The 352,780-nt window shown below is 59.9% G+C and carries 310 protein-coding genes, 3 tRNA genes, 1 other RNA gene and 4 pseudogenes (1 of these 318 only partly in view); 188 read left to right on the plus strand and 130 right to left on the minus strand.

Annotated features, from left to right (window positions below):
- The 4 genes from recD to ACSPX5_RS27355 all read left to right on the plus strand — a co-directional run.
- Positions 1–520, plus strand: partial view of an exodeoxyribonuclease V subunit alpha gene (recD, locus tag ACSPX5_RS27340; RefSeq protein ID WP_439820614.1) — the 3' portion only. It extends 1,589 nt beyond the left edge of the window; only the last 520 of its 2,109 coding nucleotides appear in the window; its start codon lies off the left edge, out of view; its stop codon occupies positions 518–520.
- Between the two features lie 118 nt (positions 521–638).
- The gene (locus ACSPX5_RS27345; protein ID WP_439820615.1) at positions 639–1,214 is read left to right on the plus strand and encodes a YfiR family protein; all 576 of its coding nucleotides are present in this window, start codon (positions 639–641) and stop codon (positions 1,212–1,214) included.
- Complete coding sequence (locus tag ACSPX5_RS27350; RefSeq protein ID WP_439820616.1) at positions 1,211–2,479, plus strand: diguanylate cyclase domain-containing protein; 1,269 nt, start codon at positions 1,211–1,213, stop codon at positions 2,477–2,479. Before ACSPX5_RS27345 ends, ACSPX5_RS27350 begins: the two co-directional genes overlap by 4 nt.
- Positions 2,479–2,979: an OmpA family protein gene (locus tag ACSPX5_RS27355; protein WP_439820617.1), complete on the plus strand. Its 501-nt coding sequence runs from the start codon at positions 2,479–2,481 to the stop codon at positions 2,977–2,979. The genes ACSPX5_RS27350 and ACSPX5_RS27355 overlap by 1 nt, the downstream gene beginning before the upstream one ends.
- On the opposite strand, the gene ACSPX5_RS27360 is transcribed toward ACSPX5_RS27355, so the two are convergent.
- A complete protein-coding gene (locus tag ACSPX5_RS27360) occupies positions 2,976–3,923 on the minus strand; it encodes a LysR family transcriptional regulator (RefSeq protein ID WP_439820618.1) in 948 nt (315 codons plus the stop codon). The genes ACSPX5_RS27355 and ACSPX5_RS27360 overlap by 4 nt on opposite strands.
- A gap of 148 nt (positions 3,924–4,071) precedes the next feature.
- Between ACSPX5_RS27360 and ACSPX5_RS27365 the strand changes: the two genes are divergently transcribed.
- Together ACSPX5_RS27365 and mmsB are read left to right on the plus strand one after the other, a co-directional pair.
- Positions 4,072–5,598, plus strand: a complete 1,527-nt coding sequence (locus ACSPX5_RS27365) for a CoA-acylating methylmalonate-semialdehyde dehydrogenase (RefSeq protein ID WP_439820619.1) — start codon at positions 4,072–4,074, stop codon at positions 5,596–5,598.
- A 9-nt stretch (positions 5,599–5,607) separates the two neighbouring features.
- On the plus strand, positions 5,608–6,495 hold the full coding sequence (mmsB, locus tag ACSPX5_RS27370) for a 3-hydroxyisobutyrate dehydrogenase (RefSeq protein ID WP_169428744.1): 888 nt from the start codon (positions 5,608–5,610) through the stop codon (positions 6,493–6,495).
- Between the two features lie 94 nt (positions 6,496–6,589).
- On the opposite strand, the gene ACSPX5_RS27375 is transcribed toward mmsB, so the two are convergent.
- Positions 6,590–6,934: a cupin domain-containing protein gene (locus tag ACSPX5_RS27375; RefSeq protein ID WP_007953863.1), complete on the minus strand. Its 345-nt coding sequence runs from the start codon at positions 6,932–6,934 to the stop codon at positions 6,590–6,592.
- A 623-nt stretch (positions 6,935–7,557) separates the two neighbouring features.
- On the opposite strand from ACSPX5_RS27375, the gene ACSPX5_RS27380 reads away from it, so the two are divergent.
- Genes ACSPX5_RS27380 through rfbA form a run of 5 tightly spaced genes read left to right on the plus strand, consistent with a single transcriptional unit; the run spans position 7,558 to position 14,025 of the window.
- Positions 7,558–8,475, plus strand: a complete 918-nt coding sequence (locus tag ACSPX5_RS27380; protein WP_439820620.1) for an acyltransferase — start codon at positions 7,558–7,560, stop codon at positions 8,473–8,475.
- Positions 8,472–9,722: a hypothetical protein gene (locus ACSPX5_RS27385; RefSeq protein ID WP_439820621.1), complete on the plus strand. Its 1,251-nt coding sequence runs from the start codon at positions 8,472–8,474 to the stop codon at positions 9,720–9,722. The genes ACSPX5_RS27380 and ACSPX5_RS27385 overlap by 4 nt, the downstream gene beginning before the upstream one ends.
- Before the next feature lie 22 nt (positions 9,723–9,744).
- Entirely contained in the window at positions 9,745–11,922 is a 2,178-nt protein-coding gene (locus ACSPX5_RS27390; protein ID WP_439820622.1) for a prenyltransferase/squalene oxidase repeat-containing protein, read from the plus strand.
- Positions 11,923–11,976: 54 nt separating this feature from the next.
- Positions 11,977–13,059 (plus strand): dTDP-glucose 4,6-dehydratase, encoded by a 1,083-nt coding sequence (rfbB, locus tag ACSPX5_RS27395; RefSeq protein WP_439820623.1) that lies wholly within the window; start codon positions 11,977–11,979, stop codon positions 13,057–13,059.
- 42 nt (positions 13,060–13,101) lie between these two features.
- A complete protein-coding gene (gene rfbA / locus ACSPX5_RS27400; RefSeq protein ID WP_169428749.1) occupies positions 13,102–14,025 on the plus strand; it encodes a glucose-1-phosphate thymidylyltransferase RfbA in 924 nt (307 codons plus the stop codon).
- Between the two features lie 98 nt (positions 14,026–14,123).
- On the opposite strand, the gene ACSPX5_RS27405 is transcribed toward rfbA, so the two are convergent.
- Positions 14,124–15,260, minus strand: a complete 1,137-nt coding sequence (locus tag ACSPX5_RS27405; protein ID WP_169428750.1) for an LLM class flavin-dependent oxidoreductase — start codon at positions 15,258–15,260, stop codon at positions 14,124–14,126.
- Positions 15,261–15,385: 125 nt separating this feature from the next.
- Here ACSPX5_RS27405 and ACSPX5_RS27410 point away from each other — a divergent pair, with 125 nt between their 5' ends.
- From ACSPX5_RS27410 to ACSPX5_RS27440, 7 genes are all read left to right on the plus strand, one after another.
- On the plus strand, positions 15,386–16,291 hold the full coding sequence (locus ACSPX5_RS27410) for an NAD(P)-dependent oxidoreductase (protein WP_279382186.1): 906 nt from the start codon (positions 15,386–15,388) through the stop codon (positions 16,289–16,291).
- A 230-nt stretch (positions 16,292–16,521) separates the two neighbouring features.
- Positions 16,522–17,679: an oxidoreductase gene (locus tag ACSPX5_RS27415; RefSeq protein WP_439820624.1), complete on the plus strand. Its 1,158-nt coding sequence runs from the start codon at positions 16,522–16,524 to the stop codon at positions 17,677–17,679.
- 134 nt (positions 17,680–17,813) lie between these two features.
- Positions 17,814–18,914: an efflux RND transporter periplasmic adaptor subunit gene (locus tag ACSPX5_RS27420; protein ID WP_169428753.1), complete on the plus strand. Its 1,101-nt coding sequence runs from the start codon at positions 17,814–17,816 to the stop codon at positions 18,912–18,914.
- A complete protein-coding gene (locus ACSPX5_RS27425) occupies positions 18,911–21,988 on the plus strand; it encodes a MexW/MexI family multidrug efflux RND transporter permease subunit (RefSeq protein WP_439820625.1) in 3,078 nt (1,025 codons plus the stop codon). Before ACSPX5_RS27420 ends, ACSPX5_RS27425 begins: the two co-directional genes overlap by 4 nt.
- Before the next feature lie 9 nt (positions 21,989–21,997).
- Positions 21,998–23,449: an efflux transporter outer membrane subunit gene (locus ACSPX5_RS27430; RefSeq protein ID WP_439820626.1), complete on the plus strand. Its 1,452-nt coding sequence runs from the start codon at positions 21,998–22,000 to the stop codon at positions 23,447–23,449.
- Between the two features lie 129 nt (positions 23,450–23,578).
- Positions 23,579–23,944: an ArsR/SmtB family transcription factor gene (locus tag ACSPX5_RS27435; RefSeq protein WP_169428756.1), complete on the plus strand. Its 366-nt coding sequence runs from the start codon at positions 23,579–23,581 to the stop codon at positions 23,942–23,944.
- A gap of 78 nt (positions 23,945–24,022) precedes the next feature.
- Positions 24,023–24,580: a chorismate--pyruvate lyase family protein gene (locus tag ACSPX5_RS27440; protein ID WP_439820627.1), complete on the plus strand. Its 558-nt coding sequence runs from the start codon at positions 24,023–24,025 to the stop codon at positions 24,578–24,580.
- A 51-nt stretch (positions 24,581–24,631) separates the two neighbouring features.
- Here the strand turns inward: ACSPX5_RS27440 and ACSPX5_RS27445 are convergent, their stop codons facing one another.
- The 3 genes from ACSPX5_RS27445 to ACSPX5_RS27455 form a co-directional block, all read right to left on the minus strand.
- The gene (locus tag ACSPX5_RS27445; protein ID WP_169428758.1) at positions 24,632–24,907 is read right to left on the minus strand and encodes a helix-turn-helix domain-containing protein; all 276 of its coding nucleotides are present in this window, start codon (positions 24,905–24,907) and stop codon (positions 24,632–24,634) included.
- A 59-nt stretch (positions 24,908–24,966) separates the two neighbouring features.
- Positions 24,967–25,476 carry a flavin reductase gene (locus ACSPX5_RS27450; RefSeq protein ID WP_007953834.1) on the minus strand — a complete coding sequence of 170 codons (510 nt, stop codon included), beginning with the start codon at positions 25,474–25,476 and terminating at the stop codon, positions 24,967–24,969.
- A 166-nt stretch (positions 25,477–25,642) separates the two neighbouring features.
- A complete protein-coding gene (locus tag ACSPX5_RS27455; protein ID WP_207867871.1) occupies positions 25,643–26,530 on the minus strand; it encodes a LysR family transcriptional regulator in 888 nt (295 codons plus the stop codon).
- A 230-nt stretch (positions 26,531–26,760) separates the two neighbouring features.
- Here ACSPX5_RS27455 and ACSPX5_RS27460 point away from each other — a divergent pair, with 230 nt between their 5' ends.
- Positions 26,761–27,525, plus strand: a complete 765-nt coding sequence (locus ACSPX5_RS27460) for a sulfite exporter TauE/SafE family protein (RefSeq protein WP_439820628.1) — start codon at positions 26,761–26,763, stop codon at positions 27,523–27,525.
- On the opposite strand, the gene ACSPX5_RS27465 is transcribed toward ACSPX5_RS27460, so the two are convergent.
- Positions 27,515–27,829 carry a putative quinol monooxygenase gene (locus ACSPX5_RS27465; RefSeq protein WP_169428761.1) on the minus strand — a complete coding sequence of 105 codons (315 nt, stop codon included), beginning with the start codon at positions 27,827–27,829 and terminating at the stop codon, positions 27,515–27,517. The genes ACSPX5_RS27460 and ACSPX5_RS27465 overlap by 11 nt on opposite strands.
- Positions 27,830–28,032: 203 nt before the next feature.
- Here ACSPX5_RS27465 and ACSPX5_RS27470 point away from each other — a divergent pair, with 203 nt between their 5' ends.
- From ACSPX5_RS27470 to ACSPX5_RS27510, 9 genes are all read left to right on the plus strand, one after another.
- On the plus strand, positions 28,033–28,623 hold the full coding sequence (locus tag ACSPX5_RS27470) for an NAD(P)H-dependent oxidoreductase (protein WP_439820629.1): 591 nt from the start codon (positions 28,033–28,035) through the stop codon (positions 28,621–28,623).
- A 60-nt stretch (positions 28,624–28,683) separates the two neighbouring features.
- A complete protein-coding gene (locus tag ACSPX5_RS27475; protein WP_439820630.1) occupies positions 28,684–29,595 on the plus strand; it encodes a LysR substrate-binding domain-containing protein in 912 nt (303 codons plus the stop codon).
- 103 nt (positions 29,596–29,698) lie between these two features.
- On the plus strand, positions 29,699–30,592 hold the full coding sequence (locus ACSPX5_RS27480) for an NAD-dependent epimerase/dehydratase family protein (RefSeq protein WP_439820631.1): 894 nt from the start codon (positions 29,699–29,701) through the stop codon (positions 30,590–30,592).
- A 416-nt stretch (positions 30,593–31,008) separates the two neighbouring features.
- Positions 31,009–32,730 (plus strand): carbamoyltransferase family protein, encoded by a 1,722-nt coding sequence (locus ACSPX5_RS27485; RefSeq protein ID WP_439820632.1) that lies wholly within the window; start codon positions 31,009–31,011, stop codon positions 32,728–32,730.
- Positions 32,731–32,794: 64 nt separating this feature from the next.
- A complete protein-coding gene (locus ACSPX5_RS27490; RefSeq protein ID WP_439820633.1) occupies positions 32,795–33,970 on the plus strand; it encodes an MFS transporter in 1,176 nt (391 codons plus the stop codon).
- Positions 33,936–34,643, plus strand: coding sequence for an HAD family hydrolase (locus tag ACSPX5_RS27495; RefSeq protein WP_439820634.1), 708 nt, complete (start codon positions 33,936–33,938; stop codon positions 34,641–34,643). Before ACSPX5_RS27490 ends, ACSPX5_RS27495 begins: the two co-directional genes overlap by 35 nt.
- Positions 34,640–35,278: a YdcF family protein gene (locus tag ACSPX5_RS27500; protein WP_439820635.1), complete on the plus strand. Its 639-nt coding sequence runs from the start codon at positions 34,640–34,642 to the stop codon at positions 35,276–35,278. Before ACSPX5_RS27495 ends, ACSPX5_RS27500 begins: the two co-directional genes overlap by 4 nt.
- Positions 35,279–35,303: 25 nt before the next feature.
- Complete coding sequence (locus tag ACSPX5_RS27505) at positions 35,304–36,761, plus strand: N-acyl-D-amino-acid deacylase family protein (RefSeq protein ID WP_439820636.1); 1,458 nt, start codon at positions 35,304–35,306, stop codon at positions 36,759–36,761.
- 117 nt (positions 36,762–36,878) lie between these two features.
- Positions 36,879–37,247, plus strand: a complete 369-nt coding sequence (locus ACSPX5_RS27510) for a glyoxalase superfamily protein (RefSeq protein ID WP_169428769.1) — start codon at positions 36,879–36,881, stop codon at positions 37,245–37,247.
- 463 nt (positions 37,248–37,710) lie between these two features.
- On the opposite strand, the gene gliR is transcribed toward ACSPX5_RS27510, so the two are convergent.
- Positions 37,711–38,742, minus strand: a complete 1,032-nt coding sequence (gene gliR / locus ACSPX5_RS27515; RefSeq protein WP_439820637.1) for an AraC family transcriptional regulator GliR — start codon at positions 38,740–38,742, stop codon at positions 37,711–37,713.
- A 211-nt stretch (positions 38,743–38,953) separates the two neighbouring features.
- Between gliR and ACSPX5_RS27520 the strand changes: the two genes are divergently transcribed.
- The 6 genes from ACSPX5_RS27520 (at position 38,954) to ACSPX5_RS27545 (ending at position 48,697) form a co-directional block, all read left to right on the plus strand.
- On the plus strand, positions 38,954–40,549 hold the full coding sequence (locus tag ACSPX5_RS27520; RefSeq protein ID WP_439820638.1) for an FAD-binding oxidoreductase: 1,596 nt from the start codon (positions 38,954–38,956) through the stop codon (positions 40,547–40,549).
- 5 nt (positions 40,550–40,554) lie between these two features.
- The gene (locus ACSPX5_RS27525; RefSeq protein ID WP_439820639.1) at positions 40,555–42,150 is read left to right on the plus strand and encodes a glycerol-3-phosphate dehydrogenase/oxidase; all 1,596 of its coding nucleotides are present in this window, start codon (positions 40,555–40,557) and stop codon (positions 42,148–42,150) included.
- Between the two features lie 20 nt (positions 42,151–42,170).
- A complete protein-coding gene (locus ACSPX5_RS27530) occupies positions 42,171–43,739 on the plus strand; it encodes an FGGY-family carbohydrate kinase (protein WP_439820640.1) in 1,569 nt (522 codons plus the stop codon).
- Between the two features lie 241 nt (positions 43,740–43,980).
- Positions 43,981–45,267 (plus strand): phospholipase, encoded by a 1,287-nt coding sequence (locus tag ACSPX5_RS27535; RefSeq protein ID WP_439820641.1) that lies wholly within the window; start codon positions 43,981–43,983, stop codon positions 45,265–45,267.
- A gap of 45 nt (positions 45,268–45,312) precedes the next feature.
- Positions 45,313–47,271 (plus strand): DUF1302 domain-containing protein, encoded by a 1,959-nt coding sequence (locus ACSPX5_RS27540; protein ID WP_169428775.1) that lies wholly within the window; start codon positions 45,313–45,315, stop codon positions 47,269–47,271.
- A 52-nt stretch (positions 47,272–47,323) separates the two neighbouring features.
- Positions 47,324–48,697, plus strand: a complete 1,374-nt coding sequence (locus tag ACSPX5_RS27545) for a DUF1329 domain-containing protein (RefSeq protein WP_439820642.1) — start codon at positions 47,324–47,326, stop codon at positions 48,695–48,697.
- 131 nt (positions 48,698–48,828) lie between these two features.
- On the opposite strand, the gene ACSPX5_RS27550 is transcribed toward ACSPX5_RS27545, so the two are convergent.
- Entirely contained in the window at positions 48,829–49,692 is an 864-nt protein-coding gene (locus ACSPX5_RS27550; protein WP_423815275.1) for a methyl-accepting chemotaxis protein, read from the minus strand.
- Positions 49,693–49,734: 42 nt separating this feature from the next.
- Positions 49,735–50,748: pseudogene (locus ACSPX5_RS27555) on the minus strand (methyl-accepting chemotaxis protein); the annotation flags it as partial.
- A 255-nt stretch (positions 50,749–51,003) separates the two neighbouring features.
- On the opposite strand from ACSPX5_RS27555, the gene ACSPX5_RS27560 reads away from it, so the two are divergent.
- Complete coding sequence (locus ACSPX5_RS27560; protein ID WP_207867899.1) at positions 51,004–51,675, plus strand: histidine phosphatase family protein; 672 nt, start codon at positions 51,004–51,006, stop codon at positions 51,673–51,675.
- A complete protein-coding gene (locus ACSPX5_RS27565; protein ID WP_323160069.1) occupies positions 51,672–52,493 on the plus strand; it encodes a phosphatase PAP2 family protein in 822 nt (273 codons plus the stop codon). The genes ACSPX5_RS27560 and ACSPX5_RS27565 overlap by 4 nt, the downstream gene beginning before the upstream one ends.
- A 64-nt stretch (positions 52,494–52,557) precedes the next feature.
- Here the strand turns inward: ACSPX5_RS27565 and ACSPX5_RS27570 are convergent, their stop codons facing one another.
- The 3 genes from ACSPX5_RS27570 to ACSPX5_RS27580 all read right to left on the minus strand — a co-directional run bounded on the left by ACSPX5_RS27570 (position 52,558) and on the right by ACSPX5_RS27580 (position 55,259).
- The gene (locus ACSPX5_RS27570; RefSeq protein ID WP_323160068.1) at positions 52,558–54,039 is read right to left on the minus strand and encodes an ArnT family glycosyltransferase; all 1,482 of its coding nucleotides are present in this window, start codon (positions 54,037–54,039) and stop codon (positions 52,558–52,560) included.
- A gap of 30 nt (positions 54,040–54,069) precedes the next feature.
- Complete coding sequence (gene rimJ / locus ACSPX5_RS27575) at positions 54,070–54,657, minus strand: ribosomal protein S5-alanine N-acetyltransferase (RefSeq protein WP_439820643.1); 588 nt, start codon at positions 54,655–54,657, stop codon at positions 54,070–54,072.
- Between the two features lie 236 nt (positions 54,658–54,893).
- Positions 54,894–55,259, minus strand: a complete 366-nt coding sequence (locus ACSPX5_RS27580; protein ID WP_207867905.1) for a DUF6124 family protein — start codon at positions 55,257–55,259, stop codon at positions 54,894–54,896.
- A gap of 793 nt (positions 55,260–56,052) precedes the next feature.
- On the opposite strand from ACSPX5_RS27580, the gene ACSPX5_RS27585 reads away from it, so the two are divergent.
- The 8 genes from ACSPX5_RS27585 to ACSPX5_RS27620 all read left to right on the plus strand — a co-directional run bounded on the left by ACSPX5_RS27585 (position 56,053) and on the right by ACSPX5_RS27620 (position 66,776).
- The gene (locus ACSPX5_RS27585; RefSeq protein ID WP_439820644.1) at positions 56,053–56,652 is read left to right on the plus strand and encodes an inovirus Gp2 family protein; all 600 of its coding nucleotides are present in this window, start codon (positions 56,053–56,055) and stop codon (positions 56,650–56,652) included.
- 100 nt (positions 56,653–56,752) lie between these two features.
- A complete protein-coding gene (locus ACSPX5_RS27590) occupies positions 56,753–57,151 on the plus strand; it encodes a hypothetical protein (RefSeq protein WP_231991761.1) in 399 nt (132 codons plus the stop codon).
- Positions 57,152–57,178: 27 nt separating this feature from the next.
- On the plus strand, positions 57,179–57,385 hold the full coding sequence (locus ACSPX5_RS27595) for a hypothetical protein (protein WP_439820645.1): 207 nt from the start codon (positions 57,179–57,181) through the stop codon (positions 57,383–57,385).
- A 427-nt stretch (positions 57,386–57,812) separates the two neighbouring features.
- Positions 57,813–60,611, plus strand: coding sequence for a type I restriction endonuclease subunit R (locus ACSPX5_RS27600; protein ID WP_439820646.1), 2,799 nt, complete (start codon positions 57,813–57,815; stop codon positions 60,609–60,611).
- A gap of 15 nt (positions 60,612–60,626) precedes the next feature.
- A complete protein-coding gene (locus tag ACSPX5_RS27605) occupies positions 60,627–62,336 on the plus strand; it encodes a type I restriction-modification system subunit M (RefSeq protein WP_439820647.1) in 1,710 nt (569 codons plus the stop codon).
- The gene (locus ACSPX5_RS27610; RefSeq protein WP_124325955.1) at positions 62,333–63,868 is read left to right on the plus strand and encodes a restriction endonuclease subunit S; all 1,536 of its coding nucleotides are present in this window, start codon (positions 62,333–62,335) and stop codon (positions 63,866–63,868) included. Before ACSPX5_RS27605 ends, ACSPX5_RS27610 begins: the two co-directional genes overlap by 4 nt.
- The gene (locus tag ACSPX5_RS27615) at positions 63,865–65,712 is read left to right on the plus strand and encodes a restriction system-associated AAA family ATPase (protein ID WP_439820648.1); all 1,848 of its coding nucleotides are present in this window, start codon (positions 63,865–63,867) and stop codon (positions 65,710–65,712) included. The genes ACSPX5_RS27610 and ACSPX5_RS27615 overlap by 4 nt, the downstream gene beginning before the upstream one ends.
- Positions 65,712–66,776 (plus strand): HNH endonuclease, encoded by a 1,065-nt coding sequence (locus ACSPX5_RS27620; protein ID WP_439820649.1) that lies wholly within the window; start codon positions 65,712–65,714, stop codon positions 66,774–66,776. The genes ACSPX5_RS27615 and ACSPX5_RS27620 overlap by 1 nt, the downstream gene beginning before the upstream one ends.
- A 308-nt stretch (positions 66,777–67,084) precedes the next feature.
- Here ACSPX5_RS27620 and ACSPX5_RS27625 read toward each other — a convergent pair whose 3' ends face one another.
- From ACSPX5_RS27625 to ACSPX5_RS27680, 12 genes are all read right to left on the minus strand, one after another.
- On the minus strand, positions 67,085–67,903 hold the full coding sequence (locus tag ACSPX5_RS27625) for a hypothetical protein (RefSeq protein ID WP_439820650.1): 819 nt from the start codon (positions 67,901–67,903) through the stop codon (positions 67,085–67,087).
- Between the two features lie 118 nt (positions 67,904–68,021).
- On the minus strand, positions 68,022–71,294 hold the full coding sequence (locus ACSPX5_RS27630; RefSeq protein WP_439820651.1) for a DEAD/DEAH box helicase: 3,273 nt from the start codon (positions 71,292–71,294) through the stop codon (positions 68,022–68,024).
- A gap of 423 nt (positions 71,295–71,717) precedes the next feature.
- Entirely contained in the window at positions 71,718–71,993 is a 276-nt protein-coding gene (locus ACSPX5_RS27635; RefSeq protein WP_439820652.1) for a hypothetical protein, read from the minus strand.
- A complete protein-coding gene (locus tag ACSPX5_RS27640; protein ID WP_439822055.1) occupies positions 71,990–72,970 on the minus strand; it encodes an integrase domain-containing protein in 981 nt (326 codons plus the stop codon). The genes ACSPX5_RS27635 and ACSPX5_RS27640 overlap by 4 nt, the downstream gene beginning before the upstream one ends.
- A gap of 950 nt (positions 72,971–73,920) precedes the next feature.
- A complete protein-coding gene (locus ACSPX5_RS27645; RefSeq protein WP_439820653.1) occupies positions 73,921–75,177 on the minus strand; it encodes an integrase domain-containing protein in 1,257 nt (418 codons plus the stop codon).
- Positions 75,178–75,364: 187 nt separating this feature from the next.
- Positions 75,365–75,754, minus strand: a transfer-messenger RNA (tmRNA) gene (gene ssrA, locus ACSPX5_RS27650).
- Positions 75,755–75,849: 95 nt separating this feature from the next.
- Positions 75,850–76,128, minus strand: coding sequence for a hypothetical protein (locus tag ACSPX5_RS27655; RefSeq protein ID WP_085711868.1), 279 nt, complete (start codon positions 76,126–76,128; stop codon positions 75,850–75,852).
- 130 nt (positions 76,129–76,258) lie between these two features.
- The gene (locus ACSPX5_RS27660; RefSeq protein ID WP_439820654.1) at positions 76,259–79,081 is read right to left on the minus strand and encodes an FAD-binding and (Fe-S)-binding domain-containing protein; all 2,823 of its coding nucleotides are present in this window, start codon (positions 79,079–79,081) and stop codon (positions 76,259–76,261) included.
- On the minus strand, positions 79,078–79,749 hold the full coding sequence (locus ACSPX5_RS27665) for a LutC/YkgG family protein (RefSeq protein ID WP_102687340.1): 672 nt from the start codon (positions 79,747–79,749) through the stop codon (positions 79,078–79,080). The genes ACSPX5_RS27660 and ACSPX5_RS27665 overlap by 4 nt, the downstream gene beginning before the upstream one ends.
- On the minus strand, positions 79,749–81,203 hold the full coding sequence (locus ACSPX5_RS27670; RefSeq protein WP_169428792.1) for a LutB/LldF family L-lactate oxidation iron-sulfur protein: 1,455 nt from the start codon (positions 81,201–81,203) through the stop codon (positions 79,749–79,751). The genes ACSPX5_RS27665 and ACSPX5_RS27670 overlap by 1 nt, the downstream gene beginning before the upstream one ends.
- Positions 81,200–82,024 (minus strand): (Fe-S)-binding protein, encoded by an 825-nt coding sequence (locus ACSPX5_RS27675; RefSeq protein ID WP_439820655.1) that lies wholly within the window; start codon positions 82,022–82,024, stop codon positions 81,200–81,202. The genes ACSPX5_RS27670 and ACSPX5_RS27675 overlap by 4 nt, the downstream gene beginning before the upstream one ends.
- Positions 82,025–82,175: 151 nt before the next feature.
- The gene (locus ACSPX5_RS27680; protein WP_439820656.1) at positions 82,176–83,870 is read right to left on the minus strand and encodes a lactate permease LctP family transporter; all 1,695 of its coding nucleotides are present in this window, start codon (positions 83,868–83,870) and stop codon (positions 82,176–82,178) included.
- Positions 83,871–84,131: 261 nt separating this feature from the next.
- Between ACSPX5_RS27680 and ACSPX5_RS27685 the strand changes: the two genes are divergently transcribed.
- Entirely contained in the window at positions 84,132–84,899 is a 768-nt protein-coding gene (locus ACSPX5_RS27685) for an FCD domain-containing protein (protein WP_439820657.1), read from the plus strand.
- 50 nt (positions 84,900–84,949) lie between these two features.
- Here ACSPX5_RS27685 and smpB read toward each other — a convergent pair whose 3' ends face one another.
- Positions 84,950–85,432 (minus strand): SsrA-binding protein SmpB, encoded by a 483-nt coding sequence (smpB, locus tag ACSPX5_RS27690; protein ID WP_007953781.1) that lies wholly within the window; start codon positions 85,430–85,432, stop codon positions 84,950–84,952.
- A 119-nt stretch (positions 85,433–85,551) separates the two neighbouring features.
- Between smpB and ACSPX5_RS27695 the strand changes: the two genes are divergently transcribed.
- Genes ACSPX5_RS27695 through ACSPX5_RS27705 form a run of 3 tightly spaced genes read left to right on the plus strand, consistent with a single transcriptional unit; the run spans position 85,552 to position 87,704 of the window.
- Positions 85,552–86,955 (plus strand): sodium-dependent transporter, encoded by a 1,404-nt coding sequence (locus ACSPX5_RS27695; RefSeq protein ID WP_039769144.1) that lies wholly within the window; start codon positions 85,552–85,554, stop codon positions 86,953–86,955.
- 7 nt (positions 86,956–86,962) lie between these two features.
- On the plus strand, positions 86,963–87,397 hold the full coding sequence (locus ACSPX5_RS27700) for a type II toxin-antitoxin system RatA family toxin (protein WP_003221509.1): 435 nt from the start codon (positions 86,963–86,965) through the stop codon (positions 87,395–87,397).
- Positions 87,390–87,704: an RnfH family protein gene (locus tag ACSPX5_RS27705; RefSeq protein ID WP_207865162.1), complete on the plus strand. Its 315-nt coding sequence runs from the start codon at positions 87,390–87,392 to the stop codon at positions 87,702–87,704. The genes ACSPX5_RS27700 and ACSPX5_RS27705 overlap by 8 nt, the downstream gene beginning before the upstream one ends.
- A gap of 61 nt (positions 87,705–87,765) precedes the next feature.
- Here ACSPX5_RS27705 and ACSPX5_RS27710 read toward each other — a convergent pair whose 3' ends face one another.
- Positions 87,766–88,293, minus strand: a complete 528-nt coding sequence (locus ACSPX5_RS27710; protein ID WP_169428796.1) for an outer membrane protein assembly factor BamE — start codon at positions 88,291–88,293, stop codon at positions 87,766–87,768.
- A gap of 97 nt (positions 88,294–88,390) precedes the next feature.
- Between ACSPX5_RS27710 and fur the strand changes: the two genes are divergently transcribed.
- Positions 88,391–88,795 (plus strand): ferric iron uptake transcriptional regulator, encoded by a 405-nt coding sequence (fur, locus tag ACSPX5_RS27715; RefSeq protein WP_039769149.1) that lies wholly within the window; start codon positions 88,391–88,393, stop codon positions 88,793–88,795.
- 75 nt (positions 88,796–88,870) lie between these two features.
- Here the strand turns inward: fur and recN are convergent, their stop codons facing one another.
- Positions 88,871–90,544: a DNA repair protein RecN gene (gene recN, locus ACSPX5_RS27720; RefSeq protein ID WP_207865164.1), complete on the minus strand. Its 1,674-nt coding sequence runs from the start codon at positions 90,542–90,544 to the stop codon at positions 88,871–88,873.
- A gap of 240 nt (positions 90,545–90,784) precedes the next feature.
- Here recN and grpE point away from each other — a divergent pair, with 240 nt between their 5' ends.
- From grpE to ACSPX5_RS27760, 8 genes are all read left to right on the plus strand, one after another.
- Positions 90,785–91,354 (plus strand): nucleotide exchange factor GrpE, encoded by a 570-nt coding sequence (gene grpE / locus ACSPX5_RS27725; protein ID WP_439820658.1) that lies wholly within the window; start codon positions 90,785–90,787, stop codon positions 91,352–91,354.
- Between the two features lie 102 nt (positions 91,355–91,456).
- Entirely contained in the window at positions 91,457–93,373 is a 1,917-nt protein-coding gene (dnaK, locus tag ACSPX5_RS27730; RefSeq protein ID WP_439820659.1) for a molecular chaperone DnaK, read from the plus strand.
- Between the two features lie 296 nt (positions 93,374–93,669).
- Complete coding sequence (dnaJ, locus tag ACSPX5_RS27735) at positions 93,670–94,794, plus strand: molecular chaperone DnaJ (protein ID WP_169428800.1); 1,125 nt, start codon at positions 93,670–93,672, stop codon at positions 94,792–94,794.
- A gap of 9 nt (positions 94,795–94,803) precedes the next feature.
- Positions 94,804–95,610 carry a 4-hydroxy-tetrahydrodipicolinate reductase gene (dapB, locus tag ACSPX5_RS27740; protein WP_169428801.1) on the plus strand — a complete coding sequence of 269 codons (807 nt, stop codon included), beginning with the start codon at positions 94,804–94,806 and terminating at the stop codon, positions 95,608–95,610.
- Positions 95,611–95,866: 256 nt separating this feature from the next.
- Positions 95,867–97,003 (plus strand): glutamine-hydrolyzing carbamoyl-phosphate synthase small subunit, encoded by a 1,137-nt coding sequence (carA, locus tag ACSPX5_RS27745; protein WP_064593337.1) that lies wholly within the window; start codon positions 95,867–95,869, stop codon positions 97,001–97,003.
- Positions 97,004–97,129: 126 nt separating this feature from the next.
- Positions 97,130–100,351, plus strand: coding sequence for a carbamoyl-phosphate synthase large subunit (gene carB, locus ACSPX5_RS27750; RefSeq protein WP_085711853.1), 3,222 nt, complete (start codon positions 97,130–97,132; stop codon positions 100,349–100,351).
- A complete protein-coding gene (gene greA / locus ACSPX5_RS27755; RefSeq protein WP_085729545.1) occupies positions 100,348–100,824 on the plus strand; it encodes a transcription elongation factor GreA in 477 nt (158 codons plus the stop codon). The genes carB and greA overlap by 4 nt, the downstream gene beginning before the upstream one ends.
- Positions 100,825–100,852: 28 nt before the next feature.
- Positions 100,853–101,257, plus strand: a complete 405-nt coding sequence (locus ACSPX5_RS27760) for an MFS transporter (protein ID WP_169428803.1) — start codon at positions 100,853–100,855, stop codon at positions 101,255–101,257.
- Between the two features lie 9 nt (positions 101,258–101,266).
- Here ACSPX5_RS27760 and ACSPX5_RS27765 read toward each other — a convergent pair whose 3' ends face one another.
- Positions 101,267–101,575 carry a YhbY family RNA-binding protein gene (locus ACSPX5_RS27765; RefSeq protein ID WP_085698388.1) on the minus strand — a complete coding sequence of 103 codons (309 nt, stop codon included), beginning with the start codon at positions 101,573–101,575 and terminating at the stop codon, positions 101,267–101,269.
- Between the two features lie 101 nt (positions 101,576–101,676).
- Here ACSPX5_RS27765 and rlmE point away from each other — a divergent pair, with 101 nt between their 5' ends.
- The 16 genes from rlmE (at position 101,677) to ACSPX5_RS27845 (ending at position 117,158) form a co-directional block, all read left to right on the plus strand.
- Positions 101,677–102,306 carry a 23S rRNA (uridine(2552)-2'-O)-methyltransferase RlmE gene (rlmE, locus tag ACSPX5_RS27770; protein ID WP_439820660.1) on the plus strand — a complete coding sequence of 210 codons (630 nt, stop codon included), beginning with the start codon at positions 101,677–101,679 and terminating at the stop codon, positions 102,304–102,306.
- A 202-nt stretch (positions 102,307–102,508) separates the two neighbouring features.
- Positions 102,509–104,413, plus strand: coding sequence for an ATP-dependent zinc metalloprotease FtsH (gene ftsH / locus ACSPX5_RS27775; protein ID WP_169428805.1), 1,905 nt, complete (start codon positions 102,509–102,511; stop codon positions 104,411–104,413).
- 8 nt (positions 104,414–104,421) lie between these two features.
- Positions 104,422–105,273, plus strand: coding sequence for a dihydropteroate synthase (folP, locus tag ACSPX5_RS27780; RefSeq protein ID WP_439820661.1), 852 nt, complete (start codon positions 104,422–104,424; stop codon positions 105,271–105,273).
- Between the two features lie 16 nt (positions 105,274–105,289).
- Positions 105,290–106,627 (plus strand): phosphoglucosamine mutase, encoded by a 1,338-nt coding sequence (gene glmM, locus ACSPX5_RS27785; RefSeq protein ID WP_169428807.1) that lies wholly within the window; start codon positions 105,290–105,292, stop codon positions 106,625–106,627.
- A 65-nt stretch (positions 106,628–106,692) separates the two neighbouring features.
- Positions 106,693–107,448, plus strand: coding sequence for a triose-phosphate isomerase (gene tpiA / locus ACSPX5_RS27790; RefSeq protein WP_439820662.1), 756 nt, complete (start codon positions 106,693–106,695; stop codon positions 107,446–107,448).
- 4 nt (positions 107,449–107,452) lie between these two features.
- A complete protein-coding gene (gene secG / locus ACSPX5_RS27795; protein ID WP_439822056.1) occupies positions 107,453–107,836 on the plus strand; it encodes a preprotein translocase subunit SecG in 384 nt (127 codons plus the stop codon).
- Positions 107,837–107,858: 22 nt separating this feature from the next.
- Positions 107,859–107,944, plus strand: a tRNA-Leu gene (locus ACSPX5_RS27800).
- 97 nt (positions 107,945–108,041) lie between these two features.
- Positions 108,042–108,118 (plus strand) — tRNA-Met (locus ACSPX5_RS27805).
- A 138-nt stretch (positions 108,119–108,256) separates the two neighbouring features.
- Entirely contained in the window at positions 108,257–108,715 is a 459-nt protein-coding gene (gene rimP, locus ACSPX5_RS27810; protein WP_039769696.1) for a ribosome maturation factor RimP, read from the plus strand.
- Positions 108,716–108,762: 47 nt separating this feature from the next.
- Entirely contained in the window at positions 108,763–110,244 is a 1,482-nt protein-coding gene (nusA, locus tag ACSPX5_RS27815) for a transcription termination factor NusA (RefSeq protein ID WP_169428808.1), read from the plus strand.
- 27 nt (positions 110,245–110,271) lie between these two features.
- On the plus strand, positions 110,272–112,788 hold the full coding sequence (gene infB / locus ACSPX5_RS27820) for a translation initiation factor IF-2 (protein ID WP_169428809.1): 2,517 nt from the start codon (positions 110,272–110,274) through the stop codon (positions 112,786–112,788).
- A 160-nt stretch (positions 112,789–112,948) separates the two neighbouring features.
- Positions 112,949–113,347 carry a 30S ribosome-binding factor RbfA gene (rbfA, locus tag ACSPX5_RS27825; protein ID WP_085698395.1) on the plus strand — a complete coding sequence of 133 codons (399 nt, stop codon included), beginning with the start codon at positions 112,949–112,951 and terminating at the stop codon, positions 113,345–113,347.
- Positions 113,348–113,351: 4 nt separating this feature from the next.
- Positions 113,352–114,269, plus strand: a complete 918-nt coding sequence (gene truB / locus ACSPX5_RS27830; RefSeq protein WP_007953739.1) for a tRNA pseudouridine(55) synthase TruB — start codon at positions 113,352–113,354, stop codon at positions 114,267–114,269.
- Positions 114,270–114,384: 115 nt separating this feature from the next.
- Positions 114,385–114,654 carry a 30S ribosomal protein S15 gene (rpsO, locus tag ACSPX5_RS27835; protein WP_085698397.1) on the plus strand — a complete coding sequence of 90 codons (270 nt, stop codon included), beginning with the start codon at positions 114,385–114,387 and terminating at the stop codon, positions 114,652–114,654.
- A 193-nt stretch (positions 114,655–114,847) separates the two neighbouring features.
- Positions 114,848–116,953 (plus strand): polyribonucleotide nucleotidyltransferase, encoded by a 2,106-nt coding sequence (gene pnp / locus ACSPX5_RS27840; protein ID WP_007953735.1) that lies wholly within the window; start codon positions 114,848–114,850, stop codon positions 116,951–116,953.
- Positions 116,954–117,082: 129 nt separating this feature from the next.
- Positions 117,083–117,158 (plus strand) — tRNA-Thr (locus tag ACSPX5_RS27845).
- Between the two features lie 7 nt (positions 117,159–117,165).
- Here ACSPX5_RS27845 and ACSPX5_RS27850 read toward each other — a convergent pair.
- Positions 117,166–117,687: a hypothetical protein gene (locus tag ACSPX5_RS27850; protein WP_439822057.1), complete on the minus strand. Its 522-nt coding sequence runs from the start codon at positions 117,685–117,687 to the stop codon at positions 117,166–117,168.
- Positions 117,688–117,963: 276 nt separating this feature from the next.
- On the opposite strand from ACSPX5_RS27850, the gene ACSPX5_RS27855 reads away from it, so the two are divergent.
- On the plus strand, positions 117,964–118,263 hold the full coding sequence (locus ACSPX5_RS27855) for a DUF6388 family protein (RefSeq protein WP_085685841.1): 300 nt from the start codon (positions 117,964–117,966) through the stop codon (positions 118,261–118,263).
- A 51-nt stretch (positions 118,264–118,314) separates the two neighbouring features.
- Here the strand turns inward: ACSPX5_RS27855 and nadC are convergent, their stop codons facing one another.
- Positions 118,315–119,163, minus strand: a complete 849-nt coding sequence (gene nadC, locus ACSPX5_RS27860) for a carboxylating nicotinate-nucleotide diphosphorylase (protein WP_323160058.1) — start codon at positions 119,161–119,163, stop codon at positions 118,315–118,317.
- 253 nt (positions 119,164–119,416) lie between these two features.
- On the opposite strand from nadC, the gene ACSPX5_RS27865 reads away from it, so the two are divergent.
- The 6 genes and pseudogenes from ACSPX5_RS27865 to ACSPX5_RS27890 all read left to right on the plus strand — a co-directional run bounded on the left by ACSPX5_RS27865 (position 119,417) and on the right by ACSPX5_RS27890 (position 125,818).
- Positions 119,417–121,603: a DUF1631 domain-containing protein gene (locus ACSPX5_RS27865; protein ID WP_323160057.1), complete on the plus strand. Its 2,187-nt coding sequence runs from the start codon at positions 119,417–119,419 to the stop codon at positions 121,601–121,603.
- Positions 121,604–121,667: 64 nt separating this feature from the next.
- On the plus strand, positions 121,668–122,228 hold the full coding sequence (gene ampD, locus ACSPX5_RS27870; RefSeq protein WP_169428813.1) for a 1,6-anhydro-N-acetylmuramyl-L-alanine amidase AmpD: 561 nt from the start codon (positions 121,668–121,670) through the stop codon (positions 122,226–122,228).
- Positions 122,225–123,061 carry a regulatory signaling modulator protein AmpE gene (gene ampE, locus ACSPX5_RS27875; protein WP_323160056.1) on the plus strand — a complete coding sequence of 279 codons (837 nt, stop codon included), beginning with the start codon at positions 122,225–122,227 and terminating at the stop codon, positions 123,059–123,061. The genes ampD and ampE overlap by 4 nt, the downstream gene beginning before the upstream one ends.
- Before the next feature lie 1,152 nt (positions 123,062–124,213).
- A pseudogene (locus ACSPX5_RS27880) lies at positions 124,214–124,417 on the plus strand (HAMP domain-containing protein); the annotation flags it as partial.
- 153 nt (positions 124,418–124,570) lie between these two features.
- A complete protein-coding gene (locus ACSPX5_RS27885) occupies positions 124,571–125,275 on the plus strand; it encodes a methyl-accepting chemotaxis protein (protein ID WP_432760323.1) in 705 nt (234 codons plus the stop codon).
- 153 nt (positions 125,276–125,428) lie between these two features.
- Positions 125,429–125,818 carry a hypothetical protein gene (locus tag ACSPX5_RS27890; protein ID WP_169428816.1) on the plus strand — a complete coding sequence of 130 codons (390 nt, stop codon included), beginning with the start codon at positions 125,429–125,431 and terminating at the stop codon, positions 125,816–125,818.
- On the opposite strand, the gene ACSPX5_RS27895 is transcribed toward ACSPX5_RS27890, so the two are convergent.
- Both ACSPX5_RS27895 and cra read right to left on the minus strand, forming a co-directional pair.
- Positions 125,819–126,595 carry a TatD family hydrolase gene (locus ACSPX5_RS27895; protein WP_439820663.1) on the minus strand — a complete coding sequence of 259 codons (777 nt, stop codon included), beginning with the start codon at positions 126,593–126,595 and terminating at the stop codon, positions 125,819–125,821.
- Positions 126,596–126,598: 3 nt separating this feature from the next.
- Positions 126,599–127,594 (minus strand): catabolite repressor/activator, encoded by a 996-nt coding sequence (cra, locus tag ACSPX5_RS27900; RefSeq protein WP_169428818.1) that lies wholly within the window; start codon positions 127,592–127,594, stop codon positions 126,599–126,601.
- 306 nt (positions 127,595–127,900) lie between these two features.
- On the opposite strand from cra, the gene ptsP reads away from it, so the two are divergent.
- From ptsP to ACSPX5_RS27920, 4 genes are read left to right on the plus strand one after another with little or no spacing between them, the layout of a single operon-like run.
- Positions 127,901–130,762 carry a phosphoenolpyruvate--protein phosphotransferase gene (gene ptsP, locus ACSPX5_RS27905; protein ID WP_439820664.1) on the plus strand — a complete coding sequence of 954 codons (2,862 nt, stop codon included), beginning with the start codon at positions 127,901–127,903 and terminating at the stop codon, positions 130,760–130,762.
- Complete coding sequence (gene pfkB / locus ACSPX5_RS27910; protein ID WP_207865180.1) at positions 130,762–131,703, plus strand: 1-phosphofructokinase; 942 nt, start codon at positions 130,762–130,764, stop codon at positions 131,701–131,703. Before ptsP ends, pfkB begins: the two co-directional genes overlap by 1 nt.
- An 11-nt stretch (positions 131,704–131,714) precedes the next feature.
- Positions 131,715–133,448 (plus strand): PTS fructose-like transporter subunit IIB, encoded by a 1,734-nt coding sequence (locus ACSPX5_RS27915; protein ID WP_439820665.1) that lies wholly within the window; start codon positions 131,715–131,717, stop codon positions 133,446–133,448.
- Between the two features lie 59 nt (positions 133,449–133,507).
- Complete coding sequence (locus ACSPX5_RS27920) at positions 133,508–135,049, plus strand: alkaline phosphatase D family protein (protein WP_439820666.1); 1,542 nt, start codon at positions 133,508–133,510, stop codon at positions 135,047–135,049.
- A gap of 54 nt (positions 135,050–135,103) precedes the next feature.
- On the opposite strand, the gene ACSPX5_RS27925 is transcribed toward ACSPX5_RS27920, so the two are convergent.
- Together ACSPX5_RS27925 and ACSPX5_RS27930 are read right to left on the minus strand one after the other, a co-directional pair.
- A complete protein-coding gene (locus tag ACSPX5_RS27925) occupies positions 135,104–137,632 on the minus strand; it encodes a PepSY domain-containing protein (RefSeq protein ID WP_439820667.1) in 2,529 nt (842 codons plus the stop codon).
- Between the two features lie 132 nt (positions 137,633–137,764).
- A complete protein-coding gene (locus ACSPX5_RS27930) occupies positions 137,765–140,086 on the minus strand; it encodes a TonB-dependent receptor (protein ID WP_439820668.1) in 2,322 nt (773 codons plus the stop codon).
- A gap of 207 nt (positions 140,087–140,293) precedes the next feature.
- Between ACSPX5_RS27930 and ACSPX5_RS27935 the strand changes: the two genes are divergently transcribed.
- The 4 genes from ACSPX5_RS27935 (at position 140,294) to ACSPX5_RS27950 (ending at position 145,111) form a co-directional block, all read left to right on the plus strand.
- Positions 140,294–140,974: a Fe2+-dependent dioxygenase gene (locus tag ACSPX5_RS27935; RefSeq protein ID WP_011332426.1), complete on the plus strand. Its 681-nt coding sequence runs from the start codon at positions 140,294–140,296 to the stop codon at positions 140,972–140,974.
- The gene (locus ACSPX5_RS27940; RefSeq protein WP_439820669.1) at positions 140,975–141,733 is read left to right on the plus strand and encodes a tetratricopeptide repeat protein; all 759 of its coding nucleotides are present in this window, start codon (positions 140,975–140,977) and stop codon (positions 141,731–141,733) included.
- Positions 141,734–141,967: 234 nt separating this feature from the next.
- Positions 141,968–144,187 carry an alpha-xenorhabdolysin family binary toxin subunit A gene (locus ACSPX5_RS27945; RefSeq protein ID WP_439820670.1) on the plus strand — a complete coding sequence of 740 codons (2,220 nt, stop codon included), beginning with the start codon at positions 141,968–141,970 and terminating at the stop codon, positions 144,185–144,187.
- 45 nt (positions 144,188–144,232) lie between these two features.
- Positions 144,233–145,111 (plus strand): hypothetical protein, encoded by an 879-nt coding sequence (locus ACSPX5_RS27950; protein WP_439820671.1) that lies wholly within the window; start codon positions 144,233–144,235, stop codon positions 145,109–145,111.
- A gap of 43 nt (positions 145,112–145,154) precedes the next feature.
- Here ACSPX5_RS27950 and ACSPX5_RS27955 read toward each other — a convergent pair whose 3' ends face one another.
- From ACSPX5_RS27955 to ACSPX5_RS27975, 5 genes are all read right to left on the minus strand, one after another.
- Positions 145,155–146,318 carry a type III PLP-dependent enzyme gene (locus tag ACSPX5_RS27955; protein ID WP_039769212.1) on the minus strand — a complete coding sequence of 388 codons (1,164 nt, stop codon included), beginning with the start codon at positions 146,316–146,318 and terminating at the stop codon, positions 145,155–145,157.
- Between the two features lie 593 nt (positions 146,319–146,911).
- On the minus strand, positions 146,912–148,066 hold the full coding sequence (locus ACSPX5_RS27960) for an osmoprotectant ABC transporter ATP-binding protein OsmV (RefSeq protein WP_169428827.1): 1,155 nt from the start codon (positions 148,064–148,066) through the stop codon (positions 146,912–146,914).
- A complete protein-coding gene (locus ACSPX5_RS27965; protein WP_085729571.1) occupies positions 148,063–148,716 on the minus strand; it encodes an ABC transporter permease in 654 nt (217 codons plus the stop codon). Before ACSPX5_RS27965 ends, ACSPX5_RS27960 begins: the two co-directional genes overlap by 4 nt.
- A gap of 13 nt (positions 148,717–148,729) precedes the next feature.
- Positions 148,730–149,623: a glycine betaine ABC transporter substrate-binding protein gene (locus ACSPX5_RS27970; protein WP_439820672.1), complete on the minus strand. Its 894-nt coding sequence runs from the start codon at positions 149,621–149,623 to the stop codon at positions 148,730–148,732.
- Positions 149,624–149,644: 21 nt separating this feature from the next.
- Positions 149,645–150,334, minus strand: a complete 690-nt coding sequence (locus ACSPX5_RS27975) for an ABC transporter permease (RefSeq protein ID WP_169432591.1) — start codon at positions 150,332–150,334, stop codon at positions 149,645–149,647.
- A 357-nt stretch (positions 150,335–150,691) separates the two neighbouring features.
- Here ACSPX5_RS27975 and ACSPX5_RS27980 point away from each other — a divergent pair, with 357 nt between their 5' ends.
- The 5 genes from ACSPX5_RS27980 (at position 150,692) to ACSPX5_RS28000 (ending at position 155,220) form a co-directional block, all read left to right on the plus strand.
- Positions 150,692–152,275, plus strand: a complete 1,584-nt coding sequence (locus ACSPX5_RS27980; RefSeq protein WP_102717839.1) for a peptide chain release factor 3 — start codon at positions 150,692–150,694, stop codon at positions 152,273–152,275.
- 127 nt (positions 152,276–152,402) lie between these two features.
- Complete coding sequence (locus ACSPX5_RS27985; RefSeq protein WP_169428829.1) at positions 152,403–153,611, plus strand: MFS transporter; 1,209 nt, start codon at positions 152,403–152,405, stop codon at positions 153,609–153,611.
- Positions 153,612–153,771: 160 nt separating this feature from the next.
- Positions 153,772–154,032, plus strand: a complete 261-nt coding sequence (locus tag ACSPX5_RS27990) for a hypothetical protein (RefSeq protein WP_085729575.1) — start codon at positions 153,772–153,774, stop codon at positions 154,030–154,032.
- A 329-nt stretch (positions 154,033–154,361) separates the two neighbouring features.
- Positions 154,362–154,784 carry a hypothetical protein gene (locus ACSPX5_RS27995; protein ID WP_439820673.1) on the plus strand — a complete coding sequence of 141 codons (423 nt, stop codon included), beginning with the start codon at positions 154,362–154,364 and terminating at the stop codon, positions 154,782–154,784.
- 220 nt (positions 154,785–155,004) lie between these two features.
- Positions 155,005–155,220, plus strand: coding sequence for a hypothetical protein (locus tag ACSPX5_RS28000; protein ID WP_323160042.1), 216 nt, complete (start codon positions 155,005–155,007; stop codon positions 155,218–155,220).
- A 108-nt stretch (positions 155,221–155,328) separates the two neighbouring features.
- Here the strand turns inward: ACSPX5_RS28000 and ACSPX5_RS28005 are convergent, their stop codons facing one another.
- The 9 genes from ACSPX5_RS28005 to ACSPX5_RS28045 all read right to left on the minus strand — a co-directional run bounded on the left by ACSPX5_RS28005 (position 155,329) and on the right by ACSPX5_RS28045 (position 167,954).
- The gene (locus tag ACSPX5_RS28005; protein WP_439820674.1) at positions 155,329–156,309 is read right to left on the minus strand and encodes a peptide ABC transporter ATP-binding protein; all 981 of its coding nucleotides are present in this window, start codon (positions 156,307–156,309) and stop codon (positions 155,329–155,331) included.
- The gene (locus ACSPX5_RS28010; RefSeq protein WP_169428833.1) at positions 156,309–157,277 is read right to left on the minus strand and encodes an ABC transporter ATP-binding protein; all 969 of its coding nucleotides are present in this window, start codon (positions 157,275–157,277) and stop codon (positions 156,309–156,311) included. The genes ACSPX5_RS28005 and ACSPX5_RS28010 overlap by 1 nt, the downstream gene beginning before the upstream one ends.
- 10 nt (positions 157,278–157,287) lie before the next feature.
- Positions 157,288–158,214 carry an ABC transporter permease subunit gene (locus ACSPX5_RS28015; RefSeq protein WP_115076533.1) on the minus strand — a complete coding sequence of 309 codons (927 nt, stop codon included), beginning with the start codon at positions 158,212–158,214 and terminating at the stop codon, positions 157,288–157,290.
- A gap of 11 nt (positions 158,215–158,225) precedes the next feature.
- Complete coding sequence (locus ACSPX5_RS28020; protein WP_007953665.1) at positions 158,226–159,236, minus strand: ABC transporter permease subunit; 1,011 nt, start codon at positions 159,234–159,236, stop codon at positions 158,226–158,228.
- 74 nt (positions 159,237–159,310) lie between these two features.
- Positions 159,311–160,906: an ABC transporter substrate-binding protein gene (locus ACSPX5_RS28025; protein ID WP_169428834.1), complete on the minus strand. Its 1,596-nt coding sequence runs from the start codon at positions 160,904–160,906 to the stop codon at positions 159,311–159,313.
- A 78-nt stretch (positions 160,907–160,984) separates the two neighbouring features.
- Positions 160,985–162,397: an OprD family porin gene (locus tag ACSPX5_RS28030; protein ID WP_439820675.1), complete on the minus strand. Its 1,413-nt coding sequence runs from the start codon at positions 162,395–162,397 to the stop codon at positions 160,985–160,987.
- A 177-nt stretch (positions 162,398–162,574) separates the two neighbouring features.
- Positions 162,575–164,173 (minus strand): ABC transporter substrate-binding protein, encoded by a 1,599-nt coding sequence (locus tag ACSPX5_RS28035; RefSeq protein WP_439820676.1) that lies wholly within the window; start codon positions 164,171–164,173, stop codon positions 162,575–162,577.
- 296 nt (positions 164,174–164,469) lie between these two features.
- Positions 164,470–166,092, minus strand: coding sequence for an ABC transporter substrate-binding protein (locus ACSPX5_RS28040; protein ID WP_439820677.1), 1,623 nt, complete (start codon positions 166,090–166,092; stop codon positions 164,470–164,472).
- A 260-nt stretch (positions 166,093–166,352) separates the two neighbouring features.
- A complete protein-coding gene (locus tag ACSPX5_RS28045; protein ID WP_439820678.1) occupies positions 166,353–167,954 on the minus strand; it encodes an ABC transporter substrate-binding protein in 1,602 nt (533 codons plus the stop codon).
- A 966-nt stretch (positions 167,955–168,920) separates the two neighbouring features.
- On the opposite strand from ACSPX5_RS28045, the gene ACSPX5_RS28050 reads away from it, so the two are divergent.
- Positions 168,921–169,280, plus strand: a complete 360-nt coding sequence (locus tag ACSPX5_RS28050) for a DUF6124 family protein (protein WP_439820679.1) — start codon at positions 168,921–168,923, stop codon at positions 169,278–169,280.
- A 186-nt stretch (positions 169,281–169,466) separates the two neighbouring features.
- Here ACSPX5_RS28050 and ACSPX5_RS28055 read toward each other — a convergent pair whose 3' ends face one another.
- Positions 169,467–170,183, minus strand: coding sequence for an SIMPL domain-containing protein (locus ACSPX5_RS28055; RefSeq protein ID WP_085729587.1), 717 nt, complete (start codon positions 170,181–170,183; stop codon positions 169,467–169,469).
- Between the two features lie 226 nt (positions 170,184–170,409).
- Here ACSPX5_RS28055 and ACSPX5_RS28060 point away from each other — a divergent pair, with 226 nt between their 5' ends.
- The 4 genes from ACSPX5_RS28060 (at position 170,410) to ACSPX5_RS28075 (ending at position 174,900) form a co-directional block, all read left to right on the plus strand.
- Positions 170,410–171,672: an ATP-binding protein gene (locus ACSPX5_RS28060; RefSeq protein ID WP_169428840.1), complete on the plus strand. Its 1,263-nt coding sequence runs from the start codon at positions 170,410–170,412 to the stop codon at positions 171,670–171,672.
- A complete protein-coding gene (locus ACSPX5_RS28065; protein ID WP_003221630.1) occupies positions 171,665–172,225 on the plus strand; it encodes a response regulator transcription factor in 561 nt (186 codons plus the stop codon). Before ACSPX5_RS28060 ends, ACSPX5_RS28065 begins: the two co-directional genes overlap by 8 nt.
- Positions 172,226–172,321: 96 nt before the next feature.
- Complete coding sequence (locus ACSPX5_RS28070) at positions 172,322–174,049, plus strand: ABC transporter ATP-binding protein/permease (protein WP_439820680.1); 1,728 nt, start codon at positions 172,322–172,324, stop codon at positions 174,047–174,049.
- A gap of 104 nt (positions 174,050–174,153) precedes the next feature.
- The gene (locus tag ACSPX5_RS28075; RefSeq protein WP_323160033.1) at positions 174,154–174,900 is read left to right on the plus strand and encodes a FadR/GntR family transcriptional regulator; all 747 of its coding nucleotides are present in this window, start codon (positions 174,154–174,156) and stop codon (positions 174,898–174,900) included.
- 7 nt (positions 174,901–174,907) lie between these two features.
- On the opposite strand, the gene ACSPX5_RS28080 is transcribed toward ACSPX5_RS28075, so the two are convergent.
- From ACSPX5_RS28080 to ACSPX5_RS28095, 4 genes are all read right to left on the minus strand, one after another.
- Positions 174,908–175,258, minus strand: coding sequence for a hypothetical protein (locus tag ACSPX5_RS28080; protein ID WP_323160032.1), 351 nt, complete (start codon positions 175,256–175,258; stop codon positions 174,908–174,910).
- A gap of 151 nt (positions 175,259–175,409) precedes the next feature.
- Entirely contained in the window at positions 175,410–175,784 is a 375-nt protein-coding gene (locus ACSPX5_RS28085) for a hypothetical protein (RefSeq protein ID WP_439820681.1), read from the minus strand.
- A 102-nt stretch (positions 175,785–175,886) separates the two neighbouring features.
- Positions 175,887–176,078, minus strand: a complete 192-nt coding sequence (locus ACSPX5_RS28090) for a hypothetical protein (RefSeq protein ID WP_439820682.1) — start codon at positions 176,076–176,078, stop codon at positions 175,887–175,889.
- 11 nt (positions 176,079–176,089) lie between these two features.
- Positions 176,090–177,388 carry a phospholipase gene (locus ACSPX5_RS28095; RefSeq protein ID WP_439820683.1) on the minus strand — a complete coding sequence of 433 codons (1,299 nt, stop codon included), beginning with the start codon at positions 177,386–177,388 and terminating at the stop codon, positions 176,090–176,092.
- A 236-nt stretch (positions 177,389–177,624) separates the two neighbouring features.
- Between ACSPX5_RS28095 and kdgD the strand changes: the two genes are divergently transcribed.
- The 5 genes from kdgD (at position 177,625) to ACSPX5_RS28120 (ending at position 184,160) form a co-directional block, all read left to right on the plus strand.
- Positions 177,625–178,536 (plus strand): 5-dehydro-4-deoxyglucarate dehydratase, encoded by a 912-nt coding sequence (kdgD, locus tag ACSPX5_RS28100; RefSeq protein WP_007953624.1) that lies wholly within the window; start codon positions 177,625–177,627, stop codon positions 178,534–178,536.
- A 61-nt stretch (positions 178,537–178,597) separates the two neighbouring features.
- The gene (locus ACSPX5_RS28105) at positions 178,598–180,037 is read left to right on the plus strand and encodes an aldehyde dehydrogenase family protein (protein ID WP_007953623.1); all 1,440 of its coding nucleotides are present in this window, start codon (positions 178,598–178,600) and stop codon (positions 180,035–180,037) included.
- Positions 180,038–180,190: 153 nt separating this feature from the next.
- Positions 180,191–181,555 (plus strand): MFS transporter, encoded by a 1,365-nt coding sequence (locus ACSPX5_RS28110; RefSeq protein ID WP_169428849.1) that lies wholly within the window; start codon positions 180,191–180,193, stop codon positions 181,553–181,555.
- 11 nt (positions 181,556–181,566) lie between these two features.
- Entirely contained in the window at positions 181,567–183,120 is a 1,554-nt protein-coding gene (gene garD, locus ACSPX5_RS28115; protein ID WP_207865218.1) for a galactarate dehydratase, read from the plus strand.
- Between the two features lie 98 nt (positions 183,121–183,218).
- Complete coding sequence (locus tag ACSPX5_RS28120) at positions 183,219–184,160, plus strand: AEC family transporter (protein WP_169428851.1); 942 nt, start codon at positions 183,219–183,221, stop codon at positions 184,158–184,160.
- A gap of 117 nt (positions 184,161–184,277) precedes the next feature.
- Here ACSPX5_RS28120 and ACSPX5_RS28125 read toward each other — a convergent pair whose 3' ends face one another.
- From ACSPX5_RS28125 to gatC, 6 genes are all read right to left on the minus strand, one after another.
- Complete coding sequence (locus tag ACSPX5_RS28125; RefSeq protein WP_169428852.1) at positions 184,278–184,658, minus strand: carboxymuconolactone decarboxylase family protein; 381 nt, start codon at positions 184,656–184,658, stop codon at positions 184,278–184,280.
- On the minus strand, positions 184,655–185,716 hold the full coding sequence (locus ACSPX5_RS28130) for a calcium/sodium antiporter (protein ID WP_207865223.1): 1,062 nt from the start codon (positions 185,714–185,716) through the stop codon (positions 184,655–184,657). The genes ACSPX5_RS28125 and ACSPX5_RS28130 overlap by 4 nt, the downstream gene beginning before the upstream one ends.
- A 46-nt stretch (positions 185,717–185,762) precedes the next feature.
- On the minus strand, positions 185,763–186,137 hold the full coding sequence (locus ACSPX5_RS28135; protein ID WP_169428854.1) for a septal ring lytic transglycosylase RlpA family protein: 375 nt from the start codon (positions 186,135–186,137) through the stop codon (positions 185,763–185,765).
- 173 nt (positions 186,138–186,310) lie between these two features.
- A complete protein-coding gene (gene gatB / locus ACSPX5_RS28140; protein WP_169428855.1) occupies positions 186,311–187,756 on the minus strand; it encodes an Asp-tRNA(Asn)/Glu-tRNA(Gln) amidotransferase subunit GatB in 1,446 nt (481 codons plus the stop codon).
- Positions 187,757–187,766: 10 nt separating this feature from the next.
- Positions 187,767–189,218, minus strand: a complete 1,452-nt coding sequence (gatA, locus tag ACSPX5_RS28145) for an Asp-tRNA(Asn)/Glu-tRNA(Gln) amidotransferase subunit GatA (RefSeq protein ID WP_169428856.1) — start codon at positions 189,216–189,218, stop codon at positions 187,767–187,769.
- A 16-nt stretch (positions 189,219–189,234) separates the two neighbouring features.
- Positions 189,235–189,522 carry an Asp-tRNA(Asn)/Glu-tRNA(Gln) amidotransferase subunit GatC gene (gatC, locus tag ACSPX5_RS28150; protein WP_169428857.1) on the minus strand — a complete coding sequence of 96 codons (288 nt, stop codon included), beginning with the start codon at positions 189,520–189,522 and terminating at the stop codon, positions 189,235–189,237.
- A gap of 211 nt (positions 189,523–189,733) precedes the next feature.
- Here gatC and mreB point away from each other — a divergent pair, with 211 nt between their 5' ends.
- The 8 genes from mreB (at position 189,734) to tldD (ending at position 200,962) form a co-directional block, all read left to right on the plus strand.
- Positions 189,734–190,771: a rod shape-determining protein MreB gene (mreB, locus tag ACSPX5_RS28155; RefSeq protein ID WP_002555108.1), complete on the plus strand. Its 1,038-nt coding sequence runs from the start codon at positions 189,734–189,736 to the stop codon at positions 190,769–190,771.
- A gap of 141 nt (positions 190,772–190,912) precedes the next feature.
- Positions 190,913–192,049: a rod shape-determining protein MreC gene (gene mreC / locus ACSPX5_RS28160; RefSeq protein WP_169432593.1), complete on the plus strand. Its 1,137-nt coding sequence runs from the start codon at positions 190,913–190,915 to the stop codon at positions 192,047–192,049.
- A complete protein-coding gene (mreD, locus tag ACSPX5_RS28165; protein WP_065260837.1) occupies positions 192,049–192,540 on the plus strand; it encodes a rod shape-determining protein MreD in 492 nt (163 codons plus the stop codon). Before mreC ends, mreD begins: the two co-directional genes overlap by 1 nt.
- A gap of 63 nt (positions 192,541–192,603) precedes the next feature.
- A complete protein-coding gene (locus tag ACSPX5_RS28170) occupies positions 192,604–193,200 on the plus strand; it encodes a Maf family protein (RefSeq protein WP_169428858.1) in 597 nt (198 codons plus the stop codon).
- Positions 193,201–193,258: 58 nt separating this feature from the next.
- Positions 193,259–194,716 carry a ribonuclease G gene (rng, locus tag ACSPX5_RS28175; protein WP_439820684.1) on the plus strand — a complete coding sequence of 486 codons (1,458 nt, stop codon included), beginning with the start codon at positions 193,259–193,261 and terminating at the stop codon, positions 194,714–194,716.
- Positions 194,717–194,791: 75 nt separating this feature from the next.
- A complete protein-coding gene (locus tag ACSPX5_RS28180) occupies positions 194,792–198,595 on the plus strand; it encodes a YhdP family protein (RefSeq protein WP_439820685.1) in 3,804 nt (1,267 codons plus the stop codon).
- Between the two features lie 58 nt (positions 198,596–198,653).
- Positions 198,654–199,514 (plus strand): carbon-nitrogen hydrolase family protein, encoded by an 861-nt coding sequence (locus ACSPX5_RS28185; protein ID WP_207865230.1) that lies wholly within the window; start codon positions 198,654–198,656, stop codon positions 199,512–199,514.
- A 5-nt stretch (positions 199,515–199,519) separates the two neighbouring features.
- Positions 199,520–200,962 carry a metalloprotease TldD gene (tldD, locus tag ACSPX5_RS28190; RefSeq protein ID WP_439820686.1) on the plus strand — a complete coding sequence of 481 codons (1,443 nt, stop codon included), beginning with the start codon at positions 199,520–199,522 and terminating at the stop codon, positions 200,960–200,962.
- Positions 200,963–201,013: 51 nt separating this feature from the next.
- Here tldD and yjgA read toward each other — a convergent pair whose 3' ends face one another.
- A complete protein-coding gene (yjgA, locus tag ACSPX5_RS28195; protein ID WP_007953598.1) occupies positions 201,014–201,538 on the minus strand; it encodes a ribosome biogenesis factor YjgA in 525 nt (174 codons plus the stop codon).
- 108 nt (positions 201,539–201,646) lie between these two features.
- Here yjgA and pmbA point away from each other — a divergent pair, with 108 nt between their 5' ends.
- The 6 genes from pmbA to ACSPX5_RS28225 all read left to right on the plus strand — a co-directional run bounded on the left by pmbA (position 201,647) and on the right by ACSPX5_RS28225 (position 206,923).
- Positions 201,647–202,993 (plus strand): metalloprotease PmbA, encoded by a 1,347-nt coding sequence (gene pmbA, locus ACSPX5_RS28200; protein WP_432760319.1) that lies wholly within the window; start codon positions 201,647–201,649, stop codon positions 202,991–202,993.
- A 161-nt stretch (positions 202,994–203,154) separates the two neighbouring features.
- A complete protein-coding gene (locus ACSPX5_RS28205) occupies positions 203,155–203,562 on the plus strand; it encodes a FagA protein (protein ID WP_439820687.1) in 408 nt (135 codons plus the stop codon).
- Positions 203,543–204,919 (plus strand): class II fumarate hydratase, encoded by a 1,377-nt coding sequence (locus tag ACSPX5_RS28210; protein ID WP_439820688.1) that lies wholly within the window; start codon positions 203,543–203,545, stop codon positions 204,917–204,919. The genes ACSPX5_RS28205 and ACSPX5_RS28210 overlap by 20 nt, the downstream gene beginning before the upstream one ends.
- Before the next feature lie 27 nt (positions 204,920–204,946).
- The gene (locus ACSPX5_RS28215; protein WP_169428865.1) at positions 204,947–205,387 is read left to right on the plus strand and encodes a hypothetical protein; all 441 of its coding nucleotides are present in this window, start codon (positions 204,947–204,949) and stop codon (positions 205,385–205,387) included.
- Between the two features lies 1 nt (position 205,388).
- Positions 205,389–206,000, plus strand: coding sequence for a superoxide dismutase (locus ACSPX5_RS28220; RefSeq protein WP_323160023.1), 612 nt, complete (start codon positions 205,389–205,391; stop codon positions 205,998–206,000).
- Between the two features lie 29 nt (positions 206,001–206,029).
- Positions 206,030–206,923 (plus strand): ZIP family metal transporter, encoded by an 894-nt coding sequence (locus ACSPX5_RS28225; protein ID WP_323160022.1) that lies wholly within the window; start codon positions 206,030–206,032, stop codon positions 206,921–206,923.
- Between the two features lie 37 nt (positions 206,924–206,960).
- Here ACSPX5_RS28225 and ACSPX5_RS28230 read toward each other — a convergent pair whose 3' ends face one another.
- From ACSPX5_RS28230 to ACSPX5_RS28275, 10 genes are all read right to left on the minus strand, one after another.
- Positions 206,961–207,236, minus strand: a complete 276-nt coding sequence (locus tag ACSPX5_RS28230; protein ID WP_169428867.1) for an HPr family phosphocarrier protein — start codon at positions 207,234–207,236, stop codon at positions 206,961–206,963.
- Between the two features lie 15 nt (positions 207,237–207,251).
- A complete protein-coding gene (gene rapZ, locus ACSPX5_RS28235; RefSeq protein ID WP_169428868.1) occupies positions 207,252–208,109 on the minus strand; it encodes an RNase adapter RapZ in 858 nt (285 codons plus the stop codon).
- 2 nt (positions 208,110–208,111) lie between these two features.
- Complete coding sequence (ptsN, locus tag ACSPX5_RS28240) at positions 208,112–208,576, minus strand: PTS IIA-like nitrogen regulatory protein PtsN (protein ID WP_169428869.1); 465 nt, start codon at positions 208,574–208,576, stop codon at positions 208,112–208,114.
- Between the two features lie 11 nt (positions 208,577–208,587).
- The gene (gene hpf, locus ACSPX5_RS28245) at positions 208,588–208,896 is read right to left on the minus strand and encodes a ribosome hibernation-promoting factor, HPF/YfiA family (RefSeq protein WP_007953578.1); all 309 of its coding nucleotides are present in this window, start codon (positions 208,894–208,896) and stop codon (positions 208,588–208,590) included.
- Between the two features lie 73 nt (positions 208,897–208,969).
- Entirely contained in the window at positions 208,970–210,463 is a 1,494-nt protein-coding gene (locus tag ACSPX5_RS28250; protein WP_169428870.1) for an RNA polymerase factor sigma-54, read from the minus strand.
- Between the two features lie 186 nt (positions 210,464–210,649).
- Positions 210,650–211,375 carry an LPS export ABC transporter ATP-binding protein gene (lptB, locus tag ACSPX5_RS28255; protein WP_007953572.1) on the minus strand — a complete coding sequence of 242 codons (726 nt, stop codon included), beginning with the start codon at positions 211,373–211,375 and terminating at the stop codon, positions 210,650–210,652.
- Positions 211,375–211,920, minus strand: a complete 546-nt coding sequence (gene lptA, locus ACSPX5_RS28260; RefSeq protein WP_169428871.1) for a lipopolysaccharide transport periplasmic protein LptA — start codon at positions 211,918–211,920, stop codon at positions 211,375–211,377. The genes lptB and lptA overlap by 1 nt, the downstream gene beginning before the upstream one ends.
- On the minus strand, positions 211,907–212,479 hold the full coding sequence (lptC, locus tag ACSPX5_RS28265) for an LPS export ABC transporter periplasmic protein LptC (protein WP_323160020.1): 573 nt from the start codon (positions 212,477–212,479) through the stop codon (positions 211,907–211,909). Before lptC ends, lptA begins: the two co-directional genes overlap by 14 nt.
- An 8-nt stretch (positions 212,480–212,487) precedes the next feature.
- Positions 212,488–213,012, minus strand: coding sequence for a KdsC family phosphatase (locus ACSPX5_RS28270; RefSeq protein WP_007953567.1), 525 nt, complete (start codon positions 213,010–213,012; stop codon positions 212,488–212,490).
- On the minus strand, positions 213,013–213,987 hold the full coding sequence (locus ACSPX5_RS28275; RefSeq protein ID WP_169428873.1) for a KpsF/GutQ family sugar-phosphate isomerase: 975 nt from the start codon (positions 213,985–213,987) through the stop codon (positions 213,013–213,015).
- Positions 213,988–214,263: 276 nt separating this feature from the next.
- On the opposite strand from ACSPX5_RS28275, the gene ACSPX5_RS28280 reads away from it, so the two are divergent.
- The 10 genes from ACSPX5_RS28280 to hisC all read left to right on the plus strand — a co-directional run bounded on the left by ACSPX5_RS28280 (position 214,264) and on the right by hisC (position 222,216).
- A complete protein-coding gene (locus tag ACSPX5_RS28280) occupies positions 214,264–215,076 on the plus strand; it encodes an ATP-binding cassette domain-containing protein (protein WP_169428874.1) in 813 nt (270 codons plus the stop codon).
- Complete coding sequence (gene mlaE, locus ACSPX5_RS28285; protein ID WP_065260854.1) at positions 215,076–215,873, plus strand: lipid asymmetry maintenance ABC transporter permease subunit MlaE; 798 nt, start codon at positions 215,076–215,078, stop codon at positions 215,871–215,873. The genes ACSPX5_RS28280 and mlaE overlap by 1 nt, the downstream gene beginning before the upstream one ends.
- The gene (gene mlaD, locus ACSPX5_RS28290) at positions 215,873–216,340 is read left to right on the plus strand and encodes an outer membrane lipid asymmetry maintenance protein MlaD (protein ID WP_169428876.1); all 468 of its coding nucleotides are present in this window, start codon (positions 215,873–215,875) and stop codon (positions 216,338–216,340) included. The genes mlaE and mlaD overlap by 1 nt, the downstream gene beginning before the upstream one ends.
- An 11-nt stretch (positions 216,341–216,351) precedes the next feature.
- Positions 216,352–217,002, plus strand: coding sequence for an MlaC/ttg2D family ABC transporter substrate-binding protein (locus ACSPX5_RS28295; protein ID WP_169428877.1), 651 nt, complete (start codon positions 216,352–216,354; stop codon positions 217,000–217,002).
- Positions 216,999–217,304: an STAS domain-containing protein gene (locus ACSPX5_RS28300; protein ID WP_169428878.1), complete on the plus strand. Its 306-nt coding sequence runs from the start codon at positions 216,999–217,001 to the stop codon at positions 217,302–217,304. Before ACSPX5_RS28295 ends, ACSPX5_RS28300 begins: the two co-directional genes overlap by 4 nt.
- 115 nt (positions 217,305–217,419) lie before the next feature.
- Positions 217,420–217,659 (plus strand): BolA family protein, encoded by a 240-nt coding sequence (locus ACSPX5_RS28305; protein ID WP_039769303.1) that lies wholly within the window; start codon positions 217,420–217,422, stop codon positions 217,657–217,659.
- A gap of 22 nt (positions 217,660–217,681) precedes the next feature.
- Positions 217,682–218,947, plus strand: a complete 1,266-nt coding sequence (gene murA / locus ACSPX5_RS28310; protein WP_169428880.1) for a UDP-N-acetylglucosamine 1-carboxyvinyltransferase — start codon at positions 217,682–217,684, stop codon at positions 218,945–218,947.
- Positions 218,948–219,074: 127 nt separating this feature from the next.
- Positions 219,075–219,710, plus strand: coding sequence for an ATP phosphoribosyltransferase (gene hisG, locus ACSPX5_RS28315; RefSeq protein ID WP_085746934.1), 636 nt, complete (start codon positions 219,075–219,077; stop codon positions 219,708–219,710).
- Between the two features lie 125 nt (positions 219,711–219,835).
- The gene (gene hisD, locus ACSPX5_RS28320; protein WP_169428881.1) at positions 219,836–221,161 is read left to right on the plus strand and encodes a histidinol dehydrogenase; all 1,326 of its coding nucleotides are present in this window, start codon (positions 219,836–219,838) and stop codon (positions 221,159–221,161) included.
- Between the two features lie 2 nt (positions 221,162–221,163).
- Positions 221,164–222,216 (plus strand): histidinol-phosphate transaminase, encoded by a 1,053-nt coding sequence (gene hisC / locus ACSPX5_RS28325; protein ID WP_439820689.1) that lies wholly within the window; start codon positions 221,164–221,166, stop codon positions 222,214–222,216.
- A 78-nt stretch (positions 222,217–222,294) separates the two neighbouring features.
- On the opposite strand, the gene ACSPX5_RS28330 is transcribed toward hisC, so the two are convergent.
- Positions 222,295–222,738 (minus strand): hypothetical protein, encoded by a 444-nt coding sequence (locus ACSPX5_RS28330; RefSeq protein WP_323160019.1) that lies wholly within the window; start codon positions 222,736–222,738, stop codon positions 222,295–222,297.
- Positions 222,739–222,981: 243 nt separating this feature from the next.
- Positions 222,982–224,139 (minus strand): Do family serine endopeptidase AlgW, encoded by a 1,158-nt coding sequence (gene algW / locus ACSPX5_RS28335; RefSeq protein ID WP_169428884.1) that lies wholly within the window; start codon positions 224,137–224,139, stop codon positions 222,982–222,984.
- Positions 224,140–224,242: 103 nt separating this feature from the next.
- Between algW and ACSPX5_RS28340 the strand changes: the two genes are divergently transcribed.
- From ACSPX5_RS28340 to cysN, 3 genes are all read left to right on the plus strand, one after another.
- Positions 224,243–225,001: a Nif3-like dinuclear metal center hexameric protein gene (locus tag ACSPX5_RS28340; RefSeq protein WP_169428885.1), complete on the plus strand. Its 759-nt coding sequence runs from the start codon at positions 224,243–224,245 to the stop codon at positions 224,999–225,001.
- A gap of 159 nt (positions 225,002–225,160) precedes the next feature.
- Positions 225,161–226,078, plus strand: a complete 918-nt coding sequence (gene cysD, locus ACSPX5_RS28345) for a sulfate adenylyltransferase subunit CysD (RefSeq protein ID WP_119426713.1) — start codon at positions 225,161–225,163, stop codon at positions 226,076–226,078.
- Between the two features lie 9 nt (positions 226,079–226,087).
- A complete protein-coding gene (gene cysN / locus ACSPX5_RS28350) occupies positions 226,088–227,986 on the plus strand; it encodes a sulfate adenylyltransferase subunit CysN (protein WP_207865244.1) in 1,899 nt (632 codons plus the stop codon).
- Between the two features lie 89 nt (positions 227,987–228,075).
- Here the strand turns inward: cysN and ACSPX5_RS28355 are convergent, their stop codons facing one another.
- The 3 genes from ACSPX5_RS28355 to ACSPX5_RS28365 all read right to left on the minus strand — a co-directional run bounded on the left by ACSPX5_RS28355 (position 228,076) and on the right by ACSPX5_RS28365 (position 231,473).
- Positions 228,076–228,981, minus strand: coding sequence for an acyltransferase (locus ACSPX5_RS28355; protein WP_439820690.1), 906 nt, complete (start codon positions 228,979–228,981; stop codon positions 228,076–228,078).
- 4 nt (positions 228,982–228,985) lie between these two features.
- Positions 228,986–231,085: a phosphate acetyltransferase gene (pta, locus tag ACSPX5_RS28360; RefSeq protein WP_439820691.1), complete on the minus strand. Its 2,100-nt coding sequence runs from the start codon at positions 231,083–231,085 to the stop codon at positions 228,986–228,988.
- Between the two features lie 61 nt (positions 231,086–231,146).
- On the minus strand, positions 231,147–231,473 hold the full coding sequence (locus ACSPX5_RS28365; RefSeq protein ID WP_169428889.1) for a DUF3565 domain-containing protein: 327 nt from the start codon (positions 231,471–231,473) through the stop codon (positions 231,147–231,149).
- Between ACSPX5_RS28365 and ACSPX5_RS28370 the strand changes: the two genes are divergently transcribed.
- From ACSPX5_RS28370 to ACSPX5_RS28380, 3 genes are all read left to right on the plus strand, one after another.
- Entirely contained in the window at positions 231,442–231,927 is a 486-nt protein-coding gene (locus ACSPX5_RS28370) for an FKBP-type peptidyl-prolyl cis-trans isomerase (protein ID WP_169428890.1), read from the plus strand. The genes ACSPX5_RS28365 and ACSPX5_RS28370 overlap by 32 nt on opposite strands.
- 122 nt (positions 231,928–232,049) lie before the next feature.
- Positions 232,050–232,532, plus strand: a complete 483-nt coding sequence (locus tag ACSPX5_RS28375; protein ID WP_007959082.1) for a glutathione peroxidase — start codon at positions 232,050–232,052, stop codon at positions 232,530–232,532.
- Between the two features lie 157 nt (positions 232,533–232,689).
- Entirely contained in the window at positions 232,690–233,793 is a 1,104-nt protein-coding gene (locus tag ACSPX5_RS28380) for an NADH:flavin oxidoreductase (protein ID WP_323160015.1), read from the plus strand.
- Here the strand turns inward: ACSPX5_RS28380 and ACSPX5_RS28385 are convergent.
- Together ACSPX5_RS28385 and cysZ are read right to left on the minus strand one after the other, a co-directional pair.
- Entirely contained in the window at positions 233,762–234,982 is a 1,221-nt protein-coding gene (locus tag ACSPX5_RS28385) for a glycosyltransferase family 4 protein (protein WP_169428892.1), read from the minus strand. The genes ACSPX5_RS28380 and ACSPX5_RS28385 overlap by 32 nt on opposite strands.
- A 42-nt stretch (positions 234,983–235,024) precedes the next feature.
- Complete coding sequence (cysZ, locus tag ACSPX5_RS28390) at positions 235,025–235,777, minus strand: sulfate transporter CysZ (protein ID WP_169428893.1); 753 nt, start codon at positions 235,775–235,777, stop codon at positions 235,025–235,027.
- A 312-nt stretch (positions 235,778–236,089) separates the two neighbouring features.
- Here cysZ and trxB point away from each other — a divergent pair, with 312 nt between their 5' ends.
- Positions 236,090–237,052, plus strand: coding sequence for a thioredoxin-disulfide reductase (gene trxB, locus ACSPX5_RS28395; RefSeq protein WP_039769336.1), 963 nt, complete (start codon positions 236,090–236,092; stop codon positions 237,050–237,052).
- Positions 237,053–237,115: 63 nt separating this feature from the next.
- Here trxB and ACSPX5_RS28400 read toward each other — a convergent pair whose 3' ends face one another.
- From ACSPX5_RS28400 to ACSPX5_RS28425, 6 genes are all read right to left on the minus strand, one after another.
- Entirely contained in the window at positions 237,116–237,454 is a 339-nt protein-coding gene (locus ACSPX5_RS28400; RefSeq protein ID WP_207865254.1) for a HopJ type III effector protein, read from the minus strand.
- The gene (locus ACSPX5_RS28405) at positions 237,447–237,743 is read right to left on the minus strand and encodes a DUF1244 domain-containing protein (RefSeq protein WP_323160014.1); all 297 of its coding nucleotides are present in this window, start codon (positions 237,741–237,743) and stop codon (positions 237,447–237,449) included. Before ACSPX5_RS28405 ends, ACSPX5_RS28400 begins: the two co-directional genes overlap by 8 nt.
- A 68-nt stretch (positions 237,744–237,811) precedes the next feature.
- The gene (folX, locus tag ACSPX5_RS28410) at positions 237,812–238,183 is read right to left on the minus strand and encodes a dihydroneopterin triphosphate 2'-epimerase (protein ID WP_007957207.1); all 372 of its coding nucleotides are present in this window, start codon (positions 238,181–238,183) and stop codon (positions 237,812–237,814) included.
- On the minus strand, positions 238,184–238,744 hold the full coding sequence (gene folE / locus ACSPX5_RS28415) for a GTP cyclohydrolase I FolE (RefSeq protein WP_207865258.1): 561 nt from the start codon (positions 238,742–238,744) through the stop codon (positions 238,184–238,186).
- Between the two features lie 22 nt (positions 238,745–238,766).
- Positions 238,767–239,477 carry a dihydromonapterin reductase gene (gene folM / locus ACSPX5_RS28420; RefSeq protein ID WP_439820692.1) on the minus strand — a complete coding sequence of 237 codons (711 nt, stop codon included), beginning with the start codon at positions 239,475–239,477 and terminating at the stop codon, positions 238,767–238,769.
- Positions 239,478–239,533: 56 nt separating this feature from the next.
- On the minus strand, positions 239,534–240,103 hold the full coding sequence (locus ACSPX5_RS28425; protein WP_439820693.1) for an antibiotic biosynthesis monooxygenase: 570 nt from the start codon (positions 240,101–240,103) through the stop codon (positions 239,534–239,536).
- A 213-nt stretch (positions 240,104–240,316) separates the two neighbouring features.
- On the opposite strand from ACSPX5_RS28425, the gene ACSPX5_RS28430 reads away from it, so the two are divergent.
- Positions 240,317–241,276 carry a MerR family transcriptional regulator gene (locus ACSPX5_RS28430; RefSeq protein ID WP_323160013.1) on the plus strand — a complete coding sequence of 320 codons (960 nt, stop codon included), beginning with the start codon at positions 240,317–240,319 and terminating at the stop codon, positions 241,274–241,276.
- A gap of 3 nt (positions 241,277–241,279) precedes the next feature.
- Here ACSPX5_RS28430 and ACSPX5_RS28435 read toward each other — a convergent pair whose 3' ends face one another.
- Entirely contained in the window at positions 241,280–241,885 is a 606-nt protein-coding gene (locus ACSPX5_RS28435; protein ID WP_207865265.1) for a hypothetical protein, read from the minus strand.
- Between the two features lie 54 nt (positions 241,886–241,939).
- On the minus strand, positions 241,940–242,416 hold the full coding sequence (locus ACSPX5_RS28440) for a PAS domain-containing protein (RefSeq protein ID WP_169428901.1): 477 nt from the start codon (positions 242,414–242,416) through the stop codon (positions 241,940–241,942).
- Positions 242,417–242,569: 153 nt separating this feature from the next.
- Between ACSPX5_RS28440 and ACSPX5_RS28445 the strand changes: the two genes are divergently transcribed.
- Positions 242,570–243,025, plus strand: coding sequence for a flavodoxin (locus ACSPX5_RS28445; RefSeq protein ID WP_439820694.1), 456 nt, complete (start codon positions 242,570–242,572; stop codon positions 243,023–243,025).
- Here the strand turns inward: ACSPX5_RS28445 and ACSPX5_RS28450 are convergent.
- Positions 243,015–243,902: a LysR family transcriptional regulator gene (locus ACSPX5_RS28450; RefSeq protein ID WP_439820695.1), complete on the minus strand. Its 888-nt coding sequence runs from the start codon at positions 243,900–243,902 to the stop codon at positions 243,015–243,017. The genes ACSPX5_RS28445 and ACSPX5_RS28450 overlap by 11 nt on opposite strands.
- A gap of 96 nt (positions 243,903–243,998) precedes the next feature.
- Here ACSPX5_RS28450 and ACSPX5_RS28455 point away from each other — a divergent pair, with 96 nt between their 5' ends.
- The 11 genes from ACSPX5_RS28455 (at position 243,999) to ACSPX5_RS28505 (ending at position 257,917) form a co-directional block, all read left to right on the plus strand.
- Positions 243,999–244,385 (plus strand): CidA/LrgA family protein, encoded by a 387-nt coding sequence (locus ACSPX5_RS28455; protein ID WP_169428904.1) that lies wholly within the window; start codon positions 243,999–244,001, stop codon positions 244,383–244,385.
- Complete coding sequence (locus ACSPX5_RS28460) at positions 244,375–245,061, plus strand: LrgB family protein (protein ID WP_207865271.1); 687 nt, start codon at positions 244,375–244,377, stop codon at positions 245,059–245,061. Before ACSPX5_RS28455 ends, ACSPX5_RS28460 begins: the two co-directional genes overlap by 11 nt.
- 131 nt (positions 245,062–245,192) lie before the next feature.
- Entirely contained in the window at positions 245,193–245,975 is a 783-nt protein-coding gene (locus ACSPX5_RS28465; RefSeq protein WP_439820696.1) for a class II aldolase/adducin family protein, read from the plus strand.
- Positions 245,975–246,877 (plus strand): alpha/beta fold hydrolase, encoded by a 903-nt coding sequence (locus ACSPX5_RS28470; protein ID WP_439820697.1) that lies wholly within the window; start codon positions 245,975–245,977, stop codon positions 246,875–246,877. The genes ACSPX5_RS28465 and ACSPX5_RS28470 overlap by 1 nt, the downstream gene beginning before the upstream one ends.
- Positions 246,878–247,029: 152 nt before the next feature.
- Positions 247,030–247,941: an SDR family oxidoreductase gene (locus ACSPX5_RS28475; protein WP_169428908.1), complete on the plus strand. Its 912-nt coding sequence runs from the start codon at positions 247,030–247,032 to the stop codon at positions 247,939–247,941.
- Between the two features lie 62 nt (positions 247,942–248,003).
- Positions 248,004–248,243, plus strand: coding sequence for a hypothetical protein (locus ACSPX5_RS28480; protein ID WP_439820698.1), 240 nt, complete (start codon positions 248,004–248,006; stop codon positions 248,241–248,243).
- Positions 248,244–248,474: 231 nt separating this feature from the next.
- Entirely contained in the window at positions 248,475–250,268 is a 1,794-nt protein-coding gene (locus ACSPX5_RS28485) for a DUF1302 domain-containing protein (RefSeq protein WP_169428910.1), read from the plus strand.
- A gap of 23 nt (positions 250,269–250,291) precedes the next feature.
- A complete protein-coding gene (locus ACSPX5_RS28490; protein ID WP_439820699.1) occupies positions 250,292–251,659 on the plus strand; it encodes a DUF1329 domain-containing protein in 1,368 nt (455 codons plus the stop codon).
- Between the two features lie 139 nt (positions 251,660–251,798).
- A complete protein-coding gene (locus ACSPX5_RS28495; protein WP_439820700.1) occupies positions 251,799–254,351 on the plus strand; it encodes a LuxR C-terminal-related transcriptional regulator in 2,553 nt (850 codons plus the stop codon).
- A 142-nt stretch (positions 254,352–254,493) separates the two neighbouring features.
- On the plus strand, positions 254,494–257,220 hold the full coding sequence (locus ACSPX5_RS28500; RefSeq protein ID WP_439820701.1) for a hypothetical protein: 2,727 nt from the start codon (positions 254,494–254,496) through the stop codon (positions 257,218–257,220).
- Positions 257,221–257,251: 31 nt separating this feature from the next.
- On the plus strand, positions 257,252–257,917 hold the full coding sequence (locus ACSPX5_RS28505; protein ID WP_439820702.1) for a hypothetical protein: 666 nt from the start codon (positions 257,252–257,254) through the stop codon (positions 257,915–257,917).
- Positions 257,918–257,940: 23 nt separating this feature from the next.
- Here the strand turns inward: ACSPX5_RS28505 and ACSPX5_RS28510 are convergent, their stop codons facing one another.
- Positions 257,941–258,726: an IclR family transcriptional regulator gene (locus tag ACSPX5_RS28510; RefSeq protein WP_169428914.1), complete on the minus strand. Its 786-nt coding sequence runs from the start codon at positions 258,724–258,726 to the stop codon at positions 257,941–257,943.
- Between the two features lie 163 nt (positions 258,727–258,889).
- Between ACSPX5_RS28510 and hmgA the strand changes: the two genes are divergently transcribed.
- The 4 genes from hmgA to ACSPX5_RS28530 all read left to right on the plus strand — a co-directional run bounded on the left by hmgA (position 258,890) and on the right by ACSPX5_RS28530 (position 263,624).
- Complete coding sequence (gene hmgA / locus ACSPX5_RS28515) at positions 258,890–260,185, plus strand: homogentisate 1,2-dioxygenase (protein ID WP_439820703.1); 1,296 nt, start codon at positions 258,890–258,892, stop codon at positions 260,183–260,185.
- A 3-nt stretch (positions 260,186–260,188) separates the two neighbouring features.
- Positions 260,189–261,493 carry a fumarylacetoacetase gene (fahA, locus tag ACSPX5_RS28520; protein ID WP_207865287.1) on the plus strand — a complete coding sequence of 435 codons (1,305 nt, stop codon included), beginning with the start codon at positions 260,189–260,191 and terminating at the stop codon, positions 261,491–261,493.
- Positions 261,494–261,505: 12 nt separating this feature from the next.
- The gene (maiA, locus tag ACSPX5_RS28525) at positions 261,506–262,144 is read left to right on the plus strand and encodes a maleylacetoacetate isomerase (RefSeq protein WP_439820704.1); all 639 of its coding nucleotides are present in this window, start codon (positions 261,506–261,508) and stop codon (positions 262,142–262,144) included.
- Positions 262,145–262,226: 82 nt separating this feature from the next.
- Positions 262,227–263,624 carry an MFS transporter gene (locus ACSPX5_RS28530; RefSeq protein WP_439820705.1) on the plus strand — a complete coding sequence of 466 codons (1,398 nt, stop codon included), beginning with the start codon at positions 262,227–262,229 and terminating at the stop codon, positions 263,622–263,624.
- On the opposite strand, the gene ACSPX5_RS28535 is transcribed toward ACSPX5_RS28530, so the two are convergent.
- The gene (locus ACSPX5_RS28535) at positions 263,548–264,351 is read right to left on the minus strand and encodes a SirB1 family protein (protein ID WP_207865293.1); all 804 of its coding nucleotides are present in this window, start codon (positions 264,349–264,351) and stop codon (positions 263,548–263,550) included. The two genes, ACSPX5_RS28530 and ACSPX5_RS28535, sit on opposite strands and share 77 nt — an antisense overlap.
- Positions 264,352–264,535: 184 nt before the next feature.
- Between ACSPX5_RS28535 and ACSPX5_RS28540 the strand changes: the two genes are divergently transcribed.
- Entirely contained in the window at positions 264,536–265,555 is a 1,020-nt protein-coding gene (locus ACSPX5_RS28540) for a Leu/Phe/Val dehydrogenase (RefSeq protein WP_169428922.1), read from the plus strand.
- A 167-nt stretch (positions 265,556–265,722) separates the two neighbouring features.
- Here ACSPX5_RS28540 and ACSPX5_RS28545 read toward each other — a convergent pair.
- Positions 265,723–265,980, minus strand: a pseudogene (locus tag ACSPX5_RS28545) (YebG family protein); the annotation flags it as partial.
- A gap of 293 nt (positions 265,981–266,273) precedes the next feature.
- On the opposite strand from ACSPX5_RS28545, the gene ACSPX5_RS28550 reads away from it, so the two are divergent.
- Positions 266,274–266,774 carry a phosphate-starvation-inducible protein PsiE gene (locus ACSPX5_RS28550; RefSeq protein WP_003221775.1) on the plus strand — a complete coding sequence of 167 codons (501 nt, stop codon included), beginning with the start codon at positions 266,274–266,276 and terminating at the stop codon, positions 266,772–266,774.
- On the opposite strand, the gene ACSPX5_RS28555 is transcribed toward ACSPX5_RS28550, so the two are convergent.
- The 3 genes from ACSPX5_RS28555 to ACSPX5_RS28565 form a co-directional block, all read right to left on the minus strand.
- On the minus strand, positions 266,771–267,088 hold the full coding sequence (locus ACSPX5_RS28555) for a DUF3509 domain-containing protein (protein ID WP_169428924.1): 318 nt from the start codon (positions 267,086–267,088) through the stop codon (positions 266,771–266,773). The genes ACSPX5_RS28550 and ACSPX5_RS28555 overlap by 4 nt on opposite strands.
- A 199-nt stretch (positions 267,089–267,287) precedes the next feature.
- A complete protein-coding gene (locus ACSPX5_RS28560; RefSeq protein ID WP_439820706.1) occupies positions 267,288–268,589 on the minus strand; it encodes an HAAAP family serine/threonine permease in 1,302 nt (433 codons plus the stop codon).
- 63 nt (positions 268,590–268,652) lie between these two features.
- Entirely contained in the window at positions 268,653–270,029 is a 1,377-nt protein-coding gene (locus ACSPX5_RS28565) for an L-serine ammonia-lyase (protein WP_439820707.1), read from the minus strand.
- Between the two features lie 135 nt (positions 270,030–270,164).
- Here ACSPX5_RS28565 and ACSPX5_RS28570 point away from each other — a divergent pair, with 135 nt between their 5' ends.
- Positions 270,165–271,112, plus strand: coding sequence for a LysR substrate-binding domain-containing protein (locus ACSPX5_RS28570; RefSeq protein ID WP_169428927.1), 948 nt, complete (start codon positions 270,165–270,167; stop codon positions 271,110–271,112).
- 200 nt (positions 271,113–271,312) lie between these two features.
- On the plus strand, positions 271,313–271,720 hold the full coding sequence (locus ACSPX5_RS28575) for an HPF/RaiA family ribosome-associated protein (RefSeq protein ID WP_011332524.1): 408 nt from the start codon (positions 271,313–271,315) through the stop codon (positions 271,718–271,720).
- A gap of 71 nt (positions 271,721–271,791) precedes the next feature.
- On the opposite strand, the gene fecA is transcribed toward ACSPX5_RS28575, so the two are convergent.
- The 3 genes from fecA to ACSPX5_RS28590 form a co-directional block, all read right to left on the minus strand.
- Positions 271,792–274,125, minus strand: coding sequence for a TonB-dependent Fe(3+) dicitrate receptor FecA (gene fecA, locus ACSPX5_RS28580; protein ID WP_439820708.1), 2,334 nt, complete (start codon positions 274,123–274,125; stop codon positions 271,792–271,794).
- 135 nt (positions 274,126–274,260) lie between these two features.
- Positions 274,261–275,190, minus strand: coding sequence for a DUF4880 domain-containing protein (locus ACSPX5_RS28585; RefSeq protein WP_439820709.1), 930 nt, complete (start codon positions 275,188–275,190; stop codon positions 274,261–274,263).
- Positions 275,187–275,675, minus strand: coding sequence for a sigma-70 family RNA polymerase sigma factor (locus tag ACSPX5_RS28590; protein WP_439820710.1), 489 nt, complete (start codon positions 275,673–275,675; stop codon positions 275,187–275,189). The genes ACSPX5_RS28585 and ACSPX5_RS28590 overlap by 4 nt, the downstream gene beginning before the upstream one ends.
- Positions 275,676–275,849: 174 nt before the next feature.
- Here ACSPX5_RS28590 and ACSPX5_RS28595 point away from each other — a divergent pair, with 174 nt between their 5' ends.
- The 4 genes from ACSPX5_RS28595 (at position 275,850) to ACSPX5_RS28610 (ending at position 280,411) form a co-directional block, all read left to right on the plus strand.
- Entirely contained in the window at positions 275,850–276,155 is a 306-nt protein-coding gene (locus tag ACSPX5_RS28595) for a DUF3649 domain-containing protein (protein ID WP_169428931.1), read from the plus strand.
- A gap of 66 nt (positions 276,156–276,221) precedes the next feature.
- On the plus strand, positions 276,222–276,788 hold the full coding sequence (locus ACSPX5_RS28600; protein WP_439820711.1) for an RNA polymerase sigma factor: 567 nt from the start codon (positions 276,222–276,224) through the stop codon (positions 276,786–276,788).
- Positions 276,785–277,774 carry a FecR family protein gene (locus ACSPX5_RS28605; RefSeq protein WP_169428932.1) on the plus strand — a complete coding sequence of 330 codons (990 nt, stop codon included), beginning with the start codon at positions 276,785–276,787 and terminating at the stop codon, positions 277,772–277,774. Before ACSPX5_RS28600 ends, ACSPX5_RS28605 begins: the two co-directional genes overlap by 4 nt.
- A 207-nt stretch (positions 277,775–277,981) precedes the next feature.
- A complete protein-coding gene (locus ACSPX5_RS28610) occupies positions 277,982–280,411 on the plus strand; it encodes a TonB-dependent siderophore receptor (protein WP_439820712.1) in 2,430 nt (809 codons plus the stop codon).
- Here the strand turns inward: ACSPX5_RS28610 and ACSPX5_RS28615 are convergent, their stop codons facing one another.
- On the minus strand, positions 280,412–281,287 hold the full coding sequence (locus tag ACSPX5_RS28615) for a helix-turn-helix domain-containing protein (protein ID WP_439820713.1): 876 nt from the start codon (positions 281,285–281,287) through the stop codon (positions 280,412–280,414). It abuts the gene before it with no gap.
- A 220-nt stretch (positions 281,288–281,507) separates the two neighbouring features.
- Here ACSPX5_RS28615 and ACSPX5_RS28620 point away from each other — a divergent pair, with 220 nt between their 5' ends.
- Together ACSPX5_RS28620 and ACSPX5_RS28625 are read left to right on the plus strand one after the other, a co-directional pair.
- Positions 281,508–281,987: a hypothetical protein gene (locus tag ACSPX5_RS28620; RefSeq protein ID WP_439820714.1), complete on the plus strand. Its 480-nt coding sequence runs from the start codon at positions 281,508–281,510 to the stop codon at positions 281,985–281,987.
- 231 nt (positions 281,988–282,218) lie between these two features.
- Complete coding sequence (locus ACSPX5_RS28625; protein ID WP_169428937.1) at positions 282,219–283,121, plus strand: DMT family transporter; 903 nt, start codon at positions 282,219–282,221, stop codon at positions 283,119–283,121.
- Between the two features lie 20 nt (positions 283,122–283,141).
- On the opposite strand, the gene ACSPX5_RS28630 is transcribed toward ACSPX5_RS28625, so the two are convergent.
- Positions 283,142–283,651: a DUF2165 family protein gene (locus tag ACSPX5_RS28630; protein ID WP_169428938.1), complete on the minus strand. Its 510-nt coding sequence runs from the start codon at positions 283,649–283,651 to the stop codon at positions 283,142–283,144.
- Between the two features lie 135 nt (positions 283,652–283,786).
- Entirely contained in the window at positions 283,787–284,761 is a 975-nt protein-coding gene (locus ACSPX5_RS28635) for a 2-hydroxyacid dehydrogenase (RefSeq protein ID WP_439820715.1), read from the minus strand.
- A 272-nt stretch (positions 284,762–285,033) separates the two neighbouring features.
- Here ACSPX5_RS28635 and ACSPX5_RS28640 point away from each other — a divergent pair, with 272 nt between their 5' ends.
- Together ACSPX5_RS28640 and ACSPX5_RS28645 are read left to right on the plus strand one after the other, a co-directional pair.
- Positions 285,034–285,327 (plus strand): transposase, encoded by a 294-nt coding sequence (locus ACSPX5_RS28640; RefSeq protein WP_169428789.1) that lies wholly within the window; start codon positions 285,034–285,036, stop codon positions 285,325–285,327.
- A complete protein-coding gene (locus tag ACSPX5_RS28645) occupies positions 285,324–286,187 on the plus strand; it encodes an IS3 family transposase (RefSeq protein WP_439820716.1) in 864 nt (287 codons plus the stop codon). The genes ACSPX5_RS28640 and ACSPX5_RS28645 overlap by 4 nt, the downstream gene beginning before the upstream one ends.
- Positions 286,188–286,620: 433 nt before the next feature.
- On the opposite strand, the pseudogene ACSPX5_RS28650 reads toward ACSPX5_RS28645, so the two are convergent.
- Positions 286,621–287,762: pseudogene (locus tag ACSPX5_RS28650) on the minus strand (IS481 family transposase).
- A gap of 153 nt (positions 287,763–287,915) precedes the next feature.
- Positions 287,916–288,884, minus strand: a complete 969-nt coding sequence (locus ACSPX5_RS28655; protein WP_085711718.1) for a LysR family transcriptional regulator — start codon at positions 288,882–288,884, stop codon at positions 287,916–287,918.
- A gap of 182 nt (positions 288,885–289,066) precedes the next feature.
- On the opposite strand from ACSPX5_RS28655, the gene ACSPX5_RS28660 reads away from it, so the two are divergent.
- The 4 genes from ACSPX5_RS28660 to ACSPX5_RS28675 all read left to right on the plus strand — a co-directional run bounded on the left by ACSPX5_RS28660 (position 289,067) and on the right by ACSPX5_RS28675 (position 293,969).
- The gene (locus ACSPX5_RS28660) at positions 289,067–290,566 is read left to right on the plus strand and encodes an efflux transporter outer membrane subunit (RefSeq protein WP_439820717.1); all 1,500 of its coding nucleotides are present in this window, start codon (positions 289,067–289,069) and stop codon (positions 290,564–290,566) included.
- A 139-nt stretch (positions 290,567–290,705) separates the two neighbouring features.
- A complete protein-coding gene (locus ACSPX5_RS28665) occupies positions 290,706–292,898 on the plus strand; it encodes an FUSC family protein (protein WP_439820718.1) in 2,193 nt (730 codons plus the stop codon).
- Positions 292,888–293,088: a DUF1656 domain-containing protein gene (locus tag ACSPX5_RS28670; protein WP_003221811.1), complete on the plus strand. Its 201-nt coding sequence runs from the start codon at positions 292,888–292,890 to the stop codon at positions 293,086–293,088. Before ACSPX5_RS28665 ends, ACSPX5_RS28670 begins: the two co-directional genes overlap by 11 nt.
- A 17-nt stretch (positions 293,089–293,105) precedes the next feature.
- Entirely contained in the window at positions 293,106–293,969 is an 864-nt protein-coding gene (locus ACSPX5_RS28675; protein WP_085746982.1) for an efflux RND transporter periplasmic adaptor subunit, read from the plus strand.
- Positions 293,970–294,012: 43 nt separating this feature from the next.
- On the opposite strand, the gene ACSPX5_RS28680 is transcribed toward ACSPX5_RS28675, so the two are convergent.
- Entirely contained in the window at positions 294,013–294,411 is a 399-nt protein-coding gene (locus tag ACSPX5_RS28680; protein ID WP_439820719.1) for a DUF4440 domain-containing protein, read from the minus strand.
- Complete coding sequence (locus ACSPX5_RS28685; protein ID WP_439820720.1) at positions 294,408–295,778, minus strand: MFS transporter; 1,371 nt, start codon at positions 295,776–295,778, stop codon at positions 294,408–294,410. Before ACSPX5_RS28685 ends, ACSPX5_RS28680 begins: the two co-directional genes overlap by 4 nt.
- A 109-nt stretch (positions 295,779–295,887) precedes the next feature.
- Between ACSPX5_RS28685 and ACSPX5_RS28690 the strand changes: the two genes are divergently transcribed.
- On the plus strand, positions 295,888–296,769 hold the full coding sequence (locus ACSPX5_RS28690) for a LysR family transcriptional regulator (RefSeq protein ID WP_207865317.1): 882 nt from the start codon (positions 295,888–295,890) through the stop codon (positions 296,767–296,769).
- A 100-nt stretch (positions 296,770–296,869) separates the two neighbouring features.
- Here the strand turns inward: ACSPX5_RS28690 and ACSPX5_RS28695 are convergent, their stop codons facing one another.
- Both ACSPX5_RS28695 and ACSPX5_RS28700 read right to left on the minus strand, forming a co-directional pair.
- Entirely contained in the window at positions 296,870–297,694 is an 825-nt protein-coding gene (locus ACSPX5_RS28695; protein ID WP_439820721.1) for an SDR family oxidoreductase, read from the minus strand.
- 35 nt (positions 297,695–297,729) lie between these two features.
- Positions 297,730–298,194, minus strand: coding sequence for a multidrug transporter (locus ACSPX5_RS28700; RefSeq protein ID WP_169428948.1), 465 nt, complete (start codon positions 298,192–298,194; stop codon positions 297,730–297,732).
- A gap of 183 nt (positions 298,195–298,377) precedes the next feature.
- Between ACSPX5_RS28700 and ACSPX5_RS28705 the strand changes: the two genes are divergently transcribed.
- Positions 298,378–301,197, plus strand: a complete 2,820-nt coding sequence (locus ACSPX5_RS28705) for an RHS repeat-associated core domain-containing protein (RefSeq protein ID WP_439820722.1) — start codon at positions 298,378–298,380, stop codon at positions 301,195–301,197.
- A gap of 76 nt (positions 301,198–301,273) precedes the next feature.
- On the opposite strand, the gene ACSPX5_RS28710 is transcribed toward ACSPX5_RS28705, so the two are convergent.
- From ACSPX5_RS28710 to yaaA, 13 genes are all read right to left on the minus strand, one after another.
- A complete protein-coding gene (locus ACSPX5_RS28710) occupies positions 301,274–302,725 on the minus strand; it encodes a mannose-1-phosphate guanylyltransferase/mannose-6-phosphate isomerase (RefSeq protein WP_169428949.1) in 1,452 nt (483 codons plus the stop codon).
- Between the two features lie 155 nt (positions 302,726–302,880).
- Positions 302,881–303,537 (minus strand): alginate O-acetyltransferase AlgF, encoded by a 657-nt coding sequence (locus tag ACSPX5_RS28715; protein ID WP_085608134.1) that lies wholly within the window; start codon positions 303,535–303,537, stop codon positions 302,881–302,883.
- Between the two features lie 14 nt (positions 303,538–303,551).
- Positions 303,552–304,727: an alginate O-acetyltransferase gene (locus tag ACSPX5_RS28720; protein ID WP_439820723.1), complete on the minus strand. Its 1,176-nt coding sequence runs from the start codon at positions 304,725–304,727 to the stop codon at positions 303,552–303,554.
- 10 nt (positions 304,728–304,737) lie between these two features.
- Entirely contained in the window at positions 304,738–306,303 is a 1,566-nt protein-coding gene (locus ACSPX5_RS28725) for an MBOAT family O-acyltransferase (protein WP_439820724.1), read from the minus strand.
- Positions 306,304–306,666: 363 nt separating this feature from the next.
- Entirely contained in the window at positions 306,667–307,791 is a 1,125-nt protein-coding gene (locus ACSPX5_RS28730) for a mannuronate-specific alginate lyase (protein ID WP_439820725.1), read from the minus strand.
- Positions 307,792–307,799: 8 nt separating this feature from the next.
- A complete protein-coding gene (locus tag ACSPX5_RS28735) occupies positions 307,800–309,251 on the minus strand; it encodes an alginate O-acetyltransferase (protein WP_439820726.1) in 1,452 nt (483 codons plus the stop codon).
- Between the two features lie 10 nt (positions 309,252–309,261).
- Positions 309,262–310,848, minus strand: coding sequence for a mannuronan 5-epimerase AlgG (algG, locus tag ACSPX5_RS28740; RefSeq protein WP_439820727.1), 1,587 nt, complete (start codon positions 310,846–310,848; stop codon positions 309,262–309,264).
- A 26-nt stretch (positions 310,849–310,874) separates the two neighbouring features.
- On the minus strand, positions 310,875–312,356 hold the full coding sequence (locus tag ACSPX5_RS28745) for an alginate export family protein (protein ID WP_169428955.1): 1,482 nt from the start codon (positions 312,354–312,356) through the stop codon (positions 310,875–310,877).
- Complete coding sequence (gene algK, locus ACSPX5_RS28750) at positions 312,353–313,858, minus strand: alginate biosynthesis TPR repeat lipoprotein AlgK (protein WP_169428956.1); 1,506 nt, start codon at positions 313,856–313,858, stop codon at positions 312,353–312,355. The genes ACSPX5_RS28745 and algK overlap by 4 nt, the downstream gene beginning before the upstream one ends.
- A 15-nt stretch (positions 313,859–313,873) precedes the next feature.
- Positions 313,874–315,043, minus strand: a complete 1,170-nt coding sequence (locus ACSPX5_RS28755; RefSeq protein ID WP_207865323.1) for an alginate biosynthesis protein Alg44 — start codon at positions 315,041–315,043, stop codon at positions 313,874–313,876.
- A 35-nt stretch (positions 315,044–315,078) separates the two neighbouring features.
- Positions 315,079–316,560, minus strand: a complete 1,482-nt coding sequence (gene alg8, locus ACSPX5_RS28760) for a mannuronan synthase (RefSeq protein ID WP_169428958.1) — start codon at positions 316,558–316,560, stop codon at positions 315,079–315,081.
- A gap of 83 nt (positions 316,561–316,643) precedes the next feature.
- Entirely contained in the window at positions 316,644–317,960 is a 1,317-nt protein-coding gene (locus tag ACSPX5_RS28765) for a nucleotide sugar dehydrogenase (RefSeq protein ID WP_169428959.1), read from the minus strand.
- 810 nt (positions 317,961–318,770) lie between these two features.
- Entirely contained in the window at positions 318,771–319,550 is a 780-nt protein-coding gene (gene yaaA / locus ACSPX5_RS28770) for a peroxide stress protein YaaA (protein WP_207865324.1), read from the minus strand.
- A gap of 186 nt (positions 319,551–319,736) precedes the next feature.
- On the opposite strand from yaaA, the gene ACSPX5_RS28775 reads away from it, so the two are divergent.
- The 6 genes from ACSPX5_RS28775 to ACSPX5_RS28800 all read left to right on the plus strand — a co-directional run bounded on the left by ACSPX5_RS28775 (position 319,737) and on the right by ACSPX5_RS28800 (position 324,884).
- Complete coding sequence (locus ACSPX5_RS28775) at positions 319,737–320,813, plus strand: polysaccharide deacetylase family protein (RefSeq protein ID WP_169432596.1); 1,077 nt, start codon at positions 319,737–319,739, stop codon at positions 320,811–320,813.
- A gap of 349 nt (positions 320,814–321,162) precedes the next feature.
- Positions 321,163–322,557: a PhoH family protein gene (locus ACSPX5_RS28780; protein WP_085729706.1), complete on the plus strand. Its 1,395-nt coding sequence runs from the start codon at positions 321,163–321,165 to the stop codon at positions 322,555–322,557.
- A 102-nt stretch (positions 322,558–322,659) separates the two neighbouring features.
- Positions 322,660–323,133: a cyclic pyranopterin monophosphate synthase MoaC gene (moaC, locus tag ACSPX5_RS28785; protein ID WP_007957321.1), complete on the plus strand. Its 474-nt coding sequence runs from the start codon at positions 322,660–322,662 to the stop codon at positions 323,131–323,133.
- Entirely contained in the window at positions 323,130–323,372 is a 243-nt protein-coding gene (gene moaD / locus ACSPX5_RS28790) for a molybdopterin converting factor subunit 1 (RefSeq protein ID WP_207865325.1), read from the plus strand. Before moaC ends, moaD begins: the two co-directional genes overlap by 4 nt.
- Before the next feature lie 3 nt (positions 323,373–323,375).
- Positions 323,376–323,828 (plus strand): molybdopterin synthase catalytic subunit MoaE, encoded by a 453-nt coding sequence (moaE, locus tag ACSPX5_RS28795; protein WP_169428961.1) that lies wholly within the window; start codon positions 323,376–323,378, stop codon positions 323,826–323,828.
- A 279-nt stretch (positions 323,829–324,107) separates the two neighbouring features.
- Complete coding sequence (locus ACSPX5_RS28800; protein ID WP_169428962.1) at positions 324,108–324,884, plus strand: ABC transporter substrate-binding protein; 777 nt, start codon at positions 324,108–324,110, stop codon at positions 324,882–324,884.
- A 37-nt stretch (positions 324,885–324,921) separates the two neighbouring features.
- On the opposite strand, the gene ACSPX5_RS28805 is transcribed toward ACSPX5_RS28800, so the two are convergent.
- From ACSPX5_RS28805 to ACSPX5_RS28825, 5 genes are all read right to left on the minus strand, one after another.
- On the minus strand, positions 324,922–325,563 hold the full coding sequence (locus ACSPX5_RS28805) for a helix-turn-helix transcriptional regulator (protein ID WP_169428963.1): 642 nt from the start codon (positions 325,561–325,563) through the stop codon (positions 324,922–324,924).
- 93 nt (positions 325,564–325,656) lie between these two features.
- The gene (locus ACSPX5_RS28810; RefSeq protein ID WP_169428964.1) at positions 325,657–326,784 is read right to left on the minus strand and encodes an NAD(P)/FAD-dependent oxidoreductase; all 1,128 of its coding nucleotides are present in this window, start codon (positions 326,782–326,784) and stop codon (positions 325,657–325,659) included.
- Between the two features lie 150 nt (positions 326,785–326,934).
- A complete protein-coding gene (locus ACSPX5_RS28815) occupies positions 326,935–327,879 on the minus strand; it encodes an ornithine cyclodeaminase family protein (RefSeq protein ID WP_323159978.1) in 945 nt (314 codons plus the stop codon).
- 124 nt (positions 327,880–328,003) lie between these two features.
- A complete protein-coding gene (gene rhlB / locus ACSPX5_RS28820; protein ID WP_323159977.1) occupies positions 328,004–329,482 on the minus strand; it encodes an ATP-dependent RNA helicase RhlB in 1,479 nt (492 codons plus the stop codon).
- 110 nt (positions 329,483–329,592) lie between these two features.
- Complete coding sequence (locus tag ACSPX5_RS28825) at positions 329,593–330,249, minus strand: alpha/beta hydrolase (RefSeq protein WP_169428967.1); 657 nt, start codon at positions 330,247–330,249, stop codon at positions 329,593–329,595.
- Positions 330,250–330,716: 467 nt separating this feature from the next.
- On the opposite strand from ACSPX5_RS28825, the gene ACSPX5_RS28830 reads away from it, so the two are divergent.
- From ACSPX5_RS28830 to ACSPX5_RS28870, 9 genes are all read left to right on the plus strand, one after another.
- Positions 330,717–331,748: an amino acid ABC transporter substrate-binding protein gene (locus ACSPX5_RS28830; protein WP_085729714.1), complete on the plus strand. Its 1,032-nt coding sequence runs from the start codon at positions 330,717–330,719 to the stop codon at positions 331,746–331,748.
- A 65-nt stretch (positions 331,749–331,813) separates the two neighbouring features.
- Positions 331,814–332,995 carry an amino acid ABC transporter permease gene (locus ACSPX5_RS28835; RefSeq protein WP_169428968.1) on the plus strand — a complete coding sequence of 394 codons (1,182 nt, stop codon included), beginning with the start codon at positions 331,814–331,816 and terminating at the stop codon, positions 332,993–332,995.
- Positions 332,996–333,005: 10 nt separating this feature from the next.
- Positions 333,006–334,103 (plus strand): amino acid ABC transporter permease, encoded by a 1,098-nt coding sequence (locus ACSPX5_RS28840; RefSeq protein WP_169428969.1) that lies wholly within the window; start codon positions 333,006–333,008, stop codon positions 334,101–334,103.
- Between the two features lie 11 nt (positions 334,104–334,114).
- Positions 334,115–334,879, plus strand: coding sequence for an amino acid ABC transporter ATP-binding protein (locus ACSPX5_RS28845; RefSeq protein WP_003221897.1), 765 nt, complete (start codon positions 334,115–334,117; stop codon positions 334,877–334,879).
- 137 nt (positions 334,880–335,016) lie between these two features.
- Positions 335,017–335,676 carry a FadR/GntR family transcriptional regulator gene (locus ACSPX5_RS28850; RefSeq protein WP_439820728.1) on the plus strand — a complete coding sequence of 220 codons (660 nt, stop codon included), beginning with the start codon at positions 335,017–335,019 and terminating at the stop codon, positions 335,674–335,676.
- Positions 335,666–336,970, plus strand: a complete 1,305-nt coding sequence (locus tag ACSPX5_RS28855) for a CynX/NimT family MFS transporter (RefSeq protein ID WP_439820729.1) — start codon at positions 335,666–335,668, stop codon at positions 336,968–336,970. The genes ACSPX5_RS28850 and ACSPX5_RS28855 overlap by 11 nt, the downstream gene beginning before the upstream one ends.
- A 100-nt stretch (positions 336,971–337,070) precedes the next feature.
- Complete coding sequence (locus tag ACSPX5_RS28860) at positions 337,071–337,544, plus strand: nuclear transport factor 2 family protein (RefSeq protein ID WP_439820730.1); 474 nt, start codon at positions 337,071–337,073, stop codon at positions 337,542–337,544.
- Positions 337,545–337,583: 39 nt separating this feature from the next.
- The gene (locus tag ACSPX5_RS28865; protein ID WP_439820731.1) at positions 337,584–337,886 is read left to right on the plus strand and encodes a GIY-YIG nuclease family protein; all 303 of its coding nucleotides are present in this window, start codon (positions 337,584–337,586) and stop codon (positions 337,884–337,886) included.
- 722 nt (positions 337,887–338,608) lie between these two features.
- Positions 338,609–339,544: a glutathione S-transferase family protein gene (locus ACSPX5_RS28870; protein WP_439820732.1), complete on the plus strand. Its 936-nt coding sequence runs from the start codon at positions 338,609–338,611 to the stop codon at positions 339,542–339,544.
- 31 nt (positions 339,545–339,575) lie between these two features.
- Here the strand turns inward: ACSPX5_RS28870 and ACSPX5_RS28875 are convergent, their stop codons facing one another.
- Both ACSPX5_RS28875 and yejK read right to left on the minus strand, forming a co-directional pair.
- Positions 339,576–339,926: a glutaredoxin family protein gene (locus ACSPX5_RS28875; RefSeq protein WP_439820733.1), complete on the minus strand. Its 351-nt coding sequence runs from the start codon at positions 339,924–339,926 to the stop codon at positions 339,576–339,578.
- The gene (yejK, locus tag ACSPX5_RS28880; RefSeq protein ID WP_039769496.1) at positions 339,926–340,930 is read right to left on the minus strand and encodes a nucleoid-associated protein YejK; all 1,005 of its coding nucleotides are present in this window, start codon (positions 340,928–340,930) and stop codon (positions 339,926–339,928) included. Before yejK ends, ACSPX5_RS28875 begins: the two co-directional genes overlap by 1 nt.
- A gap of 396 nt (positions 340,931–341,326) precedes the next feature.
- Between yejK and ACSPX5_RS28885 the strand changes: the two genes are divergently transcribed.
- Complete coding sequence (locus tag ACSPX5_RS28885) at positions 341,327–341,608, plus strand: HU family DNA-binding protein (RefSeq protein WP_003221909.1); 282 nt, start codon at positions 341,327–341,329, stop codon at positions 341,606–341,608.
- 125 nt (positions 341,609–341,733) lie between these two features.
- On the opposite strand, the gene rlmF is transcribed toward ACSPX5_RS28885, so the two are convergent.
- The 5 genes from rlmF to ACSPX5_RS28910 all read right to left on the minus strand — a co-directional run bounded on the left by rlmF (position 341,734) and on the right by ACSPX5_RS28910 (position 348,317).
- Complete coding sequence (gene rlmF / locus ACSPX5_RS28890) at positions 341,734–342,756, minus strand: 23S rRNA (adenine(1618)-N(6))-methyltransferase RlmF (protein WP_085747006.1); 1,023 nt, start codon at positions 342,754–342,756, stop codon at positions 341,734–341,736.
- A gap of 132 nt (positions 342,757–342,888) precedes the next feature.
- On the minus strand, positions 342,889–345,735 hold the full coding sequence (locus ACSPX5_RS28895; RefSeq protein WP_085697239.1) for a valine--tRNA ligase: 2,847 nt from the start codon (positions 345,733–345,735) through the stop codon (positions 342,889–342,891).
- Positions 345,736–345,933: 198 nt separating this feature from the next.
- A complete protein-coding gene (locus ACSPX5_RS28900; RefSeq protein WP_439820734.1) occupies positions 345,934–346,329 on the minus strand; it encodes a DNA polymerase III subunit chi in 396 nt (131 codons plus the stop codon).
- Positions 346,330–346,337: 8 nt separating this feature from the next.
- Positions 346,338–346,766 carry a DNA polymerase III subunit chi gene (locus ACSPX5_RS28905; RefSeq protein WP_439820735.1) on the minus strand — a complete coding sequence of 143 codons (429 nt, stop codon included), beginning with the start codon at positions 346,764–346,766 and terminating at the stop codon, positions 346,338–346,340.
- Positions 346,767–346,826: 60 nt separating this feature from the next.
- On the minus strand, positions 346,827–348,317 hold the full coding sequence (locus ACSPX5_RS28910; protein WP_007957362.1) for a leucyl aminopeptidase: 1,491 nt from the start codon (positions 348,315–348,317) through the stop codon (positions 346,827–346,829).
- Positions 348,318–348,626: 309 nt separating this feature from the next.
- On the opposite strand from ACSPX5_RS28910, the gene lptF reads away from it, so the two are divergent.
- The 3 genes from lptF to lepA all read left to right on the plus strand — a co-directional run bounded on the left by lptF (position 348,627) and on the right by lepA (position 352,771).
- A complete protein-coding gene (gene lptF / locus ACSPX5_RS28915) occupies positions 348,627–349,748 on the plus strand; it encodes an LPS export ABC transporter permease LptF (RefSeq protein WP_169428979.1) in 1,122 nt (373 codons plus the stop codon).
- Positions 349,741–350,802: an LPS export ABC transporter permease LptG gene (gene lptG, locus ACSPX5_RS28920; protein WP_169428980.1), complete on the plus strand. Its 1,062-nt coding sequence runs from the start codon at positions 349,741–349,743 to the stop codon at positions 350,800–350,802. The genes lptF and lptG overlap by 8 nt, the downstream gene beginning before the upstream one ends.
- Before the next feature lie 172 nt (positions 350,803–350,974).
- Complete coding sequence (gene lepA / locus ACSPX5_RS28925) at positions 350,975–352,771, plus strand: translation elongation factor 4 (protein WP_085608162.1); 1,797 nt, start codon at positions 350,975–350,977, stop codon at positions 352,769–352,771.
- Positions 352,772–352,780 lie beyond the last annotated feature (9 nt).

Here is a 352,780-nt window from a genome sequence, read left to right on the forward strand (position 1 = left end):
CGTCGAGGGGCTGAACCAGCGCATCACCGACGCGCTGATCAAGGCGCGGCTGATTGACCGTGACCAGCAATGGTATGAAGGTCGTCCGGTCCTGATGACCCGCAATGACTATGGCCTGGGGCTGATGAACGGTGACATCGGCATTGCTCTCAAACTGCCTGAACGAGAGGGGCCGAACGCCGGTGAACTGGTGCTGCGGGTGGCGTTCCCGCGTAACGATGGGCGCGGTGGGGTGCGGTTCGTGTTGCCGAGCCGGCTCAATGATGTGGAAACCGTGTACGCCATGACGGTGCACAAGTCGCAAGGCTCGGAGTTTGCCCATACCGCGTTAATCCTTCCCGACGCCCTGAATCCGGTATTGACCAAAGAGCTGATCTACACCGGCATTACCCGAGCCAAACACTGGTTCACCTTGATCGAACCGCGAGCCGGGGTATTCGAGGAAGCGGTGCAGCGCAAGGTCAAGCGCTTGAGCGGTCTGATGCTGGAACTGGAGGAGGGGGCGACGCTTCGAGGGTGAAGCTGCCAATGATTGCCGGCGTTATCTTACCGACCGGTCAGAGGGGCTGTATCGCTGGCGTTCCAACGCTGTGCTATCGTTGCGGCATCATTTCGTAACGATCCAAGAGAATCCCTGCATGAAGCTGGCTGTCTGGGCGACAGAGCGCGTAGTTGACAGCAAGCGAGCGTTGCTTGCCGTTCTGCTCTGTTTGCTCACAGGTGTAGCGGCTGCCCAGCCGGAAACGCCAGTGGGTATGGCTGAGCAAAGGGCCAGGTCGGTCACTCAAGTGGTGCTGGGCATTCTCAGTTATGCGCGCTGGCCGGTCGAACCTGCACAGTTGCGTCTGTGCATCGTCGGTCCCACCGAATACACGGATGATCTGGTGAAAGGCACGACACAGGCGACAGGACGGCCTGTCACCGTGCGTCGTCTGCTGGCAGACAACCCGTCGGTCGTCAGTGAATGCGACGCCGTCTACATCGGCAAACTTACCGCCGATGAACGCAGCCGATTGTTCGCGTCGCTGATTGGCCATCCTGTACTGAGCATCAGCGAGGGCGGCGATCAGTGCACGGTCGGCAGCCTGTTCTGCCTGCGGGTTGGCGACGAGCAGGTGTCTTTCGAAGTCAATCTCGATTCCGTCGCCCGTAGTGGTGTTCGTATTCATCCAAGCGTGCTGCAGTTGTCGCGCCGCAAGCCGGCGGCCCCATGAGACGTGACCCTTCCACTGGACGTCCGACCCTGGGCTCGGTCATCGGTCGCGGGCATTTGATTGTCGCGCTGGTGGCCGTGGCGATGGCCAGTGTGTCGTTGACCCTGCTCGGCGTCCTGGCGCTGCGGGTCTATGCCGATCACAACCTGCACCTCATCGCCCGCTCGATCAATTACACCGTGGAAGCCGCGGTGGTATTCAACGACAAGGCCGCCGCGACGGAAGCGCTGGCGCTGATCGCCTCGACCGAAGAGGTGGCAGACGCTCAGGTGCTGGACAATCAGGGTCAAGTGCTGGCGCACTGGCAGCGTCCGGAGAACGGCCTGTTTTCCGCGTTGGAAATGCAAGTGACGGGGGCAATCCTGGAAAAGCCGATCAGTCTGCCGATCCTGCATCAGGATCATGAGATCGGCCGGATTTTGCTGACCGGCCACGGTGGCAGCCTGATGCGCTTTTTGTTGAGCGGACTGGCGGGGATCGTACTCTGCACCGCGATCAGCGCCTGGGTCGCGCTCTTTCTGGCGCGTCGCCAGTTGCACGGAATTACTGGGCCATTGCACAGCCTCGCCGCAGTGGCCCACGCCGCCCGCAGCGAACGTGCGCTGGACCGGCGCGTACCACCGGCGAAAATCGCCGAACTCGACAACCTCGGCAACGACTTCAATGCTCTGCTCGATGAGCTGGAATCGTGGCAGACCCACCTGCAAAACGAGAACGAAACCCTTGCCCACCAAGCGACACACGACAGCCTCACGGGACTGCCCAACCGGGCGTTTTTCGAGGGCCGCCTGATTCGTGCATTGCGCAGCGCCAGCAAACTCAACGAGCGCGTAGCGGTGCTGTTTCTGGACAGTGATCGTTTCAAGGAAATCAATGACAATTTTGGCCACGCGGCCGGTGATGCGGTCTTGGTAGCGGTAGCGAACCGGGTGCGGGCGCAGTTGCGTGAAGAGGATTTGGTAGCGCGTCTGGGCGGTGATGAATTTGCCGTTCTGCTGACACCGTTGCACAAGACCGAAGATGCAGAGCGAATTGCCGACAAGATTCTCGCCAGCATGGACACCCCCATTGCGGTACCGGGCGACACCCTTGTGGTGACCTCGCTCAGTATCGGTATTGCGGTTTACCCCGATCATGGCGCCACGCCCGGCACCTTGCTCGATGCGGCCGACGCCGCGATGTATCAAGCCAAGCGCCTGTCTCGTGGCGCCCAATTCACCGCCGGGTCGGAGCACCCGGTCGATCCCGTTCAAACCAGGAGCTGATGCCCGTGTTCTCGATTGCCGTTCGACTGTTTTCCACTCTATTGCTGACGGCCATGCTGGCCCTGACCGGATGCCAGACCGCTCCGCAAAATGGCCTGACACCGGCGCAGATTGCCGTGCTCAAGCAGCAAGGCTTTGAGCTGACCGACGACGGCTGGGAGTTCGGCCTGTCGGGCAAAGTGTTGTTTGGCAGCGATGTCGAAAGCCTGAACAAGCAAAGTACCGAAATCGTCGAGCGTATCGGCAAAGCGTTGCTGGGTGTCGGCATCGAACGGGTACGAGTGGATGGCCACACTGACGCCTCGGGCAAGGAAACCTACAACCAGCAGCTGTCTTTGCGCCGGGCAAAAAGTGTCGGCAAAGTGCTGACGTCGGTCGGCATGAAGGAAGAGAACATCCAACTGCAAGGCCTTGGCAGCCGCGAACCGGTGGCCTCCAACGACACCGCTGCCGGCCGCACCGAAAACCGCCGGGTGTCGATCGTGGTCAGCGCCGACTAGTCGGCAAACTGCATCTCCCGCGTTTGCCCCATCAACAGCGGCTGGTTGCGCTCGGTCACCTCCCTGATGTAATCCCACAACAGGGTGATCCGCTTGAGCTTGCGCAAATCCTCGCGGCAGTACATCCAGAACTGCCGGGTAATGTCGATTTCCTCCGGCAATACCGGCAACAGACGCGGGTCCTGGGCCGCGAGGAAGCACGGCAGAATCGCCAGTGAGCGCCCCTGCTGCGCCGCCACGAATTGCGCGATCACGCTGGTGCTGCGCAAATTGGCGCTGGCGCCGGGCAGCACGTTCGCCAGATAGAGCAGCTCCGAGCTGAACGCCAGGTCATCCACGTAACTGATGAATTGATGCTTGCCCAGGTCGGCGGGGCGGCGGATCGTCGGGTGTTTGTCCAGATATTCCTGAGTTGCGTAGAGCTGCAAGCGGTAGTCGCAGAGTTTGCAGCACACATACGGCCCGTGCTCCGGGCGTTCGAGGGCGATGACGATGTCCGCCTCGCGTTTGGACAGGCTGATGAAGTGTGGCAGCGGCAGGATGTCCACCGAGATTGCCGGGTAGGCGTCGACGAAGTGGCTTAACTGCGGGGTGATGAAGAAGCTGCCGAAACCTTCGGTGCAGCCCATCCGCACATGCCCGGACAGCGCGACGCCAGAGCCGGACACCTGCTCGCAGGCCATGTGCAGTGTGCTTTCGATCGATTCGGCATAGCTCAGCAGACGCTGGCCTTCGGCAGTCAGCACGAAACCGCTGGTGCGGGACTTTTCGAACAGCAAGGTGCCGAGCGCCGCTTCCAGCGAACTGATCCGCCGCGACACGGTGGTGTAGTCCACCGCCAGGCGTTTGGCCGCTGTGCTGGCCTTGCGGGTACGGGCGACTTCGAGGAAAAACTTGAGGTCGTCCCAGTTCAGCGAACCTAGAGACGTGATGTTTTTTTGCATGATGGACGGGCTTATATGTGCGTTCTTATTAGAAGTTTGCACATCTATACTCCAAAAACAGCCCGACAACCAATTCGTGACACACGCCTCATCTCAAGGCGAACCTTCGCCTTGGCTCCCAAGATAAAAACAATTTCTGGAGACCAGCATGAACGCATCGCTTACGCCCAACGAAACCACGGTCCAGAAGGTCAAGCTGCTGATCGACGGCGAGTGGGTCGAGTCGCAGACCACCGAGTGGCACGACATCGTCAACCCGGCGACCCAACAGGTACTGGCCAAAGTCCCGTTCGCCACCGCCGCTGAAGTCGACGCTGCCGTCAGCGCCGCCCAGCGCGCCTTCCAGACCTGGAAGCTGACCCCGATCGGCGCGCGCATGCGCATCATGCTCAAGCTGCAGGCGTTGATCCGCGAGCATTCCAAGCGCATTGCCGTGGTGCTGAGCGCCGAGCAGGGCAAAACCATTGCCGATGCCGAGGGCGATATTTTCCGTGGTCTGGAAGTGGTCGAACACGCCTGCTCCATCGGCAGTCTGCAAATGGGCGAGTTCGCCGAGAACGTCGCCGGCGGTGTCGATACCTACACCTTGCGCCAGCCGATCGGCGTTTGCGCCGGCATCACGCCGTTCAACTTCCCGGCAATGATTCCGTTGTGGATGTTCCCGATGGCCATCGCCTGCGGCAACTCCTTCGTGCTCAAGCCGTCCGAACAGGATCCGCTGTCGACCATGCTGCTGGTGGAGCTGGCGATCGAAGCCGGCATTCCGGCCGGTGTGCTCAACGTCGTCCATGGTGGCAAGGACGTGGTCGATGGCCTGTGCACCCACAAGGACATCAAGGCGGTTTCGTTCGTCGGTTCGACCGCCGTCGGCACTCACGTTTATGACCTGGCCGGTAAACACGGCAAGCGCGTGCAATCGATGATGGGTGCAAAGAACCACGCCGTAGTGCTGCCGGATGCCAATCGCGAGCAAGCGCTCAATGCCTTGGTCGGCGCCGGTTTCGGTGCGGCCGGTCAGCGTTGCATGGCCACTTCGGTGGTGGTGCTGGTGGGTGCGGCCAAGCAGTGGTTGCCGGATCTGAAAGCGCTGGCGCAGAAACTCAAGGTCAACGCCGGCAGCGAGCCAGGCACTGATGTCGGCCCGGTCATTTCGAAAAAGGCCAAGGCGCGGATTCTCGATCTGATTGAAAGCGGTATCAAGGAAGGCGCGAAACTCGAATTGGACGGTCGCGACATCAGCGTGCCGGGTTACGAGAACGGCAACTTCGTCGGCCCGACCCTGTTCTCCGGGGTGACCACCGACATGCAGATCTACACCCAGGAAATCTTCGGCCCGGTGCTGGTGGTGCTGGAAGTCGACACCCTCGACCAGGCCATCGCGCTGGTCAACGCCAACCCGTTCGGCAACGGCACGGGCCTGTTTACCCAGAGCGGTGCGGCGGCGCGTAAGTTCCAGACTGAAATCGACGTCGGTCAGGTCGGCATCAACATTCCGATTCCGGTGCCGGTGCCGTTCTTCAGCTTCACCGGTTCGCGCGGTTCGAAACTCGGCGACCTCGGCCCGTACGGCAAGCAAGTGGTGCAGTTCTACACCCAGACCAAAACGGTCACGGCGCGCTGGTTCGATGACGACAGCGTCAACGACGGCGTGAACACCACCATCAACCTGCGCTGAGGAATGGCCATGAAAATCGCATTTATCGGTCTGGGCAACATGGGCGCACCGATGGCGCGCAACCTGATCAAGGCCGGGCATTCGCTGAATCTGGTGGACCTGAACAAAACCGTGCTGGCGGAACTTGAGCAACTGGGCGGCACCATCCGTGCCTCGGCTCGCGAAGCTGCTGCAGATGCCGAATTGGTGATCACCATGCTGCCTGCCGCCGTGCATGTGCGCAGCGTCTGGCTCGGTGAGGACGGCGTGCTGGCCGGGATCGGCAAAGGCGTGCCGGCCGTGGATTGCAGCACCATCGATCCGCAGACGGCGCGCGATGTGGCGGCGGCGGCCGCCAAGCAAGGCGTGGCCATGGCCGATGCCCCGGTATCCGGCGGCACCGGCGGCGCCACGGCCGGGACGCTGACCTTCATGGTCGGCGCCACCCCGGAACTGTTCGCCACCCTGCAACCGGTGCTGGCGCAGATGGGCCGCAACATCGTGCATTGCGGTGAGGTCGGCACCGGCCAGATCGCCAAAATCTGCAACAACCTGTTGCTCGCCATTTCCATGGTCGGCGTCAGCGAGGCGATGGCGCTGGGCGATGCGCTGGGCATCGACACCACGGTGCTTGCCGGGATCATCAACAGCTCGACCGGGCGTTGCTGGAGCTCGGAAATGTACAACCCGTGGCCGGGCATCGTCGAAACCGCGCCGGCCTCGCGTGGTTACACAGGTGGCTTTGGAGCGGAGCTGATGCTCAAGGATCTGGGGCTGGCTACCGAAGCGGCGCGTCAGGCCCATCAGCCGGTGGTGCTGGGCGCGGTGGCGCAGCAGTTGTATCAGGCGATGAGTCAGCGTGGGGAAGGTGGCAAGGATTTCTCGGCGATCATCAACAGCTATCGTAAACCGCAGTAATCGTCGTCAGGCCTGCGCTCGTCGCAGGTCTGCAATTCAGATGCAGTAGGTGTTGCCGGGAAATCACGTCGGGTGGTTTCCCGGCTTTTTTGTATCAGGCGAACACGAAATATTTGCGCACGGTCTCGACCACTTCCCAGGTGCCCTTCATGCCCGGTTCGACGACGAAGATGTCGCCGGCGCGCAGGTGGATCGGCTCCATGCCGTCCGGGGTGATCACGCAGTAGCCTTCCTGGAAATGGCAGTACTCCCACTTCACGTAATCCACTCGCCATTTGCCCGGCGTGCAGATCCAGGTGCCCATGATCTTGCTGCCGTCTTCGCTGGTGTAGGCGTTGAGGTTGACGGTGTGGGGATCGCCCTCGAGCTTCTCCCATTTGCAGGCGTCGAGTACTGGCAGCGGGTGTGTGTCGCGCAGAACGGTGATAGGTGCAGGCATGACGGCTCCAGGCCAAAGGCAGTTTGAGTCGCCACCGTAACGTGGGTGAACACCGTCGGAATGTCTGGGTTCGACCTCCATATGCCTGTTAGCGCTGAACGGGAAGAGCCCCGTAAAGCCGGGGATTTGCACCGATGCTGTGCATATATGACGGTTTTAATACAATTGCGCACCGTAAAAGTTCAATCAATTTTTAGACTAAAACGAGATAACCATTCGGACACCTATTGCAAAACAAAATCGTCTGTACTATAACATTCGTACTAAAGGACAATCCCACCCTGATGGAGCTACACAAGAGTCACGGACAGACTTGAATCGGCTTTTTTCACATGAAACTGACTTGGCCTTTGGCTCAAGCGTGAACCTCTACCTGTTGTTAATGAATAACGGCAATTGAGTGAACCAGTCAGTTAATAAGTTGCGCAGACGCAATGTTGTGCGTGCTTTGAATGGAAGCCATAAATAAACAGTTGATTATTATTTGTGCATCGGCGGAATTATATCTGCGGGATACGCACGCCTTTCGGATTCTTATGTGCCCGGCATCAATGGAATGAGGCTTTATTGTGGACGACATAAATGTAGTTGAAGTTTCGACGACGGTGAATAACGAGAGTAAGTTGGGCCGGCATGTCTGGATTCGTGCCGGCAGTCGCCTGCAGAACGTTCAGGTCGCCGATGATTGTTTCATCGGGTTCAAGTGTGATCTGCAATTCGCCTCCCTTGGCGCCTCCAGCATGCTGGCCACGGGCGCAAGCTGCCTGGGAACGGCGCAATCACCGGTACGCATTGCCGAGAACGTCTGGCTGGGCGCCAAGGCCACTGTAGCGGCTGGCGTTTCCATCGGCGCGGGAGCGGTGGTGGCCGCTGGGGCACTGGTGACTTCGGATGTACCCGCCGATGCCATTGTGGTCGGTCGCCCGGCGCGGGTCATTGCCCGGCGCACGGTGGTCGAGGACGGCCTGCCGAGCCCGGCGCCCGTGCTGGCCAAAGTCCGTGACCGTGCTTGCCGGGGCTTGCCGTCGATGCTCGATCGGTCCACGCAATCGGTGCCGCGACTCAAGGCAATGAACCCCGACACCGCGACCTGGGACATCAGCGACGAAACCTTGATTGATGCCGAGTTGAGCGGTGGTGCTTCGGTGGAAATCGCCCGTGACTGCATTCTGATCGGGCGCAGCTCCCGCCAGGGGGGTATGTCGCAACTGGGCGGCATTGCACTGGGGACAGGCGTGCGACTGGCTGCCGGTGTGGTCATCGAAGCCGCGGGCGGTGTGACCATCGGCGCCTTCAGCGAGGTGGCCGAAGGCGTCACGATTGTCGCTTCTACTCATGATCATTCGTTCCGCTCACTGCCTTGGGAGGAGGCACCTGTGCGCATTGGAAGTCGTTGCGTTATTGGCGAGGGCGCCATCTTGGTAGGTCCACTGAATATTGGTGACGGTGCAGTTATAAAACCGTATTCGGTGGTGATAAGGGATGTATTGGAAAACACTGTGGTTCATGGCGTTGTTCAACTAATGGAGATTCAAGAATGATTTTATTTGCCCCTAATCCGACCGGTTCCGGCCATAACATGCGCGTGCTGTCCATCGCTCAGGCGATCAAGAAGCAACGCCCGGATATGCCTCTGACGGTTGCACTGGCTTCTTTGCAGCCGACGTTTACTCCTTTATTCGAAAAGTCTGGAATCGAAGTCGTGGATATCGCCGGACGACTGGTCGACTATTCGAAAAAGAGCAACTTGTCGAAACAGCTTGATTGGGCTACTTACATCGGCAGTTATATTGCGACTACCTTCCTGTCCGGTGAGCGGATCCTGTCTTACCTGGCGTTGATCGCCGAACACAAGCCGAGTGTGCTGGTGTCGGACTACAACATGGCTGCCTGCCTGGCAGCGATCTTCACAGGCACACCGTTGGTGTTCGTGACCGAACGCTATGACTTCACGCTTTGCCAACTGCAGGATCACGACCTGGCTGAAGGCGGCTTCGAGGTGAATGCTCTGGAGATGTCCCGGGCACGGACGGCGCTGCACAGTCAGTTCAGCTGGATGATCAGTCAGGCACAGCTGGTGCTGACCGACAAACCGTTCATTGCCGCTCTTGACCAAGGCACACCGGTCGCCGAAGCGCTGGCCAGTGGCAAGGCACATTTTGTCGGTCCGATGATCCGGGACATCACGGTGCAGAGCGGATTGAACGTGCGTGAGCAACTCAACCTGGGTGACGCGCCATTCATTGTCGCCTCCATCAGCGGCACGACCATGTTTGCGGAGAACAAGGACGCATTGCTTGCCGCGTATCTGGACAGTTTCAAGATCCTGCGCGAACGCAATCCGGATCTGAAAATGGTGCTGCTGGGCCGCAAGGATATCGAGGAGCAGGACGGTGTGGTTTGTGTGCCGTACTACCCGGACTGGATGGGCCTGCTGCGCGAAGCCAGCCTGCTGATTTCGGCGCCGGGCTGGATCACCGTGACCGAAATTGCGGCAATGAATATTCCGACTCTGTTCCTGTTGTCGTCGAAGTCCGAATACCACGAACTGGAAGCTTTGCGACGTCTGGAATTGCTGGGTTTCCCGACGCATATCGGATACGACCGTGACCGAATCGTCGAGCTGATTCAGGGCGAACTGGAGAAAGATACCCGGTCATCCACTTACTACGCACCTCATCAGCAAGTGGCCGCACCGGACGGCGAGGGTGCCGCTCGTGCCGCGACGCGCATCATCGATTTGTGCCACGGCCGTGTTGTATCGCTGACCGAAAGCAAAGCTGCTTAACCTCAAGGAAGAGGGATTCACCATGCCGCTGCATCCGCAGTTTGTATTTGATAAAGGCCTCAAGGACATTGAGTACGGCGGTTTTTTTGCTGTGACCGATACCAGTGGCGAGGTTGCGATTTCCAGTGACAAGCAGTTGCAGGATCAGGTTGCCGCGACGCTCTACCAGGCCGAGCACGGCGACGATGTCGGCCTGCGTTTTGCCCATGACGGGCTGATGCGTTTGCATGATGCGTCGAATGGCGGTTTCCACGAACTGGCCGACCGCTACTGGACGCCACACGGCTCCGGGCGCTGCCGCACGCTGGCGCTGCAACTGGACGCGCTGGCGGCATTGATTGCCTATCAGCGTCGAGTGCCGCAGGACGCGGCGAACAATGCCGCGATCCACGGGCTGCTGGAAAAGGTCGAAGCGCTATACGCCCGTTCCACTGTCGCCGGCCTGTACAGCAGCGACTGGTCGACGCCGCTGGAGCTGGCGACCTCGATCGAGCTCGATATCAGCGCCACGGCGTTGCTGGCACGCATCGGTAACGAGCCGTTGGGTCTGGGGCTGGTCGGGCACTTGCAGATTCACGCAGAAAATCTGATCGGCCGTGTGGCTGGCAGCGACAGCGCATCCTGTGTCGATGTGGCGCTGACCCGTTGCGCCGTGCGCGCTCAGGTCAGCCTGGTGCTGGCGCGTCTGGCCGATGTGCGGGACGACAATGCGCTGTCGAACCTGGCTCGTTCATTCCTGCTGCAAACCCTGGCGCTGTTCCGCGATCCGGCCTATGGCGGGTACTGGGACAGGGTCGGGATCAACGGCAAAGTACGTTGCGACTGGCACACTTCGTACAAGCATCACGAGTCGCCATTCCCGATCAAGACGGCCTACGACGTGGCGTTGCTGTTGCAGGCGATTCAGGCCTTGCCGTCCGGTGCGAGCGACGCTGACCGCGCTTCGGTGACTGCCGCTTTGCTGGAGTTCCATGACGCCCGCAATGGTGGGTTGTTCATGGGCAAGGGCTACTTCTGGTCGACGCCGGATGACCCGACCGTGCCGTTCATTCGACAGTTCTGGGCGCCGCCGCGTCAGCCGGGGATTTTCAGCATCGGCAACCTGACGTACCTGCCGCTGCATCTGAAAAGCCTGAAAACCCAGCTCGCCGCGGCCCACGCCTTGCAGTCCATCGAACCGGCCGCTGCCGTTGCTCATCATGACGACGCGGCGTTGGTCAGCCGTGAGTTGCAAGTGATCGATGGCGGTGGCGACGTCCAGCGCATTCACCCGAATGGCGTGCCGACCATCAATGTCGATCTGCAGCGTTATCTCGCCTGGCTGGCCAAGGCCCGGGCGTCGAATCAGACGCCTTACGGACTGACCGCCGAAACCACGCCGCTGGGCTTCCGTGCCGACAAGACCTGGCAGGTGTTTTCCGGATTGCACGTGATTTCGGACTTGCATGCCCTGGGGTTGCAAATCGAAAACAAGGCCAGCCTGATCGACTGCATCAGGGCTTCGCAAAACACCGACGGTGGATTTGCCGAGCAGCCCGGGCACTTGAGCGATGTGTTCGCCACCTACTGCGCGGTGTTGTCGCTGCGGGTGCTGGGCGCGTTGCCGAACGATATCGGCGCTTGTGTGCGTTACCTGCAAGCGTGCCAGAACCCCGACGGCGGTTTCGGTGATGTGCCGGGTTTCGGCTCGGACATCTGGCACACCAACCTGGCGGTGCTGTCGCTGCATGCCCTTGAAGCCAAGGCGCCGGACGAGCAGGGCGTGATGGCGTTCGCCTTGCGCTGCCGCTCGGCCGACGGTGGTTTCGCCAACAAGCCCGGCTATCCGCCGGATGCCTTCTCGGTGTACCGCGTGGTGTCGACGCTGTTCATTCTCAACCGACGCATCGTCGATGCCGAGCAGACCGTCGCGTGGCTGCAAAAGCTGCAACTGGCCAACGGCTCGTTCCACTACCGGCCGGGCAAAGCGGTCAGCCTGGTGGGCACTTACATGGCCATCGCGGCGATGTATCTGCTCGACGCGCAGCCGACGTATCTGCAGGAGTCGAAAGACTGGATCGCTGCCCATCAGAAGCAGGACGGTGGTTTCGGCCCGCTCAATGCGACCTCGGCGACCACCGACGAAAGCTTCGTCTGCATCCAGACGCTGCTGATTCTCGAACAGGGGCTGTCGCAATACTGGGTCGCGTTGTTGAACTGACCCGCACACAGCATCGAAGGACGTTCAATCATCATTTTGCCAGGGGAGGCGCTGATGAAAATTTTAGTGACAGGGGGCGCGGGCTTCATTGGCTCGGCCGTGGTGCGGTTTCTGATCGAAGAGACCGAATGCGAAGTGATCAACGTCGACAAACTGACCTACGCCGGCAATCTCGAGTCGCTGGCCGAGGTGTCCGACTCGCCGCGTTACCGGTTCTGTCAGGTCGACATCTGCGACAAGCCGGCGCTGGACGAACTGTTCGCACGGCTGCAACCGGATGCGGTGATGCACCTGGCCGCCGAGTCCCACGTGGACCGTTCGATCGATGGCCCGCAAGCCTTCATCGAAACCAACATCGTCGGCACCTACACGATGCTCGAAGCGGCGCGTGGTTACTGGAACCGGCTGGACGCGGCGCGTCAGTCGACGTTCCGTTTCCACCACATTTCCACCGACGAAGTGTACGGCGATCTGGAACCCGAAGATCCGGCGTTCACCGAGCGCACGCCGTATGCGCCAAGTTCGCCGTATTCGGCGACCAAGGCCGGCTCCGATCATCTGGTTCGCGCCTGGCATCGCACCTTCGGCCTGCCGGTGGTGATGAGCAATTGCTCGAACAATTACGGGCCTTATCACTTCCCGGAAAAGCTGATTCCCCACGTCATTCTCAATGCGCTGCAAGGCAAGCCGTTGCCGGTGTACGGCGACGGCGCGCAGATCCGCGACTGGCTGTTCGTCGAGGATCACGCCCGCGCACTGTATGCGGTGGTCACGCGCGGTGAGGTCGGGCAGACCTACAACATCGGCGGCCACAACGAGAAGACCAACCTGGAAGTGGTGCACACCCTGTGCGATCTGCTCGAAGCACGCGGTGCAGAAAAACCGGCAGGTGTCGCGCACTTCCGCGACCTGATCACCTTCGTCAAGGATCGTCCGGGCCACGACAAACGCTACGCCGTCGATGCCGGGAAAATCCACGCGACGCTGGGCTGGACGCCAGAGGAAACCTTCGAAAGCGGCATGAAGAAAACCGTCGACTGGTACCTCGACAACCGCGCCTGGTGGTTGCGGGTGATGTCCGGCGCCTACGCGCTGGAGCGCCTCGGCGAGCAACGCGACGAAGCCCTCGTGGCCTGAACATTCAGTCATTCAAATCTCACTGCTTGAAAGGAAAAAAGCATGGCCAAGTACAAAGGAATTCTGCTGGCAGGCGGCGCCGGTTCGCGTCTGCACCCGATCACCCTGGGCGTCTCGAAACAGTCTCTGCCGGTGTATGACAAACCGATGATCTACTACCCGCTGTCGGTGCTGATGCTGGCGGAAATCCGCGAGATCCTGATCATCTCCACCCCCGAAGATCTGCCGGGTTTCCAGCGCATGCTCGGCGACGGCAGCCAGTTGGGCCTGAGCCTGAGCTACGCGGTGCAGCCAAGCCCGGACGGCCTCGCCCAGGCGTTCATCATCGGTCGCGAATTTGTCGGTGAAGACAATGTGTGTCTGGTGCTCGGCGACAACATTTTCTACGGCGCCGGTTTCGGTGAAACCCTGGTGCAGGCTGCGTCTCGCGACGAGGGGGCCACGGTGTTCGGTTACTACGTGGCCGATCCCGAGCGCTTTGGTGTGGTGGAGTTCGATGCCGCCGGCAAGGCTCTGAGCATCTGTGAAAAACCGAGTGATCCGAAGTCGAACTACGCCGTGACCGGCCTGTATTTCTACGACAACGAAGTGCTGCAGATTGCCGCCGACATCAAGCCGTCGCCGCGCGGCGAGCTGGAGATTACCGACGTCAACAACGTCTACCTGCAACGCGGCAAGTTGAATGTATCGGTGATGGGCCGTGGTATGGCCTGGCTGGACACCGGCACCCACGATGCCTTGATGGAAGCCGGCAACTTCGTGCAAGCCATCGAGAAACGCCAGGGCCTGAAAATCGCCTGCCTCGAAGAGATCGCCTACAACAAGGGCTGGATCGACGATGCGCAGTTGCTGGTGCACGCAGGCAGCATGAGCAAGACCGGTTATGGTCAGTATCTGGCGCGGCTGATCAACGATGATGTGGTGGTTGCGATGGATACGCAGCGCCCGCTGAAGGACGTTGCCTGATCAAGTGTGGGGGCGGGCTTGCTCGCGAAGGGGGCGTCACATTCAACAACATTGTTGACGGAAAGACCGCTTTCGCGAGCAAGCCCGCTCCCACAGGGTCAGTGGCCGGTCACGCTGTCGAGTTGGGCAGCTTTGACCGTGGCGCTCGGTTCGGCCGAGAGGGTTTGCAACCGGGCCAGGCGATTGGCGTGAGTCGGCGCTTCGGCCGCCAGCGGCGAGCGGCGTTTGCGGGTTTCTTCACGCAGCACCGGCAAGACTTCCTTGCCGAACATGTCGAGTTGTTCCAGTACGGTCTTGAGCGGAATACCGCCGTGGTCGAACAGGAACAACTGGCGCTGATAGTCGCCGAAGTGCTCGCGGAAGGTCAGGGTCTTGTCGATGATTTCCTGAGGGCTGCCGACCGCCAGCGGGGTCATCTCCATGAACTCTTCCAGGGACGGGCCGTGGCCATACACCGGGGCGTTATCGAAGTAAGGGCGGAACTCCCGGCGCGCATCCTGGGAGTTGCGGCGCATGAAGATGTGCCCGCCAAGGCCGACGATCGCCTGCTCCGGCGTACCATGGCCGTAATGGGCAAAACGCGTGCGGTAGAACTCCACCAGCGCCATGAAATGCTCCCGTGGCCAGAGGATGTGGCTGGCGAAAAAACCGTCGCCGTAATAGGCAGCCTGCTCGGCGATTTCCGGGGTACGGATCGAGCCGTGCCAGACGAAGGGCGGCAGGTCGTCCAGCGGTCGCGGGATCGAGGTGAAGTGGTTCAGCGGTGTACGAAAGCGTCCGCTCCAGTTGATGTCTTCCTCGCGCCAGAGCCGGTGCAGCAGGCGATAGTTTTCCATCGCCAGCGGCAGGGCGTCGGCGATGCTCTTGCCGAACCAGGGATAGACCGGCGCGGTGTTGCCACGGCCGAGCATCAGGTCCATGCGTCCGCCGCAGAGGTTTTGCAGCAGTGAATATTCTTCGGCCAGCCGCACCGGATCGTTGGTGCTGATCAGGGTGGTGGACGTCGAAAGAATGATGCGTTGAGTCTTCGCTGCGATGTAGGCCAGCAGGGTGGTGGGAGAGGAGGTGATGAACGGGGGATTGTGGTGCTCGCCGGTGGCGAACACGTCCAGTCCGATGTCTTCGGCCTTCTGCGCAATTTGCAGGGTGGCCTGGATGCGCTCGGATTCACTGGGGGTACGGGCGTTGGTAGGGTCTTGCGTGACGTCGCCAACGGTGTAGATCCCGAATTGCATAAAGCCTCCTTGCCTTGGGTAAAGGTGCGTTTGAAACCCTTGCCGTGAAGAATGAATCATCGCGGCACTTGAAATGTACGCCTGTACACGTACAATCGCAATTCTGCATCATTGTCCAAACGGCTTTGAAGACCTCATCGAGAGAGGAACGCGACATGCAACTGGGATTTATCGGTCTGGGCACGATGGGCGCACCGATGGTGCTGAACCTGCTGAAAGCCGGGCATCGGGTCCGTGTGTGGAATCGTTCGACAGCACCGCTGCAAGCACTGGCCAAGGCCGGCGCCGAAGCCGTCGAGACACCGGCGCTGGCGGCGCAGGCCGAGGTGCTGATCTCGATGCTCGGCGATGACACGGCGATCCGTTCGGTGTTCTTCGACGCCAAGGCGCTGGACGGTCTGCAAGCCGGCAGCGTTCACGTCAACATGTCCACGGTGTCCGTGGCGCTGGCCAGGGAACTGGCGGCCGTGCATGAAGCACGCGGCGTCGATTACGTGTCGGCACCGGTGCTGGGGCGGGTCGATGTGGCGGCTGCCGGCAATCTGAACATTCTCGCCTCCGGGCCTGCCGAAGCACTGGCTCGGGTACAACCGCTGTTCGATGTGTTGGGGCGCAAGACCTGGACGCTCGGCGACACGGCTGAAGTGGCCTGCGCCGCCAAGCTGTCGGCCAATCTGATGATCGCCTCGGCGATCGAGTCCATGGCTGAAGCCTCGACCCTGGCCGGCGGTTACGGCGTGAGTCGTGCGTCGTTCATCGACATGATCACTTCGACGCTGTTTCCGGTGCCGGTGTATCAGGGTTACGGCAAGCAGATGGCCGATGACATATTTGAGCCGGCCGGCTTCAAATTGTCGCTGGGTCTCAAGGATGTACGCCTGGCGCTGGAGGCCGGTGAAGCGGCGCAGGTGCCGCTGCCGTTTGCCAGTGTGTTGAAGGACAACCTGCTGGACGGCATGGCTCATGGTCAGGCCGATCAGGACTGGGCGTCACTGTCGAAAGTCAGTGACCGGCGCGCCGGCGTGAAGTAATCAAAAAGATTCAAGTAACGTAACTTGTTCGCAAGTTACGTGGGCCTCTTGCGCCTTGCATTATTGTCGGACAGTGATTGTTCTTTTATTGGGAAATGAAAGAAGTCTGATAATAGTGCTTGTCAAATGTACGACTGTAGCCGTACATTTTTATCGGGGTTTAACAACAACATAACTTTTGTCTGTTTTTTCGTCTGCTGATCGTAAATAAATAATAGCTAGGAGCCGTTATGAAAAATCTAATGCAATGGAACAGCCTTCCCTCCGAATCCAATGAATGGCTCGAGAAGGTGCGTGCACTGAATCCGCTGATTGTTCAGCACCGCGATTACAGCGAGCAGACAAATGCGACTCACAAGGATGTGATGTCCCGATTCTTCAAGGACGGTTTCGGCCGTACGTCGGTGTCCCGAGCGTTCGGCGGCTCCCAGGTCGATATCCAGACCACCTCCGCGCTGGTGCTGGAATTTGCTCGGTACGACGCTTCGCTGTCTTGGCAACTGGCGGTGCAAGTGGCGATGGGGCGTCTGTCGGACTACCTGCCGGAAGCCACTTCCGAAGCGATCTACAACCACTGCGACGGTTTCGTGATCGGCGCCATCCACTCCGGCGGCGAAGCGCTGCCGATGGGCGACGAGTACCTGCTGAGCGGCAAATGGGCGTTCGCCAGCGGCTCGGCCCACGCCGACTGGCTGGTCTGCACCGCCACCGTCAAAGGCACCGAAAACAACACTACACCGGAAGTGCGGATGTTCTTCGTGCCCGCCAGCCAGTGCACCATCCTGCCGACCTGGGACACTCTGGGCATGCGCGGTACCGGCAGCCACCACTTCCAGTGCTCCAACGTCATGGTCCACAAGTCGTATTCGCTGGACGTCGAAACCCTGAAGAAATCCCCCGAAGCACGCAGCTCCCGCGCCTACGCCACCGGTTACTACGAGTTCGGCACCCTGGCTGCGATGTCCACCGTGCTGGGCGTGGCCCGGGCGGCGGTCGATCATTTCCGCAACGATCGCGCCGTGAACACCGATCCGGGTCTGGAAGGGGTGATCTTCGAGAAGACCGGTCGCGCCATCTCCTCGGTGCACACCGCACAACTGCTGCTGGAAGATGCGATTCACCAGGTGATCAGCCGTGGTGAAACCATCGGCGAACCGGTCAGCGCCCGTGTCGGCCTGGCAGCCTCGGTGCTGACCGAGAACTCGGTCAATGCGGTCAACCAGCTCTACTCGATGGCCGGCTCAAAAGCTGTCTACAAGTCGCACTTCCTGGAACGTTGTTTCCGCGATATTCATACCGGTTCCAAGCACTTCACCCTGTCGCCTTTGAACTTGCACGGTATCGGCAAGTACTACCTGGATAAAACCAACGTACTGGCCGCGGCGTAATAGCGGATAAATAAAACGGGCGCGTTATCAGTGAGTGTTCACAGGGATCAATAACGCGCCCGTTTCAAGTTGCACCTTTATTTTCTTAAATCTCAAACTTTTGTGCTCGCAGTAAAGAGTCAAGGGAGTGCCACATGCTTGCTCGAAATATTGTTAAGTCGCTGGTGTTTATTATTCTGGTCGTGGTGTTGTCCGCCGCCCTGGGCTGGCGCTTCTGGTCGCCGCCACCGGCAGCGGCCGAACAACGGATTCCCAGCACCCGGGTCGGTCTGGCCGTGGTCAAGAAACAACCGTACACCTACTACCTCGAAGCCATCGGCAAACTCGAGGCGCAGCGTCAGGTGCTGGTCTCGGCCGAAGTCAGCGGCAAAGTGGTGGACATCGATTTCGAGTCCGGCGATGAAGTGAAGGCGGGGCAGGTGCTGCTCAAGCTCAACGACGCACCCGAGCAAGGTGAACTGGTGCGCCTGAAAGGCGAGTACGAATCGGCCAAGGCGCAGTTTGCCCGGGTTCAGGAACTGGCCAAGACCGGCGCCGAAAGCCGTCGCGCCTTCGACAGTGCCCGCGCTCAATACGACGCCGCCAAAGGCGACATGGAGCGCATGCAGGCGCAGATCGCTCAGCGGCACATTCGCGCGCCGTTCGCCGGCACCCTCGGCATTCGCCAGGCGCACCTTGGCCAATACCTGCAAGCCGGCAGCGCGGTGGCGACCCTGACGGATCCGGGCGTGCTGCGCGTCAACTTCACCCTCGCCGAGCGCGATGGCTCGCAAGTGCAACTGGGCCAGACCGTGCAGGCCAAGGTCGATGCCTGGGGGGATGTGACCTTCGCCGGCAAAATCGTCGCGGTCGATCCGCAGATCAACCAGTCCCACACCATCAATGTGCAAGCGGTCATCACCGACACGCAAAAACGCCTGCGTCCCGGCATGTATGCACGGGTCTCGGTGACCCTGCCGCAGACCGCCGAGCTGCTGATTCCGGAAACCGCGATCACTTACAACGCCTACGGCGAGAGCGTGTTCTCGGTCTACACCGACGAGGCCGGCGTGCAGAAGGTCAAGCGTGAAAGCATCAAGGTCGGCGAGCGCCGCAATGGCTGGGCGGTGGTCGACAAGGGCTTGAGCGAAGGTGTGCAAGTGGTGACGTCCGGCCAGCTCAAACTCCACGACGGCGTGGCGGTGGAAGGCGTGCCGGACACGATTGCTCTTAAACTCAGTGGGCTGGAAAAATGAATTTCACCGACCTCTTTCTTCGCCGCCCGGTGCTGGCCGTGGTGGTCAGCACGCTGATCCTGTTGTTCGGGGTGCGTGCGCTGATGAACTTGCCGATCCGCCAGTACCCGATGCTGGAGACGTCGACCATCACGGTCACGACCCAGTACCCCGGCGCCTCTTCGGAACTGATGCAAGGCTTCGTCACCCAACCGATCAGCCAGGCCGTGGCTTCGGTCGAGGGCATCGACTATCTGTCGTCGGCCTCGACCCAGGGCCGCAGCCAGGTGACGATCCGCATGGCACTCAACAGTGACTCCATCGCGGCGCTGACCGAGGTCATGGCCAAGGTCAACCAGATCAAATACCGCCTGCCGAAGGACGCTTACGACCCGGTGGTGGAGCGCACTTCCGGTGGCTTCACGAGCGTGGCCTACGTTGCGTTCGCCAGCTCCAACCTGACCATTCCGGAGATGTCGGATTACATCTCCCGCGTCGTCGAGCCGATGTTTGCCGGCATTGAAGGCGTGGCCAAGATCAACATCATGGGCGAGCAGAAACTGTCCATGCGCCTGTGGCTCGACCCGCAGCGTCTGGCCGGCTACGGCATGACCGGGCAGGACGTTTCGGCAGCCATCGAGGGCAACAACTTCCAGGCCGCACCTGGGCAGGTCAAGGGCCTGTACGTGGTCAGCAACCTGCGGGTCAACACTGACCTGAACAGCGTCGAAGACTTCCGTGACATGGTGCTGCGCAACGACAACGGCCACATCATCCGTGTGCGTGACGTCGGTACTGTGGAACTGAACGCAGCCTCTACCGACACCAGCGGCGCAATGAGCGACGTACCGGCGCTGTTCCTCGGTCTGGACGCGGCACCGACCGGCAACCCGCTGGTGATCGTGAAGCGCGTGCGCGAATTGCTGCCGCAGATCCAGGAAACCCTGCCACCGGGCGTGACCGTGCAGATCCCGTTCGAAGTGGCGCACTTCATTCAGTCGTCGATCGACGAGGTGAGCTACACCCTGCTCGAAGCGCTGGTGATCGTGGTGCTGGTGATTTACCTGTGCCTGGGCACGTTCCGCACCGTGCTGATTCCGCTGGTGACCATTCCGCTGTCGATGCTCGGCGCGGCGATGCTGATGCAGATGTTCGGCTTCAGCCTCAACCTGCTGACTCTGCTCGCCATGGTGCTCGCCATCGGGCTGGTGGTGGACGACGCCATTGTCGTGGTGGAAAACGTCCACCGCCACATCGAAGAGGGCAAGAGCCCGTTCGACGCGGCGCTGATCGGCGCCCGTGAAGTGGCCGGGCCGGTGGTGGCGATGACCTTCACCCTGGCAGCGGTGTACGCACCGATCGGTCTGATGGGCGGCCTCACCGGCACGCTGTTCAAGGAGTTCGCACTGACCCTGGCCGGTGCCGTGGTGATTTCCGGCATCGTCGCCCTGACCCTGTCGCCGATCATGAGTACTCGTCTGCTGGACGCGAAAACCAGCGAAGGCTTCATGGCGGTCAAGGCCGATCGTTTCTTCCAGTACCTGTCCCGTCGTTATGGCGCATTGCTCGGCGGTTCGCTGGCACGGCGCTGGATCAGCCTGAGCGTGGCGCTGGTGATTTTCTTCAGCCTGCCTTTCCTCTATCGCTCGGCGCAGACCGAACTGGCGCCGCTGGAAGACCAGAACATCCTGCTGACCGCCATCAAGGCGCCGCAGCACGCCAACCTGAATTACCTCGAAGCCTACGCCCACGAACTGTACAAGACCTTCAACGAAATCCCCGAGGGTTACAGCAACTGGGTGGCGAACGGTTCCGACGGTCTGTCCAACAGCGTCGGCGGGATCAACCTGGTGGACTGGGAAAAACGCGGCCGCGACGCCAACACCATCCAGCCTGACTTGCAGGCGCGGGTGAATCAGATCGAAGGCACGAGCATTTTCGTGTTCCAGATGCCGCCCCTGCCGGGCTCCACCGGTGGTCTGCCGGTGCAGATGGTGATCCGCAGCGATCAGGAATACCTGGCGCTGTACAACGTGATGGATCAGCTCAAGCAGGCTGCGCAGGCCAGTGGCCTGTTCGCGGTGGTCGACAGCGATCTGGACTTCAACAACCCGGTAGTGGAAATCCAGGTCGACCGGGCCAAGGCCAACGCCTTGGGCATCCGCATGCAGGACATCGGTGAGACGCTCAACAGCCTGATCGGCGAGAAGTACGTCAACCGGTTCTCGTTCCACGGTCGCTCTTATGACGTGATTCCGCAGTCGGTGTCGGCGGATCGCCTGACCCCGGAAACCCTGAAGCTGTATTACGTGAAGGACCAGAAGGGCAATCCAGTGCCGTTGTCGACGCTGGCCACCCTCAGCGTCAAGGTCGAGCCGAATCGCCTGACCCAGTTCAACCAGCAGAACTCCGCCACGTTCCAGGCCATTCCGGCGCCGGGCGTGACCTTGGGTGATGCGGTGGGCTTCCTGCAGAAGCAATCGGAAAACTTCCCGGCCGGCTTCAGTTTCGACTGGCAGTCCGACGCCCGCCAATACGTGCAGGAAGGCAACAGCCTGGCGTTCACCTTCGGCCTGGCCCTGGTGATCATCTATCTGGTGCTGAGCGTGCAGTACGAGAGCTTCCGCGACCCGTTCATCATTCTGATCAGCGTGCCGCTGTCGATCTGCGGGGCCCTGGTGCCGCTGGCGCTGGGCATGACGTCGATGAACATCTACACCCAGATCGGCCTGATCACGCTGATCGGTCTGATCAGTAAGCACGGGATCCTGATGGTCGCGTTCGCCAACGAGTTGCAACGCCAGCAAGGCATGGACCGCGTGCAAGCGATCCAGCACGCCGCGCAGGTGCGTCTGCGGCCGATCCTGATGACCACCGCTGCCATGGTGGTCGGCCTCGCGCCGCTGTTGTTCGCCAGCGGCGCCGGCGCCAACAGCCGCTTCGGCCTGGGCCTGGTGATTGTGGTGGGCATGCTGATCGGCACCTTGTTCACCCTGTTCATTCTGCCGTCGGTGTACACGCTGCTCAGTTCGATCAAGCAACCGAGCCACGCACCCGAAGCCGAGCCGGCCGGTGTGCCGCAACCCATCCTGTGAGGACGTGACATGTATTCGATTACACGTTTGATGCTGGCGCCGCTGGCGGCGTCCATCCTGTTGGCGGCCGGTTGTGTGAACTACGCCGGGATCGATCATCAGGGCAAATTGCTGGCGGTCGGCGATGCGCCGTCCGACAGCCTGAAAGACAAGTTGCCAGCGGCCCAGTGGCCGCGTGCAGACTGGTGGACGTCATTGGGCGATCCGCGTCTGGGTGCGTTGATCGAAGAGGCGTATGCCAGCAATCCGGACTTGCAGGAAGTCGCTGCCCGGGTCGCAAAGGCCAACGCATTTCTTGATCTGCGCGATGCCGAGCGCTACCCGGAAATGGATGCATCGGCAGGTGTCACCCGTGGCCGACTGTCGCGCTTCGAGGACTATAGCGGCGAGGGCCACAAATACTTCACCGCGCGTAATCTGGCTGTGAATTTCAGCTACAGCTTCGACCTCTGGGGCGGCCAGCGCGCCGCCTGGGAGTCGGCGCTCAACAGCGCACGAGCCGCGGAAGTAGACCTGCAATCGTCGCGGCTGATTCTGGCGGTCAACGTGGCCAAGGCCTACAACCAGCTGGCGTATGCCTGGCAGGTGTCGGAGCTCAATCAGCGCGATCTCGAACGCTTGAGCAAACTGGTGGACCTGACGGACTCACGGTACGGCTCGGGGCTCGACAACCTGTCGCAACTCAAGCAGGTGCAGAGCCTCAAGGCGCGTTCGGAATCGACCCTGATCGGCGCCAACGAAGACATCGAAATCGCCCGGCTGCAATTGTCGGCGCTGATCGGCAAGGGCGTCGATCGTGCACACACGCTCGAGCGGCCATCGAATCTGCAGGCCAGCGTGGTGGCATTGCCGGCGCAGTTGCCGGCCCAGTTGCTCGGCCGTCGTCCGGACATCGTCGCCGCACGTTGGCGCGTGGAGGCCGGGACTAAAAACGTCGAGGCGGTGAAGACCACGTTTTACCCGAACATCAATCTGGTGGCGGCGGCGGGCTCTCATGCACTGACGGGGGATGCGATGTTCGCCGGGGTCAGCAAGTTCTGGAACGTGGCGCCGACGGTGTCGCTGCCGATCTTCGATGCGGGGCGTCTGCGCTCCGATCTGAAGGCCGGCAACGCTGAACTCGACAGTTCGATTGCCCAGTACAACCGGGTGTTGAATTCGGCGCTGCACGAGGTGGCGATTTCGGTGACGCAGTTGCGTTCTTTCGAGCAGCAGATTCTCGTGCAGCGCGATGCCTGTGCGATTGCCCAGTCGTCTTACGATCTGTCGCAGTCGCGCTACAAGGCCGGGGAAGACACGTTCCTCGATGCGCTGAACATCGAGCAACAATTGATTCAGGACGAAATGCGCCTGGCCTTCCTCAACAGCAAGCACATCGACAGCTCGGTTTCGTTGATGGCAGCGCTGGGCGGAGGGTTCCAGGCGCCCTCGCTGGAGACGGCACAGAGCAGTGCTCTGTAGTGTTTTTCGGGACGCCGCCTTCGGGGCGGCTGTCGCGGGGAAAAGGCATCTTGTGTATAGTCTTACTGTTCTCGTATAGACGAATACAAGACGGATTTTTCCCGCCTATATCATCAAGGGTACCTACCTATGAACGTCCCGAATCACCCCAATCAGGATCAGATCCTTCTGGAAAATGTGCTGAACGCATTGGGAAGCCCGCTACGCCTGACCGTGTTGAAAGTGTTGTCCGATGGCCAGGAACATCCATGCGGCCGGATCCTCAAGGGCGCATCGAAGTCGACCATGACTCACCACTGGCGGGTCCTGCGCGACAGCGGTCTGATCTGGCAGCGTCCGTATGGTCGGGAAAACCTGTTGTCCCTGCGTCGCGAAGACATGGACGTGCGTTTCCCTGGCCTGCTCGATTCGCTGCTCTCGGCGGTCAAGACCGATGAACAGACCATCAGTGTGATCAGCAAACACGAAGTCACAGAAGAAAACGCAAGCGAGTGACCGTGGCGAACCGCCTGTGAAAGGTTGGCGCTCCATGGCATTCCATCAATTCACAATCACCAGGAAGGTGTGGGCGGTATGGATACAAGTCATTACTGGTCGTCGCGACCCCTGTCGGAACTGACCGGCTCCGAGCATCACTGGCTGTTTTTGCCCGGGGCACTGACCCCGCGTCTGAAAGCCATGGGCGACTATTCAATCGAAGTGGTCGAGCAGTCCCATGGCCCGCTCAATCCGGAAGAAGCGCAAGCGCTGAACGTGCCGCCGATGACCATTGGCTGGGTGCGCGAGGTGGTGATGAAACTGGATGGCGAGGCCTGCGTCACTGCGCGCAGCCTGACCAGCGTGCCGGCGCTGAGCGGCGACTGGGCGGATCTGAACGGCTACGGTCGTCGACCGCTGGCCGAGATTCTCTACACGTCGGAGAAGACCCTGCGCGAACCCTTCCAGTGCGCCTTGCTGCCCCCCGGCGCACCATTGGCGGCGCTGTCCCATCGCTACGCGCCGCAGGCCAAACGTCTGCTGGCACGGCGTTCGCGCTTCACCCGCAATGGCTCGGCGCTGCTGGTCAGTGAGTGCTTCCTGCCGGCGTTCTGGGCCCGGGTCGAGTACGCTCAGGCGCTCAAATCGGCCTGATGCAATGAAACCTGCTGGAGCAATCTCCCGCAGGTTTTTTTCGCCGTTTGTTCAGAGCCGGATCACCGCTTCGATCTGCCTGATCGCCGGTGTCAGGGCCTGCGCCAGTTCCTCGGCTTTCGAGGTCGGGCGCATGGTTCTGGATGAGCGCAGAAACAGAGGATCATCGAACCGCTTGCGCAGCCGTGCCAGCGATCCGCTGATGGCGGGTTGTTTGACGTGCAGGCGCTCGGCCGTGCGTGACACGCTGCGTTCGCGAAACAGCACCAGGAAAATGATGATCAGGTTCAGGTCGATATCCGCGAAGTTGTCTTCATTGAATAGCATGGTTACATCCCTGTCATGACCCGCCGGCCGGCTTCAGCCGAGGCCGGCGGGTGTCTGGATCACTGCTCGGGTGCCAGGCGCAGTTCGTCGTTCAGACGGTAGTAACTGCGGTTGAAATAGACCAGGCCTTCCGTGGCCTCGCTGTGCTGCTGCAGTTCGAGAATTTCACAGTAGAAGATGCTGTGGGTGCCGACCTCGTCGACCTTGCTGACCCGGCAATCGAGGCTGACCAGCGCCTCTTCGATCACCGGCGAACCGGTCTTGAGCGTCTGGCAATTCACGCTGGAAAAACGCTCCTGCATGCTCAACTGCCGATTGGCGAACGCCCCTGATGTCGACTGGTGATCGCCGGTCAGGACGTTCACGCACAGCACGCCATTGGTCTTGAAATGCTCGTGATTGGACGACGAGCGATTGACGCACACCAGCAGCGTGGGCGGTGAATCCGTCACGCTGCACACCGCCGACGCGGTAAAGCCGAAACGCCCCGCAGGGCCATCGGTCGTGACGATGGTGACAGCACTCCCCAGCATCGCCATTGCATTACGAAACTCCGTTGAATCAACCATCGCGTCACCTCATTCCATGTAGGTTTAATGGAGCCGATCCGTTCTTCCTTGTCCGTTGTCGTTGGGCGAAAACGGGTATCGGGCAACACGTTCGCTCTGGCGATATAGTACGTATGTATACGTACCTTGCAAGCTATTCCTTGAGCTTATTTTGCGGATGAAAAGATCAATCCCCGGGGAGGGCCAAGGCTTGCAACAAGGCTGTGGCGTAGCTTGGCAACGTGGTGAAATCCCGGGCACACAGCAACAGTTTGCGAACGGCCCAGCCTTCATTCATCGGCAGGGTCTTGAAGCCCCGCGATGCGGACCGCTGAACTGCCGCCAGCGGAACGATGCCAATGCCGGCACCCCGAGCGACCATGCGCATCACGCCATCGAAACCATCGGCGCGGATGCGGATCTGCATTCGCGAGCCGCTGTGCAGTGCCTGTTCCTCCAGATACACCGCCAGCGCGCTGTCGGCGTCGAGGCCGACGAAGTCGTGACGCAAGGCGTCGCTGAAACTGACTTCGGTCGCGTCAGACAGCGGATGGTCCAGAGGCAGAATCAGCACCAGTGGGTCGTCGCGAAAGGCTCGGGTCTGCAAGTCGGTGGTGTCGATCGCGTCGGACACAATGCCCAGATCCGCCGCCCCTTGGCGTAATGCATGCGTGATGCGGGCGCTGGGCAACTCCTGCAGATCGATGTCGAGGTTGGGATGCTCACGCAGGAAATCCGCCAGCACCTCCGGCAGGTATTCGCTGAGTGCCGTGGTGTTGCACAGCAAGCGCACCTGGCCTTTGACGCCGCGCGCGTACTCGGCCAGATCCTGTTGCAGACGTTCGGCCTGTTGCAGCAACACTCGTGCGTGTTGCGCCAGGGCTTTGCCGGCCGGCGTCGGCGTGACACCACGACGTCCACGCTCAAGAAACTCGGTGCCCAGCGACGCTTCCATCGCCCGGATCCGCGCACTGGCCGCCGCCAGTGAAAGATGACTGCGTGCGGCGCCGGCGGTGATGTTGCCGCTGTCGAGGATGTGCAGGTACAGGCGCAGGTCGGTGAGGTCAAAGTGCATGGGGCAGCCTCAATATCAGTGGTGTCAGCCCCGACGCCTTCGCAGGCAAACCCGCTCCCACAGGTCCGATGTCGAGTACAAGTTCTGCGTACAACACAGACACTGTGGGAGCGGGCTTGCCCGCGAAGAGGCCGGCGGCCGCGAAGAAACAGCAAGCCTCTTGTATAGATAGAGGCAGCCTCAGTGTATGACAGATTTTCAGTTGATCTGCGCAGGCGCACAGTATCGCCATGAACGCACTCGCAGATTTCTATCAAAACCTCGGTCTGGCTCTGTCATTGCTGGTGATTGCGACCTTTGTCGTCGCCGGCATGATCAAGGGCGTGATCGGTCTGGGCCTGCCCACTGTCGCCATGGGGTTGCTCGGTCTGGCTATGGCGCCGTCGCAGGCTGCCGCGTTGTTGATCATTCCGGCGACGCTCACCAACGTCTGGCAACTGGCGTTCGGCGGGCATTTGCAGGGGCTGGTCAAACGCTTGTGGCCGATGTTGCTGGCGATCTTCCTCGGCACGGCCATCGGCACCTTGTGGATCGGCCTGGCAGGCGGGCAATGGGTGGTGCGCGGGCTCGGCGCGGCGCTGTTGCTCTATGCGCTGAGCGGATTGTTCCTGCCGACGCTGAGTGTCAGTCGCCGCCATGAACCATGGCTGGGGCCGCTCTGTGGTGTGATCACCGGCGTCATCACGTCGGCCACCGGAGTGTTCGTGATTCCCGCCGTCCCGTACATGCAGGCACTGGGTTTGCGCCGCGATGAACTGGTGCAGGTGCTGGGCCTGTCCTTCACCGTGTCGACCCTGGCGCTGGCCGGTGAATTGCTCTGGCGCGGCTCGCTGGGCGGCCCGGAGTTGAGCGCTTCGTTGCTGGCGTTGATCCCGGCGTTGCTCGGCATGCTGCTCGGCCAGTGGCTGCGTCAGCGTATCAGCGCCGTGCTGTTCAGGCGGGTGTTCTTCATCGGTCTGGGCGCGCTCGGCGCCCATCTGCTGATCAGCGGCTAGCGGACGACGCGCTGAGCATTTCAATCGGACGGATGTCGAAATCCCGTTCCAGATACTCCATGCGCTGAGCGAGAAACTGCTGCATGTGCGGCAGGTTCGAGTGCACGTCCAGATGCGCCTGGGTTTCCCAGATCTCGTAGAAGATAAACAGCGTCGGGTCTTCCTTGTCGCGCAGCATGTGGTACTCGATGCAGCCGGGTTCGGCGCGGCTCGGTTCGACGTAGGCGCGGAAAAACGCTTCGAAAGCCTCGGCTTTTTCCGGGCGGGTCTTGGCGTGCAGGATGAAACCCTGGCGTTCGCTCATCGCAAAAAACTCCATTCAAATTCAGATGGCGGCCAATCCTACGGCAAGAATCGGCATTCGATTCGTGCGTTTTACTCAAATGAATTTTGCGCAACCGGTGCTTATTCCGCGCGAGGCGGATCGCTAATCTGCCGCCATTCAATTTTTCCCCTTCTCCATCCAGCGCTCTGCGCTGCGCATCGGAATCCGATCGAGGCTCCCCCATGAAGAAAGTGCTGTTGCTCAACGGCGGTAAAAAATTCGCCCACTCCGACGGTCGTTACAACACCACCCTGCACGAAGCGGCGCTGAGCGTGCTGGATCGCGGCGGTGTCGACGTCAAGACCACCTTCATCGACGAGGGTTACGACGTCGCCGAAGAAGTCGCCAAATTCCTCTGGGCCGACGTGATCATTTATCAGATGCCGGGCTGGTGGATGGGCGCGCCGTGGACCGTGAAAAAGTACGTTGACGAAGTGTTCACCGAAGGCCACGGCAGCCTCTATGCCAGCGACGGCCGCACTCGTTCCGACTCCTCGCAGAAATACGGCAGCGGCGGTCTGATCCACGGCAAGCAATACATGCTGTCGCTGACCTGGAACGCACCGCAGCAGGCGTTCGATGATCCGACCGATTTCTTTGAAGCCAAAGGCGTGGACGCCGTGTACTTCCCGTTCCACAAGGCCAACCAGTTCCTCGGCATGACCGGCCTGCCGACGTTCCTCTGTGTGGACGTGATGAAGCGCCCGAACATCGAGGCCGACGTGGCGCGTTACGAGCAGCATCTGACCGAGGTGTTTGGCCTCAAGGCCTGACGCTCGGCTACTATCGAAGGCCTGAGCCTGTGCAGCAGGCCTTTCGATTCGAGGACACCAGTGAAAGCCAGATCCGATGAGTTGCAGATTTTCGTCTGCGTGATCGAATGCGGTTCGATCTCCGCCGCCGCCGAGCAGGTCGGACAGACGCCGTCGGCGGTCAGTCGCACGCTGTCGCGGCTGGAAGCCAAGCTCGACACCACGCTGATCAACCGCACCACACGGCGCATGGACCTGACCGAGGAGGGCAAGTATTTCTTCGAACAGGCCAAGCTGATCCTCGACCAGATGGACCAGCTCGAAGAGCGCCTGTCCTCGCGCCAGCAGACGCCATCAGGACGGCTGCGCATCAACGCCGCGTCGCCGTTCATGCTCCACGCCATCGTGCCGTACATCGACGAATTCCGGCAGCTGTACCCGGGCATCCAGCTCGAACTCAACAGCAACGACCTGATCATTGACCTGCTGGAACAAAGCACCGACGTCGCCATCCGCATCGGCACCCTCGCCGATTCGACGTTGCATGCCCGCTCGCTCGGCTGCAGTCCGCTGCTGATCGTCGCCAGTCCCGCGTATCTGGAAAAACACGGCGTGCCGCTGGAAGTGGCTGACCTGAGCGCGCACACCTTGCTCGGCTTCACCCAGAACGAAGGCCTTAATCAGTGGCCGCTGCGTTACGTGCACGGCGACCGCTGGCCGATCACCCCGGCGATCAGCGCGTCCAGTGGCGAGACGGTTCGCCATTTGGCGCTCGAAGGCCAGGGCATTGCCTGTCTTTCGCACTTCATGACCATCGACGACATCCGCGCCGGGCGTCTCAAGGTGTTGCTGGCGGAGTTCAACAGCGGTTATCGCCAGCCGATCAACGCGGTGTACTACCGTAACTCGCAACTGGCACTGCGCATCCAGTGCTTCCTCGACTTCATCCAGAGCAAACTGGCGGCTTACGCCAGTGCCGATTTCAAGGGCTGATTCGTGATCCCTGCGCAAGAGTGAATTGGTTGAGGGCGGGTTTTTCCACCGGGCTTGGCGGTCGATACTCGTTGCATCACTTATTCACGCAGGGAGTTTCTCCATGAACGTATTCGTCACCGGCGCTGCCGGTTTTATCGGCGGCTCCATCGCCACCGGTCTGGTCCAGGCCGGCCACACCGTCACCGGTCTGGTGCGCAGCGCCGAACAGGCCGATGAGTTGAAAGCACTGGGCATCACCCCGGTGATCGGCACCCTCGACGACAAGGCGCTGCTGGCCGAACAGGCCCGTGCCGCCGACGCGGTGATCAACGCCGCCAGCAGCGATCATCGCGGCGCGGTCGAAGCCTTGCTCGATGCCTTGCGCGGCTCGAACAAAGTGTTCCTGCACACCAGCGGTTCGAGCATCGTCGGCGATGCTTCGGGCGGCAAATCCAGCGACATCATCTACTTCGAAGACAACCTGCCTGAGCCGACCGTCGACAAGGCCGCACGGGTGGCCATCGACAACCTGATCCTCGCGGCAGCGAAGGACGGCGTTAACTCGGCCGTCATCTGTAACACCCTGATCTACGGCCACAGCCTGGGCGTCCATCGCGACAGCGTGCAACTGCCGCGCCTGCTGAAACAGGCACGCAAAAGCGGCGTGGTGCGTCACGTCGGCACCGGCCGGAACATCTGGTCCAACGTGCACATCGAAGACGTGGTGGCGCTGTACCTGCTGGCCCTGACCAAAAACGTCCCGGGCACGTTCTACTTTGTCGAAAGCGGCGAAGCGTCATTCATCGACATGACCACCGCCATGGCCGAAGCCCTGAACCTGGGCCAGCCACAGGACTGGCCGCTGAAAGACGCCGAAGCCGAGTGGGGCTACGAAATGGCCAACTACGGTCTGGGTTCCAACAGCAGGGTTCGCGGCAAGCACGCCCGCGAATTGCTGGGTTGGGCGCCGAAGCGCACGTCGGTGGTCGAGTGGATTCGCCACGAAATGGTGTGAGCCCGCACCACACTTGAACCTGTTGGAGCCCACCGGCTCCCACAGGTTTTTTTATGCCCCGGAAAAGAAGGACAGGGCGCCGAGGCTCATCGAAGCGTTCAGACATTTCCTACTAGTCTGATTCCCGCACAGGCATGGCCAACGCAGTTGGCCGGTTTGTAGGATAGCGGGCACCCACTGGTTGTCTGGCCATGAGGCCAGGTCGGTGGGTAACGCCCGTGGAATTTTTTTGCAAAAGGAATTTGCGATGGCAATACGCACCTCTGCTGCCTGCTCGTAAAGGCATATCCCGGGCGAATCAGACGATTTCGCCTCCTCACGGTTCATGACACGGCGCCAAGCGCCCTGGCCGGAGCATTGCGCTCTTGGGTCGTGGGCACACTCATCCGCGAAATTGGCAAGAACAAGGAGTAGTTATGGTCATTTTGGGCATTACCAATAACGATTTGTCGGGCGCTTGCCTGGTACGCGATGGTCAGATTCTCTCGGCGGTCAGCGAAGAGCGTTTCACCCGTATCAAGGACCACAAGATCTGGCCCGCCAGGTCCATCGAGTTTGTGTTGAGCCAGGCTGGCGTGTCACTGGAAGATCTCGACTACGTGGCTTACGGATGGAATGCCGGTTTCAACGCCGATAAACATCTTGAGTTGTATTTCGACCGGATCGTCGAAGAGGTCCGGAACAACCCCGAGGGCCTGGCGCAGTTCCGCCAGCGTGTCACCGATGAAGTCCGAAACGATAAAGAGAAGCGCGCCGAATTCGACCGGTACATTGCCGCCAATGGCCTGGCCGGCAAGGCGTATTACATCGATCACCATGAATGCCATGCCCTCGGTGCTTATGTCTGCTCGCCGTTCGATGAGGCCTTGACCCTGACCTGTGACGGGCGCGGCGACTTCCAGTCCCTGACCGTGACCTGGTACAGCCCGACCGAAACCACGGTTTTGCAACGCGAAACCAGCATCGACAGCCTGGGTTACTTCTACGGCCGGATCACCCACTTGCTGGGCTACAAGCCGAACCGTCATGAAGGCAAAGTCACGGGTCTGGCCGCGTTCGGCGATCCGCAGAAGTTGCTGGGGGTGATGCAGCAGATGATCCGTTTCGAAGACGGGCGCATCAAGGCGAGTTGCGGCGACCTGTTCGTGCCGTCCTACAACAATTACAGCGAATCTCTGGAGACCCTGTTCTCCCGGGAAACCCCGGAGGACATCGCCGCCGCGGTACAGCGCCATAGCGAAGACTTGCTGGTGGCGATCGTCAAACATCATCTGGAACAACGCGGCAGCACCAACCTGTGCCTGGCCGGCGGCGTGTTTGGCAACGTCAAACTCAACCAGCGCCTGCGCGAGATTCCCGGCGTGAAAAACGTCTATGTGCTGCCATGCATGGGCGATGGCGGGCTGGCGCTGGCGGCTGCCGTCGGGGCGGCGTACCTGGAGAACGGCACCCGTTTCAGGAACCCGGCAATGACCCTGGGGCCGGACTCGCGCAGCGTTTCACAGAACATCAACCTGATCCATCGCAACTATCCCGAGCTCGGTTACCACACCCCGTCGAACATCATCGACGTGTTGACCGACGCACTGATGGAGAATCAGGTGCTGGGCATGTTCAAGGGCAAGATGGAGTTCGGGCCACGTTCACTGTGTAACCGCAGCATCGTCTATCACGCGCAGGATAGCGAAGTGAACGACTGGCTGAACAAGCGCATGCACCGTACCGAGTTCATGCCGTTCGGTCCGGTCACCGCCATCGAACACGCGGCGGCCTGCTATGTCGGGTGGGACGAGGACCAGGTGGCGGCAGATACCATGACCATGACCTACGATTGTCATCCGCAGTTCAGCGAGGCCAGTCCGGCAGTCGTGCACATCGATGGCACGGCGCGGCCGCAGATCATTCGCCCGCAGCGCGATGCATTCATGCATCGTCTGTTGAATGCCTGGCATGAGCGGACCGGTCAGGCGGCGTTGATCAACACCTCGTTCAACCGCCATGAAGAGCCGATTGTCTGTTCGCCGCAGGATGCACTGGATGCACTGAAAGACGGGATGGTCGATCTGGTGGTGATGAGTGAATCACTGATTGTCTGGCGCAAAGGCAAAAACAGCTTCACCCAGCAACGCTTCGAATAATGGAAGGATGGTTACAGGGCTCCGCTGGAGCCCTGCTCAGGAGCATCGAGCGTATGGTTGACCCATGTATCTGATCTTTTTCGGGTTCTTTGCCGCGGAAGGCATCATCTATCCGTTCTGGCCGACCTGGCTGAATTCGCTGGGCTTCAGCGCCAGCCAGATCGGCCTGCTGATCGCAGCGGTCTATTGGCCCCAGGTCGTGACCGGCGTGTTGATCACCTACGTAGCCGACTGGCGCGTGGATCAACTGCGGCTGGCGGCCATTCTCGGATTTTCGGCGGCGTTGTGTACGTTGCTGTTCTATTTCCTGCCGGTGCACCTGTGGGGATTCGTGTGCCTGAGCATTCTGTTTGGCGGGCTGTGGATGGTGGTGTTGCCGCTGTCCGAGTCCTATCTGCTCAAGCGTGACAAGCAAGCCCTGCAGAACTATGGCTGGGTCCGCGCGGTGGGCTCTTCGGCCTTTATCCTGACATCGACCCTCGGCGGTCTGTTGTTTGCGCAGTACAGCCAGTCGTGGGTGCCGGTGGTGATTGCCGTGTGCATGTTGCTCACCGCGCTGGCGTGTCTGTGGCTGAAGCGTCAGGTCACGCTGGCGCATCTGCAACAACCCGAGCGTGGGACGAAGCGGCCCGACTGGAAGGCGCTGTTCGCTCAAAAGGGCCTGTTGATTGCGATTGCCGCCGCCAGTTTCATTCAACTGAGTCACACCCTGTACTTTTCCACGGCGTCGATTGGCTGGGGCGTGAAAGGCTATTCTTCAACCGCCATCGGGGTGTTCTGGTCAGTGGCGGTTATCGCGGAAATCACCTATTTCGCGTTCTCCAACAAAATCCTGTCGTTCTGTTCACCGTTGTCTATCGTAATGTTTTCCAGTGTCTGTGCGGCGGCGCGCTGGGCGCTGTTTTCCGACAGCGATGCAGTCCCGGTGATCCTGTTGGGGCAATGTCTGCACGCCCTGAGTTTCGCGGCGTATCACTCGGCGATCATGCGCTGCATTCGCGATCACGCCCCGCCCGATATCCAGGTCTTTACCCAGGGTGTCTATTACTCGCTGGCGGTTGCCTTGCCCATGGGCCTGGCCACGCCATTTGCCGGGTATCTGTACGAGACGCAGCCACAATGGTCCTGGTATGTCATGGCGTTGTTTGCCCTGATGGGAACCGCGCTGGCATTCATTGCTCACCAGAAAATGCGAAGTGCAACCGATGACACAACGAACGTTTACAGCCGTCTGCTTTGATATGGACGGTGTGCTGATCCAGTCTCGCGAGGTCATCGAATTCGCCTGGACCACGGTGGCGCGCAACTACGGTGTTGCCGTCGATCAGGCGTTCATCGACGATCACGTTCACGGCCGCCCGGGCGGTTACACCCTGCAGGCCCTGTTCGGTCAGTTCGACGAACAGACGCGTGTGGCCATCAAGAAAGAAGTCGACGCCCTCGAAGAAGTTTCGATCTGCGCGCTGGTGCCGGGTGTCGCTGCGTTCATCGCCCGATTGAATGGGCGCGTGCCGCTGGCGCTGGTGACCAGCAGTTGGCGAGCGCGAGTCGACCACGTCCTGCAGCAGCACGGCCTGACGTCGGTTTTTGACTGCATCGTCTGCCGCGACGATGTGCGCAGCGGCAAACCGGCTCCCGATCCTTATCGCCTGGCCGCCGCGCGACTGGAGCGTCAGAGCGATGAATGCCTGGTCTTCGAAGACTCCGTCAGCGGTGTGCAATCAGCGGTCAGCAGCGGCGCGCTGTGCATCGGTATCGGCGACGATCCGACGCTGAGCGCTCACGGGGCACTGCGTACGTACGCGGATTTCACGGCGCTCCCGGTCTCGCCGGGCGGGGTGGATACGCACCTCTATGCCGACGGCGGGCTGTTTATCAGCGGGCAGGTTGCCCAGAGGTTCGCACGCTCATGACGCCGACCTTGCGACACGCGACCGTCCTGTGGAATTTCCTGGGAGCAGGACGCCAACACAGTGAGTGCGAGCTGATTGTGGTGTGCGGCTCCTACGACCTTCGGGTCTGTGATTACGCCTGTCAGTTGCTGAAAAAAGGGGTCGCCCCGCATCTGTTGTTTACCGGCAACACCGGCAACTGGACGAAGCATTTGTGGGAACGCACCGAAGCCGATATTTTTGCCCAACGGGCCATGGTGCAGGGTGTTTCGCCGGATCAGTTCACCCTCGAATCCCGCGCCACCAACTTCGCCGAGAACATCGCGTTTGCCCGAGCGTTGTTCCCGCAGGTGCGTCGGGCGACGTTCCTGACCAAGCCGAATTCGATCCGGCGCGTGGCGTTGACCTTGCCGGTTCAATGGCCAGGGCTTGAGGCCTGGGTGGATGCCCCGTCGTTCGGTTTTCCGGGGGAGGTCAGCAACCTGATCGGGGTCCTGGGACTGATCGACGAAATGGTCGGCGATATCCACCGAATCATGGTTTACCCTTCGCTGGGCTATCAGGTCGAGCAGGGGATTCCCGAGGAAGTCGAGGTGGCCTGGCGCTACCTGATCGAACAAGGATTCGATCACCATCTGATCAAAGGCAGACACTGACGCCGCGCTGCCGCCGGAGACTGACATGCTGTACGACACACTGATTCGCAACGCCCTGGTCATCGACGGCAGCAACACTCCCGGTTACGCCGCTGACGTGGCAATCCTCGATGGCCGCATCGCGCGCATCGGCGATCCGGGCGATGCCCGCGCCACCGAAGAGATCGACGCCGCGGGCCGTGTGCTGGCGCCGGGTTTCATCGACGTGCACACCCACGACGACACCGTGGTGATCCGCCAGCCGGAGATGCTGCCCAAGCTCAGCCAGGGTGTGACCACGGTAATTGTCGGCAACTGCGGGATCAGTGCAGCGCCGGTCAGTCTCAAGGGCGATCCACCGGATCCGATGAACCTGCTCGGCACTGCCGCCGCATTCGTCTATCCACGTTTCAGCGATTACCGCGCGGCGGTCGAAGCGGCCAACACCACTTTGAACGTCGCGGCGCTGGTCGGGCATACGGCGCTGCGCAGCAATCACCTCGATGATCTTTTTCGCACCGCCACCGACGCTGAAATCGCCGCGATGCGCGAGCAGTTGCGTGAAAGCCTGGAAGCGGGCGCCCTTGGTTTATCCACAGGGCTGGCGTATGCGAGTGCGTTTTCGGCGTCCACCGATGAAGTCATGCAACTGACCGAAGAATTGAATGCGTTTGGCGCGGTGTACACCACTCACCTGCGCAGTGAATTCGAACCGGTGCTGGAGGCCATGGACGAAGCGTTTCGCATTGGCCGCCACGCCCGTTCGCCGGTGATCGTTTCCCACCTCAAATGTGCCGGCGTGGGCAACTGGGGACGCAGTGCGCAGTTGCTCGCGTCGCTGGAAGAGGCGGCGAAAACCCACCCGGTCGGCTGTGATTGCTACCCCTACGCGGCCAGTTCTTCGACGCTGGATCTGAAGCAGGTCACCGACGCCCACCGCATCACCATCACCTGGTCGACGCCTCATCCGGAAGTCAGCGGTCGCGACCTGACCGCCATCGCTGCCGAATGGACGATGCCACTGCTCGACGCGGCCAGACGCCTGCAACCGGCCGGCGCGGTGTATTACGGCATGGACGAGAGTGACGTGCGCCGGATCCTCGCCCATCCGCTGTCGATGGTTGGTTCCGATGGCCTGCCGGAAGACCCGTTCCCCCATCCGCGCCTGTGGGGGGCTTTCCCACGGGTGCTCGGCCATTTCAGTCGCGATGTCGGGCTATTTCCGCTGCACACCGCCGTGCACAAGATGACCGGTCTGTCGGCGGCGCGCTTCGGCTTGAAGGAGCGGGGCGAGATTCGCGAAGGACACTGGGCGGACCTGGTGTTGTTCGACCCGGCAACCGTGCATGACGTGGCGGACTTCAGCGACCCGCAACGTGCCGCGCAAGGCATCGATGGCGTGTGGATCAACGGCGTTTTGAGTTATCGAGAGGGGCAGATCAACGGGCAAAGGGCAGGGCGGTTTCTGGCGCGTGAGGGTGATCTGCGTGACAACTTTCACTGAGTTTCGCGGATTGCGTCACAGTGGTGGCACATTGCGACTAAAGAAAGCCGTCACCAAGCCGAATTGCTGACATCTACCCCGGCTGCATGGCGGGGCCCATCAGTCAGGGAGCACCCCATGAGCTTCGGCAAAACCACCCCGATCCTGCGGATCTTCGATGAAGCCAAGGCCGTGGAATTCTACGTCGACTTCCTCGGCTTCAAGATCGATTGGCAGCACCGCTTCGAGCCTGGTTTCCCGTTGTACCTGCAAGTCTCGCGCGGTGAGTGTGTGCTGCATTTGTCCGAACACCACGGCGATGCGACACCGGGTTCGGCCCTGCGAATCGAGACCGATGAACTGGAGGCGTTCCAGCAGCAACTGCTGGCGAAGAACTACAAGTTTTCGCACCCGGGCATCCAGGCCATGCCGTGGGGCAGCCAGGACATGACCATCGCCGATCCGTTCGGCAATCGACTGGTGTTCACCAACGCGATCAGCCTCTGAGCCAAAAGCCCCCTCACCCTAACCCTCTCCCAGGGGAGAGGGGACTGACCGAGGTGTCTATCGTCATACACCGACCTGAAAGACCGTGACGATTATGGATTCACAGAAGCGTTTTCAGGTCGGCATAGATCGTGAGCATATTGCGGTCGGCTCCCTCTCTCAGTGGAGAGGGGACTGACCGAGGTGTTTATCGCCATACATCGACCTGAAAGATCGTGGCGATTATGGATTCACAGAATTTCTTTCAGGTCGGCGTAAATCGTGAGTAATTCGCGGTCGGCTCCCTCTCCAAAGGTCGAGGGGACTGACCGAGGTGTCTATCGTCATACATCGACCTGAAAGATCGTGACGATTATGGATTCACAGAAGCGTTTTCAGGTCGGCATAGATCGTGAGCATATTGCGGTCGGCTCCCTCTCCCTCTGGGAGAGGGCTGGGGTGAGGGGGGCTGTGAGTCGCACACTCATTCGGCACCACCACTAACCCTATGCATCTGCCGAAACTCACCGGGCGGTATCCCGCGCCGGCTCTTGAAGGTGCGGTGAAACGAGCGCGGTTCGGTGAAGCCCAGATACTGCGCAATATCCTGAATCGGCAAGGTGCTGTTGAGCAGGTAATGCTCGGCCAGCTCCTGGCGCAAGTCATCGAGGATCTGCTGATACGAGGTGCCGGCCTGATGCAACTGGCGTTGCAGCGTGCGCACCGAGACGGCGAGATGTTCGGCCACCTGTTCCTTGCGCGGCAGACCTTCCTTGAGCAACTGGCGCAGGATGCTTTTGACCCGCTGCTCCAGCGACGCATCCTCCAGCGTCGCCATCAGACTCTGGGCGTGTTCCTCCAGCGTGCGCAGCAAATGCGCATCGGCCTGGCGCAGCGGCAACTGCAGATATGGCAACGGCACGATCAGCGCGGAATACGGTTGATCGAACAGCACCGGGCATTCGAAAAACTGCTCGTACTGCGTCAGCGTCGTGTCTGCCGGGCGTGAGTGCTCCAGCCACACCGCGGCCGGCGACAGTTGGGTGTCGGCGATCCAGCGTGCGTATTGCAGCCAGGAGCCGAGCACGTTTTCCACCAGATGCCGGCGAATCCGCGGGCGTTCGAAGCGGCAGCTCCAGATCAGGTGCACGTGGCTGTCCTGCACCTCGGCGCGACTGACGCCCATGTCGCCCACCAGTTTTTCGAACGGCATGATGCGGCTCATGGCATCGCCCAGTGTCGCGCAGTTCATGGTGATGTAGCCCAGCACGCTCCAGGAGTTGGGCAGCACAAAATTGGCGGCGTTGAGACCGAACAACGGATCACCCGAGTGCTCGCAGAAATAATCGAGCAACCGCTCATGGGTTTCACCCGGCAAGCGCAGGCTGTTGTCGCTCAACTGCTGCGCCTGCAAGCCGGCCGCCGCCAACGCAGGCTCGATGGCCAGGCCCAGGTGTTCGGCATGGCGCAGGTACTTGAGCAGCGGCGGAACGGAGGTGAAGCCGAGCGATTGCATGACCGAATTCCCTTGATCGAGGCCACCACGGGCGGATGAACGCCCTGAAAGGTAATTTGAATCCACGACTAAAGTAAATGGCTGACGCTTGCGCGACGTTTGACTCAATTGGCTACTCGAACTGGCCGGATGCGACCGTGACACTTGCGGCCGGCTGACTAGTATGAGGGCCTGAAATTTCACTGATCAGACTGCACAGAAGGACACTCGCATGCGACGCTGGAACGGCTGGGGAGATGCAACCACGGTGGTCGAACTGCCGGCCCAGGGCGCAGGTTTTCTCCATGAGCGACTGGGGCAGGGGCGAGCGCTGCCCGATGCGACACTCGAAGCGGCGCTGGCCCGCGTGCCGGTCTCGCGGCTGGCAGAGCACGCCATGTACAGCATCGATGCCCATGATCGTCTGCTGCATGCCCGGGGCCAGAGCCTGCCGGACTGGCTGGCGTTGCGCGAAGGGGCGCTGGGTCACTATCCCGACGCCGTGGCGTTCCCGGAAACCGCCGAGCACATCCGCCAGTTGCTGGCGCTCGCCCAGGCCCAGGATCTGTGCCTGATTCCCTACGGCGGCGGCACGTCGGTGGCCGGGCACATCAACCCGCCGGACTCTGCGCGGCCCGTAGTAACTGTTTCCCTGGCGCGGATGAATCGCCTGCTTGACCTCGATGAACAAAGCCTGCTGGCGACTTTCGGTCCCGGCGCCAGTGGCCCGCAGGTGGAAAGCCAATTGCGCGCCCGTGGCTACACGCTGGGGCATTTTCCGCAGTCGTGGGAGCTGTCGACGCTGGGCGGTTGGGTGGCCAGTCGTTCCAGCGGCCAGCAGTCGTTGCGTTATGGGCGGATCGAGCAACTGTTCGCCGGCGGAACCCTGGAAACCTTCGCCGGGCCGCTGCAGATTCCAACCTTCCCGGCCTCGGCGGCCGGCCCGGATCTGCGCGAAGTGGTGCTGGGTTGCGAGGGGCGTTTCGGGATCATTTCCGAGGTCAAGGTGCGGGTCAGCGCGCTGCCGGCCGATGAGCGTTTTTACGGTGTGTTTCTGCCCAGCTGGAGCAAGGCGCTGCAAGCCATTCAGCAACTGGCCCAGGCGCGGGTGCCGCTGTCGATGCTGCGTCTGTCCAACGCGGTGGAAACAGAAACCCAACTGGCGCTGGCCGGCCATCCGCAACAGATCGCCTGGCTGGAGAAGTACCTGAACCTGCGCGGCGCCGGGCAGGGCAAGTGCCTGCTGACGTTCGGCGTGACCGGTAATCGCAAGCAGAATGCGTTGTCCCTGAGCCAGGCCCGTCAGCATCTGAAGGCGTTCGGCGGCGTGTTCACCGGCACCCTGCTCGGCAAGAAGTGGGCGCAGAACCGCTTTCGTTTTCCGTACCTGCGGGAGAATCTGTGGAACGCCGGTTATGTGGTCGACACCCTCGAAACTGCCACCGACTGGAGCAACGTCGACAACCTGCTCAACCTGATCGAAAACAGCCTGCGCGATGCCTTGGCGGCGGAGGGTGAGCGGGTGCATGTGTTCACCCATCTGTCCCACGTCTACGGCGAAGGATCGAGCATCTACACCACCTACGTGTTTCGTCCGGCGGCGGACTATCCTGCGACGCTCGCTCGCTGGAAAGCCCTCAAGCACGCCGCCAGCCAGACCATCGTCGACAACCACGGCACCATCAGCCACCAGCACGGTGTGGGCAAGGATCATGCACCGTACCTGCCGGGCGAAAAAGGCGCGCTGGCGATGGACACCTTGCAGGCGCTGAGCCGGCACTTCGACCCGGCCGGGCGCCTGAATCCCGGCACGCTGTTGCAGGAGTGACGGCGATGAGCGCGGACTGGAACGCCGAATGGCGCCGGCAAATCCTGCCGACACTGGCGGCTGAAACCTGGGACCTGATCGTGATCGGCGGCGGCATCAGTGGCGCCGGCATCCTGCGTGAAGCCGCACGCCGTGGCTGGCATTGCCTGCTGCTGGAACAGCGTGATTTCGCCTGGGGCACCTCCAGCCGATCCTCGAAAATGGTCCATGGCGGTTTGCGCTACATCGCCAAAGGTCAGTGGCGGCTGACCCGCGATTCGGTGCGTGAGCGCCAGCGTCTGCTTGACGAAGCGCCGGGTCTGGTGGAACCGATGAGCTTCATGATGCCGCACTATCGCGGCGGCTTTCCCGGGCCGCGTGTGCTGGGTGGTCTGTTGTCGATCTACGACGCATTGGCCGGGCGCCGTGATCATCGTTTCCATGATGCGCAGCAACTGCGTTATCTCGCTCCGGGTGTGAAAGAACATGACTTGCTGGGTGGCACCTGTTTTGTCGATGCGCTGACCGATGACGCTCGGTTGGTCATGCGCGTGTTGAGCGAAGCACGGGCCGACGGCGCAGTGGTGCTCAACGGCATGCGTGTCGAGCATCTGCTGCGGGAAAACGGTCGGGTGTGCGGGGTTCAGGTCGAGGACTGCGAAGCCGGTGTATCGCTGCAATTGCGATGTGGTGTACTGGCGGTGGCCACCGGGGCCTGGGCCGAACGCTTGCGCCCTCCGCAAGCGCCGCGTCAGTTGCGCCCGTTGCGCGGCAGTCATTTGTTGCTGCCGGGCTGGCGCTTGCCGGTGGCGCAGGCGTTCACGTTTTTGCATGAGCGTGATCGGCGTCCGGTGTTCGTTTTCCCGTGGGAAGGCGCCACAGTGGTCGGCACCACCGACCTCGATCACCGAGAGAATCTGGACCAGAGCGCGAGCATCAGCGCCGAAGAACTCGACTATCTGCTGGCCGCCTGCCGACAGCAGTTTCCCGGCGCTGAAGTGAGAGCGGCCGATGTGCTTTCAACCTGGTCCGGCGTGCGTCCGGTGGTGGGCAGTGCGGCGGGCGAGCATCAGGATACGCCGTCGAATGAAACCCGGGAACATGTGCTGTGGCAGGAGCCGGGTTGCGTCACGTTGGCCGGCGGCAAGCTCACGACGTTCCGCCCGCAAGCCATCGAAGTGCTCAAGGCCTGCGCCGACATGCTCGGCCGTTCTTTTGACGATGATGCCGCGCCGGTGTTTGCTGCGGTACCGCCACTGATGATTCCCGGACTCAGTCCCGGTCAATGGCGACGGCTGGCCGGGCGACATGGCCGGGACCTGCCGAGGCTGGCGCAACTGCTCACCGAACTGGGCCATGAAACGGTCGGTGCCACCGACACCTTGTGGGCAGAATTGGCCTTCGCCTGCGAAGCGGAAATGGTCCTCCACTTGGATGACCTGCTGCTGCGCCGAACCCGTCTCGGCCTGTTGTTGCCCCATGGCGGTGCGGAGTATTTCCCGGCCATTCGCCAACTCTGCCAGCCACGGCTTGGCTGGGACGACGAACGCTGGCAACAGGAACAGCAACGCTACCAGGCGTTATGGCAACGTCATCACGGCCTGCCGGATATCGCGCAGTGATGCCCCTCGAAGAGAGCTCCATGGACAACCACCCGAACAAGCGTTACCTGCTGGCCATCGACAATGGCACCCAGAGCGTGCGCGCGCTGCTCTTCGATTTGCAGGGCAATCTGCTCGGCAAGGGCAAGGTTGAATTGCAGGCCTATTACTCGACGCAACCGGGCTGGGCCGAACAGGATCCGGAATATTACTGGGCGAAACTGGGCGAGGCCTGTCAGCAGCTGTGGCAGCAGACCGGCATCGATCGCTCGCAGATTGCCGGCGTTTCCCTGACTACCCAGCGCGGCACGGTGATCAACGTCGACGCTCAGGGCAAGCCGCTGCGCCCGGCGATTCTCTGGCTCGACCAACGCCAGAGCGAAGTCGAAGGCGCGATCAAGGGCCCGTGGGGCTGGCTGTTCAAACTGGTCGGCGCACAGGCCACGGTGGATTACTTTCGCGCCCAGGCCGAGGCCAACTGGATCGCCCGTCATCAACCGGATGTGTGGGCGGCGACCGACAAGTTTCTGCTGCTCTCCGGGTTTCTCACGCATCGCCTGTGCGGGCGTTTCGTCGACTCGGTGGGCTGTTGCGTCGGCTACCTGCCGTTCGATTTCAAACGTCTGCGCTGGGCCGCACCGCGTGACTGGAAATGGCAGGCGCTGGCGGTGCGTCCCGAGCAACTACCAACCTTGTACAAACCCGGTGAAACCCTCGGCCATATCAGCGCCGAAGCCAGTCGTCACACCGGCATCCCCGAGGGGATTCCACTGATTGCGGCGGGGGCCGACAAAGCCTGTGAAGTGCTCGGTTCCGGCGTCGTCGACTCGGGCACGGTGTCCCTGTCCTACGGCACCACGGCGACGATCACCAGCACCCGCTCGCGCTATCTGGAAATCGTCCCGTTGATTCCGCCGTACCCGTCGGCGGTGCCGGATCAGTACAACTGCGAGGTGATGATCTATCGCGGCTACTGGATGGTCAGCTGGTTCAAGAACGAGTTCGGCCTGCGGGAAATGCAGCAGGCCAAAGCGCAGGGCATCGAGCCCGAGCAACTGTTCGATGCGCTGGTCGATGCGGTGCCGCCGGGTTCCATGGGGTTGATGTTGCAGCCCTATTGGTCGCCCGGTATTCGCGAACCGGGCGTGGAAGCCAAAGGCGCAATGATCGGGTTCGGTGACGTGCACACCCGCGCGCACATTTACCGGGCGATCCTCGAAGGCCTGGCTTATGCGTTGCGCCAGGGCATGGAGAAAATCGAGAAGCGCTCGAAGATCTCCGTCACCCGTTTGCGGGTTGCTGGCGGTGGTTCGCAAAGTGATGCGGCGATGCAACTGACGGCGAACATCTTCGGCCTGCCGGCGGAGCGTCCGCATGTCTATGAGGCGTCCGGTCTGGGTGCAGCGATTTGCTGCGCGGTGGGGCTGGGGTTGCACGCAGATTTTCCCACGGCGATTGCCGCGATGACCCGGGTTGGTGCTGTGTTTCAGCCGCAGCCCGAGGCGCAGCAGGTCTATGAGCGCCTGTACAAGGACGTTTATCTGCGCATGTATCGGCAGCTCAAACCGTTGTACCAGAGTATCCGCAAGATCACCGGTTACCCGGCCTAGAAAAACTACACATTCCCTTGTGGGAGCGGGCTTGCTCGCGAAAGCGGAGTATCAGTCACCAATTGTTTCAATGACCCACCGCCTTCGCGAGCAAGCCCGCTCCCACAGGAGACGGAGGCGCTTTTTTGCGCCATGCACGTGGCGCTATCGGAGAACTTTTCTGGTGAGATCGGACAGTGTCAGGGGCGGGGTCGGTTGTTAGGCTCGATCCCCACGGCACACATAACAAGAACCAGAAGCAATGAAGCTGATCTCCCTCCTGCTGCTTTGCGCAATGGCCCCGACGGCGTGGGGCTGGTCGAATCACACGGTGGGCAGCTACCTGGCGTTGCAGGATCTGCCGGCGTTGCGCGATGCGCCGCCCGTCGTAGTCGAACCGCTGGAGCAGTTTCTTGGCGAGCAATATCCGGCCATCGTCGCGTTGCTCGATGAACAGGAACGCTTCGCCCGCGAGCACTTCAAGCAGTACCCGCCGCGCCCCGACAACCTCAGGTTGCCCGCCGTGCCGAGCGACAATTTGCGCCACGACTTCCTCACCGCGTTGCGGATCAATCCGCTGATTCATCTGGCAATGGTCATCCAGCCGTTGCCGGGCAAAGACCTGCCCGAGCGCGAGCATCTGCAGGCCGATCAGGTCATGGTCGAGCAGACGCTTTCACCGTGGAATCGCCAGCGATTCATTCGCGTGGCCGATCATGAAACAGTCGCGCCCCTGGCCGTGCTGGCGAGCGCCGCCGATGAGCCGGACTACGGCCACGACATCAATCTGTTTAGCGACAACCCCGGCGAAGTCGCCGCGTTGTACGGCTTCGGCCCGCAGCCGTTTGGCGATGAGCGCTTCCAGTACAGCTCCCAGGCGCCGTTCCACATGGGCTTCTTCCATGAGAGCCCGGTGGTGTACGCGGCCGCCGGATTTCTCGAGCGCAGTTGGCCGGACTGGCGTGCGTATCAGTACATGGGGCTGGCGCGACTGGCGTTTGCCAGCGGCCATTCCTACTGGGGTTATCGCTTTCTCGGTTGGGGCCTGCACCACGTGCAGGACCTGACCCAGCCGTATCACGCCAAGCCGTTGCCGGGCGTCGAATTGCCGAGCCTTCTGCTGCTGGAAGGCAAGGCCCTGGCTGGTTTTGCGGAGGACAAACAGGCGTCCATCGAACGGGTCGCGACCCGCCACATGGAAGTCGAGAAATACCAGTCGACCTGGCTGCGCCGCGTGCTGCGCGCCGGTCAGCCGCATCCGATGCTCGACGCTTATGCCGATGCCACCGGGGACGCGCATTACCCGCCGTACTCGGTGGACTACCTGCGCGAAGTGGTGAGTGCCGAGTCGGTCGACGACTCCGCCGCCTTCGATGAAGCCATCGGCCAATGGCTGGAAACGGCGCCGGTCACCAGCGACTTCAGCGCGGGCAATCAGTTGCAGCGCGAGACTTTCGAGCATCCGGAACTCAATCAACAACTGCTCAAACTGCTCGGCCATTTCGGCGCCCACAGCCGGATTTATGTCAGCGCGGGGCTGGCGCCCTAAGCATCGCGGCAACACACAACAATAAGAACAGGGAAGGAGGAACAGATGATCAACACTCGATTGCGCCTGTCCGGCGTAGCGCTCCCCGGTGTCGGTTTGGCAGGGCTGCTGCAACTCTGCGCAGTCGATGCGGTGCAGGCTGCCGAGTTCAGCGTGCTGGACAATCAGGTCACCGGCTCGCTCGACACGACCTTGTCCTATGGCCGCCTGTGGCGGGTTCAGGGCCGGGACAAGAACAACGATGACGTCAACACCAACGACGGCAATCGCAACTTCGACACCGGGCTGGTTTCCGAGGTGTACAAGATCACTTCGGAGCTCGAAGCCAACTACCAGAACTACGGAATGTTCCTGCGCGGTACCGCGTTCTACGACACCCAGTTGATGGACAAGCGCAACGACTACTACCGCAACAACAGCCCATCGCAGCCGAGCCAGAGTTATCCCCAGGACGACCGTTTCACCGGCCAGACCCGCGACATTGCCGGCAGCCGGATCGAGATGCTCGACGCCTACGTCCATGGCAGCTGGGACGTCGCGCAAATGCCGGTCACGGCGCGGGTGGGGCGTCAGGTGTTCAACTGGGGCGAGGGGATTTTCTATCGCGGCGGGGTCAACACCACCAACCCGGTGGATGCGGCGAAATATCGTTTGCCGGGCGCCGAGGTCAAGGAAGTGCTGATGCCGGTGGAGGCGGTCAGCTTCAACATCGGCCTGAGCGACAACCTGACGATGGAGAGCTTCTACCAGACCAACTGGAAAGAAACCCGCATCGACCCGGTCGGCACCTTCTACTCGCAGACCGACCTGTTCGCCGACGGCGGCAACACCGCTTACAACAACTTCAGCGGCACCGCGCTTGATACGCCGGTGCCGGGGTTCGGCAATGTCATCGGCCTGTACGGCGCACTGGGCAACAACCCGTTGCTCGGCCCGGCGCTGAAATCCACCGGCCTCTATGCCAACGGCGTGACTCCTGCCTACGGCAACACCCTCAAGGTGGCGTCGATCGGCAAGGACTACAACGCGCGCAACGACGGCCAGTTCGGCTTTGCGTTTCGCTACATCGCCGAAGAACTCAACAGCACCGAATTCGGCCTGTACATGGTCAACTACCACGCCAAGGAACCGACCATCGCCGCCGACCTTGGTGGCTACAAGGGCATCGACATGAATGCCCTGACCAACATGCTCTCCAGCGTGGCCGGCAGTCAGGCCGGGGCCCTCGCCAACGGTCTGGCGACTGCCGATGTGATGGGCAACATCCAGGCCCATCGGCGTTATGCCGAAGACATCCGCATGTACGGTTTCAGTTTCAACACCACGCTGGGCAATGCTTCGGTGTTCGGTGAACTGGCCTATCGGCCGAACCTGCCCATCGGCATCGCGGCCACCAACGATTTGATCGGCGACCTGGCCAATGGCGCTGCGGCAGCGGTGTCCGGCAAGGCCATCAACGTCGGCGGGCAAATGGTCACCCTCGACAGCCAGATCAACAACGCCGAGCGGGTGGAAGCGTTCAACACCTCGTTGGGCAGCATCTACAACTTCGGCCCGACGCTGTCGTTCGACTCGATGTTCGGCATCTTCGAACTGGCCTCCGAGCACCTGCGCGGCAGCAGCCTGCAATACACCGCCTACGACGGCAGCACCCGTTACTACGCCGGCACAGGCAACACTTCGTACGTGTCCGGCGGCGATCGTGACGATCAGGTCAACCGCAATTCCTACAGCTACACGGTGATGTTCAACGGCACCTGGAACGACGTGTACGCCGGGATCAACGTCTCGCCTTACGTCGTCTACAAGGACGACTTCAAAGGCAACAGCTACCAGGCCGGCAACGCCATCGACGGGCGCAAGGCCTACACCCTGGGGGTCAAGGCCAACTACCAGAACAAGCTCGAAGCCGAACTGCAATACACCGAGTTCTGGGGCGGCGGGCAGAACAACGGCATTCGTGACCGCGACAACGTCGGGTTCAACCTCAAGTATTTCCTTTAATCACAGCGCGCAGCCCAATGTGGGAGCGGGCTTGCTATTTCGGAGAACGAACATGTTTCACACTTCACGATTGACCAAAACCACGCTGGCGCTCGTCCTCGGCCTGGCCACCGGCAGTGCACTGGCCGCCATCTCGCCCCAGCAAGCCGAACAACTGAAAACCTCGCTCACCCCCATGGGCGCCGAGCGCGCCGGCAACGCGGCCGGCACCATCCCGGCCTGGACCGGCGGCATCACCCAGGCGCCGGCCGGCTACAAACCCGGCCAGCATCACCCTGATCCGTACGCGGCGGACAAACCGCTGTTTACAATCACCAAGGCCAACCTCGACCAATACAAGGCGCATCTGAGCCCCGGCCAGATCGCGCTGTTCAACAGCTACCCCGACACCTTCCAGATGCCGGTCTATCCCTCGCGCCGATCCGGCTCCGCGCCGCAGTGGCTGTATGACAACACCCTGAAGAATGCGACCTCGGCCAAGTTACTGGAGGGCGGCAGCGGATTCGCCGATGCCTATGGCGGCGTGCCGTTTCCGGTGCCGAAGGACGGGGTCGAAGTGTTGTGGAATCACATCACTCGCTATCGCGGTATCTACGTTGTTCGTCGCGCCTCCGAAGCACCGGTACAACGCAACGGCAGTTTCGCGCTGGTGACCTCGCAGCAGGAAGGCTTCTTCAACTACTACCGCCCGGGCGGCCAGTTCGCCGACCTGAAAAACATCCTGTTCTACTACCTCGCCTTCGTGAAAAGCCCGGCGCGCCTTGCCGGTGGTGCCGCGCTGGTGCACGAGACCCTGGACCAGCTCAAGGACGCCCGCCAGGCCTGGATCTATGACGCCGGCCAACGCCGCGTCCGCCGCGCACCGAACCTCGCCTACGACACGCCGATCGCATCCTCCGATGGTCTGCGCACCGCAGACGACACCGACCTGTTCAACGGCTCGCCGGATCGCTTCGACTGGAAGCTCAAGGGCAAGCAGGAAATCTACATCCCCTACAACAACTACAAAGTCGGCAGCCCCGACGTGAAATACGCCCAACTGCTCACCCCCGGCCACCTCAACCCGCAATACACCCGCTACGAGCTGCACCGTGTCTGGGTGGTCGAAGGCACACTCAAGCCGGCGTCGCGGCATATCTATTCCAAACGCGTGCTGTTCCTCGACGAAGACAGCTGGGGCGCCGCCCTGGTGGATCAATACGACGGGCGAGGAGAGCTGTGGCGCGTGTCGATGGCCTACCTGAAAAACTTCTACGACCTGCCCACCACCTGGAGCGCTCTCGACGTCTTCCACGATTTGCAGGCGCGACGGTACTACGTGCAAAACCTGGATAACGAAGAGGCCTCCACCGTCGACTTCTCGCAACCGGTGCCGGAGGATTCGTACTTCATGCCATCGGCGTTGCGGCAGCGGGGGACGCGTTAAGTGGCCTGACGCAATCGCGGGCAAGCCCGCTCCCACAGGTAAAGAGTCGAACACAGTATCTGTGCACGCCTCAGAACCTTGTGGGAGCGGGCTTGCCCGCGATTGAAATTCGCTTCAGCGCTGACTGTAGGTCAGACGCGGAAGTGGCTCACCATCTGCTGCAACTGCCCACCCAACCGCGCCAGTTCAACACTCGACTTGGCCGTCTCATCACTCGCCGCAGCAGTCTGCTCCGACACGTCGCGGACGTTGATGATGCTGCGGCTGATTTCTTCGGCCACGGCGCTTTGCTGTTCGGCGGCGGCGGCGATCTGCTGGTTCATCGACTGGATGTTCGACACCGTGCGGGTGATGTTTTCCAGGGATTCGCCGGCCTTTCGGGTCAGGGCGACGCTGCTGTCGGTCAGGGCGCGGCTGTTATTCATCACGGCCGAAACCTGTTGTGTGCCGTTCTGCAGACCGGCCACCAGGCCTTCGATTTCCTCGGTGGATTTCTGGGTGCGCTGGGCCAGGCCACGGACTTCGTCGGCGACCACGGCAAAACCGCGACCGGCTTCACCGGCTCGGGCGGCTTCGATGGCGGCGTTGAGGGCCAGCAGGTTGGTCTGTTCGGCCACAGCCTTGATCACGTCCATGACGCTGCCGATCTTGTCGCTTTCCTGTTGCAGCACGCTCATGGCTTCGGTGGAACGCACCACTTCGCTGGCCAGACGCTCGATCTGGGCGATGGCTTCGTTCACCACTTTGTCGCCTTCACGGGCTTCGCCGTCAGCGGCGGCTGCGGCTTGCGAGGCTTCCTCGGCGTTGCGCGCAACTTCCTGCACGGTGGCGGTCATCTCGTGCATCGCGGTCGCAACCTGATCGGTCTCGACCTTCTGGCTGTTCACGCCGGCGCTGGTCTGTTCGGTCACGGCTGACAGTTCTTCGGCAGCGCTGGCGATCTGGGTCACGCCGTCGCGGATGCCGCTGATCAGGTCGCGCAGGGTCACGCCCATGCGCGCGATGCCTTGTTGCAGCACGCCGAGTTCGTCGCGGCGGGTGACGATCACGTTGTGGCTCAGGTCGCCGCTGGCGATGCGGTCGACCACGGCCATGGTTTCCTGCAGCGGACGGGTGATCTGGCGGGTGATGATGAACGCAGCGATGACTCCCACCAGCAAGGCCAGCAGGGTGCTGATCAGTTGCAGGGTGCGGGCCTGGGCGCTTTCGATGTCACGACGGTCCAGCTGGATCTGATACAGCTGCTCGCTCAGGGTCACGATGGTCGCGCCCTGGTCGGTCATTTCCTTGCGTGCCTGCACCGCCTCGCTGTTGGCGTTCTTGAACGCCTGCAAGGCGCTGCGGTAGTTGGTCAGGGCGGTTTCCAGCTGACGCATGGCGTCCTGCTGGGTGCCGGAGAAATGCACGTTCAGTTGTTTCAGACTGGCGATGGCCACATCCAGTTGGCCGACGGCTTTCTGCTCGGTGTCGGCATTGGCGGTGGCGGTGTAGCCGCGCACTTCGTAGCGCGCCAGGATGAACGCTTCCTTGGCGGCGGTGACAGCCTGGAACTGCTCGAAACGCTCATCGCTCAGTGGCATTTGCTGGACGCGGTTGCTGAGAGCCTCGATCAGGCTGTAAGCCGTCGCGGCGTTGGTGGCCATCGAGTCGCGCGCGGTGTTGCCAGTGCGGTAGGCGTTACGCATTTTGTTCAGCGACGTCTGGTACTCGGCGATGGTCGCCGCCTGCTGCTTGAGCAGTTTGACGTTTTCGGGACTCTTGAAAGTGCTGATCAGGTTCTGCTGCTGTGCAACGAAACCGTCGAGGGTGGTCTGCACGTTCTGCGCGGCGGCTTCGTCGCCGTTGGTCAGCATGTATTGCAGGCGCACCACGCGCAGTTTGGTCAGGCCAGCGTTGAGCTGAGTGATGTCGCTCATCCAGTTGCTGCGGTCAATCAGACCGCCCAGGCTAGTCCAGCCGGTGAGCGCCAGGATGCAGGTCAGGGCCAGGACGAGGCCGAATCCGAGCCCCAGTTTCAGGTTCACGCTGATGTTGCCGAACCAGCTATTCATCAAAAATCCTCCAGAAAAACGTTGTGCATCTTGATCGTCGGTCAGGCTGGAAGATTGTTGTTTTTTTGAGCCAGCAAGGGTGTTAACAGGACTGTATCGGCCGCAAATCCGAGAGCTGAAAGGATTTTGTCCGACGGATTTTGTAACAACGGATCCCAAGACTTTTTTCACATGACTTTCACTGGCTGCCCACAGGGGCCTCTGTACCTTCGCCGGATCAAATGACAGTGCTGCGAACTGGCAAGGCGGATTTTTGTGGAATTGAGACTGAGTCTGTTCGGCGTCAAACGCTCGATCGACCTGAGGGGCCTGGCCCGTTTTCGGAACGCCGGGGTTGTTCTGGCGACGTTGGCGCTGGTGGTGCCATTGACCCTGTGGCTGCTTGCCCCGGCGGCGTTGCCTGATCTGGCCCACGGCAATGTGGCCGGTGCCCGGGCGTTGACGGCCGGTTGGGCCAAGGGCGACATGATCGTGCTGGTGCGTCATGTCGAGCGCTGCGATCATTCCCCGGCGCCATGCCTGAGCGGCAATGACGGCATCACCGACCGTTCGCGCAGTGTCGCGGTCGCCGTCGGCGCACAATTCGAGCACCTGGGCCTGAACCATGCCGACATCTACAACAGCCCGATGACCCGCACCGTGCAGACCGCCGGTTACATGTTCAACCGGGCGACGGCCGGCGAAGACTGGCTGATCAGCTGCAAGGGTCGCATGCTGCAGGATGCGCTCGCACACAAGGTTGCGGGGCGTAACCTGATCCTGGTCACCCACAGCGAATGCATGGCGCAGCTGGAAAAAGACCTCAAGATGCCGGCCTCGACCCTCGGATACGGATCCTCGCTGTTCGTTTCGGCTGCCAACCCGGCGGCTCCCAAAATGCTCGGCTTCATCGAAGCCTCCGACTGGCGCACGGTGACCACCCGATGACTTCTCGTTTTTACGCTTACAACTTTGGCATCCCGCTGTTTTGTGCTGCTGTGGTTTTTCTGATGTTCGACATGACGAACATCGACATCGCCTTCAGTAATCTGCTGTTCGATCCGCTGACCCATACCTTCCCCCTCGACAAGATTCACTTCTTTGAAAAGCTGACCCACAAGTGGGCGCGGATCATCCCGAACTGGACCGCGGAAATCGCCCTGATCGGCGCGATGCTGTCGGTGGTCTGGCCGTTGGTCAATCCGCAGAAACGCCCGCGCCTTGGCGAGTTTCTGGAGCGCAGCAAAGTGGCTCCGGTCCTGCGTTTTGCGGCTGAGCATCGCCGGGATTTTCTGTTTGTGGTGGTGGCCTTCGCGGTGTGTACCGGCGTGATTCACTTCCTCAAGGCCCATACCAGCGTTTACTGCCCGATCGAGACGACGCTGTACGGCGGCAAAATGGCTCACGTCGAGTGGTACAACAATTTCCAGCTGTTCCATGAAGCCGGTGACGGTCGTTGCTGGCCGGGCGGACACGCCTCCGGCGGGTTCACCATGCTGGCGCTGTATTTTGTGGCGCGGCGTTATCAGTGGCGCTTCTCCAGCGCCTTGTTGTGGGGCTCGCTGCTGCTCGGTTTCGTCTACGGCACCACACGCGTCCTGCAGGGCTGGCACTACATGTCCCACACGTTCTGGGCCGGTATCTTCGTGTGGCTGGCGTGTTTGCTCACTGCGCTGGCGTTTTATGGGCGGGCTCGTCTGGAACTGCCGGTGTTGAGCAAGCGTGAGCGACAGGTGTTCAGTGCACAGCCTGAAGCTGCTCTCTGAAGCGTCGCGATTGAAACGAAAAACCCGCCATCACCGGCGGGTTTTTCATTTGTGCATCGCTGTATCAATAGCCTACGAAGTAGTACGCCTGGCGCCCGACCATCATGGTCTTGAGCACTTTCAGCGGGGCGGCGGGCTCGCTGTCCCCTGACATTACCGCGATGTTCGAAGGCGAGGCACTGAGGAAATCCTTCAATTGCGCATCGGTGTCCAGACCCTTGAGGACGCGCTGGGTGTAGAACACGCTGGCGCCGCCGACCCGTTCGTTGGCCTGGAACAGGGCGACCTGATGGCCGGTGGCTTGCAGGCTCTGGATGTGTTCGGTCAGTGGCAGGAACGACAATTCCTTGTCTGCGTTCGGCAGGGCCCATTGCGCGGCACCGAGGTAGCTGGCGATCACCACCGTCAGGATACCTGCCGCCAATCCCTGACGATGACGGGCGATCCGTCCGACAAGACGTTCGGAGGTTTCGTGGCCCTTCAAACGCTCGAACAATACCCCCGCATACTCCGCCGCAATCACCGCTGCGGCCGGCGTCATCGACATCAGGTACACCGTGCGTTTGCTCGAGGCCAGGGTCAGCATGATGAACTGCGCAACGATCCACAGGCTGAAGAACAGCAGGTAACGATTGGCCTTCAATTGTTTGCGGAAATGCCACAGCCCCAGATACACCAGAATGTTCCAGGGCAGGAACGCTTCGGGCAGTTTGGCGATGTAGTAGTAGAACGGCTCATAGTGCCCGGCTTCGACGAAGGAGCCGCTGAAGCGCCCGACGCTGTTGGTCAGCAAGACCTCTCTGACGGCCTGGGCGCCGCCGTGCTGATAGAGCACCGCGAGCCAGATCAACAGCGGAATCAGCCCGAGCGCTGTCAACAGACCGGGCCGCAACCACTCGGTCAGTTTGAAGCGCTTGTCCATCAGGTTGTCGGCCAGCAGGTAAGCGAAAATCACCACCCCCGGCATCGCCAGACCGAGCACGCCTTTGCTCAGGGTGGCGATCGCAATCCCGACGATAAACAGCAGTGAATTACCCGGCGTCGAGGCCCGTTGCGCCTGGAAGAACGCCAACAGTGCCGTGGTCACGCCGAGCGCGAGCAAGGCATCCTCGCCAACCCCGCGCACATTGCTCCAGTAACTGGCCATGGTTGCCAACAGAATCCCCGCCGTCCACGCGATCGCTTTCGGTCGTCCGAAGCGCCGCAGCATGCCGTACAGAATCATCACGCTGAGCAGTCCGGCCACCGCCGACGCCAGCCGCACCGCCCACGGAGACACGCCGAACACGCGCATGGCGCCGGCGTCCAGCCACAGACTCAGCGGCGGTTTTTCCAGAAACGGTTCACCGAACAAACGGGGCGTCACCCAGTCATCGTCCAGATGCATCTCCATGGCGATGCCGGCGACGCGGGCCTCGGTAGAGCCTTGCAGTTGATGGTTGCCCAGTGCGAAGAAAAACAGCAGGGCGGCAAGCAGGAACAGTGAAGTGGCGGCACGCGACGACATAGGTTTCAGATAACCGGAAGGGGCGAGAGGCGTGAGCATACTTCGTCAATGCTTAACAAATTGTGAAACTCATGCGAGCCGTCGCGACCAGCGCTGATCCGGCGCATCAAACCCCGGATTGACCAGCGCCGTCAGCACATGATCCTGCCAGCGCCCGGCAATGTTCAGGTACGCCTTGGCGTAGCCTTCTTTCTCGAACCCCAGGCGCTCAAGTAACCGTGCACTGCGTTCATTGCCGGGAATGTAGTTGGCCATGATCCGGTGCAGGTTCTGGGTTTCGAACATGTAGGCGATCGCGGATTTCAGCGCTTCCTGCATTAGGCCCTGACCCTGATGGGCTGCATCGATGTGATAACCCAGATAACAAGCCTGGAAGGCCCCGCGAATGATCCCGCTGAAGTTGCACGCGCCGATCATCTGATGGCTGTCGGGAGTCAGCAGCGCCATGTGCACCGCCAGTCCTGCTTCGAAAGCGCTGGCCTGGACTTCGAGGCGTCGACGGATCTGTTCGGTGGAGAAATAGTCGGTGGTGCGGATCGGTGACCACGGGGCGAGATGGCGTTGGTTGCGTTGGTAGAAATCACTTTCCAGAGACGCCTGCTCCGGGTCGAGCACCGCGAGCGTCAGGCGTTGGCAGGGCAGGGTCAACAGCGGCATCGGGGGCTCCGGGTCTCGGGATTGATCACCAGAATTGCGCGGTGGGCGGGAAAATACAAACGCGTGGCCAAATCCCGGGCAAAAAAAAGCCCGCAGGAGCGCGGGCGAACCGTAGTTTCTTGAATGAGCGAGTGGACTTTACAGCTTTGGCGGAAGCGGGGCAGTGAAGAAAAATTCATCTCGCTGCGCCTTGGCTCAAGACGCCAGGTCCCCTGATTTCGGCTCTTTCAAGAAGCTCAGTGGCAGAGAACCGGCTTCGGCTCGGTCGTCTGCTGCAGTGGGTCAAGCTTGCTCAGGGCGCTGCTGACCAGCATCTCCGCCAACCCCGCCAACTGATGCATCGCGACGATCCGCGCCCGTTGCACCTCATCCGGTCGGTGGACGAGATCATGCGCCATCATATTGAGCGCCGCGAGATTCTGGCTGGCGTGGGTCAACAGAGTGACCAGGTCGACGTCGGGACGCACGCTGAGGATCTGATCGACCGGAAGAAGCCGGGAGTTGCGCCTGCGGGCAACGGTAATGGGGCGTTCGGAAGCCGAGACCGTCCTGGACTCGGTAACCGGGGAATGTTCGGATGGATCAGGGGTGTCTTTTTTCATGACCGGACTCCATGTGAGGGGTGATCCTTGCGCTTCGGCGGGGTAGTGCCGTTCACCTGTTTGTTGCGAGGAGTGGAGGGTAACCGGGTGGGGAAGGGGGGGGCTAGTTCATGGAAGTCGACGCGGGTTGAGGGAAATTTCCTAGGACGCAAGCGGAGAAAGTTGAAGCTCGCTCTCCGGATATGAATCCCCAGATGCGACAAGGCCCGCACTTGGCGGGCCTTGTCGTTGAGAGTTGGTGGGCCGGGGTGATCTGAACTGGAATTTTAACATATTGATTTAAATCGAATATTTCGGTTAATAAATCTGCATGGAATACTGTTTGGAATACAGATTTTTGATGCTGTTGCTTCAAGACAGTGTCGGGGGAAGTGCGCCGCCTACTCAGCGTGAAGAAGGCTCGTGGGGTGCCTGCTAGTAATCAAGGTGTATCCCTGCTTCGAACTCACCTGTTATCAGGCGCTCTATGACTTGCGGTCGCTTCAGTTTGTGCTTTGCGGCCAATTCATCCAGCTGGGCGATCACCGCTATCGGGATCATTACGTTGAGCTGTTTCTTGTCAGGAGGGTTCCAGGACTACTCATCAGGTCATTGGAATATCAACGGTATCCAGGGAGATTGAGCATCAAGAGGTAACGGTTAAAAAATACTCAATTGGCACTGGTTATGAACCTTACCCAGGAGTAGTAACCATGCACCTTGATACCCCCTGCGCCAAACGCCCTCTGCTTCGTCATCGCGATAACACCAACCTTCACCGCACGACTTACCTACCATCGATGGCTTGCCCGTAATGCTTGCCGTAGGGGCCTTCATCCGCGAATACCTTTTCCGCCTGAAGCAGACCATTGACCTAGTGCTAGATCAGCACTGCAGGATGCTGGCATTCCGAGTGGATCTACGCCTACAGGTGAGTATTGACCTGCCTGACTACGCTTACACCAACGAAGTCATTAGCCGGTTTATTGACTCCTTCAAGGCCAAGATCGAGCACAACCGCGTCAAGGCCCGTCAGCGCAACCCGTACGCCCATGACAGCAAGGTGCGTTACGTCTGGGTCAGAGAAATCGGAGAGATGGGACGCCCGCATTACCATCTGCTGATCCTGCTCAATCAGGAGGCCTACTACACGGTGGGGTGGCTCAAGTCTAAAGCCAGCAATATCGATAACCGCATGAAAGAAGCCTGGGCAAGCGCTCTGGGGCTGTCTGTTGATGACGTGAGAGGGCTGGTGAATATCCCACCAAACGCTGAATACCGAATATACCGAAATGTCCGCCCTGGTGATGTGGATGAACTGCCTGCACTGTTCTTTAGGGCAAGCTACCTCTGCAAAGCCGCTACGAAGTCCTACGGTGATAATCATCATGGATTCGGATGCAGTCGGGGATAACTGCCTTCATGCTGCGCAATAGCACCATGCCCATGGGATCCTGGCCCGCTGATGGTTTAGGCTCCGGCCAGGAATCTAAGGCTGATATGAGCGCTGTGGGATGACAGAAAAGGGAGAGCGCTGCCGACAGCATTATCAGTCGGTATACGAACGGAATCAGCCGGCACTCAGCAAGGGTCTGGCCCTTGATGAGTCGTTGCATCATTTCCTTGATCAGCGCCCGGCAGGTAAGAACCTGTCAGCGATTGATCGTGCGCAAGGCCTGGCAGCGGCATCGTTTTGGCTTGATGTGGATGCGGTAGCTGGGGCCGAACTCGCCAGCCTGGCCCTCAGCCGGGTGCTGCATTTCGATCATGCAGTGAGTGTTGAGCGGCTGTTGCACGTCGCTAGCCATAATCCGGAAAACCTTCAGTGGGCGATTCGCTACTCGAAACTGTTTGAGCGTACAGAATCCCCGCTCTGGCTTGCGCTGCGTGCGGCGCTCGCTGGGGATGAGTAGCAAGTTTTCTTGGGTGTCTGTGATCGCTTGCTTGATCAGCTCAGGCCTTTTGATGAGCTGATAGCCATCGCCGAAAAACAGCTCAAGCACTTATCGCTGCTGGAGCTGTTTCCCTACCTCAGTGTTCTGGCCTATGAGGCCTTTGCGGAAGATGTGCCCGCTGATCGCTCCGGTCAGCAGTGGAAGGTCTACAACCGCATTATTTTGAACAAAATGACCCATAATTACCGGTAAGGCGCCCCGAAAGCGCCTAGAATCCAGTCACTTAGCTGCGGCTGGATTTTTTATGTCTGTGATTTTTTGGATGTCCGCTTGTTTTGAGGCTTTCTGGTTGCCAATTGAGATTGGCTTTTTCAGTCTTATGGGATTTGGGTCGATCTTAGAATAGGTATGATACTCGCGCCTGGATGAGGGCCAATGCTGATTCTGTGGCGGCATCGGCAGCATTCTGTTTGGTGCACAGACTTCGCCACCGGCAGCGGTGCGATGGCGAAGCTGCCGGGCAGACAGCTTGGTATCGATTTGGTGTTACAGCTGAGTCTGTGGGCCTCGCAGACCTGATTTCTCTAATCGGTATCGATTTCATCGCTGATGAGCCAGCTACACAGAGCAGCTGACACACTTCTAAAGTCGTACGCCGAGAACAGGGAAGACGTTACGCATGACTAAGTCTGAAGCGCAAACTCGCTCAGAGCTGATTGACCAGCAACTGGCCTTGTCCGGCTGGAACGTCAAAGATCCCACTCAGGTTCTCGGAGAATTCGGCATCTTGAACGCCCTACCCGAGGGCGTGGCCGAGCCGCGCACCGTCTACGAGGGGCGCCAGTTCAGTGATTACGTCCTGCTGGGTAAAGACGGTAAACCCCTGGCGGTGATTGAAGCCAAGAAAACCAGTCGCGATGCCGCCATCGGTCGCGAGCAGGCCAAGCAGTATTGCTACAATATCCAGAAGCAACTGGGCGGTGAGCTGCCGTTCTGCTTTTATACCAATGGCCACGAGCTCTACCTCTGGGATTTGCAGAACACTGCGCCTCGAAAGGTCATTGGCTTTCCCACACGCGACGATCTGGAACGTTTCGCCTATATCCGTCGTAATCGCAAGCCGCTGACGCAAGAGTTCATCAACACCTCTATTGCGGGACGTGATTACCAGATCCGCGCGATTCGCTCGGTGCTCGAAGGCATTGAAAAGAAAAAACGTGATTTCCTGCTGGTGATGGCCACCGGCACTGGAAAGACACGCACCTGCATTGCCATGGTCGATGCCCTGATGCGTGCTGGCCACGCCGAAAAGGTGCTGTTCCTGGTCGACCGCATCGCTCTACGCGAGCAGGCACTGGCAGCCTTCAAGGAGCACATGCCCAACGAGCCACGCTGGCCCAATGTGGGCGAAAAGCTAATTGCCAAAGACCGCCGCATTTACGTGGCCACCTATCCCACGATGCTCAACATCATTCGGGACGGGATACAGCACCTGTCACCGCACTTCTTCGATTTCATAGTCGTTGATGAGAGCCACCGCTCCATCTACAACACCTTCGGCGAAGTGCTCAATTACTTCAAAACCATCACTCTAGGTTTGACGGCCACGCCGACCGATATCATCGATCACAACACCTTCCAGCTTTTCCACTGCGAAGACGGCCTACCGACCTTTGCCTACACCTTCGAAGAGGCTGTGAACAACGTGCCGCCTTACCTCTGCAACTTTCAGGTCATGAAGATTCAGACCAAGTTCCAGATGGAGGGCATCAGCAAACGCACCATTTCGCTGGAAGACCAGAAAAAGCTGATCCTGCAAGGTAAAGAGGTTGAGGAAATCAACTTCGAAGGCTCACAGCTTGAAAAGCAGGTGATCAACAAGGGCACCAATGCTTTGATCGTCCGCGAGTTCATGGAAGAAGCCATTAAGGACGCCAACGGTGTGCTGCCCGGCAAGACCATCTTCTTTTGTGCCACCAAGGCCCACGCCCGGCGCATCGAGGAAATCTTCGACAAGCTCTACCCGCAATACAACGGTGAGCTGGCCAAGGTTCTGGTGTCTGAGGATCCTCGCGTCTATGGCAAAGGCGGGCTGCTCGATCAGTTCACCAATAACGACCTGCCGCGCATCGCCATCAGTGTGGACATGCTCGACACGGGTATTGACGTGCGCGAGGTTGTTAACCTCGTCTTCGCCAAGCCGGTGTATTCGTACACCAAGTTCTGGCAGATGGTTGGGCGCGGCACGCGCTTGCTGGAAACCAGCAAGGCCAAGCCTTGGTGCCTTGAAAAAGACATGTTCCTGATCCTCGACTGCTGGGATAACTTCGAATACTTCAAGCTTAACCCCAAGGGCAAGGAGCTCAAGCCGCAGGTGCCGCTGCCCGTGCGGTTGGTGGGGCTCCGGCTCGACAAGATCGAGACGGCTAACGACACCGACCACGCCGACATTGCCGTACGCGAAGTCGCTAAGCTGCGCCTGCAAATCACCGCGCTACCCAAAGCGTCGGTGGTGATCAAGGAAGCCGCCGCCGTGCTGGCGCGACTGGAAGATGAAAATTTCTGGATCAGCCTCAGCCACGATCGACTGGAATTCCTGCGTACCGAGATCAAGCCGCTCTTCCGGACCGTTTCTGAGGCCGACTTCAAAGCCATGCGCTTCGAGCGAGATTTGCTCGAATACTCACTGGCCGTGCTGAACGAAGACAAGGAACAAGCCGAAACGATCAGGGAAGGCGTCGTTGAACAGATCAGCGAGTTGCCTCTCTCCATCAGTTTCGTGAAGCAGGAGGAGGCTCTGATCCGTGCCGCGCAAACTAATCTCTACTGGGCCAAGGCCGACGAAGACGCTTTCGACGAAATGGTCGCCACGCTCGGCCCGCTGATGAAGTTCCGCGAGCAGAGTACTGGCCAGGAGCAAACCTACCTCGAACTGGCCGATGAACTGCACAGAAAAGAGTGGGTGGAGTTTGGTCCTCAGCACGAGGCGGTCAGCATCAGCCGCTACCGTGAAATGGTCGAAAATTTGATTGCCGAGCTGACTGAGCACAACCCGGTGCTGCAGAAGATTAAGAGCGGTGGAGCTGTGAGCGTCATTGAGGCCAATGAGCTGGCTGAGCTGTTGAGTGAGGAACACCCGCACATCACCGAAGACCTGCTGCGTCAGGTCTACAAGAACCGCAAGGCGCGCCTCATTCAGTTTATCCGCCACATTCTTGGTATTGAGGTGCTCAAGAGCTTCCCGGATGAAGTCAGCGCCGCCTTTGACCAGTTCATCCGAGCCCACACCACGCTCAGCACTCGGCAGATGGAGTTTCTCACCCTGTTGAAGAACTTCATCATCGAGCGCGAACAGGTGGAGAAGAGGGACCTGATCAATGCCCCCTTTACGGTCATTCACCCGCAGGGCATTAGGGGCGTGTTTAGCCCCGCCGAAATTAACGAAATCTTGCAGCTGACCGAACGGTTGGCAGCCTAAAAAGCAGAGCACCCCATGCTACAGAACAACCCCGAACTCAAAAGTAAGATCGATCAGCTCTGGAATAAATTTTGGAGTGGCGGTATCAGCAATCCGCTCACTGCCATCGAGCAGATCACCTACTTGCTGTTCATGAAACGACTGGATGAGCTGGATCTCAAGCGCCAGTCTGACGCCGAGTGGACAGATGAAGAGTACACATCAAAGTTTGATGGCGTCTGGGTTCCACCGGAGCATCGAACAAAGCTCAGTGGTCGTGAAAGCGCGATGGAGTTAGTCGAGATCCTGGGGCGTGATCGGCGTCAGTACGGTGTCGACAAGAGCACTCTGCGCTGGAGCGATTTTAAGCGCAAGCCGGCCGACGAGATGCTGTCGCACGTTCAGGGCAAGGTGTTTCCCTTTCTCAAGGACTTGAACGGGGCAGAGTCCAATTTCACTCACCATATGAAAAATGCCGTATTCATCATCCCTAAGCCTACCTTGCTGGTCGAAGCGGTGAAGACTATCGACGAGATCTTCGAGGTGATGGAGCGCGACTCGCGCGAGAACGGTCAAGCGTTTCAGGATATCCAGGGCGATGTCTACGAATTCCTGCTCTCGGAAATCGCTACCGCGGGCAAGAACGGCCAATTCCGCACCCCGCGCCACATTATCAAACTGATGGCCGAGCTGGTGCAGCCGCAACTGGGCCACAAAATCGCCGACCCGGCCTGTGGTTCCGGTGGTTTCCTTCTCGGGGCCTACCAGTACATCGTCACCCAGCTCGCCATCAAGGCGGGCACTAACAGCCTTACGCCCGATGAAGATGGCTTCGTGCGCACCTCGGTCGCCGCCGCTCTAACTGAAAAGGCACAAAACATTCTGCAGGAAACCCTCTACGGCTACGACATCGACGCCACCATGGTGCGCCTGGGGCTGATGAACCTCATGATGCACGGCATCGACGAGCCGCACATTGACTACAAGGACACCCTCAGCAAGAGCTACACCGAGGAGTCCGAATACGACATCGTGATGGCCAACCCGCCTTTCACCGGTAGCATCGACAAGAGCGACATCAATGAAAACTTGACCCTCGGCACTACCAAGACTGAGCTATTGTTCGTCGAGAACATATACCGCCTGCTCAAGACGGGGGGCACGGCCTGCGTCATCGTTCCACAGGGTGTACTGTTCGGCTCCGGCAGCGCGTTTAAAACCCTGCGCCAAAAGCTTGTGGACAGCTGTGATCTTAAGGCCGTGATCAGCCTGCCCAGCGGTGTATTCAAGCCCTATGCCGGCGTCAGCACCGCCATTCTGCTGTTCACCAAAGTCTGGGGGCCGAAAGACAAAGTTTCTCAGCCCGCCACCGAATACGTCTGGTTTTATGAGATGGCCGATGATGGCTATTCGCTTGACGACAAGCGTACCAAGCAAGATGGTTTTGGTGACTTGCAAGACATCATCTCTAGGTACCACTCCAGACGCGCCACTACAGACACTGACCGCAGAGCCAAATACTTCATGGTGCCGCGCAGTGAGATCGCGGACGAGAAGAACAACTATGACCTCTCGCTCTCACGCTACAAAGAAGACGTGTTTGAGGAAATGCATTACGACGCGCCGGGCGTGATTCTGGATCGTCTGATTCAGGTCGAGGTGGGCGATGTGGAGCAAGCGGAACTGGCTAAGCTGCAGAGTGGCATAGTACGCGAGCTACTGGAGCTAAAGGAGATGGTGGGATGAAAACTGTCCCGCTATCTCAGATAGTACAAATAAATCCTCGGTCACCAAAGGGGCTCGAGGACTCAAGAGAAATCTCGTTTGTCCCAATGGCTTCTGTCTCTGAAAACGGAGGAATAATCCGACAGGAAACCCGTAACTTCGGCGAAGTCAAAAAAGGTTTTACGTACTTCCAGCGAGGCGACGTTTTGCTGGCCAAAATCACCCCATGTTTTGAGAACGGAAAATCTGCACTTGCCGATAATTTAGAGCATCCAATTGGCTTCGGCTCGACGGAGTTTCACGTACTACGCGCTATTCCAGGGAAAGTTGACTCGCGCTTCCTTTATCACTTGGTGCGCAGCAATCAGCTCTTGTTCCTTGGTCAAAAAGCAATGAAGGGCGCTGCGGGCCACAAGCGCGTACCGGCTGAGTTCCTTGAGGATTTTGAAGTTCCGGAGTGGCCCCTCGACGACCAAATACGCATTGCCCATCTGCTTGGCAAAGTGGAAGGGTTGATCGCCCTGCGCAAACAAAATTTGCAACAACTCGATGACCTGCTCAAAAGCGTTTTCCTGGAGATGTTTGGTGACCCTGTACGGAATGAGAAGGGGTGGGCACCTACGACCATTGGGGAGATCATCAAGGTAGCTAGCGGTAAAGGTTTAGTAGCCAAGAACATGGATACTGAAGGGCCACATAAGGTTTACGGTGGCAATGGCGTAAATGGCACCCATACGGAATACATGTTTGATACCTCAACACTTGTTATAGGACGAGTGGGCTACTACTGCGGCTCCGTACACATTACGGAGCCAAAGTCATGGGTTACTGACAATGCGCTTTACGTGAAAGAGATTTTGAAGGCGACGGATCTCATCTTTCTCAAGTACTTGCTAGATGCTCATGATCTCAACAAGGTAGCAGGGCGCGCTGCTCAGCCTCTCGTATCGGGTTCTCGGATTTATCCTATCCACACGATTGACGTTCCTTTTAAAAATCAGAGAGAGTTCTCAGCCGTCGCTGAAAAAGTTGCAGCCCTCAAGTCTCGCTACCAGCAAACCCTCACCGACCTCGATGCCCTCTATGGCGCATTGAGCCAGCAGGCCCTCAAGGGCGAGCTGGATTTGTCGCAAGTGGCGTGGCCTGCCGCCCCCATCGAAGGAGAAAGCTTTGTGGCCGCTGCTTTGCCTACGCCCCTCGCCACGCCAGTGATCAATCTTCCGGAAACCGAGTTGTTGTTGCCGGTTCTGGATAACCGCGAGCAGTTGAAACCCTTGCTGCGCTTTTGGCTGGAGTCCTACCGCGCGCACTTGGGTAGCGCGGTATTCTCCGTCGAACACTTTATCGCCGCCGCGCAAACCCGGCTGGCAGAATTACACCCGGACAACGATTTTGAGCTGGGTGCCGATGCTTACGAGCATATCAAGTCCTGGTTATTCGAGGCATTGACCGCTGGTCATCTTAAACAATTGCGAAACATCACTGGACACGAAGAAGAAACCGGCAAACCCATCTTAGGGAACATGCTTGAGCTTAGGGTTGCTCAGGCATGAAATTACTGCGCCTCAAGATCACCGACCCGAAAGGCTTTCGCAGTCTGCCCTGTGGTTTTGAACATTACTTCCGTACGGATTGGAGCTTGCAAGACGAATTGGCGCAGCCCGCTGGCTTTGCGCCCTTCGTCTGCGCTGGGCCGAATGGCAGCGGCAAATCCAACCTGCTTGAAGCCTTGGCGGCGATCTTCTATCAGCTGGAAGTCTTGCGCGTGCGCCCCAGCTTTCTGCCCGAAGCACTGCAAGACGAGGCGCTGGACTTTTCTCCCGTCGCTTTTGAACTGGATTACCTGATCCGCGTGAGCGCCGAGTACTGTGGTCCCGATAGCCCGAAGTGGGCGAAAGTGAGCGTGTGGAAAAACGCCGGCGAATCGGTGCGATTTCTATGGGAGAACCAGGGCGATTTCATTACCGATGTGTACGAGGTATTCAAGGACGGGCATGCCGACATCCTACTGCCGCAGTACGTGCTGGGCTATTCGTCGGGCGAGAACGAAATTCTCAGCCTGCCGTTTTTCAAGATGCGTTTCGTGCAGTTCGACGAATACTACTGGAAAGCACTCATATGGCAGTTGAGCTACCCCGGCCACCCGGAAGCGCGGCTGGCCTATCTTGACAGCGGCTTCAGCCAGGCCATTCTGCTGTGCAACCTGCTGTTTCAGGATGAAGCCACCTTGCAGCCTTTCCGCGAGGATGTGGGTATCGAGGCCCTGCAGGAATTCCGCATCATTCTGCGCCGCAGCATTGAATTGCGACCCGAACAACTGGCTGCCTTCGCCAGTGAAGACGAAAGTCTGCGCCAGTCGCTTGAGGATATCGTAAAGGGCAACCCGGCCTTGCATGCGGAGACCGACGAGCTGGGCAATACACGCTATCGCCTGAATCTGCTGCACGCGTTGGAAGCCGATGAGAGGCTTCAGCAAGAGCTGAGATCGGAGCAAGAGACGTCGGCAACGAAGTATGAAAATTTTGATCCGGCGGTTACAAGACTTAAACGGTGCGCAACTCTAGTTTATGAGGACGAGGCAACCGACACGCTCACCCTAGATTTCTGGGTGAATGAGGCGACGAAGCAAGTTTTTCGCGAAAATTTCGAAAACTCTCCGCTGGCACTGTTCCAAGCATTTCAGGTGTTATTGACGCTCAACTTATATGTCGTGAGCGATGCACTGAAGTCGGATCTATACACCTCAACCAGTCATTACGTCAGCGAAACGGTACCGACGCTGGCTTCTGACCAGCGCATCATGCGTTTCAAGTTCGTGCGCTTCACCAAGCAAGGGGTGGCCGAGCCGGTGATGCTCAAGGAGTTGTCGGATGGTGAACACCAGTTGCTGCACAGCCTGGGCTTGTGCCTGTTGTTCCGTGACACCAACAGCCTGTTCCTGCTCGATGAGCCGGAAACGCACTTCAACCCGGACTGGCGCGCCAATTTCATCACCCGCCTGCGCCAGTGCCTGCCTGGCAAGGGTGAGTTTGCGCAGGAAATGCTGATCACTACCCACACGCCTTTCCTGATCTCCGACAGCAAGCCGGACAAGGTATTGGTGTTTGCCAAAGACAAAACCAGCAACACGGTCAGCATCCGTCACCCGGACTACAACACCCTGGGCGCTTCGATCAACAAGATCACCATGAACACCTTCGGCAAGCGCGAAACCATCGGCGGCCATGCCCAAGCATTGCTGGAGGCATTGCGCGCACGCTTCGAACAGGGGGCTGAAGACAAGGAATCGTTGATCTCGGAGATTAACCATCAACTCGGCGACTCGGTGGAAAAAATGCTGCTGATCAAGGCCATCCTCGACGGTAATCAACCTGGCAATGGGGAGGCTCAGGGCTGATGCTATTTCCGTACACCTACGTGCCGCACCAGATAGAAAAAATGCAGGTTTTCATCGACTTCATATTTCATGAGGTGTGGTGCAAGGCACCGACAGGTGGCGATTACAGTTTGGACCTATTTGTTGCAAACCCTGACCTCCACGAAGTGATGACGGCACTCCACTACGACGACGGAAAAGGAGCAATGTTCTTTGCTGGGCATGTGGAACGCATCTACGGTCTGTTTTCGGCACTGACCGCCGCGCAGATCAGCGACTTTCAGCAGTGGTACCGCGGCAATAACGATCTGGAGAAAGCGTGCGCCAATGATCCGGCAGTGCCGCTCGCGAGATACAAAGACGTTATTTCTGCATATCCAATCCTTGGCAAGAAACTGGCGGAATTTTTCCGTGGGCTTTACGATAATTCAACTCTTGGGCTGTCAGCGATCAAAGGGAAAATCGGCGATATTAAAGATCACAACAAAAAATTTTTCGAAATAAATAAAGTCGGTAAATGCCCGTTCTGTGGAATTAATGACTTAAAAGGTATTCATCACACTCGTAGGGAGGCGTACGACCATTACCTTCCAAAATATCGGTACCCATTTAATTCCATTAATTTCCAAAATTTGGCACCTGCCTGCCACGAATGTAATAGTGTTTATAAGTTGAGCAAGGATCCTGCGCACAACGATTTCGGACGGCGCAAAGCTTTCTACCCATATGTTGCTGGCCCAACTATCGAGATTCAGGTTACTCTACAACACTCAGGGGTCGCTAACTTGACTCCAGCAGACATCAATCTGAAATTTGGACCTGCAGTTAACTTTGAGGAAATTGAAACCTGGAAAGATGTTTATGGCATTGAAGAGCGCTACAAGGCTAAATTTTGCAGCGCAGATGCTAGTGATTGGATTGAACAGTTCAGGATTCTAAATCGGCGTCGAGCGTACAGTGCAAGCGAGTACATTGAGGACATTGCTCAGTCAGACCCATTTGCAAATGTCAATTTTCTCAAGCAGGCGTTTATGCAATGCTGCCAGGATATAGGCTTGCTGGCGGCTATAGAGAAATATTCTTGACGCGGGGTGATGGAGTTTCTTTTGGTGCTCTCGCTAAGTTGATGCGTTAGGCTCAGGTAAGCATTTAATCATCCTTGATGCTGAGCGGATTCAGTCGCCATCAGCGTTGCCGCTTTTAGTGAAACTGTTCATCCTCTTGCGCCGTTAGCCTTGAATCATCTGGGCTAGCACGGCAAGTTGCTGGCCTTTGGAAGCCAATAGGGAAGATAGGCATGTTCATGGACGGTAACCGATCTATGAACCCCACCTACCGCAAGGTGGACGCCAAGGTTATCGGGCAAGAGCTGGTATGACTTTCAGAAAATATTTTAGGCGTCTTCTTCGCGCCTCTTGCGGAAATACGTAGTGGCAGCCTCATTGATTGTCAGGGTAGGTCCAAGGTGAAGCTGGATCATGTTAATTCTGAGTATTTTAAACTCGAAGGAGGTGAGGTCTACTTCTAACTCTTCCGTGAAGCACTGTTCATAGGTTTTTGCGTCGTATCCTTTAAACTCTATCCCCAGGAGTTTGAGAGCTTTGAATACTCTGCATACGCCGGAGATAAAAATAGGCATGATATCTAGATATACTTTTTTTTCTGAATATCGTTCGGCCTGAGCTTCTGCCAAAACCTTTTTAAATTCAAGGCCTTCTGCTATAAGATTGAACCGCTTTTGGATGTCAGATGGTTTCCCGAGTCGCAGGAGTTCTGATGAATTCTTGCTAGGATCTAGGCGCGAATATATATCTTCAAGTTTGACGAAGTGGTGCATGCATGATCTTGCACCACCTCCGGATTTATGACCCGCCAGCAGAAATGCCGCGCCCTCTAACCGCTCAGCGCCTTCGTTGAGCCACAATTCAGGAAGCAAACTGGAAAATAACGAGTGATCGCGGTGATGCAGCGCATTGCGTAAAGCAATTAGTAATGATGTATCTGGTTGCGCAAAGTAATCGAAATCATCCTTGGAGACATCATATAATGTATGAAAGGCTTCCAGCGTGGCCTCCCACGCTCTATCCAAATTTTCTATTGCTTCCTCTTTGTCAATTGCAACCAATCCTTTGTAGCGAATATGTTCCTCTCCGTAGATGCGCATAGTATTGGCAAGTCGACTGACTGCCCTCTGTACGATTTCCTTTTCCATGAGCCATTCTTCCTAGGAGTTCATTTTGAGCCAATTATCTTAGCGGTGGCGGATCGTAGCGGCAGTCCTCGCAAGGGTAACCTCACACCGAAGGCACTGACCGTACCACTACCGCGGCCTACCCACTGCAAACGATGTCCATATCACACCCAATCGTTTCTTTGAGATATGCCACAGCGGCGGCCAGCACGAGGTTTTGATCAGCGGTACGATTACCAGCAGATAGACCCGGCTGAACAATCAGTATTTCGGCTTCTACGGGTTTGAAGCGTGCTGTCTTGATCAAGTCATTGAGCCTCAACCCATTTCCAGCAAGGTAGCGCGTTGGACGGTGCAGGGAGCGCAGCCGATCCTCACGTCTTTGTATGTGCTTACCGAGTTCAGAAAAGCGCCATTTCCATTTGGCCGACCTGACCGCTTGGGAGCAGACCTCCACGACATCCTTCACGCGTTCGCCAGGGGTGTCTCCTCCGGCATATTTGCAGTGGATCAGCGCAAGTCGTATACGATTATCTTCCTCCTTGAGACAGACAAGATCCGCGGCTTCACCGGCGCCGTCGTCGTCGAAAACGATGTCAAAATCACCCTGTATGAAGTGCTGGGCGGCTTTCCACTGAATAGAGTCAGCACGTGTAATGCCGTCTTTCCAGTAGGATTCTTTTGTGATGTCGACCCCTGCCCAGTCCCAAGCCTCGAAGCGCTCTTCTCCGATTTCAAGATGTCTGGGGTCTTTAGGCTCGATCAGCATGTTGCCGTCCAGCTCACTCAGGTCGACGAACCGTACCAACGGTGGGTATGAACTCAGATATTGGCTGAGCGCCCTTGACGCTTTCCCGATGGTAAGTTCGACTGCCTCACCGCTTGTCTGTGCGACGATGAATCCGTTCTCTCCGCCTACCGTTAAGGTGAAATCTGCGAACTGGCCGGTCTCGTCACAGTTCAGGGCAAACCTCATGCTGTTATCTCGCACATCAAGGTATTTCAGATCGACGAACGTGATAGGAAGGCCGTTTGGAAACGCCCGAGTGGTTAGCACGACCCTGTCTTCTGCAATACTCATGATTTCAGCCGGCCACTCGACAGCAAGCACATTCCTGTCGCTTGGAAACGCTGTCACTTCCTTAGGAATGAGGACGTTTGCAATGATGTCATCGACAACGATACTGTCATCGAGAAGTTTGGCGCCAGCCGCAGCGCACCAGTGAACGAACTCCGGTATGGAGCCTTGCTCTCGCGACCAGACCCTCCCTTTGTACGAGCAGCCAACAGAAACGCGCTCTCCATTTTCCCATCCGGTACCACTGACATTGTTCTTAACGGAGCCGCTACGCTCCGCCACACCGAGTGCTACCGCAACGTCGGCGCCTGTGTACATGGCGTAGCTCAGATTACGTCGACCGTGTTTCTTGACGCCCATGTTCTGAAACACCAAGCGGTTTACATGGCCGAGTATTCGAAACATCTGTTCGCCATGGATAAGGTCTGCTTGCCCGGTGACTTCTTCCGCTAGCTCCGGGAACAAAGAACTATGATCAGTTGAAGACAGGAATAGCAGTTCAAGCTCCGGATTGTGGTGGAGGACGAAGAGTGTCCACTCACGGTCGAGAACGCCTTTGGTATTAGTCCAGCGAACCCTGCCTTCGGCGCGGGTGACGAAGTAAAGCGTACGCATTTCTCGGTTGAGCCAGACCCCCTCAATGTGAAGTTGTTGGGAAAGCCCGTGGTGGAACCGCTCGGGAAAAAACTGTTGAGCCCTGTAAGCGGCAGTGCTGAAAACTGGGCGGAGTAATTGAGGTGACAGAGAAATTTTCGAGTCGCCTTCCTCATCCAGACGTTCGGACGCTTGCAGGAACTCAATCAACTCCCTGTGCTCCCGGACAGCATTAGAACTCAGCTCGCTCAGTACCTGATTCCAGTCGGCGTCTTCGCTGTATAGGCGCTCCAGTGAGTGGGCGACCTCTTGATCGCCAATGTTGGCCACCACCGTCGCCTCGCCGATGCTCCTTCCTGCCACGCGTGTGAACCGCCCGATGAACTGGAGCGTGATAGCCAAACTCCGATGACTGTCATGGAGCGCAGCCACTTTCAACTCGGGCAGATCAAACCCTTCGCCCAACATGTCGACGCAGATCACGACCCGGGACACCCCTGAGCGCAGATCGGCCAGCTTAGCTTCAGTATCGTTGATCTTTGAATGAATCAGGATTGGTTGAAACTCAGGCGCGAGGTGTCGGTAAAGACGTTCTACGTAGGTTGCACGGACGATACTGCTGCAACGGGCTAAGAGCAGGTGATTAAGCCCCGCGTTCAAGTCACGTCGTAGCTTAGTTAGGGCTGTCACGGCGATAGCTTGGTCGGCTTGGGTGCCACCGCTCGGCTGGTGAACAGGCTCGAAATGTATCGGCTTGAAATACCCGTCACGCTGCGCGGCGGCAAGTGAGTAGTTGAAAATCACTTTCCCGTCGACGAGTTCACCATCTCTGCGAAAAGGCGTCGCAGTAAACTGCAAAATGGGCAGCGAGTGAAACGCTGATCTTAGCCCGCTCCAGGTTTTGGCGGGAACATGATGGGCTTCATCCAGTATCAGTGATTTGCACCGTTGAGCCATCTCAGCAGCGAGCGGGCTACCAGCTTCGAATGCCAGTGAACTAATGGTGGAAACCACCACATTGCATTGGGTGAAGATGTCCAAATCTGCCAGCGTCTTGGGTTTGGATGTGATCAGCCCTACTACTGGATTTGCAACTTCGTTTGGCAGCACCCCCAGAGCGCGCAGCAGTCCCAGGCTCTGAAACTTGTTCGCAGTCTGCTGGCGTAGAAGATCCCAAGGAACGACCACAAGTGTGGTCGAATGGCCGTACGCCGTCAGCGTAGCCAGCATCGTTTCAGTCTTCCCGGTGCCGGTGGGCATCACAATCGTTGCAGGCAGTGTATTGAGGCTCCAGTGAGCCCCGATGGCAAAGAGAGCGCCTAACTGGGGCGGTCGCAATCCCTCCTGTCCTGTTGGGACTTGCCCATTGGCGTCACGTTGTTCCGCTCGATATGACAGTTGATTGTGCCAGCTCCGCGCCGCATCGCGGGCTACATCGGCCCACCCAGATTCGAGGACTCGGGCTTTGAGATCGATGAGGAGGCGATGAGTCCTCCAGACGACTTTGTCCTCCCGCAGGTGAATGATTCCATCCACTCCGTCGGGCAAATTGACATTGGGCCGGTTGGTGAGTAGGACGCGGCTACCACATTCAAGCAGCCACAAGCGTTCTCTGATGCGGGGCGACACGTTCACCAAGGTCTCATTGATGACTCGGGTCGTGATGGCTGGCTGTAGCTGATGCCGGATCTTTCCTACAGAGCAGCGTTGCTCGTAAACCACTGGTGGGAGCACAACCATCAGAATCCTCCTTGAATTACCCATTGCTAGGCGCTGCTTAGGGGGAGGATTATAAACTGGATGGCTTAATGATGGCGCGGGTGACGCGCATTCGTGCGAATGGCTCACCATCGTAGTGATCACCAATTATGTGTCCGGGAATTGGTTACCACTAAAACTCCGACCAGCGCTGGCCCCAGATTTTGAGGTGCTTTCTCTGCAAGCACGAGGCTGGGCCTTGGTTGAAATCCTGACGCTAGTACTGGTACGCGAAAGCTCCGATCAACGACTGAATAAAAACTGCAAAAGTTGACCTTACTGTCTCATTTCCACATAAGGAAGAGGTTAAGGCTCTCAACGCTCGCTGTGATCCTGTGCTGAAAGTCTGATGCGCCGCTGACGGTGTCGACGTCACCCATGTGGCGCGATAGCAACCGGTCTCACTCAGAGATCGAAAACCCATTTTTTTTGTAAACGACGAGCGAGCAACCGCACCGTCAGCAAATAGTAATACCGTGTCGCTTCACCGCGTAAATTTAAGCGATGCTCAAGAAACCAAACCACATGCTTTTTTTGCCAAGCCCAAGGTGATTCTCGCTGCCAGCGCTCAGCAATTTCGGCCTGGATGATTTTTGCCTGTCGCACGTGGCGTTGCCGGGTTGCGTGCGAACCGGTCAGAACGCCAGCCAAGAACAGCTCCATATCGAATGGCTTATTCATGTCCGTCCGCCAATGTAGGCAGCGACCACGTCGATCCGACCGTGCCCAAGCTCGTAACTGATTCGCCTCCGGGCCTCGCCATCAAGGTTCCTATCTACCTTGTAACATTTGCCACCATTGATTGGCGCGGGGCATTGGGTGATCTGCTCGTAGCGCTCACATGCGTACGCCGCTCGTAGCTCATGGAAGCCTTTGAGGTTGTGTGCATGCAGGATATCCCGCGCAGGGCGGATGATTTGTTGTAGGAGATTGAGGTAGCTTTCGTCTGGTGCAATCAGATTGCGGCTACCCGCAGGCGACACCTGCCGTGCAAACCCAAGGGCACCTCGAACATAGTCGTCCACCGCAATCCAACGCGGCGCCGAGGATCCGGCGCGGCCTCCTTTGGTGCCATCCTGAATGTTGATCCTACCAAAGTCGTTAGCCTCACGGCTCAACCGTGGCAGGTCCGCCAAGATAGCCTCACGCAAGCGCATGCCGGTGGCTCGTGCCAACAGGGCTATCGCGGCGGCCCGCAGTTGATGATGGCTGCAAAGCACATCGACAATCTGCTTAACCTGTTCGCGGTCTTGGCCCTGAGGCACCGAGTGTCGAACCCCGGTGCGCTGCATACACAATGCCTTGCTCGGACTGGGTAACTTCATGTACTGATCACCGCGAAGCGCCGCCATGGTCCTGTTAACGCTGGATAGCCGGTTTAGTGCGGTACTGACGGCGAGGTCACCGCGCCCAACTACGTCGCGCAAATGCGCCGCATAGTCGGCCAACACCTTCAGATCAATCTGCCGCGCATCATTGATACCGGGCCCCAGTTCGGAACGGCACCATTTGACGAATGCCTGCCACCGATCACAGTGCGCTTTGACTGTGCCGTAATGGCCGCCGCCGAACATATCTTTCAGCGCCTGCAGTCCTGCATAGCTCAATTGCCTGCCGTAGCCGAAATTGCGGCCATCGCGTCTCCCCACCAATGCCATGTCGGTCACCTCATCGTCCGCTCTCCGATCCTCGCCCCACGTCATCCCGCCAAGAATGTTGAGTGTTATCAGGGATCAAGGCCCCTGCGACCTGTGGGGAGTGTCCACTACGCAGGACTTGCGGCTCCTTACAACCGGGAGCAAGGGCATCTCATGATCTGGCCTCCTGAGCACCGATACCGGTGGACGGGTGGAGGCTGCACTGGCTGACGAGACCAGCGCCTGAAGATCTTGAGCTGGGTGAACTCAGCGATGCGATGACCGGGGCATACCTGACTGTCAGTCAGGTGCAGTCCATTCCGTGGTCTGCGGCACCATCATCTACAGCGCTGTTGCTGGTGACGTCGGCGTTTGTCACGCCAATTGTCACGAGAGGAGTTGCCGCAAAGCCAAGTGCGATGAGGTCTGCAGCAGTGTTTGAAGCGCCCGTCTCTTTCCAGGAGAAAGAGACGGGCGCAGGTTGGCGCAAGATTCGGCCAAGCGGATAGGTTGCTGCAGGGCAGCGAAGTAGGAAGTGTCGTCTGGCGCACGAGGGCCATGATCTGAAGTAGGCATCCATCACCGGGGAGGTGACCGGGCGAGCTGCCGGACGCGAATCGCCTTTTGGGGGGAACCACCGCGGGAGCGGCGTGGCCTTCAAGGTTCGGGCCACCTGGGTTGCTGTCATCGACAGCGCTTGCACGGCCAGTTCTACGCCTGTGGATAAACCCGGTCAAGGTTCGAAATTCAGCGCCACTTTGGACTTGAAGAGCGTTTATCCACCGGTGGAATTCCGTGGTAAATCCTGGACAACGTGGTCGCTTTTTTGCTCTTCAAAGTAAGGTCCATCCAAACAGGGCGGCTTTGCAGCCCTGTTTGGATGGACCCGCGCTTAGAAGCGGATAAGCGAGGCTGCTTGCCCCGAATCTTGAACGTTCAGTTGTTGCTGCCGTTCTTGCGCCTGTACAGCGCTAGCGGATCGGCACCACGTTCTTGTCTCTGACTTGGCCGTATGCTGAGGCGAGCAGGCTACCGGTGGCGGCTTTCTGGATGTGCTCACTCCACCAGGCCATCATCGGACGCCGGCGCTCGATGTAGTCGGCTCGGTTGTAGGCGCTGCGCACCTCATCCTTGTCGACGTGCGCCAGTGCGACCTCAATGAGTTCCGGGCCCCACCCATGTTCATTCAGAATGGTGCTGGCCATCGAGCGCATGCCGTGGCTGACCAATCGATCCTGGAACCCCATGCGTTTCAACGCCATGTTGGCGGTCTGGCTATTGGCGTGGGTGCGTGGATTTCTGTCTGCCGGGAAGACGTATTCGCGATGGCCGCTGTGAGTTTTCAGTGACTCCAGAAGTGCGACAGCGTGATCACTCAGCGGGATGCTATGTGGACGACGCTTCTTCATCCGCTCCGGTGGGATAGTCCAAACACGCCTTTCAAAGTCGATGTCTACCCAGCGAGTAGTTGCCGCCTCGGCGGGGCGAGTCATCGTGTGCAACTGCCATTCGATGAGGCAACGGGTGGTGCGTTTGATGCTGGCGTTTGCGATCTCCAGCATGAGCTCGGGGAGCTCTTCGGGCGGAAGCGCGGCCATGTTTTCTTTCTTGGGCTTCTTGAAGACTGCCCTGATACCGCTGAGTGGGTTGGCGAAGATCAGACCGGAGTTCACCCCGTAGGTCATGATCTCGTTAAGCCGCTGGCTAAGACGTTTGACCGTCTCCAGGCTGCCTTTCGCTTCGATTGGACGAAGCAATGCGATCACCATCGGCGCGGTGATTTTCGCGAGTGGTGTCGTCTTCAAATCGGGGAACACGTGCAGCGTGAGAGACCGCCAAATGTCCTCGGCGTAGGCAGGGGTGACCGAGTCTTTCTTGAGCTCGAACCAGGCGGTGGCCACGTTCTCGAAGGTGTGTTCTGTTTCTGCGCGCTTGGCTTCATTCAGCGTATTGCGCTGCACCTTCGGATCGATGCCCTGGGCGAGCAGCTCGCGCGCTTCGACTGCCTTCTTCCGTGCGTTCGCTAGTGACAGTTCGGGGTAGGTCCCGAAGCCGATGTTGATGCGCTTTTTGGTGAGCGGTTCGCGGTAGTTGAAATTCCACAGCAACGAGCCGTTGCTGCGTACGCGGAGCTGCAAACCGTCACCGTCGGTGAGGACGTAATCCTTGGACGCGGGTTTGACTCCCTTGAGCTGTCGATCGGAGAGGCGGAGGTTTTGGGCAGGCATGAGATTGTCCTCAGGCACTGATTCGGTATTCCAAAGATTAGCACCGGATGGGCTGGAATACCGTTTGGAATACCGGAATGGCTGGAACTCAAAAAAACTCAGAGGACCGCAAAAGCGCTGGAGGCCGCGTATTTACTGGATCTCAGGCACAAAAAAAGACGTCCTTGGACGTCTTTTTTTGATCATTTGGTGGAGCCGGGGGGATTTGAACCCCCGTCCGCCAGTACTCCGCTGTCGGTACTACATGCGTAGCCGTGTCTATTAAGTTAACCCTCAGCGACCCGACGGGCAGGGTGCTTTGGGCGAGTTGTGTAAGTTTTAGCCGCTTCGTCCACAACGTACTGCACGGCGATTCTGTTCTATATGACAATCATTTTGGGTTTACAGACATCCCCTGATGATTGCTGGACCCGAAGGTACCAGGAGTGCATGTCAGCTGCAATTAAGCAGCGAGAGCAGCACCGTATTGGTCGTCATTGGCAACTATAAGTAGTTGCAACAGTGGATTTACGACTTCTGTTACCAAGTCGGCATGCACCTAGAGTTTCGCAACCGGCGTCGAATCCTAAACGGCCCCGAACTCATTGCCCGGTACATCTGTTTGAGCAACAAGCATGTGCAGTGTACGCCAAACGGCCCGCAAGGCCAACCCGAAGGTTGGCCGGGCCTGGATCAATTGTTGGTGCCGGTGGATTTACGCAGTTCCAGAATGGTTTGCGAGGTTTCCGCAACACAGTCATCGATCTTGCCCTGGGCCTTGAGCGCCTGAGCCTTTTGCACGCTGGTTTCAGCACGCTGACTCAGCTCCGGCGACGATGACAGCTGCCCCTTGGCATTGTTGATGGTCTGGATATTGGCGTCGCACAGGTCGGCAGGCTTGTCTGCAGCAAAGGACGTGGAAGCCATCATCGAGGCAGTAACGAACAGACCTAACAGTACAGAACGTTTCATATGAGTCTCCTTGAACTGAGGGATCCCGACTTCGCTGGCCGTCAGGACGGGCAACCGAATGGAGGAAAAGCCCCGACTGTTCGGGGCCTGTTCTGTGGACTGCGGTCGTTCGCAGGGGTTCTATTTTTCTTCAGGTGGCGGTTTCACGGGGTTTGGCCCGGGTCACTCGATCCACCAGATAGACCAAGCCGTGGTAGTCGATGCCGCCATGTTGTGTCAGACCGATCTCACAGGTCCGGCTGGTGGAGATCCCTTCGCTGCAATGCTGCACCGCATCCTTGAGGGTTCGCAGCGAATGGCCGTTGAGTTCCGGTGTAGTGAATCCCTTGTCCCCGGCAAACCCACAGCAATGAATGCCTTCCGGGATCACCACGTTATTGCTGCACATGCGTGCAAGGTCGATCAGCGCCTGGCTTTCCCCCAGATGCTGAGTGCTGCACGTCACATGAACGGCAATCGGTGCTTCCTGCGGAGTGAACTCCAACCGGTCGATCAGATGCGTACGGATGAAACGCACAGGGTCATACAGATCAAGGCGAACATTTCCCACATCCTGCACCAGTCGCAAGGTGCAGGGACTGGTGTCGCAATAGATCGGATCGAGTCCGCCACGGCTGGCGTGCAGCAAGGCGCCGATCAGCTCCTGACGCTTGTGCTCGGCCTGTTCTGTATAGCCTTTGGACGCGAACGGCTGGCCGCAGCAGAGGTTGTCCAGATTGTCCGGGAAGACCACCTGATAACCGGCCTTTTCCAGCAGACCCCGGGTTTTGTCGTACAGCGACATTTGCTCCCTGTCGCCCGCCGCCGGTCCCATTACCCGCGACACGCAAGCCGCCAGATACACCACCCGCGGGCGTGCGTCCGAGACTGTCGGACTGAGGCGAATGACCTTTTCCGGCTGCGGCATTGCGTTGGTCCACTGCGGCACCTGACCCTTGGACAAGCGCGTCAGCGTCGCCGAAAGCTTCGCCAGACGCGGCGCTCCCAGAAGCATTCGTGCACCGTTGGCCACGTGCAGGGTGAATCGTGCGCCTTGCAGGGTGGTGGCGAAATTTCCTTCGATCCAGTTGGCAGCTTTCGTATGCGTGGCGTGACGGCTGCGAAGTTTTTTCACCAGCTCGCCGGTATTGATGCCTACAGGACAACGCTGCGCGCACAAACCGGTCGCGGCGCAGGTGTCGATGCCTTGGTACTCGTAGGCTTTTTCCAGTTCGGTGGTGTCGATCCCGGCGCGTTTTCGCGCCTGAATATCGCGCCAGATCACGATGCGCTGTCGTGGGCTCAGGGTCAGGCCTTTCGATGGGCAAACCGGCTCACAGAAACCGCATTCGATGCACTTATCCACAATCTCGTCGGCCGCCGGCAGCGGCTTCAGGTGCTTGAGGTGGATCTGCGGATCTTCGCTGAGCACCACGTCCGGATTGAGAATGCCTTGGGGATCGAGCAAGCGCTTGAGCTGCCACATCAATTGATAAGCGTCGCTGCCCCATTCCAGTTCGACAAACGGCGCCATGTTGCGCCCGGTGCCGTGTTCGGCCTTAAGCGAACCGCCGAACTCCACGGCCACCAGTTGCGCCACGTCGTCCATGAACGCCTGATAGCGTGCGATTTCTTCCGGGCTGTTGAAGCCTTGTGTGAAGACGAAGTGCAGATTGCCTTCCAGCGCGTGTCCGAAAAGGATCGCTTCGTCGTAGTGATGTTTGTCGAACAGCTCGATCAGGCGGTTCACACCGATCGCCAGTTGTTCCACTGGGAACGTGACGTCTTCGATGATCACCGTGGTGCCGGTCTTGCGCACGGCGCCGACGGCGGGGAAGGTGTCCTTGCGAATCGCCCAGAGGCGGGCGTTTTCGACCGGGTCTTCGGTGAAGTCGACCTGTTTTTCCACCAGGAAACCGTTGAGCGACGCCATGATCTGCGCCAGTTGTTCCTGCAGCAACGTGGAAGAGGCGGCGCGGGATTCGATCAGCAGTGCGCAGGCATTGTTCGACAGGTGCTGTACGAAATCCGGCATGCCGGGTTTGTCCTGCACAGAGCGCAGACTGCGGCGGTCGAGCAATTCCACGGCGGAAACGGGCTGACTTTTCAGCACAGTGACGGCGTTGCAGCAGGTCTCGACGTCCGGGAAAACGATCAGCGCCGAGGCCTTGTTCGGGTGGTCGATCACCGTGTCGTAGGTCACGGCGCTGATGAAGCCAAGCGTGCCTTCGGAGCCGACCAGCAAGTGGCTCAAGATATCCACAGGCTCATCGAAATCCACCAGGGCGTTGAGCGACAGGCCGGTGGTATTTTTCAGACGGTATTTGTGGCGGATTCGTGCGGCCAGTTCGGCATTGGCGCGGGTCTCGCGGCCCAATGTTGCCAGGCGCTCCAACAACTCACCGTGGCTTGCGCGAAACGCCGCGACGCTGGCAGCGTCTTCGGTATCCAGGCGCGTGCCGTCGGCCAGCACCAGACGAATCCCGGCCAGCGTGTGATAGGTGTTTTGCGCGGTGCCGCAGCACATGCCGCTGGCGTTGTTGGCGACGATGCCACCAATCTTGCAGGCGTTGATCGAGGCCGGATCCGGACCGATCTTGCGCCCGAATGGCGCGAGCCATGCGTTGGCCTGGGCGCCGATCACGCCCGGTTGCAGACGGATCTGCGCACCCTGGTCGCGGATCTCCCGGGCGTTCCAGTTATCCCCAAGCACGATCAGCACCGAGTCGCTGATCGCCTGGCCCGACAGGCTGGTGCCGGCGGCGCGAAAGGTCACCGGGACCTGATCGCGCTGAGCCAGTTTCAGCAGCGCCACCACTTCATCTTCGGATTCGACGCGGATCACCAGTTGCGGAATCAACCGGTAGAAACTGGCGTCGGTGCCGAAGGCCAAAGTCGACAGCGGATCGTCGAAGCGGCGCTCGGCCGGAATCAGTTGCTGCGCATCGCGCAGGAAAGTCGCCGGTAAGGTCATTGGTCCTCCAGAATCAATACCACCAGATCTTTCGGGCCATGGGCGCCGTAGGCCAGCACTTGTTCGATGTCGGCGGTTTTCGACGGGCCAGACACCAGCAATGCATTGGTCGGCATGCCCTGTGCCCACTCGAATTCCTGCTGTACCTGATAGAAGTTGTCGCGGATCTGGCTGGCCTTGAGCAGGGCGAAATGCACCGGTGGTACCAGGCTCATCAGCCGTGGTTCTTCGCGGGTTGGCCAGAGAATCAGGCTGCCGGTGGCGGCGATGGCGCCGAGGGTGCCGGTCAGGCTGGCCGGAGTGTCGTTGAACAGCTCGGCTTTCCACTCTTCCATCGGTCGGTCGTAGGATTTCAGCGCCGGTAGATCAGGATTGTTCGCCCAGTGCTGTGTGATGCGCTGCCCGTGGGGCGTCGTCGGTGCGATCAACAGGCTCGGGAGCTGGCGGTCGCGCAGCAATTGCGCCAGCAGCGCGGGCCACGCATCAGCGGACGTCAGATGGATTTCGGTATGCACCGCTTCCATCAGTTTGCGCAGTTGCGGGATGCGCTGTTCGGCGCTGTAGGTGTAAGGCTGGGTCACCAGATCGACATCGAAGTTGTCGGCAATCGGTGTGGTGCCGGTCAGACTTTTGCGCAACTTGCCCAGGATGTTTTGCTTGGCGCTCATCAACGGTCTCCTTGTTTGGCCAGGTGTTCGCGAGCCATGTCATGCAGTGAGCGGGCGGCGGGTTTCGGCGCGCTGTGGTTCTGCGTCCACGGACCGACGTTGTCTGGCGTCAGGGCGCGCAGGCGCGTGGCGAAAAACGCAAACAATCGATACAAAGTCGGCGAGCTGTTGAGCTTCGCCCAGGCGTTCCAGATAAAGCGTTCCTTGCGCGAATACTTGCTGCCCTGGCCGCGCATCACTTGGTGCGGTGAGTCCGGAGCCTTGACGTTCTCTTCGCGCAGACGGCGCAGCAGCGCCGGGATCGGAATCTTCACCGGGCACACTTCACCACAGGCGCCGCACAGCGACGAGGCGCTCGGGTGATCCGGGACTTTCGCCAGGCCGACCATGTGCGGGGTGATGATTTTGCCGATCGGGCCAGGGTAAACCTCGCCGTAGGTGTGGCCGCCGACGCGGGTGTAAACCGGGCAATGGTTCATGCAGGCGCCGCAGCGGATGCAGTTCAAGGTCTGGCGCAGTTCGCTGTCGGCGAAAGCCTGGCTGCGACCGTTGTCGAGCAGCACCAGATGCACTTCCTGCGGGCCGTCGAGTTCATGCTCCTTGCGCGGGCCGGAGATCATGTTGACGTAAGTGGTGATCGGAATGCCCAGCGCCGAGCGGGTCAGCAGCGACAGCAGCGGCACCACGTCGCGCAGGTTTTCCACGACTTTTTCGATGCCGGTGACGGCGATGTGCACCGGTGGCACGGTGGTGGTCATGCGGCCGTTGCCTTCGTTTTCCACCAGCAGCAGGGTGCCGGTTTCGGCCACGGCGAAGTTGACACCGGAGACGCCGATGTCCGCTTCGAAGAATTTCTGCCGCAGGACCCTGCGACCGATCTGAATGAGTTGGTCAACGTCCTTGGTGTATTCCACGCCAAGTTTGTCGTGGAACAAGGACGCGACCTGACCGGCATTCTTGTGGATTGCCGGCATGATTATGTGTGAAGGCTTCTCGTGGTCGAGCTGGACGATGTACTCCCCCATGTCGGACTCCAGACATTCAATGTCCCGAGCCTCGAGGAAATGGTTCATCTCCATCTCTTCGCTGACCATCGATTTGCCCTTGATCACTTGCCGCGCCTCGTGAGCGCGGATGATCGAAAGGACGATGCCATTGGCCTCGTCCACCGTTTCCGCCCAGTGCACTGTCACACCGTTGCGGGTCAGGTTCTGTTCCAGTTGCTCGAGCAGGTCGGGCAACTTGGAGAGCGCGCGGGCACGGATTGCATTGCCCAGTTCACGCAAGTGTTCTCTTTCGTGGGCATCGCTGAAAGCCGCTGCCCGCTTGGTCATCAGTGAATCCATCGCAGTGCGGAAGTTGTTCCGTAACTGCGAATCGCCCAGGGCGTTATGTGCCCGGGTGCGGAAATCTTCTTCTACGGCAACCGTAGGAATAATCGTGGAAGTGCTCATCGGGCACCTCCGGTTCGTTGCCAGAGGAAACTCGCCAGGTGTTGCCCGCGCAGCGCTTCCTGCTGTTTTTCCAGCGAGCCGTTGATGTTCATCAAGCAGCCGCAGTCGGCACTGAGTACCTGATGCGCGCCGGATTCCTTCAACGCCCGGGTCTTGTCAGCCACCATCGCGCCGGAAATGTCTGGCATACGGACGCTGAATGTCCCACCGAAGCCACAGCATTCGCTTTCGTGATCGTGGTTGACCCGTTCCACGTTGCTCAACTGCGCCAACAACTCGCGGCCGTGCAGGTGGGTGTTCATTTCCCGTCGCGCCGAACACGAAGTGTGCAGCGCCACTTTGACCGGCTCGCCGCTGTCCTTGAGCTGCACCTTGCAGACGAACAGCAGGAACTCGGCCAGTTCATAGGTGCGGGCTGCGAGGGCCTGAACCTGTTTCAGCGTTTGCGGCTCGTCCTTGAACAAGTCGGCGTAATGTTCACGGATCATCCCGGCGCAGGAGCCCGACGGCACCACCACCGGATAATCCCCGGCAAACAGCGCCAGTTGTGAGCGCGCCACTGTCCGCGCCTGCTCGGTGTAGCCCGAGGTGTAGGCCGGTTGTCCGCAGCAGCTCTGCCCTTGCGGGTAATCGACCCGAATGCCTTCGCGTTCCAGCAAGTGGATCGCGTCCATCCCGGCTTCGGGATAAAACAGGTCAACCACGCAGGTGCCGAACAGGTAGACCCGCGACGGTTTCTCGCTGGGGTATTGCCGGGGTTCGGGCAGGGGCGGTGCGACGCGAGTGGCGTTGGGCACAGCGTTGTAAAAAAGCTCGCTCATCAGGCGTGTCTCCGGGTGGGCCCGGTTATCCGTCTGTTGAGGCTGCCGAATATAGAGCGCGTTGCTTTCAGCAGCCTTACAGACCGGGTTGTGAATTGCTGACGCCGGAATCACGAACCGGCGTCGGTTATTTCCATGCTTCTTGCAGGTATCAGTGAACCAGCATGCCGGTGAACCAGTAGGCCTGGGCCAAGGTGATCAGGCCGACAATCGTGGCAAAGAATAGGCTGTGCTTGAGGGTGAAGCGGAACAGATCCGATTCCTTGCCCACCAGCCCGGTTGCTGCGCAGGCCACGGCGATCGACTGCGGCGAAATCATCTTGCCGGTTACGCCGCCGCTGGTATTGGCCGCCACCAGCAAGGTGTCGTTGACCCCGATCTGGTGCGCGGTGGTCGCTTGCAGCGAACTGAACAGCGCGTTGGACGAGGTATCGGAACCGGTGAGGAACACGCCCAGCCAGCCAAGGAACGGCGAGAAGAACGGGAACGCCGCGCCGGTCGCGGCCAGCACCAAAGCCATGGTCGAAGACATGCCGGAATAGTTGGTCACGAAGGCGAACGCCAGCACCATGCCGATCGACAGAATGGGCCAGCGCAGTTCGTAGAAGGTCTCTTTGAGAGTGGTCAGACCAATTTTGAAATTGATCTTAAGGATGATCATCGAGATCAGCGCGGAGAAGAAAATCGCCGTGCCGGTGGCGGAGATCGGGTCGAGTTTGAACACGGCCGGAATGGCGGTCGGCGTCGCGACGATCGGTGCAGTCTTGATCACCAACTGATCCAGGTGCGGGATCGCGAAGTTGAACACCCAGGCGTACATCGAGCCGCCAGCGGCGAACATGGCCTTGAACGGTTTGAGGGTCCAGATGGTGACCAGCACGGTGAGGATCAGGAACGGCGACCAGGCCTTGAAGATTTCCCCGAGGCTGTAGGGCGAAGCGATGGTGGTGCGTTTCTGGCCGAAACCGCCGGCGCTGGCGGTGATCGCCACGTTCGAGGTCGCACCAGCGATCTGTGCACCTGCGGTGCGTCTTGGTTGCCAGACTTTCAGGAACAGGGTCAGCGCGATCAGGCTGGCCAGGGCCGAGGTGATGTCCGGCAATTCCGGTCCGATGAAGTTCGACGTGAAGTATTGGGTCACGGCGAAGCTCAGGCCGGCAACCAGCGCGGCTGGCCAGGTTTCACGCACCCCGCGCAGGCCGTCCATCATGAACACCAGCCAGAACGGCACGAACAGCGACAGCAGCGGCAGTTGGCGGCCGGTCATGGCGCCGATCTTGAACGCGTCGATACCGGTGACCTGCCCGGCGACGATGATCGGAATCCCCAAGGCACCGAACGCGACCGGCGCGGTATTGGCAATCAGGCACAAGCCTGCGGCATACAGCGGGTTGAAGCCCAGTCCTACGAGCAGCGCGGCGGTAATCGCCACTGGCGCACCGAAACCGGCTGCACCTTCGAGGAAGGCACCGAAGCAGAAGCCGATCAGCAGCACCTGCAAACGCTGGTCATCGGTGATCGACAGCACCGAACTGCGGATGACTTCGAACTGACCGCTCTTGACCGTCAGTTTGTACAGGAACACCGCCGCGACAATGATCCAGGCAATCGGCCACAGACCATAGGCGAAACCATAACCAGCGGCGGCGAACGCCATGTCGACCGGCATCTGGAACGCAAAGATTGCCACAAGGATCGCCAGGGCCAGCGTGATGCTGCCGGCGACATGACCTTTGAGGCGGAACACCGCCAAGGCGAGAAAGAAAAAAACGATGGGGATGACGGCCGCGAGTGCGGACACGCCGAGACTGCCGAGCGGGCTGTAGAGCTGTTGCCAGGTTTGCATATGGGGTGGCCCCTAATTGTTGTTGGTCAGGCACTGTCAGCGTTCTTGGTTAATTGGTAATACCAATTTACAATCGCTGTTGGCTAGGGTAAAAGCCTTGATGTCGGTGTGTCAATTTGTCGCCCTGAAACTTTTGTCGAATGACCGGTGCAGAATCGATCTGATCCGGTCCGGGGCGTTTTATCTGGCAGGTGTCGGCAAGGCGCCGATAGGCCAGAATAGAGAGCCCGGCGAGTGGTCGGGATCGTGGAGAATTGAGTGATGGGGTTTGATCAGATACGTCAGCGCCGTTTGTCTGACGATATTGTCGAGCGGCTCGAGGGGATGATCCTCGAGGGCACGCTGAAGTCTGGCGAGCGCCTGCCGGCCGAGCGCACATTAGCGGAGCAGTTCGGCGTGTCCCGGCCTTCGTTGCGCGAGGCAATCCAGAAACTGGCGGCCAAGGGGTTGTTGGTCAGCAAGCAGGGCGGCGGCAATTACGTGGTGGAAAGCCTGGGCTCGACCTTCAGCGATCCCTTGTTGCAACTGCTGGAAAGTAATCCCGAGGCTCAGCGCGATCTGCTGGAGTTTCGCCACACGCTGGAGGCATCGTGCGCCTATTACGCGGCATTGCGCGCCACTGATGTGGATCGCGAGCGGCTGACCGCAGCGTTCGAAGATCTACAGGATTGCTACTCGCGCCATGACGAAGTGAGTCGGGCCGAGGAGGGCGCGGCGGACGCGAAATTTCACCTGGCTATCGCCGAGGCCAGTCACAACGCCGTGCTGCTGCACACCATTCGCGGGCTGTTCGATCTGCTCAAGCGCAACGTGGTGACCAACATCGGTGGCATGTACAAGCAGCGCACGGAAACCCGCGACATGCTGATCACGCAGCATCGGGAATTGTATCTGGCGATTATCGAGGGGCGTGCGGAGCAGGCGCGAGAGGTTTCCAGTCGACACATTCTGTATGTACAGGAAGTGCTGGAAGAAGTGCGACAGGAAGTACAGCGCGTGGCTCGGGCCGAGCGGCGCAAAGGGATGTAAGCATGACCGTTCCCGTGCCGGGCACGGGAACGGTCATTCAGGCAGAGGAATCAGTCTTCCTTGCCCTTGTTGCGCACCGCACGCTGCAACTCGCGACCGGCGTCGCGTTCGCGCTCGGTATCACGCTTGTCGTATTCCTTCTTGCCCTTGCCCAGAGCGATTTCGCACTTGACCATGTGCTTGCTCCAGTACCAGGACAGGCACACGCAGGCATAACCCTTCTGCTGCACGGCGGCGGCCAGCTTGTCCAGCTCGCGGCGGTTGAGCAGCAGCTTGCGGGTGCGGACCGGGTCGGCGATGACGTGGGTGCTGGCCGTCATCAACGGCGTGATGTGACTGCCGAGCAGCCAGGCTTCGCCATCCTTGAGCAGGACGTAACTGTCGACCAGTTGCAGCTTGCTTGCCCGCAGACTTTTTACTTCCCAGCCGGCCAGGACCAGACCAGCCTCGAACTTGTGCTCGATGAAGTAATCGTGTCGCGCCTTTTTGTTTTGCGCGATGGTCCCTGTTGGGTGTTTCTTCTGTTTAGCCATAGGGGCGGCATTATATGGAGATAAACGGCTGTCGGCTACGGTGATGCTGCGTGCTTGAGCAGGTTGAGTGAATCCCGGACAATGCGGCCTCTTTTTCTAACGCTTGGGCGTGATAAACGATGTCGACAGACAAGGTTTCTGTCCACGGCAGTTGGGCTAGCCGCTGGGTTTTCATATTCGCCGCGACCGGTTCGGCCGTGGGATTGGGCAGCATCTGGAAATTCCCCTACATGGTCGGGGTCTACGGTGGCGGCGCCTTCGTGCTGATGTTTCTGGCGTGTATCGCGCTGATCGGCATCCCGGTAATGCTCGCTGAAACCCTGATCGGCCGGCGTGCCCGTCAGAGTCCGGCGAATGCCCTGAAGGTGCTGGCGCGGGAAGCTGGGCACTCGGGCAAATGGTCGTGGGGCGCGTTCGCCGGGATGATCACGGCGTTACTGATCCTGTCTTTCTATAGCGTGGTCGGCGGCTGGTCGCTGGATTACATCATTGATATGGGGCGCGGGGATTTCCAGGGCGCGACGGCCGATCAGGTCGGGGCGTACTTCGGTAATGTCATCGCCGACCCATGGCGCATCACGCTGTGGCATACGGTTTTCATGCTGTTGTCGGCGGTGGTGATCGCCAAGGGCGTGGTCGCCGGGCTTGAACGCAGCCTGCGGATCATGATGCCGCTGCTGTTCGTGATGGTCCTCGTCCTGCTGGGTTACAGCATGACCACCGGGCATTTCATGGAAGGCGTGCATTTCATGTTCGACTTCCACCCGGAAAAAGTCCTCGACGGCTTGCTGCCGGCCATGGGGCACGCGTTCTTCTCCCTGAGCGTGGGCGTGGGCTCGATCATGATCTACGGCGCTTACATGACGAAGGAAGCCTCGCTGTCCGGCACCGTCGTGGGTGTGGCGCTGCTCGATACCTTTGTATCGCTGGTGGCCGGGCTGGCATTGTTTCCGATTGTGTTCGCCGGTGGTTTGAACCCGAGCGAAGGCCCGGGGCTGATGTTCGTCAGCCTGCCATTTGCTTTCGGTAACGTGCTTTTCGGCCAGTTGATGGGCGTGGTGTTCTTCGTTCTGGTGGCCATTGCTGCCTGGAGCTCGGCGATTTCCCTGCTGGAGCCGATGGTCGCCTATCTGGTCGAGCGAACTAAAATCAGTCGTGCCTGGGTGACGTTCTGGCTGGCGTTCACCTGCTGGTTCGTCGGTCTGGGTACCGTGTTTTCTTTCAATATCTGGAAGGAAGCCAAATTTTTCGTGAACGATGGCGGAGTGTTCCATCTCTACCAATGGGGTGCAGCCGGTGGCCTGGACTTCTTTGGGGTGATCGACTTCTTCACCTCGCGGATCATGTTGCCGCTCGGCGGGCTGTGCTTCGTGCTGTTTGCCGGTTGGGTGATGGGGCGTGAAGCGGTGCGTGACGAATTGTCGATTCGCAGCCCGGCGCTGTTCGCCCTGTCTCTGTTCTTGATGCGCTATGTGGCGCCCATCGGCATTCTTGTAGTGTTTGCCGCCCAGCTCTGGAAGTGACGCTTACATGACGACACATATTCAACGATCGGCGCTGCTGCCTTACCCGGCGCAATTTCTCTACGACCTGGTCAATGACGTGGCGCGTTACCCGGAGTTTTTGCCGTGGTGCTCGTCTGCTGAGGTTCTGGAAAGCTCGCCTGAACATATGCGCGCCAGTGTCGGCGTGGCCAAGGGTGGCCTCAGCCAGCACTTCGTGACGCGCAATACGCTGGTGCCGGGGCAGTCGATCGAGATGAACCTTGAGGAAGGTCCGTTCAATCAGTTGCACGGGGTCTGGGTGTTCAAGGCGCTGAACGAGAAGGCCTGCAAGATCAGCCTCGATCTGTCCTTCGATTATGCCGGCCCGCTGGTGCGCGCCACGCTCGGGCCGCTGTTCAATCAGGCGGCCAACACACTGGTGGATGCATTCTGCCAGCGCGCCAAGCAGATGCATGGTTGAGCCGGTGATCGAAATAGAAGTGGTGTACGCGGCGGTTGATCGTCAGGTGTTGCGTACGATCAGTGTGGTAGACGGTTCGACGGTCCGTGCTGCGCTGTTGGCCAGCGGCATCGATGCCGATTTTCCCGAGCTGGATCTGGCGAGTTGTCCGATCGGGATTTTCGGTAAGGTGATTGCTGATCCGGATGTGCGGGTTGTCCAGGCGGGGGATCGCCTCGAAATCTACCGCCCTCTACTGGCTGATCCGAAAGAGGTGCGTCGATTGCGGGCTGCCAAAGCCGCCGAGGCTAAAGCCAGAAATCAATGATTGCGCCGATCTGCAGGCAATAAAAAACCCGGAATTTCCGGGTTTTTTATTGCGTCGCAAATTATTGCGGCGAGGTGTCCAGCGGTTCTGGTGTAGGAACCGGAACGGTTTGCACACCATCGACGTCCTTCTGGATCTGATCCAGCAAGGAGCCTGGCTTGACCGGTTTTTCCGGTTTTGGCTTCTCGGCGTTTTCGGCAGGAGCGGTCACGCTGGTGTCACTGTCCTTGCCGAGAATGGCTTCGTCACGGCTCACGCCCGGCATGAAGTCACCGGACAGGCTGACAAGGCGGTCGTTAGAGTCGAAAATGACACTCATGCGTTCCTGCTGACGTTCACCGCCACCAGGTTGCAGGCTGTACAGATAATCCCAGCGATTGGCATGGAACGTGTCGACGAGCAGAGGGTTGCCCATGATAAACCGTACTTGCGGCCGGGTCATTCCCGGGCGTAACTGGTCTATCATGTCCTGCGTGACGACATTGCCCTGCTGGATGTCGATTTTGTAAACCCCGGGGAATGAACAACCGGCGAGTGCGAGCAGTCCCACAAAGGTGAAACTGGTTAGCAAGAGCTTGGTGTTTTGCATCGGTGGGCGACTTCCACTATCTTGGCTGGGACAACGTAAACGCCGATCATACCCGCATTAAGAGAAGCTGCGAAGCAGCATCGCGAGAAAGCTGACCATGGTTGAAAATAGCGAACTACGCAAAGCCGGCCTCAAAGTGACCCTGCCACGGGTCAAGATCCTGCAAATGCTCGACTCTACAGAGCAGCGTCACATGAGTGCCGAGGACGTCTACAAGGCGTTGATGGAAGCTGGCGAGGACGTCGGTCTGGCCACGGTTTACCGTGTTCTGACCCAGTTCGAAGCGGCTGGCCTCGTGGTCCGTCACAACTTCGACGGCGGCCACGCGGTATTCGAATTGGCCGACGGTGGCCACCACGACCATATGGTTAACGTGGAGTCGGGCGAAGTCATCGAATTCTTCGACGAAGAAATCGAAAAGCTTCAGAAGGCGATCGTCGAGAAGCACGGTTACGAGATGGTGGATCACAATCTGGTGCTGTACGTACGCAACAAAAAATAAGCATGTCGCGCGAATTTCTGATTCGCGAAACGAACGAAGGCGACCCAAGGGTCGCCTTCGTGCTTTCTGGTGTACTTAAGCCTTTGCGGTAACGACCATCTTTTTCGCGTGCGCCAAAGACTCTTTGGTCAGATCGATACCGCCAAGCATCCGCGCGACTTCTTCTATTCGGTCATTCTTGCTCAGTTTCGAAACGGCGGTGTGAGTCGCCTGCTCGCCTCGCACCTTGTGCACGAACAGATGCTGATGCCCCTGAGCCGCGACTTGCGGCAGGTGCGTGACTGTCAGTACCTGTCCGCGATCCCCGAGACGGCGCAACAACTGGCCGACGATTTCGGCCGTCGGACCGCCAATCCCCACGTCCACTTCATCGAACACCAACGTCGGTACTCGAGAGGTCTGGGCGGTAATCACCTGGATTGCCAGGCTGATCCGTGACAGCTCACCGCCGGACGCCACTTTGGCCAGGGCCTTCAAAGGCTGGCCCGGGTTGGCGCTGACCAGCAGCTCGACTTGTTCCAGGCCATTGGGTTGCAGTTCGCTGCTGTTGTTGTCGCGCAATTCGATGGTGAAGCGACCGCCGGGCATGCCCAGGCGCTGGATCTCCTGCTCCACCGCGCTGGCCAGGCTGCCGGCCGCCTGATGACGCAGCTCGCTCAGTTCCCGGGCCTTTTCCTGATAGTGGCGGGCATAGGATGCGAGTTCTTCGGCGAGGCGCTCGATGGATTCATCATTGGCGTCCAGGGCTTCGATTTCGTCGAGCAGCTTCTGCTGCATCTCCGCAACTTCCGTCGGCTGAATGCGGTGTTTGCGTGCCAGCGTGTAAATGGAATCCAGACGTTCTTCCAGATACTGCAGGCGCGCCGGATCGGCGTCGAAGTTGTCGAGAAAGCGATTGAGCTCGCCGACGGCCTCTTCGACCTGGATCTGCGCACTGGTCAGCAGGCTGCTCGCCTCACCCAGCGCGCCGACCGAGTTGTTCACGCTCGACAGTCGATTGAGGCTGGCCGTCAGGGCATTCAGCACGTTACCGGAATCACTTTCGCTGCATTGTTCGACCACTTGTCGGCAAATGCCGAGCAGGGTTTCGGCGTTGGTCAGGTTTTTGTGTTCCTGCTCCAGTTCTTCCAGCTCGTTTTCCCCGAGGCCGAGGTTTTCCAGTTCTTCGAGCTGGTAGCTGAGCAGTTGATGCCGTGCGCGCTGTTCGTCGCCGGAGTTGGAAAGGCGTTCCAGCTCCTGACGAGTCTGACGCCAGCGCTGGGCGGCCAGGTGAACCTGCCGCGCCAGATCGGTAGCCCCGGCGTATTCGTCGAGCAGACGCCGGTGGGTGTCGGTCTTGAGCAGGGATTGGTGTTCGTGCTGGCTGTGGATATCGATCAGCAGCTCGCCGAGGGCCTTGAGGTCGCCGAGCGGGCAGGGTGTGCCATTTATATAGCCGCGTGAGCGACCTTCGGAAGTGATGACCCGACGCAGGATGCACGGGCCGTCGATTTCCAGGTCGCGCTCGGCCAGCCAGGCGCTGGCTTCGGGAATGTCGGCCAGGTCGAAGGTCGCCAGGATATCGGCCTTGTCGGCACCCGGGCGAACCACGCCGCTGTCGGCGCGGTCGCCAAGGGTCAGGCCCAGCGCGTCGAGCATGATCGACTTGCCGGCACCGGTTTCCCCGGTAATCACGCTCATCCCGCGATCGAGTTCGAGATCGAGATGTTCAACGATGGCGTAGTTGTGTACGGACAGGTGCACCAGCATAAAGGCCGCTCCCAGGCTTTAGGTCTGGTTATTTATACAGTGTTTTGTTTCGGCCTGACAATGCCCTCGCTTAGCTCGATTGGCTTGATCCGATCAAATGCTTATCGCACTTGGGAATGACAATGCAGCACTTTTTTGTAGGGTTAATCATCGGCAGCCCTTGAAGCCTGATTTTGCGGCCCCATATACCGGGGCAGAAGCGCGAATCGAACTCGCGGACGATATTGAAAGGAGAATTCTATGGCTGACGAACAGACAGTAGATACGCAAAATCCAGAAGCCAATCAGGCGCCCGAGAATTTGGGTGATGACCTGGCGACCCGTGTACAAGTGCTCGAAGAGCAGTTGGCCGCCGCGCAGGATCAATCGCTGCGCGTAGCTGCCGATCTGCAGAACGTCCGCCGCCGTGCCGAGCAGGACGTCGAAAAGGCTCACAAGTTTGCACTGGAAAAATTCGCCGGCGACCTGCTGCCGATCGTCGACAGCCTGGAGCGCGGTCTCGAGCTGTCGAGCCCTGATGACGAAAGCATCCGTCCGATGCGCGAAGGCATCGAGCTGACCCTGAAAATGTTTCACGACACCCTCACGCGCTATCAGCTTGTAGCTGTCTGCCCGCAGGAAGGTGAACCGTTCAACGCCGTGGAGCATCAGGCAATGGCCATGCAGGAAAGTGCTGACCTGGAGCCGAACAGCGTTCTGAAGGTGTTCCAGAAGGGCTACCAGCTCAATGGCCGCCTGTTGCGTCCGGCGATGGTCGTGGTCAGCAAGGCGCCGGCGCCCGTTTCGCCTTCGATTGACGAGAAGGCTTGAAATTAGCCGCAAGGCCCCCATTTACAAGTCAAGCGTTTAAGAATTACCGCAGTCAGCCACCACTGCTGCGGCAAAAAAATCCAAAGTTTCGGGAGAGTGAACATGGGCAAAATTATCGGTATCGACCTGGGGACTACCAACTCCTGCGTCTCCGTGCTGGAAAACGGTAAAGCCAAGGTTATTGAAAACGCTGAAGGCGCGCGCACCACGCCGTCGATCATCGCTTACGCCAACGATGGCGAAATCCTGGTCGGTCAGTCGGCCAAGCGTCAGGCTGTGACCAACCCGCACAACACCCTTTTCGCAGTGAAGCGTCTGATCGGTCGCCGCTTCGAAGAAGACGTTGTACAGAAAGACATCAAGCTGGTGCCTTACAAGATCGTCAAGGCCAACAATGGTGACGCCTGGGTCGAGGCCTCCGGCAAGCAGATGGCTCCGCCGCAAATCAGCGCCGAAGTTCTGAAAAAGATGAAGAAGACCGCCGAAGACTACCTCGGTGAAGCTGTGACCGAAGCGGTAATCACCGTTCCGGCCTACTTCAACGACAGTCAGCGTCAGGCAACTAAAGATGCTGGCCGCATCGCCGGTCTGGACGTAAAACGTATCATCAACGAACCAACCGCAGCCGCTCTGGCTTACGGTATGGACAAGGCCAAGGGCGATCACACCGTGATCGTTTACGACCTGGGTGGTGGTACCTTCGACGTTTCCGTGATCGAAATCGCTGAAGTCGACGGCGAGCACCAGTTCGAAGTACTGGCCACCAACGGTGACACCTTCCTGGGCGGCGAAGACTTTGACATGCGCCTGATCGACTACCTCGTCGACGAGTTCAAGAAAGAGTCCGGCATGGACCTGAAGAACGATCCACTGGCCCTGCAGCGTCTGAAAGAAGCCGCTGAGAAAGCCAAGATCGAGCTGTCTTCCTCTCAGTCGACCGACGTCAACCTGCCGTACATTACTGCAGACGCGACCGGTCCGAAGCATCTGAATGTGAAGATCTCCCGTGCCAAGCTCGAATCGCTGGTCGAAGATCTGGTGACTCGTACCATCGAGCCATGCCGCATGGCTCTGAAAGACGCCGGCATCGACGCCAGCAAGATTGACGACGTGATCCTGGTCGGCGGTCAGACCCGCATGCCAATGGTGCAGAAGGCTGTTTCCGACTTCTTCGGTAAAGAAGCACGTAAAGACGTGAACCCGGACGAAGCTGTTGCCATGGGTGCTGCGATCCAGGGTGCCGTTCTGGCCGGCGACGTGAAAGACGTTCTGCTGCTCGACGTCAGCCCGCTGACCCTGGGTATCGAAACCATGGGTGGCGTGATGACCGCGCTGATCGAGAAAAACACCACGATTCCTACCAAGAAATCGCAAGTGTTCTCGACGGCCGACGACAACCAGGGCGCCGTGACCATTCATGTCCTGCAAGGCGAGCGCAAGCAAGCCGCACAGAACAAGTCTCTGGGCAAGTTCGACCTGGCCGACATTCCACCAGCTCCACGTGGTGTGCCGCAGATCGAAGTGACCTTCGACATCGACGCCAACGGCATCCTGCACGTAGGTGCGAAGGACAAGGCTACTGGCAAAGAGCAGAAGATCACCATCAAGGCCAACTCTGGTCTGTCGGATGAAGAAATCCAGAAGATGGTGCGCGACGCCGAGCTGAACGCCGAGGAAGACCGCAAGTTCGAAGAGCTGGCCGCTGCCCGTAACCAGGGTGATGCACTGGTTCACTCGACTCGCAAGATGATCGCTGACGCTGGCGACAAAGTGACTGCAGAAGAGAAGACTGCAATCGAAGCGGCCGTGGTTGCCCTGGAAGCCGCCGTCAAAGGCGACGACAAGGCTGCCATCGACGCCAAGGTTGAAGAACTGTCGAAAGTCTCTGCGCCAGTTGCCCAGAAGATGTACGCCGAACAGGCTCAGCCTGCTGAAGGCGCGGCACCGCACGACGAGAAAGCTGAAAAGGCTGACGATGTTGTCGATGCCGAGTTCGAAGAAGTCAAAGACCACAAGTAAGTTGTTGGTCGCCCGGTTGACTGCCTTGCGGCGGTGACTGGTAGGATGTCGCCGCGCGGGAGCTTGCTCCCGCGTTGGCGTATCTGGAATACGCGAATTTTTACAGCATGCGACAAGCTTCGTGTGTTAGCGGTATGGCCGGGAATGCTCCTGCTTTTCGCGCCGCAAATACCGCATGAACCAAAGACCAGGATCGTTGAATTGACGTGAGTTGGGTCCGGGCCTGCATTGGGGCTCAACGAGTTTGGCGAAGCTCAGGAGGGGTTTGCCGAACGTCCTTAAGAGTGCAAAGACTTATGGCAAAGCGTGACTATTACGAAGTGTTGGGTGTTGAGCGTGGCGCAAGCGACGCAGACCTGAAGAAGGCCTATCGCCGTCTGGCGATGAAGCATCACCCGGACCGTAATCCCGATGACAAAGCATCGGAAGAAATGTTCAAAGAGGCCAACGAGGCCTACGAAGTATTGTCCGATTCCAGCAAGCGCGCGGCCTACGATCAGTACGGCCATGCCGGCGTGGACCCAAGTATGGGTGGCGGCGGTGCCGGTTTCGGCGGTCAGAACTTCTCCGATATTTTCGGTGATGTCTTCAGTGACTTCTTTGGTGGCGGTCGCGGTGGTTCCCGTGGCGGCGCTCAGCGCGGTAGCGATTTGCGCTACACCCTGGAGCTGAACCTGGAGGAAGCGGTACGCGGTACGACCGTGAATATCCGCGTTCCGACACTGGTCAATTGCAAACCATGCGACGGTTCGGGTGCCAAGAAAGGTTCGTCCCCGTCGACGTGCCCGACTTGCGGCGGCATCGGCCAGGTGCGCATGCAGCAGGGCTTCTTCTCGGTACAGCAAACCTGCCCGCGCTGCCATGGCCAGGGCAAGATCATTTCCGATCCGTGCGACTCCTGCCACGGCGACGGTCGCGTCGAAGAGTACAAAACCCTTTCCGTCAAAGTGCCGGCCGGTGTTGATACCGGTGACCGCATTCGCCTGTCCGGCGAAGGCGAGGCGGGCACTCAGGGTGGTCCGACCGGCGACCTGTACGTGGTGATCAACGTTCGCGAGCACGACATCTTCCAGCGTGACGGCAAGCACCTGTTCTGCGAAGTGCCGATCAGCTTCGTCGACGCAGCCCTGGGTGGCGAGCTGGAAATTCCGACCCTTGACGGTCGCGTCAAACTGAAGATTCCGGAAGGGACTCAGACCGGCAAGCAGTTCCGCGTACGCGGCAAGGGCGTGGCGCCAGTGCGTGGCGGTGGTGCGGGCGATCTGATGTGCCGTGTGGCCGTCGAAACGCCGGTCAATCTGAACCGTCGTCAACGTGAGTTGCTCGAAGAGTTCCGCAGCTCCCTGGCCGACGACAACAGTCACTCGCCGAAAACCACCGGTTGGTTTGACGGTGTAAAACGCTTCTTCGGCGATCTGTAAGGAGTCGGCATGCGACGTATAGCTGTGATGGGCGCTGCCGGGCGCATGGGCAAGATTCTGGTCGAGGCGGTGCAGCAGCGCGCGCCGCTGACCGGTTTGACGGCCGCGATTGTTCGTCCTGGCAGTACGCTGATCGGTGTGGATGCCGGTGAGCTGGCTTCGCTGGGTCGAATCGGCGTGCCGCTGTCCGGGAATCTGGAGTCGGTGGCGCAAGAGTTCGATGTATTGATCGACTTCACCCTGCCGGAAGTGATGCTGAAAAACCTGGCCTTCTGCCGCAAGGCCGGCAAGGCGATGGTGATCGGCACGACCGGGCTGGATGCTGCGCAGAAGCAGTTGCTGGCCGAGGCGGGCAAGGATATTCCGATCGTGTTCGCCGCCAACTTCAGTGTTGGCGTCAACCTGTCGCTGAAGCTGCTCGACATGGCGGCGCGGGTGTTGGCGGAAGATGCGGACATCGAAATCATCGAAGCCCATCACCGGCACAAGATCGATGCACCGTCGGGTACGGCCCTGCGCATGGGTGAAGTGATTGCCAATGCGCTGGATCGTGATCTGCAGAAAGTCGCGGTCTATGGTCGTGAAGGACACACCGGTGTGCGTGAGCGTGAAACCATCGGTTTCGCCACTGTTCGCGGTGGTGATGTGGTGGGCGATCACACGGTGCTGTTTGCCTGCGAAGGCGAGCGACTGGAGATCACGCACAAGGCTTCGAGTCGCATGACGTTCGCCAAAGGTGCGGTGCGTGCGGCGTTGTGGCTGGACGGTCGCGAGCCTGGTTTGTACGACATGCAGGACGTGCTCGACCTGCATTGAGAGGTTCTGAAGCCGGCGCAAACGCTCTGTTTGTGCCGGTTTTGCTCCGCCCGGCGACACCCTGTCGCATTCTCCGGCCTTTCGGCCTCATTGGCGGTAGACCAAAAATCCCTTTTTCTGTAAGCTACAGCTTTAGTGTGTCCACTAAAAGCGCGCAGAATAATTCAGTGAAGAAGCGGGGTGACGTGTCCATACGTCACTCCGCTTTTTTACAACCTGCGATTGCCCTTTCATGCGTTATTTACGGGAGGTCTTCTTGACTAAGCCAGCCATACTCGCCCTTGCTGATGGCAGCATTTTTCGCGGCGAAGCCATTGGAGCCGACGGTCAGACCGTTGGTGAGGTGGTGTTCAACACCGCAATGACCGGCTATCAGGAAATCCTTACCGATCCTTCCTACGCCCAACAGATCGTTACTCTGACTTACCCGCACATCGGCAACACCGGCACCACGCCGGAAGACGCCGAGTCCGATCGCGTCTGGTCCGCTGGTCTGGTCATCCGCGACCTGCCGCTGGTAGCGAGCAACTGGCGTAACACGATGTCCCTGTCCGATTACCTGAAAGCCAACAACGTTGTGGCAATCGCCGGTATCGACACCCGCCGCCTGACCCGCATCCTGCGTGAAAAAGGCGCGCAGAACGGCTGCATCATGGCCGGCGACAACATCTCCGAAGAAGCGGCCATCGCCGCGGCGCAAGGCTTCCCGGGCCTGAAGGGCATGGACCTGGCGAAAGTTGTCAGCACCAAGACCCAATACGAATGGCGCTCCACTGTCTGGGATCTGAAAACCGACAGCCACGCGACCATCGAAGCCTCCGAGCTGCCATACCACGTGGTTGCCTACGATTACGGCGTCAAGGTCAACATCCTGCGCATGCTGGTCGAGCGCGGTTGCCGCGTTACTGTCGTTCCTGCACAAACTCCGGCTGCCGACGTACTGGCCCTGAAGCCGGACGGCGTGTTCCTGTCCAATGGCCCTGGTGATCCGGAGCCTTGCGACTACGCAATCAAGGCCATCAAGGAAGTGCTGGAAACCGAAATTCCGGTGTTTGGCATCTGCCTCGGCCACCAACTGCTGGCTCTGGCCTCCGGCGCCAAGACCCTGAAAATGGGCCACGGCCACCACGGTGCCAACCACCCGGTTCAGGATCTGGACACGGGTGTTGTGATGATCACCAGCCAGAACCACGGTTTTGCGGTTGACGAAGCGACCCTGCCAGCCAACGTCCGCGCGATTCACAAATCGCTGTTCGACGGCACCCTGCAAGGTATCGAGCGCACCGACAAGAGCGCGTTCAGCTTCCAGGGTCACCCTGAGGCGAGCCCGGGCCCGAACGATGTGGCCCCTCTGTTTGACCGCTTCATCAACGAGATGGCCAAGCGACGCTAAGCGCTCGCCTTGAGACTGTAGCGAGAAGCCCCTCGAGGGCGGCCCCGGAACCGGCGGCCCCCTCGGGACTTCAGAAATCGATCAAGACGGCTTGCCGACTGACCTGCGGATTTGAGTGACAAACCCATGCCAAAACGTACAGACATTAAAAGCATCCTGATTCTCGGCGCTGGCCCGATCGTTATCGGCCAGGCCTGCGAATTCGACTACTCCGGCGCCCAGGCCTGTAAAGCCCTGCGCGAAGAGGGTTACCGCGTCATCCTGGTGAACTCCAACCCGGCCACCATCATGACCGACCCGGACATGGCCGACGCCACCTACATCGAGCCGATCAAGTGGCAGACCGTTGCCAAGATCATCGAAAAAGAGCGTCCGGATGCGGTGCTGCCAACCATGGGCGGCCAGACCGCTCTGAACTGCGCCCTGGACCTGGAGCGCGAAGGCGTTCTGGAGAAATTCGGCGTAGAGATGATCGGCGCCAACGCCGACACCATCGACAAGGCTGAAGACCGTTCGCGTTTCGACAAGGCGATGAAAGCCATCGGCCTGGAATGCCCGCGTTCCGGTATCGCCCACAGCATGGAAGAAGCCAACGCGGTGCTCGAGCGCCTGGGCTTCCCGTGCATCATCCGTCCGTCCTTCACCATGGGCGGCACCGGTGGCGGTATCGCTTACAACCGTGAAGAGTTCGAAGAAATCTGCGCCCGTGGTCTGGACCTGTCGCCAACCAAAGAGCTGCTGATCGACGAATCCCTGATCGGCTGGAAAGAATATGAAATGGAAGTTGTCCGCGACAAAAAGGACAACTGCATCATTGTCTGCTCGATCGAAAACTTCGACCCGATGGGCGTGCACACCGGCGACTCGATCACTGTCGCTCCGGCCCAGACCCTGACCGACAAGGAATACCAGATCCTGCGTAACGCCTCGCTGGCGGTACTGCGCGAGATCGGCGTCGAGACTGGCGGTTCCAACGTCCAGTTCGGTATCTGCCCGGACACCGGCCGCATGGTTGTGATCGAAATGAACCCGCGTGTATCGCGTTCGTCGGCCCTGGCTTCGAAAGCCACCGGTTTCCCGATTGCCAAGGTCGCGGCCAAACTGGCGGTCGGCTACACCCTTGACGAGCTGTCGAACGACATCACCGGCGGCAAGACCCCAGCGTCCTTCGAGCCTTCCATCGACTACGTTGTGACCAAGCTGCCGCGCTTCGCTTTCGAGAAGTTCGCCAACGCTGACGCGCGCCTGACCACTCAGATGAAGTCGGTCGGTGAAGTCATGGCCATCGGCCGTACCTTCCAGGAATCTCTGCAGAAAGCCCTGCGTGGTCTGGAAGTGGGTGTTTGCGGTCTGGACGAGAAAGTCGACCTGAGCAATCCGGAAAGCATGAGCGTGCTCAAGCGCGAGCTGACCGTGCCGGGTGCCGAGCGTATCTGGTACGTGGCGGACGCTTTCCGCGCCGGCATGACCGTCGAAGAAATCTTCGGCATGAACATGATCGACCCGTGGTTCCTGGTGCAGATCGAAGATCTGATCAAGGATGAAGAAAAGGTCAAGACCCTCGGTCTGTCCGCTATCGACCGCGACCTGATGTTCAAGCTCAAGCGTAAAGGTTTCTCCGACCAGCGTCTGGCCAAGCTGCTGGGTGTCACCGAGAAGAACCTGCGCACTCACCGTCAAAAACTGGAAGTGTTCCCGGTCTACAAGCGCGTCGATACCTGCGCCGCCGAGTTCGCCACCGACACCGCTTACCTGTACTCGACGTACGAGGAAGAGTGCGAAGCGGCGCCGTCCGGTCGCGACAAGATCATGATTCTGGGTGGTGGTCCAAACCGTATCGGTCAGGGCATCGAGTTCGACTACTGCTGCGTACACGCCGCTCTTGCCCTGCGCGAAGACGGCTACGAAACCATCATGGTCAACTGCAACCCGGAAACCGTTTCCACTGACTACGACACTTCCGACCGTCTGTACTTCGAGCCGGTGACTCTGGAAGACGTGCTGGAGATCTGCCGCGTCGAGAAGCCGAAAGGCGTGATCGTCCAGTACGGCGGCCAGACGCCTCTGAAGCTGGCTCGCGCCCTGGAAGCAGCCGGCGTGCCGATCATCGGCACCAGCCCTGACGCCATCGACCGTGCCGAAGATCGTGAGCGCTTCCAGCAGATGGTTGAGCGCCTGAACCTGCGTCAGCCGCCAAACGCTACCGTGCGCAGCGAAGACGAAGCTGTTCGCGCTGCCGCGAAGATCGGTTACCCGCTGGTGGTGCGTCCGTCCTACGTACTGGGCGGCCGGGCGATGGAAATCGTCTACAAGGAAGAAGAGCTCAAGCGCTACCTGCGTGACGCGGTGCAAGTGTCGAACGACAGCCCGGTGCTGCTCGACCACTTCCTCAACTGCGCCATCGAGATGGACGTGGATGCGGTCTGCGACGGTAAAGATGTAGTGATCGGCGCGATCATGCAGCACATCGAACAAGCGGGCGTTCACTCCGGTGACTCCGCGTGCTCGTTGCCGCCGTACTCGCTGCCGGCGCACATCCAGGACGAGATGCGCGAGCAGGTCAAGAAAATGGCCCTGGAACTGGGCGTGGTCGGTTTGATGAACGTTCAGCTGGCGCTGCAAGGCGAAGACATCTACGTCATCGAAGTCAACCCGCGTGCTTCCCGTACCGTACCGTTCGTGTCGAAGTGCATCGGTGTTTCCCTGGCGATGATTGCTGCCCGCGTGATGGCCGGCAAGACTCTGAAGGAAATCGGCTTCACCAAGGAAATCATTCCGAACTTCTACAGCGTAAAAGAGGCGGTGTTCCCGTTCGCCAAATTCCCTGGTGTTGACCCGATCCTCGGCCCGGAGATGAAGTCCACCGGTGAAGTGATGGGCGTCGGCGACACCTTCGGCGAAGCCTTCGCCAAGGCCCAGATGGGTGCCAGCGAAGTGTTGCCGACCGGTGGTACTGCGTTCATCAGTGTGCGTGACGACGATAAGCCACTGGTTGCAGGTGTGGCCCGCGATCTGATCAACTTGGGCTTCGAAGTGGTCGCCACTGCCGGGACTGCCAAGCTCATCGAAGCGGCTGGCCTGAAAGTGCGTCGTGTGAACAAGGTGACCGAGGGTCGTCCGCATGTGGTCGACATGATCAAGAATGACGAAGTCACGCTGATCATCAACACCACCGAAGGTCGTCAGTCGATCGCCGACTCTTACTCCATTCGTCGTAACGCCTTGCAGCACAAGATCTACTGCACCACCACCATTGCTGCTGGCGAAGCCATCTGCGAAGCGCTGAAATTCGGTCCCGAGAAGACCGTGCGCCGCTTGCAGGATCTACACGCAGGATTGAAGGCATGAATAAATACCCAATGACCGTCCAGGGCGCGAAAGCCCTGGAAGAAGAACACGCTCATCTGACCAAGGTCGTTCGTCCGAAGCTCAGCCAGGACATCGGTACGGCCCGCGAGTTGGGTGACTTGAAGGAAAACGCCGAATACCATGCCGCCCGCGAACAGCAGGGCATGGTCGAGGCGCGGATCCGTGACATCGAAGGTCGCATGCAGAACGCGGTGATCATCGACGTGACGACCATTGCGCACACCGGCAAAGTGATTTTCGGCACTACCGTCGAGATCGCCAACGTCGAGACTGATGAAAGCGTGACTTACCAGATCGTTGGTGAAGACGAGGCGGACATCAAGCTCGGCAAGATTTCGGTCGGCTCGCCGATCGCCCGCGCCTTGATTGCCAAGGAAGAGGGCGACACGGTCGTCGTGAAAACGCCCGGCGGCGATATCGAGTATGAGATTGTCGAAGTCCGTCACATCTGAAACAGGGCGCCCGCTGCATGCGGGCGCCATGCTCTGGCAGCTGACCCAGATGTTGTGGGTCGGCGGTTTATGGCTGGTGCACCTCGGTCTGCGGCCGGTGTTGGGCCAGATAGGTCTCGCACCGCTGCTGATTGACGAGGTCGCCAGTGCATTTGAAGTGCCGGTGGTGGGTTTTGCTGCCGCGTGCGTGATTTTTCAGGCTTTGGTGCTGGTACGGACCGAAGGCCTGGGCAGTCTATGGCGGGATTTTCGCGGACAGGTGCTGCTGATGGCGTTGTATGCGAGTGCGATGTATGTCGCAGTGCGTGTCGGCTGGCCGGATGCGCAGCGCTGGCAAGTGTTCAGCTATCTTGTTCTGGGCTTTTCCGGGCTGGTTCTGGTGATGCAGCCGGTGCCGGGGTGGAGTGGCAGGGTGCGCGAAGCACACCCTTGACCCTTTTCATCACTTGAAGCGATGAACGTTCGACAGCTGCTTGTTGACGCTGAAGTTCTTGCGGTAGATCAGGGCCATTTTGCCGATGACCTGAACCAGATCGGCCTTGCCGACCTTGCACAGCTCCGCAATGGACGCCAGGCGCGCCTCACGATCGAGGATGTTGAGCTTGATCTTGATCAGCTCGTGGTCCGCCAGCGCGCGTTCGAGTTCGGCTAAAACACCCTCAGTCAAACCGTTGTCAGCCACAGTCAAAACTGGTTTGAGGTGGTGGCCAATGGATTTGTACTGTTTCTTCTGCTCTGGAGTGAGCGGCATAATCTGACCCTTTCGTCTGGATTCTGTAAAATGGCGGCCATTTTACCCGAGGGCTCGTGGATCCGCCCAATTAATCACGACCCTAATCAACGAGGTGCCCAATGGCGCGTTCCAAGACAAGCCTTGGTTGGCTGAAACGACATGTCAACGATCCTTATGTGAAGCAGGCGCAGAAGGATGGCTACCGCTCGCGTGCGAGTTACAAGCTTCTGGAAGTCCAGGAAAAATACAAATTGATCCGCCCAGGGATGAGCGTGGTCGACCTGGGCGCGGCGCCCGGTGGCTGGTCGCAGGTCACCAGTCGGCTGATCGGTGGCCAGGGGCGCCTGATCGCCTCGGACATCCTGGAAATGGACAGCATTCCGGACGTGACCTTCATTCAGGGGGATTTCACTCAGGACGAAGTACTCGCTCGAATCCTTGAGGCTGTGGGTAATTCGCAGGTGGACCTTGTGATTTCCGATATGGCCCCCAATATGAGTGGTACGCCTGCCGTAGATATGCCCAAAGCCATGTTTCTTTGCGAGCTGGCTCTTGATCTGGCAGAGCGGATACTCAAGCCGGGCGGCAATTTTCTGATCAAGATTTTTCAGGGAGAAGGGTTCGATACTTACCTGAAGGACGCTCGCAATAAGTTCGACAAGATCCAGATGATCAAGCCGGACTCTTCCCGCGACAGCTCCCGCGAGCAATACATGCTGGCTTGGGGCTACCGCGGCGGTGGCGAGTAAAACGAGGTTTTTTGGCGGGGTGATAGGTTTTTCGTATTTCGCCCCGCGTGCATTAGCGAATATTGTGTAGAAAGTGTTTCACAAAGGGTTACAGACGGCGCCTGCCAGAGCTGTAGGTAATGTAGTAAGTTAGGCCGGTGAATATCATGCGAAGCGCGCGCCAGTAGCGGAGCTTGCTTCAGAGGGTAGTTAATTGAACGATATGGCAAAGAATCTGATCCTGTGGTTGATCATCGCGGCAGTCCTGGTGACGGTGATGAACAACTTCTCCAGCCCTAACGAGCCGCAGACCCTCAACTATTCCGACTTCATCCAGCAGGTCAAGGATGGCAAGGTCGAGCGCGTGGCCGTCGATGGCTACGTGATTACCGGCAAGCGCAACGATGGCGACAGCTTCAAGACCATTCGTCCGGCAATTCAGGACAATGGCCTGATCGGCGACCTGGTCGACAACCACGTCGTGGTCGAAGGCAAGCAGCCTGAACAGCAAAGCATCTGGACCCAGCTTCTGGTGGCCAGCTTCCCGATCCTGGTCATCATCGCGGTGTTCATGTTCTTCATGCGCCAGATGCAAGGCGGTGCGGGCGGCAAGGGTGGGCCGATGAGCTTTGGCAAGAGCAAGGCGCGCCTGCTGTCCGAAGATCAGGTAAAGACCACGCTGGCTGACGTTGCCGGTTGCGACGAAGCCAAGGAAGAGGTTGGCGAGCTGGTCGAATTCCTTCGTGATCCGGGCAAGTTCCAGCGCCTGGGCGGCCGCATTCCTCGCGGCGTGTTGATGGTTGGTCCCCCGGGTACTGGTAAAACCTTGCTGGCCAAGGCGATTGCCGGCGAAGCCAAAGTGCCGTTCTTCACCATTTCCGGTTCCGATTTCGTCGAAATGTTCGTCGGTGTCGGTGCCAGCCGCGTTCGTGACATGTTCGAACAGGCCAAGAAACACGCACCCTGCATTATTTTCATCGACGAGATCGACGCCGTTGGTCGCCATCGTGGCGCTGGCATGGGTGGCGGTCACGACGAGCGCGAGCAGACCCTCAACCAGTTGCTGGTCGAGATGGACGGCTTCGAAATGAATGACGGCATCATCGTCATCGCCGCAACCAACCGTCCTGATGTGCTGGACCCGGCTCTGCTGCGTCCTGGTCGTTTCGACCGCCAGGTGGTGGTCGGTCTGCCGGACATCCGTGGTCGCGAACAGATCCTCAAGGTCCACATGCGTAAAGTGCCAATGGGTGATGACGTAGCTCCGGCCGTTATTGCGCGTGGTACTCCGGGCTTCTCCGGTGCTGACCTGGCTAACCTGGTCAACGAGGCTTCACTGTTCGCTGCTCGTGCCGGCAAGCGCATCGTCGAGATGAAAGAGTTCGAACTGGCGAAAGACAAGATCATGATGGGTGCCGAGCGCAAATCCATGGTCATGTCCGAGAAAGAAAAGCAGAACACCGCTTATCACGAAGCCGGCCACGCTATCGTCGGTCGCGTTGTGCCCGAGCATGATCCGGTCTACAAAGTGTCGATCATCCCGCGCGGACGTGCGCTGGGTGTGACCATGTTCCTGCCGGAAGAGGATCGCTACAGCCTGTCCAAGCGTGCGTTGATCAGTCAGATCTGCTCGCTGTACGGCGGCCGTATCGCCGAAGAAATGACATTGGGCTTCGACGGGGTGACTACAGGCGCCTCCAACGACATCATGCGTGCCAGTCAGATTGCGCGGAACATGGTGACCAAGTGGGGTCTGTCTGAAAAACTCGGTCCGTTGATGTATGCGGAAGAAGAAGGCGAGGTGTTCCTCGGTCGTGGCGGTGGCGGTCAGAATGCCAGCTTCTCGGGCGAAACGGCCAAACTGATCGACTCGGAAGTGCGCAGCATCATCGATCAGTGCTACGGCACCGCCAAGCAGATCCTCACGGACAACCGTGACAAGCTCGACGCCATGGCTGATGCCTTGATGAAGTACGAGACCATCGATGCCGAACAGATCGACGACATCATGGCGGGTCGTACGCCGCGCGAGCCGCGCGACTGGTCGGGTGGTACTGGTACGCCTCCTCCGGTCGTTCAGGATGAGCGTCCGGAAACACCGATTGGCGGTCCGGCTGCTGACGTTTAAGGTTTGAAATGACTTCTGTACAGTCCCTGACCCGGTTGCCTTGCGGCAACCGGGTTCTTGATTTGGCCCGGACGCATGTCATGGGCATTCTCAATGTCACTCCCGATTCCTTTTCCGATGGCGGTCGATACAGTCAGCTTGATGCAGCCTTGCGTCATGCCGAGGCGATGGTGTCTGCCGGTGCAACGCTGATTGACGTTGGCGGTGAGTCAACCCGTCCTGGTGCTCGTGCGGTTTCTCCTCTCGAGGAGCTTGAGCGAGTGGCGCCGATCCTCGAGCTGATCAATCGCGAACTCGATGTGATCATTTCGGTCGATACATCCACTCCGGCTGTCATGCGGGAGACCGCGCGTCTGGGGGCCGGCCTGATCAATGATGTGCGATCGTTGCAGCGTGATGGTGCGCTGGATGCAGCGGCGGCCACCGGGTTGCCGGTTTGCCTGATGCATATGCTGGGAGAGCCCGGCAACATGCAGGACAATCCGCACTATCAGGATGTCACTCGTGAAGTGGGTGAGTTTCTCGCCGAGCGTATGGAGCGATGCGCTTCGGTCGGCATACCCGCCGAACGGATCATCCTTGATCCTGGCTTCGGTTTCGCAAAAACCCTTCAGCACAATCTAAGCTTGTTCAGGCACATGGAAGCCCTCCATGCATTGGGTCGACCTCTGCTGGTGGGTGTTTCGCGAAAAAGCATGATCGGACAGGCCCTGAATCGCCCCGTGGGTGAGCGTCTGTATGGTGGTCTGGCACTGGCCGCACTGGCATCAGTCAAAGGCGCACGTATATTGCGCGTCCATGATGTGGCAGAAACGGTGGATGTCGTGCGCATGATCGCGGCCGTGGAATCAGCCGAATAAGAATGATGGAGTACTTATGAGCAAGAAATACTTTGGTACCGACGGTATTCGTGGTCGCGTCGGTGAGTACCCGATCACTCCGGACTTCATGCTCAAGCTCGGCTGGGCTGCCGGCATGGCCTTCCGAAAAATGGGCGCCTGCAAGGTGCTCGTCGGCAAAGACACGCGAATTTCCGGTTACATGTTCGAATCGGCGCTGGAAGCCGGTCTGACATCGGCCGGCGCCGATGTAATGTTGCTCGGCCCGATGCCTACACCTGCCATTGCTTACCTGGCGCGTACCTTCCAGGCTGAAGCCGGTATTGTGATCAGTGCTTCGCACAACCCTCACGATGACAATGGCATCAAGTTTTTCTCCGGCAGGGGCACCAAGTTGCCGGACGAGTTGGAGCTGATGATCGAGGAGCTGCTCGATACGCCAATGACTGTTGTCGAGTCGAGCAAGATCGGCAAGGTATCGCGAATCAACGATGCCTCCGGCCGTTATATCGAATTCTGCAAGAGCAGTGTACCGACCAACACCAGCTTTGCCGGTCTCAAGGTCGTGATCGACTGTGCGCACGGTGCGACCTACAAGGTCGCGCCAAGTGTGTTCCGCGAACTGGGTGCCGAGGTCGTCGTGTTGTCCGCGCAGCCCAACGGGCTGAACATCAACGACAACTGTGGTTCGACCCATATGGGGCCGTTGCAGGCGGCGGTGCTTGCCGAGCACGCTGATCTGGGGATTGCGTTCGATGGTGACGGTGACCGCGTGCTGATGGTCGACCATACCGGTGCGATAGTCGACGGTGACGAACTGATCTTCATCATCGCCCGCGATCTGCATGAGCGTGGCAAGCTGCAGGGCGGCGTGGTCGGCACGCTGATGAGCAACCTTGGCCTGGAGCTGGCTCTGGCGGATCTGGGTATTCCTTTCGTGCGTGCCAATGTCGGCGACCGTTATGTGATTGCCGAATTGCTGGAGCGCAACTGGCAGGTTGGTGGCGAGAACTCGGGGCATGTCGTCTGCTTTAATCACACCACTACGGGGGATGCGATCATCGCTGCATTGCAGGTGTTGATGGCACTCAAGACTCGCAATGAAGGTCTTGCTCAAACCCGACAGGCCCTGCGCAAGTGTCCGCAAGTGCTGATCAATGTCCGATTTGGCGGTGGCGACAGTCCGCTCGAGCACCCGGCTGTCAAGGAAGCCAGCAAGCGAGTAACCGAGGCGATGGCGGGTCGTGGGCGTGTGCTTCTGCGCAAGTCCGGGACAGAGCCTCTGGTGCGCGTCATGGTCGAGGGTGAGGATCAAACCCAGGTTCGCGGCTATGCCGAAGAACTGGCAAAACTGGTAACTGAAGTTTCTGCCTGATACGGCTTGCCAGTCGTGATTGTGTTGGGTAACATCTGCGCCCACTTTGACCGACGAGGTACAGCATGCGTCGCCCTATGGTAGCTGGTAACTGGAAGATGCACGGTACCCGCGCCAGCGTCGCTGAGCTGATCAACGGCCTTCGTCATCTGGCCTTGCCAAGCGGTGTTGATGTCGCGGTATTCCCGCCTTGCCTGCATATCAATCAAGTGATTGATGGCTTGAAAGGAAAGTCGATTTCGGTCGGCGCGCAGAACTCTGCGGTGGAATCGATGCAAGGTGCGCTGACAGGTGAAATTGCACCGAGTCAGTTGGTGGATGCAGGATGTTCCCTGGTGCTTGTAGGGCACTCCGAACGCCGTCAGATCATGGGCGAGCGAGATGGGATGCTGAATCGCAAGTTCGCAGCGGCGCAGGCATGTGGCTTGATTCCGGTGTTGTGTGTGGGGGAGACCCTGGAGCAGCGTGAAGCCGGAAAAACTCTTGAAGTTGTCGGGCGTCAGCTGAGCAGCATTATTGAGGAGCTGGGCGTTGGTGCCTTTGCCAATGCAGTGATCGCTTACGAGCCGGTCTGGGCCATTGGCACCGGGCTGACTGCAACGCCGCAACAGGCTCAGGATGTGCATAAGGCCATTCGTGAGCAGTTGGCGGCAGAGAATTCTGAAGTCGCACGAGGCGTGCGGCTTCTATACGGCGGCAGCGTGAAGGCGGCCAATGCGGTCGAACTGTTCGGCATGCCGGATATCGATGGGGGGCTCATTGGTGGAGCTTCCCTGAATGCAGATGAGTTCGGTGCGATTTGTCGCGCCGCGGGAAACTGAAAAAATGCTGGAAACAGTCGTAGTCGTTTTTCATCTGCTGGGTGCATTGGGCGTAGTTGCTCTGGTTTTGCTGCAGCAGGGTAAAGGTGCGGATGCTGGCGCGTCTTTCGGAGCAGGTGCTTCAAATACTGTGTTCGGAAGCCAAGGTTCCTCTACCTTTCTTAGTAAGTTTACTGCTATACTTGCCGCCGGTTTCTTCATAACCAGCTTGGGGTTAGGATACTTTGCTAAAGAGAAAGCTCATCAGCTGACTCAGGCAGGTTTGCCAAACCCGGCAGTGTTGGAAGTTCCAAAGCAACAACCGGCTTCTGATGATGTCCCGGTGCTTCAAGAGCAAAAGTCGGCTGCTCCAGCGACTGACGTACCTCCAGCTCAAGAGCAGAAGTAAGAAGGGTTTCAAACGTAGTTTTGCCGAGGTGGTGGAATTGGTAGACACGCAACCTTGAGGTGGTTGTGCCCATAGGGTGTAGGGGTTCGAGTCCCCTTCTCGGTACCAATTAGTCAGGAGAGCCCGCTGTTGCGGGCTTTCTTGCAGGTGGAAGGTTACATTGACCCTTTCAGGGATCGGTCGTATACTTCCGCCCCAGCTTTGTCGCGGGGTGGAGCAGTCTGGTAGCTCGTCGGGCTCATAACCCGAAGGTCGTCGGTTCAAATCCGGCCCCCGCAACCAGTTTAAGGAGCCCCTTTTAAGGGGCTTTTTGTTAGCTGGACACTTTCAACGCCGCTGTTCGACGGCGTTTCAAGGATGGGCGTTTCGCCCATTTTTTTATTTTGCAAAGCATGCACATACATGCACGAGGGGGTTCAGGTGTCGAGCAAGCTAGAAGAGTTGCAGGCCTTGTTGGCCCCGGTGGTCGTGGCCCTGGGCTATGAATGCTGGGGTATTGAGTTTTCGGCTCAAGGTCGCCACTCAATGTTGCGCGTTTATATCGATAAGGAAGGCGGCGTGCTGGTGGACGATTGCGCCATCGTCAGCCGTCAGATCAGCGGTGTGCTGGATGTTGAAGATCCGATATCCGTTGAATACACCCTTGAAGTTTCCTCGCCAGGCATGGAACGCCCACTGTTCACTCTTGAGCAGTTTGCCAAATATGTCGGTGAACAAGTGAAGATCAAGCTGCGCTCGCCTTTTGAAGGACGACGCAACTTTCAGGGCCTTCTGCGCGGTGTAGAAGAACAGGATGTCGTGGTGCAGGTAGATGACCATGAGTTCCTGTTGCCGATCGATATGATCGACAAGGCCAACATTATTCCCAGTTTTGACTGAGACGCGGATCCCGCGGATCCAATGGCTTGCGAAAGGCGAGGCGTACGATGAGCAAAGAAGTACTGCTGGTTGTTGAGTCGGTATCCAATGAAAAGGGCGTACCGGCAAGCGTAATTTTTGAAGCGCTGGAGCTGGCTCTGGCCACTGCTACCAAAAAGCGTTTTGAAGACGAAGTTGATCTGCGTGTGGAAATCAATCGCCACACCGGTTCTTACGAAACTTTCCGTCGCTGGACGGTCGTCGAAGAGAATGATCTCGATGATCCGGCCATTGAAACCTGGCCAAGCAAGGTTGCCGAAACGCATCCTGGCGCCAAGGTTGGTGACGTCGTTGAAGAAAAGATCGAATCCATCGAGTTCGGCCGCATCGCTGCGCAGACCGCCAAGCAGGTCATCGTGCAGAAAGTGCGCGAAGCCGAGCGCGCTCAAGTGGTTGACGCCTATCGCGAGCGCCTGGGAGAAATCATCTCCGGCACCGTGAAGAAAGTGACCCGCGACAACGTGATCGTCGACCTGGGTAATAACGCCGAGGCGTTGCTGGCCCGTGAAGACATCATTTCTCGCGAAACCTTCCGTGTTGGCGTGCGTCTGCGTGCGCTGCTCAAGGAAATCCGCACCGAGAACCGTGGCCCTCAGCTGATCCTGTCGCGTACCGCGCCGGAAATGCTGATCGAGCTGTTCCGTATCGAAGTGCCGGAAATCGCTGAAGGCCTCATCGAAGTCATGGCCGCTTCCCGTGATCCGGGTTCGCGGGCCAAGATTGCCGTCCGTTCCAAGGACAAACGCATCGACCCGCAGGGCGCGTGCATCGGTATGCGCGGTTCGCGCGTCCAGGCCGTGTCGGGCGAGTTGGGTGGCGAGCGTGTCGATATCGTCCTGTGGGACGACAACCCGGCGCAGTTCGTGATCAATGCCATGTCGCCGGCAGAAGTGGCGGCCATCATCGTTGACGAAGATGCCCACGCCATGGACATCGCCGTTGGCGCAGACAATCTGGCTCAGGCCATCGGTCGTGGTGGTCAGAACGTGCGTCTGGCGAGCCAGCTGACTGGCTGGACCCTGAACGTGATGACCGAATCGGACATCCAGGCTAAGCAACAAGCGGAAACCGGCGACATCCTGCGCAACTTCATCGACGAGCTGGAAGTCGACGAAGAGCTGGCTCAGGTGCTGGTAGACGAAGGCTTCACCAGCCTGGAAGAGATTGCCTACGTACCGTTGGAAGAAATGCTCAACATCGACGGCTTTGACGAGGAGATCGTCAACGAGCTTCGCGCTCGTGCCAAGGATCGCTTGTTGACCAAAGCCATCGCTACTGAGGAAAAGCTGGCAGACGCCCATCCGGCCGAAGACCTGCTCTCGCTTGAGGGTATGGACAAGGATTTGGCGATGGAACTGGCGGTGCGCGGCGTAATTACCCGCGAAGACCTGGCCGAGCAGTCTATTGACGACCTGCTCGACATCGACGGCATTGACGATGATCGTGCCGGCAAGTTGATCATGGCCGCCCGAGCCCACTGGTTCGAGTAATTAGGCGCGGCCTGAGGAGAGAAATGCATGACGCAAGTCACGGTGAAACAACTGGCCGATGAGGTCAAAACACCGGTAGAGCGCCTGTTGCAGCAGATGCGTGAGGCAGGTCTGCCGCACACCGCCGCCGAAGAACATGTGACTGACAGTGAGAAGCAATCCCTGCTGACTCACTTGAAGAGCAGCCACAAGGCGAAAGTGGAAGAACCACGCAAGATCACGCTGCAGCGTAAAACCACCAGCACCCTGCGTGTGGCTGGCAGCAAAAGCATCAGCGTTGAAGTCCGCAAGAAGAAAGTTTTCGTACAGCGTAGCCCGGAAGAAATCGAAGCCGAGCGCAAGCGTGAACTGGATGAGCGTCGCGCAGTAGAGAATGCTGCCCGTCAAAAGGCTGAAGAAGAAGCCCGTGTTCGCGCTGAAGAAGAAGCGCGTCGCCAGCCTGCTGCACCGACCGCTTCTGCCGAGCCTGTTGCTGCGCCTGCGCCAGCCGCTGAACCTGTGCGCGAAGCTGCGCCGGTTGTGGCTGCTGCGCCCGCTGCCGACACTCGCAAGCGTGACGAACAGCGCCGTCCGGACAAACCACGTGCCGACGATAACAACCGTCGTGGCGGTGGTGATGGCGAGCGCAAGAATGCTCCGCATCGCGCTTCGGTCAAGGAAAAGGCACCGGCTCCACGTGTGGCGCCACGCACCACCGACGAAGAAAGCGATGGCTTCCGTCGCGGCGGTCGCGGCAAGGCCAAGCTGAAGAAACGCAACGCCCACGGTTTCCAGAGCCCGACCGGCCCTGTCGTGCGTGAAGTGAAGATCGGCGAAACCATCACTGTTGGCGATCTCGCTCAGCAGATGTCGGTGAAGGCTGCTGAAATCATCAAGTTCATGTTCAAACTGGGTACTCCAGCGACCATCAACCAGGTGCTTGATCAGGAAACTGCTCAACTGGTAGCCGAAGAACTGGGCCACAAAGTGACCCTGGTCAGCGACACTGCCCTTGAAGATTCCCTGGCCGAGTCCCTGAAGTTTGAAGGTGAAGCGGTTCCTCGTGCGCCGGTCGTGACCGTAATGGGTCACGTTGACCACGGCAAGACCTCGCTGCTCGACTACATCCGTCGTGCCAAGGTTGCTGCTGGCGAAGCCGGCGGTATTACCCAGCACATTGGTGCTTACCACGTTGAAACCGAACGCGGCATGGTCACCTTCCTCGACACCCCGGGTCACGCCGCGTTTACCGCAATGCGTGCCCGTGGTGCCAAGGCGACCGACATCGTGATCCTGGTGGTTGCGGCGGACGACGGCGTGATGCCACAAACCATCGAAGCTGTTCAGCATGCTCAGGCGGCTGGCGTTCCTCTGGTGGTTGCGGTGAACAAGATCGACAAGCCGGGTGCTGATCTCGATCGCATCCGCAGCGAACTGTCGGCTCACGGCGTGACCTCCGAAGAGTGGGGTGGCGACACTCCATTCGTTCCGGTCTCGGCGAAGATGGGTACCGGCGTCGACGAACTGCTTGAAGCTGTTCTGCTGCAAGCCGAAGTTCTCGAACTGACTGCCACTCCATCGGCCCCTGGCCGTGGTGTCGTGGTTGAATCGCGTCTGGACAAGGGCCGTGGCCCGGTAGCGACTGTTCTGGTTCAGGACGGTACGCTGCGTCAAGGTGACATGGTGCTGGTCGGCTCGAACTACGGCCGTGTACGCGCCATGCTCGACGAGAACGGCAAGCCGATCAAGGAAGCGGGCCCGGCCATTCCGGTCGAGATCCTCGGCCTGGACGGTACGCCTGACGCTGGCGACGAGATGAGCGTGGTTGCCGACGAGAAGAAAGCCCGTGAAGTGGCTCTGTTCCGTCAAGGCAAGTTCCGCGAAGTCAAACTGGCTCGCGCTCACGCCGGCAAGCTGGAAAACATCTTCGAAAGCATGGGTCAGGAAGAGAAGAAGACGCTCAACATCGTCCTCAAATCCGACGTCCGTGGTTCGCTGGAAGCCTTGCAGGGTGCTCTGAACGGCCTGGGCAACGACGAAGTGCAAGTGCGCGTGGTCGGTGGCGGTGTCGGTGGTATCACCGAATCCGACGCCAACCTGGCACTGGCTTCCAACGCTGTACTGTTCGGCTTCAACGTGCGTGCCGATGCCGGCGCACGGAAGATCGTCGAGCAGGAAGGTCTGGACATGCGTTACTACAACGTAATCTACGACATCATCGAAGACGTCAAGAAAGCCCTGACCGGTATGCTTGGCAGCGATGTTCGCGAGAACATCCTCGGTGTGGCCGAAGTACGTGACGTGTTCCGTTCGCCTAAGTTCGGCGCTATCGCCGGCTGCATGGTGATCGAGGGTACCGTCCACCGTAACCGTCCGATCCGCGTACTGCGTGAAGACATCGTTATCTTCGAAGGCGAGCTGGAATCCCTGCGTCGCTTCAAGGATGACGCTTCCGAAGTGCGTGCCGGCATGGAATGCGGTATTGGCGTGAAGAGCTACAACGACGTCAAAGTCGGTGACAAGATCGAAGTCTTCGAGAAGGTTCAGGTTGCTCGCAGCCTCTGACTCGTGCACTTCAAGGGCCACGTCGGGCCGCCGCATGAAAATGCGCGGCACGGCGTCAGGACTCTAAACGCAACGCCCGGTCTGGCTTTTTGTCAGGCCGGGCGTTTGCCGCTTTCAGACCTTGCGGGTTTCACCGCGGGGCAGTAACAGGTAACAAATCATGGCAAAAGAATACAGCCGTACCCAACGAATCGGCGATCAGATGCAGCGTGAGCTGGCCCAGCTGATCCGTCGTGAAGTCAAAGATCCGCGTGTCGGCCTGGTCACCATTACCGCTGTTGATGTCAGCCGTGACGTTGGTCACGCGAAGATCTTCATCACCGTGATGGGGCAGGACAACGCCGAAGATATCGCGCAAAGCATCAAGGTGCTCAATGCTGCCGCCGGTTTCCTGCGCATGCAGCTGGCTCGTGAAATGAAGCTGCGCAGCGTGCCTCAATTGCACTTCCACTACGACGAAAGTGTCGCCCGTGGCGCGCACCTGTCGGCTCTGATCGAGCGAGCGGTGGCCGAAGACAGTCAGCACGAAACTGCTGCACCCGAAGACACCAAGGAGTAACTCGGTGGCTCAGGTCAAACGTATCCGTCGTAACGTCAGTGGCATCATCCTGCTCGACAAGCCGCTGGGGTTTACCTCCAACGCCGCGTTGCAGAAGGTTCGCTGGCTGCTCAACGCCGAGAAGGCCGGTCACACCGGCAGTCTCGACCCACTGGCTACCGGCGTGTTGCCGCTGTGCTTTGGCGAGGCGACCAAGTTCTCGCAGTATCTGCTTGATTCCGACAAGGGTTACGAAACCCTGGCGCAACTGGGCAAGACCACCACCACGGCAGACGCCGAAGGCGAGGTTTTGCAGGAGCGTCCGGTGACCGTTGGTCAGGCCGACATTGAAGCGGTCCTGCCGAAATTTCGCGGTCAAATCAGTCAGATACCGCCGATGTACTCCGCTCTCAAGCGTGATGGCCAGCCGCTGTACAAGCTGGCCCGTGCAGGCGAAGTAGTGGAGCGCGAACCGCGTTCTGTTACTATTGCGCGCTTGGAATTGCTGGCCTTCGAAGGCGATACTGCGCGTCTGGCGGTGGATTGCAGCAAGGGCACCTATATTCGTACCCTGGTGGAGGATATCGGTGAGCAACTCGGTTGTGGTGCATACGTCGCTGAATTGCGCCGTACCCAGGCCGGGCCTTTCACCCTGGCGCAGACCGTGACCCTCGAAGAGCTGGAAGCGGTACATGCCGAAGGCGGCAACGAAGCGGTCGACCGCTTCCTGATGCCATCGGACAGCGGCCTGCAGGATTGGCCACTGCTGCAGTTCTCGGAAGCGAGCGCGTTCTACTGGCTCAACGGCCAGCCGGTACGTGCCCCGGATGCTCCGAAGTTCGGCATGGTGCGGGTACAGGATCATAACGGTCGCTTCATCGGTATCGGTGAAGTGAGCGAAGACGGGCGGATCGCGCCGCGTCGACTGATTCGGTCAGAATGACCGAACGAGTGTGGCTGTTAACAGGCGCGGTCACTACTCATTTATAGATACAGGGATTTGTCCCTGGCCTGTTGAAACCGTTTCTGAAACGGTTTCCTGATAAAAGGATTGCCTCATGGCTCTCGACGTTCAAGAAAAAGCCCAAATCGTAGCTGACTACCAGCAAGCTGTTGGTGACACTGGTTCGCCAGAAGTGCAAGTTGCACTGCTGACCGCCAACATCAACAAACTGCAAGGTCACTTCAAGGCCAACGGTAAAGACCACCACTCCCGTCGTGGTCTGATCCGCATGGTTAACCAGCGTCGCAAGCTGCTGGACTACCTGAAAGGCAAGGACCTGAGCCGTTACAGCGCTCTGATCGCTCGCCTGGGTCTGCGTCGCTAATCAGCGATTGCGCTAGAGGTTGGTTGTCTGTCTTGCGTCAACGGGATTCCCGCTGGCGCATGGCAGGCTCCCAGCCTCAAGTTTTATCTGAACTACCGTTTTACCCGGACAATCAGCGGGCCGATTCCCGACGTTGCCCAAGAATTTCGCAAGAAACCAGTTCCCCCAAGAGCCACAAAGAAGGTAGGACACCGTGAACCCGGTAATCAAAAAATTCCAGTTCGGTCAGTCGACCGTTACCCTCGAGACTGGCCGTATCGCCCGTCAGGCCTCCGGCGCAGTATTGGTCACCGTTGACGACGACGTCAGCGTGTTGGTGACCGTAGTCGGTGCCAAGCAAGCCGATCCGGGCAAGGGCTTCTTCCCTCTGTCCGTTCATTACCAGGAAAAGACTTACGCTGCCGGCAAGATCCCTGGCGGTTTCTTCAAGCGTGAAGGCCGTCCTTCCGAGAAAGAAACCCTGACTTCCCGACTGATCGACCGTCCGATCCGTCCGCTGTTCCCTGAAGGCTTCATGAACGAAGTGCAGGTTGTCTGCACCGTGGTTTCCACCAGCAAGAAGACCGATCCGGACATCGCTGCGATGATCGGTACCTCGGCTGCCCTGGCGATCTCCGGCATTCCGTTCGACGGCCCGATCGGCGCCGCTCGCGTTGCTTTCCACGAAAGCACCGGTTACCTGCTGAACCCGACTTACGAGCAGCAAGCTGCCTCGAGCCTGGACATGGTCGTTGCCGGTACTTCGGACGCTGTACTGATGGTTGAATCGGAAGCCAAAGAGCTGACCGAAGACCAGATGCTGGGCGCGGTACTGTTTGCTCACGACGAGTTCCAGGTCGTGATCAACGCTGTAAAAGAACTGGCTGCCGAAGCTGCCAAGCCAACCTGGACCTGGGCGCCTGCTCCAGAAGCCACCGAGCTGCTGGCCGCTATCCGCTCCGAGTTCGGCGAAGCGATCTCCCAGGCTTACACCATCACCATCAAGGCCGACCGTTATGCGCGTCTGGGCGAGCTGCGTGACCAGGTCGTTGCCAAGCTGTCCGGTGAAGAAGGCCAACCTTCGGCTTCCGACGTCAAAGCCGCTTTCGGCGAAATCGAATACCGCACCGTTCGTGAAAACATCGTAAACGGCAAGCCACGTATCGACGGTCGCGACACCCGCACCGTACGTCCGCTGAACATCGAAGTCGGCGTTCTGCCGAAGACACACGGTTCGGCACTGTTCACCCGTGGCGAAACCCAGGCTCTGGTGGTCGCGACGCTGGGCACCGCCCGTGACGCACAACTGCTGGACACTCTGGAAGGCGAGAAGAAAGACCCGTTCATGCTGCACTACAACTTCCCTCCGTTCTCGGTGGGCGAGTGTGGTCGCATGGGTGGCGCCGGTCGTCGCGAAATCGGTCACGGCCGTCTGGCCCGTCGCTCGGTTTCGGCCATGCTGCCAGCCGCTGACGTATTCCCGTACACCATCCGTGTGGTATCGGAAATCACCGAATCCAACGGTTCGAGCTCGATGGCTTCCGTTTGTGGCGCTTCCCTGGCCCTGATGGACGCCGGTGTTCCGATGAAGGCACCGGTTGCCGGTATCGCCATGGGTCTGGTTAAAGAAGGCGAGAAATTCGCCGTTCTGACCGACATCCTGGGTGACGAAGACCACCTGGGCGACATGGACTTCAAAGTGGCCGGTACCGCCAAAGGTGTGACCGCGCTGCAGATGGACATCAAGATCAAGGGCATCACCGAAGAGATCATGGAAATCGCTCTGGGCCAAGCCCTGGAAGCGCGCCTGAACATCCTCGGCCAGATGAACCAGATCATCGGCCAGTCGCGTACCGAACTGTCGGCCAACGCTCCGACCATGATCGCGATGAAGATCGACACCGACAAGATCCGTGACGTTATCGGTAAAGGTGGCGCGACCATCCGTGCGATCTGCGAAGAGACCAAGGCTTCGATCGACATCGAAGACGACGGCTCGATCAAGATCTTCGGCGAAACCAAGGAAGCGGCTGAAGCAGCACGTCAGCGCGTTCTGGGTATCACCGCAGAAGCCGAGATCGGCAAGATCTACGTCGGCAAGGTTGAGCGCATCGTCGACTTCGGCGCGTTCGTCAACATCCTGCCAGGCAAGGATGGTCTGGTTCACATCTCGATGCTGAGCGACGCTCGCGTAGAAAAAGTGACCGACATCCTGAAAGAAGGCCAGGAAGTGGAAGTGCTGGTACTGGACGTGGACAACCGCGGCCGTATCAAACTGTCCATCAAAGACGTGGCAGCGGCCAAGGCTTCGGGCGTTTAATCACCCGATAGCTTTAGCGCAATAAAAATGCCCCGCCGTGAAAACGGCGGGGCATTTTTTTGTCCGTGAAATATCGAGTCATTCGGCGAAGTTGCCGACCTGCAAGACCAGTGCTAGGTTTAGCCCACCGCCCGTGTAGCTCAGCCGGTAGAGCAGCGCACTCGTAACGCGAAGGTCGCAGGTTCGATTCCTGTCTCGGGCACCACTTCCCCTTATTTCACCTTGCGGCTCAACTCCTCGACGGTCCGCTTGAGCTGATCCATCGCGCGATCCTGATCGTTGAGCTTCTGCTTCAGGCTGGAGATTTCGCTGTTGCTTGAGCTTGAGCTTGAGCTTGAGCTTGAGCTGGAGCCACTGTTGCGCTTGAGGTCTTCGACCTGACGGCCGAGCGTATCGAGCTGGCGCTCCTGTTCCTTGACCTTGCTCTTCAGATCATCAATCTCTCTGCCGCTGGAACTCGAGCTGGAACCGCTGCTGCGTTTGAGCTCTTCGATCTGACGCGACTGATCGTTGACGGTGTCGCGCATCTTTTTCAGTTCATCGACACCGATACCGCTCTTGATTACCACGTCTTTGCCGAAATCGTTGTGAATGGCGGAGATCTCGTCGCCATAGGAAGGGCTGCTGCCACTGAGTTCAACTGCCATTGCACTGGTCAGAGGGGCGAGGGTGCCCAAGAGGACAGTCAAAGCGGTGGCGGACACAACAAGAGAAATCTTCGAAAAGCTGCGCATCACTGGGTTTCCTTGTGAACAGCGAAGGTGAGTGCCGATGTGGCACATGGCTATGACTTGGAAAGGCGATTTATGTTCCCCCGGTCAACTTTTTGTGGGAGAGATGTAAAGACCCGTGTAATTCGCTCGCCAAACGTCCTATATTCGCTGTCTGCATGAGCATCGCCCAGCAGTTTTCAGATGATCCCGAATGGTTCCGAAGGCCGGACAATCCGCGTCAGAGAGATCCTTGATGATCCACATCCATCTTCCATTCTTACGATCAGCGAGAACGCCATGACCGAGTTAACTCAAGAGCAACGCCACGAACAAGCGCTGGAAAAGTACAAGCTTGATGCGCCTGAGCTGATGGACGAGATCAAGGATCTCAGTCCCGATGATCAGAAGGACCAGATTCAGTGGGCGTTCGAAGACGAAGCCGAAGCCCAGGGCCTGCAACCTTGGGAGTTGACCCTCAAGTACACCAGCACGCCTGAGGAGTTCGAGGCCAAACGCCTGGAACTGCACAAGGAAGCGGCCGAAGTGTTGGGCGTCGAGTGGGATGAATATTGCGAGATGAACAATCTGGTGGTCTGAAACAAAAACGCCAGCCTCGAAAGGGCTGGCGTTTTTTATTGTGCGCTCGAATCAGAGGCTCAGGCGCATCGACAGGTCGACGGCCTTCACGTCCTTGGTCATCGCACCGATCGAGATGTAATCCACCCCGGTCTGTGCAATCGGCAACAGCGTGCTTTCGTTGATGCCGCCGCTGGCTTCCAGTTTCGCCTTGCCGCCGTTCAGGAGCACGGCTTCGCGCATGTCGTCCAGGCTCAGTTCGTCGAGCATGATGATGTCGGCGCCGGCCGCCAGGGCCTCCTTCAACTCTTCCAGGCTTTCCACTTCGACTTCCACCGGTTTGCCCGGTGCGATCTTGTGCGCTGCCGCAATGGCCTGAGGAATTCCGCCGCTGGCGGCGATGTGGTTTTCCTTGATCAGGAACGCGTCATAGAGACCGATGCGATGGTTATGGCAACCGCCGCAAGTCACCGCGTATTTCTGTGCCAGACGCAGACCCGGCAGGGTCTTGCGGGTATCGAGCAGTTTCACCCCGGTTTCGCCCACGAAGTCAGCAAGGTATTGCGCGCGGGTGGCCACACCGGACAGCAATTGCAGGAAGTTCAGAGCGCTGCGTTCACCGGTCAGCAGCGAGCGGGCCGGGCCTTCCAGGTGAAACAACGGCTGATTGGGCGAAACCCGTTCGCCATCGCGCACCTGCCAGTGCACCGCGACTCGCGGATCAAGCTGACGGAACACCGTATCGACCCAGGCTGTCCCGCAGATCACGGCGGCGTCACGGGTGATGATGGTGGCTTTGGCCAGGCGTTCGGCCGGGATCAATTGCGCGGTGATGTCGCCGCTGCCGATGTCTTCGAGCAACGCACGGCGCACGTTGGCTTCGATTTCGGCGGTCAAATCGGCGAGACGTAGATTCGGCATAACGGGCTCCACAAACTAAGTGGCCCGATTATAGGGGCATGGCACGGGCCAACCCAAGGCGAGAACCGCGCGGCTGCCTGCATCTGGTCGATTCCATGGAGCGAAAGCCGTTGGGCGGCGGTCACTCAAGGGTGCGCCCGTCTAGGGGAAACCCTGACGCCTCTGGCGCCGGAGACAACTTTTGCAAGATAATCCGCCTTGCATTTGACGCCATGTCTTTGACGTCGGCAAATCACCGTTTCAGGAGGCTTGGATGCACAACGACGGGAACGTAGTGCCTTTGCACAAGGCTGCTACCGATCAGGCGAACCACTCGCCGCTCGCCCGCCTGCCTGTGATTCTGCTTCAGGTTCGCGACAAGGCTGCACAACGCCTGCGCAACGGCCTGCAGGAACTGTTCGATAACGCCGACGACACTCTGTTCGAAATGGCCGACCGGGCGCGCAACGACGTCGAGCAGAACATCTTTTTCGAAGCCATGCGCGACCTGCGCCTCAAGCGCAAGAACATCGAGCGCGGCTTTCTCGAGCAATACTTCGAGGCCTTTGTCGGTCTCATTCAATCCGATCCTGCCCAAAACGTCGTTTCGCATGCATTGCAGTACGAAGACGCCACGCCGCGTACCGACGACATGGAGCGCAACGTAGCCATCGAGACCATGGTGGGTCGGGTGCTCAACCGCGACGGTCTTGCACTCGATCAGTTGACCGCTCGGCTCAATGCATTGCTGGGTAAATCCCTCGATGATCGCCACAACCCGCTGGGGCCGGCGATGCTCTGCGAGTATTTCCTCCAGGCCGGGCGCAATCTGGGGGTGGAGATCAAGGTCAAGCTGATTCTGCTCAAACTGTTCGAGCGCTATGTACTGGCTGATACCGCTCAGTTGTTCGCTGAAGCCAATCAACTGCTGGTGGCCACCGGTGTGTTGCCCGAACTGAAACCGGCCCCTTCGCGCCGGGTCAGGGATCATGCTGTGGCCAGCGTGGACGGCGAGTTTGACGATCTCGATCAGGCGCCAGCGGACGCCGGTGTACAGGAGGTTTTTGCCGCACTTCAGGAGTTGTTGTCACACCTGCGCGGCAGTGTGGCGCCGACTCTGGAGCCCAGCGCGGCGACCCTGCCGATTTCCACCCGCGATCTGTTGCGCCTGCTGTCGCACTTGCAGCAATACGTGCCGGCGCTGGCGGGGCAGGAAGACTTCGACCTGCGCAACCAGCTTGAACAACTGCTGACCCGGGTCAGTGTGAAAAGCGGCAAATCCCGGGTCGTCGGAGAGGCCGACGAGGATGTGATCAACCTCGTCGCCATGGTCTTCGACTGCATTCTCGACGATCGCAATCTGCCGGACTCCCTCAAGGCGTTGATCGCCCGGCTGCAGATTCCCATGTTGAAAGTCGCAGTGATCGACAAGAGCTTTTTCAGCCGCAGCAGTCATCCGGCACGCCGCCTGCTCAATGAAATCGCCGAAGCGGCCATGGGCTGGGGCGAGTGCGACGGCGATGCACGGGGCAGCCTGTACTTGCGCATCGAGCAAGTGGTACAGCGGCTGCTGACGGATTTCGTTGATGACCCGGCGATCTTCTCCGAACTGCTGGCGGACTTCCTAACGTTCACCAGCGATGAACGTCGCCGCAGTGAACTGCTTGAGCAACGCCTGCGCGACGCTGAAGAGGGCCGGGCGAAAACCGAGCTGGCGCGTGTCTGCGTCGAACAAGCGATGACCCGGGCGCTGCTGGGCAAAGTCCTGCCACCGTCGGTGGTAGCCTTCGTGCAGACGGCCTGGAGCAAAGTGTTGCTGCTGACCTGTCTCAAGCACGGCGATCAGTCCGCCGAATGGCAGGCCGATGTGCAGACCATGGAACAATTGATCTGGAGTGTGCAGCGTCACGCCGAGGCTGACGCGGGCCTGCGCTTGCTGACGCTGGTGCCGGGGTTGCTCAAATCGTTGCGTGACGGGTTGAGCAGCTCGGCCTTCGACCCGTTTGCCACCAGCGAGTTTTTCAGTGAGCTGGAGGGGCTGCATGTGCGCTTGCTCGAAACGCCGGCAGTGGATCAGTGCGAATTGCCACCGATGATCGAGGTTTCCCGGGCCATCGTTTTGCAGACCGCTGACGAGGCCGCCCTCACCCTGACCCCGGAGCGCTTGCCGGCCGACGACGCGAGCCTGCGCCAGGTCGATCAGCTGCGCCTGGGCAGCTGGGTGGCGTTCGAGGAGGATGACGAGCACGTCTTGCGCTGCAAACTGGCGGCGATCGTTCAGGCCACCGGCAAGTACGTATTCGTCGATCGCACCGGGATGAAGGTCCAGGAGCGCAACCGGCTCGCCCTGGCCATGGAGTTCCGCCGGGGCACGGTGCGGGCTCTGGACGATACCTTGCTGTTCGACCGCGCGCTGGAGTCGGTGCTCGGCAATCTGCGACGGCTCAATAACGGCAAGTGATCGCGCGTCGGGGGTCGATCGCGGCATACTGGGCGCCAACACAGTCGGCGTTGAAGGAATCGGTATGCAGTTGGATCCCGCAAGCGGGTGGTGTCATGGGGTGCAGGTCTGCCCATCGCCCAACTTCAATGAACGCCCGGCGGGCGAAGTTTCGCTGTTGGTCATCCACAACATCAGCCTGCCGCCGGCGCAGTTCGCCACCGGTAAGGTGCAGGAATTTTTCCAGAATCGTCTGGATGTCACGGAGCATCCTTACTTTGCCGGGATTGCCGACCTGCGCGTCTCCGCGCATTTCCTGATCGAACGTGACGGCAAGGTCACCCAGTTTGTCTCCTGTCTCGAGCGGGCGTGGCATGCGGGTGTGTCGATTTTTGAAGGCCGCGAAACCTGTAACGATTTTTCCGTGGGCATCGAGCTCGAAGGCACTGATGATCTGCCATTTACCGATGCGCAGTATCAGGCCTTGATCACGCTGACCCGTCAGTTGCAAACAGCATTTCCGGCTATCACCGGCGCTCGTATCTGCGGGCACAGCGACATCGCACCCGGGCGCAAGACCGATCCTGGCCCGGCATTCGATTGGGCACGCTACCGCGCAGCCCTGGCACAAGAGGAAGGACAATGAGTTTTCTGGTGTTACTGCTGGCGGTCTGGGTCGAGAAGTTTTCGGCCCTGCGCCATCGGGTTCAACGCGATGGCGGATGGATCCGCGAACTGCACAAGCTTGAAAGTGGCAATCTGGCAAAACGGCCATGGCTGGTGCTGGTCATTCTGGTGTTGTTGCCGGTGGCCTTGCTGGGGCTGCTGCTGGTGGTGCTGGAGCCGGTTGCCTATGGCCTGTTGGCCCTGCCGGTGCATTTGCTGGTGGTGATTTACAGCCTGGGGCGGGGAGATCTGCTCGGCGGCCTCGGACCGTTCCGTGACGCCTGGCGCCGTGAGGATCTGCAAGCCGCTGCACATGTGGCCAAGCGCGATCTGGATATCTGCGCCGAGAGCGGCGAGCAACTGCTGGAGCAGGTACAGCAGCATCTGTTGTGGCAGGCGTACCAGAGTTTTTTCGCAGTGATTTTCTGGTACTTCCTGCTCGGTCCAGTCGCCGCCCTGAGCTATCGCCTGCTGGCCCTGGCAGAAGAGAACGCGCAAAACCCGGCGCTGGCCGAGCGGGCAGGGCAATTGCGGCACGCCTTCGACTGGGTGCCGGTGCGCCTGTTGGCAGCAAGTCTCGCGCTGGTCGGCAACTTTGTCGCGGTCAGCCGGATCATGCTGCATGAGCTGTTGAACTGGAACATCAGCGCCGCGCAACTGATCAACAAGGTCGGCCTGGCCGCCGGAGAGATTCCGCCTGCCGTCGTCGGCCCGGAAGGCATCAACACCCTCGATTGCCTGTGGGAGCTGCTGCTGCGTGCTGCGGTGTTGTGGTACGCCGGGTTTGCCCTGTGGACCGTCCTGATCCACTGATGCCTGCCTGAAGATCAATATGTCGCCCGAACGCAGCCCGCGTCCGGGCGATCTTTGCCGTTAACCTTAAGTTACAAAACCTCCCTTCGATTTGAGCTATACAGAGATAGCGCCCGATAGTGGCTATCTGCTGTCGCCCCGCGCCTGCCAATAAAAACAAGAAAAAACCAAGGGAGACTTCCAGTGAAGAGCTTGCTCTATCCCGCCGTCTCGCTGATGAACCGTCTGAGCTTCGGTATGAAGTTCAGCCTGATCAGCGTGCTGTTCCTGGTACCGATGCTGGTTACCAATTTCTATCTGGTGCGCGATTCCTATCGCGAATTCCAGGGCACTCGGGTGGAGTTGCAAAGCCTCGACCTGCTGGGCAGCAGCCTGACCCTGCGTCGGGATCTGGAAACCCTCAATAACCTGGTGCAGATCAACGTCACCCTCGGCCAGTCGGGCAAGGCCGGCAATGTCGAGTCGCAAATCACCGGTCTGGAGCAAAGCGTCCTGGCGCGCCTGCAGGGGCTCGCGGCCATGACCGACGACCCCGAGCAAATCAAGGTCTTCGATGCCAAGCGCGATGAAATGATTGCCGCGTTCAAGGCCCAGCAAGCTGAAAACTCCCTGCAAAGCAAAAGCGCGCTGATCGGCAAGCTGCTGGGCAGTGCACAGATCTTCAGCCAGATCATCGCCAGCCAGGCCGGCCTGAGCCGCGACACTCAGAGCGACATCCGCCAACTCAGCGAGCTGGTCACAGCCATCACACCAGCCATCACTCAGACCCTCGGCGAAGGCCGGGCCATGGGCTCCTTCTCGTTGGGGCAGGGGTTTCTCAACAGTTCCTCCAGCACTCGGTTCGATGAACTGCTGGCGCAGATCGAAAAGCTTCAGGGCGAATACGGGCTGAAACTGCAGGACGCGCTGGGTTCGAGCAAGGCTGCGCGTGACTCGCTGAGCCCCGCGGCCGATGCCAGCAAGGCGTCGCTGAAACAGGCCAGCGAAGTGTTTGAAGAACAAGTGGTGGTGGCCGAGACACTCGATGCCCCATGGCAGGCTTTCTACGATCAGATCACCGGGCTGATGGATCGCACCTATCAGCTCAACGAAGCCACCCTGAAATTTCTCGATACCCAGTTGCAGCAACGTCTGGCGCAGAACCGTACGCACATGGTGTTGCAAGCCGTGGCGCTGTCGGTGGTATTCGTGCTGATCTTCTACCTCTATGGCGGCTTCTACGCCTCGACCCGCAATACGCTAAAACGTCTTGGCGCGATGATGGACAGAGTCGCGGCCGGGGATATGACAGTCAACTTCGTGGCCCATAGCCGCGATGAACTGGGCGAACTGGGCGAGGTGTTCAATGGCACGGTGCGCAAGATCCATGACTTGATCGAGCGGGTCGGTCATACCGTCGGGGAGGTCGAGCGTCAGGCCGGGCAAGTGGAAAACGTTTCGGCGCAAAGCAATCAGGCGGTGGCCGGACAGCGCAGCCAGATCGAGCAGGTGGCCACGGCCATGAACCAGATGTCGGCGACCTCGCAGGAAGTGGCACGCAGTGCGGCGGCTGCAGTGAGCAGCGCCCACAGCGTCAACGACGAAACCATCAACGGACGTGGTCTGGTGGAGTCGCAGCAGGGCAGCATCGCGGCACTGGCCAGTGAGATCGATCAGTCGGTGCGGGTGATCAATCAGTTGGCCAGCGACAGTCAGTCGATCAGCCGGGTGCTGGAGGTGATCAAGAGCATCGCCGAGCAGACCAATCTGCTGGCCCTCAACGCGGCGATCGAAGCGGCGCGGGCCGGTGAGCAGGGCCGGGGTTTTGCGGTGGTGGCGGACGAAGTACGGACGCTGGCCAAACGTACTCAGCAATCGACCGAAGAAATCGAGCAGATGATCGCCAGGCTTCACGGCGGGGTCGGTGCAGCAGTGAAGGCCATGGGTGTCAGTCATTCGATGGCCAACGGTACGGTCGGACAGTCGGAAAAGGTCCAGCAGGCGCTGGAAAACATCCTCGGTGCGGTAGGAATGATCGTCGACCAGAACCAGCAGATCGCCGCAGCCGTAGAGCAGCAGACCGCTGTGGCCCATGACATCGACCAGAACATTGTCGAGATCAACCGCGCCGGTGAACGCACGGCCGAAGGGGCCTGTCAGACCGAAAACGCCAGTCGCGCCCTGTCGGCTCAGGTGGTTGAGTTGAAGCAGTTGATCAGCGCCTTCCGGGTTTAATCAGCCTGCCTCTCGCGAGGCAGGTTTGTCGGAATAATTTGTAGTACTTCTTTGCTTACATTTGTAAGCAATTTCCTGATTTCCTCCGTGCCCTGATTTTTCGTCTTCAATGGATCAAGATCACACCAACTGACCGTTTGGAGGAGGCCACACATGTCTGTTGCAACCCTGGGAGTCCAGGGCCGCTGTGCCCATTGCCAGACCACGTTGCTGCTCAAACCCTGGCAACTCAATGCCATCGCGATCAATGAACCGTTCACCTGTGCTCACTGCGAGAAAGCCCTGGAGCTGCGCTGCCCGAAACAGATCAGACGTTTCAGATCCCTCGATTCGCTGGGCTGGTTGCGCTTCAGTGCTTCGTTGACGGTGTGTACTGCGTTGCTGGTGGCGCTGGTGATGGAATGGATCGGGCTGCTCAACGTGACCGAGCAGTTGAATGCTTCACTGATCGTGGTTTTCGTCTACTTCGCGCTGATGCGTTTTGTTCACCATCGCCAGCACATGACCCTGACGCTCGACGCGGTGAAGGCCCACGGCGAATGACTACCAGCCGAACACTTCGCGGCAGTTGGCGGTGCTGGCCTCGGCAAGTTGTTCTGCGCTGATACTCATCAATCCCGCAAGCGCGTTGCAGATCGCCGGAAGATGCGCCGGTGTGTTGCGCAGGCCAGGGTACATGGCGGGTGCCATGTCCGGTGAGTCGGTTTCCAGCACCACCGAGCCCAGCGGTAAATCCGCCAGTACTCGATGCATACGCAAGGCCTGAGGCCAGGTCGGCGCGCCGCCGAGACCGAGTTTGAAACCGAGTTTGATGTATTCCCGCGCCTCTTCACGGCTGCCGGCGAAGGCGTGGATGATGCCGGCGCGTTTGAGTCTGAATCGCTTGAGCGTGGCAATCACCGCCGCATGGCTGCGCCGCACGTGGATCAACGCCGGTAACTCGAAATCCGCCGCCAACTGCAGTTGTGCGTCGAACAGCACCTGCTGGCGTTCGCGGTCGAGAGTTTCGATGAAGTAATCCAGTCCGATTTCGCCGACGGCGCACAGCTGTTGATGACCGCGCAGCCGTGTCAGCCAATCGCCCAGCGCAAGCAAGTCTTGCGGCCGATGCTGATCCAGATACACCGGGTGCAGTCCGAAAGCCGCGTACAGCTCAGGATCGCTCTGCACCAGATCCCACACCCGCTGCCAGTTGGATTCGCAGACCCCCAGCACCACCATCCGCCGCACGCCGAGGGCACGGCTTTCGGCCAGCAACGCCGCACGGTCGGCGTCGAAGTCGGGAAAGTCCAGATGGGTGTGGCTGTCGATCAGCTCCACGGTTCAGTCCCGGTGAATACGCTGCTTGAAGGTACGGGCGATGGCCTGCACGCCAGGCTGGTAATCCGATTGCTCGACCGCTGCCAGCGCCAGTGCCAGGGCCTTGTCGGCGATCAACTGGTGCTGCTGGGCCATGGCGTTGACCGGCAGTGGCAGGAAGTCCAGCAACTGGGTGTCGCCAAATGTGCCGAGGCGCAGCGGGCGGGATTTGAGCGGGAAGTCATGCAGCGCATCGAATACACCCTGCAACAGCACATAGGACGTGGTCACCAGCGCATCCGGCAAATGCCCGAGGCGTTGCAGGAGTTCTTCCATCAATTGCTTGCCGCATTCGCGGCTGAAGGACTCGGCGTGCTCGATCAGCACTTCGCCCTTGAAGCCGGCAAGGGCTTGTTTGAAACCGGCGGCACGTTCCTGGCTGATGCTCAGTTCCGGGCGGGCACCCAGCAGCACGATCTGTTTCGGCTGCGGGTCGAGCAGGCTTTCGGTCAGGTGCAGGCTGGCCTCGCGGTCGTCGCTGACCACCGAGCAGAAATGCTCGGGGTCCATCACCCGGTCGATGGCGATGACCGGCAAACCCTTGGCCTGCAACTGGCGGTAGCTGTCATCACCGGCCGGCAGGCAACTGGCGACGATCAGCGCATCGCAACGCCGGGCGCGGAACAGTTGCAGCAGTTGCCGCTCGCTGTCCGGTGCATCGTCGGAGCTGGCGATCAGCAACTGATAACCGCGAGCCCTGGCACCTTGTTCCAACAGCTTGGCGATCCGCGCGTAACTGGGGTTTTCCAGATCCGGCAGGATAAAACCCAGGGTCCGGGTATGCCGGCTGCGCAGCCCGGCCGCCTGTGGATTGGGCGTAAAGCCGTGCTGATCGACCACCGCCCGCACCCGCTCGACAGTCGCGGTGCTGATGCGTTGCTGTTCGGCCTTGCCGTTGATGACGTAGCTGGCGGTGGTCACGGACACTCCGGCCAACCGCGCGATATCACTGAGTTTCAACCCGGGATTTCCTTGTTTTTTCGAGCTTGCCGCGACATTTTCGCCAATCCTACCCGATTCAGGCAGGCGACCATTGTCTCAGCGCATCCGACAAGTTGGACTTCAAGGATGGGACATTATCGAGTAACGTGCCGATCAATCTAGATTAAACGTTTCAGCAAGCGTATTTTCTACGTTTTAGACGCCTTTGGCCGGTTCTGCCGTGAAACCGCCAAAACTGCCTCCTGAAAGGGAAGCCTACAAGCGCCTAAGCTGCAACCATTCAAAACAATACCTGGCGCATCAACGCGTCAAAAAGGAGATCGCATGCTCGAGCTCACTGTAGAGCAGATATCCATGGGCCAGTCGGCTGTGGATAAACCCGCCGCTTTGCAATTGCTGGCCAGTCATCTGGTCGCCGATGGCCTCGTCGCCGATGGATACCTCGCCGGCCTGCAGGCCCGGGAGGCTCAGGGCTCGACCTTCCTCGGTCAAGGCATTGCGATTCCCCACGGCACGCCCGAAACCCGTGACCAGGTGTTCGCTACCGGCGTGCGCTTGATGCAGTTTCCCGACGGCGTGGATTGGGGCGACGGCCAGATCGTCTATCTGGCCATCGGCATCGCGGCCAAATCCGACGAACACCTGCGCCTGCTGCAACTGCTGACCCGCGCCCTCGGCGAGACCGATCTGGGTCAGGCCCTGCGCCGCGCCAGTTCGCCCGAAGCGCTGCTGAAACTGCTGCAAGGCGCGCCACAGGAGCTGGCGCTGGATGCACAGATGATTGGCCTCGGGGTCTCTGCCGACGATTTCGAAGAGCTGGTCTGGCGCGGTGCGCGTCTGCTGCGCCAGGCCGATTGCGTGAGCAACGGTTTTGCCGGGGTGTTGCAGCAAGTCGAAGCGCTGCCGCTGGGTGATGGCCTGTGGTGGCTGCACAGCGAACAGACCGTGAAACGTCCAGGTTTGGCGTTCGTCACGCCGGACAAACCAATGCGTTACCTCGGTCAGCCGCTCAGCGGTCTGTTCTGTCTGGCCAGCCTCGGTGAAGCGCATCAGGCGTTGCTTGAGCGGTTGTGCGCGTTGCTGATCGAAGGTCGCGGTCATGAACTGGGCCGCGCCACCAGCAGCCGCAAAGTCCTCGAAGTGCTCGGCGGCGAGTTGCCGGCCGACTGGCCAAATGCGCGGATTGCACTGGCCAACGCTCATGGTCTGCACGCGCGGCCGGCGAAGATCCTTGCGCAACTGGCCAAGAGCTTTGACGGTGAAATTCGTGTGCGCATCGTCGATGGTCAGGACAGCGCCGTATCGGTGAAGAGTCTGAGTAAACTGCTGAGCCTCGGCGCCCGTCGCGGCCAGGTGCTGGAAATCATCGCCGAGCCGAGCATCGCCGCCGATGCGTTGCCGGCGTTGTTGGCGGCGATCGAGGAAGGCCTCGGTGAAGAAGTCGAACCGCTGCCGGCCGTCAGCCAACCACCCGAAGTGATCACCGACATAGCCGAAGTCATCATCGCCCCGGCCTCCGGCAGCTTGCTGCAAGCGATTCCCGCCGCCCCCGGCATCGCCATCGGCCCGGCGCACATTCAGGTCCAGCAAGCCATCGATTACCCGTTGCGCGGCGAGTCCGCCGCCATCGAGCGCGAGCGTCTCAAGCAGGCGCTGGCCGACGTGCGCCAGGACATTCAAGGCCTGATCGAACGCAGCAAGGCCAAGGCGATTCGCGAGATTTTCATCACCCACCAGGAAATGCTCGACGACCCGGAACTCACCGACGAAGTCGACACCCGCCTCAAGCAGGGCGAAAGCGCCGAAGCGGCGTGGATGGCTGTGATCGAGGCCGCCGCGAAACAGCAGGAAGCGTTGCAGGACGCGTTGCTCGCCGAACGTGCTGCCGACCTGCGTGATATCGGGCGTCGGGTGCTGGCGCAACTGTGCGGCGTGCAGACGCCCGCCGAGCCCGAGCAACCGTACATTCTGGTGATGGATGAAGTCGGTCCGTCCGACGTGGCGCGTCTTGATCCGGCGCGGGTCGCGGGGATTCTCACCGCCCGTGGTGGCGCCACCGCTCACAGCGCCATCGTGGCCCGCGCGCTGGGGATTCCGGCGCTGGTCGGTGCGGGCGCTGCGGTGTTGCTGCTGAAACCGGGCACGCCGTTGCTGCTCGACGGCCAGCGCGGTCGCCTGCATGTGGACGCGGATGCCGCGACCCTGCAACGCGCCAGCGAAGAGCGCGACACCCGCGAACAACGCCTGAAAGCCGCCGCCGAACAACGCCATCAACCAGCGCACACCACCGACGGCCATGCCGTGGAAGTGTTCGCCAACATCGGTGAAAGCGCCGGTGTGATCAGCGCGGTGGAGCAGGGCGCCGAAGGTATCGGTTTGCTGCGCACCGAGCTGATTTTCATGGCCCACCCGCAGGCGCCGGACGAGGCGACTCAGGAAGCCGAATACCGCCGCGTCCTCGATGGTCTCGCCGGTCGGCCGCTGGTGGTGCGTACCCTTGATGTCGGCGGCGACAAACCGCTGCCGTATTGGCCGATCGCCAAGGAAGAAAACCCGTTCCTCGGCGTACGCGGCATTCGCCTGACTTTGCAGCGTCCGCAGATCATGGAAGCGCAGTTGCGTGCCTTGCTGCGTTCGGCAGACAACCGACCATTGCGGATCATGTTCCCGATGGTCGGCAGCGTCGAAGAGTGGCGTCAGGCCCGCGACATGACCGAACGCCTGCGCCTGGAAATTCCGGTCGCCGATCTGCAACTGGGGATCATGATCGAAGTGCCGTCCGCCGCGTTGCTGGCGCCGGTGCTGGCCAAAGAGGTGGACTTCTTCAGCGTCGGCACCAACGACCTGACCCAATACACCCTGGCCATCGACCGGGGTCATCCGACCCTCTCCGCCCAGGCGGACGGCCTGCACCCGGCGGTGCTGCAACTGATCGACATCACCGTGCGCGCGGCCCATGCCCATGGCAAATGGGTCGGTGTGTGCGGCGAGCTGGCGGCGGATCCGCTGGCGGTGCCGGTACTGGTCGGCCTCGGTGTGGATGAACTGAGTGTGTCCGGGCGCAGCATTGCCGAGGTCAAGGCGCGCATCCGCGAACTCAGCCTGACCCAGGCTCAAACCCTTGCTCAACAAGCCCTGGCCGTGGGCAGCGCCAACGAAGTGCGCGCATTAGTGGAGGCCCTGTAATGGCCAAGATTCTTACCCTGACCCTCAACCCGGCGCTGGACCTGACGGTGCAGCTGCCGCTTCTGGAAGTCGGTCAGGTCAATCGCAGCGACGAGATGCACACCCACGCCGCTGGTAAAGGCGTGAACGTCGCGCAGGTGCTCGCCGATCTCGGTCATCAACTGACGGTCAGCGGTTTTCTCGGTGAAGACAACCTGCAGGCATTCGAAAACCTGTTCGTCAAACGCGGTTTCGTCGACGCCTTCATCCGTGTACCCGGCGAGACTCGCAGCAACATCAAGGTCGCCGAACAGAACGGCCGTATCACCGACATCAACGGCCCGGGGCCGGTAGTGGACGTGGTGGCACAACAGGCGTTGCTGGATCGTCTGGTGCAGATCGCGCCGGGGCACGACGCAGTGGTGGTGGCCGGCAGCCTGCCGCGCGGAGTCAGTGCGAAATGGTTGCGAGAGTTGATTGAGCGCCTGAAGGGGCTGGGCCTGAAAGTCGCGCTGGACACCAGCGGCGAAGCGTTGCGCACGGCGCTCAAGGCCGGTCCGTGGCTGATCAAGCCGAATACCGAAGAGCTGGCCGATGCGCTGGGCTGTGAAGTGGTCTCCCACGCGTCACAGGCCGAAGCGGCTGATCGGCTGCACGCTCAGGGCATCGAGCATGTGGTGATTTCCCACGGCGCCGAAGGCGTGAACTGGTTCAGCGTCGGCTCGGCGTTACATGCCACGCCACCGAAGGTCAGCGTCGCCAGCACGGTCGGTGCCGGCGATTCGTTGCTGGCCGGCATGCTGCACGGTCTGCTCAGCGCTGACACGCCGGAACAAACCCTGCGCACGGCCACGGCGATTGCGGCGCAGGCGGTGACCCAGATCGGTTTCGGTATTCATGATGCTGCGCAACTGGCGCGGCTTGAACAGGGCGTGCGCGTGCGTCCCCTGACAGAACAATAAGAGGGTTTGTCATGAAGTTAGCCATTGTCACGGCCTGCCCGAACGGCATGGTCACCAGTGTGCTGTGTGCCCGGCTGCTGGATGCCGCAGCCCAGCGTCAGGGCTGGAGCACCAGCGTCGAAGTGGTGGACGCAGCGCACCCGGAACGAGCGCTGTCGGCGGCCACCATCGAGGCGGCGGAGTGGGTATTGCTGGTGGCCACCGGCGACATCGACATGACGCGTTTCATCGGCAAACGCGTGTTCCGGATCGCCCCGGCGCAAGCGCTGCAGGATGTCGAAGCGGTGCTGCGTCGCGGTGTCGAAGAGGCCGAAGTTCATGTCGCCAGCGACGTTGTCCCGGCTGCAGTCACGCAGACCGCGCCACGCATCGTTGCCGTCACCGCGTGCCCGACCGGTGTCGCGCACACCTTTATGGCCGCCGAAGCCTTGCAGCAAACGGCCAAGCGTCTGGGTTATGAGTTCCAGGTGGAAACCCAGGGTTCGGTAGGGGCGAAAAATCCCTTGAGCGCGACAGCGATTGCCGAGGCCGACGTGGTGCTGCTGGCGGCGGATATCGAAGTCGCTACCGAGCGGTTCGCCGGCAAGAAAATCTATCGCTGTGGTACCGGGATCGCGTTGAAGCAATCCGAAGCCACGCTGAAAAAAGCCCTGGCCGAAGGTGTCGTTGAAAGCGCTGCCGGCGACGGAAAAGTACCGGCCAAACAAGAGAAAACCGGCATCTACAAACACCTGCTGACCGGTGTGTCGTTCATGTTGCCGATGGTGGTGGCGGGCGGTCTGATGATCGCCTTGTCGTTCGTGTTCGGCATCACCGCATTCAAGGAAGAAGGCACGCTGGCGGCGGCATTGATGCAGATCGGTGGCGAGACCGCGTTCAAGTTGATGGTGCCGTTGCTGGCCGGTTACATCGCCTACTCGATTGCCGACCGTCCGGGTCTGGCGCCGGGAATGATCGGCGGCTTGCTGGCGAGCACCCTGGGCGCCGGCTTCATCGGCGGGATCGTCGCCGGGTTTATCGCAGGCTACGCGGCCAAGGCGATCAGTCGGTATGTGGCGTTGCCGCAAAGTCTGGAAGCGCTGAAACCGATTCTGATCATCCCGCTGTTCGCCAGTCTGATCACCGGGCTGGTGATGATTTACGTGGTTGGCAAACCGGTGGCGGGGATGCTCGCAGCGCTCACGCATTTTCTCGACAGCATGGGCACCACCAACGCGATCCTGCTCGGTGTGCTGCTGGGCGGGATGATGTGCGTCGACCTCGGAGGGCCGATCAACAAGGCTGCGTATGCGTTCTCGGTGGGGCTGCTGGCGTCGCAGAGTTACGCACCGATGGCCGCGACCATGGCCGCCGGCATGGTGCCGCCGATTGGTCTGGGTATCGCCACCTTCATCGCCCGGCGCAAGTTCGCCCAGACTGAACGCGAAGCCGGTAAAGCGGCGCTGGTGCTGGGCTTGTGCTTCATCTCCGAAGGGGCGATTCCGTTTGCCGCAAAAGACCCGTTGCGGGTGATCCCGGCGAGCATTGCCGGCGGTGCACTGACCGGTGCGCTGTCGATGTATTTCGGCTGCAAGCTGATGGCGCCGCACGGTGGTCTGTTTGTGCTGGCGATCCCGAATGCGATCAACCATGCGTTGTTGTATCTGCTGGCGATTGTCGCGGGCAGTCTGCTGACGGCGGTGGTGTATGCGCTGGTCAAGCGGCCGGAGGCTGTGGAACTGGCGCTGGAGCCCGCGAAGGCGTGAGGTGTCACACCCCTTTCATCTAGCGGTGCTTAAGTTTTCCTTTTTTCAGGGAGAACACCATGAGCGATTTCAACCTCGGTCGCCGGCGCGTGATGCAAGTGGTCGGCGCCGGTTTGCTGATGCCAGGGCTGGCGCCGGCCGTGATCGCCTCGGTCAAGGATCGGCCGCAACTCACCGACGGCGTGCAGTCCGGCGATCTGCAAGGCGACCGGGCGATGATCTGGAGTCGCAGCGATCGTCCGGCGCAAATGGTGGTGGAGTGGGACACCCGCAGTCAGTTCCGCCATCCGCGCCGGGTCGTCTCGGCGGTGGCCGATGCCCGTAGCGATTTCACCGCCCGCGTCGAACTCACCGGGTTGCCCGCCGATCAGGCGATTTTCTATCGCGTGTACTTCAAGGACGCCCGCACCGGCGTTGCCAGCGAGCCGTGGCTCGGCCACTTGCGCAGTGCACCGACGGCGCGGCGCAATCTCCGTTTTGTCTGGAGCGGCGACACCGTCGGCCAGGGCTTCGGCATCAACCCCGATATCGGCGGCATGCGCATCTACGAATCCATGCGCCTGCGCCTGCCGGACTTCTTTATCCACAGCGGCGACACCATCTACGCCGACGGCCCGGTGCCGGCGCAACTGACCACCGAAGGTGGCCGCGTGTGGCGCAACCTCACCACGGAAGCCAAAAGCAAAGTCGCGCAGACCCTCGACGATTATCGCGGCAATTACCGCTACAACCTGATGGATGAAAACATCCGCCGCTTCAACGCCGAAGTGCCGCAGATCTGGCAATGGGACGACCATGAAGTGGTCAACAACTGGTCGCCGGGCAAACAGCTCGACGAGCGCTATCAGGAAAAAGATATCCACACCCTGGTCGGACGTGCGCGCCAGGCGTGGCTTGAATATTCGCCGATGCGCCGGCAGGCAGCGGACGGTGGCGGGCGGATTTATCGCAAGCTGAGCTACGGGCCGATGCTCGATGTGTTCGTGCTCGACATGCGCAGCTATCGCGGCGCCAACGACGACAACCTCGGGGCGGAAAAACCGTTCCTCGGACGTGAGCAACTGAACTGGCTCAAGCGCGGATTGAAGGCGTCGAAAGCCCAGTGGAAGGTCATCGCTGCGGACATGCCGATCGGTCTTGGTGTGCCGGACGGTGAAGTCAGCCCCGGTGTGGCGCGCTGGGAAGCGGTGGCCAACGGTGATCCCGGCCCGGCTCAGGGCCGTGAGCTGGAAGTAGCCGAATTGCTCGGATTCCTGCGGGCACATCAGGTGCGCAATTTCGTGTTCCTGACGGCGGACGTGCATTACTGCGCGGCACATCACTATCACCCGGATCGTGCGGCGTTTCAGGATTTCGAACCGTTCTGGGAGTTTGTCGCAGGGCCGCTGAACGCCGGCAGCTTCGGGCCCAATCCTCTGGACAAGACCTTTGGCCCGCAAGTGGTGTTCCAGAAAGCACCGCCGACGCAGAACGCCTCGCCTTTTGCCGGGTTTCAGTTTTTCGGTGAGGTGAACATCGAGGGGCAGAGCGGGGAGATGAGTGTGGTACTGCGGGATCTGAACGGTGTGGCGGTGTTTGAGCAGAAGTTGCAGCCGGTCTGAATCCATTGCTGAACCTGTGGGAGCAGGGTTGCTCCCACAGTTGCCCAAGGTGAATCAGTAGACGTCGCGACGATAGCGACCCTGTTCGATCAGGCGTTCGACTTCGGCGGCGCCCAGCACTTCATTGAGCACTTGATCCACACCTGACGCCATGCCTTGAAGGCTGCCGCAGATGTAGATCACCGCACCGTCCGCCAGCCATTTCTTCAACTCGCCGGCCGATTCGCGCAGGCGGTCCTGCACGTAAATCTTCTCGGCCTGATCCCGCGAGAACGCCAGGTCCAGTCGCGCCAGATCACCATTGATCAACCACTCTTCCAGCTCCTCGCGGCAGAGGAAATCGTGCTCGCGATTGCGCTCGCCAAACAGCAGCCAATGACGCTGTTGGCCGTCGGCAATCCGCGCCTTGAGCAAGCTGCGCAGCCCGGCAAGTCCGGTGCCGTTGCCCAGCAGGATCATCGGCACCGGCGCATTTGGCAGATGGAAACCGCTGTTGCGGCGTACCCGCAGGCTGATGCTGCCGCCGACCGGAGCATGCTCGGTCAGCCAGCCGGAGCCGATGCCGAGGGTGCCGTCGCTGTGTTGTTCCTGACGCACGATCAGCTCCAGCACGCCGTCGGCGGCAATCGAGGCGATCGAGTATTCGCGCATGGCCAACGGCACCATCGCATCGACCAGCGCCTGAGCGTGCAGACCGACCAGATGGGCGCGGTGCTCGGGCAACTGGCGGGTGGCGAGGGCCACTTCCAGCGATTCTTCCAGACCGTTGACCTTTACGCTGGTTTCGCCACGAATGCCGAGGCCGTCGAGGAAATGTTCGATGACCCACGGGCAGTTGCGTGGCAACACTTCCACCAGATCGCCAGCGAGCCAGCTGCTGGTGTCCGGTGCGCGAAGACCCAGCAGAAACACCGGCGAGCCGCTGCTGTCAGGGTTCATCAACTCGCGACGGACCAGCGTCCAGTTGCTGTAGCTCGGTGCCTGCCAGGTATCGACCGGTGCCTGACCGGTGATCTGGCCAAGCTGGGTCTGCCAGTGCCGCAGTGCATAAGGATCGCCGCTGTCGACTTCCACCGGAGCGAACAGCGTCTTGCCGCCGTGTTCGCCCAGCCATTGATGCAGGCGTCGGGCGAAACCGCAAAAGTGCTGATACTGACGGTCGCCGAGGCCGAGCACCGAGTAGTTGAGGTTGTCGAGAGCCGAGGCACGGGTCAGCACTTTGCGCTCGAAACCGCGAGCGCTGTCCGGCGCCTCGCCGTCGCCGAAGGTGCTGACCACGAACAGCGCGTTGTTCGATTCCTGCAGATCCTGCTCGCTGACATTCGCCAGCGGCTGCACCTTCACCGGCAATCCGGCGGCCTGCAACTGCCCGGCGGTCTGCCACGCCAGTTGTTCGGCAAAACCGCTCTGGCTGGCGAAACCGATCAGCCACGCGGGCGTATCGCCGGCGGGTTGTTCGAGACTTTTGCGGGCATCCTTGATCTGCTTTTTCTTGCGTCGGCGATCCAGATAAAGCAACCAGCCAGTGATGAAGAACAGCGGCATCAACACCGCCGCGAGCGTCACGATGATCCGCCCGACCAGACCGAAATAGCTGCCGACGTGCAGCGCATAAATGCTGGTCAGCAATTGCGCCTTGAAGCTCTTGTCGGCGTAGCGGTCGACGCGTTTGACAGCGCCGGTGGCCGGGTCAAGGGTGATCTGGTTCAGCGCGCGCTCATGGGGCGAGTTGTCGAGCAGATAGAACACGGTCGCCGGTTGGCCGGCCACAGGGGGCATGCGGATGTTGTAGGAGGCGAGGCCCGGACCTGCGGCGCTGTAGATGCTGCTCCACATCGCGGCGTAATCGGCAGTCGGCGCCGGACCTTCGGGAGCCGGGCCACGACCGCCGCGCACGCGCTCGTTCTGCGGTGCATCCGACAGCAGTTTCGTCAATCCCTTGTTGTACCACTCGTAGGACCAGGACAGTCCGGTCAGTGCCAGCAACAGATACACCAGCATGCACCAGGTACCGAACACCGAGTGCAGATCCCAGTTGAAGCTGCGGCCCTTTTTCTTCCAGTCCAGGGTCAGCCACACGCGCCAGCTGTTCCACTGGCGCGGCCAGCGCAGGTACAGGCCGGACAGGCAGAAGAACAGCAGCATCAGGGTGCAGGCGCCGGTGATGCTGCGACCGGTGTCGCCCATGGCGAGGAAACGGTGCAGTTGCAGCATCAGGCCGAAGAAGTCCTGACCGGTGGCGTCGCCCTTGAACTCGGCGGTGTAGGGGTCGAAGTAGCGCATCTCGCCACGGCGCTCACCCTTTGGCGGGGTGAACCAGACTCGCGCGGCGTTACCGCTGTCGGTTTCGACCGTGAGCATTGAAACGGTCTTGCCCGTCGCCGCTTCGATGCGTTCCACCAGTTCGGCGGGCGGCAGGACGCCGGCGACCTGCTTTTCCACCTGCAGGACCGACGGATTGAGCGCCTTCAGAATTTCGTCCTGAAACGAATAGGCGGCGCCGGTGATGCCCATCAGGGCCAGCACCAGCCCGGCAGTGATGCCAAAAAACCAGTGCAACTGGAACAGGGTTTTCTTCAACACGTCGCTTGCCTTGTCCGTTCGGAAATTGTGTTCACGGCGTGCATTATGCCGTGGCTTATCGAGAAACGTTCTTTATTACGCACAAAAGCCCCGTTCACGTGAATGAACGGGGCCCGAGGCTTCCGGCTTCTGTCAGAAGTGGAAGTTGGTGCTCAGCAATGCCGTACGCCCCGCCGCCTGGTTGGCGAAGTGAGTCGAGAAGGCCTTGTCGTAGTAGGTTTCGTTGGTCAGGTTCTGCACGTTCAGTTGCAGATCGACGTTCTTGCTCAGCTTGTACGCTGCCATCGCGTCGTAGCGAACGTAGGAGTCGACCATGGTGGTGTTGGCCACGTTGCCGAATACGTCATCCACGTAGAACGCACCGCCACCGATGGTCAGCTTCGGCGTGACCTGGTAAGTGGTCCACAGGCTGGCGCTGTTTTTCGGGGTGTTCGGCAGTTCGTTGCCGTTGTTGGCCTTGTTGGCCGGCAGGTCACCACCGTCCACTTGCTCGCTGTCCATGTAGGCGTAGCCGGCGAACACTTGCCACTTGTCGGTGATCTTGCCGCTGGCCGACAGCTCGATACCTTGCACACGGGTCTTGCCGGCGTTTTCGTACGAGGTGGTATCCACCTGGACGCGGGCGTTTTCTTTCTCGGTGCGGAAGATGTCGGCGGTCAGCGACAGGCGATCGTTCAGCAGATCCCACTTGGTACCGATTTCGTAGTTCCTGGTGGTTTCCGGCTCCATGTCGCTCTTGAGCAGGTTGCCGTTGCGATCCGGTGTGCCACCCAGCGGGTTGCCTTCCTGACCTTCACCCAGGGTGTTGCCCGGCGGTGTGGCAGAGGTGGCGTAGGACGCATAGATGCTGCCGTTCTCTGCCGGTTTGTAGACGATGCCGAACTGCCCGGTGACGAACTCGCTGGTGTCCGAACCTCTGGAGGTGGTGGTGCCTGCGTTGGTGTACGTCTCGTAGCCGGTTTCGAAGTGGTCGTAACGCAGGCCCATGTTGACCAGCCATTGCTCGGACAGCTCCAGGGTGTCGAACGCATACAGCGCGTAGGTATCGGACTGGGTGTCGGTGCCGGCGTAGTTGCGCGAAATGGCGCCGTTCCACGGATCGTTCGGGGTCGGGTTCGACAGCGAGGTGCAGTTGTAGCCGCTGGCGGCGCCAATCAGGCCCGGGTTGCAGTTGGTGGTCACGGCCGAGGTGCGCGGCGTGGTGTCGGTGTTGACGTTGTACGAGGATTTGCTGCTTTCCTCACGGGTGTATTCGACACCGGTGGAGAAGCTGTTCTTGAAACCGGCGACGTAGAAGTTGCCGAACAGATCGGTCTGGTTGGTGGTGGTCTCGGTGTTGCTCACGCGAGTGTTCGCACGACGCCAGACGCTGCCGTTGTTCACGTTGCCTTTGCTGTCGTCCGGCTGGGTCAGGATGTAATCCTGCATGCTGGTGCCGTGACGCAGGGTGTTCTTGATGGTCAGCGAGTCGCTCAGGTCATGCTCGATGGCGAAGGTCGCGGTGTCGGTGCGGCCCTTGCGGAAGTCGCGGTCCAGACCGTAGAAGTTGCTGTGATCGCCGCCGGCGTACGGCTTGTCCGGATTGGACTTGGTGCGCGCTGCCGAGCCACCGGCCGGAATCGTGTAAGGGATGCCCGAATCCGGCGTGTCGTTGCTTTCGAGATGGTAGTAGTCGAGGTTGACGCGGGTGTCGGTGCCCAGGCCGAAGGCCAGGGATGGCGCGATGCCCCAACGGTCGTAGTCGACCTTGTCGCGACCGGCGACGTTGCTCTCGTGGCTCATCAGGTTCAGACGACCGGCAGCGGTGTCGCTGAACTGGTAGTTGCCATCCATGGTGTAACGCTGGGTCTGGTCGGAGCCCCAGGTGAAGCCACCGTCGAACGAGTTGCCCAGGTGCGCTTTCTTGCTCACCAGGTTGATGCTGCCGCCCGCCGCGCCGCGACCGCCGATGGCGGAGTTCGGGCCCTTGCTGACTTCGATGTTTTCAACGGCGAAGATCTCGCGGCTCTGGGAGCCGGTGTCGCGCACGCCGTCGAGGTAGGTGTCGCCCTGGGCGTCGAAACCACGGATGAACGGACGGTCGCCCTGCGGGTTGCCGCCTTCACCGGCACCGAAGGTGATGCCCGGTACGGTGCGCAGCGCGTCCTGCATGTTCAGGGCGCCGGTGTCTTTCAGCACTTGTTGTGGAATCACGGTGACCGAGCGCGGCGTGTCGACCAGCGGCGCGGTGTACTTGGGTGAGGAGGCTTTCTCGACCTGGTAGGACGTCGAGTCCTGGGCTTCGCCGGTGATGGCGGTGGCGTCCAGGGCAATGGCATTGCCGGAGGCTTTGCTGTCGGTCGTTTCAGCCGCGAACACCGTGTGGCCTGCGGAGCCGGCGGTCAGTGCAACGCCGATGGCAGAGGCGAGCAGACGTGGTGAACTGACGGGTAGTTGTGCTTGTTGACGTGACATTTTTATTCCCCTCCCCAAGGATTTGAGGCGGCGGAATATAGGGTAAACAGGTATTCGTATCAATTGCGAAATATTGTTATTCGCGACGAATTTACATTCTTTACAATTTAGCCTTACGGTTTTTACCGATTCATTCGTCTGGCGGGTTTTACACACTCAATAAGAATCAATACCATTGCCGCCTCTTTGCCATCAGGTGACATTGCCATGCTGCTGCACATCCCTGCGCTGTTCGAAAAAGACGAAGTGCGGCGCATCCGCGAGGCTCTGGAACAGGCCGACTGGGCCGATGGCAAGATCACCGCCGGCTATCAATCGGCCAAGGCCAAGCACAATCTGCAACTGCCCGAAGGCCATCCACTGGCCAAGGAAATCGGCGCCGCGATGCTTGAGCGCCTGTGGAAAAATCCGCTGTTCATGTCCGCCGCGCTGCCGCACAAGGTATTCCCGCCGTTACTCAACTGCTACACGGCGGGCGGCAGTTTCGATTTCCACATCGACAACGCGGTGCGCCAGCCCAAGGGCAGCATCGAGCGGGTGCGCACCGATCTGTCGGCCACGCTGTTCTTCAGCGAGCCGGAGGACTACGACGGCGGCGAGCTTGAGATCCAGGACACTTTCGGCACCCAGCGCGTGAAACTGCCCGCCGGCGACATGGTGCTGTACCCCGGCACCAGCCTGCACAAGGTCAACGCGGTGACTCGCGGTGCGCGTTATGCCTCGTTCTTCTGGACCCAGAGCCTGGTGCGCGAAGACAGCCAGCGCGCGTTGCTGTTCGAGATGGACGGTGCGATCCAGCAACTCACCCACGACATGCCCGATCACCCTTCGCTGATCCGCCTCACGGGCACTTACCACAACCTGTTGCGTCGTTGGGTCGAGGTCTGAGTGGCGGACTTTCGGTTGCGTCGCGAAGAAGTCCTCGACGGCGAACGCCTCACCGCCATGCTCGAAGAAAGCCCGGCCCGCGCAGCTCAGGCAATTCTGCTGGCGGCGGGTGAGGGCGTGCTGGAAGCGCAGGCGCTGCTCGGGCAGATCCTGCTCGATGGTCACGGGATTGCTCAGGATCAGCCGCTGGCATTGCGCTGGTTTGAAATTGCCGCAGAGCAAGGTCATCTGATGGCGCGCAACATGCTTGGTCGCTGCCATGAACATGGCTGGGGATGTGCAGCAGATACGTCGATTGCCGCGCAGCACTATCGAATCGCAGCCGAATCCGGTCTGGATTGGGCAATGTACAACCTGGCCAATCTGCTCGCGACCGGGCGTGGTGTGGTTGTCGATCATCTTCAGGCAATGGCGTTGTATGAACGTGCGGCCGAAGCCGGGCATGCCAAGTCGATGAACCTGCTCGGGCGTTATCTGGAAGAAGGGCAAGTGTGCCCGGCGAATCCGGCAGCGGCCCGTGACTGGTATCGACGTTCGGCCGAGGGCGGGGATTTTCGCGGGCAGTTCAGTTATGCGGCGGTGCTGGCGGCTGAGGGCCGCATTGATGACGCGTTGGTCTGGCTGGAGAAAGCATTGGCCGTCGGTAATCTGAATTTCCTGCGAGTCGCCAGTGTGTCTTTGTTGAATGCACAACATCCGCAAATTCGTGCGATGGCCGATGCTTATAAGTTGAGGCTGGCAGAGTTGACGGGTTTGTAATTATTTATTCGGTTGTTAGTTGCTTTTATCAAGTTGAGGGGCTGTTGTCAGGCAGTAGTGTGGGTGAGTGATTGCTTTGTCTTGATTACTAATATTTAAGTGCTTGTTAGTTGTTTTCCTGCTGGCCTAAGGTTGTTTTGCGATATCGATGATCAAGTTGGAATGACTCGCTTGATAATGTCGTATATCCCAAATGACTTTTATTGAATATCCGAAGAAGACAAGGAGTCTCTTATGGAATTAAAAATAGACAGCAAGGTTGTCGAGGCCGCCGAGAAGGCGCCTCGGGTATTTGTAAGTGCTTCGCTCGGTGAAGGTGAAGAATACAATCGGGAAACCGGTATTCAATTAACCAAAGAACAGATCATCAGCCTGCGCAAGTATGAGGTGCTGGGGCTGTCGCTTCCTGTTCGGCTGGCGGACGTTGTTGCCTATCTGAACTACGGCGCCGGGGATGCCGGGGGCGTTGGCCTCAAGGCAACAGACTTCCTGCGGACATTCACCTGCACCTACGACCATGCGAAACGCTGGTCGCCGTTGCGTGAAAAAATCATGCTCACCGGTACTGATCTGAAAATTTTTGCCGGCAGCATCATTCGTACGGGTAAGGGAATCGTAGAGATCTACGAAGACCTGAAAGCCTCCAGGTATCTGGAGGAATACGATATCAATACGCCGCAAGAGTATCTGGAGCTGAAACGCACGATTCCGGATCTTCCAGACCTGGGCTTGCCGTCCGGGGATGTGCCGGAAATCAAGGCCTATCTCAATGACATGCTGGCCAAAGTCATGCAGTGCCATGCGAAGGCCGAGCATGTCAGGTCAGAACTCGACAGTTTCGGCGCTGATATGCGCGAGACCGTGCTGCCGGAGATCAAGCTGCGACTGGAGTTCGTGTCGCGCAATACCTATCAGGCAGACATTCAGGTCCTGCAGGGCGAAATCGACCAGCGCTCGAAAGAAATCGATGAACTGAACAAGCAATATGATCAGTTGGTTCAAGAAGCGATCCGGTCGGCAGCGACATTGAATGTCGGTGGTTTGATTCTCGGCATCTATCAGGGCGTCAAGGCCGAAAAAATCCGCAAGGAGCGAAACCGGTTGAAGGCAGAGCAACAGGCCTCCAACCAAGTAATGGCCAGCAAAAACCAGACGCTGAGTTCCCTGAACAAAGTGCGCGATGACTTGCAGAACCTGAGTTATGTAGCGATTGAAGCCGAAGTCGCCACGCAAAACCTGATGCTGGTATGGAATGCACTAAGCACTTATATCAATGCCTCTGTCAAAGAAGTGGATCTGCTTAAAGAGGCAACTTCCCTGAGGAAGTTCAAGAACCAGATTCTCGGTATTGTTGATCCGTGGGAGCAGATCAAGGTGAGTTCCGATCAGCTGTTGGGCGTCTTCGCTGCGGCAGATAAAGAGTATGGAAACAGCTTTGCAGTATTCGGGAGTAAAAGAACTATGTTGACGCTCAACAATCATCCAGCCGTTTCGGATTTTGACATCGCTGCTTTGCGCTCCTGCGCTGCAGCTGTTCAAACAAGCAATGTCACTGCACAGATGCTCGGTGAGGAGTTCAATTACATGCCGGGTACGGTCCGCATAATGAATGGGCTGACGATGGCTATCCAGAAAGCCACCTTTGAACTTCGTAATCAGGCCCAGACGACGGGGATCAATCTGGAGCGTGCACAGAAGAAGTTGAAAACATCTCAGGACGAACTTCTCGAGTATCCGGATGATGCGGATGAAATCCACGAGGAAATGGAAAGCGAACTCAAGAATGTATCGATGAAAATCTCCGAGCACGCGGACGATTTGAAGATGACGCACAACGGCCTGACTACCGCTTACGACCGATCGGCTTCGGCGCAATGGATCGTGACGCTGCAGCAGGACCGGGCCTTCACGGAAGCACTGAAGGTCACATCGGAAGAAAAAGTCGTCGATTTCGAAAAGCAGATGAAATCGGTGTCTGAAGCGCTCGAGCTGATCGCGAAAGCCGGGGTGGAGAAAATCGGTCAGGAAGCCCAACTGACGCTGGATAACCTGAAAGCACTGGGGCTGGCACCACCGCAGGTCCAGATTGCATTGTTCGCCATTGATACCTTGAAAAAAATGATCGCGGGTATCGGTGAAGCCATTTCCTATCTGAACATGCTGGCGGGTTACAACCAGCTCAAGGATAAGGTGGCTGATCTGAGGACGCAGTTGAAGAAGTACGTCAACGAGATCGCCCAGATCGATGGAAAGATTCACCTGGTTCAAATCCTCGATCAACTGGACGAAGAGCGTTGGAGTTACGTGAATGAATTCTCGAATCTGGTGGCCCGATTCGAGTCATATGCCCGAGACTTCAGGCAAGACAAGTTACAGCCTGTCGAGCAACGAACGACTGCTGCAATCGCCCGGATTGCCGACGTCCGGCAGTATTTGAAAACGGTTCAGCAATAAGGAGTCGAGGCGGTGGGCGCCGCGCCCATCGCCTCCTGATCAGTCATGAATACACTTGCCTATGAACTTGGCGCAGCACAACGGCGGACACTGGACCGATACACAAATTTCCTGAGTTCACTTCATCCCACTTTCAACAACATCCCTTTGGTATTTGAGCGCCGCAGAACCAGCGGTCATCAATTGGCGGTACTGGCCAGCGATTCGCGTTTGAACAACGCCAGTTTCAATGCGCGCTATTTGCAGGAGTTCTGGCAGCGCACCGAAGAGGCTCGGCGCCTCGGCAGCACTTTCGTCGCGGATCTCGCTACGTTCACCGCCGAAACGCTGGAAATCACCCGGAACACTTCAAGGAACGAGCCTCTCAGTCAGGTGGATTTCAATCTGTACAGCTTATCCAGGTCGCCGACCTGGAAGCTGTTTCCCCCCACCGATGTCCCGGATCTTGTTCACGAGCTGGCGCTTCGGTTCTGCTCGTTAAGGGCGGCGATTCGCCAACTGAAATACACAATCGTCGAGGTGCATGACGAGTCGTTCGGTCTCAAGTCGGTGTTTGTCAGGGCGATGGATCATCGCACGTGCCAGTGCCATACCCAGCCGACAGTGGTCGAGGAGTTGTTTCGCGAAGCGCGCACTACGCCGGTTTGGGACGTGGCTTATTCGTCAGCGGATCCGCTTGTCAGAGGCGCCGAATACAAAACTGATATAGCCGGCTTGTTTAACGGATTGGCTTCCGTGAGTTCGCACATCAGCGTGTTTCTCGAAGAAACGGGCTTGCGCATCGACACGGTGTTCAATGAATTATTGAAGGCAGAGCGCGCGTCGAAACTCGGCGAGTTGAATTTCCAATTGGCTGCTGCGAAGGAGGGCGCTGGCGAGTTCATGGCGATGATCAATCATCTTGAGTCATGGCTGCGCAAATAAAAAAGGCCCATGCATGCATGGGCCTTTCCATTTGAAGCGTCGCTTACACGTAGAACGACTTCAGCGGCGGGAAGCCATTGAACTCTACGGCGCTGTAGCTGGTGGTGTACGCACCGGTCGACAGCCAGTACAGGCGATCACCGATCGCCAGGTTCAGTGGCAGGCCGTACTTGTAGTTTTCGTACATGATATCGGCGCTGTCGCAGGTCGGGCCGGCGATGACGACTTCTTCCATTTCGCCTTTCTTCTCGGTCCAGATCGGGAACTTGATGGCTTCGTCCATGGTTTCGATCAGGCCGGAGAACTTGCCCACATCGGTATAAACCCAACGCTCGACGGCGGTACGGGATTTACGCGCAACCAGTACCACTTCGCTGACCAGGATACCGGCGTTGGCAATCAGCGAACGGCCCGGTTCCAGAATGATTTCCGGCAGGTCATCACCGAAGTCTTCCTTCAGGAAGCGAATGATTTCTTCGGCGTAGGTTTCCAGGCTGTTGGTGCGGGTGATGTAGTTGGCCGGGAAGCCACCGCCCATGTTGATCAGCTTGAGGTGGATGCCGTCTTCTTCCTTCAGGCGCTCGAAGATCACTTTGACCTTGGCGATCGCCGCGTCCCAGACGCTGATGTCGCGCTGTTGCGAACCGACGTGGAACGAGATGCCGTAAGGCACCAGGCCCAGGTCACGGGCGAGGATCAGCAGGTCCATGGCCATGTCGGTCTGGCAGCCGAATTTGCGCGACAGTGGCCAGTCGGCCGTAGTCGAGCCTTCGGTCAGGATGCGCACATAGACTTTGGCGCCCGGTGCGGCCTTGGCGATGTTGCGCAGGTCGGCTTCGGAGTCGGTGGCGAACAGACGCACGCCCTTCTCATAGAAGTAGCGGATGTCCTTGGATTTCTTGATGGTGTTGCCGTAGCTGATCTGGTCCGGGCTGACGCCACGGCTCAGCACTTTGTCCAGCTCATAGATCGAGGCGATGTCGAAGCTCGAGCCTTTCTCCTTGAGCAGGTCGATGATCTCGACGGCCGGGTTGGCCTTGACCGCGTAGTAGACCTTGGCGAATTCGAAACCGGCGCGCAGGTCATCGTAGGCCTGGGCGATCATCGCGGTGTCGATCACCACGAACGGGGTTTCCTGTTTGTCGGCGAACGCCTTCATTTTCTGAAAGGTTTCGCGCGCGAAATAGTCTTCGACCTGGATCGACATACTTGGGAGCTCCTATGGGCAAACTCGTGAAATCAATGGGTGCAAATGAACGCCCTCCGTATCCCCACTTTGGTTCGCCTACTTCCCAAGGCATGTCGCCGAAAGCAAAAAGGCCATGGGAAATGTAGTCTTTCTTTCCCTTGGCCTTGCTGTCTCGTCGTCAGTACTTGAGCCGGATGGATCGTTTCCAGCATGGACGTTCGGCGCGAACTTTAGGGCGTGAGGGGCCTGAGATCAACTAAAAATGTCGCGTTTTTGCACGCTTCTGACGTACGTCGCGGATATCACTCTTTGTACCCGACCGAGATGACGGTCAGATGTTCCGCAATAATTTTCAGGTGTTAAAAATACCTGCACGTTCGATGCTGATGTGTGCCAAGTCATGGATAACTACGATCACTTCAACATCGGCGACGTTGGCGGCGAGAAAGGCAGGTGAGGGGGAAGTTGCTGGTTCAGGCTGGCAAAATCGGCCGGGTTCGGCTCTCGGGTGTGTTGATATTTCTTGCCGGCTCATCGTCGGTAGGAAAATCCCGGCCTTGAGTTTCCGGCGGTCGAAAAAAAGGGCTGTCGAACAGCCCTTTTGCTTTTGATCAGGCCACCGCTTCGGCCGGCGACACGATATTGGTCTTCATTCCGCGTGAACGACCCGAACTCAGGTACGCCGCAATCGACTCCTGGGTGACTTCGCCAAGGAAAACCCGCTCGGCATCCATCACTGGCAGCCACGCCCGATTGAACTCGTACATGCGCGACAACAGGATGCGCAAATGCTCGTCGTAGGCAGCCGTGGCGTTGAACTCGCGCAGGAATTGCGCGCATGTTCCGGTCTGACGGTGAAGGTCGCGACGTCGCACATAACCCAATGCCTTGTTCTCAGCGTCAGTCACGACGACATAGCGACGGTCATGCTCGTCCATCAACTCCAGCGCATCGGCCACCGGGGTTTGTGGGCTGACCGACGGCGCGTTGTCCGCCGCATCTTCGGCTTTGACCAACAGCAGGCGTTTGAGGGTGCTGTCCTGGCCGACGAAGTTGCTGACGAAGTCGTCCGCCGGATGGGCGAGCAGGGTGTCCGGATGGTCGATCTGCAGCAGTTTGCCGGCGCGGAAAATCGCGATCTTGTCGCCGAGCTTGATCGCTTCGTCGATGTCGTGGCTGACCATGATCACGGTCTTGTTCAGTGCCCGCTGCATCTCGAAAAACTCGTTCTGGATCATCTCGCGGTTGATCGGATCGACCGCACCGAACGGTTCGTCCATCAGCAACAGCGGTGCATCTGCCGCCAGTGCGCGGATCACGCCGATCCGTTGCTGCTGGCCGCCGGACAATTCGCGCGGATAACGATGCAGATACTGCTTGGGCTCAAGCTTGATCATGCTCATCAGCTCGCGGGCGCGGTCGTGGCATTTCTGTTTGTCCCAGCCGAGCAGTTTCGGCACCACCACGATGTTCTCTTCGATGGTCATATTGGGGAACAGACCGATCTGTTGGATCACGTAGCCGATGTTTCGGCGCAGGGTCACTTCGTCGAGGTCGGTGGTGTCTTCGCCGTTGATCAGGATCTTGCCCGAAGTCGGTTTGATCAGGCGGTTGATCATTTTCAGCGTGGTGCTTTTGCCGCAGCCCGATGGCCCGAGGAATACGCAGATTTCGCCTTCATTGACGGTCAGGCTTACCGAGTCCACGGCTTTCACATCTTTGCCGTTGCTTTGGAAGGTCTTGCTGAGGTTTTGAAGTTCGATCATTTGAGTAATCCTTTTGGAGTCAAAGAGCGTTGCAGCCACTGCAAAAACAGGTCGGCGAAGATCGCCAGAAGACTGACCAGCAGCGCGCCGACGATCAGCATCGACATGTCGCTGCGGCTGATGGAGGCGAGGATCAGCACGCCGAGGCCGCCGGCACCGATGGTTGCGGCGATGGTCATCACGCCGATGTTCATCACCACGGCCGTGCGCACGCCGGCCAGGATCACCGGCACCGCGATCGGTAGCTCGACCATGCGCAGGCGCTGGCCGAAGGTCATGCCGATGCCGCGTGCGGCTTCGCGAATGCCCGGTTCGACGCCGGTCAGGGCGAGGTAGGTGTTGCGCATGATCGGCAGCAGTGAATAAAGGAACACGGCGGTGATCGCCGGCATCGGGCCGAGGCCCTGACCGAATTTCGAGTAGAACGGCAGCAGCAGGCCGAACAGCGCAATCGACGGCACGGTCAGCAGCACTGTGGCGCTGGCCTGCAAAGGGCCGGCGAGGCTCGGAAAGCGAGTCATCAGAATGCCCAGCGGCACGCCGATGAGAATCGCCAGACTGACGGCGATGCCGACCAGGGTGATGTGCTGCCAGGTCAGGTGCATCACCTGCTGCCAGTCGAGGTGGGAAAAGGCGTTCAGGAATTCCATGACTTTTCCTCCTTTAGTTAAGTGGGTGCTGGCGCAGGAAATCGGCAGCGACTTTCGACGGGCTTTCGTGATCGACATCGACCCGCGCATTGAGCTGGCGCATGGTTTCGTCGTCGAACAGCTCGGCCAGGGGTTTGAGCTGTTCCGCCAGTTGCGGGTGGGCGTCGAGGTAGGCCTGACGCACCACTGGCGCGGCGGTGTAGTCCGGGAAGTAATGCTTGTCGTCTTCCAGCAGCTTCAGCCCGAACGCATTGAGACGACCGTCAGTGGTGTAGACCAGACCGGCAAACACCTGGCCGTTACGCAGGGCGGTGTAGACCAGTCCTGCGTCCATCTGCCGGATGTTTTGGCGGGTCAGGTTCATGTCGTACAGCTTGACCATGCCGTCCAGACCGTCGGAGCGGTTGGCGAACTCGGTGTCCAGCGCCACCAGATGATTGCTCCTGGCCTCGCTGCGCAGCACGTCGTTCAACTGGCTGATGTTGTTGATCTGCGGATATTGCTCGGCAACCTTTTTCGGCAGGGCGAGGGCGTAGGTGTTGCTGAATTTCGACGGTGTCAGCCAGACCAGGCCTTTTTTCGCGTCGAGTTCTTTCACTCGGGCGTAGGACTGTTCGCTGTCGAGTTTTTCGGTGACATGGTTGTAGGCCACCAGCGACACGCCGGTGTATTCCCAGAGCATGTCCAGTTGCCCGCTTTCGTGGGCGCTGCGGGCCAGGTTGCTGCCCAGGCCACCGGTAATCTGCGCGTCGTAGCCTTTGCTGCGCAGGTATTGCGCAGTGATTTCCGCGAGCAGGGTTTGCTCGGTGAACACCCGGGCACCGAGGCGGATGAGCGGCTTTTCTGCCGCCTGGGCAAATCCTGCGAACAGCAGGGCGCAGCCTAGAATCAAGCTAAGTCGTTTCATGAATATTCCTTTGCCGAAGCCTTAAGACGGGCGCAAACCGCGTTCCAGCCAGAGACGGCTGGCGAGGGTGACCACGCCATCGAGCAGCAACGCCAACAGCGCGGTGCACGCGGCGCCGAGCAGCAGTTGCGGCTGATTGTTCAGGGCGATGCCGGGGAAGATCAGGCTGCCAAGGCTGTTGGCGCCGATCAGGAAGGCCAGCGGCGCTGTACCGACGTTGATCGCCAGGGCCACCCGCACACCGCCAACGATGATCGGCACGGCGTTGGGCAATTCGACCTGCCACAACACCTGGCGCGGAGTCATGCCGATGCCGACGGCGGCTTCTTTCAGCGAACCCTGGACGTTTTTCAGGCCTTCATAGGTGTTGCGCACAATCGGCAAAAGCGAGGCGAGGAACAAAGCGAAGATCGCCGGACCACTGCCGATGCCGAGTATCCCCAGGGCAATCGCCAGTACGGCCAGCGGTGGCACGGTGTTGCCGATGTTGAAGATTTGCATGAAGCGTTCGGCGCGGCCGACCATGGTCGGGCGGCTCAGGAAGATACCGGCGGGGATGCCCACGACAAGGGCGGCCAGCATTGAAGCGAGGACGAGAATCAGATGAGCTTGCAGGTAAAACAACAAATCGTCGCGGTAGTGTTCGATCGTGTTGATGCCGATCCAGTGGACCAGCAGGGCCAGGAGCGCGATTACCACCGCACCTCCCATCAGCCCTTTGCCATAGCGGATAGCCACAGGCGGACTCCTTTTTTATAGTCGGCGGACGCTGTCCCGAGTGGCATGCCATGCCTGGCTGCCGGGCGTGAACGTTCGCGAGAAGCAGCTCCCCCAGTACCGGCCAAAAGCGGTCTGAAAGTGAGCCATGAGCGCAGCCTCGTCAGGCTAACTTGCTGATTTTTCAGCCCCTGACGAAAAGTCGTAACAGGGGATGGACGTCTCCGTGCTTTAAAAGGTTCCCATCTGAGGCAGCATTTGGCCACCCTTAATGTGCTCAACGGTTCGGTTATTGTCTTGACTTGGGCTATAATCGCGGCCCTTTTTTGAATCACCGCCAGGCGATTTCCCATGACCAGACAGGCCGCCGAAGTCGCGAAACGCCGCACTTTCGCCATTATTTCCCACCCCGATGCCGGTAAAACCACGATCACCGAAAAGCTCCTGTTGATGGGCAAGGCGATTGCAGTGGCCGGTACGGTGAAATCCCGTAAATCCGACCGCCATGCGACATCCGACTGGATGGAGATGGAGAAGCAGCGGGGTATTTCCATTACCACGTCGGTCATGCAGTTCCCGTATCGCGAACACATGATCAACCTGCTCGACACCCCGGGCCACGAAGACTTCTCCGAAGACACCTACCGCACCCTGACCGCGGTGGACTCGGCCTTGATGGTCCTCGACGGCGGTAAAGGTGTTGAGCCGCGTACCATTGCGCTGATGGACGTCTGCCGTCTGCGTGACACGCCGATCGTCAGCTTCATCAACAAACTCGACCGTGACATCCGTGACCCGATCGAGCTGCTCGACGAAATCGAAGCCGTTCTGAAGATCAAGGCCGCGCCGATCACCTGGCCGATCGGTTGCTATCGCGACTTCAAGGGCGTTTACCACCTGGCCGACGACTACATCATTGTCTACACCGCCGGTCACGGTCACGAACGCACCGAAACCAAGATCATCGAAAAGCTTGATTCCGACGAAGCCCGCGCCCACCTGGGCGACGAGTACGACCGCTTCCTCGAACAGCTGGAACTGGTGCAGGGCGCCTGCCACGAGTTCAACCAGCAGGAGTTCCTCGACGGTCAGCTGACCCCGGTGTTCTTCGGTACCGCACTGGGCAACTTCGGTGTCGATCACGTGCTCGACGCCGTAGTCGACTGGGCACCGCGTCCGCTGCCACGTGTGGCCAACGAGCGTACCGTGGAGCCGGTGGAAGAAAAGTTCTCGGGCTTCATCTTCAAGATCCAGGCAAACATGGACCCGAAACACCGCGACCGCATCGCCTTCATGCGCATTTGCTCGGGCAAGTACGAGAAAGGCATGAAGATGCGTCACGTGCGTACCGGCAAGGACGTGCGCATCGGCGACGCCCTGACGTTCTTCTCCTCCGAGCGTGAACAGCTCGAAGAAGCTTACGCCGGCGACATCATCGGTCTGCACAACCACGGCACGATCCAGATCGGTGACACCTTCAGCGAAGGCGAAACCCTGGGCTTCACCGGTATCCCGCACTTCGCCCCGGAACTGTTCCGCCGCGTACGCCTGCGCGATCCGCTGAAATCCAAGCAACTGCGCCAGGGCCTGCAACAGCTGGCCGAAGAAGGCGCGACCCAGGTGTTCTTCCCGGAGCGCAGCAACGACATCATCCTCGGCGCCGTCGGTGTGCTGCAGTTCGATGTGGTCGCCAGCCGCCTGAAAGAGGAATACAAGGTCGAGTGCTCCTACGAGCCGATCACCGTCTATTCCGCGCGCTGGATCGAATGCAGCGACAAGAAGAAGCTCGAGGAATTCTCCAACAAGGCGGTGGAAAACCTGGCGCTGGACGGCGGCGGTCATCTGACTTACCTGGCGCCGACCCGGGTCAACCTGGCCCTGATGGAAGAGCGCTGGCCGGACGTGAAATTCCGTGCGACGCGTGAGCACCACTAAGCGCTGACTGGCGACACCCGAAAGCCCACTGTTAAAACAGTGGGTTTTTTTTGCGTGTTGATTAAGTATGCGAACTCATTCAAGTCGGGCGCAGTGCATCTGGTCCCATCAATAAGGGAGCGATCGAATGACAGGGAGGCTCGCTTATCTGCTTCGGCCCAATGGTTATTTCAGCCTGATGGCCTGGGTGCTGGCGGCGTTGCTCTTCATTAATCGCCTGAGCAGCATGGTCAAGCTGTTCATGGCGTTGTACTTGCGCCAGGAGCTGGGGCTGGCGATTGAAACCGTCGGCTGGCTGCTGTCGGCATATGGCGGTGGTCTGCTGATCGGCTCGATGCTCGGCGGATGGCTCAGTGACCACGTCCGCACGGCGCGCCTGACGGCGGCGCTGTTCTTTGTCTCTGCGTGGGTTCTGGTCTTGCTGGGTCTGGTTACGCAAGTGCCGTTGCTGGCCGGGTTGTTATTGCTCAGCGGCACTCTCGATGGCGCGATTCGCACCCTGCATCAGCGACTGATCATGGAGTATTGCGAGGTTGCGCAGCGCCCACGGGCGCAGGCCTTGAGTCGCATCGCCCGGAACCTCGGGATGGCCGCTGCCGGTGTGGCGGGCGGTGTTCTGGCACAGGTGGATTTTCGCTGGGTGTTTTTCATCAGTGCCGGGCTCACGCTGCTGGCGCTGCTCTGGTTCATCCGCACGACCTGGCGCCGGCCGGTGCTGATCGCTGACGAGGCGCCACCGGCGCAATCGGGGTCGGGCCTTCCCTATCGCGACAAACCATTTCTCTGGTTGCTGGCGGCGACCGTCCTTCTTGGCATGTCGTTCGACACGGTCTACAGCACCTTGGGCAACTATCTTCGCGACTATTACCGTTTGAGCACCGAGGCCATCGGCTGGCAGTTCGCGATCAACGCGATTCTGGTGGTAGCGCTGCAGATTCCCATGTCGCACTGGGGGGAACGCTGGGGCGCGCGTCGGCCATTGATCGCCGGTTGTGTGCTGCTGGCGGTCGGACTCGGCATGTTGCCGCTGGGTTCCGGCTTGTTTTATGCCTGTCTCTCGACAGTCATCTGGACGCTGGGGGAGGCGTTGTTCATGCCACCGTTGAACGTGCTGGTAATGCAGCATGCACAAACCGGAAAAAGCGGCCGTTACTTCGGTCTGTTCTTCATGGCCTGGAGTGCGAGTTCCCTGTTGTCGCCGGTGCTGGGTGGGCAGCTCTACGGCCAGTTCGGTGGCCACAGTGTCTGGCTGGCGAGTGCCGTACTGGCCTCGCTGTCAGTACCGCTGATTTATCAGGCCACCCGTATTCGAACCACGCAATGCGCAAATGCTTAGCCGATCCGGTTATAGGCGTTATTCGAAAGCGGTCTGTCCACGCATGGCATTTTCGGGCATGGGGCAACGTCCTATCTGGTGAACCCGGCGGATCGGAACTAGATTTCAATCAGCGTCAGGTCAGCATGAATTTCTCACCTGGAACAGGATGGACTCGGCTATGAAAAACAGGTTGCTACGGGTTTTGCTGCTGTTGAAAGTGATGGTGATGCTGTCCCTCGGCACCGCGACGGCCTGGGCCGAGTGCGAGGATCACGATACCCAGGCCTCCAGCGGGCAGGTGGGGCATAGCGCGCTGATGCTGGCCAAGTCCGAGTCCGAGCCGGGCGACCAGGGCCAGGGTGGCAGCGCCGACGATGACGACTCGACCACCGACGAGCCGGACTCCGATGATCCGGATGAAGGGGACAGCCAGACGTAGATTGCAGACAATAGAAAACCTCTTCTGCCTCGACTGATGTGCAATCGCAATCGAGGTGGAAGAGGGGAGTAAACGAGAAAACAGTTTGAAGTTACCGAAGACTAAAATACTTCAGGCTTTAGTCCGGACTATCCTTCCTCTATGTTTCCCGCGGATCCGCAAAGTTGTCGGCTCTGCTTGAAAATCTCCTGCTTGCAATGCGAGCCGTTTGTCGGAATTTCACATTGATTGTTCCAGACCTGTCAGAAATGACAGTAGACGCCGTGCTGTTTGCTCCTTATAAGTATTCGTGCAGTTAGATACTTTTAATTACTAAAAGGAATCGTATGATGAGTACTGACGAAAGCAAGAATACTACCGGGAAATTGCAGGCCACTGGAACTTCAGTGCCAGGTTTTTCGACTACTGATGTTTCTTTTCAGAAAAATCTATCGGATAAAGGCTATTCTTTTGACGGCAGGATGGCAACGGAGCAACTGGGTTTTTTTATGCGAACTTTAGATGTTAAAGAGAACGTAAGTTACGATATACAAGCGGCTTGGTCCGGAGACAAGGAAACTGCGTTAGCTTATTATAAGAGCGCTGAGGGGGTTACCTATGATGGTGTTTCAGGAACTATCGTGTTTAAAAAGTTCGATGATTTTTCTGAAAGTGCCGAATTTGAAGCTAGGTTGAAGTTGGAAAGTGCTACAGGTGATGTTAAGGATAAAGTCGTGGTTCTAGGTGAATTTGTGGGGTTTGAGGAGCTGTAATCCTTAATTCATGGGTTAGGCTTTTGTTTGATTTTTAAATTGTCTGGAGTTATTGGCGAAAGGGAGGGGGGCTTTTGTTGTGGTTTGGAAAAAAGGTCTTCTGTATCTTTGTGATGCTCGCTGAACAACCGCTTTCTTCCAATTGTCGTTTTGGAAGAAAGCGGTTTGGCTGATTGTTTGAATACCGCCACAATTACATGAGCGTTTACTTTGCCACGCCGTGGAGGAGCTGCTCGGCACCGCGACGGCCTGGGCCGAGTGCGAGGATCACGATACCCAGGCGTCCAGCGGGCAGGTGGGGCACAGCGCGCTGATGCTGGCCAAGTCCGAGTCCGAGCCGGGCGATCAGGGCCAGGGTGGCAGCGCCGACGATGACGACTCGATCACCGACGAGCCGGACTCCGATGATCCGGATGAAGGCGATAGCCAGACGTAAATTCCGGAAAAAAGAAAACCCCTTCTTTCTCGACTGATGCGCAATCGAGGCAGAAGGGGTTTGGTCAACATCATCAACAACCCGCCCCAGGAAACCGGGCGGGTTTTTTCATGCCGCGCCGTCGAGGAACTGTTCGGCGTAGTGGCAAGCCACCTGCCGATTGTCGAGGTGGCGCAACATCGGTTCTTCAGTACTGCAACGCTCGGTCGCGTACGGGCAGCGCTTGTGGAAAGCACAGCCCGGTGGCGGGTTCAGCGGGTTAGGCAACTCGCCGACGATCTTGATTTTCGGCTTGTTCGGGTCCGGATGGATGGTTGGGGTCGCCGACAGCAGCGCCTGGGTGTACGGGTGCAGCGGGCGTTCGTAGATGTCGTTCTTCGGACCCATTTCCACGGGGCGGCCGAGGTACATCACCATCACGTCATCGGCCACGTGTTGCACCACCGCGAGGTTGTGCGAGATGAACACATAGGCGGTGTTGAACTCCTGCTGCAGATCCATGAACAGGTTCAGTACCTGGGCCTGGATCGACACATCGAGCGCCGAGGTCGGTTCGTCCGCCACCAGCACTTTCGGTTGCAGCATCATCGCTCGGGCCAGCGCGATACGCTGACGCTGACCGCCGGAGAACATGTGCGGATAGCGCTGATAATGCTCGGGACGCAAGCCGACCTGCTTCATCATCGCCTGGACTTTCTCGCGACGTTCGGCGGCCGACAGATTGGTGTTGATCAGCAGCGGCTCGGCCAGTTGATCACCGATCTTCTGCCGTGGGTTCAACGAGGCGTATGGGCTCTGGAACACCATCTGCACGTCTTTGCGCAGTTGCTTGCGCTGGGCCTTGTCGGCGCCGGCCACTTCTTGCCCTGCGATTTTCAGGGAGCCGGACGACGGCTCCTCGATCAGGGTCAGGGCACGGGCCAGGGTGGATTTGCCGCAGCCCGATTCGCCCACAACGGCGAGGGTCTTGCCGGCTTCCAGTTCGAACGACACACCGTTGAGGGCGCGCACGGTCGCGTGGCCCTTGAACAGGCCACGGGAGACTTCGTAGTGACGGGTCAGGTCGCGGGCGGTAAGTACGACGGCCATTACGCCACCTCCTGGTTCAGCGGGTAGAAGCAGCGGGCGAGGCTGTGGCTTTTCGGGTCAAGGGTCGGACGCTGTGCGCGGCAGCTGTCCTGCACGTACGGGCAGCGCGGTGACAACAGGCAGCCTTGCGGACGGTCGTAACGGCCCGGAACGATGCCCGGCAGGGTGGCCAGACGCTCGGCACCCTGGCTGTGCTCCGGAATCGCCTTGAGCAGCGCTTCGCTGTACGGGTGCGCGGGGATGTCGAACAGTTGCGGCACCTGACCGACTTCAACGGCTTGCCCTGCGTACATCACGCACACGCGCTGGGCGGTTTCGGCCACCACGGCGAGGTCGTGGGTGATCAGCACCAGGCCCATGTTCTGTTCTTTCTGCAACGCCAGCAGCAGGTCCATGATCTGCGCCTGAATCGTCACGTCGAGTGCGGTGGTCGGTTCGTCGGCGATCAGCAGTTTCGGCTCGCCGGCAATCGCCATGGCAATTGCCACGCGCTGGCTCATGCCGCCGGACAGTTGATGCGGGTAGGCGTCCATACGGTTCGCGGCGCCCGGGATTTCAACCTTTTCCAGCAGTTCGATGGCGCGCTTGCGGGCGGCCTTGCCGGACATTTTCAGGTGCAGGCGCAGCACTTCCTCGATCTGGAAACCGACGGTGTAGCTTGGGTTCAGGGCGGTCATCGGATCCTGGAACACCATGGACAGGTCCTTACCGACGATCTGCCGACGCTGGCGATTGCTCAGTTTGAGCATGTCTTTACCGTCGAAGCTCAGGGAGTCGGCAGTGACGATCCCCGGGTGTTCGATCAGGCCCATCAGCGCCATCATGGTCACGGACTTGCCGGAACCCGACTCGCCCACGATCGCCAGGACTTCGCCCTTGTCGACTTTCAGGTCGAGGCCGTCGACCACGGGTGTGGCGTTCTTGTCGCCGAAGCGAACGTTGAGATTCTTGATTTCTAGCAGTGACATGGGAATCTCCTCAGGCGGCGTTCTTGAGTTTCGGGTCCAGCGCATCGCGCAGACCGTCGCCCATCAAGTTGATTGCCAGCACGCTGAGCAAAATGGTCAAACCAGGCAGACTCACGACCCACCAGGCGCGTTCGATGTAGTCGCGGGCCGAAGCCAGCATGGTGCCCCACTCAGGGGTTGGCGGCTGGACGCCGAGGCCGAGGAAGCCCAGGGCGGCGGCATCGAGGATCGCCGAGGAGAAGCTCAGGGTCGCCTGGACGATCAGCGGTGCCATGCAGTTGGGCAGCACGGTGATGAACATCAGGCGTGGCAGACCGGCACCGGCCAGGCGCGCAGCGGTCACGTAGTCGCGGTTCAGTTCGCCCATCACCGCGGCACGGGTCAGACGCACGTAGGACGGCAAGGACACCACGGCAATCGCGATCACGGTGTTGATCAGGCCTGGGCCGAGGATGGCGACGATCGCCACGGCCAGCAGCAGCGACGGCAGGGCCAGCATGATGTCCATCAGACGCATGATGGTCGGGCCAATCATTTTCGGGAAAAAGCCGGCGAACAGGCCCAGCAGAATCCCCGGGATCAGCGACATCACCACCGACGACAGACCGATCAGCAGCGAAAGACGCGAACCCTGGATCAGACGCGACAGCAGGTCGCGACCCAGTTCGTCGGTACCGAGCAGGAATTGCATCTGCCCGCCTTCGAGCCACGCCGGCGGCGTCAGCAGGAAGTCACGGTATTGCTCGCTCGGGTTATGCGGGGCGACCCACGGCGCGAAAATCGCGCAGAAAATTACCAGCAGCATGAACAGCAGACCGGCGACGGCGCCCTTGTTCTTGGCAAAGGCCTGCCAGAACTCTTTGTACGGTGACGGGTACAGCAGACTTTGATCCACGGCGGTGGCGGCGGTGACTACTGAGGAAGTTGGAGTGCTCATGGGTATTGACCTCAGCGCTGATGACGGATGCGTGGGTTGGCAAAGCCGTAGAGGATGTCCACCACGAAGTTGACCAGAATCACCAGGCAGGCGATTAACAGGATGCCGTTTTGCACAACCGGGTAGTCCCGGGCGCCGATGGCTTCGATCAGCCATTTACCGATGCCGGGCCAGGAGAAAATGGTTTCGGTCAGGACCGCACCGGCCAGCAGGGTACCGACTTGCAGGCCGACCACGGTCAACACCGGGATCAGCGCGTTGCGCAGGCCGTGCACGAACACTACGCGCGACGGCGACAGGCCTTTGGCCTTGGCGGTACGGATGTAGTCTTCACGCAATACTTCGAGCATCGACGAACGGGTCATCCGCGCGATCACCGCCAGCGGAATGGTGCCCAGCACGATGGCCGGCAGGATCAGGTGGTGCAGGGCATCGAGGAACGCGCCCATGTCATCGGCCAGCAGGGTGTCGATCAGCATGAAACCGGTGCGCGGCTCGATGTCGTAAAGCAGGTCGATCCGTCCGGATACCGGGGTCCAGCCCAGGCTCACGGAGAAGAACATGATGAGGATCAGGCCCCACCAGAAAATCGGCATCGAGTACCCCGCCAGGGAGATGCCCATCACCCCGTGGTCGAACAGGGATCCTCGCTTGAGGGCCGCAATCACCCCGGCCAACAGGCCCAGGATGCCGGCGAACAGCAGGGCGGCCATGGACAGTTCCAGGGTCGCCGGGAAGAGGGAGGTGAACTCGGTCCATACGCTCTCGCGGGTGCGCAGGGATTCACCGAGGTCGCCGTGGGCCAGTTTGCCGATGTAGTCCAGGTACTGGGCGTACAGCGGTTTGTTCAGACCGAGGCGTTCCATTGCCTGAGCGTGCATTTCGGGGTCGACCCGACGTTCGCCCATCATCACTTCCACGGGGTCGCCGGGAATCATGCGAATCAACGCGAAAGTCAGCAAGGTGATGCCGAAAAACGTGGGGATCAATAACCCCAGTCGGCGGGCAATAAAACTAAACATCGTGTGTGGTACCTCATCAGCCGGTTAGGCGTGCCCGGTTTCCCTGGGGTCAGGGAAACCGGGAGTTTTCTTATCTACTTCACCTGGGTGGTGGCGAAGTTATTGGTTGTCAGAGGGCTGATGTGATAACCCTCAACGTTGTTGCGCATTGCAGTGAACATCCGGGTGTGGGCCATGCTGATCCACGGTTGGTCCTGATTGAACAGCACCTGGGCTTGTTCATACAGCTTGGCGCGTTCGGCCGGATCTACTTTAGCCCGTGCTTCGTCGAGCAGTGTCTGGAATTTCTCGTTGCACCAGCGAGCGTAGTTTTCGCCGTTCTTGGCGGCTTCGCAACTGAGCATAGGCGTCAGGAAGTTATCCGGGTCGCCGTTGTCGCCCGCCCATCCGGCCGACACCATATCGTGTTCGCCGGCCTTGGCGCGCTTGAGCATTTCACCCCATTCCATCACACGGATGTCGATCTTGATCCCGACTTTCGCCAGGTCAGCCTGCATCATTTGTGCGCCGAGCATCGGGTTCGGGTTGGTCGGGCCGCCGCCATTGCGGGTGAACAGGGTGAACACGGTGCCTTCCGGCACGCCGGCTTCCTTGAGCAGGGCGCGGGCCTTGTCGAGGTCACGTGGCGGGTTCTTCAGCTCGTGGTTGTAGCCCAGCAGGGTCGGCGGGTACGGGTTGACCGCGACGGTCGCGTTGCCCTTGCCGAACAGCGCGTTGACGTAGGCTTCCTTGTCGAAGGCGATGTCGATGGCTTTGCGCACCCGCACGTCGCTCATGTACTTGTGCTGGGTGTTCATGGCGACGTACGAGACGGTCATCGCATCCAGTTCGTCGACTTTCAGGTTGCTGTCTTTCTTGATGCTCGGGATGTCATCCGGTTTCGGATACAGCGCGATCTGGCACTCGTTGGCCTTGAGCTTCTGCAAACGCACGTTGTTGTCGGTGGCGATCGCCAGGATCAGCGCGTCAGCCGGAGGCTTGCCACGGAAGTAGTCCGGGTTGGCCTTGAAGCGTACCTGGGCGTCCTTGTTGTAGCGCTGGAAGATGAACGGCCCGGTGCCGATCGGTTTGCTGTTCAGGTCGCCGGTCTTGTTGGCCTTGAGCAACTGGTCGGCGTATTCGGCCGGATAGATCGAGGAGAACGCCATGGCGATGTCGGCCAGGAACGGCGCTTCGCGTCGGGTCAGGGTGAACTTGACCGTGTTGTCGTCGACTTTCTCGACGCTTTTGAGCAGTTCCTTGAAGCCCATGCTTTCAAAGTACGGGAAGCCCACGCTCGACAGCTTGTGCCACGGGTGATTCGGGTCCAGCTGACGCTGGAAGCTCCAGACCACGTCGTCGGCATTCATGTCGCGGGTCGGCTTGAAATAGTCGGTGGTGTGAAACTTGACGCCTTTGCGCAGGTGGAACGTGTAGGTCAGGCCGTCTTCGCTGATGTCCCAGGACTCGGCCAGTGCCGGAATCACTTCGGTGGTGCCGGGCTTGAAGTCCGCCAGACGGTTGAAGATGGTTTCGGCCACCGCGTCGGCAGTGACTGCAGTCGTGTACTGGACCATATCGAAGCCTTCCGGACTGGCTTCGGTGCAGACCACCAAGGGTTTGGCCGAGACGCCGATGGCGGCGCTCAACAAGGCGGCAGCGACGGCCGCACGTAGGGGAAGCATTTTCATCGTTAACCCTCTGCAATCGGTTGAAGACAAAAAGCCGAACGGCCGACTCGTCACTGAGTCAGCCGTCGGCACGCGTTTTTACAGAATGTTGAATGGTACGGTGGTCACGAGACGGAACTCGTTGATGCTGCCGTCAGCCTGGTTTTCGCTGGCACGGTGAGCGGTGTAGGTGGCGCGCACGGTGGTCGCCTTGAGCGGACCGCTCTGTACCGCGTAGGTGGCACCGATGCCGTATTCGTAGTGGTGTTCGCCGTCCATGTTTTTCACGTCATACGCAGTGCCGGTGTAGTGAGTACCGTCGATGCCCCAGCCGCGAGCCTGGTAGATGTTGAACTTCAGGCCTGGTACGCCGTACTCGGCCATGTTCAGACCGTAGGCGACCTGGAAGGATTTCTCGTTCGGGCCGTTGAAGTCGGACAGCAGGGAGTTGGCCAGGTAGATGCCGTTGGTTTCGTGCAGGTAGTCGAAGTACTCGTTACCGTTAATTTCCTGGTACGAGAAGGTCAGGCTGTGTGCCTGGTGGGTCAGGCCGAACGACAGGGAGTAGGTGTCGTTGTCGATGTTGCCCATCTCTTTTTTGCCGGTATCGACGGTCTTGTAGTAGTTCAGGCCGGTGGTCAGGCTCACGACATTGCTGTCACCCAACTCGTGGGTGGCGCCGAAGTAGTACTGGTTCCAGAAGTCTTCAACCTTGGAAGCGTACAGGCTGGTCTTCAGGCTTTTCAGCGGCTGGTAGTTCAGGCCGACGATGCTCACGCGATCGGTTTCGGCATTGTTGTTGGTGTACTCGGAGCGGAATTTCGACAGGCTTTCTTCGGTACGCGGCGATACGCGGTCGAAGCTGCCGGCGTCGAACGACAGGTTGTTCAGCTCTTCGCTGTGCAGGCTGACACCTTCAAAGCTCGAAGGCAGCGCACGGTTGCCGATGGTGTCGACGATGGGGGTGCTGAAGTTCTGGCGACCAGCGGTCAGGGTGGTGTTGGAAATGCGGAACTTGACGTTGGCCAGGCCCAGTTTGCTCCACTGACCTTCGGCATCACCGCCTTCTTTGGTCAGGGTACGGTTGTTGCCTGCGCCTGGACGCGAGCCCGGTGCGCCACCATTGTTGGAGGCCAGATCCTTGCGGTCGCGCTCCAGGGCAACGGCGTTGTACGCGGCCACTTCAGTGCTGACACCGACGGTGCCCTGAGTGAAGCCGGAGGTGTAGTTGACGATGGTGCCCTGCACCCAGTTGATACGGCGATCGGTCGGGGTTGCAACGCCGTCTTTGCGGTAGGTGAACTTGCCGCCACGTTTCAGTTGCTCGTTGGCGTACCAGTTACGGGTCGTGCCGCTGATTTTGGAGCCTTCGAGAAAACCGGTGGCTTCAGCCTGGGCGCTCTGCTCGTTGACGGTAACCGGGGTGAACGCCTGGCTCTGTTCCTCGGCATAAGCCGTGGCGGTGATGCTGCTGATGGCCAGGGCCAGTATCGCGGTGCTGCTCAGTTTCATGGGTGAAGCTCCTTTACTTTCTTTTTATGCCGGCTTTTTTATAGGGCCGGTTTTTGGTTTTAGAACTCATTCACACATCGCAAACGTTTGCAAAAGGCCTGATTGGCGAATTTCGGCAAAGCGCTTGCGTGAGGAGGTAGACGGCCTCCTCAGCGATGCGGCTAGTCGGTTTTTTGTTTAATCGATGCTGACACCCGAAAACACGTTGCGACCGAACGGGCTCACCTTGAACCCCTCGACTCTCGCGCTCAGCGGCTGGTTGACCGTCGAGTGGGCGACAGGCGTGATCGGCACTTGCTGCTTAAGCAACTGCTGGGCCTGTTTGTAGAGCACGGTGCGCTGCTCACGGTCGGTGACCACCTTGGCCTCCTTGATCAGCTTGTCGTAAGCCGGGTCGCACCACATGGAGTAGTTGTTGCCGCCAATGGCGTCGCAGCTGTACAGCGTGCCGAGCCAGTTGTCCGGGTCCCCGTTGTCACCGGTCCAGCCGATCAGGCTGATGTCGTGTTCGCCATTCTTGGTGCGCTTGATGTACTCGCCCCATTCGTAACTGACGATCTTCACTTTCAGACCGATCTTGGCCCAGTCAGCCTGGAGCATTTCGGCCATCAGCTTGGCGTTCGGGTTGTACGGACGCTGCACCGGCATGGCCCACAGGTTGATTTCTGTGCCCTCCTTGACGCCGGCAGCCTTGAGCAGTGCCTTGGCTTTTTCCGGGTTGTAGGCGGTTTCCTTGATGGTGTCGTCGTAGGCCCACTGGGTCGGTGGCATGGCGTTGACGGCCAGTTGACCGGCGCCTTGATAAACAGCGTTGAGAATCCCTTGTTTATTCACCGCCATGTCCAGCGCCTGCCGCACTTCGAGCTGGTCGAACGGTTTATGGCGCACGTTGTAGGCGATGTAGCCGAGGTTGAAGCCCGGCTTTTCGATCAATTGCAGTTTCGGGTCGTTCTTCAGTGCCGGCACATCCGCCGGGCGTGGATGCAGCGTGACCTGGCACTCGCCGGCCTTGAGCTTCTGCACGCGAACCGAGGCGTCGGTATTGATCGCGAAAATCAGGTTCTTCAGCTTCACCCGGCTCTGATCCCAGTAATGCGGGTTGCCGGTGTAGCGGATGTTCGAGTCTTTCTGATAGCTCTTGAACACGAACGGCCCTGTGCCGATCGGCTTCTGGTTGATGTCGCTCGGCTTGCCTTCGGCCAGCAATTTGTTGGCGTATTCGGCAGACAGAATGGCGGCGAAGCTCATGGCGATGTTCTGGATGAACGCGGCGTCGACGCTGTTGAGCGTGAACACCACGGTCAGCGGCCCGGTCTTTTCGACCTTGGCGATGTTCTTGTTGAGGCTCATCCCGTTGAAATACGGGAACTCGGTCGGATAAGCCTTACGGAAAGGCTGTTGCGGATCGAGCATGCGGTTAAACGTGAACAGCACGTCGTCGGCGTTGAAATCGCGGGTAGGTTTGAAGTACGCCGTTGAATGAAACTTCACCCCTTCACGCAGGTGAAAGGTGTACTTGAGACCATCCTCGGAAATATCCCAGCTCGTTGCCAGACCCGGTACGACATTGGTCGCGCCTTTTTCGAATTCAGCCAGGCGGTTGTACAGCGGTTCGGCGGCGTCGTTATCGGTGGCCGTCGTGTACTGCGCGGTATCGAAACCGGCCGGACTGCCTTCGGAACAGAACACCAGGCTGTCGCTGGCGGCAAAACTCGCGGACGTGGCGGCCAGCAGGCCGGCGCCCAGCAATGCGGAAAAAACCAAGGTATGGCGCATGACGCTCCCTCTTTATCTCAGTGTTTTTCAATGCGCCGTGATCCCTTCCAGGGAAGTTGTGGCTGCATTGAGCTCAAACCCACAGCAAACCGATAGCCCACGCAGTCACTGGTCAGAACCTGACGGTAGGGACCGCAGGTCTGGCAGTAAATGCGCAGAGTCCTAAAGACTCGTAGGAAAAGGCGACACGTCCTAAACCAACCTGGTAGGGCCAGGTGGAAATGGATGTAGGCAAATTCCTGACTAATCGGCAGAAAAAAACGGCGGCAACGCTGAAAACGTCGCCGCCGGCTTTTTTACTTGATGCTGACGCCGTAGAAGGAGTTCAAGCCGAATGGGCTGATCTTGAAGTCCTGCACGTTGGCGCGCATGGGTTGATACACCGTCGAGTGAGCGATAGGTGTCATAGGGACTGCATCTTTGAGGACGTGTTGCGCCTCTTTGTAGAGTTCGGTGCGCTTGGCCTGGTCGGTGGTGCGCTTGGCTTCTTTCACGAGGCCGTCGAATTTCTTATCGCACCATTTGGAGAAGTTGTTGCCACTCAGGGAGTCGCAACCAAACAACACGTTGAGCCAGTTGTCCGGATCACCATTGTCACCGCTCCAGCCAATGATCATGGCCTGGTTCTCGCCACCTTTGGAACGCTTGATGTACTCGCCCCACTCGTAGCTGGTGATCTTCACGTTCAGACCGATCTTCTTCCAGTCGGACTGGAGCATTTCGGCCATCAGTTTGGCGTTCGGGTTGTACGGACGCTGAACCGGCATCGCCCACAGGACGATCTCGGTACCTTCCTTGACGCCGGCTTCCTTGAGCAGCTGCTTGGCTTTCTCAGGATCGTACTTGGCGTCCTTGATGGTGGTGTCGTAGGACCACTGGGTCGGTGGCATGGCGTTGACGGCCAGCTGGCCCGCGCCCTGGTAAACCGAGTCGATGATCTGTGGCTTGTTGACGGCCATGTCCAGCGCCTGGCGAACACGCAGGTCGGCCAGCGGGTTCGGCTCGTTGCTGCCCTTGACCTTGTCCATCACGTTGTAGGCGATGTAGCCCAGGTTGAAGCCGGCCTGGTCAGGCATCTTCAGCGCAGGGTCGGCTTTCAGTGCAGCGAGGTCGGCCGGACGCGGGAACAGGGTGACCTGGCACTCGTTCTTTTTCAGCTTCTGGATACGGACCGACGGGTCGGTGGTGATGGCGAAGATCAGGTTGTCGATCTTCACGTCTTCAGGCTTCCAGTAATCCTTGTTGCCGGTGTAACGGATGTTGGAGTCTTTCTGGTAGCTCTTGAACACGAACGGACCAGTGCCTACCGGCTTCTGGTTGATGTCGGCAGCCTTGCCTTGTTTCAGCAGCTGGGCTGCGTACTCGGCGGACTGAATCGACGCGAAGCTCATGGCCATGTTCTGGATGAACGCGGCGTCGACTTCTTTGAGGGTGAACTTGACGGTGTGGTCGTCGACTTTATCGATCTTGGTGATGTTGGTATCCATCCCCATGTCGGTGAAGTACGGGAATTCGGTCGGGTACGCCTTACGGAACGGGTCATCCTTGTTAATCATGCGATTGAAGGTGAACAGCACGTCGTCGGCGTTGAACTCACGAGTCGGCTTGAAATACGGGGTGGTGTGGAACTTCACGCCTTCACGCAGGTGGAAGGTGTAGGTCAGGCCGTCCGGGGAAATGTCCCAGCTGGTCGCCAACCCAGGAACAACGGCGGTGCCGCCACGCTCGAACTGGGTCAGACGGTTGAACATGGTTTCGGCTGAGGCGTCGAAGTCGGTTCCGGTGGTGTACTGGCCTGGATCGAAACCGGCCGGGCTGCCTTCGGAGCAGAACACCAGGTTAGTCGCAGCGGTGGCGAAAGGTGCGGAGGCTAACAAGCCTGCGCCGACTAAAAACGGAATGACCGCGTGTTTAAGCATGTTGGCCTCATGATTTGTTGTCATTTTTTAATATTGAGGTACGACCTCGTGAGTCGTGCCTGCGGATACTTATGCAGGGCCCATACCCAATGCAAGATCCAGAGCGCCCGGCGGCATCAAACGGTGGCACGAACGTACCTTAATGTCGCATCTGTATAACTTCTGACGCATTTGACCGTTTGCGGTCGGTTTTTACGGTGCAAACGAAGCCCCAAAACGGTGCATTGGTCACGTTTTGCGCGCCGAATCGGGGCCCGGTGTTACTTATTTATACCCACTCCATAGAAGGGGGTTAGACCGAAAGGGCTGATCCTGAAGTCGGTGACTTCCTTGCGCAGCGGCTGGAACACCGTGGAGTTGGCGATCGGCGTGATCGGCACCTGCTGTTTAAGGATCAGTTGCGCCTGTTGATACAGTTTTACCCGTTGCGATTTATCCGTGGACACCTTGGCCTGCTGCACCAGTTTGTCGTAGGCCGGATCGCACCACTTGGCGTAGTTGCTGCCTTTCACCGCCGCGCAGCTGTAGAGCACGCCCAGCCAGTTGTCCGGGTCGCCGTTGTCACCGGTCCAGCCGTAGATCATCGCGTCGTGTTCGCCATTCTTGGCGCGCTTGATATACTCGCCCCATTCATAGCTGACGATGTTGGCCTTGATGCCGACCTTCTCCCAATCCTGCTGGATCATCTGTGCCGACATTCGTGCATTGGGGTTTGAAGCGCGTTGCACGGTCATGGCCCAGAGGTTGATGGTTGTACCAGGTGCAACCCCTGCTTCCTTGAGTAGCGCCTTGGCTTTTGCAGGGTCGTGCGGCGCGTCTTTTATGTTCGGATCGAACGACCATTGCGCGGGCGGCAAGGCGTTTTGCGCCAACTGCCCGGCACTCTGGTAAACCGCCTTGATGATCGCCGGTTTGTCGATGGCCATGTCCAGTGCCTGACGCACCTTGAGCTGGTCCAGTGGTGGATGGGTGGTGTTGTAGGCGAGGAAACCGAGGTTGAAACCGGCCTGCTTCAAGACGCGCAGGTTCGGGTCTTTTTCCATCACTTCGATGTCGGCCGGGCGTGGGTAGCCACTGACCTGGCATTCGCCGGTCTTGAGCTTCTGCAGACGGACAGCGGCGTCCGGGGTGATCGAGAACACCAGGTTGTCGATTTTCACGTCTTCGGGTTTCCAGTAGTCCTTGTTCGCCGCGTAGCGGATCTGCGAGTCCTTCTGGTAGCGCTTGAACACGAATGGGCCGGTGCCGACCGGTTTCTGGTTGATATCCGCCGCTTTGCCTTCCTTCAGCAACTGCGCGGCATATTCGGCCGATTGCACTGAAGCGAAGCTCATGGCGAGGTTTTGCACGAACGCGGCGTCGACGTTGTTCAGGTTGAAGCGCACGGTGTTTTCGTCGAGTTTTTCCACGGATTTGATCGTGGTGTTCAGGTCCATGTCGGTGAAGTACGGGGACTCGGCGGGGTAGGCCTTGCGAAAGGCGTTGTCCGGGTCAAGCAGACGCTGGAAGGTGAACAGCACGTCGTCGGCGTTGAAGGTGCGGGTCGGGGTGAAGTAGTCGGTGGTGTGGAATTTTACGTTTTGGCGCAGGTGGAAGGTGTACTGGAGGCCGTCCGGGCTGACGTCCCAGCTTGTGGCCAGGCCGGGTTCGATGTCGGTGCCGCCGCGTTTGAATTGGGTGAGGCGGTTGAAGACGGTTTCGGCGGAGGCGTCGAAGTCGGTGCCGCTGGTGTATTGGCTGGGGTCGAAGCCGGCGGGGCTGGCTTCGGAGCAGTAGACGAGGGTTGTGGCTGCGTTTGCGATTGGGGTTATGGCTGTCAGGGCCAGGGTTATTAGAAGTGGTTTGAGGGTGAATCGATCCATGGAGTCCCCGGGTGTATTGGAGGTAGTTGTGGGGAGGAGGGTAGCCGGGGTTTCGGTGGGTGCGGAAATATCGTTTTTCTAGGTGAGGTGTCTATCTCGGTATATCTGGGGAGGTTGTGAACATATCCGTTTTTTCGGGTGCTGCCGCTTATGGTTCCGCCCTTACGGCGGGTCACTTTTTACAAACGCCTAAAAAGTAACCAAAAACGCTTGCTCCTGCGTTCGGCCCGCTCGCTAGGGCTCGGGGTTCCTTCGCTCCGGGATTCATCCGGGGGGCATCGCCTACGGTTTGCTTCGCTGCACCTCCTCTCGATGTGTTTGGCTTCGCCAAACGGTCGCTGCGCTCCCACCCCCGGATAAATCCCTCCACTCAGCCTTCCGACGTCGCCCGAAGATCAAAAGCGGTACTCGAGCTAACGCTCATCGTGTTGAGTGGTGGAAGCCAAAGCCAGAGCCAAAGCCAAAGCCAAGGCCAAGGCCAAAACCAAAGCCGTAGTGGAGTTGTATGCGTTTTAAAACCCGAGTTCACCTCGGTATCTCACGTCGGTGTATTCCATTTAAACACCGCGGTCAGTCCCCTCTCCCTACGGGCGGTCCGACGTTTCGGGAGGGCTAGGGTGAGGGCCGCTTTTGAAACTGTTTAAATCTCAACAACAACACAGGATCCTTCCCACAAGGTTTTCAGGTTGTCTGTCGGAAGCACGCTCTCTAGTCTTTGGTTGTCGCAGAACAATCTGCGATCGGGAGGTGAGATTCCCGGTTACTGAATTTGGAAACCAGCGCAAGCCACCCCATAATCGCCGCCAGTTCATGCTGTCGGCAGTTCTTTATGGCGGCTATGTACGGGCGGACTTCGGTCCGGCCGGGTTGGTTTCCTTACCGGTAATCTCACTCCGTACATAGTTGCCACCTCATTTCACGAGTGAGATCGGAAATGAGTGGCGCAAATTCATAAGGAAATGCTCCATGAACAAGCCAGTACCCGACCCACCCCTCGAATCACCCACCCCCCTCGAAGAAGCCATGCGCGCCGAAGACCTCGCCCGCAACCGCGAAGCCATCAAACGCGCCCTCGATTTCTATCTCTGCCCCAACCTTTCCAAACCACGCCCGAGCACGATGTACATGGTCACGCCCAACGTCGACACCGAAAGCCTGCTGGCCAATGCCTGCGAATCCCTGGCGTCGGCCAGTACCATCGCCAGCAATTTCGCCAATGAGCTCAGCGGTTCGCAGCGCAGTACGGCGCTCGGGATCCAGCAGATCATCATGCTGGCCGAGCTGGCGGTGAATCGCGCGCTGGACCGGGTTGATCCGCGAGCTTGAGACCGCGTCATCGTTCATCGCGGGCAAGCCCGCTCCCACAGGGTCGTGCGCGATTTCAATAAATCCGCAGAACTGGTGGGAGCTGGCTTGCCAGCGATGACGGCAGAGCTGACAACACAAATCCCGGGCACAAAAAAACCGGCGATCATTCACTGATCGCCGGTTTTTCATTCAGCCGTCACTCAATCACTGCATCAATACTTCAATCGAGCCATCAGCGGTCAGGCTGACCTGGCTGGTGCCGGCTTCGACTTCAGGCGTGACGGGCGCCGAATCCATGCCGGCGGCTTTCATCATCATCGGGGCGCGCATGTACGGTTGTGGGAAGCCGTTGCTGTTGAGGTTCAGGTTGACGATTTTGTAGCCCTTGCCGCCCAGGGCGTCGGTGGCCAGTTGGGCGCGGGCCTTGAAGGCGGTGACGGCTTCTTTCAGCAGTTTGTCTTCGCTGGCCTTGCGGGTCGGGTCGGCGATGGCGAAGTCCATGCCGCCCATTTTCAGGTCGGTCAGCAGCTCGCCAGTGAGCTTGGACAGGGCGGCGAAGTCGGCGCTTTCCAGACGCAGTTCGGCGCGTTCGCGCCAGCCGGTGATTTTCTGGCCCTTGGTGTCGTAGATCGGGTAGCTGTTGCGGCTGCCCTGGCGCAGGGTGATGTCTTTGACTTGCTTGGCCTGGGCCAGTGCCTTGTTCATGGTGGTGCTGACGTCGGCGGCGAGTTTGGCCGGGTCAGTATTCTGTTCTTCGGTGTAGAGGGTCACGATCATCAGGTCGCGGGCCACTTCCTGGCTGACTTCGGCGCGCAGGGAAATCTGGTTGTAGTGCAGCTCATCGGCAGCCAGGGCCGGAAGGCTGGCGACACTGCCGACGGTCAGGGCGAGAAGGGCGGCGCTGCGGCGAAATGTGTGCATGAAAGCTCCTTGATGAGGGCGCAGGTGATGGTTCGGGGGCCTGCATGAAACCATCAGACTCTAGCGTCTATGATCCGGTTCGCCCAGTTACAACTTCTATACAGATGGGCCTTATAGCCGCCGCGACGCTTTTTGCCATGTGGTCGTTTGCCGCACTTTCGCCTCTCGAGCCCGCGCCTTGGTTATACTCCGTGCGATCCGCCTGGAGCGCTCATCAGGAGAGCTCATGCTCGCCCCCGTACAACTGACTTCCGCCACTCGCCAGAACCTCTGGAGGCTGACTTTCATCCGCACCCTGGTGCTCGCCGCGCAGGCCGGTTCCGTGGGCCTGGCCTACTGGCTGGATCTGTTGCCGTTGCCGTGGGTGCAACTGGTGATGACCCTCGGCTGTTCGATTCTGCTGTGTGTGTTCACCGCCGTGCGTCTGCGCACTTCGTGGCCGGTGACCGAGCTCGAATACGCGCTGCAATTGGCCTGCGATCTGGTTATCCACAGTGCCTTGCTGTATTTCTCCGGTGGTTCGACCAACCCGTTCGTTTCGTATTATCTGGTGCCGCTGACCATCGCTGCGGTGACGCTGCCCTGGCGTTACTCGGTGGTGCTGTCGGGCATTGCGCTGGCCTTGTATACGCTGATGCTGACGCATTTCTATCCGCTGGAAACCCTGCCGGTGGCCCGGGAGAACCTGCAGATCTACGGCATGTGGTTGAGCTTTGCCTTGGCGGCGGCAGTGATTACGTTCTTCGCCGCGCGCATGGCTGAAGAGTTGCGCCGGCAGGAGGAGTTACGGGCGATCCGCCGTGAAGAAGGTCTGCGCGATCAGCAGTTGCTGGCCGTGGCGACTCAGGCCGCCGGTGCCGCCCATGAATTGGGTACGCCGCTGGCGACCATGAGCGTGTTGCTCAACGAAATGCAGCAGGATCATCACGACCCGATGCTTCAGGAAGACCTGAAGGTGCTGAAGGATCAGGTGAAGCTCTGCAAAGAGACTCTGCAGCAACTGGTGCGCGCCGCCGAGGCCAATCGCCGGATGGCGGTGGAGATGCAGGACGTTACCGACTGGCTCGACGAAGCGCTCAATCGCTGGCACCTGATGCGTCCCGAGGCCAGTTACCGCTTCCAGCGCCTGGGCCAGGGCCCGCTGCCTCGTGTGGCGCCGCCCCCGGATCTGACCCAGGCCTTGTTGAATCTGTTGAACAACGCCGCCGACGCCTGCCCGGAAAACCTTCAGGTGACCCTGGACTGGACCGCCGAAGACCTGACTATCAGCATCCGCGATCATGGTGCCGGTGTGCCGCTGGCCATCGCCGAGCAGATCGGCAAACCGTTTTTTACCACCAAGGGCAAAGGCTTCGGCCTGGGCCTGTTTTTGAGCAAGGCCAGCGTGACACGCGCCGGCGGCTCAGTGAAACTCTATAGTCATGAGGAAGGCGGCACGCTCACCGAGCTGCGCCTGCCCCACGGCGTCCGAGGAGAGCAACATGAGTGACGAAATCCAAGTCGAAGGCGAAGAACTGCCGCATTTGCTGTTGGTCGATGACGACGCGACCTTCACCCGGGTGATGGCCCGTGCCATGGCCCGCCGTGGCTTTCGCGTCAGCACCGCCGGTTCCGCCGAGGAAGGTCTGACCATCGCCCAGGCCGATCTGCCGGACTATGCCGCGCTGGACCTGAAAATGGACGGCGACTCCGGTCTGGTCCTGCTGCCGAAGCTGCTGGAGCTGGACCCGGAAATGCGCGTGGTGATCCTCACCGGTTACTCGAGCATTGCCACGGCCGTCGAAGCGATCAAGCGAGGCGCCTGCAATTACCTGTGCAAACCGGCGGACGCCGACGACGTGCTGGCGGCGCTGCTGTCCGAGCACGCCGACCTCGACAGCCTGGTGCCGGAAAACCCGATGTCGGTGGACCGCCTGCAGTGGGAACACATCCAGCGCGTGCTGACCGAGCACGAAGGCAACATCTCCGCCACTGCCCGCGCCCTGGGCATGCACCGCCGCACCCTGCAGCGCAAACTGCAGAAGCGCCCGGTTCGTCGCTGAACCTGCGCTGAACGGCCATCGCCAGCCCTCGCGATAAAGCGCACCGATCAACTATGATCGGTGCGTGTCTGTTCTTTTCTTTATCGAGCCTTATCCATGAATCAGAACGCTGAATATTCCGCGGTCAACGATGCTGTGCGCGGGCAGTTTTTTCGCAAGGTGTGGGCCATGACCACGCCTTACTGGCGCAGCGAAGAGAAGGGCAAGGCCTGGACATTGCTGATGGCCGTGATTGCGCTTTCGCTGTTCAGCGTGGCGATCTCGGTGTGGATCAACAGTTGGTACAAGGATTTCTACAACGCTCTGCAAAAGAAGGATGAGGCGGCGTTCTGGCAACTGATCCTGTATTTCTGCGGTATTGCCACGGTGGCTATCCTCGGCGCGGTGTATCGCCTGTACCTGACGCAGATGCTGACGATCCGCTGGCGGGCATGGCTCACCGAGAACCACTTCAAGCGCTGGCTCGGGCACAAGAATTACTACCAGCTGGAGCAGGGCGGTTATACCGACAACCCTGACCAGCGGATTTCCGAAGACCTCAACACCTTCACCGCCAACACCCTGAGCCTCGGGCTGGGACTGATCCGCACGGTGGTCAGCCTGGTGTCGTTCTCGATCATTCTGTGGGGTGTGTCCGGCAGCATCGAAGTGTTCGGCATCGAAATTCCCGGCTACATGTTCTGGTGTGCGCTGCTGTACGCGGCGGTCGGCAGTTGGCTGACCCATCTGATCGGTCGACGTCTGATCGGCCTGAACAACCAACAACAACGCTTCGAAGCCGACCTGCGTTTCTCCATGGTGCGAGTGCGTGAGAACGCCGAGAGCATCGCCTTGTACAACGGCGAGCCCAACGAAAACCGTCGTCTGAGCAGCCGCTTCGGTCTGGTCTGGCACAACTTCTGGGACATCATGCGGGTGTCCAAGCGCCTGACGTTCTTCACCTCGGGTTATGGCCAGATCGCGATCATTTTTCCGTTCATCGTCGCGGCACCGCGCTACCTGGCAGGCAAGATCGAGCTGGGCGAGCTGATGCAGATCAACTCGGCGTTCGGCAATGTGCAGGAGAACTTCAGCTGGTTCATCAGCGCGTATTCGGATCTGGCGGCCTGGCGCGCCACTTGTGATCGTCTGCTGAGCTTCCGTCAGGCCATGAGTGAAAACGAAGACCGGGCACCGGCCATCGATGTGCAGAATCAGGGCAGCGAATTGAAGGTACACAACCTCGGGCTGGATCTGGCCGATGGTCGTCATTTGCTGACCAGCGCCCACATGACCGTGGAGGCGGGCGACCGAGTAATGCTCAGCGGCCGCTCCGGCAGCGGCAAGTCGACGCTGTTGCGGGCGATGGGGCATCTGTGGCCGGCAGGGCACGGCAGTATCCGCTTGCCGGCGGCACGTTATCTGTTCCTGCCGCAAAAGCCGTATTTGCCGATCGGCACACTGCGCGAAGCCTTGAACTATCCACAACCGGGCGATACCTACGCGCCAGAGCGTTATGCACAAGTGCTGGAAACCTGCCGTCTGCCGCATCTGGTGGCGCGACTGGACGAAGCCAATCACTGGCAGCGCATGCTCTCGCCGGGTGAGCAGCAACGACTGGCCTTTGCTCGTGCGCTGCTCTACGCACCGCACTGGCTGTACATGGACGAAGCGACGTCGGCGATGGACGAAGAAGACGAGGCCACGCTGTATCAGGCGCTGATCGATCAGTTGCCGGGCTTGAGCATCGTCAGCGTCGGCCACCGCAGCAGCCTCAAGCGCTTCCATCCACGGCACGTGCGGATCGATGGCGGGCATCTGGTCGAGCAGACCGTCACGGCCTGATGTGCACTGAATCTGTGGGAGCCTGCTCCCACAGAGTACGGTGATCGTACAACCTCCTTGGGCTATGATGCCTCTCTAGCCGAAATTCGAGATAACCCCAGACCATGGAAAACCCGATCGACACCCCGCGCCTCCCTCGCAAGCGCCGCAGCCTGGCACAGGAACTGGTGACGGTGCTGACCGAGCAGATCCGCGACGGTCTGCTCAAGCGTGGCGACAAGTTGCCTACCGAGTCGGCAATCATGGAAGCCCATGGCGTCAGCCGCACCGTAGTGCGCGAGGCGATTTCCCGGCTGCAGGCTGCAGGGCAAGTCGAAACCCGCCACGGCATCGGTACCTTTGTTCTCGACACGCCGAGCCCGAGCGGTTTCCGCATCGACCCGGCCACTGTGGTCACCCTGCGTGACGTACTGGCGATTCTCGAGTTTCGTATCAGCCTCGAAGTCGAATCCGCCGGCCTCGCCGCACAACGTCGCAGCGCCGAACAACTGGCCGCCATGCGCGCCGCCCTCGATGCGCTGAACGAAAGCGTGGCCCACGCCAGCGATGCGGTGGCGTCGGATTTCCAGTTCCACCTGCAAATCGCGCTGTCCACCGGCAACCGCTACTTCACCGACATCATGACCCACCTGGGCACCAGCATCATTCCGCGTACTCGCCTGAATTCGGCGCGACTGGCCCATGACGATCAGCAGCACTACATGAGTCGCCTGAGTCGCGAGCACGAGGAAATCTATGACGCGATTGCCCGTCAGGATTCCGATGCCGCCCGAGCGGCCATGCGTCTGCACCTGACCAACAGCCGCGAACGGCTGCGTCAGGCGCATGAAGAGGCACAGGCTCAGGGTTGAGAGTTGATTACGGCTCGAGGCGTACTGTCAAAGTCGGGGAGGTGACCACATTCGGGCTGCCGACTTTAGTAATCGTGTAGCGCAAATTAGCCGTAGCTCCCGACACCAGGTTATTGGCAAACGTGCTTTTTGGAATGTCAAAGATGACAGGGAATAATGGCTGGCTCAGTACGCGTTGAGAACTCCAATTGCTACCGGTCGAGGTGCTGACGAGCATCTCGATCACGTCGCCGATTGCTGCTTCAGTGTATTGGGACACTGAAGCGGGAGTTGGATCACTCAGCTTCTCAATGTAAGCGACTCCTTTAACTGCCTCTACCAAGTCAGGTGCGGCTACGACACTTTGTTGTGCGGTCATGATGTAAGTCCTTTTGTCATTGCAATCGAAAAGTGTATGTTCCGGCTCTTGGCCGTTGGCGTCGGGTGATGACGCCAAGAGTATTAGGGCTGGATTGGTCGGTGGCCGCACCTGTAAGAAATAACAGTTTCGACGAGTGGTTGATGGTGATTCAGCTTTCGATGTGCAGAAGCAGTGGTTCCGAGCAAGGCTCCAGACTGGATTCATCGGCAAACTTGTAGCGCAGCTCAACGGTGCTGTTCAGGTACTTTTCCAGCTCGAATCTCGGGATGCTCAACTCGATTCCGGTCAGGCCGACCATGTCATCCAATCCGTCATCCCAGACACCGGTCGGCTCCGACAGACCCTGCCATTCAGGCTCTTCCGGGTCCTCGCCGAGGATCGGGTACACATCCCAGTTCGGCGGGGTGCTCTGGCCATCGGGTACCTGAACGATCAAATCGTCATCCAGAGTCGACAACCGCAGGATGATCGAGTCGCTGGCGTGATCGGGGAATTGCGGAAGGTGTGCAGCGGCAAACGTCATGGTTCGTTCTCCTTGAAAGATCTGCCGCGATCCTTCGCGGCAGTCGTCGCACTTTACCCGGCGAATCGGTGAGGCGCGCCGGGGCAATCTTGTCCGGGCATTTCAGCTCTGGGGCAGAATCGAACGATCCACCCTGACCGCCAGTTTGCCCGGGCCAGGCGTGATGTCGAACGTCGCCTGCCCCCGGGCATCCACCGACGCCCGGGCGATAGCCACGCCGTCGCGCAGCAATTGCAGCGGCGCACCTTTCATCGATTGGCCCGAGGCCAGTTCCAGTTTCAATTTGAGGGTCATCGAATCGCTCCTTAATTCGTGTTGCCGGTCGGGTGATAGTCCTTGAGCAGCAGGTAAGTGCTCCAGCCCCACCAGTCGTCGACGGTGGCGGTATCGTTGAGGTTGTTGACGTCCTTGCGCCGCAGGACTTTGTTGTCCTGAACGCGGAACAGGGGCGAGAAGTTGTTGGCCGGATCCAGCACGAAAGTCAGATCCGGCAGCCTTTGCAGCGCGTTGAAAGTGGTCGGCACGTTGCCGCTGGAATACGCGGCATACACCTCGTCCGCCGAATCCTGCACTGCCTGATTCACCTGATTTCGGTTGTCGGCGTCCGTGGCATCGAAGTAGCGCTTGTCACCGAATGCCCGCCATTGCTCGCCATGTCCATTGCGCACCTTGAGCCCGAACTTGCTGTCTTCGTCGTGCATGAAGCGGGTGATGAGCGAGCCCAGATCACTCGGCGTCACGGCGGCTGCCATGGCTTTGCGTGGCACCCGCAAATGCCCGGAGGAGAACAGGTCGGTGAGGTAGTGGTCGGCAAATGCGTTCATCGCGTAGGCCCGCTGCAGTTGCAGTTCGTCCTGACTGGCGCGGGCGGCTACGGCGGTTTGCAGGGCGGCAGTGTGGCCGGCGATGTAGGCCAGGCGAGCCCATTCGCCGAAGTGGTCGGCGTTGTTCGCCGCCAGTTTCAGATAGCGACCGAGCGGGAACAGCGCCGAGACAAAACTGCCGCCGCCAGTGATCTTGTTCCACTCTTCCGACAACGTATCTCCTAAAGCGTCATAAGCCTCGTGGGGTTGTTTGCCCTCCTTGACCGCCTGTTTAACCGCGTCGATCTCCTTTTGCATGATCGCGAGAACCTGTGTCGCTTCGGCCTTTGAAGCGGGCAACGCGGCGAGGCTGTCGAAGGCCGCCGTGAAGCGCTGAAGACGATCAGCCGGGGTCGATCCTTCGTTGATCGGCCGGTCGACGATTCCGTAGAAGTCACCGCCCAGCGCCAGCACCTGGCCGTAGGTCAGCGCTAACCCGTTCGGCAAATGCAAAGGCACGTTTTGCGCGAGCACTGGCTCGGCACCTTCAACGAAGCGCAGCCGGGTGTTATCGCCGACAGCCGTGTGTTCCGCGCCTTCAAAGCGCAGCGGCGGTTTGCCTTTCATGGCTTTGCCGGGCAGGGCGAGGGCGGGTTCGACATCACCGTGGGAGTCGGCGATGTGCAGTAACAGGTGTGGGTTATCAGCACTGAATGCGATGCCGCCGGGGGCAAAAAGATCATCGAAACGGGCGATGACCGGTGTGGTTTTTTCAACGCATGTGGTTTGAAGACCGGACATTTCTTTCTCCTTGATATGTCGTCGGCAGGGTTTTATTTGACTGTATGCATATACAGTTAAATCGAGCCTAGTCGAGAAATCTCCTACGTCAAAAAGAAATCTTGTCCGACAAAAAAATGCCCCCCAGCGATGAAATGCAGTTGACGGTTATCTTTTAAGTTGTACGATGACCTACAACTTCGGCGAAGGCTGAACGGTCCACTCACAAAAAACGTTGTTACCAGGGTGTTCGAATAATGAATCCACAAGAACTGAAGTCCATCCTCTCCGCCGGCCTGCTCTCGTTCCCGGTGACCGATTTCAATGCTCAGGGCGATTTCAATCGCGCTGGCTACATCAAACGCCTGGAATGGCTGGCCCCGTACGGTGCTTCAGCCCTGTTCGCCGCCGGTGGCACCGGTGAGTTCTTCTCCCTGGCTGCCAGCGAATACTCGGAAATCATCAAGACTGCCGTCGACACCTGCGCCAGCAGCGTGCCAATCCTCGCCGGTGTCGGTGGTTCGACCCGCCAGGCCATCGAATACGCACAGGAAGCCGAGCGTCTGGGCGCCAAAGGCCTGCTGTTGCTGCCGCACTACCTGACCGAAGCCAGCCAGGACGGCGTAGCGGCCCACGTTGAAGCGGTGTGCAAATCGGTCAACATCGGTGTGGTGGTCTACAACCGCAACGTCTGCCGCCTGACCGCGCCGCTGCTGGAACGCCTGGCCGAGCGCTGCCCGAACCTGATCGGTTACAAGGACGGTCTGGGCGATATCGAACTGATGGTGTCGATCCGTCGTCGCCTCGGCGATCGCTTCAGCTACCTCGGTGGTCTGCCGACCGCCGAAGTCTACGCCGCGGCCTACAAGGCCCTGGGCGTGCCGGTCTACTCGTCGGCGGTGTTCAACTTCATCCCGAAAACCGCGATGGACTTCTACCACGCGATTGCCCGCGAAGATCACGCCACTGTCGGCAAGATCATCGACGACTTCTTCCTGCCGTACCTGGACATCCGCAACCGCAAGGCCGGTTACGCCGTGAGCATCGTCAAGGCCGGCGCCAAAATCGCCGGCTATGACGCAGGCCCGGTGCGGGCGCCGCTGACCGACCTGACCCGCGAAGAGTACGAGATGCTCGCCGCGTTGATCGACAAGCAAGGTGCGCAGTAACCCAACTCTATAAACGAGGCCGCTGAGCAATCAGCGGCCTTTTGCATCAGGAGAATGATTCGTGACCAAGCGCTATGACAACTACATCAACGGTGAATGGGTCGCCGGCAACGATTACTCGGTCAACATCAACCCGTCCGAGCTGAGCGACACCATCGGCGATTACGCCAAGGCTGACCTGGCTCAGGTCAACGCCGCCATCGACGCCGCTCGCGCCGCGTTCCCGGCGTGGTCGACTTCGGGCATTCAGGCCCGCCACGACTCGCTCGATAAAGTCGGCACCGAAATCCTCGCCCGCCGCGAAGAGCTCGGTACCCTGCTGGCCCGGGAAGAGGGCAAGACCCTGCCCGAAGCCATCGGCGAAGTGACCCGCGCCGGCAACATCTTCAAGTTCTTCGCTGGCGAGTGCCTGCGTCTGTCCGGCGACTACGTGCCGTCGGTGCGTCCGGGCGTCAACGTCGAAGTCACCCGCGAAGCCCTCGGCGTGGTCGGCCTGATCACCCCGTGGAATTTCCCGATTGCGATTCCGTCGTGGAAAATCGCCCCGGCCCTGGCCTACGGCAACTGCGTGGTGTTGAAACCGGCGGATCTGGTGCCGGGTTGCGCCTGGGCGCTGGCCGAAATCATCTCCCGCGCAGGCTTCCCGGCCGGCGTGTTCAACCTGGTGATGGGCAGCGGTCGTGTGGTCGGTGAAGCGCTGGTCAACAGTCCGAAAGTCGACGGCATCAGCTTTACCGGTTCCGTCGGTGTGGGCCGTCAGATCGCGGTCAATTGCGTGTCGCGCCAGGCCAAGGTTCAGTTGGAGATGGGCGGCAAGAATCCGCAGATCATTCTCGACGACGCCGACCTCAAGCAGGCGGTCGAGCTGTCGGTGCAGAGCGCGTTCTACTCCACCGGCCAGCGTTGCACGGCATCGAGCCGACTGATCGTCACCGCCGGGATTCACGACAAGTTCGTCGAAGCCATGGCCGAGCGCATGAAGTCGATCAAGGTCGGTCACGCGCTGAAGGCCGGCACCGACATCGGTCCGGTGGTTTCGCAAGCACAGCTTGAACAAGACCTGAAGTACATCGACATCGGTCAGTCCGAAGGTGCGCGCGTAGTCAGCGGCGGCGGTCTGGTGACCTGCGACACCGAGGGTTACTTCCTTGCGCCGACCCTGTTTGCCGACAGCGAAGCATCGATGCGCATCAGCCGCGAAGAGATCTTCGGCCCGGTGGCCAACATCGTTCGCGTGGCCGATTACGAGGCTGCACTGGCCATGGCCAACGACACCGAATTCGGTCTGTCGGCGGGCATCGCCACCACATCGCTGAAGTACGCCAACCACTTCAAGCGTCATTCCCAGGCCGGGATGGTGATGGTCAACCTGCCGACCGCCGGCGTCGATTACCACGTTCCGTTCGGGGGCCGTAAGGGTTCATCCTATGGCTCACGTGAGCAAGGCCGCTATGCGCAAGAGTTCTACACGGTCGTAAAGACCAGCTACATCGGTTCCTGATCCACGCAATACCTGTGGGAGCTGGCTTGCCAGCGATGCTATCACCTCGGTTTTCAGTCACACCGCAGTGATGCCATCGCTGGCAAGCCAGCTCCCACAAAGACCAAAGAAGATCCACCCGCGCATAAAAATAATCAGTGGGAGTACATCTACATGCAATCGTCCAAGCCGACTCACGTCCGCTATTTGATCTTGCTCATGCTGTTTCTGGTGACCACGATCAACTACGCCGACCGCGCTACTATCGCGATCGCCGGTTCCAGTTTGCAAAAAGACCTCGGCATCGACGCGGTCACCCTCGGCTACATCTTCTCTGCATTCGGTTGGGCCTACGTGGCCGGGCAAATTCCCGGCGGCTGGCTGCTCGATCGCTTCGGCTCGAAAAAAGTCTATGCCCTGAGCATCTTCACCTGGTCGCTGTTCACCGTGCTGCAAGGCTTCGTCGGTGAGTTCGGCATGTCCACGGCCATCGTCGCGCTGTTCATGCTGCGCTTTCTGGTCGGTCTGGCCGAGGCGCCATCGTTCCCCGGCAACGCACGCATTGTGGCGGCCTGGTTCCCGACTGCCGAACGCGGTACCGCTTCGGCGATTTTCAACTCGGCGCAATACTTTGCCACCGTGCTGTTCGCTCCGCTGATGGGCTGGATCGTCTATGCCTTTGGCTGGGAACACGTGTTCATTGTCATGGGCGTGTTCGGCATCCTGTTCTCGCTGATCTGGCTGAAGGTTATCCACAGCCCGCGCCAGCACCCGATGGCCAACGAAGCGGAAGTGAAGTTCATCGCCGACAACGGCGGTATGGTCGACATGGACCAGAAGCAAGGCAAAAAGGCTGACGGCCCGAAGTGGGATTACATTCGCCAACTGCTGACCAACCGCATGATGCTCGGCGTGTATCTGGGCCAGTATTGCATCAACGGCATCACCTATTTCTTCCTGACCTGGTTCCCGGTGTACCTGGTGCAGGAGCGCGGCATGACCATCCTCAAGGCCGGTTTCATTGCGTCATTGCCGGCGATCTGCGGCTTTATCGGCGGCGTCCTCGGCGGGGTGATTTCCGATTACCTGCTGCGCAAGGGCCATTCGCTGACCTTCGCTCGCAAGGCGCCGATCATTGCCGGCCTGCTGGTTTCGAGCAGCATCGTGGCCTGCAACTATGTCGACGTTGAATGGATGGTGGTGGGCTTCATGGCCCTGGCCTTCTTCGGCAAAGGCGTGGGCGCGCTGGGCTGGGCGGTGGTGTCCGACACCTCGCCGAAACAGATTGCCGGTCTCAGTGGCGGCCTGTTCAACACCTTCGGCAATATCGCCTCGATCACCACGCCAATCGTCATCGGCTACATCATCAGCTCCACCGGCTCGTTCAAATGGGCGCTGGTGTTCGTTGGCGCCAATGCGCTGGTGGCGGTGTTCAGCTACCTGGTGATCGTCGGCCCGATCAAGCGTGTGGTCCTGAAAGAACCGCCAACCAACGGCGGTTCCGAAGCCACCGGTAAATTGTCTCAAGCGCATTCCTGAGGAGCGGCGCCATGCAGTTGATTGAACATTCCGACTCGCCGCGCTACATCCGCCTGCACGAGCGGGACAACGTAGTGGTTGTGGTCAATGACCAGGGCGTGCCGGCCGGCACCGCATTCACCGATGGCCTGGTGACGGTGGATTTCGTGCCGCAGAGTCACAAGGTCAGCCTCGTGGACATCCCCGAGGGTGGCACGGTGATTCGCTACGGCCAGATCATTGGCTACGCCTTGCAGCCGATTCCCCGTGGCAGTTGGGTCAAGGAAGATCAACTGCGCATGCCGACCGCGCCACCGCTGGACAGCCTGCCGCTGTCCACCGATGTGCCGGCCGCCCAGGCGCCGCTGGAGGGTTTCACGTTCGAGGGTTATCGCAACGCCGACGGCACCGTCGGCACGCGTAACATCCTCGGGATCACCACCACCGTGCAATGCGTCACCGGGGTGCTGGATCACGCGGTAAAACGCATCAAGGATGAACTGTTGCCGAAGTACCCCCACGTCGATGATGTGGTGGCGCTGACCCACAGTTACGGTTGCGGCGTGGCCATTACGGCCACCGACGCCTACATCCCGATCCGCACCGTGCGCAATCTGGCGCGCAACCCGAACCTCGGTGGCGAGGCGCTGGTGATCAGCCTGGGCTGCGAGAAATTGCAGGCCGGGCAGGTGATGCACGAGGACGATGCATCGGTCGACTTGAGCGAGCCATGGCTGTATCGCTTGCAGGATTCCAGTCACGGTTTTACCGAGATGATCGAGCAGATCATGGCACTGGCCGAAACCCGCCTGAAGAAGCTCGACCTGCGCCGTCGGGAAACCGTGCCGGCGTCCGAGCTGATCCTCGGCATGCAGTGCGGCGGCAGCGATGCGTTTTCCGGGATCACCGCCAACCCGGCGCTCGGTTATGCCTCTGACTTGCTGCTGCGGGCAGGGGCGACGGTGATGTTTTCCGAAGTCACTGAAGTGCGTGACGCAATTTACCTGCTGACCTCACGGGCGCAGACCAAAACCGTTGCCGAAGAGCTGGTACGTGAGATGGACTGGTACGACCGTTACCTGGCCAAGGGCGAGGCGGATCGCAGCGCCAACACCACGCCGGGCAACAAGAAGGGCGGGTTGTCGAACATTGTCGAGAAGTCGTTGGGCTCGATCGTCAAATCCGGCAGTAGTGCCATCAGCGGTGTGCTTGGCCCCGGGGAGCGGTTCAAGCAGAAGGGTTTGATCTTCTGTGCGACGCCGGCGAGTGATTTTGTCTGCGGTACGTTGCAACTGGCGGCGGGGATGAACCTGCACGTGTTCACTACCGGGCGTGGTACGCCTTATGGTCTGGCCATGGCGCCGGTGGTCAAGGTGTCGACCCGTACCGAGCTGGCGCAGCGCTGGCCGGATCTGATCGACATCGATGCCGGGCGGATTGCTACCGGACGGGCGAGCATCGAGGAATTGGGCTGGGAGTTGTTCCACTACTACCTGGATGTGGCGAGCGGCAAGCAGCAGACGTGGGCGGAGAAGCACAAGCTGCACAACGACATTACGTTGTTCAATCCGGCGCCGATCACCTGAGTCTGTTGTTCGTTCCCACGCATGGCGTGGGAACGAACGGGGTGAAAGTGGCTTATCATTAGCCCCCTGACGACGCTCACCTCCAAGGCTCCCCCGGCATGCTGGCAATCTTCCTCGAAACCCTGAACATCACCGCGCCGGTGTTTGCCATGCTGTTTCTGGGGGTGTTGCTCAAGCGCATTGACTGGATCAACGACAACTTCATCCACACAGCCTCTTCACTGGTATTCAACGTCAGCATGCCGGCGCTGCTGTTTCTCGGCATCCTGCATGCCGACCTGCACGCCGCGCTGCAACCGGCGCTGCTGATCTACTTCGCCCTCGCCACGCTGGCCAGTTTTGCCCTGGCCTGGGGCTGGGCGATTCTCCGCTGCCCGCGGGAAGATCGCGGCATCTACACCCAGGGCGCGTTTCGCGGCAACAACGGGGTCATCGGGCTGGCGCTGGCGGCGAGCATGTATGGCGACTACGGGATTTCCCTCGGGGCTATTCTCGCGGCGCTGGTGATCCTCTTCTACAACACCCTGTCGACTATCGTGCTGGCGGTCTACAGCCCGGTGATCAAGTCCGACCCGTGGAGCATTTGCAAAAGCGTGTTCAGCAACCCGCTGATTATCAGCGTGATCGCGGCGGCGCCGTTTGCCTGGTTCAAGATCGGTCTGCCGGGATGGCTGGAAACGTCCGGCCAGTACCTGGCGCAGACCACGCTGCCGCTGGCATTGATCTGCATCGGTGGCACGCTGTCGCTGGCGGCGCTGCGCAAAAGCGGCAGCCTGGCACTCAGCTCGAGTCTGGTGAAGATGATCGGTCTGCCGGTGTTCGCCACGCTAGGTGCTTGGCTGTGGGGCTTTCGCGGGGCGGAGCTGGGGATTCTGTTTCTGTACTTCGGCAGCCCGACGGCGGCCGCCAGTTTTGTCATGGCCCGGGCGGCCCAGGGTAACCATGAACTGGCGGCGGCGATCATTGTGTTGACCACGTTGATGGCGGCAGTGACCACCAACGTCGGGATCTTTCTGTTGCAATGGGGCGGATGGATCTAGCCTGAGACCGGGTTTGAACTTTCGGGCCTCTTCGCGAGCAAGCCCACTCCCACATTGGATCTGTGGCGATCACAAATCCCCTGCGGGAGCGGGCTTGCTCGCGAAGGGGTCGATCTGTCACTCAGCTTTCTGATAGGTGTCGATCACTTCCTGCGCCGCCCGAAACGCATCGATTGCCGCCGGCACTCCGGCGTACACCGCGCAATGCAGCAGCGCCTCACGGATCTCGTCGACCGTGCAACCGTTGTTCAGCGCGCCGCGCACGTGGCCCTTCAACTCTTGAGGGCACTTCAACGCGGTCAGCGCGGCGAGGGTAATCAGGCTGCGGGTCTTCAGCGGCAAACCTTCGCGATTCCACACACCGCCCCAGGCGTGTTCGTTGACGAAATCCTGCAAGGGTTGGGTGAACTCGGTGGCATTGCCCAGTGCGCGGTCGACAAACGCGTCGCCCATTACCTGACGGCGGACTTCAACCCCGGATTTCTTCGATTCGGTCATGGCACATCCCTCTTGTGGTGTTGGCGGCGCCAGGCGCGTACGGACGTGAAAAACAGAAACGTCAGCAGTGTCGGCAGCACATAAAACAGCATCAACCGTTCAAGCTTGCCGGCCAGTGGCATGCCGGTGGTGAACGACACCACGTGCAGCCCGTACGCCAGGTACAAGCCGAGCAGCAACAGGCCTTCGGCGCGGGTCACGCGATAGCCGGAGTAGAACACCGGCAGGCACAGCGTGGCCACGCCCAGCATCACCGGCAGGTCGAAACCCAGCGCGTTCGGCGACACTGACAGGGGCGTTGGCGCGATCAACGCGGTAACGCCGAGCACACCGAGCAGGTTGAACAGGTTGGCGCCGATCACGTTGCCCACGGCAATGTCGCGCTGCCCGCGCAGGGCGGCGATCAGTGAGGTGGCGAGTTCAGGCAGCGAGGTACCGACCGCGACCACCGTCAGGCCGATGACTCGCTCGGAAAAGCCCAGATCCGTGGCCACTGCGACAGCGGCGCCCAGCAGCAGATGTCCGGCGAATACCAGCATGGCCAACCCGGCGACGATCATCAGCAGGCTGGTGAACCAAGGCGCTGGTTGAGTTTGAGGATGACCGGAATGTGGCCGGGCCGAGTGGCGCGACTGGCGCAACAGCAAACCGAGGTACAACCCCAGGGCCGCCAGCAGCAGGATGCCGTCGAATCGGCCGATCTCTTCGTTCCAGGCCAGCACGAACACCAGCAGGCTGGCGCCGATCATCAACGGGATGTCGAGGCGTACCAGTTGCCGTGAGACGCGCAATGGAATGATCAGCGCCGACAGGCCGAGGGTTACGAGGATGTTGAAAATGCTGCTGCCGATCACGCTGCCGACCGCGATGTCGGGGTTGTGCGTCAGGGTTGCCTGCAGACTGACCGCCATTTGCGGGGCGCTGCTGCCGAGGGCGACGATGGTCAGACCGATGATCAGCGGCCGTACATGCAGCCGCGCGGCCAGGCGCACGGCGGCGCGTACCATCAGTTCGGCACCGGCGATCAGCAGGAACAATCCGCAGAGCAGCTCAATCACTTTGATCAGCGGTAAATCGGTCAGTCCAAAAATGGTGGACGCTCCGTCAGTCGTCGAGGGCCTGCACGCGAACCCGCGCCGTGCCGCTGCCAATCATGCCGAGGCGTTCGGCGGCTTCCCGTGAAACATCGATGATGCGCCCACGGGTGTGCGGCCCGCGGTCGTTGATACGCACCACGCAGGATTTGTCGTTTTTCAGGTTGGTGACCTTCACCCGCGTGCCGAACGGCAACTGGCGATGGGCGGCGGTCAGGGAATTCTGGTTGAACGCTTCGCCGCTGGCGGTGCGTTTACCGTGGTGTTTGGCACCGTAATAGGAGGCGACGCCGGTCTGGTCGTAACCGTGCGGGTCGATGACATCGGTGCTGGCGCAACCGGCCAACAGGGAGAGCAGGGCGCAAAGGCTGAACAGACGCTTCATTCAAGAGGTCCCGAAAACAAATGTGGGAGCGGCGGTTCGGCGCTCCGACTTGCTCGCGAAGGGGGGCTCACATTCAACATATCTGCTGACTGTTATGCCGCTTTCGCGAGCAAGCGCCGAACCGCCACTCCCACAGGGAGTAGAGCCAGATTTGCAGGCTGGCTCCATTTACATCAGCCTTCGAGCTTGCTTTTGAGCAGTTCGTTCACTTGCTGCGGGTTGGCCTTGCCCTTGGAGGCTTTCATGGCCTGACCGACGAAGAAACCGAACATCTTGCCGCGCTTGGCTTCGTCTGCCGCACGGTATTGCTCGACCTGCTCGGCGTTGGCCGCGAGCATTTCGTCCAGCACCGCCGAGATCGCGCCGGTGTCGGTCACCTGCTTCAGGCCGCGTTTCTCGATGATCTCGTCCGCACTGCCTTCGCCGTTGGCCATCGCTTCGAACACCACTTTGGCAATCTTGCCGGAGATGGTGTTGTCCTTGATGCGCAACAGCATGCCGCCCAACTGCTCGGCCGAAACCGGCGAATTCTCGATATCCAGGTTCTGCTTGTTGAGCAGGCTGCCCAACTCGACCATCACCCAGTTCGCCGCCAGTTTGGCGTCGCCGCCGATGCTTGCGACTTTTTCGAAGTAGTCTGCCTGTTCACGGCTGGTGGCCAGCACGTTGGCGTCGTAGGCCGACAGACCGAAGGCACTCTGGAAGCGCTCGCGTTTCTGCGGTGGCAGCTCCGGCAGGGTGGCGCGCACGTCATTGAGGAACGAATCCTCGATGACCACCGGCAGCAGGTCCGGATCGGGGAAGTAACGGTAGTCGTTGGCTTCTTCCTTGCTGCGCATCGGACGGGTCTCGTCCTTGTTCGGATCGTACAGACGGGTCTGCTGGATCACTTTGCCGCCGTCTTCGATCAAGTCGATCTGACGCTGGATCTCGGAGTTGATCGCCTTCTCGATGAAACGGAACGAGTTGACGTTCTTGATCTCGCAGCGAGTGCCGAACTCGACCTGACCTTTCGGACGCACCGACACGTTGCAGTCGCAACGCAGCGAGCCTTCGGCCATGTTGCCGTCGCAGATGCCCAGGTAACGCACCAGCGCGTGGATCGCCTTGACGTAGGCCACGGCTTCCTTGGCGCTGCGCATGTCCGGTTCGGACACGATTTCCAGCAGCGGCGTGCCGGCGCGGTTCAGGTCGATGCCGGTGGCACCGCTGAATTCTTCGTGCAGGCTCTTGCCGGCGTCTTCTTCCAGGTGCGCGCGGGTGATGCCGACGCGTTTGACCGTGCCGTCTTCGAGAGCGATGTCCAGGTGGCCCTTGCCGACAATCGGCAATTCCATCTGGCTGATCTGGTAGCCCTTCGGCAGGTCCGGGTAGAAGTAGTTCTTGCGGGCGAACACGTTGTGCTGACCGATCTCGGCGTCAATCGCCAGACCGAACATCACTGCCATGCGCACCGCTTCCTGGTTCAGCACCGGCAACACGCCGGGCATGCCCAGGTCGATCAGACTGGCCTGGGTGTTCGGCTCGGAACCGAACTGGGTGGAACTACCGGAAAAGATTTTCGACCGGGTGGTGAGCTGGGTGTGAATCTCCAGCCCGATCACGACTTCCCATTGCATGTGTGTCTCCTCAGAAGCCGGTTGGGGTGCGGGTGTGCCAGTCAGTGTTCAACTGATACTGGTGCGCAACGTTGAGCAAACGGCCTTCCTGGAAATACGGAGCGAGCAGTTGCACGCCGACCGGCAGGCCGTCGACGAAACCGGCCGGCATCGACAGGCCCGGCAGGCCCGCGAGGTTGGCGGTGATGGTGTAGACGTCTTCCAGGTAGGCAGCGACCGGGTCGCTGTTCTTGGCGCCGAGTTTCCAGGCCGGGTTCGGCGTGGTCGGGCCGAGGATGATGTCGACTTCATTAAATGCTGTCATGAAGTCGTTTTTCACCAGGCGACGGATCTTCTGCGCTTTCAGGTAGTAGGCGTCGTAGTAACCGGCGGACAGCGCGTAGGCACCGACCATGATCCGGCGCTGTACTTCAGGCCCGAAGCCTTCGCCACGGGAGCGCTTGTACAGATCTTCCAGGTTCTTCGGGTCTGCGCAGCGGTGGCCGAAGCGCACGCCGTCGAAACGCGACAGGTTGGAAGAAGCTTCCGCCGGGGCGATCACGTAGTACGCAGGAATCGCGTGCTGCATGTTCGGCAGGCTGATGTCCTTGATCACGGCACCGAGTTTCTGCAGCTCTTTGATGCTGTTCTGGATCAGGTCGGCGATGCGCGGGTCGAGACCGGCACCGAAGTATTCCTTCGGCACGCCGATGCGCAGGCCTTGAAGCGAGCCATTCAGACCGGCGGCGTAGTCCGGCACTGGCTCATCGATGCTGGTGGAGTCGTTCGGATCGAAGCCGGCCATACCTTGCAACAAAATCGCGCAGTCTTCGGCGGTGCGAGCCAGTGGGCCGCCCTGATCGAGGCTTGAGGCGTAAGCGATCATGCCCCAGCGCGAAACACGACCGTAGGTCGGTTTCAGGCCGGTGAGGTTGGTGAACGCGGCCGGTTGACGGATCGAGCCGCCGGTGTCGGTGGCCGTGGCGGCTGGCAACAGACGAGCGGCAACTGCCGCCGCCGAACCACCGGACGAACCGCCCGGCACGTGTTCCAGGTTCCACGGGTTTTTCACCGCACCGTACCAGCTCGACTCGTTGGCCGAGCCCATGGCGAATTCGTCCATGTTGGTCTTGCCCAGGGTCACGGTGCCCGCGGCGGCCAGCTTCGACACCACGGTGGCGTCGTACGGAGCCTTGAAGTTGTCGAGCATCTTCGAGCCGCAGCTGGTGCGAATGCCCTGGGTGCAGAACAGGTCCTTGTGGGCGATCGGCGCGCCGAGCAGGGCGCCGCTCTCACCGTTGGCCCGGCGCACGTCGGCGGCTTTCGCCTGCTCGAGGGCCAGCTCTTCGGTGAGGCTGATGAAACTGTTGATCTGCGGGTCGAGCTGGGTAATGCGCGCCAGCAGGACCTTGGTCAGTTCTTCGGAAGAAAACTTTTTATCGGCGAGACCGCGGGCGATCTCGGCCAGAGTCATTTGATGCATTGCAGGCTCTTTCCCTTTAGTCGATGACTTTCGGAACCAGGTACAGGCCGTTTTCGACCGCTGGTGCGATGGACTGATAAGCCTCGCGGTGATTGCTTTCGGTCACGACGTCGGCGCGCAGGCGCTGACTGGCTTCCAGCGGGTGGGCCAGCGGCTCGATACCGTCGGTATTGACCGCCTGCATTTCGTCGACCAGCCCGAGAATGCTATTGAGGGCCGAAGTGATTTGTGGAAGATCGGCGTCATTGAGGCCAAGGCTGGCCAGATGAGCGATTTTTTCCACGTCGGAGCGTTCTAGCGCCATCGGGTTTCTCCAGTGGAAAACAGGACGGACGGCGTCCGTGTGTTAGATTGTCGGAACACTACCGCACTTCTACGGTCATAAGGCCGCGATTGTGGGGCTTGGTGCACAGAAAAGCGGCCAATTTAACATATTGGCGCCTTGCCCAAAATCCCTGTCGTTGTTAGAGTTTGCCGCACTTTTTTACCCACGCGTTGCCTAGGGTCCCTTTCCCATGTTCAAGAAACTGCGTGGCATGTTTTCCAGCGATCTTTCCATTGACCTGGGCACTGCCAACACCCTTATTTACGTGCGCGAGCGCGGTATCGTCCTGAATGAGCCATCGGTTGTGGCCATTCGGACACACGGTAACCAGAAAAGTGTCGTTGCTGTCGGCACCGAGGCCAAGCGCATGCTCGGCCGTACGCCGGGCAACATTGCTGCCATTCGTCCGATGAAGGACGGTGTGATCGCCGACTTCAGCGTCTGCGAAAAGATGCTGCAATACTTTATCAACAAGGTTCACGAAAACAGCTTTCTGCAGCCCAGCCCTCGTGTGCTGATCTGCGTTCCATGCAAGTCCACCCAGGTTGAGCGTCGCGCCATCCGTGAATCGGCCCTTGGCGCCGGTGCCCGTGAAGTATTCCTGATCGAAGAGCCGATGGCTGCTGCGATCGGTGCCGGCCTGCCGGTTGAAGAAGCGCGCGGTTCGATGGTCGTGGATATCGGTGGCGGTACTACCGAAATCGCACTGATCTCCCTGAACGGTGTGGTCTATGCCGAATCCGTCCGCGTTGGCGGCGACCGCTTCGACGAAGCGATCATCACCTACGTGCGCCGCAACTACGGCAGCCTGATCGGCGAATCCACCGCCGAGCGCATCAAGCAGGAAATCGGCACGGCCTACCCGGGCGGCGAGGTGCGCGAAGTCGACGTTCGCGGTCGCAACCTGGCCGAAGGCGTTCCACGCGCATTCACCCTGAACTCCAACGAAGTGCTGGAAGCTCTGCAAGAGTCCCTGGCCACCATCGTTCAGGCCGTAAAAAGCGCCCTGGAGCAATCACCGCCGGAACTGGCTTCCGATATCGCCGAGCGTGGCCTGGTGCTGACCGGTGGTGGCGCACTGCTGCGTGACCTCGACAAGCTGCTGGCCCAGGAAACCGGTCTGCCGGTGATCGTTGCCGAAGATCCGCTGACCTGTGTTGCCCGCGGCGGTGGCCGTGCACTGGAAATGATGGACAAGCACACCATGGACCTGCTCTCCAGCGAATAAGTCGCCGGGTGCAATACGTGGGTGAGCGCACAGGCAGCACTTTGCAGTGCTGCCTGTTGGCGTTTATCTTCTGTCAGTCTTCATCCAGGCCGGTTTGATGCCGTATGAATAAACAGAACATTTGCCTGGGAGGAGCGGCTTATTAAACCGCTTTTCGCCAAGGGCCCCTCACTGGGCGTGCGCCTGTTGGTGCTGGCCGTGCTGTCGGTCGCACTGATGGTGGTCGATGCCCGTTTCAGCCTGCTCAAGCCTGCCCGCAGCCAGATGTCGCTGGTGCTGATGGACGCTTACTGGATCACAGATCTGCCCGGCAGGCTGTGGGAAGGTGTCGCCAGTCAGTTCGGCAGCCGCACCGAGCTTGTCGCCGAAAACGAAAAACTCAAGACCGAGAACCTGCTGTTGCAGGGGCGCATGCAGAAGCTTGCCGCCCTCACCGAGCAGAACGTTCGTCTGCGCGAGTTGCTCAATTCCTCCGCGCTGGTCAACGAGAAGGTCGAAGTGGCCGAGCTGATCGGCATGGACCCGAACCCCTTCACCCATCGCATCATCATCAATAAAGGTGAGCGCGACGGCGTGGTGCTCGGTCAGCCGGTGCTCGATGCACGTGGCCTGATGGGGCAGGTGGTCGAACTGATGCCGTACACCTCCCGTGTATTGCTGCTGACCGACTCGACCCACAGTATTCCTGTGCAGGTGAACCGTAACGGTCTGCGCGCGATTGCCAGCGGCACCGGTAACCCTGAACGTCTGGAACTGCGCCATGTGGCCGATACCGCCGATGTCAAGGAAGGCGATCTGCTGGTCAGCTCCGGCCTGGGTCAGCGCTTCCCGGCCGGCTACCCGGTGGCGACGGTCAAGGAAGTGATCCACGATTCCGGCCAGCCATTTGCCATTGTCCGCGCCGTACCGACTGCCGCCTTGAACCGCAGCCGCTACTTGCTGCTGGTGTTCAGTGACAACCGTACGGCTGAAGAGCGTGCCAACGATGCGGCGCAGGCTCAGGAAAATCTTGATGCATTTGGTGGTGGGCCGGTTGTTCCGGCGACCGTGCCGAAAACGGTGAATACCCAGACTGCGACGCCTGCAGCAACGACGGCCACACCTGCCGCAGCACCCGCCAGCGCCACGCCAGCCAAACCTGCTGCAGGCAAGCCGCCAGCGACGCCGGCCAAACCGCCCGCAGCAGCCAGCAAGCCACCGGCCGCTCAGCCTGCCAGCGCTCGGCCGGCCGCCAAACCGCCGGTCACTGCACCGGCCACCACCGGGGGACGAGAATAATGGTCGGTGTCAAAGCCTCCCGAAACGGCTGGATCGTCTGGCTGACCTTTTTGATCGGCATGCTGCTCAGTGTGTCGCCGTTGCCGCAGTTCATGGAAATCCTCCGCCCGCTGTGGCTGGCGTTGCTCCTCGCATTCTGGGCGCTGTACATGCCGCAGATGATCGGCATGGTGACGGCTTTCTGCCTGGGGCTGGCCGAGGACGTGCTTTATGGCACGTTGCTGGGGCAGAACGCCTTGATCCTGACCTTGATCACATTCCTGGTGCTCTCGTTGCAACAGCGCCTGCGGATGTTCCCGATGTGGCAGCAGAGCCTGGTGATCCTGGTGATCTTCGGCCTCGCTCAACTTGTACAGCTCTGGCTCAGCGCCTTGACTGGCAATCGTCAGCCGACCCTAGCGCTGGTCCTGCCAGCGCTGGTCAGTGCCTTGCTCTGGCCCTGGGTCAGCTTCGCTTTGCGCGGATTGCGCCGACGCTACAAAATCAACTGATTCGGTCAGGCATGGGCCCGTACCGGTGCCATGAGGCAGGGCACTCAACAGGGAGATGTTTGGATGAAGCCGCTTTATCTCGCCTCAGGATCGCCGCGTCGGCGTGAGTTGCTCACGCAGATCGGCGTTCCGTTTACCGCCATCAGCGCGGATATCGATGAGACTCCTCTTGCCAATGAATCCCCGTCGGCCTATGTCGAGCGCCTCGCGCGTGGCAAGGCCGAGGCCGGGCGGCGCTCTGTCGTCTGCGACACGCCATTTTGTGTGTTGGGCGCCGACACTGCAGTGGTGCTGGACGGCAAAATTCTTGGCAAACCGGTGGACGAAGCCGACGCATGCGCCATGCTGATGATGTTGTCCGGCAAGGAACACGAAGTGCTCACCGCCATCTCCGTGCTCGACGGGGACCGTTGCGAGTCTCAAGTGGTGCGCAGCCTGGTACGGTTTCGGGCGATCAGCCGTGAAGAAGCCGCGGCCTACTGGGCCAGTGGCGAACCTCGGGACAAGGCCGGCGGTTACGGCATTCAGGGGCTCGGCGCGGTGTTCGTTGCCGGTCTCAACGGCAGTTATTCGGCCGTGGTCGGTTTGCCGGTGTGCGAAAGCGCAGAACTGCTCGGTCATTTCGGCATACCCTGTTGGCAAAAACCGAGTGCGCAGTAACCGTCGAACAGATCAAGATGCGGCCATCATTGTGAACATGCCTGAACGAGACCCTGCCATGAGTGAAGAGATTCTGATCAACATCACGCCGATGGAATCGCGCGTGGCGGTGGTCGAAAACGGTGTGCTGCAAGAAGTGCATGTCGAGCGCACGCAAAAACGCGGGATCGTCGGCAACATCTATAAAGGCAAGGTCGTGCGGGTACTGCCGGGCATGCAGGCGGCATTTGTCGACATCGGCCTGGATCGTGCGGCATTCATTCACGCCTCGGAAATCTCCCTGCGTGAAGGCCCGGCAGTGGAAAGCATCAGCGCGCTGGTGCATGAGGGCCAAAGCCTGGTGGTGCAGGTGACCAAGGACCCGATCGGCTCCAAAGGGGCGCGTCTGACCACTCAGCTGTCGATTCCTTCGCGCTATCTGGTGTACATGCCGCGCACGGCCCATGTTGGCATTTCCCTGAAGATCGAAGACGAAGCCGAACGCGAGCGCTTGAAGCAGGTGGTCAGCGATTGTGTGGCCAAGGAAGGGATCAAGGAGGCGGGCGGCTTCATCCTGCGTACCGCCGCCGAAGGTGCCGGGGCCGATGAGATCCTGATGGACATCCGCTACCTGCGACGCCTGTGGGATCAGATCAACGAGCAGATCAAGACCGTCGGCGCACCGATTGTGATCTACGAAGACCTCGGCCTGGCCCTGCGCACCCTGCGGGATCTGGTCAGCCCGAAGATCGAGAAGATCCGCATCGACTCCCGGGAAACCTTTCAGAAAACCACGCAGTTCGTCGCCGAACTGATGCCGGAAATCGCCGATCGTCTGGAACACTACCCGGGCGAGCGGCCGATCTTCGACCTGTATGGCGTCGAAGACGAAATCCAGAAGGCCCTTGAGCGCAAGGTGCCGCTGAAGTCCGGCGGTTATCTGGTGGTGGATCCGGCAGAAGCCATGACCACCATCGACGTGAATACCGGGGCGTTCGTCGGACATCGCAACCTCGAAGAAACCATCTTCAAGACCAACCTCGAAGCCGCCACCGCGATTGCCCGGCAGATGCGCCTGCGCAATCTGGGCGGGATCATCATCATCGACTTCATCGACATGGAAGATGAAGAACACCAGCGCCAGGTTCTGCGAACCCTGGAAAAACAGCTGGAGCGCGATCACGCCAAGACCAACATCATCGGCATCACCGAGCTCGGTCTGGTGCAGATGACCCGCAAGCGCACCCGTGAAAGCCTCGAACAGGTACTGTGTGAGCCTTGCAGCAGTTGCCAGGGCCGGGGCAAGCTGAAAACCCCGGAAACCATCTGTTACGAGATCTTCCGCGAGATCCTGCGCGAAGCCCGGGCCTATCAGGCCGAGGGCTACCGCGTGCTGGCGAACCAGAAAGTCGTCGACCGTTTGCTCGATGAAGAATCCGGCAACGTTGCCGAGCTTGAAGGGTTTATCGGCCGCACCATACGCTTCCAGGTGGAAACCATGTATTCCCAGGAACAATATGACGTGGTGCTGCTCTGATCCCCTGCGTCACCTTTTTCCTGAAACGGCTGGCCTCAGCTTTTTGCAGCATTTTTGCCATGGGAGCCAACTGACATGGAACGTCTGACACGCATTCTGGCCGCACTGACCCGCTGGGGTCTGGGCCTGTGCGCGTTGATTCTGGTGTTGATGGCGTTGTACGTCAGCCTCGGCCGGGAACTCGCACCGCTCGTGGCCGAATATCGCGCCGACATCGAAGACAAGGCCAGCGCCGCTCTGGGTATGCCGTTGCAGATCGGAGAGCTTGAAGGCAACTGGAGCGGATTTGCACCGATCCTGTTGGCTCACGATGTCATGGTCGGCGACGGCGCCAATGCCTTGCGCCTGGATCGGGTGCGCGCGGTGCCGGATCTGTGGGCCAGTCTGCTGGCCCGTGAAGTGCGCATCGCTCATCTTGAACTCAACGGCCTGAAGATCAGCCTCAAGGAAGGCGAGGATGGCCATTGGGCGCTGGAAGGCCTGCCGGTGCAGCAGGATCAGCCGATGGATCCCGAGCAACTGTTCAATCGCATGCAAATGGTCCAGCAACTGTCGGTGCTCGACAGTCAGGTGACCTTGCTGCCGCTGGACCAGGCGCCGCTGACGCTCACTTATGTCGGACTCAATCTCAAGACAGGTGCCAATCGGCAACGTCTCGACGCTCGGCTGACATTGCCCGACGGACACCCCGTGGCGCTGAGCCTGCGCACGCGGATTCGTCCGAGTCAGTGGCAGAACAGCGAAGTGGAAGGTTATGTCAGCCTGCCGCAGAGCGACTGGTCGAAATGGCTGCCCGAGCGCATAACCCAGCAATGGAATTTCTCCGAGATCAAGGCCGGTGGCGAGCTTTGGGTCGACTGGCGCGAGGGGACGTTGCAGAGCGCTGCGATCCGTCTCAATGCGCCGCAATTGACCGGTGCCTACGCTGAGCGCAAGCCGATCCAGATCCACAATCTGGCGCTCAACGGCTACTTCCAGCGCGGTCCCGAGGGGGCCACTGTCACGCTTGATTCGCTGGCGATGAATGTCGGTGAAACCCGCTGGGAATCCCATGTCCAGATCAAACAGACCGCCGCCACCGACAACACCGAAGAACTCTGGCATCTGCAGGCTGACCGCCTCGACCTGACCCCGATCACACCTTTGCTCAATGCCCTCGGACCTTTGCCCCAAGGCTTCGCCACCGTGGTCGAGCGCCTGAAAGTGACCGGCGGTCTGCGTAACGTGCTGCTGGATTTCCGGCCGAATGCCACCGACGACAGCAAATTCAGCTTCGCCGCCAACCTCGATCAAGTCGGCTTCGACGCCTACCACGGCGCGCCGGCGGCACGGAATGTCAGCGGCAGCCTTACCGGCAATCTCGGTGGCGGCGAGCTGCGCATGGACAGCAAGGATTTCGTCCTGCACCTCGATCCGATTTTCGCCAAGCCGTGGCAATACATTCAGGCCAACGCCCGGTTGACCTGGAAGCTCGACAAAGAAGGTTTCACCCTGATCGCGCCGTACCTGAAGGTGCTCGGCGAAGAGGGCAAGATTGCCGGCGATTTCCTGATCCGTCTGCATTTCGATCATACCCAGGAAGACTACATGGACCTGCGGGTCGGTCTGGTGGACGGTGATGGTCGTTACACCGCCAAGTACCTGCCTGAAGTCTTGAGCCCGGCCCTCGACGAGTGGCTGCGCACGGCGATTCTCAAAGGCTCGGTGGATCAGGGGTTCTTCCAGTACCAGGGCTCGCTGAACAAGGGGGCCGGAGACGCGGACCGCAGCATCAGCCTGTTTTTCAAGGTGCACGACGCCGAGCTGGCGTTCCAGACAGGCTGGCCGCACGTGAGCAAGGTCAGCGGCGACGTGTTCATCGAAGACAGCGGGGTACGGATCGTCGCCAGCGAAGGCCAGTTGCTCGACACCCGGGTCAACGATGTCTTCGTCAACATCCCCCATGTGCCGAGCGGCGAGCACAGCCACCTGTTCCTCGATGGCGGGTTCGCCGGAGGCCTGGGCGACGGCCTGAAGATTCTTCAGGAAGCGCCGATCGGCACTGCCGACACTTTCGCTGGCTGGGAAGGCGATGGCGATCTGCAAGGCAAGCTCAAACTGGATGTACCCTTGGCCAAGGGCGATCAGCCGAAAATTCTTGTGGACTTCAAAACGGCCAATGCGCGATTGAAACTGGCCGAGCCGAAGCTGGAGCTGAGCCAGCTCAAGGGCGATTTCCGTTTTGACAGCACCAAGGGCCTGAGCGGCCAGAACATCAGTGCCCGGGCCTTCGACAAACCGGTCACCGCACAGATTTTCGCCGATGGCGGCCCCGGCAAGCTCAAGACTCGCGTGGCGGCGTCAGGGCAGGTCGAGGTCAAGAAACTCACGGACTGGCTGAGTGTGACTCAGCCGTTGCCGGTATCCGGGACGATTCCTTATCAGTTGCAAGTGAATCTGGACGGTGCCGACAGTCAATTGATGGTCAGTTCCAATCTGAAAGGGGTGGCGGTGGACCTGCCCGCTCCGTTCGGCCTGAACGCCAGCACCGGGCGTGACACGGTGTTCCGCATGACGCTGCAAGGGCAGGAGCGGCGCTACTGGGTCAACTACGATCAATTGGCCAACTTCACCTTTGCGGCGCCACCGAACAGTTTCGCCGATGGTCGAGGCGAGTTGTTTCTCGGTGTCGGCGAGGCGGTACTGCCTGGCAACAAAGGCTTGCGGGTGCGCGGCGTGTTATCCGAGCTGGACGTCAAACCCTGGCAGGATCTGTTGGAAAAATACGCCGGACAGGATCCCGGCGGCAGTGCCAAGCAATTGCTCAGCAGTGCGGACTTCAAGGTCGGCAAGCTCACGGCGTTCGGCACAACACTGGATCAGGCGGCGGTGCAATTGAACCGCAAGCCCGATGCCTGGGCCCTGGCGCTCGACAGTCAGCAAGCCAAAGGCACGGCGAGCTTGCCCGATGCCAAGGGCGCGCCGATTGCCGTCAATCTGCAATACGTGCGACTGCCGGCGCCGGATCCATCGGTCCAGGCCGACGAAAATTCACCGGACCCGTTAGTCTCGGTCGATCCAACCAAAATCCCGGCGCTGGACATCACCGTCAATCAGCTGTTTCTGGGGCCGGATCTGGTCGGTGGCTGGTCACTGAAAGTGCGACCGACCGCCAAAGGCATTGCCTTGAACAATCTCGATCTGGGCCTCAAAGGCATCCTGTTGCAGGGCAACGGCGGCTGGGAAGGGACGCCCGGTGCCACGACCAGTTGGTACAAGGGCCGGATCGGCGGCAAGAACCTCGCCGATGTGCTCAAGGGCTGGGGCTTTGCGCCAAGCGTGACCAGCGAAGAATTCCACATGGATGTCGACGGACGTTGGCCGGGTTCGCCGGCATGGCTGGCCACCAAGCGTTTCTCCGGCTCGCTCGATGCGTCGCTGAACAAGGGCCAGTTCGTCGAAGTCGAGGGCGGTGCCCAGGCGTTGCGAGTGTTCGGTCTGCTCAATTTCAACTCCATCGGTCGCCGGTTGCGTCTGGACTTTTCCGACCTGTTCGGCAAAGGCTTGAGCTATGACCGGGTCAAGGGATTGCTGGTAGCGAACAATGGCGTTTACGTGACGCAGGAGCCGATCAAGCTCACCGGGCCGTCGAGCAATCTGGAACTCAATGGCACGCTGGATCTGGTCGGCGATCAGGTCGACGCCAAATTGTTGGTGACCTTGCCGGTGACCAACAACCTGCCGATCGCCGCGCTGATCGTCGGTGCACCGGCGGTCGGTGGGGCGCTGTTCCTGATCGACAAGCTGATCGGTGACCGCGTGGCGCGGTTCGCCAGCGTCAAATACACCGTCAAAGGCCCGTGGAAAGAGCCGAAAATCACCTTCGACAAGCCTTTTTGAACAGCCAGCCCCTGAACCGATGGAGTAGCATGGCCGCATACCTCTTGCGGAGTGCGCCATGTCTTTAGCGGTGATTCAAATGGTCAGCCAGAGCGATGTGCTGGCCAATCTGCGCGATGCCCGACGTTTGCTCGAACAAGCGGCCAACGCTGGCGCGAAGCTGGCGGTACTGCCGGAAAACTTCGCGGCCATGGGCCGTCGCGACATCGCCGATATCGGCCGCGCCGAAGCCCTCGGTGAAGGCCCGATCCTGCCGTGGTTGAAACAGACCGCCCGCGACCTCAAGTTATGGATAGTGGCCGGCACCTTGCCGTTGCCGCCCGTGGGGCAGCCCGAAGCCAAGTCCCATGCCTGCTCGTTGTTGGTAGACGATCAGGGCGAATTTGTTGCCCGCTATGACAAGTTGCACCTGTTCGATGTGGACGTGGCGGACAATCGCGGCCGTTACCGCGAATCCGATGACTATGCTTACGGCAGTGGTGTGGTCGTGGCGGATACCCCGGTCGGCCGGCTCGGCCTGACGGTGTGTTACGACCTGCGTTTCCCGGAGTTGTACAGTGAGCTGCGGGCTGCCGGGGCTGAGCTGATTACCGCGCCGTCGGCTTTCACCGCTGTGACAGGGGCGGCGCACTGGGATGTGTTGATCCGCGCACGGGCCATTGAAACCCAGTGCTATGTGCTGGCGGCCGCTCAAGGCGGGACACATCCAGGGCCGCGGGAAACCTTTGGCCACGGGGCGATTGTCGATCCGTGGGGGCGCGTGCTGGCGCAGCAGGAACAAGGCGAAGCCGTGTTGCTGGCCGAGCGTGACAGTGACGAACAGGCGTCCATCCGGGCGCGCATGCCGGTGACGAATCATCGGCGGTTTTTTTCGCAGGGCGCCCAGCGACCTGCTTCAGAACACGAATTTAAGGCGTAAAACCTATGAGCGAGTTGTTGTCCTCAGTCAGTGATCACCTGTTGGCGCCCGGCGGCGTGACGATCGAGAGCCTGCAAGGCGTGCTCGGTGATCTGGCGGGTCCAGGCATCGATGCGGCCGACCTGTATTTCCAGGGGCAGATTTCCGAGTCCTGGTCGCTGGAAGACGGCATCGTCAAGGAAGGCAGTTTCAACCTCGACCAGGGTGTCGGCGTGCGGGCCCAGTCCGGGGAGAAAACCGGTTTTGCCTACAGCAACGCGATCACCCTCGAAGCGCTCGGCGCGGCAGCCCGTGCGGCCCGTTCGATTTCCCGCGCCGGGCAGAACGGAACGGTGCAGGCGTTCAGCACCCAGGACGTCGCCCAGCTGTATGCGCCGGACAACCCGTTGGAAGTGCTGAGCCGCGCTGAAAAAGTTGAACTGCTCAAGCGCATCGACGTGGCGACTCGCGCCCTCGACCCGCGTATCCAGCAGGTCAGCGTGAGCATGGCCGGGGTCTGGGAGCGGATTCTGGTGGCTTCGACCGATGGCGGTCTGGCTGCCGACGTGCGGCCGCTGGTGCGTTTCAACGTCAGCGTGATCGTCGAGCAGAATGGCCGTCGCGAGCGCGGCGGACACGGCGGTGGCGGGCGTACCGACTACCGTTATTTCCTCGCCGAAGACCGCGCCATGGGCTATGCCCGTGAAGCGTTGCGCCAGGCGCTGGTGAATCTGGAAGCGATTCCGGCACCGGCCGGCACCTTGCCGGTGGTTCTGGGGTCGGGCTGGTCCGGTGTGCTGCTGCACGAAGCGGTCGGCCATGGTCTGGAAGGCGATTTCAATCGCAAGGGCAGTTCGGCCTACAGCGGTCGCATGGGCGAAATGGTTGCATCCAAACTTTGCACCATCGTCGATGACGGCACGTTGGCCGGTCGTCGTGGTTCCCTGAGCGTCGACGACGAAGGTACCCCGACCGAGTGCACTACGCTGATCGAATACGGCGTGCTCAAGGGCTACATGCAGGACAAGCTCAATGCGCGCCTGATGGGCGTAGCCCGCACGGGCAACGGTCGCCGCGAATCCTACGCGCACCTGCCGATGCCGCGGATGACCAACACCTACATGCTCGGCGGCCAGAGCGATCCGGCGGAAATCATCGCGTCGGTGAAGAAAGGCATCTACTGCGCCAACCTTGGTGGCGGTCAGGTCGACATCACCAGCGGCAAGTTCGTGTTTTCCACCAGCGAGGCTTACCTGATCGAGGACGGCAAGATCACCGCGCCAGTCAAAGGCGCAACGTTGATCGGCAACGGTCCGGAAGCGATGAGCCGGGTGTCGATGGTCGGTAACGATCTGGCGCTGGACAGCGGTGTGGGCACGTGCGGCAAGGATGGGCAGTCGGTGCCGGTGGGTGTCGGTCAGCCGACCCTGAAAATCGATGCGATCACCGTGGGTGGCACGGGCGCATAAGAAGGGATGGAGCTTCGGGTGGCGCGCAGTGCGGCCACCCGGTGGCGAATATCAGCGCAGACCGCGTTGAGTCTCGTCCAGCTCACGGATGTACTTGAAGATCTTGCGGCTCGAGGCAGGAGGTTTGTTTTGCGCAACCTCGTGCTGGGCCTGACGGATCAGGGAACGCAGTTGCTGGCGGTCGGCGTCCGGGTAATCGACGACGAATTTCTCCAGCACGGCATCGTCACCGGCGATCAGGCGGTCACGCCAGCGTTCGAGGTTGTGGAAACGCTCGTTGTACTGACGGGTCGAGGCATCGAGTTGATCGAGCAAGGTGAGAATGGCGTCAGTGTCCTGATCGCGCATCAGTTTGCCGATGAACTGCAAGTGCCGTTTACGCGCGATGTTCGCGGTGTGCTTGGGCGCATCGGCCAGGGCCCGGCGCAAAGCGTCGGTCAATGGCAGTTTCGCCTGCAAGTCGGGCTTGAGCGTTGTAAGGCGCTCGCCAAGGTCAACCAGAGCATGCAGCTCGCGTTTGACCTGGGATTTGCTTTTTTCTCCCGTATCGAGGGAGTCGTCGTAAGAATCAACCATGGTGGCAGTCCGCAAAGAAACGCCGCCATGATAACCAGTCGGGGGCCGCTTGTCCGGCCCGGTCGCTCGAAGGCCCCAGCCGAAAGCAGAATTTGAGTGGAGATGAGCATGAGTGCAGTTGAAAGCGTCGGCCCACAGGCATTGCCGGCACTGCAGGAACAGGTCGAGCAGATCATCGCCGAAGCCAGGCGTCAGGGCGCCAGTGCCTGCGAAGTGGCAGTGTCGCTGGAGCAGGGGCTGTCAACCTCCGTGCGTCAACGTGAGGTAGAAACGGTCGAGTTCAACCGCGATCAGGGCTTTGGCATCACGTTGTACGTCGGCCAGCGCAAGGGTTCTGCCAGCACGTCTGCCACCGGGCCGGATGCGATTCGCGAGACTGTCGCCGCGGCGCTGGCGATTGCCAGGCACACCTCGGAAGATGAAGCCTCGGGGCTGGCGGATGCCGCCCTGATGGCCCGGGATATTCAGGATTTCGACCTGTTCCACCAATGGGACATCACTCCGGAGCAGGCCATCGAGAAGGCATTGCTCTGTGAAGCCGCGGCGTTCGACGCCGATGCGCGCATCAAGAATGCCGATGGCACCACGTTGAGCACTCATCAGGGCTGCCGTGTGTATGGCAACAGCCACGGTTTCATCGGCGGGTATGCTTCGACGCGACACAGCCTGAGCTGCGTGATGATCGCCGAGGCCGATGGCCAGATGCAGCGCGATTACTGGTATGACGTGAACCGCCAGGGCAGTTTGCTGGCGGATCCGGTGAGCATTGGTCAGCGTGCGGCACAGCGAGCGGCGAGCCGTCTGGGCGCGCGTCCGGTACCGACCTGCGAAGTGCCTGTACTGTTTTCGGCGGAATTGGCGGGTGGGTTGTTCGGCAGCTTCCTGTCGGCCATTTCCGGCGGCAGTCTGTACCGCAAATCGTCGTTCCTCGAAGGCACCCTGGGCCAGAAGCTGTTCCCGGAATGGCTGACCATCGACGAACGCCCGCACCTGATGCGTGCCATGGGCAGTGCTTCCTACGATGGTGACGGTCTGGCGACCTATGCCAAACCGTTCGTCGAGAAAGGCGAGCTGGTGTCGTACATCCTCGGCACCTATTCCGGTCGTAAACTCGGTATGCCGAGCACCGCCAACGCGGGCGGCGTACACAACCTGTTCGTCACTCATGGTGATGAAGACCAGGCTGCCTTGCTGCGGCGTATGGGGCGTGGCCTGTTGGTCACCGAGTTGATGGGCCATGGTTTGAACATGGTGACCGGTGATTACTCGCGCGGTGCGGCGGGTTTCTGGGTCGAGAACGGTGAGATCCAGTTCGCGGTGCAGGAAGTGACCATCGCCGGCAACATGCGCGACATGTTCAAGCAGATCGTCGCAGTCGGTAATGATCTGGAGCTGCGCAGCAACATTCGCACCGGTTCGGTGTTGATCGAGAAGATGACTGTCGCGGGCAGCTAAGTTTCCGACAGGCAAACAAAAGGCGCGCCACCCAATCCGGTGGCGCGCCTTTTTTGTGTCTGCAATTTTTTCCGGATGGACAAGGCCGCTTAAAACCTACGCTTGTTTTGGTTCTCATTATCATCTAATAATAAATCTCATTATCGGATGAGCCCAGGATCATGAGTTCTGCCTTGCACGAGCAGCCGTACCTCGAAAGCTGGCGCTGGATGAGTCGCCAGATCCGTTGCGCCATGGACCCGGACGAACCGCGCCTGATCGAGCACTACCTGGCCGAAGGCCGGTATCTGGCCTGCTGCACGGCGACCTCGCCCTGGACTGTCGCTGAAACCTCTTTCCGCCTGCTGCTCGACACGGCCACCGACATCGCTCTGCCGTGGCACTGGCGCAGTCTCTGTCTCGATCAGGCCTGGCGCCCATTGCGTGAAATGGAGCGCCTGACGCTGTGCAAATGCCGGCTTAAACGCTGGCAAAGCTACGCCTGGCAGCTCGCCACTTGCGAGTTGCAACCCTCGATTCCCCTTATTGAACTGGTGCAAGGATTTTCAGATGACCAAAACACGTATTGAGCGTGACAGCATGGGCGAACTGCAGGTGCCGGTGGACGCTCTCTACGGCGCGCAGACCCAGCGTGCAGTGGATAACTTCCCGATCAGCGGCAAACCGATGCCGACCTCGTTCATCCGTGCGCTGATTCTGGCAAAAGCCGCCGCCGCACGGGCCAACGTCGAACTCAACCAGCTCAGCGCCGCTCAAGGCAAAGCCATCAGCGATGCCGCCCAGGGTCTGCTCGAAGGCGACTTCATGCAGCATTTCCCGGTGGATATCTTCCAGACCGGTTCCGGCACCAGCTCCAACATGAACGCCAACGAAGTGATCGCCACCCTGGCCAGTCGCCTGCTCGACGAACCAATCAATCCTAACGATCACGTCAACTGCGGGCAGAGCAGCAACGACATCATCCCGACCACCATCCACGTCAGCGCCGCACTGGCGCTGCACGAGCAGTTGCTGCCGGCCCTGCTGCATCTGGTACAAGTCATCGAGCGCAAGGCCGAACAGGTGCATCACCACGTCAAGACCGGCCGTACTCACTTGATGGACGCCATGCCGGTGCGCATGAGCCAGGTGCTCAACGGTTGGGCGCAGCAGCTCAAGGCCAATATCAGTCATCTGCAGGATTTGCTGCCAAGCCTGCAATCCCTGGCTCAGGGCGGCACGGCGGTCGGCACCGGAATCAACGCGCATCCGGAATTCGCTGCGCGTTTCAGCCGCCAATTGAGCCAGTTGACCAACGTCCAGTTCACCCCGGGCAAGGACCTGTTCGCGCTGATCGGCTCGCAGGACACAGCCGTGGCCGTGTCGGGTCAGCTCAAGGCCACCGCCGTCTCGCTGATGAAAATCGCCAACGACCTGCGCTGGATGAACTCCGGCCCGCTCGCCGGCCTTGGCGAAATCGAACTGGAAGGCTTGCAGCCGGGCTCGTCGATCATGCCGGGCAAGGTCAATCCGGTGATTCCGGAAGCCACTGCGATGGTGGCGGCGCAAGTCATCGGCAACGATTCGGTGATCACCATCGCCGGTCAGTCAGGCAACTTTGAACTGAACGTGATGCTGCCGATCATCGCTCAGAACCTGTTGAGCAGCATCGAATTGCTGGCCAACTCCAGCCGTCTGTTGGCCGACAAGGCCATCGCCAGTTTCAAGGTCAACGAGTCGCGTCTCAAGGAAGCGCTGTCGCGCAACCCGATTCTGGTCACAGCGCTCAACCCGATCATCGGTTACCAGAAAGCCGCGGAAATCGCCAAGCAGGCCTACAAACAGGGCCGTCCGGTGATTGACGTTGCGCTGGAACACACCGACCTGTCGCGCAGCCAGCTGGAAGAGTTGCTCAATCCCGAGAAACTCACCGCCGGCGGCGTGTAAGCACCGCAATCGCTTTGGAGGTTCACCATGGAGCACTGGAAACGCACGATCGAACGGGCCAATCGCTGCTTCATGCTGGGCGAACTGATCGACGCCCGCGAGGCCTATCTGCAAGCGCTGGCCCTGGCCCAGGTGCTGTTCGAGCGCTGGGGCGATGCCGACGAAGCGGTGGCGGCCTGCGTTATTTCCCATCACAACCTGGCCGACCTGCATCTGCGCCTGAACCAGCCGGAGGAGAGCGCCGAATACCTGTGCGCGATCCACCAGCGCCTGTTGCAGACCATGCAGGATGAGCGTCTGCGCCCGGCGCTGCGTGAAGCGGCGCTGCGCCAGAGCAGCAAGACCTATGTCGAGCTGCTCAACTTCATCAGCGAGCACGGCGAATACCCGCGCACCCAGCGTCTGCTGCACCCGGATACCGGCAATGCACGCCGCGTGCCTGCTCAATATCACCATGGAGTCCACTGATATGGCCTTTACCCTGCCAGCACTGCCTTATGCCTACGACGCACTGGAACCGCACATCGATGCGCAGACCATGGAGATTCATTACACCAAGCATCACCAGACCTACATCAACAACCTGAACGCCGCAGTCGAGGGCACTGAATACGCCGAGTGGCCGGTGGAAAAGCTGGTGGCCAGCGTTCAGCAACTGCCGGAAACGTTGCGTGCGGCGGTCATCAACCAGGGCGGGGGTCATGCCAACCATTCGCTGTTCTGGGAAGTGATGGTGCCCAACGGTGGGGGCAAGCCGAACGGAGCGCTGGCCAGGGCGATCGATGAGCAACTGGGTGGTCTCGACAGCTTCAAGGAAGCCTTCACCAAAGCTGCGCTGACCCGCTTCGGCAGCGGCTGGGCGTGGCTCAGTGTCACTGCGGACAAGAAGCTGGTGGTGGAAAGCAGCGGTAACCAGGACAGCCCGCTGATGAGCGGCAACACGCCGATTCTCGGACTCGACGTGTGGGAACACGCCTACTACCTGCGTTATCAGAACCGCCGCCCGGAATACATCAGCGCGTTCTACAACGTGATCAATTGGCCTGAAGTCGCTGCGCGTTATCAGGCTGCGCTGGTTTAGGTCGTCTATAAAACACTCCAGGGCTGACTATGGGCACTGAAACACTGGCGATCGGAAGTGGGCGTATGTTCCGTTACGCATTCGGGTCGCTGCTGCTGTTGGCGGGCATGACCTTGCTGGTGGCTCACGGACTCGAATGGCTGAACCTGGAGCCGAAACTGTCCCGGGCATTGCAGGGCGGTGCGATCTGCGCTCTTGGTACGGCACTCGGGGCGGTTCCGGTGCTGGTGATCCGCAACATGCCTCAGGTGTTAGGCGATACGCTGTTGGGGTTTGGCGCTGGCGTGATGCTGGCGGCGACCGCGTTTTCGCTGATCGTGCCGGGGATTGCCGCCGCAGAAAGCCTGGGGCTGAGCCCTTGGGGCGCCAGTGGTCTGATCTGTTTCGGCATCATGCTCGGTGCTTTCGGCCTGTATCTGGTGGACCGCAAGTTGTCCGGCGCGTCACCGGAGATGCTGATCGGCAGTGTCGAGCATCCGGTGATTCCCCCACGGATCTGGCTGTTCGTGTTTGCCATCATTGCCCATAACATTCCGGAAGGCATGGCCGTCGGCGTCAGCGCTGGCGGCGGCATGCAGGACGCTGACAGCCTGGCGATGGGTATCGCCTTGCAGGACGTGCCGGAAGGGCTGGTGATTGCGCTGGTGCTGGCCGGGGCAGGGATGTCGCGGGTCAATGCGTTTCTGATCGGGGCGGCCTCAGGTCTGGTCGAACCGGTGTTCGCCCTGCTGTGTGCGTGGCTGGTCAGCCTGGCGGAATTGTTGTTGCCCCTGGGATTGGCGCTGGCGGCCGGGGCAATGTTGCTGGTGGTGACCCACGAAGTGATCCCGGAGTCGCGACGCAATGGTCACGACAAGCTGGCGAGTCTGGGATTGCTGATGGGGTTCTGTCTGATGATGGTGATGGATACGGCGTTGGGATAAGTATGGCGAGAGAGAACGCTCTCGCCAAAATGGACTTTCAGCCGCCTTCGTCGAAGTAGTTGTTGATCAGGGCGACGAGTGCATCCATGGCTTCCTGTTCCTGATGACCCTCGGTACTCAGGTAGATTTTGGTGCCCTTGCCGGCCGCGAGCATCATCATCGCCATGATGCTTTTGCCATCAACCGTGGTTTCGGGGGTGCGACCTACTCTGATCGTGCAGTCGGGATACTGACCCGCCACGCCCACGAACTTTGCCGACGCCCGGGCATGCAGTCCCAGTTTGTTGATGATTTCGATTTCCAGAGCAGGCATCGCGGTGTGAATCCTTTAGCTGAGGTCGCGGTGGCGGACCTGGACGTTTTTCAGGGTTTTCTGCAGGGCCTGACCCAGACGTTCGGTCAGGTAGACGGAGCGGTGATGCCCGCCGGTGCAGCCAATGGCAATGGTCACGTAGGCACGATTGCTCGCAGCGAAGCGCGGCAGCCATTTGAACAGATAGGCGTAGATGTCCTGAAACATCTCTTCGACTTCCGGCTGCGCCGCCAGGTACTCGGCCACCGGCTCATCGAGCCCGGACTGTGCGCGCAGCTCCGGTTTCCAGTACGGGTTGGGCAGGCAGCGTACATCGAACACCAGATCCGCATCCACCGGCATGCCGCGTTTGAAACCGAACGACTCCACCAGAAATGCCGTGCCCGGTTCAGGCTGGTTCAGCAGCCGCAGCTTGATGGTGTCGCGCAACTGATACAGGTTCAGATTGGTGGTATTGACCTTCAGGTCGGCCAGATCGGCGATGGGGCCCAGCAGGGCGGTTTCATCGTCGATTGCCTCGGCCAGCGAACGGTTGGCGCTGCTCAGCGGGTGACGGCGACGGGTTTCCGAGAAACGCTTGAGCAGGGTTTCTTCGTCGGCGTCCAGGTACAGGACGTCGCACTGGATGTGTCGACTGCGAACTTCTTCAAGCAACTCCGGGAAGCGCGAGAGGTGGCTTGGCAGGTTGCGTGCATCGATCGATACCGCGACCAGTGGTTGAGACAGTTCAGTATGAATCAGCGCGCGCTCCGCCAGCTCCGGCAACAGGCCGGCCGGCAGATTGTCGATGCAGTAGTAACCGTTGTCCTCAAGGACATCCAGTGCGGTGCTTTTGCCCGAGCCGGAACGGCCACTGACGATGATCAAGCGCATGTTTAGTGCCCGTTTTGCTCGTCCAGGACAACCTGATACAAGGCTTCGTTAGTCGTGGCGCGACGCAGTTTCTCGCGCACTTCCTTGCGGTCGAGCATGCTGGCGATCTGGCGCAGCAGCTCCAGGTGCGCATCGGTGGCAGCTTCCGGGACCAGCAACACGAACAGCAGGTCGACCGGTGCGCCATCGATGGCATCGAAATCTATTGGGGCTTCCAGGTGCATCAGGGCACTGATGGGCGATTCACAGCCCTTGAGGCGACAGTGGGGAATGGCGATGCCGTTGCCAAAACCCGTCGAGCCGAGTTTTTCACGGGCAATCAGCGCCTCGAAGACATCTTGCATCTCCAGATCCGGGACTTCCCGGGCGATCAGGTTGGCAATTTGTTCGAGGGCTTTCTTTTTACTGCCGCCCGGCACGTTCACCAGGGAACGGCCGGGGGTCAGGATGCTTTCAAGTCGGATCATGGGGGTGGGGGTTATCGACCGGTAGCGCCCTGGAGCAGGCTCTGGGTCTTTTCCTTATGCTTTTTGAGTTGTTTATCAAGCTTGTCGGTCAGCGCGTCGATCGCTGCGTACATATCGGTATGTTCCGCGTTTGCGACGACCTCGTTGCCGGGAATATGCAGCGTGGCTTCGATTTTCTGCTTCAGCTTTTCGACGCACATCGTGACTTGCACGTTGGTGATCTTGTCGAAATGTCCCTCAAGCCTCTTGAGCTTTTGCTCAACGTACTCACGGAGAGGTTGGGTAACTTCCAGTTGGTGTCCACTGATGTTGACTTGCATACAGCTTCTCCTTCGTTGCCAGTGCATAAAGCGGCAGGCCGAAGAGCCTGCCACTGGAACGCTGTAACGTGGCTTACATCAACCGCTTGCGTTCGCTCGAAGGCGCGATTCCCAGGGATTCGCGGTACTTGGCGACGGTGCGGCGAGCCACCTGAATGCCTTGTGCCTCCAGTAAACCAGCGATCTTGCTGTCACTCAACGGCTTTTTCTGATTTTCCGCGGCGACCAGTTTCTTGATGATCGCGCGGATCGCCGTGGACGAGCATTCGCCGCCTTCGGAGGTGCTGACATGGCTGGAGAAAAAGTATTTCAGTTCATATATGCCCCGCGGGGTATGCATGAATTTTTGCGTGGTCACCCGGGAAATCGTCGACTCGTGCATACCCACCGCTTCAGCGATGTCGTGCAGCACCAGTGGCTTCATGGCTTCGTCGCCGTACTCCAGGAATCCGCGCTGATGTTCGACGATCTGAGTGGCTACCTTCATCAGGGTTTCGTTGCGACTCTGCAGACTCTTGATGAACCAGCGGGCTTCCTGCAACTGATTGCGCATGAAGGTATTGTCGGCGCTGGTGTCGGCGCGGCGCACGAAACCGGCGTATTGGGCGTTGACCCGCAGGCGTGGCACGGATTCCTGGTTCAGCTCGACGAGCCAGCGCTCGTTGTCCTTGCGCACGATCACGTCGGGTACCACGTATTCGGCTTCGGTGGACTCGATTTGCGAGCCGGGGCGCGGGTTGAGGCTCTGGACCAGTTCGATGACCTGGCGCAGTTCATCTTCCTTGAGCTTCATGCGCCGCATCAACTGGCTGTAGTCGCGGCTGCCGAGCAGGTCGATGTAATCGGTGACCAGACGCTTGGCTTCCGCCAGCCAGGGGGTCTTGGTCGATAGCTGGCGCAATTGCAGCAGCAGGCATTCACTCAGGTTGCGGGCGCCGATGCCGGCGGGTTCAAACTGCTGGATGCGATGCAGGACGGCTTCGATCTCGTCCAGCTCGATGTCGAGTTCCGGATCAAATGCGTCGAGGATTTCTTCGAGGGTTTCGTCGAGGTAGCCCTGATTATTGATGCAGTCGATCAGGGTGACAGCGATCAGGCGGTCGGTGTCGGACATCGGCGCCAGGTTCAGTTGCCACAGCAAGTGGCTTTGCAGGCTTTCACCGGCAGAGGTGCGGGTGGTGAAATCCCACTCGTCGTCATCGCTGCTGGGCAGGCTGCTGGCGCTGGTCTGGTAGACATCTTCCCAGGCGGTGTCCACAGGGAGTTCGTTGGGGATGCGCTCGTTCCATTCGCCGTCCTCGAGATTGTCGACCGTCGGCGCGGTTTCCTGATAGGAAGGTTCCTGGATCTCGGTGTTGGGTTTCTGTTCGGCGTTGTCGGCCAGCGGGTCGGAATTGTCGAAGTCGTCGCCGTCTTCCTGGCGTTCGAGCATCGGGTTGGATTCCAGCGCCTCCTGGATTTCCTGTTGCAGATCCAGGGTCGACAATTGGAGCAGGCGGATGGCCTGTTGCAGCTGCGGTGTCATCGTCAGCTGCTGGCCCATTCTCAAGACTAGCGATGGTTTCATGGCAGGGGCTTAACACCTTATTCGCCGGCGCTATGCGCCATCCACTACAGGGCGCCGGAGCGCCAAACTTAAGCAAATTATATGCCTGAAACTGTCGTGTTTGCCTAGAGCGCTGTAACAATAAAAGCCTATAAAAATGCGCTTCAACGTTACAGCACCCGGACGGCCGCTCGAATACCGTCGCGCTTACAGGCGGAACTCGTGACCCAGGTACACTTCCTTCACCAGATCGTTGGCGAGGATGGTCGCGGAGTCGCCTTCGGCAATCAGTTGGCCGTCGTTGACGATGTAGGCTGTTTCGCAAATATCCAGCGTCTCGCGGACGTTGTGGTCGGTGATCAGCACACCGATGCCCTTGGCCTTGAGGTGGTGGATGATCTGCTTGATGTCGCCCACGGAGATCGGGTCGACACCGGCGAATGGTTCGTCGAGCAGAATGAACTTCGGTGCCGTAGCCAGTGCGCGAGCGATCTCCACGCGGCGGCGCTCACCACCGGACAGGCTCATGCCGAGGTTGTCGCGAATGTGGCTGATGTGGAATTCCTGCAGCAGGCTTTCCAGCTCCTTGCGACGACCGGCCTTGTCGAGCTCCTGACGGGTCTCGAGGATGGCCATGATGTTGTCGGCGACCGACAGTTTGCGAAAGATCGACGCTTCCTGCGGCAGATAACCGATACCGGCTTTCGCGCGACCGTGCATGGGCTGGTGACTGACGTCCAGGTCGTCGATCAGTACGCGACCCTGATCGGCCTGAACCAGGCCGACGATCATGTAGAAGCACGTGGTCTTGCCGGCGCCGTTCGGGCCGAGCAGACCGACGATCTGACCGCTGTCAATCGACAGGCTGACGTCGCGCACGACCTGGCGGCTTTTATAGGCCTTGGCCAGGTGCTGAGCTTTCAGAGTTGCCATTACTGGGTTTTCTCGTCGGTTTTCTTCTTCGGCTGGATCACCATGTCGATGCGCGGACGCGCTTCGGTGACCTTGCTGCCAGTGGCTCGACCGGCGCTGGCCAGTTTTTTCACCGTGTCATAGACGATTTTCTCGCCCTGAGTGGTGTTGTTGTCCTTGTCGACGACTTTTGCCTTGTCGATCAGCACGACGCGGTTCTGCGCAGCGTGGTACTGAATCGTCACGCCCCAGCCCTGGACGGGTTTGGCATCACCGGCAGTCTGCAGCTGCTCGAAGTAGGCGAGGTTGCCCACCGAAGTCACGACGTCGATGTCACCGTTAGGCGCACGGGTCATGGTCACGGTGTTGCCTTTGACGATCATCGAGCCCTGGGTGATGATCACATCGCCCTTATAGGTCGCGATGCCATTCTTGTCATCGAGCTGAGCGTCGTCAGCCTGGATGCGGATCGGTTGCTGACTATCGTTCGGCAGAGCCCAGGCGCTCACGCTTCCCAGTGCTGCGCCCAGACTGAGCAAAATAGGGAGGGTTTTAACGAGCCTCATACTGTCCTCTTACGTTCGATAGCAGGTGTATCCTGCTTTCCTTCAAATACGCTTTCATTCCCACGCCGGTCGATACACCGCCAGCGCCGTCGATTCTAACGGGTTGCTGGGTCTGCGCATATTGCTGCTGAGGGAACACCGTCATTCGGGTGCTGGTGATCAGGGTGTCGCGGTTCTTTTCGTCGGTACGCTTGATCCGGACCGAGTCGATCAGTTCGACTTCGGTGCCTCCGGAGTTCACTTCGCCGCGCTCGCTGGTCACGTGCCACGGGAAGTCGGTGCCGCGGTACATGTTCAGGTCGGGCCGGGTGACCAGTGTAATGTCGGTCGCCTTGACGTGCTCGGCCTTCTCGGACGTCATTTCGTACTGCACCTTGCCATCTTCCAGATACTGCAAGGTGTGGGTGTTGGTCGCGTACCAGTCGATCGGGCTTTCTGCTGCGGAGACAGGAGGCTTGTCGAGGAAGCGTTCCGGGCTGATGTTCCAGTAGCCGACTGCGCCGAAAATCGCAGCGATGCAACCGAACAGCAGTATGTTGCGAAATTTTTTGCTAAACATGGTTTGACTCACAGGTACGCGTTGTTGGCGGCATCGAGGCTGCCCTGGGCGCGCAGGATCAGTTCGCAGAATTCGCGGGCGGCACCTTCGCCACCGCGGGCCTGAGTGACGCCGTGAGCGTGCTCGCGCACAAAGGCCGCGGCGTTGGCTACAGCCATGCCGAGTCCCACTCGACGGATCACCGGCAGGTCGGGCAAGTCGTCGCCGAGGTAAGCCACTTGTTCATAGCTTAGGCCCAGTTGCTCCAGAAGACCGTCGAGAACCACCAGTTTGTCTTCACGACCCTGAAACAGGTGCGGGATACCCAGGTTCTTTGCCCGACGCTCGACCACCGGAGTCTTGCGACCGCTGATAATGGCGGTCTGTACGCCGGCGTTCATCAACATCTTGATGCCCTGGCCATCGAGGGTATTGAACGTCTTGAATTCGCTACCGTCTTCAAGGAAGTACAGGCGCCCGTCGGTGAGAACACCGTCGACGTCGAAAACCGCCAGTTTGATGGCTTTGCCGCGTTGCAGCAGATCGTTGCTCATTTACATCACTCCTGCGCGCAGCAGGTCGGAGAGGTTGAAGGCGCCGATCGGGCGATCGTCCTCGTCCACGACGACAAGTGCGTTGATTCGATGGTCTTCCATGATTTTAAGGGCTTCGGCAGCGAGCATTTCGGCGCGGGCGGTCTTGCCATGTACGGTCATCACCTGGTCGATGGTCGCGCTGTGTACATCAATGCTGCGATCCAGCGTGCGGCGCAGGTCGCCGTCGGTGAAGATCCCGGCAAGCCTGCCGTCGGCTTCGAGAATGACGGTCATGCCCAGACCCTTGCGGGTCATTTCCATCAGGGCGTCCTTGAGCAGGGTGCCGCGCTGTACCTGCGGCAGCTCTTGACCTGCGTGCATGACGTTTTCCACTTTCAGCAGCAGGCGACGGCCGAGTGCGCCACCCGGGTGGGAAAAGGCGAAATCTTCGGCGGTGAAGCCGCGGGCTTCCAGCAACGCGACGGCCAGGGCATCGCCCATGACCAGGGCGGCAGTGGTCGAGGAGGTCGGCGCCAGGTTCAGCGGGCAGGCTTCGTGCTCGACGTGAACGTTGAGATTGACTTCTGCGGCTTTGGCCAGTGGCGATTGCGGGTTGCCGGTCACGCTGATCAGCTGGATGCCCAGCCGCTTGATCAGCGGCAGCAGGGTAACAATCTCGTTGGTGGAGCCGGAGTTCGACAGGGCCAGGATCACGTCATCACGGGTGATCATGCCCATGTCGCCGTGACTGGCTTCGGCCGGGTGCACGAAAAATGCCGGGGTGCCGGTGCTGGCCAGGGTCGCGGCAATCTTGTTGCCGATGTGCCCGGACTTGCCCATGCCGACCACGACTACACGGCCCTTGCTGGCCAGAATCATCTCGCAAGCGCGTACGAAATCGGCGTCGATATGGGGCAACAAGCCTTGTACGGCTTCCACTTCGAGGCGGATGGTGCGTTGTGCCGATTGAATCAGGTCGCTGGTTTGGCTCATGTCAGAAATCGTATAGCCCGATGAAAAGGCGGCGATTATAGCGGTTATGTTGAAAAGCCTCACGCAAGTTCGTCGTGCTTTGTCATTCCTTGTTAACAAAAGCCTTCAGTTAAACGCTTGCGGCCTGTCATATCGCTGAACGTGGCCGGGGAGAGGCCTTGGGCGCTTGCCCTTTGCAGTGATATAGTTCGCCGCCAGTTCGGCCTGCCCGGGATGTAAGGGCTTTCTCCAGAAAGCCAGGCGTCCGAGTGAGAGGCTGCATCGCAAGGAGTTTAGATGAGTGCCGATAACGCCTACGCGGTCGAGCTGAAGGGAGTCTCCTTCAAGCGCGGTGCGCGGAGCATTTTCAATAACGTCGATATCCGCATCCCGCGCGGCAAGGTCACCGGAATCATGGGGCCTTCCGGGTGTGGCAAGACTACGCTGCTGCGCCTGATGGGGGCCCAGTTGCGTCCATCGAAGGGCGAGGTCTGGGTCAATGGCCAGAACCTGCCTGCGCTGTCGCGCAGCGATCTGTTCGACGCGCGCAAGCACATGGGCGTGCTGTTTCAGAGCGGCGCCCTGTTCACTGATCTCGACGTGTTCGAGAACGTCGCCTTTCCCCTGCGCGTTCATACCGAGTTGCCGGAAGAAATGATCCGCGACATCGTCCTGCTGAAATTGCAGGCCGTGGGTCTGCGGGGGGCCATCGAGCTGATGCCCGATGAGCTGTCCGGCGGCATGAAGCGTCGCGTGGCTCTGGCTCGGGCGATTGCACTTGATCCGCAGATTCTCATGTACGACGAACCGTTCGTCGGCCAGGACCCGATCGCCATGGGCGTTCTGGTGCGCCTGATCCGCCTGCTCAACGATGCATTGGGGATCACCAGTATCGTGGTTTCCCACGATCTCGCCGAAACCGCGAGCATTGCCGATTACATTTATGTCGTGGGCGATGGTCAGGTGCTGGGGCAGGGCACGCCGGATGAGCTGATGAACTCGGACGAGCCGCGAATCCGTCAATTCATGACCGGTGATCCCGACGGTCCGGTGCCATATCATTTTCCAGCGACGGATTACCGCGCAGATCTTCTGGGGAAGCGCCGCTGATGCGCAGAATTACATTAATGGAGCGTGTGCGTCGGTTTGGCCAGGCGGGGATCGACACCGTCGCGGTATTCGGGCGTTCGACCCTGTTCCTGTTTCATGCCTTGCTCGGTCGAGGCGGCATCGGTGGCAGCTTTGGCCTGCTGGTCAAGCAACTGCATTCGGTCGGTGTGATGTCGCTGGTGATCATTGTGGTCTCCGGGATTTTCATCGGCATGGTGCTGGCGCTGCAGGGGTTCAACATCCTGTCGAGCTATGGCTCGGAGCAGGCGGTGGGGCAGATGGTTGCCTTGACCCTGCTGCGTGAGCTGGGACCGGTGGTGACGGCGCTGCTGTTCGCCGGTCGTGCCGGTTCGGCACTGACGGCGGAAATCGGCAACATGAAGTCCACCGAGCAGTTGTCCAGCCTGGAAATGATCGGTGTCGATCCACTCAAGTACATCATTGCTCCGCGCCTGTGGGCCGGTTTCATTTCCCTGCCGGTGCTGGCGATGATCTTCAGCGTGGTCGGCATCTGGGGCGGTTCCTGGGTCGCGGTCGACTGGCTGGGCGTCTATGAAGGCTCCTACTGGGCGAACATGCAGAACAGCGTGAACTTCTCCAGCGATGTGCTCAATGGCGTGATCAAAAGTATCGTATTCGCCTTTGTCGTGACCTGGATCGCCGTATTCCAAGGCTACGACTGTGAACCCACTTCCGAGGGAATCAGTCGTGCCACCACCAAGACCGTAGTGTTTGCCTCGCTGGCAGTGCTGGGCCTGGACTTTATTCTGACCGCTTTGATGTTTGGAGATTTCTGATGCAAAACCGCACCCTGGAAATCGGTGTCGGCCTGTTCCTGCTGGCAGGGATCCTGGCCTTGTTGCTGCTTGCCCTGCGGGTCAGTGGCCTGTCTCCGACTTCGACCACCGATACCTACAAGCTATATGCCTACTTCGACAATATCGCCGGTTTGACGGTCAGAGCCAAAGTGACCATGGCCGGTGTGACCATCGGCAAGGTCACGGCGATCGATCTGGACCGCGACAGCTTCACCGGCCGCGTTACTCTGTTGGTAGACAAGAAGGTCGACAACCTGCCGACCGACTCCACAGCGTCTATCCTGACCGCTGGCCTGTTGGGCGAGAAGTACATCGGTATCAGCGTGGGCGGGGAAGACACCCGGCTCAAGGATGGTGGAACCATTCACGACACCCAGTCGTCACTGGTACTGGAAGACCTGATCGGTAAATTCCTGCTCAATACCGTTAGCAAAGACGCCAAATGAGGAGCTTTTGAATGATCTCTACCTTGCGACGTGGCCTGTTGGTGTTGCTCGCGACACTGCCATTGCTGGCGAACGCTGCGCCCGGGCAGTCGGCGCACGATCTGGTTCAGGACACTACCAACCGGATGCTCGCCGATCTGTCGGCCAATAAAGAGAAGTACAAGCAGGATCCGCAGGATTTCTACACCGCGCTGAACAACATCGTGGGTCCGGTGGTGGATGCCGAAGGCATTTCCAAAAGCATCATGACGGTCAAGTACTCGCGCAAGGCCACGCCGGCGCAGATGCAGACCTTCCAGGAAAACTTCAAGCGTGGCCTGTTCCAGTTCTATGGCAACGCCTTGCTGGAATACAACAACCAGGGCATCACCGTCGATGCGCCGAAGGATGAGTCGGGCGATCGCACCAGCGTCGGCATGACCGTCAAGGGCAACAACGGCGCGATCTATCCGGTTCAGTACACGCTGGAGAAGATCAACGGCGAGTGGAAGCTGCGTAACGTGATCATCAACGGCATCAACATCGGCAAGCTGTTCCGTGACCAGTTCGCCGACGCGATGCAGCGCAACGGCAACGACCTGGACAAGACCATCAACGGCTGGGCCGGCGAAGTGGCCAAGGCCAAGCAGACCGCCGAGAAACAAGAGAAGCCAGCCCAATGACCGAGTCGGCCGTTCGTCTGGACGAAGCCAGTGTGCTGCAGCTCACTGGCGTGCTGGATTACCGCACCGGGCCCGGTCTTCGGGAGCAGGGGCGGGCGCTGATCAAGTCGTGCAATGCTCCGGCATTGGTCATCGACTGCTCGGCGGTGGAGAAGTCCAGCAGTGTCGGTCTGTCGTTGCTGCTGTGCTTCATTCGCGACGCGAAAGCTGCCGGCAAGGCCGTCAGCATCCGCGAGATGCCGGAAGACATGCGCGAAATCGCTCAGGTCAGCGAGCTGACCGAGCTGTTGGCGCAACCCTGAACCCGCATCTACAGGGAAGCCCCCCGTCAGAGTCCTGCGCAGCGGGGTTCGCAGGCGCGGGGCTTTTTTGTATGATGTCCGACCCGTGCGCACAGGGCGCCGATTGAGGTTGAGCATGCAGGCCGTAGAAGTGAAGAGCTTCCTTGAAGGAAAGCTGCCAGGAACGCTGGTGGAAGTTGAAGGCGAAGGCTGCAACTTTCAGCTGAACGTGATTAGTGATGAACTGGCGGCGTTGAGCCCGGTCAAGCGTCAGCAAAGCATCTATGCCCATTTGAACCCATGGATCGCCGATGGCAGCATCCACGCGGTCACTATGAAATTTTTCAGCAGCGCGGCCTGGGCCGAGCGCACCTGAGCCCTAGGGCGTCGAGATTCTTATGGATAAATTGATTATTACCGGTGGCGCTCGTCTTGATGGCGAGATCCGCATCTCCGGGGCGAAGAACTCCGCCCTGCCGATCCTGGCTGCCACTCTGCTGTGCGATGGCCCGGTGACTGTTGGCAACCTGCCGCACCTGCACGACATCACCACCATGATCGAGCTGTTCGGTCGCATGGGCATCGAGCCTGTGATCGACGAAAAGCTCAGCGTCGAAATCGACCCACGCACCATCAAGACCCTGATCGCCCCGTACGAGCTGGTGAAAACCATGCGTGCCTCGATCCTGGTGCTGGGCCCGATGGTCGCGCGCTTCGGTGAAGCCGAAGTCGCCCTGCCTGGCGGTTGCGCCATCGGCTCGCGTCCGGTCGACCTGCACATCCGCGGCCTGGAGGCCATGGGTGCGATCATCGACGTCGAAGGCGGCTACATCAAGGCCAAGGCGCCTGAAGGTGGCTTGCGCGGTGCGCACTTCTTCTTCGATACCGTCAGCGTGACCGGTACCGAAAACATCATGATGGCCGCTGCTCTGGCCAAGGGTCGCAGCGTGCTGCAAAACGCCGCCCGCGAACCTGAAGTGGTCGACCTGGCGAACTTCCTGAACGCCATGGGTGCCAAGGTATCCGGCGCCGGCACCGACACCATCACCATCGATGGCGTTGAGCGTCTGGGTTCGGCCTTCTATAAGGTCATGCCTGACCGTATCGAAACCGGCACCTACCTGGTGGCCGCCGCGGTCACCGGCGGTCGTGTGAAGGTCAAGGACACCGATCCGACCATCCTCGAAGCCGTTCTGGAAAAGCTCCGTGAAGCCGGTGCAGAAATCACTACCGGTGAAGACTGGATCGAGCTGAACATGCACGGCAAGCGCCCGAAAGCGGTCAATGTGCGCACCGCCCCGTACCCGGCGTTCCCCACCGACATGCAGGCGCAGTTCATCTCGCTCAACGCCATTGCCGAAGGCACGGGTGCCGTGATCGAGACGATCTTCGAAAACCGTTTCATGCACGTGTACGAACTGCACCGCATGGGCGCCAAGATCCAGGTCGAAGGCAACACGGCCATCGTGACCGGCACTGAAATCCTCAAGGGCGCGCCAGTGATGGCAACCGACCTGCGGGCTTCTGCCAGTCTGGTAATCTCGGCCCTGATGGCCGAAGGCGATACCCTGATCGACCGCATCTACCACATCGACCGTGGTTACGAGTGCATCGAGGAAAAACTGCAGATGCTGGGCGCCAAGATCCGTCGCGTTCCGGGCTAGTCGCTGCATCGGGACACAGGGAAGTGTCCGTTGAATTCGTTTTGATCGGGGGTGGTGACGCCCTCGAAGTATGTTCGGCGCCGATTGCGACCGGGCATGAGTACCTTGATAAGGACTGACGTTTCCCATGTTGACCATCGCACTGTCCAAGGGCCGCATCCTTGACGACACCCTGCCGCTTCTCGCCGAAGCGGGCATCGTGCCGACCGAGAATCCGGACAAGAGCCGCAAGCTGATCATCCCCACGACCCAGGAAGACGTACGCCTGTTGATCGTGCGTGCCACCGACGTGCCGACTTATGTCGAGCATGGCGCGGCCGACCTCGGCGTTGCCGGTAAAGATGTGTTGATGGAATACAGCGGTCAGGGCCTGTACGAGCCGCTGGATCTGCAGATCGCCCAGTGCAAGCTGATGACCGCCGGCAAGGTCGGCGCGGTCGAGCCCAAGGGTCGCCTGCGCGTGGCCACCAAGTTCGTCAACGTTGCCAAGCGTTACTACGCCGAGCAGGGTCGTCAGGTCGACATCATCAAGCTCTATGGCTCGATGGAACTGGCGCCGCTGATCGGTCTGGCCGACAAGATCATCGACGTGGTCGACACCGGCAACACCCTGCGTGCCAATGGCCTGGAACCTCAGGAACTGATCGCCACGATCAGCTCGCGTCTGGTGGTCAATAAAGCTTCGATGAAAATGCAACACGCCCGAATCCAGGCGTTGATCGACACCCTGCGCAAGGCAGTGGAGTCTCGACACCGCGGCTGATGTACCTGCGCGACCTTGAGTCGCGCCCGTCTATCCGCCTCATAGCCAGAATCTCAGGTGCCCAAGCGGAAACGACTGCTAAGTTAGGGCGCCTGAGTTTTTGCCATTCCTATGAGGCTCTCGCTATGACCGCACCGACTGCAATTCGCCGACTCAACGCTGCTGACCCGGATTTCGCGCATCATCTGGATCATCTGCTGAGCTGGGAAAGTGTGTCTGACGACTCGGTCAATCAGCGGGTGCTGGACATCATCAAGGCTGTGCGCGAGCGCGGTGACGCGGCGCTGGTCGAGTTCACCCAGAAATTCGACGGCCTCGAAGTCGCCTCCATGGCAGACCTGATCCTGCCGCGCGAGCGTCTGGAACTGGCCCTGACCCGCATCACCGTGCCGCAACGCGAAGCGCTGGAAAAAGCCGCCGCCCGGGTGCGCAGCTACCACGAAAAACAGAAGCAGGATTCCTGGAGCTACACCGAAGCCGACGGCACGGTGCTGGGCCAGAAAGTCACGCCGCTGGATCGCGCCGGCCTGTACGTGCCGGGCGGCAAGGCGTCGTACCCGTCGTCGGTACTGATGAACGCGATTCCGGCCAAGGTTGCCGGCGTGACCGAAGTGGTGATGGTGGTGCCGACGCCGCGTGGCGAGGTCAACGAACTGGTGCTGGCGGCGGCGTGCATTGCCGGCGTCGACCGGGTGTTCACCATCGGTGGAGCGCAAGCCGTTGCCGCATTGGCCTATGGCACTGAAAGCGTGCCGCAGGTGGACAAGGTCGTCGGCCCGGGCAACATCTATGTCGCCACGGCCAAGCGTCACGTGTTCGGTCAGGTCGGCATCGATATGATCGCCGGCCCGTCGGAAATCCTCGTGGTGTGCGACGGCCAGACCGATCCGGACTGGATCGCCATGGACCTGTTCTCCCAGGCCGAGCACGACGAAGACGCCCAGGCGATCCTGGTCAGCCCGGACGCCGGGTTTCTCGACAAGGTCGCCGCGAGCATCGACAAGCTGCTGCCAACCATGGATCGCGCCACCATCATTGAAACCTCGATCAATGGTCGCGGTGCCTTGATCCACGTGCGTGACATGGCCCAGGCCATCGAAGTCGCCAACCGCATTGCCCCGGAACACCTGGAGCTGTCGGTCGCCGACCCGCAGGCCTGGCTGCCGCAGATCCGCCACGCCGGCGCGATCTTCATGGGCCGCCACACTTCCGAAGCACTGGGCGACTACTGCGCCGGCCCGAACCACGTATTGCCGACCTCCGGCACCGCGCGTTTCTCTTCGCCGCTGGGTGTGTATGACTTCCAGAAACGCTCGTCGATCATCTTCTGCTCCGAGGCCGGTGCTTCGGAACTTGGCAAGACCGCATCGATCCTGGCCCGTGGCGAATCGCTGAGCGCCCACGCTCGCAGCGCCGAGTACCGCATCAAAGACGAAGTGAAGGGGAACTGAACATGAGTAAATTCTGGAGCCCGTTCGTCAAGGATCTGGTGCCTTATGTACCGGGCGAGCAGCCGAAGCTGACCCGTCTGGTCAAACTCAACACCAACGAAAACCCGTACGGCCCGTCGCCAAAAGCCCTGGCGGCAATGCAGGCCGAACTCAACGACAACCTGCGTCTGTACCCGGATCCGAACAGCGACCTGCTGAAAAACGCCGTCGCCAACTACTACGGTGTGCAGAGTAATCAGGTGTTCCTCGGCAACGGTTCGGACGAAGTGCTGGCGCACATCTTCCACGGCCTGCTGCAACACGATCGGCCGGTGCTGTTCCCAGACATCAGCTACAGCTTCTATCCGGTTTACTGCGGTCTCTACGGCATCAAGTTCGACGCGGTGCCGCTGGACGCGCAGTTCCGGATCAATCCGGCGGACTACGCCAATCCGAACGGCGGGATCATCTTCCCCAACCCGAACGCACCGACCGGTTGCCTGTTGGCGCTGGAAGCGGTCGAGCAGATTCTCAAGGCCAGCCCGGATTCGGTAGTGGTGGTCGACGAGGCCTACATCGACTTCGGCGGCGAAACCGCGATCAGCCTGGTGGACCGTTATCCAAACCTGCTGGTCACCCAGACCCTGTCCAAATCCCGTTCGCTGGCGGGCCTGCGGGTGGGGCTGGCGGTCGGCCATCCGGACCTGATCGAGGCACTGGAGCGGGTCAAGAACAGCTTCAACTCTTATCCGCTAGATCGCATGGCGAATGTCGGCGCGGCGGCAGCATTCGAGGATCGCGAATACTTCGACAAGACCTGCGCATTGGTCATCGAGAGCCGTGAGTGGGTGGTTGCGCAGTTGCAGGCCAAGGGCTTTGAAGTGCTGCCGTCAGCGGCAAACTTCATCTTCGCCCGGCATCCGCAGCATGATGCGGCGGGGCTGGCAGCCAAACTGCGTGAACAGGGCGTGATAGTGCGCCACTTCAAACAGGAACGGATTGCACAGTTCCTGCGGATCTCGATCGGTACGCCGGAGCAGAATCAGGCGTTGATTGAGGGACTCGGCGATTTGTGATTGTTGAATAAGCACAGTTCCCGCTTTGTCGGCGGGGACTGTGCGGTTCAGCGGTCATAGCTCTGTTCTTGAACAGACTTATTCGAGACGTTTTTGGGCTTTGAATGTAATTTTTGCAACATCGCCGCTCTCGAAAATCATTTCAATGGTTGCGTCAATACTTCTGTAACCAGTTGAGAATGTTCCGGTGGTCGAGCCGGTTCTAGGATAGTGCAGTTTATTGTCGTACTTTAAAGCCCAGCCAAAGTGATGGTGTGTAACGCCGAGTTCGTAAAACTGTTGAAAGTTATATTTTGTGTTAGCAAGCAGGCTAATGACAAAGATATCATTGTCTGTCCCACCCCCGGTTGAGCCGTCATCCGGTTTTATGTAGTTTGCGGTTATCAAGCCGTTATTGAAGAAAACAATTTTCGACGTAAGCCTTTTACCCTGCCATTCGATATTGGCCTCTCCAATGTCGAAGCTTGGTTCATCCTTGCTGTCTGGCAGGTTTTTGAAATCGTACTGTTGTTGAGTTGTCATGATTCTTCCTTTCAAAAAACGAAGTTTGATGGGATCAAACTCAACGCTCTGTGGCCGAGTTGCGGAAGCTCAACATTAATAGACAGACGAACTGAACTCACCTGTCATATCTGACAGGTGAGGTAGATTGATTGGTTTGTAGAGTTATCGCGAACACACGTAAATGGGCATTCAGACATGTTGCATGTCTGGGGGAGGGAGCGGGGCGAACGCCTCCGCTCTTACAGTCAGTTGTGGCGACGCTTACTCTTCTTTTTCCTGAACCGGCGCCGGCGGCGGACGCAGACCGATCTCGGCGGTCAGCTTCAACTCCTTGCCGTTGCGCATCACCTGAATCGTGACCTTGTCAGTCGGCTTGATCCGCGCCACCTGGTTCATGGATTTGCGGCCATCACCGGCCGGTTCGCCGTCGATGCTGAGGATCACGTCACCCAGTTGCAGGCCGGCCTTCTGTGCCGGGCCGTCGCGGAAAATCCCCGCCACCACGATCCCCGGACGCCCGGACAGACCAAACGACTCCGCCAGCTCCTGAGTCAGCGGTTGTACTTCGATGCCCAGCCAGCCGCGAATGACCTGACCGTGCTCGATGATCGACTTCATCACTTCCATCGCCAGCTTCACCGGGATCGCGAAGCCGATGCCTTGCGAGCCGCCGGACTTGGAGAAGATCGCGGTGTTGATGCCGGTGAGATTGCCGTTGGCGTCGACCAGCGCGCCGCCGGAGTTGCCCGGGTTGATCGCCGCGTCGGTCTGGATGAAGTCTTCATAGTTGTTCAGGCCCAGCTGGTTGCGGCCGGTAGCGCTGATGATGCCCATGGTCACGGTCTGGCCGACGCCGAACGGGTTGCCGATGGCCAGTGCGACGTCGCCGATGCGGATGTTGTCAGAGCGCCCGACGGTGATCGCCGGTAGGTTTTTCAGGTCGATCTTCAGCACCGCCAGGTCGGTTTCCGGGTCGCTGCCGATCACGCGGGCCAGGGTTTCACGGCCATCCTTGAGTGCCACAACGATCTGGTCGGCACCGGTGGTGACGTGGTTGTTGGTCAGGATGTAGCCTTCGGGGCTCATGATCACGCCGGAACCGAGGCTCGACTCCATGCGTTTCTGCTTCGGCGAGTTGTCCCCGAAGAAGCGGCGGAACTGCGGGTCCTCGAACAGCGGATGGCTCGGTTTGTTGATGACTTTGGTGGTGTAGAGATTGACCACCGATGGCGCGGCGATGACCACCGCGTCGGCATAGGACACTGGCCCCTGCTGTGTGCTGGTGGTCTGCGGGGCCTGTTGCAGGTTGACGTCGAGGCTCGGAAGCCCGACCCACTGCGGGTAACGCTGAATTATCAACAGAGCGATAAGCACACCGGCCAACAGCGGCCAGCCGAAAAAACGCAGCGCCTTGAGCATTAAGCACGTCCTGGAAAAGTTGCAGGCGGGGTCAGACCGCCCATAATGTCGCGCATTATACGAGGCCGCGCGCGCCTCTGAACGGGATTTTCAGGAGTCTTTCATGGCCGTTGCCCTCAGTACCCTGGTCGAAGAAGCCGACCGCTACCTCGGCAGTGCAAAAATTGCCGATTATTGCCCCAACGGCCTGCAGGTCGAAGGCCGTCCGCAGGTGATGCGCATCGTCAGCGGCGTCACCGCCAGCCAGGCATTGCTCGATGCCGCCGTCGAAGCCGAGGCGGATCTGGTGCTGGTGCATCACGGCTATTTCTGGAAGGGCGAGAACCCGTGCATCACCGGCATGAAGCAGCGGCGCCTGAAGACCCTGCTCAAACACGACATCAGTCTGCTGGCCTATCACCTGCCGCTGGATCTGCACCCGGACGTCGGCAACAACGTGCAACTCGCCCGTCAGCTCGACATCACCGTCGAGGGGCCGCTGGATCCGGACAATCTGAAGATCGTCGGCCTGGTCGGTTCGCTGGACGAGCCGGTGACCGCCCGGGATTTCGCCCGCCGGGTACAGGAACGCATGGGCCGTGAACCCCTTCTGGTCGAAGGCAGCGCGATGATACGTCGGGTCGGCTGGTGTACCGGCGGCGGGCAGGGCTACATCGACAATGCCATCGCGGCCGGCGTCGATCTGTTTCTCAGTGGTGAAGCTTCCGAGCAGACTTTCCACAGCGCCCGGGAAAACGGCATCAGCTTCATTGCCGCCGGCCACCATGCCACGGAGCGTTACGGCGTGCAGGCGCTGGGCGATTATCTGGCGAAGCGATTCGCGCTCGAACATATCTTCATCGACTGCCCCAACCCGATCTGAGTCGGCCCGGGTTCCTTGGGGGAGCGGCCAAACGCACGAGCATATTCATATGCTCTTTCGTTCTAGTTCGCGCCCTGATTAGAAGAGGGACGCTGTGCTAGGATTCCCCGCTCGAACACGGCCCGCTGGCCGTTCATAAGAAAGCTTTCGTGAGTAGCCATGGTCGACAAACTGACGCATCTGAAACAGCTGGAGGCGGAAAGCATCCACATCATCCGCGAGGTGGCCGCCGAGTTTGACAACCCGGTGATGCTGTACTCCATCGGTAAAGACTCCGCCGTGATGCTGCATCTGGCACGCAAGGCGTTCTTCCCGGGCAAACTGCCGTTTCCGGTGATGCACGTCGACACCCGCTGGAAATTCCAGGAGATGTACAAGTTCCGCGACAAGATGGTCGAAGAGCTGGGCCTGGACCTGATCACCCACGTCAACCCGGATGGCGTTGCGCAGGGCATCAACCCGTTCACCCACGGCAGCGCCAAACACACCGACATCATGAAGACCGAGGGCCTGAAGCAGGCACTCGACAAGTATGGTTTCGACGCCGCGTTCGGCGGTGCCCGTCGCGATGAAGAGAAGTCCCGCGCCAAGGAGCGCGTCTACTCGTTCCGCGACAGCAAGCACCGCTGGGATCCGAAGAACCAGCGTCCGGAGCTGTGGAACGTCTACAACGGCAAGGTCAACAAGGGCGAATCCATCCGCGTGTTCCCGCTGTCGAACTGGACCGAGCTGGACATCTGGCAGTACATCTACCTCGAAGGCATCCCGATCGTACCGCTGTACTTCGCCGCCGAACGCGAAGTGATCGAGAAGAACGGCACGCTGATCATGATCGACGACGAGCGCATCCTCGAGCACCTGTCCGACGAGGACAAGGCGCGCATCGTCAAAAAGAAAGTGCGTTTCCGTACCCTTGGCTGCTACCCGTTGACGGGCGCGGTGGAGTCCGAGGCCGAAAGCCTGACGGACATCATTCAGGAAATGCTCCTGACGCGAACTTCCGAGCGCCAGGGCCGTGTCATCGACCACGATGGCGCAGGCTCGATGGAAGACAAGAAACGTCAAGGCTATTTCTAAGGGGCTGTCATGTCGCACGCATCTGATTTGATCAGCGAGGACATCCTCGCCTACCTGGGCCAGCACGAACGTAAAGAGCTGCTGCGCTTTTTGACCTGCGGTAACGTCGACGACGGCAAGAGCACCTTGATCGGGCGCCTGCTGCACGACTCGAAGATGATCTACGAAGATCACCTCGAAGCGATTACCCGTGACTCGAAGAAAGTCGGCACCACCGGTGACGACATCGACCTGGCGTTGCTGGTCGACGGCCTGCAGGCCGAGCGTGAGCAGGGCATCACCATTGATGTCGCCTACCGCTATTTCTCCACCGCCAAGCGCAAATTCATCATCGCCGACACCCCAGGCCATGAGCAGTACACCCGCAACATGGCCACCGGTGCGTCCACCTGTGACCTGGCGATCATTCTGGTCGACGCCCGCTACGGCGTGCAGACCCAGACCCGTCGCCACAGCTTCATCGCCTCGTTGCTGGGCATCAAGCACATCGTTGTCGCCATCAACAAGATGGACCTCAAAGGCTTCGACCAGGGCGTGTTCGAGTCGATCAAGGCCGACTACCTGAAGTTCGCCGAAGGCTTGAAGATGAAGCCGACCAGCATGCACTTCGTGCCGATGTCCGCTCTCAAGGGCGACAACGTGGTGAACAAGTCCGAGCGCTCGCCGTGGTACACCGGCCAGTCGCTGATGGAAATCCTCGAGACCGTGGAAGTGGCGGGCGACCGCAACTTCACCGATCTGCGTTTCCCGGTGCAGTACGTCAACCGCCCGAACCTGAACTTCCGTGGTTTCGCCGGCACCCTGGCCAGCGGCATCGTGCACAAGGGTGACGAAGTCGTGGTCTTGCCGTCGGGCAAGAGCAGCCGCGTGAAATCCATCGTTACCTTCGAAGGTGAGCTGGAGCATGCAGGCCCGGGTCAGGCCGTGACACTGACCATGGAAGACGAAATCGACATCTCCCGTGGCGACCTGCTGGTGCATGCCGACAACGTGCCACCGGTCACTGACAGCTTCGAAGCGATGCTGGTGTGGATGGCTGAAGAGCCGATGCTGCCGGGCAAGAAGTACGACATCAAACGTGCCACCAGTTACGTGCCGGGCTCCATCGCCAGCATCGTCAACAAGGTCGACGTCAACACCCTCGAAGAAGGCCCGGCGAGTGCGTTGCAGCTCAACGAAATCGGCAAGGTCAAGATCGCGCTCGACGCACCGATCGCCCTCGACGGTTACGACAGCAACCGCACCACTGGCGCGTTCATCGTCATCGACCGTTTGACCAACGGCACCGTCGGCGCCGGCATGATCGTCGCCCAGCCGGTGACCCATGGCGCTGCCACGCACCACGGCAAACTGGCCCATGTAGCGACCGAAGAACGCGCCCAGCGTTTCGGCCAGCAGCCGGCCACCGTGCTGTTCAGCGGTCTGTCGGGCGCGGGCAAGAGCACGCTGGCCTATGCGGTCGAGCGCAAACTGTTCGACATGGGCCGTGCAGTGTTCGTGCTGGATGGTCAAAATCTGCGTCATGACCTGAATAAAGGCCTGCCACAGGATCGCGCAGGTCGCACCGAGAACTGGAGCCGTGCGGCGCACGTTGCCCGTCAGTTCAACGAAGCCGGTCTGCTGACGCTGGCAGCATTCGTGGCGCCGAGTGCGGAAGGTCGCGAGAAGGCCAGGGATCTGATCGGCAAGGAACGTCTGCTGACGGTCTACGTCCAGGCTTCGCCGGCCGTGTGTGCCGAACGTGATCCGCAGGGGCTGTATGCTGCCGGTGGCGACAACATCCCGGGCGAATCCTTCCCGTATGACGTGCCGCTGGATGCTGATCTGGTGATCGACACCCAATCGTTGTCGCTGGATGAAAGCGTCAAGCAAGTGCTGGATCTGCTGCGCAAGCGTGGCGCGATCTAAGCGTCAACTGCAAAAAGAAACCCGCAGACAAGCGATTGTCTGCGGGTTTTTTTATTGTTCGTTCCCACGCTCTGCGTGGAAATGATCAGTTAGCGGCGATCCGGATATTCGCGGTGCATCTGTGCAAGCAGCGCATCCTTGTCTTGCCACAGCTGATTGATCCAGCCCTGGAATTGCAGGCGGTATTCGCCGTCCTGGTCGTAGTTCTTGCCGATGAACTGTGGCGGGATATTCAATTCTTCAAAATGCACAACCACGTCCCGCACGTTGCCGCACAGAAGATCCCAGAAACCTGGACGTCCACCCGGATAGTGGATGGTCACGTTGACGATCGACTCCAGTTGTTCACCCATGGCATCGAGCACGAACGCAATACCGCCTGCCTTGGGTTTGAGCAGGTATTTGAACGGTGATTGCTGCTGCGCGTGCTTGCCTTCGGTGAAGCGTGTGCCTTCGACAAAGTTGAAGATGCCTACCGGGTTGTCGCGGAATTTCGCACAGGTCTTGCGGGTGGTTTCCAGGTCTTTGCCTTTCTTTTCCGGGTGTTTTGCCAGATAGGCTTTTGAATAGCGTTTCATGAACGGAAAGCCCAGCGTCCACCACGCCAGACCGATCACCGGCACCCAGATCAGTTCCTGCTTGAGAAAGAACTTCAGCGGCTGGATGCGCCGGTTGAGCACGTATTGCAATACCAGAATGTCGACCCAGCTTTGATGGTTACTGGTGATCAGGTACGAGTGCTGGTAGTCCAGACCTTGCAGGCCGCTGAGGTGCCAGCGGGTGCGGCGCACCAGGTTCATCCAGCCTTTGTTGTTGCTGATCCAGGCTTCGTGGGTGTGGCTCATCAGCCAGCGCGAAGCGCGGCGTGCGAGGTCGAACGGCAGCACTTTGATCAGCGCCACAAGAAACAGGAACGAGCACAGCAGGATCGTGTTCAGCGCCAACAGCAGCGCGGCGATCACGCCGCGCAGGGGGGCAGGGAGAAAAGCCAGCATCGGGTCAGATATCCAGAGGTCGGTTGGCAGCCTGAATCGCGGTCAGGGCAATGGTGTAGACGATGTCGTCGACCTGCGCGCCGCGCGGCAGATCGTTCACCGGTTTGCGCAGGCCTTGCAGCATCGGGCCGAGGCTGACGCAATCGGCGCTGCGTTGCACGGCTTTGTGGGTGGTGTTGCCGGTGTTCAGGTCGGGGAATACGAACACCGTGGCGCGACCGGCCACCTGGCTGTTCGGTGCCAGTTGCCGGGCTACGGTTTCGTTGGCGGCGGCGTCGTACTGCAACGGCCCGTCGATCAGCAGCGAGTGCTGTTGTTCGTGGGCGAGCAGGGTGGCTTCGCGGACTTTCTCGACTTCCTCGCCGGTGGCCGATTCGCCGCTGGAATAGCTGATCATTGCCACACGCGGGGTGATGCCGAATGCGGCGGCCGAGTCGGCGCTTTGCAGGGCGATCTCGGCCAGTTCGCTGGCGCTCGGGTGCGGGTTCATCACGCAGTCGCCGTAGACCAGCACTTCCTCCGGGAAGAGCATGAAGAACACCGACGACACCAGCGTGCAGCCTGGTGCGGTCTTGATCAGTTGCAGGGCCGGGCGAATGGTGTTGGCAGTGGTGTTGATGACGCCGGAAACCAGCCCGTCGACTTCATCGAGTGCCAGCATCATGGTGCCGATCACTACGGTGTCTTCCAGTTGCTGCTCGGCCATCGGCGCGTTGAGGCTTTTGCTCTTGCGCAGGGCGACCATCGGTTCGACGTAGCGCTCGCGGATCAGATCCGGATCGAGAATCTCCAGCCCCGGCGGCAGCGTGATGCCCTGGGCACGTGCGACAGCTTCGACGTCCGCCGGTTTGGCCAGCAGCACGCAACGGGCAATGCCGCGTTCCTGACAGATCGCCGCCGCCTGCACGGTGAACGGCTCACTGCCTTCGGGCAGGACGATGCGTTTGTTGGCGGCCTGCGCGCGTTGAATCAATTGATAGCGGAACACGGCTGGCGACAGGCGCATTTCCCGCGGCGTACCGCAGCGCTGATGCAGCCAGTTGGCATCCAGATGACTGGCGACGAAATCGGTGATGATTTCCGCCCGCTCGCGGTCATCGACGGGAATTTCCTTGTTCAGGCCGTTGAGCAGGTTGGCGGTGTCGTAGGAGCCGGTGCTCACCGACAGCACCGGCAAACCGGCCTGCAATGCGCCACGGCACAGGTCCATGATGCGCGGATCCGGTAGGGTGTCGCTGGTCAGCAGCAGGCCGGCCAGCGGTACGCCGTTGATGGCCGCGAGGCTGACGGCGAGGATGATGTCGTCGCGATCACCGGGGGTCACCACCAGCACGCCGGGCTTGAGCAGGTCCACGGTGTTGCGCATCGTGCGTGCGCAAATGATGGTCCTGGTCATGCGCCGGGTTTCGTAGTCGCCGGCGTTGAGCACCTGGGCGCCCATCAGGTCGGCGACGTCGCGGGTGCGCGGGGCGTTGAGTTCGGGCTGGAACGGAATGCAGCCGAGCAGACGGAAATCACCGCTGCGCAGCAACGGCGAATGTTCTTTCAGACGCGCGGCGAAGGCGTCCATGCTTTCGTCGGTCTTGACCTTGTTGAGGATCACGCCGAGGACTTTCGGGTCTTTCGGCCCGCCGAACAGTTGCGCCTGCAACTCGACGCGGCCGGACAGTTCGGTGAGCACTTCGTTTTCCGGCGCCGAGACCAGAATCACTTCGGCGTCCAGGCTCTTGGCCAGGTGCAGGTTGACCCGCGCGGCATAGCTGGCGCTGCGGGTCGGCACCATACCTTCGACGACCAGTACGTCCTTGCCGACGGCAGCCTGTTGGTAGAGAGCGATGATTTCTTCGAGCAACTCGTCGAGTTGTCCGTCGCCAAGCATCCGCTCGACATGGGCCAGGCCCAGTGGCTGCGGCGGTTTCAGGCCATGGGTGCGGGCCACCAGTTCGGTGGAGCGCTCAGGGCCGGTGTCGCCTGGATGGGGCTGGGCAATCGGTTTGAAGAAGCCGACTTTCAGCCCGGCCCGTTCCAGCGTACGCACCAGCCCGAGGCTGATGGAGGTCAGACCCACACCAAAATCGGTGGGCGCGATAAAAAAAGTTTGCATGCGGATTCTCTAAGGGTGCATGGCAAGGGCGTGGGCCTATGGCTGGCCTTCCACCGGTTTTTCAGGCGTCAAGGTTAGCGCTAACCGAGCCTTGAGCGCACCAACCGCAAGCAAAGGGTTGGCCTATTTTTTCAATACGTTGCGTTGCGTCCAGCACCCATGCCCGCGACTGCCAGGGTGGCTGGTGGCGCAGATGCTGGGTGTGGCCGCAGGAGAGCTCGGCCACCCAGTGACCGTCCTCGTCCTGATGGAAGCCTGTAATCGTCGAGTCCCGTTTGTCAGGGTTATGGTCGCTTTCGAGCGATTGCTTCGCTAAACTTGGCCTTTCTATATTCTTATGCAAAAGGTCTCGCCCCATGCTGATCGCCGCCAATAAGGCTGTCTCCATCGACTATACCCTGACCAACGACGCTGGTGAGGTCATCGACAGCTCCGCCGGCGGCGCTCCGCTGGTTTACCTGCATGGCGCAGGCAACATCATCCCGGGCCTGGAAAAAGCCCTGGAAGGCAAGGAAGTCGGCAACGATCTGGAAGTTTCCGTCGAGCCGGAAGATGCCTACGGCGAGTACTCGGCCGAACTGGTCAGCACCCTGAGCCGCAGCATGTTCGAAGGTGTCGACGAGCTGGAAGTCGGCATGCAGTTCCACGCTTCGGCGCCGGACGGTCAGATGCAGATCGTCACCATCCGTGATCTGGACGGCGACGACGTCACCGTCGACGGCAACCACCCGCTGGCCGGTCAGCGCCTGAACTTCAAAGTGAAGGTCGTTGCCATCCGTGACGCCAGCCAGGAAGAAGTCGCTCATGGTCACGTCCATGGCGAAGGTGGCCATCACCACTGATTTTCTGCGCTAAGCTCAGAGAACTGGAGAGGCGCCCGAGGGCGCCTTTTTAGTCCGCGGCTGTCCTTGGTGGTCTCGCCAAGTGGCTGTTTCGAGTAGAACACGGGAATCTGGAGTTCGTCATGAGTGCTTTTCACGACCTTAAGTTGACAGCCCTGGATGGTCAGGAGCTACCGCTGGCACCCTTCAAGGGCCAAGTCGTGCTGGTGGTCAACGTCGCCTCCAAATGCGGCTTGACCCCACAGTACGCGGCGCTGGAAAACCTCTATCAGCAATACAAGGGCAAAGGTTTCAGTGTGCTGGGCCTGCCGTGCAACCAGTTTGCCGGTCAGGAACCGGGCAGCGAGCAGGAGATTCAGGAATTCTGCAGCCTCAACTATGGCGTGAGTTTTCCGTTGTCGAAAAAGCTCGAAGTCAACGGTCACGATCGCCATCAGCTGTACCGGCTGCTGGCGGGCGAGGGGGCCGAATTTCCCGGTGACATCACCTGGAATTTCGAGAAATTCCTGCTCGGCAAGGACGGTCGCGTGCTGGCGCGCTTCTCGCCGCGCACGGCGCCGGATGATCCTTCGGTGATCACGGCGATCGAAAAAGCCCTGAGCTGAAACGCAAAAATCGCAGCCCTCGAGCTGCGATTTTTTTCGCCTGCCTTTTGACCCTTAATCATTCAGATCAATAGTGCTATCGATGGGTTGAAACTCCGCATATTATCGCCGTCATATGAATCGCATGCCCGTCGATCAATTTTTCGTGGAGCCTCCCATGCCCGTGCAAGCCCTGTTCAAACCGTTCCAGCTTGGTGCCCTCGAACTGCCGACCCGCGTGGTCATGGCGCCGATGACCCGTTCGTTCTCTCCGGGCGGCGTACCCAATTCCAAAGTGATCGAGTACTACCGTCGTCGCGCGGCAGCGGGCGTCGGCCTGATCATCACCGAGGGCACCACCGTTGGCCATCAAGCCTCCAATGGTTACCCGAATGTGCCGCAGTTTTTCGGTGAAGCGGCACTGGCCGGCTGGAAGAAAGTCGTCGACGCGGTGCATGCCGAGGGCGGCAAGATCGTCCCGCAACTGTGGCACGTCGGCAGCGTTCGCCGCATCGGCACCGAGCCGGATGCCAGCGTGCCGGGTTATGGCCCGACCGAGAAACTCAAGGACGGTCAGGTCGTGGTGCACGGCATGACGAAGCAGGATATTCAGGACGTGATCGCAGCCTTCGCCCAGGCTGCCAAGGATGCCAAGAGCATCGGCATGGACGGCGTGGAAATCCACGGCGCCCACGGTTACCTGATCGACCAGTTCTTCTGGGAAGGCAGCAACCAGCGCACCGACGAATACGGCGGCAGCCTGGCCAACCGTTCGCGTTTTGCCATCGAGCTGATTCAGGCCGTACGCGCAGCTGTTGGCGAAGGTTTCCCGATCATCTTCCGCTTCTCCCAGTGGAAGCAGCAGGACTACACCGCACGTCTGGTGCAGACCCCGGAGGCGTTGGGCGAGTTTCTCCAGCCATTGTCCGACGCCGGTGTGGATATTTTCCACTGCTCGACGCGCCGTTTCTGGGAGCCGGAATTCGACGGTTCCGAACTGAACCTGGCCGGCTGGACCCGCAAACTGACCGGCAAACCGACCATCACCGTTGGCAGCGTCGGCCTCGATGGCGAGTTCCTGCAGTTCATGGTCAACACCGACAAGGTGGCACAACCGGCCAGTCTGGAAAAACTGCTGGAGCGTCTGAACAACGATGAGTTCGATCTGGTGGCAGTGGGGCGTGCGCTGCTGGTGGATCCGGACTGGGCGCAGAAAGTGCGCGAAGGCCGCGAGCAGGACATTCTGCCATTCAGCCGTGAGGCGTTGATGACGCTGGTTTGATCGCAGTGGGGGGCTTGTCGCGCAGGTCGCGGCAAGCTCCCTGCAGATGGTTTTCAAACTGCTCGATGATCGCCGCCCAGCCTTGGCGACTGGCATGCTGGCGGGCGTTCAACCTGACGCAACGCAAGGTTTCATCCTCTTCCAGCAGCCACTGCGCTGCATCGCAAAACGCTTCTTCATCCCCCGGCATCGCCAGCACGCCGTTGTAGCCATGGCGGATATGTTGTGCCGCCGCTGCCTGATCGTAGGCCACCACGCCAAGGCCTGACGCCAGTGCCTCCAGCACGACGTTGCCGAAGGTTTCGGTCATGCTCGGAAACAGGAACAGATCACCGGACGCATAGTGCGCCGCCAATGCTTCGCCGCGTTGCGAGCCGCAGAAAATCGCGTTGGGCAATTCCTTTTCCAGGGCTGCGCGCTGCGGTCCGTCACCGACGATGATCAGTTTCAGATTACGTTGCGGGTACGCGCCGGCGAGTTTGTCGAAGCAACGTTTGAGCAGGGCAAGATTTTTTTCGGGGGCAAGGCGTCCGACATGAATCACCGCAATGTCCTGCTCGTTCAGTCCCCATTGCTCGCGCAAGGCGTTCAGCCGTTTGGTCGGGTGAAACAACTGGCTGTCGACCCCTCGGGACAGCAGTGCCAGACGATCGAAATGCCGCCGCTCCAGCTCCAGGCGCTGGCTGACGCTCGGCACCAGGGTCAGGGCCGAACGATTGTGAAACCAGCGCAGATAGTGGGTCAGCAAACGCGTCAGCAAGCCGAGGCCGTACTGGTTGGTGTACTGCTGAAAATTGGTGTGGAAGCCGCTGACCACGGCAATACCCAGGCGGCGTGCGGCTCGCAGTGCAGACAACCCGAGGGGGCCTTCGGTGGCGATGTACAGCACATCCGGGCGTTGGCGAGTCCAGCGTCGCAGCAACTTGTGCATCGACGACTGACCCCACTGCAACCCCGGATAGCCCGGCAACGGCCAGCCCCGGCACAACAGCAGCGCATCGTCTTCACTGCGCTGCGGATCGTCACCTTGACGCGGTCGCACCAGTTCCACCCGATGCCCGCGTGCGCGCAAACCGTCGCACAAGCGGCCAAGGGTATTGGCCACCCCGTTGATTTCCGGTGGGAAGGTTTCGCTGATCAGGGTGATATGTAGAGCTGTCGTCATGGCCTCAGTGTCGGCTGAGGCCATGTCGCGCTTGTGACGTTCGGATGATGGATTTGTGACGCGGGCTCAGCGTTGCGTCACAAGATTTTCGGCCCCGCGTTCGCGCACCCAGAACAACGTCGCTCCGGCCACGGCGGCAGGCATCATCAGGATGTTGACCACCGGAATCAGCAGCGCCAGGTAGACGATCCCGCCGAAGCTCATGCTCTGCCAGCGCTTCTGGCGCAGCCAGGCGAGCATCTCATTCCAGCCCAGTTTGTGGTTGTCGGCCGGGTAGTCGATGTACTGGATCGCCATCATCCATACGCCGAACAGCAGCCACAGCGGCGCGGCGATAATGTTCACCATCGGGATGAACGACAGGATGAACAGGCCGATTGCCCGGGGCAGGAAGTAACCGAGCTTGCGCATTTCCCGGGCCAGGGTGCGCGGGATCATGGCGATCAGTTCGCCCCAGCTGAAGGCCGGGAAGTCGTCGGTGCCGCGCACCACCACTTCAACCTTTTCCGCGAGGAAGCCGTTGAACGGCGCCGCGATGACGTTGGCCAGCAGGGTGAAGGTGAAGAACACCATCAACGCCACCAGCACCACGAACAGCGGCCACAGGATGTAACTGAGAAAACTCAGCCAGTCGGGGAGCGATGGCATCAGGGAGTCGACCCACAGGCTGAACTGGTGTCCGGCGAAATAGATCAATCCGACGAACAGCACCAGGTTGATGGCCAGCGGCAGCAGCACGAACAGGCGCAGTCCCGGGCTCAAGACCAGTTTGAGGCCTTCGCGCAGGTATTGCGGGCCGGACAGAACAGGGGCGGGCATAAGGTGCTCCGAGCAAGGGAAAACGCGCCGACCTTACCGACTTTGCACAACCTGTGAAAGCGCGGCAGCGGGATCGACATTCACTGTAACAAAGACGTCCATCTCGTCAGTGTGTCGGCATAGAGACCACCTATGAGCTGGATTGTTAAACCGTATTTCCTTAATCTTGCCCCCCTCGATACGCTGCACCCAACTTTTTACAGGACTGTCGAGCTCACGCCTTCCCCAAGGTTATCCACAGTCCTTTTTTATTCTCGCCGGCAGTCCGGCGTCCGCGCCTGATGTATCGGCCGGTCAACAGGAGACAGGTTCATGTCTGAAGTCCGTCATTCGCGAGTGATCATTCTCGGTTCCGGCCCTGCCGGTTACAGCGCTGCTGTCTACGCTGCCCGTGCCAACCTCAAGCCGCTGCTGATCACTGGCATGCAGGCCGGCGGTCAACTGACCACCACCACCGAAGTCGACAACTGGCCGGGCGACGTTCACGGTCTGACCGGTCCGGTGCTGATGGAGCGCATGCGCGAGCACGCCGAGCGTTTTGAAACCGAGATCGTCTTCGATCACATCAACGCCGTGGACTTCGCTTCCAAGCCATACAGCCTGACCGGCGACAGCGGCACCTACACCTGCGACGCCCTGATCATCGCCACGGGCGCCAGCGCTCGTTACCTGGGCCTGCCGTCGGAAGAAGCGTTCATGGGCAAAGGCGTTTCCGCCTGCGCGACCTGCGACGGTTTCTTCTATCGCAACAAGCCGGTGGCCGTGGTCGGTGGCGGCAACACCGCTGTTGAAGAAGCGCTGTACCTGGCCAACATCGCCAGCAAGGTCACCCTGATCCACCGTCGCGAAACCTTCCGCGCCGAGAAGATCCTGATCGACAAGCTCAACGCCCGTGTGGCCGAAGGCAAGATCGAGCTGAAACTGAACGCGACCCTGGACGAAGTGCTGGGCGACAACATGGGCGTGACCGGTGCGCGTCTGAAGAACAACGACGGCAGCTTCGACGAAATCAAGGTCGACGGCGTGTTCATCGCCATCGGCCATACCCCGAACACCTCGCTGTTCGAAGGTCAGTTGGAGCTGAAGGACGGCTACCTCGTCGTTCAGGGCGGCCGTGAAGGCAACGCCACCGCGACCAGCGTCGAAGGCATCTTCGCTGCCGGTGACGTGGCCGACCACGTTTACCGTCAGGCCATCACCTCGGCCGGCGCCGGCTGCATGGCGGCACTGGACACCGAGCGTTACCTGGACGGTCTGCAGAACGCTTCGTTCTAAGAACGCAGGCATGAAAAAACCGGCCAATTGGCCGGTTTTTTCATGCCTGCGATTCGCTCTAAATCAGCGGCGGGTCAGCGGCTGCGCGGTGAATTTCACGCCTGCCAGACCGTGGGCGATCAAGGCGCGGATATTGCCGTGATCGCTGCCTTCAGGCGTTGCCACGACCGAGCGGTAGTGTTCGCCGAACGCCAGCAGCGCTTCCTCATCGCTCAGGCCTTCCAGCAGCGCCAGACCCAGGGTCTTGCACGAACCTTCGTTCTGCCCGGCCGCGTTTTCCACGCCACCGTTGTTGAACGCCTGAGGCTGATAGTCGTAACCGGCGGCGATGAAGGACAGGGTGTCGGCAAAAACGTGTTCGCCGCTCTTGAGGCTGGCGCGCAGGGTGTTCAGATCACTCATGGGGTTTTCCTTTGGCGAACGCCGCTTGTTGTTCGGCGCTGGCTTCTTGCTGATATTGGGCTTTCCACTCGGCGTACGGCATGCCGTAAACCACTTCGCGAGCTTCGTCGAGGCTGACCTCGATCTGGCGCTCGTCGGCGGCAGCCTTGTACCACTTGGACAGGCAGTTGCGACAGAACCCGGAAAGGTTCATCAGGTCGATGTTCTGCACGTCCTTGCGGCTGTCCAGGTGGGCGACCAGCCGGCGGAAGGCGGCGGCTTCGAGTTCGAGGCGTTGTTGCTCGGTCATGATGGGCTCTGTGCAGTCAAATCGTGGCGCGGATGATAAAAGTCTGACGCCCGGAGCGCCAGACGCACTCAGCGGCTGGCGGCGAGGGTGATCGACACCGACTCGGCAAAACGCAACGCGTGAGGCTTGTCGACCTCGACCTCGGCGTAGAGCACCGATTCATTGGCCATTACCAGATCCAGCAGCTCCTGGGTCAGGCGTTCGAGCAGCGCGAAGCGATTGCCCTCCACATGGGCGATGATCGCCTTGGTGATGGTGCGGTAGTTCAGCGCGTGGTCGATGTCGTTGTCACGCACCGCTTCCTGCGCGGCGTACAGGATGGTCAGATTGATCAGCACATCCTGCTTGTTGAGGATTTCGTCCTCGTTGATCCCGATAAAGGTGCGCAGGCGCAGATCCTTGACCCGGATGCGCGCCATTCCCGGTTGAAGTTGTGGCATTTACTTGCTCCGTCCAATCAATTGCAGGAACTCCTGGCGGGTGTTGCTCGACTCGCGGAAGGCGCCGAGCATGACCGAGGTGTTCATGGTCGAATTCTGTTTCTCGACACCGCGCATCATCATGCACATGTGCCGGGCTTCGATCACCACCGCGACACCGGCGGCGTCGGTGACTTGCTGGACCGCCTCGGCGATCTGCCGGGTGAGGTTTTCCTGGATCTGCAGGCGGCGGGCGAACATGTCCACCAGACGCGCGATCTTCGACAGTCCCAGTACCTTGCCTGTCGGAATATAAGCCACATGGGCCTTGCCGATGAAGGGCAGCAGGTGATGTTCGCACAACGAGTACAACTCGATGTCGGCGACGATGATCATCTCGTCGCTGTCGGAAGCGAACAGTGCACCATTGACGATCTCGTCGACACTTTGCCCATAGCCGTGACACAGATACTGCATAGCCTTGGCCGCGCGCGCCGGTGTGTCGAGCAAGCCTTCGCGGTCGGGATCTTCACCGAGGCCGATCAGGATCTCGCGGTAGTTTTCGGGCAGTGAACGGCTCATGGAGCATCCTCGCGGGGGCGTATTACTTGACGTGTCGCCCGCCGTTGACGGTCAGGGTGGTGCCGGTCACGTAGGGGTTGTCGAGCAGGTAGCGCAGGCTCTGATAGATCACTTCGCTGCCGGGCTCGATGCCCAGCGCGGACTTGGCCAGCGCCTTGGCGCGGTACGCTGCGTCATCATCGGGATTGAACAATAGCAGGGCCGGGGCAATGCCGTTGACCTTGATTGATGGGGCGTAGCGCGCAGCGAAGGATAGCGTGAGGCTGTCGAGCCCGGCCTTGCTGGCGCAGTAACCGATGTGTCTGCTGCTGCCCTTGCGCGTGACGTCGTCGCTGATGTGGATGATGTCGGCGGGGCTCGAACGTTGCAGCAGATTGGCGCAATGCAGATTGATCAGGTACGGCGCCAGCATGTGGATGTTGAACATGCGGGTGAAGGCTTCGGCTTCACCGTCCTCGTTTTCCGCCAGCCATTCGGAGGCGTTGTGGACGATGGCCCGCAGGCTGTCGGTGTGGGTTTTCAGTTCGGCGATAAACGCCAGGATGGAGGCTTCACTGGAAAAGTCCGCGAACAAGGCGATGGCGCCCAGATCCCTCAGCATCTTCACGCCCGGACGTTCGTTGCGGTAAGTGAAGATGACGCGGTGGCCGTTCTCCAGCAAACGCTGCGCACAATGCAGCCCGACGCGCTGGCCGGCGCCAGTGATAAGAATGGGAGCGGCGGAAGTGGTCATGAACGGCTCGCGTCGAAGTCTGAGCAAAAACTATAACAGCGACGCGAGCGATGGTTTCAGCGATTTTGCGTGGATGCCGCGCCAGGCAGTGGACGGGCCGGGGCGCTGTTGAGCCAGCCGGCCAGCAGACGCGTCGACAGCGGGATGAAGAAGTAGACCATCAGGGGTGTCAGGCACAGCGTGCTGGCGAACACGCGAGGCAGCAGGCTCATTTCACCGAGCAGCGGGCCCAGTACGAAGTTGAACAGCAGCGACACCGGGAAGAATGCCAGCCAGATTGCCACGGCCTGTTTCCAGCGCGGTGGGCGGACACCTGCTGCGCCGAACCAGCCCTCGATGCCGCTGACCCGATGTTCCTTCGGATGGGCGAACAGATCACTGCCACGGGACAGCCACGCGGTGCGCGATGCAGAATGCTCCCAGGCATGCAGAGTCTGTTCGTCGACAAAGCGGAAAATGATCTGGAATTCATTATCGCCGGGAGGCGGAGCCAGGACGCCGGAACCGAGATAGCCGGGAAAATCGGTGGCCAGTTGTTCGCCTTCGCGCAGCCAGGCGATCAGGTCCTGATAGCGGCCATCGGCGACGCGACGTGCAACCATCAGCGTGACGGGGGAAGTAGACATTGTGTATCTCCGTATTGCATTTACGTCGCTCCGGGTAGGAACTTCGCCTGACGCAGCGCCGGGGTAGAGGGCTGCGCTTTTCGACAAGCAAGGATTATTCCTGATTATCGTGACAAAACCAGAGACTTTCGTCCCATTTCGTCGGTTGAACCGGAGAGCGGCATCCGGGGTAGAATGGGATCCAACTTCGCCAGCAAGGAAGTGTCCGCCCCAATGCCTGTCATTACAGACGTTCGCCCTGCTTCGCCGTTATCTGTTGCGCTGGAGCGCGAAGAACTTTTCCCGATACGTGAAGTGGCGCGTCTGACCGGCGTCAACCCTGTCACGTTGCGCGCATGGGAACGGCGCTATGGTTTGATCCAGCCAACACGCACCGAAAGTGGGCATCGGTTGTATTCGATGACCGATATCGAGCGTGTTCGCAGCATCGTCGACTGGATTGATCGTGGTGTGGCGGTGAGCAAGGTCGGCAAGATCCTGGCCAAGACCGAACCGATGAAAGTGCTGTCCCATCTCATCCCCGATGACCTGGTACAGGCGGACTACGTTCAGTGGCAGGAGCAGGTTCGGCAGGCAATCAGCTCATTCGACGATCAGTTGCTCGACCAGGTCTACGGCCAGATTTTCTCCTCCTATGCCTTGCCCGTGGTATTTCAGGACATCCTGATGCCGCTGTGGCTGCAAATGCTTCAGCGTCAGGACGCATTCGGGCAGACCAGTGAGTGGTTGTTCTTCGATGGTTTTCTGAGAGCGAAGGTGCTGCAGCGCATCGTTGTGTTGCGCGGCTCGCAACCGCGCAAAGTGATCGTCAGCGCGCTGGCCGGTCAGTGTCGTGAGCTTGAATTGCTGGTGGCGGCGCTGTTTCTCAGCGGCAATGACGCAGGTGTTCGAGTGCTCACCACCGGCCAGCCGTTCGATGAGCTGACGCTGGTGTGCGAAAAGACCAGGCCCGAGGCGCTGGTGCTGTTTTCCAATCACGCGCCGACCGCAGAGCTGCCACGACGTCTGAATCGTCTGGCCTTGAGTCTTGATTGTCAGTTGATGCTGGCGGGCGATGCCGCCGATCTGGCGCAGGACAGCCTGGCCGGATCATCGGTGGGCTGTCTGGGCAATGAAGGATCGACCATGCGTCAGCGCATGAATCAGTTCCTCGCAGGCACGCTGGATACCTGAGACTCAGGCGTGCAGGGCAGGGTGGGTAAGACGATGCTGTTGCAGGATGAACTGGCGCAGACGTTCGGTTTCGTCGGCATCACTCTGGCTCAAATCGTAGGCGAAGAAACCGCTTTCGGTTTCCCGTTCGAAAGTGCCGCGCAGGGAAATCCGCTCATAGCCTGAAGGGCTGAACCACAGGGCAAAATGCCGGGGCGGTTTGGTCTTGTTGCGCACTTCCAGCAACACGCCTTTGTGCGAAACCTCGTGAACCCACAACATGCCCGGTTGCCCTTTGGCATTCTCCAGGGCTACCGGTTCTTCCAGGGTCAGACGCCACGGGCGCACCATCGGCCCGTCTTCATAGATGCTTGGTACGCCCAGACGCAGATGCAGCGCGTGGAATTCGTCCTCCACCAGATGCAACGGAAAAGTCATCTGCTGGTTTTCGAAACTGGCCTGGATGGTGATCTGTTCGTGGGCCGCCAGTCGCGTGAGCAGGTCACGGATCTGCGAACCACCATTGACCAACAGGCTCGACGTCGCATCCCGCACATTGAGTTGCGGGTTGTGTTGCATGGTCTGGATGAAATCCAGCTCATCCTGGGTCAGGAGGGCGTCGCGTTGCATGGCTAGCTCGAAATAAATAATTACAAAGTCATTGGTGATTGTAGTTACTGACACTTAGTTCGCAGTTTTGTTTGCGCCGTTCGTCGCTTTCAGGGCGGCAAGCTCGGCTTCGAGTGCCGTGACCTGGGCCTCCAGCTGTGCAACCCGCTGCTGCGCCTTTACCTGAACGGTGACATCCTTCTGCACGCCAACAAAGTATGTCTGTCCGTCATCAGCGTTTTTTACCGTCGACAGCGACAGTTCGTTCCAGAACGGCGTGCCGTCCTTGCGATAGTTACGGATGATTTCCCGACACGAACCGTTGCTGTGCAAAGCTTCGCGAATCAGCGACAGATTTTCCTGGTCCCGGTCTCCGGCCTGCAGAAAACGGCAATCCTGATAGAGGATTTCCTCGCTGGTGTAGCCCGTCAGGCGCTCGAAAGCCGGGTTCACGTAAATCAGGATGTTGTCTTCCTTGCCTTCTCGCTCGGCCACCACAATTCCGTCGTTCGACGCATTGATCACCATTTGCAGGAGGCTGGCATTGATCATCTTTGAATCCCGTCAAGGTTGTCGGTGTCAGGCATTCTAGAAGATCAATCGGCGCTGTCTACTGGCCATCAATGCGTATCGAGAGCCAATCGCAACATTGCAGCGGCGGCTGTTACTATCGCCGCTCTTTTTTTCAGTTTCAGGATCAGATTGATGAAAGTCGCCATCCTCTCCGGCTCGGTGTACGGCACGGCCGAAGAAGTCGCTCGCCACGCGCAAAGCCTGCTGAAAGCCGCCGGTTTTGAAACCTTCTACAACTCGCGCGCCAGCCTCGCCGATCTCCAGGCCTTTGGCCCTGACGCCTTGCTCGCCGTGACTTCGACTACGGGCATGGGCGAGTTGCCGGACAACCTGCAACCCCTGTACTCGACCCTCCGTGATCAGTTGCCCGCTGCCTGGCGTGGTCTGCCTGGCGCTGTGATCGCCTTGGGTGACGCCAGTTACGGCGACACCTTTTGCGGCGGCGGTGAGCAGATGCGTGAATTGTTCGGCGAACTGGGCGTACGGGAAGTGCAGGACATGCTGCGCATCGACGCCAGTGAAAGCGTCACTCCGGAAACCGACGCCGAGCCTTGGCTGGAACAGTTGATCGCCATCCTCAAGGGCTGATCCCACGCTCGTGCAACAGTGCGAGCCAGGCCTGAGCAGCCTTCGACAGATAGGCGCCCCGGCGCCAGATGAAGGCGATGTCCCAGCGCAGGTAGTCCGGCGCGTTCAAGGTCAGGCGCACCACGCCTGGCCGCACCAGACCGCGGGCCACCACGCGGGGCAGCAGCACTACGCCTTGCCCGGCGGCAACCAGTGCCGCGAGAAAATCCGCCTGACCGCTGCGGCCACCTTCTTTCGGAGTGAAGCCCATCTGCTGGCACGCCTGAAGCAAACGATCGTTGAGCACGAAACTGCGCTGATACAAAAGGAACGGGGTATCGGCCAGTTCCTCCAGACTGATTTCGCCTTTTGCCGCCAGCGGGTGATCCACCGGAAGCAGCGCATCCAGCGGTTCATCACAGAACGGCTGAAAGTCGAACTGCGGATCTTTCGGCAGCAGGCTGCCACCCAACTCCAGCTCCCCACTGAGCACTGCCTGTTCGATATTACGGCTGCCGCCTTCAAGCAACTGCACGCTGATATTCGGGTATCGCCGTCGGTACTCGGCGAACAGCCCGGCAAACAACGCATCGCTGCCCAGCAAGGGCAAACCCAGGCGCAACTCGCCACGCGCCAGATGGCTGAGATCGTCCAGTTCCGTGAGCAATTCATCACGCAGGCGCAGCATGCCTTCGGCCCTTTGCAGCACCACACTGCCGGCGGCGGTCAGGCGTATCTGCGAGCCCAGGCGATCGAGCAGCGGCGTGCCGAGGCTCTGTTCGAGCTGGGCGATCTGCTTGCTCACGGCGGACTGACTGATGTGCAAAGTTTTCGCGGCTTGGGTGAAACCGCCCTGATGCATGACTTCGACGAAGCTTTTGAGCTGTTTGAATTCCATGGCCTGATTCCTGATTGGAATGGCTTTGAGTCTAACAATTCGCTTCGGAGATGGTAGTCGGGTTCGTAAAATAAGCACCTGACAAGGAGCCCACCTATGAAAGCCACGACCCTCAAATATCTCTCTCGCCTGCTGGCCGAACTGGCCATGCTACTGGGGCTCTATCTGCTCGGCTGCCAGTTGGCCGCATGGCTGGCATGGCCGATCCCCGGCGGCGTGATCGGCATGGCGTTGCTGCTGTTGGCTTTTGCGTTCGGCTGGATCAAGCCGGCGGCGCTGCAAATGGGCGCAGGACTGTTGATGGCCGAGATGCTGCTGTTCTTCATTCCGGCGCTGATGAGCCTGCTGGATTACGGCGCCTTGCTGCGTGATGACGGCTGGCGGATTCTGCTGGTGATTGCGGCGAGCACGCTGATGGTGATGCTGGTGACGGCGTTCACCGTTGAACTGGCCGTGCGCCTGAGGCGGTCCCATGAAGCTTGAGCTGATGCCGATGTTCTGGCTGGCGTTCACCTTGCTGGCCTACCTGCTCAGTCGCTGGCTGTATCGCCGTACCGGGCGTTACGTGCTGTCGCCGCTGATTCTGGTCCCCGCCTTGCTGTTGGCGCTCGCAGTGCCGATGCACACGGCTTATGCCGAGTACTCCAGCAACACCCACTGGCTGATGCTGGTACTCGGCCCGGTCACCGTCGCGTTTGCAGTGCCGATCTGGCAACAGCGACGGTTGCTGGTCCGGCACTGGTCGGCGTTGCTGCTGGGCATGCTGGCCGGCAGTGCTGCATCGATTGCCACCTCGTTCGGTCTGGCCAGAGCTTTGGCGCTGGACAGCTCGGTGACGCTGTCGCTGGTGCCGCGCTCGATCACCACGCCGTTTGCCATGCCGCTGGCGCAGGACCTGGGTGGCGTGCCCGAGCTGACAGCGGTGTTCGTGATGGTCACCGGGGTGTTCGGCGCGATGCTGGGCGGGGTGCTGCTCAAATGGCTGCCGCTGCGCAGCGCCCTGGCACGTGGCGCGTTGTTTGGTGTCGGCGCCCATGGCGCGGGCGTCAGTCGCGCCCATGAAGTGGGTGGCGAAGAAGGCTCGGTTGCAGGGCTGGTCATGGTGCTCACCGGACTGCTCAATCTGTTCGCCGCCCCATTGTTGGCGTCGTTGCTTTGACATGGATCCAAGCGGTTTGCGCCGCTGACTCGCACAGTCATCAAGCTGGCTGCCAATGCAACTACGCGAAACCCCGGGGCTGACTAGACTGCTGACACCTGCCGAAAAAAACAAAAACAGAGGTGCATACAGTGAGCGTAGCCCCCGTCTCTTCTTCCTTGAGTGTCAAAGACCAGGTCAGTGCCGCGGAGTGGCAGACCCGGGTCGATCTGGCCGCCTGCTATCGACTGGTCGCCCTGCATGGCTGGGACGATCTGATCTTCACCCACATTTCGGCCAAGGTGCCCGGCACCGAAGATTTCCTGATCAACCCGTTCGGCCTGATGTTCCATGAGATCACTGCCTCGAGCCTGGTGAAGGTCGACCAGGCCGGCAACAAACTCATGGACAGCCCTTACGAAATCAATCCCGCCGGCTACACCATCCACAGCGCCGTGCACGAAGTGCGGCACGACGTAGCCTGCGTGCTGCACACCCACACCGCCTCCGGTGTTGCGGTGTCGGCGCAGAAGCAGGGCGTGTTGCCGATCAGTCAGCAATCGTTGTTCGTGCTCTCGAGCCTGGCCTTTCATGCGTATGAAGGTGTGGCCCTGAATCATGAAGAGAAAGCGCGGTTGCAGGCCGATCTTGGTGACTGCAATTTTCTGATGTTGCACAACCACGGTCTGTTGACCTGTGGCGGCACCATCGCCGACACGTTCCTGATGATGTTCACCTTTCAGCGCGCCTGCGACATCCAGGTCATGGCGCAGACCGGCGGTGCCGAACTGATCGCCATCGAACCGCAGATACTGGCAGGCGCCAAGGCGATGATCGCCGGCGTCACCAAAAGTGCTCAAGGCATGGGTGGCGCGCTGGCCTGGCCGGCGCTGCTGCGCAAACTCGATAAACAAGACCCGGGGTATAGACTCTAATGCCTCTCGCCGAAATCCCTCTGAGTGTCTGGCGCAAACGCGGCCAGACGTTTGTCTTCCATGGTCAGCCGATCCGCTACTGGACGGCCGGGCAGGGCGAACCGCTGCTGCTGATCCATGGCTTTCCGACGGCCAGTTGGGACTGGCATTACCTGTGGCAGCCGCTGGCCCAGCGCTTTCGGGTAATCGCCTGCGACATGCTCGGCTTCGGCGACTCGGCCAAACCGCTGAACCACACCTACAGCCTGCTGGAGCAGGCCGATCTGCAACAGGCCTTGCTGGCGCATCTGCAGGTCGAACAACCGGTGCACATTCTGGCCCACGATTACGGCGACAGCGTTGCCCAGGAGCTGCTGGCCCGGCATTACGAAGAGAAGATCGAAGTCGCCAGTTGCGTGTTCCTCAATGGCGGGCTGTTCCCGGAAACCCATCGGCCACTGCTGGCGCAAAAACTGTTGCTCAGCCCGTTGGGCTGGATGATCGGCCGCGCGTTTACCCGCGATGCGCTGGTGAAAAGCTTCCGGCAGATCTTCGGTCTGGACACCCGGCCCAGTGAAAGTGAAATGGATGATTTCTGGAGCCTGATCGAGTGCAACCGCGGGCCGCGAATCATGCACAAGCTGATCACCTACATTCCCGAACGCAGGGTGCAGCGTGATCGTTGGGTCGCGGCGATGCAGCGCGGCGAGGTGCCGTTGCGGGTGATCGATGGCGAGGTCGATCCGATCTCCGGCGCGCACATGGTCGAGCGTTATTGCGAGTTGATACCCGACGCGGACACCGTGCTGTTGCCCGGCATCGGTCATTACCCGCAAAGTGAAGCGCCGGTGCAGGTGCTCAAGCACTACCTCGAATTTCGCGATCATTTCGTGTTGCCGCCGCGCAAGGTGGCGTGCTCTTGAGTGAGTGCCGCAGGCGCCTGGCGCCTCGGCACGTTTTCATCATCCCCCAGCCTTATCGCGCACCATTCAGCCCCAGCCGTGTTCGTTGTGACCGAGCGCGTCGTGCCTGACACTCGGGGACACTGTCCCTCAGGCCTGCTGGAGTTGCCCCGATGAATGAGTCTGTGCGTTTCGAAGATAAAGTCGTGATCGTCACCGGAGCCGGTGGTGGCCTGGGGCGCGCTCATGCCTTGCTGTTCGCCAAGCAGGGCGCCAGGGTGCTGGTCAACGACCTTGGCGGCTCGACCCAGGGCGAAGGCGCCAACGCTTCGGCCGCCGACCGGGTGGTGGCGGAAATTCGCGAGGCCGGCGGCATTGCCGAAGCCAACCATGATTCGGTGACTGACGGTGACAAACTGGTGCAGAACGCTCTCGATGTGTTCGGCCGCGTCGATGTGGTGGTCAACAACGCCGGGATCCTGCGCGACAAGACCTTCCACAAAATGGAGGACGCCGACTGGGATCTGGTCTATCGCGTCCACGTCGAAGGCGCCTACAAGGTGACGCGCGCCGCATGGCCGCACCTGCGTGAGCAAAACTACGGGCGAGTGATCTTCACCGCATCGACCTCGGGCATCTACGGTAACTTCGGCCAGTCCAACTACGGCATGGCCAAACTCGGTCTTTACGGCCTGACCCGCACCCTGGCCATCGAAGGTCGCAAGAACAACATCCTGGTCAACGCCATCGCTCCCACCGGCGGCACGCGCATGACCGAAGGCCTGATCCCGCCGCAAGTGTTCGAGCAACTCAAACCGGAACTGGTCAGCCCGCTGGTGGTGTATCTGGCCAGCGAGCAATGCCAGGAAACCTCGGGCCTGTTCGAAGTCGGTGGCGGCTGGATGGGCAAGGTGCGCTGGGAGCGCAGTCTGGGCGCCGGGTTCGATCCGCGCGTGGGGTTTTCACCGGAAGATGTCGCGGCGCACTGGCAGCAGATTTGTGATTTCGAAGGGGCGGCGCATCCGAAGGACAATATCGAAGCGCTGAAAGAAATGATGGCGAATCTGCAGAAGCATTCGCTCTGACGCCTTTGTGTCATCTGGCAGGACTCGTCCGAGTCCTGCCGCTCCTGCCGAATATCCCCGCCTTGGCGTTCCTGCAAAAAATACCGCCCATAAAAAAGGCCGCTGCAAACGCAGCGGCCAAGGTAAGACGTTGGATCAAGGAGCTACAAATCAACGTCAGTGAACACCTGGGCGATGGAGCGAAAAACGCTTCAATCCATCAGAAATCGGTTGCCGACGACTCGGTCGTGGACTTCGTGCTTGGCGGCGCCGTGCCGTTAAAGCCCGCTCAGAATAAGCGTCCGGGGCCCAAGGAAAAATAGCGATTCCGGACATGCACTGTTACCGGGCATGTAACAGTGTGCGGGTGCAGTGGCGCCATCATGCGTTCCATTGATCGCAGGTCATCCAGCCGGCTCATGGGCGGCGCAAAGCCTTGCTGCAGGCGGTGATTCATCCTTTCGAGCGACAGCGCGAATACCTCCTTGGTGCGCTTATCGTCCCCGTGTGGCGGCAGTAGGGTGAGGTCTTCTGTCACTCACCGGGGAAGACGCATGACAAAAACAACAATGCGCGCCATCTTCAAACCGCAGGCACTGGCGGCTGCGGTCGCCTTGGGCTGTTGCGCCCAGGCCCATGCGGTCGATTTCAACATCGGCGAAATCGAAGGCACGTTCGACTCATCACTCTCGGTCGGCGCGAGCTGGGGCATGCGTGATGCGGACAAGTCGCTGGTCGGCACGGTCAATGGCGGTAAGGGCCAGTCTTCGACCGGTGATGACGGGCGCTTGAACTTCAAGAAGGGCGAGACCTTTTCCAAGATCTTCAAAGGCATTCACGACCTTGAGCTCAAGTACGGTGACACCGGTGTGTTCGTGCGCGGCAAATACTGGTACGACTTCGAACTCAAGGACGAAGACCGCGAGTTCAAACCCATCAGCGACAAGGGCCGCAAGGAGGGCGCCAAGTCTTCCGGCGGGCAGATTCTCGATGCGTTCGTCTATCACAATTACTCCATCGCCGATCTGCCGGGCACCGTGCGCGCCGGCAAGCAGGTGGTGAGCTGGGGCGAAAGCACCTTCATCGGCAACTCGATCAACAGCATCAACCCGATCGACGTCTCGGCATTTCGCCGGCCCGGCGCGGAGATCAAGGAAGGCCTGATTCCGGTGAACATGCTGTTCGGCTCGCAAAGCCTGACGGACAAACTCTCGGTCGAGGGCTTCTATCAACTGGAATGGGACCAGACCGTTCTCGACAACTGCGGCACCTTCTTCGGTGTCGACGTGGCGGCGGACGGTTGCAACAACGGTTACACCGTCGGCAGTCCCGCGATTGCACCGCTGGCGCCGTTGGCCGCTGCCTTCGGGCAACCCATCCAGGTCACTCGCGAAGGCGTGGTCGTGCCCCGTGGCGGTGACCGAGATGCGCGGGATTCCGGGCAATGGGGTACGGCGTTGCGCTGGCTCGGCGACGATACCGAATATGGCCTGTACTTCATCAATTACCACAGCCGTACGCCCACGGTCGGCACCACCACAGCCGGGTTGTCGACCCTGGCGGCATTACCGGGGATGGTCAGTACCGCCAATCGCCTTGCACCCGGCAGCGGGTCCGGGCTGGCGCAAAGCGTGATGCTCGGGCGCGGTCAGTACTACCTCGAATACCCGGAAGACATCCGTCTGTATGGCGCGAGTTTCGCCACCACACTGCCCACCGGCACCGCATGGACCGGCGAGCTCAGCTACCGGCCCAATGCTCCGGTGCAGGTCAACACAAACGACCTGACTCTGGCCTTGCTCAATCCGATCGCCGGCGGCGCGGCGTCGCCGCTGACCACGTCGCCAGGCGCCGACAACAAAGGCTATCGGCGCAAGGAAGTGACGCAACTGCAGAGCACCCTCACGCACTTCTTCGATCAGGTGCTGGGCGCCGAACGCCTGACCGTGGTCGGCGAGGCTGCGGTGGTGCGGGTCGGCGGACTGGAGTCGCGCAGCAAGCTGCGTTACGGCCGCGACTCGGTGTACGGCCAGTACGGTTTCGGTGGTGACACCGGCGGCTTCGTTACTTCGACTTCGTGGGGCTATCGCGCCCGCGCCATCCTCGACTACGCCAACGTGATCGGCGGGATCAACCTCAAGCCCAACCTGTCCTGGTCCCACGACGTCTCCGGTTACGGGCCCAACGGTTTGTTCAACGAAGGCGCCAAGGCCATCAGCGTCGGCGTCGATGCCGACTACCGCAACACCTACACCGCCAGCCTCAGTTACACCGATTTTTTTGGCGGCGATTACAACGTCCTCACTGACCGTGACTTCGTGGCCCTGAGCTTCGGCGTGAACTTCTGATCTGCCCGAGAAGGATGAAATCCATGCGCAAGATGATTCTGCAATGCGGTGTCCTGGCCCTGAGCCTGCTGGCTGCCAACGTGATTGCGGCGGTGTCGCCGCAAGAGGCCGACAAGCTCGGCACCAGCCTGACGCCACTCGGCGCCGAGAAGGCCGGTAACGCCGATGGCTCGATTCCGGCCTGGACCGGCGGCATTCCGAAGAATGCCGGGGCGGTGGACAGCAAGGGCTTTCTGGCTGACCCGTTCGCCAATGAAAAACCGCTGTTCACCATCACCGCCGCCAACGTCGATCAGTACAAGGACAAGCTGTCCGAGGGACAGGTGGCGATGTTCAAACGCTATCCGCAAACCTACAAAATTCCGGTCTACCCAACACACCGCACCGTCGCCGTGCCGCCGGAAATCTACGAATCGGCCAAGCGCAGCGCGTTGAACGTGACCACGATCAATGACGGCAACGGCCTGGCCAATTTCACCGGCAATCGCTACTACGCCTTCCCGATTTCGAAGAACGGCGTCGAGGTGTTGTGGAACCACATCACGCGTTATCACGGTGGCAATCTGCGACGGATCATCACTCAGGTGACACCGCAGACCAATGGCAGCTACACGCCGATCCGCTTCGAGGAAGAGATCGCCGTGCCGCAGTTGATGAAGGACCTGGACCCGCAGCAGGCGGCCAACGTACTGACCTTCTTCAAACAGTCGGTGACCGCCCCCGCACGCCTGGCCGGCAACGTGCTGCTGGTGCACGAAACCCTCGACCAGGTGAAGGAACCGCGTCTGGCGTGGATTTACAACGCCGGCCAGCGTCGGGTTCGCCGTGCGCCTCAAGTGGCGTATGACGGACCTGGCACCGCCGCCGATGGCCTGCGGACTTCGGATAACTTCGACATGTTCTCCGGCGCACCGGACCGTTATGACTGGAAGCTGATCGGCAAGAAGGAAATGTACATTCCGTACAACAGCTACAAGCTCGATTCGCCGAAGCTCAAGTACGACGACATCGTCAAGGCCGGGCACATCAATCAGGATCTGACCCGTTATGAATTGCACCGGGTCTGGGAGGTGATCGGCACGGTCAAGCCGAGCGAACGGCACATCTACGCCAAGCGCCACATGTACCTCGACGAGGACAGCTGGCAAGTGGCGCTGGCCGATCACTACGACGGTCGCGGGCAGCTGTGGCGGGTCGCCGAAGGGCATGCCCAGTACTACTACGATCACCAGACTCAGGCCTACACGCTGGAAGCGCTCTACGACATCATCGCCGGTCGCTACATCGCCCTCGGAATGAAAAACGAGGAGAAGCACAGCTTCGAATTCGGCTTCGAAGCCAAGGTCGCCGATTTCACGCCTTCAGCCCTGCGTGCCGAGGGCGTGCGCTAGGGTTTTCGATGCACCGGCAAGACAAAAGGCGACCGTGCGGTCGCCTTTTTTATGGGTCGCAATCAACGTACTGAATACTCGTCAACAAGCGTCGGGGAGAGGGCTAGGGTGAGCGTACAACGATAAAAAGGCGCAGCCGATGACCGCCATGACACCCTGTCTGGATCGACCGGATTTTTTCCCGAGACTGTCTCCCCATCATTTGCCGCGTCCGCGCCTTTGCGAGGTGTTGCTCGAGTCAATGGCCCGGGTCCGATTGATCTGCGCACCTCCCGGCAGTGGCAAGACTGCGCTGCTCACCGAATGCCTGCTGCAGGCGCCGGTCAATTGCACGGTCTGCTGGCTACCGATGGCGGGTGCCTCTCTGAACGTCGGTGAGTTCTGCGAGCGGCTCGGGCGCGCGATCGGGCTGGCGGTCGCGGATGAAGCGTCGCTGCTTCATGAGGTGGCACGGCGGTCCTCTGCAACCTGGGTGTTTATCGACGATTACTGCCGCAATCCGCAGCCGGCGCTGGACGCATTGCTCGACCGGCTGCTGGCGGTCAGCAGTCCTGCCCTGACGTGGTGGATCGGTACGCGGCGCCGTCCACCCTGCAACTGGCCGCGCCTGCTGCTTGATGACGCACTGTACGAATGTGAAGGCGCAACGCTGGCGTTGACCCAGAGCGAGATCGCCCAAGTGTTGCATCACTTGCCGCCAGCCCAGGCCGACAGCGTGGCTGCTCGTATTCATCAGCGCAGCGCAGGCTGGTGCGCCGGAGTGCGGATGCTGATGATGCAAAAATGCGACTGGTCGCAAAAGACCTTGCCGCAGCAGCGCATGGACACTTTGCTGGACTACCTGCAACACGAACTGTTCAGCAGCCTGAGTCCGGAACTGGCCGAAGCCTGGCGGGTGCTGGCGCATTTGCCGCGCTTCAATGCCAGCCTGTGCGATCACCTGTTCGGTGCCGGGGACGGGGCGCAATGGATGCGCAGTCTGCAAACCCTCGGGTGTTTCATCGAACCCTGGCATCAATCTCCGGACTGGTTGCAGGTATGTGCTCCACTGTCGCGCTTGATGCGTGACGAACCCTGGCCGGCCGGACGCTCCTGGCATCGCCGGGCCTGTCAGTGGTTTGCCGCCGGACAGCATTGGAAATGCGCCTTTGAGCAGGCGTTGCTGGCCGAGGAGTACGAGGTCGCGGTGAGCCTGTTGCAACACTTCAGTTTCGAGCATCTGTTCGAGGAGCAGACCGTCGTGCTGTTACTGCGTCTCTATGAACAACGTGGCGAGGAGCTGTTGCTCAGTTCGGCACAGCTGGTCGGGTTGATCACGGCAGCGCTGTTGTTCGCCGGCCGATTTGCGCAGGCGGCGGATTGCATCGGGCAACTGTCGCGTTTTTTGCCGCCACCGTCGGCTGGCCAGCAACGGCAATTGATCGCGCGCTGGCAGGCTCAGCAAGGCTGGCTGTTGCATCTTCAAGGGCGGATGGAGGAGGCGCGTGATCACTTTGAACAAGCCTTGAGCGATCTGTCGCCGAAGGCCTGGACTGCGCGTCTGCTGTGCCTCTCGGGACGTACACAACAGGCGTTGCTGTGCGGTGAGCTGGAGTTGGCGCATTCGATCAATCGTGAAGCGCTGTGTCTGGCCCGGGCAGAGGGCTCATTGCTGTTCGAGGCGTTGCTGGAACTTGATCACGCCCAATTGCTGGAACAGCGAGGGGCGTCGGCTCGCGCCGAAGCATTGCTGGCCAATCTTTGCGAAATGCTCGCTTCGTCCGTCGAGCGACCGACGCCGCTGCTGGGGCGTATCGCCCTGCGCCGGGGGCAGCTGGCACTGAGCATGGGGCAACAGGGGCGGGCGGCCGAGTTCTTTCAACTAGGGCTCGACGACTGCCTGCGAAGCTTTGACAAGCGCGTGCTTTACGGCTTTATCGGACAGGCGCAACTGGCCGCCAATCAGGGGGATTACGCTCAAGCCTTCATGCGACTGCGGGACGCCGAACGATTGATGCAACAGCGACAGATTCCGGACACGGTTTATCGCGGTGTTCTGTTGCAGGTCAGCAGCCAATTCTGGTTGCAACAAGGGCGACCCGAACTGGCTCACGAGGCGTTGAGCCGGGTGCTCAGACATTATCGTGGCCCACGTGCTCGGCAGGCACCGCCGGCGACGCTGGAGCTGATTCCACGTATCGAATGTCTGCTGGTTCTGGCCGAGACCCGATTGGATCAAATGCAAACGCCTCTGATTCGGCTGGGTGCCTTGCTGGCGTCGGCTCAGGCTCGCGGGCTGACCAGACTGGAGGCCGAGTTGCTGTTGACGCTGACCGAAGTGGCGCTGGTCCTCGGCGAGCCGGCCCAGGCCAAAAAGTTCTTCGAACAGGGTTGCCAGATCATCAAGCGTTGCAACCTGCAGCAAATGTTGGCCGAGCTATATGCCCGATGCATGGAGATTCCCTTGCACTGGCGTGTTGTTGAAACAGCGGTACATGTGGAAGAACAAAGTACACCGCTCAATCCCCTCAGTCAGCGAGAACTTAAAGTTCTGGAGTTGATTGCGTCCGGCGATTCCAATCAGCAAATTGCCGAGAAGTTGTTCATTTCATTGCATACGGTTAAAACTCATGTTCGACGCATACATGGGAAGTTGGGGGTTGAACGCCGAACTCAGGCGGTGGCCAGGGCAAAGTTGCTGAATTTGTGTTGAGTGATTAAGGCTGGGTGTTGCTGTTCAGATATATTGAAATAACCAGTGTCTTCCGCTTTTAAATCAAATGAGTAATTGTTGGTCCTGTAAAGGAAGTGGCATGAAGCCGTTTCCGCGTTGACGAACCTACAGGATGTGTCCAATGGGTATGATGTTTAAAACTTTAATGGCCGGTGCTGTTCTGAAAAGTGCGGATGGTCAGGTAGCGCTGGAGAATGTGCAGCGGGTTGGGGATGAGTTGAGAGCGATACTGGAGCGTTCTCCATCCTTGAGGGATGTTTTACGGAAAAAGCTCTCGGAGCGATTCGAGCGACTGGGAAAGTCTATTGATGTAGAGGGGCTTTATATCAATGTCGGTGATGCCCCGCATGAAGTCGAGAACAGGCCGTCCGGTTCGATATTTGATGTTTTTTTTGATTGTCTGGGGCGCGGTACTTATACCTCTTATGTACAGGGTCTTGATTTTGTCTATTTGCGTCCGGGTACAACAGATGCGCGCTTGAAAGTCGACAATATCAAAATTTCAGATGTCGAGGATGTTTTGATTCAGGCGTTGCAGGAGGTGGCAACTGATCAGGCGAGTGCACTTCGTCAATACTGGAACAGCCCGGCCCGCAGCGAATCCGGGGAATCGACAACTCAAAAGGCATTGTTGGAAGTTGCCTTTGCCGAAGCATTGCAGGCCGAGTTGGCTTTGACGGAAGTGGCGGGTTCGCTTAAAAGCTTCCAGGCTCTGCGCGCCAGCGAGTTGCTGAAGGCGAAGTTATCCGGGGGCTACAAAATCAGTCTCCGTCAGGCGTCTGGCATTGAGCGGGATATGGTATCCGCTTTTGTCATGCCCTATTCGAACAACACAACTTCCGAAATCAAGTTATCCGGCGATGCTTACGGCTGGTTCCTTTACACGCCGGCCAACGGTTTTGAATATTTCTCCAGCAGTGCCGACCTGCATGCAGCAATGTGCAGCCGACTGGCTGTTGCTCCCGATGCAATCAGGTATCCGGCATTGTCGGTCAGCGTGTTCTCGCACTGTGTGGGCAGCCGGCTCAAGGATCAGGAGGCACAATTTGCTGCGCGAATCAGATCCGGTGAGCCACGCGAAGAGGGATTTGTCCGCGAACTGGACAATATTCATCAGGTTTTTGCGATGCACTCTGACCTGTACCAGCGGATCAGCGCGCTGCGCATACTGGTCAAGCGCCTGGAGTGGCCAGACTGGTTAAAATCGGCCGGTGAGTCGATACGCAATACTTACGAATCCCTTGAGGCTTCGAAAGAGGGGTATGAGTTCGAATATGCCCAGGTATCCGATCGGCTGTTTTCGCTGCACGATTTTGTCGTGGAGCGTTTCGGTCTGTGGTGTGACAGCGCTTTGGGAATGCGACTTGACCCGGATGCAATCAAGGTCCATAGCCTGTACCAGATAGAAGTCGGCGGACGTACGATCAAGCAGGAAGATATTCGCACGCTGACCGAGTTCATCGTGATCGGCCTGCATGATGCAGACAATCGCGCGACCCTGCGTATCGAAGGTGCCCCGGCGGACAGTGGGTTGACCGTTGCCAAACTGGAGGGTTGGCTGGCCAACCGGGATCTGCGTGTGGAATTCAGCAGATCCTTGCCTTCCAGTACTCCGCAGGAGTTTCGCGAGGCCTATTTCAACTATTTGCATAGTCAGGCGGAGTTTGCACTGTTCGTTGCTCAACATTCTGCACGTTTCAATGCAGCAGATGTTGCGTTGATCAAACGCACCCTGGAAGGTGATCCCTCCGTGGAAATACGGGGAGTGAAACTGAAATACCGGCCATCGGTATTGCAAAACGTACTGTTGTTCATGCCGCGCACAGCAGCAACTCGTTATGCGCTGATGAAGATGCCCGACGGCCAGTTCGACTATGTGAAATTCGCCGACATCTACCAGTTCAATCGTTGGATGGAGTCCATGCTGTCCGATAATCGTGCTTATGCCGAATCGTTGATCCCGCCTGACGAACTGGCCACTGTCGGTGTATTGAGGGGGGGAGGCGCAACCCCGTTACACTACATGTATGAATTGGATTCGGTGCCGGGACTCATGGCGTTGAATGCCGGTGAGCCATTGTTCAGTCATAGTGAAGTGGCTTACGCGGGTGAGGTCGCCCGTGTCCGAGCGTTGGCGTCGGTTACCTACTCCTTTGTCGGGTCACAGGCGCGGCAAAGATACGCCCGCCTCAGTACTGAACTCAAAGCATTGTCGATGGTGGACTCCCGGGAGAACGGCTATCCGACTTTCGAGCAGTTTTCCCGTGATCTGGTCAAGCAGCGGATTGAAGAGTTGTTGTTGACTCGGGGCCAGAAGGTTCAGGTCGATCCCGACAAAATCATGATTCAGACCGACGATTTCCATCTGGATCTGACCACTGTGCTGATTGAAGGCCGCTACTTTGAAGTGCCGGCGACGCCTGGCCGGTCGATCGATGACAATCCGAAGTTCTACGTGACGGGTGGGCATCCGTCGATTGAAAAACTGGATATCAGGGATCTTTCCAGTTGGTCGAAAACCTTGCGTCCCGGGGACCACTACACCCGGTTTTTACGAAACGATTACCTGGATCGCAAACACCCGGGCTATGAGTTCAAGCGGGCGGTGCATGCCACGAAAATCCGCTGTGAGATGCACTATGACGCCTGTCATCAGTATTTCTCCGGGCAACTTTCTACGGAAGTTTTCAAAGGGATTCAACGCCTGGTCGACAACCTGAGCCAGACTGCAGGCAATGACGCTTCTCCGTTTGCATCGAATACAAACGAAGGGATCTACAAGCTCCGCTTGCAAAGCCGTCGAAGGTGTCTATATTTTCCGGATTTCCATTTATGGAAAATTCTATGACTATCTTTACACGCCGAACGCGCCTGACGATGTGGCTTTCCGTCCGGTCGAGGAATTTGTCGGTTCCATTCGTTTCCGCTACGGGCCGTTCCGGGATTACTACATCGCGCGGGTGAAGATTGAAGAACAAAAGGTTGTGAATGATTACTTCGACAATCTGGTTGCCACGGTCAACACCGTCGCTCCTCCTCAACCGGAAGGCCCTCTGCGGATGCTGGGCTTTGCTACGCTTCATGACGACAGGATCTATCGCGTTCTGAGCGACATCGATGCACGGACCACAAGCCTGAATGAGGTGATAGCCGGTCTGGTGTATGACAATGTGATTTTTGCCGCCAACATCATCAGTCTGGTGATTCCTCCGATCGGCGTCGCCGTCACCGCCGTGGAGGTATTCAAGAGCCTTTACGACGGCGCCAGAGCGTATGATCTGGGTAATTACTCGGCCGCCCTTGATCATGGAAAATCCGCGCTGATCGGACTGGTGAGTCTTGGAAAAGCAGCAGCAGCCGGCAAGCCGGTCAAGGTCACGCCTGCTCAAAAGACCTTGTTTGACCTGGGCAAGGATGCCAGGACTGTGGTGGGCTGGATGTCCAAGGCCACGGGGCAGACGCTGGGAGAAAAGCGTCTGGTCGAAATCATCGAGCAATTGATGAAGGATAATCAGAGTCGCAGCAGTCAGACCACAGTGCACTGATAAAGCGATCGAGCCTCAAGCGTTCAGGCTTGGGGCTCATGGCCCATTCGCCAACTCACGGCCCGTGTCGCCGCCAGCAACCGCTGCGCCGCCGGGCCGTTTTCGTCGGCGTGAAACAGCGACGTCGGGCCGACGATGGTCAATACCGCAGCGACCTGCCCGAGGGCGTTGAAAACCGGTGCCGACAATGCGTCGACGCCGGGCATCAGCAAACCGTGGACATGATGCAGACCGCGTTCGCGGATCTGTTCGCACAACGCCGCATAGGCTTTTTCGTCCGCCAGCGGATGGCCGCCGCTGGCGATTTCCTGTTCGCGCAATTCATCGGTTTCCCGGTGCGGCAGGTAAGCACCGAACACCAGACCGGTGGAGGAGCTGAGCAGCGGCAACACCGAGCCCAGTTGCGTCACCACCGTCACCGCGCGCACCGCCGGTTCGATGTGCACCACGGTCGCGCCCTGATTGCCCCACACCGCCAGGAAACAGGTTTCGTTGAGTTCGTCGCGCAACTCGGCCAGCGGCAGGGCGGCGACTTTCAGCACGTCCATACTGTTGAGTGCGGCCAGGCCCACGCGCAGCGCTTCACGGCCAAGGCCGTAGTGGTTGGTGGCGGTGTTCTGTTCGGCGAAACCGCTGGCGATCAACGCCTGCAGATAACGGTGAACCTTGCTCGCCGGCATCTGCACATGTTCGGCCAGACGCGACAGCGAAGTGGACGGCGACAACTCGGCCAGGGCCTTGAGGATGTCGGTGCCGACTTCGGCGGAGCGGACTTTCTGTTTGCCGTTGCTGTCGCTGGTTTTTTCCATGGTGCTGCCGTGTCCCGGAACGAATGGGCGTCTTTATAGCTTGACGCTGGATAGCGAGCAAATTACGTTATGCGTAATTGAATTACGATAAAAATAACCCCGGCGTGCCAAGACCTCTGATCCAGAGCGTCCGGCCATGCCGACTCCCTGTTCAGGAGGCTCCATGAACCTCGATTCAGCCCTGGCTTACCAGTCCGGTTTCGGCAACGAATTCAGCTCCGAAGCGTTGCCCGGCGCACTGCCCGTCGGCCAGAACTCCCCGCAGAAAGCCCCTTACGGTCTGTACACCGAACTGTTCTCCGGCACCGCGTTCACCATGACCCGCAGCGAAGCGCGGCGTACGTGGATGTACCGGATCCAGCCGTCGGCCAATCACCCGGCATTCGTCAAGCTGGAGCGGCAACTGGCGGGCGGCCCGTTGGGTGAAGTGACCCCCAATCGCCTGCGCTGGAACCCGCTGGACATTCCGGCCGAACCGACCGATTTCATCGACGGTCTGGTGAGCATGGCCGCCAACTCCGGCGCCGACAAACCCGCTGGCATCAGCATCTATCACTACTGCGCCAACCGTTCGATGGAGCGGGTATTTTTCAACGCCGACGGCGAGCTGCTGCTGGTGCCGCAACTGGGTTCCCTGCGCATCGCCACCGAACTGGGTGTGCTGGAAGTGGCACCGCTGGAAATCGCCGTGCTGCCACGGGGTTTGAAATTCCGCGTCGAACTGCTTGATCCGCAAGCACGCGGCTACGTCGCCGAGAACCATGGCGCACCGTTGCGCCTGCCGGATCTGGGACCGATCGGCAGCAACGGCCTGGCCAATCCGCGGGATTTCCTGACCCCGGTCGCCGCCTACGAAAACCTGAAGCAACCGACCACCCTGGTGCAGAAATTCCTCGGCCAGTTGTGGGGCACCGAACTCAATCACTCGCCGCTGAACGTGGTCGCCTGGCACGGCAACAACGTGCCGTACAAATATGACCTGCGCCGCTTCAACACCATCGGCACCGTCAGCTTCGACCACCCGGATCCGTCGATCTTCACTGTGCTGACCTCGCCGACGAGCGTCCACGGTCTGGCCAACCTCGACTTCGTGATCTTCCCGCCGCGCTGGATGGTGGCCGAGAACACCTTCCGTCCGCCGTGGTTCCATCGCAACCTGATGAACGAATTCATGGGCCTGATCCAGGGCGAGTACGACGCCAAAGCGGAAGGTTTCGTGCCTGGCGGCGCGTCCCTGCACAGCTGCATGAGCGCCCATGGTCCGGACGGTGAGACCTGCACCAGAGCCATCAACGCGGAGCTGAAACCAGCGAAGATCGACAACACCATGGCCTTCATGTTCGAGACCAGCCAGGTGTTGCGCCCAAGCCGCTTCGCCCTCGAATGTCCGCAACTGCAATCCACTTACGACGCCTGCTGGGCCACGCTCCCCGCCACGTTCGACCCGACCCGGAGATAATCCATGACTCAGAATTCCATCACCCGCAGTTGGGTCGCTTCGGCCAACGGCCACACCGATTTCCCGCTGCAGAACCTGCCGCTGGGCGTATTCAGCCTCAACGGCTCGGCGCCGCGCGCGGGCGTGGCGATTGGTGAGCACATCTTCGATCTGCAAGTGGCGCTGGAGGCCGGGCTGTTCGACGGCGTCGCGCGCAGTGCCGTCGAAGCCATGCGCGGCGGCCAGTTGAACGCCTTCTTCGAGCTCGGCCGCGACGCCCGCGTTGCCCTGCGCGAGCGCCTGCTGGAACTGTTCAGCGAAGGCAGCACCCACCGCGGCAACATCGAGGCCCAGGGCGCGAAACTGCTGCCGCTGGCCGCCGATTGCCAGCTGCACCTGCCGGCGCGCATCAGCGACTACACCGACTTCTACGTCGGCATCGAACACGCGCAGAACGTCGGCAAACTGTTCCGCCCGGACAACCCGCTGCTGCCGAACTACAAACACGTGCCGATCGGTTACCACGGTCGCGCCTCCACCGTGCGCGCCTCGGGTACCGACGTACGCCGTCCGAAAGGCCAGACCCTGCCGGCCGGTGCGACCGAGCCGACCTTCGGTCCGTGCGCTCGACTGGACTATGAATTGGAACTGGGGATCTGGATCGGTCAGGGCAACGAGATGGGCGAGCCGATCGCCATTGGTGACGCCGCTGAACACATCGCCGGTTTCTGCCTGCTCAACGACTGGTCGGCCCGTGATATCCAGGCCTGGGAATACCAGCCGCTCGGCCCGTTCCTGTCCAAGAGTTTCATCACCAGTGTTTCGCCGTGGGTGGTGACCGCCGAAGCGCTGGCGCCATTCCGTACCGCGCAACCGGCGCGTCCGCAAGGTGATCCGCAGCCGTTGCCGTACCTGCTCGACAAGCGCGATCAGGATGGCGGAGCCTTCGACATCGAGCTGGAGGTGCTGCTGCTCACCGAGAAAATGCGCGAGCAGAACCTGCCGGCCCATCGCCTGACCCTGAGCAACACCCGCTACATGTACTGGACTGTCGCGCAAATGGTCGCGCACCACAGCGTCAACGGCTGCCAGTTGCAAGCCGGTGACCTGTTCGGTTCGGGCACGTTGTCCGGCCCTGAAAACGGCCAGTTCGGCAGCCTGCTGGAAATCACCGAGGGCGGTAAAAAGCCGATCGAACTGGCGTCCGGTGAAGTGCGCAAATTTCTTGAAGACGGCGACGAAATCATCCTGCGCGCCCGCTGCGCCCGCGAAGGTTTTGCCTCGATCGGCTTCGGCGAATGCCGTGGCACTGTGCTGGCGGCACGCTGACGGGAGCGGCTCATGGACCTCTACACCTACTACCGTTCCACCTCGTCGTACCGGGTACGGATCGCGCTGGCACTCAAGGGCCTCGACTATCAGGCGTTGCCGGTCAATCTGATCGCGCCGCCCGGTGGCGAACATCGGCAACCCGCGTATCTGGCGATCAATCCCCAGGGCCGGGTGCCGGCGCTGCGCACCGATGACGGAAAATTGCTGATTCAGTCGCCGGCGATTATCGAGTTCCTGGAAGAACGTTATCCACAGGTGCCGCTGCTGCCCGAAGACCTCGTCGCCCGTGCTCAGGTGCGCGGTGTGGCAGCGGTGATCGGCTGCGATGTGCATCCGCTGCATAACGTCAGCGTGCTCAATCGCCTGCGCGGTTTGGGCCATGACGAGGCGCAGGTGAACGAGTGGATCGGCCACTGGATCAGTCAGGGGCTGGCGACGGTGGAGCAGTTGATCGGTGACAGCGGCTTCTGTTTCGGTGAGTGGCCGTGCGTGGCGGACGTGTACCTGATTCCACAGCTGTACGCGGCCGAACGGTTCAACGTTTCGCTGGAGGCGTATCCACGGATTCGTCGGGTGGCCGCGTTGGCCGCTGAACATCCGGCGTTTATCGCAGCACATCCCGCCAATCAACCGGACACGCCGAAGTAGCACTTGATGGCTCCCGTGCAGCGCACGGGAGCCATTGCGGTTACCCGAAAAAAAATCATAAAAACAAAACAGGTACCTTGCGATGCACAACCAGATTGCCAGCTTTCGGGCGGCACTCGACGCCCGTCCTGTGTCCCGCTTTCAGTGGTTGCTCCTGATCCTGCTCGCCTTGCTGCTGGTCACCGACGGCTATGACGCCCAGGTGCTCGGTTACGTGGTGCCGGCGCTGGCGCAGGACTGGGGCCTGGAAAAATCCGCGTTCGGTCCGGTCTTCAGCGCCAACCTGCTGGGGCTGACCCTCGGTTCGCTGGCCGTGACGCCACTGGCCGACCGCTTCGGCGTGCGGCGGATTCTGCTCGCCTGCGTGCTGATCTACGCCAGCCTCACCGTGCTGATGGTGTTCGCCGATTCCCTGAACACCCTGATGATCGCGCGTTTCATCTGCGGCATCGGCATGGGCGGTGCGATGCCCAGCGCCATGGCGTTGATGTCGGAATATTCACCGCCGCGCTTGCGTACGCTGATGGTGACGCTGGCGGCCTGCGGCTTCTCTTTCGGCGGTGCGGCGGGTGGTTTTGTCGCGGCGGGTTTTATCGACCGATTCGGCTGGCAAGCGGTGTTCCTCGCCGGCGGTGTTACACCGCTGCTGTTGTTCCCGTTTCTCTGGTGGATGCTGCCGGAATCCTTGCCGCGACTGCTGCGGGATGCGCCGCCCTATGCGCGCCTGCGCAAGGTCACCGCGCGGATGCTGCCGGGCTGGCAACCGCCCGCCGCATCGGTCGAGCAGAACGAACGCGAGCAGGGCAGCAAGTTGACTGTGGTGGAGTTGTTCCGCAATGGTTACGCACGCCCGACCTTGCTGATCTGGTCGACGTTTTTCGTCAGCCTGATCCTGCTGTATTTCATGATCAGCTGGCTGCCGTCGCTGCTGCTGGAAAGTGGCCTGAAGCTCAATGAAGCGAACCTGGTGACGTCGATGTTCCTGTTCGCCGGCACGCTGGGCGCGATCTGCATGGCGTGGTTCGCCGACCGGTTGAAGAGCAAGGTGCGCCTGCTGTCCGCTGTGCTGGCCGGCGCGGCGGTGTGCACGATCCTGCTGGGCATGAATCACGACAACCCGCGTTATCTGGTGGCCTGTGTGTTTGCGGCGGGCTTCTGCATCATCGGCGGGCAACTGACGCTCAATGCCTTCGCCAGCAACTTCTATCCGGCACACGTGCGTGCTACTGGTACCGGTTGGGCCTTGGGAGTAGGGCGCTTCGGGTCGATTCTCGGACCATTGTTCGGCAGTCTGTTGCTGGCGATGCACATTCCGGTGCAGCAGATTTTCTTCTTCTGCGCGATCCCGGCGGTGATTGCGGCGTTGTTGATCATTCAGGTGCGTTCGCCTTCAGCGGCGTCAGTCAGTGCACCACCGAATTGGGCGGCAGATGACCCAGCCGTTCCGTCAGGCGAAGCCGCTGAATCGGGTCGTCACTGAGCAGTAGCGCGTGCTCCAGATCGAAGCGCTCGGCGTTCGGGCAGTCGAGGCGCTGATACAGACTGGCCCGGGCTAGATAGTCGGCGGCACTGGCATTGCCCAGTTCGAGCACGCGCTCGGCATCGATCAGCGCCGCGATGAAGTCATCGTGGGTGACGTGCAGCTGGCGCAGATTGCGCGACAGGCGCTGCAGCATCTGCAGCGGTGTGGCGGTCAGCAGGTGGTCGGCATTGAGTTGCATCTGGTGGCCGTATTGGCGATGCAGCAGTTCGCGGCAATCGTTCGGATACAGGCGCCGTCCACCGCACGGATCGAGCAAGTGATCGGCGCCGGGAACCTTCAGCAGGAAATGCCCGGGGAAGTTCACACCCACCAGCGGAATCTCCAGGCCTCGGGCCAGCTCAAGAGCAATCAGCGCCAGAGCCAGCGGTTGGCCGCGTCGAGTGTGCAACACCTTGTTGACCATCGCAGCCTGCGGGCGCAGCGGCACAAAATCGTCCTGCGCGAATCCCAGTTCTACCATGCGTCGCAGCAACGGTTGCGCCAGCTCGCTGACCGGCAACAGCGGCAGGCCGGAGCTGACCCGTTGCTGCAGCTCGATGAAGTCCTGCAACAGTGCTTGGGGCTCGACATGTTTATCGTGTTCGGCGGCCATCCACAACGCTGCCTCCAGCAGCGCAGGCGGTGAACGGTGCAGACAGTCGAAAAAACGTTGGCGCGGACTCATCAAAATCTCCGGAGAATGCCTCGTTTTAGCCCCGTCTCTGTCATTCGTCCAGTATCGCGCCGCTCTGCCATCGGGTTATGCCGCAACGCATTGGTCGCTGTCGGGCCTTATTCCCGTGCGCTTCAGCAATTTTTGGGCGCAAGCCTATACTGGCGACTACCAGAAGTGATTCGGGAGCCTGCCGATGTTCGCTCTCATGCAAAGCACTCGCCTGGAATCGCTGCACCTTAGCGTTGATCCGGTGTCCGGATTGAAGGCGGTCATTGCCATCCATAACAGTCGCCTGGGGCCAGCCCTGGGCGGGTGTCGTTATCTTGCCTACCCGAACGACGAATCCGCGGTCGAGGACGCCGTACGCCTGGCCCAGGGCATGAGCTACAAGGCTGCGTTGGCCGGTCTGGCCCAGGGCGGCGGTGTCGCCGTAATCGTTCGGCCGCCCCATGTGGAAAACCGCGCCGCCCTGTTCGAAGCCTTCGGCCGTTGCATCGATCAGCTCGACGGGCGCTACATCACCGCCATCGACAGCGGCACCTCGGTGGCGGACATGGATTGCATCGCCCAGCAGACCCAACATGTCACCAGCACCACATCCGCTGGCGACCCGGCGCCCCATGCGGCAATGGGGGTGTTCACCGGAATACGCGCCACCGCCATGGCGCGGCTGGGCAGCGACAACCTTGAAGGCTTGCGCGTGGCGATTCAGGGGCTGGGCAATGTGGGTTATGCCCTCGCTGAACAGCTGCACGCCGCCGGTGCCGAACTGCTGGTCAGCGACATTGATCACGGCAAAGTGCAACTGGCGATGGAACAGCTCAACGCCCACCCGATCGCCAACGACGCCTTACTCAGTACGCCGTGCGACATCCTCGCACCGTGCGGTCTGGGCGGTGTGCTCAACAGCCACACTGTCACACAGTTGCGCTGTTCGGCGGTGGCGGGATCGGCCAACAATCAGCTGACGCATCTGGACGTCGCCGATCAACTGGAGCGGCGCGGCATTCTGTATGCGCCGGATTATGTGATCAATGCCGGTGGGCTGATCTACGTTTCCCTCAAACACCGGGGCGAAGAGCTGACCACGATCACCGCCCACCTGTCGAAGATCAGTTCGCGGCTGACCGAAGTGTTTGCCCACGCCCAGGCGGAAAAGCGCTCGCCAGCGAGGGTAGCGGATGAACTGGCGGAGAAGGTGTTGTACCGCTGAGGTTTGTCCGGGCATGAAAAAGCCCCTGAGTCTTTCAACTCAGGGGCCATTCAATTCAGAGGCTTCAATTCAGGTGTCGATTACTTCGCAGCCTTTGCCGCCTTGGCAGGTTTGACTGGCGCTTCTGCCGGTTCGGCCACTTCGGCGGTTTCGGTCGCCACAACCGGTGCCGCGGGTGCGTTGATCAGCTCCGACAGGGCATCAGGCTGGCTCTTGAACGCCCGGGCGAACACATCGCGGTTCTTCGCCATGAAGATCCCGACTTCTTCCACTTGCTGCTCACTCAACGAAGGAACGGCTTTTTCCAGCACTTCGGCCAACAGTTCGGCCAGTTCGAGCATTTTGTCATGACGGTCAGCTTCGGCTTTATCCATGAACAAGCGCTCCAGATCTCGGCTGCTGCGGTATACCACTTCGACGGCCATTCACCACCTCACATGCCTTCACATTAAGTTGTCTTTGCGACTACTGTATCTATATACAGCGAAAAGGATAAGCGAATCCCTGCGCTTTGGGTAGTGGCTTTTTAATGTAGACCGGATTCGGAGTTTGTCAGCCCGGTGCCTGCGTGCAGGTGCGACCAAACGCCACGGCGCGGGTTTCGCGGGGGCTCGCCATGATGGCGTGGCCTCTTTTCTGCATGCATCTGCGTACGTGCGCAATAACTGTCACGTCCAGCACGCAACATCCGCTCGAACCGGGCTAAGGAATCTTCATCGTGAAAATCAACTGGGCCGAGAAACTGCGGCAAAACGTGCATCAACTGGCCGAGTCCCTGGGCAATCTGTTCGTCGAGACCTTCCATTATCTGGCGCTGTTCGCCATCGGTGCGGTGACCGCGTGGGCGGCGGTGATGGAATTTCTCGGGATGCTCGAGGAAGGGCACATCAAGATCGATGACATTCTGTTGCTGTTCATCTATCTGGAACTGGGGGCGATGGTCGGGATTTACTTCAAGACCAACCACATGCCGGTGCGCTTCCTGATCTACGTGGCGATCACCGCATTGACGCGCCTGCTGATCTCCAACGTCTCGCACCACAACCCGCCGGACATGGGCATCATCTACCTGTGCGGCGGGATTCTGTTGCTGGCGTTCTCGATTCTGGTGGTGCGTTACGCCTCGTCGCAATTCCCTTCGGTGAAAATCGAGAAGCCGCAACGCAAGCTCGGGGCGGGTTCCGGTGAACACCCCGAGATCGAGAAAGGCGAGCTCTAAAGACCGATCGATGACGGGTGCCGGGCCTTGATCTGGCGCGGTGGCGGGGTGATTCCGTCGCCGCGGGTCATGGCTTCAAGGATCGCCATGGCGCTGTGGCCCTGTTCGATGGCGATGCCGAACTGAATGCTTTGCACCAGGCGCTTGAGGCGCTTGGGGTCGTTGCGTTGTTCGGCACTGATCATCCGTTTGGCGACGATCCGGCCGCCATTGGAGAGGGTCAGCATGATGCTGCCGTCGAGGCCCTGAATGCTCAGGTTGATCTGATAGTCCGGCGCGAAGGCATCGGTAATGATCTGAAAAGGATTGTCCATGATGCGTCACCGCCTGATTGAACGTGCAGTTGTTGACCGGCCTTGATCGGGTTGGTTCGCCAAAACTGACCATCGGCCCTTCCGTGGTCCTGTCTCCTTCAGCGATGTAGCAAGGGACATGCCGGGAATATTGTCGAACAATGAAACCGGCCAAAAAGAAGGCGAGCCCATGGCTCGCCTTCTTGGTTTGCGGCCCGTTTCAGGGCAGAACCGAGTAGATGATCGCTGACAGTGCAATCAGGCCGATCAGCACCACGAACACGTTGGACGCCTGGCCCGAATACTGGCGCAAGGCCGGCACGCGGCGGATCGCGTACATCGGCATCAGGAACAGCAGACAGGCAATCACCGGCCCGCCGAGGGTTTCGATCATGCCGAGAATGCTCGGATTGAAGGTCGCCACGGCCCAGCAGCTGAGGATCATGAACAGTGCGGTCGCACGGTTCAGCCAGCTCGCCGACATCACCCGGCCACGGCTGCGCAGGCTTTTGACGATCATGCCCTGGAAGCCTTCGCTGGCGCCGATGTAGTGGCCGAGGAAGGATTTGGTGATTGCCACCAGCGCAATCAATGGCGCGGCGTAAGCGATGACCGGGGTCTGGAAGTGGTTGGCCAGGTACGACAGGATCGAAATGTTCTGTGCCTTGGCCGCTGCCAGATCCGCCGGCGACAGCGCCAGCACGCAGCTGAAGCAGAAGAACATCACGGTTACCACCATCATGCCGTGAGCCATGGCGAGGATGCCGCTGCTCTTGCGTTCGGCCTGATCGCCGTAGCGTTGTTTTTGCTCGACGGCGAAGGCGGAGATGATCGGCGAATGGTTGAAGGAGAACACCATCACCGGGATGGCCAGCCACAGGGTCTTGAGGAACACCGACATCGGCATGGCTTCCTGGGCGCTGGCGAAGAATGCGCCGTTCCAGTTCGGAATCAGGCTGATGCCGAGCAACAGCAACGCGGCGACGAACGGATACACCAGCACGCTCATGGCTTTGACGATCACGCTCTGACCGCAACGGACGATGGTCATCAGACCGAGGATCAGCACCAGAGACAGCACCGCGCGCGGCGGTGGGGCGATGTGCAGCTGATGTTCGAGGAAGCTGCTCAGGGTGTTGGTCAGCGCCACGCTGTACACCAGCAGGATCGGGAAGATCGCGAAGAAATACAGCAGCGTGATCAGTTTGCCGGCACCGATGCCGAAGTGTTCTTCCACCACTTCGGTGATGTCACCGGAACGGCCCGACAGCACGAAGCGGGTCAGGCCCCGGTGCGCGAAGAAGGTCATCGGGAACGCCAGCAACGCCAGGATCAGCAACGGCCAGAAGCCGCCGACACCGGCGTTGATCGGCAGGAACAAGGTGCCGGCACCGATGGCCGTGCCGTACAGGCCGAGCATCCAGGTGGTGTCGAATTTGCTCCAGCCCTTGTGGGCGGTTTCGTTATTGCGTGTGCGGTCTACAGCGGGATTTTCGGCAGCAGGTGTGCGTACATCGGTCATCGTTTTTGCCTCGTTATTATTATTGCTCGGGCTCACGTGTTACGGGCGGTCGGGGAGCGCTCCTCAGCACTCCACCCAGCTCACGGCCAGGCCGCCCCGTGAAGTCTCTTTGTATTTGTCATGCATGTCGGCGCCGGTATCGCGCATGGTGCGGATCACCCGGTCGAGGGAGATGAAATGTTTGCCGTCGCCGCGCAGGGCCATTTGTGTGGCGTTGATCGCCTTCACCGCCGCGATGGCGTTGCGCTCGATGCACGGCACCTGCACCAATCCGCCGACCGGGTCGCAGGTCAGACCGAGGTTGTGTTCCAGGCCGATTTCGGCGGCGTTTTCCAGCTGCTCCGGTGTGGCGCCGAGCACATCGGCCAGACCCGCAGCGGCCATCGCACAAGCGGAACCGACTTCGCCCTGACAGCCGACTTCGGCGCCGGAGATCGAAGCGTTTTTCTTGCACAGGATGCCCACCGCTGCCGCGCCCAGAAAGAACGCAACCACGTCATCGTCCGACGCATCCGGATTGAATTTCATGTAGTAGTGCAGGACGGCCGGAATGATCCCGGCGGCGCCGTTGGTCGGTGCAGTGACCATGCGCCCGCCGGCGGCGTTTTCTTCGTTGACGGCGAGGGCGAACAGGTTGACCCACTCCATCGCCGACAGGGTTGAACTGATGACGTTCGGCTTGCCGATTTCCAACAGGCTGCGGTGCAGTTTCGCTGCGCGACGCGGAACATTCAGACCGCCAGGCAGGACGCCTTCGTGACGCAGGCCTTGCTCGACGCATTCGCGCATCACTGACCAGATGTGCAGCAGGCCCTGACGGATCTCGGCGTCGCTGCGCCAGGCCCGTTCGTTGGCCATCATCAATTCGGAAACCCGCAGGTTGTGCTGCTTGCACAGCGCCAGCAGTTCGACGGCGCTGGAGAATTCGTAGGGCAACTCGACGTCGCTGGCCGGCGCTACACCGGATTCGGCTTCGGCCGCTTCGATGATGAAACCGCCGCCGACCGAGTAGTACGTCTGCTCGAACAGTTGGCCGGATGCGCCAAAGGCTGTCAGCGACATGGCGTTCGGGTGGTAGGGCAGGCTCTCGTCCAGCAGCAGGAGATCGTGCTGCCAGTTGAAGGCAATCGAGCGTTTACCGGCAAGAGACAGTTGGCCGGTCTCGCGCAGTTGCTGGATGCGTGGCTCGATGGTCGACGGATCGATGCTGTCCGGCCATTCGCCCATCAAACCCATGACCGCCGCGCGGTCAGTGGCATGGCCGACGCCGGTGGCCGAAAGCGAGCCGTACAAACGGATTTCCACCCGTTGCACATCGTTCAGCAAATGCTGATCGATCAGGGTTTGGGCGAAGGTCGCGGCGGCGCGCATCGGGCCGACGGTGTGGGAGCTGGACGGACCGATGCCGACTTTGAATAGATCGAAAACACTGATAGCCATGCTAAACCCTTACAAGCGATGGAGTAGGAATCGCTGCCATTTTTTGTAGGACAAGCGCAATGTCGGCGATACTGCCTACCTCGCTTCAACGTGACTAACGAAACTTCCTAAGTAAGCCTTTAGCAGGACTAAACCATGAGCCGTCAATTGCATGCCCAGACTTACGTCTGGCTGCAGGTGTTTTCCTGTGCCGCACGGCACCTGTCATTCACTCGCTGTGCCGAGGAACTGCACATCACGCCGGGAGCGGTGAGTCAGCAAATCCGACAGCTGGAAGAGCGGCTGGGTTTTCGCCTGTTCCACCGCCGTGCACGGGGTGTGGAGCTGAGCGCGGAAGGGCAGCGACTGGCGATCACGGTCAACGAGGCTTACGGCAGCATCGATGCGGAATTGCGGCGCCTGGATGCGGGAATGATCAGCGGGATTCTGCGGGTGCGTTCGATTCCGTCGTTCCTCAGCAAATGGCTGACCCCGCGCCTGCCACGCCTGCAACAGCGTTACCCGGACATCCAGTTGCGACTGGTGGCCGAGGACAGCAGCGTGCCGTTGCATGAAGGGGATTTTGACTTGGCCATCGATTTGAACGACGGCAGCTATCCGGGACTGTTATCCACAGCCTTGCTCGACGAGCAGATTTTCCCGGTGTGCGCGCCGGGCCTGCTGCGGGGACGGCCGCCGCTGCACGGGCCGGCGGATCTGGTGCATTTCCCGCTGCTGCACGACATCACCGCCTGGCGCGGCAGCTATGAATACGCGGAGTGGGAGTTTTATCTGAATGCCATCGGTTTCGAGGGCGCCGATGTGCGGCGCGGGCACACGTTCAATCGCAACCACCTCACCATCGAAGCGGCGATTGCCGGCATGGGCGTGGCGATTGCCCGGCGCACGTTGCTCAACGACGAGCTGGAGCGGGGGACGTTGATCGTGCCATTCGGGATTTCAGTGCCCAATCACAAGCGCTATGTATTGCTGTATGCACCGGGGGCGTTGAGCCATCCGGGTGTGCGGGCGGTGCATGACTGGCTGGTGGAGGAGGCGGGAATTTTTCGCAGCCTTCACCCGCTGCGTGATGGCCAATTGTGAGCAGATTTTACGGGGTGCCGAGGCGACCCAACTCCCGACCTTACCAGCGCTTCACTCGGTTGTCCGGCTTTTTTTGCGTATGAATATTTATCTTTTTTCAGGGGTTGAAATGTTCGTCAAGCGGGCCGATTGTTGTAACCAAGAGGTCACGAAATCCTGTTCCAGGCCTCTTGCGAGCTAGCTGAAATAAGGGATGAACTATGCAAATCCAAGTCAACAGCGACAACCATATTCAAAGCAGCAAACGACTGGAGGAGTGGGTACGCACCACAATTGAGAGCACGCTCGACCGTTATGAGGAAGACCTGACCCGTGTCGAAGTCCATCTGAGCGACGAGAACGGTGACAAGCCGGGTCCCCATGACTTGCGCTGCCAACTGGAAGCGCGGCCAAAAGGCCATCAACCGATTTCCGTCACCCACAAAGCCGATTCGCTGGAACAGGCGATCGATGGTGCAGCCGAAAAACTGGAGCACGCGCTGGAGCACCTGTTTGGCAAACTGCGCGGCAAACCCCGAGCCGCAGTGGTGCCATTCACAAGCAAGGCCAATGACAAGCTATTGGCGGAAGAGTTTGACGAGAACGAACAGGCAGCGATCAACAGTTGATGCGCTGATTTTCCAAGCCACCCAATGAGAAAGGGCCTGCAATTGCAGGCCCTTTCTGTTTTCAGCAGGCTCTAGAAAGCAACCGAGGTCTGCACGTACACCGTGCGCGGTTCACCGACATACTTGCCCTTGTTGTTGTCATCGAACGAGCGGGTGAAGTATTGCGTGTTGAAGATGTTCTTCACCCCCACCGCCACGTTCAGGTCCGACAGCTGCGGGCCGAAGTCATAACCGGCACGGCTGCTGAACAGCATGTAGCCCGGGATCTTGCCGGTGCTGCCGTCGGCGCTTTCTTTTGATGTGTTGGCGTTGTCGGCGAACTGGTCGCTCTGGAAGCTGCTGTCCAGGTTGAGTTTCCACGGCCCTTCGGTGTAACCGACGCCGATCGTGCCTTTGTGTTTCGACGAGAACGGCACACGATTGCCCTTGTTCGGGCCGTCTTCGCGGATGGTTGCGTCGACATAGGCGTAAGTGGCGTAGACATCGAAGCCGGCCAGCGCCGGGCTCAAGTCGTCGAGAGCGTAGTTGACGCTGGTCTCGATGCCCTGATGCCGGGTTTCGCCACGGGCGATCACCGAATCATTGGTCTGGTTGCTTTCGTACTGGTTGTCGAAGTTGATCAGGAACGCGCCGATTTCCGCTCGCAGGGCACCGTTGTCGTAACGGGTGCCGACTTCCCAGGTGCGGGCCTTCTCCGGTTTCACTTCGCCACTGCTGACGCGGTTGGGCATCTGGCTGTATTGCACGCTGCCGAAGGAGCCTTCGGTGTTGGCGTACAGATTCCAGCTGTCGGTCAGGTGATACAGCACGTTCAACGCCGGCAGCGCGGTGTTGTAGTCGCCCTTGTATTTGACGTTGGTCAGGTTGTTGGTCTGTTGCGATTCGATCATCTCGTAGCGCACGCCCGGGGTGATCGTCCACTTGCCGATGTCGATGCGGTCATCGACGAAGAACGCATTGGCCTCGGTGCCGCCGCGAGTGTCACGGTCGTTGCGGCTGTTGGTGGTCGGGTATTCGTTGCTGGCGATCGGGGTGCGATAGCGCAACTCGTGACCGGCCTCGTTGATATAGCGATAGCCGACGCCGACTTCATGGGTGGTCGGGCCAAGGTCGAAGCCTTGGGCGAATCGGGTTTCCAGACCGCGAACCCAGTATTCACGTGGCGACAGCGACAGGAACGTGCCCTGATCCAGATAACCGCTGCGCAGGGTCTTGGTAAAGAAGGTGTTGGCGGTGAATTCGCGGCGATCTTCCTGGTAGCGATAGCCGAAATTGAACATCGTGCGACGGCCCCAGAACTGGTCTTTTGGCCGGGTAGACTGGTACGGGTCGGCATCGTAGTCGGCGACATTCAGGCCGCCGGGCATGTCGGCCTTGCCTTCGTAATACTGGGCCATGGCGTTGAAGCTGTTGGCTTCGTCGAGCTGGTATTTGCCCTTGAGGATCAGGTCGTCGATTTCCGTGTCGCTGTGTTCACGCCAGTCGCCACCGCGCGTGCCGGAGTACAGCAACGCGCCGCCCAGACCATTGGCATTGGTGCCGCCGGCCAGCAGGTTGGCGCTGGTCTTGAAGCCGTCATGGCTGGACGATGGACTGGTTTCAGTCTGGAAGCCGCCCTTGACGGTCGGCGCATCAGGGATCGCCCGGGTTACGAAGTTGACCACGCCGCCGACGTTCTGCGGGCCGTAACGCACGGCACCGCCGCCACGCACCACGTCCACCGCATCCATGTTGCCCATGCTGATCGGTGCGAAGGACAACTGCGGCTGGCCGTAAGGCGCGAACGGCACCGGAATGCCGTCCATCAATACCGTCGAGCGTGCAGCCAGGCGCGGGTTGAGGCCGCGAATGCCGAAGTTCAGCGCCATGTCGTGGCTGCCGGTGCCGTTGTTTTCCGGGGCATTGACCCCGGGAATGCGGTTGAGCACATCGCGGGCCTGGGTCGCGCCCTGGCGTTCGAATTCTTCGCGACGGATCACGTCACGGGCGCCGGGGTGCTCGAAGACGTTGACCTGTTCGGCTTCACCGAGCCAGTCGCCAACCACTGTCGAAGTGTCCAGCTCGAGCGCCGTATCGCTCGACGGTTGCAGGCTGAAAGCATTGCCGCCTTCGGCCCGGGCCCGCAGGCCGGTGCCTTCGAGCAGCGCGTTCAGGCCTTGTTCCGCGGTATAGCTGCCTTCCAGGCCGCGGCTCTGCACGCCGCGGGTGACTTGCGAGCCGAACGAGATCAGCACACCGGCCTCACGACCGAACTGGTTAAGGGCGTTTTCCAACGACGACGGGGCGATGTGATAAGCCTTGGTTTCAGCGGCCTGCGCGAGGGGCAGGGCGCTGAAGCTCAGGCTGGCGCCGAGGACGAGGTTGCGCAGGGTTCGGGCCAACGGCGTGAGGCGGGTGGGGTGCATGGAGGACGGTCCTGAGAAGGTTGAATCAAGGGGGCTTTCCTTCTCTGTCACGCCAGATCTGAAAAACGGCTCATTTATTTTTACAGGGGACGCGGAGCCCCCGGGGTTGAGCTCCCACGCAGAGCGTGGGAGCGATCAGGCTCTGCCTTCGACCGTCACCCAGTAGCGAGTAAAGCGCTTCACTTTGACTGGCAGGCTGATTGCCAGCAGGTCGAGAATCCGCTCGCTGTCGTCCAGTGGATAAGTCCCTGAAATCAGCAGGTCAGCCACTTTCGCATCGCAATTGAGCTGCCCGCGACGGTAGCGACCCAGTTCGTCGAGGAAGTCGCCAAGGCGCATGTGCGCGGCCACCAGCATGCCGTCGGCCCAGGCGCCGCTGTTGGCGTCCAGCGGTTTTGCCGCACTGACGCCGGTGGAGCTGAAACTCAGTTGTCGGGCGACCGGCAGCAGCATCGGCGCGCGACCTTGCGCATTCAATTCGACCCGACCTTCAAACAGCGCAACCTGCGTGCGGTCGGCAAACTGCCGCACGTTTATTCGCGCGCCCTGGGTTTTCAGCAGGCCCTGGGCGGTTTGTACTTCGAAGGATTGTGTGGCGGTCAGCAGCATTTCGCCTTCGAGCAGACGGATCAGACCATCGCCCCGGACATCCGCCGCGCTGGCGGTGTTGAGCTGCAACTGGCCGCCGGCGCCGAGCGAGATCTTGCGTCGCTGACCGATCGGGCTGCGGTAATCGGCCAGCAACGACGGCAATGGATTGTGCTCGCGCATTCCCCAGGTGACTGCCGAGCCGGCGCCGAGAATCAGCAACAACTTCAGCGTCTGACGCCGGCTGGCGGATTTCGGCGCATTCAACGCGGCGTGGGCCAGTGGCGACGACAATCCGCGCAGCCGCGAATTGACCCGCTGAATGTGTTCCCACGCACGGCGGTGTTCGCTGTGGGCGTCGATCCATTGTTGCCAGGCTTGTTGCTGGCGCGGATTCAATGGGCCCTGCTGCATTTCCAGCAACCAGCGCACCGCCTGCTCGGCGACCTGCGCGGAAAAATCCATCGGCGGGTTCACAGGGCGAAATAGCAGCGCATCGCCGCTTTATTCAGATGACGTTTGACCGTGGCCACGGAGATACCCAGTTCAGCGGCGATCTGTGGATAGGTCAGGCCATCGACCTGCGCCAGCAGAAATGCGCGTTTGACCGCGCGCGGCAGACCGTCGAGCAACTGATCCAGCTCCATCAGGGATTGCAGGATGATCGCTTTCTCCTCTTCCGAAGGTGCGACCATTTCCGGCATCTGCGCGAGGGTGTCGAGGTAGGCGCGCTCCAGGTCCTGACGGCGGTAATGGTTGAACAGCACGCGCTTGGCCAGAGTGGTGAGGAACGCACGGGGTTCGATGATCACCGGCGGCTCGCGGGCGGTCAGGACGCGGATGAAGGTGTCCTGGGCCAGATCGGCGGCGCTGTCCGGGCAGCCGAGTTTGCGCCGCAGCCAGCCGGTGAGCCAGCTGTGATGGGCCTGGTAGAGCGATTCGACAGGATGGGCGGACGACAACGGCATCACTCCGGGCGCATGCAGGATGCGTTAGAGAACAAGAATGGTTCGCATTGTAGGGCTGTGCGTAAGTGCCGGCAATCAGACTCTTTTGCGTATGAGAATATTTATCATTAATATTGTTTGCCTGTCGTCTGGCTGTTGGCCGGGCGTTAACCGTTTCAGGGTCGAAACATGAAAGCCAAACTCGCCGCACTTCCCATGTCCTATCGTCTGGCTGTCACGTCGCGGGTGCTCGCGGCGGTGTTTGGCGGCTATCTGGTTGCGGCGCTGGCCAGTGTCACGCTGACCCTGTGGTTACCGCTGAACCGCGCCGAAGCAGTCGTTACCGGGATGACCGTCTCGTTTCTGGTTTACCTGGTGGCCGTGCTCTGGTGTTTCGCCTGCCGCAGCGCGTGGGCGGCGTGGGTCGGGCTGCTGGTGCCGAGTGTGATTCTGGCGACGATCTCCGGCGCTGCTCGGGGTCTGGGTTACGCATGAAAGAGGATTCAAGGCAGGCAATGACCAGCCCACTACCGCTCCCTGTCGCAGGGTTCTTGAACTGAGATGCTGATCAGCCATCCGCCCGAGCCCCGCGACGACGAGCCCCACGGCGCCCGCGCGCACTTTCTGCAGGTGTTTCTGTCCCAACGTTCGCAAATGGAAGCGCTGGTGAACCGGCGCGTCGGTTGCAGGGCGACGGCAGCGGATCTGGTGCAGGATCTGTTCCTGCGTTTCTGGCGCCGGCCGCTCGTTCAGGTGGAAGAGCTCAGCACTTATCTTCTGCGCTGCGCCGGCAACATTGCGATCGACCACTTGCGCAGTGAAGGCACGCGGGTTCGGGTCAATGAAGGCTGGCAACCGGACGAACCCGACAGTAGCGCCAGCGAGCCACAGGCCGCGCTCGAAGCGGGTAATGATCTGCGCCACGTCGAAGCAGCGTTGCGCGCCTTGCCCGAGCGCACGCGGCAGATCTTTTTGCTCAATCGCATCCACGGGCGCAAGTACGCCGAGATCGCCAAGGCCATGGGCCTGTCCCAAAGCGCCGTGGAAAAACATATGATGCGCGCCCTCGAGGCCTGCAAGGCCAGCCTGCGCGAACCCGCGCCACGCCTGCCAGGGAAAGCACCGTGAACCACACTGACCGCGTCACCCCGACGCCCGCTCAGGAGCAGGCGGCTTTTGCCTGGCTGAGCCTGTTGCATGACCGCCCCAGCACCGGTGATCAACTGACCTTCAGTCAATGGCTGCATGCCGATCCCGCGCATGCCGAGGCATACGCCCAGGCGCAGGTCATCTGGGAGTTGAGCGAAGGGCCGGCGCGTACTCTGGCCGATGAAGACGCTCTGGCGTTGCAGGGATTGCTCAATGCGATGAACCGACCGCGCCGTACGCCCCTTCGACGCTGGGCCGGTGGACTGGCCATGGCGGCCTGTCTGTTGCTGATGATCAGCCTCGGCACCGGTTGGCAGCCGCAGCGTTGGGTCGATGATCTGGGCGCCGATTATGTTTCGGCTCCCGGCGAAATCCGCACCGTGATCCTGGCCGATCAATCGCAGGTGACGCTGGACGCTGACAGCGCTATCGCCGTGGATTTCAGTCATGGCGAACGGCATGTGCAATTGCGCCGCGGCGCCGGATTTTTCAGCGTGACTCACACCGGCGAGTCGTTCGTGGTCGAGGCCGAGAGGGGCCAGGCGCGGGTGCTCGGTACTCAGTTCGAAGTACGCCTGCAACCTCGTGGGGCTCAGGTCACCGTGTTGTCCGGACGCGTCGGTGTGACGGCGGCAAGAGACGCCGAACAACAGATTCTCACTGCTGGCCAACAGGTTGCGTATGGCGAAGGTTCGGCGCAAAAACTGCACGCCGTGGACAGCGAAGCGCAACTGGCCTGGCGTCAGGGCTGGCTGACTTACTACAAGTCGACACTGGCCGATGTGGTGCAGGATCTGCGGCGCTATTTTCCCGGACGGATCGTGTTGCTCAACGACGAACTGGGCGCGCGCAAAGTCAGCGGCAGCTTTCCGAGCAAGGACCCGCAAGCGGTGCTGAACTCGCTGCAAGGGGTGTTGGGATTCGAGCAGCATCAATTGCCGGGAAATCTGATAATTCTTCGTTGATCTCACTGGCCCTTTCGTGAGCAAGCTCGCACAGGGAAGTGCATTTCAGGGTGAGAGCGAGCTTGCTCGCGAAGGCGTCGGCACTGACAAAATCTCATTCTGAAAATATTTTCAATTTAGTGGTGAGGTAAATCCCGATGCCATCCGTGTAGTGACTGAAACTGCGAGTCATTCGCATCCGTTGCGGTTCTACACAGGTCATGAGCAATGAAGTCCAGGGCAAAATCGGGTTCGGTCAAACAGTGGTTCGGCGCCTCGGCGCTGAGTTTTGCGGCGTTGGCATTACTGCCGATGAGCGTGGCGCAAGCCGCTGAAAGCAACAGCAGCCAGCCTCAGAAACAATTCAGTTTTTCCCTGACCGCCAAACCGCTGCCGCAGGCCTTGAGCGATTTCAGTCGCGTGACCGGCCAGAGCGTGGTCTACACCGTCGAAGCGCCTTACGGCCTCGAAGCGCCGGCAATCAATGGCCAGATGAGTGCCGAACAGGCGCTGCAACGTCTGCTCAGCGGTTCCGGCCTGACCTTCCGTCGCACCGACAGTCATACGTTGATGCTCGAACCGCAGCCCATCGAGGGCGCACTGAACCTCGGTGCGACCACTATCACCTCGATGGAAAATCAGCCGCTGAGTTACCAGCCACCGGAAACCAGTTCGGTGATGCGCTCCTCCGCTTCGCTTCAGGAAATCCCGCAGACCGTCAACGTGATCCCGACCCAGGTCATTCGCGACCAGGCGCCGCGCAATCTCGATGACGCCCTGGCCAACGTCAGCGGCATCACCCAGGGCAACACCTTGGGCAGCACCCAGGATTCGGTCATGACCCGTGGCTTCGGCGATAACCGCAACGGCTCGATCATGCGCGACGGCATGCCGGTAGTGCAGGGCCGTGGCATGAACGCCACCGTGGATCGCGTCGAAGTGCTCAAGGGCCCGGCCTCGCTGCTGTACGGGATTCAGGACCCGGGCGGCGTGGTCAACATGGTCAGCAAGAAACCCGAACTTGAGCAGTACAACGCCCTGACCCTGCGGGGCTCGACTTACGGCGACGGCAAGAACGGCAGCGGCGGTTCGTTCGACAGCACCGGTGCGCTGGGTGATTCCGGCCTGGCCTATCGCATGGTGCTGGATCACGAGGACGAGGATTACTGGCGCAACTTCGGTACGCACCGTGAATCGCTGATCGCGCCGTCGCTGGCCTGGTACGGCGAGCGCACCAAGCTGTTGTTCGCGTATGAGCATCGGGAATTCCTGACGCCGTTCGACCGTGGCACGCTGATCGATCCACGCACCAACCATCCGTTGGACATTTCGCGCAACGAACGTCTCGACGAGAAATTCAACGACATGGAAGGGCGTTCGGACCTCTACCACTTCGAGGCCGACCACGAACTCAACGATGACTGGAAAGCCCATTTCGGCTACAGCTGGAACCGCGAAACCTATGACGCCAGCCAGGTCCGCATAACCGCCATCGACACCAAAAAAGGCACCCTGACCCGCAGCATGGACGGCACCCAGGGCGCGATCAGTACCGACCGTTTCACCACTGCCAGCCTCGAAGGCAAGGTCAAGGTGCTGGGCATGCAGCATGATCTGGTGTTCGGCGTCGACGACGAGTACCGCAAGATCTACCGTGCCGACCTGATCCGCCAGAAAAGCCTGAGCACCTTCAGTTACGTCAATCCGGTCTATGGCCGCGAAGTCGAAGGTACCACCGTCAGCCCGGCGGACAGCGCGCAGACCGATCTGCTGCGCAGTGATTCGGTGTTCCTGCAGGACTCGATCCACCTCAACGACCACTGGATTCTGGTGGCCGGCGGGCGTTTCCAGGAGTACGACCAGTACGCCGGCAAAGGCGTGCCGTTCAAGGCCAACACCGACAGCAACGGGCAGAAGTGGGTGCCGCGTGCCGGCCTGGTTTATCGCTATACCGACGCGTTGTCGTTCTACGGCAGCTACACCGAGTCGTTCAAACCGAACTCGACCATTGCTCCGCTCAGCGGCAGCAGCACCGTGCTCGACGGCAGCATCGCACCGGAAGAAGCCAAGTCCTGGGAACTGGGCGCACGCCTCGACATTCCGGGCCGCGTCACCGGCAACATCGCGCTGTTCGACATCAAGAAACGCAACGTGCTGGTGGCCAATGCCGAAGGTCCGACCACGATCTACAGCGCCGCCGGTGAAGTACGTTCCCGCGGTCTGGAAGTGGACCTGACCGGCCAGCTCAGCGACCGCTGGAGCATGATCGGCAGCTACGCCTACACCGACGCCGAGGTCACCGAAGACCCGGACTACAAAGGCAACAAGCTGCAAAACGTGGCGAAGAACACCGGCTCGCTGTCGGCGGTCTATGACTTCGGCAGCGTGATCGGCGGTGATCAACTGCGTGTCGGCGCCGGCGCGCGGTATGTCGGCGAGCGAGCGGGTAACGCGGTGAATGATTTCGAACTGCCGAGCTACACCGTGGCCGACGCGTTCGCCACCTACGACACCAAAGTGGAAGGGCAGAAGGTCAAGTTTCAGCTCAACGTGAAGAACTTGTTCGACCGCACCTATTACACCTCGGCGGCCAGCCGGTTCTTCGTGTCGATGGGTGATTCGCGGCAGATTTCGTTGTCCAGCACGCTGGAGTTCTGATCAGCGCAAAAACGCCTGGCGATACTCGCCGGGCGTTCCACCCAGCACCTGGCGAAAGCGGTTGGTGAAGTGGCTGGCACTGGCAAATCCGCATGCCAAGGCAATCTCCCCCAACGGCAACGCCGTGCCCCGCAACAACTCCCGCGCCCGGTTCAAGCGCCGTGCCAGCACATACTGATGCGGCGGCAGGCCGAAGCTCACCCGGAACATCCGCGCAAAGTGGTATTCCGACAGCGCACACAACCCCGCCAATTGGCCAAGGCTGATCGGCTCTGCCAACTGGCTGTCGATGAACTCCACCAGTTGCCGACGTTGATGCGGCGCCAGTCCACCCTTGAGGCGCAAACCCTGACGTACGCCGACCTGACTCAGCAGGGTGTGGCTGATCAGTTCGTGGGCCAGGCTGCTGGTCAGCAGACGCTCGCCGGGTTCGTCCCAGTTCAGGGTCAGCAACTGGCGAAACCGGCGGGCCTGTTGCGGATCTTCGAGGAAAGTCTGTTCGCGCAGCTGCATTTCCCGAGGCTCGCGATCCAGCAGCGTCACGCACCCCAGGGCAAATTGTTCAGCGCTGAAATACAGGTGGGCCAGGCGAATGTCGCCATTGATCACCCAACCCGATTCATGGTCGGCCGGCAGGATGCACAGCTTGTCCGGGCCGCCCTTGTTGCCGGGCTCGCCACGACGGAAGGTGCCGGTGCCGCCGGCGATGTAGCAGGAAAGGGTGTGATGACTCGGCGCTTCGTATTCCTGGGCGTCGTGGTGATTGGTCCACAGAGCTGCAGACAGGCCGTCACCCAACTCGGCGCTGTGCACAAGGCGTGCATTGGGCGAGCTGTTGAGGGCTTGAAAGACTTGCAGGGTATCGATGGCGGCCATGATCGGTTCTCTTCAACGCCTTGCATCCTACTCCGTAGATTTCGCGCTGCCAGCCAGTGCCTCTTAAAAACCGCAAGTTTTCGCAAGTCATGAAAAAAGTATCAACGGTTGGTTTTTAAGTGCGTTTAGTTCTTTAAGACTGTTAGAACTGACAGTTGGTAGATGTGGTGAATAAGTATTAGATGTGTGCTCACGACCCAAGTCCAAAAAGTGAAACGTCATGGCGGAAGAAAAATTGTGGGAGGAAGGATTTGAAGGCGTTACTCCAGGCCGGCATCAGATCCTCAAGCTTGCCCATTTTGATATTGAACTAAAAACGACATGGGGAACTGCAGATGTTCCATTGAACTGTCGTAGTGCTACACCGACGGAAACTGCCGCTGGATTCCTAGGCAATGTGCTTGAGTTTTCTGGTGACCCCATGTCCGAAGGTGTGCGCGCACAAATGAAGGTTACCCTGAAATCGGAGGAGCGAATTCTGCGCATCAGATGCAAATTGATTTCCACGTTCAACGCAGTTGTCCAGATTTTCAATCAGGATGGTCGATTTGTGGATGAAATCAACGTGAGTGACGGTCAGTTCGATTACTCAATTCGTGATAGTCAGTGGGACAGCATTGGTTGGTTGTCTATGTTTTACACACTCGATTATTCCGGCCCCACTGTCGATGGTTTTGAAGGTTATACGTGGAAAGTATAGTTTTTCGGATGGCCCAGAACGTTGCAGATCCAGTCGGTCTGCAACGTTGTTGCGCAAATTGTATTGGTACCGGGCTTTCTGGTGATGTTCTCGTTGAGACTCACCGCCTGTTCTCAGATCCCCGCAGTCTTGAATACTTCGTGCAGTGCGGGTAGTTAAAAAGAGCAATTTTTTGCAAGCGTGAAAGGTCGTCCTCAGCAGACACTGAAACCCAATCGAGGAGTGTCTGCCATGAACCTGTCGTTGTATTTGTTGACCGTGCTGATCTGGGGCACCACCTGGATTGCCCTGAAGTGGCAACTGGGCGTGGTGGCGATTCCGGTGTCAATCGTCTATCGCTTCGGCCTTGCCGCGCTGGTGCTGTTTGCGCTGTTGCTGCTCAGCCGTCGTCTGCAACCGATGAACCGGCGCGGGCATCTGATCTGCGTGGCGCAGGGCTTGTGCCTGTTCTGCGTCAACTTCATGTGCTTCCTGACTGCCAGCCAATGGATTCCCAGCGGTCTGGTGGCGGTGGTGTTTTCCACCGCGACCTTGTGGAACGCGCTGAATGCACGGGTGTTCTTCGGTCAACGCATCGCGCGCAATGTGCTGATGGGCGGGGCGCTGGGGCTGGGCGGACTGGGCCTGTTGTTCTGGCCGGAACTGGCCGGGCATCACGCCAGTCCGCAAACCTTGCTCGGCCTCGGTCTGGCGCTTTGCGGCACTTTGTGTTTCTCGGCGGGCAACATGCTCTCCAGCCTGCAACAGAAGGCCGGCCTCAAACCATTGACCACCAATGCCTGGGGCATGGCCTACGGCGCGGCGATGCTGTCGGTGTGGTGCCTGATCAAAGGCATTCCGTTCGAAATGGAATGGACGTCGCGCTACATCGGTGCGCTGCTGTACCTGGTCATCCCCGGTTCGGTGATCGGCTTCACCGCTTACCTGACCCTGGTCGGTCGCATGGGGCCGGAGCGCGCAGCCTATTGCACGGTGCTGTTCCCGGTCGTGGCGCTTAATGTTTCGGCATTTGCCGAGGGCTACCAATGGACGGCGCCGGCGTTGGCGGGGTTGGTGCTGGTGATGTTGGGCAATGTGTTGGTGTTCCGCAAACCCCGCGCACCGATACGGCCGACTCAAGGCAAACTGGCCTGAGGTTATTGGGCGCCGGATATTCAGCGCTCAATTTTTATGGCGATGTAAATCAATAATGGAAATATAAAGTCGACAATATGTCGGGCCCAGTCCTTGGCATTCCATGTTTGTGAAGTATCCATGTCGAACCATTCAACGCCAATGGTTTGCAGACCGACATAATAAACAAACATGGCGATCATCAAACCAATGATCGAGAGTTTCTTGGCTTCGTGGAAGGCGTCTGCCGATTCGTTGATTTTTCGATAAAGGTGGTAAGTACCCAGCAGGCAACAAATGGTGTAAATCACTTCAAGGGTAATGATCAACCAGTAAATACGGTGGTGCAGCATGGGCGAGGTAATTGCCCGATGTCGTATGTTTTCGTTGATCTGAGTGGTGTCCATGCTGAGGATGTGCCCGACATATTCATAGTTTGATGGGTAGTCGGTGAAGTTGCTGTACATCACTAGAATGCCGAAAAAACTGATGTAAGCCATCAAGATGACTTTGCTGTAGCGGATGAGTTGGTCGGTGCCGAGGTTTCTCAAGGTTAATGTCTCCAGAAAGTTTTAATTTTTGGAGATTCTATAGCGGAAGGAACTGGTCAGTTATTCAGTTCAATTGCAAGTTATGTGCGTCATGTCAGTGAACGGGCAAGTACTGCACAGTACTTGCCCGATTTATTATCCGCGCCAGACTTGCGGATTGACCAGATCCTGCGGCCGTTCGCCAAGCAGGGCGCTGCGCAGATTGGCCAGTGCACGGTTGGCCATGGCTTCGCGGGTTTCATTGGTCGCCGAGCCGATGTGCGGCAAGGTCACTGCATTTTTCAGCTGGAACAGCGGCGACTCGGCCAGCGGCTCTTTTTCGTAGACGTCGAGACCGGCGCCGCGTAGGCGGTTGTTCTGCAACGCTTCGATCAAGGCTGGCTCGTCGACCACCGGGCCACGGGAGATGTTCACCAGAATGGCGCTCGGCTTCATCAGTGCCAGTTCGCGATGGCTGATCAGGTGGCGGGTCTTGTCGCTGAGTGGCACGACCAGGCAGACGAAGTCGGCTTCGGCCAGCAGTTGGTCAAGGCTGCGAAATTGTGCGCCGAGTTCCTGTTCCAGTTCGGTCTTGCGGCTGTTGCCGCTGTAGATAATCGGCATGTTGAAGCCGAAGCGTCCGCGACGAGCGACGGCGGCGCCGATGTTGCCCATGCCGACGATGCCCAGGGTCTTGCCGTGTACGTCGCAGCCGAACAGTGGTGCGCCGACGCTGGCTTGCCACTGGCCGGCCTTGGTCCAGGCGTCCAGTTCGGCGACGCGGCGGGCGCTGCTCATGATCAGGGCGAAGGCCAGGTCGGCGGTGCTTTCGGTGAGGACGTCCGGGGTGTTGGTGAGCATGATCCCGCGTTCGTTGAAGTAGGCGAGGTCGTAGTTGTCGTAGCCGACGGAGACGCTGGAGACGACTTCAAGTTTTGCGGCATTTTCCAGTTGGGCCTTGCCGAGTTTGCGACCGACGCCGATCAGACCGTGGGCGTGGGGCAGGGCTTCGTTGAACTGGGCGTTGATGTCGCCGTTTTTCGGGTTGGGGACGATGACGTCGAAGTCCTGTTGCAGGTGTTCGATCATGGGTGGGGTGATGCGGCTGAAGGCCAGGACTGTTTTTTTCATTGGCATTGGGCTCGGGCTTGGCGGCTGATGTGATTGCCAAGCAAGCTAACATTTTCTGTTTGGGGTTGTCTTGGCGGCCTCTGGGCCGACCAGGCTCTTGGGGTTTTGGGTGAATATCCGTTTCTGCGGTAACGGCTTCTTAGGGTTCCGCCCTTACGGCGGGTCACTTTTGCAGACGCCGGAATGCCGACCCAGCCAAAAGTAACCATGGACCTGTCCCGTGACAACGGACGCCAAGAAGCGATACTTAAATCGCTATCTTGGAGGTTGCCATGTACCCAAGCACTCGCCGTAACTACACCGATGAGTTCAAGGCTCAAGCTATCGCACTCGCGGAAAGCGTTGGTAGAACCGAAGCCGCACGTCAGCTCGAGATGTCCGTGAAAACGCTCGATAACTGGGTTGATGCTGCGCGCAAGGGATTACCGTTGAGCTCTCCAGAACGCAAAGCCATCACCAAAGAAGACAGCGAGCTTGCGCGTTTGCGAGCGGAGGTGGCCGAACTCAAGATGGAGCGCGAAATCCTAAAAAAGGCGGCGGTATTCTTTGCCAGAGAGTCCAGGTGAGATACGCCTTCGTCGCTGCTGAACGGGCTCACTTCCCGGTGCGCATGCTGTGTCGGGTGATGGATGTTTCGATTTCAGGTTTTTACGACTACCAGCATCGCGAGGAGCGTCCAGATCGGGATGCGCAGATTCGCGTTGATTTGCGTAAGGTTTATATGGCCAGCCGAAATACATATGGCCGACCACGGCTGGTCGAGGCCTTACGGCGAAAAGCGCATACAGTGGGCCACAAGCGAGTGAGCCGGCTGATGCACGAAGAACGCATACGCGGTAGATCCAAAGGCGGTTTCAAGCCCCGTACCACCGACAGTCACCACTACTTGCCTGTTGCGAGAAATTTGCTCGCTCGTCAGTTTTCCATCGATAACCCCACACCGACTTGGGTCAGTGATATCACCTATATCTCAACCAAAGAAGGTTGGTTGTATCTCGCAGTGGTTTTGAGCATCCAGACGCGCCAAATATTGGGCTATAGCCTGTCGGATCGGATGCCCGACGATTTGGTCGAGAATGCCTTCCTGAATGCCTGGAGCGCCTGTTCCGGCTCTAGTGGTGTGGTTTTTCATTCCGACCAAGGGCGTCAGTATGCGAGTAGCAAATTCCGACTGGCCTTGGCCAAGAAAGACTTCACGCAAAGCATGAGTCGAAAGGGAAATTGTTGGGATAACGCAGTGGCTGAGAGCTTTTTCGCTACTCTGAAAAGGGAGGAGGCGTATGGCGTCTATCCCAGCAAGAGGCTGGCTCAACTATCAATCGCTAACTACATCCATGGGTTTTATAACAGCAGCCGACTGCACTCTGCCTTGGGGTACCGTTCTCCGAACGAATACGCCAGGGTCTTAAGGCAGGCGGCTAAATAGCCAGCTTCTTGGCGTCCGTTGTGATGGGGCAGGTCCACCAAAACGCTGGGCCCCGGCGTTCGGCACCTCGCTTTGGCTCGGTGTTCCTTCGTTCCGGGATTCATCCGGGGGCATCGCCTACGGTTTGCTTCGCTGCACCTCCTCTCGATGCATGCGGCTGCGCCGCACGGTCGCTGCGCTCCCACCCCCGGATGAATCCCTCCACTCAGCCTGCCGATGGGGCCGGCACGTCAAAAGCGGTACTCGAGCTAACGCTCATTGTGTTGAGTGGTGGAAAGCCAAAGCGGAGTTATGTGCGTTTTAGTACCTGAGTTCACCTCGGTGTTTCACGTCGGCGTAACTTCCCCAAACAACTCGGTCAGTTCCCTCTCCCTTGGGAGTGTATGTACCGGAGACATGGTGAACACATGTTCGGAGACATGGTGGACGGTTTTTAGATCCTCTTACCTGCCGTAACAATCTGCAAGTTCAAGTCGATTCGGGCGATACGATGTCTACTCCAGTAGACATCGTGGATGCCATCCTCCGCTGTTTCCCTGATCGCTATCGACAGCCCGTGAAATGCTTTTCCGATTGAGTATTCACGGTTCCTCCAGTAAATCTCGCCCTTCACCTGGACCTTTCTGACCACATCTCCGTCGGCGTATTCCGGCGCCATTTGCTGCTCCTGATACTCCCGAGGGCTGCTGCTGTAGCGAGTCGCCGGCACCTGCATATCCAGCGCTTGATGAGGACGTTTCTGGTTGTAGACATCACGCCAGATATCAAATGCCTGTTGTGCGCTGTTGAGGTCCGTGAAGTGCCGACCTTGCAGCACTTCACTCTTCAGGCTGCGGTGGAAACGCTCCAGTTTTCCCTGGGTCTGCGGATGATAAGGCCGGGAGTGACCTACCTTGATGCCCTGACCCATCAGCCAGACTTCCAGCGCGGTATAAACCCCAGTCTGGTCACCCCAGGGCGAACCGTTGTCCATCGTTATGCGCAAAGGCAAGCCGTAACGCCGAAAGACCCGGATTAGATGCTCCTGGACGGTGTCACGCTGCTCATTGGCGCACGCGGCGATACACATCGAAAACCGCGAGTGATCGTCCAGTATCGTCAATGGATGGCAACGCCCTGACTCAGGCTGAAATGGCCCTTGAAGTCCATCTGCCAGAGATCGTTGGGCGCTTCATGCTCGAACCGGATAAACGGTTTGATCTCAGCAGCCTTTGGATCAACGCGCGAATGACGCTGTAAAACTGCATGCACAGTACTGACGGAAGGCATCGCTAAACCTTTGTCTTCCAGCACGCGTTTGAGCTTGCGAGCGCCCCAAGCCGCGTACTCCTGACTCACGATCAGAATCTGCTTCTCCACCTCGTCAGCACAACGTTTGGGGGACGTCTTCGGTCGTCGTGACTGATTGTTCAGCCCCTCGGCCCCTGATTTTTCAAACCTGCTGAGCCATTTGTAGGCAGTGCTTGGGCTGATGTTGAATCGACGGCAAAGCTGCCGAACATTGGCCCCTTCTTGCCGAGCCAAAAGCACGAATTCTGTACGTAGCTGCACGGTAGACACCTCTTCCCAAGACACAGGCCATCTCCTTCGCGATGAGCAATGTGTCTATTTAAAAGTGTCCACCATGTCTCCGAACACCTGTCCACCATGTATCCGGTACATACAGGGAGAGGGCTAGGGTGAGGGGTTGGCGGCCTCCCCAGCACCCCATTTTTCAGACCGGCCAACTCAATTCGCCACCCGAACCCCCGCCAGACTCCCACTCATCTCATAAGCCGCCAACTCCGCCTGATGCCCCGCCAATATCTCCGGCAGCGACCCACGCAAGTACTCGACCCAGGTCTTGATCTTCGCATCCAGGTACTGCCGCGACGGATAGATCGCATACAGGTTCAGTTCCTGCGAACGGTAGTTCGGCATGACCCGCACCAGCGAGCCATTGCGCAAGCCTTCAATCGCGGCATACACGGGCAATACACCGACACCCATCCCACTGGTGATCGCGGTTTTCATCGCGTCGGCGGAGTTCACCAGGAAGGGCGAGCTGTTGATGGTGACCATTTCCTGGCCTTCAGGGCCGTCGAAAGCCCATTTTTCCAAGGGGATCACCGGGCTCACCAGGCGCAGGCAGGCGTGGTTCAGCAGGTCACTGGGTTTTTGTGCGCAGCCGTTGGCTTTCACATAGGCCGGGGAGGCGCAGACGATGCTGTAGGTGATGCCCAGGCGTTGCGAAACGAAACCCGAATCCGGCAGTTCGCGGGCCAGGACGATGGACACGTCGTAGCCTTCGTCGAGCAGGTCCGGCACGCGGTTGGCCATGGTCAGGTCGAAGGTCACGTCCGGGTGGGTCTTGCGATAGCGGGCGATGGCGTCGATCACGAAGTGCTGGCCGATGCCGGTCATGGTGTGCACTTTCAATTGTCCGGCCGGGCGGGCGTGGGCTTCGCTGGCTTCGGCTTCGGCCTCTTCGACGTAGGCGAGGATCTGCTCGCAGCGCAGCAGGTAGCGCTTGCCGGCTTCGGTGAGAGCGATGCGCCGGGTCGTGCGGTTCAGCAGGCGGGTTTGCAGGTGGGCCTCAAGGTTGGAGACCGCGCGCGAGACGTTGGCAGTGGTGGTGTCGAGTTGCACGGCGGCGGCGGTGAAGCTGCCCGCTTCGGCCACACAACTGAAGGCGCGCATGTTTTGCAAAGTGTCCATGGGGTGCTCTCAAGGGAGATGGCAAATTGTGACACGAAGTTTCAGGGGCTGAGACCCCCGACCAAGGGATTATCTCGTTAACCGTAACAAAGATTCGCAGAAAACCCAGCTTATCGCCGTTCAGGGCGCCCCCTAGAATTGCGCACACCTCGAAACATCCCCCACCTCAGGAATTCGCAGCAGTGCCGCGTCGCATCAACAGAGCGCTTTTATCGCTCAGTGTTCTGGCTATTTCGTTAGGTCTCAGCGGCTGCATCGGAACCGGAGGCATTGCCCCGCAGGGCAAGGCTCTGGAGGCCAATGAACTGGCCACCGACGAGGCCATCGCCCACGCCGCCCGTGACGCAAACTGGCCCACCGCCCAATGGTGGCAGGCCTATGGCGACCCGCAACTCAACCGCTGGATCGACCTTGCCCTGCAAGGCAGCCCGACGATGGCGATGGCCGCCGCGCGAGTGCGTCAGGCGAGATCCATGGCCGGTGTCGCCGAAGCCGCCGAGTCGTTGCAGATCAATGGCGAGTCGACCCTCAAGCGCCACAACTGGCCGACCGACCAGTTCTACGGTCCCGGTGAGCTGGCCAACAGCACCACCTGGGACAACAACGCCGCGCTGGGTTTCAGTTACGCCCTCGACCTCTGGGGCCGTGAAAGCAACAGCACCGAGCGTGCCGTCGATCTGGCGCACATGAGCGCTGCCGAGGCGCGCCAGGCGCAGCTGGAATTGCAGAACAACATCGTGCGCGCCTACATCGAGTTGTCGTTGCACTATGCCCAGCGCGATATCGTCGCGGCGACGCTCAAACAGCAACAGCAGATTCTCGAGCTGGCACAGAAACGTCTGGACGGCGGGATCGGCACCCACTTCGAAGTCAGCCAGGCCGAAACCCCGCTGCCGGAAACCCATCGGCAACTGGATGCGCTGGACGAAGAAATCTCCCTGAGCCGCAACCAGATCGCTGCACTGGCCGGCAAAGGGCCGGGCGCCGGCGCGCAGTTGCAGCGGCCGACCCTGTCCCTCGGTGCGGCGCTGAAGTTGCCGTCGGCACTGCCTGCCGAACTGCTCGGCCAGCGTCCGGACGTGGTCGCCAGTCGCTGGCAAGTGGCGGCGCAGGCTCGCGGGATCGATGTGGCGCATGCCGGGTTCTACCCCAACGTCGATCTGGTCGGCAGCCTCGGCTACATGGCCACCGGTGGCGGGGCGCTGGAGTTTCTGACCGGCAAGAAGCTCAACTACAACGTCGGGCCGGCGATCTCGCTGCCGATCTTTGACGGTGGGCGACTGCGTGCCGAACTCGGTGAAGCGTCAGCTGGTTATGACATCGCCGTGGCGCATTACAACCAGACCCTGGTCAATGCGCTGAAGAACATCTCGGATCAGTTGATCCGCCGCGAGTCGATGGACAAGCAGCAGACGTTCGCCGCCGAATCGGTGGCTACGGCGCAGAAAACTTACGACATCGCGATGATCGCCTACCAGCGCGGGCTCACCGATTACCTCAACGTGCTCAATGCGCAGACCCTGCTGTTCAAGCAGCAGCAAGTGCAGCAGCAGGTGCAGGCGGCGCGCTTGAGTGCCCATGCGGAACTGGTGACGGCATTGGGCGGCGGCCTTGGCGCGGGTAAAGACGTCCCGACTTTTGAGCAGACCGCCGCACCGAAAACCCCGGCCCTCCTGCGTTGAACACACAACTCCTGTGGGAGCGGGCTTGCTCGCGAAGAGGGAGTGTCAGACAGCCCATTTGTTGTCTGACACAGCGCATTCGCGAGCAAGCCCGCTCCCACAGTTTCTCCGGTTCGACTGACTTTTTGAGCAAGACCAAATGACTCACCTGCCCGCACCTTTGCGCTGGCTCTACTCTCTGGAATGGCGCCGGGGTTTCTTCGACTGGGCACGCAGCGACGGCGTGACCTGGGTCTACATCTTCAAGGTGTTGATCGCCGCATTCCTGACCCTGTGGCTGGCGATGCGCCTGGAACTGCCGCAACCGCGCACGGCGATGATCACCGTGTTCATCGTCATGCAGCCGCAGAGCGGTCAGGTATTCGCCAAGAGTTTCTATCGCTTCCTCGGCACTCTGGCCGGATCGGCGATGATGGTCACGCTGATTTCCTTGTTCGCCCAGAACACTGAACTGTTCCTCGGCTCGCTGGCGATCTGGGTCGGGATCTGCTCGGCCGGCGCCGCTCGTTGCCGCAACTTCCGCGCCTACGGTTTTGTGCTGGCCGGGTACACCGCCGCGATGGTCGGCCTGCCGGCACTGGCGCATCCTGACGGCGCGTTCATGGCGGCGGTGTGGCGGGTGCTGGAAATCTCGTTGGGGATTCTCTGCTCAACCCTGGTCAGCGCCGCGATCCTGCCGCAAACCGCCAGCGCAGCCATGCGCAACGCCTTGTATCAGCGCTTCGGTGTGTTCGCGTTGTTCGTCACCGACGGCTTGCGCGGGCGCAGCAAACCGGAGGCGTTCGAGGCCAGCAACGTGCGCTTCATCGCCGAAGCGGTGGGGCTGGAAGGGCTGCGCAGCGTGACCGTGTTCGAAGACCCGCACATGCGTCGCCGTAACGGTCGGCTCAGTCGCCTGAACAGCGAATTCATGGGTATCACCACCCGTTTCAACGCCTTGCATCAGTTGCTCGAACGCCTGCGCCGCAACGGTGCCGACCATGTGGAAGCAGCGATCAAACCGGGTCTGCAGGATCTGGCCGAAGTGCTCGACGGCTTCAGCGGCCGCGCCCTGACCAGCCCGGATGCGGCGCGTCTGGTGACGGTGCTGACGGCTTACAAGGAAGGGTTGCCGGCGCGGGTGCGCAGTCTGCGGGCGGCCTTCCAGGAGAGCGATCCGAGCGACGCCGAGCTGCTGGATTTCCACACCGCTTACGAATTGCTCTATCGCTTCGTCGATGACCTGCACGGTTATGCACAGACCCACGCCTCGCTGGCCGATCACAGCCACGAGCGCGAACGCTGGGACGAACCGTTCACCCCGCAAACCAGTTGGTGGGCGGCCGCGGCTTCAGGGATTCGAGCCGCGTTTATCCTCGTCGTACTCGGCAGTTACTGGGTCGCCACCGCGTGGCCGAGTGGCGCGACCATGACCCTGATCGCCGCTGCCACCGTGGGCCTGTCCGCCGCCACGCCGAACCCGAAACGCATGGCGTTCCAGATGGCCTGCGGCACATTCCTCGGGGCGTTGATCGGCTTCGTCGAGATGTTTTTCATCTTCCCGTGGATCGATGGTTTCCCGTTGCTGTGTGTGATGCTCGCACCGGTGATCGTGCTCGGCTCGTTCCTCGCTTCGCGACCGCAATACGCCGGTGTCGGTCTCGGTCTGCTGATCTTCTTCAGCACCGGTTCGGTGCCGGACAATCTGACGATCTACAACCCGTACACCTTCATCAACGACTACATCGCCATGGTCATGGGCATGCTGGTCTGCGCGGCGGCGGGCGCGATCATTCTGCCGCCGAACAGCCGCTGGTTGTGGCGACGCCTGGAGCAGGATCTGCGCGGGCAAGTGGTGTACGCGATCAGCGGCAAACTCAAGGGCCTGGCGTCGAGTTTCGAAAGCCGTACCCGCGACTTGATGCATCAGGCTTACGGCCTGGCGGCCGGTCAGCCGCAGGTGCAGAAAAACCTGCTGCGCTGGATGTTCGTGGTGCTGGAAGTCGGTCACGCGATCATCGAGTTGCGCAAGGAGCAGGCGATCCTGCCGGTGCACCCGGCGTATGCCGAATCGCAACCGTGGCGGCAGGCAATCCGGGTCATGGGGCGCTCGCTGGTGCGGCTGTTCCTGCAACCGAATTCAAGCAATCTGGAGCGCGCCCTGGTCGCCGTCGATCACGCGATCAGCCGGGTCGCCGCTACCGATGAACCGTTCGCGCCGCACTTCGATACTTCGGCGCTGCGGCGGGTGAAAAGCTACCTGCACTTCATCCGCACCTCGTTGCTCGATCCGCAATCGCCACTCGCCGCCTATGCCATCGCCAAGCCCGAAGGACTTGCCCATGCCTCGTGAAATCGCCTTCCACGGCGTGTACATGCCGACCATGACCCTGATGTTTTTCGTCGCCGCGGCACTGGCCTGGGCGCTGGACCGGTTCCTTTCGGGGTTCGATCTGTACCGCTTCTTCTGGCACCCGGCGCTGCTGCGCCTGAGCCTGTTTACCTGTCTGTTCGGCGCGATGGCGCTGACCGTCTACCGTTGAGTCTGAGAATTGTCCCGATGAAAAAGTTTTTCAGCCTGCTCGCGACCCTGCTGGTGCTGGCCCTGGCGTTGTGGATCGGCCGTACGTTGTGGGAGCACTACATGAACACCCCGTGGACCCGCGACGGCCGGGTGCGCGCCGACATCATCAACGTCGCCGCCGACGTCACCGGTGAAGTGGTGGACGTGCCGGTACGTGACAACCAGTTGGTGAAAAAAGGTGATCTGCTGATGCAGATCGACCCCGAACACTATCGCCTGGCGGTGAAACAGGCGCAGTCGCTGGTGGCTTCGCGCAAGGCCACGTGGGAGATGCGCAAGGTCAACGCTCACCGCCGCGCTGACCTCGACAACCTGGTGATCTCCAAGGAAAACCGCGACGACGCGAGCAACATCGCCGACTCCGCGCTGGCCGATTACCAACAGGCCCAGGCGCAACTGGAAGCCGCCGAACTCAACCTCAAACGCACCGAAGTGCGGGCGGCGGTGGACGGCTACGTGACCAACCTCAATGTCCATCGCGGCGACTACGCCCGTATCGGCGAAGCGAAAATGGCCGTGGTCGACATGAACTCGTTCTGGGTCTACGGCTTCTTCGAAGAAACCAAACTGCCCCACGTGCGCGTCGGCGACAAAGCCGACATGCAACTGATGAGCGGCGAAGTCCTCAAGGGCCACGTGGAGAGCATTTCCCGCGGCATCTACGACCGCGACAACCCGGAAAGCCGCGAGCTGATCGCCGATGTGAACCCGACCTTCAATTGGGTGCGCCTGGCGCAACGGGTACCGGTGCGGATTCACATCGATGAAGTGCCGGAGGGTGTGCTGCTGGCGGCGGGGATTACCTGCACGGTGGTGGTGAAGCAGGACGCTGCCGAGTAATCCTTTGGCGAGGGAGCAGGCTCCCTCGCCATAACCGACGGTGTCAGTCCTGGCAAAACGTTTCGTGCAGATGCCGCCAGATCACCCGTCCGGATTCGGTTTTTTCAAACACCACAGTTGAACGTCGATCCGTGTGCAATCCGCTCGCATCGGTCTGCTGTTCGCGATAACTCACCGTCGCGCCGCGTTCATGCAAAGCAATCCCGCGAAGCTCGTCGAGCTCGATCCTGAACCCGCTCTTCTTGCCGCCCACCGTTTGAAACAGCGCACGCAAGGCCTCGAAATCCAGCACGCGCCCCAGCGGCGTCACCATGGAAAAGCGTGGCGAAAAACGCGCCAGCAATCGTTCAAGCGTTGCCTTTTCTTCCTCCACGGCAAACCATCGTTCGATGGCCTCATGGGCCCGGATCACTTCGTCAAAATAGTCGGTGTAGTCAGTCATGTGGATTTTTCCTGAAGGTGAGGTGAGCGCAGAAGGGCTAGCACTTTTGTCGAGTCGAAACGCAGTACGGCGGCCATCGGCAACAGCGTGAGCAGTGCAGCGGCGAGAAAGCAGTACTTGAATCCGTTGGCGCCCAAGGCACCCAGCAATGAACTGAGCAGCGCTGCGCCGAGGCAGAAACCGAGCTGGCGGTTGATGTTCCACAGAGCGCTGGAGTGACCCATTTTTTCCGGCGTGATGCCGACAAATGCCAGGGTCTGCGCGGTGACGCTGCACAGACTGCCGCCCAATCCCATCAGGGCATAGGCGAGGACCAACGGGCCGCTGGCGGGTTGATCGATCTGCATCAGCACGACGATGCCAAGGCATTGCAGCAGCATGCCGACAATCAGCAACGGCCTGGGACCGGTCCGGTTGAAGCTGCGTTTGCCAAGCATGATCGCCACGCCCGAGGCCGCCGCCCAGGCCAGCATCAGCGCCCCGGTTTGCGCTGCACCGAAACCGAGGTCGTGCAGATACAACACGGCAATCATGTTGGTGCCGGTAAAGATGCCGGGCACAAACAGATAGATCAGCATCGCCAGGCGCAATGACGGGTTCTTGATCAATTGCAGATCAAGGACTGCACCCGGTTTGTTCCAGCCATCTCGCAGGTAGATCCACAAGGTGATGACGCTGAGCAGCAGGACACCGCCCGCGAGATGTCGGGTTGCGGGTGCACTCGCCAGACTCACGGCAATCAACAACAGACTCAGCGCGGAAACGGCCAGCAGCAGGCCGCGAGCGTCCAGTGTCGGGCGTTCACTCCCTGTCTGATCCGCTTTCAACCAGAGCAGGCCCAGACCGAAAGCGAAAAGTGCCACCGGCATGTTCAGGTAGAAAATCCAGCGCCACGACAACGTCTCGACGATCAAACCACCCGCCGCCGGCGACAGGGCCGGCACCATCAACGCCACCAGCAAAACCACACCGGTGAAGTGCGCGCGTTGTGTCGCCGGAAACTCTCGATAGGCCAAGGCCTGACCGACCGGAAGCAGCAACCCGCCACCCAGTCCTTGCAGCAGTCGCCAGCCGATCAGGCTTTCAATCGAGCTCGCCTGAGCGATGAGTCCGGAGGCGATCCCGAACAGCAAAAGCGAACCGAGGATCAGCCGCCGCTCGCCCACCCGTGCAGCCAGCCACACGCTCAACGGAATGATCAGCGTCAGCCCGAGCATGTAGGCGTTGGTGATCCAGGCCAGTTGCGTTACCGAGGCGTGCAGCTGTGCAGCAATGTCCGGGTAGGCAATGCTGGCGGCGAACATGTTCAGCAGGTCGAGGGCGAACCCCAACAGATACACCAGCGCGACTTTCGAGCGATAGGCCATGGCAGCTTTCCTGTGATGAGGCGTGCAGGGTAGTGCGCTGGTGGCAATAGAAATACGCTGGTTTGGCTGCTAGTTTGTCAAAATTATTTTGACAGGGAGCGCTGTGAACATGGTCAGCCTGGATCGATTCGATACCTTCAAGGCCGTGGTCGAGGCCGGCTCGCTGACCGCCGCTGCCGACACGCTGGGGCAAACGCGGGCGGTGGTGAGCTTCAACCTCAAGCGCTTGGAAGAAGAGTTGGGCGTCACCTTGCTCACCCGCAACACCCGGCAACTGGCCCTCACCGATGCCGGCGAACGTTTTTATCGGCGCTGCCTGCGCACGCTGGACGAAGCGCGGCTTGCGATCGAGGAAGCACGTTCAGAGCACTCGCAGCTCAAGGGCACCCTGCGCATCACCACGACCGTGGAGTTCGCGCTGGCTCAGGTGGTGCCGGCGCTGGAAGTGTTTCGTCAGCAGCAGCCGCAACTGAACATTCACTTGTCCACATCTTCGACCCATGCCGATCTGATCTCCGAACGCTTTGACATGGCGATCCGCCTGGGCCGCATGCACGACTCCAATCTGCGGGCAGTGCAGTTGTCGACGTTCGAGGTATTTGCCGTGGCGGCGCCGGGGCTGGTCGAGCGATTTGTGCCGGTCGATACGCTGGCGGTGCTGGAGTCGATGCCGACGCTGGGACATGGGCGAGTGCCGGAAATGACGGTCAGCGACCCGGCCGGCACCGAGCATATCTATCAGCCAAAACCGGGAACCACCGCCATCGTCGCCGACAACTCGGCGACCCTGCGTGCCTTTGCACTGACCGGGCAAGGCGTGGCGATTTTGCCGCAATGGCTGATTCAGGAAGACCTCGACGCCGGGCGATTACAGCGCTTGTTGCCGGATTACCGCTTCGCCCAGCAAGGCGTTTACGCGCTGTACCCGGACACCCGGCACCTGCCATTGAAGGTGCGGGCGTTCATTGATTTCATGAAGGGCTGGGGCTGAGTGTTGGCTGGCCTGGCCTCTTCGCGAGCAAGCCCGCCCCCACATTTGGAATGCATTCCCCTGTGGGAGCGGGCTTGCTCGCGAAAGCGTCAACTCGGTCTCAGAGCTTTGCGCGCAAGCCGAAGCGCTTCATCAACGTCGACTCCAGCAACCCTTTCGGCAGCAGGGTCGCCAGCAACGGCAATGCCCGGCTGCCATTGCCGATGCGGATCAGTCGCGGTGGCTTGCTCTGCTGCACAGCCTTGAGCAACTCGGCGGCGAAGTCGCTGGCCGGGGTCGGTTTGTCCTGCGAGGCCTTGGCCCGCGCCCGAATGCCTTCGCGTAACGGAAACCACGGCGATTGTTCGTTGATCAGTTGTTCGGCCTCATGGCCGGCATTCTTGGCGAAGCTCGATTGAATCGCCCCCGGCTGCACTTCCATCACGCGAATGCCGAATGGCGCCAGCTCCATGCGCAACGCATCGCTCAACGCATGCACCGCCGCTTTCGACGCGCAATAGGCGCCGGCAAATGGCGTGACCAGCACCCCGGAAACACTGCCGACATTCACCACCAGACCCTTGGCCCGGCGCAGCACCGGGAACAGCGCACGGGTCACGCCGACAATCGAAAACACGTTGGTTTCGAACTGGCGCTGCATGGCCGCAACACCGCCGTCGAGCAGCGGGCCCATGGCGCCGTAACCGGCATTGTTGATCAGCACGTCGAGTCCGCCGTGTTGCTGGTTGATCCGCTCGGCGAGTTGTTCCAGCGCTGCGTTGTCATTGACGTCGAGCTGCACCGCCGTGAACCCGGCCGCGCTTAGCGCCGCGACATCTTCAGCCTTGCGTGCACTGGCCCAGACCTCGTACCCGGCGCTTTTGAAGGCATCGGCGAGCGCGCGGCCGATGCCGCTGGAACAACCGGTAATCAACGCAACGGGCATGGCGCATTCCTTGTGCAAAAGTGTGGGGGAGGGGATCAGTCGGAGAAACTACCCTGCAATCGCTCGGCGCGAAACTCCAGGGTTTGCGGGCGATAACCGGGTCGCAGCGGTGGCAGCGGCAAACAGTCTTCCCAATTGCCGCCGGCCTGCAATTCGCCTGGGCCGCGATAGCGTGGGGCGGCGTATTGATTGTCGGCCAGGTTCACGGTGTCGCCCGGCGCGTACGCTGCGATGCGCCAGCGCAGTTCAGTCAGCGGCACGTCGTTGCCGTTGTTCATCTTGAGCAGCAGCGGCCGGTCGGCAGGGCATTGTTCGGGGGCATAGACGATGCGCAGTTCAAGGCGCGCCAGTTGCTTGACCTCGCGGTTGTCCAGCCACACCACCCACATCGCCACCAGCCCGAGGCCCACAGCGGCAGCCATCGACACCGGCAAGGCCTTGGCCGGGTAGCGCAACAGCAGGATCAGCCAGGTGATGACCAGCAAGACGCCGATGAACATGTTCGAACGCTCCTTGAACTCGTGATGACCATCCTACCGAAGGGGCGCCGGAATGGACATTCACGGATTGAGCGAAGGTGCCGTTGGTCGGAACTGTAATTTCTGACAGTGGCCGAACGAGCGCTGAGCTTGCTCAGATGCCCGAGGCAGAAAGACATGCCGGTCGCGCGGGGAGCGCGCTCCATGAGTTTGCACATCAATACGCCGAGGATGTCTGCAGTCGACCCGCGCGGTCTGACGGTCCGCACGGTCGACTATTGTCGGGTCATCGAGGGCGGCCCGGTCGAGCCACGGATCAACCGCGTCCTTCATGACCTCGCGGGGCGTGCGTTGAAGCAGTGGGATCCGCGGCTTTGGCTGTCACAGACCGGTGACCCGCTGACACCGGCCAACCTGGCGCAGGTGTTTGTTCTGGACGCCACGGCGATTCGTTCGGACAGCGTCGATGCCGGCACGCAAATCGAGCTCAAGGGACTCGCCGCGCAAACGGTGTTCAGTTGGGACAGCCGCCAGACTCGCCGCCAGATCGAACACGATGACCTGCTGCGACCGGTCGCTATGTTCGAACAAGGGGCAAGCGAGCCTCGGCGTTGTGTCGAGCGCATGACCTACGGTCGTCCCGGCAGTGGGGATCAGTCGCGAAACCAGTACGGTCAGCTGATTCGTCATGACCATCCGGCGGGCAGCGTACTGTTCAACGGGTTTGCAATCAGCGGTCAGTGTACCGAAGACACCCGCCATTTCTCTCTGGATCCGCTGACACCCGACTGGCCGGAGCTGGAAGCGGATCGTCTGCGGCTGCTGGAACCCGGCGCCGGTGCGACATCGCGGTGGCGCCATGGTGCGCTTGGCGATGTACTGGAGCAGACGGACGCCCGAGACAACCGACATACATTCGCGCTGACCGCCGATGGCCGCTTGCGCGAGCGCCGCTTGCAGTTGAGGGGTGAGCCTGAACAGATCCTGATCAGCGATATTCACTACAACGCTTATGGCAGTATCGAGCAGGAAACCGCTGGCAACGGTGTGCAGACCACCCGCGTATATCGACCCGAAGACGGTCGCCTGATGGTCCGTCGGGACGAAGACACTCACGGTGGAGTGCTGCAACACTTGCATTATGGATACGACAGGACTGGCAATGTCCTGAGTATCGAAGACAAGGCGCTGCCGATCCGTTACTTCGCCAACCAGCGCATCGAGCCGGTCAGCCGCTTTGTCTATGACAGTCTTTATCAGTTGATCATGGCGTCCGGCTGGGAAGCCGGGAGTGCCAGTCAGGGCCCACATTCGATGGGGCGCGTCGATCCGGCGGCTGTCAGTAACTATCAGCAGACTTACGATTATGATCCCTCTGGCAACCTGCGCAGGCTGACTCATGCAGGCGCACAAAGTCATGGGCGCAAACTGCAACCGGCGAGTTACAGCAACCGCGCTCTGCCTTATGACGACGCACCTCCCGACGACGCTCAAATCGAAGCCGCATACGACCGCAGAGGCAACCTGTTGCAGCTGGAACCGGGGCGGATACTGAACTGGAACCTGCGTAACCAACTGCAATCGGTCAGCCCGGTGGAGCGTGCCTCCCGGCTCAACGACCAAGAGGTCTATCTCTACGCGTCTGGCAGTCAACGAGTACGCAAGATCCGCTCATTACGAACCAACGCCCGCACCCTGGTTTCCGATGTGCGCTATTTACCTGGACTGGAATTGCGCACCGACAACGGCACCGGCGAACGGTTGCAGGTCATCATTGCCGACAACGCTCAAGTACAGCACTGGGAAAGCCCGCCACCTTCGGGAATCAACAATCGGTATCGATACCAACATGTCGATCATCTGGGTTCGGTCTGTCTGGAAACCGCCGCTGACGGTGCGACGATCAACCGCGAAAGGTTTCACCCTTTCGGTACCAGCGCATGGCGGGACGGCGAATTCAGCTGCAAATTCGTTCGTTACTCGGGCAAGGAGCGCGATGCCTCCGGGCTCGACTACTTTGGTCTGCGTTACTACATCCCATGGCTGCAACGCTGGTCCAGTGCGGACCCTGCCGGTCATGGCGACGGTGCCAACCTCTACCGAATGGTTCGCAACAATCCGCTCACCTTCACCGATGACGAGGGGGCGGTCACGCGTAGAAGGCTGGCCAACGGATTGTGGCAACCTGTTATCGCGACGGGGGCTGATCGAATGATGGCCGGGGCTCTGGAGGTGAAAAGCGGCGCACCTCGGCGCGGAGTGCCCGCTACAGGCAGCTCTGGCAACATCCGAAAGGCGCTGGAGGTTGGTGAGCTGGGCAGGATTGAAGTCAGTACCCAACTGCTGGACCCCGCTCCCGGACGTTACTCGAACGAAACCGTCGCGCAGTTGAGCCGCCGTAACGGTGGCGCAGAGTTTATTTTCAGTGTGGATCGCATGACTTATTCCGGTGCTGGCAGTGGGGAATTCAATGCTTTGCGGATCGTCGATATTCCCAATGGCGAGATCCCTGACCAGAACAACGCGGTATCCGGTTATTGGGCGCCTCAGGGTGGTTATGTCGATATTCCGCTGCATCCGACAGGCACTCAGCCGGACTATGTATTTACCCCCGGTTTCAGCGGTTGCTCACTGACGGTGGATCAACTCAACGACAACGTGCTTCGTGTCCGGCATGTGGAAGGCGGAAAGGAAAATGCCCAATACAACGATCTCTCCGAAGGCCACGGAATGGGGCAGGCCGCCGCCATGGAATATCAGGATTACGGTTATGCACCGGATGATCAGGGCCGTCAGGAAAACCTCACGACCGGTTTCGCTTTCATGAAGTACGACCGCAAGCAGCAGCAATGGAACATCCATTACCAGACCATTCAAGGCTCCAGCGGAATCGAGCGTTACAGCCCTGGCAGCACCGGCTTTTTCAAGAAAACCAATGCATCGGTTTCGGTTTATCCACAGACACGTATCAGGAAAACCATGAGCCGGGCAGTCATTCCGAGTGACAGGCGCAAGACGGGCTGAAAAAAAGCCCCCGCCCAACCCGCTGCGGATAGGGGACGCAGCGGGCTGGACGGGGGCTTTTTGTTTTGCGCAACGCTTACTGCGCGATGGTTTTCACCGACACGCCGCGTTCGATCGGGGTCGAGCGACCGTAGATGTCTTCGAAGCGCTCGATATCGTCTTCGCCCAGGTACGAGCCCGACTGCACTTCGATGATTTCCAGCGGGATCTTGCCCGGGTTGCGCAGGCGATGCACCGAGGCGATCGGGATGTAGGTCGACTGGTTTTCAGTGAGCAGGAACACGTTCTCGTCGCAGGTCACTTCGGCAGTGCCGCTGACCACGATCCAGTGTTCGGCGCGGTGGTGGTGCATCTGCAGCGACAGGCATGCGCCCGGCTTGACCGAGATGTGCTTGACCTGGAAGCGCCCGCCCATGTCCACCGAGTCGTAGGAGCCCCACGGACGGTAGACTTCGCAGTGGTTCTGGGTTTCGCTGCGGCCCTGCTCGTTGAGCGTGTTGACCATCTGCTTGACGCCCTGAACCTTGTCCTTGTGGGCGATCATCATGGCGTCCTTGGTTTCGACCACCACGATGTTCTCCAGGCCGATCACCGATACCAGTTTGCCGTTGCCGTGGATCATGCAGTTCTTGCTGTCCTGGATCACCACATCGCCCTTGCTGACGTTGCCATTGGCGTCCTTCTCGTTGACTTCCCACAGCGACGACCAGCAGCCGACATCGCTCCAGCCGGCGGTCAGCGGCACCACGCAGGCGCGCTGGGTCTTTTCCATCACGGAGTAGTCGATGGAGTTGTCCGGGCAGCAGGCGAAGGTGGCTTCGTCCAGTGTGACGGTGTCGGCATCCTGCTGGCTGCGCTCGAGGGTCAGCAGGCAGGTGTCGTAGATGTCCGGATCGTGCTTTTTCAGCTCTTCGAGGAAGCGGCTGGCGCGGAACAGGAACATGCCGCTGTTCCAGTAGTAACCGCCGGACTCGACGAACTCGGTAGCGCGTTTGACGTCGGGTTTTTCCACGAAGTGCGAGACGCGGCTCACGCCTTCGGGCAGCAGCGAATCACCGGTGGACTTGATGTAGCCGTAACCGGTTTCCGGTTTGGTGGCCGGCACGCCGAACAGCACCATTTCGCCATTTTCAGCGGCGACGGTGGCCAGGGCGAGGGCGCGTTGCAGGGCTTTCTGGTCTTCGAGGACGTGGTCGGCCGGCAGTACCAGCATCAGTTCGTCGCGACCTTCATTGACCAGCATCATCGCGGTCAGCGCCACGGCCGGTGCGGTGTTGCGGCCGAACGGTTCCATCAGGATGCGCTGGCATTCCAGATTGCGGCTGGCCAACTGCTCGTTGACGATGAAGCGGTGATCCTTGTTGCAGACCACGATCGGGGTGTCCATGCCTTCGAACACCAGACGCTCGAGGGTTTGCTGGAACAGCGTGTGTTCGCCGGTCAGGGCGAGGAACTGCTTGGGAAACTGCTTGCGCGAAAGCGGCCAAAGACGTGAACCGCTACCACCTGACAAGATCACCGGAATCATATTGTTTACTCCATAAAATCGATTTGTTTGGGCTTTTGTGGGAGGGGGCTTGCTCCCGAAGGCGGTGTTTCAGTGACATCAATGTTGAATGTCAGACCGCTTTCGCGAGCAAGCCCGCTCCCACAGGGGGAACTGCGTCAGTTCAGGAAAATTTGTTAGCGGGTCGACACCGGGCGTTTCACCCAGACTGGCGACAGGTTGCTGCCGTTGCCGGTGACGTACAGCACCGCAGCTTCACCGCGCTCCAGGGCGACCGGCTTCACATCGCCGACTTTCTTGTCGCCCTCGTACAGCGCCAGGCTGACTTTCACCGGGTTGATTTCACGCTCGCCACGGCCCTTGGCGGCCACGTTCGGCACCACGTCGGTCTTGCCGTCGGCGGTCTTCAGGGTCAGCGGCTTGTCGCTGAGGTTCTGCACGCGCACCAGGGATTTCTGCTTGTTCTTGAACGGCGGTTCTTCGATCAGTTGCGGTGCGCCGGACGCGTTGTTGACCAGGGTGTAGTAGTGGTCACCGGCGAGTTTGACCGGCAGGGTCTGGCTGCCGACCTTGGCGCTGTAGTCACCACCCGGCATGAAGCTGAAGTCGCTGCTGGCCAGCGGTGCGACGTCGCTCAGGTTGGTGCTGCCGACAGTGGCGCTGACTTCAGCGTTGCTGGCGTTGTAGACCCGTACGAAGGTCGAGCCTTTCGGTGCGGTCGGGCCGTACAGCGCGGCGTCACCACCGGCAAAGGCCTGGACCGACAGCACGCTCAGACCCGCGACCAGAGCGAAGCGTTTAGCGAGACGACGAGGAGTTGTAGTGAAAGTCATGGTGGACCTCTCTTTCAGTTTTGCGCCCGATCGGGCGTCTCGGATTTAGTGTTTACAGCTACGTTTTGTTGGCGCGCGCCGGCTTGTTTAAGCTCTGCGACCCACTGCGGGTCGGCGTCGCCGATTTCGTTGTTCACAGGCAGATATCGTTCAGGAAACTCCCAGATCAGCACCTGTGGCGGGCTGTTCTTGAAGTCATCGCTTTTCAGGTAGCTGAGCATCGGCAGGATCGGGCCGTGGCCGTCTTCGGCGTAGTTGACGACGTCGCTGTGCAGCGCTTGCTTGAGCGCACCGACGAAGTTCCAGTTGGGGTTGGCGCTGTAGCTGGTGCCGATCAGCGCGACCGGCACTTCGCTGTTGGCGAACAGCGCGTCGTCACCGGCAGGCTGCTCGGTGGCGGCCACGGTATTGCGCTTTTGCAGCGGCTCTTTGGCCGGCATCAGGTTTTCGAACAGCGGGTCCAGCGGCAGGAACAGGCGCAGGTCGCCCTTGTGCGTGACCTTCTCCGCCGGCGTGGTGACGAAACGCTGCGGCTCGCCGCTGAGCGGAAACTTGTCGGCGATAGTTTTGGCCAGGGTGTTGGCGGCGATTTCCGCGCCTTCCGGGGTCCAGTGGGTGTCGGTGCGCAGGAACACTTGCTGACCGTTCTGCTTGGCCGCTTGCAGCGGGCCGAGCAGGTCGGGGGCGAGGATCTTGTCCGCCGCGACACGGGCGTGGAAGTCCTGATAGAGGTTGGCGTGGATGCTCGCCGGTTTCACTTCACCCAGGTGTTCCGGGTACAGGCGAACCTTGGCCGGCACGATCGCCATCACCAGTTTCACGCCTTTCTCTTTCAGGGTCTGGCGCACGCCTTCGACCAGCGCGTAGTTGCCTTGCAGGTTCAGCTCTTCGTTGACGATCGGGTTGAATTCCTCATCGCTGTACAACCACTGATCGCGACCGAGCACCACGCCCGGACGACCTTCGTTGAACAGTTTGAAATCCAGCGCGGCCCAGAGGTTGGTGCCCAGTCGCTTGATCGGGAATTCATCGTCGTAGTGGGTTTCCACGGCTTTGGTCCAGCGGCCGTTGAGCACCGTCGCGTCGGCGTTGGTACTGAAGCCGAAGAAGCTGCGCACCGACCACAGACCGAGCACCAGCAGGGTCACCAGAAACAGTGCGACATAGAAGATGCGTAATGAGCGGGTCATGTCAGATCCCTCAGAACTGGAAGTAAAGGAACGGCGAGAAGCTTTGCGCCGAGAGTTTGAGAATCGAGGCGATGAACAGCAGCAGGATCAGCCCGCGCATCACGTAGCGCGACCAGTCCGCCGTCCAGTACGCCGGTTGCACCTGGGCTTCGACGCCGACGGTGTAGCCAGGCTCGTGGATGCTTGCCGGGTTTTCGCCAGGCGCTGCCTTGATCAGGCCCGGTTGCGCACCGGCAGGGCCGTCGCTTTCGACGTTGACCGCAGGTTTGGTCTTCACCGGTGGCTGGTTGGTGTACAGATCACGCAGACCGAAGAACGCCAGGGTCACGTAAGCCACCACCAGAGTCGCCACTTGCAGGCCGGTCAGGCTGGCGCGGTTGAGTTCCGAGAGCGACCAGTCGCCGAAACTGAACATCGCGCCATACATGCGGCCGGCGACGTGCAGGTTCTCGGCGCGGAAGATCACCCAGCCCATGACGACCAACAGGAAGGTCAGCGCCCAGCGGATCGGGTTGAGGCTGCGCGGCGAGGTGTTGAGGCCGAGCATTTTTTCGATCGCCAGCCACATGCCGTGCCAGGCACCCCAGACGATGTAGGTGATGTTCGCGCCGTGCCACAGACCACCGAGCAGCATGGTCAGGAACAGGTTGCGATAGGTCATCAGCGTGCCTTTGCGGTTGCCGCCGAGGGTGATGTAGAGGTAGTCACGCAGCCAGGTCGACAGGCTGATGTGCCAGCGGCGCCAGAACTCGGTGATCGACTGGCTGATGTACGGCTGCTTGAAGTTTTCCATGAAGCGGAAACCCATCATCAGGCCCAGGCCGATGGCCATGTCGCTGTAACCGGAGAAGTCGAAATACAGCTGCGCGGTGTACGCCAGCGCACCGAGCCAGGCATCGCCCGTGGTCGGGTGTTGCAGGGCGAAGCAATGGTCGGCGACCACGGCCAGGGTGTCGGCGATGAAGACCTTTTTGATGAAACCCTGCATGAACCGCGTGCAGCCCTCGGAGAATTTGTCGAGGGTGTGGGTGCGGTTGTTGAACTGGTCGGCCAGGTCACGAAAGCGCAGCACGGGACCTGCGATCAGGTGCGGGAAGATCGCCACGAACGCCGCGAAGTCGATCAGGTTGCGGGTGGCCGGGGTGTCGCCGCGATAGACGTCGATGATGTAGCTGATCGACTCGAAGATGTAGAACGAGATACCGATCGGCAGCAGCACATGGGTCAGGATGAACGGCTCGAGACCGAACGAGGTCATGATCGCGTTGATGCTGTCCACGCCGAAGTTGGCGTACTTGAAGTAGCCGAGGATGCACAGGTCCACCGCCACGCCGAGCAACAGCCAGCGCTGGGCCGGTTTGCTGCGCACGCCGGCGGCACCGACTTTCAGGCCGATCCAGTAGTTCCACAGGGTGACGCCGGCGAACAGCGCCAGGAAGTCCACCCGCCACCACGCATAGAACACGTAGCTGGCGATCAACAGCAGCAGGTTGCGATAGCGTTGCCCGCTCAGGTAGTACAAGCCGAGAAAGATCGGCAAGAACAGAAACAGGAACACGTTGGATGAAAATACCATCCCGATCTCTCCATGTTTGAACCAACAGTCAAGGGCCAAAGCCCCCCCAAACCCCCCGTGGTGTTGGAGGGGTGAAACGGTGTTTCTTCGAAGGTTGTGGGTGGCCTTGCGACCGTAGCCCTCACCCCCCGCCCTCTCCCGGAGGGAGAGGGAGCCTGATCTCGGTTGTTGCCAAAATTGAGATCGGCTCGGTCTTTCCTATTGCAGCCAATGGCCCCTTGTTTCGATCGCTTTCAAAACCTGAGAACCACTCGGTAGCTCAGGTCGGCGGATCTCTCAAAAGCACCTCGGTCAGTCCCCTCTCCCTCCGGGCGGTCCGACGTTTCGGGAGGGTTAGGGTGAGGGGCTTTTGCCTTTCGCTTTTCACGATCCCTTGTTGCCCTTTTCATGGGACGGGTCGTAGACCTTGGTCAGGTCGCCACCCAGTCGGAAGGTCTTGAACGGCTGCATCCCGTGCTTCTTCTCCAGCACATCCGGCGAACAGGTGTAGAGGGTGCAGAACGGTTCGAGCCAGGCGAATTTCATGTCCTCTTTCAGATCGGTCATGTCCTGTTTCTTGCCGTTCTTCTTCTCGAACTGATCCGGGTCTTTCACCCCGGCCAGCACCCGGTCACCCAGACGCTTCAGCGCGCCGTTGTTTTCCTGACGCAGATCCACACCGTTGACCTGGGCAAAACTGGCGATCATCGCCAGCGGCGGCAGGGCGTAGTTGTGGTAGGCGAGGGCGCGTTGCTGGCGCTTGAGTTCGTTGGGCAGGTAACCGTCGGCATCGATCTGGTTGACGCCGACCTTGTATTCCTTGACCGCCCAATCGAACAGGTCGCGGCGGTTGGTGGCGATGGACGTCGCCATCACTGACCACGCCGCCCAGTACGAATGGTTGTTGGTTTTTTCCAGCGGCAGGTTGTCCCAGTCGCTGACCACCTGATCGGCCATTTTGCTGAACCAGGCTTCGATCACCTGCGCTTCCTGCTGATGCTGCGCCAGTGGATGGGAGTCGGAGAACTTCAGGCGAATGTACGAAGAGGCCATGCTGCCCAGCGCCCATTTGCGCATCGACTTGCCGGTGTGGTTGAAGTCCTTGGACATCAACGCATCGGCCTTGGCCCACGCCGTCAACCAGTTGAGCGTGCAATCGAGCTGTTCCGGACGACCGTCGCGCATGAACTGCATCACCCGTTTGGCGGTGCCGCGCTCCAGCGTGGTGATGTCTTTGGTGGTGTCGCGGAAGGCTTTTTCCGACTGCACGTTCAGCGTCGCGCGAGCCTTGTCCGAGCCTTCGTATTTGCTGCGAAATTGTAGCGGGCCGGTGTAGGGCGCCGGCATCGCGTCACAGCCTTCGCTCTTGTCGCCGGTCTTGAATTTATCCACAGCGGCGAAGTAGCCCTGAGGCGGACGCAATGGCGCGGCGGCCTGAGTGGCCCCGGCGAACATCGCCAGTGTCAGCAGGGAAGGCGCAAGCAGGTGTTTGATCGTTCGGTTTCGCATGGCAGACCTCATTGCCCGACCTGAGCAGTTTGTTGCCCAGCACCCGGGAATACGTTGCGTTTGCAGATTTTCGCTTCGACTTTCTGTGGCGCGGTGCCCGCATCCGGACCCTGGACTTCGACGGCCAGCAGGTTCTGCGAGGCCCAGTCTTCGTCCGTGCGCAATTCAAAGGCGAAACGACCGTCGGTGTCGGAGGTTTCCGGTTTCTCGATCTTGATGTCCTCGTGGCGACCGTTCATGTACCAGAGGGTGGCTTGCAGTTTTTTCACCGAGGTATCGGCGAAGCGGATGTCGACCTGATGGCCGCTGTTCTGCAGGTTCAGGTTCTTGCTGTTGACCAGCAGTTCCTGTTTGCCGCCGGGCTTGAGCGTGGTGCTGGCGGACATTTGGGTTTCCTTGCCTTCGCAACCGTTATCCAGCAGCGCCATCATCTGGCGGTAGATGGTTTCCTGGTCGAGGCGATACAGCGGCGAGAATTCCCAGATAAGGATTTTCGGCGGCGTCTTCTGGAATTCGTCGCTGCCCAGGTACTGCAGCATCGAACCTTCCAGACCGCCGCCGGGGAAGGCAACGTTGAGGATGTCGGCGCCGATGGCTTCTTCGAGGAAGCCTGCGAAGTTGTAGTTCTTGCCGCTGTGGGAGGTCCCTACGAGGGTGATCTGCGGGTTGCCGGAATCGCCGAACAGATCGCCGTCACCGGCTTCACCTTTCGGCTCGGTGGTGAACTGGTCCATGTACTGGATCGCGTAACTGGTGCCGCACAGTTGCCCGGCCATGTTGTGCAGGGTGCCGGTCTTGCCCATGCGCCCGGAGCGTTTGGTCTCGAACTCACGCTTGGGAATGTCGGCGAAGGCCGGGATCTGCTTGACCTTCTCGGCGACGATTTTTGCCGTGCGCTGCGCACCGTACGGCGTCCAGTGCTGGTCGCCACGGAAGTAGAAGTCGTGGGCGGGCAGGGTGTCCGGCAGCGATTCGTTGGTCAGTGGCGACAGGTCCGGCACCACGTAACCCATTTGGGCGAAACGGCCGAGCATGGTCTTGTAGTTGCCCAGCGCTTTCTCGTAATCGAACGCGGCTTTTTCTGCCGGATTGAGCTTGTTGCGGTTCACCAGGCCACGGGTCGGCTGGTAGACGATCACCAGTTCGACACCTTTGGCCTTGAACGCATCGTGCAGCTGTTGCAGGCGTTTGTAGCCGGCCGGGGTGGTGTTGAACTCGGTGCGCAGGTCTTCCTGGGTCCGGAACAACCAATCGCCCTGGGCCTGCACCAGTGTGGTGAAGTTCTGCTGATAGCGCGTGGTGTAGTTCTTCGCGTCATGGGCGGCGGGGCACAGACTGCAGCAGGGTTCGGCCGTGAACTTCGGCGGCTGGACTTCATCCGCGCGCACGCCGTTGCTGGCCGCCAGAACGCCTACGGTCAGGGCCGACAGGCTGAGTAATTTGATCAGGTGTGGGTGCATAAAATTATCCTCAGTCCCGCATTTCGGTCTGGCGTTCGACAGGGTCGATCAGCACGGCTTTCTGCTGGCGCACCAGCAGGTCGAGAATTTCATCCTGACGGTCACCCAGGACGCCGTTGAAGCTGATGCCGCTGGATTTGGTCGGCGCCAGCATCGACACGCGGTACAACTCGACGCTCAGCGGCGAGTCGATGGCCATCGGGCCGCTGCCGTTGGCCGCCAGTTCTCCGCCGACCACGATCAGCGAAACCTGGGCGTCGAACGGGTCGAGCTTGATGTCGCGGTCGGTATCGGTCAGGTCCTTGATGTGGCCGTAGACACCGGTCAGGCCGTTGGCCATGGCGATGTTTTCGTAAAGGCGGATGTTCACGCTGTTACGAATGCGGATGCCGTGGCGCTTGTTGCTGATGACCTTGTTGCCCCACAGCAGGTTGTCGGCGGACTCGTAAAGCGTGATGCCGTCGGTGTGGTTCTTGTAGATCTCGTTGTAGGCGACGATGTTGTTCACGCTGTTACGGTCGATCACCAGTCCCGAGAGGTGGTTGTCGAAACTCTTGTTGTTGAAGATGAAGCTGTCGTTCACCTCACGGGAAATGATGATCCCGTGCTTCTTCTTCGTCCCATGGACGGTGTTCTCGGCAATGATCAGGCCGTGGGAACGGTCGTGGGGGTCGATGCCGTAGACGATGTTGTCCTTGTAGGTGTTGCCCTTGACCACAAAGTCGCGGGTCTCGTAGCAGTAGAAGCCGTACCACATGTCCGAGAACTCGGAACCGACGATCCAGCCGGTCGGCTCGGGACGCTTGAGCACCTTGGCCATGTTCGGCGTGTACTGGGAAATACTCACCCCGTACGACTTACTGTTGGCGTAGCCGAAGCTGGCCATCTTGCTGTTGACGATGTAAGTCTCGGTGCCGCCCCAGGCCAGCAGAAACGGGCGGAATTCCTTCGGCGAACGGAAGGTCGCCGGGCCGTTGTCCTTCTCGCGCCAGCCAGTGACTTTGGTGTCACGCACAAACAACTGACCGTCGTTGACCAGAAACGAACCGGCCTCTTGCGACAGGCGCAGTTCCTGGGTCTGGCCATCGATTTCGAGGATGCCTTTACGGCCCACGACGATGGGCAATTTGGCCAGATACACGCCCGGAGAGGTTTCGCTGAAGTACTGCTTGGGCAGTTTCTGCGCCAGGTCCTTCAGGTTCATGTAGCCGTCGTCGACGAAGATCGCCTGCGGGATGCCGTGCTGACGCACCACCCATTCGGCCATCTTGTTGTCGCCGCCGATGAAGTCCTTCAGGGCGTCTTCCTGCATCATCCGGCGCACGCTGATCTTGCCCGGTTTGCTGCGCACGATTTTCGCGGCAGCGGCCTCGGCGGTGAAGCCGGAGAGGTCGGGCAGTTTCGGCTTGGTCAGTTCCAGCGCCTCGGTCGGGGCGCTGCTGACGGTGTAGGTCTTGGCCTGTTGCAGTTCCTTGGCGATGGTGACCGGCTTGCCTGGCTGAGGGGCCGCCGGTTCGACCGTGGCGAAGGCGCCAGTCGAGGCCAGCAACAGGGCGCCGGCCAACAGGCTGAGCGAGCCTTTCCTTGGGTTGTTCATGTCGGGCACTCCCTTCGCGGTTTGCATCAGAAGCGCCAGATCACGTCGATGAACGCGCGGTGCATATACGAATCGACCTGGCTGCCATAGGCATCACCCGGCTTGAACACACCGCCACGCAAACGCACCAGCGCCGAAGGCTCGTCGATCGACTGGCTCAGCGCCGCCGGCAGCAGGCCCTGCTTGAAGTACTTGGTGACCACCAGATCCATTTCCTGGCCCAGATCCTTGTTGCCGTCCTGCAGTGGCAGGGAGGTGCTGGAAAGGATCGCGCCAGTGACGTCGTCGGTGTTGTTTTCCACAGCGTTGATGCCGTTGCTGCCCACCGGTTTGTTGCCGTCCACGCGCCAGAACTTGTGGTAGATCAGGCTGGCGTCGTACTGGTCGTTGAGCATCCAGGAGCCGAACAGGGTGGCGGTCTGCATGTTGTTCATTTCGCCACGGAAAGCCTCGCCGAAACGGTGCACCCGCGAGCGGGTGCCGGTGTAGTTCGAGCGGTTGCTTTCCAGGCCGTTCTGTTGGTAATCGGCACTGGCGCGGGCATAGGCCGCACCGACCTGCCACTGAGGATCGAGGCGCAGGCGCACGCCGATGTCGGTGGCCCAGCCGTTGATGTCTTCGCTGCGCTTGGCCTGTGCCGGGCGGGTGCCATCGGCGTTCAGCGGGTTGACCGTGTCGCGGTCGCCGCTCATGCCGGTGATGCTGCCCCAGTAGTTGACGGTGTTGGTGTTGCGCCAGTTGTAGGCGTCGCTGTCGGCGGTCAGACCGAGCCAGCTGATGTCGCCGTTCTGGGTTTTGTCGAGGGTGTCGCGGGGCACGCCCGGTTCGGCGTAATCGAGTTTGCCGTCATCGTGGGTGTGGTGGCCGCGTATGCCGACCCAGTTGCCCGGTGTCCACTGATACGCCGCATCGGCGTAGGCGTGCAGGCGATCCTTGTCTTTCGGTGCCAGCTCTTTCAGATCGGTGCGGTATTCGCTGAAGCGCTCGGCGACACCGGCATTGGCACGCAGCAGGGTGGTGTCGAAGGTCCAGTTCAGCGCTTCGATATTGGTGTCGCGCCACTGGCCGTCGTCGTTGCGCAGGCGCTGGCGACCGAACTTGAGGATCTCGCCGGGGTAGGGCGTCAGGCCGCTGTAACCGACCCAGAACTCGCGCATCGCCAGGTAGTTTTTCTTGGTTTTGCGGTCGCCGTTGTCGGTGGTTTCGGCGCCGTCGGACTGTTGCAGGGTGTCGGTCTCGATGATGTCGGTCGAGGTCACGGCCTGACCCATGGCGTAGGCGCTCCAGGCGCCGCTTTCGCCGTAGACCCAGGGGCGCAGATCCAGGCCCACACCGTTGACGTCGCCACCCGGGGCGGTGCCGAGGTCGCGGTCGTCTTCGGACTGGCCGGTGATTTTCACTTCGAGGCCGAAGTTCTTGGTTTCGGTCATCGCGGCCAGTGTCGGGCAAGACCAGATCAGCGCGAACGAAAGGCCAATGCCAGCCTTCACGAATGGATTCAACTTCATAATTTTTCCTCGCCGTCTTCTTCTTGCAGGGCGTGCAGTTGCATTGCGTTCGGGTTCAGGGCGCCACGGCTGGCCTGTTCCTGTTGCAACAGGCGCTGGGCTTCGGCCAGGCGCTCGGGGGGCAATTGCGCCGCGAGGGTGGTCGCCAGCTCATCGGCTTGCGGGGTGTTTTGCGCCTTGGCCAGTTGGCTGAACACGTAGGCGTTGAGCGGATCGGGTTTGGTGCCCTTGCCCTGGGAAAACAGCTGGGCGATGGCGAAGTCGGCGCTGTTCTGGCCGTTGCGCGCAGCGGTCAGCAGGTGGTCGAGAGCCTTCTGCGGATAGACCTTGCCCAGGTAGCCACGGCGGTAGATCTGGCCCAGGTAGTAGTCGGCGGCGACTTCGCGGCCAACGGCTTTCTGGAAATGTTCCTCGGCGACTTTCGCGTCGGCCGGTACCAGTTTGCCTTCGTAGTAGAGCTTGCCCAGCAACAGTTCGGCACGGGGCTGGTCGGCGGCGCGGCCGTTGTCCAGGTACTTCATCATCTGATCGACGTCGCCCAGTTCCGGGAAGTCGTAGAGCAATTGCGCCAGCGTCACCCACGATGCCGGGTAGCCCGGAGCGATCGGCTCGAGCAGCGCCTGTGCAGTCTTTTCGTCGGTCTTGCCGAGGGTCGAATCGGCAAGCACACGGGCAACGGAGTCCACACGCTGGGCCGTGACGCTGCCGCGGCTGTAAGCGGCCTGCATTTGCTTGATCAGCTCGGCTTGCTGGTCTGGCTGGGCACGTTTCTGATAGACCGTGGCCAGTTCGACGTAGCAGATGTCGGTGGTGTGGAGCGCGGCCTTGCAGATCTTTTCCACGTCATCCAGATGTTGGTCGTAAGTGCCCTGGGTGCGATACAGCAGCACCTGCGCCAGACCCGCTTCCGGATAGCCCGACTTGCGCCACTGGTCGATCTGCTGCTGGGCGTTGATGTTCGGGAAACTGTGCGGGTATTGCAGGTACAGCATCGCGAGCGGGATCAGCGTGTTGCCTTCGCCACTGGCGGCGGCTTTCTTCAGCAGGGTTTCGGCCTCGTGATGTTCGGCTTCGGTGGAGCCGGGCTTGGCCACCAGCAAGCGACCGAGTCGGGCCTGGGCGCGCGGCGAAACACTGGCGGCGGCGCGGTAGGTGGCTTCGGCCTGTTTCATCTGTTCCGGGTCGCGGCTGTCGACCTGGATGTCGGCGAGGCCGACCTGGGCTTCGCTGTAACCCAGGTCGGCCAGCGCACGGTAGTTCTGCGCGGCGGTCGCGGTGTCACCGCGCTTGAGCGCTTCGTTGGCCAGACGCTGGTCGGGCAGGCCGGCGCAACCGGCCAGAGACACTGCTAATGCAACTGCACACAGAGGACCCATGTGGGAGCGGGCTTGCTCGCGAAGGCGGTGTGTCAGCCCACACTGATTCTGAATGTTGAACCGCATTCGCGAGCAAGCCCGCTCCCACAAGGGCTGCGGCGTGTTCAAAAGAGTAGGAGTAGTCACAGGCATGTCCTCGACTTAAAGACCGGCAGCCATGGCTTTGTCGATCAGCCAGTTCAGGTTCGGGCCACGGTCGCTGTTCACTTCCACCGGACGGCCGGCAAAGGTGCTGTCCAGCGGCTCGTCCGGCTGGATCTGCACGCGGATATCGGAGGACAGGTCAGCGCTTTTCAGGCTGGTGCTGCTGATGATCTTGCCGGTGCGGGTCTTGTCTTCGCCGGCGATCTGGAAGCTCACGGGTGTACCCGGGCGCACGTCGCCGAACTGGCGATAGGAGAAGCGTGCATCGACGGTGGCCTGGGTGTTGCGCGGTACCAGGGTGAAGATCACATCGCCCTTGCTCGCGTATTGACCGTCAGCCACCAGTTGCTGAGCCACGGTGCAATCGCACGGCGAGGTGAGGGTGCCGGTCATTTGCTTGCCGAACAGTTCTTCAACCTTGGCCGGTTGCAACTGGTCTTCATCCAGATGGCCCTTGAGCACGTCGAGCATGCTGGTGCTGAAAGTCGCCAGCGGTGCGCCCTTGGCGGCGACGCCGTCGGACTTCACCAGGCTCTGCACGGTGCCGTCGCGAGGCATGGTGATGTTCATCCCCGGCACGCTGACCAGGCCGGCCTGCGCGTGGCTGACGAAGTACATGCTGTACACCGATTTGAAAACGAAACCCGCCGCCACGAGGCCGATCGCGAAGATACCGGCACTGAAGGTCACGGCTTTCAGACGCCCGAACGGGGTCATGCCGTGGCCGCCGTCCTTGGCCTTGCGCGCCTTGGTGAAGTTGTCGCGCTGCAGGGTTGCCAGCACTTCGCCGATGGTGACGATGTCGCCGGCCAGGTGCGAAGTGATCAGGTGGCGCAGGGTGGAAATGTCCTGCGGTTCGAGGTTCTGGAACTGGCAGCCGGCGCGGCCGGTCTGGCGGTCGTAGGAACGCACTTGCAGTTCAACATCCATGGCGATGCCGAGGTTGTCGATGACGAATTGCAGGCGCGCCTTGTACACCTGGCCGACGGTCAGTGGCAGTTGCCCGGCGTTGAACGCCAGACCACCGGCGGACAGGTCGATGACCCGCGCTTCGACCGGTGTGCGGTCAGGGCCGAAGAATCGCAGTTTGGCCGGGATTTTCACTCGGGCGTGCTGACGCTGGGCTTCGGATTCATGCACTACGTTGACGTTGACGGCGGTATTCATGGGGGCGATTTCCTTGTTAATTCAAGAGGGGCAGGTCAGACCATCATCAGCAGCACGGCGACGAAAATGCTGCCGGCGGAGAAGGTCATGGTCCGAGACGACCAGGTGTTGAACCAACGTTGAAAGCTGGCGAGATCACGGGTCAGGGAAGTGGGCTGGCGAGTCCAGGATTGTTGGTCGAGGCGGAAGAACACGTAGATCTTCACCAGCGCGCCGACGATCTGGTTGTAATAGAGAATCACCGGGTAGGCCGGGCCGATACGGTGGCCGGAGCACGACAGCAGCAGCGTCAGAATCAGGCGGGTGATGCCGATCCACAGCAGGTACGCGAGGATGAACGCGCCGCCGTACTTGAAGCTGGCGATGATCGCTACGGTCAGGCCGAGCAGCGAGGTCCACATCGATACGCGCTGGTCGAACAGCACCACCGAGGTAAAGGCGCCGAGGCGTTTCACACCCAGGCCCAGCGCCCGGGAGTTCTGCCGCAGGTTGTTGCCGTACCAGCGGAACATCAGTTTGCGACTGGCCTTGATGAAGCTCTTTTCCGGCGGGTGTTCAACGGTGTTGATCGCGGCGTCCGGCACGTAGAAGGTGTCGTAGCCCAGGCGCATCAGGCTGAACCAGCTCGACTTGTCGTCGCCGGTCAGGAACTTGAAACGGCCCAGGCGCCAGTGTTGCAGCGAGTCGCTTTCGACGTCGGCGATGAAGTCCGGGTTGGTGACTACGGAAGCTCGGAACACCGACATCCGGCCGGTCATGGTCAGCACGCGCTTGGACAGGGCCATCGAGCACATGTTGATGTGGCGCTGGGCGAAACGCAGCTTGTGCCACTCGCTCATGATGTAGCCGCCGCGCACTTCGCAGAATTCGTTGGTGGTCAGGCCGCCGACGTTGCCGAACATCTGGAACCACGGCACGGTCTTGCGTACCACGCCTTCGCCGAGCACGGTGTCGCCGTCGATAACGGCAACCACGGCGCGGTCGTCCGGCAGGTGACGGGAGATCGCACGGAAGCCATAAGCCAGGCCATCGCGTTTGCCGGTGCCGGGAATGCGCACGAAGTCGAGTTTGACCCGGTCCGGTGGATTCATCCGTGCCCACAGCGCCTTGACCAGCAGCTCGTCGGACATTTCGACGATGGAGCAGACCACGGTGGTCGGCAGTTCGCAGTCGATGGCTTCGCGGATCACCGAGCTGTAGACCTGCGCGGTGGTCAACGCGTCGATGCGAAAACTGGTGACCATCAGAAACACATGGGACGGGTCCGCCGCCTTACCCAGCTTGCGAACCTTGCGGCGCAGGTGCGGGTAGACGATGTAGAGAAAAATCATGCCGCGCACAAAGTGCGTGGCACCCATCGAGTAGCGCCAGATACCCACGGCGCCAATCAGGAAAATGAAGTCCTTCGACTCGGAGTCGAATGTGGACACGGGCAGCATCAGGGCCAGGCCCATCAGCAGGCTCAGAAACAAAAGCCAGCCGGCGGATTGCAGAAAAAAATGTGTGAGCTTGGACATGACCGTCATCCGAAGGTGATGGGGGCTTCAAGCCGCCCGCCGATTCACGGCGTGCGGCCTGAAGCTCGAGGCTTGCTGCTGCGTTACCAGCAGATCCCTTCGGTGCGGCTACCGGCACTGGTGGCCTTGGACATGAAGCCCACCAGGTCGATCACCTGCTTGCCGTGCGGCGCTTCTTCGGCCAGGGCGCGGAACTTCTCGTCGCGGTTGCCGAGGATGATCACGTCGGAGTTGTCGATCACCGAATCGAAGTCCGCATTGAGCAGGGACGACACGTGGGGGATCTTCGACTCGATGTAATCCTTGTTCGCACCGTGGACACGGGCGTACTGGACGTTGCTGTCGTAGATGCTCAGGTCGTAACCCTTGCCGATCAGCATCTCGGCCAATTCCACCAGCGGGCTTTCGCGCAGGTCGTCGGTGCCGGCCTTGAAGCTCAGGCCCAGCAGGGCGACTTTGCGTTTGTCATGGCTTTCAACGATGTCGAAGGCGTTCTGCACTTGCGATTCGTTGCTGCGCATCAGCGAGTTGAGCAGTGGCGCTTCGACGTCCAGGGAGCCGGCGCGGTAGGTCAGGGCGCGCACGTCTTTGGGCAGGCACGAACCGCCGAAAGCGAAGCCCGGACGCATGTAGTACTGGGACAGGTTGAGGGTCTTGTCCTGGCAGACCACGTCCATCACTTCACGGCCATCGACGCCCACCGCTTTGGCGATGTTGCCGATCTCGTTGGCGAAGGTCACTTTGGTCGCGTGCCAGACGTTGCAGGTGTACTTGATCATCTCGGCGACGGCGATGTCCTTGCGGATGATCGGTGCGTCGAGCTCTTCGTACAGCGATTGCAGAACGTCACCCGAGGCCTTGTCGAACTCGCCGATGACGGTCATCGGTGGCAGGTCGTAGTCGGCGATCGCGGTGGACTCACGCAGGAACTCAGGGTTGACCGCCACGCCGAAATCGACGCCGGCCTTCTTGCCGGAGCAGTCTTCGAGGATCGGGATGACAACGTTTGCCACGGTGCCCGGCAGAACGGTGCTGCGCACCACGATGGTGTGGCGGGTGGATTTTTCACGCAGGACAAAACCGATCTCGCGGCACACCGCTTCGATGTAGTTCAGCTCCAGGTCGCCGTTCTTCTTGCTCGGCGTGCCGACGCAGATCATCGACAGATCGGTGTCACGAATCGCCTCGGCGAAGTTGGTCGTACCGCGCAGACGACCGGTCTCGATCCCTTGCGCCAGCAACTCGCCCAGGCCCGGTTCGACAATGGGGGATTTGCCAGCGTTGATCATGTCGATCTTGTCTTTGGCAACATCGACGCCAACCACGTCATGGCCCCGTGCAGACAGGCAACCGGCACACACTGCGCCGACGTAACCCAAACCAAATATGCTGATGCGCATCGCAATTACCTCTGTATATATCAGGCCGTTAGAGGGCCGGAGTTAATGGTGTTCAGCGGTTTTAGTGCACTCGAAAGTGTGACTTGCAGGCGTCACAATGCCGTGTGCAGGCATACTAAGTTTCGAGTGTCTAAATAAGTGCACTCAAGATGTGCGCAACCAGGCCTTGTTGTTGTGACGTGCCCCGTTATGCAGCTGATCCTCTGGCAAGAGGACTCTTGTGCAATCTCGTTTTGCGCGCCCGATGTCAGGCGCAGGCCTGTAGATCGGGCGGTTGGGTGCTCAGGCGAGCACGTTTATAAGGGCGCGGCCTTGGCCTTGTAGGGGATATTGATGGTGCGTATCTCCTGTCCTTCGATAGTTGTCCAGAGTTGTTATCCATGCAGGCAAGTTGCTGTGACAACTTGGTTACATGGTTTCGGCCTCTGAGTAAGTTATCTCGTACAAGCTCGGCGATAATCGTTACCGGTGGTATGAGCTATGCATTTGGACATAGTTCCAGTCCGCCCATCGCGAATTCTGAAATTTCTTGAAATATTGAGAAAGATGGCACTGCTTTCATATTGATAGCACTTTCCATTTCGCCCTTTATTAATAGGCAGATAATCGCGTTAGATAGTTTTGTGCCACTACTCTGAAAAAAATCAGGTGCCACTACTGAAAAAAATGACATCTGTCGAGTGAAAGAAAAGATAGAAATGAGGGTGCTGTTTTTATGGCGCCAATAAATCGGCGAAAAGGAGGGAGGTTTTTTTGACGTCGTGCGAGGTGCACGACTCTCTCTATAAAGAGTCGTGCAATGGGCATGCTTTATTCGGGTGCGTGATCGCGCAGAAACACCAGATTGTCCGGTTTGGACTGTTCGGCGCTGTAGCGATAACCCTGCACATCGAACTGTTTGAGGGCCGCCGGATCGTTGATGCGTTCCTGGATCACGAAGCGGCTCATCAGGCCTCGGGCTTTCTTGGCGTAGAAGCTGATGATCTTGTACTGGCCGTTCTTCAGGTCCTTGAACTCGGTGTTGATGATCCGCGCGTTCAGGGCCGTGCGCTTGACCGCCGAGAAGTACTCGTTGGACGCCAGGTTCAGCAGCACGTCGTCGCCCTGATCGGCCAGCGCTTCGTTCAGCCATTCGCTGATGCGTGTGCCCCAGAAGGCGTACAAGTCCTTGCCCCGGGCGTTGGCCAGTCTGGTGCCCATTTCCAGGCGATACGGCTGCATCAGATCGAGCGGGCGCAGCAGGCCGTAAAGGCCGGAGAGCATGCGCAGGTGCTGTTGCGCGTAGTCGAAATCGGCTTCGCTGAAGCTCTGGGCGTCGAGCCCGGTGTAGACGTCGCCCTTGAAGGCCAGAAGCGCCTGCTTGGCGTTTTCCGGCGTGAACGCCGGTGTCCAGCTGCCGAAACGCGCGGCGTTCAGGCCGCCGATCTTGTCGGAGACGTGCATCAGTTCGCTGATCTGCGCCGGGCTCAGTTCGCGCAACTGCTGGATCAGCTCCTGGGAATGGTCAAGGTATTGCGGCTGGGTGAAGCGCTGGGTCGCCGGCGGTGTTTCATAATCGAGGGTCTTGGCGGGGGAAATCACCATCAGCATGAAGTCGTCTCCTTTAATCGTGGGGGCGATTCTAGGGGGTTGGGGCGCATGACTCCAGCTATCGCGTCCATAGGTGATCGGCGGTTTACGAGCCGGATCGGCTATAGTGCCGCGCGGGTTTTGTTATGGAGACACCCTTTGCGCATTGTTCTTTTTTTCACCGCGTGGCTGTTGAGCGTCGGGGCCATGGCGGCACCGGGCGATATCGCCACGCTGGATCGCAGCACCTGGCCGGAGAAACTCGACAACCCGACCCTGTTCGACGTCGCCTCTCGGGCGGAAGTCCTGATGTTCGCCCGGGGCCTGCTGGGCAGCGAAGCGCTGGATGAGGCCGCGCTGGCCCAGCGTCTGGGGCTGCGCACGGTCAACCTGGACGCAATCAACAGCCTGCGCGAGCGTCTGTGGCAGCGTTTGCTGACCAGCTACAACTACGCCCAGCAGAGCTGCGATCAGGACGCTTCCTTCTGCTTCCTCGTCGAAGATCTGCCGACCCTGCGCGAGCAGGCGGCCAAGTTTGTGGTCAGCGATGAAAGCTATTACACCAAGTGGGCCGAGCCGAGCCGGATCTTCCATCAGCAGTACCTGGATGAACTGCTGCGCAAGGCGGCGCTGTCACCGCAGACCACCAGCGAAGTCGATCATTTTGGTGACTACGAGCGGAATGGCGACGAGATGCATGACCGGTTGTTCCTGTTGAGCTTCGACAGTGCCGCCAACCTGATGCCGGACAACACTGAATGGCTCGCCGAATACCTGCGCAAATCGAACATGAGTGGAACGTTCTTCATGTTGGGCAAAGATATTCAGGCGCGGTTGAACGAGCGTTCGGTGAGCAGTCTGCAAGTGGCGTTTTCCAGGCAGTGCGTCGGCGTGCAAGGCTGGGAATTCCGCTCCCACAGCCACTGGCAGGACTGGCAGGACTCGGTGCGGCGCAGTGCCGATCTGGTCAAGAGCAAGTTGCCGGAGAACTACGTGCCGCTGTTCCGACCGCCAGAAGGCCAGCGTCGCAGCGATGCGGGCAGTTTCTTCCACAATCAGGGCCTGCAAGTGGCGCTCTGGGACATCGATGCACAGGACGGTGCCGGCAAGCTCAAGGGCAATCCGAGCGCGCAGCGGGTGCTGACCCTGATGCTGCTGTGGCGGCACGGGGTGATCAATTTCAACATGAAGCAGGATGCGGTGAAGACTGCGTTGCCGTGGCTGATCACGCAGACCGCGCAAAGCGGCATCGGCTGGGAAGACTGTCAGGACGCTTTTCGCTGACAAACGGCAAGAGCCCGGAAACATTGGGCTTGGGGTGAATTTTTTGCAAAATTCGATGCAGGCGGACTTCCGACTCTAACGGGGGCAGGGCAGTCCGCCAAGGGCTTTTCGTCACTTTGCAAAATAAACTTCAAAAAAGCGTCAAAGTGCTTTTTTCTGTCACGGGTTTTGGAGTATTACGAAGTCAGACCGCCGAAACCTGCAACACAGGTGGCGTCTTCCAAGACCCATTTTGTGTGCGGTTCACCTGCTATCCCGACAAAAGCTGTGCAGGTGGATTCGGCAGTCACTTCGAGGCGCAGCACCGCCCAGGTATTGCGTCGAATGGCTCCCACAAAGGTGACCGAGTATGGATGATCACGGACGTAGCCCTTCTTCCAACCAGCCAATCCTTTATGTACTCGATACCAACGTACTGATTCACGATCCGAATGCCCTGCTGAATTTCGAAGAACACCACGTCGCGATCCCGATGACCGTGCTTGAAGAGCTGGACAAGCTCAAGAGCGGGCATCACAGCGTGGCCGCCGAATGCCGTCAGGCGATCCGGCTGATCGACAAGACGTTGGGCGATGCCTCGCCCGAAGACGTCGAGCAAGGGGTACCGATCCAGCGCGGCAAGAGCGGGCCGAAGGGCTTGCTGTCAATTCTGATGAGCAAACAGGCCGAATCGAACCTGATTCTGCCCGAGCACCTGAACGACAACAAAATCATCAATCAGTTGATCGATCTGCACACCCGCGATCCTAAAAAACCGGTGGTGCTGGTCACCAAAGACATCAATATGCGTCTCAAGGCGCGCGCCTGCGGGATCGACGCCGAGGACTACAGCACCGACCAGCTGGTCGATGACGTGTCCCTGCTGCCCAACGGTTATCACAACATGACCGGTTCCTTCTGGGACCGCGTGAGCAAGGTCGAAACCCGTCAGGACCATGGCCGCACCTGGCACCAGGTGCAGTTGATCGACAACCTGCCGGCCGTGCACATCAACGAGTTCATCATCGATGAGCAAGGCTTCGTCGGCTGGATCAAGGAGATCGAAGAAGACCGCCTGCTGATTCTGGATCTGCACCAGGAACCGCTGTTGCATCAGGAAGCCTGGGGCCTCAAGCCGCGTGACATCTATCAGAGCCTGGCGCTGTACGCCTTGCTCGACCCGGACATTCACCTGGTCAACCTGTCCGGCGCCGCCGGTTCCGGCAAGACCATCCTGGCGCTGGCGGCTGCGATCGAGCAGACCATGGTCAGCAAGCGTTATCGCCGTATCATCGCCACCCGCAGCGTACAGGGCCTGGACCAGGAAATCGGCTTCCTGCCCGGCACCGAAGCGGAAAAAATGGAGCCCTGGCTGGGCGCCATTACCGACAACCTCGAAGCCTTGCACATGGATGACGAAAACACCCATGGCAGCGTCGACTACATCCTCAGCAAAGTGCCGCTGCAGTTCAAATCGCTTAACTACATTCGCGGTCGCAGCTTCCAGCAGAGCCTGATCCTGATCGACGAATGCCAGAACCTCACGCCGCACCAGATGAAAACCATCATTACCCGGGCCGGCGCCGGTTCCAAAGTGGTGTGCCTGGGCAACCTGGCACAGATCGACACCCCATACCTGTCCGCGACCAGTTCCGGGCTGACCTACCTGACCGAACGTTTCAAGGATTTCCCCAACGGTGTGCACATCACCCTGCAAGGGGTGCCGCGTTCGATTCTGGCCGAATACGCCGAATCCCATCTGTAACCCGCCAAATGGAACCGGGCGACGGCGACGTCGCCCGGTTTTTTATGTGCGCAATTCTGACCCCCAGGTTTACAATCGACGCTCCTGATCAGGAGTAATCCCGTGCTGACTCATCTCGATTCCCAAGGTCGCGCCAACATGGTCGACGTCACCGAAAAAGCCGTGACGTTCCGCGAGGCGACGGCCCAAGCCCTGGTGCGCATGCTGCCCGACACCCTGCAGATGATCGTCAGCGGCGGCCATCCCAAGGGCGACGTGTTCGCCGTGGCGCGCATCGCCGGCATTCAGGCGGCGAAGAAAACCAGTGACCTGATTCCCCTGTGCCATCCGCTGATGCTCACTGGCGTCAAGGTTGAACTCAGTGCGGAAGGCGACGACGCGGTGCGCATCGTGGCCCGTTGCAAGCTGTCCGGGCAGACCGGTGTCGAGATGGAAGCGCTGACTGCCGCCAGTGTCGCCGCGCTGACGATCTACGACATGTGCAAGGCCGTGGATCGCGGCATGACCATCGAAAGCGTGCGCCTGCTGGAGAAAGTCGGCGGCAAGAGCGGGCACTTCCAGGCGGAGCAGCCATGAACCTGACCGTGAGGTTTTTTGCCCGTTACCGCGAGGCCCTGGGTGTGGATTCGGTGAAGGTCGAGGGCGATTTTGCGACGGTGGAAGACGTACGCGCCTTGCTCGCCAAGCGTGACGGCGCCGAGGTGCTGAGCGAACAGAACCTGATGTGCGCGCGCAACGAAGACCTTTGCCAGCTCGACGAACCGGTGGTCGATGGCGATGAAGTGGCGTTTTTCCCCACTGTGACCGGAGGCTGAACCATGGCGATTCGGGTGCAGTCCACGGCGTTCGACCCCGGCGCTGAAGTCAACGCGATGCACGCGGCCAATGTCGGCGTCGGCGCGGTGGTGAGCTTTGTCGGTTACGTACGCGACTTCAACGATGGCCTCGATGTCGCCGGGATGTTCCTTGAGCACTATCCGGGCATGACCGAAAAGGCCCTCGGCAAGATCGCCATGGAGGCCGAGCAGCGCTGGCCGTTGTTGAAGCTGGAAGTGTTACACCGCATCGGCGCGCTGGAGCCGGGCGAACCGATCGTGTTCGTCGGCGCCGCCAGTGCCCACCGTCAGGCGGCATTCGACGCCTGCGCCTTTGTCATGGATTACCTGAAGACCCGCGCGCCGTTCTGGAAGAAAGAGAACACCAGCGACGGCCCGCGCTGGGTTGAAGGGCGTGACAGCGATCATGCGGCGGCGGATCGCTGGAAGCAGTAGATTTTGCGCTGTACTCCCGGCCCTCTTCGCGAGCAAGCCCGCTCCCACAGGGAAATGCATTCCAATGTGGGAGCGGGCTTGCTCGCGAAGGCGCCATCCGCAACACCGAAAATGCTATGGATTGCCCACCTGACCAACAGCAGGAAGCAATCTCTTTTGCCCAATTGACGGCTTGTACGTAAAAGTCCAGTATGGATTTACAAGTACAAATAAAGTTTTTCCCGTTTCAGCTCTTTCTTCTGTCTTGCCAAACCAACAACAACCCGCGAGAGAACGAACATGAAGAAACTCCCCCTCATCACCGGTCTGGCGCTGAGCCTGTTGGCGTGCAGCAGCGTGTTTGCAGCCGAGAAAACCCTGCGCATCGGTATCGAAGCGGCCTATCCGCCCTTCGCTTCGAAAACCGACAAGGGTGAAATCGTCGGTTTCGACTACGACATCGGCAATGCCCTGTGTGCGCAGATGCAGGTCAAGTGCGTGTGGGTCGAGGGCGAGTTCGACGGTCTGATTCCTTCCCTGAAAGTGAAGAAAATCGACATGGCGCTGTCGTCCATGACCATCAACGAGGATCGCAAGAAGTCCGTGGACTTCACCCACAAGTACTATTTCACCTCATCGCGGCTGGTGATGAAGGAAGGCGCGAGCGTCGATGACCAGTACGCCAGCCTCAAGGGCAAGACCGTCGGCGTGCAGCGTGCGACCACCACCGACCGTTACGCCACCGAGGTGTTCGAGCCCAAGGGCATCAACGTCAAACGCTATGGCAACAACGAAGAAATCTACATGGACCTGGCGGCCGGGCGTCTCGACGCGATTTTCGCCGACACCATCCCGCTGAACGACTTCCTGTCGATGCCGCGTGGCAAGGGTTACGCCTTTGTCGGGCCTGAGCTGAAGGATCCGAAGTACGTGGGCGAGGGCGCCGGGATCGCGGTGCGCAAAGGCAACACCGAACTGGTCAGCCAGTTGAACACTGCCATCGACGGTATTCGCGCCAGTGGCGAATACCAGAAAATTTCCGAGAAGTACTTCAAGTCGGACATCTACGGCGACTGATGTTGAAAACCGTGCAGCCTTCGCAGGCTGCACGGTTTCAGCCCTTCAATTCCTTCAAATGCTTGTACACCGTCGCCCGCCCCATGTTCAGCACATTGGCCACATAGTTTGAGGCACTCTTGCCCTTGAACGCCCCCTCGGCGTGCAGCGCCAGCACCAGTTCACGTTTGTGGTCGCGGGTCAGCAGATTCAGGCTCAGTTGCCGCTCGCGCAGCCAGGCGTGCAGGAAAGTATTGATCCGCTCCTGCCAGTCATCGCGAAACAGCGAGTCCGGTTGCGGGATCAGCTTGCTCGGCGAGAGGAACAGATCCAGTGCAGCCTTGGCGTTCTCGAACAGCGAAATATTCAGGTTGATGCAAAGCACCGCCAGCGGACGCCCTTCGCTGTCGCGCAGCACGGTACTCAGACTGCGAATCTTCTGGCCGTCCCAGTTGAGCTTTTCGTACGGGCCGATGTTTCGTTCGCTGACGTCGTCGCTGAGCATGTCTTCCAGCGACGATTCATCGCCGATCACCCGCTTCGACAGGTTGTTGGCGATGTAGTCGACCTTCTGTGTGCGCAGGTCATGCAGCACCACTTCGGCGTGGGGAAAGAACAGGGTGGCGATGGCGTCGGCGATGGCGTGGTAGTTATCCAGCGCGGCGTCATTCAGCTCGGAAGATAGTTCGGGGGCGGTCATAACTGTGGAGCTCCAGGCAACGTCAACGCCCCCGTGATCCGGGGGCGTTGCGAGTGTGCCGCAATCCGTTGGGCGCGTCATCCGGGCAAGGGCTCAGGCCAGGCGGGCAGGGGCGAGCATGGCGGCGTCCAGGCCGAACTGCTTGAGGTGCTCCGGCAACGATTCACCGCGTACCAGCGCCGCGCTGGCCATGCCCATGGCCGGTGAGGTCTGAATACCGTAGCCACCCTGGGCCGCGACCCAGAACAGCCCCGGCACCTGCGGATCGAATCCGGACAACAAATCGCCATCGGCGACGAAACTGCGCAGGCCGGCCCAGGTGCGGGTCGGGCGGCGGATGGTCAGGGTCGTCGCTTCTTCGATCTGGTAGATGCCCATGGCGATGTCGAGTTCTTCGGGTTGCACGTCATGTGGTTCGACCGGATCGGCGTTGGCCGGCGAGCCGAGGAACATCCCGGCGTCAGGCTTCATGTAGAACGATTCGTCGAGGCTGACCAGCATCGGCCAGTGATGAATGTCCACGCCTTCGGGGCCGGCGAAGATGAACGCGGCGCGGCGTTTCGGTTGCAGGCCCAGCGGCCGGGCGCCCGCAAGGGCACCGATTTTGTCGGCCCAGGCGCCTGCTGCGTTGATCACGACGGGAGCGCTGAAGGTCTGGCCGTTGGTTTGCACTTGCCAGATGCTGTCGGCATCACGGTTCAGCCCGAGCACCTCGCAGTCCGTCAGGACTTGCCCGTTGTTGCGACGGATACCGCGCAGATAGCCTTGGTGCAGGGCGTCGGTGTCGATGTCGCTGGCGGTGGGGTCATAGATCGCACCGTGGACCTTTTCCCGACGCAGGATCGGCAGCCGGGCGCAGGCTTCTTCCGCGCTGAGCAGTTGCATCTGCGGCACCGTGGCCTTGGCGCTGAGGTATTGATTGTTCAGCTCGGCGGCATCGCCGGTGAAGTCCACGGTCATTTCGCCGCGTGGAGTCAGCAGCGGGTGTTCACAGAAGCCGCTGGGCGGGTGATCGAAAAACGCCCGACTGGCCTGGGTCAGCGCCCGAACCTGCGGCGTGCCGTAAGCCGCGGTGAACAGCGCAGCCGAGCGCCCGGTGGAGTGATAGGCCGGGTGCGATTCGCGTTCCAGCACCACGACCGTGCCGTGCTGCGACAGCCAGAAACCGGTGGACGCGCCGGCAATCCCGCCGCCGATGATGATGAAATCTGCATGACTCATGGAGTTCTCCAGTGTGTACGCAATATCAAGGAGTTCGCTGTTCTCCATGTGGGAGCGGGCTTGCTCGCGAAGGCAGTGTGTCATTCGCTGAATAAGTTGCCTGACACGGCCTCTTCGCGAGCAAGCCCGCTCCCACAGGGGGGCTTGGTGTTACAGGCTCAGGTGATAAACCGCATTCGCGAGGGCAATGTCTTCCAGGCCCAGACCGATGGAGCGGAAAAACACGTGACGGTTGTAATCGGGACGCTGCACTTTTTCGCTGAGCAGATCCGCCAGGTCACCGATGATCGCGCTGCTGTCCCAGCCATGCCGTTCGCTGGCGATCAGCATTTCACCTGCCGAACCCGGCGTGGTCAGACGATAGTCGCAGAACACCTGCATGTCGTTGAGGCTTTGCGGCGGCACTTCGTGAGCGCGTGGTGCGTTGGTGCTGATCGAGGTGATCAGCGCCGGTTTGCTCAAGGTTGCCGGGTCGATCACAGGTCCTGCGGAGGAGGTGCAGAGCATGATGACGTCGGCTTCGGCGATGGCGGCTTCGCGGCTGTCGGCGATGCTCACCCGTGGATCGAGGGCTTGCAGCAGGCTGGCGGTTTTCGGGTCTTCGCACAGGGTGGGCGAGTACACGCGGATGCTCTGCCAGTCGCGCAAGGTCTTGACGTATTGCAGGTGCGCCTGGGCGACCTTGCCGCTGCCGATGATCGCCAGGCGTTTCGCGTTCGATGGGGCGAGGGCGTCGACCGCGACGGCGGTAGTCGCAGCGGTACGGGCAGTGGTCAGCTCGCCGGCATCGCAGAGCAGCAGCGGCTGACCGGTCTGCATCGACATCAGCAGCGTCCATGCCGTCACCAGCGGGCCTTGTTCGCGAACGATATACGGCGAAGTCTTGACCCCGTACACGCCATCTTCCGCCAGCACGCCGAGATAGTTGATGAAGTCCCCGGCGCCCTGGGGAAATTCCACCAGTTGCTGCGCCGGTTGCACCGCATGCCCGGCCGCCAGATCGCGGAACAGCTTGCGCAGGATCTGCGGCACATCGATCCGGGCCAACAGCTCGCGAGCCTGGGTTTGGTCAATCACGTAAGGCGTACTGGACATGTCGGACTCCGGAGGTTGTTTCTAAACTAATTTGTCCATTATGGACTTTTAGTTTTGTTGAACAATATCCGGGCGAAAAAAAAGCGCAGTCCGTTGCCGGCTGCGCTTCTCTTTATAGCGTCGCTTACTGTGGACGCTTGCGCTCAACCGCCCGCAACAGATGGGTCGGCGGCGTTTCACAGCTGATCTTGCGACCGAGTTTTTCTTCGATGGACGGCAACTGATAGGAGTCGTCTTCACCGGCGAAGCTGATCGATACGCCATCAGCGCCGGCGCGACCGGTACGGCCGATGCGGTGCACGTAGTCGTCCGGGACTTCCGGCAGGGTGAAGTTGATCACGTGGCTGATGCCGTCGATGTGGATGCCGCGACCGGCCACGTCGGTGGCGACCAGCACCCGGATCTTGCCTTCGCGGAAGCCTTCCAGCGTCTTGATTCGCTTGTGCTGCGGCACGTCGCCGGACAGTTGCGCGGCATTGATGCCGTCGCGCACCAGACGTTCTTCGATACGCCGTACTTCATCCTTGCGGTTGGCGAACACGATCACCCGCTCCCAGCCGTTGTCGTTGACCAGGTTGAAGAGCAGTTTGTACTTGTCGGCACCGGCCACCGCATAAATGTGCTGCTCGACGTTTTCGTTGGCCACGTTAGTGACTTCGATTTCGACGATGGCAGGGTCGGTGGTCCACTGTTTGGCGAGGTTCATCACGTCATCGGTGAAGGTCGCGGAGAACAGCAGGGTCTGGCGTTCGCTCTTCGGCGGGGTCTGGCGAATGATCTGCCGTACCTGCGGGATGAAGCCCATGTCGAGCATGCGGTCGGCTTCGTCGAGCACCATCACTTCGACCATGTCCAGATGCACGTCGCCGCGCTGGTTGAAGTCGAGCAGACGGCCCGGGGTCGCGACGAGGATGTCGCAATGGCGCGCTTCGAGGTGCTTGAGCTGCTTGTCGAAGTCCATCCCGCCGACGAACGTCATGACGTTGAGGCCGGTGTACTTGGTCAGGTCGGCGGCGTCCTTGGCGATCTGCACCACCAGCTCACGGGTCGGCGCGATGATCAGCGCCCGTGGCTCGCCCATGTAGCGCTCTTTCGGCGGCGGGGTCTGCAGCAGCTGGGTGATGATCGAGATCAGGAACGCGGCGGTCTTGCCGGTGCCGGTCTGGGCGCGGCCGATGGCGTCTTTGCCGGCGAGGGTATAACCCAGCACCTGGGCCTGGATCGGCGTGCAATACGGGAAACCCAGGTCGTGGATGGCGTGCATCAGTTCCGGGGCGAGCTTGAAATCGTGGAAACGGGTCTTGCCTTCCTGGGGCTCGACGACGAAATCTTCGAGTTTCCAGGGAATGACCGGCGCCTTGGGCTTCGGCTCGCGGCGTGGTCTGGCCGGTTTTGGTGTTTCGCTGCGGGCGCTTTCTGGAGCGGGAGCTGAAACAGCAGCGGGTGCCGGTTCGCGTTTCGGTGTGGCTACGGGAGCCTGGCGGTCCGCCGGTCTGGCATCGCTGCGATGGCCGGGGGCGTGCGACGGCGCACTGGGAGTTGGCGCGAGCTGCTCAGCCTCGCTTTTTCCGAACATCTTCTTGAGTGCTTTGAGCACGGTCATCTCATCAATTGGTTAAGGAATGTACGCCGGCCAGTGTAATGCAAGAAACGGGCGCGGCGTAGTGGGATGATCAAAGGGGCCCGACCACCGGAATATCGAGCTGCGAACGATCAGCGCAGGCGTTCGCTCAGCCACACGCCGATGTCGCGAATTTCTTCGGGTAACACTTCGTGCTCCATTGGGTATTCCTGCCATGTCACGGTGACACCATGGGCTTTCAGATACTCATACGCCGTACGGCCCATGGAGTTTTGCACCACGTTGTCGAACTGGCCGTGCAGCGACAGCACCGGAATCCGCTGCTGGCTGGCGGACAACTCCAGTTCGTCGCTGAATGTCGGCGCGTAGGTCGACAACGCCAGCACGCCCCCCAACGGCCCCTGCCATTTCAGAAATGCAGTGTGGTAGACCACGGCGCCGCCCTGGGAAAAACCGGCCAGGAAAATCCGCGAAGCGTCTATTCCGCTGGCGCGCTGCTGTTCGATCAATTCGATGACGTGATCGGCGGACGCTTCCAGCTCATCGCGGTCGATGGCCCGGGCCGGGCTCATGGCCTTGATGTCGTACCAGCTCGGCATGGCATATCCGCCATTTATGGTCACCGGGCGGGTCGGTGCCTGGGGCAAAACGAAGCGCGTGCTCAGCAGGCTTTCCTGCAAGGCCTCGGCTACCGGCAGAAAGTCATAGCGGTCGGCGCCGAGGCCGTGCAGCCAGATCACGCAGGCGTCGGCTGCCTTTACAGGCTGAAGAATCAAGGGCTCGGTCATGGCTGCTCCAAAAATGTGCGGGCGCTCTCATTAAGTGCGTGATTGGGGTGCGCGCCCGGTTGATCCGTTAAGAAGATGTCGCAAGGCTGCAAGTTTTGCTATTGACCTGTCGCTCAATCGCTTCAGCGAGCGGTGTGGTACGGGCTTTGCTATGAGGTAGTCGTGCAATCGATCTCGCGCCTGGCGGTAACACTATCAGTGAACGCCCGGCGACGGGATAGCAAAGAATCCGGTGATGGATGTTCGCCAATGGCCGCAACGGGCTTAGCGAATGTGAAAGGGCTACCGCCCGTTCGGCCGACTGGTGAGAAGTGAGTTGTCCATGATGTGGATTGTCTCCTACTAGACTCATAGCGAAGGTCCTGCGTCGGTTGACCCCAAAAAAAGCCAACACGGGTCGACAACGCCTCAAAAGGGTGCGACTGGACTCAAGCTCCGACACAACAAGAGCAAAACTGGAGGTTTGAATGAAGATGTTGAAATCCACGCTGGCGATCGTGACTGCTGCTGCAGTACTGGGTGTCAGCGGGTTCGCTCAGGCGGGTGCAACCCTGGATGCGGTACAGAAGAAAGGTTTCGTGCAGTGTGGCGTGAGCGACGGTCTGCCAGGCTTCTCCGTACCGGATTCGACCGGCAAGATTCTCGGCATCGACGCCGACGTCTGCCGTGCCGTGGCCGCTGCCGTGTTCGGCGATGCGACCAAGGTCAAGTTCAGTCAGTTGAACGCCAAGGAGCGCTTCACCGCGCTGCAGTCCGGCGAGATCGACATTCTGTCGCGCAACACCACCATGACCAGCTCCCGTGACGCGGGCATGGGCCTGAAATTCCCTGGCTTCATCACTTACTACGACGGCGTGGGCTTCCTGGCCAACAACAAGCTGGGCGTGAAAAGTGCCAAGGAACTGGATGGCGCGACCATCTGCATTCAAGCCGGTACCACCACCGAGCTGAACGTCTCCGACTACTTCCGCGCCAACGGCCTGAAGTACACCCCGATCACTTTCGATACTTCCGATGAAAGCGCCAAGTCGCTGGAATCCGGTCGTTGCGACGTGCTGACCTCCGACAAGTCCCAGCTGTTCGCCCAGCGCAGCAAGCTGGCTTCGCCGAAGGATTACGTGGTTCTGCCGGAAACCATTTCCAAGGAACCTCTGGGGCCGGTCGTGCGTAACGGCGACGACGAGTGGCTGGCCATCGTGCGCTGGGTCGGCTACGCGCTGCTCAACGCTGAAGAAGCCGGCATCACTTCGAAAAACGTACTCGAAGAAGCCAAGTCCACCAAGAATCCAGACGTTGCCCGTCTGCTGGGTGCCGACGGCGAGTACGGCAAGGACCTGAAACTGCCGAAGGACTGGGTCGTGAAAATCGTTTCCCAGGTGGGTAACTACGGCGAAATCTTCGAGAAAAACCTCGGCAAGAGCACTCCGCTGGAAATCGACCGTGGCCTGAACGCGCTGTGGAACAACGGCGGCATTCAGTACGCACCACCAGTGCGCTAATGGTTCTATCACCCGGCGGGCCAACCGCCGGGTGATGTTCTGTTCCATTTCTTGCGGGGCACTTCATGCAAAATTCAATCGGCGCACCAAAGCAGAGGTTCAGCCTCAGCGATCCGCGTGTGCGTGCGTGGCTATTTCAGATCATCACCGTCGTGGCGGTGGTCGCCATGGGCTGGTATCTGTTCGACAACACCCAGACCAACCTGCAGCACCGGGGCATCACGTCCGGGTTCAGCTTTCTGGAGCGCAGTGCCGGGTTCGGCATCGCTCAACACTTGATCTCCTACACCGAAGCGGACAGCTATGCCCGGGTGTTCGTGATCGGTCTGCTCAACACCTTGCTGGTGACTTTCATCGGCGTGATCCTGGCGACCCTGCTGGGCTTCATCATCGGTGTGGCGCGGCTGTCGCCGAACTGGATCATCAGCAAACTGGCGACCGTGTATGTGGAAGTCTTCCGCAACATTCCGCCGCTGCTGCAAATCCTGTTCTGGTATTTCGCGGTGTTCCTGACCATGCCGGGGCCGCGCAACAGCCACAACTTCGGCGACACCTTCTTCGTCAGCAGCCGTGGCCTGAACATGCCGGCCGCGCAAATGGCCGACGGCTTCTGGGCATTCGTGGTCAGCATTGTGGTGGCGATCGTTGCCATCGTGCTGATGAGCCGCTGGGCCAACAAGCGCTTTGAGGAAACCGGCGAGCCGTTCCACAAGTTCTGGGTCGGCCTGGCGATATTCCTGGTGATCCCGGCGCTATGTGCGCTGATCTTCGGCGCGCCGCTGCATTGGGAAATGCCGAAGCTGCAAGGCTTCAACTTCGTCGGCGGCTGGGTGCTGATTCCGGAACTGCTGGCCCTGACCCTGGCCCTGACCGTGTACACCGCGGCGTTCATCGCCGAAATCGTGCGTTCGGGGATCAAGTCGGTCAGCCACGGCCAGACCGAAGCGGCCCGTTCGCTCGGTCTGCGCAACGGTCCGACCCTGCGCAAGGTGATCATTCCGCAAGCGCTGCGCGTGATCATTCCACCGCTGACCAGCCAATACCTGAACCTGGCGAAGAACTCCTCGCTGGCGGCCGGTATCGGTTATCCGGAAATGGTTTCGCTGTTCGCCGGCACCGTGCTGAACCAGACCGGTCAGGCGATCGAAGTCATTGCCATCACCATGAGCGTGTACCTGGCGATCAGTATCAGCATTTCCCTGCTGATGAACTGGTACAACAAGCGCATTGCGCTGATCGAGCGGTAAGGAATAGCGCATGAGTACTCATACATTCAAACCCGACATGCCACCGCCGGCCAAGGTCTTCGGCCCGATGGCGTGGATACGCGCGAACATGTTCTCCAGCTGGCTCAACACCCTGCTGACCCTGTTTGCGTTCTATCTGATCTACCTGGTGGTTCCGCCGCTGCTCAGTTGGGCGATCTTCGATGCCAACTGGGTCGGCACCACCCGCGCCGACTGCACCAAGGCGGGCGCCTGCTGGGTGTTCATCGAGCAGCGTTTCGGCCAGTTCATGTACGGCTACTACCCGGCAGATCTGCGCTGGCGCGTGGACCTGACCGTGTGGCTGGCGGTCATCGGTGTGGCCCCGCTGTTCATCAAACGCGTGCCGCGTAAAGCGGTGTACGGGCTGAGCTTTCTGGTGATCTATCCGATCGTTGCGTGGTGCCTGCTGCATGGCGGCGTGTTCGGCCTGAGCGCCGTTGCCACCAGCCAGTGGGGCGGCCTGATGCTGACCCTGGTGATCGCCACCGTCGGTATCGCCGGCGCGCTGCCGCTGGGGATCATGCTGGCCCTGGGGCGCCGTTCGAACATGCCGGCCATTCGTGTGGTCTGCGTGACGTTCATCGAGTTCTGGCGTGGCGTGCCGCTGATCACCGTGCTGTTCATGTCTTCGGTGATGCTGCCGCTGTTCCTGCCCGAAGGCATGAACTTCGACAAGCTGCTGCGGGCACTGATCGGCGTGATCCTGTTCCAGTCGGCCTACGTCGCCGAAGTGGTGCGCGGCGGTCTGCAAGCGATCCCCAAAGGTCAGTACGAAGCCGCGGCCGCGATGGGCCTCGGTTACTGGCGCGCCATGGGCCTGGTGATTCTGCCGCAAGCCCTGAAACTGGTGATTCCCGGCATCGTCAACACCTTCATCGCGCTGTTCAAGGACACCAGCCTGGTGATCATCATCGGCCTCTTTGACCTGCTCAACAGCGTCAAGCAAGCCGCTGCCGATCCGAAATGGCTGGGCATGGCCACCGAAGGCTACGTGTTCGCCGCCCTGGTGTTCTGGATTTTCTGTTTTGGCATGTCGCGCTATTCCATGCATCTGGAACGCAAGCTCGACACTGGCCACAAGCGTTAGGAGTTTTTTCGATGAGCGAAGCAATCAAAAAGCCAGTGGGCCCTGAAGGCATCATTCAGATGCAGGGCGTGAACAAGTGGTACGGCCAGTTCCACGTGCTGAAAGACATCAACCTCAACGTCAAGCAGGGCGAGCGTATCGTGCTGTGCGGCCCGTCGGGTTCCGGCAAGTCCACCACCATCCGCTGCCTCAACCGTCTGGAAGAGCACCAGCAGGGCCGCATCGTGGTCGACGGCGTGGAGCTGACCAACGACCTCAAGCAGATCGAAGCGATCCGTCGTGAAGTCGGCATGGTGTTCCAGCATTTCAACCTGTTCCCGCACCTGACCATTCTGCAGAACTGCACCCTGGCACCGATGTGGGTGCGCAAGATGCCCAAGCGCAAGGCCGAGGAAATCGCCATGCACTACCTGGAACGCGTACGCATTCCGGAGCAGGCGCACAAGTTCCCGGGGCAACTGTCCGGCGGCCAGCAGCAGCGTGTGGCGATTGCCCGCGCGTTGTGCATGAAACCGAAAATCATGCTGTTCGACGAACCGACCTCGGCACTTGACCCGGAAATGGTGAAAGAGGTGCTCGACACCATGATCGGACTGGCCGAAGACGGCATGACCATGCTCTGCGTGACCCACGAAATGGGCTTCGCCCGCACAGTGGCCAACCGTGTGATCTTCATGGACAAGGGCGAAATCGTCGAGCAGGCGGCACCGAACGACTTCTTCGACAATCCGCAGAATGATCGGACGAAGCTGTTCCTGAGTCAGATTCTGCATTGATCCGATTCAGGCCTTGAAATAAACCCGGACACAGTTCCGGGTTTATTTTTGCCCGGATTTTACCGATTGCCCTGTTTGAAGAATCTGACTACCCTGTCAGTAAATTCATCCCATGATTGGATGACAGGGCGAATTGCATGTCTGAAAACTCTTTATTGATCAAACGATCCCTGGTCGATCAGGCCTTGGATCTATTGCGCCAGCGCATCACCGACGGCACCTGGCAGGTCGGTCAGCGCCTGCCGACCGAACCCGAGCTGTGCGTCGAACTCGGCATCAGCCGCAACACGGTGCGTGAAGCCATGCGGGTGCTGGCGTTCTCCGGGCTGATCGAAATCCGCCAGGGTGACGGCAGCTATCTGCGGGCGGTGGTGGACCCGATGGACACGCTCAAGGCGTTGTCCAAGTGCTCGCTGGATCAGGCCCGGGAAACCCGGCACATCCTTGAAGTCGAGGCCATCGGTCTGGCGGCGTTGCGTCGCACCGATGAGGATCTGGCGGGCCTTCGGGAGGCGCTGGGTGTTGCCGGCAGCCACTACCACGGCGACCTCGACAGTTACATCCGCTGCGATCTGGTGTTCCACCGCCGTCTGGTGGACGCCGCGCACAACCCGACCCTCAGCGAGCTGTATCGCTATTTCTCCAGCATCGTCGGCGCGCAACTGCGCCAGACCCTGAACATCGTCCCCCGTCGACAGGAAGTCTTCGATTTGCACGTCGCCTTGCTCGAGGCCGTCGAGCAGCGCGATCCGGAGCGGGCCAAAGCCCTGTCGAGGCAGTTGATTAATGAACCTTGAAACCGAGAAACCCATGTCCCGCCCAGAAGCCTCCCCAGCCCCCGTTCGCAAGGCCGAGCTCGAAGAGTTGTTGATCGACGCCGAGGCCGATGACGAGCAGGTGCAGCAAAGTCATCCATTGGTACGTCGCCCGTGGCTGTTGCTGCTGGGGCTGATTCTGGTGGCGTTGAACCTGCGTCCGGCGCTGTCGAGCATGGCGCCGCTGCTCAGTGACGTGTCGAAAAGCCTTGGCTTGTCCGCCGCACAGGCGGGGTTGCTGACGACGTTGCCAGTGTTGTGCCTCGGTCTGTTCGCTCCGCTGGCTCCGGTGCTGGCGCGACGTTTCGGTGCCGAGCGGGTGGTGCTGGGGATTCTGCTGACACTGGCCGGCGGCATCATCCTGCGCAGCAACTTCGGCGAAATCGGTCTGTTCGCCGGCAGCGTGCTGGGTGGCGCGAGTATCGGCATCATCGGCGTCTTGCTGCCGGGCATCGTCAAGCGCGACTTCGCCAGACACGCCGGCACCATGACCGGTGTCTACACCATGGCTCTGTGCCTGGGTGCCGCAATGGCGGCGGGTTCCAGCGTGCCGTTGAGCGAACACTTCGACCACAGCTGGGCCATGGGCCTGGGCTTCTGGGTGATTCCGGCGCTGGTCGCGGCGGTGTTCTGGCTGCCGCAGATCGGCCAGAAGCACGGCGCGCACAACGTTGCCTATCGGGTCCGCGGTCTGCTGCGTGATCCGCTGGCGTGGCAAGTGACTTTGTACATGGGCCTGCAATCGTCGTTGGCCTACATCGTGTTCGGCTGGTTGCCGTCGATCCTCATCGGTCGTGGGCTGACGCCGACACAGGCGGGCCTTGTGCTGTCCGGTTCGGTGATCATCCAGCTCGCCAGCTCCCTGGCGGCGCCGTGGCTGGCCACGCGCGGCAAGGATCAGCGTCTGGCGATCGTGGTAGTGATGGCGCTGACCCTCGGCGGCCTGTTCGGTTGCCTCTACGCGCCGATCGAAGGCCTGTGGGGCTGGGCGATCCTGCTGGGCCTGGGGCAGGGCGGTACGTTCAGCCTGGCGTTGACCCTGATCGTCTTGCGCTCGCGGGATTCCCACGTAGCGGCGAACCTGTCGAGCATGTCCCAGGGCTTTGGTTACACCCTCGCGTCGATGGGGCCGTTCGCGGTCGGCGTGGTGCATGACTGGACCGGTGGCTGGAACGCCGTGGGCTGGATTTTCGGCATCATTGGTGCGGGTGCAATCCTCGCTGGCCTCGGTGCCGGGCGTGCGTTGTACGTGCAGGTGGTCAGCGAAAAGGTCTGATACGCACACACTGTCGGTATTCGGAATGCGAATGCCGATAGTGTTTCGGGCGTTTGCGGATTATCGTGCTGGCAATCTGTACCTTTCCTGGAGATTGCCCATGAGTGAAGAAGCCCACAGCGCCCTGATCACCCGTTTCTACCAGGCTTTCCAGCGCCTCGACGCCGAGGCCATGGCCGCCTGCTACACCGACGACGTGGTGTTCAGCGATCCGGCCTTTGGCGAGCTGCGCGGTCGTGATGCCGGCGACATGTGGCGCATGCTCACCACCCGGGCCAAAGACTTTTCCCTGACCTTCGACAACGTCCGCGCCGACGAGCGCAGCGGCGGCGCCCACTGGGTGGCGACCTACCTGTTCAGCCAGACCGGCAACGTCGTGATCAACGACATCCAGGCACGCTTCGTCTTCCGTGACGGCAAGATCTGTGAACACCACGATTATTTCGACCTGTGGCGCTGGTCGCGTCAGGCGCTGGGCTTCAAGGGCCTGCTGCTGGGCTGGACGCCGCTGGTGCGCAACGCCGTCCGCGCCCAGGCGCTGAAAGGGCTGAAGGCATTTCAGGCGAGTCGCTGATAAGATCGCGGCCTGTTTTCCTTACGCCTGAATTGTCCCGTGACCCGCCTCAGCGAAAATCCTCTCGATGCCGACGCTCCAGTGAGCAAATCCTGGTTCGTCTACCTCGTACGCGCCGCCAACGGCTCGCTGTACTGCGGGATCAGCGATGATCCCGTGCGCCGTTTCGCCAAGCACCAGAGCGGCAAGGGCGCACGATTCTTTCTCTCGAGCCCGGCGATGGCGCTGGTCTATACCGAGCGTTGTCGCGACAAGAGTGATGCGTTGCGTCAGGAGCGGTTGATCAAGAAGCTCAGGAAAAGTGCGAAGGAATGTCTGGTGGCGTCTTATCGGCCTGATTGATCCGGTGCGAACGGTAGAAGTCCCGCATGTAGAAGCGCTGCCTCAGGCAAACGACAGGCGAAAAAAAACCGCCTTTGCGGGGCGGTTTTTTCTGTAAACGCCGGTTTGCGGCCGGGTTTACTGCATCTCAATGGACACACTAGCGTGGACGAAGATTATTCGGCTTTATGCAATCGAGCAAGCCTAAAAACATTTTTCAGAAAAATGCGATTTTTGATTCATTTGTTTAAACGTCGGATGAGAAACCCGATTACGATCTGTCCGCTCGCATGACAGTGCAACTATGAGGTCTGGCCGATTGGCTTAAAGGTTTCATGCCCTCTGACACGGGGTTGCTCCCGCGCCGGAATGATATTTCAGAGGGTGTCACAACCGGCCGCCTCAATGGACACACTAGCGTGTATTCCGAAGGCGTACGTGGTCCGGTAAGCACGCTGGAGGTTTGGCCCCCAACCGGAGGCCAAAACGTATGAAGCTTTTGCTACGTACTCTGAGCCTCGTATGGAGGTCGTTCAAAGCGTTTCGCTTTTACGAGTTCCTGCGAGATCACTTCGATGACCTGATGTAGGGTCATTGATGTGGGAAGCCGTCTCAGCCTTGGCTGAGGCGGTTTTTTAGTGCCTTATCAACCTGACTGATCATTTCCCATCAGCCGGATCCGTAGGCCGCGAACGAATTGCGCGCTAAGCTGCTGGCTCACTTTCTGTACGGCGGAGCCGAGCATGTCCGAGTTGATTCTGCATCATTACCCGACCTCTCCATTCGCCGAAAAGGCCCGGTTGCTGTTGGGTTTCAAGGGCTTGTCCTGGCGTTCGGTGCACATCTCGCCGGTGATGCCGAAGCCGGATCTGACGGCCCTGACCGGTGGCTACCGCAAGACGCCCGTGCTGCAGATCGGCGCCGACATCTATTGCGATACCGCGCTGATCGCCCGTCGCCTCGAGCAGGAAAAGGCCCAGCCTTCGTTCTTCCCGGAAGGTCAGGAAATGATCGTTGCCAGTTTCGCCGCCTGGGCCGATTCGGCGGTGTTCCAGCATGCGGTGAGCCTGGTGTTCCAGCCGGAGTCGGTGGCGGTGCGTTTCGGCAAGTTGTCGCCGGAAGCGATCAAGGCCTTCCTCGCCGATCGTGCCGGACTGTTCAGCGGTGGCAGCGCGACCAGGCTGTCGGCCGAGCAGGCCAGGCACAATTGGCCGACCTTCATGACGCGTCTGGAGCAGCAGTTGCAGCGTGAAGACGGTGACTTCCTGTTTGGCGAGCCGTCGATTGCCGACTTCGCCATGGCTCATCCACTGTGGTTCCTCAAGGCCACGCACGTGACGGCGCCCTTGGTGGATGCTTATCCGGCGGTGTCGGCGTGGCTGGGGCGTGTGCTCGGTTTTGGCCATGGCGCGGCCAGCGAGATGAGCTCGGAGGAAGCACTGGAAATCGCGCGCAGTTCGACGCCGGCGGCGTTGCCGGACGAAGCATTCACTGATCCGAACGGATTCGTGGCAGGTCAGCAGGTGCTGATCGCAGCGACAGACTACGGTGTAGATCCGGTGGCTGGTGAGCTGGTGTTTGCCGGTCGCGAGGAGCTGATCCTGCGCCGTGAAGACGAACGTGGCGGTTTAGTGCATGTGCACTTCCCGCGCTTCGGTTTCCGAATCGAGAAGCGCTGAAACAACCGAGGGAGCCGATTGGCTCCCTCGTTCATTTCAGTGCCGCGAGAATCTCGTCCGGATCAAACCCGCGAATCAACGTGCCATTGACGTCGATCAGCGGGATCCCGCGTCCGCCCAGCGCTTCGTAGGCCTTGCGCGCCTCGGCGTCCTTCTCGATGTCGAATTCCTTGAATGGAATGCCTTTCTGATCGAGAAAGCGTTTGGTCTGCTTGCAGTAGCCGCACCAGTCCGTGGCGTACAGCACGACATGGGCATTGGCGCGAACCTGCTCGGACGCCATCTGCGACGGGTTGAACACCCGCTCGATCTTGCCCCAGTTCTGGTAAACCACGACCACCAGCAGAATCAGCGCGACCTTTTTCAGCACATTGCCGAGCATCAGTTGCGCCGCTTCAGCTGATCGGTGAGCGAGGTCGGCAGGCCCTTGATGACCAGCGTCCCGGCTTCTTCGTCGTATTCGATCTTCGAGCCCAGCAGGTGCGCTTCGAAGCTGATCGACAGGCCTTCGGCGCGACCGGTGAAGCGGCGGAACTGGTTGAGCGTGCGCTTATCCGCCGGGATCTCCGGCGACAGCCCGTAATCCTTGTTGCGGATGTGATCGTAGAAGGCTTTCGGGCGTTCTTCGTCGATCAGCTCCGACAGTTCTTCCAGGCCCATCGGTTCGCCGAGCTTGGCCTGGCTGCTGGCGTAGTCGACCAGGGTCTTGGTCTTCTCGCGGGCGGAATCTTCCGGCAGGTCTTCGCTCTCGACGAAGTCGCTGAAGGCCTTGAGCAACGTGCGGGTCTCGCCCGGGCCGTCGACGCCTTCCTGGCAGCCGATGAAGTCACGGAAATATTCCGAGACCTTCTTGCCGTTCTTGCCCTTGATGAACGAGATGTACTGCTTGGACTGCTTGTTGTTCTGCCACTCGGAGACGTTGATCCGCGCCGCCAGGTGCAGTTGACCGAGGTCGAGGTGGCGCGACGGGGTCACGTCCAGCTCATCGGTCACCGCCACGCCTTCGCTGTGGTGCAGCAGGGCGATGGCCAGGTAATCGGTCATGCCTTGCTGGTAATGGGCGAACAGCACATGGCCGCCGACGGACAGGTTCGATTCTTCCATCAGCTTTTGCAGGTGCTCGACCGCGACCTTGCTGAACGCGGTGAAGTCCTTGCCGCCTTCCATGTATTCCTTCAGCCAGCCGCTGAACGGGAACGCGCCGGACTCTGGATGAAACAACCCCCAGGCTTTGCCCTGTTTGGCGTTATAGCTCTCGTTGAGGTCGGCGAGCATGTTCTCGATGGCGGCGGATTCAGCCAGTTCGGAGTCACGGGCGTGCAGGACGGCGGGTGTGCCATCGGGTTTTTTGTCGATCAGGTGGACGATGCAATGACGGATCGGCATGGGCTTCTCGGCAAGTGAAAGGGAGGAGGGCGGGCTCCCCCGAAAAAGCGCTCAGTGTACCGCAACCACTGGTTTTGGCGCGGGGTGAAGGGCAATTCGGGGTCATGGGGCAGCGCTTATGCATTTATTTACCGATTTAGCGCAATAAACCTGACCATTTGGCTAGCTAGAGGCGGATATTTCCTTGTCTCTGTGCTAGTTTTGCCCGGTCTTACGCGTAGTCACTGCGTTAAGCGTGCATTCAGCATTTGTCAGGTCGAACCAAACCCTGATTTCGGCATCTATAACCCCGACTCGTCGTGGTTATCGCCGAGGGTGCCAGATCCAGAAGATCGGGCTCGATGGCTGACACTGCACTCTGCAATCCATATGAATTTGATAGGGAAGGAACACTACATGGCTCTTACTAAAGACCAACTGATCGCCGACATCGCTGAAGCTATCGACGCGCCGAAAACCACCGCGCGTAACGCTCTGGACCAACTGGGCCAAATCGTTGCCGATCAGCTGGAAAACGGCGGCGAAATCACCTTGCCAGGTATCGGCAAGCTGAAAGTGACCGAGCGTCCTGCCCGCACTGGCCGTAACCCATCGACTGGCGCTGCCATCGAAATCCCTGCCAAGAAAGTGATCAAGCTGGTTGTGGCCAAAGGCCTGACCGACGCTGTGAACAAGTAAGACGCAGCGATACAAAAAAAACCGTGCGCCGGAGTGATCCGGGCACGGTTTTTTTACGCCTGCTGTTTGTGTTTCAGCAGTAGCGGCGGCTGCTTTGCGATCACGCGCCGCCCCGTTGAAACGTATTACTTGCGAACCCAGCGTTCGCGCCGCCAGATCTGCTGCTCGGACTTGGTCTGGAAGGTCCAGGCGACGAAGCGGCTCTGCTTCTGCCCCTGGGACATTTCCACCACCTGGCTTTCCAGCGCGCCGGCCTTTTTCAGCGCGGTTTCGATGGCGGGCAGGTTCGAGGCTTTCGAGACCAGGGTGCTGAACCACAATACCTTGTGCGCAAAGTTCGCACTTTCGGCGATCAATTGCGTCACGAAGCGCGCTTCGCCGCCTTCACACCACAATTCGGCTGACTGACCGCCGAAGTTCAGCACCGGCAGTTTGCGTTTCGGGTCAGCCTTGCCCAAAGCTCGCCATTTGCGCTCACTGCCCTTGGTGGCCTCTTCCATCGACGCGTGGAACGGCGGATTGCACATGGTCAGGTCGAAGCGCTCGCCGGGTTCCAGCAGGCCGATCAGGATGTGCTTGCGGTTCTCCTGCTGGCGCAGCTGGATGACCTTGTTCAGGTCGTTGGACTGGACGATGGCCCTGGCGGCGGCCACGGCGGTCGGATCGATCTCCGAGCCGAGGAAGTGCCAGCGATATTCGCTGTTGCCGATCAGCGGATACACGCAGTTGGCGCCCATGCCGATATCCAGCACGTTGACGATGGCGCCGCGCGGAACCACACCGTCGTTGTTGCTGGCCAAGAGGTCAGCCAGGAAGTGGATGTAGTCGGCGCGGCCCGGCACCGGCGGGCACAGATAGTCGGCCGGAATATCCCAATGCTGGATACCGTAGAACGACTTGAGCAGCGCCCGGTTGAACACACGCACCGCATCGGGACTGGCGAAGTCGATGCTTTCCTTGCCGTACGGGTTGGTGATCACGAACTTCGCCAGTTCCGGCGTGGTCTTGATCAGCGCCGGGAAGTCGTAACGACCCTGATGGCGATTGCGCGGGTGCAGGCTGGCCTCTTTACGCGGCGCCACGGGCTTGGCCGGGGTGGCGGAGTCAGGCTTCTTGCGCGCAGGTTTCGGTGTACGTGGGGCGTTCATGGGCGTGGTCGATTCGGGTAGGGCTGAAAGTGGCGGCTATTGTCCCACAGGGAGCCGTGTTGTTGGCCGGAAAAGTGCCGGGCACAAAAAAGGGAGGCCGTTGCGGGCCTCCCTTTTTTGTGCGATTTGCCGTTACAGGCTGGCAATCCGCGCGTGCTGCTCGGCCAGCTTGGCCAGAGCCTGTTCGGCTTCGGCCAGTTTGGCGCGTTCCTTCTCGATGACCTCGGCCGGGGCCTTGTCAACGAAACCGGCGTTGGACAGCTTGCCCCCAACCCGCTGGACTTCGCCCTGCAGGCGCAGGATTTCCTTGTCCAGACGCGCCAGTTCGGCGTTCTTGTCGATCAGGCCGGCCATCGGCACCAGCACTTCCATCTCGCCAACCAGTGCGGTGGCGGACAGCGGCGCTTCTTCGCCGGCCGCCAGCACGGTGATCGATTCCAGACGCGCCAGCTTCTTCAGCAGCGCTTCGTTCTCGGTCAGGCGACGCTGGTCTTCAGCAGTGACGTTTTTCAGGTAGATCGGCAGCGGTTTGCCCGGGCCGATGTTCATTTCGCCACGGATGTTACGGGTGCCGAGCATCAGGCCCTTGAGCCATTCAATGTCGTCTTCGGCTGCCGGATCGATGCGCTCTTCGTTGGCCACCGGCCAAGGTTGCAGCATGATCGTCTTGCCCTGAATGCCGGCCAGCGGCGCGATGCGCTGCCAGATTTCTTCAGTGATGAACGGCATGAATGGATGCGCCAGACGCAGCGCCACTTCCAGTACGCGAACCAGCGTGCGGCGAGTTCCGCGCTGACGCTCGACCGGCGCGTTTTCGTCCCACAGCACAGGCTTGGACAGTTCCAGGTACCAGTCGCAGTACTGGTTCCAGATGAACTCGTACAGCGCTTGCGCCGCCAGGTCGAAACGGAACTGATCCAGTTGACGGGTCACTTCGGCTTCGGTGCGTTGCAGTTGCGAGATGATCCAGCGATCCGCCAGCGACAGCTCGTAGGCTTCGCCGTTCTGGCCGCAGTCTTCGCCCTTGTCCAGAACATAACGCGCGGCGTTCCAGATCTTGTTGCAGAAGTTGCGATAGCCTTCGACGCGGCCCATGTCGAACTTGATGTCGCGACCGGTGGACGCCAGGGAGCAGAAGGTGAAGCGCAGGGCGTCGGTGCCGTAGCTGGCGATGCCGTCGGCGAACTCTTCGCGGGTCTGCTTCTCGATCTTCTTCGCCAGTTTCGGCTGCATCAGACCGGAAGTGCGTTTCTGCACCAGGGTTTCGAGCTCGATGCCGTCGATGATGTCCAGCGGGTCCAGGACGTTGCCCTTGGACTTGGACATCTTCTGGCCCTGGCCATCACGCACCAGACCGTGCACGTAAACGGTCTTGAACGGAACCTGCGGCGTGCCGTCCTCGTTCTTGATCAGGTGCATGGTCAGCATGATCATCCGGGCAACCCAGAAGAAAATGATGTCGAAGCCCGTCACCAGCACGTCGGTGGAGTGGAATTTTTTCAGGAACTCGGTTTTTTCCGGCCAGCCCAGGGTGGAGAAGGTCCACAGGCCCGAACTGAACCAGGTGTCGAGCACGTCGTTGTCCTGTTGCAGCGCAACGTCCGGGCCGAGGTTGTGCTTGGCGCGTACTTCGGCTTCGTCGCGACCGACGTAGACCTTGCCCGACTCGTCGTACCAGGCCGGGATGCGGTGGCCCCACCACAGCTGACGGCTGATGCACCAGTCCTGGATGTCGCGCATCCACGAGAAGTACATGTTTTCGTACTGCTTCGGCACGAACTGGATGCGACCGTCTTCAACCGCAGCAATCGCAGGCTCGGCCAGCGGCTTGGTGGACACGTACCACTGGTCGGTCAGCCACGGCTCGATGACGGTGCCGGAGCGGTCGCCTTTCGGCACTTTCAGGTTGTGATCGTCGACGCTGACCAGCAGGCCGGCGGCGTCGAACGCAGCCACGATCTGCTTGCGCGCTTCGAAACGCTCAAGACCGGCGTACTCGGCCGGAATCTTGCCGTCGATGCTGTCGTTCAGCGTGCCGTCGAGGTTGAACACTTGCGCTGCCGGCAGCACGTTGGCGTTCTTGTCGAAGATGTTCAGCAGCGGCAGGTTGTGGCGCTTGCCGACTTCGTAGTCGTTGAAGTCGTGGGCCGGGGTGATTTTCACGCAGCCGGTGCCGAATTCAGGATCGCAGTAATCGTCGGCGATGATCGGGATGCGGCGGCCGACCAGCGGCAGCTCGACAAACTTGCCGATCAGGGCTTTGTAGCGCTCGTCGTTCGGGTTTACCGCGACGGCGGAGTCGCCGAGCATGGTTTCCGGGCGGGTGGTCGCGACGATCAGGAAATCGTTGCCTTCAGCGGTTTTCGCGCCGTCGGCCAGCGGGTACTTCAGGTTCCACAGGAAACCTTTCTCGTCGTGGTTTTCCACTTCAAGGTCGGAAATCGCCGTGTGCAGCTTGGTGTCCCAGTTGACCAGACGCTTGCCGCGATAGATCAGACCGTCTTCGTGCAGGCGCACGAACGCTTCTTTAACGGCTTCCGAGAGGCCGTCGTCCATGGTGAAGCGCTCGCGGCTCCAGTCCACGGACGAACCGAGGCGGCGGATCTGACGGCTGATGTTGCCGCCGGATTGATCCTTCCATTCCCAGACTTTCTCGAGGAATTTTTCCCGGCCCAGATCGTGGCGGTTCTGGCCCTGGGCTTCGAGTTGACGCTCCACCAGCATCTGCGTGGCGATACCGGCGTGGTCGGTGCCCGGCTGCCACAGGGTGTTGCGACCCTGCATGCGACGGAAACGGATCAGGGCGTCCATGATCGCGTTGTTGAAGCCGTGACCCATGTGCAGGCTGCCGGTGACGTTCGGCGGCGGGATCATGATGGTGTAGGAGTCGCCCGCGCCTTGCGGGGCGAAGTAGTTCTCGGACTCCCAGGTGTTGTACCAGGAAGTTTCAATGGCGTGCGGCTGGTAGGTCTTATCCATGCGCGGCGGGACCCTATTGGCATTTATTCAGGAAAAGCCGGGAAGTATAGCGGGGCATGGGGCGCAGGGCGAGCGGGGCGGGCCGGGTGGAGACTTAAATGTGGGAGCCGGCCTGCCGGCGATGCACGCTCCGCGGTTTTTCAGGAAAGGCGCGGTGATGCTATCGCTGGCAGGCCAGCTCCTGCGGAGACCGGGGAATTATTCGTACTGGGCGAGAAGCCGTTCCATCCGCGCCTCGAGGCGACGTTTGATTTCGGTTTCGATGTGCGGTGCGAAGTCGTCGATCACGTCCTGCATGATCAGTTGTGCGGCGGCGCGCAGTTCGCTGTCCAGGTGCAGCAGGGCGTCGGGGCCTTTATCCGCAGGCGCGGCGGTCGCAGTGGCGGGCTTCGCGACAGGGGCGGGAGTCGGTTCGACAGCTTGTGGTGCGTTGTCGATCGTGTCGAACAGCATCGGAATCTGTTCCTGCTCGCCCTCATCGACCGTGTCGGTCAGCAGCGGCGGTTGCAGATTGTCATCACCCAGCAGCTGGCGGATCGACTCAAGGTCATCCAGCAGGTGCGCGGGTTTTTGCAGCGGTTTTGGAGTGTCCATCGGCGTACTCAGAGTCGCTGTAAACGGTGGTCTTGCAGAGGATAGCCCTGTTCCCGGTAGAAACGGAAACTCTCCCGCGCCGCCGAACGGATCGCCGGATCTTCCACCACCACTTCCGCCACCCGGGCGAACTTGTTGGCGAAGGCCGGGACTTTCAGGTCCAGGTTGACGAGCAAATCCTGATGCTGGCCGCAGTCGTCACCCAGTCCAAGCACGATCAAACCATCCGGTTCATTTTCGGCAGGGCCGTGGGGCACAAAGGTTTCGCCCTTGAAGGACCACAGTCGCGCATCGAGGTCATCACGCTGGGCCGCATCGCTGCAGTGCAGGTAGATGCGGTGGCCCATCCGCCAGGCCTTCTCTGTGAGCTTGCAGGCAAAATCCAGACGCGCCGAGGGATCGGCACTGGGCAGGATATAAAAGTCGACTTTGGTCATTGCGGTTCCTGAGCTGAAAGCGGCGCCCCTCTAAAGAGGCGCCGCTCGCAGTCATCGGTTTCAGGCCTTGGCGCGATCCAGCAGGTACTGGGTCAGCAGGGGAACCGGACGGCCGGTGGCGCCCTTGTCCTTGCCGCCGCTGGTCCACGCGGTGCCCGCGATGTCCAGGTGCGCCCAGTTCAGGTTCTTGGTGAAGCGCGACAGGAAGCACGCAGCAGTGATGGTGCCGGCTTTCGGCCCGCCAATGTTGGCGATGTCGGCGAACGGGCTGTCCAGCTGCTCTTGATACTCATCGAACAGCGGCAGTTGCCAGGCGCGGTCGTCGGCAGCCTTGCCGGCGCTCAGCAGTTGCTCGATCAGTTCGTCGTTGTTGCCCAGCAGGCCGGAGGTGTGAGCACCCAGGGCTACGACACAGGCACCGGTCAGGGTGGCGATGTCGATCACCGCTTGCGGCTTGAAGCGCTCGGAGTAGGTCAGGGCATCGCACAGCACCAGGCGGCCTTCGGCGTCGGTGTTGAGGATTTCCACGGTCTGGCCGCTCATGGTGGTCACGATGTCGCCCGGACGCGAAGCGGTGCCGCTCGGCATGTTCTCGGCGCAGGCCAGGATGCACACCAGGTTGATCGGCAGCTTCAGTTCCAGCACGGCGCGCAGGGTACCGAACACGCTGGCGGCGCCACCCATGTCGTACTTCATCTCGTCCATGCCGGCGCCCGGCTTCAGGCTGATGCCGCCGGTGTCGAAGGTGATGCCTTTACCGACCAGCGCGTACGGCTTTTCGGATTTCTTGCCGCCGTTGTACTGCATGACGATCAGGCGTGGCGGCTGGGCGCTGCCCTGGCCGACGGCGTAGAACGAACCCATGCCCAGGGATTTGATCTTCTTCTCGTCGAGGACTTCGACTTTCAGATCCTTGAACTCTTTGCCGAGGTTCTTGGCTTGCTCGCCGAGGAACGTCGGATGGCAGATGTTCGGCGGCAGGTTGCCCAGGTTGCGGGTGAATGCCATGCCGTTAGCGATCGCGGTGGCGTGGTTCACGGCGCGTTGCACTTCGGCCTGAGCGGCCTTGATGGTCAGCAGGGTGATTTTCTTCAGGGCGCGCGGTTCGGCTTTCTGGCTCTTGAACTGGTCGAAGGTGTATTCGCCGTCGACCAGGGTTTCGGCCAGCAGGCGGGTCTTGCCGTAGCTGTCGCGGTTCTTGACGATGATTTCATCGAGTGCCAGTACGGCGTCACTGCCGCCCAGGCCTTTAAGGGTGTTGAGGATGCCGGCGACGATCTTGCGGAACGGGCGGTCGCCCAGCTCTTCATCCTTGCCCACGCCGACCAGCAGCACGCGTTCGGCTTTCAGGTTCGGCAGGCTGTGCAGCAACAGGCTCTGGCCGACCTTGCCGGCCAGGTCGCCACGCTTGAGCACCGCGCTGATGGCGCCGCCGCTCAGTTCGTCGACCTGTTTGGCGGCGACGCCGAGTTTGCGGCCTTCGCCGACGGCAACCACCAGGGTGGCGGTTTTCAACGTTTCTGGGCTAACGCTTTTTACAACCAGTTCCATGTCCGGATCCCTGAATGAATGGTCAACACGCAGGCGTTCGACGTGACCGCCGTCGCCTGCTTATATAGAGAGAAGAGGCGCAGGCCAGCGCCTGCGACAAGGGCCGCAGTTTGAACCTCGCTCCCTGCGCCTGACAACCCTCGGTTGTACGATCTTCAACGGATTGCACGCTTGGGTGAGTGTGCGCAGTGACAGGCGCCCTCAATCACAGGATAATGCCGCATCTTTTTTCGACGGCTCTGCCCTGCGGGCCCGTCGAGACGTTTGCTTGTTTGGCCGCCTTAGCCTGACAACCCTGGAGTGTCTGGTTTGATCGTCTTCCGTTATCTGTCCCGCGAAGTCCTGTTGACCCTGAGTGCGGTAAGTGCCGTGCTGCTGGTCATCATCATGAGCGGTCGCTTCATCAAATACCTTGCCCAGGCCGCCGCGGGCCAGCTCGATCCGGGATCGCTGTTCCTGATCATGGGCTACCGTCTGCCGGGCTTCATGCAGTTGATCCTGCCATTGGGCCTGTTCCTCGGGATCCTTCTGGCGTACGGCCGTTTGTACCTCGAAAGCGAAATGACCGTGCTGTCGGCCACTGGCATGAGCCAGCAGCGCCTGTTCCGCATGACCCTGTTTCCCGCCACCCTGGTGGCGCTGGTGGTGGCATGGCTGAGCCTGAGCCTGGCCCCGCAAGGTGCCAACCAGTTCCAGCTGCTGCTGAACAAGCAGGATGCGCTGACCGAGTTCGATACTCTGGAGCCGGGCCGCTTCCAGGCATTGCGCGATGGTACCCGGGTGACCTACACCGAAACCTTGAGCGACGACCGGGTCAACCTGGGCAGCGTGTTCATCTCGCAGAAAAACCTCGGTGCCAATCAGGCCGATCGCGGGATTTCCGTGCTGGTGGCTGAAAAGGGCCGGCAGGAAATCCGCCCCGACGGCAACCGCTACCTGATCCTGCACAACGGCTACCGTTATGACGGCAGCCCGGGACTGGCCAACTATCGCGCCATCCATTACGAAACCTATGGCGTACTGCTGCCCAAGCCGGATGTCAGCGAGGAAGTCACCGACCGTGACGCCATGCCGACGTCGGCCCTGATGGCCAGCGACGACATCCGCGCAAAAACCGAACTGCAATGGCGTCTGTCGCTGCCGCTGCTGGTATTTATCGTGACCCTGATGGCGGTGCCGCTGTCGCGGGTCAATCCGCGCCAGGGGCGCTTCCTCAAGTTGTTGCCGGCGATTCTTCTTTATATGGCTTACCTGACCATCCTGATTGCCGCTCGCGGCGCCCTCGAAAAAGGCAAGATCCCGGCGAGCCTGGGGCTGTGGTGGGTGCATGCGATCTTCCTGGCCATCGGTATCGGCCTGCTGTACTGGGAGCCGCTGCGCCTGAAGCTGGCCAGTCGTCGCAGCGCTGCGCTGGAGGTGGCCCGTGGTTAAACTCGACCGCTATATCGGCAGCAGCGTATTCATCGCGATCATCGCGGTACTGGCGATCATTCTTGGCCTGGCCACCCTGTTTGCCTTTATCGACGAGATGAGCGACGTCAGCGAAACCTACACGCTGGTCGACGTGCTGAGCTTCGTACTGCTGACCGCGCCGCGCCGGCTCTACGACATGCTGCCGATGGCGGCGCTGATCGGCTGTCTGATCGGTCTCGGCAGTCTGGCAAGCAGCAGCGAACTGACCGTGATGCGCGCCGCCGGTGTGTCCATCGGGCGTATCGTCTGGGCGGTCATGAAGCCGATGCTGGTACTGATGCTGGCCGGCGTACTGATCGGCGAATATGTTGCGCCGGCCACCGAGAGCATGGCGCAGGCCAATCGCTCGCTTGCCCAGGGCAGCGGCGACGCGCAGAGCGCCAAACACGGTATGTGGCACCGTCAGGGCGACGAGTTCATCCACATCAACGCCGTTCAACCCGATGGGCTGTTGTATGGCGTGACCCGCTATCACTTCGACAAGGAGCGTCATCTGCTGAGTTCGAGCTTTGCCAAGCGCGCCGAATTCGATGGCACCCGCTGGCAGCTTACCGATGTCACCACCACGCTGTTCCATGAGCGCAGCACCGAAGTCGTCAACACGCCGACCGAGGACTGGGATGTTTCCATCAGTCCGCAACTGCTCAATACCGTGGTCATGGCTCCGGAGGCGCTATCGATCACCGGTCTGTGGGGTTACATCCACTACCTGGCGGATCAGGGACTGAGCAATGGCCGTTACTGGCTGGCTTTTTGGGTCAAGGTGTTGCAGCCGCTGGTGACCGCCGCTCTGGTGCTGATGGCGATCTCCTTCATTTTCGGGCCGCTGCGTTCGGTGACCCTCGGTCAGCGAGTGTTCACCGGTGTGCTGGTGGGGTTCACCTTCCGCATCGTCCAGGATCTGCTCGGTCCATCCAGCCTGGTGTTCGGCTTCTCGCCACTGTTCGCGGTGCTGGTGCCGGCAGGCGTCTGTGCCCTGGCGGGTGTCTGGTTACTGCGTCGAGCCGGTTGATGAACAAGGTTTCACCCACGCTTTAGCTTTGAAAACGCCCCGGTCGCCAGACCGGGGCGTTTTTGCATGCAATCCGGGTGACAGGCGAACGTGACGCTTGCGCCGTGTATCAGGTACAATTCCCGGCTATTTTTCGGCGGGCCAAGCCTGCAGCCTTTTTGAGTGTTGATCCGTGAGTGATTTGAGTCATATCCGCAATTTCTCCATCATCGCCCACATTGACCATGGCAAGTCGACGCTGGCTGACCGTTTCATCCAGATGTGCGGTGGTCTGGCCGAGCGTGAAATGGAAGCCCAGGTACTGGATTCCATGGATCTGGAGCGCGAACGCGGGATCACCATCAAGGCCCACAGCGTTACCCTCTATTACAAAGCCAAAGACGGCGTTACCTACCAGCTGAACTTCATTGACACCCCGGGCCACGTCGACTTCACCTATGAAGTCAGCCGTTCCCTGGCCGCGTGTGAAGGTGCCTTGCTGGTGGTTGACGCCGGTCAGGGCGTAGAAGCCCAGTCCGTGGCCAACTGCTACACCGCCATCGAGCAGGGCCTGGAGGTCATGCCGGTCCTGAACAAGATCGACCTGCCGCAGGCCGAGCCTGACCGCGTCAAGGACGAGATCGAGAAGATCATCGGCATCGATGCCACCGACGCCGTCACCTGCAGCGCCAAGACCGGCCTGGGTGTCGACGAAGTGCTCGAGCGTCTGGTCGCCACCATTCCTGCGCCGACCGGCAACATCGAAGATCCGCTGCAAGCGTTGATCATCGACTCCTGGTTCGACAACTACCTGGGCGTTGTCTCTCTGGTGCGCGTGCGTCATGGCCGCGTGAAAAAGGGCGACAAGATCCTGGTGAAGTCCACCGGCAAGGTGCACCTGGTCGACAGCGTCGGCGTGTTCAACCCGAAACACACCGCCACCGCGGACCTGAAGGCTGGCGAAGTGGGCTTCATCATCGCCAGCATCAAGGACATTCACGGTGCGCCGGTCGGTGACACCCTGACCCTGAGCTCCACCCCGGATGTCCCGGTGCTGCCAGGTTTCAAACGCATTCAGCCACAGGTTTATGCCGGCCTGTTCCCGGTCAGCTCCGACGACTTCGAGGATTTTCGCGAAGCACTGCAGAAACTGACCCTGAACGACTCGTCGCTGCAATACACCCCGGAAAGCTCCGACGCACTGGGCTTCGGCTTCCGTTGCGGCTTCCTCGGGATGCTGCACATGGAGATCATCCAGGAGCGCCTGGAGCGTGAATACGACCTGGACCTGATCACCACGGCGCCGACCGTAATCTTCGAACTGGTGCTGAAAACCGGTGAAACGATTTACGTCGACAACCCGTCGAAGCTTCCGGACGTGTCCGCGATCGAAGACATGCGCGAACCAATCGTGCGTGCCAACATCCTGGTACCGCAGGAGCATCTGGGTAACGTCATCACCCTGTGCATCGAAAAACGCGGTGTTCAGGTCGACATGCTGTTCCTTGGCAACCAGGTCCAGGTGACCTATGACCTGCCGATGAACGAAGTGGTCCTGGACTTCTTCGACCGTCTGAAATCCACCAGCCGCGGCTATGCTTCGCTGGACTACCATTTCGATCGTTACCAATCGGCTAATCTGGTGAAACTGGACGTGCTGATCAACGGCGACAAGGTCGATGCCCTGGCGTTGATCGTGCACCGTGACAACTCGCACTTCAAAGGTCGCCAGCTGACCGAGAAGATGAAAGAACTGATTCCTCGTCAGATGTTCGACGTGGCGATCCAGGCTGCCATTGGCGGTCAGATCGTTGCCCGGACAACCGTCAAGGCGCTCAGAAAGAACGTATTGGCCAAATGCTACGGCGGTGACGTCAGTCGTAAGAAGAAACTGCTCGAGAAGCAAAAGGCCGGTAAGAAACGCATGAAGCAGGTCGGCAACGTGGAAATTCCACAAGAAGCCTTCCTTGCTGTGCTCAGGTTGGAATAGTCAGGTCCT

It is taken from the genome of Pseudomonas sp. HLG18 (assembly GCF_051903985.1).
Lineage (GTDB): Bacteria > Pseudomonadota > Gammaproteobacteria > Pseudomonadales > Pseudomonadaceae > Aquipseudomonas > Aquipseudomonas fluorescens_BT.

Coding starts and splice junctions, on each gene's coding strand:
- ACSPX5_RS28900 (WP_439820734.1), bottom strand. CDS start 346,329: ATGGACACTCCAAAACCGCTGCAAAAACCCGCGCACCTGCTGGATGAC.
- rfbB (WP_439820623.1), top strand. CDS start 11,977: ATGAAAATTTTAGTGACAGGGGGCGCGGGCTTCATTGGCTCGGCCGTG.
- ACSPX5_RS27710 (WP_169428796.1), bottom strand. CDS start 88,293: ATGCAAAACACCAAGCTCTTGCTAACCAGTTTCACCTTTGTGGGACTG.
- nusA (WP_169428808.1), top strand. CDS start 108,763: ATGAGCAAAGAAGTACTGCTGGTTGTTGAGTCGGTATCCAATGAAAAG.
- ptsP (WP_439820664.1), top strand. CDS start 127,901: ATGCTCGAGCTCACTGTAGAGCAGATATCCATGGGCCAGTCGGCTGTG.
- ACSPX5_RS28540 (WP_169428922.1), top strand. CDS start 264,536: ATGTTCGCTCTCATGCAAAGCACTCGCCTGGAATCGCTGCACCTTAGC.
- ACSPX5_RS28430 (WP_323160013.1), top strand. CDS start 240,317: ATGCCTGTCATTACAGACGTTCGCCCTGCTTCGCCGTTATCTGTTGCG.
- ACSPX5_RS28385 (WP_169428892.1), bottom strand. CDS start 234,982: ATGGCCTCAGCCGACACTGAGGCCATGACGACAGCTCTACATATCACC.
- ACSPX5_RS27865 (WP_323160057.1), top strand. CDS start 119,417: ATGCACAACGACGGGAACGTAGTGCCTTTGCACAAGGCTGCTACCGAT.
- ACSPX5_RS27920 (WP_439820666.1), top strand. CDS start 133,508: ATGAGCGATTTCAACCTCGGTCGCCGGCGCGTGATGCAAGTGGTCGGC.
- maiA (WP_439820704.1), top strand. CDS start 261,506: ATGGACCTCTACACCTACTACCGTTCCACCTCGTCGTACCGGGTACGG.
- ACSPX5_RS28055 (WP_085729587.1), bottom strand. CDS start 170,183: ATGCACACATTTCGCCGCAGCGCCGCCCTTCTCGCCCTGACCGTCGGC.
- moaD (WP_207865325.1), top strand. CDS start 323,130: ATGAACCTGACCGTGAGGTTTTTTGCCCGTTACCGCGAGGCCCTGGGT.
- ACSPX5_RS27445 (WP_169428758.1), bottom strand. CDS start 24,907: ATGCTATTCAATGAAGACAACTTCGCGGATATCGACCTGAACCTGATC.
- greA (WP_085729545.1), top strand. CDS start 100,348: ATGAATAAATACCCAATGACCGTCCAGGGCGCGAAAGCCCTGGAAGAA.
- ACSPX5_RS27420 (WP_169428753.1), top strand. CDS start 17,814: ATGCTTGCTCGAAATATTGTTAAGTCGCTGGTGTTTATTATTCTGGTC.
- smpB (WP_007953781.1), bottom strand. CDS start 85,432: ATGGCTAAACAGAAGAAACACCCAACAGGGACCATCGCGCAAAACAAA.
- ACSPX5_RS28625 (WP_169428937.1), top strand. CDS start 282,219: ATGAACCTGTCGTTGTATTTGTTGACCGTGCTGATCTGGGGCACCACC.
- ACSPX5_RS28035 (WP_439820676.1), bottom strand. CDS start 164,173: ATGCGCCATACCTTGGTTTTTTCCGCATTGCTGGGCGCCGGCCTGCTG.
- ACSPX5_RS28085 (WP_439820681.1), bottom strand. CDS start 175,784: ATGACGTTTGCCGCTGCACACCTTCCGCAATTCCCCGATCACGCCAGC.
- ACSPX5_RS28775 (WP_169432596.1), top strand. CDS start 319,737: ATGGCGGCACCGGGCGATATCGCCACGCTGGATCGCAGCACCTGGCCG.
- rng (WP_439820684.1), top strand. CDS start 193,259: ATGAGTGAAGAGATTCTGATCAACATCACGCCGATGGAATCGCGCGTG.
- ACSPX5_RS27885 (WP_432760323.1), top strand. CDS start 124,571: ATGTCGGCGACCTCGCAGGAAGTGGCACGCAGTGCGGCGGCTGCAGTG.
- ACSPX5_RS28185 (WP_207865230.1), top strand. CDS start 198,654: ATGTCTTTAGCGGTGATTCAAATGGTCAGCCAGAGCGATGTGCTGGCC.
- hisG (WP_085746934.1), top strand. CDS start 219,075: ATGTTGACCATCGCACTGTCCAAGGGCCGCATCCTTGACGACACCCTG.
- fahA (WP_207865287.1), top strand. CDS start 260,189: ATGACTCAGAATTCCATCACCCGCAGTTGGGTCGCTTCGGCCAACGGC.
- ACSPX5_RS27930 (WP_439820668.1), bottom strand. CDS start 140,086: ATGTCACGTCAACAAGCACAACTACCCGTCAGTTCACCACGTCTGCTC.
- ACSPX5_RS27890 (WP_169428816.1), top strand. CDS start 125,429: ATGTCTGTTGCAACCCTGGGAGTCCAGGGCCGCTGTGCCCATTGCCAG.
- ACSPX5_RS28640 (WP_169428789.1), top strand. CDS start 285,034: ATGTACCCAAGCACTCGCCGTAACTACACCGATGAGTTCAAGGCTCAA.
- ACSPX5_RS28280 (WP_169428874.1), top strand. CDS start 214,264: ATGAGTGCCGATAACGCCTACGCGGTCGAGCTGAAGGGAGTCTCCTTC.
- dnaK (WP_439820659.1), top strand. CDS start 91,457: ATGGGCAAAATTATCGGTATCGACCTGGGGACTACCAACTCCTGCGTC.
- ACSPX5_RS28635 (WP_439820715.1), bottom strand. CDS start 284,761: ATGAAAAAAACAGTCCTGGCCTTCAGCCGCATCACCCCACCCATGATC.
- ACSPX5_RS28405 (WP_323160014.1), bottom strand. CDS start 237,743: ATGACCGAGCAACAACGCCTCGAACTCGAAGCCGCCGCCTTCCGCCGG.
- ACSPX5_RS27355 (WP_439820617.1), top strand. CDS start 2,479: ATGCCCGTGTTCTCGATTGCCGTTCGACTGTTTTCCACTCTATTGCTG.
- infB (WP_169428809.1), top strand. CDS start 110,272: ATGACGCAAGTCACGGTGAAACAACTGGCCGATGAGGTCAAAACACCG.
- gliR (WP_439820637.1), bottom strand. CDS start 38,742: ATGCAATCGCTCGGCTTCACCTCCGTTCCGCCGCTGCTCAAGTACCTG.
- lptA (WP_169428871.1), bottom strand. CDS start 211,920: ATGAGGCTCGTTAAAACCCTCCCTATTTTGCTCAGTCTGGGCGCAGCA.
- algG (WP_439820727.1), bottom strand. CDS start 310,848: ATGAACAACCCAAGGAAAGGCTCGCTCAGCCTGTTGGCCGGCGCCCTG.
- ACSPX5_RS28445 (WP_439820694.1), top strand. CDS start 242,570: ATGAAAGTCGCCATCCTCTCCGGCTCGGTGTACGGCACGGCCGAAGAA.
- ACSPX5_RS28180 (WP_439820685.1), top strand. CDS start 194,792: ATGGAACGTCTGACACGCATTCTGGCCGCACTGACCCGCTGGGGTCTG.
- ACSPX5_RS28495 (WP_439820700.1), top strand. CDS start 251,799: ATGACCGCCATGACACCCTGTCTGGATCGACCGGATTTTTTCCCGAGA.
- ampE (WP_323160056.1), top strand. CDS start 122,225: ATGAGTTTTCTGGTGTTACTGCTGGCGGTCTGGGTCGAGAAGTTTTCG.
- ftsH (WP_169428805.1), top strand. CDS start 102,509: ATGGCAAAGAATCTGATCCTGTGGTTGATCATCGCGGCAGTCCTGGTG.
- ACSPX5_RS28120 (WP_169428851.1), top strand. CDS start 183,219: ATGCTGGCAATCTTCCTCGAAACCCTGAACATCACCGCGCCGGTGTTT.
- ACSPX5_RS27625 (WP_439820650.1), bottom strand. CDS start 67,903: ATGGAAAAGGAAATCGTACAGAGGGCAGTCAGTCGACTTGCCAATACT.
- ACSPX5_RS28295 (WP_169428877.1), top strand. CDS start 216,352: ATGATCTCTACCTTGCGACGTGGCCTGTTGGTGTTGCTCGCGACACTG.
- ACSPX5_RS27660 (WP_439820654.1), bottom strand. CDS start 79,081: ATGACCTTACCGGCGACTTTCCTGCGCGATGCGCAGCAACTGATTCCG.
- ACSPX5_RS28705 (WP_439820722.1), top strand. CDS start 298,378: ATGAGTTTGCACATCAATACGCCGAGGATGTCTGCAGTCGACCCGCGC.
- rlmE (WP_439820660.1), top strand. CDS start 101,677: ATGGCGCGTTCCAAGACAAGCCTTGGTTGGCTGAAACGACATGTCAAC.
- ACSPX5_RS28695 (WP_439820721.1), bottom strand. CDS start 297,694: ATGCCCGTTGCGTTGATTACCGGTTGTTCCAGCGGCATCGGCCGCGCG.
- ACSPX5_RS28050 (WP_439820679.1), top strand. CDS start 168,921: ATGAACAAGCCAGTACCCGACCCACCCCTCGAATCACCCACCCCCCTC.
- ACSPX5_RS28080 (WP_323160032.1), bottom strand. CDS start 175,258: ATGACCGCACAACAAAGTGTCGTAGCCGCACCTGACTTGGTAGAGGCA.
- ACSPX5_RS28450 (WP_439820695.1), bottom strand. CDS start 243,902: ATGGAATTCAAACAGCTCAAAAGCTTCGTCGAAGTCATGCATCAGGGC.
- ACSPX5_RS28375 (WP_007959082.1), top strand. CDS start 232,050: ATGAGTGCTTTTCACGACCTTAAGTTGACAGCCCTGGATGGTCAGGAG.
- ACSPX5_RS27565 (WP_323160069.1), top strand. CDS start 51,672: ATGACTTCTCGTTTTTACGCTTACAACTTTGGCATCCCGCTGTTTTGT.
- ACSPX5_RS28810 (WP_169428964.1), bottom strand. CDS start 326,784: ATGAGTCATGCAGATTTCATCATCATCGGCGGCGGGATTGCCGGCGCG.
- ACSPX5_RS28615 (WP_439820713.1), bottom strand. CDS start 281,287: ATGGCCGCCATCGATACCCTGCAAGTCTTTCAAGCCCTCAACAGCTCG.
- algW (WP_169428884.1), bottom strand. CDS start 224,139: ATGCTCAAGGCGCTGCGTTTTTTCGGCTGGCCGCTGTTGGCCGGTGTG.
- ACSPX5_RS28435 (WP_207865265.1), bottom strand. CDS start 241,885: ATGCAACGCGACGCCCTCCTGACCCAGGATGAGCTGGATTTCATCCAG.
- ACSPX5_RS27430 (WP_439820626.1), top strand. CDS start 21,998: ATGTATTCGATTACACGTTTGATGCTGGCGCCGCTGGCGGCGTCCATC.
- hisC (WP_439820689.1), top strand. CDS start 221,164: ATGAGTAAATTCTGGAGCCCGTTCGTCAAGGATCTGGTGCCTTATGTA.
- rimJ (WP_439820643.1), bottom strand. CDS start 54,657: ATGCCGCTGTTGACCCTGCCCTGCCAACGCCTGACGCTCGCGGTGCTC.
- ACSPX5_RS28530 (WP_439820705.1), top strand. CDS start 262,227: ATGCACAACCAGATTGCCAGCTTTCGGGCGGCACTCGACGCCCGTCCT.
- ACSPX5_RS28620 (WP_439820714.1), top strand. CDS start 281,508: ATGGCGGAAGAAAAATTGTGGGAGGAAGGATTTGAAGGCGTTACTCCA.
- ACSPX5_RS28440 (WP_169428901.1), bottom strand. CDS start 242,416: ATGATCAATGCCAGCCTCCTGCAAATGGTGATCAATGCGTCGAACGAC.
- ACSPX5_RS28755 (WP_207865323.1), bottom strand. CDS start 315,043: ATGAATACCGCCGTCAACGTCAACGTAGTGCATGAATCCGAAGCCCAG.
- ACSPX5_RS27610 (WP_124325955.1), top strand. CDS start 62,333: ATGAAAACTGTCCCGCTATCTCAGATAGTACAAATAAATCCTCGGTCA.
- ACSPX5_RS28020 (WP_007953665.1), bottom strand. CDS start 159,236: ATGTTTAGTTTTATTGCCCGCCGACTGGGGTTATTGATCCCCACGTTT.
- ACSPX5_RS28655 (WP_085711718.1), bottom strand. CDS start 288,884: ATGGACACTTTGCAAAACATGCGCGCCTTCAGTTGTGTGGCCGAAGCG.
- ACSPX5_RS27540 (WP_169428775.1), top strand. CDS start 45,313: ATGATCAACACTCGATTGCGCCTGTCCGGCGTAGCGCTCCCCGGTGTC.
- gatC (WP_169428857.1), bottom strand. CDS start 189,522: ATGGCGCTAGAACGCTCCGACGTGGAAAAAATCGCTCATCTGGCCAGC.
- ACSPX5_RS28005 (WP_439820674.1), bottom strand. CDS start 156,309: ATGGCCGTCGTACTTACCGCCCGCGACCTGACCCGTCACTACGAAGTC.
- ACSPX5_RS27675 (WP_439820655.1), bottom strand. CDS start 82,024: ATGAGCGAGCTTTTTTACAACGCTGTGCCCAACGCCACTCGCGTCGCA.
- ACSPX5_RS27605 (WP_439820647.1), top strand. CDS start 60,627: ATGCTACAGAACAACCCCGAACTCAAAAGTAAGATCGATCAGCTCTGG.
- ACSPX5_RS27535 (WP_439820641.1), top strand. CDS start 43,981: ATGAAGCTGATCTCCCTCCTGCTGCTTTGCGCAATGGCCCCGACGGCG.
- ACSPX5_RS27405 (WP_169428750.1), bottom strand. CDS start 15,260: ATGCAATTCGGGATCTACACCGTTGGCGACGTCACGCAAGACCCTACC.
- ACSPX5_RS28070 (WP_439820680.1), top strand. CDS start 172,322: ATGAATCAGAACGCTGAATATTCCGCGGTCAACGATGCTGTGCGCGGG.
- lptC (WP_323160020.1), bottom strand. CDS start 212,479: ATGTTTAGCAAAAAATTTCGCAACATACTGCTGTTCGGTTGCATCGCT.
- ACSPX5_RS27995 (WP_439820673.1), top strand. CDS start 154,362: ATGAGTACTGACGAAAGCAAGAATACTACCGGGAAATTGCAGGCCACT.
- ACSPX5_RS28895 (WP_085697239.1), bottom strand. CDS start 345,735: ATGGATAAGACCTACCAGCCGCACGCCATTGAAACTTCCTGGTACAAC.
- ACSPX5_RS27950 (WP_439820671.1), top strand. CDS start 144,233: ATGAATACACTTGCCTATGAACTTGGCGCAGCACAACGGCGGACACTG.
- ACSPX5_RS28340 (WP_169428885.1), top strand. CDS start 224,243: ATGGCCGTTGCCCTCAGTACCCTGGTCGAAGAAGCCGACCGCTACCTC.
- ACSPX5_RS27520 (WP_439820638.1), top strand. CDS start 38,954: ATGCGACGCTGGAACGGCTGGGGAGATGCAACCACGGTGGTCGAACTG.
- ACSPX5_RS28735 (WP_439820726.1), bottom strand. CDS start 309,251: ATGCACCCACACCTGATCAAATTACTCAGCCTGTCGGCCCTGACCGTA.
- ACSPX5_RS28205 (WP_439820687.1), top strand. CDS start 203,155: ATGAGTTCTGCCTTGCACGAGCAGCCGTACCTCGAAAGCTGGCGCTGG.
- ACSPX5_RS27585 (WP_439820644.1), top strand. CDS start 56,053: ATGCTTGCCGTAGGGGCCTTCATCCGCGAATACCTTTTCCGCCTGAAG.
- ACSPX5_RS27855 (WP_085685841.1), top strand. CDS start 117,964: ATGACCGAGTTAACTCAAGAGCAACGCCACGAACAAGCGCTGGAAAAG.
- ACSPX5_RS27765 (WP_085698388.1), bottom strand. CDS start 101,575: ATGCCGCTCACTCCAGAGCAGAAGAAACAGTACAAATCCATTGGCCAC.
- ACSPX5_RS28250 (WP_169428870.1), bottom strand. CDS start 210,463: ATGAAACCATCGCTAGTCTTGAGAATGGGCCAGCAGCTGACGATGACA.
- ACSPX5_RS28665 (WP_439820718.1), top strand. CDS start 290,706: ATGACTCACCTGCCCGCACCTTTGCGCTGGCTCTACTCTCTGGAATGG.
- ACSPX5_RS28745 (WP_169428955.1), bottom strand. CDS start 312,356: ATGAAGTTGAATCCATTCGTGAAGGCTGGCATTGGCCTTTCGTTCGCG.
- ACSPX5_RS28805 (WP_169428963.1), bottom strand. CDS start 325,563: ATGACCGCCCCCGAACTATCTTCCGAGCTGAATGACGCCGCGCTGGAT.
- ACSPX5_RS28135 (WP_169428854.1), bottom strand. CDS start 186,137: ATGAAGCGTCTGTTCAGCCTTTGCGCCCTGCTCTCCCTGTTGGCCGGT.
- ACSPX5_RS27450 (WP_007953834.1), bottom strand. CDS start 25,476: ATGGTTGATTCAACGGAGTTTCGTAATGCAATGGCGATGCTGGGGAGT.
- ACSPX5_RS27360 (WP_439820618.1), bottom strand. CDS start 3,923: ATGCAAAAAAACATCACGTCTCTAGGTTCGCTGAACTGGGACGACCTC.
- ACSPX5_RS28065 (WP_003221630.1), top strand. CDS start 171,665: ATGAGTGACGAAATCCAAGTCGAAGGCGAAGAACTGCCGCATTTGCTG.
- ACSPX5_RS28875 (WP_439820733.1), bottom strand. CDS start 339,926: ATGCTCGGCAATGTGCTGAAAAAGGTCGCGCTGATTCTGCTGGTGGTC.
- ACSPX5_RS27760 (WP_169428803.1), top strand. CDS start 100,853: ATGCTCTGGCAGCTGACCCAGATGTTGTGGGTCGGCGGTTTATGGCTG.
- grpE (WP_439820658.1), top strand. CDS start 90,785: ATGGCTGACGAACAGACAGTAGATACGCAAAATCCAGAAGCCAATCAG.
- ACSPX5_RS27600 (WP_439820646.1), top strand. CDS start 57,813: ATGACTAAGTCTGAAGCGCAAACTCGCTCAGAGCTGATTGACCAGCAA.
- ACSPX5_RS28830 (WP_085729714.1), top strand. CDS start 330,717: ATGAAGATGTTGAAATCCACGCTGGCGATCGTGACTGCTGCTGCAGTA.
- dnaJ (WP_169428800.1), top strand. CDS start 93,670: ATGGCAAAGCGTGACTATTACGAAGTGTTGGGTGTTGAGCGTGGCGCA.
- ACSPX5_RS28560 (WP_439820706.1), bottom strand. CDS start 268,589: ATGACCGATGTACGCACACCTGCTGCCGAAAATCCCGCTGTAGACCGC.
- nadC (WP_323160058.1), bottom strand. CDS start 119,163: ATGCCGAATCTACGTCTCGCCGATTTGACCGCCGAAATCGAAGCCAAC.
- ACSPX5_RS27935 (WP_011332426.1), top strand. CDS start 140,294: ATGCTGCTGCACATCCCTGCGCTGTTCGAAAAAGACGAAGTGCGGCGC.
- ACSPX5_RS28905 (WP_439820735.1), bottom strand. CDS start 346,766: ATGACCAAAGTCGACTTTTATATCCTGCCCAGTGCCGATCCCTCGGCG.
- fur (WP_039769149.1), top strand. CDS start 88,391: ATGGTTGAAAATAGCGAACTACGCAAAGCCGGCCTCAAAGTGACCCTG.
- ACSPX5_RS28575 (WP_011332524.1), top strand. CDS start 271,313: ATGCAAATCCAAGTCAACAGCGACAACCATATTCAAAGCAGCAAACGA.
- hisD (WP_169428881.1), top strand. CDS start 219,836: ATGACCGCACCGACTGCAATTCGCCGACTCAACGCTGCTGACCCGGAT.
- ACSPX5_RS27705 (WP_207865162.1), top strand. CDS start 87,390: ATGGTTGAGCCGGTGATCGAAATAGAAGTGGTGTACGCGGCGGTTGAT.
- ACSPX5_RS28210 (WP_439820688.1), top strand. CDS start 203,543: ATGACCAAAACACGTATTGAGCGTGACAGCATGGGCGAACTGCAGGTG.
- ACSPX5_RS27620 (WP_439820649.1), top strand. CDS start 65,712: ATGCTATTTCCGTACACCTACGTGCCGCACCAGATAGAAAAAATGCAG.
- ACSPX5_RS28765 (WP_169428959.1), bottom strand. CDS start 317,960: ATGCGCATCAGCATATTTGGTTTGGGTTACGTCGGCGCAGTGTGTGCC.
- ACSPX5_RS27955 (WP_039769212.1), bottom strand. CDS start 146,318: ATGTCGATCCAGGTCGAAGACTATTTCGCGCGCGAAACCTTTCAGAAA.
- ACSPX5_RS27455 (WP_207867871.1), bottom strand. CDS start 26,530: ATGCACTTTGACCTCACCGACCTGCGCCTGTACCTGCACATCCTCGAC.
- pmbA (WP_432760319.1), top strand. CDS start 201,647: ATGAGTGCAGTTGAAAGCGTCGGCCCACAGGCATTGCCGGCACTGCAG.
- ACSPX5_RS28365 (WP_169428889.1), bottom strand. CDS start 231,473: ATGGAGACAGCCTTATTGGCGGCGATCAGCATGGGGCGAGACCTTTTG.
- ACSPX5_RS27485 (WP_439820632.1), top strand. CDS start 31,009: ATGGTCATTTTGGGCATTACCAATAACGATTTGTCGGGCGCTTGCCTG.
- ACSPX5_RS28275 (WP_169428873.1), bottom strand. CDS start 213,987: ATGAGCCAAACCAGCGACCTGATTCAATCGGCACAACGCACCATCCGC.
- ACSPX5_RS28425 (WP_439820693.1), bottom strand. CDS start 240,103: ATGTCTACTTCCCCCGTCACGCTGATGGTTGCACGTCGCGTCGCCGAT.
- gatA (WP_169428856.1), bottom strand. CDS start 189,218: ATGCATCAAATGACTCTGGCCGAGATCGCCCGCGGTCTCGCCGATAAA.
- pfkB (WP_207865180.1), top strand. CDS start 130,762: ATGGCCAAGATTCTTACCCTGACCCTCAACCCGGCGCTGGACCTGACG.
- ACSPX5_RS28570 (WP_169428927.1), top strand. CDS start 270,165: ATGAGCCGTCAATTGCATGCCCAGACTTACGTCTGGCTGCAGGTGTTT.
- ACSPX5_RS27630 (WP_439820651.1), bottom strand. CDS start 71,294: ATGGTTGTGCTCCCACCAGTGGTTTACGAGCAACGCTGCTCTGTAGGA.
- ACSPX5_RS27510 (WP_169428769.1), top strand. CDS start 36,879: ATGAGCTTCGGCAAAACCACCCCGATCCTGCGGATCTTCGATGAAGCC.
- ACSPX5_RS27545 (WP_439820642.1), top strand. CDS start 47,324: ATGTTTCACACTTCACGATTGACCAAAACCACGCTGGCGCTCGTCCTC.
- ACSPX5_RS28110 (WP_169428849.1), top strand. CDS start 180,191: ATGCAATCGTCCAAGCCGACTCACGTCCGCTATTTGATCTTGCTCATG.
- ACSPX5_RS28015 (WP_115076533.1), bottom strand. CDS start 158,214: ATGAGCACTCCAACTTCCTCAGTAGTCACCGCCGCCACCGCCGTGGAT.
- ACSPX5_RS28535 (WP_207865293.1), bottom strand. CDS start 264,351: ATGAGTCCGCGCCAACGTTTTTTCGACTGTCTGCACCGTTCACCGCCT.
- ACSPX5_RS28220 (WP_323160023.1), top strand. CDS start 205,389: ATGGCCTTTACCCTGCCAGCACTGCCTTATGCCTACGACGCACTGGAA.
- garD (WP_207865218.1), top strand. CDS start 181,567: ATGCAGTTGATTGAACATTCCGACTCGCCGCGCTACATCCGCCTGCAC.
- ampD (WP_169428813.1), top strand. CDS start 121,668: ATGCAGTTGGATCCCGCAAGCGGGTGGTGTCATGGGGTGCAGGTCTGC.
- ACSPX5_RS27505 (WP_439820636.1), top strand. CDS start 35,304: ATGCTGTACGACACACTGATTCGCAACGCCCTGGTCATCGACGGCAGC.
- ACSPX5_RS28030 (WP_439820675.1), bottom strand. CDS start 162,397: ATGAAACTGAGCAGCACCGCGATACTGGCCCTGGCCATCAGCAGCATC.
- ACSPX5_RS27490 (WP_439820633.1), top strand. CDS start 32,795: ATGTATCTGATCTTTTTCGGGTTCTTTGCCGCGGAAGGCATCATCTAT.
- ACSPX5_RS28870 (WP_439820732.1), top strand. CDS start 338,609: ATGTCCGAGTTGATTCTGCATCATTACCCGACCTCTCCATTCGCCGAA.
- ACSPX5_RS27580 (WP_207867905.1), bottom strand. CDS start 55,259: ATGAAAAAAGACACCCCTGATCCATCCGAACATTCCCCGGTTACCGAG.
- ACSPX5_RS28685 (WP_439820720.1), bottom strand. CDS start 295,778: ATGGCCTATCGCTCGAAAGTCGCGCTGGTGTATCTGTTGGGGTTCGCC.
- ACSPX5_RS28510 (WP_169428914.1), bottom strand. CDS start 258,726: ATGGAAAAAACCAGCGACAGCAACGGCAAACAGAAAGTCCGCTCCGCC.
- tpiA (WP_439820662.1), top strand. CDS start 106,693: ATGCGTCGCCCTATGGTAGCTGGTAACTGGAAGATGCACGGTACCCGC.
- yjgA (WP_007953598.1), bottom strand. CDS start 201,538: ATGGTTGATTCTTACGACGACTCCCTCGATACGGGAGAAAAAAGCAAA.
- ACSPX5_RS27695 (WP_039769144.1), top strand. CDS start 85,552: ATGTCGACAGACAAGGTTTCTGTCCACGGCAGTTGGGCTAGCCGCTGG.
- ACSPX5_RS28045 (WP_439820678.1), bottom strand. CDS start 167,954: ATGGATCGATTCACCCTCAAACCACTTCTAATAACCCTGGCCCTGACA.
- ACSPX5_RS28780 (WP_085729706.1), top strand. CDS start 321,163: ATGGATGATCACGGACGTAGCCCTTCTTCCAACCAGCCAATCCTTTAT.
- carB (WP_085711853.1), top strand. CDS start 97,130: ATGCCAAAACGTACAGACATTAAAAGCATCCTGATTCTCGGCGCTGGC.
- ACSPX5_RS28595 (WP_169428931.1), top strand. CDS start 275,850: ATGAAAGCCAAACTCGCCGCACTTCCCATGTCCTATCGTCTGGCTGTC.
- ptsN (WP_169428869.1), bottom strand. CDS start 208,576: ATGATCCGACTTGAAAGCATCCTGACCCCCGGCCGTTCCCTGGTGAAC.
- ACSPX5_RS27495 (WP_439820634.1), top strand. CDS start 33,936: ATGACACAACGAACGTTTACAGCCGTCTGCTTTGATATGGACGGTGTG.
- glmM (WP_169428807.1), top strand. CDS start 105,290: ATGAGCAAGAAATACTTTGGTACCGACGGTATTCGTGGTCGCGTCGGT.
- ACSPX5_RS28270 (WP_007953567.1), bottom strand. CDS start 213,012: ATGAGCAACGATCTGCTGCAACGCGGCAAAGCCATCAAACTGGCGGTT.
- ACSPX5_RS28400 (WP_207865254.1), bottom strand. CDS start 237,454: ATGAGTGATCTGAACACCCTGCGCGCCAGCCTCAAGAGCGGCGAACAC.
- ACSPX5_RS28300 (WP_169428878.1), top strand. CDS start 216,999: ATGACCGAGTCGGCCGTTCGTCTGGACGAAGCCAGTGTGCTGCAGCTC.
- murA (WP_169428880.1), top strand. CDS start 217,682: ATGGATAAATTGATTATTACCGGTGGCGCTCGTCTTGATGGCGAGATC.
- folE (WP_207865258.1), bottom strand. CDS start 238,744: ATGAGCCGTTCACTGCCCGAAAACTACCGCGAGATCCTGATCGGCCTC.
- alg8 (WP_169428958.1), bottom strand. CDS start 316,560: ATGTCCAAGCTCACACATTTTTTTCTGCAATCCGCCGGCTGGCTTTTG.
- ACSPX5_RS27375 (WP_007953863.1), bottom strand. CDS start 6,934: ATGCCTGCACCTATCACCGTTCTGCGCGACACACACCCGCTGCCAGTA.
- ACSPX5_RS28455 (WP_169428904.1), top strand. CDS start 243,999: ATGAAAGCCACGACCCTCAAATATCTCTCTCGCCTGCTGGCCGAACTG.
- ACSPX5_RS27500 (WP_439820635.1), top strand. CDS start 34,640: ATGACGCCGACCTTGCGACACGCGACCGTCCTGTGGAATTTCCTGGGA.
- gatB (WP_169428855.1), bottom strand. CDS start 187,756: ATGCAATGGGAAGTCGTGATCGGGCTGGAGATTCACACCCAGCTCACC.
- ACSPX5_RS27970 (WP_439820672.1), bottom strand. CDS start 149,623: ATGAAACGACTTAGCTTGATTCTAGGCTGCGCCCTGCTGTTCGCAGGA.
- rlmF (WP_085747006.1), bottom strand. CDS start 342,756: ATGAACGCCCCACGTACACCGAAACCTGCGCGCAAGAAGCCTGACTCC.
- ACSPX5_RS27470 (WP_439820629.1), top strand. CDS start 28,033: ATGAAGAAAGTGCTGTTGCTCAACGGCGGTAAAAAATTCGCCCACTCC.
- folX (WP_007957207.1), bottom strand. CDS start 238,183: ATGCCACAACTTCAACCGGGAATGGCGCGCATCCGGGTCAAGGATCTG.
- ACSPX5_RS28460 (WP_207865271.1), top strand. CDS start 244,375: ATGAAGCTTGAGCTGATGCCGATGTTCTGGCTGGCGTTCACCTTGCTG.
- ACSPX5_RS28500 (WP_439820701.1), top strand. CDS start 254,494: ATGGGTATGATGTTTAAAACTTTAATGGCCGGTGCTGTTCTGAAAAGT.
- rhlB (WP_323159977.1), bottom strand. CDS start 329,482: ATGACCGTGCTCAAAGCACTCAAGAAGATGTTCGGAAAAAGCGAGGCT.
- ACSPX5_RS27350 (WP_439820616.1), top strand. CDS start 1,211: ATGAGACGTGACCCTTCCACTGGACGTCCGACCCTGGGCTCGGTCATC.
- ACSPX5_RS27550 (WP_423815275.1), bottom strand. CDS start 49,692: ATGGGCGTGACCCTGCGCGACCTGATCAGCGGCATCCGCGACGGCGTG.
- ACSPX5_RS28800 (WP_169428962.1), top strand. CDS start 324,108: ATGAAGAAACTCCCCCTCATCACCGGTCTGGCGCTGAGCCTGTTGGCG.
- ACSPX5_RS27700 (WP_003221509.1), top strand. CDS start 86,963: ATGACGACACATATTCAACGATCGGCGCTGCTGCCTTACCCGGCGCAA.
- ACSPX5_RS28380 (WP_323160015.1), top strand. CDS start 232,690: ATGCCCGTGCAAGCCCTGTTCAAACCGTTCCAGCTTGGTGCCCTCGAA.
- ACSPX5_RS28475 (WP_169428908.1), top strand. CDS start 247,030: ATGAATGAGTCTGTGCGTTTCGAAGATAAAGTCGTGATCGTCACCGGA.
- rapZ (WP_169428868.1), bottom strand. CDS start 208,109: ATGCGCTTGATCATCGTCAGTGGCCGTTCCGGCTCGGGCAAAAGCACC.
- pta (WP_439820691.1), bottom strand. CDS start 231,085: ATGCAAACTTTTTTTATCGCGCCCACCGATTTTGGTGTGGGTCTGACC.
- ACSPX5_RS28490 (WP_439820699.1), top strand. CDS start 250,292: ATGCGCAAGATGATTCTGCAATGCGGTGTCCTGGCCCTGAGCCTGCTG.
- ACSPX5_RS28730 (WP_439820725.1), bottom strand. CDS start 307,791: ATGCGAAACCGAACGATCAAACACCTGCTTGCGCCTTCCCTGCTGACA.
- ACSPX5_RS28040 (WP_439820677.1), bottom strand. CDS start 166,092: ATGCTTAAACACGCGGTCATTCCGTTTTTAGTCGGCGCAGGCTTGTTA.
- ACSPX5_RS27615 (WP_439820648.1), top strand. CDS start 63,865: ATGAAATTACTGCGCCTCAAGATCACCGACCCGAAAGGCTTTCGCAGT.
- ACSPX5_RS28010 (WP_169428833.1), bottom strand. CDS start 157,277: ATGTCACTGCTAGAAATCAAGAATCTCAACGTTCGCTTCGGCGACAAG.
- ACSPX5_RS27960 (WP_169428827.1), bottom strand. CDS start 148,066: ATGATCGAACTTCAAAACCTCAGCAAGACCTTCCAAAGCAACGGCAAA.
- ACSPX5_RS28885 (WP_003221909.1), top strand. CDS start 341,327: ATGGCTCTTACTAAAGACCAACTGATCGCCGACATCGCTGAAGCTATC.
- ACSPX5_RS28840 (WP_169428969.1), top strand. CDS start 333,006: ATGAGTACTCATACATTCAAACCCGACATGCCACCGCCGGCCAAGGTC.
- ACSPX5_RS28370 (WP_169428890.1), top strand. CDS start 231,442: ATGCTGATCGCCGCCAATAAGGCTGTCTCCATCGACTATACCCTGACC.
- ACSPX5_RS28090 (WP_439820682.1), bottom strand. CDS start 176,078: ATGACCCTCAAATTGAAACTGGAACTGGCCTCGGGCCAATCGATGAAA.
- ACSPX5_RS27665 (WP_102687340.1), bottom strand. CDS start 79,749: ATGAGCGCCAAGCAAAACATCCTGGGCAAGTTGCGCAAAAGTCTGACC.
- ACSPX5_RS28075 (WP_323160033.1), top strand. CDS start 174,154: ATGGAAAACCCGATCGACACCCCGCGCCTCCCTCGCAAGCGCCGCAGC.
- ACSPX5_RS28470 (WP_439820697.1), top strand. CDS start 245,975: ATGCCTCTCGCCGAAATCCCTCTGAGTGTCTGGCGCAAACGCGGCCAG.
- ACSPX5_RS27435 (WP_169428756.1), top strand. CDS start 23,579: ATGAACGTCCCGAATCACCCCAATCAGGATCAGATCCTTCTGGAAAAT.
- ACSPX5_RS27425 (WP_439820625.1), top strand. CDS start 18,911: ATGAATTTCACCGACCTCTTTCTTCGCCGCCCGGTGCTGGCCGTGGTG.
- ACSPX5_RS28680 (WP_439820719.1), bottom strand. CDS start 294,411: ATGACTGACTACACCGACTATTTTGACGAAGTGATCCGGGCCCATGAG.
- ACSPX5_RS28700 (WP_169428948.1), bottom strand. CDS start 298,194: ATGTTCATCGGCGTCTTGCTGGTCATCACCTGGCTGATCCTGCTGTTG.
- hmgA (WP_439820703.1), top strand. CDS start 258,890: ATGAACCTCGATTCAGCCCTGGCTTACCAGTCCGGTTTCGGCAACGAA.
- ACSPX5_RS28825 (WP_169428967.1), bottom strand. CDS start 330,249: ATGACCGAGCCCTTGATTCTTCAGCCTGTAAAGGCAGCCGACGCCTGC.
- ACSPX5_RS27385 (WP_439820621.1), top strand. CDS start 8,472: ATGATTTTATTTGCCCCTAATCCGACCGGTTCCGGCCATAACATGCGC.
- fecA (WP_439820708.1), bottom strand. CDS start 274,125: ATGCACCCCACCCGCCTCACGCCGTTGGCCCGAACCCTGCGCAACCTC.
- ACSPX5_RS27975 (WP_169432591.1), bottom strand. CDS start 150,334: ATGGGAGGTGCGGTGGTAATCGCGCTCCTGGCCCTGCTGGTCCACTGG.
- folP (WP_439820661.1), top strand. CDS start 104,422: ATGACTTCTGTACAGTCCCTGACCCGGTTGCCTTGCGGCAACCGGGTT.
- kdgD (WP_007953624.1), top strand. CDS start 177,625: ATGAATCCACAAGAACTGAAGTCCATCCTCTCCGCCGGCCTGCTCTCG.
- ACSPX5_RS27915 (WP_439820665.1), top strand. CDS start 131,715: ATGAAGTTAGCCATTGTCACGGCCTGCCCGAACGGCATGGTCACCAGT.
- ACSPX5_RS27465 (WP_169428761.1), bottom strand. CDS start 27,829: ATGAGCGAACGCCAGGGTTTCATCCTGCACGCCAAGACCCGCCCGGAA.
- ACSPX5_RS28860 (WP_439820730.1), top strand. CDS start 337,071: ATGAGTGAAGAAGCCCACAGCGCCCTGATCACCCGTTTCTACCAGGCT.
- lptB (WP_007953572.1), bottom strand. CDS start 211,375: ATGGCAACTCTGAAAGCTCAGCACCTGGCCAAGGCCTATAAAAGCCGC.
- ACSPX5_RS28670 (WP_003221811.1), top strand. CDS start 292,888: ATGCCTCGTGAAATCGCCTTCCACGGCGTGTACATGCCGACCATGACC.
- mlaD (WP_169428876.1), top strand. CDS start 215,873: ATGCAAAACCGCACCCTGGAAATCGGTGTCGGCCTGTTCCTGCTGGCA.
- mlaE (WP_065260854.1), top strand. CDS start 215,076: ATGCGCAGAATTACATTAATGGAGCGTGTGCGTCGGTTTGGCCAGGCG.
- ACSPX5_RS28715 (WP_085608134.1), bottom strand. CDS start 303,537: ATGACTTTCACTACAACTCCTCGTCGTCTCGCTAAACGCTTCGCTCTG.
- ACSPX5_RS27525 (WP_439820639.1), top strand. CDS start 40,555: ATGAGCGCGGACTGGAACGCCGAATGGCGCCGGCAAATCCTGCCGACA.
- ACSPX5_RS28835 (WP_169428968.1), top strand. CDS start 331,814: ATGCAAAATTCAATCGGCGCACCAAAGCAGAGGTTCAGCCTCAGCGAT.
- ACSPX5_RS27440 (WP_439820627.1), top strand. CDS start 24,023: ATGGATACAAGTCATTACTGGTCGTCGCGACCCCTGTCGGAACTGACC.
- trxB (WP_039769336.1), top strand. CDS start 236,090: ATGTCTGAAGTCCGTCATTCGCGAGTGATCATTCTCGGTTCCGGCCCT.
- ACSPX5_RS28710 (WP_169428949.1), bottom strand. CDS start 302,725: ATGATTCCGGTGATCTTGTCAGGTGGTAGCGGTTCACGTCTTTGGCCG.
- ACSPX5_RS27850 (WP_439822057.1), bottom strand. CDS start 117,687: ATGCGCAGCTTTTCGAAGATTTCTCTTGTTGTGTCCGCCACCGCTTTG.
- ACSPX5_RS27990 (WP_085729575.1), top strand. CDS start 153,772: ATGAAAAACAGGTTGCTACGGGTTTTGCTGCTGTTGAAAGTGATGGTG.
- ACSPX5_RS28600 (WP_439820711.1), top strand. CDS start 276,222: ATGCTGATCAGCCATCCGCCCGAGCCCCGCGACGACGAGCCCCACGGC.
- secG (WP_439822056.1), top strand. CDS start 107,453: ATGCTGGAAACAGTCGTAGTCGTTTTTCATCTGCTGGGTGCATTGGGC.
- hpf (WP_007953578.1), bottom strand. CDS start 208,896: ATGCAAGTCAACATCAGTGGACACCAACTGGAAGTTACCCAACCTCTC.
- dapB (WP_169428801.1), top strand. CDS start 94,804: ATGCGACGTATAGCTGTGATGGGCGCTGCCGGGCGCATGGGCAAGATT.
- ACSPX5_RS28725 (WP_439820724.1), bottom strand. CDS start 306,303: ATGGTATTTTCATCCAACGTGTTCCTGTTTCTGTTCTTGCCGATCTTT.
- ACSPX5_RS27345 (WP_439820615.1), top strand. CDS start 639: ATGAAGCTGGCTGTCTGGGCGACAGAGCGCGTAGTTGACAGCAAGCGA.
- moaE (WP_169428961.1), top strand. CDS start 323,376: ATGGCGATTCGGGTGCAGTCCACGGCGTTCGACCCCGGCGCTGAAGTC.
- ACSPX5_RS27480 (WP_439820631.1), top strand. CDS start 29,699: ATGAACGTATTCGTCACCGGCGCTGCCGGTTTTATCGGCGGCTCCATC.
- cysD (WP_119426713.1), top strand. CDS start 225,161: ATGGTCGACAAACTGACGCATCTGAAACAGCTGGAGGCGGAAAGCATC.
- ACSPX5_RS28025 (WP_169428834.1), bottom strand. CDS start 160,906: ATGAAAATGCTTCCCCTACGTGCGGCCGTCGCTGCCGCCTTGTTGAGC.
- ACSPX5_RS28555 (WP_169428924.1), bottom strand. CDS start 267,088: ATGGACAATCCTTTTCAGATCATTACCGATGCCTTCGCGCCGGACTAT.
- recN (WP_207865164.1), bottom strand. CDS start 90,544: ATGCTGGTGCACCTGTCCGTACACAACTACGCCATCGTTGAACATCTC.
- ACSPX5_RS28850 (WP_439820728.1), top strand. CDS start 335,017: ATGTCTGAAAACTCTTTATTGATCAAACGATCCCTGGTCGATCAGGCC.
- ACSPX5_RS27460 (WP_439820628.1), top strand. CDS start 26,761: ATGAACGCACTCGCAGATTTCTATCAAAACCTCGGTCTGGCTCTGTCA.
- ACSPX5_RS28855 (WP_439820729.1), top strand. CDS start 335,666: ATGAACCTTGAAACCGAGAAACCCATGTCCCGCCCAGAAGCCTCCCCA.
- ACSPX5_RS28330 (WP_323160019.1), bottom strand. CDS start 222,738: ATGACAACTCAACAACAGTACGATTTCAAAAACCTGCCAGACAGCAAG.
- ACSPX5_RS28225 (WP_323160022.1), top strand. CDS start 206,030: ATGGGCACTGAAACACTGGCGATCGGAAGTGGGCGTATGTTCCGTTAC.
- yaaA (WP_207865324.1), bottom strand. CDS start 319,550: ATGCTGATGGTGATTTCCCCCGCCAAGACCCTCGATTATGAAACACCG.
- ACSPX5_RS27965 (WP_085729571.1), bottom strand. CDS start 148,716: ATGGAATTCCTGAACGCCTTTTCCCACCTCGACTGGCAGCAGGTGATG.
- ACSPX5_RS27590 (WP_231991761.1), top strand. CDS start 56,753: ATGACAGAAAAGGGAGAGCGCTGCCGACAGCATTATCAGTCGGTATAC.
- ACSPX5_RS27640 (WP_439822055.1), bottom strand. CDS start 72,970: ATGGCATTGGTGGGGAGACGCGATGGCCGCAATTTCGGCTACGGCAGG.
- rpsO (WP_085698397.1), top strand. CDS start 114,385: ATGGCTCTCGACGTTCAAGAAAAAGCCCAAATCGTAGCTGACTACCAG.
- ACSPX5_RS27570 (WP_323160068.1), bottom strand. CDS start 54,039: ATGCTCACGCCTCTCGCCCCTTCCGGTTATCTGAAACCTATGTCGTCG.
- tldD (WP_439820686.1), top strand. CDS start 199,520: ATGAGCGAGTTGTTGTCCTCAGTCAGTGATCACCTGTTGGCGCCCGGC.
- ACSPX5_RS28060 (WP_169428840.1), top strand. CDS start 170,410: ATGCTCGCCCCCGTACAACTGACTTCCGCCACTCGCCAGAACCTCTGG.
- ACSPX5_RS28815 (WP_323159978.1), bottom strand. CDS start 327,879: ATGTCCAGTACGCCTTACGTGATTGACCAAACCCAGGCTCGCGAGCTG.
- ACSPX5_RS28230 (WP_169428867.1), bottom strand. CDS start 207,236: ATGCCTGCTCTGGAAATCGAAATCATCAACAAACTGGGACTGCATGCC.
- ACSPX5_RS28845 (WP_003221897.1), top strand. CDS start 334,115: ATGAGCGAAGCAATCAAAAAGCCAGTGGGCCCTGAAGGCATCATTCAG.
- cysN (WP_207865244.1), top strand. CDS start 226,088: ATGTCGCACGCATCTGATTTGATCAGCGAGGACATCCTCGCCTACCTG.
- ACSPX5_RS28170 (WP_169428858.1), top strand. CDS start 192,604: ATGAAGCCGCTTTATCTCGCCTCAGGATCGCCGCGTCGGCGTGAGTTG.
- cysZ (WP_169428893.1), bottom strand. CDS start 235,777: ATGCCCGCCCCTGTTCTGTCCGGCCCGCAATACCTGCGCGAAGGCCTC.
- rbfA (WP_085698395.1), top strand. CDS start 112,949: ATGGCAAAAGAATACAGCCGTACCCAACGAATCGGCGATCAGATGCAG.
- ACSPX5_RS28910 (WP_007957362.1), bottom strand. CDS start 348,317: ATGGAACTGGTTGTAAAAAGCGTTAGCCCAGAAACGTTGAAAACCGCC.
- rfbA (WP_169428749.1), top strand. CDS start 13,102: ATGGCCAAGTACAAAGGAATTCTGCTGGCAGGCGGCGCCGGTTCGCGT.
- ACSPX5_RS28305 (WP_039769303.1), top strand. CDS start 217,420: ATGCAGGCCGTAGAAGTGAAGAGCTTCCTTGAAGGAAAGCTGCCAGGA.
- ACSPX5_RS27530 (WP_439820640.1), top strand. CDS start 42,171: ATGGACAACCACCCGAACAAGCGTTACCTGCTGGCCATCGACAATGGC.
- ACSPX5_RS27635 (WP_439820652.1), bottom strand. CDS start 71,993: ATGAATAAGCCATTCGATATGGAGCTGTTCTTGGCTGGCGTTCTGACC.
- ACSPX5_RS27365 (WP_439820619.1), top strand. CDS start 4,072: ATGAACGCATCGCTTACGCCCAACGAAACCACGGTCCAGAAGGTCAAG.
- ACSPX5_RS28125 (WP_169428852.1), bottom strand. CDS start 184,658: ATGACCGAATCGAAGAAATCCGGGGTTGAAGTCCGCCGTCAGGTAATG.
- mmsB (WP_169428744.1), top strand. CDS start 5,608: ATGAAAATCGCATTTATCGGTCTGGGCAACATGGGCGCACCGATGGCG.
- ACSPX5_RS28565 (WP_439820707.1), bottom strand. CDS start 270,029: ATGGCTATCAGTGTTTTCGATCTATTCAAAGTCGGCATCGGTCCGTCC.
- ACSPX5_RS28720 (WP_439820723.1), bottom strand. CDS start 304,727: ATGACCCGCTCATTACGCATCTTCTATGTCGCACTGTTTCTGGTGACC.
- ACSPX5_RS28675 (WP_085746982.1), top strand. CDS start 293,106: ATGAAAAAGTTTTTCAGCCTGCTCGCGACCCTGCTGGTGCTGGCCCTG.
- ACSPX5_RS27980 (WP_102717839.1), top strand. CDS start 150,692: ATGACCAGACAGGCCGCCGAAGTCGCGAAACGCCGCACTTTCGCCATT.
- ACSPX5_RS28215 (WP_169428865.1), top strand. CDS start 204,947: ATGGAGCACTGGAAACGCACGATCGAACGGGCCAATCGCTGCTTCATG.
- ACSPX5_RS27415 (WP_439820624.1), top strand. CDS start 16,522: ATGAAAAATCTAATGCAATGGAACAGCCTTCCCTCCGAATCCAATGAA.
- ACSPX5_RS27685 (WP_439820657.1), top strand. CDS start 84,132: ATGGGGTTTGATCAGATACGTCAGCGCCGTTTGTCTGACGATATTGTC.
- ACSPX5_RS27645 (WP_439820653.1), bottom strand. CDS start 75,177: ATGCCTGCCCAAAACCTCCGCCTCTCCGATCGACAGCTCAAGGGAGTC.
- ACSPX5_RS28610 (WP_439820712.1), top strand. CDS start 277,982: ATGAAGTCCAGGGCAAAATCGGGTTCGGTCAAACAGTGGTTCGGCGCC.
- ACSPX5_RS27985 (WP_169428829.1), top strand. CDS start 152,403: ATGACAGGGAGGCTCGCTTATCTGCTTCGGCCCAATGGTTATTTCAGC.
- ACSPX5_RS27390 (WP_439820622.1), top strand. CDS start 9,745: ATGCCGCTGCATCCGCAGTTTGTATTTGATAAAGGCCTCAAGGACATT.
- mreD (WP_065260837.1), top strand. CDS start 192,049: ATGGTCGGTGTCAAAGCCTCCCGAAACGGCTGGATCGTCTGGCTGACC.
- ACSPX5_RS27655 (WP_085711868.1), bottom strand. CDS start 76,128: ATGAAACGTTCTGTACTGTTAGGTCTGTTCGTTACTGCCTCGATGATG.
- ACSPX5_RS27670 (WP_169428792.1), bottom strand. CDS start 81,203: ATGAGCACTTCCACGATTATTCCTACGGTTGCCGTAGAAGAAGATTTC.
- ACSPX5_RS28690 (WP_207865317.1), top strand. CDS start 295,888: ATGGTCAGCCTGGATCGATTCGATACCTTCAAGGCCGTGGTCGAGGCC.
- ACSPX5_RS27945 (WP_439820670.1), top strand. CDS start 141,968: ATGGAATTAAAAATAGACAGCAAGGTTGTCGAGGCCGCCGAGAAGGCG.
- ACSPX5_RS28095 (WP_439820683.1), bottom strand. CDS start 177,388: ATGTCCGGTCTTCAAACCACATGCGTTGAAAAAACCACACCGGTCATC.
- ACSPX5_RS27680 (WP_439820656.1), bottom strand. CDS start 83,870: ATGCAAACCTGGCAACAGCTCTACAGCCCGCTCGGCAGTCTCGGCGTG.
- ACSPX5_RS28355 (WP_439820690.1), bottom strand. CDS start 228,981: ATGCTGGCTTTTCTCCCTGCCCCCCTGCGCGGCGTGATCGCCGCGCTG.
- ACSPX5_RS28485 (WP_169428910.1), top strand. CDS start 248,475: ATGACAAAAACAACAATGCGCGCCATCTTCAAACCGCAGGCACTGGCG.
- mreB (WP_002555108.1), top strand. CDS start 189,734: ATGTTCAAGAAACTGCGTGGCATGTTTTCCAGCGATCTTTCCATTGAC.
- yejK (WP_039769496.1), bottom strand. CDS start 340,930: ATGCCGATCCGTCATTGCATCGTCCACCTGATCGACAAAAAACCCGAT.
- folM (WP_439820692.1), bottom strand. CDS start 239,477: ATGACCACTTCCGCCGCTCCCATTCTTATCACTGGCGCCGGCCAGCGC.